The sequence below is a fragment of the Faecalispora anaeroviscerum genome, assembly GCF_947568225.1.
Classification (GTDB): Bacteria; Bacillota; Clostridia; order Oscillospirales; family Acutalibacteraceae; genus Faecalispora; species Faecalispora anaeroviscerum.
Genome location: NZ_CANOOQ010000001.1, coordinates 1031937 through 1493309, shown reverse-complemented (window position 1 = coordinate 1493309; position 461373 = coordinate 1031937). Strand labels below are relative to the sequence as shown.

Below are 461373 nucleotides of genomic sequence, written 5' to 3'. Positions count from 1 at the left end.
ATTTCCTGCATTTCTATTTTAAAATCTGTATTTTGCAGGCGGGATAAATCGAGCAAATCGTTCACAAGCCTTTGCAGAAACATACTTTCATTCAGCATTTGGCGGTGATAACTTTTTACTTGCTCCGGGTCGGTTACCACCTCGTCACAAAGGGCTTCGAGTGAACCTCGAATAACGGTGACCGGGGTTCTAAGTTCATGTGAAATATTCGCAACAAAGTCACGGCGAAGCTTGTTAAGCCGTTCGCTTTCGCGGCTGGCAAGATCAAGCCGCTCACTTAAAATATCAATTGTCGCGGCAAGTTCGCCAATTTCGTCTTTTTGCAGTACGTTGGTCTTGACGCAATAATCGCCGCAGGCAAGTTGCATAGCGGAATTTTTCATCTTTTTCAAAGGCTTGGTAAAAGCGACTGCAAGTACAATAGATAAAAGAATAGATAACACAAGAGCTACAGAAATGCTGATTGCCAAAACGCCAAATCCCTGCGAGACAGCTTCATTCATTCCCTCTACCGGTGAATGCAGCAACAGTGCTCCAATTACCTTTCCTCCTGATTGAATCGGCGTTCCAACTGTTAAGGTCGGCGTGTTTAAAAGATTACTAAAGCCTTCGCTAAAGGTGGTTTTTCCTTGAAAAACCTCTTTGACGACCGTTTCAGCATCTTGCGGCAAATCTGCATAGTTGTATTGTTGGTTTGCCATGTGACCAGCAGTGATAAGCTGAAGATTTTCGTCCACAATCCAGACGTCGGTCATTGCAATCTTATCTAAAAAGCGGAGATATGCACCATATCCCATTTGTCCGCTTCCCATAATACCGCCACCGGAATTATTGGTACCGCTTATGTATTCCGAAAGCGTGCCTGCCATTGTAACCGCACGTTTTTGCAGGTCGGATTTATGCAGTTCCATGGTGTGATTTTTAAAAAGTGTCATAAAAACGCTGCCTATTATAATGGAAAACAAGAGAAGTGCAGCTGAAAAATACATCGTAAGTTTAAATGCAATTTTATTCTTCATTTGCTTTTCCCTCAAATTTGTAGCCAACGCCCCATATGGTTTTTATTTCCCAACCTGCATGGTCAAATTCGCCAAGCTTGGCGCGGAGGCGCTTAATGTGTGAATCGACCGTCCGGCTGTCACCAAAATAATCATATCCCCACAAACTATTCAGCAGATTATCGCGGGAAAACACCTTGTTTTTATTCGTGACAAGTGTCCATAAAAGTTCAATTTCCTTTTTTGTCAAAGACACATTTTGCTTATCTATCGTGACAATATAATCATCCAAATTGATGCTTAGATTATCAAAGTAATAAACCTGCTGCTTTTGTCCATCCGCACGGGCGATTCTCCTCAAAATTGCGCGCACTCTGGCCATGACTTCTCCCGGTGAAAACGGCTTTACTATATAATCGTCCGCACCAATATCGAGCCCCATGATTTTCTCAAAGTCTTCCCCTCTTGCAGTAATCATAATAACCGGAACATTGGAAGTCTTGCGGATTTCCCGGCACACTTCAAATCCGTCCATTTTTGGCATCATGACATCAAGCAGAACAATATCGGGAGATAGCTTTTGAAACAGGTCGATTGCTTCACGTCCATCCAGTGCAACTTTAGGGACGAACCCTTCTTTTTTCGCATACTCCTCCAAAATTGAGGTGATTTGTTTATTGTCATCAGCAATTAAAATTGTCGGCATAGAATCACCTCATTATTTATTATATTGAAAGCATAACATATTATAGAAAAAAGCTGTGACAAAAATATGTTTTTGCATGATATTTGTCACAGACTTAAAAAACAGAAAACACACTTTTGCCACACCTTTTCGGTATTCTATAACCATAGCAACAATATGTTGTTAAACATAAAAAACAACAATAACAAGGAGGTCGTTTTAAATGACAAAGCTAAAAAAAATCGCAGCCATCGGTGCAATGGTACTTGTTGTCAGTGCAACCTCACTTACCGCGTTTGCTGCTTCTAAGTACAGTTCTCCAGCCGAGGCAGTGGCGGGGCTAACCGGAAAAACAGTAGAGAGCGTTATTACTGAAAGGTCTGAAACTGGCAAAACTTATGGCACGATTGCGAAGGATGCAGGAAAGCTGGAAGAATTCAAAGCAGAGAATCTTCAAATTAAGAAAGATGCATTGGCTGAGAAAGTTAAGGCCGGGACAATGACACAGGCAAGAGCAGATGAAATTATCAAAGCAATTGAAGAACGCCAGGCAACCTGTGACGGTACGGGTAACGGAGGAGCCGGCTGCGGGATGGGTGCAGGGTTCGGCGGGATGAATGGTAACGGTCAAGGCAGAGGCTGTGGCGGTGCAGGATGAGGTCAGGGCAATTGCACAAACTCATGATATAAAAAATCTTGAATATCTCGAAATGAGCATCCCGCAGGATTGGCAGAAATGCTGACCTGCGGGATTTGTGCGTTGATGTGAAATTTTGTATCATGGAAAAAATGGAATCCCCGCCTATGTTGCAGTGAACGGTATTGTTTATGATGTGACAAACAGTGCGGCTTGGAGGGTAGCCACCCATTTTGGCCTATCCGCAGGCAAAGACCTTACCACGGAGTTTAATTCCTGTCACATGGGTCAAGACAATTGCCTAATATAGATGCATGGCCCATAAATCCAGTATTTATGCGGGCTACGGGAGTTTTGAATGAGAAATTCAAGACTCACGTTTTTCATGGATGCACATCCTGTTTTTTGAAGGCTCAAGCAGATATAGCATAAAGAGCTCAGAGGTCATGCCAAATGGTATGGCCTCTTTTCAATCTATTTGGTTGGATGTTTAGTCGCCGAAGCTGATTCCAATGTCCCGCGCAGACTGAATCAGCTCGCAGTCCAGAGGAACCGCTTTGAGCTTGCCTGCCACCTCGCTCAGCGGAACGGGGACGATTTTCTGGTTCTGCAGAGCCATCATGCAGCCGAAACGGCGGTCCTGAATCATCTGGGTCGCGGCGGTGCCAAGGCGGGTTGCCAGCACACGGTCATAAGGGCAGGGGCTGCCGCCGCGCTGAAAATGCCCGGGGATCGTCACGCGCACCTCGTTGCCGGTTTGTTCACCGATCTCCCTGGCCAGGCGGTAAGAAAGGGAAGGCTCTGTCCTTTTCGCCCGCTGAGCCTTGAGCTCCTTTTTGGAAAGCGCGGCCTCTTCTTTTGAGATAGCGCCCTCTGCCACGGCCAGAATTGAAAATTGCTTGCCGGAGCGCTTTCTCTGCTGCAGCGCGAGGCAGATCGAGTCGATATTGTAGGGAATTTCAGGCAGCAGAATCGCGTCCGCGCCGCCCGCGATGCCCGCGTGCAGCGTCAGCCAGCCCACCTTATGGCCCATCAGCTCGACTATAAACACACGCCCGTGCGATGTGGCTGTGCTATGAATGGAGTCAATCACCATCGAGGCAATCTCCACTGCACTGGAAAAGCCGAAAGTCATTTCCGTGTTCCAAAGATCGTTGTCTATGGTCTTTGGCAGCGTGATGACATTCAGGCCCTCTCCGCTGAGCAGGTTCGCGGTCTTGTGCGTGCCGTTGCCGCCCAGAATGACGATGCAGTCGAGCTTTAAGCGTTTATAGTTCCGCTTCATCTGCTCCACCTTTTCGCTTTGACTGCCCTCCGGGCCGCGAATCTCTTTAAACGGCTGGCGCGAAGTGCCGAGAATCGTGCCGCCCAGCGTTAAAATGCCGGAAAAATCGCGAGGGCCCATCTCCCAGTAATCTCCGTCGATCAGGCCGCGGTAACCGTCGCGAATACCGACTATGGTGATGTCTTCCTCAAATTTTTCGTAAAGTGCTTTTCCTACGGCGCGAATCGCAGCATTCAGCCCTTGGCAGTCGCCTCCGCTGGTCAAAATTCCAACTCTCATCGTTGTGCGCCCCTTTCCGTTATTTCAGCCGTTTTGCCTTATCCGCATCGCGGATTGGTTCCATCAGCTTGCTTTCCTCCGATTTTTTCAGTTCCGTCAGGCTCTTTCTCGCCATGGTGGAGAAGAAAGACTGACAATTCACAGCAGCCTTGCCGCGCCGATTACTGTGCAGGTAGGTGGTATCCGGCTGCATCATGCGAGTGTTCACATTGTCGCTGCGCAGGATTTCCAAAATTTCAAACCCACGCTTCTTCAGTTCCTCGCCCTCAATGGGGAAGACAAGCTCTACCCGGCGATCCAAATTGCGAGGCATCCAGTCGGCGCTGCCCATATAAATTTTTGGGTCGCCCCCGTTTTGAAAGGCGAATATACGGCTGTGCTCCAAAAGCTGACCGACTATGCTCTGCACGGTAATTGTTTCGCTCAGCCCCGGCAGCCGGGGAATCAGGCTGCACATGCCGCGCACGATCAGGTGAATTGGTACGCCCGCCTGTGACGCTTCGTACAGAAGACCGATGATTTGCGGGTCGATCAAAGCGTTTACCTTTATGGTGATGCCGCTGGGCAGACCTTTTTTTGCGTTTTCGGTTTCGCGTCGGATCATGCGCTCAAAAAAGCTTCGCATTCCCTGCGGCGCCACTACAAATTTGCGGTATTCCGGCGGGCGCGAATAGCCGGTAAGCACGTTAAACAGCGATGAAGCATCGATGCCGTATGGTTCACGGCAGGTGAACACGCCGATATCGGTGTAAATTTTTGCAGTGGAGTCGTTATAGTTGCCGGTTCCCATGTGAACATACCGGCGGATTCCGTCCTCCTCACGTCGCACCACCAGCAAAATCTTGCAGTGGGTTTTCAGGCCCGCAAGACCGTAGATGACGTGGCAGCCGGCTTGCTCCAGCTTTTTCGCCCAGTTGATGTTATTTTCTTCGTCAAAGCGGGCTTTCAGCTCCACTAGCACCGTCACCTGCTTGCCGTTTTCCGCCGCGCGGATCAGGGCCCCAATAATGGGGGAGTGGCCACTGACGCGGTACAGGGTCTGCTTGATGGCCAGCACATCTGCATCGTCCGCGGCGCGTCTGACAAAATCAACCACGCACTGAAAGCTTTCGTATGGGTGATGCACCATTCGGTCTTTTTCGCGGATGGCTTCGAAAATATCCTCGTAGCCCCAGAAGGCCGCGGGGGGGTACACGGGTTTAATCGGGTCAAAGCACAGAGAATCGTACCCCGGCAGGGATGCGAATTTCGTCAAATAGGTCAGATCGATCGGCCCGGGAACCTCGAACAGGTCATTTGGCTTTAGGTCTAGCATTTCCACGAGAAAATCCTTAATCTCAGGGTCGCAGTTCTGCAATAGCTCCAGCCGCACGGGCCGCCCGCGCTTGCGCTTTTTAATGGATTTCTGCACCTCAGTCAGAAGATCTTCGGCGTCCTCGTCGATTTCCAGATCAGAGTTTCTCGTCAGGCGGAAGGGCGAGCAAGCCTCAATGTGGTGCATACCGAACAAATCATTAATTTTATAAGAGATAATATTCTCCAGCAGCACATAATTATTTCGCTCGGCATCCGGAACCAGCAGAAAGCGTGACAGAATCGACGGTACCTGCACGACTGCGAACAAGGCTTCCTCTTCACCCTTCAGGCGGACTGCCAGATTCAAGCTCTTGTTTGAGAGCATGGGGAACGGTCGGCTGCGATCTACCGCCAAAGGCGTCAAAACCGGGAACAGCACCTTGCTAAAATATTCCGAAAGAAAATTTTTCTGCGCATCACTCAGATCACCCGGCGCACAAAAAAAGATGTTTTCCTTGCGCAGGGCCGGCAGGATGGAGCGGTGCAGGGCAGAATACTGCTGCTCGGTAAACGCACGGATTTTGCGTGTGAGGCGAATCATAAGCTCATCCGGCGTAAGACCGGAGAGATCGGGCGTTTTATAGCCCGAATGCACCTGAGCCTTGACGCCCGCCACGCGCACCATGAAAAACTCATCCAGATTGGAAGAGGTGATCCCCAAAAACCGCAGTCGCTCCATCACAGGATTTTCCTTCTCGAAGGCTTCCTCCAGAACGCGCCAGTTAAAGTCCATCCAGCTCAGTTCCCGGTTAATAAAAGGGAGCTGCTTGTTCTCACCCATGGTGTTTCCCCCTTTCTTACAGCATCAGTGTTTTAATGTTCAGTACGGGATGAATCCCGAATACCTCCTGAAAAAACGGCGCGCACAGATCGAACGCCCATTTTTCCAGCGTCAGGTTCCCGTCGCTGCTGCCCGTGATCACAAGCCGGTCGCGTTCCAGCTTGATTGTAATATCCGCAAGCTTCTGCGCTTGCGATTTGTCCAGCGCGTTTGAAAGGCGGAAAATCGCCACAAGCTTTGAAATCATCAGGCGGGTCTGCTTGTCAAGGCGGTTAAATTCCGGGTCGTCGTCGCTGGGCACGCGGTATTCGTCATAGCTCGATAAAAACGCGATGATGAGCACTTCACGGTCGGTCAGGCCATAAATGTCGATATTTTTGACGAGATCAAACGTGCTGTTCAGGTGCTCCTTGGAATTGATGTAATATCCTGCGTCGTGCAGAATGCAGGCCAGCTCCAGAATCAGCCTGCTTTTGTAGTCCATGCCGTGAATCTTTTTCGTCTTGTCAAAAATCCGGCAGGAAAAGCGGCGCACTGTGTCTGAATGCGCGCGATTGCAGCGGTAGCGGTCGGCGATCCACTGCGCGCACGAAATCGCACTGTTGATCACGTGGGTTTCGTAGTTCCGCTTGCTTTTCGGCACCAGCATCTGGCGCAGAAGGGCATCCCACAGCTCCACCTTGGGGCAGATCACCCGGTCAGCGTGCGTGAGCTGTAAAAGCTGCATATAAATTACCAGCACCGGGTACAGCACCTGCGCGCTGGCGTCTGATATGTCGTACTTGGCGGCGAGAGAATCCGGCGTCATGACGCGAACCTCCTGCAGCAGCCGGCCGATCAGCTCCGATTGAATGATATAATGCCCCTGCTCGGGCGTAACGCTGCATATACGTGCAATCAGCTCGATTTCACTGCCGGCCAGCACCAAGTTGCGGATGCTCTTGAGACGCCCGGGGATCGGAATGTGCTGCACGATCAGGTTCAGGTATTCCTCCACCACCGTATCAAAATCGCCGCTGTTTTCCTGAATGCTGCCGAGCATGTTGTACAGCTTCATCGGCCCCATCGAGATGTTCTGGGAGAAGATCATGTTCGTACCATCAAAAATAGAAAGCCCGATGCTGCCGGTACCGATAAATGAAATCAGCGTGTTGCCGGCCGGGAAGTTTGGCATGGTCTGTATCGAGTTCAGAATTTCGGAGTAGATGAGTGTTTTTTCCTGGTCATCCTCCAGAACCTGTACGGTAATTCCATTTTGAATTTTCAGCTGATCAGTGATGTAATCGATGTTTTTGGCCTCGCGCAGAGCTGTGGTAGCCACCACGCGCTGCTGTTCTGCGCCGTATTCCTTCATCACGTCGCTGTATCCATGCAGGGTAGAGGAAAGATTCCAAAGGCTTTCAAAGCTGATTTTACCGCCATGAAACACCTCGGAGCCGATTTTGATGGGATACTCCAGCCGGTCAAGCGTGACGATTCCATCCTTTTGCAGCTGGGCAATCTTCATTTTCAGCATGCTCGAGCTGATGTCGATTACGGCGGCCACCTTGCCTCCCTTTTTCCGGTTCATCAGACAATCCCTCCATCCTCCATCAGTGATATTGCTATAATAATCATAAGTAAACAAATTAAAATGAAATCAATTCTTACCGACTTTGGCAGGAAAGAATTTTTCATTTTTATGTTAAATTATTATAACAAAGGAAGAAGCGAATATCAATTCGATTCCTTTTAAATTTCGGCGAAAAATGTCTTAAAACATCGAACCGAAAATGAGAGCCAGGCGCAAGGTCTTGCCTTTTGCGGGTGGATTGTGGTATACTTCTTAAATGTAAAGATAGGGTGGTCTGGGTTCACCCGAAAAACAGCCGGGGTGATCCGGAATGCCCGGCGTTATCCGCCTTAAAGAGCTGCGGGCGCGACTGGCGGGATAACGCCTGCTTTGTGTGTCCATAATAGCATTATGGAGGAACCAGTATGACTGACTTTGAGCTATGCATGAACTGTATGTCGGAAAAAGCCGTTGGGGAACCGTGTCCTCATTGCGGGCATCCGGCGGATGAGCCGCAGCGGCCGGATGCGCTGCCGCTGCGAACCATGCTGCAAAATCGATATGTGACGGGTTTGACCCAGAAAAGTAACGGAGAGGGTATTTCGTATATCGGCTACGACAGTGTGCTGAATATTAAAACACTGATTCGCGAATTTTTCCCCCAAACAATGAGTGAGCGCCTGCCAAATAGCCAGACGGTGCGTGTGGTAGACGGCAGCGAAGTTACGTTTCAGGAATATAAAACATCCTTTTTAAATGATGCCCGTGAGCTGGCTCACATGCGGCAGCTTTCTGCCATAGAGCAGATTTATGATATTTTTGAAGAAAACGGAACAGCTTATACGGTTGCGGAGTGGGAAGAGTGCATTACGCTGCGCTATTTTGTGGAGCGCCGCGGCGGCAGCCTCGACTGGAATGCCGCCCGCCCACTGTTTATGCCGGTGCTGTCTGCACTGAGTACGCTGCATTCGAAGGGCGTAAACCACCTTGGCATTTCGCCTGATACACTGGTGATTTTGCAGGATGGCCGCATGAAGCTGACCGATTTTGAGCTAGACGCCGTACGCCGTATGGATACCGACCTGCCGCCGGATTTGGTGGCGGGCTGTGCTGCACTTGAGCAATATGTGATGAATTATGTGCCGGATGAGTCAACGGACGTGTACGGTTTTGCCGCATGTCTGTTTTTTGCGTTGACCGGTGCGTTGCCACAGGACGCGTTGCGCCGCAAAACAGACTCGCGTTTGATGATCCCGACCAGTACGCTGAAAAGCCTGCCGCCGTATGTAATTACCGGCCTGGCCAACGCTTTGCAGGTGATGCCGTCGAAGCGTACCCCTCATTTTGAGCGCCTGCGGGCAGAGCTTTCCGCGGCGCCCACCGTTACGGCGAAAATAGAGGAACCTCTGCCGCCGGAGGCCGCTTCGGAGCCAGAGTCTGCCCGAAAGGGCATCCCGGGCATCGTCTGGGCAATTACTTCCGGTGTGGTTTCTTTGGCACTTTTTCTTTGTATCGGTATTTTCTGGTTGTTCCCGCCAAGCTTTGGCAGTCTGGCAAAAAGCGCCGCGGATTCCACCGCGATGACAGAAACTGTGGAATCCACCGATTCCGGAATGTTGATGAACGGCCTGGCCACAGCGGATCTTTCCGGAACGGAACGCGTGCAGGTTCCTGATCTGGTGGGGAAGAAGTATGACGATGTTCTGGCGGCGGAAAGTGCTGGCACCGAGGATTATGACATTCTGGTGTCTGACCAGGAATTCAGCGATACGGTGGCTGAGGGTAAGATCATCAGCCAGTCTCCCACAGCGGGAGAGCTGGCGCAGCAGGGTGTGAAAATTGTCGTCGTCGTCAGTCAGGGGGCCAAAATGCGCTCTTTGCCCGTGATTCGCGGCATGAGCCTGGAAGATGCCTCTTTGGCGGTTACGTCGGCGGGGCTCACTCCCGCAAAAAGGGATGTGTTTGACGACAAGATCCCGGTCGGGCAGGCTGTTGGTTACCAGGATCATAAAGAGGGAGACACGCTGGAATACGGCGCCCATGTAGTAATTTTACTGAGCAAAGGGCCGGATCCGTCCGTTCTGGGCGGTTCGGCGAGAAGCGGAGGATAATAAGAAGAATGGCAAAGGTAGCGTTGATCGCCTATACACCCCAGCCGGAGCAGACGGTGGCAGCCGCCGCAAAGCTCTGCTATTCCGCTGCGGATGTGGAACATATTATGGACGGCCTGACGGAGGAAAAAACCTCCCGTTTTGTCGAGATGCTTTCTGAAATCGGGCATGAAAGCCCGATTGAGCATGCATCATTTACATTTGCGATTGAAGGGGTGTCCCGCGCGTTTCTGGCGCAGATGACCCGCCATCGCATTGCGTCTTACAGCGTGCAGAGTCAGCGGTATGTAGCGGAGCATCAGTTTGGCTACGTGATTCCGCCCGAGATTGATAAAATCCCCGAGGCCAGACAGGAATTCATCGAATCGATGGAAGAGGCCCAGCGCCGGTATGAGGGTCTGACCCGTCTGCTGCAGGAAAAACACCAGGCTCAAATGGTCGCGCAGGGTAAAAAACCAGAAGAGGCTGCCCGCGCGGCACTGAAAAAGGCGATTGAGGACGCGCGCTTTGTGCTGCCAAACGCCTGTGAAACAAAAATGATCTGTACCATGAACGCCCGGTCGCTGTACAATTTCTTTTCTCACCGCTGCTGCAACCGCGCCCAGTGGGAAATTCAGGAGGTCGCGATCCAGATGCTGCGTCTGGTGCGTGGCGTCGCTCCGAACCTGTTCTCTCACTGCGGCCCGCCTTGTGTGCGCGGCGGTTGTCCGGAAGGAAAAATGAGCTGCGGCAAAATGGCTGAGGTGCGTGCGTATTACCAGAATCTGGAGATAAAGTCGTGATTGGTCGGTTGGTTGTGATGGAAGGCCTTGACGGCAGCGGAAAGGCCACGCAGACGGCTCTTCTGTGCCAGGCGCTGGAGCAAAACGGTGTGCGGCTGCGGCGTGTGTCCTTCCCTGATTATGAGGAGAAGTCTTCCGCGCTGGTGAAAATGTATCTGGGCGGTGAGCTCGGGGCGCATCCGCAGGATGTGAATGCCTTTGCGGCCAGCTCTTTTTACGCGGTAGATCGTTTTGCAAGCTATGTGCGCTACTGGCAGCAGGCGTATGAAAATGGCAGTCTGATCGTTGCCGACCGGTATACTACCTCCAACATGGTCTACCAAATGACCAAGCTGCCCTGCTCCGAATGGGATTCCTATCTGGATTGGGTCTGCGATTTTGAGTATAATAAACTGGAGCTTCCCGCGCCGGATGCCGTCATATACCTGGACATGCCGCTGGATATTTCTCAGCGCCTGCTCCGGGAACGGTATGAGGGTGACGAAGCGAAAAAAGATCTGCACGAAAAGGACACCGCCTTTTTGTCTGCCTGCCGGGAAAGCGCATTGTACTGCGCCCAAAAGCTGGGATGGCTTGTCATCCCGTGCGCCGAGAACGGGCAAATCAAATCGGCGCAGCAAATCCATGTGGAAATCATGGAAAGTGAAATCATAAAGGAATGTAGCAATCTATGTTAAAATTTGAATATGCAACGATCGAGGATCGAAAATGGCTTCAGCCGATTTTGGCGGCCAGCGGTAAAATGGGGAGCGAGAATGCGTTCGGCACCCTGTTTATCTGGAATGAATCGTATCATTCTCGTATTTGCCGGCAGGATGGGTATGTGCTTTTGTCCTCAGGTGAGCATTTTCACACCTATAATTTCCCTTATGTGGCAGACCCCGCAAACGCCGGGAGCCTCAGGGACACGCTGCAGCTGCTGATTGACGACGCGGCGGAAAAGGGCTTTGGTTTTCAGATGTGGGGCATGACCGAAAAAGAAGTTGCCCGCATGGAAGAGGCGATGCCGGGCCGGTTCGAATTCAGCGTCGACCGGGACGGCGCGGACTATATTTATAATAGCAGCGATCTGATTGAGCTTGCGGGCAGAAAATTTCACGGCAAGCGCAATCACGTTTCCAAATTTAATCGTCAGTATCAGTGGGAATATGAGGATGTCACGGTTGACACGCTTGATGCTTGCCGCGAGGTTAGCTGCGAATGGTGCCGCCAGAACGGGTGTGATCCGGAAAACGGGCTTGATAAAGAGGTGCGCGCACTGCGAAAAGCGTTTGCCAATTTCGAAGAGCTGAAGCTTTCCGGCGGGCTGATCCGCATTGAGGGAAAGCCCGTGGCTTATACCATCGGTGAGGAAATTAACCCGCAGGTGTTCCTGCTTCATTTTGAAAAGGCTCTGGCGGGCTACGACGGCCTGTACGCGGCCATCAACAACGAATTTGCCCGCCGCAACCTGGCGAGCTACGAATACATTAACCGGGAAGAGGATCTTGGGATGGAGGGCCTGCGTAAAGCGAAGCTTTCCTACCACCCTGCGATCATACTGGAGAAGTACCGTGCGGTACTGAAGGGAACGGAAAAATGAGCGGCAGAATCATCAGGCTGGCCCGTTGGGGCATGCAGCCGGAGCTCGAAATGATATGGCAGGCCTGCTTTGGCGACCCCAAGCGGCCCACCGCCTATTTTTTCAATAATGCCTTTCAGCCGCGCACCTGCCTTGTTTACGAAATAGACGGCAGAGCGGCTGCGATGGTGCATATGCTGCCGGTACGCATGGTGCAGCCGGGAGGTGAAGTGCGCGGCCATTATATTTACGCCGCCTCCACTTTGCCTCAGTACCGTAAGCAGGGCTGCATGGGCGCTCTGCTGCGGGCCGCAGCACATCTGGGGCTGAAACGGGGCGAGCATTTTTCGTGCTTGCTGCCGTCGAGCGACGCACTGTATGATTACTACGCAAACTATGGCTACGAAGAAGCCTTTTTTACCCGCTTTGTAACGGCCTCTGCCGAAGAGCTTTCTCAGCTTTCTGCGGGCGCCCAGCGCGGCCGGGTCATTATAGGCTATTCGAAGATGAGGGAAATCCGAAAAGAGCAGCTTTCCTCCCTTTGGGGCTCTGTTTTGTGGGAGGAGCGCGCGCTCTGCTTTGCAGAGGGCTTCAACCGCCAGTACGGCGGGAAATTGATTGCCGCACAAGCAGACGACGGCGGGGCGTATGCGCTTTGCCGACGTTTGGCGGACGGTTCCTGCGAAGTGACTGAGCTGATGGCAGACGAGGCGGCATTCCCCGCCCTGATTGGGCAATTGCTTGCCGAAATGCCGGCGCACAGCTATCATCTGCGTCTGCCGGAGAACGGAGCTTTGTTTCCGGAGCGGGGCGAGCTTCGGCGGTTTGGGATGCTCCGGCCACTCAGGCCGGTGGAACTGAATGGCAAGGCCTACCTGGGCCTGACGCTGGATTAACTGAAAAAGGGATGTGACTGGAATGACGTATGTTTTTTTGGCGAATGGATTTGAAGAGATTGAGGCTTTAACGGCGGTTGATCTGCTCCGGCGCGCCAATGTGCCGGTTCAGACAGTGGGGGTTGGCGGCAGGCAAATCGTGGGTTCCCATCAAATCCCGGTCATGGCGGATATTGAGGAGAGCGAAATCTCTCTGGATGACATTGAGATGGTAGTTCTGCCGGGCGGTCTGCCGGGAACGCCGAATCTGGAGCAATCGCAAATTGTAAAGGATACCGTTGTTGCCTGCTATGAGAAGGGCGCCTATGTGGCGGCCATCTGCGCGGCACCGTCGATTTTGGGGCACATGGGGCTCTTAAAGGGCCGGCGCGCCACGGTCAGCGACGGATTTATTTCTGACATTATCGGTGCGCAATACACCGGCGAGCTCGTCACCATGGACGGCAAAATTATTACGGGCCGAGGCCCGACGGCTGCGGTTGCGTTCGCGCTGCAGCTCACTGACCTTTTGGCGGAGAAAGAAGCTGCGGAAAAGCTGAGGAACTTGATGCGATGCCAGTAAAGAACATCAAAGAAGTGAAGACAGGTCTGCGGAGCAAATACCGCGGACTCAGGGAAGATTTATCAGAAGAAGAAAAACTGAGGCTGGATTCCGAAATCCAGTCCCGGCTGCTTTCTTTGCGGGAATACAGTCAGGCTGACACGGTGTTTACCTATCTCAGCAAGGAGCTGGAGGTAGATACCCTGGCCATTGTGCAGGCAGCCTGGGCCAATCAAAAGCGGGTGGCAGTTCCCCGGTGCATCTCGGGAACCCGTGACATGGAATTCTATTACATTCGCTCCTGGCAGGATCTGGAGCGCGCGTCGTTTGGCGTGCTGGAGCCGATTGTACAGCGCTGTGAAAAGGTACGGGACGAGTCCCGGGGGTTTTGCCTGGTGCCTGGTTTCAGCTTTGATGTGCAGGGCTTTCGGCTCGGTTATGGCGGCGGTTATTACGACCGATTTTTATCCCGCTTTGGCGGGTTTACGGTGGGTGTGTGCTATTCCTTCTGCGTTCAGTGGAATCTGCCGCACGGCTATTACGACAGGTCGGTCGATTTGTTGGTAACGGAAAAGTATGTCCGTAGGACATCGAAGAAAGCAAGATAGGGGGTTTGTCATGCGCGACGACGAAAATCAGCGGCGAACTCGCGGCGAGGGTCAGCAGGATCAGCGGCAGAACCGTGCTCAGCACTTCAGGCTGGAAATCAATGACAACGATGATACGGGGGAGGCCGATTCGCAGGGACCCATGCCGACCGGCAACGGTGCTGTCGGCGAACCGGATATGCTGCACAGCTACAGCAGCCCCCAAACGCGCAAGGCGATGGCGGAATCGGAAAACCGTGCCCAAAAGGCGGAGGAACGTGCATTGCGGGAACGAAGCCGTGAAAAAGGCCGCAAAAACCGGCGCTTTTTCCGCATGATCTGGGTATCGATGGTGATTATTCTCGGCATTGGGATGGGCCAGTACCTCGTGACCGGAATTGCGGATATGCTTGCGTACCAGAAAACCGAATCCACAGTGACCGTCGAGATTCCCAAAGGGGCGAGTGTCGGCGAAATTTCGAAAGTGCTGTATCAGAGCGGAGTGATCAGCCAGCCGGGCTTTTTCCAGCTGTATTCCACCCTTACGCGTGCAAATGACTCTTATCTGCACGGCACATATGAGCTGAACACAGGAATGGATTATGAGGCGCTCATCAATTATCTTCAGACAAATAACAACCGTACGGATATTGTGAAGGTCCTATTTCCGGAAGGCCTGAATGTACAGGAGATCGCCGCCTTGATGGAAAAAAACGGCGTCTGCTCTGCGGAAGAGATTTTAAAGTATGCCAATTCCCAGGATTTTAACAACTACGACCTGATCAAAGAAATCGGTAACGACAGCGAGCGCTATTACCTTCTGGAGGGCTACCTGTTCCCCGATACCTACGAGTTTTATAAAGACGAAGACCCGAAGCAGGCTTTGGGTAAGATGATTAATAATACAAGCAAAAAGCTGACCACCGCAGTGCGAGAGAAGGCGAAGGAGCAGGGGATGACGCTTGATGAGGTACTGAACCTCGCTTCCATCATTCAGGAGGAATCTGCAAACGAAGAGGATATGCTTCAGGTTTCCGCCGTTCTGCACAACCGCCTGAAAAATGGTGCGTCAACCGGCACGCAGCAGTTGGGGTGCGACTCCACAATCTACTACCCTTACCGCACGAAGGCGCTGGTACCAGAGGCGCAAAGAGATACGTACAGCAGCCGGTACAATACCTATAATTTGATCGGGCTGCCTCCGGGGCCGATCGCAAACCCCGGCAGCGCGGCAATTAACGCGGCGCTGAATCCGGCAAAAACAGAGTACTATTATTTCTGCCACGCAGCGGATGGCACAGCCTATTATGCCAAAACGGCGGAGCAGCATCAGAAAAACTTGAAAAAGGCGGGTCTGACTCAGTGAAAATGGAACTATTGGCTCCGGCAGGAGATTTTGAACGGCTGGAATCCGCTCTGGCCTTTGGGGCGGATGCCGTCTATCTGGCGGCAAAGGAGTTCGGGATGAGAGCCGGACCGGCCAATTTTTCACCGGAAGAGTTGGCGGAGGCCGTTCAGGCTGCCCACCACAAGGGCGCTCGGGTTCATCTGACCTGTAACACGCTGCCCCGTACGGATGAGCTTGACCGCCTGCCCGATTTGCTGCGCTATGCCCAGCAGGTGGGGGTCGACGCGCTGATCGTCGCGGATGTTGGCGTGATGAAGCTGGCGCGGAAATACGCGCCGCAGGTGGAGCTACACGTGTCCACCCAGGCGGGAGTTGTCAACCATGAAACGGCGCGCGTTTTTCACGAGATGGGCGCGTCACGCGTGGTGCTGGCCAGGGAGCTGAGCATGGATGAAATTGCGCAGATCCGTGCCAAAACTCCGCCTGAGTTGGAGCTGGAGGTGTTTGTGCACGGCTCCATGTGCGTGTCCTTCTCAGGCCGCTGTCTGTTGTCGAACTACCTGACCGGACGGGATGCCAACCGTGGCGACTGCGCGCAGCCGTGCCGCTGGTCCTACCGCTTGGTGGAGGAAAAACGACCTGGCGAGTATTTCCCCATTGAGGAGGATGACCAAGGAACCTATATCCTCAATTCCCGTGACATGTGCATGATCCGCCATATTCCAGAACTGCAAAAGGCGGGAGTCAGCAGCCTGAAAATTGAAGGCCGGGCCAAATCGGCCTATTATGTGGCGGTCACAGTCAACGCGTACCGCAATGCAATTGATTTCTGCGAGCAACACCCCGGTGAACCGCTGCCAGAGTGGATTGCTGAGGAGCTGAATAAAATCAGCCACCGTGAATACAGCACCGGCTTTTACTTTGGTACTCCGGGGCAGGTATACCAAAACGGCGGCTATGTACGCGACTACGAGGTCGCGGCTGTTTGTGAGGGCTGGGAGAACGGCGTGGCCACTCTGTCGCAGCGCAACCGCTTTTTCCGGGGAGATACGGTGGATGTGCTGGAGCCCGGCGCGCAGCCCTATCTGCTCACTCTGAATGAGCTGTATGACGCGGAGATGTCGCCAATCGAAGCGGCGCCCCATGCAACCATGCGGGTTTTGGTAAAAACCGAGCATCCCATCAATCGCGGCGCTCTGCTGCGGCGGATGCGCGGCGAATGATTCTGTCATGCGGAAAGGGCAGAAAGCCGGAAAGCTTTCTGCCCTTTTCTCAATTGTTTTTGATTGCAATAGCAGTATTTTCCACTGAAGAAGAAAAAACACTGTTTTAAAGTATATCGTTGATGAATCAAGGATCAGGAAGGACTACAAGGCGGTTCATACCGCGATCGAGTTTTTGCCGTTGCCTTTGGCCTGGTACAGCTTTTGATCCAGGCGATCGAAAAAGTCAACGGCGGAAAATCCATCCTTGGAGCAGGTGCTGAATACGCCGCAGCTGATCGTCAGAGAAATAGTGCAGCCGCGCAGCTCAAATACCTCCTGCTCGATCTGCTGCCGAATCCGTTCCGCAATGCTTTTGGCGTTGTCAGAGTCTGCTTCCGGCAGTACAACCAAAAATTCATCGCCGCCATACCGTGCAACCCAGTCGCCCTTGCGGTGGATGTTATCCTTCAGTATTTTAGAGGCTTTTTGCAGCACCAGGTCTCCCATGGTGTGGCCATAGGTGTCATTAATCTGTTTAAAATCGTCAATATCGATCAAAATAGCAGAAAGAACGCTGTCGTTCATAACGACAGAATATAAGTCTATTGGCAGCTTTTCATTGATAAAGCGCCGGTTATAAACCTGGGTGAGTTCATCGGTAATGACAGCCTGATTCAGGTTCTCAATAATTCGATCAATTTCTTGGATGCTTTTTCCCTTCAGATCCGGCACAATCCCGGTTTCAGAAATATCCTTGAGCAGCTCCACAACATAAGGGTGGCCTTTCAGTACAATCGGGGTGGCCATCACCATGAAAATTTTATTCTTATTGTATTCGATTTTCACAAAGGTATCGTTTTCGTTGATGGCACGCATCGAAACGCAGTTGGCGCAGTGGCTGTTTTTTATCCAGAAATCGTAGCAGATCGAGTCCTCGATTATTTCTACGGTGCGGCCGGAGATGGAAACAACCCGTTTTTTCAAAGGATCTACAATACGAACCAGATTATACATCTTTTCAAATTGCTGAAGAAATTGCATCAACTGCTGGGGATTCTCTATTTCCAACATTCCACGTTAACCTCCAAATAATTTCAGTATATGGAATTTATGATAGCATCCTTTGCTCGTTTTTGCTTGAATAGAGCGCGAAATGTTTGTATCTCCCGAGCCAATGCTTCCATACTCTCTCAGGCAGCGAAAGCTTTGCTTTCGCTGCCTGGAGGTTATTATAGCATGTTCCCCTTCCCCAGCACAAGCAGAAGAAAAGCAGCGTTTGCAAATTATTAAGGACTCATGATATTATAAAAAACAGAAGACTGCGGGCCATCAAGGCCATAGCACAGGGAGGCAGCATGGACATTACAGCAAAATACGAGGTCGCTGTTGTCGGCGGCGGCGCGGCAGGATTGATGGCTGCCGGTGAGGCGGCAAAGCTGCTTGGCAAAGGGAGGGTGGCCTTGCTGGAGGCAGCTCCGCGTGTGGGGAAAAAACTGCTCGCCACCGGGAACGGCAGGTGTAACATCACCAATCTGTCCGCGGCTTGGCCGGTGTATCACGGTGATGCGCCGCTGGCCCAAAAGGTATTTGAATCCGTTTCTCCGGCAGAGGTACTCAGGCAATTTGAATCGATGGGTCTTTATTGCCGTGAAGAGGAACAGGGGCGGGTGTACCCGCAAAACGGGCAGGCCTCCTCTGTGCTGGACGCGCTGCGCCTGTTTTTTCAAAAGCAGGGTGGGGCAGAGCTTTGCGGCACCGCAGTGGTTCAGGTGAAAAAACAAAAAGATGGATACCTGCTGGGCCTGGCCGATGGTAGTACGCTCTGGGCACATCGGCTGATTCTGGCGCAGGGCGGCAAGGCCTCTCCGCAGATCAGTTCAGATCAGGGAGTTTCATTGGCACACCAGCTCGGCCATAGCCAGACTACGCTGCTCCCTGCATTGGTACAGGTAACGGTGCCGCAGGCGATGGTTCGGGCGCTCAAGGGCGTGCGCTGTGCGGGTGCCGTTCGTTTTTTGGCGGACGGACACGCCGTGAAGGAAGAAGAGGGCGAAATCCAGTTTACGGAGCGAGGCCTGTCGGGTGTGTGCGTGTTTCAGTTGTCACGGCTGGCGGCGGAATATTCCGCCGGTAAAACCGTTCAGGGAACGCCCTGTAAAAACGCGCAGATCGCGGTGGATCTTCTGCCTGCTTTGTCTTTTCAGGAGGTTTGCGATCTGCTGCACCGTCTTTCGTCGATTTATCCGCAGCTTGAGGCAAGGGAACTGCTGTTTGGCGTGCTGCCCAAACGGGTGGGACAGCAGGTGATGATGTCTGCTCTTTCGGAGCGATCCGGTGAGCCGGTGGGCAGTCTTGGAGGCCCATGGGTGAAAACAGTGGCCGGTGTGCTCAAGGGCTGGGCTTTTCCGGTGACAGGTACGCTGCCTTGGCAGCACGCACAGGTAACGGCGGGAGGCGTACCGCTCACGGAGCTTTTTCTGCCGTCTATGGAGTCTCGGATCAGCTCCGGCGTTTATCTGGCCGGGGAGCAGTTGAATGTGGATGGAGACTGCGGCGGCTTTAATTTGCATTGGGCATGGATCAGCGGTATGATGGCCGCAAGAAGCGCCGCTATGGCGGCAAAGGAGAAAACAGATGATTAAGATTTCAGAAATTGCCCTGCCTCTTTCCGCAGGGTATGGGGAACTCCTGCGGCAGGCAGCGGCTCGGCTTTCGTTGCCGGAACAGCAGATTCGTTCCCTGACTATTTTGAAAAAATCGGTGGATGCCCGCAAAAAGCAGGACATTCACTTTCAGGTTACCGTTGGTGTAACGCTTGAAAGTGGGGAAGAGACTGTTCTGGAACAGTGCGGTGGCGCGAAAATTTCCCGTTTTCAACCGTACTGCTATGATCTGCCGCCCTGCCGAACACTGGGGAAGCGGCCGGTTGTAGTGGGGTTTGGCCCTGCGGGGATGTTCGCCGCGCTGATTTTGGCGCAGGCGGGGCAGTGCCCTGTTGTCATCGAGCGCGGAGCGGATGCCGACCGGCGCACACAGCAGGTGGATGCCTTTTGGAAGGGAGGCGACTTGAATCCCGAATCCAACGTGCAGTTTGGTGAAGGCGGCGCCGGAACCTTTTCGGACGGAAAGCTGAACACCGGCACAAAAGATGGGCGTGCAGGCAAGGTGTTCGAAGAACTGGTAAAGGCCGGTGCACCGGAAGAAATTTTGTATGAGGCTAAGCCGCACATCGGCACGGATTTGCTGCCGGAAATCGTGAAGAATATCCGCGGACAGATTCTGGAAATGGGTGGGGAAGTCCGCTTTGAAACAAAGCTAATCGAAATCCTGTCGGAGCAGGGCAAGGTGACGGGTGTTACCGTAGAGCACGACGGGGAGCGCCAGCGGCTGGACACACACCATGTGATTCTGGCAATTGGTCACAGCGCGCGCGATACCTTTGAAAGCCTTCTGGAGCAGGGCGTGGCGATGGAGCAGAAGTTCTTTTCCATCGGCGCCCGCATTGAGCATCCGCAGGCGGCAATCAACCGTGCGCAGTACGGCGCGTTCGCGGAGCATCCCGCACTGGGAGCGGCGGATTACAAGCTCGCAGCGCATCTGGAAAACGGCAGGGGAGTGTATACCTTCTGCATGTGCCCCGGTGGACGGGTTGTCGCCGCCGCCTCGGAGCCGGGACGGTTGGTGACGAACGGAATGAGCCGCTATGCGCGCGACGAAAAGAATGCAAACTCCGCTCTGTTGGTTGGCATATCTTCTGCAGATTTTGAAAGCACACATCCGCTTGCTGGCATGTGGTTCCAGAGAAAGTGGGAAGAAGCGGCATTTCGTCTGGGCGGCGGTGATTACCACGCCCCGGCCCAACGTCTGGGTGACTTTCTGAAAGGAAAGGCATCGGATTCGTTCGGTACGGCCTCCAGTTACCAGCCTGGTGTGGTACCGGCGGATTTATCGGGCTGCCTGCCGCCCTATGCGGTGGAATCGATGCGGCAGGGGATTCTGCTGATGGACCGCAGGCTGCGCGGCTTTGCCCACCCGGACGCGGTTTTGACGGGCGTGGAAACCCGCAGCTCATCTCCAGTGCGGCTGACGCGCGGAGCCGACGGCCAGTCGGTCACGATCGGCGGGCTGTACCCTTGCGGGGAAGGCGCCGGCTATGCAGGCGGGATCGTCTCCGCGGCGGTGGACGGAATCCGTGGCGCGGAAGCGGTGCTGACCTCGGCCGAAGAAGCATAACCGGATTTTAGACGCTGTAAAACCCGGGAGCCCGCGCCCGGCGAAATCTGAGATTTTGCCGAATGAGTGTGGGCTCCGCCGGGTATGCTAACAGCATGACTGTAGGGTAGGGCGGCAGGGAATTCTGCCTTGTCCGGTGAATCACGACTTTATCGCTCAAACGACAGAATCCCCTTTTTCTGTTTGATAAAATTCAAAAACATTCAAAATTTTAGAGGATTTTTTTTGGAAACCTATTGACATTCGTTGGAATTTTGCTATAATAAATGACGTTGCTTCTGGCAATTAAATATTGATGCGGAATTGTGTAATGGTAGCACGACAGACTCTGACTCTGTTTGTCTGGGTTCAAATCCTAGTTCCGCAGCCATATAGCCTCGGGAAACCGAGGCTAGCTTTTTCGAGGTGTGGCTCAGCTTGGTAGAGCGCTACGTTCGGGACGTAGAAGTCGCAGGTTCAAATCCTGTCACCTCGACCATACATGTGACTACGGAAATCCAGCAATCATGCGGGTTTCCGTAGTTTTTTTATTTTTCGAAAAAGCTGTTTGGGGTTTGTTTGGGGTTTACGCATGCGATTTCAGGGGCAAGGCAGCGGCGATAGCCTCAGATGCTTCAGCTTGAACCTTTTGAAAAGTGTGGGCGTAAATGTTTGTTGTTGTGGATACCTGCGAATGACCTAAAGCAGAAGAAACGGTTTTCACGTCTACTCCGCTGGTAATCAACAGGGAAGCATTCAGGTGGCGGAGACTATGCAGTAACCGTTTGGCCTTGCGAATCCCTGTTCGCTCGCAAAAATGCAGTAGCCATTTATAAGGGACGTTTGGGCTTATGGGTTCACCATTCCAAGTAATAAATAATCGGTCATGATCAACCCATTTATCACCCAGCAATAGCCGCTCTTCGGTTTGCTCTGCGCGATACCATCTTAGTATCATTATGACTTCGGACGGCATTTTCAAGCTGCGTTGTGACTTCTTGGTTTTTGTAGTGTCGGTAAAAGTTCCTTTTTCTTTAGTGTATTGTGAGGTTCTGCGAATACTGACAACACCGGTATCAAAGTCTATGTCTTTCCACTCCAATCCACACAATTCACCCCGACGGAAGCCCCCATAGATCGCTAAAACAAAGAATGCCTGGAACGAAAGAGGCTCTTTAAGCATCAGATCAAGGAAATGCTGAGCTTCTTCCAATGTGTAGCAGTCGGCTTCTGGTTTTTCGCCCAGCTTGATTTTTATCGCGCGGCAAGGGTTGTCCCTCATGATGCGCATCTGTATTGCAAAAGAAAACACAGATGACAGAAACGATAAGTAGTTTTTTGCTGTCTTTGGGGTCACAGCCTTGTTTTTGGCATCGCCATTTAAGAGCGCCCTAATAAATTTCTGGATCTGCGTAGGAGTAATTTTATCTATCTGCAGATGCCCAAATTGTTGTTTGGCTCTTAATGCCATGCGACGGTATTCAGTGATCGTCCGTATTCGCAGGTTCTGCGCGGCATAATCGTCGAAGTATTGTTTTAAAAAGGCTTCAAACTTTATTCCGTGCTGCAGCACAAGTCCCCGTTTACATTCCTCCTCAAACAGTACGGCCTGCCGGTTCAATTCTTTTTCAATCTGCCGTTCGGTCATGCCGGGTTCTGGGGTCCAGGTCATGCGCTGGCGTTCCTGTTCTCCTCTTACAGTGTAGCCGCAGGAAGCTGTAATTCGATAGCTTTTCCCGCGTTTTTCGATGGTTGCCATGTAACGTCCTCCTATAACCGGGCATAAAAATACCCGGCCTATTGATTTTTGGCCGGGAGGTTGGTACAATATATATGCATTTTATGTATCGGCCCCGGCCGATCTGCCGCTCTATCCTGGTGCAAACAGGGTGGGGCGGTTTTTAATTTTATTTTAGAGCGATTTTTGCACGGCTTATCTTTAAATACTGGCCGTCATCAATTGTTAGATATTGTTCGTTACTGATAATTCCATTTCCGATCATGCTGCTAAACAAGTGTGAACTGTCTTCTGTTAGTTCGTAATAGCCATCAATACTATCATTTGGGCGAATTTTATATTCTCCTGCTGGGATATCTATGCCGACACGGTACATTCCATCGGTCAAATAACCTAAAGATTTATCCAAAGCGGGCGCTTTGTCGATACTGTAAATTTTTGCTCTGGACACATTTAGATATTGCCCATCGGAAACCGTGATAATGGAACGACCGTCAAAATTGTCGTTTGAAATAACGGATTCGAATGTTCCGTCTGAACTACTACTCACCTGAAAATAGGCCATCATAGGATCCGATTGCACCAGAATGTATTCGCCAGCAGGAATGTCTGTACCGACTTTATACATTCCACTTGCATAACTGGCGTCAGCTGGGATCACAGCGACGGATCGGCCAGCGATACCGCCCTGCTTCACGCCTTTTTTCACATTGACCTGAATAGAGGCATGAGTGCCATTAATATCGGCAACGACGTACGTTGTGCCTTCTTTCAGAGCAGTGATCCGATATTTACCGTTCCCCATGGAACTTAGCTTTACAACACTCCCATTGCGAGAATCTGAAACTTTCACGTCGGCTTGAGCAAGGCCGGGGCCGGCAACAACCGCCTTGAAATCATAAATATTTCCGGGGGCCATAGAGTAGCTCTTGGTATCAAGAGTCAAGGTCCTTTCAGAGGTTTGAGCAAAAGCACCTCCCGATACCGAACTTGCCAACATAGTCGCGACTAAGAAAGACGCGATTCTCTTTAACTTACTTCTCATGATTTTTTCTCCCCTTCCAGCTATTTAGCAGCTACTTTCGCATAGTCTTGTTTAAAGATAGAAATGGCAAATACTACAGCAAAAATGAACGCAAGCACTCCCCATACCATTAAATCTTTAAACATGCCTGTTGCGGTGACACCTGCGATTCCAGCGAGGGCATATAATATGGTCGCTGCAATAGCACCGCCTTTTGACTTACGGGCCGCAATACCGACAATTCCCGCGACTATGTAGAGAAGAGCTACAAGAAGTCCAGTTCCTCCGCTTGTATCGCTCGCATCTGCTAAAGCGGCTCCAACTCCAGCCGCGCACGACTGAAACAGAACCAACAGAGCGAGGACGATCGATACAATACCGATTACTAACTTTGCCGTTTTCATGTTCATTCTCCATTCCCTCATTGACATATTCTTCCAATGAGCTATAATTAATAAGGAGAGTGACTCGCAAAAATGCTTTCCGTACTTGCCCCACATGCTATTTGCAGTAGTGTGTGGGGTTATTTATGCTTCCTGTGAAATTTCAGGCTGATTATTTTTTGTGTACTTACTGGATGAAACCAAGTCATCCGAATAATCCAGTAGCTTTTCCTGTCCTTCATCATTGAGAGCGCGGTAATTATGTATAAGGGTCTGTTCCTGTTTATTCAATTCCCCTGTTTCGGCTTCTGCCGGGGCGGGGGAATTTTTTGCATTCCAACCTAAAAACGTGTTTGCGTCAATTTCAAATATTTCAAGCATTTTCGCAATTGAATCCACGTCTGGACGATTGGTCTCAGCTTCCCAGTTGGCTATTACACTAGGTGCTTTTTCAATAAGTTTTCCTAGTTCAGCTTGTGTTAAGCCTTTTTGATTTCTATATCGTTTTATATTTTCGCTTAAAATCGACATGTCGTTCACCTCAAACAAAGATTAACACAAAAATAGTTGAATATCAAGAAAATAATTTCAGAATTTCGGAAATAAATTATTGACACTTCCGATATTCTGATTTATACTAAAATCACTTCAGGAATTCGGAAGACCGGAGGTGAGGAGGTGAAAGAGGTGAGTAATCAAATATTCAAGAAGTTGCTTGTGAAAATTCTGTTGGGCAGAAATAAAAGCTACATTTCCCTTGTGAAAATCAATGGGAAAACCTATAAAGCTTGTGTTACAGAATGGTTTGATGCAGCGGCTTGGGCAAAGAAAGCGGTAAGCGCCTTGAACTTAGGTGATGACTAAGTCAAAGCGCTTGCACATCAGAGCGGTAACTTGGAAACCTGAGGATACTCGGCTTCAATTTTTTCTGTGATTGATTTGCAAAGTTTGATGCCGCCATTATCTACAATACGGTTTGGAGCAGATTTTAAAGTCTCTAATTCTTTCAGTTCTTCCTTAAATCGGCCGTAGATATATATAATTTCTTCTGGTGTGAAATTCAATTCCATTTTATCGCCTCCTTTCACCACTATTCTACCGCAGGCTTTGGAGGAGGGCAAGTACAAAGAAAGGAGGTGGTTTTATGCCGAAGGCTATGGTTCCTGAAAACATAAGACGCATTATTCGCCAGCAGGGGTATAAACAAAGCGCTATTGCTGAACGCGCCGGTATTAATGAAAAGACTTTCAGCAATATGTTAAACGGGCGAAAAATCATTACAGTTGATGATATGTATAAAATCCTTGCTGCTCTTGGCGTAACGCCGAATGAGTTGTTTGGATTCGACGATCAGAAAACAGCTTAGGAAGGAGGGGAGAGGGTGTTTTGCGATAGTCTACTGCGTGGGAAAATTGCGCAGCACGGTACATCACAGCGAAAGCTCGCACGGAAAATGGGTCTCAATGAAAAAACCTTTTCAGAGAAGATGCATGGGAAATACGATTGGTCGCTTACAGAAGTGCAGCAGATTTGTAAATTACTTAAGATCAGTTCCGCCCAGGAGATAAAGCGTATCTTTTTCCCAGAGAAAAGAGTTTGAGCAGGATGCGCTCACATCCTGCTCAGCTGGTAGAGATTATTTAGTTTTTGGTTTTGCCTGGGACAGCGCGCTTCCAGCAGCGGTTTTGCTGGTTGAACTAGTTCTTCCATCTCGAAGAACTTTTGACGCCGCAGATGCCGCCTTAGGGCTTGTCTGCTTCGGATTGCTTTTTGCCATAGTCTTTTACCTCCTCATATGTTTTACATTACCGTACTACATATTGAGAGATTTGTAAAGCTTAGCACAACATATGTATTTGTGCACAATTAACAAACTGCCGCTGACAAATTCTTACTGTGCAAAGCTAAGCATAACTCTACAAAACCTGTTCTACTAAAAAGTAATAATTTTGTTGTTAAATTACACAAACATTTAATTTTGTTGAAAGGAGTAATTCATAATGCCAATTCCCCGTATGCGGCTGCTCAAAGAAGCTGCAGAAGAAATCAAAGCCGTAGATCCTAACACTGCGGTGACACAATGTTTTATCCGAAGGCTAGCGCTGGACGGCAAAGTCAAATCGATTATGGCCGGGCGCAAGAGGCTGATAAACCTGGATGATTTGTTGCAGTATCTAGATTTACAGCAATCCTCATGACCGCTGCCCGCAGCGGGTGCATGCAGCGCAGGACAAGCTTAAAAGAAAGGAGTGAGCATATGAAATCAACAGGAATGGTACGCAAAATCGACCAGCTCGGACGATTTACCATCCCACGGGAAATCTTGCGAGCACTGGAAATCTCATTTAGGGACCCGGTAGAAATCTTTGTGGATGGCAACAAGATTATTTTGCAAAAGTATCAGCCGGATACCTACACCGTGGACGAGCTGCAGGAAGCCCTGGTCTTGGTTTGCAACGAGACCGGAAAAAATCCGTTAGATTATCTTCAAAAAGTGAAAGGAGAATCATTATGAAATGGTCCGAAGAAAAGGTCAGTCAGCTGAAGGAGCTGGCGTTTGCCGGCGTACCTAACCCCCAGATCGCGAAGCAGCTTGGCGTTGGTGTATCTGATATTTACGCGAAGCGTAGCCAGCTCGGAATCACCAGGGAGAAAGTCCAGGCGGTGAAAGATGCGGCGGCACCGCCGGAACCGGAAGCAATCTCATCAAAAGAGATCGACGAAGATCGCGCAGCCCATAATCGTGAGGCGGACGAAAAACGGAACCTGCTTCAACTACTGGAACCCGTCATTCGCAAGGCAGATCCTTCTGTGAGATCGGTGGTTTTGATAAACCAGGGCCGGCTGGTACAGATCGATTATGCCAACGAGTTCCGCCGGTATGTAGACATCCAAGGAGACAGCCTGCTGGCCATTATTTACGATGTGGCACGTGTGGCCATGAAGTGAGGGGGGCAGAAATTATGTGGATCCCCCAGAAGCACCTGGACAAGCTCGCTCGCCGAGCCGGGCAGCTCAGAAGCAAACATAACTTCTCACCGAGGGAAGCCGGTTGCACTGCTTGCTGGTTGGCCGGAGTAAAACCGCAGTACATTTCGTCCCTAGCTGACGTGATGGACAAGCGCCGGCGTCAGGCAAGGAGGCGGCCATCATGAGGACAGATTATTTTCCCGCCTTGCTGTTTTTGTCCGTAATCCTGCTCATTGTTTTGGTTTCAGGTGCCGCCGTGTACGTGGAGTACAAGATCGAACAACACAAGCAGCGTCAGACCCGACGGAACCAGTACAGCAAAGAAACCCGTGCGGCAATCCGTACCTTTGAGCTGACTCGGGATAGAGTCGGCAGCGAGCTCACCGAATCAGAGTTTCAGGCGGCCGTTCAGCAGCTGCTCCATGATTATCATCTGGGTACCCGGTCAGGCGGTTTGCAGTTCGCACAGTACAACGCATATCAGCTGTCCGTAATGCTCGGGGACATCATCACCAAACAGCGCAGTGATCAGCGCTGGAATAAAATCTTTGAAACAAAGGAGAAATCAGCATGAATCATTTTGAAATGCTCAACAGAGCAGAGCTGGCAGTAAGTAGCCGCGCCACTCAAATCAAATACTCTGTTGAGCCAGGAGATATCGACTGCACCTATTACGAGGCGCTTGGCTACATATCGTCCCTGTACGATATGGGAGTTTTTAACGCGTCCCAGCATACTGCTGCGCTCGCTGTGTTTGATGCTGCGCTCTACGAGGCGGAGGATGAGCGCGCAAAAAAAGTCGCCCCCAGTGCTGCGAACACTGAAAGCGACAAAGCAAAATCTCTTAATTCCAGTTTAGAGCAAAAGCCCGAGGGTGTCAAGCCCCGGCCGGATGCCTTTGTGCACGCAGATATCTACTCTGAGACCGATCTGCATATGGAAATCTCCGGTGAAACCCGCAAGCTTCTTGCCATTCTCTCTTGTTATATTTCGAGTTTGAGGGGATCAGGAGTTCCTGAAAATGAAATTCAGGCGGCTATTTGCCTGAGCCATACGGTACCAAAGGAGGGTAAGACGAATGCTTAACGATTATCAGATTCTGGTAGTGCGCCGGGCAATGGCTGCGGCTGTGGATAAGGATGCCGAAATCAAGCGTATAGCAAAAGGAATGAAGGTAGAGGAAAGTGAGATTCAGCAAGCGCTGGCTCAGACGCCGCGGGTAGAATCTGCGGTTTCGACCAACCTGGAGCCTTCCGGCCGGCTCGTATGGGGCACCAAACAGTTGGAGCAATTGTATCGCCTACGTACTGAAGGCAAAGGCCCAGCCGAGATTGCTCGCATCATGGGGCTGAAAACGCACCAGGTACAAAGCAAACTTCACAGTGAAAAGAAATCGCGCTCTGCCGCAAAATCCTCTGTGCCCGCAGAAGAACCTGTATTTGAAGATGATCCCCGGCTGCTTCTCCTGGGGCCGCCGCCAAAACCAGAGCCAGAGACCTGTGAACTGGAATCACCCAGCGTGACTGAGGAACCGTCAGTAATACCAAAGGATGATCCGGATTCTTTTTCTTTTCAAGCGGCCGCGCCGGCAAAGCGCCCTTTCTTTTTTGCAGTCGAGTTGACTGGCCTGATGAGAAACTTGGAGTATTCCCACCCACCTGTGGAGATGGGATACCTCGAAGCAAATCAAACCGCCGGGTGGGCAACCTGCCATTTTAAGGCCGCTGGTGAGAATTACATTATCAGCCTGCGCAGAGAGGACAGCAAATCATGAAGCTACTTAATTTGACTCTGGATAATTTCAAGAGCATTAAGCACTATGAGCTCGACACCCAGGGCGCCAATGTGGACGTCTACGGCGATAACGCCACCGGCAAAACCACTCTGGCCGACGCTTATTTCTGGCTGCTGTTTGGTAAGGACAGTGCCGGCCGCAGCGACAGTAATTTCGAAGTCAAGACCCGGGGAACCTCCGGGCTTAACTATTCTGTTAAAGGTACATTCCTGGGTGAAGACGGTCAGCCCTTCACGTTACAGCGTGTTTATCGTGAGAAGTTTCGTCGCAAAAATGGTGAAGCTGAGCGTGAATTTCAGGGCCACGAAACAGATTTTTATGTCAATGACGTGCCGAAGCCCAAAAAGGATTATACCGCTTTTGTGGCATTGATTTGCGACGAGCAGACTTTTATGCTGCTGACGGATCCGGACATGTTTCCCGGTAAGCTCAAATGGGACGTGCGGCGGGACATGCTGCTAAAGCATTTCGCACCGGCGGCGAACGATCTGGAAATCATCAACGCGCACGACGAGCTGAAACCCCTGCTGCATTATATTGGCACCAAATCGGTGGACGATTACGCCAAGATTACCAAGGCTCAGCGTCAGGAGATCAACAAGCTGCTGGGTGAGATCCCCGGCCGCATCGACGAAGCAGAGAAAGCAAAGCCTTTTGATCTTCCCAGCCCAGAGGATGGCCCCTTAATGCTCCGGCTGCAGAAGCAGAAAATGAAGTTAGATAACGATATTGCGGCGATTCGCAACGGCGAAACAGCTGGCGTGTTCCGCAATCAGATTTTAGAGGTCAAGGCGAAGATTTCACAGGCGTCTGCCGAATATATGCGCACTGCTTCTGCTGGAAATACCAGTCTGGAAGCTGAAATGGCACAGATTCGTGCAGAGATCAACCGGTTGCAAGGAGAGGCTACCAAAGCCAAATATTCCGCGCAGAGTGCCAAGGGTGTTATTGACGGATTGGCCACCGAGCTGGATGAGCTGCGGCAGAAGTGCATGGATACCGCAAACCAGACTTTTGATGAGCATCAAACAGTTTGCCCCACCTGCGGGCAGGAGTATCAGTCCGAAAAACAGGATGAGATCCGCGCTGAATTTAATGAGCACAAAGCCGCTCAGCTCGAAAAACTCGAATCCAAGGGCAAGGAGCTGGCGACCACCAAGCAGGATCTGGAACAGTCCCTACAGAAACATCTGCAGCAGCAGGCCGCGGCGGAGAAATTCCTTGCTGCATCGCAGATCCGGCTGAAAAAGCTCTCCAACCAGTATATCAAGCCGGAGCCGTTTGAAAGTACAGATCGGTACCTCCAGCTTCGGCAAGAGCAGGAGCAACTGGAAAATCAGCTGGCAAAGCTTGAATCTGCTGGAAATCAGCGCGTCACAGAACTGAATCAGCAGCTGCAGACCATCACTGGCGAACTGGAAACCGTCAAGCGCCGGGCACTCAATACTGAAATCATTGCCCAGCAGGATAAACGGATTGCAGAGCTGAAGCAGCAGGAAAGCGAACTGGCACAGCAGCTCGCTATACATGATAACGGCCTGCTTCTGGCAGAGCTTTTTACTCAGCTTAAAGCTCAGGACATAGAAGAAAAAGTTAACTCTGCATTTCGCCTGGTGTGCTGGAAGCTGTTTGATGTCCAGATCAACGGTGGAATCAAGCCCTGCTGCGAGGCTACCGTTAAGGGGATCGAATACGGCACCAACTTGAACAGTGCCGCCCGCCTGAATGCAGGTCTCGACATTATCAATACGCTGGGCCGCGCCGCTGGGATCTCTGTGCCGGTGTGGGTGGACAACGCCGAGAGCGTCACCAGCATTCTGCCAATTGATGCCCAGGTTATCCGCTTACACGTTTCTGCCCGGGACAAGCAGCTGAGAGTGGAGGTGCGTTCGTGAGAAAAGATTTAGAACAGCGGCTTATCGAATCAACCAAACATGGAGAGCTGGGAGAACAGCTCCTGAGCGAAATTATGCAGGATATTTCCGGACAGCTTTCCCGCGCACTGAATCCGATAGATTGTATTTCAGCTCCGTTCATCGTTGCGGCGCTGAACACATATGCAAATGTAATCTCCTCCCAGTTTTCCGGTTGCGAGGAAGCGGCAAGATCGATTAATGAGATTATGAAAGTTGCTTACTTGAAGATCCCGGTGAAAGGTGGAGGATCGCAGTGACCACCTACACCTGCAAATGTGGGAAAACCTTTGACAAAAATACGGGGGCCGGGACAACCGGCCTCAGAATGCCGGACTATGGCCCAGAGCATGAATGCTTTGGTTGCCCGTTTGTTTGCCAGGTCATGACCTGGGATCCCACCACGCAGAAAGAAGCGGTACAGAATCATGAATGCCGAGCCAGCAAAGGAATCCGGTATGACAGCACCGCAGCTTTGTCCCTGGGTGATAAATGCGTCGGCCGGATCGACAGCCTTGACTTTGATTTTCTGCATCGTGTCCGGGAATATGCTGACGGTTTGGACGGTATTGAGCCTGACCGGAACGCTTTTTCCAGCCGCGGCGCTGATTACGGAACTGACGGAAGGTATCGTCTTACGATTTATCCGGCGGCGAACAACAAGGGGGTTGCCGCGAAGCAACAACTCTTTAATGAGTTTTTCAATCCGGATGGCACCCGAAAAAATTTCTGCCCGGAAGAAGAAAAAGAAATTGTCCTGCGCCAGATTCAGGACGGGAAACGGGAGGCACAGCACATTATGACGCAGTACCAACATACCAACAAGGTCTATTTTGTCAAAGAGAGCGATGACGGAAAGTTCCGCGCTTACTTTTACTACAAGGCGAATCCGCCCAAGCATATTCCAGTCGGAGATATTCCTCCTTGCGATGCGGAGTGGATCGCACAGAAGATGCTGGATGATTACGCGCAACAGCGCGAGTTTGAGGTTTACGATCCGGATTTCACCGGCGACGAAAACCCAGAAATGGAACAGCAGCGCTTTGGCGAAGAGCCCGAAGAAACCGACGATTCTGTTCCAGATTCCGACGATGTTCCAGATATGGTACAGGAAGACGAACCCCTTGAATCCGTGAACGATGCTCACTCTGAGTCGGAAGATTCGGATGAATCTGAGAACGACGGTGCCGAGCCTACTCCGGAGGGCTGCTCCTGGCAGAACGCTTCCGGCAGTGAAGATGAGCCACAGGAAGATTTAGAAGAGCCTTTACCGGATGGCCCTGAATTAAGCTTAAGGTTATCAGCCTTCAATGCGGTTTTCAACGCTGCGGATGAAGCGCTGCAGGATATGGCCAGAACTCTTAAAACTAAATTCATCGAAAGCGGAGAGCTGAATCTAAAAATTGTAATTGACAACTATGGTGGCGTATTACGCCCCAATTTAAAAAAGAGCAAAGGAGATTGTTCCTTAAAACCTGCAAAAGTTTCTTTCCCCATTCGGTTCTCTGCAGATGTTGAATTTATCGTCGGAAATGACGGCCGCGTAATTCTTCCTGAGGACCGTGAGCATCAAATTTCATTTGATGAGGTTCCTCCGGTGGTTACGCAGGTGGATGGTAGCACCGGCCTAGTTGAAAGCGTTGCAGTGCAGGAAGATGAGCAGCCGGAGCCTGAACTCGATAAAGACGGTGAGGGCGAGCAAACAGAAGATGAAAGCGATAATGAAAGTTCTGAGCCGCTCTACCCTTGCAGCTGCTCCGATTGCCTGTTTTTCGCTATTGGTGTGGATGAAGATTCTGGCTGTTGCTTTGATTCCCAAGATTCGGAAAGCAACAATTACCCCGGTGATGTATGGGAAGCGGTCCACATGAATGGCTGTGTGCGGCCGGAAGTGCTGCACGCTTACCGCAAGAACAATCCTGAAAATGAGAGCTATGACGATACACCGGATGATTCAGACGATTTGCCTTTTGAATCCCCGGAAAATGATGAGGAGGAAGCATCATGAAAACCAATGTAATCAAATTGAGATTCATCCGCAAAGGTGAGCCCTCCGGCCAGGAATACACCTATTTTACTAATGTGGATGTCGCCGTCGGTGATCTGGTTGATGTCGATGGCCGACGTGGATTGTCTCAGTGTGTTGTGACCGCAATTGATGTGCCAGAGAAAGAAATTGAGCCCTTTAAGGACTTTGCCAAGACGATTATAGGAAAAAGCAGAATTCCGGAATTCACGGAAAATCAGGAGGTAAAATCTGATGAATGAAAGCAAAGCGCCGGCCGCCGTCGAGAAGAAAGAATTTGGAACTGCTCTGACTCGAGTAAATGACACCTTCATGCCGCTGATCACCTCGCAGATGCAGAAGAACCATCTGCAGATGACTGCGTATTCCAAGGAGTGCGTGCTCCATGCAATTTCCGCTATCAATGCCGTGCTGGACAAGGCCGGCATTGGCTGGAATGATCCTGCACTCGACAAGAGCACCATCAGTGATATTCTGATCAAGATTTCCAGTTTTCAGCTGAACGCTGCAGCCTCTCCCCGCGAGGTCTACTTTCAGCTGCGCAATGAGAAGAGCAAGAGCATTGATCCGGAAACCGGCCGCTCTACAGACATTTGGAAAAAGAAAATCGAAATGGGAATCGAGGGCGACGGCAACGATTCCATTCTTGCCCGCTTTGGTCGCGGTGTGCAGCATGTCTGCCAGATCTGGAAGATCCGCGAGAATGACGATTTCAGGTATCCCACCTTTAACGGCCTGGATATGGCCCCGCCCCAGTGGACATCGAAGGGGGGCGGCCGGATCGTCAAGATTGTTTATCCTATTATCATGCAGGGACATGACGGTAATTCTTATACAGAGTTTTACATTGCTGAGCGTGAGGACGTCATTCATAATTTGCTCGCCCACATGAACAGCAATATGATGCAGGAAACTTTTGGCTTGGCCGAGAGCAAATATAAAGCTTCGGCCGACCAGAAAGCAAAGATCGAAGCACGTAAGCGCGAGCTCCTTACCAAAGCGCGCAATCTTGGTCTGGATGCTGCCTTGGACGATGAGGAGTTGCAGCCGTGGATCAGCCCAGCCTGGACGGAATACCACAGCCGTGAATCCATGGTGGAGCGCAAGATGCGTAACAATGCCATTAAGAAAATTCCGAAGGATTTTGGCAACGGTATGCTCGAAACCATGTTTGAAGAAAGTACCGATGAGGTTTACCGTTCCACCGCGCAGGAGATCAAGCAGTTGGCCAACAGCCGCCCCATAGATATTCAGATTGACGAGGATACCGGTGAGGTGATGGATCCGGCGCCGCCCGTTGAGGCTCCCGAGGAAGAAGATCCCACACCAGATCCGGATGATACAGAACCAGCCCCTCCGGCACCGCAGGAGGCACCCGCAGAGAAATCACGGCAAACTTCCACACCGCGACAGACAAAGCCCACCGGCGGCTACACGCCCGGGTTTTAAAACATGATAGACGTTAAATGCCTTGCTTCCGGGAGCTCCGGGAACGCTTATGCCATTGATGATGGCGAGAGTGTCCTGCTTCTGGAGGCGGGCATTCCCGCCAAAAAGATTCTTTCCGGATTTCTCCCACTGCTGCCGCGCGTGGCTGGCTGCCTAATTACCCATGAGCATCAGGATCACTGCAAGGGTGCCGCGGAGCTGGCCTCCCGCGGGATTGATCTTTACGCGACTGCCGGCACGTTTGCCGGGATCCAAGGTATAGACCGGCCATACCGCAAGCACGTAGTGCGCGCCGGCGAGCAGTTTCGGCTTGGCAGCTGGACGGTGCTTCCATTTGAAACAAAGCATGACGCGGCGGAGCCCTGCGGGTATCTGGTCCTTTCCCGCATCACGAGGGAGAAGCTGCTCTTCGCCACGGATACCTATTACATCCCGAATACGTTTTATGGCCTGAATATCGTCATGGTGGAATGCAATTACAGCTTGCCGCTACTGAATGAAAGCATCGCGGCCGGTCGGATCCCGGAGAGCATGAAGCCCCGGCTGCTCCGCTCGCATTTCGGGCTGGAGAACGTCAAAGATTTCATAAAGGCCAACGACATGAGCACGGTGCGGCATATTTATCTGCTGCACCTTTCAGGGAACAACAGCGACGCAAATTTATTCAAGCGCGAGATCCAGCGCGTGGCCGGTAAGCCGGTAACAGTATTCTAAATGGCAGGTGATACGGATTGGCATGGATAGAACTTCATCAAAGTTTGCCAACAAATAAAAAAACTTTAAGATTGCGAAAACTTTTAAAAATAAAAACTCCGCAGGCAGTCGGCCATTTGTGCATGCTTTGGTTGTGGGCTTTAGATAATGCTCCAGATGGTGATATTTCCGAATTCGATTCAGATGAAATTGCTGAAATAGCCGCCTATCCCGGCGATCCTGAAAAATTTATCGACACTTTAAAAAGTGCCGGATTTGTTGATGAAAATGGGCATATACACGACTGGGATAGCTATGCTGGTAAGCTTATTGAGCAGCGCGAAGTAAGGAAAGAACAGGCTCGCGTAAGGCAACAGAACCGGCGAAAAAAGCTATCTGAACAGCAGCCTCCGTGTCACGCACCTGTCACGCCAAGTAACGAAGATGTCACGCGTGACAACGGCGTGAGTCACGCACCTACCGTACCTAACCCAACCCAACCGTACCCAACCGTACCCAACCATCCTAATCCCCCTACCCCTTTTCCTGCCGCAGAAGATGTGCAATCGTCGGATGCGTTGCGTGGCGTTTTGATGAGTTTTGAAAATAATATCCATCCCCCGAAAGCAGCAGAAGCCGAAATCTTGCGGGAACTGTGTGAAACATATCCGGAACAGACCGTTCTGGCAGCTATCGCGGAGGCCAAGGGAAAGGGCCGCAGCGCGAATTACATCAGGAGCATTCTGGAAGGGTGGAAGCGTGACGGTGTGAAAATCTCCTCAGGCCAGAAAGAGACACGTTCGCCTACCTACGACCTGGAGGAGTACGAAAAATTGTCCGGAGAAATGAGGGATTCGCCTTGAAAGCCAAGCAATACGCCCCGGCCGGAAGTTACGAGTCAAAACTCGAAAAGGTCATGTCTCGGCTGGGGATTGAAAAATATAATTACAACTGGGATCGGTTCAGCTGCTGGGTGGAATTCAGCTACAAAGGTCAGCTTTACCGCTTCTCACACAGCCTTGAAAATGCGAAGAATCACGGTCAGACAGTTCGATATGGCAGTGACGTTTTTGCACAGGTTGTGCTTTCGCTTGAGGATCTCGCTCGCATGGTTGAGCGTGGAATTTATGACCTTGGCACCTGGGTGGCTGGCATGAAGTATTTGCCGCCTGCCGCGGACATTCCGGACTGCTTCCGCGTGCTCGGTTATGAGCAGATTCCCGGCGGCCGCGATGAGGTTACTCGCCGGTACAGGAGCCTTGCCAAGTCAGCACATCCGGACGTCGGCGGCAGCAAAGAGCAGTTTCAGACACTGACGGCCGCTTATGACCAGGCTATGGAGCTTTTAGAGGAGGATTTGAACAATGACAACTAGAATTATCCCCGACTTTGTTCCGCCGGTAGTAGCGATGCCCCAAGGGCCGCAACGCATTCAGTTTGTTGTTCCTGGCCCGCCACAGGGAAAGGCCCGACCGCGAGTGGTGCGCGCCAAGAACGGTGCGAGCATGACCTACACGCCGGATAAGACCGTGGCCTATGAGGAACTGGTGCGACTCCGCTACAAGGCTGCCGCACAGGGGTTTAGCTTTTCAGATAATGCGCAGCTGGCTATGCAAATCACAGCATTTTATCCGGTTCCCAAGAGCAAAAGCAAGAGAGTTCAGGCGGAGATGATCTCCGGAGCGATTCGCCCCACGAAAAAACCAGACTGCGATAATGTCATCAAGATTATTTGTGATGCCCTGAACGAGCTGGCTTACAAGGACGATGCTCAGATTGTTGTCACGCAAATGTCTAAGTATTACGGCGAGGTGCCGAAAACGCTTGTAAAAATTATGGAGGTGCACTCATGACAGCCAAAGAATTGATCGAATACCTTTCCACATTTGATCCGGAATCAAATGTATCCGCGCTGATTTTAGACACGAAACAACGCCTTGCCTACGCGATGGACGGATATCAGCTGATGACAGATGCAGGCTTCCCGGTGCTGCTGTTCGAGCTGGGAGAATCGGCTCCTATGGATGATATGGTGGAAGAAGCGGATGAATAAAAAAAGCGGGGCCGCACCCCATTGTGCGACCCCAGAGGAATGAGGACATAAGCCCTTATACCTTGTTGCTATTATTGGAAAAATATCTGGATATATACGCAAATAAGAGAATGAGGAGTGAAACCAATGGACAAATTGAAACCGTGCCCGTTTTGCGGTGGATATCCAACATTAATACATTTTGCATTAACAGAGGCAATTGTTTGCAAGTGTGGCGCTAATTTATCTAAGGAAAAGCCGTATCAAGAAGGGGAATATGCGGCACACGAGCCGACTTATGCAGTTGCCGCCCAAGCATGGAACCGCCGCGTCGTCCCGGAAAACGAGCCGCTGACACTGCATTTCGGCAACGGAAAAGTTGGAGTAAGCACCTGCCGCCCGGAAGATTCTGATACATGGAATGAATTACTGCTTTGGAATCCCAAAATGCAACAGGCCATAGGCAACTCAATCCCAATTAAAGACGGTACTACCACTGACGATGTAGAAGTTTTCGCAAGATTATTTTTTAGTAATGCCGAAAGTGCACAGGTTGTTGTAGACGCCCTGAATCGCATTATTGATTCCTGCGGTGGAAACAAGCCGCTGACGCTGGAGCAGCTTCGGCAGATGGACGGTGAGCCGGTGTACAAAAAGCAGCTTGAGCCTGACCCTTACGGCGAAGCAATTGATTGCTGGGCTATTGTCGGCGAAGTGGGCGTAAACTGCAAAGGGCAAGAACTTATTTGTTTTGATAATCTTGATTTTTACGAACTGATGAGCAATTACGGCAAAACATGGCTTGCCTACGCCCGCAAGCCGGAACAGGAGGAGCAGAAATGAAATGTGAAGCTTGTGGAAGTCTAAACGCTTATCCCTTTGCTTGGTTGGGTGTTACATCAATACGTTGCCCAGACTGTGGAGCCGATTTGTCGCCGGGATTCAAACTGCAAAAAACCAACTTCAACCGCATCACCGAAAGCCCGGAATCAATGGCGCAGTTTATACAAAAGGTAGACAACACCGACCAACCTTTAAACTCTTTGTATTGCAAAGGTGATTGCCCTGAGGGTGGAAACTGCCCACACGAATTACAGTGCATATTGACGTGGCTGAGCCAGCCAACAGACAAAGAATAACCTCTAAGCATGTTAACCCTATCACGAACGCAGGAAAGGATGATGGCACTTGACGGTCAACGAAGTGAAAGAGCTGCTTAAAATTTACTACGACATCCCACAAATGATTGATGAGGAGTTCGCCACCATCCGGCACTGCGAGGCACAGAAAAATACAATAAATTTGCCGTCCGTCAACCTCTCAGGGCTGCCGGGCGGCAAAGGCCTGCCTGGGGACCGCACGGCCAACATGGCGCTCATGGACCAGGCAAAGTATTATGAAGATGAGGCAATGAACTGTTATCGCAGGATTGCGGCGCTGCGGGAGAAACGGAACTGGCTCGGTCTGGCACTCGGGCGGCTGGATAAAACCGACCGGTACATATTGGAGTTGGCCTACATGGGCAGCCCGGATCCAAAGCAGCGGCGTCGCACTTTTCGCCGGCCACCGTGGAAGGATATCGCGGACAAGGTGGATTATTCGGAGAGCCGGATCAAGCAACGGGTACGTGTTTCTATGCTACGATTGGCTATGCTTTCGGGTCAAGTGGTGTTTTCGGGCTTTACGCGCTAAAATGTTGCACGAACTTGCACTGTTCAGCACACAATTAGCCATTTTTATCTGTTTGTTTGTGGTACTATATAATTACGGAATTTTGCAGAGAGTGTTCGGTGGGACAGGGTGCTTTCTATTATTTCTACAAATTAATGGTTTTTTCTTCCAATTAATAATTAGTTGTATTATAATGCAATTAACATAAGAATGGGAGGAATATCAATGCCGACAAAAAAGGTTCCGGTGTATTTTTATTATTTGAATATTACAGTAGGAATTTTGAGAGAAGACGCACCACAACCTTCTATCCAAGATTTTATAAACTATTTTAATAATGCTCTAAGTTTTACTCAAAGGAAACTTGCTCTTAATCGGAAATTGAATTTCCCTAAAGATGAAAAAGTAGTATGGTTGGACTCTTATCACCTAATAAATCCAGAACTTCCTGGAAACTTCAATATAGCATTTAAATCCGCTAAATATAACCACATTAGAAATGTCATAAATACAGAAACTATGATAGAAAAGGGAACAGTAAAAAACAAACCGGATGGAGATGAAGAGTTTACCCATTTTTGTATTAGATATCAAAATGGACGAGACAATTTAATTTGTATCCATGAAAGCAATTATTATGGTATTTCTATTGGGAAAATAGTTTACTATTTAAATGATATGCTTGCAAAATATAGGGATTCAAACAACGTACCTTATTCGTATACAATTACCAGTTCAATAATGCCTTGTGATAGCTTCCTTGACGAATTGAGAAGGATGAAACGAGTATCAGTTTTAAAAGTTGAAGTTGAGCGCGAGGACTTATCTGATGATTTTTTACATCTTGCAGGAAGAGATGACGTGAAAGATACAGTAGAAATTGTGTTAAAAAAAATTAGTAGAAATAAATACATACCAAAGAGTGCTGTTGAAGATTACTATAATGATATGCAACAGGAAAATAAGATAAAGCGGATCACTGCTGAAGGTACGAATCAGTCAGGACCTTTTAGACTGGATACAGAATTAATGAAAATGAAGCAAAGCGTTTCTGTGGACATTTCGGAAGTTACTAACGAGGTTAATAGTGACAATTTTTTTGAAAAGGCAGAAGAGCTAATAATAGGATTGAGGTAAATGATGAAAAAGCCTGTTTTAAAATTCACGATTCCTATAATGGATTATTTTAAAACCCGGCGTAATTTACGTAATAAATTTATAATTGCAGTAATTCCCGCTGCATTAAGTTTGTTTTTTGCCCATTTTTTACAGGTCAATAAAGGTGTTGATATATGTGAATTATTTTCAAACTTTATAGATGTACAAATCAGTGGAATCGCTATATTAATTTCTTTTTCAATTGCTATTATGACAATAATTGTATCATCTGGCAATCCGAGCATAGAGAAAATTAAAAATGTAGGCGCTTCAGGAAAAAATTATAAACTACTAAATGGCGAAAAAATGTCGCTTTTTCAAGTTCTTCTCTCAGATATAACTTATAATATTCTGATTCAAATTATTTATTTAGCGATTTTGTTTTTAGAAATGTTTCTTCAAATAGTTTGCTCAACACAATCGCTTAAGTATTTTGTAGCGCTGGACATTTTCTTTTTAACTCATATTCTTTACGTTTTATTTGAGTCTGTAATACATATGTATTTAACCTTTTGGAAGCAAGAATAAAAAGTAATTAAAACCTCGCCCATAGGCGAGGTTTTTTATACCCATTTTTAGGAGGTGACCGCCATGACCGAAAAGCAGAAGCGCTTTTGCGAGGAATATCTCATTGACCTTAACGCTTCTCAGGCTGCTATACGCGCAGGCTACAGCGCAAGGAGCGCGCATTCCATTGCGACGGAGAACATGCAGAAACCTGCCGTTCGCGCGCGTATAGATGAAGCTCTGGCCACACGTTCAAAGCGTACAGGCGTAAATGCTGATCGTGTGGTTCGCGAGCTGGCCCGCGTTGCCTTTGTCAATCCCACCGATGTGATTGATATGGAAAGCGCCACACTGAAAGATGACGCCACCGAAGACGACACGGCAGCGGTTGCTTCTGTCAAGGTTAAAACGATTCCCACAGCAGACGGGCAGGGCATGGAACGTGAAATTAAGATGGCTGACAAACTGAAAGCACTCGAACTCCTGGGCAAACACCTTGGCATGTTTACGGATAAGGTGGAGCACTCCGGCGCGATCGATACCGGCAGCGCCGCTCTAACCTCTATTTTGCAACAGCTGCAGGCCGGTGGAGATCCCGATCGAGAGGAAGTGGCCCCGCCCGGTGAGTCCGGATGAAAGGATTTCCGCTGTCGCAGAAGTATCAGGAGTTCATGAAGTGCCGGGCAAAGCTTGAGGTCCTGGAGGGCACCACCTACGCCGGCAAAACGACGGTGGGAGTGGTCAAGTTCCTGTTCCGCGTGGCCGAGTCAAAGCAGCGCGCGCATATCATGGCCGGTAACGACTTGGGCACCTTGGAAAAAAACGTCATTACAAAAGATAGCGGGCTGCTGGATGTTTTCGGCAGTCTGCTATCTTATTATCCGGGTGGGGGCAAGGGTGTCACCATGCCGCATCTGCGGTACCGCGTGGCGGGCGGCGATAAGATCATCTATGTACTCGGCTATGACAACAAAGCCCGGTGGAAGAAAGCCCTGGGCGGCCAGTATGGCTGTGTGTACATCGATGAAGCCAACATTGCGGACATGGATTTCGTGCGCGAGGTCAGTATCCGCTATGACTACATGATGATGACACTCAACCCAGACGATCCAAATCTACCGATTTACAAGGAATATATTAACCGGTGTCGGCCGCTGCCGCGCTGGGCAACCGGTACACCCAAGGAACTTCTGAAGCAGCTGGATCAGCCGCCAATGCCTGGTTGGGTGCATTGGTATTTTACGTTTGACGACAATCCCACCCTTACGCCAGAAAAGCGTGAGCAGCTGCTCGCCGGCGTCGCTCCGGGAACCAAGCTCTGGAAAAACAAGATCAAGGGCCTGCGCGGCCGCTCCACCGGTCTGGTATTCAACCTTCAGGACAGCAACCTGATTCATGCCGCGGATCTCCTGGAGCAGATAAAGGACGGAAAAGTGAAGTTTGCTCAGACATCGGCCGGCGTGGATACTTCCTACAGCCAGAAGTCGTCCGACACCTTCGCTTTTACTTTTACCGGGATCACAACGGACCGCAGAAAGATAACGCTGGCCGTGCAGGTCCTCAGCAACCAGGGCCGCACAACACCCTTGGCGCCATCAGATATTCCGCCCCTGTTGATAGCGTTCCTCGAAAAGCACAGGGCGCTGTGGGGCTTGTTCGCGCGTACAGTGTACATTGACAGCGCGGACCAGGCAACCATTATTGAATGCCAAAAGTACAAGCGCCAGCACGGCAGCATATATGACTTTGTGCCGGCATGGAAAAAGACACAGATCATTGATCGTATCAACCTGCAGGTCGGCTGGATGGCACACGGCGACTTCCTTCTGGTGCAGGAATACTGCCGGCCAGAGATCGATGAGCTCAACGCTTACAGCTGGGACGAGGATAAGGACAATGTTCCGGAGGACGGCAACGATCACACGATCAATGCCGATCAGTACAGCTGGTTGCCGTTCAAACATCTTATTGGGAGTGTGAAAATAGATGAGTAAATTCGGAGAGAAGGTGAAAAGCATGGTAAGGAATTGGCTGCAGATCCAGCCGGCAGCCGGCAATAATATTGTGATTCAGGAGCCACTCAGCTTCCAGGCGTCGGTTATTCGGAATCAAATCTGGTACCGGGGCGACGCCAGCGAGCTGGAACAGCTGTACAAACAACTTGGCGCGCAGGATCCCACCAATGCGGCGCGCTGGTGGGCGGCTGTGCCAGGGAATAACCTAAAACTGCGGAAGATTCATAGTGGGCTGCCCGCCATTCTGGTGGATACCCTGGCATATTTGGTAAAGTCAGATATGGATGACATAACATTCAAGGGTGATACAGGAAAAGAGATCTGGGAAGGCTTGCAGGAAGAACTCGACTTTGAAGAGATCGTCGGCAAGGGTATTGTAGGCGCGCTGAAATCCGGGGATGGAGCGTGGAAGATATCTGTTGATCCGCAGGCGTCTGATAACCCGATTGTGGAATTTTACGAAGCGGACCGCGTAGAGTATATCAAAAAGCACGGTCATGTTGTGGGCATACGCTTCTGGACAGATTACCCAGGAAAATACAAGATCTACCGCCTATGTGAAACGTATTGCAAAGGATCTGTTTCTTACCGCCTTTATGATGGAGAAAACGAGGTCGGCCTGAATAGCGCTCCTGAGCTGGCCGATCTGAAGCCTGTGCAATTTGATGGAGCTTTTATGATGGCAGTACCTATAAAGGTGTTTGAGAGCGCCAAATATCCCGGTCGAGGTAAAGCTATTTATGAGGGCAAGCTGGATAGCTTTGATGCGTTGGATGAGGTAATCAGTCAATGGTGGGATGCTATTCGCGCCGGCCGAGTAAAAAAGTATATCCCGGAAGACCTGGTGCCGTCTGACGTTAAAACCGGGGAAAAGCAGCAGCTTAACGATTTTGGTAGTGAGTATATTAAGACTGGAACCGACGCCCACGAGGATGCAGTCAGTAAAATCGAAACGATTCAGCCGGAAATCCGATATGAAGCTTTTCTGGCATCGTATACAGCTGCCCTCGATATGTGTCTGCAAGGAATCGTTTCTCCGGCCACGCTGGGAATTGATGTGGGAAAAATGTCCTCTGCTGACGCCCAGCGCGAGAAGAAGGACGTCACAGGGTACACCCGCAACACCATCACCGGAGTGCTGGAAAAAACCCTGCCGCAGCTGATCTGTGCGATCCTGATGACCTATGATGTGATGCAGAAGCGCACGCCAGGTACTTACGAGCCCGCTGTTGAGTTTGGCGAGTATGGCGCGCCTAGTTTTGACTCCCGGGTGGAAATCGTCAACAAGGCCGCCACATCGAGCACTATGAGCGTGGAAACGCAAGTGGACGAAATGTGGGGCAATAGCAAAGATAATAAATGGAAAGCTGCCGAGGTGATCAGAATCAAGCAGCTGCGCGGCATTGAAATTGTGGACGAGCCACCGAAAGTTGGTGATGAGCTGCAGGCCGGTGGTGAGGCGTAATGCTTTCTTGGAGAGATATTGCCGATCTGTTTGTTGAGATCGAGCAGCGCCTGGTCGCTTCTCTGAAACGCAACCTTGCCGGCCATAAAGCCTGGGAGCATGAAGAGGGTTTCCGCTGGTCTGCATGGCAAGCGGAAAAACTGAAAAACATCGAAAGCTTCCGGCAAGAGAATAGGGCGATTGTATCGGAATATACCGATGCAATCGATACTGACACTCGCACTCTGATGGCCGAGCAGTTTGCAGAAGGTAAAGAGCGGGTCAGCCGAGAAGCCGCAGCTGCGGCGCAGGCGTGGTCGGGTCGCGGTCCGGATGCCTGGCGCCAGCGTGGGGATCCTGTTACACAACGGGCATGGAACCCACCAAAGCCGGAGCCGGAAAAGCCCTCAGAAGACATGTTCTTCGGCGTCAATGACAAACGACTTGAAAACCTGATGCAGGATATGCACGACGCTGAAAAGAAGGCTCAGACCGCCGCGCTGCGTATGATGGACGATGTGTACCGCCGGACCATATCACAGGCGGCTACGGCCATGGCGGCCGGCGCGACAACGCTGCCGCAAGCTATTGATATGGCGGTACAGGATTTCCTGAAAGCGGGCATAAATTGCATCGAATATAGCAATGGTGCGCGGGTCAATATTGCCGACTATGTACAGATGGCGCTCCGCACGGCCGCGACGCGCTCTTTCCTGCAGGGAGAAGCAAAGCGCCGCGCAGAACTCGGCATCGATACGGTGTTGGTCAGCCAGTACGGCGCCTGCTCTAAGACCTGCCTGCCGTGGCAAGGGCGAGTTTATATTGACGACGTGTGGGGCGAGTTCACCGGGCAGATCAAAAGCGGTAGGGGACTGAGCTCGAACGGCAACTGGTATCCGTTACTTTCCGTGGCCGTGAAGGCCGGGCTCTTCCATCCCAATTGCCGTCATACCGTGTCGACCTGGTTCGACGGAATCAGCCGCTTGCCGGATCCGATGGATACCGCCAAGATCAACGAGAATTCGGAGCTGGAGCAGCGCCAGCGTGCCATGGAACGCAAAATCCGTGAATGTAAGCGTATGTCAGAGGGCTTACAGGATCCTGCGCAGGCAAAAGAATACAAGCGCAAAACGTCTGAAGCCCAAAAGGAGCTGCGGGAGTTTATCGCTGAGCATAGCGATGTGCTGCGCCGCGATTATTGGCGCGAAAAGATTTATATATGACTCTTACCGTCTGTCACAAATAGGCAGGTGGTATTTTTTTACCCTTTTATAGGAGGTGATCCAAATATCTCGCTCCGGAGCCTGGCGTTACAGGCTCTATTTTTATGCCCAAAACATGCTGATGGCGCTAAAAGCTGCAAGGAAAATCACAGCCGACAGGCTCTAAAAGGAGTTGTTTGTTATGAGTAAATACCTTAGACCAAATATCCAGCTATTTGCTGCCCCCGCTGCTGACGATGATGATCCCGCAAAGAAGGGCGGTTCCTCCTCTGCGCAGAACGGTGACAGTGCTGCCGGAGATGGAAATTCTGCTGCTGCAGACGAAAGCCTGCCTAAAACGCAGGAAGAGCTGGACGCGCTGATCAATAGCCGACTGAAGCGAGAGCAAAAGAAGTGGTCAAAGCAGCAAGCTGCACCGCCTGCGGCGGTTCCTGCAGTACCGGACCCCGCTGCTCCTGCTGCGTCAGCGACACAGCCCCAGGCACCATCAGCGGTGGATAATACCGAACTGCAGAACGCGCAGAAAGAATTGGTTGCAGCCCGCGCACAGCTGGCGGCCATCAAAAGCGGCATTGCTCCCGCTGCAGTAGAAGATGCCGTACTGCTCGCCATGCACGAGGTGGAGAAAAACGGCGACGATCCCGACGAGGACAGTGTTTCGGAGGCATTGAAGGTAATTCTGAAACGGCACCCGGAATGGAAAAAAGAAGAGGATCCCAAGAAACAAGGCAACGCCGGTTTTCGTGTAGGCGCAGGCACAACGGAAACGTCGGCGCAGGAGGACGATAAGCTGTCCTCCATTTTCGGAAATCTCAAAAAATGAAAGGATGATTTTTTATGGCAGTTTACGATTACGCAGAAATGTTCGCCAGGCAGCTGGCACAGAAATACGAGAGGGAGCTTTGCTCCGACGCTTTGACAAAGAGTAACCCCGGGGTGCAGTTTATCAATGCACAGACGATCAAGCTGCCCCGCATGACTCTCAGCGGGTATAAAGACCACACTCGAACCCCCGGTTTCAATGCCGGCACCATGTCAAACGACTGGGAGCCAAAGAAGCTGGCCCACGACCGAGATGTTGAATTCTTCATTGATCCCATGGACATCGATGAAACAAACCTGGTTATGTCTGTGGCCAACATTCAGAACACCTTTGAGGAGGAGCAGTCCATCCCAGAAAAGGATTCGTACCGCTATTCCAAGTTGCACGCCGAGCTGACCACCTATTCGGGCAGTATCGACAGCACCGCACTGACTGTGCAGAATCTACTGGAAATCTTTGATGCCCAGATGGAAGCGATGGACGAGGACGGCGTACCGGAAGAAGGGCGCATCATGTATGCAACGCCCACTGTGCGTAAGCTGCTGAAAGAAGCAGAGGGAATCCAGCGCACGCTTTCGGTCACCACGCCCAGCACCATCAACCGTAAGGTTCACAGTTTGGACGATGTCGCAATCAAGTCTGTTCCCTCCGCGCGCATGAAAACAAAATACGATTTTACCGACGGCTGTGTGCCGGCAACGGATGCAAAGCAGATCAATTTCATTCTGCTGCACCCTTCAGCGGTGATCTGCCGTGACAAATACAGCTACATCAAACTGTTTACCCCTGGCACGGATTCGCGCACGGCGGACGGGTACCTGTACCAGAACCGCAATTACGGCGATCTGTTCCTGATTGAGCGCAAGGCCGCCGGCGTCGCGATGAACGTACACGCATAAAGGAGGAATTTGCATGAGAGCAGTTAAGGGAAACAAAGAATATACCATCACCGAAACGCAGAAAGACCAGTATGTCCGCGATGGGTTTGATATTGTGGACGATACCGGGAAAATTCTGCAGGCCGGCGCGGGGAAATCGGTGCCCTTCGCCAAATATCAGGCCGCGCTGGATGAAAAGGCGGAACTGGAGAAACAGATCCAGGCGCTCACGGCTGTGGCAGATGAAAACGCCAGTCTGAAAGAGCAGATCAAGGGCCTGAAGGCCGCGCTGGATGAAAAGGCGGGGAAAGAAACAGCCTCGCCTAAAAAATAATGGCTGCGGGGGCGCTGCGGTATCTTACGGCGGAGGAATACAAAGCACTGAACTCTGATGGCACCGCAACCGAAAATGATTTGTTGCTGGCGGAATACGACGTGGATTCCCTGACTTTCAACCGGATCCGCGGCGCTGGCGGGATCACTGGGCTGACGGAGCTGCAGCAGGAGTTGGTAAAGCGTGCGGTTGCCCAGCAAGCTGATTTCCGCCATGAGTATGCAGACCTGCTGAACAATCCGCTCAGCAGCTACGGGATCAATGGCGTATCCATGGCGTGGGACAAGTCTGTCCTAGTCCAGCAGAGCGGGGTGTTTACCACAAACGCGGTGATTTCACTCTTGCGGCAGACCGGGATGACCTACCGGGGCTTGGAAAGGCGGCGGTATATGTGAAATGGCCGCAGCTGGTGCCGGAATCCGTATGTCATACACCGGTGGAGGTGCGGATCACCGACGGTATTGACGAGGACGGCCGGCCGAAGGTGGTTGCAGTCTGGTCAGGAAAGTGTAACTATTCCGAGAAACAGAAGCAGATTCTTGACGCTGAGCGCCGTCTGATAACACTGGAGGCCACTATGCTTTTTCCAGGTGACATTTTCCCCGGGCGTGAAAAGCTCGAGGGTGAAGCACTGATCGACGGCGGTGGTATTACCCGCATCATCTTCCGCGGCAGCCGCGCGCGGAATCCCGACGGTACCGTGAATTTTACGCAGCTGGAGCTGATGTGATGAGTTTTGGAATCAAGATTGAGTTGGATGCCACAGCAATTGCCAAGCTGGAACAAGCGGTGAAATATCCTGCAGGAATGACGATGGAGGCACTAAAAACGGATGTTATCGCTGCGCAGGTTATGCCGTTTGATAACGGCGATATGCAAAATGTCCAGACATTTGTAGTGCAATCTATTGATGGTGCAGAAGCACGCCTTGTCACCGGTTCCCCACAGGCTCGCAGGTTGTATTATCACCCGGAGTACAATTTTCAGACTGTCAACAATCCAAACGCCGGCGGTAAATGGCTGGAGCCTTGGCTGAACGGCGAGCGCAAAGATTTCGTACAAGATACCTTTGCAGAGCTGTACAAAAAGGAGGCGGGGCTGTGATGTTGACCTTAGGGCAACTGCGGGACTGGATCAAAGCACAGATACCGGAATTACGCGATTGTATCGCGGTGGGCTCCATTGATGGAAACAAGGAAAAGTTTGTGGGTGTCTATCCCCTCAAACTCTCCAGCAACGCGCAGCGCATCTGCCTGGGTGGCGTGGAACAGACCGGATACCAGGAGCGCGGCGCGTCGGTCCTGGTCCACTGGACGAAAAGTGTCGATGAGGCGGAACAAAAGGCAATGGAAATCTATCGCCTGTTTTATGGGTCGTCTCGTGTCGTCATAGGAGAAAGTCTCGCTGTTGAGATTGACCCAGGCCCCGGTCCCATTTCGGTCAGAAAAGATGAGCACGGAATCAGCGAGTTTGTTATACAACTAAAAATTATTTACGAAAGGATATGATCTGATGGACGGTGTTTTCCCGGTATTTGAAAACAAGTTCAAGGTTGGTACAAAAGGCGAATCCAGTACAGAATCCGACATGTCTGCAGTGATGGAAATGGAAACCTTTTCTGTCAAGATGGACGGCAAAGTCGAGGAATGGACGCCGATGGATGCCGAGGGCTGGACGAAACGCCTTATGACCGGTAAAGGATTTACCATCACGCTTTCCGGCAAACGATATAACGGCGATCCCGGCAATGATTATGTTGCCGGTCTGGCATGGAAATCCGGCCGAGATTGCAGCAGCAAATTTGTTTGGGAGTTCCCGAGTGGCGGCAAGCTGGAATTTAGCTGCGTCATCAATGTTACCGCCCCAGGTGGTGGTGACAGCACCAATGTGGACAAGCTGGAATTTGATGTTATGAGCCACGGCAAACCTGTTTATACCCCGCCTGCTTCTTCAGGCGGTTCATAATCTAATATTCAAATAATAAACAGCCCTCTGCGCTTGCAGGGGGCTGAATTTTTAGGAGGAATCTTGTATGGGTAAGTTGTACACCCTCGATGAAAAATTGCTGATTGGCACGCCGGAGGTTCGTATTGGTGACAAAGTCTATCCGGTTGACGATCGGCAGAAGACCGTCAAAAAGCTGATGAAGTTGACGGAGAGCGAAAAAGACCTTGAAAAAAACATGGATGAGGTATTAAAGCTGGCTTTTGGAGAAAAAGCAGCCAGGGAAATCGATGAAAAGAACTTACCTTTCCCGGCCTATCAGCGACTGTTCGAAATTGTTGTTGCGGCCATGACCGGTGAAGAACCGGAGGCGGTGGGCACTCGATTTCAGACAGCCGAACAGAGTGCAGGCCAGCAATCAGTGGTATGACGTCGATCACGACTGTGTGCTGATTGAGCAGAGCATTGCCAAGCAGTACGGCGTGCTGCCTTCTGAACAGGAAAACCTGAAATATTCCGACTGGGCCAAAATGGTATCCGGCTTGATGGATGATACGCCGCTCGGCCGCGTTGTGGGCGTCAGATCGGAAACTGACCAGGCGATCATCCGCCAGTTTACACCCGATCAGCGCGCTATACGGCAGGATTGGGAACGCGTGAGGGCAAAGCGGATATTGCAGCTGCCGGAACAGGAACTGCGACAGCAATTCGCCCAGTTGGAACAGGCGATGGCAGCAATGTTCACGCCGAAGGGACGGTGAACCCATGGCGAGCGAAAAAGCGGGAACGTCAGTTGGCGTTATCACGTTGGATCTTCGGATCGCAGCGAAGCTCAACGAGCAGCTGCAGACGATTGCGGCCGGTGCCAATCAGTCGGCGCAGCGTAGCTTTGAAGACCTTGGAAAAACAGTAGAGCAATCTATTTCAAAGCCAGTGGAACGCGCCGGCAAGGCGATGGAGCAGGCAATATCTGCCCCGGTAGAAAAAGCAACGCAGGCAGCGAAGGCTCCTCTGCAAAAAATGACCGATCAATTTGAGCAGTCTGCAGAGGAAATTCAGGAGATTGCAGAGCGTGCTGCCAAACGGTGGACAGAAAGTATTTCTCCGAAAGCAGGACCGTCACCCTTACCAGCGACTGCTCCGAAGATTGTGAGCAGCGGTGACAGCACTGCTGCAGAGGCAGCTCAGTATATGGCAAATTGGGATCCCGTTTCGCTGAAGCTCAAGGAAGCTCAGCAGCAGATCGAGGATATTCCCAAGGTTTCCGAGGCTGCCGCCCAAAAAACAGGAAGCATCTTTTCCAGGCTGGCCGGAAAAATCAAGAGCGTGTTTTCATCTGCGCATAAAGATGTGCAGGATGCCGAAGTCAAGGTGCTTACTGGTGCACAGGATGCAGCAGCCAAATCCGCGACCGTTGTGGAAAAAGCAGAAAACCGGAAGCGCGGATTTTATAGCAGTACGGCTCGAATGCAAGCGAACGCCGTGCTCTCAGCCGTTACCAGCACCTCAAAGGGAATTGCCCGGGTCGGTGTTTTGGGCAGAGCTCTTTCTGCTGGTCTGGCCGGGTCTTTTGCAATCGCGGGACCGCTGGCGATAGCCGCTGCGGCATTTGCGGTACTGTCAAAATCCATTTCTCTGGCCAGTGTAAACAGCAGCCAATTCAAGAACTCTCTAAATGAGGTAAAGGCAAATCTCCAGGTAGCATTCACGCCGATCTTTCAGGCGATCCTGCCGGCGCTGAACGCTCTGATGTCCGGACTTGCCGCAGTGACCCGCTACATTGCGACATTTATTTCTGCCATCTTCGGGAAGACCTACGCGCAATCGTTGGCCGCAACCAAGCAAATGCAGAAAAACGCCACAGATGCCGCAAAATCAAAATCCGGCAGCGGCTCTAAGGATAAGGGATCCCTGGCCGGATTCGATGAGCTGAACGTCATCGGACAGAAAAGTGGTTCTTCTGCTGCGGATGGGATCGATTACGATGCAATCAACTCTAAAGGTTCTACGGCGGCCGCACGCCTGGCAGAGAAATTTAAGGCAGCCTGGCAGAACATTGCGGCAGGCTTCAACGATTATGTTGTTCAGCCAATCCAGGACAACCTCTATAAATTTGATGCGCCGATTGAACGGTTCAAAGCTTTGTTCGCCGGAATCGGCCAACAGTGCCGAGCTTGGGTAGAACCGCTCTCTCGCTGGTTTCAGACAGACCTAAAAGGCGCAATCGCGCAGGGCATTGGAGACGCCTCCACGATTCTTGCCGGGTTCATGGATAGCCTGGCCATGGTGGCAGACACCGTCTGGAAGACATTGCAGCCGGCAATTAACTGGATCGTTACCAAAGGGCTGCCAATGCTCACGGAGATTTTCGTCGAGGTCAGCAAAACGGCCGTAACTGTCTTTGATATCCTAAAGACAGTATTCGACACCCTCTGGCAGGGCGTGATTGCCCCGTTCGCGCAGTTTGTCAGCAAAGCCGTTACCGATGTACTTAATCTTTTCTCCAGCCTTTGGGAGCAATACGGAGCGTCGACCTTTGATAAGATCCGCGCCGCGATCAGCAGCGTAAAGGACTTGTTCCTCAACATCTGGAACAACTTCCTGAAGCCAATATTTGATCAGATCTTCTTGACGTTGGACCAACTCTGGACAGAACATCTTCTTCCGCTGATCGGTCAGATTGGTGAGTTTGTACTTAAGTTCGTAAATGCAGCTCTTGATATTTACAACAAGTTCGTTTCTCCGATCATTAATTGGTTCGTCGCAATGCTGGGGCCAAAGATCGCGGGAGTCATAGGGACGATCGTTCAGCTGATTGGCAGTGTTGTAAAAACCATAGCGGATGCTGCAACAAATATCCTGAAAGCCCTCGGCGGCGTGCTGGACTTTGTTTCCGGTGTTTTTACAGGAAACTGGGAAAAGGCATGGAATGGCGTCAAAGAGATCTTCAAAGGAGTGTTTGAAGCCCTCTATGATATTGCGAAAACTCCGATCAATGGAATTATTTGGCTGCTTAATGGTCTCATTGAGGGTATAAACGCTGTAATAGGGCAGCTCAACAAAATACATGTGGATATTCCTGATTGGGTGCCTGAATATGGCGGAAAATCTTTTGGAATACACTTACCTTTGGCTTCAAAAATTCCGTATCTCGCCAAAGGCGGCATTCTGGAGCAGCCCACGCTGGCCATGATGGGCGAATACCCCGGGGCAAAGAGTAATCCGGAAATCGCGACACCGCAGTCTTTGATGCAGGAAACCTTCCTCGAAACGATGATCCCGCTGCTGAACGAGCTGGTAGCCTTCCGCGATGATATTGTCCAGCTCCTGCGAGAGATTATCGCAAAGGATCCCAGCATTATGTTGGACGGAACCACGCTTTCACGCCTGCTTAAGCCGTATCTGGACGAAGAAAACAAGCGTGTGGGCGGAACTATTTATTAAGGGGGCAGCCGTATGAAATACAAAGGCGAAATAAAAGCGAATGGTGTGTGGCTGCCCTCTGTAACTACGCTGGATTTCTCGGTGGAGGATCTGGATCTGGAAGCCTTCCGTTCGACTGATGGATTGCTGCATCGCCAGCGAGTCGGAAATAAGATCAAGCTCAGCTGCGCGTGGCAGATCATTGAGGATAACGACGATTTCAAAGAAACGTTTCAAATTCTCGACGGTCTGCCAGAGTTTTTCCTGCTGGTCTTCCCGCACCCGGGCGGAAACCTGTCCTTTGAAATCACTGCCTACCGGGGGCCGCTATCTACATCCATGAAAACCTTTTACTGGGACTGGCAGAACCGGAAGCTGGCACAGTGGCAAAACTTGAAAACCAACTTTATTGAGCGATAGGGGGCGGGCGGTTGATTAAGGTATCAGATCGATATTATGACGCTGCCCGCGCACCGGCGCGCACCTGGCGCGGGAAAGTATCATTCGGGGTATTTGACGTGACTGCCCGCAGCGACGCCACAGCGGCCGCTGAAGGGCAACCGTTTACTGATCCGGCACAGACTTTGGATACCGTGACCACAATTTCGGCGGTCGGGACCTGCGAGCTGGATCAGTTCAAGGTTGACGGCAGCATGTCTCTTTTCCCGGGTGACCCGCCGGCCGGCATGAATTTTGGTTGGTGGTCCTCGGAAGTTTCCGAAGCTGACGGAGCCTTTGCGGATCCGCCGGTCATTACCTACGCCTTTACGCAGCCGCACAGTTCTGTCGGACTCACACTACAATTTCAGGAATTAGTGCAGGGTATCACAATCACCGCCTACCAAGGCGATGCCATTCTGGCCGTCAAGACCTTTTCGGGAATCAACTCTGCTCTGGCTGTGCTGGACTTCCCGGTCGAGAATTACGATAAGATCGTGATCGAGATCCTGTGGGTGCAGCCGTACCACTACGCCAAGCTGCGGGAGATCAGCTTCGGCGTGGAATATGTGTATGATGATACTGTTTTAACCGGGTTCGACGTTCTGGAGGAAATCGACCTGACAAGCAATACCATCAGCAGTAACACGGCCACCATCACCCTGAACAATATGGATCAGCGTTTCAACATGTTCAACCCCGCCAACGAGGTCCGGTTCCTACAGGAGCGCCAGCTGCTGACAGTGACGGCCGGCCTGCTGGTCGGTGACAGCTACGAGGATGTACCGCTCGGAAAGTTTTATCTCAGCAAGTGGGAAAGCCCTACGCAGAACACAACCAAATTCACAACCTACGACCTGCTCTCACTAATGGACGGGACTTATTATAAATCTCGCCTTTACCAGGGCGAGCGCGCGGAGGTTGTGCTGCTGGAGCTGTTCGACGATCTGAATTTGTACGACGCGCAGGGCAACGCGCTGTTTTATATCCACCCGAATATCCAGGACGTGCAAATCAGTGGATACCTGGCGCCGATGAGCTGCCGTGATGCATTGCAGCGGATCGCATTTGCGCTGGGGGCCGTGGTCAAATGTGACCGGTCTGGTAAACTGCTGATCTACCGCGCCACCGAAGAAACGCGCAATGCCATTGTTGTCGACCAGTATACGATTTACCAGGGGACCCTGATGGCCGGGACCTTTACTGCCGGCCAGGGGATCATCCTGCCGCGTAAAGTAGTGCCACTGCCGAATCCGGTGGTGATTGATCTGTCACTGTATAAAGATCCAAAAACGACGCTGGGCAAATATTACAACCGCGTCAATGTAGAGCAATTCGGCTGGCGGCTGAAAGCCGAGTCGGAAACGCTGTATGAAGGTGCAGTCACCGGCGAAGCGATCATACAGTTTTCGGCTTATCCCGCGGCGGAGGTTAGCATAACGGGAACTTATGAAAGCGTGGAGGTTTACGCCTGTGCCTGCAAAATTACCGGCGCGACCGGCCCCATCGTGATTACCGGGCAAGTTTACGAATCGCTGAAAAAGGTCGTATCGGCGCAGCTGCCACAGGTGACAGCCGGGGTCGCGCAGAATGCACTGGACGTCAAGGACATTACTTTGATTGCCCAGGATGATACGGCGCAGCATGCGGCAGCCTGGCTGCTGGACCGGCTGCAAAACCGGATCACACAGAGCTTTCCTTGGTGCATTATCCCTTCGGTTGAGCCTTCGGATTTTTGTAAGGTGGAAACTGCTTTCGGGGAATACCGGGAATCGCAAATTAAGAAAATGCACTTTATTTACAATGGCGCTTTGACCGGCGACAGTGAGGTGATCGGATGATCTGGACACCGCCCAGGACATGGGGAAAGACCGATAAAATCAACATTTCGGACTGGCAGCGCATCGAGGACAATACCCGTTGGATTGCGGAGTTTTACGGTGTGATGCTCCAGTATAAAACCTGGCAGCACACCAGCTGGCCAACGCCGGCGGAAGTCGCCAGAATCGAAAGCAATATCAACGCCCTGCTGGAGCAGACACGCAATTTTCAAAGTAAATTCGATTGGCAGCTTCTCAACGAGATTGAGGGCTGCCTTTTTGCACTGCGTGAAAAGGTAGTGGAGCTGCAGCTGAGTATCCGGCGGGCTGGCACGTTCTGTGCCGGTCAGCAAATCTACATTCCATTGGGAGGGACTGCATAATGGCAAAGATTATTTTCCAAGACGAAGAGGGCCAGAACTTAAACCGCTATTTGATTACCCCGACTGACGGTAGCGCACCCTTTACGGCTGATCTGACTCGTGAGGCTGTTATTACTAAGCAGGGGACTCCGTACAGCAAGGAGGTAGGCGATCGATTGGTGCAGGATGAGGATTTGGAGAATCACACCGCCGACACGATCGCCCACATGACGCAAGCACAAAAAGACCTGCTTGCGGCGGCCGTCCAGTTGGCTACCATCGGCGGGATAGACGTGACCAAAAGCGGGACAACGTTGCAATTCCCCGCATATCCTACGACATTGCCTGCTAATGGCGGCACTGCGGCTAACACAACCTCTGTAGCTGGGGCTTTTCTGTGGGCCACGTCCGACCCGTCGTCAACAATCGCTGCCGGAAAATTATATGTGGTGAAGTGATATGAGCAAAACATGGGTGCGAGACGATACCAATATAAACAGAGAATTTAAATCTCCGCTCTGGGTGCGGGACGATACGAATGTAAATCGTAAGCCTAAAAGCATATGGGCGCGGGATGATACAGCGGTTAACCGGAAGATTTTTAGCGCTGGGGTGGGATATACAGTATCATTAAGTTCTGACCCAAGTGCAGGGTTTTTCTATTTTAATTCTGACGGTTCAGGTAAATACGATTACTGGCGTGCTACTGGCTCCAGCAAATCGGGTGCAACCGGGAAAATAAAGATTACTTTTGCACAAGCAATACCTAAAACCGCTTTAATTTCTACCTCTCATTTTATTTTTAGTGGTTCGGTTAGCCGAATTGACCATTTGGACCTGAGTTTCCATGTTAACAATAATATTGAATTTGGGGGTGCAAGCGTCGGCACAGTAGGCGGAACCCGTTCAATTTCGGGAGATTTAACAATTTCAAAAACGAACTCAAGTTTACCGGACTATATCAATAGTTTCTCAATTGATATTTCTGGAGAATACTCTTCTTATTCCGTGACTAGTGGATATGGCGAGGCAGATATAGACTGGAGCGAGATAAATTTTTTCGGAAGCAAAATTTTATATCCATCAGGGCAATTAGACATACAAATTTAAGGAGGCAAGCACATGTCACAGCAAATCGTTTTCGCAGACGGAACAATTATTCCAATTGTAATGGCGGTTGGCGAAAGGAAAAGCTATCCCCTTATCAGCGGTAAGAGAGATTACATTGATTTTTACGTCGAGCCTACGGAGTCGGTTAGTCTTGACGCTCTGGACGCCCTGACAGCAGAGGGTGGCGGGAATACAAGCAAAATTACGCTGGTCACGGATGAGATGGTCACAGCTATAGATGGTGTGGAAAGACCCGTACACACAGAAACTTTGTTAGAACACTATACTTTACGGGTGGATTTTGGTAAGGTGAAAACCCTTTTATCCGAGGAAACCGCGACATCTCCGGCAGTATACCAGGAGCGCGTGCATGTTGTACTGGCGCAGTTAACCTACGCCGAGGTGCAACAGGCGGCGCAGGCCGCCACAATTGACGCGCTCGGTCAACAGATCGTGGCGTTGACTCTGGGAGGTGCAATCTAATGGCATTTTGGACAATTGCATATCAGCATGGCTGGGCTACAAAGGCGCAGCTTGGGCAGGCGGTCGCAAAGGGTCTGATTACCGCCGCCGACTATAAAACCATCACGGGGGAGGATTATAATGTATAAAGGTATCGACGTAAGCTATGCCAACAATCGTGTCGATTGGGACAAGCTTAAGGGCAAGATTGATTTTGCGATCCTGCGCTGCGGGTATGGCAACAATCAAACGGATCAGGACGATGTACAATGGGCGCGCAACGTGGCCGAGTGCAACCGGCTGGGCATCCCGTGGGGCACGTATCTGTACAGCTACGCGGAGTCCGCAGCAGACGCCGGGAGCGAGGCAGCACATGTTCTGCGGCTGCTCAAAGGGCAGAAACCCGCCTACCCGGTGTACATCGACATGGAACATGATGCGGCGTTTAAAAGCAAGGCCTTATCCACGCAGATCTGCAAGATCTTTTGTGAGACTGTTTCCGCTGCTGGATTTATCGCCGGGATTTACGCCAATAAGGACTGGGCAACAAACCGGCTCGACATGTTGCAGCTCGCTGCATGGCCATTTTGGCTGGCGCAGTATAGCAGCAAAGTGACCTACACCGGCAAATATGATATGTGGCAGTACAGCAGCAGCGGGACTATGCCGGGTATCACCAACAAAGTGGACCTCAATTATTGCTATAAGGATTTCACTGCTATGGGAATCCCGACCTCGGCGATCACCGGTCTAACGCTCGACACTTCCAACGGCAAGGATCTGACTGCGGGTGAGCGGTATACCGTGCTGGCCAAGTGCAAGGAAAAGCCTGCCGTTACCACCACCGGCCGCGACGTGATCGCCGTATCGGAACCGCGGCTTGACCCGAAAGGGCGGGGATGGCTGATCGACGTGCAGGGCCTGCTGCCGGAGCCGGTCGTAAGGCATGGACATATCACTGTGAGCGCTGCCGGGCAGACCGTGCAGTGCAATTTTAATGTAACTTGAGGGGGAAAACATAATGGAAAACATCAATACATTCAAGGTATCTCTAGTTGCGCTGGGGGGTGCTGCAAGCGCCGTGCTCGGCTGGTTCGGCTGGCTGGTGGTCATATTTATCGCAGCCATGGTTATCGACTGGTTTACCGGTTCTGCGCGCGCGGGAAAAGACGGGGAGTGGAGCTCCAAACGCGCCAGGGAAGGCCTCTGGCATAAATGCGGGTCCCTGATCGCGGTAATCGTTGCCGGTCTGGCTGACATCGTTTTGGGTCTTATCGTCAACAATATTCCGGCAATCGTTTTGCCCTGGGAATACACGGTGATGATTTGCCCGGTGGTGGTTGTGTGGTATATCTTGACGGAGCTCGGCAGCATCATCGAAAACGTGGGAGAACTGGGCGCTCCGATTCCCGCATTCTTACGCAATATGATTAAGGCGCTCAAAGCCGCAGCTAATACCGCCGGCAACCAGTTGATTCCCGGCGAGGACAGCGAGACGGATAAAACTGAATAGAAAAGCAGCAAAACGGTGCATCGGAAAATCATTCCAGTGCACCGTTTTTTTTTATGATATGATTTTTAAAAATAAAAAAGAGGGGTAAATATGAAAAGAAGAAAGAAGCTCTTGGCCGGTATCATGGCCGTTTTGTTGACTGTTTCTAGTAATGCAATTTCTGCATCTGCAGCAGAAGGGATACTTAAAGATAAAGCTCAAGATTCGCTACTAAATACAAAGATTTCCAGATTTATTCAATCCAGCTACACGAATGATATAACTTGCTCCTGGAATAGAGATACTGTAGTAGATGAATCTATACCTACTTATGATTTAGATAATAATGTAAACGGATACATATTGAACCTCTCAACTAATGGAAAATCAACCGGTTACATAGTATATGATACATCAGTAGATGATCCGGTAATTGTTGAATTTGGTTATTATAACGTTTATACTATTCAAGGAGAAAATGTTACAAAAGAAACTGATCTAGGGCGTTCAAAACTTATCCCTGTAGGTATGGATGAGTATTTGCTGCAAAGTGGTACCGAGCTTTATACAGTTAAAAATAGAACTAAGGTTACGGATCAAAAATCCAAGTTTCAACAAGCGGTAAAAGAAAAAGAAGAAAGCATAGCGGCTATTGCCCAAAAGCAGAAATCAACGGTTTCTGCTAATCAAATTATTTATAAATCGGTGTCCGTTCCTAATCTATGGAAGTCAGGGTATCAGCCTGTAACCATGCAGATGTATGGGAATACGGCTTGTACTGTAGTTTTCGGTTTAAACCTTTTAAAGTATTGGACTGAGTGCAGAGGAATTCCTAGTTTATATAATTCTTATGATGTTCCAGCTTTGACTCAAACGTTTGGTAGATTAAAGGTTGCAATGAATACTGGAGCCAATGGCGAAACAGATTGGTATGATGGATACAATGGAATTTCGTCTTATTGTTCTACATACGCATGTACCACGCCTAAAGGCTCAGATTACAAGAACGGTTTAGATTGGAATTGGTATAAGACTCAAATTGATAATGGCAACTTTACGTGTGTAAATGCAGAAATAAGACATTATCAAAATGATGGCAGAGATGGAAACCACAGTTTTTCAGGAGTAGGATATCAAGAAACATCGGATGGAAATTATATACGCGTCGGGGATCAACGGACAACAGACTATTCTCATTTTTATAATATAACAGCATATTCTAGCAGCATTAAAAATATTTGGTATTATAGGTGGTAACTTTATGATGCGAAAGATAAGATTTTTACTGGCGCTTATGTGCATTAGCACCGTTCTTTTTTCAGCAGGATGTAGTGCTTCAAAAGCTTCTACCGTTCCATTAAAGGAAATGATTAATTTATCTGAACCAGATATATCCAGTATAGGAACAAGCGAAGGCGGCGGACTTCAAACAACAATTCAGGATTCCACGCAAATTAAATCCATTTGTAATTTTTTATCTCAAATAGATTTAAAAAGCGATTATCAAAAGGAAGAAGGACAAAAAGATTCCAGTGGAGGTGGAGGCGCATATTTTCTAATCCGTTATTCGGACAATAAATCAACTCATCTCCAGATATACGTTGAGAGCAATCAAGTAAGGATTTCTGGCGATATTAAAGGAGGCCAGATAAACAATGACTGGAGAGTTTATACTCTATCGGATTCATCACAGATAACAAAGTTGAGTGATGTGTTAGCTATTAAATAAAATAAATGATTTATTTGTCCCCACCATAACTGGTGGGGCTTTTTTTTATAATCCAACTATCGACTGTTGGTAAATTTTATTCATTGTAAATACCTGGATTTTCAGGTAGGCTATAATGGAATATTACATATTGAGGATGAAAATTATGAAAACATTTCAAAAAGCAATGGCCTTTCTTTTAACGCTAATTATCATAATTGGCACGTCTGCTTTCTCTTTTCCGATACTGGCGAGTGCAGATACTACTGGTGATTTTGAGATCGATCAATTTGGGACCCTCACCGCCTATAAAGGGGCCGGCGGCGCAGTTGTCATTCCTAACGGGGTAAAGGCAATCGGCTACAGTGTGTTCAGCCGTAAAAATGTCACTACCATTACAATACCCCAGGGAGTGACGACCATACAAAGTGGGGCATTCGAAAAATCCGAGCTGACCAGCATTGTCCTTCCGGAAGGGGTAACTACAATTGACAGATCCGCTTTTCAGGACTGTGCACAGCTTTCTAAAGTACAGATTCCCAAAAGCGTCACCCAAATCGGCCAAGATGCATTTTTGGGGACCGCTTGGATGGCGCAGTATCCGAATGACATGGTTATCGTGAATGACATTCTGCTGAATTACAAAAACAAAAATGCTGTTTCTGTCGTGCTCCCTGTGGGCTTAAAGAAGATTAACACAAGAGCTTTGGTCGGCATGAAAAACATGACCAAGCTTTCCATTCCCAATACAGTAACCAGCATCGAAGGCGAAGCTCTGGCCGGTTCGTCGGCACTAAAAGATTTGGTAATACCTGACAGCGTCACCCTCATCGGAAAAGAGGCGTTTGCAAGATGCACCAGCCTAACAAATGTCGCTCTTTCTAAAAATGTCAGCGTCTTGGATTATAGTTTGTTTTCCCGGTGTACTTCTCTGAAAAAAATCGTTATTCCCGAAGGGGTTACCCAGATTAAAAATTATGTTTTTGACGGGTGCAGTTCGTTATCCGAGGTGGTGCTCCCGAATAGCCTGACAGCCATGGATGGTGCATTCATTGATTGCTTTAGTCTAAAAAGCATCATCTTTCCCGATCACCTTAACCTGGTTAGCACTAATAGCATTTACTCAATATCAGGCTATGGGCCAAATAAATATTATGATTTTACCATTTACGGTAAAGAAGACTCTTCTGCCACTAGTTATTTAATATATGCAAGATCCAACAATTACAAATTCTGTGTAATAGGAGAAAATTTGATTTATCTGCCAAACGGCTCGCTTCTCTATAATGGAAAAAGTTATGGGGGTGCGGTTACTATGGATACCAGGACATATACAATGACGCCTGGAAACATTTACGATATCGGTGTAAAATTGGCGGGTGACGCTCCAATCCAAACCCGTAAAATGGCATCTTCGCGCGATGGCATTGCATCAGTTCGTCAGCTCCCAAATGGAAATTACCGTGTTACTGGTCTGCGCCCCGGAACAACATATATCACTTACACCATTTACAGCCTCCAGAGCGGTAAAGAAATTGCTCACGCATCCATTAAGGTTGATGTAACTTTAGGTGCCAAGCAGCATGGCGTTGCCTGCCGCCAAACCACCTACTTTAATCGTTAAATCTTCAAAAACTGGTATGCCCCCCGCAACTGGAGTAAATCCGGTTGCGGGGGGATTTTACGTTGCAGAGAAACCGCCCGCATCTCCCGGCCAGGAATGAGGGCGCTGTCTGTAATAATTCTTGGGGTTTATTTGGGGTTTATTTGTATAAAAACCGGCTCTTTTCTATGAAATCTGGTAAAAGTCAAAACCCTTTGAAGCCGCAATAAATCTACATTCTTTGATTGTATGACGATTTGTGAAACTCGTTCAGGCAGGTTCAAATCCTGTCACCTCGACCAAGTCATTAGCTCAATTTAGATACATGGCTCTCAAAGCCAGTGTCCATGTGGGCTTGCGGGCTTTCTGAAAGCAATTTCAGAAAGCCCGTTTTTTGTAGATGCATTCGGGGTTTTGTAGCATACTGGCAGGACTTGAACCTCCGAAGGGCATCAATTCTCACCAAATGGCCTCCTATATGCGAGCCTAAAAAGGTTTTGCAAGCGGGTGGCCGTTTTGATATATAAGCAAAAGCAAAATACAAAATACCCTATTAAAAATGAGCGGACGTGTTTTCATTAATGAAGACATGCCCGTTTTTTTGTTGCCAGTTTTAATTGGCAACTCTTTTCTTTTAAGAAAACACACCAAAAATGAATGGAGGAAATGAAAATGCTAAATACCGGAACCATAAAAGAAATAGATAAGACCGGAGAAAAACAGACCGTCAAATTTTTCTCTCCCCTAAAGATTACCACCTATCATCCCTACGAATACGGAGGTTGCAGCGCGGACGATCTTCCTGAAGAAATACCGTCGTCAGAAGCTGTGCGGTACATGGATGAAATCCTAGCTGCCATTGAAAAAGAGAAACTGCCCAATGAAGGCAATCGCGGCCTAATGGTATACTTTGACAAAGATAAAGCACTGGTTCAAAAGGTGTACGGCCTCAATCCGACTGTAGAAGAATGGAACGGCGAACTGTGGGGTGTGATGGAGGCTGAAGTTTACGGAAAACTGACTAAAGCGGAAACTGCTGAACTGGTTGAATTTAGCGTTGGACAGTTCGCAGACGGCTGGGGCGAATCATTTGAGCAACATCCCATCAAAACACAGGATGGTGAGATTTACGTCAGTTTCTGGAACAGCAAAAACTTCTTCATCCAGCCGGAGCAGGAATTGAAGCAGAATGCTGAAACTGACCTCGGATGCAATATACAAACGATGGGAGGGCTGTAAATGTGCAAGATATTTTCCGTGGTGGGCTGGAAACCAACACCGGCATCCAGGACAGCGGGCTGATAGGCGGAATCCCAGACCGCAAGGACGTGGAAGATTCTGACCTCTAGCGGGAACTTGTCAAGGACTGCGGTGGCTCCGAATATATCAATGTCACGGTCAGTTCCTACTGTTATGGTGAGGGCGAAAGCAAAAACGAAAACACCAGTGAAAAAGATCTGAAAGGGATCAAATCACAGCCGGATTTTGCAAACAGCAGCGAGGTCACATTCCTTCAGGATTCCAGCTTCACCATACTATATCCCGATCAGGGACAGCACTTCATATAGCGCCTTTTGGTTTTTATGAAACTGAGGGCGCTTTTTTTATTTCAACAACAGGAGGAAAAGTAAAAAATGAAAGAAATGACTGTAACTTTAATGCGTTCCGACTTATATGCCAGTCCAGCATATACTGGCGCGTATCTCCGGCTCCCTGCCAATCAAAATGGAATACAGGACGCGATGGAACGGGCAAGGATCACCGCCGATCAGCCGTATAAAATTGTGGAGTGTTACAACAATCAAGGCGAATCCATCGAGTACATCCCTGAAAATCCGCCGCTTAACGAGCTGAACTTCCTTGCATTCCGGCTGTCAGAAATGGAGGACTGGCAGGAAATCGCCTTTATAGGTCTCGTCAAGATGGAGAAAGAACTGCCCTCCATCCAAACACTCATCAATATCACCTACAACATGGATAACGTCCAGTGTGTACCCGTGAAGAATGATACAGAGCTGGGTGAGTTTTATCTTGACAACGAATTTATTGACGTGGTAAATGAGATTCCGGATGAATGCAGGGAGGAAATCCTGAAGTTCATTGATCCGGAAAAGGTCGGGCGCTTCATGCGGGAAGCTGAGAACGGCGCTTATGTGGACGGTCATTACGTAGTCAAAGATTTTGATGAATTGAAACAAGTGTATGACGGTATGCATTTGCCGGAGCAGCCAAAAGAAACCGATTATATCTTCAATTTGCTCCTTGAAAGCGGTGTGGATGACCTCAAAAACAACCGGGGCCAGTGGCTCTCCTTTCCCGCTTCACCGAAACAAATCAATGAGGCGCTTCATTATTTGAAGACTGCCAGCCTGGATGACTGCATCATCGAAAGAAGCGAAAGCATCATCTCCCGTTTTGACAACAACTTCACTTTTTTAGAGGATATTGATAAAATCAGTGTTCTTGCCGACCGCGTCAGGAAACTTCAATCTCAGGATGCGCTGCCAAAATACAAGGCTATTCTTGAATTTACGGACTGCGCCGATATCGACCACGCCCTTGACCTCACGAAGAATCTTGACTGTTATGATTTCTATCCGCAGATGTCCTCTCCGGAGGAATACGGGCGGCAAGCATTGCTGAAAGATTCCAGCCTGAAGCCGGACGATCCCGCTTTTCAGTATGTCGAGTTTGATAGTTACGGCCGTGCGATGATGGAACGTGATAGCGCAACCAATACGGAATATGGCTTTGTCCGCCGTAATGAAAATGAGATGAAGCTGGAATACTGCCGGCCGTCCATCGGGCAGCAGATGATGTAAAAGATAAAAAATAGAAAACAAACGTAAGGCGCTGTCTGAAAAGGCGGCGCCTTTTTTGTTTTCCGGAAAGGAATGAGTTATGAGTGAGAATATAAATTCAGAAGAAAGAAAGGGTGGCTATGATCCCGCACCGCCAAGACAAATCCACTCCGTCCCTTTGCCGCAGGATACCGAACGTTGTGAAGGCTGTCCCTATTCCCGCGTCGGTTTCATCTGCTGGGATGCGGACGGAAGCTGCCTGCGAACCGAAGTGGACAGGATCAGCAAGCCGGGGAGGTGTTGATCCGTTGAACAGCATCATCAGTTGGGTGGGCGGCAAAAAGGCCCTGCGCGAAATGATCTATCAGAGAATTCCAAAGGAGTTCGAGCGGTATATTGAAGTCTTCGGCGGGGGTGGCTGGGTGCTGTTCGGACGGTCGCCCGACACCAGCATGGAAGTCTACAATGATTTCAATTCCGACCTTGCCAATCTGTTCCGCTGCGTGAAGGAACGCCCTTTCGCCCTGCTCAAGGAGTTGAACTTCCTTCCGCTGAATGGGCGGGATGAATTCAATGTCCTGAAGAGATATCTTGAGAAGGAGGAATTTACAAGCGTTTATCTGCGGGAAGAGCTGGAACTGGCGCAGCACTATCTGCCTCCTTCAGAGTTTGATGAAATTAAGCCCATTCTCACCGAAAACGCCACCATGTCGGATGTAAAGCGAGCCGCCGCCTTTTACAAGTTGATCCGCTACAGCTACGGTAGCGGATGCACCTCCTATGGGTGCCAGCCCTTCGACATCCGTAAAACCTTTCATCTGATATGGGAGGGCAGCCGCAGGCTTAAGGATACGATGATTGAAAATAAAGACTTTGAGGCGCTGATCCGTCAGTACGACAGACCGGACGCCTTTTTTTATTGCGATCCGCCGTATTTTGAAACCGAGGATCACTATGCGGTAGCGTTTAAAAAGGAAGATCATGTGCGACTTCGGGACACGCTTGCAGCCTGTCAGGGCAAATGGCTGGTGTCCTACAATGACTGTGAATACATCAGGGAACTGTACAAGGAGCACCAAATCGAAGCCGTCACCCGCATTAACAACCTCGCCCAGCGGTATGACAATGGCTGTGAGTTCGCCGAAGTCTTCATCTCGAACTACGACACAGCCGAGCGCATGCGTGATATTCCGGTACAAATGGGATTGTTTGATCCACCGGAATGAGATTAAAGTGCCCCTGCTATGGGGGTAACAAGGAGGAACAAGACTATGAAAATGATTGAAATTCAGGGCACCGTGGATAAACAGGGGCAACTTACGATTCCCGCACAGCCTCTGCGGGATATGGGACTTGTGTCCGGCGACACTGTGAAGCTGGCGTACATCAGTGACTCCGTAGGAGGCATCTCCAATACCTTTAAGGAGTTTGTCATTACCCCGAACGGCATTGACACGCTCGAAGATGAGGGAGAAGATGAACTCACCCTGCCGCGTGATCTGCTGGATGCGGCGCAAATCCCTCCGGACAGCGACCTTGGCATCCATCCAGACACGGTTCGGGAGGTTATGAGAAACGGAGGGTTTGCAAATGAGTAACACGGATAAATCAGTGTTGGGAAAGCCCATTTACAAAATACTGGACGGCAAAGGCCGCATTCTCATTCCCAAAGAGCTGCGCGCCGCTGCGGGCATGGATTACGGCAATATTGTGCGCCTCGGTGTGGCAAATGGCAGGGTGTCTGTCCGGAAAGTTGACATTATCGAGGTAGGTGATCAGTCGCCCGAGGCTGTGGAAGCGTTTGTGAGGGCTGCATTTAAGACCATGCCAGACGATATCCGTCTCAGCCTGATTGCCGAGCTGACGGAGCTTTTAAAGCAGAAAAAGGAGATGTGAGAAATGGAAGCGAAGGAAATCTATACGGCAAGCGATTGTGTGGAAACAGGCTCCGCATGCTCCATCAAGGGCAAGGCTATGGTTTTAAACCGTGAATCACTGCCTGAAAATTGTCGGAATCAACTGTTTTTCTGCCTTTGCGGAAACGGAGCCGGTGTAAATCCAAGCGGCTGCGCCGTATTTCTGGTGTCCCTAAATACCGGCGAGTTTTCCCTAAAAATGCGTGGCGATGTGGTCGGAGTTTTGAAGCCGGAGCTGCTGCCGGATTCCGCAAAACTTCAACTTTCTCAAATCAGGCCCGTGGGAGCACTCGACGTAAAGAATCATGAGCCAAAATACAGTGGTTACAGCTTCCTGCCTGATGGCCGCTATGCTTCCGGAGTCTGGTTGTGCAGTGAAAAAGAGGTTATGGACTACATCGAGATGCAAAAGGATTACCAGCACCGGGTAATGATCTGTGACCGCGATGATTTCTGCGTGTTTGAGATGATCAAAGGCGAAATCGTCCATCCCTCGCCGGAGGCTATCGAGGCGTTCCGGGCTGGGCAGAAGCCACAGGATGGAGGCATGCATATGAATCAATGAAGGAGGAATCCAAATGGATGGCATCAGCATAAAAAGCGACCGTATCCAGTTCTATGGCAATACCGCGGGGTACATCGAAAATGGGAAAGCCTTTGTCGACCCCATGTTTCTCTGCGAGGAATTAAAGGATTATCTCTCGAAAAAACGGGGGCTGGAAGTCCAGTGGACAAATGGCGTATTTGACCGGTTGGCAAGCGGTAAACCGGATTTAGACGGGAACACCCCGATCTTGAAAAACTGTCGCATTCACCAGCTAAAACCGGATGTGGACGTCACGATGAAATTCATCGGCTACGACGAGTTGTTGGAACGATTCGGTGAACCCGATCCGGAAAACTACCAGGTTGTGTATGATGGGCAGTTAGAAACCAATAATCTGGATGAAATCTATGAGAAATTTAACCTGAACCATCCGCCCGATTATAAAGGACATTCCCTTTCGATGTCGGATGTGATCGAACTGTATGACAGCGCGGGCAGCAGTTTCCATTACGTCGATCGGTTCGGCTTCAAAGAGATTCCATTCCAGTCACCTGAACAGGAACAGCAGAGCGGCCAAACCATGAATTTATAGCAACTCAGTGACAGCCAAATGGCTGTTTTTTATTTTTATATTGAAAATGGAGGGAAATCATGAACGACAACGACAAAAAGAAAAAGCGAAAAAAAACATTGCTGATTCTTCTGGTTTTGCTTTTACTGCTGATCATAGGCATTATAATTTCTTTTTCTATTGCCGGGACGGACAGTCAGAATGGTGGTGGATTAAACCCATCCAGCCAGTCCAGCCCCGGCTCTTCTTCACTGGATGATAACGGAAGCGCCATACCGGGAGGCTACGATTCCAAGACGCAGAGTGAAATCCTGTCGGAGCTTCAAAAGAAACAGCTCACGGTTACTGACAGGGTGAGTGCGCAAATCTCGTTCCCGAGCGGTGCAAAAGGCACTAAAGGTGCATGGGTGGTAGAAAATCCCGCATTAAACAATGTCATCATGCAGTGCGAAGTTGTCCTTGACGGAAAAACGGTAGCAAAATCTGTCCCCATCGTTCCGGGACAGCACATTGAAAGCATCACGCTTGTAAAAAAAATTGACCCCGGCACTTATGACGTAAACGCGGCCATCCGCTATTATGACCGGGATACCAAAACGTATCTCGGCGAAGCAAATTACAGAATCAAGCTAACCGTGTCGTAATCATCCGGAAAAATCCGGCTGATTATATATTATTTTTTAGGAGGTTTGAAAATGAGAAAAAGTATCAAAAGGTTTCTCGCAGGTATCATGACCCTTGCCATGCTGGGTGTTTCAGGAGTCACCGCTTTCGCAGCAGACACCACCGACACCGGCACAGGCAGCGTCACCGGAACGGTTGCCATCAACGGCGCCATTTCACCGCTGACCATTTCCCTCACGCATCCTATAAGCGCCGCCTATGCCATTGACCCTAACAACGGAACGACCGGCACACTCACCGCCCCTGACATCAAAGTAACCAACAACACGAAGGTGGCGGTAAATGTCACGGTTGCGTCCCTGACCGCCGCGTCGGGTGGCACACTAACTTTCACCGATGTGGACAGTGCCTCGAAATCATGGAGCACGCTGAACCTTGCCGATTCTAAAAAGTACATCGCGCTGGGCGTCAGGGCAAAGGATACGACCGGATGGAGCAGTGGGTACAACACTGCCACCCATTGGGCGGTCAAAACAACTCCGACAGCGGTCGGATCGCTGAGTCCCGCCGCAACCGGCACGATGACGCTAACGGCAAATCACGGGCTCGCGTTTGACAGCGCCTACACCGCAAACCACAGTCTTGTATTCCTGTTCCAATTCACTTAATCCAGACAAAATACACGGCCGGAGGGAGGATCTTCCGGCCGCGTATTTATTTCATGGGAAGGAGGTCAATCATTGAAATCAAAAATAAAACGGCTGTTTTTCATTTCGGTTCTAACAATGGCAATGCTGCTGTCGGTCTCGACAAACAGCGTCTCAGCGCTGGCCACGCCCTCCATGACGCTGACGGTAGTGCCCAACCCTTCCGGCAATTACGTTGCCCTGAACTGGAATAATATCGACCGGTCGCAGCCGTACAATTATATGCTCTATTCCAAATCCTCGCTGGAATCCACTTTTCAGAGTATTCCGGCCAAAAACACGGTCAGGGTTCTCAACATCTTTCCCGATGTGACTCCGACCGTATCCTTCAAAACGTGGAAAGGCGAAAGCTGTACCCTGCCAAAATCCGCATCTCTGAAAATGTGGATGGAAACGCCGAATGAATACAATGCCAAAGGATACGGCGAGGGGCTGATCTCGGTCGACGCGGTTTCCATATCCCTTTTTAACGTAACTCCCGACAGTTATCTAAAAAATCAGGACGGAACCTATAAATACGATGTGTTATATTTCGGTGCGTGGGATGCAAATAACTTTCAAGACTTATCCAATACCGCCCAGATCAAAGTGGATACTTTCATCAAGACGGGCAGGGGCGTTCTGTTCGGTCACGACACGATGGTCTTGAATGATACCATTGCCATGCCGAATTTTTTCAACCTGGCGCATTACGTCAATATTGAAACCATCAGCAAATACACGGTGTTGGGCGGCACGCAAATTAACGTGTCTAAAAAGGGTCTGCTGACTAACTACCCGTGGAAAATCGGGGAACCGGGAACTGTTCTGAATGTTCCCATGTCACATACCAACCAACTGGCGCTGGGCGACGTGTGGATGACTTACCAGCCGCCGTACACCTACAGCGGCGGCACGCCGCAGACCAATGCCGAGGGGAAAGGCACCAACGCCTTCTACCTGACCACATGGTGCAACGCGGCGATGATCCAGACCGGGCATTCCAACGGGGCGGCCACACCGGACGAGCAGCGCGTGACCGCTAACACCCTTTTTTATCTCGCACAGATTACCACCGACACCTCTTGGAACGACCACAAGGGGCAGGATCTGAGCGTCCCGGATGCGCCTGCTGTTTCAGGAGTGACGCACAATGCTGACTGTTCACAATATACCGTTGCCTATTCGTCAAGCGATAACGCGATGGACTATCAGTATTACGTGGAGGCCACCGGGCAGAATGACGGCGTGAAATTCCAGTCTCCGGTAGTGGCGGCATCCATCAAAAGCGGCATGAAAGGGTATTCCATTGTGGTGGATAACAATCCCTCCACCGTTCCAAACGGAGCAATTACAACGGCGGCCGGAAACTATACCTTTTCAAGACCGTCCGGAGGCAACTTCTACATCCATATCGCTGCGGTGGACAATGTCGGAAATGTTTCCCAAGTAACACATTACAATGTGAATGAACTTATTTCGGTAACACATCCCATCAGCGTGAATTATTCCATCAATCCAAACAACGATACACCATTCATAGCGTCGGAGATTCCAATCACCAACAATTCCGGTGTTCCCGTAAAAGTGTCCATCCAGAGTCTGTCTGCTTCATCGGGTGGCTCAGTCAGATTAAATGACGTAACGTCTTCAAAATATGCCGACTGGAGTAAACTGACGGTGGCGCAGACCAAATCCGATCTGGCGCTCGGCATCCATGTGAAGGAAACAGCTGCGGGAACCTCTTCATGGTCGGCCATCAATGATACGGATCTGATTTACGCCACCGATCTTTCTTCAAAGACACTGCTTGGGACGCTAAATCCAAACGGAGCGAAAGGTACTCTGGCGCTCTCGGCAAAATGCGGGCTTGCATGGGATAAAAGTTATACCGCGTCCCACAGTTTAGTGCTGCTCTTTGAACTTAGCAAATAGCATCAATTTTTATGACAGCCAAGCGGCTGTCTTTTTTTGTGCCTAAATTTATTAAGCAGGAGGAAATCATCATGAATGAAACGGCAAAAAAACAAACAACTGTGCCGGAAAGCGCAGAACAATCCATGCCAATGAAGGTGGATGTAAAGATCGGCTCCATCCGTCCGGAGGGCAGTGTAAGAGCTATCGCTTCGGTCAATTTAAACAACTGTTTCGCTATCCGCAATGTCAAGGTGGTGGACAGCAGCAAGGGACCATTCGTGGCCATGCCCAGCTACAAGGCGGGAAACGGAGAGTACAAGGATATCTGCTTCCCTGTAACCGCCGCGTTCCGGCAGCAGTTGAACACCGCCGTACTGGACGCTTATCATCAGGCGCTCACACAGAGCCCAAAAGCAGCGGTGCCATCTTCTCCCGAAAAGTTGGAGCAGAATTCAGGGATGCAGATGGGCGGCATGTAGGATTCACTCTTACACATGGAAATCTAAAAATATATTTTCGGAGGTAATAGCAATGAGAAAACTCGCACTTAAAGTAAGAAATCAAATGATCGGCAAAGTGCTGGTAGTTCAGTCTTTGATGCGTTCACGGAAAGCGGAGGGCTTCGTGGATACGGCCATTAAAATTTTAATCAGCGTTGTGATCGGCGCGCTGCTTCTCGCCGGACTGTACGCCCTATTCGGCAATACCATCATGCCGACCGTTACCCAGCGTATCAAAGAGATGTTCAACTATGCAGGCTAATTGCATTAGCCTCGATAATCTGCTGCTCCTATTGCAGGGCGGCATATTTTTTGCCCTTTTGTTAATTGCATCTTTGATTGACATTAAAAAAAGAACGATTCCCGACACCATCTGTCTGCTCATTTTTCTGACCGGATTCATCTGCTTCGAACCGGAGAAGCTGTTCGGAATTCTGACAGCACTGCCGCTTTTGATCGCCGCTCTGATTTGGGGTGGCATGGGCGGCGGGGATATCAAGCTGATGGCAGCGGCAGGGCTTGTACTCGGTTTTCAAAGAGGTATGGCGGCGTTGGTGATCGGATTGACCGCCATGCTTATTTTTTATGCGATTTATTTAGTTGTTCAGAAGCTGCGCGGGAGGAAATGCCAAAAGGCGTTTCCCCTCGTGCCTTTTTTATCGACCGGCTATATCGCCGCTTATTTTATGAATATGGGAGGTATCACCCTATGAGTTTTTTAAAAAACAGGACTGCTCTCGGCGTGCTCTGTATTGTCCTTTCGCTCTTGATCTGCTTCGCGGTCACGCCGCTTTTTAATGCCGGAATCTCACAAAAAACAAGCATCGTGCGTGTTACGAAAGATATCAAGGCTGGAGATCAGATCACAAAGGACATGGTACAGACCGTGGAGGTTGGAGGATACAATCTTCCGGAAAATGTGCTAAAGAACAAGGACAGCATCGTCGGCAAATACGCTGCCTCAGATTTAACCGTTGGCGATTACCTCTTAAATTCTAAGATTACGAATACGCCCGCCGCCGACAACGCCTATTTATACAATCTTAACGGAGAAAAGCAGGCTATATCCGTAACGGTAAAAAACCTTGCAAACGGGCTGTCCGGCAAACTAATCTCCGGCGATATCGTATCGGTTATTGCGCCGGATTACAAGAAACAGGGTGCCACCGTCATTCCGCAGGAACTCCAGTATGTGGAGGTCATCGGGGTAACCGCCAGCACCGGCTACGACACCGACCAGCGTGACGCTGGATCCAATTCGACTTCGTCGGAGAGTGACCGGAAACTTCCGGCAACCGTGACCCTTCTTGCATCGCCGGAACAGAGCAAAATTCTTGCCGATCTGGAGTCGGACGGGAAACTGCATCTTTCCCTTGTGTACCGGGGCAGCAAGGAAAATGCCGCCAAATTTATAGAGTCGCAGGACAAGGTGCTCAAAGGACTGTACCCTTCCGGCAATCAGAGAGCGGAATCCTCTTCCGGAACAACCTCTTCCAGCGAGGGAGGCAAATAGCATGTTCAATTTCAAAACAGGGAGTATTTTCTCCCGAAACACCGGTGGCGAGCCGCAGAATGCGGAGCCGGAAAAAGATGTTCAGGTTCTCGCCGTGTGGGGCAGCCCCGGAAGCGGTAAAACCACTGTGGCGGTGAAACTGGCAAAACACCTCGCCGATAGGCACAAAAATGTCGTTTTACTTCTCTGTGATATGACCGCCCCCATGCTGCCCTGTATCTGCCCACCCGCCGACCTCGAATGTGAAAAATCCCTTGGAAGCATTTTAGCAGCGACCCATGTGACGGATACGCTCATTAAACAAAACTGCGTCACCCATAAGAAAATCAATTATTTAACGCTGGTCGGTATGCTCAAAGGCGAAAATATGTTCACCTACCCGCCGTACAACGCGGAGTTGGCGACGGAACTGATTGAGTGTATGCGGGATATCGCGCCTTATATCATCATCGACTGCGGCAGCACCATCGCTACGGACATTCTGTCCGCGGTTGCCTTGATGGAAGCCGATTCGGTGCTCCGGCTCGTAAACTGCGACCTGAAGTCCGTTAGCTATCTGTCTTCCCAGCTTCCGCTGCTGAAAGATAACAAATGGGACGCGGAAAAGCAGTACAAGGCGGCAAGCAATGTAAAGACCAATGAAGCCAGTGAAAACATCGAACAGGTGCTCGGCAGCGTGGCGTTTAAAATACCCCATTCCGATGAGTTGGAAAACCAGGCGCTTGCTGGAGATCTGTTTCGCGATCTGGCGCTTAAGGATAGCCGCAGATTTCGGAAGGAAATTGAGAAGATCAGTAAGGAGGTGTTTGGCGTATGAAACAAGAACTGCAAAGCGCCCAGCCTGGCAGTATTGCAGATAATCATAATCTGTTTTTTTCTCCCGATGACAGCTCCAAGAATTTTGTGGCTGTTTTGCATGAGGTGCAGGAGTATATCTCCGGCAAATATTCCACCCTCATCATTGACGGCGGAAAGGACGAAGTCAAAACGCAGGTTAAACGGTATATCGGAAAATACCTGATGGATTACCGTATCGCCGTAACGGGCATGACCAATGAGCAGCTCATAGATGCCCTCTATTCCGAAATGGCGGAGTTTTCATTTCTTACAAAATACATCTTTGGCACTGGCATTGAGGAAATCGACGTGAACGCGTGGAATGACATAGAAATCCAGTACAGCAACGGCAGTACGGTTAAACTGGACGAACACTTTGACTCACCGGAACACGCGATCAGCGTCATCCGCAGGATGCTCCATGTGTCCGGCATGGTGCTGGATAACGCAAGTCCCGCTGTCCTCGGGCATTTGAGCAAGAACATTCGAATCGCCGTTCTGAAAACGCCCCTTGTTGACGAGGACGTGGGCGTCTGCGCTTCCATCCGTATTGTGAATCCGCAGAATCTCACAAAAGAGGATTTCGTAAACGAAGGCACAGCGACCGGGGAAATGCTGGACTTTTTGTCTGAATGCCTGCGCTACGGGATATCCGTGTGCGTGGCGGGCGCGACTTCAAGCGGAAAAACCACTCTGGCGGGCTGGCTGCTGACCACAATTCCCGACACGAAAAGAATTTTCACCATTGAAAACGGTTCCCGCGAGCTTGCGCTGGTAAGGGAGAAGGACGGCAGGGTGGTCAACAGCGTCATCCATACCCTGACACGAAGCAGTGACAACGAAAAGCAAAACATCGATCAGGATATGCTCCTTGATATGGCGCTGCGTTTCAATCCCGAAATTATCTGTGTTGGGGAAATGCGCTCGGCAGAAGCCTATACCGCACAGGAATCGGCAAGAACCGGACACACCGTACTGACCACCATTCACTCCAATTCCTGTGAAGCCACTTGGCGCAGGATGGCAACCCTCTGCAAGCGAAAGTACGATATTGCGGATGATACCCTCATGTCTCTTGTAACCGAGGCGTTCCCGATTGTCGTGTTCACAAAGCAGCTGGAAAACAAGCAGCGCAAGATCATGGAAATCATGGAATGTGAAATTTTACCGGACGGCAGTCGAAATTTCCGAACCCTGTTCCGGTTTCACATCACGGAAAACCGCATGGACGGAGACAAATTTATTATTAACGGGCGTCATGAGCCGGTCAGCGGGATATCCTCCAGTTTGCAAAAGCATTTCATTGAAAACGGCATGCCGCAGGAGGTGCTCAATCACATTTTGAAGGGAGGGAACGCTGTATGACCTTTATTCAGCTGATTGCATGTGTTGGTCTGATCGCAGGTACTTTTATTTTGTTCGGAATCTCCCCAATGAAATTCACGGATGGGCTGTTTAGCTTTCTGACCAGGCGTCCCAAAAGCATCAAGGATGAGATCAACGAAGTCACCAAACGGAAGAAGCCGTCCTTTCTGCGCCGGGAGATCATGGAAGCGCAGGATATCCTCGCACTTACCGGACGGAGCAGCCGTTTTTCCCTTGTCTGCGCGTGCTCGCTGCTGCTGTTTGCCATTGGCGCGAGCATCGCCATTCTGATGCGAAATGTGTTCCTTGTCCCTGTTTTGGCGGTAGGTATGATGTTCCTGCCGTTTTGGTATATCAGGATGACGTCGACGCATTACAAAAAGAGCATTGCCGCGGAACTGGAAACGGCGCTGTCCATTATTACCACGGCCTATCTCAGAAACGAGGATATTCTGACCGCCGTCGAGGAAAATCTCCAGAATCTGAACCCTCCGGTGCGTAGCGTGTTTGCCGGGTTTGTGACACAGGTCAGGCTCATCAATCCCGATGTGGACGCGGCGCTCAAGACCATGAAACCAAAAATTGAAAACGAGGTGTTTCAGGAATGGTGCGATGCCGTTGCCGCCTGCCAGTACGACCGGAGCCTCAAGACCACGTTGACGCCCATTGTTAGCAAGCTGTCGGACATGCGGATTGTCAATTCTGAACTGGATTACCTTGTGTTTGAACCCAGAAAGGAATTCATCATCATGGCGCTCCTCGTCGTAGGCAACATCCCGCTGATCTATTTTCTCAACAAAAGCTGGTATGCAACGCTGATGCACACCGTCGTGGGGCAGATTGTTCTTGCAATCTGCGCGGCGGCAATTTTTATTTCCACCGCGTTTGTCATCAAGCTAACTAAGCCCATTGAGTACAGGAGGTAGTGAATATGAAGATGTTGCTGTTTCTATTTGCGGTCCTGCTTGCGGCGGGACTATTTTTTATTCTCGCCGGTGTGCTGAAGCTCCCGACCATGGGCGCGGCAAAAGCCATGTTAAGCACTGGGAAAAAGGGTAAAAAGGCCGCCAAAAGCATAGAGGCGTATCTGATGACCGGTGCTGTCAGACTCTCGAAAATCATTCGGATGAATGAATACAGAAAGAGCCGCATGGCAAATATCCTTAAGGCGGCAGGTATTGGCATGACGCCGGAGATCTACACCGCTTACGCCATTGTGAAGGCCGGGGCAATCCTCTTCGGCGTGATTCCCTGTCTGTTATTGTTCCCGCTGCTCTCTCCGGTGTTGGTGTTCCTTTCGATTCTGGTCTATTTTAAGGAAATCCGGAAAGCAGACGAGCAGCTTAAGGCAAAGCGTGAACAGATCGAAAGCGAGTTGCCACGGTTCGTGGCGACCATCGAGCAGGAACTGAAGAGCAGCCGCGACGTGCTGTCCATTCTGGAACATTTCAAAAAGAATGCCGGTTCTGCTTTCGCAAAGGAACTGGATATTGTGACCGCCGACATGCGCTCGTCAAGTTATGAGGCGGCGTTGACCCGGTTTGAGGCAAGGCTCAACTCGTCCCAACTCTCCGATGTGGTGCGAGGGCTGATCGGTGTGCTCCGCGGCGATGACGGCGCGATTTATTTTCAGATGCTGGCGCACGATTTCAAAGCACTGGAACTGCAGAGGCTCAAAGGCGAGGCACTGAAGATACCTCCGAAAATCCGTGTATTTTCCTTTATTATGCTGATGTGTTTCCTGTTTACCTATCTGGTTGTCATCGCCCTTGAAATCATGAAGTCCCTCGGCGGAATGTTTTAGCGATTAAATAAGGCGAGAGGAGTGAAACAATGCTTTGCTAAAAAAGATATTAAAATCAAAACGCGGTGAGGGATATATTGATGTGGCGGTGCTGGTACTCTGCTCTATGTTGGTGATCGCCCTCGCCGTCAAGGTGTTTCCCGTGTATATCGCCAAAAACCAGCTGGACACCTTTGCCACCGAGCTGTGCAGGGAAGCTGAAATCTCCGGCCGGGTTGGCAGCGAAACCACCCAAAGGGCGCAGGTACTGAAAGAACAAACAGGGCTGAATCCCGCCATCACGTGGTCAAAGACCGGTAAAATCCAGCTCGATCACGAATTCACGGTGACGGTATCCATACAGGAGAACATTGGCCTTTTCGGAGGCTTTGGAAGTTTCCCCATTACACTGAAATCTAAGGCCACAGGCAAGAGTGAGGTGTACTGGAAATAATGAAACTATATGATATCATAAGGAATAAAAGAGGGACGTCGTTTCCTCTGATTGTGGCTGTCGCCCTCGTTCTTGTCATCCTCCTGTGCGGGATCTCAGAATACATGCGTCTGATGATTATTGCGTCGGGTGTTCGGGACGCAGTGCAGTCCGCTGTCATTTCGACGGTAAACGACAACTATGACAATGTCTATCACAGTGTCCGAGAGGGTTACTCCGGCGGTTACAAACCGAGCGGCTTTTCATGGGCGAACAGTATCAATTACGGTGATGTTTACGGGAGGCTTGACAAGGCCCTCGGCCTGCGTTCTGAAAACGGGTATCATTTGAAGTATGCCGGAAAAGCTGTGGAATTCAAGCTCTCAAACCTGTCTGTGAATATCCGAAACGCGCCGTTGGCACCATCCAATTCCCGCGGCGCACAGAGCTTTCTTGCCGACGTTTCAATCCTGCTGGAGGTTCCGGTAACCTTTGGAGGCAAGTCCCTGCCGCCCATGCGTGTTAATCTCAAGGTGCAGGCAAAATATATGCCTTTGTTTTAAAAATCTTCGCAATTTCAATAGACTTTTGAAAGCTCTTGTGATATGGTGTGGCTTGTAAGAAAATGTCAGAAACGAATATATAGGAGGTCGAACCTTATGAAAAATTTATCTGATAAAAACAAGAGAGGGTTAATAGTCGCCGGACTCAGCGTCGTATGTGTGGCCCTCGTTATAGCGATATCTTATCAATTTAAAACAGAAAAGCCAAAGGACGTTACGGCGGCTCCGTCGTCTGTGGTTTCAAGTGAAGTAAGTCCGAACCCTGATTCCAGCAAACCGGCAGAAAAAACAGATGTGGTCATTCAGTCCAATGAACCGGTCACAGCATCCTCTAAAGTTTCGGGTTCCGGAGTCTCCAGCGGGACCAAGCAGACCATCCAGGCTGATGTGGCAAAACCCGAAGCCCCCAAAGAAGCTCCCAAACCGCAGGGTGAAACCAATAATTCCAGCAAAATCCCCACATACAAATCAGGGGATACCAAAGTCAGCAAGCCGTCTGAACACAAGGGCGGGGGGAAAAATGATAAAGGACAGGTATGGTTTCCCGGTTTCGGATGGGTGGATGATGGCGGTGCAAACCAAGGCGCTAAAGCGGGCTCGGATGGAGATGTTAATAAACAGGTAGGGCGGATGGATTAGCCTTTTTTATCAGAATATTACCAAAAAGCGCAGCAGAAATGCTGTGCTTTTTACTATTCAGGAGGTGTTGTATGAAACGACGAATACTCAGTGCCTTTTTAACGCTGTCTGTTTTGCTGACGTTGTTGTTTCCGCTTACCGCCTTTGCGGATGGCGATGGAAACATTGACCATGGAGGCGGCAGTATGGGTGACGGAACCGGAGAAAATTATTGGAATACGGGTGATGAGGGAGTCCGTGTAACGGTAGTCAGGGCAAGCGATCACGCGGTGGTTTCCACTCCCTTGGATTTTACAAACAAGACACCGGACAGCACAATAGCTCATTTTGGAAAAGTCAGCAAAATACAGTATAACTGCGGCACTGGTTTATCACCAAAGATGAATGGTTATACCTATCACAATCCCAATAGAACGATTCCAAAGATTATCAGCTCCGACAGCGGACAGTTAAATATTGAAGTCATAAAGAAATATTTCTGTTCCGAATACATGATCATGACCATCGCCGGGCTTACCGGATTTAATTACAGCACACTTATAAATGGGGATTACAAAATTCTGCTGGAACCCATCGCCTATATGACATTTAATGGTGTCAGGATTGCCATGACAGCAACGGAAGCGGCGCTTTACGATCAGCAATTGGACGGTGGTCTGCGCAGAAAAATGGTGTCCCTTTCGCATAAGAATCTGCCGCTGGCCATGTTTTTGGAAACGCCGGATCTTGGCTATCCGGCATGGTCAGGTTCTACGACATCCGCCGCATCCAACTCGGATATCATCTCTTCCCTCGGCCTTGGCATTGTACGATTCAGTGAAGCAGAGCCGCCAAATACCAGCACCCATAACTACACATACCGTGTTAATACGGAAGTAATTACGTCGGTTACGGTCAGCGGCGGACAGTCCGATCCCAATCATCCGGTGACTGTCAAGTTCAGCATTGGCGGCAAAACCTATACGGTCGGCAATGTTTACTATCCGGACGGCGATTCCCAGCTTGCATGGGTTCGATGGACAACACCGGCCGCTCCTCAGACAATGACAATTCATGTATCCGTAACGGGCGGCGGCAGGGCAAGCGAGGGGTCGATTGCAGCCAATATTGTGGATCTGTCCGGCAAAGATCCGCCGAACCCCGTTGCCGATGACCGAAACGATTCCTATTCCCGCACAAATGTTCCGGGCTATTCTCAGGTGACCTCAGTTTCATGGGGCGTATGGCGCCCAAAATGGCATGAAAACTGGGTCTGGCACAGCAACTGGAAATGGCACAGTGATGGAAAAGGCGGCGGACATTGGAAGGATGAGGGCGATTGGGTCGATAAGGGCTGGTGGGATTTTAGTCGAAATTCATACTCAGCAAGCCTTTCTGCTTCCATGAAAATTACGCCCGACGCTAAAGTACCGACCGCTTCCGGAAAAAGTATGAAGTCAGGTTATGGCATCAATCAAACGACCACCGCCAACGTCAGCACCAATCAATCTTCGGCAGTGACCGGAACACAGACCGCTGTCACCTATTTTCCAGAATTTCAGTATCAAACCTACTGGAGGTTGCTGGACAGAACCGGCAGTGGGTATAACGCAAGGTTTGAGTTTGCGAAGAACAGGTATTCAACTTATAACCGGCGCACCCATTTCACGCCGATATGGATGCCGGACGGGAGCTACACACCGTACACTTATTTGATTGATTGCTGGACGCCGACCGGGATGCTCAGTATGAACCTTTCCGACTCGATAACCATCAGCGGAAATTTGTGGTCGGATTGGCACATTGCACCGGTCAATCCCTGAAAATATCATCAGAAAAAGACAGGATCGCAAGGCTCTGTGAAGCCCTGCGGTCTTTTCTTTTTCATCAATAAAATATGAAAGGTGGAAGATTGTATGAAAAAAAGTAAAAAGTTTTTTGTTATCTTTTGTGCCGTCATGCTCATGGTTTCCATGTGCTGCGTGACCGCTTATGCCGCAGACAGCGGCAATGTGGCGGGGGCGGTTGAGGGAACCTGGAAAACAGCTTCTCAACAAATCAAAACCGTCGTCAATAACGTCGTATTTCCCGCCATTGACCTGATCCTCGCTGTGTTTTTCTTTGCCAAACTCGGAACCGCTTATTTCGACTATAGAAAACATGGCCAATTTGAATGGGCCGCGCCGGCCATCCTTTTCGTCTGCCTTGTGTTTACTTTGACAGCCCCATTGTATATTTGGTCTGTGGTTGGTATGTAGCAAAAAAGCAACCGGGCAAACAACGATGTTGCTTGTCCGGTTAAGCTACATTAATCGAAAAAACTCAAATTAGGATACTTTCTAACAAAATGACCATCTTTCAATTGACTTTTATCAAGACTTCCGATTTCATTATCAAATAGCGATTCTCTCATTTGGCTTAACATTTCAATGATTTTTTTATTTTCTTTATCATACTCACTATCACCAAGGTACTTCTCAACTATGAATCTTATTTTTTCTTTTGGTCGATTTGAGTAATAAGTAATTAAAAAATCAATAAGTTCTAACTGCACTTCAATAGAATCATATCCTAAATCATAATAGGATTTTTCTTCCGCAACGGTGTCATAATCTTCGCCTTCGACCGTAACAACACCTTCGTAAATCTTAGTAAACACAAATAGTGAGAAAAATAATGTCAAAACTTGAAAATTGTTTTTTTGATATGTATAAAACCTATCATCGAAGTAACAAAGTAAGGCACCAAATGAACAGTGGGTGTACTGACATAAAAATTGATAAAAATTACTGTAGTAATCAGTTTCTTTTCCCATTTTAAAACCTGCTGGCATTGGTATTTTACCTGTGGAATTTCCTTGCTCATCAACAACATTAAAGCCTTGTAAAGAAAAGTAATTAAAGGTGACAGATAACGGGTTTAGTATAAATTTATTAACAACAGTTTCTCTTTCATTTTCAATGTCAATATGCTCACGAACATACCGGTTCATAATGTGGTTTTCAAATATGCTACGGATTAACATAAAACTATCTTCATTAAAAAAATATGTACCATCATTTAGTAAAGACTTTAAAGCAATTAAAGTTTTGGTGCTTTTAACAAATGCAAAATAATCATAATCATATCCTAATTTTTTGCTAAATTTTTCGTCTTTTTGAACAGTGCCAGTTCCATTGAATTCCATTAAGATATCTGCTAATCCATCAGGTACACAATAGCAATCGCAAAAATGTCTGGATTTTAAAATAAATCTATTCAACATTTTATGTGAACATTGAATTAGTTCTTGCTCGGTCAAGACATTCACCTCATTACAATTTAATTTATTGAAAAAATGGTTTCTGTTTTACCAGAGCCTTTTTTATTTTATCATGCACAAGGATATTTAACAATTACTAAGTGAAAGGAGTTGTTACTTTACATGTTTATTTGGGATTTTGTCGCAGACAAGGTTCTTGGCCAGATCATGGACTGGATTTACGCACAGCTTGTCGGTTTCCTCGGCCAGTTTTTCGCTATGATGGGCAACATGGGGGCCGAGCTTTTCAATATGAGTTGGGTACAGGCCATTGTACTGTTCTTTTCCTATCTCGCGTGGGCACTTTATGGGACAGGGCTGGTGGTAGCCGTTTTTGAGTGCGGAATTGAATACCAAAGCGGTCGGGGCAGCATTAAGGACACCGCCTTAAACGCCATTAAGGGATTTATGGCTGTGAATTTGTTTAACATTGTACCAGTGGAACTGTATAAGCTGGCTGTTTCTCTACAGGGCAGCTTCTCGTCCGGAATCACCGGAATGATTGGTACAAGCGGAGGCATCAGCACCATGTCCGCCTCCGCACTGACCAATCTCGGCGGGCTTGGGCTCAACCCAATCATGGGTATCTTTATTGTAATTCTCATGGGCTACGCGATTATCAAGGTGTTCTTTGCCAACTTGAAAAGAGGTGGCATTCTACTCATTCAGATTGCTGTAGGCAGCTTATACATGTTCAGCGTACCTCGCGGTTACATTGACGGTTTCGTAAGCTGGTGCAAGCAGGTCATCGGGCTGTGCCTGACTGCTTTTTTACAGGCGACCATCCTCGTCGCGGGGCTCATGGTGTTTAACAGCAACATGCTCCTCGGCCTCGGTCTTATGCTGGCAAGTTCGGAAATACCAAGGATTGCCGGACAGTTCGGACTGGACACCTCGACCAAGGCAAACCTCATGAGTACCCTCTACGCGGCGCAGTCTGCCGTCAATATTACAAGGACGGTTGTCCAGGCAGTGGCGAAATGACAGACAAAAAGCTGGTATATATTGCCTCGCCTTACGCCGGAGATGTTGATAACAACGCTGAAATGGCGAAGAAATACTGCCGCTACGCGATGGAACGCGGATATGTTCCGATTGCCCCGCATCTGCTCTATCCGGCTTTTCTGGACGATTCCAATCCTGCCGAAAGAACTGCGGGCATTCAGATGGGGCTCCATATCCTTGCCGCGTGCGAAGAATTATGGATCTGTGGAAGCCAGATATCCAAGGGGATGGAAATGGAGATTGCCGAAGCCAAAAGGCTTGGAATCCCAATAAAATACGTTAATCAATCTGAAATGATGGGAGTGAAAAATATGAAGAAATATGGAATATGGGCGAAAAGAAGCGCCGCATCCGTCTGCGGCGCGGCGGAAGCCTGGCTAAAATCGGACGGGAAACCTATGACCTTTGACACCTATGAAGAAGCGGCGGAAAAAGTCGATTCACTTATGAAGGATATCGGAACGGCAAATGTTTCGTATTTTCCCATGGAGATGGAACAGGAACTGGAGAAAGTTCTGTCTTCCGGAATGAGCATGAAGCTATGAACGCGACGCTGACTCTTGGCAGCCTGTTCGACGGAATCGGCGGTTTCCCTCTTGCCGCCGTGCGCAACGGCATCGTGCCAATATGGGCGAGCGAGATTGAGCCGTTTCCCATTGAGGCAACAAAACTCCGCTTTCCGCAAATGCTCCCTATGGGCGATATTACAAAGCTGAAAGGCGCAGAGCTGCCGCCTGTGGACATCATTACAGGCGGCTCACCGTGCCAGGATCTGTCCCTGGCTGGAAAGCGGAAAGGTCTTACGGGCGAACGTTCCGGCCTGTTCATGGAACAAATTCGAATTGTAAAGGAGATGCGAGCTGAAGATGTTCGAAACGGAAGAACAGATGAGTTTATTCGGCCCCGATACATGCTATGGGAAAATGTCCCCGGCGCTTTTAGCTCCTGCGACGGAGATGATTTCCGAACCGTACTCGAGGAAACCTGCCGAATTGCAGACGACTCCGTATCTGTACCTCGACCTCCGGGAAGGGTATGGCTCTCTGCTGGGACCGTCATGGGAGATCAATTCTCCGTTGCTTGGCGCGTACTGGACGCTCAATACTGGCATCTCGCCCAACGACGCAAGAGAATTTTTCTTGTCGCAGATTTTGGAGGCCGCACCGCACCCAAAATACTATTTGAGCAGGACAGCCTGTTTGGGAATCCTGCGCCGTGCGAAGAAGCGGGGCAAGGAACTGCCGCCGATCCTCAGGCAGGCGCTGGAGAAGCAGGCGGGTGTCTGAATCCATGGGATACCCAGCAAGGGAGAATCTTTCCAAAGAACAGCGTTTCACCCACACTGGCGGGAGCGGATGGTGGCGGTGGACGAAACCCGGCAGGTCTGCTGTTTACGGCGTCTTTCTCAGCGGGACAGGGAGCAAAAGCCGGAGGTATCGGTTATCAGAAGGAATGCGCTCCTACCTTAAAAGGTTCGGAAAGCGGCTCAAACAGTGTACCGAGCGTTCTCTGCCTGAACGACCAGGGTGGAAGTCAAATGGACTGCAGCGAAAATGTGGCTGGAACCCTCCGGGCGCAGGAGCACGGTCATCAGCCTATGGTGTATGAAAATCACGGTATAGATGCCCGGTATACCGGGCCGTACGATAAATCGCCAACCGTAACGGCCAGATTCGGTACAGGCGGCAACAATGTTCCGCTGACGATTACACCGCAGGAAACCTATTGCATTGCCGGGAACATTATCGACAGAAAAGAAAAGAACGGCGGTAACGGTTTGGGATGTCAGCAAAATATCAGCTACACCCTTACTCGAACCGACGTGCATTGTGTATTTTCCCAGCAGCGCAGCGACGAATACGTCTCCAACGATGTGGTCAGCACACAAAGCGCACGGCAGTATAAGGACGCCACCGACCTTATTTGTGATACGGAAGTCGCTGGGCTGGACTGCCGGAGCGGAACGGAAAACGGCGACCTCTGCGGAACGTTACAGGCCCACTCAGGCGGGGGATATTCCCTTAATACCCTGCACCCTGTGCGGATCGGCAAGTTCGTCCGGCGGCTGACGCCATTGGAATGTGAGCGCCTGATGGGCTTTCCGGATCACTGGACAGACATCGAAAAAGCATCGGACAGTGCCCGTTACAAGGCGCTTGGAAACAGTGTTGCGATACCGTGCGTGGAATTTGTTCTGCACGGTATCGCATATTTTTTGCAAAAATCCATGGAAGGAAGGGATGACTGAATGTACATTTATCCTGACAATTTAAAATCCAAAGCAACGCTGTGGCTGTGGCAGCTACGTGACATTGGAATCATCGGTATTGGATGTCTTATCTCTGTTTTTGCGCTGGCACAGCTCCGCTTCCTGCTGCCGATTGTGGTGACCGCCCTTTACGGTTTCCTCACTATCCGGTTTGAGGACACCTCAATTCTTGATTTTATTAAATACGCCTGCGCCTTTTTTATCGCCAGACAACAACTCTATGAGTGGAGGTACACGGAATGATGAGCAGAAAAGAAAAAAAGGTTGCCCGGCAGAAGCAGTCGACCCGCCAGCTTATCGGCGCGAGAACCGTCACCGACTACAGTCTTTTGACCTACAGCCACGGCGAGCTGGTGTATTTTATTATAAAGCCGTCGAACATTTCCGTACTGTCAGAGACCAGCATCTCCGCACGGATTTACGCGCTCATGACTGTTCTGAAAGGCATGGCTGAGATCGAAATGTGTTGTTTGAATTCCCGCGAAAACTTCGAGGACAACAAGCGGTTCCTGCGGCAGCGGATGGAGAAGGAGGAGAACCCCACCGTCTGCAAGTTGCTGGAAGCAGACCTGACCCATCTTGATCGCGTACAGGTGCAGATGGCGACCGCAAGAGAATTTCTTATCATTATCCGGCTGCGCAATGAAAAGCAGAGTGAAGTGTTCCCATATCTGAATCGTATTGAGAAAACCCTGCGGGAACAGGATTTCTCTGTCAAGCGTGCTGATACAGAGGATATCAAGCGTATCCTCGCCGTGTATTTTGAGCAGAACGTGACCACTGAAAAGTTCGAGAATTTTGACGGAGAAAGATGGGTGATTCTAAATGAATAAAGACAGGAAAGAAAGAACAGTTCAGCAGTCGGACGATGTTCACATTCAGGAGTTTCTGGATATGATAGCCCCTTCAATCATCAAATTCAACACCGACCACTTTATCTGCGGCAACACATTCAGGTGCGTTTGGGCACTTAGGGAATATCCGACAGCCACCGATGAGCAGGCCATTCTGCGGCATTTGGGGGAAAAAGACGGGATTACCCTGCGCATCTACACCCGACATGTCACGCCGGTGGAAGAAAAGAAAATCATATCCAACGCGGCTAATAAAAACCGCATGAATCGAAGTAACACCAACGATCTCCAGCAGACCGTCACCGCCGAAAGCAACCTGCAGGATGTGGCGACCATCGTGACGCAGATGCACCGGAACAAGGAACCGCTGCTCCACACTGCCGTATATATTGAGTTATCGGCGCACGACCCTGACCAACTCAAGCTGCTACAGACCGAGGTGCTGACCGAACTGATCCGATCAAAGCTCAATGTTGACCGTCTCATGCTCCGCCAGCAGCAGGGCTTTATCTGCGTGATGCCTTCCGGTTGGAACGTGTTCGGCGATCAGTTTGAACGGGTGCTGCCAGCATCCTCGGTCGCAAACCTGTACCCATTTAATTATTCCGGTAAGACAGACGCCAACGGTTTCTATCTTGGCCGTGACAAATTTGGCAGCAATATCCTCGTGGATTTTAATAAACGTGCCGACGATAAGACCAACGCCAACATCCTGATCCTCGGCAATTCCGGACAGGGCAAGTCATATTTATTAAAGCTCATCCTCTGCAATATGTGCGAGTCTGGCATGCATGTGCTGGCGTTAGACCCTGAAATGGAGTACGAGGATCTGACCAATAACCTCGGCGGATGCTTCATCGACCTGATGAGCGGCGAGTATATCATCAATGTTCTGGAGCCGAAAACATGGGATGAAACCGGTGACCCAAAGGATACGGAAGCACCTCAGGCATTTCGTCAAGCCTCAAAACTCAGCCAGCATATCAGTTTTCTCAAGGACTTTTTCAGAACCTACAAGGACTTCAATGACCGCCAGATCGACACCATCGAAATTATGCTCGGCAAGCTCTACGACAAATGGGGCATCACCGATCAAAGTGATTTTAATCAACTAAAATCAACGGATTACCCGATTCTGTCAGATCTGTACGAGCTTATTGAGGCTGAATACAAAGCTTTCGATGAAAGCAAACGCCAACTATATACCGCGGACACGCTGCGGGAAATCTGCCTTGGACTCCACTCCCTGTGCAAGGGCGCGGAGTCCGAATTTTTTGACGGACACACCAACATCACCAGCAGCAGCTTTGTAACCTTTGGTGTGAAGGGCCTGCTACAGGCAAGCAAAAATATCCGCAACGCCTTGCTATTTAATGTCCTTTCGTATATGAGCAACGAGCTTCTGACTACCGGAAACACAGTCGCCAGCATTGACGAGTTTTACCTGTTCCTTACCAATCTCACCGCAGTGGAGTACATCCGCAACTTCATGAAGCGTGTTCGTAAAAAGGATAGCGCCGTGATTCTCGCCAGTCAAAACCTCGAAGATTTCAATATCGATGGCATCCGGGAGTATACCAAGCCCCTGTTCTCTATCCCGACGCATCAGTTTTTGTTCAACGCGGGGGCGATTGATGCTAAATTTTACATCGATACCCTCCAGCTCGAACAGAGCGAATATAATCTCATCCGTTACCCGCAACGCGGCGTATGCCTGTACAAATGCGGCAACGAACGGTACAACCTCATGGTTCAGGCCCCAGAGCACAAGGCAAAGCTGTTCGGAAAGGCTGGCGGCCGATGACAAAATAACTGCCGGATTGGAGGTGCAGTCAAATGGATCTAAGAGATCAGCGCTTTGGTATTGAAGTCGAGCTGACAGGGCTGTCACGCCAGCGGGCCGCGCAGGTTTTATCGGAGCATTTCGGCACACGGTTGTCTCATGACGGCGGTGTTTATGACGCCTATTCCGTGCTGGACAGCCAAAGCCGCACGTGGAAAATCGTAAGCGACGCCAGTATTCATGAGGAATGCAAGCAAGGCAGAGCCGATTCCAATTACCGTGTTGAGATGGTCAGCCCCATCTGTAAATATGGGGACATCGCAACCATACAGGAAATCGTGCGCAAGCTTCGCGCCGCGGGAGCCGTCGCAAATTCAAGTTGCGGGATACACGTTCATGTGGATGCTTCGCCCCACAATGCCAATACCCTGCGCAACATCACCAACATTATGGCGAGCAAGGAGGATCTGATTTACAAAGCGCTACAGGTCAGCGTTTCCCGCGAACACAGCTACTGCAAAAAGGTGGATGAGCGTTTTCTGGAGGAACTCAACCGCAAAAAGCCGAAAAATCTGGCTGACGTTAGCCGCATCTGGTATAACGGCGAGGACAGGAGCTACCACCATTACGATGACAGCCGATACCACTGCCTAAATCTTCACAGCGTGTTTTCCAAAGGCACGATAGAATTTCGCCTGTTCAATTCCACTACTCATGCCGGAAAAATCAAGGCGTACATCCAGCTCAGCCTCGCCATCAGCCATCAGGCGCTTTCCCAGCGTTGCGCCAGCCGTACCAGAACCCAAAGCACAAATGAAAAATACACCTTCCGCACTTGGCTGCTACGGCTGGGTCTCATCGGCGACGAATTCAAAACAGCACGGCTTCATCTGCTGGAAAATCTGGACGGCTGCATCGCGTGGAAAGACCCTGCGCAGGCTGAACAGCAGAAAGAGCTTCTGCGTCAGAAAAAAGAGAAGGAGCAGGAACAGGCAGCCGCCCCAGCACCGGCTGAACAAAATCAGGAGGACACCGAACAGACCGAGGACGAAGAAAGCCCCGGCTTTTTTATGTCCATGTAAAACTCATTGTCTATTGTAGGAGGACTGATTAAAAATGAAAAGCAAGATTTTGTATATCGCCTACGGCAGCAATCTCAATCTGCCGCAGATGGCGTTCCGATGCCCGACCGCCAAAATAGTCGGGGTGAGTGAAATCAAAGATTATGAGCTTCTGTTCCGCGGCGGCGGCCGTGGCTCGGTGGCGACGGTGGAGCCGCTCAAGGGGAGCAATGTTCCCATACTTCTGTGGGCGTTAAAGGATAAAGACCTGCAGTCTCTTGACCGCTATGAGGGATATCTCCATTTTTATCGCAAGGGAATCCTTGACGTGGAGTTGGGAGGAAGGAATGTTCCAGCCATGGTTTATGTCATGAATGACGGTCATCAATTTGGTTCTCCATCAGATTATTACCTGAACACTATCATGGAGGGATACAAAAGCGTGGGCTTTGACACCGATTTTTTAGAACAAGCTGTGGAGAAATCCGTCCGACTGGCGCAGGAGCAGCAGGCGGCCGAACCGGAACAGGGTAGTTTGTTCGGCCCAAAATGGTGGTGATCACATGGCTGATCCCGCAACGATAGCCCTCGCGGTCAAAGCGGCGGTGGCCGTCGCCACCGACAAACGAACGTGTAAAGCCATCGGCGTTATCATTGCCGCCGCCTTTACACCGCTGATTCTTTGCATCGTGGTCATCATAAGTATGCTCTCGGGTGCGGCCGACAACAACAATGCCGCCGTGGATCTGTGCTTCAAGGGTGGCGCAATCTCATCCCAGGTTCCAGCCGACTATGCGACCCACATTCAAAACATACAAAACTGTTTTTCAAAATTGGATACAGCCATAAAAGACATCTCTGCGGAGATTGAGGACGGCAGCATTGACAGCGTTAGGGTAAAGGCAATTTTTTATTCTCTGTATTTCGGCGCTGACAGTCTGAATCTGAGTGCGGAGGATTACCGGAATTTTGTCGGCTACTTTGTCACCCACAAACAAGAAACGAACACAAAATCCGGGACGACCAAGACCGTAGCGGTTCCGGTTATCGATCTTGAAACCATTTACGCGAGCATTGAAAAGAAGATTGGGAAAGCCGTCACGCAGGAGGAAAGGCAAAACGCCGCTGACATTTACAAGCATATCACGGCATCGCAGGATAGTGAGGTCTCCGTCAACGGTGGAATGACATCCCCGGTGGGCAGCGGTTTCATCAGCCCAATTGGTTCTAATTGGCGCAATCTTGTCACATCGGATTATGGCGGACGTACCGATCCAATTCGCGGTGACGAAGCGTTCCACACGGGGCTTGACCTTGGTGTACCAATCGGCACTGCGGTTCACGCCGCGATAAACGGTACCGTCAAATATGTGCGTTACGACACGGGCGGATACGGACATCATGTTGTCATCGACCGGGGCGACGGGCTCTGCACACTTTACGGACACTGTTCGCAGATTGTGGTGACCGCCGGGCAAAGTGTGAAGCAGGGCGACCTCATCGCTTACTCTGGCTCCACTGGCAGAAGTACCGGACCACATCTGCATTTTGAAGTGGACATCAACGGCAAAAGCCAGAATCCTAGAAACTATTTACCGTAAAGGAAGGCAAAAAGATGTTAAAGACCAAAGCGATCTTTGAAAAAAAGACGGATGATTTTAATCCAAGGGAGTGTGTAATTGAGAAAATAATTGACCTGTCCACGCAGAAATACGACGCGTTTTCTAAAAACATGCTAGCTGATTATGACTTTATCAGGGACAATATCGACCTGATGTTCTGTGATGAGCAGGGTGCGTATCACTGCCTGCTTGTCACCAGCAAGGACAGGCCGGACGGAATTTTACTCGAATCTGAGGGATATTCCTATGGACGGTACTCGGGGTTTCTTCCCAACGCCGCCGATTTTTTGGCTGCGCATCCGGAGCAGGCGCAGCAGCTAAGTCTGTCTCAAAAGGAGAACGCGGCTCTCGCCGAAGAAAAAAGTCAGTGCATGAGTATGGGCATGTAACCCAAATATTATATTAAAAAGGAGAAAGGTCATGAAAAAAGCAACCATTCAAATCAGCTTCGATGCGGAAAAACTCGGAGCCATCAAGCAATATATGGGTAAAAAGGATACCGAACTGCAGGCCGAACTGGGCGATGTCATGCAGAAGCTCTATGAAAAGCACGTTCCCGCACCCGTCCGCGAGTATATTGAGAACCGGGAATTGGAAGGAACTGAGAAACCAAAAGGATCGGCTCATCCCGCCGCTTTCCCAACAGGCAATCATGGCGGCGGCAGTCCGATGTAAACAAGCGCACCGTGGGCATAAATTTGGCGGCTGTGTTGCCCCGTGTACCGCTTTGACAGGCGGGGTGGCATCCGTATACCTATAAACGGGTTTCCACCCGTGTTGAGGCTTTGTAAAAGAGTTGGACAGAGAGGCCGGATCGCCTTGTTTTGGCTTCATTTCCGAGGCAAAATCAGGGTCGAAAATGGTGCTGGTTAAAGGCTTTATGCTGCTTTCGCAGCCTAAAGCCGGAAAACACCGACCGGCAAAGCCGTTCGGGAATTGCGAAGTGACATAACTTTCTAACCAGTGACCAAAATTGTTATGCTGGATTTGAAAAATGACAAGCTGCTCCGGGCATTCAGGGCGCTTTCTTTGCATACCGACCTTATCGTCAAAGGAAAAGGAGGCATTATGGCAAACGAACCGGAAAAAGTACGCACCGGCTTTTATATCGACAAGGAAGTGCTGGATCGGTGCAACGAGCTACTGCCTATGGCAAACGTAAAATCCAGAAATGAGTTTGTCACCGAGGCGCTCAAATTTTACTGCGGCTACCTGACTTCTCAGAAAGCCGAAAATTATCTGCTGCAAACCTTGTCTTCCGTGCTCACCGGCACCGTCCATGACAGTGAAAACCGGATTGCCCGGATGGATTTCAAAATAGCCGTGGAACTTTCCAAGCTGGCTCATGTGATCGCCTACTCGCACAACATTGACGAAACGACTCTGCACAAGCTCCACCTGAAATGTCTGGACGAAGTGAAGCGGATAAACGGCGCGGTGGATTTTGAAAGTGCGTATAAATATCAGAAAAGGGAAATCTAAAAAAAAGATTGATTTAGTGCTTTTGGGTATGGACTTCATACTGGATATTGTTTATGTTGTAATCAAAAAGAGGTGTTCTGATATGGACAAGGAAGAAATTTTTGAAATGGCAATCCGTGAGCTGACGGAAAATGCTCTGGCACAGAGAAAAGAAAATCTCTGCGAGGATGAGCAGCAGCTTTACGATGAGGTTCGGTTATTGAGTACGCAAGCCAGCGATGTTGTAAAGGATCTGCCGCAGGAGCAGCAGAAAATCCTCACCGATTACTTTGAGAAGACTAATCTGATTGCAGACCATGAGTGTGCATTTCTCTATGTGCAAGGTGCAAAGGATTGTGTAGAACTGCTAAAAAAACTCGGCGCTCTGTAAGCGGGAAAGCTGTCGCGGACGGTGAAGCCTCTGCTGCGGCAGAGGCTTTTTACGTTTAAATCTCGATTTGTGTTATTCTGTTTTAAGTAGTATATTTATTTATATTGAGATAACATAACAATATGTTTTAGAGTGGATCATAAACTGGAATTTAGAGAGGAATGACATACATGGATATGAGCAGAGATTTTTTAACATCTATTGAAATAAGAAGTTTGATGTTAGATACTCTTGCATATGAAGATACTGACCTTGATAGTGAAGGTAAGAATTTCAAAAAATATGGATACCAAGGTGGGCAAAGTGATTTATATCGTCTGTTAGAGAACTTAGCGATTAAACGAAAGTTAATACCTTCTGACATTAAAGTCTACGACGCTGCATGGGGAGGAAGTGGACTTTTACTTCATTCGGGATACAACACGAACTTTTCTCCTAAAGAGTTATTGAAAATACATGAGCAGTTTCATTATTTGCTAAACCAAGGAATCATTTCTCCTGGGGGGTATGGAAATTGTGGTTATAATCTTCCATATTTTCATGTAACAGAGTACGGTATGGAGTGCTTGAAACAGAAAGAAATTTTGCCACATGACGAGGATGGATATTTGCATAAAATAGCAAGTATTCCTAACATTGATGAATGGATAGAGTTTTATATTAAAGAAGCTCTTCGGTGCTTTAATGCTAACTGTTTAGAAGCATCTATCATTATGTTAGGGCTAGCAAATGAAACGATAATCAACAAACTTATAGAAGCTTTATCTGCCTTTTTGGATTCTAATAATTATATCGAGATAAAAAACAACATGGAAAGACAACTTAATGGTATTTGGATGGCATCAAAAAAATATGATATATACCAAGACTATTTGGCCCAAACAAAGAAAAAGCACGATGATCAAGCATTTAAAAAACTATTTGGAAAATTGGATTCATTATCTTCAAAAGTTTATGCGAATTTTACTCGCATAACTCGAAATGATCTCTCTCATCCGTCACAAGTTAAAATGGAGAGAATTGAAGTCTTAATGATTTTTATTTCTTTTATTAAATATTGTGAAACACAATATGACTTTATAAATTATTTTACAACTCATTAAGTTTTCTAAGATTTATTACATTAAGAGTGACTAACCAGTCGCTCTTTTCTTTTACCCTAAAACCAGAAAGGAGTCTACCATGCCCAAGATCATTTTTACCTCTCGCTACATGCGGGATGCCCCGCCGGAGCAGCTACAGAACTATGTAAAATACATCGGTACCCGTGAAGGCGTAGAAAAAATTGACGAGAGCAAAGCACAGCTTCCGGCGACGGTAAATCAGCAAAAGCTGATCGGTCAGCTTCTCCGGGACATTCTTTCCTCACAAGACATGCTGGAGTACAGTGATTATCTTTTGTGCCCCACAAGGGGAAATGCATCCGAGTTTATTTCCTGCGCCTTGGAGCAAAACCTCGATCTTGTCGGCAAGCGGGAAAACTATGTGGATTACATTGCAAACCGTCCACGCGTAGAACGGATCGGTGAGCATGGCCTATTCACTGATGCCGGAACTCCGGTGATTCTGTCGCAGGTGCAGGGTGATGTGGTCGATCACAAAGGGCCGATTTGGACACATGTGATTTCTCTCCGACGCGAGGATGCGGCGCGGCTCGGATATGACAGCGGCAAGCAGTGGCGGGATCTGATCCGCAGCAAGAGAGCCATGTTTTGCAAGTACATGAAGATCGACAGCGAAAACCTCCGCTGGTACTGCGCTTTTCATAATGAAAGTCATCATCCGCATGTTCACCTTATGGTCTACTCCGCGAAGGACAACGACGGATTTCTTACCGAGCCTGCCATTGAAGCCATGCGTTCCGAGCTGGCGCACGATATCTTTCGTCAGGACTTCGCTCAAATTTATGATCAGCAGAATCAGGCGCGAAGCGACCTCAAGCAAGGCACTGCGGATTTGATGGAAGAACTGCTGCGGCAGATATCCTCCGGCATCTGTGAAAACAAGACCATCGAAGAAAAAATCCTGCTGCTTTCCCAGCGTCTCCAAAACACAGGAGGGAAAAAAGTTTACGGTTACCTCAAGGCTGATGTAAAGGCCATCGTCGATCAGATTGTCGATGAGCTGGTCAAAGATGAGCGCGTCGCAAAGCTATATGTCGCATGGGGAGATTGGCAGAATGAAATTCTCAAGACATATACTAATCAGTTTCCTCCGCAGCCGCCTCTCTCTCAGCAGAAACAATTTAAGAGCATCAAAAATATGGTGATCGCCGAAGCGTTAAAGCTTGACGGTCACCATTTTACATTTGAGGACGAATCCATGTCGGAGCCGATAACGCCACCGGAAGCCATACCCGATACTTTCGAGCTGCATGATGACGTACCCGATGAACCTTCAGAGATCGTGTTCCGTGCCGAATGGAGCGACCAGTACAAGCTGGCCCGTGCGTATCTCTACGGCAGTGATACGGTGGAACAGGATTTCAATGAAGCGTTTCAATTATTTCTGCTGGAAGCGGAATCCGGCAATGCCCTTGCCATGCATGATCTCGGTAGAATGTTTGCGGACGGCCTTGGCGGAGAGGTTGATCCGGTGGTTTCCCATGAGTGGTATGAAAGGGCGCTCTCCGCTTTCCTTGATGTGGAAGCAGAAAAGCATAAGCCCTATTTACAATACCGCATAGGCAAGATGTACGCTGCCGGATTGGGTACTCCACAGGATTATGGGCAGGCCGCTTCTTGGTTTCAGGAAGCGGTTAATAAAAACCACAAGTATGCTCAGTATTCTCTTGCCGGTCTGTATTATCGCGGTCAGGGTGTTGCGCAGGATTATGAAACGGCTTTCGAGTTATACCGACGATCTGCTGACCAAGACAATCCCTATGCGGATTATGAGCTTGCGAAAATGTTCCGGGACGGAATCGGAACACAAAAGAATACGGACAAATCCGGTGAACACTTCAAACGTGCCTTCACCGGATTTTCTTCTTTAGAGGCTGAAAGCCATGATGATAAGCTCCAATACCGTCTCGGCCAGATGCTTTATACCGGAACCGGGACAAGGCAGGATATTCCCGCAGCCATGATCTATTTTGAGAAGGCTGCCAAGGTTGGAAATGTGAACGCGCAATACATGCTCGGAAAGCTGTGGCTGGAAACCGGCACCGGCGATACAGAGCAGGCAGTCGAATGGCTGACCAAGGCAGCCGATGGTGGAAATGCGGCGGCGCAGTATGCGCTTGCCAAGTTTTATCGTGACGGCACCCATATGCAAAAAGATATTCAAAAAGCAGTGGAGCTGTTCACATTATCCGCAGAACAGAAAAACGAGTATGCGGCCTATCAGCTTGGCAGGCTCTATCTTTCTGGTGAAGATATTCCAAAAGATGCGGCGGCGGCGGTCAGATGGCTTACTTTTTCCTCCGGCCTTGGCGATCAGTACGCTCAATACACATTGGCGAAGCTGTATCTCGTCGGAGAGGATGTCCTCAAAGACATTTCAAACGCAATCCGGCTGTTCACTCTATCCGCAAAACAAAAAAATGAGTACGCTGCCTATCAGCTCGGCAAGTTCTACCTCTCCGGTGAAGATGTTCCGAAAGATGTAGAAGCCGCTGTCCGCTGGCTGACCACATCCGCTGAACAGGGAAATCAGTATGCCCAATATGCTCTCGGCGAGTTGTATTTCTATGACGGTGATGCTCCCCGCGATAAGGAGAAAAGCCTGTACTGGCTTTCCCTTTCCGCACAGCAGGGAAACGTTTACGCGCAGTTCCTAATCGACCGTATCAACGAGTACCGTAATCCGTCCGTAATGCTGGCAGCGACGAGACTAATGCACCGGCTGGAAAATCTGTTCCGTGAGAATTATCACAAGACAACGGGCGGCGCTGCCTTCCGCATCGACCGGAAACGTCTGCGCAGGCTACGGGAGAAAAAACAGGCGCAAGGCCATGCCCGTGACGATTACGAGCAGCAACATCAAATTACTTTATGATTGGAGGTTTTGCCATGTCAGGCTATGTGCATTTTACAGAAGAAGAAAAGCAAAGGGCCAATTCCGTGGATCTGGTTGACTTTCTGCAGCGGCAGGGAGAGCGCCTCCTGCCCTCCGGCCGGGATAAACGACTGGTGTCGGATCACAGCATCACAATCCGGGGCAGCCAATGGTTCGACCATTCCTCCGAGGAAGGCAGCCATGCCATTGATCTGGTGCAGAGGCTCTATCATCTGTCCTTCCCGGAAGCGGTTACTCTGCTTCTCGGCGGCGAACAGAGAATCGAATACCAGCAGAGTGATGGGGATAAAGAACCGGAGCCGAAAAAGCCTTTCGAGCTGCCTCCGGCCAATTCCGATATGCGCCATGTGTTTGCCTATCTCATCAAACAGCGGTTTATTAACCGCAATGTGGTGACTTGTTTTGCCAAAGCGAAGCTGCTCTATGAGGACAAGGAATATCACAACGCTGTGTTTGTCGGCTGCGATGCGGATGGAATCCCGCGTCATGCCCATAAGCGGGGAACTTACACCGGAGGCAAAAGCTACAAAGGAAATGTGGAAGGCTGCGATCCCCGGTTCAGCTTTCATTACACAGGAACCGACAGTAAAATCTTTGTGTTTGAAGCGCCCATTGACATGCTGTCTTTTATTACGCTTCACCTGAAGAACTGGAAGCAGCACAGCTACGTGTCTCTCTGCGGTGTTGCGGAACACGCGCTGCTTCAGCAGCTGCGGGAGAACCCCTGCATTCAGGAAGTGTATCTTTGCTTGGATCATGATGAGGCGGGTATCAAGGCAACGGAAAGACTCAGAGGGATTTCACAGGAACACGGATATTCCAATGTGTCCGTACTGAAATCACAATATAAAGACTGGAACGAGGATCTCAAGGCACAGCACGGGATGGAAGCTATTCCTGCAGAAGAACCAGAGGCTGAAGAACAACACTGCAACATGAAAATAATGATGTAAAAACGGGGGTGGAAATAATGCAAGCGTCTCAAATCATTACATTACTTGTAGTTGGGATTGGTATGTTCGCCGTGATCGGGTTTATCTCCCTTCTGGCGCACTACTATACCCTCAATGGAATCAAATCCAAAACAGTCGGCGACGGTCAGCACGGCACGGCGCGTTTCGCTACGGAAAAGGAAATTCGGCAGACGTATACCCATGTTCCCTACGAGCCGAAGAAATGGAGACAACATATCGCTGCACCTGATTCGCCTGTGGCGCAGCTTCCTCAGGGACTGATTGTCGGCTACAAAAAAAGCGGCGGCTCCATTACGGCGCTGGTGGATATCGGCGACATCCACTGCCTGATGATCGGAGCCGCCGGTGTTGGCAAGACCGCAAATTTTCTTTATCCAAACATCGAATACGCCTGCGTATCCGGAATGAGTTTCCTCTGCACCGATACCAAGGGCGACCTGTTCCGAAATTACGCAGGCATCGCAAAAGACTGCTACGGTTACAACATTTCCGTGCTGGATCTCAGAAATCCGACACGTTCGGACGGCGACAACATCCTGCATCTGGTCAACAAATATATGGATGCCTACAAACAGAATCCGGAGAATCTCTCCTTCAAGTCCAAAGCTGAAAAATACGCTAAGATTACCGCTAAGACTATTATCACCAGCAGCGGCGAGGACTCGGCAAACTACGGACAGAACGCTTTCTTTTACGATGCCGCCGAGGGCCTGCTGACCTCGGTTATTCTGTTGATTGCTGAATATTGTGCTCCAGAAAAGAGGCACATCATTTCGGTGTTTAAAATGATACAGGATCTGCTGGCCCCCTCGCCGGTGAAGAATAAAAGCCTGTTTCAACTGCTGATGGATAAACTGCCGTCCGACCACAAGGCGAAATGGTTCGCGGGGGCAGCGCTCAATACGGCAGATCAGGCGATGGCTTCTGTGCTTTCGACCGCTATGTCCCGCCTCAATGCCTTTCTGGATTCGGAGATGGAGCAGATTCTGTGTTTTGACAGCACGTTGGATACGGAAACTTTTTGCCGGGAGAAGTCGGCGATCTTTATTGTACTCCCGGAGGAAGATAACACGAAATATTTTATGGTGTCATTGTTTTTACAACAACTCTACCGAGAAATGCTGACCATCGCCGATGACCATGGCGGCAAGCTGCCGAACCGCGTTATGATTTTTGCGGATGAGATCGGCACCATCCCGAAAATCCAGTCGCTGGAGATGATGTTCTCCGCAGGCCGTTCCAGACGAATTTCAATGGTACCAATCATTCAGTCCTTCGCGCAGCTTGAAAAAAACTATGGCAGAGAGGGTTCTGCTATCATTTCTGATAACTGTCAGGATATTCTGTTCGGCGGTTTCGCGCCTAGTTCCGAAAGCGCCGAGATACTCTCCAAAGCGCTCGGCAACCGGACAGTCATGTCCGGCTCCATAAGCCGGGGAAAGAACGATCCGAGCCAGAGTCTGCAGATGATCCAACGTCCGCTGATGACGCCTGACGAGCTGAAAACACTCCCCAAGGGAAACTTTATTCTTGCTAAGACCGGCTACTGCCCCATGCGCACCAAGCTGCCGCTGTTTCTCAAATGGGGCATTACCTTTGATAAGACATATGAAGTGGAAGAACGGGCGGCCCGTAAGGTGGCTTATGCTGACCGTTTCGAGCTGGAGCAGGAAATCCTGCGGCAGAACTGTGCCTATGAGGATGACTATGACGAATTCCCCGAACCGCCTGATGCTGCAGACGGCGGAATTGTCCAAACACCTGCACCGGAACCAGCAGAGCATATGCCTACGCTGCGAACGGATTAGGAGGTGGCGCTGTGGGTTATTTTACATCCATCTACGCGGAAGATCTGCCGCACCGGGCCAAGGCGGTCTACATGTATCTTCGTGATCGTGCCGACAGGGACGGGAGATGCTACCCGGCCATAGGCACCATTGCCAAAGAGCTAAAGCTCTCCCGCAGCACAGTCAAACGCGCCATCGCCGACCTTGAAAAGACCGGCCATCTTTCCAAGGAACAGCGGTGGCGCGAAAACGGCGGCAGGAGCAGCCTGCTTTATACACTGAAGCTGTGAAAAACCATGCCAGTCCGCCAAGGGACAAATGCGTCTTCTTGGTGGGCTATGGCATAGTTCATCATGAGCCATGCAGGGAAGGACTCACTCTAACAGAGCTTTAACATCAGAGAAAGAACAATTCCTCTGTAAAAACAAAGAACCATCTTCCGAAGAAGATGGCGCCCTGTTATCTGGAATCCAGCAACGCCCGGATGGTTGCAGCGGCTACCTTGGTTTCCCTTTCATCACACAACTGAATCATGTGGATGAGGTGTTCTTTTTTCTTGTCTGTATGTTGAATTTCAGGATAAAAGATCGTATCCGCAGATATTCTCAGGGCGCGGATGAGTTTAAACAGCACCTTCATGCTTGGCTGTTTGTTTTGATTTTCGATGGCCATGATGTACCGTGTCGTTACCCCGGTCTGTTTTGCAAGACTTTCTTGTGTCAATTCGGCAGCCTGCCGAACACCTTTTATCGTCTGACCGAATGTGTCCAGTAGTTCATTCACGGTCCGTTTACCTCCTATCAAATTCTGCAGTAAATAACGCAAACTGTTTGATAAAGTCGGTTGATTTATGAAACGCAAAACGCAGTTAATCCTGCTTTCAACTGACTTTAAACAGTTCAAAAGATAAGTCCTGCCGGATGCTTTTACACGCTCTCTTAGTGTAATACTCATTCCTATTTCGATAATATTGTTTTGCGGAACAAGCAGTAATAGGCAAATATCCTATCTGCTTTTTGGTTTGTCATTTGAAATCACATCAATTTCAAACACATTTATAACGTCTGCATCAGGACAGCAGAAAATGATTTTTCCATAATCCTTGCTAGCTGGTACATTCCCGCCATAGCGCAATATATCTACATATGGGAACGCAGTGTGCATGGCCATTGGACATAATCTCCCTCTGTCTGTATCAAAATCAAATTCATCACCGATACTGTGTCCGTAATGGCACTTGTGCTTACCTTTCTGATCAATTAACTTTAAGATAATTCTTGGATGTTCTGGCATGGTATTTTCCTCCTATTGTGATTATCATACGATATTCGCACTGGTGTGATTGAACGTTGCAGTTGCAACATCACACTTTATATGCTATGATCATGTGCGGGGGTGAGCGTATATGTTGAAAGAGGTTGCAAAAATCAAGGACTCACGTTTGTTTGAGAATATTAAGGAAACCGAGCTGTCCGCCATGTTAAATTGCTTAGGAGCGGTAACCAGAGAATTTCAAAAATCAGAGTTCATTTTTATAGAAGGCTTTGAACTGAAACAAATCGGCATAATAATCAACGGAACTGTCCATATGGTTAAGGAAGACGTATGGGGTGAAAAAACGATTTTGACTTCCATGGAATCCGGAGAAATATTCGGGGAAAGCTTTGTGTGCGGGGAATATGACAGCAGTTCCGTATCATTCCAGGCTGCAACCGACTGCAAAATACTATGCCTGTCCTTTCATCGTGTACTCTGCTCATGCAGTAAGTCCTGCGTCTATCATCATAAACTTATTGAAAATATGGTCACTTTAATCGCGCATAAAAACGTGAAACTTATGAATAAAATGGAAATACTGTCAAAAAAGTCAATAAGGGAACGTGTTTTGACATGGCTTTCTCAACAGGTGCAGTTGAACGGAAGTGAAAAATTTGAGTCGCCGTTGGGACGTATTGAGCTTGCTGATTATTTGTGTGTGGACCGCAGTGCCTTAACCAGAGAACTTTCCCGTATGAAGGCTGATGGATTGCTAAATTACGATAAAAACACATTTTCCATGAAGAAGTTATCATAAGAAAATCAAACATACTTTTTTGAATGGCTCCTGTTATCGGCGGGAGCCATTTGTTTTTTTAGTCATTTATCACACGTAAATTGAAAATATATGAGATAGAGTTTACTTTGCACGGCACCAAGCTCTTTAAAAAGTGGCAGCAGACTTTCTTCATCACAGTCATATCCGATGAAGAAGAAAGCCTTATAAATATATTCCATTATCTCACAACGGGTAGACGAATTTTCATCAGAGATTTCTAGGAAAGATGCCGTATAAAGCAACCCAGAAAGCAGTGCATATTTCAGCTGTGAATTTTGCATGCGATCCAACCCTATAATATCAAAATCGTTATTGCGCCCGCAGGGTGAGGCGCATTGCTGGCAGCGCGGTACCAATTTTCGCTTTTCCTCATGCAGTATTTCAATTTGACTGTAAATTTGTTGACAGGAATAATTCTTGTCTGGGAAACTCATTCGCATTCCTTTGATAAAGGCTCTGTCTGTTTCCTGTGTCGGTCTGTTTACGTTTCCCTCCGTTGCACGTGCAAGCCCGATCAAAGCTCCGACCAGCTGCTGTTTTGCAATTTCTGTTTTTTCACTTTTATACATCGAAATTCCTCCTATATTGGTTAATAAGTGATACTCATTATAGAACCAAAAATTGTTTCAGTGTGTTGCGCTTGCAACGTCGTTGCTGAAATAGATCAGTATAATAAAAAGTTGAGATATCAACAAGACCGCCGGGAAGTGCGGCTCTAGCGCTGTATAAGGAGGAAATTATAGATGGGCTTTTACCTCAACGAAGAAGACCTGAATGCAATTCTGGAATGTTGGAAAAAGGATTATAAGATTTGCGGGCCGGTTCGGATGGCTGGAGGCAATACTTTTTCCGATGTGGATTGTGTCCGATATGGGATCATTAAAAAAACCGACGATATTGTCTTCAATCAGAAATCGGATTATTCCTTTAAGGAGGTACTGTTTCCCCTTTCCAAGACCCTCTTTTCATTTACTGACGAGCAAGTATGTGAAACATCCGCAGATAAAAAGGGTATAATCATTTTTCTTCGCAGCTGCGACCTGCATGCAGTTAAGCGGTTGGACGCAATTTACCTTCAAAATGGCCGCAACGAAGATTATTATTACAAGCGGGTGCGGGAGAGAACAAAATTTATTCTGATAGGCTGCAGAGAAGCATTTGACAGCTGTTTTTGTGTTGATATGGGAACTAACCAAACGACGGTATACGATATGAGCCTTGAGCCCACAGACGGCGGTTTTCTCGTCGACAACCACTGCGAAGCATGGAATGAACTGCTGAAAAAGCACTGCATGGATCAGCGGGAAGTGATTCCTTCACACGTTTCGGAGACGGAAATCTGTGTTTCTATTCCCAAGGGGCTTTCCCCTGACGTAGGCAAGTCAAAAATATGGGACGAATATGACAGCCGATGCATCAACTGCGGCCGCTGCAATTTCGTTTGTCCCACCTGTACCTGTTTTACTATGCAGGATATTTCAGAAAGCGGCATTGTCGGGGAGCGGCGACGTGTTCACGCATCCTGCATGGTGAACGGTTTCACTGACATTGCGGGCGGCGGGAGTTTTCGAAAGAAAAACGGCGAGCGGATGCGGTTTAAAGTCTTGCACAAAGTCTATGACTTCAATGAACGTTTTGGTTATCAGATGTGCGTCGGCTGCGGGCGCTGCGATGATGTCTGTCCGGAATACATCTCTTTTTCTCATTGTGTCAACCGCTTAAAGGACGCTGTCGAGGAGGTAAAAGACTATGCCGCAAAATGAATATGTTCCGTTTTCATCCGAAATCAAGGAAGTAATCAGGCATACGCAGATTGAGTATACTTTCCGAATGGCCTATGCAGGTAAAGTAAAGCCCGGGCAGTTTTTCGAGGTATCCATTCCAAAGTTCGGCGAAGCGCCCATTTCGGTCAGCGGCACGGGCAGTGGTACGATAGACCTGACAATACGAAAGGTCGGCCTTGTCACGGACGAAGTTTTTGAACGCTATGTTGGCGAGCGGCTCTTTTTACGCGGCCCATACGGCAATGGCTTCGATCTGACTGACTTTAAAGGGAAAGAAATCGTTATCATTGCCGGTGGGACAGGCCTTTCCCCGGTCAAGGGGTTGGTAGATTATTTTGCGAACCATCCTGATGAAACACTGGGTATGACGTTAATTGCGGGTTTCAAATCTCCAAATGATATTTTATTTAAAGAAGACCTGAAACGCTGGAAAAAAACAATTCAGGTCATACTGACCGTGGACGACGCGCAGGGAGATGATTCCTATCAGGTCGGCCTTGTCACGCAGTACATTCCTCAACTGAAATTCAAAAGCAATTCCGAGGCGGCCGCGGCTGTCGTCGGCCCGCCGATGATGATGAAGTTCGCCGTTCAAGGTCTACTGAATGAAAACTTCATAGAAAAGAATATCTGGATTTCGCAGGAACGAAAAATGTGCTGCGGTGTCGGGAGATGCGGGCACTGTAAGATCGGCAGTAAATACGTGTGTCTTGACGGGCCGGTATTCAATTATGCCGCAGGCAAAAATCTGGTCGACTGAGAAGGGATGTGTTTTTGATGGATGTCAATACAAAAGCGATGAAAAAGAACGCTTTTCGTGTTACCAAGGAGCGCGGAATGACTGCCTCGCGGATTCGCGTGCCCGGCGGACATATGGATGCGAAATATCTATCCATGATTCAGAACATCGCGGAAACTTACGGAAACGGAACTGTTCACATTACCAGCCGACAGGGTTTTGAGCTGCCCGGTATCCGTTTTGAGGACATGCCGCAGGTCAACGAAATGCTTCAACCGGTCATTGAGGGACTCGGCATCAATCAGGCGGAAGCAGGGGAAGGCTATCCAGCTTCCGGAACCCGCAACGTGACCGCCTGTATCGGCAGCAGGGTCTGTCCCTATGCCTGCTATGATACAACGGCGTTTGCGCAGCGAATTGAAAAAGCGATATACCCCAATGACCTGCATTTTAAAATTGCTTTGACGGGTTGTCCGAATGATTGTGCTAAGGTCCGGATGCACGATTTCGGCATCATGGGAATGACCGAGCCGCATTTGGAGCCTAACCGCTGTGTAAGCTGTGGTGCTTGCGTAAAATTTTGCAAAAAAAAATCTGTAGGCGCGCTCAAAATAGAAAAATACCGTCCCAGCCGCAATGCAGAAAAGTGTATTGGGTGTGGCGAATGTGTCCTGAACTGTCCAACCCGCGCCTGGACCAGAAGCAGTCAGAGATATTACCGTTTAACCCTATTTGGCCGTTCAGGGAAGAAGAATCCCCGGTTAGGCGAAGATTTTATTAAGTGGGCGGACGAGGACAGCATTGTGAAAATCATTCTGAACACGTATGACTACGTGGAGCACTACATAGACCGCAAAGCCGTAGGCGGCAAAGAACATATCGGCTATATCGTCGACCGCACCGGATTTGAAGAATTCAAAAAGTGGGCGCTCCGCGACGTTTCGCTTCCGGAAATTGCGGAAGTATCCTCGCCGGTCTACTGGCAGGGAATCAAATATTGAACAAAAGCATAAACCTTTCTGATTTAAAAATCCACCCGGTTAAACCCATTTGTAACGGTTTTTCGGGTGGATTTCTATGCCGTTTAGCGTAGTTACATCGCTTCACGCTTGTTCAGATCTTCTAAAATCTCTGGGTACTCCCGATCCAATTTATAGCGTGAAAGAACGGCAATCTGAAACACAATGACTGCCAGCGGCAAGGCAAGATAAAGCCATTTGATCGCATCGACTGCGGATGCGGAAGGGGTTCCGGTATGTGCGACGTATCCGCTGAAAGCAAGCGCCAACGGCAGCAGAGCGCTGCCGACCGCAGAACCGAATTTTTTGCCAAAGTTCGTCATGCTGAATAATATCCCCTCGCTGTGCACGCTACTTTTCCAATAGCCGTATTCAACGGTATCGGCGAGCATGGCCATGGAAACGCCGGTGATCGGTGCGTTGCCCATTCCCCGCAGTAGGTTGCCTGCCACAGCCATTGAGATACTGTACGGATTAAAAATCTGCAAAAGGATGCCGGCGGCAGAAACAGCTAATCCCGCTATCACTGCGTTGCGTTTGCCAAAGTGCTTTACAAGTGGTGCGATGAAAAACATGGCCGCTATACGCGGCAGAGTATTTGCGGTTGCCAGCAGGCCGATCAGAGTTCTGCTCCCCAAAACATACTGTGCGTAATAGATTTTGATTCCGCCCGAAACCGGTGCCAGAACGTAAGACGCCGCAGCCACTACGAAGAGCATAAACCAATATTTGTTGTTAAGTAACGACCTGAAATCTTCCCTGACCGGAATCCTGACTTTTTTCACCGACTTTGCCTGTTCAACCCGCTCTTTTGTAAAGCGGTAGGTAAACAGATAAAAAAGCACCGCCAGCGCGCCGTAAAGGATAGCGGCAAGCTGCCAGCTGCTTTTTCCGTCACCCAAAAACTTTACAAGCGGCAGTGTGCAGTTGTTGACAGCAAGCGTTCCAATGAGAGACATCACCATGCGGAAAACGTTCAGCGACGACCGCTCATACGGGTTTTGTGTCATCAGAGAATTCAGAGCACCGTAAGGAATATTCAGCGAAGACAAAAAGAAATTTGTAAAGGTGTAGGTAATAAAGATATAAGCATATTTCCCAGCATCCGGTAGATTGGGAGATGAGAACAGCAAAACGCCGGAAACCGCGAGCGGCAGGCTCATATGCAGAATCCACGGTCTGGCTTTCCCGCTCTTCGATTGTCTCGCGTCTACTAGCAGCCCAATCAGGAGATCAAAAAAAGCGCCAAGCAGCCGCGATGCGAAAAATATGGCTCCCACCGCGACGGCACTGACCTTCGCAACATCAGTATAGTAAAACAGCAGATACGCACTCATGGAAACCGATATGCCCACATCCGCAAGGCCGCCGCAGCCGTAGGCCAGCTTTTCCGAAAAGCCTATCCTTCCGTCATCTTTTTGCGTTCTTAGCGCAGCAGCTACAAATTTCATGGTATCTCTCCCAAAAATGTTTTCATTAGTATACAAAAAATATTTTTGTCAACATGTTGCATCTGCAACATCACGATTTCAAAAATCTGTGTAAAATCAAAGACAGAAACGGGGGTGAGAGAGATAAGCCGCATATTCGAAGTAAGTGCTTATCAGACATCGGCATCCGAATTCTTTGATAAAGTTTTACAGAATCACACGGATCTTGTGCTGGATATTCGGCTAAAAAATGAATCGCAGCTTTGCGGATTTACAAAGGGAAAAGACCTTGCCTATTTTGTTCCGAAAATCTGTCATGCCGCTTATGTCCATGATCGTTTTTTTACCCCGGAACCGGGGCTGTTGGATCGTTATATCCATAACTGGATTCAGTGGGAGCAATATTCGTCGGAATACCGGTCTGTCATGGAAGCAAAAAACGCTGTCGGTTATTTTCAGGAGCATTACGGGAATTACCCCGGTGTTTGCCTGATCGGTACAGCCACAAATAAGAGGCGTTCACACAGCGAAGTCCTTTGTGAGCTTCTTACAGAAACGGAAATTAAGAAAGGTGAGCGCTTTTGAATTTTTATCGTAAAATCAAAACGTATTTTTCAAATAAAAAACAGGAGGAATATCAAATGGAAAACAAAATGTTTTGCTATCAATGTCAGGAAACAGCCGGATGCTCCGGCTGCACGCAGGCGGGCGTCTGCGGTAAAACGCCGGAAACGGCAAATTTGCAGGATATTCTCATCTATGTGACTAAGGGTTTGTCTGAGGTAACCACGCGCCTGCGCGCCGAGGGAAAAGTTGTTTCCCATGACATCAACCAACTTGTCACGGAAAATCTTTTCGTAACCATTACCAATGCAAACTTCGACCCGGACTTTATCATAGACCGTATCCAGACGACGTTAAACCGAAAGGCCGAGTTGTTGGGTCAGCTCAAAGACCGCGAAGGTCTCTCTGAGGCTGCGTTGTGGAATGCGGATAAACAGGAATTTGCAGCCAAATCATTCTCGGTCGGCGTTCTTGCCACAGAAAATGAAGATATCCGCAGTCTCCGCGAGTTGATTATATACGGTCTGAAAGGTATGGCTGCCTATTTAAAGCACGCGAACGCGCTTGGCAAAGAAAACGAGAATATTGATGCGTTCCTGCAGAGCGCGCTTGCCAAAACGATGGACGACTCGCTTGGCGCGAATGAACTTGTAGCCCTGACGCTGGAAACCGGAAAATACGGTGTGGATGCGCTCGCCCTGCTGGACGAGGCAAACACCTCCACTTACGGAAAACCGGAAATCACAAAGGTAAATCTGGGTGTCGGCAAAAATCCAGGCATCTTGATCTCGGGTCACGATTTGCGCGACCTGGAAATGCTGCTCAAGCAGACGGAAGGCACCGGCGTCGACGTTTACACCCATTCCGAAATGCTCCCCGCGCATTACTACCCCGCGTTCAAGAAGTACTCGAATTTTGTCGGCAATTACGGCAACGCCTGGTGGAAACAGAAGGAAGAATTCGAAGCCTTCAACGGCCCAATCCTCATGACAACAAACTGCCTTGTTCCGCCGAAGGACAGCTATAAAGACCGTGTTTATACAACAGGCACCGTGAGCTATCCCGGATGCACTCATATTTCAGGCGGCCCCGGCGAGGAAAAAGACTTCTCTGCGCTGATTGCCCATGCTAAACGCTGCACTTCACCGACCGAGCTGGAAACCGGCGAAATCGTCGGGGGCTTTGCGCACGACCAGGTGCTCGCGCTTGCGGACAAGATTGTGGACGCGGTAAAATCCGGCGCGATCAAGAAGTTTGTCGTCATGGCTGGCTGCGATGGGCGTGCAAAGTCTAGAAACTACTACACCGATTTTGCGAAAGCGCTTCCAAAAGATGCGGTTATCCTGACTGCTGGCTGTGCCAAGTATAAATACAACAAGCTCGACCTTGGCGATATCGGCGGCATTCCGCGCGTACTTGACGCGGGTCAGTGCAACGACAGCTATTCGCTGGCGGTCATCGCGCTCAAGCTCAAGGAAGTGTTCGGCCTCGACGACATCAACGATTTGCCGATTGTTTACAACATCGCATGGTACGAGCAGAAAGCGGTTATCGTATTGCTTGCACTTTTGTCCCTCGGCGTGAAAAATATCCATCTCGGCCCCACGCTGCCCGCGTTCCTTTCTCCGAATGTGGCAAAGGTGCTGGTGGAAAATTTCGGGATTGCCGGTATCGCCACAGTCGATGAAGATATCCAAAACTTCTTTGGTCAACAGGAAGAGCAATCCGCTGCAAAAGTAACAGGCGGCACACTTATCAGCGATATTCTTCGCCTGAATGCGGATGCCGAACGAATTTTAACGGACAGCGGCATGCACTGCCTCGGCTGCCCCGCGTCTCAAATGGAATCGTTGCAGGACGCTTGCGCGGTTCACGGAATTGAAGTCAATGAAGTTTTGCAAAAACTGAATCGATAAACGGCAGGACCGGTGCGGTAACACCGCACCGGTCCTTTTTATAGGAGGACATGAAATGAGCGCATTTTTAGGCCCTATCCACGAGTGGATGTATCAGAAAATAAAAGGGCAGGAATCTCTCGTTCAGGCTGTTCTGACTCTTTCCGAATCACATGGGTGGAAAGAAGGACTGCGACAGGAGATCAATCAGAAATACGGGGAACTTGAACAGGGTTCACTGGAAGAAATCGTCGATGAAACCAATATTCACGGCTGGCTCTCTGAGCGCGTTGCATGCGTTGAAAACCGTTTGGCTTATGCGGTAACACAGCTTTTATGCGGCCATGAAGAAAGAAGCAAGGACATTTTATCTGTGTTTTACAAGGATGGGCAGGAAAAGGGGGCATCGCTCCCATCGGAGTCTGACTGTACACAGATTTACACAGAAATGACCGATTCCCTTCTGGACGGAATGCCATGCGACAGTGCAGTAGAGGTTCAGGCCGAAAGTCAGGATGAGGTCGTTTGGAATTACGTCGGTGATATCCACGAAGCCTATTGGAAAGCACTTGGCGCAGATGCAGATGTCTTTTATCGTTTGCGTGCCGAATGGGTCAAAGGTTTTCTGTTTCAAAAACCGGTTTTGTTTGAGCAGCTTGGTAACCGCACATTCCGGATTTCAAGAGGGTAACTTATGAGTACAACAATTTTCGAGTCTCTGAAAGAAGAGCATGACCGCATTTTGGAATTCTGCGGTTATGTTCGAAATACATGTGCGAATTGCGTGGAGAATCATAATATTCCTATTGCGGAGTTTCGCAGTATGGTTCAATTTATTCGTGATTATGCGGACGGACATCATCATGGAAAAGAAGAAAAAATTCTGTTCAAAGAAATGCTTGACCGTATGGGCGGCGTTGCGGTCAACCTTGTCCAGCACGGCATGTTGGTGGAACACGATTGGGCAAGGCTTCTGGTGACGGACTTGGAAAAGGCACTGGATGAATATGAAAAGACTAGTTCTAACATGAGTATGCTTAACATCATCGCCAACGCCGTCGGCTACTGCAATTTGCTGGAGCGCCACATTGAAAAGGAAAATACGGTTGTATATCCCTATGCAGAAAAGAATCTTGATCCCGATGTGGTTCAGAAGATGACTGAGTTGGCGGAAAAAATGAACCGCGAAGACTTTTTCATGGAACGGTATTCCTACACTGCTAAAGAATAGCTTTTGGGGCAAAATGAAATTCGTAGTAACTATAAATATTTTGAATAATCATACATTTAGGAGGCGAAATCATGAAGTATAAAATATCAGAGCAATGTTACACAATCGGAAAAACGATTATAAAGCCAGATAAGGAATTTTCTTTTTTAGCTTACCTTATTACGGGGGAAGCAAACGTTTTAATTGATACTCTCCCCGACAGGGCTACTTCCATGCTAACGGAGGAAATCGCTTCGATTATTGGGGAAAAGCCACTGGACGCAATTATTCTGAATCATTCCGAAGAAGACCATAGCGGCGCCTTGCCAGATGTGCTGCAACGATACCCCGAAACTCCTATCTTCTGCACGGCGGCCTGTAAAAAACGTCTCATCGGCGGACTTCCAAAAGCCAGTTTTCAAGTTGTTCGAACCGGCGAAGCCATCGAATGCGGAGAATACAAGTTCACATTTTATGAGACTCCGGGACTGCACTGGGATGATAACATGGTTACTTTCTGGAACACGAATAACATTCTTTTCTCCAACGATTTGTTTGGGCAGTATGCGGCAGCAGAACCTCCAGTAGACCATGATTACCCGACGGCTACGCTTCTGGACGCGACAGAAAGCTATTACGATAAAGTATTTGAACCTGCTTCGAAAGCAGAAAAAGAGATTGTTTTAGACTTGGCGAATTTGCCGATTCAAATGATTGCGCCTGGACACGGATTAGTTCTTGAAAACAAGTTCCCCGCTATCATGACGCTTTACAGAGATAAAATAAAATAGGAAGCACTTTTAGGTCACTGTTGGGTTACAGCTCTTCAGTGACCTTAGTTTTTCATCACAATACGGGCAGAGTGTCCAGTACCAACTTATGTGCGTATATACCAAGCGACCACCTCCTGCTGTAAGATTTATCCTACAACAGGAGGTGGTCGCTTGTATTTGGCATAGCATAGTTCAGTGGAAATAAACAGTTGTAAAAATTTGTTTATAGAATTCTAGTGAAATTATTATCCCGGTCAAGCAGGCTTTCCACCGTTTCATAGCCCAGCGTATGAAGTAACTCCAAAACATACGGGTTGTCGGCCGGCGTTTTGATGTCGGTCTCATCTCCATAGTGATTTACCGCCTCACGGGCGGCATCTTTGCCGATCAGAGACTTCGGCCCGCCCACGCATCCGCCGCGGCATCCCATTCCTTCGATAAAATTCGCGTGAACATTCCCGTCCGCGATTTCTTTGAGGAGCTTTTTGCAGTCAACAACACCATCTGCGTGCTGGGCTTTCAACGGTATTTTTCTGTCCGGACTCAGCCTGTCAAGCGTTGCCTGCACTGCTTCGCTGACACCCGACGCTCTTGCGTAAATACGACCCGCTCTTGAGGAATGATCGCTCTGGTCTTCCTCAAATTTTTCGGGATGGATGTCCATGAGCTCAAAAAGCTCTGCAATCTCCTCAAACGTCAGAACATAATCCACAGCATCGGCAATATCCGGTTCGCGTGCCTCCGCCTTTTTCGCAAGACAGGGACCGATAAATACGGTTTTTGCTTCCGGGTGGATTTTCTTAATAGAGCGGCCGCAGGCCACCATTGGAGAAACAGACGGTGGCACGTGGGGAATCATCGTCTGGTAGGATTTCCGAATGAGGGCAATCCATAACGGGCAGCAGCAGCTCGTAAGCAGGAAGTCTTCATCATTTTGAATTTCACGGTTAAATTCGAGAGCTTCTTTCAGGGTTAGAATATCTGCGAACAGAGCCACTTCAACCATACCGTAAAATCCCATGTATTTAAAAGCGCTTCTCAGCTTGCCGGATGAGACATCCGCAGTGAATTGCCCCGAAAAAGCAGGCGCAATCATAGCGTAAACCGGTACCTTTTTATCTTTCAGCAGATGAAGCACAGCAAGGGAATCCTTCCGCCCGGAGAGCGCATGCTCTGGGCAAACATTGACGCATTCGCCGCAGCCTGTACAATTACCGGTTATCACGACGTTGTTATGATGATCGCGTTTAATTGCGTCAAAAAGGCAGGCAGCTTCGCACGCACCTTTACTGTCGGCACAATTTTCACATGTTCCGCTTCTTATGATGAGAGGCTCTTTTTCAGGGTGTAAAAGCGCATTTAGTAATTTAGTTTCGCTAGGGTCTCCATTTGTTCCAATCGTTTTGGATACACTCTGAAGCGTTTCGCTAAATTCCGCTTTTTTCAGCTTCAGATCAAGTTCATCGTATGAATTCATATCCTTACCTCACACTCTAATCTTCAATCTTCCACCAATGGGTAGAGTTTTACGTCTTCTCGATGGATTCTTTCCTCAATTTGGCTGAAGATTTTTCCGCTGTCCGCAGTAAAATAGTCTTTTCTTTGGAGAATTTTAAAAGGTGTGTTATATTGTTGAACAAACGAACTGAACAAGCCCGCAAGATTGCCCATCTCGTCATTGAAATTTTGTGATGTATTCCTTACTGCCTGATTCTTACTTTGCATGAGCGCAGGGTATAGGAATTGATCCTCCGACATCAGATGCATTTTTAATTTTCCCGACAAGGCGTTGATATTGTAAGCAATCTCATTTGCCTTCTCTTCAGGTCCGGTTATAATAAGAGTGTCAATATTTTTAATCATTGTCAGAACTTCACCATGCTGTTTTTTTAACATATCCAGGTTGCTCATCATTCTGTCCTCCTTCATCGTTCATAACGGTGACAATTCAGTACTAAATATTATGACAATATTATATTGCGTTCGCGATGAAACCGCTGTTGCATCTGCAACAGCAGGGAAAATATTTTCCATTTTTGTGTTGCTCGTATCATTCAAGCTAACCGCGATGACGCCGTTTAAAAGCAAAATAAAGCGGCAACCGATTTCATGCAGGCCGCCGCTTTTCTTACTTAACTAAACTGTCTCTATTCGACTGTGATTACCGAAACGGGGCATCCATCCTGCGCTTCCATGGCTTGGTCCTCCACTTCTTTCGGGACGTTTTCCTGATGAACTTCAGCCACTCCGTCGTCAGCTATCCGGAAAACCTCCGGGCAGGTTTCCGCACAGAGTCCACAAGAAATGCATCCGCTTCTGTCAAGTTTTGCTTTCATAAGATTCTCATCCTTTCAAACTGTAACAAATAATTGATGTAAAAACATGTTTATTACTGAGGAAATACAACCGTAAGCAGCATCTTGAATCTCCCGTCCGCCGCCACAGCGTGCGGGACTCCCGCCGGCATCACAATGGTTTTTCCTTCAGCCAGTGAAAAGTCCTGATCCCCAACGGTAATATGCGACGTTCCTTCAAGGACGGTTACCATCGCGTCCCCATCCGATGAGTGCGAGCTGATCTCTTCATTCTCGTCGAACGCGAACAGGGTAATACTCACAGCCTTATTCTGCGCAAGGGTTCGGCTCACAACTTGTCCCTGCTGGTATTCAACCAGCGCGGGTAACTCCAATTCGCTCTTAAATTCAATGTTTTTCAAATAATGTGTCTCCATACTGTAAACCACCTTTTTAAAAAATTCTTGTGTTACTCTGAAACTAGGCGCTTTTCTCCCTTGATAGTTTGAATAGGCCGGATATTTTGTGTTACTTCCAGCACACCAAGATACTCACCCTTTTCGCTGTGGACTGCAAAATACCGGATAAGAATATATTTTTCGCCCATGTCAATCCAGAAATCTTCACTCTCTTTCCGTCCGGTTTTAAAATCCTCCACGAGCTTTTCCACGATGTGCACGCTTGCCGGTGGATGGCAATTGGAAACCTTCCGACCAATAATCGCCTTTGTGCGTGGAAAGACACGTTCAGCTCCCTGCGAAAAATACTTTACTGTGTCATCTTTGTCCACAAAGGTAATGTCAATGGGCAGAGTGTCGAGCATCCGCACAAGCTCTTCGGCTCTCAGTACTCCGGTCGGTAGGGTAATGACACCCGGCGCGGCTTTTTCCTGCCGCACGGTTTCGTCCTCTTTTTTCGAGACTGGTGACCAGTCAGGCACGCGGTCAATCAAACAATAGCCAAGTTCGCCGCTTTCCTCGGCAATGCGACTCCATTCGTCCGGTGTCAGATTTTCGAGCAACATCGGAAGCAGAATGTTTTCTTCTTTAAAAATCATCTCGCCAATCTTGGTGAAAAGCTCATCGATCGGTTCTTTTAATTGCGAGGTATCTGTTGTTTTAAGCCTTGTGTTGATTTTCTTGAGTTGCTCGCGGATTTCGTCGTCCACACCCCACATAACCTTGGGCGGGGCGGTAATGCCATACTGCTCCAAGTAGGGAAAGAGCAGATTTTCCTTTTTAAGGTAATGGCGGTCGATTTCGGTCAGCCGCCCGAGAGCTGTTTCCACATCTTTGCCGCCGGACGATTGGGTAATCTCTTTGCGAATCTCTTTGCGAATCTCTGCGATCAATTTTTCAATGGCTCTGTTTTCACGTTTGAGAGTGTTGACCGGATGTCCGAGAATCTCCGACAGGTCGGACGGCTGATGAATTTCCTCGATAGAGCCTTTGAACACAGCCGCGTGCACATCGCAAAGGCGCTGGATTTCAGAAACCGGCAGGCCGTTCGTGACAAGAGCCTGTTCCGCCTGCGCAATTTCCTCTGCGGATACTCCGCCGAACACGGCGGCAAATTGCCCCTTGACCTCTTCAACACTTTTGCCGTCGTGCAGTTGTGTGATCAATTCTTTCAGAACTTTCTGGCGATATTCCCTGTTATTGATTTCCTCACTCATGTGGATTCCTCCTTAATTTTGTAGCCGTGTTCCGCAAAAGTCTGCTTTATGGTTTCAAGGTTGAAATTCTTCATTTTTGCACCTTTTGGAATGGTCATGAACCTGCCCGCTGTTGCGAGCATTCCGGGCTTTGTGATATCCCGAAACCCAACTGCTTCCAATAATTTAGTGATTCCCGAATCACCGCTGCATAATTCATATACGGTCTTATTTAAATCTAGAATTTTGTCTTTCAATAGAATACCTCCCGCAGTCTGTTTCTGATTTCATCATCATTGTAACAGGCTGTGGGAGGTATTTCTGTGATTGCAATCAAATTTTTATGCCTTGTTGGTAAATTAAATATCCACAGATTTTCCAGCCGATGACTCAAGCATATCGCGATTCAGCAGCAGGATGCTTTTGTTTCCGTTCGAGCGGATGATTCCTTCGTTTTCCAATAGACCAAGTTTTCGGCTTACTGTTTCACGCGCGACTCCCAGGTAATTGGCCATACCCTCACGGCTCAGCGGTAGACGGATTAGTGTGCCGTCCGGCACGGAAGTTCCATATTTTTCGGCAAAATCAAGGAGCAGTGCGCTGACACGGTCGTCTATACTGCGCACCCCCATGCTTTGCAGGGCGCTTTCCATGTGAGAAATCCGCTTTTCCAGTTCTTCAATAATTTTTATTGCAATCTCCGGATATGCGTGAAGTAGCTCATAGAAACTTTCCTTTGTAAAAGAACATGTCCTGACCGGTTCCAGCGCTTCCACGGTGTAGGTGGATACCTGCCTTTCAAAAAGATTGCGCTCTCCGAAAAAGTCTCCTTCAGAAAATACATACAGAATCTGTTCCCGGCCGTCCGGCGTAATTTTAAAAGCCTTGGCACTTCCCTCGCTGACAATCACAAAGGCGTTCGCCGGATCTCCCTCTGAAAGAAGCGTTTCTTCCTTTCGATATTTTTTGTGGCGGATAATAGAAACAATATGGGTCATTTCATCCTGATTTAAGGATGAAAAAATCGGTACTTTGTGCATGCAGAGCTTATGTAAGCATTGTGCCTCGCATACTTCACATTTCTCCATGAAGCGTGTCACTCCTTTATTATCGGTTTTTTTATTTATCACTCGGTGTGAAGTCTTTTCAGCGTTTCCATATCGATGATTGTTATGCTTTTGGCATCATAGGCAATCAGGTTTTGATTGCGCATTTTCTTCAGTTCGCGGGATAGGGATGGTCTTTGAACCCCCAACTTTTCTGCAAGCTCTTTTTTGGATACTTCCAATCGTATCGTTGTATTTTTCTGAATTCGGCATTCATAAAGTAAAAATTCAATCATGCACTGGCGGATTGTTTTCATAGAAAGAAGTTTAATTTTTCCTGCCAAAATCAGTGTTTTGTCGGAAATCGACTGGAGAAAGTTCTCCAGAAATCCGCTGTTGCTTTGGCACAGTGATAGAATTAACTCTTTGTCCGCGTGAAGAATATCCGTATTATATTTCGCGGTCATCGTCATGGGATACGGATTGTTACGCGAGAAAAGAAGGTTTTCACCTATGGAATCACCGGCCATAAAGCTGCAAAGGGTGAGCATATCACCGTTTGAATCGATTCTTTGAACCAAAACCGTCCCACGTAAAACAATGTCAAGATTGACACACTTTTCGTTTTGAAAGTGTATCACAGCGTTTTTGGCGTATCGCTTGACACGGTAATGCTCTTTTTTAAAAAGCATCGATAATTCTTGGGTTGAAAAGCACCGGAACAGGCTGATCGATGCCAGCGTTGAAATTAAATCTTCCATAATTTTATCATCTTCTTTGCAAAGAGTAACCTATGTTACTCTCTTTTTTATTGCTTTTGATTATAATACAAATGAAATGGAAATGAAAGGAGAATTTATATTTGGAAAATTTATTTTTTAAACAAGCATCAAGACCAATTCCGATATTAAGTGAAAAGGAACCAAGTTTTCAAATGACCTATATCTCTATGAGGGGGGTCTGGGATGAGTCTTATTCAATTTGAAGGAGTGGAACGGGAATATATTGTAGGAGACAGTATCATAAAGGCCGTAAAGGAAGTCAGCTTTTCTCTTGAAGATAAATCGTTTAATGTTGTGCTCGGACAAAGCGGAGCGGGAAAAACAACCGTACTGAACATGCTGGGCGGCATGGATTCGCCGACGAAAGGGGTAATCACGGTAAACGGCGAAGATATATCAAAGCTGGGAGCAAGGGAATTGACTGCGTACCGCAGGGATAAAATCGGATTTGTGTTTCAGTTTTATAATCTGGTTCCCAACCTGACGGCATTAGAAAATGTACAGCTTGCAGAAGAAATCTGCAAAAATCCGTTGGATGCAGCGGAAATGCTGGAGCGAGTGGGTTTGGGAGAAAGAAAGAACAATTTTCCCGGCCAAATGTCTGGCGGCGAGCAGCAGCGGGTATCCATCGCCAGGGCATTGGCAAAGAATCCGCAGATTCTGCTTTGCGACGAACCTACTGGTGCCCTGGATTCCGGTACCGGGCGCATTGTACTGAAGCTGATTCGCGACATAGCTCGAGATATGGGAAAAACGGTGGTTGTGGTCACTCATAATGCTCCAATTGCCGAAATGGCAGATACCGTCATTCATATGCGGGATGGGCAGATAAGCGAAATCCAGCATACCGAGCATCCGCGGCCGGTGGAGGAAATTGTATGGTAAAGGGCGCACTCATTAAAAAATCCATCCAGGATATGAAAAAAAACCGGTCGCAGTTTCTGTCAATTTTTATCATGGCAACATTAGCCGTCGGTATGTCGGTTGGACTGGACACCATATGGACAACAATTGACGCCCACTCCCAGAGTTTTTATAGAGATACCAATATTTCAGATTTCTGGGTAGCGGCTTCAAATCCATCCGAACTGAACATGTGGAGAGTCCGAAATATAAAAGGCGTACAGAAGGCAGAAAAGCGTTTCACAGTAAATAATGCTACTGCCCGTATTGACGGAAAGCCTACATTACGGGTATATGCAGTTCCGTCGGGAAATACGCTTGACACGTCAGTGATAATGGCTGGAAAAAAGCTCAGTAAGCGTGGCTCAATCCTTGACCGTTCCTTTGCGCAGGCCAATCATCTTTCTGTTGGGGATACCCTTACCATAGAGGTAAACGATAAAAGAATAGACACAACCATTGAAGCACTCGCCCTCAGCAGCGAAAACATATACGCAACTAAAGACACTGCTTCCATGATGCCAGACCCGAAAAGATACGGATTTATCGCGATTGATGAGGATCGAATTGCCTCTGCTTACGGAGGATTGAAACCCTACAACCAGGTTGAAGTTCAGCTTGCTAAGGGAGCGGACGCTGTGGCAATACAGAGCCAGATGGACTCCATATTTGGAAGAAAGCTCAACTTTGTAATGGTTCAAACCGATAACCGCGGCGTTAATTTCGCAAATGCCAAGGTCATCCAATTCCAGTCGCTTGCCACGGTGTTTCCGTTTATGTTCTTTCTGGTTACCGCCTTGATTACTTTTAGCACAATGATGCGGCTGACAGAAGACCAGCGCAACCAGATCGGGATATTGAAAGCCCTTGGTTACAGCAGAAAAAGCATTTTATGGCATTATACCTCATATGGCATTTTTGTCGGCATGCTGGGAATCTTCGTGGGAATCATATTTGGGCCGAACGTGATTGGCAGGCTGTTGCTTTCGAAAATCAAAAACCTGATGACTTTTCCCGCTGAGACTATGGTTGTAAACATTCCAAAGTTCCTTTTCGGTGCTTCTATTATAATAACTTTTACTGCGGGAATCTCTTTCCTTTCGTGCCTGAAGCTTCAAAATGAAACGCCGGCTGATTTACTGCGGGCCAAAACGCCGAAAAGAGGGTCCCATATTTTTCTGGAACGTTTTCCTTATGTCTGGAAGCATATGAAATTCAGCCAAAAACTGATTGCGAGGAACGCTATGCGCAATAAATTCAGAATTGCTGTAAGCATCCTTGGTGTCTCGGGCTGTGTGGGGCTGATTATTGGCGCCCTTGCCCTGTTTGATCTGGTATCAGGTATTCCGAAAACACTTTATGAAAAAACATACTCTTATGACCAGAAAGTTATTCTGGACAGCGATACCACCGACAAAGCCATCCGGAATTTGAATCTCGACGGAACAGTGCAGGATATGGAGGAAAGTTCTGTCCAGCTTACAACAAAGGAGGGGCTGCGGAAAATGACCGCCGTCTCCGTCTTTTCCAAGGAGAGCCCGCTGATTCATCTTGAGGATGCGGAGGGAAACAGCGTTACGCTTCCCGATACGGGAATTGTCATGACGAGGAAGCTTGCTGAACTTATGCATGTAAAAGTCGGTGACACCGTAAACCTGAAGCGGAGCAGCGATACGTACTATCCTGTTATAATCATGAAAATCGTCTATATGCCAAGCGCACAGGGAATCTATATGACGGACGGTTACTGGCAGAAAATTGGCGAGAATTTTAACCCCACCTCGCTGTTGGTTAAATGGAATGAAAAAAATAATGACTTTCTAAACAGCGGTTACATAACAAGCTATACGGACAGGACAACTCAGAAATCTGATTTTGAGGGGAATCTCAGCGCAATCTTCGGCACTTCCCTTTTGCTGATTGTGTCGGGTGCGATTCTGGCTTTTGTAGTGCTCTATAACATGGGAATGCTGAATTTTGCGGAACGTGTAAGGGATCTTGCCACATTGGAGGTTCTGGGTTTCCATCAAAAAAATATCCGGCCACTGGTGCTAGCGGAAAATACTTTTTCTATCATTATTGGAATTATATTTGGGATTCCTATTGGAAAATATCTTGCCGGTACGATTGCCGATGGGTTCGGCGACGACTTCGATTTGATCAGCCATGTTGCCGCAGACAGAATTCTGATTGCGGCGGTGATAACACTGGCATTCGCGGCCATTGTAAACCATATTGTGCGTAAAAGAATAAAATCCATCGACATGCTTCAGGCGCTGAAGAGTGTAGAATAATTGATAAAGGAAGGTCCTGTTAAGTATGAGATTAGGTAAGAGAAAATATTTAGCGGCATTAACAGCTGTACTGTTGCTGTTCTTTTCCGGCTGCCAAAAGAGCCAACCGGCGGCACAAGCAAATTCGTCTGTTGAAAGTTCCGGACAAAGCGGAGATATTGTAGCTTGGGGCGAAGTCAAATATAATGACGTATACCAGATCAGCATCGACTTCCCGGCACGTGTTGAAAGCATCGCCGTTAAGGAAGGAGATACTGTACAACTCGGAAGCACACTGATTACGCTGTCCACCGACGATTACCAGAAAAATGTTAAGAAACTGCAGACGCAGGCCGATTCGACTAAAGCTTCCATCAATAATGTCGACCAGGCTGCACTGAAAGCTGATATTACAGTGCTAAAGAATCAAATTGCCTACAAAACGGAAGAACTCACCAATGGGAGCAAACCCGAACTGCAGTTGTTGCAGAACACTCTTTCACTAGCACAAAAGGAGGAAAAGCAGGCCCAAGACGACCTAAATAAATACCAAAAGCTGCTGAGTGACGGCGTGATCTCCCAATCCGATTATAGTAAGTATTCCGATGCACTGGATCAAAAGGTCAAAGCTGTAAAAGATGCGAAGAATAGCATTACAAAAACCAAGCGTACGCTCCAGGAGGAGCTCGATAATCTAAACACTCAATTAAAAAGCAAGGAAGTTCAGCTCAGCCAGCAGGAAAACAGCGCCAATGCCGCACAGATCGATCTTGATCTGATGGGCGCAAAAACAAAGAAACCATATCTTTCTGGAAACAACATTATTTCCAATCTGAATTCAGGAATAGTAGAGGAAATCAACGTTGTCAGGGGTACCATCATCAGCGGCCAAACAGCTCAGAAAGTAATCAATCTGATTGACGCCGACAGCATCTATGTCAGTGCGGAGGTTCCGGAGGAATTTATCGGGCAGATATCCGCAGACAGCAAAGTGTATATTGTCCCTACATCCAACAAGAATATGAAAATTCCAGGGCATATTATTCAGATTTCAAATCAGGCAGTGGAAAAGGATGGCGACCGTATCATAAAAGTTCAGCTTAAAACAGATGAAAAAAGTGATTTTATAAAACCAGGCCTGACCTCGGATGTGCATTTTTCCAGAGAAAGCAGCGTAAAGGGAATGAAATAAAAAACCAATTGATACTAGTACCTTTTATATTTATAGGTAAGGAGGAATTCTCTTGAAAAAAAGAAAATCAATTGCAACAATTGCTTTAACAGCGTTACTTTCCTTGAACATGTCGGTCCCTGCATTCGCAGATGATACAACTGCATACACCGTTGAATATTCGAAAGTGGAACAAATGGTTTTAGGCTGCAATTTACAGGTGAATAGTAATAATTTTTTGTTGAAAAGCTTAGATAATGAAAGTGAAATGAAAGAAAAATATTCCCAACTTTCTGATATGATTTCAAAAACATCTTCCAGTCTGACGGCGATCATCGGAAATCCACAGGCTTCGGCAGAATTAAAGACTGTTGCGCAGGGTACGAATGTTGCACTCTCAACCCTTTCTGCTTTTCTGGACACACAGGAAGATATTTCGGATGATGATTATCAGCTCAAGGAACTTCAGGCAGACCTTGCGAATTATCAACTTGTAAGAACCGCGCAAAGCCTGTTTTCGGTACATTATCAATTACAATATAATCTGCAAAAACTGACAAATACCCGCGCGATTTTGCAAAACAACGAAAAAGTCGCACAGATTAAATATGACTTGACGCTTGGAACGTCTCTTGGGGTTTCGCAGGCCAAAGATGCACTGGCTGAGATGGACAACAGCATCGCCGGCCTTCAGAGCCAGTCAAAAGAGATTGATATGCAGATGAACCGGCTTTTAGGCCATTCCTACGGTGACTCTATCATCTTTGGTTCCATGCCGGATCCGGATATCTCTTATGTGAATAAAATAGATCTGAAAAAAGATACTGCGGCGGCACAGGATGCCAGTTATAATGTGCAGATCAAACGAAAGCAACGTGCACTGTTGGGTGATGAAACCATCGAAGACCGTGAACGGAAAACATCAAACAGCAACTTAACCGAAGTGGAACTTCAAAATATCGGGGCGTCGCTTGAAAAGCAGCTTTATACGATACAAAAACAACATTTCGTGCTCGTAGCAACCCAACAGAAATTGGAAACTTCAAGGCTTTATGAAAGTCAGACACAAAAAAAATATTCTTCAGGTCTAATGTCATCCATGGAATATGACAACGCAAGGAATGATACATTTGCGCAGAATTTAGCCGTTAAGATCGCTTCAGCAGAACTCTTTTGGGAAATTGAATCCTACAAGTGGATTGCAAAAGGGCTTCCAGCATCATGATACCAGTTTTGCCATCTTAATAATGCGGGGCTATTATCATGCCTCAATAAGCAATATCATTTTCCCCTCCAGATTTGTGGGTTTGGAGAGCTTTCCATATGCATTAGCTATCTATCTGCTACAAATCGCTTAACAGACATGATTTTTGCAATCACACTTTATTTATGACCTATGGGGGTAACTTGAGTCATATTTTCTAATTTAAACAGTCAATATTTTAGCGTGTCCTTAGATCTTTTGATCCACGTCAATTACTTTCCTGACAGGATCTGTTATGATTCAGACAGTTAGGAGGTAGATACACATGAATAAATGGAATCGAAAACTGAACCAATTTTTTAAGAAGTATACGACACCTTTTACATTTGCAGCAGGTATACTGACAGTCTTAGGATATTTGGCAGAGCACTTGACAGATATGAGAACAGCCACAATCATTTGTTATCTCGTTGCCACAGTGTTAGCATGGCTACCAATCCTTTTTCGGGCAATCACAGGACTTAGGATGAAAGCCATTGGCATTGAAGTTTTAGTAAGCATTGCAGTACTTGGTGCACTGTTTATCGGAGAATACAGCGAAGCAGCTATCGTGACTTTTCTTTTCCAATTCGGAACATACCTGGAGCAGCGCACGCTGCAGAAGACCCGCAGTGCCATCCGGATGCTTACAGAGATGGCACCGGCCACTGCATGGAGATTGGAGAGCAAGACAGCTGAACCAGAGGAGATTGACGCAGCTGAAGTGGAAGAGAATACCCTGCTACTGGTTAAGACTGGTGGAAAGGTAGCCGTTGATGGTATCATCGAATTCGGAGAAGGGTATCTGAATGAGGCAAGCATCAACGGCGAATCCGTTCCAATTCATAAGGTGGTTGGAGATCAGGTCTATGCCGGAACCATCCTTGACAGTGGGACCTTACAGATGCGTGCAACCCGTGTGGGAGAAGATACCACCTTCTCCAAGATCATCGCACTTGTGGAGGAAGCACAGGATGCAAAATCACCGGCAGAACGATTTATTGACAGGTTTGCCAAATGGTATACACCCGCAGTCGTTGTAATTGCAGCACTTGTCCTGCTCATTACCCGCAACCTGGATACGGCAATCACCGTTCTTGTCCTTGCATGTCCGGGAGCCCTGGTCATTGGGGCACCAGTAGCCAACGTGGCTGGTATCGGCCGCGGTGCGAGAGATAGTGTGTTGTTAAAAGGCGGTGACAGCGTGACAACCTTCGCCAAGGTGGATACCTTCCTGTTTGATAAGACAGGAACACTTACTATAGGTCATCCTGATGTGACAAAGGTTTACAGCTACACAGAAAATATTCCAAGCGCTATGAAGATGGCTGCAGCCTTAGAAAGTACAAGCGATCATCCGCTGGCAAAGGCAATTGTGAATTATGTAAAGAAGCAGGATATTGCAGTGGAAAAAGCGGTTGCCAGTGAGACATTGAAAGGACTTGGAGTTCGTGCTGACATAGGTGGAAATGTCATGATGGCAGGTAGTGGACGGATGATGACGGAGCAGGGGATCACCCTGACGGAGGAACAGCAGCGGGATTTACAAGAGGCACAAGGGAATGGCGCATCCACAGTGCTGCTTTCTGAAAACGGAAAGATCTTATTGCTCTTTACTATTTCTGACAAGATTAAGGATGGCGCAGCAGAAACGATTGCAAATCTAAAGCGTCTGGGCATCAAAAAGGCAGTGATGCTCACGGGAGATAATCGTAAGACAGCAGAAGCAGTTGCAGCAGAGATTGGAATAGATGAAGTACAGGCAGAACTTCTGCCTGAAAATAAGCTTTCCGTAATACAGAAGATGCAAAGAGAAGGTAGAATCGTTGCATTCGTAGGGGATGGCGTTAATGACAGCCCGGCACTTGCTGCAGCTGACACAGGAATTGCCATGGGAGGCGGAACAGATGTGGCTGTGGAAACCTCGGATGTGGTTCTGATGCGCTCCAACCTTGAGAGCATCCCGGTGGCGGTAAAGCTGGCAAAAAGAACAGTCAGTGTCCTGCAACAGAATATCGTGATTGCCGTCGGTACGGTGCTGTTGCTTTTAGCGGGACTTTTTGTCGGATATATCCGCATGGCAAGCGGCATGTTCATACATGAAGCAAGTATCCTGGTGGTCACCCTGAATGCTATGCGGCTTCTTCATAGAACAAAGAAATCATGAAGGGCTATGAGTCCATGAAAAAAGCGCAGTCTTAATCATAGATTGTAAAAAGTTGATCTGCATCAAGTATTTTATAAGCAACCCATGTTAAAATCATGATATCAATGAAAAAGGAGCGAATTTCATATGAAAAAATGTACCATGCAGTTGAGTGAACTGGTTTGTCCTATGTGTGCACAGAAAATCGAGACTGTACTGAAGAATGCTCCGGGAGTGGATTCTGTGTCCATCTTGTTCAACTCCAGTAAAGCTAAGGTGCAGTACGATGAACAGACAACGGAACCTAAAAAGCTCGCCGAGGTTGTCAGAAGTATCGGCTATGAAGTATTGAAGCTTTCATAAGAATAAAAAAGAGGAGAGAGTTAACATGACATATCAGGAAATTGTAAATAGTAGCGATGTAAAGGAATTAAACAAGATCTTACCAGTTGTACAGCGTGTTCACGGCGGAAACCATCCGGAGCTTTCCAGAGTGGGAGAAATTTATTCAGACATTCTTAAAAGTGAAAAATCCGGTAAAAGCAGTGAAGAAATGGCTAAGCTGTTAGATGAACTGAAATTCATAACAGGAAGTTTTATGGTTCCCGCAGATGCATGTGCTACTTTTTGTAGAACCTATGAGCTTTTGGCAAAGCTTACAGAAAATATAAGCAAGGCTGCTTAAAAGAACCTCGCCAAAACGCTTTCGGAATGGAGGGAAAAAATGTCCGGACACGTATGTGCAGAGAATGTGCCGATTTTCAATCACTTAGGTCACGAAAACCTAGAGAAAATCAGCGAAATCATGGAACACTGCAGTTATGCAAAAGGAGAAATTATTTATTCCCCCAATAAATCAAGCGGATTATTCATCCTTGCAAAAGGCAGAATCAAGGTTTATCAGCTTTCAGGTTCTGGAAAGGAACAGCTGCTTCGTGTACTGGAACCTGGAAATGTCATAGGAGAAGACACCTTATTTGGCTCCTGCAATTCGAACAGCTTCGGGGAAGCACTGACAGATATTGAAGCGTGTGTCATAGGGCGTGAGGAATTCATGAAGCTACTCATACAATATCCTGCTATCAGTGTCAGGCTACTAGAAGAATACAGCCGCAGACTGGCAGAGGCAGACCAACTGACTACCCGCACAGCGACGGAAAGTGTCGCAGTAAGACTCGCTTCCTACCTGATTGACCTATCAAAGGTTGCCGGAGCGGATACATTCGTACTTCCATTGTCTATGAAGGAGTTGGCAGCATTTTTAGCTACCACGCCCGAGACCCTTTCAAGACGGATGCGGCAGTTTGAAGATGATAGATTGCTGGAGCGGTCGGGGAAAAATATAAACCTATTACAGAAAGACGCACTGGGAAATGTGTTATAATGGGTGAATCGTACCTGTTAGCCAAACAGGAAACAGGAACAACAGGATTCTGAGGCAGATGCCATGAACGTTTATGGTTTCTGCCTTATTTTTATAGATTTCAATGAACTACCCCGCCGCAAGCAGCGGGGTATCCGAGTTGGCAGGTAATTTTCACTCGAACATGGAAAGTTGCTGCACGAGCAAAGATTTATATTCTTTCTCTGTTCCTTGATTCTGGACATATTTTCGGATAACTTCTTCATTTCCGTGTTGACCGACCGTACTGACGTAGAAACCATCTGTCCAAAATTGTCCGCCCCATAGCTTTTTCTTTACTTCAGGACATCTTTTGAATATTTCTCTCGCTGTAATACTCTTTATCATTGTGATTATTTCCGTCGGACTCATTTTTGGCGTACTTTGTACAAGAAAATGCACATGATTTTTATCCGTCCCTATTTCCAAAAATCTTATATCATAGCGTTTTTCTATTTCCACACATACATTTTTGAGTTCTTCATCAACATCTTCTTCAAATACTACCCGCCTGTATTTTGCTGGACACACAAAATGGTAGATTAGCACCGAAACGTTATGCGAAAGATGGATTGTTTCACTTTCTCCCATTCCCTATCTTCCTTTGTTTTGATGCCTTCATTCTATTCTCCTTTTTGACGTGCCGCAAGCGGCGCGGTATATAGCGCCCTCTAAGGGCGGGGTATTAAACCCTATATTTTAATAAATTTAGTGAACTTGATATAAATCAAGGTAAGCAGCGAAAGTCTCCAGTATAATGAGAAAAAAGGAATGGAGGACAATAGATGTTTGGAAGATCAAATCATTTAAAGAACTGCCCAAAATCTGTACAAAAATCATTTAAGACACTGAATATGTTCCTGCCGAGAGTGCAGAAAATACATGGGGCGAAACATCCGGAGCTGATGAAAGTTGAACAGATAACAGACGAACTGCAGGCCGTACTTGAAGATGGAATGGATACTGGCAGGACAACAGCCTTACTGGAAAAACTCAGAAACCTCACAAGAAACTATGCAATTCCATCAGATGCTTGCCCGGCATATAAGAACGCCTATAAGGCTCTGTCGCAGATTGATGCGATATTGTCAGCTATGTAACGCCTGAAAGCCTTTGCTATTACGATTTTATAGAGTTAAAAAGCAACATCGTGTTTTACACAATGTCGGTAATATATAAAATTTTTATTAGCGTATCATCAAAAATATAAGTGCTTTTGGTCTTGATAAGCGTTCGGAGATGCAGCTTAAAGTTTTGAATGGCATGGGTCGCGTAAATCAACTTTCAGATTTCCAGCGAGTATTTGAACATAGCGGATAGATCATTCCAATTTACCCGCTAAACTTTACGGTTAGGTATTTTGTGCCCCATCATCCCGAGCAGAAGGGGCAATGTTAGACGCTTTGGGGAGATTGCTCCTGCCCTTTCCGGATTAGCGGCAATCTTATTTGTGATCTTGGATACGCGGCTGTCGTCCATGTCGATGCCGTACATCTTCTGCTTGGTCTTCTGGATATCGCGGGTGAAAATCATATGAATACAGAAAAATGACCTTATCCTCAATAGCGGATACATCTGTTTGATGCTGTTTAATGGGCAGAGAACCATATTTGCCCTGCTTGGCCGCATGGTACCCTTGAGCCGCCTTTTGGGAATAACTGTTTCTTCTATTGTTTGTTCTTGTAATCGTATTTGAAGTAGCTCAGTTCATATTCAAGATTTGCATCAAGGGCCGCCTGAATAGCCTCCGCGATTAGCATCCTCACAAATTCATGGACATCATTTATGCCTTTGATTCTGTATTTCTCGATCATCTACCTCGATTTGCTTTTCTTTCCCTACCATAAAACAAAACTTTTTTCGTTTTTTTATATCTCACCTGACAATGGAGAGTTACACCATATTTGGGATATTACCAATATCAGCTTTACCATCGTGTAATATTGCAGAAATGTGTTCTTGTGACAGATTTTTCTATTTAGTAAGTATTCTGTCACACAAAAAGCGTGAGTTTGGTGGGGCTCTCTTCATGCATTCATTACATACACCCTCCAGACTTGCGGTTTGGAGGGATTTTTCATGTGTGCTCGATATGCCTTGAACTTCAGCCGACCGCTATTAATTAGCGGTCGAGCGTGATGAAGCGGACAGCCTTGTATATGCTGCCTTAATTGGTAAACTGTCAAAAAAAGCCCAAGCTGCTCATGGGAGTATTGCGGTCACCAATATGAACCGGCAAAGCACGTAGAACACGAACTAAATTGTAAGAGCGTACTAACGGACAGTTATGTCTGCAGGTATGCTTTTTTTGTTTCTTTTGGGATCATTCCCCGCTGTCGGTCGCCGCCTTCTTGTCCTTCGTTTTCAATCAAATTTGAAAAATTGGAGGACAAGCATATGTCAGAAAATAAAAAATATACGATTGTCGTGAAACACCAGCGCGTGGAGGTCAGCAAGGCGGTCTATTACGCTTACCATAAAGATCGTGAGGCAGAAAGATATCAAAACAAGGTTGCTCATGATTTTGAACTCTCCTTGGAGCGTTTTCAGGAGGACGGCGTTCACGTGGAGCTTCAATTTACTCTTTATCAGCCGAGTGTTGAGGACAAGCTCATAGCGCAGGAGCAACTACAAAAGCTGAAATTGGCTCTTTCCGCTTTAGAACCGGAAGAAAAGAAATTGATTTATGAATTGTTCTTATATGACAAAACGGAAGCGGATTTGGCTGATGAACTGCTTGTAACGCAACAGACCATCAGTAAGCGCAAAAAGAAAATACTGTCCAAACTGAAAAATATGATAAAAATCTGATTTTTCAGTTGTACACCCCCTCACTTTTTCCTTTATAGAAGTGAGGGGGATTTTTCTAATCCTCCGTGTTCCTTGAAAATTTCATATCCAGCAGTTCAGATACGTTAGCTGTTCCGCGCGATAAGCGAAAGCGGCGTCGGAGAACACGCCAAGACCACCTGCAGGCAGGTCAGAGCTGTTTGTAAAAACGATAGCATCAAAGGTGCAAAGCGATCATGTTTGTCCGGAAAACGATCCGTGGTGGATCGTACCGCCAAGACCGGGACAGCCTATCATGATACTTCCGTCCAGCCACAGACATCGCAATGGGGGCGGCAGCCGGAGATCCCGGCTGGGGTGAGATTCCCATGACGGCCACTGACCAAGGCCGGTCTGAACTGACTGCCCTGTAGAGCCAATCGGCTCCAGCTCCGGGAAGTAGTGTCGAATAGGAGCAGCAAAAAACGAAGAACAAGACTGGCGATTTGATGCCAGATACCATGAGGATAGCTGCTCTTTAAACGGCGGCTGTCCTTATGCATGTGGCATTAAATTTTTGAAAATGAGGAAATTATCATGGATACAAAGCAAAAAGCGTGGCTTTACTGCCGCATTGACGCACCGGAGGATACGCACGGTGCTTTGAAAGATCAGAAAGAAAAGCTGGACGGCTATGCCCGTCAGATGGGCTTTGAGGTTGTCGGAGCTTCCGAGGATTTAGGCAGCGGGCTGGATTTTGACCGCTCAGGCTTAAAGGAAGCTATGGCAGCCGCCCAAACAGGTGAACTGGATGCTTTGATCGTCCATTCCGTCAGCCGTATCGGTCGGGATACGGCGAAAACCATTGACTTCATCCGGCAGCTCAATGACTGTGGTGTAAAGGTGTATTCTCCGCTGGAAGGTGAAATCACCATTGGGCGGCAGGGCGCATTCTTTTCACAATTGCTCAGATAGGAGGCGCTCTTATGACCAAGAAAAAACTGACGAATGAAATCAAGTATCAAATGGCGCGGGGCTTCCTTTCCTCCCTTCTGGAACAGGGAAAAATTACCCCGCAGGAATATAAAAAAGCAGAGGAATACACAGCCGGAAAATATCATCCCCTGCTCCGGTCAATTTAGTGGATATTGTGATAGCTATTCCCGCATCTATGTGACATTCTACTTGCCTGTGTCTGATCATGCGGTTTATATGGATTCTAAGACCCGACCATCTAAAACTAAACTAACAGATAAGAGAATGAGTGGCTGGTCACAACAAATGGATTCTACAGATCCTTGGTAATGTTTAGCCTAATCACAACTCATCTACAGTATATCCCATTTGATTTGTGTCTGAAATATGTTGTAGACTTCTTAAATCATACATGGTAGTGTATGTAGCTGATACCAAATGGTATCGAACTCACACGAAAGGAGTGGGCGATTATGCCACAGGTACAAGTTATTGAACCAATTCACCCGATTTATGATTACACGCCGGAAAAACTGCGTGTCTGCGCTTATGCCAGAGTCAGCAGCGACTCGGATGATCAGCTCAATTCCTTTGCCGCGCAGGTGGACTACTACACGGAACTCATCACCGGCAATGAGGAATGGGAACTGGTCGACATTTATGCCGACGAAGGCATCACCGGCACCAGAACCGACAAACGGGACGATTTCTTAAGAATGATGAACGACTGCCGCAAAGGCAGGATTGACCGGATTCTGGTCAAGTCCGTTTCCCGATTCTCAAGGAACATCCGTGACTGCCTTGCCGCCCTGCGGGAATTGAAAGCCCTCGGCGTTGAGGTGGAATTTGAGAAAGAGCGGATCAAAACCGCAGAAATGCACGATGAACTGATCATGGGGATGTTCAGCACTGTCGCGCAGGAGGAATCCTCATCCATCTCCAACAATATGCGCTGGAGTTATCTGCGCCGGATGCAAAGCGGGAATTTTATCACATGCAACGCTCCCTACGGATACCAGCTTGTCGATAACATTTTGATTCCCGATGAGCAGGAAGCGCCGGTAGTCCGCAGAATCTTCGGCAGCTATTTGTCCGGCAAGAGCATGGATGCCATCGCCGATGAGCTGACAAAAGAGGGTATCCCCCGCAAGGACGGTGAGTCTCGATGGCATCACACGGCAATCCAATATATCCTCACCAACGAAAAATACATTGGGGACTCCCTGTTACAGAAATCCTTCACCACCGACACCCTGCCGTTTCAAAAGGTGAAAAACACCGGGCAAAAAGACCGTTATTATGTGACAGGCTCCCATGAGCTGCTTATAAGCAAGGCCGAATTTGAACAGGTCAAGGTGCTGCAAAAACTGAGGAAGCAACAAAATCCCCATAAGGGTACGGGAACACAATTCAATTTGTCGCTGAAAATCCACTGCGGAAAATGTGGAGCAACCTTCCGCCGCAAGGTTACCAACGGAAAAGCCTATTGGGTATGCAGAACCCATGACCGTGGGAAAGATCTCTGTGAGCTTCAGCAGATTCGGGAAGATGCCATCTATCAGGCTTTCACTCGTCTGTATAACAAGTTAAAACAGAACAGCCGCTCTATCCTCACTCCGGTTCTCGACCAGCTTCTGGCGCTGCAATCCATTTCCACTATGAATAATGCCAAGGTCGGAGAACTGAATAAGGAAATCGCGGAACTCACCAAGCAGAATCTTGTACTCAATCGACTGCGGTCGAAAGGTTACATGGATTCTGCTCTTTTTATGCAGAAATCCAATGAAATCAACCAGCGGATCAGCATTCTGCGGACACAGCGTCGCCGACTTTTAGAGCGCGACACCGATGACAAAATGATTGCCGACTGCAGACTGCTGATCGGGATCATCGACAAGGGCGCACCTTACCTCACCGGTTTCGACGAGGTGCTGTTTCACAGCATCGTGGACAAAATTATCGTTACCGATCAGGATAAGTTGAAGTTCCGCATGATCGGTGGCCTTGAATTTACCGAGAGGCTCCCAAAGGAGGTGTTCGGGCGATGAAGCAAAACCGATACCTTCCCTTCGGATACCATATCGTAAGCGGAGTGCTGACAATCAATGAAACCGAAGCGGAAGCGGTCAGACGTATCTATGCCGATTACTTATCCGGTCTGTCCTATCAATCCATCGCCGCGAAAATGTCCGCAGGAGCCGTCCCCTATAAGGCAGACAGTCCCAAATGGAACAAGCACATGGTAAAACGGATACTGGAAAATCCGAGATACACCGGAGAGAAAGGCTTTCCTTCTTTGATTGAGCCAGAATGCTATCACGCCGTTTCCGAAATCATTCAACAGAAAAATATTTGTCAGCCTCTTTCTGAAGGATTAAATATAATCCGCAAAAAGCTGTATTGCTTTGACTGCGGGAGCAAATACGAGCGGGATGGCCGCAATCCTGAATATGAAAGCTGGTGCGGCAAAGCCGAGGGACGCACAGGACGGCGTATTTCGGACGAAATCCTACTGAAGAGCATCTGTACTGCCCTGAACACTGTCATCGCACAGCCGGAGATTTTAGGGCAGCGTGAGCGCCGTCCTTACGAACCGTCGTTGGACGTCACCAAGTTGAACAATCAGATCAACCGGGAGCTGGAAAAAACCGAGGTGGACAGCGATTATGCGAAATTGCTCATTTTCAACTGTGCCGCCGAGAAATATGCAGCCTGCAGTGACTACGAAAGCGAATATTTAACAGAGCAGCTTCAGAAACGCTTTCAAAGCCAGCAGCCGCTCACAGAGTTTGATCCCGCGCTGTTTGAGGAAACCGTCAAACAGGTGCTGCTGGAACCGGATGGTACAGCACATCTGAAACTGATAAACAATCAAATCATAGATATAAATACCACGGAAAGGAGCACACTGATATGCTGACACAAACCATATCACCGGTTCAGAAAACCGTATCCGTCATTCCTGCCAATCCCATCACCTTGCAGGGACGTGCCAGAAAAAAGGAACTGCGTGTGGCCGCTTACTGCCGTGTCAGCACTGACCAAGAGGAACAGCAGTCCAGCTATCAGGCACAGATCGATTATTACACGGCGAAGATTAACGGGAACAAGGACTGGAAGCTGGCCGGTATTTTCGCGGATGAGGGCATCACCGGAACCTCCGCAAAGAAACGTACTGAGTTTTTGAAACTCATGAAGCTGTGCGAAAAAGGCAAGGTGGATCTGGTGCTGACCAAATCCATTTCCCGATTTTCAAGAAATACGCTGGACTGCCTCGGTTATATCCGTAAGCTCAAAGAAAAAGGCATCCCCATCATTTTTGAAAAAGAGGGCATCAACACCATGCAGATGGCCAGCGAAATGACCATCAGCTTACTCGGCAGTTTCGCACAGGCCGAGAGCGAATCTATCAGCAAGAATGTCACATGGGGCAAGCGCCAGAGTTTCAGAGATGGCAAAGTGACATTTCAATACTCCCGCTTTCTTGGCTACGAAAAGGGCGAGGATGGTAAGCCTAAAATTGTACCGGAGGAAGCCGCCATCGTCAAGCGGATATTCCAAAGCTATCTGTCCGGATACAGCATCGTCAAAATCAAAAAGGAACTGGAATCGGAGGGTATCTTCTCCGGCACCGGCAAAAAGGTATGGTCAACCAACGCCATCCGGTATATGCTCAGAAATGAAAAATACATTGGGGACGCTCTATTGCAGAAAACCTATGTGACGGATTTTCTGACCAAGAAAAGCAAGAAGAATCAAGGGGAAATCCCGCAATACTATGTCACCGGCAATCATGAGGGGATCATTTCCAAAGAGCTGTTCAACCTTGTGCAGGAGGAAATTGCCCGGAGAGCCAGCAAACGGAAGGTGTCGCAGAAAGCCACCAAAACCGAGCAGGGCAAGTACAGCAGCAAATATGCTTTGTCGGAGCTTCTCATTTGCGGTGGCTGTGGCGCACGATATCGCCGGGTTACATGGGCCAGAAACGGAAAAAAGAAGGTTGTATGGCGGTGCATCAACCGGCTGGAAAACGGAACAAAATACTGTAAAGAGTCGCCTACCATAGAAGAATACAAGCTGCAGGATGCTATTATGAAGGCTATTTGCGGATTTGTTGAAGATAAGGACGAGCTGATCGATACCTTGAAGCACAGTCTTCGTGTGGCGCTGGATGCAGAAGATGACACTATTGATACCGCCGCCGTCAACGCCCGGATCGCGGAACTGGACAGCGTTATGATGGATCTGGTGGAATTAAGTTCCCGCTCATCTGCCAGCGCCGACTATTTCGATGCGAAATTCAAAGAAATATCCGATGAACGCACGGAACTGCAAAACAGGCTACGGGATCATGAACAGCGACGGGTCATCTCTCAAAACAACAACGCCCGGATGAAAGAGCTGTTCGAGATACTGGAGCAAGCAAATTTTAATCTCAATGAATACGATGAGGCGCTGGTGAAGCAATTGATTGCAAAGGTTACAGTGGCTTCTTCCGACAAGATACGGATTACCTTCAAGGGCGGGTTTGAAATAGAGAAAGAGCTGCAATAGACATGACCACTAAAAAACATCGCGTACTCTCGTATATAGAAGTCGAGCAAATAATATTAATAAAATATATGAATTGATTGACTTTTTTTATTCAATGGAATATTATATTTTATAAGATTGATTGTTTAGGGGAGTGTTTTCATGGAATTTATGGAGCTTAAGGAACGTTTTTTACTAAATAACCCCGACTACTCTAATGACATTACCAATTTTCTGCATTATATGCAGACTGTACGAGAGTTTAAACTTCCCCCTCAACAAGATTTTATGGTTAATGGTATGAATACTGAACAGATTATCGAAAGCTTGAAATATTTTATTGACCTTGGGCAGATAAAAAAGAAAGAACCTGCAAAGAAATATTTTGTAGCAATTGGACAGCTATTTGAGTATGTACTAAATAATTCGAATTATCAAAACGATGATTTTCAACGAGAGTTAGCCAATCCAGTTACCCGAGAAAAATCTTATAGCAGAAAAACTAATATTTTCATCAACAAATATGACAAACTTAAGCCCAAAGAGTCCCTTATGAAATTAGATGCTGAGTTAATCGACAATCTAATCGATTGGTGTGATTCCACAATAGATAAAGTTTCCTTGTTTGATGAAAAAGTTGACGAAACGGACTTTAGGCGAGTTGCTGCAGCTTTATGCATGAAACTGATAATTTTAACTGGTGCAACATATCGCGAAGTAAGGAAATTAAGATATGCAGATTTGGACGCCCTTAAAAACACCATATTAATTAATGATTTTAAAATTAGATTGCCATTGAATTTGTCCGTTCAATTCCAAAAGTACGCGAAATATCATCAAAAGTTCGTATCCTCAGAATTCTTATTTGTTGATGCAAATGGGGAACAATGGGGCGACGCTACAAGTGATTCTGGGATACCCAACTTTATGAAAACAGCAATTCAACAAACAAATTTAACTGGTATAGTTAAATTTGGAATTACACAACTAATAAAGAGTGGCGTAAATGATAGCATTATCATGAAATTGACAGGTGCAAGTAGAGAGCTTTTAAATAGCTGTTTAATTGATGTTCAAAGCAATAATATAGAATGGGAGCAATACATTAATTCAAAGATAGTTACAACTGAGTGTTACTATCAACTGTAGTTTGTATTTTCTAAATGAGCTATCAGATGAAAAACTGAATAAGCTCGATTGTATTTATCGTTTAAATTAAACGATAATTAGGAGGAACTATTGATGCAAGGAATCCTTGGAAGTATTTTTAGTTCATTAGATATAAAAGAACAAAATGGTTTAGCATCTGATGACAGCAAGAAAATGACTACTTATCAAAAACAGTTTTATTTACATGTAAAAGAAAAACTAAATATAGATGCTGTATATTTTTTACGTGATTCCGATGGTGTTCCTAAAACACCATTGATATATTTTTCTGCAATGAATCAGTATGATTCACAAAAAATTGCAGAATTGCATCGGCTGTCTTGGAATATGGGAGAAGCTCCTTTGCTTTTTATTGTATTGCCTGATCAATTACTAATATATAATAATTACGCTTCTCCAAAAGAAAAAGATGGAAAATTGGACCCAGAGAAGGGCTTGATAGAGACTGTAAACTTGGTTAAGAAACTTGAAGCTCAACGTAAACTGCAAAAATACAATAGACTAGAATTAGAATCCGGAGAATATTGGAGAAAGAACAATGAACGGTTTAACATCCAAAACCGTGTTGATACAACTCTGATAAACAATTTAAAATTTATGCGCAAGTCATTATTAGATAGAATAAATAACAAAGTTCCAGCAGATAAAAGGCAACAGATTAATCCGGTTGCAATCGTTCATGGACTTTTAGGTAGATCTATACTAATCAAATATTTAGAAGAACGAAAGGATTCTAAGGGAAGCACCGTTTTTCCACCAAATTTTTATGAGTCTTTTATCCCAGAAGCAAAAAAATATACAGATGTATTGGTAAGCAAAAAGGCAACCTATGATTTGTTTCGTAATTTAGAACAACATTTTCATGGTGACATGTTTCCACTTATTGAACAGGAAGAAAAAGTTGTTTCTCAGGAGGATTTGGAGCAATTGAGGCTTTTTCTTAAGGGAGCGATTGACTTTCGTAATAGTCAATTGACCTTATGGTCACTATATTCATTTAATGTAATTCCAATACAACTAATTAGTAGTATTTATGAACTTTTTTTTCATCTTAGTGATACTGGGGAAGATGACGATAAAGGAACTTACTATACTCCTTTTCACTTAGTAGAAATGCTAATGGATGAGGTCTTGCCATGGGAGGGACAATATAAACAGATTAAAATACTTGATCCCGCTTGTGGGTCTGGAATTTTTTTAGTTGAAGCATATCGTAGAATTGTTGGAAAATGGATGTACAGTCAAAGCACGACAAAGATAAGCAGTGAAAAGCTAAGTTGCTTAATGCAGAAATATATATTTGGCGTTGACTGTAATGAAGAAGCAATTCGAATAGCTTCTTTCAGCCTGAGCTTGACAATGTGTGATTATCTTGAGCCTCGATGCATATGGGAAGAACTGGAGTTCCCGAGACTAGTACATTACAACTTGTTCATTAGTGATTTTTTTGTAGAAAACGGTGAATTCGAGAAAATCGGATTTGATATTATAATTGGGAATCCTCCTTGGGAGAGCCAGCTGTCGGTGAATGCTAAGTCATACATTACAAAGACACGACACACGATCGGCGATAAACAGATTGCTCAGGCCTTTTCGTGGAAGTCTGCTGAATTATGTAAACCCGAAGGAGTCGTCTGTTTGCTTATGCCCAGTAAAGGATTTTTGTTTAATCGGTCTAGCACAAATTCAACGTACAGAAAGGAGTTTTTTGATAGTTACGATGTTTCTGTTATAATAAACTACTCTGCTTTCAGAAAGGTATTGTTTGAACATGCTACTGGTCCAGCCGTAGGGGTAATATTTACGCCTCAGAAATCATTGAAAACATCTCCGATTTTTTATTGTACACCAAAACCAGTTTATTCGATTGAGGACAGGCGAAGGTTCCTGATTGAGCCAGTTGATATTTGTCGTATACCAAGAGACATTATAAATGATGATCTCATATGGAAAATCGCAATGTGGGGTGGACCTAGGGATTTAGATTTAATTAATAAAATGATTTCAATGAATCCAACACTTGACGTATTTTTGCAACAAGAAGGAATGAGTAAAGCAGAAGGATTTAAACGAGGGAATAGGAAGAAATCATGCCCAGAGTTTTTAACGAAGCCTATGGTCTATGCTAAAAGCGTTACACCTTTTTGTATGGATCAAGAAACGTTGCATTCTCTTAATGATGATGGTTTTGAATGTACAGTAGAGAAAAATCGTGTCATTTTTAAAGCGCCACATTTACTCATTAAACAAAGCCCTAAAAAGTGGAATTTTCTAGCTGCTTTTCTTGATTATGATGCTGTATTTAACCATAGTCTTCTGGGGGTTCATGGAGATGAAAATGTATTAAAGTATTTATGTATTCTTATAAATTCTAAAGCCTTTTCTTATTATCAGCTTATGACAAGCAGACGATGGTTAGTAGAACGTGACGAATTGGAAGCTGGCGAAATTTTGTCTACTCCGATTCCTACTCCAACCGAAGAGGCGGTTAATGAGGCAGTTACTTTATATGATAAGATTTCTTGTAGTTTAAAAGTGAATTCTTCTGAAATTGATAGTTTTGTATATCAGCAATTTCATTTTACCCCTTATGAAACTAAACTTGTGGAAGATGCAATAAATTTTGTTTTTGACTATTTTAATGCTAAAGGGAAATCTCAAGCACTCACATTACCTGATAAAGAAAGCTTGCAGACCTATTCTGAAGTAATATGTGATGTTTTAAAAAACACTCTTGATAAGACAATTATGTTTACTTGCAAAATATATGCAGGTGCTGCTCCTCTGTCAATAGCTCGCATTAATTTTGGTGGGAGCGATATAGGAACCATCGATGGACAGACTGATAACACGGAATTGAATACTTTATTAAAAGAACTTGACGATTTATTACTTGATCAGCGTTCAGAAAGTGTTTATGTTAAAAGAAACGTCCGAGTCTATAATAAAGAAGAAGTGTTTATCATTAAGCCCAATCAAAATAGGTATTGGACGTACTCTGCAGCATGTCGTGATGCAGATGAAATTTTCGCAGATATTATGAAAGCATGGAGGAACGCAAATGAGTAGTATAAAATATATTGCTGCATCAAATGCTGTACCCAAAGATATTGCCAAAAAATTGGGCTCAGGTGGTATTAAAGAGATATTCGAAGTGATGTGGCTGGGGTATCATGATCTTAAGTCGGACAATGCAATTTGCATTTCATCCTCAGAAGATGAAATAACGCAAGAATGGTATATTAAAGTATATACCAGATGGACAATGGAAAACCGGGCCTCTCGAATAGCATTACACATCGTTCCGGTAAATCAATATGCTGATGATACTATGGCAAAGAGCAAGAGAAAATCTCCTACTATTGATTTTTGCTTTCGTGCATGGCAAAAAGAGGATGGCTATTTTGGAGCCGAATGTAAAAATCTTTACAAAAAAGATAGTTCAAAGATTAAGCGATATGTAGAAACGGGCGTTGAGCATTTTATAACCGGCTATTATAGTTCGAAATCTTCTGTATCAGCTATGGTTGGATACGTTTTATCTGGGAATATCTCTGACATAACTGGAGATTTAAAGGAGATGATCCAGAAAACAAATCCTGATCAGAATTTGAGTAGAGAGTTATTGGTTGTTGATCCGCAATATAGTTCTGTACATACACGAATCACTGACAATCAAAAAATAACTATACATCATATGTTTTTTGATTTTGTTGCATAAATGCAATTCAGCCATGCATCTAAATTGAGCAAATGACACAGTTTCACCTAAGACGGTTTTCAACGTACTTGTTATGTTGGCAACCGTCTTATTTTTTATGTCTATGCGCTCTACCAGCAGATGTATAGCCTTATCGTCCGGGCTGGCCTTTAATGCGTTCAGCCATGCGGTGATCTGCTCCACAGTGAAATCTTTCGGCGGCTCCGTGGCCTGCAGGGCGGCGATTTCTTCTTTCAGGCCTTGCATCTGCTTGCCGATATCTGCAATGATTTCAGCGGGCAGGGCAGCGCTGGACAGGTTCTTCATGAGGGTATCATACTGCTTTTGCTTCTCTGCTATCCGCTTGGAAAGAACAGCCTTGAATTCGTCCATGCGGCCCCGTTCGCCGCTCTGGTACTGACGCAGGGCAAGCATGATTTTCTGCTGATTCTCAGAGGAAAGCAGCTCATGCAGGTAATTAATAGCCGCCTCGTCTACTTCGTCCATATGGATCACCGGGGCGCCGCACTTCTTAGAGCAGGCAAAATAGGTATATTCATGCCCTTTACGATGAGTTTTCATAGCGTGCATTTTTGCCCCGCACTCACAATATACAAGCCCGCTGCACAGATACCCGGCCTTTTTGCCGGTCTGCTTCCGCTCTGACATAATCTTTCGCACCTCCATAAATTGCGCCTTGCTGATAATCATCGGCAGGGCGTTTTCTATTCTAATCGCGTTCGGCTTATCTCGCCGATCTGTGCGCCGCTCCTCCTGCTGTGGGCTATAAGTATACACCCCGGTATACTTTTCATTCCGCAGCATTTCATAAACCTGTGGGTATCTGATGGACTTGCCGCGCTTACCTTTTATGCCGCCGGCTTCCATTTCCTGAAGAATATCGGTAAACCCTTCTCGGTTCATAGCAGCGTCAAACAGCTTGCGTACATAGGCCGCTTCCAGCTCGTTTATTACATAGTGCTGGCTTACCACATCGTAACCGAACGGAGCCACACCGCCGTTGTGCAGCCCTTTCAGGGCCGTTTCCTTGTGGCCCTTCTTCACCTCGGAAGATAAATTGTCGAGGTAGTATTCCGAAAGCGACCACATGAGCGCGCGCATGATCTTTGCTTCGCTGCTGGTACCGAAGTCTTGCGCGGCAGCAATCAGGGAAACCCCCAAGCTATCCAGCTTCTTTTCAAGGTTAACGTGTTCGCCAAGGTTACGCGCTATGCGGTCGTATTTGTGAATCAGTATGGTGTCGAAGGCTCCCTTTTCAGCGTCCCGGAGCATCTTCTGGTACTGCTTCCTGCTGGCCGTAGCAGCTTCCTTGCCGCTAATTGCTTCATCAGCATACACGTTCACGACATAAAAGCCCTTTGCGGCCGCATAGTCCCGGCAGGCGCGCACCTGGGCTTCGATACTATCTTCTGTTTGCTTGTCCGATGAATACCGGGCATATATTGCTGTGTTCCGAATTGGGCGCACCTTCTTTCACATTTGATGTGCCCGCACAGGGAAATTTCCATAGCGGGCTATTCGCTCTCTGGCGGGGTGTGGGGTTCTGTTAAGAGTAACTGAATATCTTCAAACTTATCCCCTTCATATGTTATTTGTCGAATTCTTCTTTCTGCCTGTTCAATTTCTTTCCTAATCCTTTGTAATGTACTTAGAAAGTTTTCGTCACTTATATCACCATGATCGTATTGAAGGCTTACATCTGAATATTCAGATTCAGATGTATAGACTTGGGATTTCAGATTATTTAAGGTCTGTGATAAAGAATCGATATATAGCTGAAAATCCTCTTTGTTTTCAATCAGCAAAAGTTCAGTAGAAACGCCAAAGTATTCTGCGATTTTTTGCAAAGTCTTTGCATTTGGAGTCGTTCCTTGTTTTTTCCACATAGAAACTGTGGATTGCCTTATTTTAATATCGCGGCTAACTTGCGTTGGCGTAACACCTTTTTGCTGACACAATTGATAAAAGATATCATAGAACTTCATAAACACGCACCTTTATATTTAGTGGTTTTAGATAAATATCAGAAATCTGATAATAAGTCATTGCAAATACCAGAAATCTGTTATATTATAAATACCAGAAAGTTGATACACACATATTACCATACATCGAAAGGGGGTGCAATACCTTGAGAATAGATAAGCTAAAATTAGCTTACGCAATGCTTAAAGCGGGAATAGATAGCTCAAAAAAGCTTGCCGAAGTCGCGCAAGTTTCTGTCAATACAATTTCTCGCATTCTAAACGGCGGCAGCGCGAAAGTTCCCACTGTACGCAAGATAGCGGCCGCACTTAATGTTGACCCAATGGAATTGATTGAAAGAGAGGCGTAACCATGGCAAATGACATGCTACATATCCCCGTCAAGGCCGCAATGATACGGCATCCAGACGGAAGTTATAGCATCGACCCTGAACGCAGCGAATACGCTGATATTTCAGCCGACGATTTTGCCCGCTTCCTCATCCATCAGTTCGGCCACGATGCGATTTTTAAAGAGGGGGTGGGGGATTGACCACCAAATACAGCAGCACCAGCGTCAGGCCGTCCGACTTCACGGATACCGGTAATGCCCGAATATTTGCCCGGGAGAATCGGGGCGAGGCTATCTATGTCAAGTCTATTGACTGGCTCACATGGAACGGTACGGCGTGGACAGAGGGTGAACTGGAAGCGGCCGGGCTGGCCATGAAAGTCACTGACCGCATGATGCAGGAAGCCCGCGAAGAAATCAAAGCGGCGGGGGATGCTATGACAGCTGCCACGGTAACCAATGATGACGAGGCGAAGAAAAAAGCAAAGCAGCAGCTTGACCTTGCCGAGGCGTACCGGAAACACGCGAAAACATCCCGCAACCAGCCCAAAATAGCGGCTATGCTCAAGCTGGCCCGAACGCTTATGCAGGTAAAACCGGACAAGCTGGACGCGAACCCGTATTTACTTAACACTCCGGCGGGAATGGTTGATCTGCGTACCAAGCAGGTTCTTCCCCATGACCCGAAAGCATACTGCACCAAGATTACCAAATGCGGCCCGGGCAGTGAGGGGCGGCAGATGTGGGCTGAATTTCTGGATACCATCAGTGGCGGTGACGGTAAGATGCAGAACTTTCTTCAACAGGTGGCCGGCATGGCTGCTGTGGGAAAGGTCTTTGAGGAAAACCTTATTATCGCTATCGGTGACGGCAAGAACGGAAAGAGCGCTTTCTTCAATGCGCTGGCAAACGTGCTGAACGATTATGCAGGGACGATTGCCGCCGAGATTCTCACCACGGCCAACCGCAACAAAGGCGCGGAGCTGGCAACCCTCAAAGGGAAACGGCTCATTATCGCCGCCGAAACAGAGGAAGGCGCACGGCTCTCTGCGTCCGTGCTGAAGCAGATTGCCAGTACCGACAAGATTCACGCCGAACGAAAGTATAAAGATCCTGAGGACTTCCAGCCAAGCCACACCACCATATTGTACACGAATCATTTCCCCAAAATGAGCAGCACTGACACCGGTGCATGGAGGCGTTTAAAGCCGGTTCCGTTCAATTCCAAAATTGAAACCAAAAGCGAGGTGAAGAACTACGCTGATGTTCTCGCCCGGAAAGCTGGCCCGGCTATTATGGAATGGATTGTTGAGGGAGCAGCCGATTACATTGAACGAGGCCACAAGCTGGTAATTCCCGAATTTGTCCAAGAGGCCATAGAAATGTATGAAAATGAAAATGACTGGATGGGCGAATTTTTAGAAGAGTGTTGCGTAATCGAGCAAGGGCGGAGCGTGGGGTCTCAATCTTTATATGATGCCTATCATAATTGGGGAAAATTGACACAGGGATATGCGCGAAGCAAAAGTATATTTAAAAAAGAACTAGAAAAGCGCGGGTATTTTTCAGGCAAAGAAAGCAAAGGAATTATGTGGTATGGTCTTAGTTTAATTCCTCAAGAATCAAACTATCAATACCGAATGTATGGCTAAAAATGCAGGTGAGTGCAGGTAAATATGTACCTTTTTAAAAATAAAAAATAGAGTTCTCATAAGGGGACTTTAGGTATTGATTTGCATTGACCTGCACAACCCGCATTCTGACTGGACTTTTTTTGAAAGGGAGGTAAAAGCGTGAGCAGACTTATTGTAGTAAAAGCTTCAGAACTGCCCGAACCCGTCACAAGCTATTTTCTTCCGTGGAGCATGGAAATGATTTACGAGAGAGAGCCCGAACTGAAAAGTATTGTGCAATACGCAATAGCGCAGAAACACCGGCACATTGCTGCCCGTTATTCCGCATATTCAGCCGCTAAATTAAATTCCAATAAACTGATTGGCTGGGGCGCTCGAGACCCACGGCTCAGAAGTTCAGAAGCTTATGACGCTTATTTGGGCTATATTCTTGGCGAATTGAAAATTTGAAAGAAGGCGAAATCAATGAACGAAGCTCAAAAGCTCTATTTTTTAAGAGGCCAGATATACAGCATGGGCCTTTACCTTAATGAGGCTTTGAGAAATATTCGACCTGCTGTGCCTTACAATGAATACGCAAAATTGACCGTGGAGCGTATTGAAGATGTTTGCTGCTTACTGGAAATGTTGCAGCAAGAATTTTTTGGTACGGAAAGGAGGTGAACACTTTGATCCCGCCCGAGAACAACAATCCTTGTTGTCCGTTGCGACAATTCGCCCCCTGCATCGGCGACTCTTGTGCATGGTTCTGCATCAATGAATGCGCTCTTGTAGCACTGAACAGCAACCTTGCCGACATTGTCCCGGCCATTTCAGAAATCAATGAAAAGGAGTGATTATTCATGGCACAAAAAAATAGCGCCCTGACGGCAGCCACCGTACAGAGCGCAAAGACACTTGAACATAATCAGAATACCGCAAATCCCGCAAAAACGCAAGCCCCTATGTCTTTGGGTGAGCGTATCCAGATCGAGCGTATGGTTCGAGAAGCGTACATGGACGGGAAAAGCGGGACAGCTACTGACTTCTATACCTTGAGTGATGAAGAGTATTTGACGCAATTTCAAGAAGTCAACGCGTTCAATCTCACCGGCGCCGCCCAGCGTTACATTATCCTGCTTCGCAGGGCCCTGCAGAGCGCATATGAGGCAGGTTGCCGGTCGGCGTTAAAGGAGGTATCAGCATGAACTATTCCGGTGTACTAATCCGAGAATATCCTTCTGGAAACTGCGTCTCGATTGATTCATTTACAATGCTTCCTGAAACCGCCGAGAGCTGGAATGCAAAGTGCCGCGCGCAGTTTCTTCGCTACTATGTTCAGGAGCATGGCCACGAACCGGATGATTTTGAAGCCGAGTATGCAGAGCATGTCAATTGGGCCTATGCCGTATGCGGCAGCCGTCGATAAAATTTAAAGGAGAAGTCAAAATGAACACAAAGAAATTTAAGGTAGTCCCTGGCTATATCGTTGAGTATTCCTATTCCAATCACGTCTGCATTTCTAAGGAGGAATTCAACCATTATTATGGCATCATGAATCTTTATGGTGAGGTTTCGGACGAGCAGGCTATGGCCGCTGTTTTAAACCTTCCCGCGAATCCCAGCGACGACGACGACCAGATCACCAATATTTTTGATGAAGCCAGTCTGTTCAGAATTTGGATTTGCGACCCGAAGGAAACGCCGGTTGCCAAAGTGGCGAATTTCTTCACTGCGGCAAAGCTGGGCCTCCTGTCAAAGAGAGATGCACAGTATGCGGATGAATCGTTCCTTCTTCTGCTGCTTCGCAATTCAGATTATGTGGTGGTCGAATTTAAGGATGGCCGCCAGGTAGTTTTGACAGGGGCAGACCTTGGTAACCTTGTATGAAGGTTTTTATATCCTACCACCCCCAAGAGCAGGAAGCGGCGGCAGCCCTCTTCCAGGCCGCCCGGCAGATTCTACCCCGGGCAAGAGTACACAAAACCGACAACAAGCCCCCGTTTGTTCATGTATATCTGACCACTAGAAATCCTGAAAACCCGCAATCTACCGGGAAAATTGATTGACATACCCCCTGTTAGTTGATATACTTAAAATATAAATAAAGGCACAGAGTACCGCCAATAGGCAGCCATTCAAAGGCATGGGAAAACAGCTTAACCGCTGTGATCTCATGCCTTTTTTGCGTGTCAAAAGCAGCATCTAAAAAACAAGTTGAAAGGGGAACGTTATGTTCGCAGCAAAAAACAGCTTCATTCGCGAACTTCGCAGTACGGTTGATACCTTCGGGGGCAAAGTAGCTTCCTTGTCCTCTCAGGCGGCAGCCGAAGAGGAAAAATTCAAAAGCGACATTATTACCCAAACGTATCGCAATCAGCGCATGTCTGAAATCCAAAAAGAATTTCAGGATGCCCAGGTAGAAGCGGTTCATGCCGTTGCCGAGACTCAGCAGAATTTCAATACCCGTGTGGATATTTGGGCAACACCCGCCGGTTCTAAGCTGGACGTGGATCTGGAATTGCTCAAAGGCAGCATTACTCTGACACAGGACGAGCTTGTCGCTCTGATTGAGAAGCACAAAGGCAATGCCATCATGCAGCGCGCATTTAAGGAGTATGCCAGCAGGGCTGGATTTTCAGTCATTCTGACGCACGACGCCGCACACAAGAAAGAAGAGTTTCAGCGGGTCGTAATTGCTGCCAGATCCATGCTTACCGCTCAAACGCTCGATCGGAAGGGCTACGGCTATGACTACTATGAAAAGCACTGGGATGAAATTGTTCAGCCGATCGACGACGAGCTGGGCGATATGAAAGAAATGTACACAAAATCAGAGGGCGGCAATATGCCCGAATAATGGAGGAATGATTTATGGCTGATACTTTTCTCGGCTTACCATTTGATGCAGACATTTTTAATTCTGTATGGACTTCTGAGCCCGATCCGGTGAAAACCGTTATGCTGAACAGCGGCGCCCTGGTGGAAGACGCTGTAATTGCAGAAATGATAAAGGAAAGCGGGAATCTGTACACCCTGCCGTTTTATGAAACGCTGGACGGAGAACCGGATAACTACGACGGAGAAACGGACATCAATTCTACCGAAACCAGCAGCGGTTATCAGACCGGTGTTGTCTTTGGCCGCGCGGTTGGCTTCACCGCACGCAATTTTGTTGCTGAGCTGACCGGTGCGGACCCGATGGGCAACATCACTTCAAATATCGCCCGATATTGGCAGAAAAGGGATCAAGGCCGGTTGTTATTGATCTTAAATACCATCTTGAATATTTCCGGGACAAGCGGCAATGCAAAGAAATGGCACGACAGCCATATTTTTGATCTGTCTTCTCCCACCGCGACACCTTACAAGATCGGAGTAACGGATCTAAACGATGTGGCTTCCAGCGCAGCAGGCGATAACAAGTCTATATTCAGCCTCGCAATCATGCATTCCCACGTTGCCAGAACGCTTGAAAACCTTCAGGTGCTTGAATACTGGAAATTCAGCGATCCAAACGGGCTGCAGTGCAGCGTCGCTCTCGGCCATGTGAATGGATACTCTGTTCTTGTTGATGATAGCGTTCCGGCGGCCCCTGTGGGCGGCAGTGGTGATAATAAGGCCTTGACCAAGTACACCACCTACCTGTTGGGTAATGGCGCTATACGAACGGCTAAAGGGCGCGTGGACGTTCCGAGCGAGATTGAGCGCGTCCCTGCTTTTAATGGCGGTCAAGAAACGCTTTATACCCGTACCCGCAAGACATTTCACCCGAATGGATTCAGCTTTACTCCTCCTTCTTCCGGTTTCTCTGGTTCTCCTACTGACGCGCAGCTCGGTGATGTTTCGAACTGGGAAATCAAGTTCGATCCTAAAACTATTCCGATCGCCGCACTCATTACGAACGGCTAAAGGGCAGGTGATGCAAATTGGCAATGGGCTACGACGGCAGTATTAATATTGACACCAAGATTGACGGAAGCGGATTTAACAAAGGCATCAAAGGAATCAGCAGTGGTTTAGATGGAATCACGTCGTCTTTGAAAGGCCTTGCAGCGGCTGCCGGTATCGCTTTTGGAATAGCCGCTGTTGTCAATTTTGGTAAAGCTTCAGTAAGCGCCGCAACGGAACTTTCCAACGCCATGATGGGTCTGCGGAGCATCACGGAGGGTCAAGGCCGCAGTTTTAAGGCCGCGCAGGACTTTATCCAGCAATACACAGCCGACGGCCTGATTCCGGCCACGAACGCCATCACGGCGTATAAAAATCTTGCCTCCCGCGGTTACACTGACCCACAGATCCAGACCACATTACAGGCACTGAAAGACTCCGCTGCGTTCGGGCGGCAGGCCAGTTACTCCCTTGGCGACGCCGTAACAAGCGCCACTGAAGGTCTGAAGAACGAAAACAGCATCTTGGTTGATAATGCCGGCGTCACAAAGAACGTTGCGAAGATGTGGGAGGACTACGCCAAAAGTATTGGCGTTTCCACGCAAGACCTTACGAAACAGCAGAAAATTCAAGCCGAGTACAACGGTATTATGGAGGAAACCCGCTTCCAGACCGGCGATGCCGCCAAACTGGCCGGTACATACTCCGGACAGGTACAGCAGCTCGGGTTTAATTTTAACAACCTAAAGGTTGCCGTTGGTAAAGCGATATTGCCAATAGCTTCTGCTGTGCTCCCCTCCCTAAACGCAATCATAACCGCCCTTACTCGGGTTGCCAATCTCTTCGCGCAAGTCACAACGGCTCTGTTCGGGCGTCAGGCCGCTCAACAGCAGGCAGTGGCGAACACCGCAACCAATATTGCTACTTCCTCAAATGACGCCGCAAAGGCACAGAACAAGCTTGCCGACGCAACCAAAAAGGCCGGTAAGGCCGCTGATGGCGCACTTGCGGGATTTGACGAACTGAACATTTTGCAGCAAGATACTGCGTCCGGTAGCTCAGCGGCAGACGTCTCCACCCCTGACGTTTCCGGCGGCGCAGTGATAGATCCCATCGGTGGGCAAGAAATTGGTGCGGGCGTTACAGTCAGCCCGGCGGTGCAGGCCGCGGCGGATACCATCAGAGGAATTTTTGCAGGCCTCAACACCGCGCTCATTCCAACAAAAGTTGCACTTGCCGGGTTATGGGGCGAATTCCAGCGGCTGGGCGGCTTCTCTTGGTCAGCTTTACAGGATTTTTATAGCGCCTTTCTTGTGCCGGTCGGACGCTGGACGCTTGGAACTGGGCTGCCGGGCTTTATCAACGCCCTACGCGATGGTATGTCTAAAATCAATTGGGGCAAAATCAACAGTTCGCTGCACGATCTTTGGATAGCACTGGCTCCATTCGCGGTAAATGTAGGCTCCGGCCTGCTATGGTTTTGGGAAAAGGTTCTGGTGCCGCTGGGAACGTGGACAATGAACAACATAGTCCCACTGTTCCTAGAAGGGTTGGCGGCAGCAATCATCTCCCTTAATAGCTCAATTAATATTCTAAAACCTCTGGGAACTTGGCTGTATGATAATTTTTTAGTTCCGCTTGGAGCGTGGACAGGCGGCGCCATTCTTGGAGTTCTCACTGGCCTTAAAAATATTTTAAGCGGCCTGGCCCCTGTTATTTTAGGGGTTGTTGGTGCGATGACAGCCTATTATCTTATTACAAAAGCAATGTTGATTTGGGAAGCAGTTTCCAAAGCCATGGCATTAGGAATAACAGCGTATGAAATGCTGAGAAATGGAGTAAGCTTGGCGGCCACCGCGCAGGCCGTGTTCAATGTTACTTTAGCAGCGAATCCCATAGGAATCGTTGTTGTTGCTATAGGTGCCTTGATCGCTATTATAGTGGTCATGATTCAGCACTGGGATGCTGTTTCCGCGGCTGCCGCCTCATGTTGGAATAGTATTGTGAATGCATGGAACGCTGCCCCCGCATGGTTTGATTCTCAAATTGTGCAGCCCATATCTTTGTTTTTTACCGCTTTATGGGATCAAGTCAAAGCTGCAGGTGCCGCCGCATGGGTTTGGATTCAGAAAGCGTGGGCCTCTGCCGGCGCATGGATGAACACCAACGTGGTACAGCCTATCAGCAAGTTTTTTGCCGGGCTATGGACAGGAATACAAACCGCAGCAAGCAACGCCTGGAAATCAATCTCCGGTGTGTGGCAGACCGTTTCGGACTGGTTTACAGAGCACGTTATATCTCCCATCGAAAAAGGCTTCAAAGGCTCTATCAACGCAATGATTGGCATGGTGGAAGGATTCGTAAACAGCTTCATTGGCGGCGTCAATAAGATCATCGAAGCGCTGAATTCTATCCATATTGACGTTCCAAAGAATATTCCCAAAATCGGCGGCATCAAGTTCGGATTTGATATTCCGACGCTCGGAAAGGTGTCCATTCCTCGCCTTGCCACCGGCGCGGTCATCCCGCCGCGTGCAGAATTTGCAGCGATTCTTGGCGATCAGTCAAACGGACGGAACATAGAAGCCCCGGAAGGGTTGCTTCGCAATATTGTTCGGCAGGAAGTCGGTGATCTGCTCGGTTCGCAAGGTGCACCGAATTTTACCGTTGAATCAAAAGGCGACTTGGGAGCATTGATAAGCCTTCTTCGCCTTGAAATTCGTAGAGAGGACAACCGGGTCGGAACAGCGTTTGCAACAGGAGGCGGTCGGTTTTGATTGTTTCTTTCTCGGTTCTTCACCTGAAACAGCTTGCTGCCCTTGCCGCATCTAAGGAAGCGTTACAAGCAGAAGCCCAAAAGCAGCTCTATGATTATAAACCGCTTGCAATTGGGCTTCGTGCCATGTGCTTAAAGACAGGGCAACCGGAGAACTTCCCGCTCATAAGAAGTCTTATCATTGACGAAAGCGAAACTATTTCCGTTGGTGAAAAACGCACTTTAATTTGCCTGGACGCAGATTGTCCGACAGAAATAAAGCTGACCGAGGATGGACTTGCATATTTCGGCACCATCCTCGAACAGTTCTTTGATGTGGATTTTTTAACCGGACTTGAAGAATACCTTCGAAAATACAACCTGAACGAGCGCAGAACATATGACGCCATTCGTGGTTCAAGCATCCATGCGCTTGTGGAGTGGTTCGAAGATTTCACCAACCCGAAGCCCGAATATGATCGTGACCGGTGTAAACACGTTGCCGGCATGATTGAATTAGAGCTGCAGCGCAGAAAGGAGGGAAGCTCTCATGATTAGTATCTTGATTGGCTCGGCCTGCCTGCTGGGCAGTGTAGTGTGTTTAGCTGTCACTGGCCTGATTGTCATGGCGGCGGTCGAGTATGTAAATGCGTATAAGAAAGACCAGAAATGATAGAAAGCGCCGCGCGCGTATCGTGTCTACTAATTCTTTTCTTTAGAACTCTAAAATCTCTAAATAGGCTCTTTTTAAGGCCTCACAAATCTCGCCATACCTTCTTTTTTATGGCCTCCGAAATCTCCGAATAGTCTCTTTTTATGGTGTCGAAAATGTCGGGATGCCGTTTCATTTTACGCGCACGTAATCGTGTCATTAAACCGCTGAATAAATGCAACGCAACGTTGCAACGCGTTGCAAAAAAATGCTCGCAAAACGTTCGCCTTAAAGCCGTGATTTTCTCAACCGGTACGCCGCTTAAATGTTAGGGTTTGTTAGGAATCTGTACGGCTTGCGGGCTCGAATAATACTGTGATTTACTAGGGTTATATCCTATCAATTCCTAGCATTTGATACGAACAAATACCAACAATTCATGCTACACTTTGCAACCGTGAATTTAAAGAATTATGAAGTTTTACCTTAGGCTTTCTTAGGGTCACATACCAGTATTTACAAGGGTCAAAGGAGTACTTAACATGGAAACAAACGAAGAACTTGCCCTGCGCGTCAAGTCGGGCGATAGCGAAGCCGTGGCGGCTCTGTGGGAGCAGACAAAGAAACTTGCCTATCAGTTTGCCAATCGCTTCTATATCCGCAGCATGACTTCCTGTGCGTCCGCTGGTGTTGCTCTGGAAGATGTGAAGCAGGAATGTTTCCTTGTCGTTCTGGATGCCGCGAGAGCCTTTGACGAAGAAAAGGGCTTCAAGTTTACGTCCTATATCTCTTTCCACGCAAAGAACCGCTTTAATGCCCTGATTGGTATCCGGGGCGGCGCCGGCACGAAACTGTTGAATTGCGCTGGCAGTTTGGATGAGCTAATTCCCGGAACCGAAGACGTAACCATAGCAGACAGCATACCAGACGAGAACGCTGCACAAGCCTTTGAAGATGCAGAGCAGGAAATGTACCGGCGTCAGCTCCACGGCGCAATGGAACAGGTGCTGGGTACGCTGGACGAGCAGCAGGAAGAAACAATCCGTAGCCGGTACTATCAAGGTATGACCTTTGAAGCAATCGCCCAGCAGGAAGGACTTTCTCGCGAGCAGGTTAGGCAGCTTGTAGCGAAAGGACTTCGGGGCCTGCGTAAGCCATCTTGTTCTCGGCTTCTCCGTCCGTTGTTTACAGACTATGACAAGGCGTACCAGGGAACCGGCTTTAACTCATGGAAAGACCGGGGGAGTGTTGAGGAAAGGTTGGTTGAACGGGCGGAAAGCCGAACAATTAGAATTATTTTAGAATCATAAAACAAATAAAAAGAGCCACACTGGATTTATTTCCGTGTAGCTCTTTTTATTATAATAGTTAATTAATAATAGGATCAGCAGATTCTGGTAATTGATCTTTACTGGTAGTGGCCTGACTTTCTTCTTCTATCTTTTCCTTTAAATACTGCACCATATTAACCATTGGAAGAACAATTTTACCATTTTGATACGTATTAGCAGAAATGTTTAAAATCAGTGAGCGAGCAATAGAATATAATGTACTCCCGCCGTTAACAAATAGCATTGGAATAAAATCTTCTTTTGAAAGAGAAGGCGTAGAAAAACATCCTTCTATTAAAACCTCAATTTTTGACTTTAATTTCTTGACTTTGGTGCTGTTTACCGTTACTGTGACAGATAATTCAACATAGCCAATTAAGCCGTTATCCTCATTTTCACCAAGCCTATTAATATTCACATCAAGACCAAATGAGTATTTTATATCCTTGCCGAGGTTTACTAGATTATTACTTACCTTAATTGATTTAATAGAATTGCCAATAAAATCAAGATCAGCAGTTATTTTATTTAAGTCCATTATGATGCAACACCTACACCTTCTAAGTGACTAATTTTTGATACATCATTCGGCGTGTAACAAAATTTAATAACAGGATGTAGTGCGTGATCAAAAGTGTATTTTTGATCATACTCATCCTCACACATAGTATCTGATAATGGATTAATGAAATGCAGATTTAATTTTGTGGCTATATCCGACAAAGTGTTGATAGTAAAATTATAGTCTCCACTTTCCCATTTAGAAACCATTCCCTGGCTAACTCCCATGTGTTCCGCAAAAGCAGTTTGGCTCATCCGCATTTCCTTTCTTTTTTTTGCAATAGTTTCAGACAATTCCATTAAAACTACGGATTTTGACAACTCGGCCATACTCATATTGCCTGCAATCTGCTTTAGCAGTTCATTAAGAGGCACACAATATTCGTTGTTTAACATATTTTTCTCCTTTTCAGAAAGTCATTTGTTGTAACCGCTTTTGTGCTACAGGGAGATGAGAACTATACTCTGTTACTTTTTTTCCTGATTTCTCATAGAAAGTGTGCAATAACAGCGTCCCATCGTCCGTAATTGAAAAGATTATACGCAAATTGTAATTTGAACTTTCAAAATGCATAGAATACATATTAGCGCAATCATTACCACCCAAATTTTCAAGTCCGTTTTGGCCAATCGCATTGGGACCATCATTTTTTAATCTGACTAAATATTCTTTTAATTTTTTTAGGAATCTCGACTCCATACCTGTGCGATTTGTGAGCTCAAGTATTTCTTGGACACACTCCTTATGCACATAAACATTAGCAAAACAATTAAACAAGTTTGTTAATCGTTCTATGTACTTTATTTTGTTCAAGTATACACTTCCTTATTCCTATTTTATTACTTATAAGTCATATTTGCAACTGTTATTTAAATTTTTCAAAAAATAAAATCAATTAATCTCTAAAATTCTATTGATTAATATTATATACTGTATTGCGACAATTACAATATGGTTTTTATTTCTGAATATTTTCATAGAGAACAAGGAAAGGAAAATTTTGATTTAATGCTTGTGTGACGAAGAAATTTTGCGTACAAGAAAATACTTTCACAAGCAGAAATCAGAACCAATTATCATACAGAGAATACTTGAATAAAATTTCAGGGAAACAATGTTGCGTATCACCTCGACCATTGAAAAACCCGCATAGGTACTGGGAATTCCAGTGTTTATGCGGGTTTTTTTATTGCCTTTGTATCATAATAAAACATTACTAAAAATAGAGAAAAATTGATAAGATGCAAGTCAAGATGCAAGTCAAGATAGTGCCCTCATTCCTGGCCGGGAGATGAGGGCGCTTTTATTGCATTCTCTACTTGCCCCAGCCTTTCATAAATCAGTGCTTGGTTTTTAATAATGGTGTTAAGGTTCTGATTGATAAGCTCCAGCTCTCGCTGCAATTTGTCGTCCATGGTGACTACCCCTTTTCTTTTAGGGTAGCATAAAACATATGGAAATATATGGAAATGTGAAGAGATTTTACGCTTTCCCTTCCACAAACCACCTGTTGCCCTCCAACCAGATAAACCGCTCCCGCCCTTTAATCCGACATAAATAACGGATACCAGTACCGCCGGCCTTTAAAGAGGCGGCCTTCCGCACGTCTAGCACACAATCAATCTCAAAAAGCTGGTCCGGCGACCAGCGTACAGCCAGCGGGATGATCCGACCATCCTCAGTATACTGCACGATCATATCAACATATTTTTTCATAGTCTTCACCCTTTAAAAATAACCGATCGGGTGAATCGTGTGGTCCTTCTTTGGATCAAATCCAGACAGCTCCGGGTCCTGCAGCAATACTGCCGGCCGCACAGCGCTGGTACCAAAGCGCCTCTTCAAACTGTCGACGGCAGTATCCAGCCGTTCCCTGCACAGCTGCTCCTGTCCTGCGCCGAACAAATCCATCTGCAGCGGAGTAGAATCACTGACCAGGTCGGAGATACTGATGCCAAGGCTACGTATGGGCTGCTGCCAGTAGTAATGCCGGGTAAATAGATCCATACCAGCCCGTGCGATCTCTGCAGTAATGTTTGTATAATTGGCCATGGTATGCTGCCGCGTAAAGCTCATTAGCTGATTATCGCGGACGCTGATGCTGATGGTGCGCCCCTTACAGCCATGCTCCCGGAGCCGCCGGGCAACGCTGTCCGCCAGTACATAAAGGATAATTTTAACATCCTCGTTGTCAACAAGATCACGCGGCGTGGTGGTGCTATTGCCGATACTTTTCACTTCTTTGCGATCTTCATAACGGGAAACTGGCGTGATATCATAACCATTTGCAAAAGCATACAACACGCTGCCCCATTTACCGAACCAACCTTTGAGAGTTTGCTCAGACGTGCTGGCCAGGTCACCTATTGTGTGCCGGGCATAGGACTCTAATTTACGCCGGGTTGCGCTGCCCACATACAACAGATCACCTGCCGGCAGCGGCCAGGCTATTTGCTGATAATTAGATCTGCCTATTTCCGTGACTGCATCTGGCTTTTTGTAATCCGATCCCAGCTTAGCGAAAATTTTATTATAAGACACACCTATGCTCACGGTGATCCCTAGCTCATACTTAATGCGTTCACGGATTTCGTGTGCTAATTTCACGCCATCTACATTATTACCTGTGACATCAAGCCAACACTCATCCAGGCCAAAGGGCTCCACCTGATTGGTATAGTCCAGATAAATCTCATGGCAAAGCTGCGAGAAGCGCTGATATAGCTCAAAGCGTGGGGGTACAATGACCAATTCGGGACACTTCTGTTGAGCTTGCCAGAGGGCCTCGCCTGTTTTGATACCATATTTCTTCGCATGTTCATTCTTTGCAAGGATAATGCCATGACGCTGTTCAACGTCGCCACCTACGGCCACTGGTTTATCCCTTATTTCGGGTCTATGCAAGCACTCCACACTCGCGTAAAAACTGTTACAATCTGAATGCAATATAATTCGATCCACATTTCCACCTCCGAACGCTTGTTCTAGTGTATGCTCTTTTATATTAGAACATGCGTTCGCAAATATCAATGGAAATGCTGACCAGCATGATCTGAGTTATCAGAATTTTTTCTTTTTGGCCTGCACATAATATTAGAAGATAACTATGGCAACCTGTATAGGAGGTTTGCGCGATGGCAACGAATGTACCGAAAATTAAAATCAGGAGCTAAATCGATGGGATTACAAAAACAAGCATTATCATCAGGTATGATTGGGGTTATTTCTTTTATCCTAAGCGATATTCTTGGCTGCATCCTTGTGCAAGGATATAATCCTATAAAATCTTATATTAGCGTTTTATCTGCGGATCAGACGCCGCATTCTAGTATAATGCGAATCTTAATAATAATATATCAAGTTTTTTTTCTGATTTTTTCAATTACTCTTTGCATCAAATTTTTCAAAGGGCACTACTTTTATGCACGTGTAGGAAGCATATTACTTTTTGGTATTGCGTGCTTATCACTTATTACATTCGGTGTTTTCCCTATGACGGCAGAATCTGCAATCAATCCGCAAAATATAATTCACCTTATTTTAGCAATAGCCATTATTGCCTTGCCGCCTATTGCTTTATTTTTACTTTCTCTTGGCTATCGGCAGCATGAACTTAATTTTCTCAGGAATCTATCGCTGACAGCGGCTATCTTTATTGTGCTTTTCAATTTATTGCATTTAGTAGGTATTAAAAATGAATGGAATATATTAGGTCTTATACAAAGGCTTAGTGTTTATACTTTCCACGCCTTTACTTTCTTCTCATCAAGAATTTATGTAAGGACAGAAAGCAGAGCATGGCGTTGACGTTATATATCTATACAAATAAAAAATCCCCTCAACCGGAATCATCCAGCTGAGGGGATCGTCATTTTTATTCGGTTTTGTCCGTCTTTTCTGGCAGGGCTGCTTCCGCTTTCGTTTCCACCTGGCTTTTCAGATTATCAACAAAGCGCATCAAAAACGGCGGCAGGTTCACACCAATGTCGGCCATGTTCTCTAAAATAGAAATCAGCTCATTGCAGATTAGCCAGATCGCGACCAGGCAGGCGATAGCGTATCCAAAATTAAGTACAATCCCGACCTGCTCCGCAGCGTAGGCAAGCAGTATGTCAAAAATAGCGCCGACACCTACCAGCAGCCACATGCAAATCTTTTTTGCAATGCCTCGGAACCCGGTGTAGCTATTAACTTTCTGGCCCCGGTATTTTGCCGCCGCCAGTCCAGTTCCATAGTCGATGATGTTGCAGGCCACCAGCAGATAAACTGGGATTGCCAGAATGCCGAGCCACGCCGACAGCGCCGCAAATACGCCCACAAATACCGCTTTGATTTTATCCATTATGTTATCCCCCTCACAAAACATTGAAATTGCACTGCACGGTCTGGCCGGCAGCGCTTACGGTGATATGTCCATGCCTTACAACCGGTTCGGGCGGCAGACCCTGCACGTCGATCAGCCAGCCGCGGCCTTTGGGGTCTTTGTATTTACGCAGCACCCGAATAACATCCCGGCCAGTAACATCAACTTCCGGCTCCTTTTCGCACCGGGCCAGCAGGGTATAGGTCTCACTTGCCGCCATGTCCTTGCTGCTGGTGTCGAGGGTCAGGCCGGCGATGGCGGGAGTAGCAACTGCTGCAAAATCCTTGTAGCAGTAGTTCATATCCACGCGCCCACTGATGCCTGGCAGGCTTCCGCTGCTGCTGTACTGCCACATATCATACTTGCCGGTGTAGGTAACCTTGCTGCTATACTGTGCCAGCCAGAACGTATACCCCGCGAGCTGCGCCATGTCGATCCGGTTCATCGCCCAATCCTTGTTGGCGTATACCCCTGCAACATACCCGGCGGCGGTGACGCGTTCACAAAAGATGCGGCAAATGTCGCTTGCCATCTGTTTGCTAATGCCGCCGCGCTTGGCTTTGTAGCCGTCGGCGTCCTCCATGTCAATGTAGACCGGGTAGACCGGTTTTAGGCCATTGAGCAGCCGCAGGGCATGTGAGGCTTCGCTCTCGGCCTCGGCTATACTCATTGCGTAGCTGTAAAGATACGCCCCCCACGGAATGCCCAGTCGGTTGCACTCGGCTACATTTTGCCCCCACTGTTTATCGTCCTGACTGGACATATCGCTGCCAATCCCGCAGCGCAGGATTGCAAAATCAATATTGCCTTTCAGCTTGTCCCAGTCAACGCACCCGTTGGCGTTGCTGACGTCGATACCTTTAAGCATTTATGTTCAGCTCCTTTTTAATCTCTGCAACCTGTTCCGATGTCATGCGAGGATAGTCCTTAATTATGTTCTCGAAATTTTCCCCGGCAACAAGTCTGCGCGCGAGTACTTGGCAGGCAATTTTAAGTAAGATGCTCATTGCGCCTCACCTCCGAATGCCAGTGTTGCAATTGCGGCCTGCATATCGTTAATCGCCGCCGCCTGCTCCTGCACCTGCTGCTCTGTGTAAGTGAGCTGCGCCAGTACAACGCGATACCCATCCTCAGTTATTGCATCCTCCGTACGAGATTCTGGTGTTATCTCCACCGGCACAACAGACAATTCGCTGCGGATTTTATAGGCGTCATAAATGTACTGCGCTTCGCCGTCAGTCACGACCAGCCGCCCCGTATTGTCAGCAGTCAAAGCATCGAGTGCCGCAAAATCGATTTCTGACCGTTTCAGCGTCAACTTTAGCGTTCTGCGTTCCCCGTTGTGGCTGCTGCGGGAATTGATAATCTGTAAAACCGTTCCGTTCTCAAATTTCACCTGCATACTATGCCTCCTTACTTGATCAGCACTTTGATATGAGTTTCGTCCAGCCTGGCAATCACTCGATAGCCTGATGCAGTTGCCATAGCGATTCCATTACTTGGGGAGCAGTAGCCGTTGACCACGCAAGTGCCATCATCTCTGACAACGAGTTTGCCAAGCATACCGACAGTAGACCATTCCGGGCGCTTTTCTCGGTTCTGATACTCGGCTTCCTTTGTGGGGTCATATTCAGGATTCGCCTTGAGTCGCGTTTCTGTATGCTCGGGGATTACGTTGATAGTGTTTCCTTCTTCGTCTGTTTCCGTTTCTTCTGGAATATTAATGTCCTCATAAACCAATCTGCCGTAAACATCGCGGGCGTACCGTTCCGACCAGCTTTCGGACGGGTGATCGCCAACAATAGACGGATTCCCGGATGTCACGCCGACAATGTAATCTCCATCGTTTGCGAGTTTGATCTTTTCACCAGTCAGAGTTACAAACAGTCCTACACGGTCTTCCGCGTCAGGGTTTCCGTCGAACCATTCAAAGTATTCGGAGTAATCCGCACCAGTTGTGTTGTAGGCTGAAAGGCCATACACCGAGCCATCAAAGGTAACTCTAAAGGCATTTGACAGGGCGTCAGTAGCCGTTCCATTTCCGATTACAAAGGCGTCAGCCGTAGTACTGAAAGAAGCTGCTTCACCAGTTAATGCTTTATTGTATCGCCCCATAACATGGGAGGTAATACCAGAAGCGTTTGTATGAAAGCCTTCTGCGTGAGAAAGGACGCCAGATGCGGTCGTATATCGGCCTTCTGCATGAGAATTACTACCAGAAGCAAGCGAACCTAGTCCTTCTGCGTGAGAATAAATACTAGAAGCGGTTGTATTACCACCTTCTGTATGAGAACCAATACCAGAAGCAATTGTACTAGTTCCTTCTGCATGAGAATTACTACCAGAAGCAAGCGAACCTAGTCCTTCTGCGTGAGAAAATGAACTAGAAGAAATTGTATCTTTTCCCTCTGCATGCCCCCCGCTTGTAGCTATTCCCTTACTGGTAATTAATCCGTGACACGCTGAGTTTGGCTCAAAGTCTGTAAAAGTAACAGTTTTTGTAGTAGCATCATAATTTGCTATTAAAACATTTCTTATTACCCCTGATGCTACTCGTGCAATATCAACAATATCACCAGCTATAAGGTCTGTAATTGGTGCAGAAGAAAGCGTTACTGTTTTATTGGTGTAATCAAAAGTTGCTATTTTAAGTGTCATATATCCGCTTACATAAGTATTATAACCGTCAAAGGATTCCATGGCCCAAACGGCATAGGACAGAGACATGCAGACGGTTTTACCGGAGCGAATTGATCCGTAGGCAATGATACCCTCAGAATCCTTTACCAGGCTGCTGGGGCACCACCAGGTAAGGACCGTCTTTTGTTTACGTGAAAAAGGCTTGAACTTAAAAAAGCCCTGTTTTACCTGATGCCGAAGCTTTATGGTGCCGTCAGACAGTGCTTTGCGATATGCCGCGATCTGCTCGTCAATCTTCGTCCACGTTGTCACTGTTCTGTTCCTCCCAGTCAGGGCTTGCATTATCGCCATCCTGCCAGACGTCAGCAGCTTGGCCATTCAAAGCGGCCTGAAACCCATCATCAGGAGCAGAGCTGTCGCCGGTGTCTTTTATAGCCGACTTTGCTTTGAGCAACTCGATTTCCAGGCGCCGCTTGTCATACTCGCGGCGGTGACGGTCGGCAGGATTTGCTTTAAAGTACTTGCCAAGCCATTCCAGCGCTTTCATACGGTCAGCCAGCTTTACACTGGCACCGTCCTTGCCTTGCTTCACCTCGGACAGCAAAGTACCATCAATCTCAGACGATTCTTTGAAACGCACCTCGTTGATTTCTTTGGTCGGTGCGACCTTTGCATCACTCCCCGGAACCGGAATCTGAATAGGACCGAACGGACCCATAACAGGAACCCAAGCGCGGCCAAAATCCAGAAAGTCGGTGATATCCGCAAAGGCAATATGCATGTATTTTTCCACCACATCATCGACAGAAGCAAGCAGAGCAGAGGAGCGAATCTCCTTAAGCCTGGTGATTTCGGCGCGGATACGAACATTTACTAACAGTCTCGGCCCTGCGGCATTTGCAGAAGCATAATCACACCCAAACGCTTTTTTATAGGCCATAGTCGCATTGAACGTTTTGGAGTAGTACAAGCAGAAAGCCTTTTGTGCATCGGTTAACTCGTCATTATCCTCAACCGCCTTTGTAGCTTTAATGTCAGCAAGTACCGCATTGCAACATTATCGTCCCACCCGCCACGACTCTTCCAGCTACGGACGGTTCCCGGGGATACCCCTAAAAGCTCGGCAATTTCAGACGGGGTCTTGCCCTCTTGGTACAGGATCTTTGCTTGACCCATCAATTCGGTTTTTGCCACACCCGTCATCACCTCGCTTCTTCTGATAAATGCACCGAGGCAGCATGCAGTACGGCACACCCGCCTTACGGTAATCGTTCCAAGGGCAATCTTTGCACTTCACTGCTGCTCACCTCCAATTACCTTTTATGACATTCTTCAACAGCATTCCGACCCCGAAGATTGACAAGCCTAACAATAGCACCATATTATATACAAATTCCATTGGAAAGGCGGGATTAGATAATGTTTGATAATGGTTCTTTTGATCGCGGCGGGTGCAGACGTGACGACCGGGATTGGGATGATCGTAATAACGATCGTAATAGTGATAGTGAAAACTGTCGTCGCCGCTGCCACGAACGTTGTCGTTGGTGCAGCAACCCCTTCTGTCGTCAACGTTGCCACCGATGCTGTGAACGTTGTTTTGGATAATCTACGAAAATGGGCAGCCACAATGTGGCTGCCCTCAAATTTCTTTGTGCTGATTTTTCAGTTGCCTGTATGCTGCTCACCTCCTAAAAATGGGTATGAGAAAAGCGCCTGCCATAAGGCAAAGCGCTAAAAAAGGCACCCGCGATAAGCGGATGCCTCATAATATTTTGTCCCGTGTAACGCCCGGGTTATCGACTGCTATACCTGCTTTTGTTGTTTAGTCTATGGAACAGTTCAGAGCGACTACAACACCGAATTAATGCTTTCGGCTTAGCATGAAAAGATAGGTTTTTGGATATTTCCAACTTTTCTATGATACTATGTTTCTATTTGTATGTCAATAGCTTTTGCTTATTCTGTTCAGCGCAGTTAGAAAATGCTGCTTATCCCACTCAAACCCGGTATAATTGCGGCCGGAATTGATACAAGCCACCGCCGTTGTTCCGCTGCCCATGCAGTTATCCAAAACCAGCTCTCCCGGATTTGTGTATGTCTGGATGAAATACTCGAACAACGCGACAGGCTTCCGAGTCGGATGCAGTCCACGTTCACATTTTACTTCCAGCACCTGGCGGGGATAATGTACAATGCAGGTTTCTGTATCATGTGAAAGACTCCCATCTATCCGGTAAACAGAATCGCCATGCGCCGGTACTGACTTCCCATGCCGTTTCACCGGTTTGTCCAGGACGATGATCCCATGTGGATTGTACATCGGCGGGTGTTTATAAAACACGCAGACTTCTTCCACGCAGCGCAGCGGCTGCTTCTTGGCGTTTGCAAACCCGGTCACCATGTTTTTATACCAGTACCAGCAATATCGAAATAGCTTTGGCTGGCTGCTGATCAGTTTTGTCGTGAACGACTGGCACGAAGTCAGAACGATTGCGCCGTTGTCCTTGATGATTCGAAGATATTGCTTCCACAGTTCATTGAAAGGAAGCAACTGGATTGTAAGAGGGCGTATTGGTTCTCAAAAACGAATTTAATAGCGTATAAGTACAAAAATAATTAACTTTATAAAAAATAGTTGACAAATTGAAAATATTCGATTAATATATTAACAGAGTGAATCAATTAACGCTGTTTATACACCCTGAAGCGAGAAAAGGACGGCAAGCAAAAATGAGAGGTGCAACAGGAAAAAATAATAGTGATTTAACCGAAATGAATCGCTCCGCTGTTGTGAAAATATTGCAGCAACAGGAGGTTTGTTCCCGCGCGGACATTGCCAGACAAACGGGTCTTACCCAAGCGGCCATAACAAAAATAGTTGCGTCGATGATGGAAATGGGTATTGTATCCGAGGCGGGTATTATTACGGGCAGCGACAACCGCCGTTCCATCGGGCTTAGACTAAACGCCGACAGACATCAAATTATAGGGGTAAAGTTTGCAAGACAGATGTTCGCGGTAGGTGTGTTCGATATTTCGGGGAAAATATACACTAAAACCGAAACGACTTTTCCATTTGAGGAAGACCCAAAAACGGTGCTTTCTGCTATGAAAAAGCAGATACACGATATGCTGAACAAGTATGAAAATGTAGTTTCCATTGGTCTTGCTGTTCCGGGACCCTATTTGCGGGAGGAAGGCCGTATAGCGGTAGTAACCCAAATGTCTGCCTGGCACACAATCAATTTTATTGAGGAATTCAAGGAAGAGTTTAATAAGCCTGTTTTTATAGAGCATGATGCAAACGCAGGTGCATTGGCTGAATGGCTCTTTGGAGGCCATACCCAGCCGCTGCACACGCTGGCCTATTTTTTGGTGGGCGACGGCGTGGGTGCTGGTATTATTGAGCGAGGCCGCCTTTTTCTGGGTGTGCAGGGTACCGCGTGCGAAACCGGGCATATCAGCGTGGACGTTCACGGCCCCCGCTGTGAATGCGGAAACTATGGCTGCCTTGAGATGTATTGTTCGGCTCCGGCCATATTGAAGAAAGCACAGGAGCGTGTGCCGGAATGCCTTTCCAGTAAAAATCCGCAAAGCAGCGATGCCTGCACCGCCATTTTTGAAGCGGCTCGTGCTGGTAATACCAAAGCTCTGGAGGTGGTGCGGGAGACCGCGGAGTATATCGGTTACGGCTGTGTTACTCTGATCAACGCCTATAATCCCGACATTATTATCATTGGAGATGTCGTATCTCAGGGAGGGGATTTGCTGCTGCCGATTATTCAGAATGTGGTAAGGCAGCGCGTAATTCCCGAGCTGCACACCAAGGTGCGGATTAAAATATCTGCCCTCAAGGTGGATCCCACCCTTTACGGCGCAGCCGCTACAGCAACGGATAAGGTGTTACAACTGCCCAGTATGTTTTCGGCGGCCGGCAAATGGGGGCAGGACAAATGATTGCGCCCGAAACAATGCAATATCAAATGATCTTTTGCGATATTGACGGGACGCTCTTGGACTCAACAAATCGTATTTCCCCGGGTACCAGACAAAAAATACAGGAGCTCTATCGTATCGGGATTCCTTTTATTTTGGTTTCTGCCCGTATGCCTTCGGGGATTTTTCCCCTGCAGCGAGAATTGGGAATGAAAGCACCCATTGTCTGCTACAACGGCGCACTGATTCTTAATGAACGCGGGGATCCAGTTCTAACGGTTGGCATCGACCGCGAAAAGGCGATACTGATTGATGACTTTGTGAAAAGAGAATGGAGTTCCGTTTGTTGCAGTGCCTATTGTTACGATGACTGGATTTCAGATGATATTCATGACAAATGGATCGTGCAGGAACAAAGCATCACGGCATCAGTGCCCAAAAAAGGCAAGATTTCTGACCTCATCCCACAAACAGGGCAGATACATAAGCTTTTGTGTATGGGGGAGGCCGAAGCGGTCGCCGATCTTAACAATGCGTTGAAAGAAAAATTTTCCGGGCTTTCCGTTTTTCGCTCCAAAGATACTTATCTTGAAATGATGGACGGAGCTGTCTCGAAATCCGGTGCGGTCAAATATCTTTGCAAGACCTATCATATTCCCATTGAAGCTACCGTATCCTTCGGCGATAATTTCAACGACATGGATATGCTGCTTGCAACCGGTACCTGCTTTGCAATGGGCAACGCGCCTCCAGAGGTAAAAAGGCAGGTGCCGAATGTTACCGCAGACAACGACCACGAGGGTGTGCTTGCGGGACTGGAACAGTTACATTTTGCGGAGAATCGCATATGATATTTGCTTGCGAAACTGCAAGCGTATGGGGAGTGTGGTTATGGAACATCCTTTAATTCTGCAAATGCAAGGTATTACCAAACTCTTTCCGGGCGTGCGTGCGCTCGACGATGTGACACTGGAGGTACATAGAGGCGACATTCACGCAATTTGTGGTGAGAATGGCGCGGGGAAATCAACTTTGATGAAAGTCCTTTCCGGTGTTTATCCTCATGGCACCTATGAGGGAAAGATCATCTACATGGGCAATGAAGTGATGTTTAAGGACATCAAAGAATCGGAGAGCGCCGGTATTGTGATTATTCACCAGGAGCTGACAATGATTCCGGAGCTATCCATTACCGAAAACATCTTTATGGGAAACGAGATCGTAAAGCATGGGCTGATTGACTGGAACGCTGCACGGCACCGCACGGTAGAGCTGCTCAACAGGGTAGGGCTGGCTATTGATCCCGACACCTTGATTAAGCACTTGGGTGTAGGCCAGCAGCAATTGGTGGAAATCGCGAAGGCACTTTCCAAAAACGTCAGGCTGTTGATTCTCGATGAGCCTACCTCCGCGCTTAATGAAGCCGACTCCGCGAACCTGTTCGAGCTCATGCGCGGCCTCAAAAGCCGAGACATTACTTGTATCATGATTTCGCACAAGCTCAACGAGATTGCGGAGATATCCGACGCTGTCACAGTCATTCGCGACGGTCGCACGGTCGAAACCTACTCCGTTGATGCGGGGCATGTAGATGAGGACCGTATCATCCGCTCTATGGTAGGGCGTTCCATCGAAAACCGCTTTCCCACTCACGAATCGAATCCCGGAGAGGTTATCTTCGAGGTGTCCGACTGGCGCGTGGAAGACCCAGATATACCGGGTCGGTTGGTATGTAAAAACTCCAGCTTCTTTGTCAGAGCCGGAGAGATCGTCGGCTTTGCCGGTCTTATGGGAGCGGGAAGAACGGAGCTGATGCGGTCTATCTTTGGGCGAAACTACGGCGTTTACCTGGGAGGCTCTGTCAAAATCAGGGGTAAGGAAATTCACGTTACCTCGGTTGCCTCCGCTATCCGTCAGGGCATCGCCTATGTGCCCGAGGATCGCAAGACTTTGGGGCTCAATCTGTTAGACAGCATCCGCGTAACCACTGTGTCAGCAAATCTAAAGGCAATTTTACACGGCAGACTCCTTAATTTGGACCAGGAATTTCAGGTTGCCGAAGAGTACCGCCGTTCCCTAAATGTCAAGACGAACAGCGTTAACATCGGCGTGACCACCCTGTCCGGCGGAAACCAGCAAAAGGTTGTTTTGGGCAAGTGGATGTTTACAGAGCCGGATGTTCTGATCCTTGACGAACCCACCCGAGGGATTGACGTTGGTGCCAAGTACGAAATTTATCGTCTGATACAGGAACTGGCGGATCATGGCAAAGCGGTCATCATCATTTCCTCAGAGTTGCCCGAACTGCTGGGTATATCGGACAGAATCTACACTATTTTTGAGGGCAGTGTAACAGGTGTGTTAGACCGTGAGGAGGCCGATCAGGAAAAACTTATGAGAATGATGACAAACACCTCCGGGTCGGAATCTAACGCAGGAAAGGAAGAGAAGGCGTTATGAAATATATTAAGAAAGTATTTGGCGGAGGACTGCGGCAGTACAGCATGGTGATTGCTCTGGTGGCGCTTACCGTCATCTTTAATATTACTTCGGGGGGAAGAATGATTACCTCCTCCAACTTCCAGAACCTGATTTCCGGCAATGCGTATGTGTTGGTGCTGGCAATTGGCATGTTGATGGTCATCGTGATCGGTCAGATCGATCTGTCCGTCGGTTCGGTGGCCGGTTTCTGCGGTATGGTGATGGCTCTTACGGCGCGCGACCTTGGGTTGCCGTGGTGGCTTGCGGTGCTTCTCAGCCTGGCAATCGGCGCTGCGATTGGCGCGTGGCAGGGGTTCTGGCTCTCAAAGCTCGGAATTCCCGGATTTATTACAACATTGGGCGGCATGATGATTTTCCGCGGCGGTGTGATCTGGATTTCAAAGTCGATCTCGGTGCCGGCGCCGGCGCAGCTCAAAGTATTCGGCGCGGGATATTTGCCCGACTGGGGGCCCACTTTTACAGGGATGAACAACTCTACGCTGCTGCTGGGGATCATCGCGGTCGCCGCGTTTGCATTTATGGAGCTGCGCAAGCGCGATCGTTCGGCAAAACTGACCGGAAAAACAGAGGAGCTTTGGCCGGTGGTGGCTCGGATTTGCTTGGTCGGACTCGTCATTGGTTACTTAACATGGATTTTTGGCACTGGGCGCCCCGGCACATCCTTCCCCGTACCGGGACTGATTCTTGTGATTTTAGTCATTATCTACCACATCATCACTCAGCGCACCAGATTTGGCCGCCATGTGTACGCTGTCGGCGGCAACAAAAGTGCAGCCGCGCTGTCCGGTGTAAATGTCCCGAGAACCTATTTCCTGACCATGCTCAATATGTCTATGCTTGCGGCTTTGGCCGGAATTATGTTTGTGGGTCGCTCAACCGCGGCTGGCCCGTCGGATGGCAACGGATGGGAATTGGATGCCATTGCGTCGGTCTTTATTGGCGGTGCGGCTGTTTCGGGCGGTGTCGGCACCATTCTTGCTACAATGGTTGGAGGACTGGTGATGGCCGTTCTCAACTCAGGGCTGATGCTCATGGGGGTTGGCGCTGACCGCACTCAGGTAATTAAGGGTCTTGTGCTGCTTGCCGCGGTTGCTTTTGATGTTTTCAACAAGCAGCAGGGTCGTTCATCCATTATTGGAAGGCTATTTCCCGCAAAAGAAAGCAACTCCAAGGAAGGTAACCCTGCCGACAGAGATTCCTGATAGACTGATGGCCGGGCCTTACATATTAGTCGAAGGACTTAAAACAGGAGGTTAGTATGAAAAAGAAAAAATGCCTATCCCTGTTCCTAGTAGCATCACTCATGATGGCAACAGCACTGACTGGCTGCGGCGGCACAGCCCCCAGCGCCAGTTCGGCTACGCCCGAGACGTCGTCCGCTGCTTCAGGCGGCACTGGATTTGCCGCAGACGCAACGATTGGCGTTGCGCTGCCCTGGCTTGGCACTCAGAACTGGGCGGAAGCGGATGAGATGTTCAAAACCCAATTGGAGGCTGCAGGCTTCAAGACAATTGTACAGCATGCTGACAACAAGGTTCCCCAGCAGCAGCAGCAGATCGAGTCCATGATTCAGAATGGCGCCAAGGTGATCGTTGTCGGCCCTGTCGACGGTTCCCAGCTTGGGGCGGTTCTGGAAGAAGCAAAGGCGGCCGGCATCAGCATCATCGGCTATGACCGCCTCCTTGAGAACACCACTGGTGTTGACGGCGTGGTGCAGTTTGGCAGCATCAAGACCGGCGAGCTGCAAGGGCAGGCCCTGCTCGACGGATTAGCCGCGCAGAAGGGCAAGGGTCCTTACAATATTGAACTGTTTGGCGGCGGCCCTGCCGACCCCAACGCCCCCAACTTTTTTAAAGGCGCTATGAATGTGCTTCAGCCCAAGATCGACGACGGCACGCTGGTTGTCGTATCGGGCCAAAAGGATTTCACTCAGTGCGCCACGATGGACTGGGACAATTCCAAAGCGCAGGCTCGTATGGATTCCCTTCTCTCCGGCTTCTATTCGGGTAAGGAAATCGACGGTGTTCTCTCTCCGAATGACGGAATCGCCCGCGCAATCATTACCGCATCCGAGCAGGCCGGCCAGAAGATCCCCGTAGTTTCGGGTCTTGACGCCGAAAACGAGTCGGTCGAGTGGATTTGGTCGGGCAGACAGTATTCAACCGTTGCCAAACCAACCAATGTACTGGTAGGCAAAACGATTGAGATCATCAAGTCGCTGCAGGCAGGCAACGGGATGCCCGCACCTGACACAACTGTGAACAATGGCAAGAAGGACGTAGGCATCTATGAGCTTCCTCCGCTCGTTGTCACCAAGGAAAATGCAAAAGAGGCATTCGCGAATGATGCCAGCCGATTGGCGCTCCTGAAATAGGAAATCCTAAGAGCCTGTATTCATAAGTAAGCAATGCCGCCAAGAGGATCATTTCAGGCAGTGAACACAGGTTCTAAGCTCTTGCAAGGGGGACGGCGGGGATATTTCTCTGCCGTCCGATTTGCAGGCGCGAAAATAATGTTTACACACCACGCAAATGTTGAGTGATGCCTGAAAGCTGGTATGGTATTTTTTTTATCGGGAGTGATTGAATGTTCGATATAGTCGCGTTGGGTGAGCTGCTGATTGACTTTACATACCACGGCAGAAGCGAAAACGGGATGCGCCTGTTTGAGCAAAACCCCGGCGGCGCGCCTGCAAACGTGCTCTGTGCCGCCTCGAACTTAGGAGTAAGCACTGCGTTTATCGGCAAGGTGGGCAACGATATGCACGGAGATTATCTGCGCAGGGTGCTTGAAGAAAAGGGCGTCGACACCAGCGGGCTGATCAGCGCAGAGGATGTGTTTACGACGCTTGCGTTTGTTGAGCTGTCTGAAACGGGCGAGCGCAAATTCTCGTTTGCACGCAAGCCCGGTGCGGACACCTGCCTTTCAGCGTGCGAGGTGAAGCACGAGTTGGCAGAGGGGTGTAGGATTTTCCACTTCGGCTCCCTTTCACTGACCGATGAACCTTCGCGTACTGCCACAATAGAAGCGGTGAAAGCCGCAAAAAAGGCCGGAGCCATTATCTCTTACGACCCGAATTACCGTGCACCGCTCTGGAAAAGCGAGGAGGAAGCCGCTGAGAAAATGCGGAGCGTCCTTCCTTTTGCGGACATTGTAAAAATCAGCGACGAGGAAGTCGGGCTGATCACAGGCGAATCTTCTCCCGAAGCTGCCGCCGGGCATCTTTTTCAAAAGGGGATCTCCTGCGCGGTGGTCACGCTTGGCAGCAACGGCGCCTATACCGCAGTGGAGGGTGCGTCCGCGCTCGTTTCCGTTCCCGATGTTCCGGTGGTTGACACCACAGGCGCCGGGGATGCTTTCTGGGGTGGCTTCCTCTACCAGTTGGCCGTGAGCGGGCTTCGCCCCAATGAGCTTGGCAAAGCACAGCTCCGGGATTTTACCGAATTTGCCAATGCGGTCGCCTCTTTGTGCGTTCAAAAGCGCGGAGGGATACCGGCGATGCCCACAATAAACATGGTCAGGGATTTTCTTGGCCGAAAAGGGGGATGACGATGAAACGCAGCGAGATTAACAAGGTGCTGGTGGAAATGGAGACTTTTATCAAGAAATACCGCTTTGCCCTGCCGCCTTTCTGTCACTTTACGCCGGAGGACTGGAAATCCAAGGGCCGCGACTACGACGAAATTCGCGATAACATGCTGGGCTGGGATATCACTGACTATGGTCTGGGTGACTTTGGCAAGGTCGGCTTTTCGCTGATTACAATTCGCAACGGCAACTTTGCCATGCAGGACAAATACGCCAAGACCTACGCCGAAAAGCTGCTCTATTTGCGGGAAGGCCAATACGCGCCCATGCACTTCCACTGGAGCAAGATGGAGGATATCATCAACCGCGGGGGCGGCAATGTCCTGATCCGCGTCTACAACGCTACCCCCGGTGAGGGGCTGGACAAGGCCGCGGAGGTGCGCGTCCACACGGATGGCCGGGAGCTGTCGGTTCCCGCTGGAACACAGGTGCGCCTGACGCCAGGCGAGAGCATCACCATACAGCCCTATTTATACCACGACTTTTCGGTGGAGGAAGGCACGGGGCCGGTGCTGTTAGGCGAGGTGAGCCAATGTAACGACGACAATACCGACAACCGCTTTCTGGAGCCCATTGGCCGTTTTCCCGCTATTGAGGAAGACGAGCCGCCCTACCGTTTACTCTGCAACGAATACCCAAGGCTGTAAGATCGAGAGAAAGAGCAGCGATGCAGAGGGTTACAACATAAGAAGGAACGGCCTCTTAGGAAGATTGATCAGAAAGAGTGAAACGTGGGAATTAGAATAGGAACGATACTTGCCGCAGCTATTGAAACAGTAGCTGCGGCTTTTCTGTATGTATGCGGCAGATATGTGCCAGTGTGGAGCAGCAACTTTTTATCAATGATTATGAATAAGGATATAGCGTAGCATGGAATTTGCTTTTCTGAGATAAAACATTGACAAAAGAGTTTCGTTACTACATACTATTGCAGTGGTAAATATTGATCATATTGACAGCAGAATTGAGAAAATCAGAGAATTTCAAGCCGCAAAAGTTGAGTGATTGTTGCATGAAACACAAAGCTGCTTTTGAGATGAAAATGTTGAAAATATGGTGCCACAGAGAGAAATATCATACGATTCAAAAGCTGTGAAGAGCTATTAAATAGAAATGATAATGCTGGGAGAAATACAATGTGGTTTTGGTTTTCACTGATCGCAATATTTTTTTGGAGCGGATCTGACCTTTTTTCAAAAATTGGTTCAAGATCAGATGATAAATATAGCCATTGGAAAATGGTTATTGCTGTTGGTACGGTTATGGGTATTCACGCTATGATAGAACTTTGCCGTGGAGCTGAGTTTGGGCCATCAGACATCCTTACCTATTTACCAGTGTCTTTTTTATATATTTTGGCCATGGTACTTGGTTATGTTGGTCTGCGTTATGTAGTGCTTTCCGTTTCCACGCCCATTTGTAATTCATCAGGTGCAGTAGCCGCTCTGCTGTGCTTTTTCATTCTGAAAGAGGCAATGAGCGGATTACAGTTTGCTGCGGTAGCGCTGGTATGTATCGGTGTTTTTTCGCTTTCTGTCTTTGAAAAGAAACAGGATGATGCAGAACGCATGCAAACTGGCATAGTCCCGGACAGAAAGTACACGCGCAGCTTTATCGCTATTTTCTTTCCGATTTTTTATTGTATCATTGATGGACTCGGCACATTTGCAGATGCTTTGATTCTTGACAAGTATATCAAAGAAGAGTCTGCTAATATCGCATATGAGTTTACATTTTTGATCATGGCGATTTTCGCTTTTGTGTATGTGGTATTTATTAAAAAACAAAAAATAAAACTTTCCGCAGAAAAGCCCAAAATGCTTGCAGGTGTATTTGAAACCGCAGGACAATTTGCATATATCTATGCATTAGGTGATAACGCAATTGTAGCGGCTCCCTTGATTTCGTCTTACTGCATTTTCTCACTGGTATGGGCAAGAATGATACTTAAAGAGAAGCTTTTATGGAAGCAATACTTTGTCGTTGCTGTCGCTGCAATTGGTATTGTAATACTGGGGATGGAAGGATAAAATGCGATACCGCTTTGCTAAACAAGTCAATCAACTGTTTTGAAAATACCAAGAAGGATCTCCCTAATTACATAAAAAACAGTTACCAGTTATACCGGCAGGGCTGAAGCTGCCTTTCACTTGGCGCTGTGAACCAAACAGAATGGCAGGAATGTACCTTTCCAGTTCGCTATGTTACCGTAGACGAGCGCAGCGAGAGAAACTCCTTCCAACGCACACTCTAAAATACTTCAGGCGAGCATTTAGAGAATAAGATTTTGACTAAATGGAGCAGAACAGAACCTTTCAGAGTAGACGGTGAGGGCCTGATTGGCTACAATAAAGAAGATTGAGAATGAGGCGGCGCCCGGTGGGCGCTTAAAAAGGGCAAAAATGTTAGCTCGTGCTAACTTGCAGGAGGGAGTTCATGTCTGAAAATAGCGGCGGCCTTCTTGGGAAAGCGGCCCTTAAAAAGTATTTCAAAAAGGCGGGAATTGCGTAATGCGATCGAGCGAGGTCGGGTGGAGGCTCAGTGTCCTTTGAATTTCGAAGGCCGAGCCCGGCTGCGTAATTTCTTTTCCTGTTCGGTTGAGCAGAGTGTATAAGGAGGAAAACAATTTGAAACAACAGTCAAGTATATCGCGGCTGCTTGGGTATGCCGGGAAGTTCCGGTATCTGACGATCGCGTCATGGATTTTATCCGCTATCAGCGCGCTGATGGCCCTGATGCCGTTCGTGTACATCTGGGCAATCATCAAAGAGGTGCTGGATGTCGCCCCGGATTTTTCGTCGGCACAAAATCTTGCGCACAATGGGTGGATGGCGGTGGTGTTTGCAGCACTGTCGCTGTTTGTGTATGTTGGCGCGCTGATGAGCTCCCATATTGCCGCGTTTCGCATTGCGGCGAATATCCGTATGGAGGCTATGCACCACATCGTTACGCTTCCGCTCGGTTTTATGGATGGCTTCGGCAGTGGAAAAATGAGAAAAATTATCAACGAATCCAGCGCCGCTACCGAAACGTATCTGGCACATCAGCTACCCGATAAAGCGGGGGCTATCGCAACACCGATCGGCTTGCTGGCGCTTCTCTTCTTTTTTGATTGGCGGCTCGGGCTGCTGAGCATGATTCCGGTAATTCTCGCCTTTCTGATTATGATGAGAATGACCGGCGAAAAAATGCAGCACAGAATGAGAGAATACCAGAACGCTCTGGAAGATATGTCGAACGAGGCGGTGGAATATGTACGCGGAATACCGGTAGTTAAAACCTTTGGACAGACGGTGTTTTCGTTCAAGCGCTTTAAAGCCTCGATCGATAATTACGGAAAATGGGTAATTTCTTACACCAAGCAGCTTCGCATGCCCATGCTGGGGTACACGACGGCGATCAATGGCGTTTTTGTCTTTTTGATCGGCGCGGGCCTGTACTTTACGCAGGGCGGCGTGAGCAATCAATTTTTGATTAATTTAATATTCTATATCATTATCACACCGGTCATCTCCATCACACTGACTAAGATCATGTTTTCCAGTGAAAACGCCATGATCGTTAAGGATGCGTTGGAGCGCATCGACAGTGTTCTGAACATACAGCCGCTCAAGGACGCGGAGCATCCGGTTCACCCAAAAGATGCTTCTGTGGAGCTTCAGAATGTGCGCTTTAGCTATGATGGAACGCATCCGGCGGTAGACGGCGTGACGCTCAAGGTCAAGCAGGGCAAAACTGTTGCGCTGGTCGGCCCGTCAGGCGGCGGAAAATCAACCCTAGCGGCATTGATCGCGCGGTTCTTTGATGTAAATGAGGGCAGTATCCGTATTGGCGGGGCCGACATTCGCGATATCTCGAAGGCCGAGCTGATGAAGACGGTATCCTTTGTATTTCAGGATAGCAGGCTTCTGAAAGCCTCCATACTGGAAAATGTTCGCCTTGCAAGGCCCGACGCTTCCAGAGAAGAGGTTCTGAAGGCTCTGAAGGCGGCGCAGTGCGCAGATATTATTGAAAAAATGCCCGATGGAGTCGATACAATCGTCGGCACCAAGGGGGTGTTCCTTTCCGGCGGGGAGCAGCAGCGGATCGCCATTGCGCGTGTGATGCTGAAAAACTCGCCGGTCGTAATTCTGGATGAGGCGACCGCGTTTGCTGACCCGGATAACGAAAGCCGCGTACAGGCTGCGTTTGCCGAGCTTTCCAAACAAAAAACAGTGATTATGATTGCCCACCGCCTGACCACGGTAGTGGATGCGGATGAAATTTTTGTTTTGAAGGACGGTAAGATTCTCCAAAGCGGCACACATCAGTATCTGCTGGCCGAGGGCGGTCTGTATACGGAAATGTGGAACAACTACCAGACCTCTGTCAAATGGAAGGTTGGAAAGGAGGCAGTTTCATGCTGAAAAAAATTCAAAGAGCCTTTGCTCTGTCGGAGCAGGGCGCAAAAGACTTGATCAATGGCAGCGTGGCCTGTGTGTTCCGAGATTTGGCACTCATGTTCCCCGTTGGCCTGATGTACTGCCTGGTTCGCGATTTGCTCACTGGGGTTGCTCCCAATCTACCCTATTATGTAGCTGGTATTTTCCTCTGCCTGGCGCTGATTTTTGTCACTACCTATTTTGAGTATAACACCACCTATCTTGCCACTTATACAGAAAGCGGTGTGCGCCGTATTTCATTGGCGGAAAAGCTGCGTAAAATCCCGCTCTCCTTTTTCGGCAAGAAGGATCTGTCCGATCTGACCAGTACCATCATGGCGGACTGCGCCTATCTGGAAACCTCGTTTTCCCACTATATTCCCGCGCTGTTCGGATCGATTGTTTCAACCGTGGTGGTTGCTGCCAGCCTGTTTGTGTTTGATTGGCGTATGGCGCTGGCCGCGCTCTGGGTTATTCCGGTTTCATTCCTAATTGTTGCCCTTTCGGTCAGAGTGCAGGATGCCCTGAACCAGAAGCAGATGGATGCCAAAATGGCATGCGCGGACGGAATTCAGGAATGCTTGGAATCGGTGCGCGACCTGAAATCTAATAATGCGGAAGAGGATTACCTGAAGGGGCTGGATGGCAAAATCAAGGCGGTGGAAAAACGCGCCATTATCTCCGAGTTGGGAACGGCGTTGTTCGTCGTAACAGCTCAGTTGGTTTTAAAGATCGGCATCGCAACCGTTGCCCTGACCGGCGCCATCCTCCTTGTGAAGGGTACGCTCGACTTGCTTACCTTCTTTATGTTCCTGCTGGTAGCTTCCCGTCTGTACGATCCATTTCAGACCGCGCTACAAAACTTTGCGGCGGTTCTATCTACACGAACGCACGTGGCCCGCATGAATGAAATTCTCGATCACCCGGTGCAGTCCGGCTCGCAGGAGTTTCATCCCCATGGGTGCGATATTACCTTCGATCACGTCGCGTTTGCCTACAATGGGGAAGAGGACGTGCTCAGGGAGGTCTCCTTTACTGCAAAGCAGGGAGAGGTAACCGCGCTGGTTGGCCCCTCCGGTGGAGGAAAGACCACGGTGTCGCGCCTGGCAGCCCGTTTTTGGGATGCCAGCAAGGGGAAGATCACGCTCGGTGGAAAAGATATTTCGCAGATTGACCCCGAAACGCTTCTCTCCATGTATTCCATTGTGTTTCAGGAGGTTACTCTCTTCAACAACACGGTGATGGAAAATATCCGAATCGGTCGGCGCGACGCTTCCGACGAAGCGGTGATTGCGGCGGCAAAGGAAGCCCGCTGCGACGAGTTTGTGTCGCAGATGCCAAATGGCTACCAGACGATGATCGGGGAAAACGGCACGGCGCTTTCGGGCGGTGAACGCCAGCGTATCTCAATTGCGCGCGCACTGCTGAAGGATGCCCCTATTGTACTGCTGGATGAAGCGACGGCCTCTCTGGATGTGGAGAATGAAACGCTGATTCAGTCCGCAATCTCCGAGCTGGTAAAGAACAAGACTGTTCTTGTCATCGCGCACAGAATGCGCACGGTGGCCGGAGCGGATCAGATCATTGTCTTGTCCGACGGAACGGTTGCCGAGCAGGGAACGCCGTGGGAGCTGATGCAGCAGGACGGTATTTACCGCCATATGGTGGAGCTGCAAACAAAGTAGTTTCAGGCTACTTTCGGCCGGGTTCCAGTTTTCGGGCCTGCTGCCAAAAATGGCAGCAGGCCCGTTTTGTCTCCTTGCGGCATGTTTCAGTCCTCCCCTGGAGGCTGCTGCGCACCGGGTAAGGATGCTTTTTGAAATTCTGTAAACTGCTGCAGCATCTCAGGGTGATCGGTAAAAAAACGGTTGAGCATATCGATGTCTGCAACGGTTGAGGGGCTTAGCGTGTGCTCGATCAGCTCGGTTTCTTCCAGCGGGTTAGAGCTTCCAAGCAGCTTTAAAAAGGCTTCGATCGTCTGGTGCCTGGTGAGAAGATATTCCCCAATTTCCTGCCCCTTTTCGGTGAGAAGAATCACCTCGTAGCGGTCGTATTTCAGGTACCCGAAAGCGGCCAGCTTCGAAATCATTTTGGAAGCGGACGACGGCTTTACGTTCAGCAGCTCCGAAAGCTGGCCCACGCGGGCATAATGATTTTCCAGATAAAGCCTGTACGCCATCTCCAGATAATCCTCCAGAGCCGGGGTCAATTGACCATCTTGATGGTTGGCCAGCTGATACCCCCGCACGGTTCTAAAATCCGAATGATTGCTACTGTTCATAGAATCAAACCCTTAAGCGTATTTTTCGGTCAGTTCCTTTAAGGAAGGTCTCTGAAAAAAGACGTTGATTTTCTTAAGACGCTCTTCCATTATATTCGTAACAAAATTCATTTAGGCATCATATATTAGCGCAGGGAAAATTTTTTGCCCTGCGCTGAATGTTTTTGGGAGGACATCTTCATGAATCGAAACCAAATCACTCTGGACCAGCTGCCGGTGGGCAGTAAAGCAAATGTCACGATGCTGACATCCGAAGGAACAACCAGAAGGCGTATGCTTGATCTCGGGGTCGTGAGCGGAACCGAAATTGAGCCTCTTTATAAAAGTCCCTCCGGCAATCCGGTCGCATACCTGATTCGCGGCGCGGTGATCGCGCTTCGCTCCGATGTATCGGAAAAAATCATCGTTTCAGTATCGTAATGGAAAGCGGAGAGACGGAACCTGCAATTGCTGATCAAACCGGAAGCGCGGCCGGCAACGCAGTTTTCCGCTCCGCTTATTTCTATTCTTTGGGGAGGATTCGTATGGGATTAACAAACGCATCTACGGGAGCCGGCGTGCTGAACCACTGTGGTCTACATATTGAAAAGGAGACTGAGCAGGATCAAATCATCGCGCTGGCAGGAAATCCGAATGTCGGGAAAAGCACCGTTTTTAACGGACTGACCGGTATGAATCAGCATACGGGCAACTGGCCGGGGAAAACGGTAGTGAATGCACAGGGCCAATATCACCATAACGGCACCAATTATATCATGGTGGATATTCCCGGAACGTATTCGCTGATTGCTAATTCCGCCGAAGAGGAGGTTGCCAGAGATTTTATCTGTTTTGGCGGGGCCGACGCGGTGGTTGTGGTGGCCGATGCCACCTGTCTGGAGCGTAATTTGAATCTGGTACTTCAAACCATGGAGATCACCAATCGTGTTGTGCTGTGCGTTAATCTGATGGATGAAGCGAAGAAAAAGAAAATTCGCATTGATCTTCCCCGGCTGTCAGAGAGGCTTGGGATTCCGGTGGTCGGTATGAGCGCCAGGTCGGGCAAGGGGCTCGACAGACTGATGGATACCGTTGCGGCGCAGACACAGACGGCTGCAAAACAAAATCCGCTGCAAATTCAGTACAGCGATGAAATAGAAAGCGCCATTTCTTTGATTGAGCCTGTGGTTGCGGAAGCCTTACAAGGTACAGTTAACAGCCGGTGGGTGGCTTTGCAGCTTCTGGACAGCGACGACAGCCTGCTTCTCTCCATGAAAAACTACCTCGGCTTTGATCTGCTGGAGCGGGAAGAAATTTTACAAAAGGTTGCACAGGCTCGGCGGGAGCTGGAGGCCGCCGGAGTTCCACAGGAGGAGTTTCGCGATGAGGTAGTCACCAGAATCGTATCAACCTGCGAGGAGATCAGCCGCGAAACAGTGCGGTTTGAGCAGGAAAAATACGCGGAGCGTGACCGCCGGGTTGACCGGATTCTGACCTCGAAGCTGACGGGAATCCCAATTATGATTGCGATGCTGTTTGGAATCTTCTGGATCACCATTGCCGGGGCAAACGCTCCGTCCAGTTTTCTTTCTGCGGGTCTGTTTTCGCTAGAACAGCCGCTCTCCGATTTCTTCTTGTGGGTGTCGGCGCCGGATTGGCTGCGCGGAATTGTGGTAGACGGAATGTTCCGGACGCTCGCCTGGGTCATTTCTGTCATGCTGCCTCCCATGGCGATCTTTTTTCCGCTGTTCACACTGCTGGAGGATTCGGGCTACCTGCCGCGCATCGCATTTAATCTCGATCACTTTTTTTGTAAGGCCTGCGCGCATGGCAAACAGGCTTTAACCATGTGTATGGGCTTCGGCTGCAATGCCTGCGGTGTGATCGGCTGCCGTATTATCGATTCGCCCCGGGAGCGCCTGATTGCGATTCTGACCAATAACTTTGTGCCCTGCAATGGCAGGTTTCCAACGCTGATCGCAATTATCACAATGTTTTTTGCGGGCGCGGTCGGCGGAGCTTTTCAATCTGTCGTGTCCACCTTGATGCTGACCGGAGTGATTGTCCTGGGCGTCTTTATGACGCTGATGATCTCTCGACTTTTGTCCAAGACAATCCTCAAAGGGATGCCATCGTCCTTTCATCTGGAGCTCCCGCCTTACCGCCGCCCGCAGTTTGGGAAGGTAATTGTGCGCTCCATTTTTGACCGCACGCTGTTTGTACTGGGCAGAGCTATTGTAGTTGCCGCGCCCGCAGGTTTGATTATCTGGGTGCTGGCCAATGTTTCAGTCGGCAATAGCAGTATTCTTGCACACTGCGCGGCGTTTCTTGACCCGTTTGCAAAGCTGATGGGGCTGGACGGATATATTCTCATGGCGTTTATTCTGGGCTTCCCGGCGAATGAAATCGTCGTGCCAATCCTCATCATGAGCTATATGGCGACCGGGTCACTCACCGAGCTTGGCAGCCTCTCTGAGCTGCACACCCTGCTTGTGAGCAACGGATGGACGTGGCTGACGGCTGTATGCACCATGCTGTTCTGCCTGCTGCACTGGCCCTGCGGCACCACGTGTCTGACCGTAAGGAAGGAAACGCAGAGCCTCAAATGGACCCTCGCGGCCTTTGCCATCCCTACGGCCACAGGAATGATTCTGTGCATGGTTGTGGCCAATACCGCGCGCCTGCTGGGGCTTGTTTAAAAGCGGCATAGAACAACAGTAAATACCCGTCAAGCGTATTTGCTTGAGAGGTTAGGGAAAACAATCCGAAAAAAGCAGCCTGACTGCCTTTTTAAATTGCCCCCAATTGTTAGACAGTATGATATACTGATAACAGTGGGGGGGGCAATTCATTTTATGGCAATTTGGGCTGCTTTTTTCAGTTATATTTTCGGTCGCCGTTACTGCTTCGGCTCCTGTTTTTCTTCTGCTTGCAGGGTAATCAAAAGCTGCTTGATTTCCTTCAGCTCTATTTCCATATGGTGCAGGTGCTTTTGCATATCATCAATTTCTTTTTCTGCTTTATAATTAATGGCAAAATCAATAATGGATTCATGCTTGTCCCGGGCCGCCTGCCGGTTCTGGCTCATCATGATAATGGGAGCCTGAAACGCTGCGATGAAGGATAGAATCAGGTTCAGCAGAATAAAGGGCTTTGGGTCAAAGTGGGACAAGAACGGCAGGATGTTTACGAGCATCCAGCAAACCAAAAACAATCCGAAAAGGATAATAAACGTCCAACTGCCGCCGAAGGATGCGACCTTGTCGGCGATGCGGTCAGAAAGTTTGGTGTTTGTTTCGTATTCCTCATCTAATCGGGAGGCAATCTTCTGCTCGTAATTATCAACCAGCCGGTCAATTCTCGATACCTTTTCTTTGTTCAGCTCAATGTCGAATCCCTGGATATTGGAGGCCTTTTCAAAATTCGTTTTTTCCGGCATTTTTTTTTGCATAGAAACCACCTCATACTATCGTTTTACGTTTTAGCTTTGGTGGAGAGTTGGCTCCGGCGCAGAGCCGCAGCCGCTCAACCATTTATTGTATTATAACATTTTGGCTGCGCGGAGGAAACAAAAATCTCATTTGTCGGTACACTATGAGAAACCGGCACAGGCAATTCAAAAAATATTTTAAATATCCGTTGACTCTCACACAGTGAGATACTTTATACTGTAGATGAGCTCAAAAACACATATATGTGAGGGAAAAGAAATGCTGAAAATAGGTGATTTTTCAAAGCTGTCCAGAATCAGCATCCGCATGCTGCGGCATTATGATGAAATCGGTTTGCTCGTGCCGGAGAGTATTGATTCCGTTACAAGCTACCGGCATTACAGCGAAGCCCAGCTTCTGGTTGCGAACCAAATTCTTGCGCTCCGGGAGATGGGATTCAGCCTTTCGGTAACGGCCGAAATTCTGAAAACGTATCATGATCCTCAGGCCTTCCGTCAGTATCTTCTGCTCAAGCGGGCAGAAATGCTGGAGCAGGAGGAGAAAATCGGCAGGCAGCTGTTGCTTCTGGAAACAGCCATCACCCGACTTGGAAAGGATGAAAATATGATGGAATACACGGTGATACTCAAGGAACTGCCGGAAAGAACCGTCGCGAGCCTGCGAAAGGTGATTCCCGCCTACGACCAGGAGGGCATCCTTTGGGAGCAGCTCCAGCGCGAGCTAGGCCCGCAGAACGTGCAGTTTGCCAACCCCTGCAACGCAACAGCGGTGTTTTACGATGAAGGGTACAAGGAGATTGACCCGGATGTGGAAATCCAGCTTTCTGTACAGGGCAGCTACCGAAATACGGAGAATGTTGTGTTCAAAACCCTTCCCGCCATACAGATTGCTTCCGCAACCTACCAGGGAAGCTATGAACAGATTAACGATGTTAACCGTGCTGTTGCCAATTGGGTCAAAGACAACCGCTATGAATTTAACGGCGCGATGTTTAATATTTACCATGTCAGCCCTGCTCAAACGCAGAATCCCGATGAGCTTGTAACAGAGGTATGCTTTCCCGTGAAAAAGAAATAGAGCACGCTTAGTGCCGCCCGTTCTTCGGAACGGGCGGTTTTTTTGCTTTCCTGAAAAAGCGCGATTACCCGTGGGATAAATTAATCTTTGGGGCTCTCAAGTGTTTTCTTAAAGCAAAAATCATGGTAATATAGAGCAGTAAGCTTTCGGGCGGTTATGAATTAATTTTGTCAATCCAACGGAACGGGCCAAATGAGGCACCCGTCAATTTTTTCGGGTTTTATAACATGTTAGGCGTTTGTGAATTATACTGAGAAAAGTTTTGTAAGGAGGAAAGATGATCATGAAAAAAAGAGGGATATTCCTGTTTGTGACTGCCATGTTCTCCCTTTTTGTTTTGACCGCATGTGCTACCGAAAAAGCAACGGAAAAGACGAAATATACGACCTATACAGACCCCGCCATGGGAGTCAGCATCGACCTGCCGGAAAAGGAGCTGACTAGCCAAACACTGGCCTATAACCAGATGGATTTTAACGTAAAGAGCGGCGAATTTACCCCCAAAGACGGAACCACCCTCGTTTTTCAGCCGGAAAAATCCGCTGTTTCGCTGTTCAATCTTCAATATTACGATGAAAACGTATGGGATGCCTGGATAAAAGACGGCCATACTGCCGATGAAATCACCAGTATTGCAAATTCGGAGGAGATTGGAAGAAAAGGCGGCGTGGTGTATGTTTACGCGGCTCCCGCTCCCAACGAAACCGGAATGGATAACGATACCAAGGAAGCCTATCAGCGCGTTTTAAAAATGCTGCCAACAATCCGGCAGAGTATTGTGCTGATGGTTCGGGAGGCTGCGGACACAGGAATCTTCCCGAGCTTTTCCACAACGGATTTGACCGGCAATCCGGTCGACAGCAAGTCGTTTGAAAAGTACCAATTAACGATGGTAAATTTTTGGGGAACCTTCTGCAGCCCTTGTATAGAGGAGCTGCCGGATCTGGAAACACTGAGCAAAAATATGCCGAAAGGTACGCGTCTGGTTGGAGTGGTAACGGATGTTTCGGGAGATGAGAACAAACAAACCGCACAACAGTTGATTTCGAAAACAGGAGTTACTTACGAGAACTGGATACCGGATTCTTCTCTGATGGAATATATGGATAGTCATATTACCGGAGTGCCTACGACGTTATTTATTAACAGCAAGGGGGAAATTGTCGGCGAGGCTGTGATCGGCAAGCGAAGCATTCAAAAATACAAAGACGAACTGGCATCACGCCTGAATTCGCTAAGCGCTGCCGCCGCTTCATCTACTGCGGGAACGGAGAAACAGAGCGCTGAGGAAAGCAGCGCGGTCTCCACACCTGAAAAATAGTTTTTAGTAAACGCCGGGAATTCAAATCAAACCGAAATTCGGCCAAGACGGAGGGGGATACGTGCCATGGAACAAACAGACAGAAGCGGCAGCCCACTGCGGTGGGGGATTGTTGCGGCGGCAGTGGCGATGATGGGGATCGGCCTGTGGAACGGAGAGAATCATACTGTTCTGGTTAAGGCGGTTCGTATATGCCTGGAGTGCATCGGAATTGGATAAGAGAACGTGGGTTCAGGCCCTTTTTGCCTTTACAACAAACTCTTATGTGCAGGGGTTTCTGAGCGGCAAGATTTACAAGGGAAAGCTGAAAAATGTGTGTGTACCGGGTCTGAACTGCTATTCCTGTCCCGGGGCGCTCGGCGCGTGCCCGATCGGCGCCATGCAGGCGGTGGAGGGCAGTACGCGCTACGGTGTGTCGATGTATGTATTGGGCTTTCTGGTGTTCATCGGCATTCTGCTGGGGCGTTTTGTGTGCGGCTGGCTGTGCCCCTTCGGCTGGCTTCAGGAGCTGCTGCATTGCATACCGAGTCCCAAACGGAAGGTTCCGAAAAGAGTGAATGATGTTCTGAAGTGGCTTAAATATGGCGTTCTGCTTGTGTTTGTAATTCTCCTGCCCATTTTCACAGTGAGTGAATTCGGGCTATCAACGCCTTATTTCTGCAAATATATCTGCCCGGCGGGTACGCTGGAGGGCGGTATTCCTCTGCTGCTTGCCAATGAATCCCTGCGCAGTGCGGTCGGCCTTCTGTTTACCTGGAAGATGGTGATTTTAATCGCGGTGATCGTCGCCTCGGTTCTGATCTTCCGGCCCTTCTGCCGCTATTTGTGCCCCTTGGGCGCGTTTTATTCGTTGTTTAATCCCATCAGCTTTTACCGCTATTCGGTCGACCAGACAAAATGCACCCGGTGTGGGCGGTGCGCAAAGGCCTGCAAAATGGATATTCCCGCTTTCCAGACACCGAATTCTCTGGAATGTATCCGCTGCGGCGCGTGCATAAAAGCCTGCCCTGAGCAGGCAATTTCCTGCGGCTTTGGAAAAGAGAAGCTGAGTCAAATAGAGCAGGCTCGGGGAAAATGAGGAAAAAACGAGAAATCAGATCAACAAATGGGATTTTAATATAACTAATATACTAACCGTATTTGAATTTTGTTTGATAAAAAAGAATAATAGGGAAAAACCAAACAGAGGGCGCTTCGCTTTTGCGAAACGCCCTCTGTTTATGGTTTCGAGATTTCCTTGCGTTTACCGGAACGATTCCTGCAAAATTCGGATGCTGTCTTCTTGGGAAAGGGGAGCGGGGTCGACTGCGAACAAACCGCCCATGGTTTTTCTGGCGTTGTCCGCGTATTTTTCCAGATTAGCTCCGTCAATTCCGTAGTCGCTCATTTTCAGATCCGCTACGCCGCAAGCCGATTGCAGGTTGCAGAGCGCAACCATAAAATCCATCGCGGAGGATGCGTCGGTTTTGCCAAGAGCCTTTGCCATGGAGATCATCCGTTCGTCGCAGGCATGAGTATTTGCAAAATGCGTATAGTATGCCTTGCTGATCATAATAAGGCCGGCTCCGTGGGGAAGCTCGTGGTGAAACGCGCTGAGCGCATGCTCTAAACTATGTTCTGAGGTACACGAGGAGAGAGACTCCACCATGCCGGAGAGGGTGTTAGCCAGCGCAACGTCGGCGCGAGCTACTTCGTCTGTTCCGTTAGCGACTGCTTTGGAGAGACTTTTGCCAATTAGCTCGATTGCTTTCAGAGCAAACAGGTCGCTGATGGGGTCTGCTGTTTTGGCAAGGTAGCCCTCCGTGCTGTGGAACAGAGCGTCAAAGCCCTGATATGCCGTTAGATGGGCCGGCACGGTCAGCATTAGGTCGGGGTCTACGATGGACAGAACCGGAAAGGTCTTTTCATATCCGAATCCGATTTTCTCGTTGGTGTCTTCCTTGGTGGTTACCGTCCACGGGTCGGCTTCGGTTCCGGTGCCCGCCGTTGTGGTAATTGCTACAATCGGTAAAGGATCATTCGGCACGGGTTTTCGCTGACCCGAACCGCCGACGATATAGTCCCAGTAATCCCCCTCGTTGGTGGCCATTACCGCAATCGCCTTGGCTGCGTCAATGCTGCTGCCGCCGCCGAGGCCCACCACAAAATCACAGCCCTCGGAGCGGGCAAACGCCGCACCCTCCATCACATGCGATTTAATGGGGTTGGGGAGGATTTTGTCAAACACCGTGTGCGATACCCCCGCCAAATTCAGCTGTTCCTCCACTCTGGCCAGGTAGCCGTTGCTGCGCGTGGATTTACCGGAGGAGATCACGATCAGCGCCTTTTTCCCCGGCAGCTTCTGGAGATGCAGGTTCGAAAGCTGACCTTTGCCGAACAAAACTTTCGTGGGTACAAAATAATCAAATTGCATTTCAATACCTCCGTCTTTTCTGTATTATCGTCCATTCACTTTAGAATAGCCAGATGCAGTACAGCGCTGTTTATCTCCCGCCTGAGGCGAGGGAAACATGAATCACTTTTCTAAAGTGGTATTACAATATTACTATAACCCTTTGAGTAAGCTCGAAGTCAAGTCTTTTATGGCAAGAATTTTTCTCCTTGACTTTGAGTGCGCTCTAGGGTATAACAAGGAACAAAGAAAGCGACAAAATTCGAGTCGCGTTTAGGAGGCGTTTTCAGTGGGAGATACCATCGCAGAAGCTTCAAAACATACGGGGCTTACCGAGCATACACTGCGGTATTATGAAAAGGAAGGGCTGCTGCCCTATGTCGGGCGCGATTCCTCCGGATGCCGCTCCTTTGAGGAGAACGACTACGAGTGGATCGAGATGATTTCCTGCCTGAAAAACACGGGCATGAAAATTAAGGAAATCCGCCAGTTTATGGATTGGTGCAAGGAGGGGGATTCCACTCTTCAAAAGCGTCTGGAGTTGTTTTTGGAGCAGAAGTGCCGGGCTGAGCAGCAGATGCGTGAGCTGGAGCAGCATATTCAGAAGATCGAGAAGAAAATCCGGTATTACGAAACGGCGGTGAAGGCCGGCACGGTAGCGATACATAACGGGAAGAGCTGTGACGACTGCGATTAGCCCCATTTTGTTTGAAGATTCCTTGCAGATGTTTATTTACCATTTTTTTGCACAGCCTATCTGCGAGGTGAGCGGAATGCAGTCAATTTGGAGTGAAACGTCTGATTTTCGGGAGCGCCCGGCCCTTTCGGGAGAGATTATAACACCCGTCGCTGTGATCGGCGGCGGCCTTGCGGGAATTTTGACCGCCTGTTTGCTGCGGCAGAAGGGCATTGAATCCGTCGTGCTGGAAGCAAACCGGATCGGCAGCGGCCAGACGGGAAATACCACGGCGAAAATTACATCACAGCATAATTTGATTTACACAAAGCTGTTTCAGAATTTTAGCGAAGAAATGGCAAAGCAGTATGCCAGTGCAAACCAGCAGGCCATCGGGCGGTACCGGCAAATGATCACGCAGGGGCAGATCGACTGCCAGTTTGAGGAACGCTCTGCTTACCTGTATTCCGTTGACCGTGAGGATATTCCCGCTCTGGAGCTGGAGGCGGAGTATGCCTGTAAGGCGGGAATTCACGCGGAGCTGACGAAGCAAACCAGCCTCCCGTTTGAGATTGCGGCTGCCATGAAGTTCGACGGGCAGGCGCAATTCCATCCGCTGAAGTTTTTGCAGGCAATTTCGGAGCCTCTTACGGTGTATGAAAAAACCAGGGTTCTGTCGGTGGAGGACCGGAGTGTCGTGACCGACCGTGGCACCGTAACGGCGGAGCATATCGTCTTTGCATCGCACTTTCCGTTTGTAAACGCCCCGGGCTATTACTTTATGCGCATCTATCAGGAGCGCAGCTATGTGCTTGCACTGCAGAATGCAGCAAAGCTCGACGGTATGTACCTCGGCATGGGGGAACAGGGCCTTTCGATGCGCAACTATGGGGATGCTCTTTTGCTCGGCGGGGGAGACCACCGTACAGGAGAAAACAAGGCTGGCGGAAAATACGCCATGCTGCGGGAAACCGCGACGCTGTTTTATCCCAAAAGCACAGAGCTTGCCCATTGGTCTGCGCAGGACTGCATGACTCTGGACAGTATTCCGTATATCGGGCAGTTTTCTTCCTCCACACCGAATTGGTATGTTGCCACCGGCTTTGGAAAATGGGGGATGACAGGCAGCATGGTGTCGGCCATCCTGCTTTCTGATCAGATTTCCGGGGTCGAAAACCCGTTTGCGCCGGTGTTTTCGCCGCTGCGCTTTACACCCGGCGCTTCCGCGAAGAATTTTCTTTCCGGCATGGGGCAGGCTGTGAAGGGCATTGCCAAGCAGACGTTTTCACTGCCGGACGCAGACGCGGCCGAGCCGCAGCTGCTGCCGGAGGGCCATGGTGGAATGGTGATTGCCGACGGGAAGAAGGCGGGGGCCTACAAGGAAGAGCAGGGGGATGTGACGGCGGTTTCGATCCGGTGCCCGCATCTCGGCTGCCAGTTGGAATGGAACCCCGATGAAAAAAGCTGGGATTGCCCCTGCCACGGCTCGCGCTTTGATGCAAAGGGGGGACTGCTCGACGGCCCGGCCCAGACCGATTTGGAGGAGATTCCCACATGAAAACGGTCGGCAGCTTTCAAAAGCCTCGCGGCTATTTTGAGGGTTGGTATTTTAAGCAGCAAAATGGTATCGATACCGTCGCACTGATACCGGCCTTTCACACGGATTGCCGCGGGAATTGTTCCGCGTCGCTTCAGGTAATTACAAACGAGCAAGCCTTGAACGTGGATTTTCCGTTTCAGGTACGCGGATCATCGCGAGAAAAGCTACCGGTTCGGCTGGGGGAGTGTGTTTTCTCCGAACAGGGAATCGGGCTCGACGTGAAAACGCAGGACTGTTCCCTGCGCGGGGTGCTGAGGTTTGGGCCTCTGACTCCTCCTGCCTGCGACATCATGGGGCCATTTTGCTGTTTGCCAAGAATGGAGTGCCGGCACACCGTTTTCAGCCTTTTCCACCGTGTGGACGGTTTTTTGTCCGTGAACGGGCGGGAGTATCGGTTTGCAAACGGTGCGGGCTATCTGGAGGGCGATCGAGGGGTGTCGTTCCCAAAGCGCTACTTGTGGACGCACTGCGCGTGGGACAAAAACAGCATCATGCTTTCAGCGGCGGATATTCCGTGGGGCGGAATGAGCTTTACAGGTTGTATCGGCTTTCTGTATTTGAACGGGAAAGAATACCGGATTGCCACATACTGCGGCGCGCGGCTTTTGTACGTTGGTGAAGATACCATTTTGCTGCGGCAGGGTGCTTTAAAGCTAAAAATACAGCTTCTCAAAAGCTGCGCGCAGTCCCTACGCGCACCGAAAAACGGCGGCATGACGCGCATGATTCACGAAAGCGCTGCCTGTTCGGTGCGGTATACCTGTTTTGCGGGGAATAAGCTTCTGGTCGATTTTGTCAGTGATCAGGCCAGCTTCGAGAACAACTGGGAGGGAAGCTCCGTATTTTAGTGGTGATTCGCCGGCTATGCGGCATTTAGAGAAAGGACTCCCGGCTATGCCGGGAGTCCTTTCAAAGTATATTTGGTGGGATAATTTATGATTTCTCTTTTTGCGCTTCCTGTTTTTTCATTGTCAGGGAGATGCGTTTTTTGTTTTCATCCACACTGAGTACGGTAACGGTTACCACATCTCCAACCTTCACCAGATCGGAGGGATGCTTGATAAAATGATCGCACATCTGAGAGATGTGTACCAACCCATCCTGATGCACGCCGATGTCTACAAACACGCCGAAATCAATCACGTTTCTGACCGTGCCTGTCAGTTCCATCCCCGCTTTCAGGTCAGACAAATTCATAATATCAGACCGCAGCAGCGGCGGCGGGAGCTCATCGCGAATATCGCGCCCCGGCTTTTGCAGCTCTGCAATGATGTCGTTGAGCGTGGGGATGCCAACTCCGCAGGCCGCGGCGGTCTTCTCCCAGCCGATTTTCTCAATCTGCTGCGACAACGTGCCGACGCCCTGCATCGTCAGGCCGGAAGGCTTTAGCCCGAGCAGCTCCAGCAGCTTCGTAACCGCGTTGTAGGATTCCGGGTGAACCGAGGTGTTGTCCAAGATGTTCTTTCCTCTTGGAATCCGCAAAAAACCGGCGCATTGTTCGTAGGCCTTCGGCCCAAGGCGTGGTACTTTTTTCAGCTGGGTGCGGTTCCCAAAGGGGCCGTTTTCATCCCGATAAGAAACAACGTTTTTGGCAACTGTTTCGTTAAGCCCTGAAATATGAGTCAAAAGAGATACCGATGCCGTGTTTAAATCGACTCCCACGCTATTGACGCAGCTTTCCACCACGCCCTCCAGGGCGCTGTCCAGCTGAGCCGGCGGCATGTCGTGCTGGTACTGGCCGATGCCAATGGCCTTGGGGTCAATTTTCACCAGCTCCGCTAAAGGGTCCTGCAGTCTGCGCGCAATCGATACCGCACTTCGCAGGGAAACATCAAACTCTGGGAATTCCGAGGCGGCCAGCTTCGATGCCGAATAGACCGATGCCCCGGCCTCGCTGACGACCATATAGCCGACCGGAACCTCCAGCTCCCGGATCAGCTCCGCCATAAAAATTTCGGATTCTTTGGAAGCGGTGCCGTTTCCGATGGAAATGACGGTTACGCCATATTGTAAGATCATGCGCTTCAATTCTTTTTTTGCTTCCTCCGTCTTTTTATGCGGAGGGGTGGGGTAAACCACAGTGGTATCCAGCACCTTTCCGGTTCCATCTACCACCGCGATTTTACAGCCGGTGCGGTAAGCGGGATCAAACCCCATAACGACCTTGTCTTTGACCGGAGGCTGGAGCAGCAGGGGCTTTAAATTTAAGGCAAACATAGCAATGGCCTGCTTGGCTGCGCGCTGCGTTAACTCATTTCGGATTTCCCGTTCAAGGGAGGGAAAAATCAGGCGTTTCCATGCATCCTCCACGGCTTCTTTCACACAGGCAGAGGTGATGCTGCCGGGCTTTACAAATCGGTCGCACAGCGCCGCCAGTGCCGGTGTGTCGTTCAGCTCCAGCTTGACCTTCAGGCATTCTTCCTTTTCCCCGCGGTCAATGGCGAGAATTCGATGGCTCGGTATTTTGCCGATTGGCTCGGAATACTCGGTATACATTTCATAAACCGGGTTCTCCTGAACGGCACGCGATACCACAAGCCCGTCTCTTCGCATGATCTGGCGCAGCCTTTTTCGCGTTTCCGCGTCATCCGAAAACTCCTCCGCCAGAATATCTTTTGCTCCCTGAACCCCGTCTTCCCAGGTTTCCACACCCTTTTTTGTATTGACGAAGGGTCTGGCGAGCGCTTCCGGTGTTCCACTGCGCTGGTTTTGCGCCAGAAGCAGATCCGCCAACGGGCGAAGCCCTTGCTCCTGCGCAATGGTGGCCCGGGTGCGGCGTTTAGGTCGGTAGGGCCGGTACAGGTCTTCCGCCTCGGCAAGCGTTTTTGTGTTTTGAATCGCGAGGGAAAGCGCATCGGTCAGTTTTTCCTGCGCTGTGATGCTTTCCAGAATTTCTTCCTTGCGTTTTTCCAGGTTTCGGATGTATTGCAGGCGCTCAGACAGTTCACGCAGAACCTGGTCGTCGCAGGAGCCGGTCATTTCTTTGCGGTACCGCGCAATAAACGGGATGGTATTCCCGTCGTCAATCAGTGAAATGATGTTGCCCACATGCTGCTGGGCCAAGTGAAATTCCTTCGACAGTTCCGCGATCATATCCATATACGTACCTCTTCCTGCTTTTATGATAATAAGAGCATTATACCACAGTAAAACAAAAAAGCACGACAGTCTTACGACCGCCATGCTTGGAGTAGTCGGAATAACGTTCAGCGTCCGGACGGATAGTAAACACCGGAGCGGGTTTCTTGAAGCTCAATTTGTTCCAGCCGCGAAGCCACGTTTGGCATTTTTTTTGCAGCATCTCGAAAAACAAGATTCAGAAAGACCATGGGAGTGCTGTAAATATCAAATACCGAGGCAACGGTGATGGGAACCACATTGGTTTCGTCGGCAATCTGGCAAATGGGGGAGAGCCTGCTGTCTGTAATGGCGGTGATTCGAAATCCATTTTGCTTGAGTACCTGCGCCTTTTTGAGTAAGGCAGCGGGGTAGCGTGGGAAAATCGGCAAAACAATTTCGGTTTCTATGGGGTCGCGGTATTCCAGCGTGTTCCACGCCGGCGTTTCCTGCGTTACCATATAGACATTGTTGCGCAGCTTATTTAAAATATATTGCATGTAAGGCAGCAAGGTGGCAGACATTCTGGAGGACAACAGAATCAGATTTTTCGCATTTGCGATGGTGTCTACCAGAGCTTCATAGGCGGAGCCGCCAATCGATGCCTCCAGCTCCACCAAATTATTCACCTCGCTTGCCAAAATATCGCCGACCGCACTTTGGCGGTCCTTCGATGCATAATTCAGCCGCTGAGGACCGGTTATTCTTTCACTGACAAATTTTTGCAGCTCGCGTTGGAAATCGTTATAGCCGTTATAGCCGAGCGCCATGCAAAAACGCGAAACACTGCCCTGGCTTACCTTGGCTTCCAGTGCTACATCCGCAGCGGTCATAAAAATAATGCGCATAACATTTTTCTCAATATAATAAGCCAACTTTTCATAAGTGGCAGATTCCTTTGCTGTGGCAGAAAGCTTTGTGATGAAAGCCTGCATCGGTTCCATATCCGTCGTTTCTTTAAAAATGATCCTTCTATTTGTCATCAAGCTCCACTCCTGTCATGATCAGATACTGTTCGCAAAGCGTATCTACAAGAACTATCATACCGTTTGCAGGAGAGGAAATCAACTTGTGGGGAAAAATCAGGTTGAAAATGGTATCGATTTCCCAGTTGAAGGTGCGCTTTGAGCCGGAAAACGCAGGGATCGGTGTTGGCATTTGTTTTAGATTGCGTTCATCAGGCGCAGGCTCTCTTCGCGGATCAACTCCGAGGCGCGCTCTTTATACCGCAAAAACTCCTGCGTTAAACGGGTACGATGATCGCGAGGTCGTTCGAGTCCCACGTCGATAATTTCTCTGACCCGGCCCGGTCTGGCGGACATAACCACCACGCGGTCTGCCAGCAGAATGGCCTCATCAATATCATGCGTGACCATAATAATGGTTTTGGGAGACCGCTGCCATACGTTGAGCAACAGCTCCTGCATCAGCTCGCGGGTCTGCATATCCAGTGCGCCGAACGGTTCATCCAGCAGCAAAATATCCGGGTCGTTTGCCAATGCCCGGGCAATAGCCACTCTCTGCTTCATACCGCCGGAGAGCGATTTGGGGTACAGGGATTCAAAGCCGCGCAGTGCAACCAAATCCACATATTTTTCGGCGATTTCCCGGCGTTCCTTTGCCGGTATGTTTTTCTGCTTTAATCCAAACTCAATGTTTTCCAGAACGGTCAGCCAAGGGAAGAGGGTATAGTTCTGAAATACCATGCCACGATCCGGGCCCGCGGCTTTCAGTTCCTGCTGCTGATAGGTAATGCTGCCGCTGCTGGCGGTTTCCAATCCGCCGATGATGCGCAGCAGCGTCGATTTTCCGCAGCCCGAGGTGCCCAGCAGGGTTAAAAACTCCTTTGAGCGCACATGCAGGTTAATTCCGTCCAGGGCCTTTACCGGGCCGTTTACGCTCTGAAAGAGCTTGGAGACATTCTGAATTTCCAGCCCCTGGTGCGGGCGCTTGGCGGTTACTTCTGTTACCGGTACCGCTGTCTGCATAACAAATCCCTCTCTTTCTGTCATTCGTTCCAGGGGTACAGCTTTTTGTTCAGGAACAGCAGCAGATTATCAATAATCAAGCCGATCAAACCTAAAACAAGAATACCCACAAAGATTTTCCCTACATCTACCGTGCGCTGTGCCTGCAAAATCTTAAAGCCGATGCCGGAGGACGCGCCTACCATTTCTGCCACGATCACATAGGTCCAGGCCCAGCCCAGAACGATGCGAAGGGTGTCGGTAATATCCGGCATTGCTTTGGGCAGAATGACCTTCCAAAGCACATTCTTTCGGTTCGTGCCAAGCGTATAAGAGACCTCAATCAGCGAAGAATGCACGTTGCGGATGTTGGTGGCGGTCATTAAGACCAGCTGTGGCAGGCTCCCCAAAATGATAATGGCGACCTTCTCGCTTTCACCGATGCCAATCCAAAAAATAAACAGAGGAATAAAGGCAGAAGCCGGCATATAGCGGATGAACGAAAACACCGGCTCAAAAAACGCCGAGATCGGCGCGTAGGTTCCGATGAGAACCCCCAGGGGGATTGCCACTAACGCTGCGACGATAAAGCCGGTCATAACGCGGAATACTGTCATGCCGATATCGGTCCAGAAGCCGTTGCCGAACAGCTGTATGCTCGCCTGAAGAGTGGCGGTAGGGGTGGGTAAAAAGAGTGGGTCTACCATTTTTCCGTAGCTCAGGCCGCTCCATAGAATCAAGATCAGCAGAAAGGCCGAAATGCCGAGAATCATAGAGGTATTCTGTTTTATTTTTGCTTTGGGCTGAAAGGCGGCGGTTATTTTTTTGCCATACATCGCTTTGCTCCCCGTTTCCTGTATTGCGGATTTTGCTGCTAACGCGGTGGGGGCCGCTGCTGTTTTTTCTGCCATAGCACAAGCTCCTTTCGTTATCCTGCGTTTTGCCCTCCCTCGCGGTATGGCAAAAAAGGATCTTCTCTTTTGGCACAGACGGCCATTTTACTGTAAATAATGAGATTTCCCGGGGAGAGCCTGATGCCCTCCCCAGAAAATGACGGATTCCATAAAGACGTCTAGCCGATTATTTGGCCGCGTTCACAAAGGTGGAATTCAGAACCTTGTTTACGTCTGCTTTGTTCGTTACCATTTTGGTGTCGACCCAGAGCTGAGCGGCAAATTCAGAGATTTTATAAATATCGCCCTTGCTTTCCGTGGTGCCGAAATATTTTTTATTGCCGTCCTTATCATAGAACTGAACCTCTGTTTCACAGGCGGTTTTCAAAGCGTCCGGCTCCATGCCCGCGGGCACGCTCATGATTTTGTAGGCATCTTCCGGATTACTCTTCATGTAAGCGACAGCGTCATTCCAGCCATCAATGATTGCCTGTGTGGTCGTGGGATATTTCTCAATAAAGTCCGTGCTCAGGCCGAGGGCATCTACAATGACGCCCGGGTATTTGCTGCTGTCCAGCAGAACTTTGCCGAAGGTGCTTTTTTTGGCGGTGTCGAGCCAGGGCTGCCATGTCATGGCGGCATCCACCTTACCGGCAGCGAACGCTGCGCCCGCGTCGCCGGAGCCCATAGACTGCACGTTAAAATCGCTCATTGTCAGGTTTTTTTCCTTGAGCAGGTAATTGAACCAGAAGAAGCTGGCGCCGCCGGTGGTGTCGAGCGCAATGGTTTTTCCTTTCAAGCCTTCAAAGGAAGTAAACTCTTTTTTGGCGATCAGGCCGTCACCGCCGGAGGAGGTATCTAAAGCCAGAACCACCTGCAGGTCAATTCCGCTGGCCGCGCTCATGATGTTGGTATCCAAAGAGGTGGCAATACCCTGAATTTTCCCGGCTGCCAGAGCGCTTTTACTGTCGGACTTGCTCTCGATAATATTGATTTTCACATCCGCACCGTGGTTTTTGAAAAAGCCCTTTTCCACCGCCAGGTCGAGGGGATAGAAGCCAATCCAGCTGGAATGGGCCAGGGTAACCGTGCCGTCATAAACACCGCCGGACGCACTGGCGGAAGAGGTTGCCTGCGATGCCGCACCGCTTGCCGTCGGGGCTTTGCTGGCAGTGCTGCCGCCGGAACAGCCGGCCAGCAGTGAGGCGCTCATGGCGGCGGCCAGAACCAGAGAAGTAATTTTTGCAGATGTTTTTTTCATAATAGATCCTCCTTCATTCTGTCTCGATTGATTTCCCGCATGTATCGTAAATTCACTTAAAATCGTCTGTTTGGAAAGGCATCGGCTTCTTCCACTGCCTATGGTGGGGGAAGAAGTCCCAGGCTGTTTTCAAGTGAAGCTATTTTTTATGAAAAAGCAAGCTCTCTCATAAAAGCAAAAGATTTAATTGACCAAATCTTCCGGTTGTTCACCGCGCAGCATTTGAATGGCGTTCCAGGCTGCTCGGCTGCGCAGCTCCTGAAAGGATTCCTGCGAAATATAGGAAATGTGCGGCGTAACGACGCAGTTGGGAGCGCTGAAAATCGGCTCCTGCTCTCTGGGGGGTTCATGTGCGATCACATCCAGCGCCGCGCCGGCGATCACGCCGTTTTCTAACGCGCGAATCAGCTCCTCTTCTTTCAGAATCGCGCCGCGGGCGGTATTGATGAAGTAGGCGCTGGGCTTCATCAGCGAAAATTCCCGCTCTCCCAGGAGGCCGGTGGTGCTTTCGTCCAGCCGCACGTTGACACTGACGTAATCGGCCTGCCGGAGGCCGTCCTCCAAAGAAACCTTTTTAATGCCCTGCTCCTGTAAAAAAGCGGCGGTTCGGTCGGGATCATAGCCAAGAACCTTCATTCCCAGGCTTTGGCATCGCTTTGCAACGGTGATGCCGATCCTTCCGCAGCCAATCACAAACAGTGTGGAATGAGAGATTCGCCGCGGCAGCCGCTCTACTGCCTGAGCACCCCATTCTCCGTTCTGCAGGCGGTCACGATACGCCGAAAGACCCTTGTAAAAGTGGAAAATTGCCGCTACAACATAGTCGGCCAAATCCTCGGCACAGTAGCCCTGCACGTTGGTTACACCGATTCCCTTTTCCCGGGCGGCCGCCGTGTCAACACGGTCATAGCCGCCGCCCAGCACGGCGATCCCCTTACAGTTTTGCAGTCGCTCGATTGTGGAAGCGGGAATCTGTGCATACACCTGCGCGATGATCGCGTCTGCCCGGTACCCGAATTTCCCCAGGTCGTGCTCGTAATCATAACCGGAAAATTTCAGCTCACAGTTGGGGTACTGCGCGCGCAAAACGGAGGTTTCAATGTCGTAATCCTTCCATTCCTCGTCGATAAACCAGAACAGCGGTTTCATTGCGTTCCCTCCCGTCCGTGCAGCGTTAACAATCCGTTGGTGGCATCCAGCTCTATCAGATCCCCATTTTGGATTGTTTGATAGAATTCCGGCTCCAATCGATCCACCATCGGCATTTCCATCAAAATCGCGCTTGCCACCAAAGTGGTATCCGGGTTTTGAATCACCAGTGCTTTTGGCTCGGTGCCCTTCATTTTTAATTGGAACATACCATCTGTTTGTACCACCGAGCTGCCCTTTCCATTGGGGAACAGCAGAATTTTCCCCGCAATGCTTTGCCCGTAAAGGCAATGGTTTTTTTCAATCACCACGCCGGTTTGGGGGTCTACCAAATAAAAGCAGAAATCGTCGGTTGAGAGTAATACTTCGCCCTTGGCCTGACCCTCTGAAATTTTATGACAGTGAAACGTCTTGCTCATAGGGCAATCTCTCCTTCCAAAGCAGCCGTCACGGCATTTTCCAGTTCTGTTACGACAAACTGCATCTGACGTCGGCGGGTATAGTAAGCGCATTTGGGAGAGTCTGTGACTCCCTTTTTACCGTACAGGAACTTCCAGCAAGGCTGATCCATACAGGTATCCGATACAATCCAGCCGCCGGCTTCCCGAATCATGCGCATGTAGCCCATCTTTTCCGCCAAAACATAGGACAGGGAGGAGGTCATGATAAACAGGGGAACCGCGAGGCGCTTGCCTTGCACCATTCCTGCGATGGTCGCGATCTGGTCGATTGTCAAGTGAGGGCACCCAAACAGAGCAAAATCAATTTTTCCATAAGGGTCTGTCAGCTCACCGCGCATGATGTCCAGATCCTCTTGGGTGATTTTTACAACCTCCTTCGGTTCTTCTCCCTGAAAAGCATCCTTTACTGTTTGGGCCTCAGGCGTAAAGCCGAGAATGTGGTACATTGCCACATTACCGCCGGTATTGAGCTGCGCCCCCAGATTCATTAAGGCTTCCTTGCGGGGATTTTTCAGGCCGCTGAATACAGGGAGCTTGAAGCCGGTTTTTTTCGGGGTGCAGTACCCGAGCAGCTGGTAATCAAAATCGGTTTTCATCTCCGCTTCCACTTCCACCAGAATCTGGCCCTTGCGGTTTTCGTCCAGCAGATAGCCGTAATACGGCACCACACCGGTTACCGCGGCGCACAGGGCGCTCACGGCCGCTTCGCGATTGCTGCGCGCGCCGTAAACAGAGTTGACGAACGGCGTGGCGCTGGATTCTGAAAAAGCGGTGATCTCCCCAAAGCGGGGGACATTTTTTTCCAGATACGGGGTACAGTTGTAGGTCATGATGGCGCCAATTTGGTTGTAAGCCGCGTGTGTGCGCTGAACAATTTCCTCATCCTCCGGCTCCAGTGTGGTAAATTGCTTGAACTGCTCCCAATTGAAGCTGGGGTTCACGGTGGGGCGAACCCGGCAGGCAGCACCTCCGTTGACGAGCTTTTCCACAAACCATAAATCTGCTTCCTGGTTGCTAAGAGCCACATGGGCTTTGGTAATGGGCACCATGTAGGGGGCGTCGTAGCTTTCTCCCACCGCAACCTGTACTTTCATGGCAAGCTGAACTCCGGTTCCGTATGTTCCGTCGAGCATGGCCTGCTCTTCTGCTGTCAGTTTCATAGTTTCCTCCCTTATCATGATTCACGGCTTCTCAGGCACTCTGCAAGTGATCCATTGTGTCTTTTATTTTTCGCAGGACCCGTGACTTTTTAATTGTTAGAAAATCACCGCTGCTGTATACCTGTCGGCCGTTGACGACAACGCTTTGAATCGCGGCAGGCTGCATGGAATAGACGATATTCGGCAGAAGCTGTTCCATGGAGGAGCTGAGCGGCTGCATGGATAAATCCCCCAAATTGACCCCAAAGAAATCTGCGAAATACCCGGGAGATATTTCTCCCACACGAAGCCCCAGTGCTTTACCGCCGGCCACGGTACCCATTTCGAATGCCTGCTCGTAATTGACGCACAGGGCATTCAGCGTATGGGCCTTCTGCAACAGCGAAACCATCCGCATTTCTTCCAGCACACTGATCCGGTTGTTGCCGCAGGCCCCGTCGCTGCCCAGAGCAACGGTGACGCCGCTTTTGATCATCCGGGGAATATCGGTGATGCCATCCGCTAAAAACATGTTGCTGGAGGGGCAATATGCCAGCTTTACACCGCGCGACCCGGCAAGATCGATTTCTCTGTCCTTGAGCCATACACCGTGAATCATCATCATTCTCTCATCCACTACACCCAGTTGATCCAGATACTCCAGCGGGTGAAGGCCGTTGTGAGCCGCCTTGACTTCCTCAACCTCGAAAAGCTCTTCCGCAACATGAATGTGAAACCCTGTTCCAAGCTCTTTGGCCAGCTGATGTCCGGCCTGAATCATTTCCGGAGAAGCGGCGTGCAAGCTGTGCGGCGCAGGGAGTACCGTCACCATGGAATCGCCCTGATACAACCGCGCCAAGGCTTTGGTGCGTTCCACCGCCTGAGAAACGGTTTCCTGGTAACCGTTGGGAGCTCCGTCCCAGTCATACATGGTTCTGGCCAGTACCAGACGAATCCCTACATCTCGTGCCGCACGGATAATGGCTTCGTCACTTTCCATGCCGTAATTATGTAGGTAAAAAAAATCTGATACAGTCGTAACGCCGCACTGCAGCATTTCTGAGAACGCAAATACTGCTCCGTTGTAAATGTCCTCTAGCCGCATTTTGGGAGAATAGTGGTACAGGGAAGAGTCGCGCCATTCCAGAAAGGGGCGATCTGCCGCGATTCCACGCAGCAGGCTTTGAAAGGAGTGATTGTGTGTGTTGACCGTACCCGGCAGCATCACCTGATTTTCCCATCGGTGTACATAGCTGTTGGGGAACTCCGTTCGCAGTTGGGAGAAAGGGCCTACCTTTTGAATCACTCCGTTTTCCACCGCCAGAGCATACTCCTTAAAAAACTGTTTTTCTCTGTATAAGTAAGAGGGGTAGTATAAATCCATTTAGTCCAGCTCCTCATCCAGTACGAGCAATGCGGCAAGCATTGCGTTTGCAGTGAATTCAATATCATCCATTGTGGCAGCCTCATCAGCGCAGTGACTCTTGCCGTTCACGCTTTGGGCGAAGATCATTCCCGAGCGTGTTACCCGGGCCATATGTGCGGCGTCGTGCCCTGCCATGCTGACCAGCCGAACCGCTGTTTGACCGCCTTGCTCGATGCCTTGCTCTACCGCCTTGATGACGGCGGGGTTCATTGGCATGGGCTGTTGGTCTAGAATGGTTTTCCGCTGAATCTGAATTCCTCTGCTTTCTGCGATATAGTCAACTCCCTGTGTCAGAAGGTGCAAAAACTCTTTTTTCTTTCCGGGATCAGACGTTCTCATTTCCAAAATCATTTCTGTCGACGCAGGAATAATGTTTGTTGAATTGGGCTTGATCTGCAAAAAGCCTACGGTGGCTACCGCTTCGTCACTGTGCAGCGCCGCGGCTGTTTTTTCAGCGAGAAGAACAATCTCGGAGGCTGCGCACAGTGCATCCTGCCGATCTCTCATCACGGTGGTGCCGGCGTGGTTGGCGGTTCCTGTTACGGTGATGATTTCGCGGTAAATACCCGTGATGGTGGAAACGGCAGCCGAGGAAAACTTTTGATCGGCCAGCCGCCGTCCCTGCTCAATATGGCATTCCAGAAAGGCTGCCACCTGACCATCCTGGATTTGCAGATGATCGATTTCCTCCAGATTTCCGCCGATCTGCTGAATGGCATCCGCCAGGGTCTGGCCGGTTTGCATATGGGTAACGTCTTTCAGGTCTTTGTATTTCAGAACACCGCCCAGTACCTTGCTGCCCAAAGTGGAAATGTTGAAAGGGTTAGGCTCCTCCGCGGTAAAGGATACCACCCAGAGCGGATGGCGCAGCTTTTTGCCGGATTCTTGAAGCGTCTGTAAAATTTCGGTAGCCATTAAGACCCCTAATGCTCCGTCATACATCCCTCCGTTGGAAACAGTGTCATGATGTGAACCGATCACCAGGGGGGCAAGAGGAAGCGTCCCTTTGCTTTTCGCCCAAAGATTGGCGATTGCGTCCGTATGAAACTCGGTGTCTGTGTGGTGTTTCCAGTAATCCCGAAGCCACCCCCGAGCCGAAACATCTGCTTCACTGCACAGCCATCGGTCAATTCCGCCTTGCGGATTTTTCCCGATTTCGGAAAGCTTCAGCAAATTGGATTGTAGCCGGCCTCTGTGAATTGTTAAGAAATCTGTTTTATATTTCATGGGTTCCTCCAAAATGATCATTTCATTATTCGCTGATACATAATGATAGAATCATTTATTGATGAATAAAACAATTGTTTTTCATAAGACAATAGACAGCAAAGAAACTTTGCTGCATGCAGCCATCGGTACTAAAAAATGCAAAAAGGCGCTTTGAAAAATTACTTTTCAAAACGCCATTGTTTATGGAATATTCTCTTTATGTCGCTATCATATAGCTTTTGCTACCTTATTGTCAATATGTTTTTATAAATTTAGATTACCATACAATTATCATAAACCGCTCTGCTTTGAACTGTGCAATTTTTATATATGCAGACTGCAGGATTTCGTATTTTTCTCTTCTGAAGAGGATTGAAACACCACAGTCAAAAATTAAGATTCAGAAAGCATAAAATGCCGGTCCATAAAAAGCTTTTATAGACCGGCATGATTCATTTTATGCGCTGACCTTCAGAATTAGGATCGAGGCATTCGCATTTATCTGAGTTCCCCCAGCTAATGTTTGTAGCGTAATTGCCGCAGCACTTGTATGATTGCGTACAGTTAAGACGTCTCCTGCAGCGGCAGTTATAATGACCATTCCCGGATTTGGTTGAGTTCCGGCACCCGAGCCATATATACCACCGGCAACGGCGGCCCCGTTTTTGAAAAGAGAGAGCTGGTTTGGTTGTACTCCCGCAGCATGAAACCAAACTGCATAGTCGCCGGCACTGCCTAATAGTATTGTGGATGTGCCTGGGGTATGGGCAATTGTACCAACGATAACTCCATTTGTACTGAATAGAATATCAGCCTCTAAAGCTACGACTTGTGCATCCAGGTTATAAATATAGGCGTATTCAGATAACCCATTAATGCCCGTCGCGCCAGTAGGTCCGGTGGGTCCTGTTGCACCAGTCGCACCTGTTGCGCCAGTAGGTCCCGTGGGTCCTGTTGCACCAGTAGAGCCCGTTTCGCCAGTAGGCCCGGTGGGCCCTGTTGCACCAGTAGCGCCTGTTGTGCCGGTAGGCCCGGTGGGCCCTGTTGCACCAGTAGCGCCTGTTGTGCCGGTAGGCCCGGTGGGTCCTGTTGCACCAGTAGCGCCTGTTGCGCCAGTAGGTCCGGTGGGTCCTGTTGCACCAGTAGCGCCTGTTGCGCCAGTAGGTCCGGTGGGCCCTGTTGCACCAGTAGCACCTGTTGTGCCAGTAGGCCCGGTGGGTCCTGTTGCACCAGTAGCGCCTGTTGCGCCAGTAGGTCCGGTGGGTCCTGTTGCACCAGTAGCGCCTGTTGCGCCAGTAGGTCCGGTGGGTCCTGTTGCACCAGTAGCGCCTGTTGCGCCAGTAGGTCCGGTGGGCCCTGTCGCACCAGTAGCACCAGTAGGTCCGGTGGGTCCTGTTGCACCAGTAGGTCCGGTGGGTCCTGTTGCACCAGTAGCGCCTGTTGCGCCAGTAGGTCCGGTGGGTCCTGTTGCACCAGTAGCGCCTGTTGCGCCAGTAGGCCCGGTGGGTCCTGTTGCACCAGTAGCGCCTGTAGCGCCAGTAGGTCCGGTGGGTCCTGTTGCACCAGTAGCGCCTGTTGCGCCAGTAGGTCCGGTGGGTCCTGTTGCACCAGTAGCGCCTGTCGCGCCAGTAGGCCCGGTGGGTCCTGTTGCACCAGTAGCGCCTGTCGCGCCAGTAGGCCCGGTTGCACCCGTCGCACCTGTTGCGCCAGTAGGTCCGGTTGGTCCTCTTGCACCCTGGGGTCCTACACAACAGCATGGACTGGGTGGTGGACATAGGTCACAATCACAATTGCATTTTATTATATTCATTTTATGAAAATCTCTATCATCACAATTCAAAAAATCGCCTCCTGCTAAAGTTACTCTTCGAACATGGTATCTATCATTATTATATGTTTATAGGGTGTAACTGCCATTTTAGGGGGTAAACGTACTTATGTCATCTCCTTGCTTTTTCATTTCTTTCTGTGCTTTAGGACATTCTGATAGAATATTTTTAATGAAGGCGATAATATGACCACTGAGAAAGACAGAGTTGCCAATAGATTGATCCGTTGTATAAAAAGACTGTGGGAAAAGCGACTTAATGATGTTTTTGCTTTTGTCAACGTTACTTTCTTATGCTATAATAACCTAATACCACAGAGCCGAAGCAAAGCTTCGGACTGCTGGGAGAGCATGGAATCGTTGTCTTCGTGATTTTAAAAATTTGGATGAAATAGATGCCGCAAGAACGCGGGTGCAGGAGGTTTCACATGAACGAGAAAGAAGTTTCAGAGATCCGCCGCCGTTTTCGGCCGGAAAAGAATAATATCACCAGTATACGCGGATGTTACGTAAACAAAAACAAAGAAATCATTTCTGAATTTCACCAATCACTTGCCCTTATGCCGGAGGATGAAACGGAGAAGTTTGTATCCATCCTGAAAAAAACACTCTCCGGCACATTGAATAAAAACTTGCTTGACATTGAATTTTCAACCCAGCAGGTGATTGACAGTGAAGAACACAGACTGCTTATGGCACTCAAGGAGTCTTCGCTTCAGGATGAGGATGCGATACATAACTTTTTTCAGAAAGCCATAGACTCCGTAACTCTTGAGGAAAACTATCTCATTCTTTTGATACAAGATACCTATGATGTTCCCTATCGCTCCAAAGATGGAGATCGGCAGGATGACGCTTCGTCGGAGGTGTTTTCGTATATTCTGTGCAGTATTTGTCCGGTTAAGATGAAACAGCCGGCCCTTGGCTATTATGTAAATGAGAATACGTTCCGCAACTGTACAGCAGATTGGATTGTTTCGCCTCCGGAATTGGGCTTTTTGTTCCCGGCGTTTGATGATCGAAGCACCAACCTTTACAATGCGCTTTACTATACTCGCGATATTTCGGAAAATCACTCTGACTTTGTGGAAGCGGTCTTCCACTGTGAGACCCCTATGGCGGCGTCTGTGCAGAGGGAAACGTTTCAAACTATAATCAGCGGTGCTCTTGCGGAGGAATGTAATTTTGAAACGGTGCAGGCAGTGAATGAGCAGCTGCAGGGGATGATAGCGGAGCATAAAGAGAGCAAAACAGATACACCGCTGACTGTTTCAAAGGATCATATCGTACGGATCCTTCAAGACCGTGGTGTTTCAGATTCCCACGTTGCATATTTTAAAGAGCAGTTTGACGAGCAATTTGGTCCCGATCAGGCTCTCAGCCCCAAAAATATTGTCGACGCAAAGCAAATCGTGGTTACCGCGCCCGACATTAAGATTCAGGTTACTTCCGACCGCAACGACTTAGTTGAAACCCGCATCATCAACGGAGTAAAATATATTCTGATCAGAGCGGAGGAAGGCGTGGAGGTCAACGGTATTCCCGTCCGTATTTCTTAACCGCATGCGCTTTTTTTCATCTGTTTTATCAATTTATCTATTCAAATTGAAACAGCAAAATAGGTAAGGAGCGATCATCATGGGAGTATTGGAGCAGTTGGAACCGTGCGGCGTTTTTCATTTTTTTGAAGAGATTTCCGCGATTCCGCGAGGATCGACGAACACCAAGGGCATCAGCGACTGGTGTGTGGCTTTTGCAAAGATGCGGGGGCTGGAATATCATCAGGATGCCTTGGGCAATATCATTCTCATCAAAGAAGCCACACCGGGATATGAAAAGGCGGAGCCGATGATTCTGCAGGGACATTTGGATATGGTCTGCGAACAGGCGCCTGACTGCGTTAAAAATATGGAGAGGGAGGGCGTCGACCTGATTGTTGACGGCGACCGTATCCGGGCGCAAGGTACCACACTGGGCGGGGATGACGGTATTGCCGTTGCCATGGCATTGGCGGTACTCGACTCGAAGAATTTGGCTCATCCCCGTGTCGAGGTGGTTCTCACCGTGGATGAAGAAATCGGGATGCTGGGTGCCGTCGAGCTGGACATGTCCCCCTTAAAAGGCAGAAAGCTTATCAATATCGATTCCGAAGAGGAGGGTATTTTCACCGTGAGCTGCGCGGGCGGCAACCTGACGCAATGCTGTTTGCCCCTCCAGAGAACACCTTTTTCCGGGAGTGCGCTGAAGGTAACGGTGGGCGGCCTGCTCGGCGGCCACTCGGGCGGGGAGATTGATAAAGGGCGCGCGAACGCTAATATGTTGCTCGGGCGTTTGCTGTATGCCGCACAAGAAAGGTCGGAGCTTCGTTTGGTCACGGCCGAAGGTGGACGGAAGGACAACGCGATTCCGCAGGAGGCACACGCCTTGCTGCTTACCGCCGATGCGGATTCAGTTCGCGCCGTTGCGAAGAATATGGAAGCAGCCTTTCGGCATGAATACCGCACGACTGACCCCAATGTATTTGTTCAGGTGGAAAACGCAGTCACAGAGCGTATCCCGATGGACGAAGTCTGCACCTTTAAGGTAATCAACATGTTGACCTGCCTGCCGAATGGAATTCAGGCCATGAGCGCCGATATTTCGGGACTGGTTCTAACCTCGCTCAATCTGGGAGTGCTGGCTACGGAGGAGGACGAGCTGCTTGCGTCCTTCTGCCTGCGCAGCAGCGTTGCCACGCAAAAGCAGATGCTCGTTGACCGCCTTGCTTGCCAGATGCGTCTGCTGGGTGGCAGCGTGTGTGTTTTCGGGGATTATCCCTCATGGGAATACAAGCCGGAATCCGCTCTGCGGGATCTGATGGCCAATGTGTTCCGAGAGCAGTATGGCCGTGACCCGGAAATCTCCGCAATCCACGCGGGTCTGGAGTGCGGTATGTTTACAGGCAAGCTGCCTGACCTGGATTGTGTGTCGATTGGCCCGGATATGGCAGAGGTGCATACCTACCGTGAAAGCATGAGCATTTCGTCCGTCCGCCGCGTATGGAGCTTCCTGACGGAAGTTCTCAGGCGCTCCCGGTAAGAGGAGCGTCACGGGCGGGAAGACCGGGAATGTGCTGGAAATTACGATTTGTGCTTTCCGTCGAGTATGATTTTGCCCCGCGCTTACCAAGACAGGCGAGCTGATTAAAATAAAAATAGACGATGAAAAAGGTTAGGGATACTGCTTGCAAAGGGTGGTATCCTTTTTTTAGGTATAATAAAGAGTACAATACCGAAAAGAGAAGATGATGAAATGACCGGCTCAAATAGAGTGCCCGATCATTTGACCAAGGAAAAAATCCCCTACCTTTTACAGCACGCTTATAATCCTGTGGCCTGGTTCCCATGGGGCGAGCAGGCTTTTGAGAAAGCCAAACGCGAGGACAAGCCGGTGTTTTTGAGCATCGGCTATTCCACCTGCCACTGGTGGCAGAACGGTTACTATAACCGGAGATATCCTTGGTAAATGTCTTAGAATACTTTCTATATATCATTCAAAAATAGTAACCTATTAAAATGTTTTTAATAAAATTATAGATTTGCAATAAAATCAGCGTTAAATTCTCGTTTATTTAGAAATGAAGCGCTCTGTACAGAAGATCCGTATTCAAAAGACCACTCCATAAACATAGAAAAGCACTGCAACGGGCTTATTGTTGCAGTGGTTTCTTTTATTTACCCATGCTATTTTGGAGTATTTATGCGAGTTGTCCTTTGGTGAGGGAGGGTGGATTCGAAGCACCGAAACATTACGTAACGGATTTACAGTCTGTCCTTTTTGTCCACTTGGAAACTCTCAGTAGTCAGCTCGTCTAAAATAAGCCTAAAATGATTAGATGCGTCGATAAATAGTAATTAATAAAGAAATTTCCGTACGCACCTGACAAGCGCACCGTTTCAGGGGAATCGATTAAACGGTGTTTGTAGTGCGGTGGAGCGCACTGCGCTTGCTTTCTGCATACGAAAATTTCTTCACAGTTACCTGCTTAATTTCCTAACATTATATTGAGAATTTCAAGATCGGTGCCTTTCATGCCCTCTCTACCCATACGGCCAATGTTGCGAATGGTTGTTTCTACATCGTCATTGACCAAGCCCTCGCCGGGTTGGAAAGAACACTCATGTAGGCCCATCTTGATTCCCAGCAGAGCGGTTTGCAGTGCCGTCGAAATCTTGGCCGCACAGGAGGATTTTGCCCCGTCGCACACCATGCCGCTGACCGTGCCGATGGTATTGGTCACCGTGTTGCACAGCACCTCATACGGATAATCCAGCAGGTAACAGATTCCGCAGGCCGCGCCGCACGCCGCGCTGACAACGCCGCAATAGGCAGACAGGCTGCCGATGTAGCGCTTTTGAAGAATGGCGATCAGGTTGGATACCACCAGTGCCCGCAGCAGCTTCTCCCGCTCGGCGTGATATTCCCGAGCGTAAATGACGACCGGCACGCTCACCGTAATGCCCTGATTGCCACTGCCGGAATTAATAACAACCGGCAAGGGGCAGCCGCCCATCCGGGCGTCGGAGCCGGCCGCGGCATACGCTCTGGCCCGCAGCCCCACCGTGGGCTCATGGGGGCCGTCCAGAAGGACTCTTCCCACCTCCGCACCGTAAGGATGCTTCAGACCCTCCTCGCAGATAGCCATATTGTACTTGATCTGCGGCTCGAGGATCGGCGCCACATCTTCGATGGATACTTCGTTCGCGAACTCCAGAATATTCTTCAGTGTCAGCAGGGAGCGATCCCCCTTCGGCTCGCCGGAGCCCGTGTTTTTCGAGCTTTTCTGAATCGGGATCTCCGCATTGTCCTTGACCATGCGGGTAATGTTTTTATGGGTATCCTGAATTTCGACCAGAGCCTGGTGCCCGCCGCCCCACACTTCTATGACAATATATAGGTTGGAAACGTTCTGAACCAGCTCGCAGGTGCAAAAGCCCGACTCGCTCAGCCGTTTTGCCTCGGCCCGATCCTCGTCCGTTACCGCCTCCAGCACCTCCAGCTCTCGGTCGGCCTCGCCGCCCACAATACCCAGAATGGCGGCGATCACCACACCGCGCAGCCCACCGGAATTGGGCACGGTAACTCCCATTACATTTTTAATGATGTTCCCGCTGCATCGAACGATGCACCGCTCCGGCCTGGCCCCCAGCAAATCGCGTGCGCGCGCGGCCGCATAGGCAATGGCGATCGGCTCTGTGCAGCCCAGCGCGACAATCAGCTCCTCCTTTAGAATTTTCAGATGGTTTTGGTAATATTTCGTGTCCATAATCGTTTTCCTCTCTATCGAACAGAACCGGGAAGGCTTCCCACAGGCTGCCGCAATCCCACTGTTCCCATTTTGTGCAAAATCTGCCGTTCCGTAAAAAATCCGTCGATTCCCCATAATGGAGCATTGAAAGTACAAATAATAATTTGTATAATAAAAGAAAATTTAAAATAAATAATTGTGATGAGGGCGGAAAAGATGAATTTTTTAAATCTGCAATATTTCGTCGTGGTAGCGGAGGAGCTCAGCTTTACCAATGCCGCAAAGCAGCTGTATGTTTCTCAGCAATGCCTGAGCAGCCACATCTCGAAGTTGGAGGCATATTACGGCACAAAGCTATTTAACCGCGGCGTTCCCATGACCCTTACAGAGGCTGGGCAGGCGCTGCTGAGGCACGCGAAAATCATGCTGATTCAAAAGCGCGAAACCGAGCAGGAGCTGGGCGATATCGCTCACTTTTTAAGCGCAAACCTGACCATCGGCATCCCCGTTACCCGGGGCACCGCCATGCTTCCCCTGATTCTGCCGCCCTATCACAAGAAGTTTCCGCAGGTGAATCTGCATTTGGTGGAAGGAACCACCACCCAAATCACAGAAGCCTTGCTTCAGGGGGCGGTGGATTTGATTATAGGCTACCACCCCATCGAGCTTTCCCAGGTTCACTGCATTAATCTGTACCGCGAAACCTTCTCCATTGTGATTCCAAACCATCTTTTAATCGGGGCTTTCCCCGGCGGCGGAAGCTTTCCCGCGGGCCCGCTCCCCATTTCTTATTTTAAGGATTTTCCTTTCATCCTGCAATCTCCGCATACGTTCGCCGGCAAAATCTTTCAGGACTGCTGCAACGAGGCCAACATAACCCCGCGCGTGATTCTGGAAACGGAAAATCTGCTGACCTGCATTTCTTTGGCGGTGGCGGGTATGGGGATCTGCATCTGTCCGGACACCTTCCTGCACAGCGCTACGCTGCTGAAATCCGAACAGCTGTCCAAAGTGACGCTGATCCCACTCGATTACCCCGCAGGCCAGTATGATATTTCCATCAGCTACCTGAAAAACAAATACCGCACGCGAGCGCTCAAGGAATTCATCACCATGACGCGCCAGATTTTCAGTCCTTATTAATAATGACGCTTTCTACGGATTCTTTGATCTGTTTGACATATTCCAGCATGTGTTGATCCAGCGGATAGCGGATTACACAGCCGGGAGTTAGAATCAGATGGCGTCCGTTGGTTTTTTTGCAGCATTCAAACACCTGGTGCTGAATCGCGTTTTTGTTTCTGTTGGTAATATCCGCGCGGCTCAGTCCGCCCATCAGGCATTTGCCCGTCAGCGCCATGGCCTCGTCAATGGCCGGGAGGGTTTCCCACGCATGCCAGTTGAAAATCGGAACGGGGTAGTCCTTTAAAAGATCGAACATGATGTTGTTGCCGTGCGCGTGCAGAACATTCATCCAGCCGGCGGCGGCCGCGTTCAGCACCTGAAGGTCGTAGGGTTTGCCGTACTCCTCATACAGTTCGGCGTCCATCATATCGTAAGAACTCAGCTGCGAAGCAAAGAACACGCCGTCCGCGCCAAGCTCGATCGCCGCCTTGGCAAGGTTTACCGTGGTTTCGGTAATTACCTCCAGCGCGTGCTTTACCTGATTGTGGCAGCCCTGCTGAATATGGTCGACCAGCTGCTTGTTGCTCAGCTTATCCGCCGTGGTGATCGGGCTAAAAACGGTAAAAATAACGGGTACGTTTTCTCCCTTGAGCTTTTCAAGCAGCAGCTTGAGGTACAGCAGTTCTCTGGCCAGGCTGCCCTCTTTGCAGGAGCAAACGGAAAGCCGGTTCCAGTCGTCGGGCCCGGCGATGGGCGTACTGACTACCTTGGCGACGCCGCCCTTCTGGATTTCGGAATAATCGATCGTGCAGCCGAAATCCTCAATGGCGTACATTCCGTTGTTCATGGTTTTGACAAAGTCGATGTCCAGCAATTTATAAAATTCAAACGTATGCTCCGCGTTGAGCTTCGGGTCCAGATCAATGCCCGGAACATGGCTCCAAAGAGAATAGGGAATTTTATCCGGTTGAGCGCCGAAAACAGCGGCTTGAATTCTCTCTTTTTTATTCATAGCTAACTCCTTCTCAAAAAACGGTAAATTTTTTCCCCCGCCTGAAGCAGGGGAAAAAATCACTCCATTACGTCAGGCCAAAGGCCGGCTTTCATCCGCAGTCCATCTATAAAACAGCGGGGAAGCGGGCAAATGAAAAGCGGAACTTGCCCCCGCTTAAATAACAATGGCGTCGTTGCGGAACTTGGTCAGGCTCTCATAGCCGGATTCGGTGACAAGAACTGTATCGGAATGGCGCACGCCACCCAGATCACGGCTCATCAGGCCGGGCTCTACGGTAAAGATCATGCCGGGCTCGAGCTTGAGCTGATTGCCCTTGGTCACACTGGGAAATTCGTGGGTGGAAAGCCCCATGCCGTGGCCGCAGCGGCCCGGAAGGATATCCCCAAACCCGTACTTTTTGAAGATCTCCATCGCGGAAAGATAAAGATTTTCAAAGGCTTCGCCCGGGTGGATCATGCTGAAGACCTTGCCCCGCGCCTCGAGCATAGCCTGGTACGCGCGCGCTCTGGTTTCGCTGACCTTGCAGACCATGACGACGCGCTCGTTCTCCACACAGTAGCCGCCGACTCTGGCCCAGCTCATCGGCAGAATCAGGTCGCCCGGCGCCGGCACATGGTCGCGCGGACAATCGCATCCGTAGGCGATCCGCTCATTTGCCATGCTCCAAACGCACAGAGAATCGATCTGCGCCTGCTCCTTGCTGCTAAAGCCGGCCACCTCGTACTCCTGGAATTTTTCATGCCAGGCGCGGCGCATCCGGTACTGGCCCTCCGTGCAGGCCTGGGCCTCGTTCATGCCCTTGCGTAGGCAGTCGATGTGCGTGCTCACGCCAAGATCTACCAGTTCGGCGGACTTACGGCACAAATCGATTTCATACGCATCCTTGACGATCTTCATCATCGCGATATCGTGAGAAAGATCCTCGATCTCGGCGCTGTGGAAGCTTTTTTGCAGCGCACGGCAGCTGTTGATGCTGATAAAGTCGGATTCTACGCCGAGCTTTTTGATCTCTTTGGAAATCAGCTGCTCCATCGCGCCGTTGGCGCTTTCGGCCAGGGCCACATTGTTGCCCCACGCGCCGTACAGCTGGATATTATCCATGGTGCTGTCTTCGTGCGCATGGTCGTTGCGGATGCAATGCACCAGCAGGCAGGGCTCCTGATTTTTAACCAGAATAAAGTAAGCCGGGTGGCTGGTGAGAATCGGGTTAAAATTGGTAAAATAAAATACGTTTTCCGGCTGGGACAGAACAATGGCGTCCAATCCCCGGCGCTCCATCGTCGCGCGCATTTTTTCTATTCGTGCCGCCGTGTACGGTTTTGCGTTCATCATAAGCAAATCTCCTTTATGTTCTGAGCAAAGTTTGCTTCAGGCAGCGCCTGAAGGGGTTAAGAAAGCATGATCGGCGCGTTGGGGCCCATCGGGATCTTGAGGAAATACCACAGCAGCAGCTGAATCATCATCAAGGCCCCGTATGTCAGGGCAAACGGCATCATGTTGGCCAGCAGGGTGCCCACACCGCACCTTCTGTCATAGCGCTGCGCCAAAGCCAGCAGCATTACAAAATAAGCGTCGATGGCGCAGATCGGGTTGGTGACCGCGTCGCCGATGCGGTAGGCCATCTGGATCAGGCCGGGATGAAAGCCCAGCACCATAAACATGGGAACAAAGACCGAGGCCAGAATCGCCCACTTGGTAGAGGCGCTGCCGATGAATAGGTTCAGCACCATGCACATCAGCATGAACAGAACCAGCACCATCCAGATCGGGAAGCCGGACACCTTGAGAAGGTTGGCACCCTTGATTGCCAGAATAATTCCCAGATTGGACCAGTTAAAATAGTTCAGGAACTGTGCGATAAAGAACATTAGCGCTATGTATCCGCCCATTCCCGCCATAGTTTTCTCCAGCGCCTTCGCAATATCCGGAACGCCCTGGAATTTGCCGGATACCATGCCGAACACCGTACCGGGAACTGCAAACATCAGCGCGATAAAGACTGTAATGCCTTTCATCAGCGGGGCGTCTGTTGCAATGGCAGAGCCGGTTTTCGGGTCGCAAAGAACCCCTGTGACCACCAGCAAAACCACTATGGCAGTGTAAATCAGCAGGCCCAGTCCCGCCATTTTCAATGCTTTTTTCTCCTGCGCGGAGGGAAGGGAAACCGTATCCTCTTCTTCCAGATCGCTGTAAGCCGGATCATATTTCTCCATCCGGGGCTCCAGCACCTTGATTGTCAAAACAACGGAAGCAACGGTCAAAATCGGTACGGATACCGCCGAAAAATACCAGTTGATTGCGGGCGAAAGGCTGATGTTCGGATCGATCAGCTGTGCGGCCGCCGTGGTAAAGCTGGCATTGACGACATCCCACGCGGTAATAATCAGGCTGGACGCATACCCGCCGGATACGCAGGAATATGCGACAAACATGCCGGACAGCGGGTTTTTCTTCATGCTCATCCAGATCATGGCGCCCAAAGCAGGCATAACCACAAAGCCGGCTCCACCGGCGCAGCCTGCCATAATACTGATAAAGCTGAACACGGCGATTATCATTGTGTCCGAGCCCTTGGAATAATCGGCAAAGCCCTTCAGGGCCGCGTAAAACAAACCGGAATGGTCGCATAAGCCCACGCCCATCATGCAGACGAGAACCATTCCCAACGCCGGCAGCGTAATAAAGTTATTGACCGCCTTTGTAATCATCATCACCAGGCCGTCCAGCGACAACAGATTGTAAACCGCAACCGTTTCGCCCGTGGCTGGATTGACGTCGGATACCCCGAAAATGGAACAGATATAGGAAGCGACAATAACAATAATGGCTAACCAGATAAACAGAAGCATCGGGTGCGGAATTTTGTTGCCCAAATTTTCCGTTCCCTTTAAAAACCGTTCAAACCGACTGGGCTTGGCAGCAGAGGTGTGCTCCTCCATTGGTTATAAACCTCCTTTTTTTGACTCCTAATAATAAAATTGTACTAATTCTGTAAGCGCTAACAGATTATTACTGTATTTAATATAGCAGTAAGCGCAACATACTTCCAACAAGTTTTTAGAATATGTTACAAATATTTCATTGTACCTTAGGCTTCTATATTATTGGATTTTGGTGTGCTTTAAAAAGTGTTGGAAGATACCTCTCTGGATTCTGGGAATATATATTTAGAATGTCTCCCAATAAAAAGAAGCACTGAAGCAGAGCACAGTTTCAGTGCTTCTTTTTATTTATCCATCGGTTTGATAGACGAATCAGATACCAAATAGCTTATAAATAAATAATAAGAATGCTAAGGATACTGTCTGCAAAGGGTAGTATCCAGTTTTTTTTCAGGTATAATAAACATTATAATACCGAAAAGAGAAGGATGATGAAATGACCGGCTCAAATAGAGTGCCCAATCATTTGACCAAGGAAAAAAGCCCCTACCTTTTACAGCATGCTTATAATCCTGTGGACTGGTTCCCATGGGGCGAGCAGGCTTTTGAGAAAGCCAAACGCGAGGACAAGCCGGTGTTTTTGAGCATTGGCTATTCCACTTGCCATTGGTGCCATGTAATGGCACACGAATCCTTTGAAGATGACGAGGTTGCCGAGGCGCTGAATCAGGGGTTTGTCTGCATTAAGGTGGACCGGGAGGAGCGGCCTGACATCGACGCCGTTTACATGGCAGTCTGCCAGGCCATGACTGGCTCGGGCGGCTGGCCGATGACGATTCTCATGACGCCGGAGCAGCGCCCGTTCTGGGCGGGAACCTACCTGCCGAAAATGTCTACCTTCCGGGGGACGGGGCTTCTGGAGCTTCTGGCGTTTATCCGTGAACAATGGAGCACGAATCGCGAGCCGCTGCTGAACGCAGGGGAAAAGATCACAAATTACCTGCGGGAACAGTCTCTCTTGTCCCCGGAAACGGCAATGCCGGAGATTGATTTGATCTGCGGAGCTGCCGCTCAGCTGAAAGAATCTTACGATTCGCACTGGGGTGGTTTCGGCGGCGCGCCCAAATTCCCGGCGGCGCACAATTTGCTGTTCCTTTTGCGCTATTCGGTGCTGGAGGGGGAGGAACCCGCGAAAAGTATGGCGGAGCATACGCTTTCTCAAATGTTCCGTGGCGGGCTGTTCGATCATATCGGCGGCGGCTTTTCGCGTTATTCTACCGATGTGAAATGGCTGGTTCCGCACTTTGAAAAAATGCTTTACGATAACGCTCTGCTGGCATATACGTACGCGGAGGCTTACGCCGTTACCGGGAGGCCTTTCTACCGCAGTGTGGCAAAACGCACGCTCGATTATGTTCTTCGCGAGCTTTCGGATGAACATGGCGGCTTTTACTGCGGGCAGGATGCGGACAGCGACGGGGTCGAGGGAAAATATTATGTCTTTACTCCGCAGGAGGTGCAGAGTGTTCTGGGCGAGAAAGACAGCGAGATTTTCTGCAGCCGTTTTGACGTGACAGAGCAGGGGAATTTTGAAGGGAAGAGCATTCCGAACCTGCTGGATTTTCCCGCATATGACCAAGAAGATTCGCATATTGCGCAGCTGTGCCGCCGGTTGTACGAGTACCGTTTGGAACGTACCCGCCTGCACCGGGATGATAAGGTACTGACCTCCTGGAATGCGCTGATGATCGCTGCGCTGGCCAGGGCGGGAGTGCTGCTCGGCGAGCCGGAGTACCTGCACGCGGCACAGGCGGCACAGCGTTTTCTGGAAGAAAATCTGGTGGATGAGCGCGGGCGACTGTTGCTGCGATGGCGCGAGGGAGAGGCGGCCCATGCCGGGCAGCTGGATGATTATGCCTTTTACGCGTTTTCTCTGCTTGAGCTGTACCGTTCTACCTTCGATTGCGCGTATCTTCGCCGCGCCGTGCAAATCGCGGAGCAAATACTGGAGTTGTTTTCCGACACGGAGCAGGGAGGGCTGTATCTTTACGCCAAAGACAGCGAGCAGCTCATCAGTCGGCCCAAAGAGGTATACGACGGTGCGATTCCCTCCGGGAATTCCGTGGCGGGAGAGGTGTTTGTGCGCCTGGCTGCGCTAACAGGTGAGGAACGCTGGCGGCAGGCCGGTGAGCGGCAAATCAGCTTTCTAACAGGCTGGGTCAAGGAGTACCCGGTAGGGTATGCAATGTCGCTGATTGCCCTTTGTTCGGTGCTTTACCCTTCCCAGGAGCTAATCTGCACTGCTCAAAAGGAGGAAGCGTTTGGGGAGGTGCGTGATTTTCTGTACCGGCATTCAGTGCCCAACCTGACGGTTCTGCTGAAATGTGCGGAAAACGAGCGCGAGCTTGCTGTGGTTGCTCCGTTTTCGGCGGAATATCCTCTGCCGCAGGAGGGAGTACAGTATTATCTTTGCCAGAACGGTGTGTGTGCGGCTCCCGTGCAGGAGCTGGATGCAATCAAGCGGCAGCTTACCTCTTTGCGGCAGAGTAACGGATGATCGAGCGGCCAATAGGACGTTTCAAAAAAGTAAAATAACACAATCAACCAAAGGCTGGCCAGCGTGGTCAGCCTTTGTATTTTTAACTGCTGTGTGCTATGCTTAACTCAATTGATTATGATCTGTGGAAATCATTCAGATAACGAAAGGGATGAAAAAATGGATTTTCAAATTCAAAAAATAATACAAAATCTGGAAAGAAACAATATGACCGGATATTATGTAGAGGATGAAAAAAAGCTGATCACTCTTTTAAGCACACTGATTCCCGAGCGAAGCAGTGTGGGATGTGGTGATTCCGTCACTCTGGAGCAAACCGGTGTGTTCGATTTTCTGCGAACGGCAAACTATATATTTTATGATAAACATCGTCCTGGGCTTTCCTCTGAGGAAAAACGAAACATCTATTTGCAGAATTTCAGCGCGGATACCTTTATTTCCAGTACCAATGCGATCACCTTGGACGGAAAGCTGTTCAATATCGACGGCAACGGCAGCCGTGTTGCGCCAATGCTGTATGGGCCAGAACAGGTCATCGTTGTGGCGGGCAAAAATAAAATAGCCGAAACGGCGGAGGATGCAATCACAAGGGCTCGTCAGATTGCGGCACCTCTGGACGCTATACGGCTCGGGAAGAATACTCCCTGTACCAAGCTCAAGCGCTGTGTGGACTGTAAGCACGAGGAAAGAATCTGCAATGATTTTGTTTTGATCGCCAGGCAGCGGGTGCCCGGGCGAATCAAGGTTATTTTGGTGAATCAGTCCTACGGATACTGATCTGCCGAGTATTATTGAGAACCTTCCGTTCGGGGGAATTTGCCTTTGTGTGATCGCAAGTCTATCTCTCTGCTAACACGGTGGGAGTGTCCACACCGGCTGTCATCAAATGGAAAACAAATTCCAGCTGCCTTGATATTGCTCTTCTCGCACCGATTGCAAGGGCACTTGGTACAAAAGTCGACACGCTCTTGGATTATGTTCAAAAGCTGACCAATGAGCAGGCGGCAGAATTTGCTGCGGAGGTTGCGCTCCTTGGGCAAAAGGAAGGTGGCGCTGTTGCCCTCCGGCATGCGCGTGAGCTTTTATGCACCTATCCGGAAAACCCGGTTTTACAGTTTCAGCTCACGAGTATCCTTACGGGCCTTCCCACAGAAAACGAAGGGGAAAGACAGTCCAACCGGCAGTTGACCAAGGATTTGCTCCAGTTTGTGATTGGACTATTCTCGGATTATAGCAAAGTAGGAGCCACGGCACTGATAAAAGTGTAGTGGCTCCATTTCATAATTAGTAATTCCTATGCAATGCTCATTTTGGGGTACTCGCAGCTAAAACAACAACGAAATGTTCCCATAAATTACAAGTCTCAATATACCTATAATAATAAGGTGTGCTGGATAATATGCATAAAAGAACCATTTCATCCAATTCGCCTTACCTTTTTCACCGTTATATAATTTTAAAACTGGATAAACAAGTAGAACGCCAATTAGCACCATTGCATAAACTTTGCTTACAAAGAAAAACGCAAGCAACAGCTTCAACCATCAAATTGTAAACGAAAGCCAAGCACTTTAAAAATTAAAATCCAACCACTGCCTTTATGTAAGGATACTAGAAAGCGGAGAGGCGCTGTGTTTTTCTTCTGCCGCGTATGTTTTGTCTGCACTGTGTATTGAAGATGATGAGCTTGATTGTGCGGAAACTTCTGGAAAAGACACCGCCGATTTCTCTGGATAAGCAGAGGATGATTGATTCGATTCTGGAACGACGAGGAGAACGGGCCAAAGCCAGACTGACAATGCAGATGTTATATGTGCAAAGGTTTAAAATAGGTTTGATTGAATGGAAGGAGCATACCTTGTAGTGTCATTTTTCACCAGCTTGTTTGTGCTTATCCAACGAACGGTATTCTAATTTAAAACTAATTTTGTGGACAATAAACAATGATTTTTACATTTAGTTCATAATTTATCTATTGATATTTTTTAAAAATGCCGTATACTAAAGGTGCATTAAAGAAATGATGTAATGTGGAAAGGAGGTAAGGCAGTGAAAAAAAAGAAGGCGGCTGTTCTCGTCTGCGTCACCGGGCAACGTGATTGTGATCGGCTGATTCGGGTGGGAAAAAAGCTTGCCGAAGAGCAGGCGCTTCCAATGCAGGTTTTGTGTATTCAGCCGCAGTCCGCCGGGTATGGCGCATGCAGCGAAGAGCTGGAGTATCTGTATCAAACGGCTCGGGAAGCGGACGCCGAAATGACGATCATTTTTCAGGATGACAGTCCCTTAGTTGCGGCGGGGTTTATCCGCCAGATCGGCGCGGTTCAGGTAGTAACCGGCATGGCAGGGTTTGCTTCCACCGGATTTATTGAAGTTTTGCACAGTATAGTACCCAGGATTCCGATTTCCATGGTTTCAAAAGAGGAAGTCGTTTATAACATTTATCCTGTCGATTATAAAAGTCAAAAGAGTCAGGCAATATCCGCGGCCTGCACATAAAAACTGAATTAGAACATATTGGCCTGCCGGGTACTCCGGCAGGCCAAATTTTTTGTTCTAGCAGTAATTATTTACTGACTAATGAAGAAAGGAGCAGTCTTATGATTCCGCTTTACATTCTCGGTGTTCTTCTGCGGTTTGGTCCCCAGCACGGTTATCAGATTAAAAAGCTGATGGAAGAAAAGCTGGAGGATTTTACTCAAATTAAGCTGCCTACGCTCTATTACCATCTGGAGAAAATGGAGGCGGCGGGCTACGTTACCGCCCATCGCGATAAGCAAGGTGTCCGTCCGGAAAAAACCGTATATCAGGTTAGCGACACCGGTGCGGATCAATTCCAAAAGCTGCTTTTGCAGACCCTGCAAATCGAGTACCACCCCACCTTTGACATTGATGGCACCCTTTATTTTTCCGACGCTCTGGAAAACGGCGCTCTGGCAGACAGCTTGAACCGGCACATTGCAAATCTAAATCGCATTCTCAGCGGGCTGGAAATCCACCGGAAAGAGACCCTTGCGCATATTCCCGAGGAGTACCGAACCTCCGCTGACATGATTTCCGAGCATCACGTACTGCATTACCGGGCGGAACTCACCTGGGCAGAGCAGTCCCTAAATCAATTAAAGGAGGATGAATCCAATGGCAAAAAACAGAGTCATTGAAACCAACGAAGGAATTTAAAATGAGATCACGGTGGAAGCCTTCGACCTTTTTGCGCGCAGTATGCGAGATAAGGGATGGAACGGAGTGGACGAAATGATTGCTTCCGGCATTCAGGGCGGCAACGTGCTGGAGATTGGTCCAGGGCCCGGCTATGTGGGGCTGGAATTAGCCAAAAAGCTGTCACTCGCTTCCCTTACCGGCTGTGAAATCAGTTCTGCTATGATCCGCTTTGCTGAGAAAAACGCTGCCGAGTATGGAATTTCAGCCCGCTACGTGCCGGGGAACTGCATGAAGATGTCCTTTGAGGACGACAGCTTTGACACAGTAATTTCCAACGGTTCTCTGCACGAATGGGAAAATCCCATCCGGGCCTTCAATGAGATTTACCGTGTTCTTCGCACCGGCGGCCGGTATTGCATCACAGACTTGCGCCGTGATGTGCATCCGCTGAAAAAATGATGGTGTACCTGTCCATTCAGCCGAAGGAGATGCGCCCCGGCCTGGTCACTTCTTTAAATGCAGTAAAAAAACTGCACCTCAATTGTTAGTGAATCACAATTGGGATGCAGTTTTTTTCGTGCTTCCGGTATTATCAAACGGGAGAAATGGATCAGTTAGCGACGGTAAGATGAATTGCCGTCTCAGCGGCCGCAGTGGTTACCGCATGTGAGTCCGACGCAGAAGAGGTTGTGACTGAACTGCCTTTTGTCCACCCATATTTCTCAATCAACGCTTTCGTGTGAGTGAAATCGTCGGTAATGGGCAATCCGGACAGGGAAAGTGTAATTTTCCCCGTATAGTCGCCAACCAGCTCTTGCAGCCTGCTGCCCGGTTCGGGGGTAGTTGCACGAGTGCGGAAGTCTATCCAAAGCTGGCTTTCCTTGGTATTATCAGAGTATTTGTCTGACTCAGACTGTTCAATGTCCAGTTTGATGGCATCAATCAGCTCCTGCAGCTTTTCGCGGTCGGGAACCAGCACGTGCTCATCATCGTTTTTACCGTATAGCTGAATGGATTCGATCATCTCGGGAGTCATATAGTAAAGGGCATTGCCAGTGGTTTTGTATTCCTTTGTATCGGCTACCTTTTTTAAAGCCTCATCATACTGATTGTTGTTCTGCGAAATCAGATCAGAGGAAAAATACCGCTTAATTACGGAGCCATCCTTCATATGATAGGTCAGTTGAACATCGGTATAAGAATTCCGAATCTGGTACGGGTATCCTTTGGAGCGGATTTCATTGATCAGCAGAGTGTGAAGCGCGACCACCTTTTCCACATTTTCAGTCTCTTTTATTGTCTGTGGAACCCATGCAATCTGCCTGTGACCCTTTTCATCCATAATGCTGAAACCATTCGAGGAGTAGCTGTTGTCTATGTTGTTCAAACGGGTTTCCACATAGCTGACAGCCTCCGCTTTGGGAATTTTTGTATCGTACCCGAACGCGCCCGTAACGCAAACACCATAAAAAGCTGCAAAGCCAATCAGAAAGATGCCATAGTAGGCAAAGCTTCTTTTCAAACCCTTGAAGCCGCGCCCATAAACAGCCTCCGCAATGATATGCGCGACGAGTGACGCAACAAGCAGCCCGACGAAAAAGCTGGTGGCAGAGTCGAATGTAGCGTGGAAGATCAGTGCGCCGGCGAGGCCTGCGGCGGTGGTGGCTACAAAGCGAATTAGAGTTTTCGGAATCGGGAACGCGTAATTGCTCTCCGCGCATTCGCTCTTTCTGTTCCGGTACAGGTACAGGGAAGAAATGACCATCACAACGCTGAGAATCAGCCACCAGATCAGAAACGCCATGGAGGAAAATGTTTCTGATTCCAGGCTCCCGAAGATCAAAGGCAGATACGAGGCTACAAAGGGAGAGAGCGCCGTATAGGCAATCGCCTGAAAATCAATGTCTGAATTCAGGCCTGGAATGATCATTCCGGCAGTGATGCGCCCGAGGATGATCATGAGCGGGTAGGTGATGTTTACCACAACGATTGAAATCACCATATCGAAGGTAGTGCCGCTGCAAACCGCCATAAAGGTGCAGAAAAAGAACGAAGCGGATGCCATTAGAAGAACCCACCCCAAAGAGGAGAGGAGAAATCCGATAAACTCCGAAAGAGCAATCTGATAAACGGCGGCAACCGCGAGAGTGAGTGCAAAATTGAGCACCAGCGGGGTCAGCAGTGCTACAAGGCTGCTCAGCATCCGGCCCCCCAGCAAAGCGCTGCGGTTTACCGGCAGGGAATGGAACAAATCCACACTGCGCTTTTGGTGCATGTACTGGAATCCCAGAACAGAAAGAAGCAGTACCATCAGCAGTGACAAAGAAGCGGTGCACAGCGGGAGTACCACCTGCAGCACGTTTAAAAATCGTTGCCCCATGTCAATCATGTATCCGTTTTCCATATTGGTGCGCTGGGCGTTATTCATGGCCAGAATTTCGACCAGCGGCAGGGTCACAAAGTGAAGACCGCAGAATAAGGCAATCAGGCCAAAGCGATGGCGCAGCTCCCACAGAAATGTTTGTGTCAATTCACCGCGCAAATTATTTGAGGATGTTTTCGATGTCATAACCGGCCACCTCCATTTCACTGATAAATACTTCCTCAAGCGTAAGGGGAAGCAGTTCGATAAACACCGGGTTCAGCGCGTTCAGCTTCTCCAGGATTTCCTCTCTCTGCCCGCGAATCACAAGATTCATAAGAGAACCGCGGGAATCCTGCTTGATGATGTCGAACCCCTGGAACGCTTCCTGCGGGGGGATCGGCTTAAAGATAGCCTGCACACGGTGAATCCCCAGTTTGAGAGCGTCAAGCTCCTGTTCAAAGATCACACCGCCCTTGTGCATCAGGCCGACGTGGTCGCACAGATCCTCCAGCTCGCGCAGGTTGTGGCTGGCAATCACGACGCTCATGCCGCGCTCCGAAACCTCGCTCGAAACGAGCTTTTTCAGCAGCTGGCGCATTACTGGGTCAAGTCCATCGAAAATTTCGTCCAGCAGCAGGTAGTTCGGACGCACGGAAAGCGCATTGATCAGCGCCACCTGACGCTGCATTCCCTTGCTCATGTTAACAATGCGGGCGTTCGTGTCGAGCGGGAACAGCGAACAAAGCTCTTGGTACCGCTGCGCGTCCCAGGATGGGTACGTTTTAGAATAAAAATCGGCCATTTCTTTCATGTTGGCCTGCGCAAAAAAGTATGGATAATCCGAAATAAAGAACAGCTTGCTCTTAACCGCGCTGTTTTCAAACGGTGACTGGCCGTCTACGAGGATTTCTCCGTTTTCCGGCCGGTAAATGCCCGCCAGGCTGCGCAGCAAAGTGGATTTTCCCGCGCCGTTGCTGCCAACAAGCCCGAATACGGAGCCTCCGCCGATGGTAAAGGAAATTCCGTCTAAGGCGACGGTGCTGTCGAATTTTTTCACCAGCGATTTGACTTCAATCATTGCTCAGAACCCCTCCCGCTAAAATAGTTTTCCACCTGATGGATCATTTCCGGCTGAGTAACCCCACAGTCGGCCGCGTCTGCAATCGCTTCGGCCAGTTTTTCCAGTGAACTTGCCTTCTGCTGCGATAAGACGGAAAGATCCGGTGAGATATAGGAACCTTTCCCCGGAACGGAGTAAATAATTCCATTTTGCTCCAATAACTGATATGCTTTTTGCACGGTGTTTGGGTTAATCCCCAGATCCTGGGCCAACGTGCGAACGGACGGCAGCTGTTCATTCGGTTCCAGGGCCCCAAAAGCAGCCATTTTCGAAATAGATTTGTTCAGCTGCTCATAAATTGGCAGCCTGCTTTTATAGTCCAGCGGAAACATCCGGTTCACCTCACTGTCTTTGTGTATTAATGTGTATTAATTCGATTAGTACAGCTAGAATATAACACGCGCGCTTCCAGCTGTCAAGAAGCGCGCGGCGTTTTTTGTATTACAGTTCTGTAAGCTTTTACGAATCCGCAGGCGGCTCCGGCTGGGCGGCGTCGTCCCTCTGAGCCGGCGGAATGGGGCGCTTGCCCTGCTTGTCCGAATCGGAATCCGACACAAACAGCCGGGGCAGTACGCCGGTTTTGCACAGTACCTGATACAGCACAAAAAACACCGTCATATAGATCAGGATGCTTACCCGGCCGGCCACCAGCGCAAAATAGAGCGCGGCTAGCATCGAAAGGGGATGAATGTCGATGGATGCGGAAACAATTTTGGGCTGGATTACCTGCCGGATGGTAGAAATGAGCAGCCATGCGACAATTAGGGCCACTGCGGTAAAAAAGTCCCCCTGCGCCAGGCTGATCACGGCCAGCGGGATATAAACCGTTCCCGGCCCAAGAATTGGCAGAACGTCGGCGATACCAGCGATCAGGCTCAGCACCAGCGGGTACGGAACTCCCAGCAGATAAAAGACGAGCAGGGTTTGCAAAAATGTAATCAGGTAGATCAGCAGAAAAGAAGCCAGCAGCTTCCCGCTCATCGTCAGGCTGTGGCGGGAGGCAGAACGAATGTTGATTACGGTGTTCTGCGACAGGAAGGACGCCACCTGGCGCTTAATCTTAGGCATATCCTTTGCGAAAAAGTAGGTGGAAAAAATCATGACAATGAACATCGTCAGAATCCCTGGCAGAGAGGTCAGAATCATCAGTACGGTATTTAAAACAGAGGTAATGATCCCAGCACCCGTCTGCAGAAACTTGATTAACTGTTCCTGATTCTGGCGAATGAAATCCGAATCGATTTTGTTTACATAAATTCCAAGGTACCCCATCAGGTCATTAAGCGGCTTGATGATTTTTGTTGTATCGATGGAGGAGAGTCTTACCACCAGCGTAGTGATTTCTGTTACAAGCCAGTAGCCCAGCAGAGCCATTAAGCCAAACAGGAGAAAGAAAGACAGCAGGGTGACCAGAATGGACGCAAAGCCTGGTCTCAGGTGCAGCTTCTCTTTCAGAAAGCGCACCAGCGGCTGCAGCATCAGCGCCAGTAGAAACCCGGCTACAAATGGGAAGGTATAGCCCAGCGTTAGAGCGAACAGATAAAAACAGATCGTGTACCCGATAAAAAACACAAACAATGGCTTTAACCGGGTCATTTGAAGCTTGTCAAACAGAGAGGTTCCCTCCTTTTTGGATCACCGGCCCGGGAAAACATGGATTTTCTGCAGAAATTGCCGGTTTGGTCTGCAGAGAAATAGAAATAGCGGCGATTCGGCTAATATTCTATTCGCCTAATCGTATGCGGAAAAATCGCTTTGAATGTGTTCCGGGTGGATTAAAATGTGCAATAATATATCATATATCCCTCAAAAAGCGTTCAGCGGGCATCATGAGTAACGTGTGTAATAAAACCGATGCTTCCATGCACTTTCAGGCGCTTAGAGTTTTGCTTCGGAACAGGCTGTGAGGTTTATTATACTCTAAAAAAAATGCCGCGTCAAAATGGATTATGCAGTATCTGGTAAATTTATCGTAAACTTTCTGTGTCACTTTTCCTCTTCTATTCCTATTTTTGATTCATTTCTTTGAATCTTATTCAAAAACCTATATTTTTAATCAAATGGCAAAAGTGTCTCCCGGTGGAGCGGAAAGGAAAAAACTGCCTTTCAATTATGACGGAAGTGGAAAGAATCGCCTCAAAATAAGTACAGAATGTAAATACTGAGGGATACTTCTTGACAAAAAAATTTACGCTCGATATTATTGTATCAAGATAAAAAGTCAACCGGCAATCTTGTGACAGAAAAGAGGTGATCGGGCGTGTTGGAGAGAATCAGACGAGTAATGTATGGGCGCTATGGCGGTGACCAGCTGATGGTCGGCAGTCTGGTCGTTTATATGGTGTTTGTAATGGCTTCTCGGCTGACCCGTTTCTATCCGCTGACGCTAGTGGCCTATGTGATTTTCGGGTGGAGCATGTTCCGTATCCTGTCCCGAAACATTCCTCGCCGCTATGCGGAAAATCAGCTGTTTTTAAAATACTGGAACAAGGTGCCCGCGTGGTTCCGTTCCCAGCAGAAATATTTGCAGGACCATAAAATGTACCGTTATTTTAAGTGCCCCAAATGTAAGACCCGTCTTCGTGTACCGAAAGGGCGCGGTAAGATTGAAGTGACGTGCCCGGTGTGCAAGGCACAGTTTATCCGGAAATCCTGAGTTCTGCTTGGGAATTTCCGGCTTTTTTATCCATATAAATAAAGCGGCAGGGAACCCCCCCTGCCGCTCTTTTTGTTCAATCTTAGTCAATCATTTGGTGATAATACTTTTCCACCTTGGCCCAATCGACCACGCGGAAGAGGGCCTCCACATAATCGGTCCGCAGATTTTTGTACGTTAAATAGTAGGCGTGTTCCCATACGTCGATGCCGAAGATCGGCCGCCATTCGCCCCGGGTTTCCATAATCGGGTTATTCTGGTTCGCGCTTGCAGAGATCATCACATCTCCGCTGGAATTTGCGGAAAGCCACGCCCAGCCAGAGCCGAACTGGCCCACGGCTGCTGCCGCGAGCTTTTCCTTCATTACCTCAAAGCTGCCGAAGGTGCGGTCAATCGCCGCAGCCAGCTTGCCGCCGGGGGTACGCGGCCCGCTCGGAGAAAGCGTGTCAAAATACAGGTTGTGGTTGTAGTACCCGCCGCCGTTGTTACGTACCGCAGTCTGCAAAGCAGGGTCCTGAATCGTTTCCAAATGTGCCAGAATCTGTTCCATTGATTCCTCAGAAAGCTCCGGCAGGCGCTCTATCGCGGCATTCAGATTCTTGGTATATGTGGCGTGGTGCTTTGTATAATGGGTCACCATGGTCAGCTCGTCGATTGTGGGTTCCAGTGCGTTAAAATCATAAGAAAGCTTCACTTGCTCAAACACAAAAACACTTCCTTTCATTTATTAGTTAGCCTAGTATAACGTCTTTTTCGTTTCCGTACAAGCGTAAAAGCATTGTTCTAGCTTTTGCACCGTGCCGCCGGATATACAAAGTGCATGGAGTTTGCATGTATTTTTTGCCTTGCGAAAGCGGAGTGGCCATGCTACAATCTTATCATCACAAAGGAAAGGCAGGCCCGCAGATGGAAAAGAAAAATATGCTGGTCTTATTCGGTTCCCCGCGGCCCGGTGGCGCAACCGCGCGGCTGCTGCATGAATTTTTGCAAGAGGTAGATTCTGAATTCATTCGGGTAACGACGTTTGACGCATACCGGGGAAATTACCATCCCTGTATTGCCTGCGGATACTGTCAGACCCGCGAGGCATGTGTTTTCCCGGATTTGGACGAGTTTGACCGTGAACTGCGCGCTGCAGATTACCTGGTGATCGCGGCACCGGTCTATCATTTAAGCTTCCCCGCGCCGTGCAAGGCAGTGATGGATCGCTGGCAGCGGTATTTTGAAGCGCGGTTTTCCATGGGAATCCGCCCGCCGATTGAGAAGCCGAAAACAGCGGCTTTTTTAACCGCGTACGGCTCCGGAAACTCCGAAGGGGCACACATGATGACCCGCCAACTGGAGCTGGCATTTACTGTATTGAACACGAAGCTGGAACATGTGGTGGAGTGGCCGCATACGGATCAGACCGGTATTTCTGAGGTTCCGCCGGAGGTTATCGAAAAGGCGCATCAGGCGGCGCTTGCTATGACACGAAAAACATGATAAAATAATATATCAAAGCTATTTTTACGGGAGGCTTATTAGTATGTCAGGCCATTCAAAATGGAGTACCATTAAACGCAAGAAAGAGAAAATAGATGGTGCCAAAGCCAAAGTCTTTACTAAAATCGGACGCGAGCTTGCGGTAGCGGTGAAAGAGGGCGGAGGGCCGGACCCCAGATCCAATGCCAAGCTGAAGGACTGCATCGCAAAAGCGAAGGCCGCGAACGTGCCCAACGATAATATTGAGCGCATTATTAAAAAAGCGGCGGGCGACGGCGACGGCACCAAATATGAGAGCATCGTATATGAGGGCTACGGCCCCAACGGCGTGGCGGTGATTGTAGAGGCCCTGACGGATAACCGTAACCGCACCGCGGCGGATGTACGCCATTATTTCGATAAATTCGGTGGTAACCTCGGTACCAGCGGATGCGTTTCGTTCCTGTTCTCACAGAAAGGCGTTCTCGTAATCGAACGCGAAGGACTGTCGGAGGACACTGTGATGACCGACTGCCTGGAGGCTGGCGCCTCTGATTTTCAGGCGGATGACGATGTGTTTGAAATCTATACCGAGTCGGACGATTTCAGTGCCGTGCTTTCCGACCTGGAGGGCAAGGGCTATGAATTCGTTTCCGCTGAGGTCGAGATGGTTCCCACTACTTACACTGCGCTGACTGACCCAGATTCCATCACCAAAATGCAGCGTCTGCTCGATAACCTCGATGACAACGACGATGTGCAGAATGTGTGGCACAACTGGGAGAACGCGGACGACGCGGAATAAATTTAGAATAAAACTCTATTGATATGATATTTAGGCTTTTTCATATCAATAGAAAGCCAAAGGATAAGTTGATTATTTGCATAATAACCCTTGATGCGTGTGAAATGCAGGCTTCAAGGGTTTTTTATGCGGAAAAATAATAAGATAGAAAAGGTAGAAATCATTTTTTTCATTTCGCGTAGCATGGTCTTTCGTACACATGAAATTTATTATTACTTTTTAAAGGGAAGCTGTGTAAATATTGCTTCCAGTTTTCTTCTTGCTTCCTCGAACAATGCCTCATTACGAGTGGTGATTTCTTCTTCTCCAAAATAACGTTCCTCAATATATTTCGTATATCGAAGCTCTACCAGTATTCCCTCAAATCGTTCCCCAAATAGCTCACGGTAATTGCGAATGATGTGTCCGCCCATAATGGCATTATCCAGAACGGTATAGCCCTGTGCTGCAAAGCCCTTGTGGAGGCCTTGCAGGGTCTGTTCTGAGGAGGTCGCTCCGCGCCGGTTCGATAAATAGATATCCTGATCACCGCCATTTGCAAAATTAATGAAAAAACTATGTAGATCCAGTAAAAGGACCGACGGAAACACCTGCAGTTTCGCCCTTAGCAGATTTTCCAGCGCCCGGTGGTACGGCTGATAATATTGTGTGATCCGTTCATTGATTTCTTCCTCCTTCAGCGGAATCGCATACAGAGGACTGCCCTGCGTATTCTGCTGATAAACCACTGTGTTGCGATAATCTCCATCCTTTGCTCCTGCTGTTGGGCGGTTGACATCTACCACATACCGGCTTAAGTGGTTGACAATGGTTGTACAGCCCATTGCAGGAAGAAAGTCGTAAAGCTCCGGCAAAAACCAATCTGTGTTGGACAGGCATGCCATATTAAGCATGCGGCTTCTGATATGCGGGGGAACGAATGTCCCACTGTGAGGCAAATCAATTACCAGCGGAAATTGATGTCGATTTTCATTCAGAACCGTAAAATATTCCATAACAGCTTCCCCTTTTGCTTTCACTATTCAGATTTAAAAATAATAAAAGCCCACCAATCTAAGGCATATGCCCAGACGGTCGGCTCACCAATACTGCACTTCCCGTGGTCTGTTCCACTTCCGTCAGTTGTACAGTAATTTGATACTATCATTGAATCTCAATATTGTCAAATCTGACAGCATTTCAGGGAATTACAGAAAGCATTCGGCAGGAAACGAAAAGCAGAAAGGCTCCGCTGTTCCGGCGGAGCCCTCCTGCTTGGTTCAGAAGATTGTATATCCTGTGAGTTGCACTTGTAAGCAAATTGAATTGGCGTACCGTAGGGGAAGCATTCTGCCGGGAAAAATCATTCGGTAAAGCGCGACAGAAAGGTTTTGGTGCGCTCGTTGCGGGTGTGAGAGAAAATTTCATCCGGCGTGCCGTTTTCCAGAACCGTGCCGCCGTCCATGAAAATCACGTGGTCGGCCACGTCGTGGGCAAACTGCATTTCGTGTGTTACTACAACCATAGTCATGTGCTCTGCGGCCAGCTGACGCATGACCCGAAGAATTTCGCCTGTCAGCTCGGGGTCAAGAGCCGAGGTTGGTTCGTCAAAAAACAGGATTTCCGGATTCATGGCCAGCGCCCGGGCAATCGAAACCCGCTGCTGCTGCCCGCCGGAAAGTTGATATGGGTAAGCGTCCGCTTTTTCAGAGAGCCCCATTTTTTTCAGCAGCTCCATCGCGGTCGCGGTGGCTTGTTCACGGCTTTTCTGTAAAACGCGCACCGGCGCATCAGTAATGTTTTTCAGTACGCTGTAATGCGGGAACAGGTTGAAGTTTTGGAATACCAGCCCCAAGTGCAGACCGACTTTACGGCACTGCTCAGGGGAAGAATAGACAGCCTTCCCGTCAGGGCCGTTTTGTACCAATACGTCACCGCAGACGGAAATAAAGCCCGAATCCACGTTTTCCAGCTGCGCAATGCAACGCAGCAGCGTGCTTTTGCCTGAGCCGGACGGCCCGATAATGGCGAGCACCTCGCCCTGCTTCACCTCTAGAGAGATCCCCTTGAGGATTTCCTCTCCGTCAAAGCACTTTTTGATATCTGTTGCAGTCAAAATCGTCTGACTCATGGGAATCCCCTCCTTATTGGTAATAGCTTAGCCGGTTTTCCAGCACTGTGAATGCCCGGGTGACAATCCCGTTCATTACCAGGTAGAACAGCCCGGCGATCACCAGGGGAGTCATATCTACCGCACTCGCGACCCACTGGGAGGTAACCTTCAGCAGCTCCACAACGCCGATGACCTGTGCCAGAGAGGTGTCTTTTACCAGGGTAATAAATTCGTTCCCCATTGGGGGGATAATCCGCTTGATCACCTGTGGCAGAATAATATGAAAAAAGGACTGCGATTTGGTGTACCCCAAAACCTTCGCGGCCTCCAGCTGGCCCTTGGGAATAGATTCCAGCCCACCGCGGTAAATCTCAGCAAAATAAGCGGCGTAGTTCAGGGCAAACGCCAGCTCAGCAGCCAATACGCGATCTAGCTGGATTCCGAGGAGGGGCTTTAATGCGTAAAACATAAACAGCAGCTGCAGCATCAGTGGGGTACCGCGCATGATTAATATGTAGAAGCGCACGGGCAGATTGACGATTTTTAGTTTCGACATTCTGCCCAGTGCCACCAAAAGTCCCAAAGGAAGCGAGACAATCAGGGTGAAAAAGAAGATTTGCAGAGACATCAGCGTTGCTGTAAACATCTCTGTTAATAGCACCTGATAATTCATAACTAAGACCTCCGGGACCAATTTCGGAGACGGTTTTTATTTCACGTCTACCGTTGTCACATCTTCGCCGAACCATTTTTCAGAAATGGTTTTCATTGTGCCGTCCTTCGCCATTGCGCGCAGGGTTTCGTCAATCTTGTCCTTCAGCGCAGAGTCGTTTTTACGCATGCCGACCACATAATCTTCAGAAGCCAGAGAGATTACCGTTCCACCATCTTCCAGAATGCGGAATGCGCCGGGCTGATTCTTCAGGTAGAAACGTGCGACTACCTCATCAATCGAGATCGCGTCAATCGTGCCGTTCTGAATTTCCAGAATGGCCTTGGTGTAGTCGTCGATTTGTACGACCTGCTTCAAGGAGCTTTTGAAATCCTTGTTTTCCACTGCGTTCAGCGCTGCTTCAGCAGAAGAATCGCTCTGTACGCCGATAATCTTGCCGCTCAAATCCTTGAGAGACTGGTAGTTGGAATCTGTCTTGACCAGAATAATCTGATTATTGCTCATATAGGGAATGCTCAAAGCCATCGCCTCGGCCCGTTCGGGAGTTTTGCTGAAGCCGTTCCACAGGCAGTCTACATTACCATTGTCCAGCTCGGCCTGCTTGTTGCTCCAGTCAATCGGCTGAAGCTTCAGCTGCACGCCAAGGCGCTTGCAGGCTTCTTTGGCCAAGTCGATATCGAAGCCGATCAGTTCGCCGGTTTTAGTGTCTTTATAGCCCATCGGGGGGAATGCGTCGTCCAGTCCAATAACCAGAGTACCTGCTTTTTCTACCTTGCTCCAGGATTCGTCTGCGCCGGCTGCTGAGGAAGCCGACTGATTTCCCTGTCCGCAGGCAGTCATGCCCACCGATACTGTAAGAGCAAGGAAAAGAGCCAGTAATTTTTTCATAATAACAGTCCTTCCGATTTTGATCACATTTTCTTCACTTTAGCGTAGTAGCGTTAGAAAGTATTCGCGATAACGTTTTTTATTTTACTCGATTCATTTAAAAAAGTAAAGTGGTTTTGAAAAGTCTATGCAAAGTATGCAAAAAGCTTCCGGATTTGCCGGAAGCTTTCAGAGCATAATTAGCCTTGACAAAAAGCGCGCGCGGCCCCTTTGCGGAGAAGTTCCGCTGGTGCCGTGCTCCTGATGAATCACCGGGGAAAATAAGAACCTCACGCAGTTCACGGCAGTAAGCTGCCGGTGGCTGGGGGAACCTTTATCCTCGGGCGTGAGGATGCCTCCGTTTGAGGATAAAGGGTTCTAATTCTCGTTATCAGTTAAAGTAGCTGCGGTTGCGTGCTGCCTGCCCGTGCTGTGTCACATTGTTCGCTATGTCAAAGCGGATGGAAATGTGATTCAGTACGGTAGAGCCGCTCAGCACATCTACTACAACATAGCAGGTGCCGGGGGTTTTTCCCGTTACGCGGTAATTGCCGTTGGCCAGCCTCCGCACGGTGGCAATCCCGGTGCGGCTGGAATAAACGTTGATGGTTTTCGTGTAGGCGTTTCCGGCAAGGGCAACGCCAATATCGTAGATGTTGCCGGGAGCCATGGTATAGGTGTTCGTGTCGATCATCACAGAGCCGGTGTACTGTACTCCGTTGTAGGTCAGATCAGTATTGGTGGTTGAGCCGGTATTGGTTCCGGTATTCGCTCCGGCGGGAATGTCGGAGGAGGTATCGCTGGTCAGCTTAAAGGTATACCCTTTGCTGCTTGCGTATGCGCGCACATACGAATCGGTGGAGCCGCGCAGCGTGGTGTTGTCCCCGAACACGCTCTTGCCGATGTCCTGTACACTGTCCGGAACAACGAGGGTATAGAGCTTTGAGCAGTCATAGAATACACCGTCGCCGATTCCCTTCAGGCCGTCCTCTATCGTAACGGAGCTGAGCAGCTGATCGTAAGCAAACAGATCATCCTCCAGAGTTCCGAGTTCTGCGGGAATATTCACGGACTGCAGGCGTGAGCAGTAAGAGAACGAGCCCTCTCCCAGAGTGGAAAGATACTGGGGGAGCTTAACGGAAGTTAGGTTGACACAGTAAGCAAACGCTTCTGATTTTATCTCTTCCAGCAGAGTGGGCAGCGAAACGCTTGCCAGCGCGCGGCAATTGTAAAACGCGCGTTCTCCAATCGAATAGAGCGAACGCGGAAAAGTTACACTCGTTAAAGCAGTGCAGTTAAAAAAGGTTTTTTCCGGCAGTTCCTCCATGCCGTCCGGCAGGGTTGCGCTTTTCAGTGCCGTGCAGTAGCTAAAGACGGAATCGTCCATCTCTGAAATGGTGCGGGGAAGAGAAACAGAGGTCAACGCCTTGCAGTAGCTGAACGCTTCCTGCCCGAGCGTAGTAAGGCCGCTGCGGAAGCTGACGCTCGTGAGCTTGGAGCAGTAGCTGAATGCGTTTGCTTCAATAGTTTTTACATCCGGTGGGATCGATATACTTGTAATGCCGGAATTATAGAAGGCCGCGTCCTCAATCGTGGTTACGTTCGACGGAATTGTGACGTCGCTTAAAGCGGTGCAGCCGCTGAACAAGCCATCGCTGATCTCCGTCAGTTTTTTCGGCAGAGTAATATAATTAAGTTTGGGGCATTCCGCAAAGGCGCGGCTGCCGATGGTATCAACACTGCTGGGCATCGATACCGAGGCGAGCCGGCTGCAGTCATAGAAGGCCTTTTCATCAATCGTTTCAACGGAATCCGGAATCGTCACATAAGCAATCCTGTTATTGCCAGAAAACGCACTGGCACCGATTTCCGTAACAGTGGACGGGATTTTCACGGTAGTGTCGTTTCCGCTATACTTCGTCAGCACTCCGTTTGATATTTTAAAATCGCTGGATGCGGCGAATACAGTCGGTGCGGAAAAAGCCGATACAGCCAATACGAAACCGATGACCAAGGTCAACAGTTTGTATTTTTTCATAGTAACACTCTCCCTTTTTAAAAATACATAACGAATCTTAAAATTCTATCTTGTAATATAACTATAATTTACCATGAGATGGAAATATTTGCAAGAAAAGTAACAAGAATGAAAAAACTGGTTTATTCGGGGAATAGAGAATTAGGGTTTTGTGTTGACCACAACGGCAGAATGGCTTATACTGGAAACGGAATTTTTATCAACAGGAACCAGGCAGGAGAGTGATACAATGAAAAAGTTTGTGATTACGATCGCGCGTGAGTACGGCAGCGGCGGCAGAACGGTCGGCAAATTGCTGGCCGAGGAGCTGGGCGTTCCGTTTTATGACAGAGAACTGCTGCGCATGGCGTCTGACGAAAGCGGAATTAACGAGACCCTGTTTGCCAAAGCAGACGAAACTCTGAAAAGCACTGTGCTGTGGAAGGCGTTCCGCAAATCGTATTTCGGCGAGCCCATTCCGCCGGACAGCGAGGATTTTGTATCTAACAGCAATCTGTTTCAGCTTCAGTCTAAAGTGATTCGCGAGTTGGCCGCGCAGGAATCCTGTGTCATCATTGGCCGCTGTGCGGATTATATCCTTCGGGATATGGATCATGTTCTGAAAATTTATGTTCACGCGCCGATGGAATCCTGCATGGAGCGTGCCAGGGTATTTCACCCCAATCTTTCAGACTCGGAACTGCGCCGCCTGATTCAGAAAATTGATAAGCGCCGTGCGGAATACTACGAGTATTTTACCGGAAGCCACTGGAAAAACGCGGATAACTATGATTTGTGCTTTAACAGCAGCCAGCTTTCGTGGGATCAGTGTGTGCTGCTGGTCAAGGCGTATTTGGATATTAAGCTGGGCTGACAGCCCGTAGGTATATGAAGTTCAGAAAGCTCCGGAGCCGACCGAAAGGTCGGCTCCGGAGCTTTCTAGCGTTCAGCCCGCATCTGCGGGTTTCAGAAAAGGAATCCCAAAGATGCCGGATTCTTTCCGGGTACTTTCATATTCTGATTTTCGGCCGCATATCTATAACCAATCAGATTAGTTTGGGAGGCAGAGCTGTGAAAGGCATAGTAGAAGAGCGAGCCGTAGAGCTGGGAGAATACATCATAGAGAACAACGCGACCGTTCGAAAAGCCGCGAAAAAATTCGGCGTCAGCAAGTCCACTGTACATAAAGATGTGGCGGAGCGTCTGAAATATGTTGATCCGCAGCTGTACAAAGAAGTGAAGAATGTGCTGGAGATCAACAAGGCTCAGCGCCATATTCGCGGCGGCATGGCCACCAGAATGAAATACAAAAAAGACTGATTCGACCTGTGGTTTTTATGGCAGTCGGTTTTGATCCGGCTGCCGCAAAAACGGCGGTTCCCGCTTCGGCAAAGAAGGGGAGCCGCCGTTTTTGGATTTTAGGGTTAGTGTTCGAACATCCGGTATCCGGCCGCAAGAAGGGCATTGCGGATTTCTTCAATGTGCTGGTGGTTGCGTGTTTCCATTACAATGCGCAGGGTGCAGCCGTTGATGTCGCTGCCCTCACCGGAATGGTCGTGGCGCACCGCCACCACGTTGCCGCCCAGATCCGCGATGATAGCCGAAACCTCTTTGAGTTGGCCGGGCTTGTCGACCAGCTCCAGCGTCATGTCGCAGGAACGGCCGGCCTTAACTAGGCCGCGGTTGATGATGCGGGACAAAATCGTCACATCGATGTTGCCGCCGGAAACAAGGCAAACGACCTTTTTGCCCTTCAAATCCAGCTTGTCGAACAGGGCGGCGGCTACCGAAACGGCGCCTGCTCCCTCGGCAATCAGCTTCTGCTGCTCAATCAGCGTCAGAATGGCGGTGGAAATTTCATCGTCGGTTACGGTCACTATGCCATCAACATATTGATCACAGATGGAATAGGTCAGGTCACCGGGCTGTTTGACGGCAATGCCGTCCGCGATCGTACACACGCCGTTCAGGCACTCCACCTGATGATGGGCCAGCGCCTGCACCATAGACGGCGCGCCGCTGGACTGTACGCCGTATACCTTGCAGTTGGGGTTCAGCGACTTAATGGCATAGGCCACGCCGGAAATCAGTCCGCCGCCCCCCACCGGGACAATGACCGCGTCTACGTCGGGAAGCTGGCTCAAAATTTCAAGGCCGATGGTGCCCTGACCTGCAATCACGTCCTCGTCGTCAAACGGGTGGATGAAGGTGCTGCCGGTTTCCTCCTGAATCTGGAGCGCGCGCTGGTATGCGTCGTCGTACACACCGTCCACCAGTTCCACCTGCGCACCGTATGCGCGAGTGGCTTCCACCTTTGAGATGGGGGCGGAATTCGGAATACAGATTCGGGATTGAATACCACTTCTGGTAGCCGCCAAAGCAACTCCCTGCGCGTGGTTTCCGGCGGAACAGGCGATTACGCCATGCTCCCGTTCCTCCGGGCTGAGGCGTGAGATTTTATAGTAAGCTCCGCGTACCTTAAAGGAACCGGTAACCTGAAGGTTTTCTGTTTTCAGGTAAACCTCGCAGTCGGTACGGATTTTCGGTGCGTGGATCAGATCGGTCTGGCGAATGACATCCTTTAAAACAAATGCGGCGTGGTATATTTTATCTAAGGTCAGCATGCTTCTACCCCCTGAGTACTCATGGCCATTGCTCCTGTGCGAAGAATCTGTTCAATCTGGTACGGCTTGCACAACTCGATCAGGCTGTTCAGCGCCGTAGCGTCGCCTACCAGCTCCAAAATCATCGTGGTGGGGGAAACCTGCAAAATAGAAGCGTGGAACGCGTTGGCCAGCGTGACGAGAAACTCGCTGTTTTCGGGTGTGCGGCGAACGCGTAGCAGTAGATGCTCTCGCACCACCGCGCTGTCCCTTTCCAGAACGGTTACCTGCTCAATTTCCTCTAGCTTGCTCAGCTGTTTATCTACCTGGCGAACGATGCGGTCATCGCCCTGCACAACGATAATCATTTCGGAATACTGCTCATCCTCCGTCTGGGCGGCCACGATGCTGCTGATATTGTAGCACCGGCGGCTGAACAGGCCAGAGATGCGAAGCAGAACGCCGGGGGTGTTTTTGGCGCGAACCGACAAAATGTACTCTGTTACTTTTGTGTCACTCATTGCTGCTGCTCCTTTTCGTCGATTTCCAAAATGGGATCTTCCGCCGGGGACCCTGCGGGCACCATGGGCAGAACGTTCATATCGCTGTCTACCAGGCAGTTGATCAGCGACGGCCCCTGATGCTCCAGCGCCTGGCGCAGAACGAGCTCCACATCGTAGCAGGTGCGGATGGTAAAGGCCTTTACGCCAAAGGCTTCGGCCAAAAGTTCATAGTTCGTCGGCTTATTCAGTGTTGTCTGAGAGAAGCGGCCATCGTAAAACAGCTTTTGCCATTGGCGCACCATGCCCAGCACATTGTTGTTGATAATCAGCTCAATTACAGGGATGTTGTACTTAGCGGCGGTGGAAAGCTCGCTGCAGTTCATATGAAAGCTGCCGTCGCCCGCCACGTTGACCACTCGCAGCTCCGGCTGTGCCACCTGCGCACCGAGCGCCGCGCCCAGGCCGAAGCCCATGGTACCCAGCCCACCGGAGGTAATCATGCGGCGTGGCCTCTGGAAGGGGTAAAACTGCGCGGTCCACATTTGGTGCTGGCCCACCTCGGTGGAAAGGATCAGCTGATCCCCGGCCAGGCGGTGAAGCGTTTCGAGCAGATACTGCGGGGTTACGCCGCTTTCGCAGGCGGCCTTTTGCGAGAGCGGATATTCCTGCTTCCACGCCTTGATCTGCGCCATCCATTCGGGGCGTCCGGCTGTTTCGAGGCGGCTGTTCAGCGCTTCCAGTATCGCGCGGGCATCCCCCTTCAGGCGAAGATCGGCGTAGATGTTTTTATTGAATTCGGCGGAGTCGATGTCGATGTGTACCACGCGGCAGCCGCGCGCGAACAAATCTGCGTTGCAGATCACGCGATCCGAAAAACGGGTGCCGACCGCGACCAGCACGTCGCATTCCTTTAGGGCCAGAGCGGAGGAAACCGTTCCGTGCATGCCGAGCATGCCAAGGTACCGCTCATTGGTCTGGTCATACCCGCCCTGGCACATCAGGGAGCAGGAAACGGGGGCATCCAATTTTTCAGCAAGCTCATGCAGAGCATCGGAAGCATCGGAAGCGATCACGCCGCCGCCCGCGTAAATAAAGGGGCGCTGGCATTCCTGAAGCAGCTCCAGAACCTGCTGCAACCTGCTCTCATCGGGCAAAGCGGGTACGCTGACCGTGTGGTTCGGGCGCTCGGACGTGAATTCGCATTTGTGTGCCGTCACATCCTTCGGAATATCCACCAGAACGGGGCCTTTTCTACCGGTTCCGGCGATGCGGAACGCTTCGCGCAGAGTGAACGCCAGATCGCCTACATCCTTGACGATGAAGTTGTGCTTGGTGATGGGCATTGTAATTCCGGTGATGTCCACCTCCTGAAAGCTGTCCAGACCCAAAAGGCTCAGATTCACGTTCCCCGTAATAGCGACCATCGGAACGGAATCCATATAGGCGGTGGCAATGCCGGTTACAAGGTTTGTCGCGCCGGGGCCTGAGGTGGCAAGGCACACTCCGGTTTTGCCGCTGGCGCGGGCGTATCCGTCGGCGGCGTGGGCCGCACCCTGCTCATGAGAGGTTTCAATATGAGTAATTTTGTCCCGGTACTCATAAAGAGCATCGTAAATGTTCAGTACCGCCCCTCCCGGATACCCGAATAGGGTAGTGGCGTCCTGTTCCAGTAAGCATTCCATAATAATCTGCGCGCCGGTTAACAGCATGATTTTTCCTCCTGCAATGAATTTTCGTTCCGTCGGAAGGGGGGGTGTCAATAAAAAAAGCCCTCACCTCCGGTTTCCCAGAGGCGAGGGCGTCAGCTCCCGCGGTACCACTCTGTATTGCTGCCCAGCACAGGCAGCACCTTACTGCATATCTAACAATATGCTTCCCAATAACGGAGGAAATCCGGACGCAGCTTACTACCCAACGGTTTCAGCCGTCTGCTCCAGGGTGATGTCCTGTGGGTGCCCTGCTGCCTCGCACCAACCGGCAGCTCTCTGAAAGGACGATTTCCCGCATTCGTGTCCCTATCAAAGCATTTTTTCTGTTGGTATTTATATTATGCGTTTGTTTTTGGTTTGTCAAGGGGGACAGGCAGAAAATTTATGTTGCCTGAAAGAACAATAGTATGAAAATACGGTCAGATCAGGGCCTGTCGCCGATCAAAGTCGATACAATTCCGCACAAAATTCCACCAATGGGGAACACCACCCAGCCGGGGTGCCACAGATCAAACAGGAAACCGAGGAGTAGGAACACCGCTGTTGCTGTCATCATAATCGCCCCGCTCAAACGGCTTGCGAGCGTATCATTCTGCTTCGAAGAAGCGCTGTGATGTTTGCAATAATTGGCTCCGGAAGGCTGGTATTGCTGCAGCTGCTCCTCCCAATAGGTTTTCTGCATTCCAAAATAGACAAATACGCCGACGCCGACGGCAATCAGGAGAAAGAAAATGGTGATCGCCAGAAAACCTTCGCCGAAAAGTGCTTCGAAGATCTGTTCCATCACGATGGCTAGAATACAGCACACAACCCCCGCGGTAATGGCAATCGCGAACTGTTGCCGGAACGCCTCGTAACCACGCAGCAGGTCTTCAGGGATGGGAGGAGGGTAGCTTCCCACTGAAAACGGTGCTGCGGGGGAATTCGAATCTTCCGAAATACCCAGCTCCTGCCGGATTTCGTCCATGCTGCCGAATTCAGAGATTACGGCCCCGAAGGCCTCGTTTTCGTTTTTTCCTTCCCGGAGGAGCGCATCAAAGCGTTCTTCCATGCTTTCCACAATGTTCATTTTCAGTTCGGCAACCTCTTTGGTGCGGGGTAAAGAGGCAAAGGAATTTTCTACATAAATTTGAATTTTACTCATGCTCATGGTCGTTCTCCTCTTTCTCACTGGTAAAATAGTCCACAATCTGCCTGGTTAGCTTCCATTCATCGCATTTTTCGCGGTAATACAATCTTCCGGCATTGGTAATAGTAAAATAGGTGCGGGGCTTGCCAAAGGATTCCGAACCGTGGTAGCTTGCAATATATCCGCTTTTTTCCAGGCGGTTGATAGCGGAATACAGGGTTGTTTCTTTCATGTTGTAGGTCCCTCTGGTGCGTGTTTGTATCTCTTTCGAGATTTCATATCCATATGAGTCCTGCTCCAGAAGAAGAAACAGAATCATAATGTCGTTGTAGCCGCGCATGACATCGCTGCTGATCAAATATTTCTTCCTCCTTTTATTACTACGTCTGTTGAAGTAATTTGAGTATAGCACAACTACTACGACAAGTAAAGTAATTTGTGAAAAAACTTGACAGACCCTTCTGTTTTCCGGTAAAATACTTTTAACTTAAAAGTTTTAAAGGAGTATGCATATCGATGAATTCCGTTCAGCAGAAGGAGCTGAATTATTTTTTTGTAGAAACCTTTAATAAGATTCTGCAGTACGAGGAGGTCGCGCTTTCCACCGGAGACAAGGCCGGCTTGAGCATGAAAGAGCTGCACATACTGGAGGCAGTGGCACAGATGCAGGCCCGGCAGGAGAACACCATGTCGAAGATCGCAGCGCGGCTCGGCATCAGTGTGGGAGCGCTTACCACGGCGGTTGGCGTACTGGTCACGAAGGGGTGTCTTGAGCGCCGCGGCTGTACCCAGGACCGTCGGGTTGTGCGGATCGTACTGACCGAGCAGGGAGAAAGGGCAGAATGGCAGCATCGTCTGTTTCATCGCGACATGGTTCAGATGATTGGTAATTCCTTAACGGAAGAAAGCCTGAGTTCCCTTTTAGAGTCCCTGAAAATCTTAAGTCGTTTTTTTGAAGAAAAAAAGGAAGGCGGAATTATAGCATGAGCGTTCAGATTTTAATAGACAGTACGGCAGATCTTTCCCGTGAGGAGGCCGAGAGAGTCGGAGTTCGGATTGTTCCGCTGACGGTGCATTTCGGCGATCGCCAGTATGTGGATAAATTCACAATTACGGATAAAGAATTTTATGAGATGCTGAATACGGAAGAAGAAATGCCGACGACGACTCAGGTCAGCCCCCAGAGCTTTCTGGACGTTTATGCGGAGTACCCGAACGATGAAATCGTGGGAATTTATATTGCGCAGAAGCTGAGCGGCACGTATCAGTCCGCTGTGATTGCGAAAGAGGAATGCGGGCGTGACGATATTTACCCGGTCGATTCCACAACGGTATCGGCCGGTGCGGCTCTGTTGGTGCGAGAGGCGATTCGCCTGCGCGACGAGGGCAAGAGCGGCAAAGAGATTGCCGAGCAGATCACGGCGCTGGCAAAGCGAGTGGATTTGCTGGCTGTTTTCAATACGATGAAATATCTTGTCAAGGGTGGTCGGCTGTCCAGCACGAAGGGAACACTCGGTAATCTGCTGGGCATTAAACCGATCATTCAGGTAAAGGACGGCGTTCTAGAAGTGATCGGGAAAGAGCGCGGCATGAAAAAGGCCTGTGATTTTGTGGTACGCTATGTACACGAGCTGCCGGATTTTGATTCGAACATGCCGATTGCCTATGCCCACAGCTTCAACGTGCAGGAGCTGCCGATATTGAAGCAGGAAATAGGAGATGGGGAAACGCTCATTATGGGAAGCGTTGTGGGAACCCACGGCGGCCCCGGCACGATTCTGTTTGCTTATTTCCGTAAATAATATGCGGCCGGCTGGTCAGGCTGCTCTATTGCACAGAAAATAAAAAAGATGCGCTTTGAATGAAGAATTCAAAGCGCATTTCTCATTTTTGTATGAACCGTAAAGCCAGCCCAAGTGGGGCGTGAATGAAACAGAATTTTTCGTTTACAACTGATTGTTGGAGGTGGTGGAGGAACGGAATTTACCGGGCGCGGCTCCCGTATGCTTTTTAAACGCACGGATAAAATTGTTAGCGTTTCCGAATCCGCATTCCACTGCAATTTGGGCGATCGGCTTTTTCGTGTTCCACAGCAGATCCTTGGCATAGGACAGGCGGTTCATCAGCAAAAATTGCTTGGGACTGTATCCGGTCATGCTTTTAAAGCTGTGCGACAGATAATAAACACTGATATAGAACTGTTCTGCCAGCTCCTTGATCTGAATATCCTCCAGGCAATGCTCTTCCAAGTATTTTTTCACTTCGTAAATATGGGAAGAATGCCGTCCGTCATATGAGGCAAACTGGCCGGCGGAGCGGCGGTAGGCCAAAATCAAAGACTGCTGCAGAAACGATACCATGTAGTCGCCGCGGTAAGGGCGAAAGCGCGCACTTTCCCGTGTCATTCCCTCAAACAGAGTTTCCGCTTCCTCCTGACAATCGGTTAGATCGAAGGTGGGGAAGCTCTCAGAGGAATGGTGCTGAAAAACAGACATCAAGGGGCTGTCGTACAGAATGTTATGAATCTTCAGAGGCTGAATCGTTACCAAATACCGTTGATACGGCGCTTCCAGCACCTCTAGTGAGCACTCATCCAAATTGCTGAAAAAGAACATATGTCCCGCAGGAATAATATAATTTGCTCCATTTACAGTCAATCGAATTTTTCCGTGTTTGATATAAATCTGACGGTATACATTGAAGTATAGCTGCTGAATCGGCGTGTCGGAATCAGCATAGGTACAATCAATCGCCAGATCTAACTGCGGTTCCATAATAAACCTCCTTTGCCCTTTTGATTCGTATTTTCAGAAAACGACGTGATTTTGGCGAACCGGCCATCGCCAAAGCGTGCCGCAGGGTGAGCGGGTGTTTTCGTTCAAGCCGGCGCGGTTCGCTTGAGGCTGCGGGCCAAAGCCTTTAAATCGTCTGGAACCCGAAGGGATTCCGTGATTTTCTGGATCGCTTTGTTGTGAATGAAGTCATCCCAGGTTGGCTGCTCTAAGTATGCGAGCGTTTGAAACGGATCTTTTGCGAAGCACTCTGAAATTGCCCATGCAGCCGCCATTTTAGCATAATACCCTTGTGCATGAACCTGTGCCAGCCGAAGCAGCGTGCGTTCCAGATATTCCGCACAGCAATAATGATCCAGCAGCATCACCACGCCGAAACGGCAGTCAAATTCCCGGCCAGATTCCAGATAGGGCACTAGAAAATTCCAAACTGTTGTCGGTTCGCGCTTAGCCAGACGAAATCCGGCGCAAAAGCTGTCGCATACAGACCAGTTGTCAATTTTAGGGATGAAATTAGCAGTGCGATCCAGCAGTTCTGCGGATTCTGCCTTTGCACACCCAAGAACAAGTCCCTGAAGCATAATTTCTTCAAAAGTGTCGTCGCAGGCCTGCGCGAGATAGCCGCGCCAATCTCCTTTTGCAATCTGTTTTGCCAGCCGCCGCAGTGTTGGGAGCCGAACCCCTAGAATGCAGGAGGTTCCGGGTAGGAGCTTTTCGCTGAACGCGCGATATGACGGTTCTGCCAGCAGTTCAAGCTGCCCGCGGGCCGGAGCCTCACAATTCCATTCAGACAGTTCGCTCTTCTCCATCCAATCGATCCTCCTTGCTCCGGTATTCCGCACTGGGAACAAAACCGGCCAACACTGCTTTGGAACCGATTGTGTGCGCTCGGAACCAATGAATATGCTTTCAGAATAACAGCTTAAACGACAAAAATCAATAACCCTAAAAGCAATTTTCAACAAATCGCTAAAAGAATTGGCGCTGCATCCTGTTTTTGAGGTAGTGCTGCGCCTCGTAAAAGCTAAAACCGGCTACCGCAAGCACATGGATCAGGTTAGGACGCGGGGGGAGCGGATGATCAAAGACTTAAATTCATCTAAAAAAAACAGAAGCTCGGCAGTCATCCTGCCGAGCTTCTGTTTCATTTTAAATCTCTTTTTTGATCGGACAGCACGCGGGGGGAACGGATTCTGTTGTCTCTTGGCCTTTTTCTTTCTTCAGCAAATAAATAGTTGCGGCGGCGGTCAAAGCATAAAGAACGGTCATTGTTAACATGATGATATCGGTACTCAGGCCCAGATCATTTCTCATGACCTGATAGCTGCCCAGAAAGCCGAAGAAAATGAATACTGCGGCCGAAATCAGTTTTACAGTTCGTTCCGGGATTTTCTTACACAGCACAACGCCGACAATGATTCCGACGCCGTCGGCAATCAGCATACCCAGAGTGGTACCGGAAAGAATCCAGAGTGGATTCGTGGGGAATTTCGCCGCGAGGGCTACTGTGGTCAACTGGGTTTTGTCGCCCATTTCCGCAATGAAAAACGCGATGGCCACAGTGAGCACGGCTCCGAACTTTGTGGTTCTGTTCTCTTCTCCTTCCAGCTTGTCCCCTCGAATTGTCCATAACCCGAAAAAGAGAAACGACAGTGCGGCAATTCCCTGAATCCATACTTGAATCGTGTCAAAGCGCGTCAGCATATGGCCGACCACCACTGCCAGCGCATGATTCAAAATCGTGGCCAAAAAGACACCCATCATGACCTTGCTGGCTTTGTATTTCGCTGCAAAAGCCATTGCCAAAAGTTGTGTTTTGTCTCCCATTTCGGCTAAAACGACTGCGCCCAGTGAGAAGACTAAGGCTGTGATTCCCATTCTACTTCCTCCGTTTGTAATAAGAATTACAAAAGAAAAACCCAAGTATAACTTTTCAGCTATACTTGGGTTGATAAACACAAAATAGAGAAGGAATCATGTATAGCTAATAAAGTTATACATGAGTCTCGTTAATTAAGGCAAGCCAGACCTATAAAGTCATTATGTTGACTTGCCGCATACACAAAAGTATGCAAACTACTCCCTCATGGATTTTCAATTGTTTTCTCATTATACTGAGTGCAATCGTAAAAGTCAAGCAAATCATTCTCAGCGAAAGAAACAAGAACAAATGCGTATCTGTGGAATCGCATAGATTGTCAGGCAGCGGTGCATGGAGCCTGTCCAACTACTCATATCCACGCGTGAAGGAGCAACAGAGGACAAATCCGGTAAAAGAAAATTACTGTTTGGCGGTACTGTTGCAGGAAACAGAATCAAGAGTTGAAAAAATCCTCCAAATGAAGAACACCGGAGGATTTTTGCAATAGAGAACGGATGCACTTAATCAGATTCTTCTTCTTCGTCGAGACGTTTCGCTAATCGTTCCATACATTTGTGACACACATTATGGTCTTTGTACTTTGAAATGCGATCCATACTCCCGCAGAATACACAAGAAGGCTGATACTTCTTTAGTATAATCGCGGATTCTTCCACGAAAATTTCTAAAGAATCTTTTTCTGTGATGTTGAGTGTGGATCTAAGCTCCTTTGGCAGAACGATACGCCCGAACATATCGACCGGCCGAACAATCCCCGTAGATTTCATGATGGTTCCTCCTAATCATAGCCAATTGCCTATATCAATTCCCGATAACATGATATTGCGAGTTTATAATACCTTTTTTTGGCATTTGTGTCAATCAATAAACAGTGAATAATTCTTTAATTTTACTAAACAAATTTGTGCATATAATCTTAAATTTTGAATAACTTGTAATGCTTTTCCATAAAAAAGCATTTGGGTATGCAATTGGAAAATTTTACATATGTATGTACGGGTGAAGAAATATGATGAATTATATTTGGGCTGGGATGATTCTGTTCAGCTGTGTCTGCGCTCTGCTGACCGGGCGGCTGCCAGCGCTTTCGGATGCTGTGCTCTCCGGTGCGGCGAGCGCAGTTCAGCTGGTCATTGTTTTGCTGGGCATGATGTGCGTATGGACGGGTTTGATGAAAATTGCGGATGCCGGCGGGCTGACAAAGCTGCTTAGCCGGATGTTTTACCCGGTGATGAAGCTGCTGTTCCCCAAATACCCGAAGGACAGCGCCGCAATGAAGGCAATCTGCATGAACATAACGGCCAATCTGTTGGGATTGGGCAATGCGGCCACGCCACTGGGGATCGCCGCCATGAAAGAGATGAGCCGGGTAAGCAGCAGGCGGGAGGAGGCCGACAATAACATGGTCATGTTTGTGGTCATTAATACGGCGTCAATCCAGCTGGTTCCCACCTTTATGGGAACGCTGCGCGCGCAGTACGGCTCCGCTCAGCCCTTCGATATTGTGCCCGCTGTATGGCTGGCTTCCATTGTATCGCTGGGGCTGGGAATTTTGGCCGCCAAATTGCTGGAAAGGCGGGAAGACAGACGTGGCTGATATAGGTAGCGTGGTGGTACCGGCCACAATTTTTTTTATTCTGGTGTTCGGCTTTGTCCGGAAGGTGCCGGTGTTTGATGTGTTTGTCAGCGGTGCCAGAGAAGGCGCTCTCTCGTGCTTTGAGATACTGCCGTCTTTAGTCGGGCTGATTCTGGCGGTGAATATGCTCAGTGCGTCCGGTGCGCTCGATCTGGTCTCGTCCTTTCTGCGGCCGGCGGCGCTGGCTCTCGGCCTGCCGCCAGAGGTGATGCCGCTGGCGCTGATGCGTCCCGTTTCCGGCAGTGGGTCAAATGCGCTGCTGCTGCAGTTGTTCCGAGATTACGGACCGGATAGCTTTATTGGGCGAGTGGCCTCTGTGCTGAACGGCTCAACAGAAACTACCTTTTACGCCATCGCCGTGTATTTCGGTGCGGTCGGGATCAAAAGGACCCGACATACGATTCCCGCGGCCCTTACGGCGGATCTGGTCGGGTATATCGCATCGGTGTGGGCGGTTCGAATTCTCTTTTTATGAGAGTATTATAAATATACATTTCATAGAGAAAAGTCCACCACAGAGGGGAATGTGTTTCGGCAGAACACGCTCCGTTCCGGCGTTCTTGATTCCGACAAGGAATATAGGACGCAGAAGAAGGCACTTTTCGGGAAAAAACAGCTGGAATGCCGGATGACAGCAGTTTTAGGTATTGCGTAAACTGTCGGATTTGGGTATAATAACTCTCGTGAAAAATCGGGGGAGGATGCACTTATGCTCTTAACGCTGGATATCGGAAATACGAATATTACGATTGGTGGTTACGAGGGGAAGAAGCTTCGATTTGTGTCCCGAATGGCAACCGACCGTTCCCGGATGGAGGATCAGTACGCAATTGAATTGCGCGATATCCTGGATATTTACGGGGTGAAGGTAACGGATATTACAGGGGCGATCATTGGCTCGGTGGTACCGCCGCTGACCACCTACATTACCCGTGCCATTCGCAAGCTGACCAAAATAGAACCTGTTGTCGTCGGTGGGAAAACCGTGACCGGGCTGGATGTGAAGCTGAATCCGCCCGAAGCGTTAGGCGCGGATCTGGTGGCGGGCTGTGTGGCGGCTGTTGAGCTGTACGGCGGCCCCATCATCATTTGGGACATGGGCACGGCCACTACGGTTTCTGTAATTGACGAGAACGGGAGCATGCTCGGCGGCTGTATTATTCCCGGCGCGGGTATCAGTATGGAGGCGCTTACCTCCCGCACGGCTCAGCTTCCGGCGATCAGCATGGAAGCGCCGGATAAGGTGATCGGTAGCAATACGGTGGACTGCATGCGCTCCGGCCTGATTTACGGACAAGCCTCCATGGTGGACGGAATGTGCGACCGCATTGAGGAAGAGCTTGGTATAAAGTGCAAGGTGATTGCCACCGGCGGATTGTCACACGACATTGTTTCGTATTGCCGGCGCGACGTCATTTACAGCTGCAATCTACTGCTCGAGGGGCTGCGGATGCTGTACGAAAAAAATCAACCGATGTAATGTTTGACATACACTATTCTTTTTGATATACTAAAATAGCACTTGGTAGGTTTTGCGGCATTGGCCGGGCTGGACCAGGATAGAACACATAGAATATTGTGTTCACGGAAGAATGCAACCCGGGAGGTCTTTGAGATTTTCCGGGCATTTTTTTGTATCAATCAAAAAGGAGTTGTAGTAAGCGTGCAATGGGTCTTTTTACTGGTTGCGGGATTATTTGAGGTGGTTTGGGCAGTTGGGCTGAAGATGTCTGAAAACTTCAGCAAATTAGCTCCCAGTGCGGTAACGATTGTGGGGCTGATTGCCAGCATGTATTTTTTGTCGCTGTCGCTGAAGGAGCTGCCGATTGGTACGGCCTATGCCATCTGGACGGGGATCGGTACGGCTGGAACACTGATTTTCAGTGTGGTTTGGTTCCGGGAGGCAATTACACTGCCGCAGGTTCTCTGCGTCATGATGATCATCGGCGGGGTAGTGGGGCTGAAGGTTTTATCGCCTTCTTAAAGGGACGGTACTGCCAGTACAAGAAAGACGGATGGTCAGATCAACAATTGTGATGATTCCTCGATTGAAGAATTTTTTGTGGAGGCGGCTGATTATGAAAGTAAAGCTGATTGGATTTTTCAGTTCTATCGTGTTGGTGGCGCTGATTCTTGGAATTCTGCGATGGGTCAATTGGATTGATGACACGTCTGTTGTAGCGGTGGTGGTTGCCGTGCTGTTGGTAACGCTTCTGGATTTTTCTTGGCGTTGGTTGTGGAATCAGCGAAAGCAAAAGAACCGGCGCGTATCAGGGCAACCTGAGAAGCCTTATTATTCCAGCTTTGAGCTGTCAGGATATTTGACAATAGATGCATTCCACTGGCTGAAACAAAAAGCGGAACAGCTTTTTCAGAGCACAAAGGAAAAGAAAAACTGATCTCTTTTCCTGAAACCGACTCATAAAGACACTGCCCGGCAGGTTCCCCTGCCGGGCAGTGTCTTTCAGCTTTTTATCGACATGAAGGCGAATGCAGAGTTAAGTGAGGCTGCCGACCCGGGCGTTCAGCCAGTTCAGCAGTAAGTGCTTTGCGAACGGTTCTGTTTCAAACCGGGCGCACAATTCGTCCAGTTGCTCATAGGAATAACCGAATTCTTCCTCAAACAGCTCTTCACACCAGACCTGTTCTCTTAAATAAGAAGCGACTTCCTCTGCGCGGGAAAAGATATTTAGGCTCAGCTGAAAATCCTCGCGCCGCCAGTACCGGTTAAACCGGCTGCAAAAGAGATGAAGAGCAGTTTCTCGCTCTTTGCCAGTGCGCTGCCACACAGCGCTCAGCTCGAAAACAAAACCGCTCATCGCAAGGCGGTGGGGAGAATCGGTTTTTTGAACCATTTCCAAAAGCTCTGCCGTGGACTGAATCGGTACCATCAGGCGGTCGTTTTCAGGGTGAAGTACATAGTAAAACACGGTGGGGAGAAAAATGTACTGCACAAAGCCCAATACAGATTCGGTGTCCGGGTAGCAGGCCCAGTTGCTGTCGAGCAAAAAGCGCCGCTCATCCGCAACGCAGGCGTTGACAAAAACGGGTTGCTCGAGCTGTTCTGGTGGCACAAACAGGTTGTTCCACACGTCCTGCTTCCCGAGGGTCCATTCCCAGAATCCGGGCTGGTGGTATTTACAGGCCGGGCTGCGCATGGCCGTTACCTCGAGTAATACTCAACGACCAGCTGATCGTTGATTTCCACCGGAATTTCCTCGCGGTTTGGCAGACGGGTTAGCGTGCCGCTGAAGGCGTTGAAATCACGTTCCACATACGGTACGGCAAAGCCCTTTCCTTCCAGAAAATTATCGCGGAACGCAACATTGCTTCTGGATTTTTCGCGCAGTGAAATTACGTCACCTGGCTGTATGGAATACGACGGAATGGAGATCTTCTTGCCGTTTACCAAAAGATGCCCGTGCGTGACCTGCTGGCGAGCCAGGCGAATAGAGTTGGCAAAGCCGATTCGGTATACCATGTTGTCCAGGCGGCACTCAAGCGCTTGCAGCAAAGCGTCGCCGGTTTTGCCCTTGGTTTTTTCCGCTGCGTTGTAATAACGGGCCATCTGCTTTTCCAGAATGCCGTAGTACGCCTTCACCTTCTGTTTTTCGGTCAGCTGCATGCTGTATTCCGAAACCTTTCTTCTCTTGTTAAATGCCGGTGCGCCTGCGCGGTTCATGGCTTTGGGGTGTCCGCATACATTAACCCCCAGCCGACGGCATTCCTTAAAACGAGGGCCTCTTCTTGTTGCCATTCCTGTTTGTCTCCTTTATTCGTTTCTGATTTTGCGACCTGAAAGTTAGCAAATGCTAACATATGGGCAGTAATCCCCCCGCCGCAAATAACTGTTACCATGAGCGCGTCCATAAACAGGTATGTACACGCGTAATCCTCTTGTTAGTAAAAGCTAACAAGAGGATTATAGCAGATTTGGATTCTATTGGCAAGAGCAGACTTCAGATTTTTTTTGGATTTTTCCGCTTTTTTGAGGGCAAGCGGAATTCAAGAGGAGACGGTTGGGCTATGGGTCAGGCTAAAAAACATCATAGGATGCCCCCATCGAATGCCCAGCCGCTCATCGCGCTGTCTATCCTCTTGTGCAGGCGCTCCAGCGCATCTTCCACTGAAAGGGAAAGCCCAAAGGTCATTTCTGTGCCGAAATCCTACTTGCGCCAACCCGCATCCGGAACAAGCCATGCTGATTGCAGTAAGCGTACAGCGTACCCGAGCCGAAAATCGAAAAGCGGGCTTCTGGGTTCTGCTCCGGGTACAGCTTTTTCATCTGAATCTGATCCGGCGTGATGAGCGCGATAAACGAAATGAAATGCTCCTTTTCCATCGGGTGACTTAAAGTAACATAATACTCGTGCTCCACCTGCTCCACGCAAATCGCATGTTCCTCGTCGGCTTCCTCCGCCTCCTGTACCGGCAGGGTAATACCACAGCAGGTAAAGGAGCCCTGGCCAATGGAGTGAATCACGTTCCCGCATACCGGGCAGACATAAATGCAGGTGCGCAGCATATTGCCCGAGCGATTGCTGTTTGTCACCTGCTCGCCCGACAAAAGCTCCGCGACGGAAACGCCGAGTGCTTTTGCCAACGGCTCCAGCAGAGAGATGTCCGGCAGGCCTCGCTGTGTTTCCCATTTAGAAACAGCCTTGTCGCTTACCGACAACAGCTCTGCCAACTGGCGCTGGGTGTATCCTTTTTTCTCGCGCAGGGATTTTATCGTGGTTCCCGTTACATACTGTATCATATTAGGATTCTTCCTTTCCGGTTCTTTCAAAGAATTGCTTTCCTTCCGCGCGGGTGGCGGGGAAGAATTGCCGTTGTTTGTTCAGGGAGTTCTGTTTCCAGAATAATCGATTTACGGCAAAAGGGCAACCTACGCTTTGTAGAGGTCAAAATCAGCTGCGGTAGATGTTACCAGTATGCCCGAGGGAAAAGCGCTTGTCAAGAAAGCTGCGGGTGGAAAAGCCTGCCGCAGAATTCTTGACAAAATGTGTGTTTGGTGGTAGCCTTAGAGCAGTATTTAAATAATAACAAAGGCTAAGACGAAGAGAGTAAGCTTTTTACGAAATGCCAAGCGAGCCGGGGAAGGTGTGAGCCCGGCCAGAGTAGGAAAAGACGAAGATCACTTCGGAGCCGCTGGCTGAATGAAGTAGGCTGTGCCGGGATTCCCCCGTTATAGGGATAGCATATGGCGGTATGTAAAAGGGTGGTATAGCGAAGTTTGGCCTTCGTCCTGATTCGGGACGAGGGTTTTTTTGTTCGTTTGAGTGTATTATTGTAGGAGGTACAGACCATGTATCAAAAAGTATCCACAGATCTTCATTTTGTGGACCGTGAAAAAGAAGTAGAGCAGTATTGGCAGGAGAACCATATTTTTGAAAAAAGCGTGGAGACCCGCAGCAAGGGATTGCCTTACGTTTTTTACGACGGCCCGCCTACGGCGAACGGCAAGCCGCATATTGGCCACGTGCTGACACGTGTTATTAAAGATTTGCTGCCCCGCTACCAGACCATGAAGGGCAAGCAGGTGCCGCGCAAGGCCGGCTGGGATACTCACGGCCTGCCCGTGGAGCTGGAAGTGGAAAAAGCGCTGCACATCAACGGCAAGGATCAGATTGAAGCCTATGGCTTGGAGCCCTTCATTGATAAATGTAAGGAAAGCGTGTGGAAGTACCAGGAAATGTGGGAGGATTTCTCCCGCACGGTCGGCTTCTGGGTGGATATGGATCACCCCTATGTCACCTACGACAACAACTTCATCGAGTCTGAATGGTGGGCGTTAAAACAGATCTGGGAGAAGGAGCTTCTCTATAAGGGGTTTAAGATTGTTCCCTACTGCCCACGCTGCGGAACACCGCTTTCCAGCCATGAGGTGGCGCAGGGCTATAAAGATGTTAAGGAACGCTCCGCCATTGTGAAATTCAAGGTCAAGGGGGAGGACGCCTATATTCTGGCGTGGACGACCACTCCGTGGACTTTGCCCTCGAACGTGGGGTTGTGCGTAAACCCCGACGAGAAATATGTAAAGGTCAAAAAAGACGATACCGTTTATTATATGGCGGCGGAGCTGGTGAACACCGTTCTCGGCGAGGACGCGGAGATTCTGGAAAGCTTTGTCGGCACCGATCTGGAATACAAGGAATACGAGCCGCTGTTCCCCTTTGTGCAGCCGAAAGAAAAATGCTGGTTTGTCACCTGCGACCGCTACGTCACGCTGACAGACGGTACTGGGGTGGTTCATATCGCACCTGCCTTCGGTGAAGACGATGCCCGTGTGGGTCGTATTTACAGCCTGCCGTTCGTACAGCTGGTAGACGGCAAGGGCCAGATGACAAAAGAAACCACGTGGCCCGGTGTGTTCTGCAAGGATGCCGATCCGTTGATTCTGGACGACCTGAAAGCAAGGGGCTTGCTGTTTGCAGCGCCAAAGTTCGAGCACAGCTATCCGTTCTGCTGGCGCTGCGACACTCCGCTGATCTATTACGCAAGAGAATCCTGGTTCATCAAAATGACTGCGGTTCGCGAAAGCCTGATCCGCAATAATAATACCGTCAACTGGATTCCCCCGTCAATCGGCAAGGGCCGTTTTGGCGACTGGCTGGAAAACGTGCAGGATTGGGGCATCAGCCGCAACCGTTACTGGGGAACTCCGCTCAACATCTGGGAGTGCGAATGCGGCTGCCGCCATTCCATCGGCAGTATTGAGGAGCTTAAAAAGATGTCTCCGAACTGCCCGGACGACATTGAGCTGCACCGCCCCTATATTGACGCTGTTACCATCACGTGCCCCGACTGCGGGAAACAGATGCACCGCGTGCCGGAGGTGATTGACTGCTGGTTCGATTCCGGTTCCATGCCGTTTGCCCAGCATCACTATCCCTTTGAAAATCAGGAGCTGTTCCACCAGCAGTTCCCGGCAGACTTTATTTCTGAAGCGGTCGATCAGACCCGCGGCTGGTTCTACTCGCTGATGGCGATTTCTACGCTGCTGTTTGACAAGGCACCGTTCCGCAATGTCATTGTGCTGGGTCACGTTCAGGATGAAAACGGCCAGAAGATGTCCAAATCCAAGGGCAACGCGGTCGACCCGTTCGACGCGCTCGAAACGTACGGCGCGGATGCCATCCGCTGGTATTTTTACAGCAATTCCGCACCGTGGCTGCCAAACCGTTTTTACGGCAAAGCAGTCGTGGAGGGCCAGCGCAAGTTCCTCTCCACCCTGTGGAACACCTATGCGTTCTTTGTGCTGTATGCCAACATCGACGAATTTGACGCTACCCAGTATCGCCTTGAGCCGAGTAAGCTCACGCTGCTGGATAAATGGCTGTTCTCGCGCCTGAATTCGATGGTGCGGGATGTGGACACAAATTTGGAAAATTACCGCATTCCCGAGGCGGCCCGCGCGCTTCAGGATTTTGTGGACGATATGAGCAACTGGTACGTGCGCTGCAGCCGTGAGCGCTTCTGGGTGGAAGAAATGACCCAGGATAAGATCAGCGCGTATATGACCCTGTATACCGCTCTGGTAACAGTGGCCAAGGCCGCGGCCCCGATGATTCCGTTCATGACGGAGGAGATCTACCGCAACCTGGTGTGCAGCATCGACCCCAAAGCGCCGGAAAGCGTGCATCTGTGCCTTTTCCCGCAGTGCGATGAATCCATGATCGATACGAAGATGGAAGAGGACATGCAGCAGGCCATGCAGATCGTCACGCTGGGCCGCGCTGCCAGAAACGAGGTCGGCATGAAGATCCGCCAGCCTCTCGCGAACCTGTTCATCCATGCGGAGCGCGATTTGGGCGAGGATTACCGTGAGATCATCCGCGAAGAGCTGAACATTAAAACAGTTCATTTTGTATCGGATGCTTCCGACTTCTCCGATTACCGCTTCAAGCCGCAGCTCAAGCTTCTGGGTAAAAAATACGGCAAGCAGATCAACGAAGTCCGCGAGGCTCTGGCAGCTCTGAACGGCTCTGCCGCAAAAAAAGAGCTGGATCAGAACGGTGCGATCAAGCTTACGATTTCCACCGGAGAGATTTCTCTCACCGCAGAAGAACTCTTGATTGAAACCGCACAGAAGGAGGGCTTCGAGTCCATGTCCGATAAGGGCGTGACCATCGTACTCGATACCACCCTGACCCCCGAGCTGGTGGAAGAAGGCTTTGTGCGCGAGATCATCAGCAAACTGCAGTCCATGCGTAAGGACGCCGGCTTCGAGGTGACGGACCGCATCGCCGTGTACCAGAACGGCAGCGAGAAGATTGCCGACCTTCTGTGGAAAAACCGCGAACAAATCAGCCGCGAGGTGCTGGCGGACGAAATCCGCCTTGGCGAGACTGACGGCTACACCGCCGAATGGGATGTTAACGGGGAGAAGACCTCGTTCGGTGTCGTCAAGGTTTCCTAAACAGTGAAATAATCCAAAAAACAGACCCTAAGCCGGAAAATCCTTTCGGCTTAGGGTCTGTTTTCGTTGTGCTTATCGGTACGGTTGCTCGCAATTTTGCAGCAAAAACCTGGCGGCCGCGGCGTTTTCCTCCGCCACGAAAATCCGGTAGGTATCTCCGCTTTCTGAATCAAAGCGTACTCTGCCCAGAGCCGGATTTCTTCCGTTTATATTGTTCATAGATTCCCGAAAGGCACGGTTTTCGGTCTTGGTTTTAAACTCAATGCCGTGTTCTCTCAGTACGTTTTGGCCGCGAAAAAATTGCTCTGCGCTAGTGCTGAAAAAGACCTCGTGCCAGCGGGAAGAAAAAAGACCCATGTGAAAGCCTCCTGTCTTGCTGTTTGGTCAGTAAATTATTCCATTCCGTAAGAGCAGCAGTAGTCAGCGGGAACTTGCATCTCAATTCGAAATTTACTGTTGGCGGGAACCCGAAAGCTTTGTCCGGCCTCAATGGTCTGCCATTCCGTTTGACCCGGCAGGAGTACCCGAACGGTTCCCGCCAGAATTTCCATCAGCTCGCTGTCCCCCGTTCCGAATTCGTATTCCCCGGGCAGCATAATCCCGAGGGTTTTTCTTGTGCCGTCTTCAAACAGCACGGTACGGCTGGTTACCTTGCCGTCAAAATAAATGTTGGCTTTTTTCACTACGGTCACGTTCTGAAACTGCTCCATGCTTTGACCTCCAACGCATAGTAATGTGGTGTATTTTTTATATTAGCATGTGAAATTGTTTTTCGCAATCCGGAGTTTGGCTGAGCGCTTCATTCTGCCGGGTCATGCATGCCCGCTTAGCCCCAATTTATTTTTTTATGCCGAAAATTGATATAGGGCGAGGATTCCAGCGTGAAATTATAATATGTGATTCGTCATTATGTAACGAGAAAGGTTTTTCAAACAATGTGTTGTCAGCTAACAAGAACCGTGAAAGCACAATAAACGAGAAGTGCCGCCATGGCAATACGCACGAATTTTCCGTGAGTTATGATCGCCTTCTGAAAGGTAAAGCCAAACACGGTCCAGCATCCGGTTCCGATCAAAGCCGCAAGCGAAAGAAGAACACAGAAAAAAATCAGGATCAACTTTGATTGATAATAGGGTGTTATGAACATCGAAAAAGTGGAAAGACCATATAAAATGGTGTTTGGGTTGATAAATTGCAACAGGATTCCATAAACAAAAAGATGCTCTTTCTTTTTTGGGGAAGCTTCTTGCATCGGCTTGCTTTTTAGTGTTTTCCACGATAACCATAAGATATACCCTGCTCCCAGCCATTTCATTACCGGCACAATGGCCGGAGCAATCTCTAAGAGAGTTAGGCTGAAAATGCTGCACAGAAGCAGAACGAAGAATACTCCTACGGTTATCCCAATATTAAACGGAAGGCTTTTCTTCAATCCGTATTGACTTGCGTTTGTCATTGAGAGAATTGTATTCGCCCCCGGCGATAGATTTAAAACAATGATGTACGATAAAAACGCGGTGACATTACTCATCTTATCTGCTTCCTCCCTCCGAAGATATATGGTATACTGCACATAAAGTATAGGATGTTAATTCGTGCAATATAATAATACATCACGTGCAGTATAGTGTCAAGCGGTAAAGGAGGACTGCCCTTTGGATCATTTAAACGCTGTCATCGCTGAGAACTTAAGAAAAGTTCGTGAGCAGAAAAAATTAAGCCTCGATCATCTTGCGAAGCTATCTGGTGTGAGCAAAAGCATGCTGGGGCAAATTGAGCGTTGTGAGGTGAACCCGACCGTATCTACTTTGTGGAAAATATCAAACGGACTGAAAATTTCGTTTTCCCAGTTCATTCATTATCAGGAAGCGGATGTTGAACAGATTGATCGCAATCAATTTACCCCACTGATGGAAGATGATGGGAAGGTGAGAATCTACCCTATCTTTCCATTTCATAGCGCACGGCGTTTTGAAATCTATTCTGTTGAGTTAGATGTGGCCGGGTATTTGTCAACCGAACCCCATTTACAAGGAACACAAGAATTTTTAACCGTATCCCATGGTGAACTGACGGTCGAAATACAGGAAAAAACGTTTTTTGTCACTGAGGCGAATTCCATTCGCTTTCACGCGGATCAGCCGCATAGCTATCGAAATACAGGAAATACGCGATGCACTCTTCACATGGTTATTTATTATCCCGAATAAAGGTTGAAAACACTCATGTGGATTCTTATAGTCATTTTCGCCCCCTGGTGTTCTTGATAGAAAGCTTATATTTTTTCCGCATATTGAGAAATTGGTTGAAGAAGAATAGAATAAAGCTAATTCTAAGAGTTCTGTTTCCATTTTTACGGAGGAGGAAATCAGGTTGTTCAGTCAATTTACAGTCAGTTCCGGTAAAAATCACATCAGTATCAAAGATTTTCGCCCCGACGACACGGCGGGTCTTATCAAAGAAGACATTGCGGACAAATACGATAAGCTCCATAAAGAGTTTGAAGAACTGCAAGAAAAGTTCTACGCTTCTAAAAATCACGCTCTTTTAATCGTGCTTCAGGGGATGGACTGCAGCGGGAAGGACGGAACCGTGCGTAAGGCGCTTTCCGGCATTAATCCCAACGGCTTCTATGTGGAAAACTTTAAGGTGCCGACACCGTTAGAGCTGAATCACGATTACCTGTGGCGCGTACACCAGAAAACGCCGAAGCGGGGCGATATTGTCGTATTTAATCGTTCCTATTATGAGGATGTACTCGTGACCCGTGTGCACAGGACAATTGACGATGAAACCGCGCAGCGCAGATTTGACGAGATCCGTGAATTTGAAAAATATCTGGTGAACAACGATACGATTCTGCTCAAGTTCTTCTTGCATATTTCGAAGGATTTTCAGCAGAAAAAGCTGGAGGAGCGGCTCGAAACCCCCGAAAAGAACTGGAAGTTCTCCGCCGCCGACCTGAAAGAGAGGCGTTTTTGGGACGAATACCAGCACTGTTATTCCGATGTGCTTTCGCATTGCAGTACAAAAGAAGCACCATGGTATGTCGTCCCAGCCAATCACCGCTGGTTCCGGGATTATTATGTCCTCAGTGTGATTGTGAAAACATTGAAGGAGCTGCCGTTGGAATACCCTGCGATTGATGGCAATGTGCAGGAGCTGATCAAGGAAGTAAAAAACAATAAGTAGTTCTCAGGCCATCGAAGCACCGTGCGATGGCGGCCTTGCGAAAAATTTTACCTTCCGTGCTGGCGGTGTGCTGCAATTTTGGTCATATCCAGTAAGCAGACTCCTTCTTTTGCCGCCCGAAAGCTTTAGTAAACTATGTCGGAAAGAGTGGACAAGGCACCCTATCAGGTGCCTTGTCCGTTTTTGTACACAATTGTTTTTGTGGAGCAAAACAGGCCTTACGCCCGTTGGGTATATGATCGTAGTATTTTTGTCAAATGATTGAATATTTTGGCGCAAAATGGTACAATTATTTTTCATGAGGCAGGTGAACGGGTTGAAGCTCAAAAAATGGCTGGTTTCCCCTTTGGACAAGGAACGTGCGGTGCAGATTGCGGAAGAATACGGCCTTCCGTTTTTTCTTGCAATGATGCTTGAGATTCGGGGCGCACATCAGCGTAATCAGATAGAAGAACTCCTGGGAGAAAGATCGGAACTATCCGACCCGTTTTTAACAACGGATATGCGGCAGGCGGCGGAACGGATTCGCCGCGCGTTGGATGATTTTGAAAAAATTGCGATTTATGGCGACTATGACGCAGACGGCGTGACCGCCACGGCTATTTTGTACTCCTATCTAGAATCCTGCGGCGGCAATGTAATGTATTATATTCCGGAGCGTGAGGGAGAAGGCTACGGCTTGAACCGGAACGCGGTGGAATTCCTGCACAGCCGGCAGGTGAACCTGATTATTACGGTAGATAACGGCATCGCCTCGGTGAAAGAGGCCGAATATGTCAAAGAGCTGGGCATGGATCTGATTATCACCGATCATCACCGCACACAGGAGGTCCTTCCGGACGCAGTGGCGGTGGTCGACCCCCACCGGCCGGACGATGCATCCCCTTATAAGCAGTTTGCGGGGGTGGGCGTCGCTTTCAAGCTGATCATGGCGCTCGAGGGCGAGGACTGTGATCTGGCCGGGCTGCTGGAAAACTATGCCGACCTTGTCGCGATTGGCACCATCGGCGACGTGGTGCCGCTCACCGGGGAAAACCGGATGCTGGTGAATGAGGGGCTGCGCTTGCTTTCCCGCACAGACCGTCTCGGCATCCGCGAGCTGCTCGAGCACGCCGGTATGACCGGGCGGCAGCTGACCGCCGGGAACGTAGCCTTTTCCATTGTGCCGCGCATCAACGCGACTGGCCGCATCGGCTCACCGGGCCGGGCAGTGCGCCTCTTGGTGAGTGAGGACCCCGACGAGGCGCGAGAGCTGGCGGAGGAAATCTGTGACGACAACGACTGCCGGCGGCAGATTGAGTCGGAGCTGTTTCAAAGTGCTTTACAGAATCTGAAGGAACACCCAGAGTGGCTGTACGACCGCGTTCTGGTCGTCGCCGGGCACGAGTGGCACCACGGCGTGATCGGCATTGTGGCAGCGCGGCTGGTCGATTATTTCGGCAAGCCCTGCATGGTCATCTCGTATTCGGGCGGGGAGGCCAAGGGCTCCGGGCGCAGCGTTGAGGGCTTTTCGCTGTTCGACGCGCTCTGCTCCTGCTCTGAGCTGTTTACGAAATTTGGCGGGCACCCTATGGCGGCGGGCATCAGCCTGCCCACGGAGCAGATTGAAGCGTTCCGGCAGGCGGTTAACCGCTACGCCGCCGGTGTGCCGGCTGCGGTTCCCACCCTGCGGCTCGATTGCAAGCTGCGCCCCGCAACACTTACCCCGGAGCTGCCGGGCCTTTTGCAGGCACTGGAGCCGTTTGGCGCGGATAATCCCGCACCGCTGTTTGGGCTGTACCGCATGCGGCTTGAAAAAATCACTCCGGTAGGGGAGGGAAAGCACCTGCGGCTGTCGTTCTCGCGCGACGGAGCAACGACGGTCTGCATGCTGTTCCATACCACCGCGCAGGATTTTCCCTATGAGCTTGGGGATGAACTGGATCTTGCCGTAACGCTGGACGCAAAGAAATTTCGGGGCGAAATGCAGCTTTCTGTGTTTATACGGGAGATGAAGCTGTCGGCACTGGATACAGACGCGTTAATTCGGGGCAAGCTAACATTTGAAAAATATAAGCGGGGAGACGATCTCACCCTCCCGGAGGCAGAGGAACTGCTGCCGGATTACACGGATTTTGCGCGGCTGTACCGTTTTCTGCGGGAGCAGGGCGGCTGGCTGCGCGGGGCGGAGCTTCTGCTTTATCGGCTGGGCGGCGGGAAGACGGGCTATGCCCGGCTTCTAACCGCGCTGGAGGTGTTCGCGGAGCGCGGTTTGCTGCTGCTCGAGCAGGACGGCGGACAGCTGAATATTCATCTGTGCGAAACAGACGGGAAGGTCAATTTGTTTGAGTCCCCAATACTATGTGATATTAACCAAATCAAAGAAGATGGTGTTGCACATGACTGATACAACTTCAAAAACCTATGATGATCTTCTGCAGGCGATGGAAGCCAGCGGTCACGATTTTGATCTGGAGCTGATTGGGCGGGCGTACCGGCTTGCGGAAAGCTCCCACACGGGGCAAAAGCGCCTTTCTGGCCAGCCATATATCATTCACCCTGTTTCGGTCGCGTGCATCCTTGTGGAGCTTGGCATGGATTCAGAGTCCGTGGCGGCCGGCCTTCTGCACGATGTGGTGGAAGATACCTCCGTGGAGCTGGATCAGATTCGAAAGCAGTTCGGGCCGGACATTGCCAGTCTGATCGACGGCGTTACCAAGTTGGGCCGGATTCCGTATTCCTCGCGAGAGGAGCAGCAGGCGGAAAACATTCGCAAAATGCTGATCGCCATGTCCGAGGATATCCGTGTCATTATCATTAAGCTGGCGGACCGCCTGCATAATATGCGCACGTTGGAGTATATGACCCCTCAGAAGCAGCGCGACAAGGCGCTCGAGAACATGGAGGTTTACGCCCCCATCGCGCATCGCCTCGGTATCCGCGCCATCAAAGAGGAGCTTGAGGATCTTTCCCTGCGCTACCTCGATCCAATTGCTTATCAGGAGATTGAAAATACACTCGAGCTGCGCAAAAATGATCGGAACCATTTTATTGAATCTACCAAAACACTCATATACGACCGGGTTTCCCGCATGATTCCCAATGTGTACCTGCAAGGGCGCGTCAAGAGCATCCACGGCATTTACCGCAAGGTATTTGTGCAGGGCCGCAGTATGGATGAAATTTACGATATTTACGCGGTGCGCGTGATTGTGGATACCGTCAACGACTGTTATAACGTGCTGGGGATTATTCACGACATGTTCCGTCCGCTCCCAAACCGCTTTAAAGATTATATTTCCACGCCGAAGCCCAACCTGTATCAGTCACTCCATACCACGGTAATCGGTAAGGAGGGAATCCCCTTTGAAGTGCAGATCCGCACCTGGGAAATGCACCACACGGCGGAATACGGTATTGCGGCGCACTGGAAATATAAGCTCGGCATTTCCGGCAAGGGCGATTCTCTTGAAAACCGCCTGGCCTGGATTCGTCAGATGCTTGAAAATCAGAAGGACAGCGACGCGACCGATATCGTAAGAAACATCAAATCCGACCTTGTGCCGGAGGAGGTGTTCGTCTTTACGCCGAAGGGCGAGGTGATTAACCTGCCCATGGGCGCTACCGTGATTGATTTTGCCTACGCCATTCACAGCGCGGTGGGCAACCGCATGATCGGTGCCAAGGTGGACCGGCGCATTGTGCCCATCGATTACAAGGTGAAAAACGGCGAGATTATCGAGGTTCTCACCACGAAGGAAACAAACCACGGCCCCAGCCGTGACTGGCTCAAGATTGTGAAAACGAGTGAGGCACGCAACAAGATCCGCCAATGGTTTAAGCGGGAGCGCCGTGATGAAAATATTGTGGAGGGCCGTGCCGAGGTAGAGCGCGAGCTAAAGCGCAATGGAATCGCCCTGACCGACGAGGAGCTGAAAAACTTCCTGCTCGGCATCGGGCGCAAGGTCAGCTGCAGCACGATGGACGACGTGTACGCGGCAGTCGGCTACGGTGGAATCCAGCTCTGGAAGAGTATGCCCCGCCTGCGCGAGGAATACCTGAAAACAAGGAAGCCGGTACAGATAACGGAACGCAAGCAGCCCCAAAGCCCCATCAAGCGGGCGGCGGGCGGCGTTCTCATCGACGGCATGGAAAACTGTCTGATTAAATTTTCGCGCTGCTGCAACCCGCTGCCGGGCGATGAAATTATCGGCTTTATTACCCGCGGCTTCGGTGTGTCCGTTCATAAGCGGTCCTGCCCGAATGTGCCGAGAAATATTGCGGAATCCCCCGAGCCGGAACGCTGGGTTGCCGCGCATTGGGAGGGCGGCGAGGTCAAGGAGGAGTTCAAATCCACCCTTGAAATCGTGGCGGAGGCTCGCTCGGGCCTCCTGGCTGACCTGACCCAGCAGATGTTCACCCTGCGCCTGTTTATTCACTCGCTGAACTCGCGCGAAACAAAGGATGGCAAGACCATCATTTCCGCCACCATCACCGTCAACGGCCTCGACCATTTGGCCGGCGTGATCTCGAAGCTGAGCGGAATTGAAGGAATTATTTCGGTTCGTCGTTCTTGACGGCTTACGAAAAGGAGACTCGGCTGATGAAAATTCAAGGAATAACAGGCGGTTTGCTCGAAGAAAACTGCTACCTTTTGACCGACGACGAAACCGGCCTTTCCGCCGTGATCGATCCCGGTTTTACTTCTGCACGGCTGGATGAGGTGATCCGTGCTCTGCCCGCGGAAAAAGTGGCACTCTGCCTATTGACCCACGGCCATTTCGACCATATCGACGGCGTGCCGCGTATTAAGGAGCTGACGGGGTGCGAGGTGTGCATCTCCCGTCCCGACGCGCCCTGCACCAATGACCCGAACATCAGCCAAGGCAGTATGCTGCCCTCGATCAAGCATGAAAACTTTGACCCGGACCGCATTTTTGACGACGGAGATATCATTGAGCTGGGCAGCCTGAACATCAAGGTGCTGTTTACGCCGGGGCATACCGTCGGCAGCTGCTGCTTCCTCGTGGAGGATGTGATCTTCAGCGGAGACACGCTGTTCAGCGGCTCTATGGGCAGAACCGATCTACCTACCGGCAGCAGTCGAGACATGAAGGAATCGCTGCAAAAGCTGGCCGCTCTGGAGGGTGACTACCATGTGTACCCCGGCCACGGCCCCTCCACTACCTTAGAAAGAGAAAGACGGTATAATCCGTTTCTGAATGAAGGGGAATTTTATTGATGGTTCTGCTGGTCGACGGACATCCGTACCATTATGAGATGGAAAATTTGTGCCGGGTGTTCCTGCCTTATGAAGAAATAAAAACGATATTTGAAGCCCCTGAAGAGCTGCCCGAAATGCAGACCACCGTTTATACGGGACTGCGGCAAGCAGGGGGAGAAGTGCAAATCTCCGTGCGCCTGCACATGGGAGGCAGGGTGCTGGAAGACAGCCGGTCGTTCCCGGAGTCGGTGCTGCAGCAGGAAAAGGAAGCGGAGCGCCTGATGGCGGTGATGCTGTTTGAGCTTTTCGCTGAGCGCTGCGGGATTCGCCCGCAGTGGGGCATTCTGACGGGAGTGCGCCCAATCAAGCTCCTGCGCCGCCTGTGCGGGCAGATGGGCCGGGAGCATGCCATCGGGCATTTTGAGTCCGGCTTTCTTGTCACACCCGAAAAAACACGGCTGAGTGCAGTGACGATGGACAACGAGCAGAAAATTCTGTCCCAATCCCGTCCTGAATCGTACAGCCTATACATTTCCATCCCGTTTTGCCCCACGCGGTGTGCCTACTGCTCGTTTGTATCACAGTCGGTGGATAAGGCGATCCGCTTAATGCCGGAATATGTTACTCTGCTGTGCAAGGAACTGGAGCATACGGCAAAGGTGGCCGACGAACTTCATCTGCGGCTCGAATCCGTCTATATCGGGGGCGGAACACCCACAACCCTTTCGCCGGAGCAGCTGCGAATACTGCTCTCCACACTCTGCACCCATTTCCCGGTTTCGTCCTGCCGCGAATTTACGGTGGAAGCCGGTCGACCCGACACGGTAACCCCTGAGCGTATGCAGGTGCTGAAAGAATTTGGGGTGACCCGCATCAGCATCAATCCCCAGACGATGAATGACGAGATTCTCGAGCGGATCGGCCGCCGGCACACCACCGCGCAGACGGTTTCGGCGTTTGAGCTGGCCCGCGAGATGGGCTTTGACAATATCAATATGGATTTAATCGTCGGTTTGCCCGGCGATACGGTGGAAGGCTACCGCAGTACGCTGGAGCAGGTCCTCCGGCTCAATCCGGAGAGCATCACCGTGCACACCCTGGCGCTCAAGCGCTCCTCACGGCTGAACCAGTCGGAGCGCGACGGCTTTGACCCCGATGCCGCCGCAGCCGCGCAGATGCTCGATGATACCGCAAAAAGCCTTTTTCCCTTGGGCTACGAGCCATATTACCTGTACCGGCAGAGCCGCATGGTCGGCAATCTTGAAAATACCGGCTGGGCCAAGCCCGGCTGTTACAGCGATTATAATGTGTATATCATGGATGAGACCCATACAATTCTGGCTTGCGGCGCGGGTGCCGTCAGCAAGGTCAAGGACCCGTATTCCGATACCCTGCGTCGCATTTTCAACTTTAAATTCCCGTATGAATATGTCAGCAGACATGAGGAAATGATTGCAAGAAAGGAGCAGGTGAAAGAACTGTATGAACTATTTCGCAAATAGCTACGTCAAATATGTCGATCACCTTGAGCAGATCAACGGAGCGGCCAAAACCGACCCGGTTGGTATGATCGAGCAAATTGAATCCGCTTATCGCCGCTACCTGGGCTCCATTGTCAATACCATTACGGAAAATCCGGAGCGAAATAAGATCATTCTGATGGCTGGGCCTTCCAGCAGCGGTAAAACCACCACCATGGAGGTCATGAAGGAAATGCTGCAAAGCCGCGGAATTTGCTGCGCAACGATCTCTCTCGACGACTTTTACCGGGGAGAAAGCCAGGCACCTCTCCTTGAAAATGGCGATCATGACTATGAATCGGTAGATGCGCTGAATGTTCCCGTGTTGGAAAGCTGTATGATGAATTTGATTGAAACCGGCCGCTGTGACGTGCCGGTGTTCGATTTTTCCATTCATCAGCCGACGGGCCTCACAAAGCCGGTGGATCTGCCTGAAAACGGCGTGGCCATTTTTGAGGGAATTCATGCGCTCAATCCCCGCATCAGTGCGCATTTGCCCCAGAATCATCTTCTCAAGCTGTATATCAGTGTCAAGCAGGACATCAAGGACAGCGCGGGCGTGGTTTTGTCGCACAACGATCTGCGGTTTATCCGCCGCGTGGTGCGCGATTACAGCTTTCGCGGGGCTGGCCCCGAGCGGACGCTCTCTATGTGGCAGAACGTGCTCGACGGCGAGAATAACTATATTCGCCCTTACAAGAGCGTAAGCAACATCACAATCAATTCCATTCACATGTATGAGCCGTGCGTGCTGCGCCGCAAGGCGATTACTCTGCTCCGCGAGATTTCGCCTGATCATCCCCGCTACCATTACACCAGTCACCTCGTAACGCAGCTTGAACGCTTTGTGCCGATGGATGAAAGCCTTGTGCCTGAAAATTCTATTTTGCGTGAGTTTATCGGCGGGAGCATTTATACTTGACCTGTCAAATATAGAATTTTTTCTACCGAAGGCGGGGAAGAATTCCCGGGTTTATTGTTTATTGCAGATTTTTATGAACAAGCGGCAGAATAATTTATAATTTGTTTACAGGACAGATTCTTGCATTGTTAGCGAAATAGGTGGTATAATTGAGGTAATCAATAATCGAAGGAGCGTGTCTACGATGGGCCTTTTTGAAGATGTTGTCATCAATGCAAAATCGGCGGCGAATGCCGTCGGAAAAAAAGCCAATCAGCTTGTGGATGTATCCAAACTGAAAATCAGTGCGGCCGAGCTGAGTAATGAAATCAACAAAAAGTATGAGGCATTGGGCAAAGCGGTTTACGACGCCAAAAAAGCAGACAGCGATCCTGCGGATTTGGTAGCGGAAGCAATTGTTGCCGTCGACGAGCTTCAGGATCAGCTGAAGGCGCTTGAGGAGCAGATCCAAGAGGCTTCTGCCCAGCTGTAATCCCTTTTACAAGAAAACAGGTGAATGAAGAGCCCGGATTCCGTTTTCAGAATCCGGGCTCTTTCTGTATCAATAGGATTTTCGCATAACCGTTCCCCGGGGCTAATATAAATTCCACAGAGAGGGCAAACGCCTGAACGGGATTTTTGGGGAATGGATGTGCTACTATGGGGAAAGCTTCCCGCAGGAAGAGTCAGAGCTTTTTACACGGTGCTTTGATTCTGACAGCAAGCATTTTAATCGTAAAATTGATCGGTGCCCTGTTCAAGGTGCCGCTGACCTGGGTCATCACGGAGGATGGCTTGGGTTATTTCAATACGGCCTATAATTTTTACGGGCCAATTTACAGCCTGGCCACAGCTGGGTTCCCGATTGCGATTTCGCGCCTGGTTTCCGAAAGCTGCACACGCGGCGCCTACCGGGATATTCGGCGCATTCACCGCGCGTCTGCACCCATCTTTATCGGCACCGGAACGGTCGGCTTTGTGCTGATGGCCCTTGGCGCGGCAGCCTATGCAAAAATCATCGGCAACGAAAACGCGCTGCCCGCACTGTACACGCTGGCTCCGGCGATCCTTTTCAGCTGTTTAACCGCTATTTATCGGGGATACTATGAAGGTCTGCGGAATATGTACCCCACGGCGATTTCCGAGATTATCGAGGCATTGTGCAAGCTCACGGTTGGCCTCTCCGCTGCCTGCCTGATCCTGCAACATGGAATGAAGGAGTACGAGGCGTTTGGCACCGTATTCGGTGCAGCCGCCGCATCGCGCGATTATGCGAGAAGCGCGGTGCTGCCTTACGCTGCCGCCGGCGCGATTCTCGGCGTAACAGTTGGCTCGCTGATGAGCTTTCTATTCCTGTTCTGCCGTCACCGGTTGATCGGCGACGGCATTACGGAAGAAAATCTGAAAAATTCCCCGCCGCCGCGCAGTATGCGCAAAACGGTGTCCCGTCTGGTGAGAACGGCGATTCCCATCGGTATTGGGGCGATGGCGGTCAATGTGGCCGCCATGGTAGATACCACGTTTTTGCAGACCCGAATTCACAAGGTGATGGAACAGGACCCGCAGGTATTGCTTTCCATGTATCAGGGAATGATACCACAGATTAACATTGAAACAGATACCGTCCCCAATTTTTTGTTCGGATGCTTTTCCATGGCGCTGACGCTGTTTATGCTGGTGCCGGCGATTACCCAGGCGTTCGGCATCAGCGCTCTGCCCAACGTGACCGCCGCGTTTACACGCGGGGAGAGAGTGTACCTGAAAAAGAGCATGGAAGCAGTTCTGCGAGTCACAGCGCTGTTCAGCATCCCTGCGGGCATGGGCCTTGCAGTGATGGCAGGGCCGGTGGCGCGCCTGGTGTTTGGCGCACGCCCCTCTCTGCCTATCACCTCTCATGTTCTGGTCATTATGGGGGTCGGCGCGATTTTCGCGTCGTTCAGCACGCCGGTCAACAGTATGCTGCAGGCAGTCGGCCGGGTCGATCTGCCCGTAAAGCTCCTGGCGGTGGGGCTGACGATCAAGGTGACGCTCAATTATTTTCTGGTGGGAATCCCGCAGATCAACGTACTGGGCGCGGGCGCGGGCACGCTGGCTTGCTACCTTTTTCTCACTGTGGCCGCCCTTTTTTGCCTGTGCCGTGAAACCGGAATCCTGCCGGATTTTCTCTCGATTTTCGGCAAGCCGCTCATTGCTTCCATTCTGTGCTGCACTGCCGCCTGGTCTGTTTACGGGCTGCTTTCCCATGTGCTTTCAGAGAATCTTGCCACGGTGGGCGCAGTAGGTGCGGCTGTGCTGGTTTATTCGCTTTCTCTGCTCTGTTTGCGGGCAATTTGCCGCGATGACATTTTGATGCTCCCCAACGGCCAAAAAATTGCAAAAATACTTGAAAAACATGGATGGATAAGGTAATATAGTACTAGTTTTCGCCGGCTATATTCCAGGAAAGGACCTGTCAGGTTGGATTTTCTAAGAAAAGAAACGTATAAGATTGAGGACCTGCTGCAAATTGTCAGAATTCTCCGTTCGCCCGGGGGATGCCCCTGGGACCGGGAGCAGACACATCACAGCATCCGGGCCTGCCTGATTGAAGAAACGTACGAGGCGGTCGAGGCCATCGACACCGAAGATACGGAGCTTCTGCAGGAAGAACTGGGCGATGTGCTGCTTCAGGTTGTGTTCCATGCAGATTTGGAAGCTGAGGCAGGCAGGTTTAATTTTGATCAGGTTGCCGACGGCATCTGTAAAAAGCTGATTATTCGGCATCCCCACGTGTTCGGGGATGTCCATGTCCAGGATTCCGCGGAGGTTCTCAAAAACTGGGATGCCATCAAAAAGCGCACCAAGCACCAGTCTACTCAGGCTCAGGTGCTGGAAAGCGTCTCACCTGCACTACCCGCGCTGATGCGCAGTGCCAAGGTGCAGCAGAAAGCGGCAAAATCGGGGTATGACTTTGCTGATGTCTGGCAGACGCTGAAAAAGGTGGAGGAAGAAACCGCGGAACTGAAGGAGGCGATCCGGAAGGGTAATGCGCAGGACTGCCAGCAGGAGGTCGGAGACCTTCTGTTTTCGGTAGTGAATGCGGCCCGGCACCTGAAAACGGAACCGGAGCAGGCGCTGACGATTTCCTGCAACAAATTCATCGCGCGTTTTACCGCGGCGGAGGAGTTGGCCCGGGAGAGAGGACAGCGGCTGGACACTTTGTCGCCTGAAGAGTTGGACAGGCTTTGGGATGAAGTAAAACAGCGTACCATTCCCCAGCTGGAAAACCAGACTGAAAAATAAAATTTTGGAGGTAACAAATCTTATGAACAAAACAGAATTGATTTCTGCGGTGGCAGAGAAAGCCGCTATTTCCAAGAAGGATGCCGACAGCGCAGTAAACGCCGTGATCGATGTTATCATTGAGACCGTTGCAAAGGAAGAAAAGGTTCAGCTGGTTGGCTTCGGTACGTTTGAAGTTCGTTCCCGCAACGAAAGACAGGGCCGTGACCCCAGAACCAATTCTCCCATCACGATCCCCGCATCCAAAATTCCGGCGTTCAAGGCTGGTAAAGCATTTAAGGATGCTACGGACAAATAAGCTGTTGTTGATATTAAAGGCTGCGGACAGGCGTTTTGCGTTTGCCGTGGCCTTTTGTGTTATTGGCGGCAAGTAATTATAAGCTCACGCTTTCTTCCCCCGCCGCAGGCGAGGGAAGAAAGCGTCTTGGAAAGTGAATTTGACGATAAAAGGAGCAGAAATATTTCATGAGATTGGATAAGTTCTTGAAGGTATCCCGCTTAATCAAGCGGCGCACCATTGCGAACGAAGCGTGTGACGCCGGTCGGGTGACAGTAAACGGCAAGGTGGCCCGCGCCTCTTACGAGGTGAAGGAGGGCGATGTACTGGAGCTGCAGCTTGGCGCGCGCAGCCTGAAGGTGAGAGTGGTGCGGGTGAGTGAATACGCACAAAAGGGAGACGCAGCCGAAATGTATGAGGCGCTTTCCTGAAAACTGCCAGAATATGTCCCTTCCAGCCAGCATATATGTAGTAGAGTCAATCCGCTTCCAGACCGGATCTCCTTCCACCGCCGCAGACGGAGGAAGGACACAGATCAAGCGGCATTGTGATCAACTATACTGTCGGGAGGGAACGATCATGGCGGAAGAAAAGAAAGCAGCAGCCAAAACGGTTCGCGCGCCGCACAGCCTGATTGTGGATAACAGAAAGACGCTGACTGCTACCGGAGTTTCCAATGTGGACAGCTTTGACGACCAGACGGTGGTGGCGTATACCGATCTTGGCGAAATCGTGATTCGTGGCCGGAATCTGCAAATCGGAAAGCTCAATACCGAAACCGGTGAACTGACCATTATGGGAGAAATCTGTTCTCTGAGCTATACCGATCAAAAGCAGAGCAGCGGCGGCGGTTTGTTTTCCAAAATGTTCCGATAGCGGGGTGATTGCGCTTTGGGTCTTACTCTGGAGGAGCAGGGCCAGGGTTTTCTCATCGCCCTGGCGGTTGGGTTCGCGCTCGGCGCGTTTTACGATGTGTTTCGCATTTTTCGGGTGTTTGCCCGCAGTGAAAAACGCCAGGTGATCTGGCAGGATATTTTTGTATGCTTTGTCGCGGCTGTTATCAGCTTTCTTCTGGCCCTTGCGGTCAACTGGGGAGAGGTTCGCTTTTATCTGCTGGCGGGTGAGGCCATCGGTATGTGCGTTTATTTTCTTACCCTTGGTGAGATTACGCTCCGTTTATCACACCTTCTGCTGCGAATTTTAACGGCGATTAAAAATTTTTTATTCCGCTGGATTTTCCATCCTGTGGGGTGTTTGCTTCGCTGGATCTTCCACGGGGTATGCTCTGCTGGTGTAAAAATTGCGAAAGTCACAATAAAACCCTTAAAATTTCGGAAGAAAAGAAAAAAATCGCTTGAAACCTCCCCGCCCAATAGTGTATAATCAACTGTATGGATTCTGAATTTGCCCCATTACTGCGGATTGCAAAGAGGGGAGCTGTTTGACTTTATGAGGATACTGAAAGCCAAGAAAGAAAAAAAGAGCTTTTTGCTGCGGTTTGCTATTCTGGTGTTTGCGGTTTACGCGGCGGTCGCTCTCGTGAATCAGCAGATGCAGATCAGCGAAAAAAAGCGGCAGCTGGCCGATTTGAAACAGCAGATCAAAATTCAGGAGATTAAAAATGAGGACTTAAAGCACAGTTTGTCTTCCGGCAGTGGTGTCAGTGACGAGTACATAGAGCGCGTTGTGCGGGAAGGGCTCGATTATGCTAAGCCCGGCGAACGTGTTTTTGTAAATATTGCGGGGAATTAAACGGCTCTGAATTTAAGAGGAGGATATTATTACTGTATGCAACTTGAGGTAGGAACAATTCTTGAGGGAAAGGTTACTGGAATTACAAAGTTCGGTGCATTTGTAGAGCTTCCCGAGGGCAAAACCGGGATGGTTCACATTTCCGAGGTAGCTCCAACCTTTGTGAAAGAAATCCGCGACTATGTAACGGAAAATCAGATGGTCAAGGTGAAAGTGCTGAGCATCAGCGATGATGGCAAAGTGAGTCTTTCCATGAAAAAGGCTGTTCCGCCGCCGCCTCGTGACAACGGTCCTGCCGCGCGTCACTTTGCGCCGCGTTCTTCTGGGCCGCGTTCTTTCGGACCACGTCCTTCCGGACCGCGTCCCGCAGCCAGACCGGGCAACTATGAGTGGCAGGCGAGCAAAAAGCCCGAAGCAACCAGCTTTGAGGAAATGATGTCTCGGTTCAAGCAGACCAGCGACGAAAAAATGACCGACCTCAAAAGGTGCATTGATTCCAAACGCGGCGGCTTTACCAAGCATGGCGGCGGTGGCCCATCCAAATAAGACAGGCGGAGTGGTCACACTCCGCCTTTTTGATGCGTTTTCCGGTTGTTCCGGCGCTTGCTCCGAACGGCTGGAACAGAACAACCAGATTGATTTGTTTCCGGTACGGGGTGGCTTCTGGCCTTCCCGTCTGCCGTGTGTGCGGCAGCTTTTTTACCGGAGCCTGCGGGGTATGCCCTGCTTTTGGGAGGTAACATATGCTGATACAAAATGCAACGATTTATACGATGGCGGGCGATCCCATCTCGAACGGCTACCTGTTGGTACGAGACGGCAAAATCGCCGGGGTTGGCCCTATGCCCGCGCCTAATACCGCGGAAGAAGAGATTATTGACGCTGGCGGCGCCGCTGTGTATCCCGGTTTTGTCGACGCCCATACGCACCTTGGCATGTGGGAGGATGGCCTGACCTTCGAGGGTGACGACGGCAACGAGGACACCGATCCCATTACGCCGCAGATGCGCGGAATCGACGCCGTGAACCCTCTGGATCGCTGCTTTGAGGAGGCTTGTGCTGCGGGTGTGACGACGGTGATTACCGGACCCGGAAGCTCGAATCCCATCGGTGGGCAGCTCGCCGCCGTCAAAACGGCGGGGCGGCGGATCGACAACATGGTCATCCAGGCGCCCGTGGCGATGAAAATGGCGTTGGGAGAAAACCCGAAGTCCACGTATCACGGTAAAAGCCAAGCACCTTCTACCCGCATGGCCACGGCGGCCCTCATTCGCGAGGAGCTGTACAAAGCCCGGCGCTATCTAGAGGATTTGGAGCTTTCGTGCAAGGATGAGGACATTGATCCACCGGAGTATGATATAAAATGCGAAGCACTCATTCCCGTATTGCAGGGCGAGCTGCCGGTACATTTTCACGCTCACCGGGCCGACGATATTTTTACCGCGATGCGCCTGGGGCGTGAATTTCACCTGGATTATGTGATTGTTCACGCTACGGACGGCCACCTGATCGCCGACGATCTGGTCGGGGAGGATGTGCCGGTGCTTTGCGGCCCCATTCTATGTGACCGTGCAAAGCCCGAAATGAAGAATTTGACTCCGGCCTGCCCCGGCCTCCTCCAAAAGCACGGCATACGCATGGCGCTTGTCACGGATCACCCCGTTATCCCGATTCAGTATCTGCCGCTGTGTGCTGCGCTTGCGGTGCGCGAGGGGCTTGGGCGGGAAGAGGCGCTGCGTGCGATTACGATCAACCCGGCGCGCATTTGCCGCATCGACGATCGCGTCGGCTCTTTGGAGCCGGGCAAGGATGCTGATTTTTCCCTCTTCCGTGACGATCCGCTGCAAATTAGCACAAAGCCGGAAATGGTATTTGTGGCAGGCAGGCGGGTATTGTAACTGAGAGGATAAGTGCCCCTAGGGGTGTAGATCAAAAGGAGTTGGAGTGTATGAGAGAGGTTTCCGTTTCCCGTATCAGCGATGAGCTGTGCCGTATGTTGATTGAGGCGAACCGCGAGCTTTCCGGCGATTTGGAGGACTGCATCCGCTGCTCGGTGCAGAAGGAGAGCAATCCTCTGGGTAAATCGATTTTAGAGGATCTGTGCGAAAATCTGGATGCCGCACGCCGGCTGAATCTGCCGATCTGCCAGGATACCGGCATGGCGGTTGTGTTTGCGGAGATCGGGCAGGAGGTTCATCTGGTCGGTGGCTCGTTTGAGGAGGCCGTCAACGCGGGTGTTCACCGTGGTTACGTGGAGGGCCTGCTCCGCTGCTCCGTGGTAGGGGACCCGCTGCGCCGCGTCAATACGGAAGATAACACTCCCGCCGTGCTGCACACACGGATTGTGCCCGGTGACCGTGTGACGCTCACCGCCTGCCCGAAGGGCTTTGGCAGTGAAAATATGAGCCGCCTGAAAATGATGACTCCGGCGGCAGGGTCGCAGCAGATCATTGATTTTGTCACGGAAACCGTCCGCTTGGCGGGCGGAAATCCCTGTCCTCCGGTTGTACTGGGAGTGGGGATCGGCGGCGATTTTGAGTTGTGCGCACAGCTTGCGAAACAGGCGTTGTGCCGCCCGCTGGATGAGCCGAACCCGGATCCTTTTTACCACCAGCTGGAGCAGGACATGCTCCGCGCGGTCAACGAGCTGAAGGTCGGCCCACAGGGCTTTGGGGGCGATGTGACGGCGCTGGCTGTCAACATCGAAACCTACGCCACGCACATTGCCGGCCTGCCCGTTGCGGTCAACGTTGGTTGCCACGTAACGCGTCATAAAAAAATAATCATTTAAAGTCGAACTACTTCTATTTTTTCGGTATTTATGTTATAATACTCCCAGAGGGTTCGGGTGAATTTTCAGGAATTTGTTCCGAAAACTCTGTGATTTCCATTTGCAAAGGAGATGCGTACATGAATATCACGATTACTGGACGTAAGGTCACTTTGAAAGATCATTTTAAGAGCCTGGCGACAAAAAAGCTTTCCCGTTTTGATAAGATTTTTGATGCGGACGCGGATGCTCATGTGGTGGTCACGCTGGAACGCAACCGTCAGACGGTTGAAATCACAATTCGGAGCAAGGGCATGATTTATCGTGCGGAGGCAACCGATTTTGAAATGAACGACGCACTGGATCAGGTTGTCAGTGCTCTGGGTCGGCAGATCCGCAAGAATAAGAGCCGCTTGGACAAGCAGATTCATTCTGCGGCGCTGGATCAGCTTGTGCTGGAAATGCCAGAGGACGCTGAGTCTGGTGTTACTGCCGAAGAAGATGAATATCGAGTCGTACGTACCAAGCATTTCCCGGTAAAGCCCCTTACTTTAGAAGAAGCAATTTTGCAGATGAATCTGCTGGGTCATCAGTTTTACATGTTCCGCGATAGTGCTACGGGTGAAATTAACGTAGTGTATCAGCGCAAAAACGGCGATTATGGTTTATTGGAGCCGGATGCGGAATAATACAGATAGTCAGCGGGGACCGCGTCAGACTGCGGCCCCCGTTATTTTTCAGATACGGAGAGGAACACAATGGATCAATTTAAACTGGTATGCCCCTGCCTGCTGGGCATAGAGGGCCTGGTGGCGGAAGAGCTGCGGGAAATGGGCGCGCAGCAGGTGGAGCCCCAAAACGGGCGCGTGGTGTTCGACGGCAGCGACGAGATACTGGCGCGCGCGAATCTCTGCTCCCGTTACAGCGAGCGGGTGCTTGTGCTGCTCGGCACGTTTCGCGCCGTTACCTTTGAGCAGCTGTTTCAGGGGGTAAAGGCTTTGCCGTGGGAAGCGTGGATCGGCAAAAAAGACCGTTTTCCGGTTAAAGGCCGTTCCCTCAGCTCTCAGCTTTCCAGCGTTCCGGACTGCCAGTCCATCATCAAAAAGGCCATTGTGGAACGCCTGAAGCTGAAGCACCGCGTGCCGTGGTTCGAAGAATCCGGCGACATGTATCAGGTGCAGTTTCTGATTTTAAAGGATTCCGTCAGCGTGATGCTCGATACCAGCGGGGTAGGGCTTCATAAGCGCGGTTACCGTCCCAATGCGGCGGAAGCGCCGATCAAGGAAACACTGGCTGCATCGATGGCGAAGCTGGCCCGCCTTTGGCCGGATTCTCACGTGTACGACCCGTTCTGCGGTTCCGGCACGATTCTCATTGAATCTGCTTTGCTTGCAATGAATATTGCACCCGGCCTGCAGCGCAGCTTTGCGGCGCAAAGCTGGAAGGGGATTGATGAAAGTGTGTGGATTCGGGAAAAAGCGCGTGCGCAGGATTTGGTAAAACGCGACAGCACCTTCCTTGCTACTGGCTACGACATCGACGGCGCGGCGGTTGCCCTCACGTTGGAAAATGCGAAAAAGGCGGGAGTGATTGCTCATATTCGTGCGGAAAAGCGCGATATCCGCGATTTTGCGGAGGAGGGCGAGCGCGGCTGCGTAATCTGCAACCCACCTTACGGTGAGCGCCTGCTCGACCTGAGCCAGGCGGAGGAGCTGTATACGGCAATGGGGCAGCACTTTGTCCCCAAACGCGGCTGGAGTTACCACATCATCAGCCCAGACGAAACATTTGAAAGCTGCTTTGGCCGCCCGGCGGACAAACGCCGCAAGCTGTATAACGGAATGATTAAATGCCAGCTGTACAGCTATTATAAAGCCTGATTACTTGATAACACAGGATTTCTTCCTCCGCCAAAGGCGAATGGAAGAAATTTGGAAACATTTAAAAGATGATTTAATTATAAAATTAAAATGTAAAAATCAGGAAAGACTAAATCCGGGGATCGAGAGACGATTCCCGGATTTTTTTTGAATTTGCAATTGTAAAAAAATTATGAAATTCCGTATTTTAGGAAAAAACCTCTTGATTTTTATGCTGTCAGCGGCTAAAATAAGATTTAGCACTCGGGGATATTGAGTGCTAAACCCAATCAATCATTTTGATTTTTTATAAGGAGGAAATAGGAAATGACGATCAAACCACTTTCCGACAGAGTTCTGATTAAATTGGAAGAGGCGGAGGAAACCACAAAAAGCGGTATCCTGCTGGCTGGTTCTGCAAAAGAGAAGCCCCAGATCGCGTCCGTTATCGCGGTCGGCCCCGGCGGGTTGGTAGACGGCAAAGAGGTCACCATGTACGTAAAGGTGGGCGATAAGGTCATCAGCAGCAAATATGCCGGAACAGAAGTGAAAATCGACGGCGAAGAGTACACCATCGTACGGCAGTCAGATATTCTTGCTGTTGTGGAATGATTTTTCATTTTAATTCAGAAATTTAGGAGGAATATAGCATGGCAAAGCAGATTATTTTCGATGTAGAAGCCAGAAAAGCTCTGATGAGCGGTGTAAACCAGCTGGCAGATACCGTTAAAATCACCCTGGGCCCGAAGGGCCGCAACGTGGTGCTCGATAAAAAGTTCGGCGCTCCGCTGATCACCAACGACGGCGTGACCATCGCGAAAGAGATCGAACTCGAGGATCCCTTTGAGAACATGGGCGCACAGCTCGTAAAAGAAGTTGCGATCAAGACCAACGACGTGGCCGGCGACGGTACCACGACCGCTACTCTGCTGGCACAGGCTCTGGTTCGCGAGGGCATGAAGAATCTGGCGGCTGGCGCAAACCCCATGATCCTGCGCAAGGGTATTCAGAAGGCGGTTGAAACCGCTGTTGAGGCTGTGATCCACCACTCCAAGAAGGTGACCGGCTCCGACGACATCGCGAGAGTCGCGACCGTTTCCTCCGCAGATGAATTCATCGGCAAGCTGATCGCGGAAGCGATGGAAAAGGTCAGCTCCGACGGCGTTATCACGGTGGAAGAGTCCAAGACCGCCGAGACATACTCCGAGGTTGTTGAAGGCATGCAGTTTGACCGCGGCTATATCACCCCTTACATGGTAACTGATACCAATAAGATGGAAGCCGTGATCGACGACGCCTATATCCTCATTACCGATAAGAAGATTTCCAACATTCAGGAGATTCTGCCCCTGCTCGAGAGCATCGTACAGTCCGGCAAGAAGCTCGTGATGATTGCCGAGGACATCGAGGGCGAGGCTCTGACCACCTTGATCCTGAATAAGCTGCGCGGCACCTTTACCTGCGTTGGCGTAAAGGCTCCCGGCTTTGGCGACAGAAGAAAAGAGATGCTGCGTGACATCGCTGTTCTGACCGGCGGCCAGGTGATTTCCGAAGAGCTCGGCCTTGAGCTGAAGGATACCACCATTGCTCAGCTGGGTCGTGCCCGCCAGGTAAAGGTTGACAAAGAGAATACCATCATCGTAGACGGCGCTGGCAACTCCGACGAGATCAAAGACAGAGTTGCTCAGATCCGCGCCCAGCTGGAAACCACTACCTCCGATTTCGACCGTGAGAAGCTGCAGGAGCGCCTGGCGAAGCTTGCCGGCGGTGTTGCGGTCATCAAGGTCGGCGCTGCGACCGAAGTGGAAATGAAAGAGAAGAAGCTGCGTATTGAAGATGCTCTGGCGGCAACCAAGGCTGCTGTGGAAGAGGGCATCGTGGCTGGCGGCGGCGTTGCTCTGATCAACGCAATTCCCGTTGTGCAGAAGCTGATGGATACCACCTCCGGTGACGAAAAGACTGGCGTGCAGATCGTTCTGAAGGCTCTGGAAGAGCCCCTGCGCCAGATTGCCGCAAACGCGGGCCTCGAAGGCTCCGTTATCGTAGAGAATCTGAAGAAGGAAAACAAGATTGGCTACGGTTTTAACGCGTTGACTCAGGAATACGGCGATATGATCGCTCAGGGGATCGTTGATCCTACTAAGGTAGCTCGTTCCGCTCTGCAGAACGCCGCTTCCATCGCTGCCATGATTCTGACCACCGAATCTCTGGTTGCGGATAAGAAAGAGCCGGTCTCTGCTCCCGCAATGCCCGCAGACGGCGGCATGGGCGGCATGTATTAATCTGAATTTTTTCCGTGAGAAAAAGGGTGATGCCTTCTGGCATCACCCTTTTTTCTGTAATTGGTTCGGCTGTTTTTGATACGGCAGGCGGCAAGGGCTTCGACGAACCCTTGCCGCCAACCAAATGGCTATATCAAGAGGAGGCGTAAGCTGTTTTAAAGTCGGGAATCTTATCTCTTGGCAACCGGCTCGGCGGAAACAGCCTTCGGCTCGGATTCTCTGTTTTCATTCCAGCAGTCAGTATCGTGAATTCCGATGCTCGGTGCATAGAAATAGATTTTTTCTTTGCCCTGTTTTTTCTGGGCCTCATAGTCCTTTAAAACCTTGATGGACGTGTTGGCCAGAATCATCAGTGCGGGGAAGTTCAGCAGAACCATGACCGCCATGGTGAAGTCCGACAGGTTCCAGGCGAGCTCTGCTTTGATCAGGCAGCCAATGAATACGGCGGCTACAATGCTTAGGCGGAACAGCTTGGAGGGAGCGCGGTGCCAGATATAATAGACGTTTGTTTCAACATAATAAATATTGCCAATAATGGTTCCGAAAGCAAAGAACAGAACCGAAATGGAAACAAACCAGATGCCGAAGGTGCCAAATTGTGATTGTACGGCAGCCTGAACCAGAGGCATGGCGTAGCCGCCGTCTTTTCCTTCCCAGGAGACGCCGGGGCAGAGGATGAGCAGTGCGGTTGCGGTGCAGAGAATCAGAGTGTCGATAAAAACGGCCAGCATTTGAACCAGGCCCTGCTTTGCGGGGTGAGTGTCATCTACAGTACCTGCCGCGTTGGGTGCGCTGCCCATACCGGCTTCATTTGAATACAGGCCGCGGCGCAGGCCGATCGAGATTGCGGTGCCCGCGAATCCTCCGGAGATAGATTTAAAGTCGAAAGCCATTGAGAAAATCTGAGAGAATACGTGGGGGAGATTGCGAATATTCAGTGCAATAACCGCAAGGCTGACGACTAGAAAACCAATCGCCATAATCGGAACGATGACTTCAGAAATTTTCGCAACTACTTTTTGTCCGCCGAATACGCCGTAGGCGGTCAGCAAAGCCATGAAGATTGCGGTGCCGTAGGCCACCAGAGGGGAGTCCCCGAAATTCTGCTGGAAGGCGGCGGTAACCGCGTTGGCCTGCAGCATCTGGAAGCCATAGGAGAAGGTGATGATCAGAGACATTGCGAACACAACGCCCACCCAGCGGCGTTTGAAGATTTTTACCAAATAGTACGAGGGGCCGCCCTGAAACCTGCCCTCAGGCGTTTTTACCTTGTATAGCTGTGCCAGCGTGCTTTCCACAAAAGCGGAAGCGCCGCCGAGGGCCGCTGTCATCCACATCCAGAAAATCGCACCGGGGCCGCCCAGAATAATGGCGGAGGCAACGCCGGTAATGTTGCCTACGCCCAAACGGGAGGCACAAGAAACCATTAAGGCCTGAAAGCCCGAGACGGCTTCCTTGTCGTCACTTTCCTGAAACAAGAGCCGAATTCCTTCTTTGGCCATTCGAAACTGCACCATACGGGTACGAATGGAAAAGTAGATGCCGGTGAACAGCAGTAAGACCAATAGAACGCTGCCGTATAAAAAGCCGTTTGTTGTGTCCAGAATGTGATTTAGTTGATCCGCAAATGCACTCATACTTCAATAACCCTTTCTTTGTTTACACCGCAGTGTAAGTTTTGTTTGCTAAATAATGCAGGTTTAATTTACGGGATAAATATTCCAACATATGTATGCCGCCTACGCTGTTGCCTTTTTTGTTTAGAACCGGCCCGTAGGTTGCAATTCCCATCCCTTGCTCTGTAGCCGCAACAATTCCACCTCCTACTCCGCTCTTGGATGGGATTCCCGTCTTTACTGCAAATTCACCTGATTCATCGTACATACCGCAAGTCAGCATCAGTGTTTTTACAATACGTACAATCCATTCCTCTATCATTTCTTCTCCGGTAACAGGGTCTGTGCCGTCGTTGGCCAAAATCAGCGCGTAGCGGGCTAAATCCTCTGTTGTTACCTCCACCGAGCACATACGAAAATAGCGGTCTAGCACTTGTTCCGGGTCACCCTCCAGAATATGGTCACTCTGCAAAAGGTAGGCGATGGAGCGGTTGCGAAGGCCGGTGCGCTTTTCAGAAAGATAGACTTGCTCGTTCAGACGAATAGTATCATTAAAACACAGTTGACGAACGAGTTCAAGGAATGCCCCAAACGGATTCGGTAGTTCAATACAGCTTACTGTAACAATTGCCCCCGCGTTAATCATCGGGTTAAACGGGGGAAGCTGTTTGGTTTCTAATTGCACAATGCTGTCGAAACAGTCTCCGGTAGGTTCCATTCCTACTTTGCTGAATACTTTTTCGTAGCCGACTGTTTTCAGGGCCAGAATTAAAGAAAAGGTTTTTGCAATGCTTTGCATGGTAAACGGAATTTTCCAGCTTCCGGCGTGGCAGACCGTGCCGTCCGGCAGCATCAGGCAGATTCCAAGATGCGAAGGGTCGGCTTTGGCCAGTTCGGGAATATAGTCAGCAACCTTGCCGCAGGAAAGGTGACTTCTGCCGTAAACGAGAGAATCTTGTAAAATAAGGTCAAAATCTTGTGCTATCATCATAAAATCACCTCTTTGTTACAATGTTTTTTATGGAATGTTATTATAGTAGCACAAATAAAACAAATCGGGTAATTCGAATTGTTGATAATGCTTATAACAAATCCATATAGAAAGATTTACCAGAACCCTTTTATGGGAACGGTAAATTTTTACAAATTTAGATGGAATATCTTTACATCCATTTCTGAATGTGATAGATATGATAAAAGAAAGAACAGCAGTTATTTTGTTCTGCTGTTTCAGAGTGCTTATCAAAAGGGGGAGCGGTTATTGGAGATTAAATACTTAAAGTATTTTCAGGCGGTTGCGGACTACGGGTCTATTAATCAGGCCGCAAAGGTGATGTATGTTTCGCAGCCTCACCTAAGCCATATTATTAAAGAGGTTGAGGAAGAGGCGGGGTTTGAGCTGTTTCAGCGTACAAAGCAGGGCTGTGTGCTGACAAAAAACGGGGAAAAGTATTTGAAGCATTGTGAAGTGATTCTGCGTGAAATTGAAAATTTAAAGCAGTTCAGCAGCGAAATCCAAGACGGTGAAAGTATGATGAGTGTTTCTATGACGAAATTTTCACATACAGCAGAGTGTTTTAACCGCATCTGCTGCCGGCACTGGAATCTGGAGCGTTATTCCTACCGCCTGAACGAGGATTCCACGATGAACGTGGTGGATGATGTGATCAGCGGCAGTGCAAATGTAGGGGTGATTCATTTTGCGTCTCAGGAAGAGGAAACGATGCAAAAGCTTTTTTCGGATAAGGAACTGCATTTCAGGCGGCTGGCAACCTTCCTGCCATATGTTTGTCTTTCAAGCGGCCATGAACTGCTCAATGGCAGCCAGGGCATTGACGTTTCGGAGCTGAAGAATTATGGGTTTGTAAGATACATTGGGCAGTTCGAAGACTTTATCTACCATATTACAGAAGAAAATCTTCATCTCGATTTAAATGATTCTTCCCGAATTGTGTATGTGAATGACAGGGCCGAGCAGATGAATCTGATTTCAACCGGCGACTTTTTTACAATTGGAATTTCGGAATTTTCTGGGCAGAATTCCCTGTATGGGGTTGTGTCGGTTCCCCTGATGAACTGTTCGGAGCATATTCAGTTCGGTATTGTAACCAAACGGGACAGAAAGCTTGCGGACGCGGAACGGGAATTTATTGACGAGGTGACGGAAAGCTACCGTGAACTGCAAATGAGGGAGAATCAGACGGTGCGAAGCGGTTTGGCAGCAGACTAAAACAGAAATAACCGAATCTATTTTTTCGCTATATGGAGAACAAATAAAAACGGCAACTAAATTTTTACAGAATCAAAAAGTATTTTTAACTGATTTACCGAATAGTGTCAATACTGAAATTTGATTTCAATGCGCATTTATGGTAAACTGAAACCATAGCATTGTAAAACAATTTAGTACTCTGTTCGGGAGGTGTGAAACGATGGAGGCTTATTATCCTTATGTTTGGCTTGCGGTGATTGTCGGAGCGGCGATCCTGGAGGCTGTGACCGCCCAGCTGGTATCCATCTGGATGGTGGTTGGCGGTATTGCGGCGATTATTGCAAATCTTCTGGGTGCGCCCATCTGGGTTCAGACAGGAACATTTGCAGTGGTAACGGCGCTTTCGCTGGCTTTGACCCGTCCGCTGATTAAAAAAATCCTGAGAGTGAAAAGAGAAGACACGAATGCCGGTCGCTATATTGGTAAGATCGGGATTGTTACGTCGGAGATTGACAACGAAAAAGGCCTGGGTCAGGTTACGGTAATGGGCAGCGTCTGGTCCGCCCGTTCCGACAGTGGAATTGTGATCCCGGTAGGACATAATGTTCTGGTGCTGCGTATCGAGGGAGTCAAGCTGATCGTGGCGCCCGAATCTTAAAGGAACTGTATTTAATTAACAGGAGGCTATACTATGGAATGGATTATTTTTGGGCTTCTGATTTTGATTGTTCTTGTGGTTATCATCACAAACATCAAGATTGTTCCGCAGGCGCACTCTTACGTTGTGGAACGCCTGGGAGCGTATTACGCAACATGGGAGACGGGTTTGCATGTCAAGATTCCCTTTCTTGACCGGATTTCAAAAAAAGTATCTCTTAAAGAGCAGGTGATCGATTTTCCGCCCCAGCCGGTTATCACTAAAGATAACGTAACCATGCAGATTGATACCGTGGTGTATTTTCAGATTACGGATGCAAAGCTGTATGCCTACGGCGTGGAACGCCCGATTTCCGCGATTGAAAACCTGAGTGCCACCACGCTTCGTAACATCATCGGCGAGCTGGAGCTGGATACCACCTTGACATCCCGCGATGTCATCAACACCAAGATCCGTATCGTCCTGGATGAAGCAACCGATGCCTGGGGTATTAAGGTCAACCGCGTGGAGCTGAAGAATATTCTGCCGCCGCCGGCGATTCAGGACTCGATGGAGAAGCAGATGAAAGCCGAGCGTGACCGCCGCGCCATTATTCTGGACGCGGAAGGTCAGAAGAGCAGTGCGATTTTGATTGCCGAGGGCCAAAAGGAAGCTGTGATTCTGGCGGCTGATGCGCAGAAGCAGTCTCATATTCTGCAAGCTGAAGGTGAGGCGCAGGCGATTCTGTCTGTTCAAAAGGCACTGGCCGACAGCTTGAAGTTTTTGAACGAAGCAGCTCCCAGCGACCGAGTGATCGCGCTCAAGAGCCTGGAGGCATTTGGAAAAGCGGCCGACGGCAAGGCCACCAAGATCATCATTCCGTCAGAAATTCAGTCTCTAGCCGGTCTTGCAACCTCTGTAAAAGAGCTGTTCACCGACGATTCTCAGGGTGAAAAAAGCGACCGCGCAAAATAGACAAAATAGGCAGTGCTTCCGAATGAAAGCTCATGATAACCTTACGAAAATATGATTTTTCCGGCAGCGTCTATTGCATTTTACTTCTTTTTAACCTAAACTGAAGAGGATGAATTATTCAGGAGAGACCGGAGGATAAGGCATGAGATCGGTTCTGTTGATTGTTACCTGTCTGAAAAAATGTGCCGGTCGTAACCGGGCTTCTGAATAACTGGGCAGACTGCATCCTGTATGGGTGCGGTCTGCTTTTTGCTTTTTATTCTGGCGGTTGAGGCAATGAGAATACGATTTAAAAAGGAGTGCTGTTTTCATGTCAAGCGGAAAAAAAGTTGCGGTAATTATGGGCAGCGACAGTGATTTTGCGGTTGTATCTGCTGCAATTAAGCGGTTGAAAGCATATGAAGTACCGACAGAGGTGCATGTGATGTCGGCACACAGAACCCCGCTGATGGCGGCGGAGTTTGCGAAAAATGCCAGAGCCAACGGGTTCGGCGTCATTATTGCTGCGGCCGGTAAGGCGGCGCATCTGGCGGGAGTACTCGCGGCGCACACTACGCTTCCGGTGATCGGGATTCCGATCAAGTGTTCTACACTTGACGGCCTCGATGCTCTGCTGGCCACCGTGCAGATGCCCAGCGGCGTTCCGGTAGCAACTGTTGCGATTGACGGAGCGGACAATGCGGCTTTGCTGGCGATCCAGATGCTCTCTCTTGCTGATGAAGCGCTGGCCGATAAGCTGGAACAGATGAAGCAGAAAATGGCGAACGAAGTGGAGAAGAAGGACGAGGCGATTCAGGCGGCTGTAAAGGCGCTGTAAGCATAAATGGGGGGAAAAAGGATTGAAAAGTTTCAGCGAGAGCTATAAAGCGGCGGGGGTAGACGTAACTGCCGGATACCGCGCGGTGGAATTGATGAAAAGCCATGTGGCCAGAACGGTGACACCCGGAGTACTATCTGGCCTCGGCGGCTTCGGAGGTTTGTTTTGTCCGAATCTTTCGGGCATGAAGGAGCCGGTTCTTGTTTCGGGCACCGACGGAGTTGGCACAAAGCTGCGTCTGGCGTTTCTGATGGATCAGCACGATACCATCGGTATCGATTGTGTGGCCATGTGCGTAAACGACGTGATCTGCGGCGGCGCGCAGCCGCTGTTTTTCCTGGATTATCTTGCGGTTGGCAAGAATCATCCGGAAAAAATTGAGAAGATCGTAGCCGGTGTGGCGGAGGGCTGTGTGCAGTCCGGTTGCGCCCTGGTAGGCGGCGAAACGGCGGAAATGCCGGGCTTTTATCCCGAGGAGGAATACGATCTGGCAGGCTTCTGCGTGGGTATGGTAGACCGCTCTAAAATTATCGACGGCTCGCAGATGCAGCCGGGCGATGTGATTCTGGGTCTTGGCTCTTCCGGCGTGCATTCCAACGGTTTTTCGCTGGTGCGCAAGGTGTTTCGCCTGGATTCCGGCAATGTCGGCCGCTATGTGGAAGAGCTGGGCAAAACATTGGGCGAAGAGCTTTTGACTCCGACCAGAATTTATGTAAAATCCGTGCTGAAATTGATGGCGGAATGTAACGTGAAAGCCATGTCGCACATTACGGGCGGCGGCTTCTATGAAAATGTGCCGCGTATGATGAAGGACGGCCTGACCGCAAAGCTGGAAAAAGCCGCGCTGCCGTCTCTCCCGATTTTCCATCTGCTGCAATCTGTGGGAAATATTCCGGAGCACGACATGTACAATACCTTCAACATGGGAATTGGAATGTGCCTCGTGGTATCCCGCGACGAAGCGGACAAGGCCGCCGCTCTGCTGCGTGAAGCCGGCGAAAGCGTCTACGTGATCGGCCAGGTGGAGCAGGGCACAGAGGGTGTTGTTCTATGCTGAATATTGTGGTGCTGGTTTCCGGCGGGGGAACCAACCTGCAGGCTCTGATTGATGCCGAACGCCGGGGAGAACTCTCCGGCGGGCGGCTTTCGTGCGTCATTTCCAGCAGGCCGGATGCATATGCTCTGACCCGGGCGGCGCAGGCGGGGGTTCCCTGCGAGGTTCTGCGCCGCAAAGAATTTGACAGCCAATCCGCCTACGACCATGCCCTTTTGGCGCTTCTGGAGCGCTGCAAGGCCGATTTGGTGGTGCTGGCGGGGTTCATGACGATCATTGGGGACGAAGTGATTGCCCGCTACCGTAACCGGATGATGAACATTCATCCGTCTTTGATTCCCTCCTTCTGCGGGGAGGGCTATTTTGGCCTGGGGGTGCATCGCGCCGCGCTCCTGCGCGGTGTGCGCGTAACAGGCGCAACGGTTCATTTTGTCAACGAGGTGTGCGACGGCGGGCCGATCATTTTGCAGACGGCTGTGGAGATCCGCGACGACGACACGCCGGAAACGCTGCAGAAGCGAGTGATGGAGGAGGCCGAGTGGAAAATACTGCCCCGTGCGGTATCTCTGTTCTGCGAGGGCAGGCTCAGTGTGGCTGGGAACCGCGTACTGCAAATTAACAAGGAACAACGGGAGGAAGCCGAATGACAACCAAAACGATTGAACAGGCCCTTGTGGGCAACGGGTACCCCGGGCGCGGAATTTTGCTCGGCAAAACGCCGGACGGCGCGTATGCGTTGATTGCCTATTTCATCATGGGGCGCAGCGAAAACAGCCGCAACCGCGTTTTTGTGCGGGAGGGTGACGGTTTGCGCACACAGGCGTTTGACCCCTCAAAGCTGTCCGATCCGTCTCTGATCATTTATTCGCCGGTGCGCGTGGTCGGTTCCGAGGTGATTGTGACAAACGGCGACCAGACCGATACGGTGCATGAGTTTCTGCGCCGCGGCGAAACGTTTGAGGATGCGCTGAGAAGCCGCAGCTTTGAACCGGACGAGCCGAACTTTACCCCCCGTATTTCTGGCTGGATGAACGCAAGTACCGATTTTGCTTACCGCCTTTCGATTCTGAAAAGTGCGGGCGGCAACCCGTCCTCGGTGCAGCGCATGTTTTTTGAATATGAAACGCCGGTGAACGGGCAGGGGCATCTGATTCATACCTATCGTTGCGACGGCAGTCCAATCCCCTCCTTTGAGGGTGAGCCGCTTCCTGTCCATGTTCCACAGGAGCTGGAGGAGTTCACCCAGCAGGTCTGGAATTCTCTGAACGAAGAAAATCGGGTTTCGTTATTTACTCGCCGCATTCGTTTGTCGAACGGCGAAACCGAAACACGAATCATAAATAAGAATCAATAAGGGGAGGAGAACAGAAATGGAACTGATGCTGAAATACGGCTGCAACCCCAACCAGAAGCCTTCCCGAATTTTTCGGAAGGACGGCGGCGAGCTGCCGGTAACCGTGCTCAACGGCAGACCGGGCTATATCAATTTTTTGGATGCGCTGAACAGCTGGCAGCTGGTTAAGGAGCTGAAAGAGGCGACAGGATTGCCTGCCGCCGCGTCGTTCAAGCATGTCAGCCCCGCTGGGGCCGCGGTGGCCGTTCCTATGTCACCCGAGCTGCAGAAGAGTTGCTTTGTCGATGATCTGGAGCTTTCCCCGCTGGCGTGTGCCTATGCCAGAGCCCGTGGTGCGGACCGCATGTCTTCTTACGGCGACTGGGTTGCGCTTTCTGACGAATGCGATGCGCAGACTGCCCGCCTGATTTCCCGCGAGGTATCCGACGGCATTATTGCGCCCGGCTACTCGGCCGAAGCGCTCGAAATTCTAAAGACAAAGCGTAAGGGCTCTTATAGCGTGGTGCAGATTGATCCCACATATGTGCCCGAGCCGGTGGAGCATAAGGATGTGTTTGGAATCACCTTTGAGCAGGGCCGCAACAATGCGGTGATCGATGAAAGCCTGCTCACTCATTTTGTTACCGAAAACAAGGAGTTTTCCGCGGAAGCAAAGCGCGATCTTTTGGTGGCGCTGATTACGCTGAAATACACGCAGTCCAATTCCGTTTGCTACGCCAAGGACGGACAGGCCATCGGTGTGGGTGCCGGGCAGCAGTCCCGCATCCACTGCACCCGCCTTGCGGGCAGCAAAGCCGACCAATGGCATCTTCGCCAGCACCCTCAGGTGCTGAGTCTGCCTTTCCGTGCGGACATCCGTCGCCCCGACCGCGACAATACCATCGATGTATATCTCTCTGACGATGCGGAAGAGGTGCTGGCAGACGGCGTTTGGCAGCAGTTCTTTACCGAATGCCCCGCACCGCTTAGCCGTGAAGAGAAGAGCCGTTTCCTTTCGGGCATCACGGGTGTTTCACTGGGCTCCGACGCGTTCTTCCCCTTTGGGGATAACATCGAGCGCGCCCACCGCAGCGGTGTTTCATATATTGCACAGCCTGGCGGTTCGATTCGCGACGACCATGTGATCGATACCTGTAACAAATACGGAATTGCCATGGTATTTACCGGCCTGCGTTTGTTCCACCACTAATTGACCCGATACTCAAAAAGCAAGTCTTTCCCTCTGGAGAAAGGAAAGACTCCGAAGGCTTTTTGAAAGCAGAATTGCAAGATGAGTTTAAAACAGGAGCGTGTGAAAATATGAAGGTACTGGTAATTGGCGGCGGCGGACGGGAACATGCGCTGGTTCGCAAGCTGAAGGAAAGTCCCCGGCTGGCAAAAATCTGGTGCGCGCCCGGTAACGGCGGCATTGCACGCGACGCGGAATGTGTTGATTTGAAAGTCACCGATCTTCCCGGCGTGTTGAACTTCGCAAAGAGCAATCAGGTCGATCTGGTGGTCGTAGCGCCCGATGATCCGCTTGCGGCCGGCATGGTGGATGTACTGGAGGCAGAGGGAATCCGCGCGTTCGGCCCGCGCAAAAACGCGGCGCAGATCGAGGCAAGTAAGGTGTTCTCAAAGGACCTGATGCAGAAATACAAGATTCCCACAGCGGGGTATCAGGTGTTTACCGAGCCGGAAGCAGCTCTTGCGGAAATTCGCCGCGAAAACAGCTACCCGGTTGTCATTAAGGCCGATGGCCTTGCGCTCGGCAAGGGCGTTGTGATCGCGCAGGACTACGCGGAAGCGGAGCAGGCGGTTCGCTCAATGATGGAGGATAAAATCTTCGGCGAATCCGGCAGCCGCATTGTGCTTGAGGAATTTCTTACCGGGCCGGAGGTTTCTGTTCTGGCGTTTACAGACGGTAAGTGTGTGCGACCCATGGTATCCTCCAAAGATCACAAGCGCGCGCTGGATAACGATCAGGGAGCGAATACGGGCGGTATGGGAACAATCAGCCCCAATCCGTTTTACGATGACGAAACAGCACGCGTGTGCATGGAAACAATTTTTCTGCCTACCATTCACGCCATGAATACAGAGGGACGGCCGTTCAAGGGCTGCCTGTATTTTGGGTTGATGCTTACCCCGAAGGGCCCGCGCGTGATCGAATATAACGCCCGCTTCGGTGACCCCGAAACTCAGGTGGTTCTGCCGCGCCTGGAAAGCGATCTGATCGACATTATGGATGCGGTTATCGACGAGCGCCTGGAGGAGCAGGAGATTGAGTGGTCGTCGCAGGCTGCGGCCTGTGTGGTGATGGCCTCCGGCGGGTACCCCGCGCAGTATAAAAAGGGTCTGCCAATCAGCGGACTTACAGAGGATGGCCAGGTGCAGGGGGCTACGGTGTATCACGCCGGTACCGCGCTGCGCGGCGAAGAGTTTGTCACAAACGGCGGGCGCGTGCTTGGAGTGACCGCTACGGGTGAAACACTGGAAAAAGCGCTGGAACAGGCGTACCGTGCGGTTTCCGGAATCCATTTTGAGGGCGCCCACTATCGCCGTGATATTGGGAAGCTTCCGCAGGCATGACAAAAGGAACAGGGTCGAATGCCTCTGTTCCCCTGTAAAAACGGAAACAAAAAGCCGCCGGGAGCATTCCCGGCGGTTTCAAATGTGTAAAAACAGGTATTTTCTCGGTACAGACCGAAACAATACGAATCGCGTTATTCCGAAAGAGCCCTTTGCAGCCAGGCATCGGCAATGTCCATGGCCAGGTACAGCCCTTCCTTTTCACTGGACTTTACAATTTGCTTGCGAGCGCGAATGTCAGGGTTGGTATACATTAACTGAATGCCGACCTTGTCGGCAACGTCCATATCCAGCACGCGTTTTTTGCTCTTGATTTCCAATTTTACCACGTATTTGTCTTTCATGCTTCCGTAATAGATGACATCTCCGCAGCGCACCAGAGGCTTTCCGCGGTAGGTGGGAAACTGCGTGGCAGTGTCTTTTTCGTTTTCGTTACTCAAACTGATAACCTCCCATCATTCATACTTTGTGAACTAAAATTATAGCATAGACAGGCTTAGAAGTAAAGAAAAATCCCTGTTGCTGTTTCCTTTACGGGAAGAAAATAGCTGCCGAAAATTGTTTTTTCTCTTCTGACGTTTTCCAGTCTAATTAGAAAAATTAAATGATCCCGTATTTCAGGAGTGAACACATGCAAACAATGAATACAGAAGTGAAAGAAAATAAGATGGGAACCGCGCCGGTCGGAGGACTGATTGCGGGCATGGCTGTGCCCGCAATGTTTTCGATGATGGTGCAGGCCCTTTACAATATTGTTGACAGTTTCTTCGTTGCTAAAATCAGTCAGGAGGCCTTGACGGCAGTTTCTCTGGCTTTTCCAATTCAGGCTTTGCTGGTGGCCTTCGGTGTTGGCACCGGAGTTGGCATTAACTCTCTGGTTTCGCGCCGTCTTGGTGAGGGCCGGAGGGAAGAGGCCAACAGTGCCGCGACTCATGGCCTGCTGCTTGGGTTGGTAAACTGGGCGATTTTTGCGCTGTTTGGCCTGTTTTTTGCCCGCCAGTTTATTATGGGCTTTTCTACCGACCCAACCGTAATTGAAGACGCCACCCGGTTTGTTCAAATTGTCTGCATCTTCTCGTTTGGCGTATTCGTCGAAATCAACGTGGAAAAGACGCTGCAAGCCACCGGCAATATGATCTACCCCATGGTGTTCCAGCTGATTGGCGCCTTGACCAGCCTGATACTGGACCCGATCTTCATTTTCGGCTGGTTCGGCGTTCCCGCCATGGGCGTGCCCGGCGCGGCAATCGCCAATGTGCTGGCTCAGTGCATCGCTATGTGTGTTTCGCTAACTGTTATGATGAAGAAAAAGCATGAGATTAAAGTCAATTTTCGCGGTTTCCGTCCGGACTTTAAAATCATCCGCGATATTTATGCAGTCGGTATCCCCACAATCATCATGCAGTCTATCGCTTCGGTGATGGTGATGGGCATGAATCTGATTCTGGTTCGCTTTACGGATACAGCGGTGGCGTTGTTCGGAATTTACTTTAAGCTACAGTCGTTTGTCTTTATGCCCGTGTTCGGCCTCATGCAGGGCATGATGCCGATTCTTGGGTACAATTATGGTGCGAAAAAGCAGCCAAGAATGGTGCAGGCCATTCGCATCGGCCTTGTGGTCAGCGCACTGATTATGGCGGCTGGCGTTCTTATGTTTTGGGTGGTACCGGAGCGGTTGCTGCTGATATTTGAGGCATCCCCCGAGATGGTGCAGATCGGTGTTCCGGCGTTGCAGATTATCAGCCTTTGCTTTGTGCCGGCTGCGGTGGGCATCACGTTCAGCACGGTATTTCAGGCGCTGGGCAAGGGGATTTACAGCCTTTCAATTTCTCTGCTGCGCCAGATGATTGTGCTGCTGCCTGCGGCCCACCTGCTGGCGCATCTTTCGCTGAATTCGGTCTGGTATGCGTTCCCAATCGCGGAGATTTTTTCGCTGGTGGCAAGTTTGCTGCTGTTCCGCCATATCTATCGCAGCTGCATTCGCACCTTGCCGGAATCCCATTCCACCGCGTCGGTGCGGTTGGCCGCAGAAGCGCAGGATCAATAAAGTACACAGTATTGTCAGTAAAGGGCCTTGTTTCGTACTGCGAAGCGAAGGCTCTTTTGCCGGTGCTTTCGATCTCGATTATAACAGTGATGTCAGATAAAATACTCAATGGTGTTTGCGGGTGTTTTCTGCGTTTCCGTATTGAACAGCAGAATCGCTTCCCGTGTTTCTGTGGGGCCGAGTGCATATGGGCCCCGGCCCGAGTTGTTCAGAAGCTCATAGGCAACCCGCCGGTTTCTGCTCATGGGGTTGTCCGAAATAATCTCGATTCCCTGCTGCTGAAAAGGCTTTTTTCGATAATAAGGGTCGAACAGATCAATGCTCGCTTCATCGGCGGAGGTCAAAAGAACATAGTGCCAGTAGCCGTAGCGCAGCCGAACCACTGCCGCACCGCCTTGCTGCAGGGCGGAAACAATTTTGCTGTTCTGGTGGATGGTCACATCCCGTCCCGTCAAATATTCGCAGTGAATCGGGAATTTTTTCACTTTACCGAACTGATTCAGCCAGTCGCTCAGGAACATCATTGCCATGCGCGATGTTCCGTTTTTTCCGAACTCTCCCTTTCCATTGTAGGAATCCAGGCAGTAAAGCGTAATATGCTTGATGATATCCGGCGGAATTTCCTCCCGCCGGAACAAATAGCTCATGGCGTTGAGCAGCGTGGTGGGGCCGCAGTCATATTCGGTTGTTTGGTAATTCAGTGGATTTTTCATAAGCTTCTCTCAATCATTCCAAAGTAATCAGTAGCCGGGTCAACTCGGCTAACTGAATCAATTCTTCCACTGGGGCATATTCTTCCAGTGAATGGCACTGATGCATTGCGCTCGATACGACAAGCCCCGTGATGCCGTTTTCGGCAAACACGTTGTTGTCGCTGCCGCCAAAGGTTTTTTCCAGTGTTCCGGGCAGGTCTAGTTCGCGGCAGGCTCGCTGGAACCGCTGAATCACGGGGTGATCCTTGGGGGTTTCGTAAGCCCGGCACCCGAGCTTTTTCTCAAACTCCACTGTGGCGCCGAAGATTGACGCGGAATCCTCAAACTGCTTATGTACCTTCTCCGCCAGTGAAAGCGCCGTTTTGTGGGAATAGCTTCGAACCTCGCCGGCAACCGTGCATAAGTCAGGGATGACATTGGTTCCTTTTCCGCCCTGAATCGTACCGATATTCAGTGTTGTGCCCAGGTCGATCTGCCCCAGCTTCAGGGCGGCTATTGCGTTGGCCGCAGCCTGAATGGCGTGAATGCCCTTGTGCGGGGCAAAGCCCGCGTGCGAGGCCAGTCCGTGAACAGCGGCGGTAAAGGACAGAATCGTCGGAGCCTGATAGGCGGCAGTCCCGGCGGGGCCGGAATAATCGAGAACATAGGCTTCTCTGGAACGCACCTGCGAAAAATCGAACTGTTCCGAGCCTTTGCAATAGATTTCTTCCGCAATCGTGAACAGAATTTCCACCGGGCGGTGGTTCAGTTTTTGTTCCTGAATTACGCGAAGCGTTTCCAGGATCGCAGCAATTCCGGAGCAGTCGTCCGCGCCAAGGACAGTGCGGCCATCGCTATGCAGAACGCCATTTTTCAATATAGCCTGTTTTCCGGAGGCAGGCTCCACCGTATCCATATGTGAGCAGAGCAAAAGAGGCTGTAGACTGCTGTCACCATCTAAAAATCCATACAGATTTCCGCTGGTTCCGCCCAAGCGCTTTCCGGCGTCATCCTCCTGTACGGCCAGGCCCAGTGCGGTAAGCTCGCCCTTCAGGTAGTCGGCCATCTGCCGTTCCCCAAGAGTGGGGCTGTCGGTGGTAATCAGTCTGGTAAACTCCTCGATTAATCGGTCTTTGTTTGTCAGCATGGCTGCACCTCATTTTCTGCCACCCAATGGATAGCTATATCCTATATATCATGTATGTTTTAAATCATAGTGTGATGTAAGAAATTTGTCAACCTGAATTTTCATATTGTTTTCATACATATTCATAAGGCGGAAGTGATTAAAACGATAAGAAAGAATCGGCCCGGCAGGCGGAATACTTCCCGTTGTAAGACTTGCGGAAAACAGAGAAGCAAACGATCGTTTCTGAAGGGCATAATCACCAAAAATAGATTTTGCTCTATGCATTGTTATGATTAGCTGTTATTATCATAATGAATCATGTCAGCGGGTTAGTTGAAGTCGTGGCATATATTATCTTTGCGGTCAGCTCCGCATCCGCTTTTTATAACGTGCGGCGCTCTCAGTGGTAATGGCCAGGATACCACCAGCCGATTTTTGCGTCCCGAGTGCACTCAGAAGAACTCGCGGGAAAATATCCGGAAGGAGTTATCGTTTCAGTGAATCTGATTGTTCAATTTATTCAGCTAAACTGCTATGCATTAATTATCTTGTTTTTCGTTTTTCGGAATGTTTACCGTCAGGACCGCCATTATTTTCCAGATCAACGGCTTTTTTTATCGATCATTTGTGCTGTTGCTGTTATGCTGCTTTTGGATACGCTGATCTGGGTGATTGACGGCAGGCCAGGGAACGGTTTCCGCATCTTGTCTTCGGGTGCGATGGTGGTGTATAATGCGCTCAATCCAGTGATCTGTCTGTTTTGGTATCTGTATGTGGATTTTTATATTTATGGAAGCCGACGGCATATTCAGAACCTTATGCCTTTTTTGCTGATTCCGGTGGCCGTGAATCTTGTGCTGTCCGTTATCAGTGTTTTTGGGAATATTTATTTTTTTCTCGATGAATATAACACTTACCATCGCGGCAAATACGTCATTGTTTTACTAATCATTTGTCTGCTTTATGTTATCGCAACCAGCTTGCGGTTGCTTTTGAACCGAAAGCGTTTGATATTCAAGGAGTTTTTTAGCCTTTTTTTGTTTGGTTTTTTTCCGACCGTCGGTGCGGTGATGCAGTATTTCATGCCCAGAGGCGTTTTGATTTGGGCGTTCACCACGCTGTCAATATTGATGCTGTACATTAATATTCAGAACGATCAGCTAAGAACAGACTATTTAACAGGGCTCTATAATCGCCGGTACCTGGATCATTATCTCTCCACAAAAGTGAAAATCAGAGATAACCGTTTGCTGGCCGGTCTGATGATCGATCTGGATTCCTTTAAAAAAATCAACGATGTATATGGGCACGAAAGTGGTGATCAGGCTCTGCGAAATGTATCTCAAATTTTACGTCAAACGTTCCGTCTTCAAGATTTTATCTCGCGCTACGGCGGTGACGAATTTGTGGTGGTGATGGAAATTCAGGATCCAAGCGAGCTCGAAGAAATTCTCCGGAGGCTGCGCGAAAATATTGACAGATTTAACTCGCAGATGATTGTACCCTATAAAATTGGACTGACGATTGGCTACGACTGCTTTGCAAGGAAAGAAGGGTTGACGGCTTCGGCCTTTTTGACCCAGATCGATCGACTGATGTATTTAAACAAGCAGAAGAAGGAAGAAAAGAACAGGCGTGAAAGCTGATCGGGACTCGTTGTTTGCTAAAGTGCCCCCCTCGTATACCCAGAGCCATGGAGCCAAGTACGTTCCGTGGCTTTTTTTAAATTCCTTGATACGCAACATACCGTCAAACTGAGACGTTTTAAAGCTACAAGAATGCCACCGGATATATGAAAACGCTAACCTCTCAGTAAACAGAGATCTTTCTGTCTGCTGAAAACTTAGCGCTTACGTATCCGGTGGTTGTTTCTGTTATTCGGGCAGCGGTTTCTGATCAAAATAGGTTTTTAGAACCACTGCGGTCTGCGACATGCCGAAGGCTCGGATTTCAGAGAGCTGACGCTCCAGCTCCTCAGAGTCGGCAACATGAATTTTCAGCAGAGCGTTATATGGCCCGATGATATGGTGGTGTTCTGTAATGGCCGGGTTCTCTTTCGCAAAGCTACAAAAGCGCGCATAAGTATCGGGCGGTACGTTGATCATAATATAGGCCGCCAGCTTTTTGCCGGCTGCCGCAAAATCTAACTTGGCTCGAAAGGCCTGAATTGCTCCACAATCGCGCAGCTGGGCAATTCGCTCTGAAACGGCAGGCGCGGTCAGGCCGACCTGGCGTCCGATTTCACGCATCGGAGTCTTGCAGTCCTGCTGCAAAATATTCATGATTCTGATATCCGTCTGGTCCATTGGGCGGCTCCTTTTCGCGCGAAACATTTTGTAAAGTACAGGACGCGCTTTACCGAACAATATAAAGCAAATGGATTATACCACAAAACAAGTTCGCTGTACAGATTCCCGGGCCAGATGCTATAATAAATACACATTCAGAGAGGTTCACAAAGAGCTTTGAAAAACAATTTATTTAAAAGTTTAACAGGAGGAATTCTCATGGAGCGCTTAAATCTTCCCATTACCGGTATATGCTCGTTTGGAAAATACCCCATCTGTACTGATCTGGAGCAACTGGACGCCGATATCGCGGTGATGGGTGCGCCTGTTGACTTTGCGGTAGGATATATGAGCGGAGCTCGTTTGGGACCCCGCCGTATTCGAGAAGCTTCTACTCAGTATAGCCGCGGTGACGTAGGGTATTACGATTTTGAAAATGACTGCCAGCGGCTGGCCGCTCCCTTGAAGATTGTAGATTGCGGCGACGCGGATATTCTTCAGGCAGAACCAAAACGCACTTTCGACGCAATTGCAGACGGTGTGCGAGGAATTCTAAGACGCGGTGCAGTGCCGATCGTACTCGGCGGTGACCATTCGATCAGTGCGCCGGTAGGCAAGGCACTGGAAGAAATAGGAGAAGAGATTTGTGTTGTTCAGTTTGATGCGCACCTTGACTGGAACGACCATGTAGGTCCGCTTCGTTACGGCAACGGCAGCCCCATGCGCCGTTTGTCTGAGATGGATCACATTGGCCCCATGATTCAGATTGGTCTGCGCGGGATTGGCAGCAGCAAGAAAACTGATTTTGATGACGCCAAGGCGTATGGCAGCATTTTAATTTCCTCGCGCGAAGCGCACGACATGGGCGTGGAAGGCGTGCTGGCCAGAGTTCCCAAGGCGAAAAATTATTATATTACCGTTGACATTGATGGTTTCGATATGTCGATAGCGCCCGGGGTGGCGTCGCCGTATCCCGGCGGCCTACTGTTTGACCAGGTGTGTGACATCATTTCCGGGGTGGCCAAAATGGGCCGTATCGTCGCGGCAGATTTGGTAGAAATCGCTCCTTCATTTGACCCTTCCGGAATTACAGTACGCCTTGGCGCTCTCATGATGCTGCACACCATGGGTCAAATTGAAGACCAGATTAAGGCACAGCGCCACAATTCCTAACTTGCCATTTGGCAATAAATTTGCTTACACCTCCTTTTTATCATTACCATAAAATAACTCAACGAAAAAGGGCAGCCTGCCGACCAGCAGGGCTGCCTTTTTTCGTGCTGGATTTCCACTCCGAACAAAATAATTATTATCAATTGCTTCGTTCTGCGCTGAAAGCGAAAGCGTTTTATTCCTCACCGGCAAGACCGGTTCTTATTTACGCTAAAGCTATCAATAAAAACCCACCGGCTATGCCAGTGGGTTACACCTACACCTTGTAGCTTTCTCATTCAAGTGTCAATGCCGTACCAGTTCACAATGGGTCGTCCGGTAACAGGGTTTACAACCGGCATCAATGCACGGTAGGGAAGAATGAGAAGTTTTGTCGCTGAACAGACAACAATATGGATAAGGATAAAAAGAGGAGGAGCAACATTGTTCCGACTCTTTGGCAGGTATTCCGGCCGCCAAAAATCCCGGGAAAATGTTGCTCCAAGGCAGAAGTCCAGCACCTAAAGTGTGCAAGAACGTATTAGCAAATGAATGGGTGGCATCGTAGAACTGCCGCGCCAAATTCGCGGCGTCACTTAGCCGGCTCTCCCATATTCGGGGGAGCGGTAAAAGAGAGAAAAAGTTCGGCGGAGCGGCAGGCAGAGTGTCACTCCGCCGAATTTTTCACCTTAAAGGAGAGGGTTTACCGTTTGTGAACGATCTCACCGTTTTTCATAACGGTTTCGACCTGGTTAATAGCAGTATGGTAAGGCAGGAAATGAATCGAAGGGTATTTCAAAAGAATAATATCCGCCTGCTTGCCGGGCTCGATGCTGCCGATTCGGTCTGCTTTGTCCACCGCGGCTGCGCCGTTGATGGTAAGAGCAGTGATGGCCTCTTCAATCGACAGACCCATGTAGATGCAGGCGAGTGCAATCATCAGGGGAATGGAGTTGGTAAAGCAACTGCCGGGATTCAGGTCGCTGCCAAGGGCAACCGCCGCGCCTTCGTCGATCATTTTGCGGGCTTTTGCGTATGGCTCCTTCAGGCAGAATGCCGTGCAGGGCAGAACATTGCAGATAACACCGGCCTTGGCCATGGCTGCAATCCCTTTGTCAGAGCTTTGCAGAAGATGCTCGGCGGAAATTGCGCCCATTTCAGCCGCCAGCTCCGCGCCGCCCAGCTGAACAATTTCATCGGCATGAATCTTGAGCTTAAAGCCCATTTTCTTTGCCTCTGTCATATAGTGGCGAGAATCCTCAATGGAAAACACATTCTTTTCCGTAAAGATATCCGCGAATTCAGCAAGGTTTTCTTCCTTTACCACAGGCATAACTTCATGGAGCAGAAAATCGATGAAATCACGCTCACGACCCTTGTACTCTGGCAGAACACTATGCGGACCCATAAATGTGGAGACAACGTCCACGCAGTGTGTGCGGTTCAGCTCTTTCATGGCGCGCAGCTGTTTTAATTCAGTTTCCTTATCCAGCCCGTAGCCGCTTTTTCCTTCCACGGTGGTCACGCCGAATTCCAGCATGCGGTCTAGCCGGTCACGGCCAACCTCTACCAGTTCTTCCAGCGTAGCCGCGCGAGTTTTCGAAACAGTCGCATTAATTCCGCCGCCGCGTTCCATAATGGACATATAGCTGTCGCCGTGCAGGCGCCAAGAGAATTCGTCTGCGCGGTAACCGCCGAAAACAAAGTGCGTGTGGGAATCTACAAATCCTGGCAAAACCGTTTTGCCTGTCGCGTCAATGATCTCGCAGGCAATTCCGCTGCATTGCTGCCTGAGCTGCTCGGTAGTGCCAACGGCAACAATCTTGTCACCGTCGATCAGAACCGCGCCGTCCTTGATCATTCCGATGTCGGACATGTCTTTTCCGTGTTTCGGCCCTTTTCCGGCGCAGGTGACTAGCTCTGCGGCATGGCAGATCAGTTTTTTGCTCATGATCGGTTCCTCCGGTTTCTTATTTCACGATTTTCTCGTAGGTTTTGTTGATCAGATCATCAGAGGCAATATAGGGCATGGTGATTGCATCCTGGCCCTCGCGGGTCTGGTTGTATTCCGCAACGGTCTCGATGGAATGCTCGCAGCGAGCCCAGCTTCTTCTGGCTACACCGATCATGGTATCCCACGGGATCGAAGCCATCAGAATGTCGTCTACGCGCTTGCTGCCGTCGAGTACCATGCCGAAGCCGCCGTTGATGGACTTGCTGATGCCGACACCGCCGCCGTTGTGCAGAGCCACCAGGCTCATGCCGCGGCCCGCGTTGCCCGCGTAGCACTGAATCGCCATGTCGGCGGTCACGTTGCTGCCGTCATAGATGTTCGAGGTCTCACGGAAGGGAGAATCGGTTCCGCCGGTGTCGTGGTGGTCGCGGCCGAGCATAACGGGGCCGATTTCACCGTTTCGAACCATCTCGTTAAACTTCAGAGCAATGTCGCGGCGGCCGAGCGCATCCTGGTACAGAATACGGCACTGGGTACCAACAACCAGCTTATGCTCTTCCGCGTCGCGGATCCAGATATAGTTGTCACGGTCTGCGCCGCGGCGGTTGGGGTCGATCACAGACATGGCTGCGTGGTCGGTCTTGCGCAGATCCTCCGGTTTGCCGGACAGGCAGCACCAGCGGAACGGGCCATAACCATAGTCGAACAGCATCGGGCCCATGATGTCTTCCACGTAAGAGGGGAAGATAAAGCCTTCGCTGGTGTCCTCGCCGTTTTTGGCAATATCTTTCGCGCCGGCATCAAATACGGCCTTCATAAAGGCGTTGCCGTAATCAAAGAAGTAAGTGCCGCGCTCCACCAGCGTTTTAACCAGGTGGAAGTGCTTGATGAGGGACTCGTCAACCTTCTTGCAGAAGGTATCCTTATCATTGGCCAACATTTCGGTGCGCTCATCAAAGCTCATTCCCTGCGGGCAGTAGCCGCCGTCGTACGGCACATGGCAGGAGGTCTGGTCGGAGAGCAGGTCGATGCGAATGTTGTGATCCACGGCGTACTGGAGCAAATCCACAATATTGCCGTGATAAGCGATGGAAAGAACTTCTTTCTTTTCCATGGCCTCTTTAGCCCAGGTAAAAGCATCCTCAATGGTTTCGGCTACCTTGCCGACCCAGCCCTGGCTGTGGCGGGTTTCAATACGGGAAGCGTCCACTTCAGCAATAATGCCAACGCCGCCGGCGATTTCAACCGCCTTCGGCTGCGCGCCGCTCATGCCGCCGAGGCCGGAGGTGACAAACAGGTGTCCGCGCAGATCGCCGTCCTGCGGAATGCCCAGAACCTTGCGGCCTGCGTTCAGCAGTGTGTTGAAGGTGCCGTGAACAATGCCCTGCGGACCAATGTACATCCAGCCGCCAGCGGTCATCTGGCCATAGCTGGAACAGCCCATTGCGGTGGTCTTTGCCCAGTCGTGGGGATTATCAAACATGCCGACCATCAGGCCGTTGGTGATCACTACGCGGGGGCTGGTCTTATGGGACTTAAACAGGCCCATCGGGTGGCCAGACATCATGACAAGCGTCTGTTCGTCAGTCAGCGCTTCCAAATATTTTTTAATTAACTGATACTGCATCCAGTTCTGGCAGACCTGGCCGGTCTCGCCGTAAGTGACCAGCTCGTAGGGGTACAGGGAGACGGCGTGATCCAGATTGTTGTCGATCATGACCTGGAACGCTTTACCTTCCGTGCAGTTGCCCTTGTACTCGTCGATGGGCTTGCCGTAGATGCGATCCTTCGGCATAAAGCGATAGCCGTAGATACGGCCCCGTGTCATCAGCTCCTCCAAAAATTCCGGAGCAAGCTGCTCGTGAAGCTCTTCAGGAACATAACGCAGCGCGTTTTTCAGAGCGAGTTTGATCTCTCTTTCGTTCAAGGTCAATTCACGCTTCGGTGCGCGGCGAACCCCCTCTTTGAAGGTGGGATATTCCGGCAGAACGGGGTCAAGTTTAATTGTCATAGCATTACCGATCTCAAAATTGTTCATGTGGTAGAACCTCCTTTGCAAATACATAGTAGCACAGCTCTGTCTAAATAACGTCTATAATATAGCAGTACAATTAAAAAAAAAATGAATTCATAGATGCTTTTTGAAAAAAGATAGTGTATAATAAAAGACAAATGATAAATTATAGCCGATTTGTCCTGTTTTTTTGTTGAATATGAGAAAGAGGGTTTCATTTATGCCGACTATTTCTTTTGAGCTTTTGCAGACTCCAAGAGTTTTGTTAGACGGGCAGCAGGTTTTGCTTCCGTTTAAAAAGGCAGAAGCGCTGCTGTATTGCCTGGCCCTGAAAAAGACAATTTCAAGAGAACAGGCGGCGAACCTGCTGTGGGATTCCGACGATTCTCAGGTAGCCAAAAAGAATCTGCGCCATACGCTTTATACCATTAAAAAGACGTTTGATCTGGAATTGATTGTATCACCGAAAAAACATCTGCTCACGCTAAACCCAGAGCTTAGTTACGATATCGACTACGATAACTTCATGAAGAATCATGATTTTTCTCTGTGTGACGGTGAGCTGATGCAGGGCTTCAGCCTAAAAAACGCGGATGTGTTTGAAAACTGGCTGGATATGGAGCGAACAGAGCTCAAGGAATATTATCTGCGCCAGCTGTACGACAGCATGATCCACACCGTGGGAAAGGATGTTCCTGAAACGGAATCGCTGTTTGCCAAATACGTAAAGAAAGATCCGCTGGACGAGCGTGTCTACCAACTGATGATGGAATGCTACCAGAGAAACGGCCTGTATTATAAGGGAATTAAGGTGTATCAAAACATCAGCAAGCTGCTCAACACTGAGCTTCGCATCGCACCATGCGCCGAGCTGGCTCAATTGCACCGCGAGCTGCTCAGTGCGTGGACAGAATCGAGCACCGAGGAGCCCGAGCAGCCGATGGTACACGTGATCGGCCGCAAGGAGGAAATGCAATACTTAATGAAATCGTACCGCTCCTTTTTGCTCGGTACCCCAACGGCCATTTTTGTTCTGGGTGATAATGGGGTCGGGAAAACGTACCTCATTAATCATTTTTTCGACAGCATCGGCGAGGATTCCTGCATCGTGCTGAAAACCATCTGCTTTCAGGAGGAGCGGGAGTTTATCCTCCAGCCCTGGAACACCATTATGTTGCAGTTGGAGCAACACATCCGCAGCCAAAATATCACGGTTCCTGCAAACTACATGAACCACATCAACACATTGTTCCCGCTGTTCGGTGACCGCCCTCTTTCGGTGCAGGTTCCGGAGGATATCATGATTTCCTACAACTACCGCACCACCCGCAACAGTGTGCTCAAGCTGTTTTCTCTCGTGGGGGAGGAAACGCCCATCATCCTGTTTTTCGACAATATTCAGTTTATGGATAACCTCAGTCTGGAGCTGCTCTCGCTGATTATCCGGGAGCGCAATCCCAATATTATGTGCATCTGCACCTGTCTGGATGTGCAGCCGCCGCCGTTGCAAAAGCAGATCAACGCACTGCTGCGCGAAAAGTTCGCCACCCAGCTTTTGCTCGAGCCCTTCAGCGAGCAGGTGGTTAAGGATATTATCGCCGACCGCCTGGGGCCGGACGCGCTGAACGATCAGATCATCCGCCATATTTATCAGGACTCAGAGGGCAACGGCTTTTTCCTTGACCTGCTCATGAGCTACCTGACTCAGGATTCGAGTGCGTCCGGGCATATGCCGTCGAACCCGCAGGACATTCTGCTCGCCCGGCTGGAGGAGCTTTCCACCGATTCGCGGCAGCTGCTCGACACCATTTCGGTCTGCCCCGAATCCATCACGCTCGACATCGTCGAATATATCTTCAATCGCAACACGCTGGAGATCATAGAATTGACGGACGACCTCAAACAGCGCAGCCTGATTCGCGAGAAAGTGTCTGACGGGCAGATTCGCTTCCAGTTCCGCCATGCGAAAATGCAGGATTTCGTCCATTCGCAGCTTTCGCCCTCCAAGCGCAGGCTGCTGCACGCCCGTGTTGCCAATTATTACGAGCAGGCATCGGAGCTGATCCGTAACAACAGCTGGTATCAGCGCGTGATTTATCATTACGCACAGGCCGGCAATGACCCGAAGGTGCTGCAATATAAAATCCTGAGTCTTTCCGATTACTCCCGCTTTAATTATGAGCTGTACCCGATTCTGCAGCTGCAGAAGGATTCAGCCCTGAAAGCGCCGAAGCAGCTGACCAAATATTTTGACGAGCTGACCACGGAGCTGATCCGTCTGTATAACTATCAGCCGAACGTTCTGGATTTTGCCGAAATAGAAACGTGGCTGTATCTGGTAATTGGAAAATACTGTATTTCACAGGGCCAATACAAAAAAGGCCTGGAGGCGATTCACCGTAGCCTGACCCATACCGAATATTTGGAGGTACACCCGCAGATTCATATTTCGTGCCTGCGCCAGTTGACTTTTTATGGGATTCAGGTTGGGGATACGGAGCTGATGTGCGAAAATATTCAGAAGAGCATGGAAATTGCAAAAGAAAACCGTCTTGTGATCGACTATGCAATTGAATGCCGCCTTCAGGGGCTGTATCTGCTCATGTGCGGCCGATACGATGAAAGCCGAGAGCAGTTGAATCAGGCCATCAATCGGTTCGAATCCGCCTCCTTGGACGCTCAGAACTACGTTTTGAATTTAGCGGCTTGCTATAATTATCTGGGAGAGGTGGAGCGCAAGCAGCAGAATTTTGAACGCTCGCTTGAATACTACGACCGTGCGCTTGAAATTTGCAGTGACCGCAAATACCCCAAGAATCCTACGTTCTATTCCAATCAGGCGAGGGCGTTGCTTGCGATGGGAAAGAAGGAGCAGGCAGCCGACCGTTTCTTCACCGCAAACAAGCTGTACGATGCTTCGAGCATTCTGGTGGGTCGCGGAATTACCAAGTCTTATTGCGCGTTGCTGTATGCGGCAGAGGGAAACTTTAAGGACTCCAAATCCCTGCTGGCTGAGGCGGAAAGGCACGCACAAATGCTTGCTTCTCCCATGTCTTTGGGCATTCTTGAGCGGATTAAGGCGATCCTGATCAAGAATTATCCGGAGGAGTTTGCTGACGTCATTCCGGAGGGCTTTGAAGCCTGCTGCGCAAACGCCGAAAAGCACATGGAGCATCTGCCGGGGGCCTATGAGCTGTATCTGCCGCTGGAGCTGGCCGACACAACGCTTTAAACGAAAAAAAGACGCGCGCATGGTATGCTAAAGCCAATTCAAATAACGATTGGAAGTTAAAATGTGTTCTCCTCCGCCTTTGGCGGGGGAAAGCACGAAATTCATTCCGTGCTGTTCTTTGATATTGCTGTAAGGCCAGAAGATCATACCGGGGAACCACCGGTGTGCAGGAAAGGAGCGTTCCAGTGAAGTTTTCAATTAGAGTAGCAGATCCGGCGGGCAACATTACGATTTTTGTACTTGGTGACGTGCCGCCGGAGCAGTATGCCCCCATTGCGGCAAAGCTGCTGTCTATGGAGGAATACCATGCCGAACAGGTCGCTTTTCAGGTTGTGCCCCGCATGGGAGCGCAGGGTCGCATTCAGATGATGGGCGGTGAGTTCTGCGGCAATGCAGCCCGCAGCTTTGGGTATCTGCTCAGCACGCTGCTGCCGGGGCATCCCGATACCGTAACGGTAGAGATCAGCGGGGCCGAACAGCCCTTGACGGTGACGATCGACCGGGAGGGCGGCCGGTGCGAAACGGAAATGCCGCTCCCCGTCGGGATGATTCAAGTAGAATTTGGCGGACAGAAATACAATGCCGTTTGTTTTGACGGAATTGTACATACCATCGTTCCGGGAGAAGCCAGGGATGAAGGTTTTGTCCGCGAGCTGCTTGCGGCGGTTCAGGCTGCCGCGCCCGCCAGTGCCTATGGAATCCTTTTCCTGAACGGGCAAAATATGACCCCTGTGGTGTATGTTTGCGATACGGATTCCCTGATTTGGGAGAGCAGCTGCGGCAGCGGTTCCATGGCCGTTGCGGTATACCTGGCCATGCAGAAGGGAGACGGTGAGCATCGCTTCAGCCTGCACCAGCCCGGCGGTGTGATTGAAGCCACCGCTACCGTTGAAAACAGCCGTGTTGTTCACTGCCATATGGGTGGCCCGGTGAGCCTGTCGGACGAAATTATCGTTGACCTGCCTGAATTCTGATTTTATTCGCATAAAAGCCCACCAACGCCTTGCGCTGTTGGCGGGCTTTTTCTGTGCAGTGGCCATAGGCCCCGCTAAAAAATTGAAGAATTATCTTTCTATGGATAACATTGCGGCTTTTGACGCGTGAATTCTGGTCGTATCAAAAACAGACAGGTCAGTATCCTGCTGCTGAATCAGCAGCCCGATTTCCGTGCAGCCGAGAATAACACCTTGAGCGCCGCGCTTGGCAAGAGCTTTGATAATATCCCGATACTTTTCCTTTGAAATTTCTGAAACAATACCCAAACATAACTCATGATAAATAATATTGTTTATCGTTTCAATTTCCTGTTCGTCCGGGATAAGAACGGTAATTCCCGCGCGTATCAGCTTTTCCTTATAAAAATCCTGTGTCATTGTATATTTGGTTCCAAGTAATGCGATCTTTGTAATATTGCAGCGCTTTAATTCATCTGCTGTTGCTTCCGCAATATGAATAATTGGAATAGCGATTTTGCTTTGAATCTGGGGCGCTACCTTATGCATGGTATTAGTGCAAATCACAATGAAGTCTGCTCCGGCTTTTTCCAGATTCCGGGCCGCCGAAGAGAGAATATCCGCGCTTTTATCCCAATCACCATCCGCCTGATACTTTTCAATTTCAAAAAAATCTACGCTATACAGCAGAATCTTTGCGGAATGCAGTCCGCCCAGCTCTTGTTTTACGATTTCATTTATAATCTGATAATAAGTAACTGTGCTTTCCCAACTCATCCCGCCAAGCAGTCCTATCGTTTTCAAGATAAATTCCCCCTAGAATCAAATTTTAGTGTCTCTGTGCATATGATCAACTCTTTGCGCTCTTTCAATCAATTCAGTTTACCACGGCAATCGGTTTTGGGCAATGGTACGGTGAAACAGCCGGAGCGCCACTCTGACCAGGCCAATTCCAAGGGGGGGTTACCGCTCGGTATTGACACAAAGGAAAATCCGTGCTAAGTTATGGGTAATCGAATAGATTGCGGGGGGACTCTTCGGAGTTGAGAAGGTAAAACCTGACCCTTTGAACCTGTCAGTTAATACTGGCGCAGGGAAGCAAGCAGAGAAGAATCAATCGTGCTTTCCTCACAAGGGAAAGCACTTTTTTGTTTTATACAACTGAATCTGTTGCGGGGGGACTCTTTGGAGTTGAGAAGGTTAAAACCTGACCCTTTGAACCTGTTAGTTAACACTGGCGTAGGGAAGCGAAACATCGATCGAAAGGATGCTTGCCATAGTCGGCGGCATCCTTTTTGTTTTGAGAAAAGAAAGGAAACCAAAATGAAAAAGCTTTTGACCATAGCCGGCTCAGATTGCAGCGGCGGCGCCGGAATTCAAGCCGATCTAAAAACCTTTGCAGCGCACGGAGCCTTCGGCATGAGCGTAATTGTTTCCGTAGTGGCGGAAAACACTTGCGAGGTTTTCGGTGTACAGGATATTTCCCCAGATATGATCGAAAAGCAGATCGACGCCGTATTTCAAGACATTGGCACAGACGCGGTCAAGGTCGGGATGCTTTCAAAATCTGACTGCATGCGTGCCGTAGCGAAAAAGCTGCGCGAATACCGGCCAAGTAATGTGGTGATTGACCCCGTAATGCTGGCGAAAAACGGCTGCCCTCTCATGCAGCCGGATTCCATGGATACGCTGATCCGCGAGATTCTGCCGCTGGCCGATCTGCTTACCCCCAATATTCCCGAAGCAGAAGCTATTACCGGTATTGCGGTTCATTCACCGGAGGACATGGAGCGCGCGGCGAAGAGGATTCATGACATGGGAGCAACGGGAGTTTTGGTCAAAGGAGGCCACGCCGACGGCGATGCGCTGGACATTCTGTATGATGGCGAGCGGTTCTACCGGTTCAGTGAGGAGCGAATCCAGACCAAAAACACGCACGGCACGGGCTGTACGTATTCCTCCGCCATCGCCTGCAATCTTGCGTCCGGCTGTTCTATGGAGGAAGCGGTACGAAAAGCAAAAGCGTATGTGACCACCGCAATCCGCCATTCGCTCGCGATCGGAAAGGGCTGCGGCCCCACGCATCATTTTTATGATCTTTATGAGAACGGATTACAGGAAAGAGAGGGAAAATAAATGGAATTTCAAACACAGATGGACGCTGCCCGTCAGGGGATTATTACAAAAGAGCTGCGGCAGGTCGCGCAGGAAGAAAATATCGCGGAGCAGGAGCTGTTGGAGCTGGTAGCCGGCGGTCAGGTCGTTATCCCGGCCAATGTGCGCCATACCGCTTTGCACCCATATGGTGTGGGGAAGGGACTTCGCACGAAAATCAATGTAAATCTTGGTGTTTCCGGTGACTGCGTGGATTACCGGGTAGAGATGGAGAAGGTACGGCTTGCCGAGAAATTCGGAGCCGAGGCCATCATGGATTTGAGCAACTACGGCAAGACACATACCTTCCGGCAGAAGCTGATTGAAACCTCGCCCGCCATGATAGGTACTGTCCCGGTTTACGATGCGGTCGGGTATCTCGAAAAGGATCTCAAAGAGATCACCGCGCAGGATTTTTTGAAGGTGGTGCGCGCCCACGCGGAAGAGGGTGTGGATTTTATGACGATTCACGCCGGGCTGAACCGCCGCGCCGTAGAGATTTTCATGCGGGAGCGTCGGCAGATGAACATTGTGTCGCGCGGTGGCTCGCTTCTGTTCGCATGGATGAAGATGACCGGGAACGAAAACCCGTTCTATGAGCATTACGACGAGCTGCTCGAGATTCTGCACGAATTTGATGTTACCATCAGTCTTGGCGATGCTCTGCGCCCCGGCAGCATCGCAGACGCGACGGATGCTTCGCAGATTGCCGAGTTGACAGAGCTTGGGAGCCTGACAAAGCGTGCATGGGAGCGCGGCGTTCAGGTTTTGGTGGAGGGCCCCGGACACATGGCGATGGATGAAATCGCCGCCAACATGAAGCTCGAAAAGCGGCTGTGTCACGGCGCTCCGTTTTATGTGCTGGGCCCGCTGGTCACAGACATCGCTCCGGGGTATGACCACATTACCTCAGCCATCGGCGGGGCAATCGCGGCTGCAAACGGAGCAGATTTTCTTTGCTACGTTACTCCCGCCGAGCATTTGCGCCTGCCCGATCTGTCCGACGTGAAGGAGGGGATCATCGCATCGAAAATCGCGGCCCACGCAGCGGATATTTCCAAGGGAATCAAAAACGCGCGTCAGGCGGATTACCGCATCAGCGAAGCCAGAAGGCGTCTGGACTGGGAAGAAACGTTCCAGCTTGCGCTCGATGGAGAGAAGGCCAGAACATATTTTGAGAGCGTTCCTCCGGAGGATCAGCACAGCTGCTCCATGTGCGGAAAAATGTGCGCTGTGCGCACCATGAACAGGATTCTGGAGGGGCTCGACGTAGAGCTGATGCCGGAAAACAAATAAGAGAAAAGGGGAAATACGATGACTCAGAGGGAATGGATCCAGCAAATCAGCGGTGTTTTGGAGCAGGTTCGCACGAAGAAGCCGCTGGTTCACCACATCACTAATTACGTGACCGTTAACGACTGCGCCAATATTACGCTGGCCATCGGCGCCTCGCCTATTATGGCGGATGACCTTGGAGAAGCGGCAGATATTACCGCGATTTCATCCGCACTGGTGCTGAATATTGGCACACTGAACGAAAGAACGATTGAATCGATGCTCGCAGCGGGAAAACAGGCGAACAAAATCGGGATTCCCGTAGTGCTGGATCCGGTTGGAGCGGGGGCTTCCGAGCTGCGCAACCGCACCACAAAGCGCATTCTTGAGGAAGTAAAAATCAGCGTGCTGCGCGGCAATTGCTCCGAAATCCGGTTTGTTGCCGGGCTGAGCGCCCAGACAAAGGGTGTGGATGCCTCAGAGGAGGACAGTAAGGGCGGGCCGCAGGCCGGGGGAGAGATCGCGCAGGCGATATCGAAGCGGCTTGGCTGTGTTACCGCTGTTACCGGCGCTATCGACATCGTAACGGATGGGACGCGCACGCTGTATTTGAAGAATGGAGTGCCCGAGCTTTCCGGCGTTACGGGAACGGGCTGTATGTGCACCTCTCTGATCGGTTCCTTCTGCGGCGCCACGGATGATTTTCTTTCCGCCGCCGCGGGGGGGATCCTTGCCATGAGCGTTGCGGGGGAAATTGCGGCCGAAAAGGCGGGCAATCTCGGCAGCGGCAGCTTTCACGTCGCAATGGTCGATGCGATCAGCCGAATGAGCACAGAAGTACTGGGAGAGAGGGCGAAGCTCGATGAAGCCTGAATTTGATCTCAGCCTGTACCTTGTTACCGACCGCAGCCTGATGAGCACGCCTACACTGGAGCAGACTGTGGAACAGGCGATAGACGGTGGCGTCACGCTGGTGCAGCTCCGTGAAAAAGATGCGTCTTCCCTTGGCTTTTACCACACGGCACTCGGCTTGAAGCGGTTGGCCGACGCAAAGGGAATTCCCCTGATTATTAACGACCGGGTGGATATTGCCCTCGCGGTCGACGCCGCGGGTGTGCATATCGGGCAGGAGGATCTGCCCGCCCGGACGGTTCGCGCCATTCTTGGGGAGGATAAGCTTCTCGGCGTTTCCGCTTCCACGCTGAAGCAGGCCGTTCAGGCCGAGCGCGACGGCGCAGATTATCTGGGCGTGGGCGCCATGTTCGCAACCGCTACAAAAACGGATGCCCAGATTGTTTCTATGGAGGAGTTGAAAAAAATCCGCGCAGCCGTAAGTCTCCCGATCGTTGTGATCGGCGGCATTCACGCAGATACAATCCCTTTGTTTCAGGGCAGTGGCATCGACGGTTTCGCCGTAGTTTCGGCAATCGTCGCCGCTAAGGACATCTCATCCGCGGCCCGTGGCCTGAAAAGCTTGGTGGAGCAGCAAGTCTATCTAAAAGGGAAATAAAACTATTTGGAAAGAAACGCAAATGGCAACATGCTTTAAAATGTTTTTAAGCACTCTTTAATAATTAAAATTTGAGGTTTGGCAGCTTAAAAGCGCAAACGCAAATGGAATTAGGTATAGGGGAAAGGGAGGTAAACAGGAAAAGGGACATGGAAGAAAACTTCCATGTCCCTTTGACGTTTTGAATAATACCAATCAGAGCAAGAAAGGTGCAAAGAGCGCCAGAGCAAAGATTGGAATATCGGATGCAATAAACGTTGGTACGCAGGTATCCCAAATGTGGTCGTGCTGTCCGTCCGCGTTGAGTCCGGCCGTCGGTCCGAGTGTGGTATCGGAAACGGGAGAACCGGTATCGCCGATGGTAGCAGCCGCAGCAATTAGGAGTGTGGTTGCGCCGATGCTGAAGCCCAGCTGTGCGCAAAGCGGTACATACAGAACCGCCAGAACAGGAACCGTACCGAAGGAGGTACCGGTGCCCATTACGATGAACATGCCGACGAGCATCATGACGAGAGCGCCAAGGAACTTGTTGCCGCCGATGAAGCCCAAAGAGCTCTGAATCAGCTGGTCAACACCGCCACTGTCGCGGAGAACGGCGCTGAAGCCGTTGGAGGCCAGCATAACAAATGCGATGAAGCCCATCAGCTGAACGCCTTCGTCAATAATCTTATCCATGTCGGACCATTTGACTGCCTTGGTGATAAACATAATCGCCAAACCAACCAGTGCGCCCAGCGGCAGAGAACCGAATGCCAGCTGGATGACCAGGGTAACGAGAGCTGCAATAACCGCAGCCCAATGCTTGAAGGTCATGGTGGTGTCAACGGTATCCAGATCAACCGCGAAGCCTTCCACGTTCTTATACTCTCTGGGTTTGCGATACAGGAACAGCACTACCAGCACAAAGCCAACCAGCATTGCAATGCCGAGGGGCCAGGTGTAATGCCAAACATCCATCTTGTCGATTTCCATGCCGTTTTTGGTCATGTTGTTCGAAATAATGCCGTGGTAAATCAAACCAAATCCGGCAGGAATGGCAACATAAGGAGCACGCAGACCAAACGCAAGGGCGCAGGCCACAGCTCTTCTGTCGATCTTCATTTTGTTCATGACGATCAGCAGCGGGGGAATCAGAATCGGGATGAAAGCGATATGTACAGGAATCAGATTCTGAGAGAAGCAGGAAATAAAGCCAAGGAAAAATACGAATACCAGTGATTTTCCGTTGACCAGCTTGGCAATTTTCACCGCCAGAATGTCAGAAACGCCTGTGTAGCTGATCGTAGCGGCCAGACCGCCCAGCATTACATAAGACAGGGCTGTTTCGGGATCCTCACCAATACCGGTGATAAAGGTAGACATTGTTGTCTGAATGTCCATGCCTGCGACCAGACCAGCGGTAACGGCAGAGGCAAAGAGAGCCAGCAGAACGTTTACTCTCAAAAAGCAGAGAACAAGCAGTACAACAACGGCAATCAGTACCGGGTTTGTTAAAACCATAAAATAACCTCCTCTTGTTTTGTGAAAGGGAAATCCTGTAAAAATGATACAGAAAATATCCCCTCTTTTTATGCCACAAGCCCTATCCGAAGAATTGAGTATTCATAAAGCACAAACTGAGAAACCAAAGATTCCTCTTCTCAGTTCCGGAGCATACCTACTTCGCGTGGAACAAATCCTTGGATTTTAAGCCTCAAATTTGAGAGGGATGCGGCCGGTCAGCAAACACAGCGTGAATTGTACTTTTCATTTCTCCTTTCGTTGCGTTTATTTGTGTATGCTATGAATCTCGTTAGCTGCAAGGGCTATCCGCACGAATCTTAGGTTCTTTTGCGGAACGATCAGGTGCAAATTAGAAGGGCAACCTGATCACGTTTCCTGCTGTGAGCCGGATACCACCGGAAAATATAGCAGAAAGGGAATGTGATTGTGCAAGGGGGGGACGACGGAACAGTACTCCGTCGAGGAGTCGAATACCAGGGTAGAAAAACCGGACACCGATGGTTTCCTTCGGGCGATCCATTGGGCAAAGAACAAAGTGACAATAATCAGCTGTACCAAATGAGTGAGAAAGAAGGGGGCGAAGAGCGGCAGATTCGTTCAACGTTTCACAGTCTTCGCCCCAATTCTCCAGAATCAGTTTCACACGGGGAGAGTTCTTTGCGCCGGATCGGAACTGTTAGCGGTGTTCAATTTACTCTTTCGGTAAATTACATCTCGATCTCGGAAGCGCCTTTTTCAACATGAGAAATCAGGCTGCCGTCGATGATGGTGCTTTCGCACAGGTTAATATCCTCGTACAGCGGGCGGTCTTCTTCCAGCTTAGTCACCAGAGAACGAATGGTATCATAGGCGGGTTTGGTACCAGCGCCCATGCCCTTGTCACCGCGCATATCGATGGCCTGGCAGGCGCACATCAGCTCCATAGCCAGAACACGGCGGGCGTTGCCAAGAATATCGCGGGCCTTGCGCGCCGCGATGGTGCCCATGCTGACGTGATCTTCCTGGTTTGCGGAGGAAGGGATGCTGTCAACGCTGGCGGGATGCGCCAGAACCTTGTTTTCAGAAACCAGAGCCGCAGCGGAGTACTGAACGATCATAAAGCCGGAGTTTACGCCGCCGTCTTTGGTTAAAAATGCGGGCAGGCCGCTCAGTGCGGGGTTTACAAGGCGCTCAATGCGGCGTTCAGAAACGTTCGCGAGCTCCGCGACCGCGATTCCCAAAAAGTCAAAGGGAAGCGCCATCGGCTGGCCGTGGAAGTTGCCGCCGGAGATGGCATCCATGGTGTCTTTCAAAATAATCGGGTTATCGGTAACCGAGTTGATCTCGATTTCGACCTTCTGCTTTACAAAATTGATCGCGTCCTTGCTCGCGCCGTGAATCTGCGGTACGCAGCGCAGGGAGTAAGCATCCTGAACACGAATTTCGCCCTGACGGGTGGTGTTTTTGCTGCCCTTCAGTAGCTGCTGGAGAATTCTGGCCGTATCCATCTGGCCTTTGTGGGGGCGGATGACATGGATGCGGCTGTCGAGTGCATCGGTTACGCCGTTGTGTGCTTCAAAGCTCAGAGCAGCCGCAACGTCGGCAACCTTCAGCAGCTCCAGAGCATCATAGACGGTCAAGGCGCCAGTGGAGGTCATAGCCGGAGTACCATTGATCAGTGCCAAACCCTCTTTTGCGCTCAGCTCCACTACGGAGATACCTGCACGCTTCATTGCTTCGCCGCCGTCCAGAATTTCGCCCTTGTATTCTGCTTTACCAAGGCCGATCATCGGCAGAACCATGTGAGCCAAAGGAGCCAGGTCACCGGAAGCGCCCAAAGAACCCTTTTCGGGAATCTGAGGGGTAACGCCCTTGTTGAGCATTTCGATCAGGACCTCGACAACCTCCATACGGCAGCCGGAAAAGCCCTTGGCCATATTGTTAACACGGAGCAGCAGCATTCCGCGGGCCGCATCGCGCGGGAACGGATTGCCGGCGCCAACCGCGTGGGTGATGATCAGGTTTTTCTGGAGCAGCTTGCATTCATCGCTGTTGATGACAACATCGCTGAATTTTCCGAATCCGGTGGTTACGCCGTAAACAACGCGATCTTCATCAACAATTTGATCCACAACCTTGCGGGAATCGATAATATTCTGTTTCGCCTGTTCAGACAAAGCAACAGGCACGTCCTCGCGGCAAACCTGCGCGAATTCTTCCAGGGTTAGATCCTGGCCGGTCAAAATAACAGTTTTCATAATGTACAATCTCCTTTTACCATTTTGGTTACGATGCAACTCACACACAAATAATTTATTGAACTTGACCAGATTATACATCGCTGCCTGTCAAAGAAACGTCTAAGTGGGTCCGCTTGCTTTTCTGAAAATAAGGCTGCAAAAATTGCTGAATTGCAATGATCAGCCGGGGAGAAACAAACCCAGATGTAAATAAACATAAACTGCAATAAAAAATGAAAAATAAGATGATAAAGCGAAAAAAGATCGAAATTTTGCAGCGACCGAAGCCAGGCCAGCAGCCGGCAATTTACGTTCCTTCTCATTTTACGTGGAAAAGATACAAAAGAGAAGAGGATAATAGCAAAAAAATTGAAAAGATTGATCAACAGAAAAAAGTAATGATTCTAATAAGAGGATTTTCCCTCTTCAAAAACATTGAAAAAGCTAGCAGGAATGAGGTTGTAAGAAGGTTTCTCAGAACATTTTTACTTCTGATTTGGAATGAAAAAAACGCAGGTTTTACCACCTGCGTTTTTGCTGACAATATTCTAAATTTGCTTTATTGATTTATTAAAATAAATTAATAGCTTGCTAATTCATTAGCGTACTAAAACAAATGAAAAGAGATCGTTTTGCAGCAATTTTGAAAAGAACAGAGTGCTGATTATTTAGGGTAATGGGAGGAGTTTGTCCATCTTTCCATTTTTATGCTTTTGCTTTTTCCGTATATGATAAGAGGAAGAAAGTTGTGTTTTCACACCTCAATTGAGCCTTAATTTGCTTAAGTTGAAAAGACGGAAAAAAGATGATATTTCATTATGCTAATTCGCTAACAAATTGTAGAATCCGCAGTGCTCCTGACTTTCTGTGGATTTTGGGGCTTTTTTCATCTTAAGTTGATTTATGGTGGGTTTTTGAAAAAAAGAAAAACTGCATGTTTTTCTTGAGAAAAATTTAAATTCCGTCAAAAATTTTGAAAATAAGCAAGAAAGATGACGATATATGCAGGGTAAGATATAAAAGCAATTTTTGAATATTTTTATTTATAAAACCATGCATTTTACTTATATTGTCAATCGAAAGAGGTAGTGAAAGGATTAAATCTAAAAACAGCTATAAATCCCGATGTTACTTGGTTATTTACGGTACTGATGTATCACTCTCATCTTTCCGTTTTCTTTCAGTCTTGTAGTTTGGAAGAAAAAAGCAGAATAAACGATTGAGTTTTTTCGTTTTTGGAAACAATTTTGGTTGATTAAATTGCGCTGAAAAGCATGGAAATTCCATTTTGTTAAAAAAGTAATAAAAAGGGACATGGAAGAAAATTCCCATGTCCCTCTGAAAGTTGCGCATCGATACATGAAGACATGACACCCAACCGCAAAAGAATTAACTTGCTTTTATGCGAATCCGATCGCAATGCTAATTGCAATTAAAATTCCTTCGGTTAAAAGTAAAAGGAAAAAGAGAGGAGTAAACCACTTCATCCATTTTTGCAGAGGGATTCCCGCAATAGCACAAATAACTGGAGTGGAAGCGGTCGGCCACAGTACATTTGTCAGGCCGTCGCCAAACTGGAAGGCCAATACCGCTACCTGTCTTGAAATGCCAAGTAAGTCAGAAAGCGGTGCCATAATAGGCATGCTAACAACGGCCATTCCGGTACTGGAGGGGATCAGGAAATTCAGTAAGGTCTGGAATACCAGCATAGCCTCGCCGGCAATCCATTTAGGCATATAAGAAAGAGGAATAGACAGTCCATAAACAACAGTGTCAATAATATTGCCTTCGTTCAGTACAACCAAAATGGCGCGGGCTACACCGATCATAATGCAAGCCATAGCAATTTCGGAGAATGAATTCGCCATTTTTTCACAGATTGTGTTTGGGCTCCACCCCATAATAACGGCGCTAACAATGCCCATGACAAGGAATGCGGTGCAAAGTTCCTCAAAATACCAGCCCTGGTTTTTGCATCCCCAGACAATAACAACGATTCCAAGCAGAAGGGTTAATAGGACGCCTTTTTCGCGGATCCCAAATGGATGGTTCTCCAGATCATCCTTATCCATCTCCAAGTGGGCGAAAGATACTCCATATACCACACTTTTATGCGGATCAGCTTCTACCTTCAGCGCATATCGGATCATGTAAATGGAAGCGACTGTGATCATGACTAAATGGGATATAATTCTGAAGCCGCTTCCGGACATTTGCGTTACCCCAGCAATGCTTTGAGCCATTCCGACATTAAATGGGTTCATGAATGCACAGGAATAGCCGATAGAGGTTGCCAGTGCAACAATACCTGCACCAACAATAGCATCATAGCCCATTGCAATGGTAATACCTACAAAGATAGGGATAAACGGATACATTTCTTCAAAGCAGCCGATCGTTGAAGACGCGATACCGATGATGATCAAAAATGCGGGAATGATTAAAGTGCGGTATTTGCCGTGTACTCTTTTTAACAGTTTGGCGACCAGTCCATTAAAGGCGCCGCTTGAAATAATCAGGCCAATGGAGGCATGCCATGAAAACGAAGAAAATAATGCTGCCGGCATCCAGCATGCCTTTGTAAAGGCTGCTGATCAGCTGGAACAAAGATACAGGAGTAGAATCCACTACATGATAGGTGCCGGGGACAACCATCATTCTGCCCGCATCGTTTTTCACTCTGTCGAAAACACCAGCGGGTAAAATATAAGAGGCGGCCGCACAAACGCATGCAAACATAAAAAGCAAGAGATAAATGTGAGGCATTACCAGTTTCCGCTTTTTCTTTTCTGGAGCCTCTTTGTTGACGCTTAAAGAAGTCATTCAACAACCTTCCCTTCTCAATTATAAAATTTAAATCGCTTTATTATGTACCTAGCTTTTTTTGGCGGGAATGAATAAAATCATTTGTGACTTTGTCGCGAAACGCCTCGTCTGTCAGCACCTTCAGCATCATAGAAGCCAATGAGGCTGCTCCATTTTGTAGACGCTCGGTCGCTTCCGGTAACATGGTTGCTTCCCGAAGATTTTCGGAATGCAAAGGATACCCATTATCAGTTACTGAGATTAAAGCCTGAATGCTGGGGCAATGATAGCTTACATTTCCTACATCGGATGAACCGGAAGGTGCCTGGATCGTGCCCATCTGGAATCCATATTCAGACATGATGTGTTCCATTTCTTTTTCCAAAGCAGGGTTGCGCACCATATCAGCAAAATCATCAAAACCTTTGCGGAAGGTTACTTTGCAGTCTAAGGCCAACGCCGCGCCATCCGCACACTTTTTGAGGGATTGATCCATCAGATGAAGCTTTGCCTGGGAATCGGTTCTTATTTCAATACGAACCGATGCATAATCGGGCAAGATATTGGGAGATTTTCCGCCATCTGTAATAATGGCATTACAGCGGGCGTCAGGAGTAAAGCATTCTCTTCTTGCGTCGATTAAATCGAGGAATTTGCGTGCGGCAGCCAGTGCGCTGTGTCCTTGCCATGGACTTGAAGCCGCATGGGCCTCTTCTCCAAAAAACTCAACGATATAGCATTTCAGAGCTAAAACGTCCATATCGGCGTAAGATTCCGCATGCCCCCAAGAATGCATCATGCAGGCCAAGGACATATCGTCAAAGACCCCCGCTTCCGCCATAGGAACTTTTGCCCCCGCTTCCTCTTCTGCAGGGGTGCCGATTACATAAATACTACCGGAAAAAGATTTACGAATATCAGATTCGGCTAATGCAAGTGCGGCAAGTGTAGCGAGAGCGCCATGAAAATTGTGTCCACATCCGTGCCCCAGATTCGGTAGTGCATCATATTCCGCCATAATAGCAACGGATGGACCGCTGCCGTTTTCCAGTACCGCGCGAAAAGCCGTAGGATATCCCAGTTCCTTTTCCATAAATGGGTATTCCACCTTATAACCTACCTGCTTTAAGGCCTCTGCAATTTTTTTACTTGATAAATATTCTGTTCGCGCGGTTTCCGGGTGCTCGTACAAGAATTTTTTAATATCAAGAGCAGTATCCATGTGCTTTTGAACGGCCTGTAAAACCTTTTCCTGTTCACTTATCATTTGCATATGCTCCTTTCTAGAAAAACATTAAAAGACTACACTAAATAAAAACTTTGAATAAGACGCTACACAAATTATAAGAAGCGACTAACAATAATGATCAACCGGCAATTTTCATTTATTACAGAATCAGCCTTTCATAATCATAAAAAACCATCTCTTATTTACGAAGGCAAACCTGTAAAAATTTTGAATCTGAAATGTGAATGAACTTCCTCTCGTTCTATTTTGCTATGGAATATGGTACTGATTTTCCTCTTCGTTATCCATGCCGCTGGCCTTTTGGGGTAATAAGCGTCCATAGGGCAAAAATCGATAAAATGAAAATATCTTCCCGGTTTTGGTCCGGTTCGCTTTGTTTCACGCCGATTTTTTGACTTTCGGCGCCAACTGTTACAGAGTGAACCTCCAGTTTGGTCAACACAGCATGAATGACGCGTTTCATTTCCCCTTTCGTTGCGTGTATTTGTATATGCTAGGAACCTTGCTTTGTTGAGAACTCTATCCGTTAATCGGCAGACCGAAACATAGTAACAGTCTGTTAAAACACGGCTGGGTGAGGCGGAAAAACAGATCGTAAATTCCGCGAGGCATGTTTAAATATTTAAAAAATATTACATCTCAATCTTGGAAGCGCCTTTTTCAACATGAGAAATCAGTGTGCCGTCGATGATGGTGCTTTCGCACAGGTTAATATCCTCGTACAGCGGGCGGTCTTCTTCCAGCTTCGTCACCAGAGAACGAATGGTATCATAGGCGGGCTTGGTACCAGCGCCCATGCCCTTGTCACCGCGCATATCGATGGCCTGGCAGGCGCACATCAGCTCCATAGCCAGAACACGGCGGGCGTTGCCAAGAATATCGCGGGCCTTGCGCGCCGCGATGGTGCCCATGCTGACGTGATCTTCCTGGTTTGCGGAGGAGGGAATGCTGTCAACGCTGGCGGGATGCGCCAGAACCTTGTTTTCAGAAACCAGAGCCGCAGCGGAGTACTGAACGATCATAAAGCCGGAGTTTACGCCGCCGTCTTTGGTTAAAAATGCGGGCAGGCCGCTCAGTGCGGGGTTTACAAGGCGCTCAATGCGGCGTTCAGAAACGTTCGCGAGCTCCGCGACCGCGATTCCCAAAAAGTCAAAGGGAAGCGCCATCGGCTGGCCGTGGAAGTTGCCGCCGGAGATGGCATCCATGGTGTCTTTCAAAATAATCGGGTTATCGGTAACCGAGTTGATCTCGATTTCGACCTTCTGCTTTACAAAATTGATCGCGTCCTTGCTCGCGCCGTGAATCTGCGGTACGCAGCGCAGGGAGTAAGCATCCTGAACACGAATTTCGCCCTGACGGGTGGTGTTTTTGCTGCCCTTCAGTAGCTGCTGGAGAATTCTGGCCGTATCCATCTGGCCTTTGTGGGGGCGGATGACATGGATGCGGCTGTCGAGTGCATCGGTTACGCCGTTGTGTGCTTCAAAGCTCAGAGCAGCCGCAACGTCGGCAACCTTCAGCAGCTCCAGAGCATCATAGACGGTCAAGGCGCCAGTGGAGGTCATAGCCGGAGTACCATTGATCAGTGCCAAACCCTCTTTTGCGCTCAGCTCCACTACGGAGATACCTGCACGCTTCATTGCTTCGCCGCCGTCCAGAATTTCGCCCTTGTATTCTGCTTTACCAAGGCCGATCATCGGCAGAACCATGTGAGCCAAAGGAGCCAGGTCACCGGAAGCGCCCAAAGAACCCTTTTCGGGAATCTGAGGGGTAACGCCCTTGTTGAGCATTTCGATCAGGACCTCGACAACCTCCATACGGCAGCCGGAAAAGCCCTTGGCCATATTGTTAACACGGAGCAGCAGCATTCCGCGGGCCGCATCGCGCGGAAACGGATTGCCGGCGCCAACCGCGTGGGTGATGATCAGGTTTTTCTGGAGCAGCTTGCATTCATCGCTGTTGATGACAACATCGCTGAATTTTCCGAATCCGGTGGTTACGCCGTAAACAACGCGATCTTCATCAACAATTTGATCCACAACCTTGCGGGAATCGATAATATTCTGTTTCGCCTGTTCAGACAAAGCAACAGGCACGTCCTCGCGGCAAACCTGCGCGAATTCTTCCAGGGTTAGATCCTGGCCGGTCAAAATAACAGTTTTCATAATGTACAATCTCCTTTTACCATTTTGGTTTCAATGCAACTCACACAGAAATCACTTGTTAAACTTTCGGCCAAATTATACATCGTGGCCTGTCAAAGAAACGTCAAAGCGGATCTGGCTATTTTTCTATGAGTGTTATGCAAAAAAACTGTTGATTTCAACTATTGACTGGTAGAAGGTAAATATAAGGGAAACAAATATAAACTCAATAAAAGTCGAAAACAAATATAATTAGTCGAAGAATGTTGAAACTCACGGAACAAATCTTTTTCGATTATATTTTACTGGGAAAAAACAGAAAAGAAAAGAGCGAAGTCTCGATAAAATTGAAAAGAATGATTCATAAATGGAGAAAGTGGTGATTATGATAAGAAGGTTTTCTCTGTTGAAAAACATTGAAAAGGTTAGCGGAAATGGGGCTTTTGAATGAGTTATTGAATGAGTTTCTAAGAACGTTTTACTGCTTTCATGGAATAAAAAATAAAAATTTTATTAAATTATCAAGTTATTTTAATAGCTTGATAATTTGCTAATTCAATAAAGCTGAATTATGACCTTTTAAAATGAACAAAATGGAAATCGTTTTTCATCGCTTATGCAAAGGGAAGATTGCTGTTTTTCAAGGTACGGCTGAGGGCAATCATCACTATCACTTCATTTTTTGGTTGTTTTATTACGAGGAGCGGATAAAAATTGAATTATTCTTCTTTTCGCTGGGCTTTAATTTGCGTAAATTGAAAAGACGAAAAAAAGATGTAATTTTATCATACTAATTCGATAGCACGATACAGAACCCGCTTTCTCACTGACTTTTTTAAAAAATTATTCAAAAAAAATTTTTTGTTAATTTTTTTTAAGCTTTACTTTCACAAGAAAAAATCCATTTGATTTTAGAAAAAAGTCAAATTAAGTCAAAAAAATTTAAAAAACTTAAGAAAATAATCGCACAAAGATCAAAATTTTAAAAAACAACTTTTGATTATTTTAAAGCAATGAGCTTTGCTCCTGTGGCGCATTCACAGAGAAAAAAGACGAAGCTCCGATTTAAATAACAAGCTAAAAACCCCAATACTCCTTAGTTTTTCTAATGCGCTGTGCATCAGTTTGCGTGCTGCTATTCCTTTTCAAGCAGTGTAGTTCTAAATTAGAAAATAGAAAAGGCGGTTTTAATGATCATTTTTAGACAACAAATTTAGCTGATTCAGCCGCTAGGGAAAACTCCTGTTTTCAGCCTTAATTTAAAGATGACATCCTTGCACGTGCAGCCTTATTTGGGATGGAACGATTCGAGCATTTGTGGTATGATAGCGTTAAATGGAAATGGTTTGGGGGAAATGCGATGAATGTTCCGTCGAGAAAGCGGCCGGTACTGCTCCTATTGTTCCTTCTTTTATTCCTTCTGAGCATTTCTCTTGCGGCTGTTTTCCTTTCCGGTACCAAAGGGTCGATTGTATCCCGGGTAAAAAACAATGAAGCACACTTGACAGAGATAGCTTCCTCTGTCATAGAGCGCGGCAGTGCGGAGGGCGTTTCTGTTTCTGGTGTTGAGGAGATCGTCTATTATGCCGACAGTGAAATGGTCGAATTTCTGTGCGGAGGCTCTGGCTTGGGCTCCTCCACCTCGTACAGTGGATTCTATTATTCCCCTTCGGATATTCCCTTGGGTTTTCAGGGCGAACCAATTACTTTGACGAAAACCGATACCGGTTGGAGCTATGAGGAAGCCGGCGGGGACAACCATTATGAAACGGAAAAAATCATCGATTGCTGGTATTATTACCACATGAGCTTTTAGAAATATAAAACAGCGCAAGGATAAGAACAATAAAAAGGAAACGGCCTGATTTCTCAGACCGTTTCCTGCAATCCATCTATTCTGTTCGGCGCTGTTGAAAGAGTAAGTTTGCTCCTTATTTTAAGGGAGAATCCGCCAAAACAGCGGCTTCGTCGCGAATAATAGCAGCTTCGATCTCGTGAATTTTAGCCTTCATGTCTGCAACGTATGCTTCATCTTTAATGGAGCCCAGGTTGATTTTCACGTTGAGCAGTGCGCCCAGAACTGCGGTGCGGGTCATCATCGCGGCAACAATGCCATCGGTTACGGCGTTGGCATTTCCCTTTTTCACCAATGCGGCGGCCATCGGCATGATCTTTGCTGCGGTTACGGCAACATGCAGCGGCACTTCTGCGGCCTTTTTCAAAGCCTCCTGCATCGCATTGCGGCGGGTCTCCTTCTGTTCGTCGGTATCCTTGGGCAGGGTCATCGCTTCCATATAGGCGTTAAAGGACGTGCTGTCGCGGGTGATTTCGTCCAGAAGCTCCGCGCGTAGCGCCGAGGCTTCTGGAATGATCGCCTTCATTTCGTCCACGACCTCTTCGTAGCCTTTTTTGCTGATGGTCAGCTGAGCGACCATTTCCGCCAATGCAGCGGCCAGGGCGCCGGCCAAAGCAGAAACACTTCCGCCGCCGGGGGCGGGCTCGTTGGATGCGGTTGTGGCACAAAAGACTTCAAGGGTCATATCTTTCATTTCCATGGGTGTGTTACCTCCAAATTTGATTCCTTACAGGCGGGTTTCCAGAACCTGTTCCATGTTGAAGTTCTCGATCTGCAGGTAATACTCCGCGCAGTCGATCAGAGCGGCCATGGGAACCAGACCGATCACTTCGCTGCCGACCACGTTTACACCATAACGGCGGGCTTCCATCTTAACGGTCTCAAATACGCGGTATACAGCGGTTTTGGTGTAGTCAGTCAGGTTCATGGAGACCTGCGCGATGTTGCGGTCCTCGAGCATAACGCCCATCGCTTTTACAAACCGGAAGCCGCCGCCGATGAAACGAACCTTGCGGGCAATCTGGTTGGCAATTTCGAGGTTCGAAGTGTCGAGGTTAATGTTGAAGGCCACCAGGGGCATACGGGCGCCGACCGCGGTTACACCGGCTGTGGGATGAATGTGATCCGGGCCGAAATCGGGCTTCCATTTGGCGTCTTTCAGTTTCTCGGGCATGCCCTCAAACTGACCCTTGCGGATTTCAGAGAGATTTTCACGGTGGGGAGCAGTAGCGGACTTCTCATACAAAAAGCACGGTACGCCGAATTTTTCCGCGACCGCGGCGCCAACTTCTTTGGCGATCTCGCTGGCTTCATCTACGGTGCAGTTGCGAACGGGGATGAAGGGAACAACGTCGGTTGCGCCCATGCGGGGGTGCTGGCCCTCGTGTTTTGTCATGTCAATCAGCTCGGTGGCAGTGCCAATGGCCTCGATCACAGCGTCGCGCACAGCTTCGGGCTCACCGACTACGGTGACGACGCAGCGGTTGTGGTCTTTATCGGTGCTGTAATCCAGCAGCTTTACATTTTCTTTTCCGCGGAAAGAGGAGACGATTTTCTCAACCTTTTCCAGGTCGCGTCCTTCGCTGAAGTTTGGTACACATTCCAAAAGTTTGTTCATCATAAATGATCGGCTCCGTTTCTTTAACTGAATTTTTATGGTGGATGAATCCGCGCTGAAAACGGGAATCCGGCAGCGGATACAATCGGCTACAAAACAATCATAATAGAAGATTTAGACAAGTGCAACCACCCAAGGCCTCTTTTTTGGCTGTGGAAACTCCTTTATGACGTTTATTAGACGAGACAGCGGATATAGTGTAAGAAAACCGTCTTTATTCACATTGTTTTGAAGAAGGAGAGAGTGACAAAATGACTAAACTAGAAAAGATCGTGCCGCAGGAATTTCAGGTAAGCGAATGGTCTGGGGGAAAGACAACACAGATTATGATTGACCCGCCCGGCGCGCTGTATGCCGACCGTGATTTTTACTTTCGGCTGAGTTCGGCCACTGTTGAGCTGGAAGAATCTAATTTTACCTCTTTGCCGGATTATAATCGGATCATCGCGCCGATTGAGGGGGAGCTTTCCCTCTATTATAATGGAAGCGAAGAGCCGGCTGTTCTGCATGAGCTGGAGTGCGCCGCGTTTGACGGGAGCTGGGAAACCCGCAGCCGCGGAAAGGTTGAGGATTACAATCTGATGACCCGTAAGGGCATCTGCCAGGGCAATGCGTTTGCGCTGATTGTTGGCGTGGGCCAGAGAGCAGAATTCTCCTGCGAAAGCAACGAAAAAGGCCGCAGCGTTCTGCTGATCTGGTGCGTGCAGGGGAGCGCCGAGCTTAGCACCGGCAGAGAAACAGTTCTCCTTTCACCGCGTGACGCGGCGCGCCTGCAATTGGCATCCACCGAGGCCGCTGTAAAGCTGATGGTGCAAAATACGGGAACTTCTCCTGTTCGGTTGATGGTGGCACAGGTGTCTTTTCTTTCCTGAGTTTTACACGCTTCTCTATTTAAATAAGCATGTTTCAGCTCCCGGCACTTGCTCCCTTTGGCTGTATCCGTCCTATTCGACAAAGAATTCAGAATGCCGTCCATTTATTTTCGACGCAAGGGATCTGCCGGAACAGTTCGTTTAAAATACCTTATTTCTTCGTGAAAGCTCGATGACTGCTGGGTTTTTAATGTATTTAGCGTCTGGAATCCACGTGGTTTTTCGTCTTATTATCGTCAAAATGGACGCTTTGCGGTAATTTGGATATTGTAACGGGGAAGTTGGTGTGGTATTTTGAAATAAAGAGTGGTTCCAAATGCTGAACGAGCCGCACGTGGTGGCAAACGGCGTTTGGAGACCGAATAAAAATGGATCAGGAGGATTTGTAACAATGGGATTTTTATCTGATATTGAAATTGCACAACAGTACGAAGCAAAAGACATTCGTGAAATTGCAAAGACCGCAGGGGTCGATGAAAAATACTTAGAGATGTACGGGCGCAACAAAGCAAAGGTAGACTATAAGCTTTTGAACGATCTGGCAGAGAAGCCGAACGGCAAGCTGATTCTGGTAACAGCAATCAACCCGACCCCCGCGGGTGAGGGAAAAACCACCACAAGCGTTGGCCTCACCGATGGCCTGCGCCATATTGGCAAAAAGGCAATCGTTGCTCTGCGCGAGCCTTCCTTGGGCCCGGTATTCGGCGTAAAGGGCGGCGCGGCCGGCGGCGGATACGCTCAGGTCGTTCCGATGGAGGACATCAACCTGCACTTTACCGGCGATTTTCATGCAATCGGTGCGGCGAACAACCTGCTGGCCGCTCTGCTGGATAACCACATTTATCAGGGCAACGAGCTGCGTATCGATCCCAAGCGCATCACATGGAAGCGCGTTGTCGATATGAATGACCGCCAGCTGCGCAGCATTGTAGACGGCCTTGGCCCGCGCACTAACGGCGTTACCCGTGAAGACAGCTACGATATCACTGTTGCTTCTGAAATTATGGCGGTTCTGTGCCTCTCCTCTTCCATCAGCGATATGAAAGAGCGTCTGAGCAAAATGATTATCGGCTATACTTACGATAACGAACCCGTTACCGCTGGTCAGCTCAAAGCTCAGGGTGCTATGTGCGCTCTGCTCAAAGATGCGATCAAGCCGAACCTGGTACAGACGCTGGAAGGAACTCCCGCATTTATCCATGGCGGCCCGTTCGCGAATATCGCCCACGGCTGCAACTCCCTGATGGCGACCCGCATGGCACTCAAGCTGAGCGATTATACGGTTACAGAGGCAGGCTTCGGCGCCGATCTGGGAGCGGAGAAATTCCTCGATATCAAATGCCGCATGGCGGGCATCGCTCCTAGCGCAGTTGTCATCGTAGCAACAGCCCGTGCGCTCAAGCATCACGGTGGCGTTGCAAAGCCCGACCTGAACAACGAGAACCTCGAAGCACTGGAGCGCGGCATGCCTAACCTGCTTCGTCATGTAGAGAATGTCACAAAGGTATTTGGCTTGCCCTGCGTGGTTGCCATCAACCGTTTCCCCACCGATTCCGAGGCGGAGTTGAACCTGATCCGTTCGAAGTGCAAAGAATTGGGCGTTGAGGTTGCTCTCAGCGAGGTTTGGGCTAAGGGCGGCGCTGGCGCTGTGGAGCTGGCAGAGGAAGTCGTTCGTCTGTGCGAAACCCCGAACAACTTTAGCTATGTGTATGACGCCGAGCTGCCCATCAAAGAGAAGCTCAACGCGATCGTGCAGAGAGTGTATCACGGCAGCCGTGCCGTGCTGACCGGCCCCGCGGTCAAGCAGGCGGAGCAGCTCGAACAGCTTGGCTTTGGTAATCTGCCGATCTGCATGGCCAAAACCCAGTACAGCTTTACGGATGACGCGAAGGCTCTGGGTGCTCCAGAAGGCTTCGAGGTCACGGTCAGAAACCTGAAGGTATCTGCCGGCGCCGGATTCATCGTTGCTCTGACCGGCGATGTGATGACTATGCCCGGCCTGCCGAAGAAGCCCTCGTCCGAGAATATCGACGTGGATGAAAACGGCCGCATTTCCGGTTTGTTCTAATCTGGATTTTTCACCTATTCCGCCGCCCCGGCACAATTTGCGCCGGGGCGGCGCTTTGTTTTTGATTGGGGTGAATTCTGTCCTCTTTTCCGGGTTTCACACAATTAATAAATCACCTGAATGTTTTCACCCACGAGCCCGGCATAAGCGCCGCTTTTCGCAAGGGCGCTTTCCGGGTGGGCGATCAGCCATTTTCCCTGCATCCAGAGCAGGCGTTCTTCCCCGGCGGCATCTTTAGGCAGGTTCTCCAAAGGAAGGTTGACACCCTGCGGCAGAACGACAACACATTGAAAGCCTTCGTCGCTCACCTTGCAGGGAGCAAAGTGCAGCGTGGTTCCATAAAGCTCACACGCGGTTCCGGCGGGAACGTAATAGCCCTGAACCAAAGCTGTGTCCAGTTTTTTATCGCGAATATCGCGGGCGTCGGCCAGCAACAGAACCAGGTCGGTCACGGCCAGATCCAGTTCCGGCATTTTGTGGTATTCCAAAGCATTCAGCTGGCTGCCGTTGCCGTTGCAGTAGCCCACCTCAATCGGCATTGAGCCGTTCAGCCGTTCCTTTACGGCAGCGGCAAGCTCCGTGGAGGAAAGCCGAGGGTCGTCAGCTATGTAAACATTTCCTTGCTCGGGAACCCCAATTTGCTTCATCGTTTCAAGCCATGGGGTAAAATCGTATTCCTCTACCACCCGACCGTACTGCAGAAAGGATTTATCGGTCACGGGGTACAGGGGAAGAGTCGGATTTTTCCGTACCAGATCAGTGAACATTTTTCAGCCTCCCAAATCACATTAAAAATTTTTAAACAATACATATTATGGCAGAGATGTTCCAGAATCAAAATGACGATTCTCAGAATCTTGTCAATTTATTATTTGATTTTAGCATTATATCGATTAAAAAAGCAATCTTCTTTGCCGTTTTTTCTCTATTTTCAGAATGCTAGGATTGCTGATTGAAAGAGGGAGCGTCGGGCCAATAGACCCGACGCTCCTGTTTGGTTACGGAAAAGCGGGGAAATCTCCGCAATAATTTAATGATTTTTGAACAGTCTCATGATCCACAGCAGAATAACAGAGCCGATTACGGCAACCAGCAAACTCCACAGGTTGAATCCGGTGATTCCTACACCGCCGAGCAGGTTCATTAAAAAACCGCCGATTAATGCGCCGACAATACCGACAACGATGTTTGCAAAAGCCCCCATAGAAGCGTCGGTATTCATAAATTTACTGGCAATCCATCCAGCCAGTGCGCCGATAACGACCCAAGCGAGTATTCCCATAGGTAAACCTCCTTCTCTTTCCAGTTAGTATACAAAATTCTGCCCAAATAATAAATTGTTTATTCATTTATTATACCGAAAGAAATTGCTTCTCCTACCGTAGCTTCAGAGAGGTCATTTCTGGCCTTGTTGACTTCTCGATGCTATGATATAATAATTTCACGGCGTAAGCAAAAATAGAACTTTCGATGCCTGAGAGAGTATGGAATCGTCTACTTTACAGTTCCGGGAATATAAATACAAAGATCATAAGCTTTTTTGAGAATTTATGATTCCGGAACTGTGAGAGGAATGCCCATAAGCCTGTTTGATGGTTTATGATATAATAGGCGGAAGCTACAACAAAGCTTGAGCGTCTTAGTGAGCATTGGATACGCATTGTGTTTGGATTATATGATTTTAATTAGAATTCTATAATAAGGAGCGGTGAAATGTCTAAGATCAATCATGTGAAGGCTGTTTTTTTTAGCGCCACAGGAACAACCGAAAAAACAGTAATGCAAATTGCTGTGGCTGCGGCCGGGAAGCTGGGGCTGCCCGTCAGTACAGTGGATTTTACCCTGCCCAGTGGCCGGGAGTGTCCGCTGGTGTTCCAAGAAGATGATCTGGTGGTTTTTGGAACTCCGGTATATGCGGGCCGGGTGCCGAATGTGCTGCTGAAATTTTTGGATACCTTACAGGGAAATCGTGCGCTGGCCGTGCCGGTGGTGCTCTTTGGCAACCGTAATTACGACGATGCGCTAATTGAGCTTCGGGATCTATTACATAAGGCGGGTTTTCAACCGATGGCCGCGGCGGCTTTTGTCGGGGAGCATTCGTTTTCGCGGATTTTGGCCGCGGGAAGGCCGGATGCGGAGGATCTATCCAAGGCCGCACACTTTGGGGAGCGGGTTGCGGAAAAGCTTCTCTCGGGAGAAGACTCTTCGCTGATTGAGGTTAAGGGCGTTGCGCATCCGTATCGGGGGTATTATCAGCCCCGCGACAGAAAGGGAACCCCGGTAGATATCCGAAAGGTGAAGCCACAGACAGGACCGTCGTGCAACGATTGCAAGCTGTGCGCTGAAATCTGTCCCATGGGCTCTATTTCACAGGAGAATGTGCATGAATATATCGGGATCTGCATTAAGTGCGGAGCATGTATTAAGAAATGCCCGCAGGGTGCCAAGTATTATACCGATGAGGGCTACCTGTATCATCAGCATGAGCTGGAGGAGGGCCTGACCCGCCGCGCGGAGCCTGAGTTATTTTTATAATTGATTCATAATATTTCACAGGAATGTTGGACAAATCCCTGAAAAAATGTTTTTTTCAAAAAAGGTATTGCTTTTTTAAATATATCATGATATTATAGTCAGGCAGTTCAGCGAAAAACGACAAATTTTTTGCGGAATTGGCCTATGGGGGATTAGCTCAGCTGGGAGAGCGCCTGCATGGCATGCAGGAGGTCAGCGGTTCGATCCCGCTATTCTCCACCAAACTTTCTAGAAGAAGCACAAAAAACTCGTCTCTGAAAAGAGACGAGTTTTTTGCTTTATTCGGCGATTGCGCAAATAACTATGTCCACGTTGAAGTACTCCAAATCAATGATAATGTGTTCAAATTCTCCCGTAGACCATGACGAAAATAATGACGTTCAGCGCCATCCTGTTACTGTCATGCATGTTTGTTGCAATTCAGGTCAGAATAGTAAAGAAAAAAAGGGGGAGATATCAATCGATTTTCTAGTTCTTTGCTTCACCACGCTATGCTCCTTCGGCGTACTGTTTTTGGTGGCTAAATTCATTGGGCATAAACAGATTGCTCAGTTGGATTTTTTCGACTATATCACGGGAATAACCATCGGTTCCATTGCCGCTGAAATGGCCACAGAGTTAGAGCAACCCTGGAAACCTCTTACCGCAATGGTGATTTACGGAGGTGTTACTCTATTGCTGAGCATTATTTCCAACAAGTTCCCTCGAATGCGCAAGTACCTCAATGGTACGCCTACCATCCTCATGGACCATGGGAAGTTGTACCGTGAAAATCTAAAAAAGGCCAAGCTGGACCTGAGCGAATTCATGGTTATGTGCAGACAGCAGGGGTACTTTGATTTGACAAGCATTCAGACTGCTGTTTTTGAGTACAACGGAAAACTTACGATCCTTCCGGTGAGCAGCCAGCGCCCCGCCACACCCAACGATATGAATCTGTCTCCGGAACAGGAGCTGTTGTTTACCGAGCTGATTATGGATGGTCGTATTCTGGAGAACAATTTGAGCCGTATGGGGCTGGATTTGACTTGGTTGAACAAGCAGTTAAAACAACGCAATATTCATTCCGCGCAGGATATTTTTCTGGCTGTCTGTGACCGGAACTTGAAACTTGTTCTTTATGAGAATAACAACGGCGAACGGAAAGGACACGGCAAGGCGTGATAAACTATCTGTGAAGAAGAAGCACATACAACTCGTTTCTGAAAAGGGACGAGTTTTTTTGACTTTGATTCGGTGGATCAGGCAGGTTACAAACAGCTTCTTGGCCTCGAAGCAAGCTGTGATTACCAACCATGAAAGAATAACATGGTTGGTAATCTTGAAAAAGACGCCTGCCGAAAACTGGTTAGCTTCTTGGATATGGGAATACTACTGTTAGTAGCATTTTAAACGGATTTGCAGCGGCTACCGCGTGCGGAATGCCTGATGGCATCACGATGGTCTGTCCCTGCGTCAGAGTATTCACCTGCCCGCCGACTGTGATCTGCGCGTCGCCCTCCAGAACGGTTAGTATGGCGTCGCCGTCGGAAGAGTGTGAGCTGATTTCTTCCCCTTTGTCGAAGGAAAAAAGAGTAATGCTGACCGCTGGATTTTGAACCAGGGTGCGGCTTACCACCTGCCCCTGCTGATATTGCACCAAAGAGGAAAGCTCCAGTGCCTTTTCATAATCGATGTTTTTTAAATATGGTTTATTCATATCAATTCACCCTTTCTGGCTTGATTGCGTAGCTGAAAAATTTTACTTAATAAAAAAGTTGCCGACGTTTTTTGGACATACAGGGAGCAACGGTTGGACTGAAATTAGCATATCAAAAAATGAATTGCATTGCAGTTGTAAATGCAACGGATAGGAGAAAGCTTTTCTGCTAAAATGAAGATAAGGAGGCGGGAAGGATGATTTCTACATTGAAAAAAAGCCCATTGTTTTTTGAAATGGCAGACAGCGATATCGAGAACTGTTTGAAATGCAGCCGGTCGGAAATCGCGAGCTATGAAAAAGACGAGCTAATTTTTTGCCAGCACGATGTTCCCAAAAAACTGCTGGTGCTTCTGGAGGGGGCGGTCGTCATCGGCAACGACTCCAGCTCCGGAAAGCGCAGCATTGTGGCAACCCTTAATCAGCCCGGGGAACTGTTTGGAGAGGTGTTTCTATTTTTAAATCAGCAGGAATACAATCAATACGCGCAGGCCGTCGCGCCCTCCCAGATCCTGCACATTCCAAAGGATTTTTTGTACCACACCTGCGGGGAAAACTGTGGCTACCACACAAAGCTGATTTCCAATATGATGTCCATTCTTGCGCAAAAAGCGTATTATCTGAACCGAAAGCTTCAAATCGTATCGTGTGCCACCCTCCGCCAGAAGATTGCAAAGGTTCTGATGCAAAACGCATCGCCCGACGGTCGGGTGACGCTCTCAATGAACCGCGAGGAGCTAGCAGATTTTATGAATACCGCGCGGCCCTCCTTATCCAGAGAGCTGATGAAGATGCAGGAGGATGGAATCATTCAAATAGAAAAACGCCAAATTAAAATTATTAATTTTGACGTATTGCAAAACAGTTAAGCCAGACCTGTTTTTTTTCTACCGCAGTCGGGAAAAGACCGTCTATTTTTACGCGAACCACTGCGAAAGAAATCTGTGATCTTTTTTAATCCGTAACCGGCGTTACAGATTTTTATTCTTTATGCTGATAGGATGAGAACAACAAAGGCCGTAAGGCCATCAAGCGAAAATGAGGGAGGAAACTTTTATGGATAATAAAATGTTTTGCTATCAGTGTCAGGAGACCGCTGGCTGCACCGGCTGCACGCAGGTAGGTGTCTGCGGGAAGAAGCCGGAGGTCGCCGCTATGCAGGATCTGCTGGTATATGTGACAAAGGGGTTGTCGTCCGTTACCACACAGCTGCGGGAAGAGGGCAAGGAGGTTTCCGCTGAGGTCAACCATCTGATTACGCTGAATCTGTTTGCCACGATCACCAACGCGAATTTTGATGAGGATGCGATTGTTGACCGCGTTTTTGAAACACTGTTCCGCAAGCAGAAGCTGCTAGGGCAGGTGGCGCATCCGGAAGTTTTGCCGGAAGCCGCAAGATGGACCTCTGCCAACCGCTCTGAATTTGTGGCAAAAGCAGCCGAAGTGGGTGTGCTGTCTACGAAGGATGAGGATATCCGCAGTCTGCGCGAGCTGATCACCTATGGCCTGAAGGGGCTTTCCGCTTACAGCAAGCACGCGAACGTGCTGCTAAAGGATGACGGTGAGGTCGACGCATTCTTGCAGAGTGCCTTGACGAAAACACTGGATGATTCCCTGACGGTGAACGATCTGGTGGCATTGACACTGGAAACCGGTAAATACGGTGTCAGCGGCATGGCACTTCTGGACGAGGCCAACACTTCCGCTTATGGCAATCCGGAGATCACGAAGGTCAATATCGGCGTGGGTATGCGCCCCGGCATCCTGATCTCGGGCCATGATCTGCGCGACCTGGAAATGCTGCTGAAGCAGACCGAGGGTACCGGCGTGGATGTATACACCCATTCCGAGATGCTACCCGCTCATTATTACCCGGCGTTTAAGAAATATCCCCACTTTTTCGGCAACTACGGCAACGCGTGGTGGAAGCAGAAAGAAGAGTTTGAGAGCTTCAACGGCCCGATCCTGATGACCACCAACTGCATTGTGCCGCCGAAAGACAGCTACAAGGACCGTCTTTACACCACAGGTGCTGCCGGCTTCCCCGGCTGCAAGCATATTCCGGGTGAGATCGGCGAGGAAAAGGATTTTTCCGAAATCATCGAGCACGCAAAGCACTGCGCATCTCCTGCGGAAATTGAGCGCGGTGAAATCATCGGGGGCTTCGCGCACAATCAGGTGCTGGCTCTGGCCGATACCGTGGTAGGTGCGGTCAAATCCGGCGCAATCAAACAATTTGTGGTAATGGCCGGCTGTGACGGCCGCGCGAAGTCGAGAAATTACTACACCGATTTTGCCAGAGCACTGCCAAAGGATACGGTGATTCTGACTGCAGGCTGCGCAAAATACAAGTACAATAAGCTTGGCCTCGGCGACATCGGCGGTATTCCGCGCGTCCTGGACGCCGGACAGTGCAACGATTCCTATTCGCTGGCCGTGATCGCCCTGAAGCTGAAGGAAGTGTTCGGTCTGGACGACATCAACGATCTGCCAATCGTATATAACATTGCGTGGTATGAGCAGAAGGCTGTGATCGTTCTGCTGGCGCTGCTGCACCTCGGTGTAAAGAATATTCATCTTGGTCCCACGCTGCCGGCCTTTCTTTCTCCCAATGTGGCAAAGGTTCTGGTTGAAAACTTCGGTATTGCCGGAATCGGCAGCGTAGAAGACGACTTGGAGTTGTTTTTCGGTAAGGGTGCGGCGACGAGGCCCGCTGTTACTGAGGACATGCTGATCGGCGAAATCCTCCGGCAGTATCCGGACGCCGCTCCTATCCTGATGGAATGCGGTATGCACTGCCTGGGTTGCCCTTCCTCCCAGATGGAGTCCCTTGCGGATGCCTGCATGGTGCATGGCCTTGACCCCAAGGCGCTGCTGGGGCAGCTGAATCAGCGAATTGCAAGATAAAATAAAGCAGAAGGGGCTGTGAAGGGCCGTGGGTGTGTGTCCTTCGCAGCCCTGATTCTTTTAGCGAGAATACGATCGATTACAGTAAAACAAAACAACAGTATAGCATTGATGCTATACCGTTATTTTGTTTTAGAGCCGGTTAAAATGCATGCAATGCCGACCATCATGGGGAACGTGATCGCTTCTAGAAAGGCGAAAAGCGGCTCGAGGATTGGCTTAATGTAAAAATACAAGCGCGGCTGAGGCAGCTGACGTTATTTTATCACATCAAAGGGCCTCACAACAGTCTTTGTCAACATCTCGAACTTGGCCTGAGAGAACCATGGTTGTAAGTCTGAGAAATGTGTTATATAATTAATTCTAAAATATTGATAAATGAAATTTATTTTTCTGCGGCAAGCAAGAGAGGAGAAATCAGTGATAAAAGCTCAACAAATGTCCGAGTCCCTGCCTCTCGTAATTTTATTAACGCTATCTGGTGGGTTTATGGATGCGTATTCCTATATATGTCGAGGACAAGTTTTTGCAAATGCCCAAACAGGAAATATTTTATTGTTTGGGGTCAATCTTTCAATGGGTCATTTCTCTTTAGCGTGGCAATATCTTTTTCCTGTTTTATCATTTTCTTTTGGTATTGCTATTGCCGAAATTATAAAAAAATGCTTTACTAATGCACGGCGCTTTCACTGGCGCCAGGCTGTACTTATGACGGAAGCCATTCTTTTATTTGTTGTTGCATTTATGCCTCAAAATCTGAACCTGTTTGCTAATGGTCTAATCTCATTTGTCTGTGGTGCGCAGGTGGAGAGTTTTCGAAAGGTGAATGGAAATGGAGTGGCCACTACCATGTGTATCGGCAATCTGCGGGTAGCTGTGCAGAATATCAGCAATTATGGCCTTACCAAAAATGAAGCAGAAAAGAAAACCGGTTTCTTATATTTGGGTATTATCGGAATCTTTGTGATTGGAGCGGTTATAGGAAGCCTTTGCGTAAATATATGGTGTGAAAAGGCAATTATAGTAAGTTCGATATTTTTGCTGATAGGTTTTACAATCATGTTTATTAACAAAGAAACTTAACAGTACCATTTGTGTTTGCAGTTGTGCTGTATTTTTATAACATGGGCAAAGGCGACAGTGAACGCTGCGCCTCGGTATAGTGTCCTCCGGGGGAATCGCAGCCCCGCAGTGCGGGTTGAAGAGCCTCTTTTGATGACGGGTACCGCGCACATTTGGAGAAAGAATGTTTCTCTTTCGCCTGTCGCAGAAAACTTTATCCGTATTTTCTGTGGTTCAGGTGCGGAAAAAGAAGAGCGCCTGAACGATTAGCCAGGAATAGAAATTAAATGATTGACAATTCTGAAGAAGCGCTGTATTATATAAATCAATAAAACATATATTGCTTATATGTTTAAATGATTTTGGGAGGTCGTCTTATGGCAAAGGTTTTTAAGAGTCTGACAGATCTGATCGGAAAAACTCCTCTTTTGGAACTTTCCAACTATGAAAAGAAGCATGAGTTGAAGGCAACTGTAATTGGCAAGCTGGAGTATTTTAATCCGGCCGGAAGCGTAAAGGACAGAATTGCCAAGGCGATGATCGAAGACGCTGAGGCGCGGGGGTTGCTCAATTCCGAATCTGTCATTATTGAGCCTACCAGCGGAAATACCGGTATCGGCCTTGCTTCTGTGGCGGCGGCACACGGGTATCGCGTTATTCTTACCATGCCGGAAACCATGAGCGTTGAGCGCAGAAATCTGCTGAAAGCCTATGGCGCAGAACTTGTATTGACGGAAGGCGCGAAAGGAATGGCAGGCGCAATCGCCAGGGCCGACGAGCTGGCCCAGGAAATTCCCCATTCCTTTATTCCCGGTCAGTTTGTGAACCCCGCCAACCCGGAGGTTCACAGAAAAACAACCGGCCCTGAAATTTGGGAGGATACCGACGGCAAGGTAGACTTTTTGGTAGCCGGTGTTGGTACCGGTGGAACGCTTACCGGTACCGGTGAGTTCCTCAAGTCGAAAAATCCGAATGTGAAAGTGGTCGCTGTGGAGCCTGATTCTTCGCCGGTATTGTCGGAAGGAAAGTCCGGTCCCCATAAGATTCAGGGAATTGGAGCAGGGTTTGTGCCTAAGGTGCTCAATACCGCAATTTACGATGAGATTATCCGTGTGAAGAACGAGGATGCATTTGTTGCTGGCAAAGAGCTTTCAAAAGTAGAGGGTCTGCTGGTGGGGATTTCTTCTGGTGCGGCCATTTGGGCGGCAACAGAATTGGCTAAACGCCCGGAAAATGCGGGCAAGGTGATTGTTGCTATTCTGCCGGATACCGGAGAGCGGTATCTCTCTACCCCGCTGTTTTCAGAGTAATATTGTAACAAAGCCGAAAAGGTGGCTTATTAAGACACCCACTTAAAATGCAAAGCACCCCAACACAAGCTGTTGGGGTGCTTTGCTATGCTCATGCAGCCACGCCTGGCAAAAGCGAAGACTGCCGGTAAAACAGGGGCGGTGCTTTTATCAAAAATTTGCTTTTCAGAAGGTTTACTATAAGGGGGAGACAAGGGGGAAAATAATGATAAAGAAATCCATTTATCATTTTAAGGGGTTCATGGAGTAAGCACCGCCCCCGGTATCCCGTTATTCCAGAATCATACCCACTGCACGGGCCGGTGCGCCGGAGAATCCCCGCAGTTTGATGGGGTATGCGCTCAAATAGAAGGTTTTGTATTGCAAAAGCTCGGGAGGAATATCCAGTTCCTCCAAAAGCCAGACCCCGGCCGGTAGAAGGGTCTCATGGCAGGGTCTGCCGGTACCCTCGTACCAGCCGCCCATGCTTAGAGTATCGATCCCTACGCCTTTTACCTGTTTGTCACGCAGCCATTCGGCTCCCTCTCGTGACAAATAGGGCCAGTCATGATAATACCGCTCGGTGAATCCACGCAGACGGCACCAGCCGGTGTGAAGAACCACAATGGAGTCTTTCTGGATCAGGTCTTTGTATGGCTCCAGATGCTTCGCGCAAATCCCTTCTTTGTCCTGCACGATTCCGTCCAGATTAACCAGAACGGCCTGACCCTGAAAGCGTTCAACCGGGATTTGGTCGATGGTGATTCCCTCGGGGTCAAAGTGGAACGGGGCATCCAGATGAGTGCCGGTATGGGCATTCAGGCTGATTCTTTCCGCGTTAAAGCGGTCTTTGGGGTAAATGGCCTCATACCGCATGCTGGTCATTTCGTAGGTTTCCCAGCCGGGGCATTTGTCGTAGACGGGTTGAGATAAATCAAAAACTTTTTTAATTTGCAGCAAAAGGATTTTCCTCCTTTCCGCGTGAAAAAGCAATGACCGGTAAAAAATTAATCCTTGGTCAAAACGGTTTCATACAGAGTGCTGTTTTCCAGCTCTTTAATGTTTTCTTTGGTGATCAAAAGGGTATCCATCTTGATTTCTTTTTCAGGGGTTTCGCCTTTCAGAACTTTTACGACCTGCTCCACAGAGGTTTTGCCCATCAGAATCGGCTGCTGAGCGGAGGTGGCTGCTACGGTGCCGGCTTCAATGCCCTTGAGCATTTCGGGGGAGCAGTCAAACCCGACGATTTTCAGGTCGGTACGGTTTGCAGAAGCCGCTGCGGTTACAGCGCCCATGGTGGGGTCTTCCGCATGTACAAACAGGCCTTTCAGGTCAGGGGTGGCAGTAATCAGATCCTGAGCAAAAGTTTCGCCTTCCTGGCGATTTACCTTTTCCATCTGTTTAAAACCAACCTGCACCAGCTTTTTCGAGGCGATTCCCTCTTCAAAGCCCTTCTTGCGGAGCTGACCGTTGATTCTGGCCTGGTTCAGTGTAATCTGAGCAACCTTGTCGCCTTCTTTGAGCAGTCCAGCCAGATAATCGCCGATGATCTTGGCACCCTTTTCATTATCAGTAGAAATAAAGGAGGCATAGGTACCGGAGTTGGTACCGATGTCGCAGATCACGACCGGAATCTTGTTCTCTTCGGCCAAAGAAAGTACAGTGGGGCAGGAAGCGCTGTCTACCGGAGAAATCACAATGGCGTCAACCTGCTTTACAACGGCATCCTGCGCATTTTTCAGCTGCGTATCCGCGCTGTCCTTGGAGTCGTATACCTGAACCTCCAAAGAATTTTCTTTTGCGGTGTTTTCAATGCCGGTTGCTATATAACGCCAGAACGGTACATCCATGGAAGGGGTGAGGTATGCAATTTTCTTTGAGGTAGCCTGAGGCTCGCTGCTTTGCGGGGCTGTGCTGTTGGTCTGGCTGGCACCGCAGCCGGAAAAGACGGATGTGATCAACATCGCAGACAATACGATTGATGCAAATTTTTTCATACATATCCTCCTAATCTATTGCTAAATTTTCAGAGCGGACGATTCCGTTCCAAAAATCTGCAGACAGTGTTTTACTCCATACATTTAAATGGAAGACCCAAAAGATTATTTGCCTGCCTGTGGCTTGTTCTTTTTGCGGGATACCCGTTTGTTGGAGAGCCGCTCTGTTAAAACCGCAAAGATAATAACGGCGCCAACCGCACTGCCCTGCCAGAAGGGATTGATTCCACCCAGATTGAGCGCATTGCGCAAAAATCCAACCAGAAGAACGCCGATCAGAGTTCCCCACAAAGAGCCTTTGCCGCCCATCATACTCGTTCCGCCGATGACCACGGCGGCAATAGCGTCCATTTCCGCATCCTTGCCGTAGGTGGGGTCCACAGCCATCATACGTGAAATCATGACAAGGCCCGCTGTTGCGGACAAAAGACCCGAAATCACATAGGTCATCATCGTGTGGAATTTTATATTGATGCCGGATAGACGGGCCGCCTCCGGATTGGAGCCGGTTGCATAGATGAAACGCCCAAATTTAGTTTTGGACATGATGAAAATAAAAAGGATATACAGCAGCATAATCAATACAACGTACATCGGTATGCCGCCGAACAGCTTGCCCTTTCCCAGCAGGGAGAAGGCGTCGGGAAAATTGCTTGCGGTGTTGCCGTCCGACATCACATACGTAAGGCTTCTGCAAATTTGCATCATACCCAGGGTAACGATGAAGGCCGGCATGTTCAGGTACCCGATTAGGTACCCGTTGATGAGGCCGACAGCCAACCCCACTGCCAACGCCGCCATTACGCCGAGCGCGATGCTGCCGGTGAACTTTAGCACCATACCGGCCGCCATGGCAGAAATTCCGAGTACGGCGCCAACGGAAAGATCGATTCCGCCGGTGAGGATGACCAGGGTCATACCAATGGAAATCAGCGAATTGGTGGAGACCTGTGTCATGACGTTCATCAGGTTTTTAGAGGTAGCAAAATACGGGGACAGAAAATTCATGATGAGAAAACTGATGATAAAAATCCCCAGCATAGAAATTTCCGTTTTATAGTCTTTATAAGTGCGCAGCAGCCGCGGTGGGGCATTCAGCGTTTTTTGGTTCATCTAAACCGCCTCCTCAATCGTGCCAAGTGTAGCGTAATAACCGATTTTTTCTTCCGTGGCATCCTCAATATCCAAATTAGCGGTAAGCTGCCCGTCCCTCATAATCAGGGTGCGGTCGCACACGCCTAAAATTTCAGGAATTTCGGAGGAAACCATGACGATGGAAACACCGGAGGCAGCCAGCTGTTTCATAATGGCATAAATTTCGCATTTGGCAGCGATATCAATTCCGCGGGTGGGCTCGTCTACAAACAGAATTTTGGGGTTCAGCATCAGCCATTTGCCGAGCAGTACCTTCTGCTGATTGCCTCCGCTCAGATTGCAGACCAGATGATCTAAATTTGCCACCTTTATGTACAGCTTTTTTACCTGTTCTTCGGCCTGCTCGTCTTCTTTATTTTGATTGATGAATAATCCGGGACTCAGTACGTGGTGTGCAAGACAGATGTTTTTGACTACGCTAACCTGCTGCAGAAGCACCTGATGCCGGTCGTCCGGCACAAAGCCCATGGAGTTGCGCATGCTCGCAGAAATACTGTTGGGAGGAACTTCCTTTCCCATCACCTTTACTGTGCCGCTTGATCGGGGGTCGATCCCAAACACACACCGAATCAGTTCGGTTCGGCCCGCGCCAACCAGGCCGGAAATGCCGAGAATTTCTCCCTCGCGCAGATCAAAAGAAATGTTCTTTACATACTGACGCTTGTCAGTCATGTTCCGAACCTCCATTACAATCGGACGTCCGGTCAAATTCTGCTTCTGAAAGGTTCCGCAGCAGTACAGATCGTTAATTTCACGCCCGACCATGTTTTTGATCAGATCATTCTGATCCAGCTCTGCGGTTTTCGCGCCCAAAAGCACCAGTTTTCCGTCTCGCAGTACCGTGATCCGGTCTGAAATTTCGTAGACCTCGTTGATGCGGTGAGAAACAATAATAAAGCTCATGCCCTCCGACTTCAGCTGACGAATGACGCGGAACAAGCTGCTAACCTCCTTATGGGAAAGCGTCGCCGTCGGTTCGTCGAGTATCACCAGCTTGGCTTTGGTAGAAACCGCCTTAATTATCTCCACGATTTGTTTCTGCGCCACAGAAAGGCTCTCAACCTTTTGGTAAGGATCAATGAATTCTTCCATGCCGAAGGTAGCAAGCAGCTTGCGGGACTCCTCAACCATCTTTTTTCGGTTGCTGATGCGCAGCCGCTTATAATAATAGAAGTCGTCGGTCAGAAATACGTTTTCCGCTACCGACAGGTGGGGCAGAAGATTGAACTCCTGCGACACGATAGAAATTCCACTGGAGATGGCCTGTTTGGTATTTTGAAAGTGAACCTCCTGGCCATCCAGATAAATCGTTCCTTCATCCGGGGGATATACTCCGGCAATTATTTTGGATAATGTAGATTTTCCCGCGCCATTTTCTCCCATTAATGCATGGACTTCTCCCTTTTCACATTCAAAATCTACATTGGATAAGGCAAGAACGCCGGGAAAACGCTTGGTGATTCCTTTTGCAACCAGCAAAGTGGTATCTGCTTCCATAGTAGCCTCCCTGCTTGCAATCAATTATGTGCCGACTTTTGCCGTTCAGGTGTCGAATATGGTTCTTATCCTGTATATCTGTATTACAACATATCATGCGCTTATTATATTCTCTCGCTATTTTGCTGTCAATAGAAAAATAATAAAAAATATAAAAATTTAAAAAATGAGATGTAGTTTATAGTTAATATTTATTATATCATTCTAAATCACTTTATCATAACTGTTAAAATAATATCAAATTATTTTAATTATTATTATAAAAACTATAATTTTTTATAATTTGCAATCAAATATAATATTTGCTTAAAATTTTGTTTTCCTATTGACAGAAAGATGTGATGTTTGTATAATGCACTTGTAATCTGTAATACATCATACATCATATCAATAATGCTGAAAACAGATAAGGGGTGTAACTATGTCTCAAAAGGTCAAAGATCGGTTATCAGAGTTGTTCTCGCTTGAGGGCAAGGTGGTCCTGTTGACAGGTGCAGCCGGAGGAATTGGCAGCGAGCTTGCAAAAGGGCTGGCGGAAATCGGCGCGGATATGGCTTTGTGTGACCGGGACGAAAAAGGCTTGGGTGAAGTGAAAGCCCAAATTCTTGCACAAGGAAACTCCGCAGAGCTTTTTGGACTGAATCTGCTGGAGATGAATTCTATCAAACAGTGCGTGCAGGCTGTTATTGAAAAATTCGGCAGGATTGATGTTCTGATCAATTGCGCGGGAATCAATAAAAGAGATGGTAGTCTGGATGCGGATGAGGAAACCTACGACAGGATTATGGGCGTCAATTTAAAGGGCGCGTTTTTTCTGAGTCAAGAGGTTGCCAAGCATATGCTAGTCGCCAAAAACGGCAGCATTATTAATGTTGCATCGTATAATGCCGTGATGATGCTCGGCGGCTGTGGGGTATACGGCGCCTCCAAAAGCGGCGTAGCAGCAATGACGCGAGCGCAGGCCATTGAATGGGCACAGTATGGAATTCGTTCCAACGCGCTGGCGCCGGGGCATATCAGCACTCCGCTTACCGCTCCGCTGTGGAATGATCCGGAGCGCTCTTCGTTCCTTCTGCAAAGAATAGCCATGGAGCGTGCGGGTACCCCTCAGGATTTGCTTGGCATGGTCATTTTGCTGGCTTCCGACGCGTCCAGCTATATGAGCGGCCAGATGTATGTGGTGGATGGCGGCTGCCTGGCCGGCGGCAAGCCCTGGCACTATGACACCAAGTACTAACTTCCCTTGTTGCTGGCTTGTTCACCCCGCAATTGGCATATATTGACTTGTTATCTATTTGGTTGTATAATTGTATGACAACTAAATCACAATCCGTCTGAAATATCATTGCATGAAGCAATGGATCATAGGGGTGACAGTTTTGGCTTTACAGGCGATTAAAAAGACAAATATCAGTGAACAGGTGTTTAAGCAGTTAAAGCAGCAGCTGCTGGACGGAACGTGGACTCCGGGACAAAAGCTGCCTTCTGAAAACGAATTGTGTGCGGCGTTCGGTGTCAGCCGAATTACGGTGCGGCAGGCCCTTCAGAAGCTGACCGTTCTCGGGCTGCTTGAAACACGGCTGGGCGAAGGCTCTTTCGTGCGCGAATTCACGCCAGGTCATTATATGAATGAAATGATCCCGGCGATTTACCTGGGTGCTTCATCTGTGGAAGAGATCTTCGAGTTCCGTGTCATTATGGAGGTTGAAGTTGCGGGTATCGCAGCCAGAAAGGCGACGGATGCCGATATTGAGCGCCTTTCGGAAAGTCTTAAAAAGATGGCCGAAACCCGGGGTGATATTCAGACCTACACCAAAGAGGATTTCCGTTTTCATATGATTTTAGCTGAGATTTCGGGGAATTCTCTGGTCATTCATCTCATGGGCTTGCTCACGGATGTTTTGGAGGGTGCGATTCAGGACGTCACCAGAACAATCGGCGTGGACAGCGGCATGAAATATCACAACCTGATTTTAGAGGCAATTAAAATTCACAATTATGATATGGCAAAAACCGTTATGAGGGAGCATGTGGAAATTTCTCTCAAGAATTTTCAGGAGCGCAGCGCATTATCATCATGATAATGCGCAAAATTCGAAGTTATGTTGTATGACATCTATCATCATACAAAAAACAACAGCTAGGTAATATGCAATCATTCAGAAAGGAGGGGTTTTATGAGGGCTTTACGTTATCTTGGCCCCGGCGCCATGCAGGTGCAGGAGCAGCCAACCCCCAAACCCCAGGCTAACGAAGTATTACTAAAGGTGCGTGCTTGCGGCATATGCGGCAGCGATGTACACGGTTCTCTCGGGTTAACCGGCAGAAGAATTCCTCCGATGACCATGGGCCACGAGTTTTCCGCCGAGGTGGTGGAGTTGGGTAGTGCAGTTACGTCTGTTCAGGTCGGCGATGGGGTAATCGTTCAACCGATCAATTTTTGCGGTACCTGCACCAACTGCCGCCAAGGCCTGACCAATATGTGTCTGAACAAGAAGTTTTTTGGCGTTCTCACCGTTGACGGTGCTATGGCGGAATATGTTGCGGTACCGGAAAAGCTGCTGTACCCGCTTCCGCCTTCTTTGACCTACGAAGTAGGCGCTCTCACAGAGCCTTATGCGGTAGCGTATGGTTCTGTGAAAAAGGCGGGTGAACTCAAAGGACAGAATGTGATGATTGTTGGTGCGGGTACTATCGGGCTGTGCATTCTGCAAATTGTCCGTCTGCAGCAGCCAAAGAAAATCATCGTCTGCGATCTCAGCGACGCCAGACTGAAAACCGCCGAGCGTCTGGGTGCGGATGTGACGATTAATCCCGGTAGGAAAGAGTACTTACAGGCGGTTTCTGATTGCACCGATGGTGAAATGATTGATACCTCCTTTGAAGCGGTGGGTGTAGAGGCTACCGCAAACCAGTCCATCCGTGTGCTGAAAATCGGCGGAACCGCCGTTTGGGTGGGCATGTCCCAAAAGGAAATGCAGATTAATATGCAGGATGTTGTCTGCTCTGCCCGTCGCGTGATCGGTTCGTTTAACTATACGCACGAGGAATTCGGCGAAGTGGTGCAGCTGATGGGAACGGGGAAAATGGAGTCTGGCGCTCTGATTTCTCAGATCGTTCCGCTAGAGGATGGCCCTCAGGCAATTCAGCGTTTGATTCAGTGCCCGGATCAGTACATTAAAATCATTCTTGACCCCACTATGAAAGCGGATGAACCCGCCAGAGGGGGAGAAAACAGATGAAAATCGGATGCTGTGTCAATATGATTGCTACCCAGCCGGACGGTACGGGAATCGAGTTTGTGGAGCGTCTGTCCCGGTTTGGCTATGACTATGTGGAGCTTCCTTTGGCGGAGATGATGGCTTTGTCGGAGGAAGAGTTTCAGGCTCTTTCCGAGCGACTGAAAAAGAGCGGAATTCCCTGCCAAACCTGCAATAACTTTTTCCCTAAAACAGTGCGTCTGACCGGCGCGGACGTGGATCTGCCGGCCGTTCTGGATTATGCGGAGCGCGCCTTGGCCCGCGCGGAATCGCTGGGAGTGAATATTGTGGTATTCGGTAGCGGAGGCGCGAAAAATGTGCCGCAGGGCTTTCCGATGGAGGAGGGCTACCGGCAGGTGGTTACCCTGCTGCGGCAACTTTCTCCGATTGCCCAAAAGCATCACATTACCATTGTAATTGAGCCGCTGAGAAAAGCGGAATGTAATCTGATCAACACCTTTGCCGAGGGCTGCCGCCTTGCGGAGGATGTGGGCAAGGAATACGAGAATATCTGTGTTCTTGTGGATTTTTACCATCTGTCCGAAGAAAAAGAGCCGGTGGAGAACCTGTTGCGCCAAGGCGGGGAATATCTGCGTCATGTACACTTTGCATGCAGCCATGGCCGGTGCTATCCGGAGCGCATGGAGGAGGATTACTACCAACCGTTTCTTGCAGCACTCAAAGCGATTGGCTACAACGAACGTATCAGTGTGGAGGCATATACGCAGGATTTTGACCGCTGCGCTCCTCTTGCTCTTAAACTTTTAAAAAACAGCTTTTAATACCCGTAATAATGGAGGGATAACGAATGATCAACCAGGAAACGGAACTGAAAATCAAGCGCCTTGCCGCGCAAATCCGGAAAGATGTTGTTCTCATGATCGGGGATCAGGGCCATGTGGGTCATCTGGGCGGCTCCTGCTCCAGTGCAGATATTGTGGCGGTTCTTTATGGCTACCGGATGAAGCTGGACCCCGCAAATCCCAAATGGGAGGGCCGCGACCGGTTTTTATACAGCAAGGGCCATGCCTGCATTGCTCAATATGCTGCCTTAGCCGAGCTGGGTTTTTTCCCAACGGAAAAGCTGCTCACGCTCAAATCGCTGGGCTCCATGCTGCAGGGGCACCCCGATATTACGAAAACCCCCGGCATTGAGGCCAATACCGGTTCTTTGGGGCAGGGGCTTTCCATCGCGAACGGAATTGCGCTTGCGCTGCGCCTTGATCAGAAGGAAAATAAGGTTTACTGTATTATGGGCGACGGCGAAATGGCAGAGGGCCAGATTTGGGAAGCCGCCATGGCCGGCAGCAATTTTAAAATCGACAACATTGTCGGCATTGTGGATCAGAACCGGTTACAAGCCACCGGCGCCATTTCAGAGCGCTTTAATACCAATCCCCTGAAAGAAAAGTGGGAAAGCTTCGGCTGGCATGTCATTGTGATCGATGGTCACAATGTAAGTGAAATTGTGGCGGCGCTGGAAGAAGCCGACACCGTTAAGGGACAGCCTACCGTCATTTTGGCGCAGACCACCAAGGGAAAGGGTGTTTCCTTTGCGGAAAATAATGTCAGCTTCCATAACGGTTCGCTGACCAAGGAACAGTATCAGACCGCTTTGGGTGAGATTCAGGCGGTACTGGATTCGCTGCATTAAAAAACGGAACAGTGAGGTGACTGAAATGAGTAAAACACAAAGCCAGCGCGTAGCGTATGGAGAAGAATTGGTAGAACTGGGGAAGCAAAACCCCAATGTGGTCGCTCTGGAGGCGGATTTAGGAAAATCCACTATGTCCAATCTGTTCCAACAGGCATTTCCCGCGCGGTATTTTGAAATGGGGATTGCCGAGCAGAACATGCTTTCCACTGCCGCGGGTCTGGCTGTTAGCGGAAAAATCGCCTTTGCCAGTACCTTTGCCGTGTTTGCGTCCGGCCGCGCTTATGATCAGATTCGTCAGACGATCTGCATCGGCAAGCTGAACGTGAAAATTTGCGGTTCGTCCTCCGGTCTGTCCGATTTTGGGGACGGCTCGACCCACCAGGCCATTGAGGATGTGGCGATTATGAGCGCAATTCCGAATATGACGGTGCTCACCCCCTGCGATGCGGAAGAAACACGCCAGGCTGTGCGTGCCGCGGCAAGGCATCAGGGCCCCGTTTATATTCGTGTGGTGCGTAACGATGTGCCTAATTATATTCCCGAAGGGGAAATGGAAATCGGCAAGCTGCGGGTGCTGCAGGAGGGCTCCGATCTGGTTCTGTTTGCCCACGGCAGCATGGTGGATGTTGCTATGCAGGCTGCGAAGGAGCTTGAGAAACAGAAGGTCAGCGTGAAGGTCGTCAGCGTTTCTACCATGAAACCGTTTGATTTTGAAGGTGCGCTGCAGTTGGTTCAGGGTGCAAAGGCAGTCATCACGGCGGAGGAACACAACTATCTGGGCGGCCTTGCTTCTCAGATGGCGCTGGCACTGCGCGGGTCGAGCATTCCAATGGATTATGTTGCGGTGGAGGATCGGTTCGGCCAGTCGGCACACAGTGCGCAGGAGCTGATGGAATATTACGGCCTGACAAAGGAACATATCATTCAAAAGGCAGAGGTCCTGCTCAAGTGATGTTATTTTATGCTTGAACTATCTGAAACTTTTACATGGAATACGTTCATGTCAGCACATTATTTCTTTCCCCATGCTGAGGGCTGGGGAAAGAAATAAAGAATCGGAAAAAGGCACCGATATAAAATAATAGATGGAGGAATGTACTATGAAAATCGGATTTATCGGGCTTGGTATTATGGGTAAGCCGATGGTGAAGAATTTATTAAAAGCCGGGCATGAAATTCTCGCGTTTGATATTATTCAGAGCAATGTTGAGGATGTTGTTGCGGCCGGTGCGAAGGCAGCGCATTCCCCGGCGGAGGTTGCACGGGAGTGCGGCCTGATCATCACCATGCTGCCAAACTCTCCCCATGTTAAAACGGTGGTAATGGGAGAAAACGGTGTGCTTGAGGGCGCAAAAGAGGGTACGATTCTTATCGATATGAGCTCCATCGCTCCGCAGGCCTCACAGGAAATTGAAAAAGCCTGTGCGGAGAAGGGCGTAAAAATGCTCGACGCTCCGGTGTCCGGAGGTGAACCCAAGGCGGTGGATGGTTCGCTGTCGATTATGGTGGGCGGCGACAAGGAGCTGTTTGAAAGCGTAAAGCAGATCCTTTTAACAATGGGCTCCAGCGCGGTTTTCTGCGGCAAAATCGGCGCGGGCAACACCACTAAGCTGGCGAATCAGGTGATTGTGGCGGCCAATATCGCGGCACTCTCCGAAGCGCTGATGCTGGCGAAAAAATCCGGTGTAGACCCAAACCTGGTATTTGACGCCATTAAAGGCGGCCTTGCCGGCTCCACCGTAATGAACGCAAAAGCTCCCATGATGCTTTCCGGTAACTATAAGCCCGGCTTTAAGATTGATCTGCATATCAAGGATTTGAACAACGCGATTGAAACGGGCCACAATGTGGGGTCTCCTCTGCCGCTGACCATGGCGGTAATGGAAATGATGGTTAATCTGCGTGCCGATGGGTTGGGCCAGGAAGATCACAGTGCGATTTCAAAGTATTATGAGAAGCTGACCGGCGACACCATCCGCTGATACACGGCATAATCGGAGTGAATTGCAGGAAGCCGGGGCCGTAGGTTCCGGCTTCCTTAATACATCCTGCGGGAGGAAAATTCCATGAAAAAATTTTTGTTGATTCCGGATTCCTTTAAGGGTACCATGTCCTCCTCACGCGTCTGCGAAATCATGGAACAAGCGATTCGCTTTCATCTGCCGCAGGCACAGGTGGTTTCCATTCCTGTTGCGGACGGCGGTGAGGGAACGGTAGATTCGTTTTTGGCCGCAGTCGGTGGGGAGAAGCATGAACTGCAAGTAACCGGCCCCTATGGCGAACCAATTACGGGGTTCTACGGAATTCTTCCGGATGGAACCGCCGTTGTAGAAATGGCCGCCGCCGCCGGGCTTCCTCTGGTAGGGGAAAATAAACATGCGGAAAAGACCAGCACCTTCGGTGTTGGCCAGATTCTGGACCATGTTGTCAATACCGGCTGTCGCAAAATCATTCTGGGTCTCGGCGGGAGTGCCACCAACGACGGCGGGGTCGGAGCGGCGGCAGCCTTGGGCGTTCAGTTTAAAGATCAAGAGGGCAAATCCTTTCTTCCTGTGGGGGAAACGCTCTGCAAGGTTAGCTCCATTGATGCCAGCCAGATAAATCCCAGAATGAAATCGGTGGCTTTGACAGTGATGTGTGATATCGATAATCCGCTCTGCGGCCCACAGGGAGCAGCGTATGTATTTGCGCCGCAAAAGGGTGCAGACCCCGAAATGGTCGAGCGGCTGGATCAGAATCTGGCGCATCTGGCCGCGGTAATCCGCCGGGATTTAAATGTGGAGATAGAGCATCTGCCGGGTGCCGGAGCGGCTGGCGGTATGGGTGGCGGTATGGTGGCCTTTTTGAATGGCCATTTGCAGATGGGGATTGAAACCGTGCTGGATACGGTACAGTTTGATACACTGCTGCAAGACGCCCAGCTGGTATTCACCGGTGAGGGAAAGCTTGATACGCAGTCTCTGCGCGGTAAGGTTGTCAGCGGGGTTGCGCGGCGGGCAAAACGTCAGCAGGTGCCGGTCATTGCGGTGGTAGGCGACATCGGCGACCAGATTGAGCCGGTTTATGAGCAGGGGGTCAGCGCGGTCGTCAGCATTAACCGCGTAGCGGTTCCATTTTCGCAGGCAAAGCTGCGTTCCGAAAGCGATCTGGAGCTGACCATGGACAGCATCCTTCGTCTTTTAATGGGCAATTGGCTTTCCAGCTGATAAAATCCATACACATTCCGTGGAGTGCGCTGTTTTTTAAATGGTGCCATCAAAGTGGGTATTGCAAGAAAAAGAGCCTTCAGTCGTAGGATGAAACTTCGATTGAAGGCTTTTATATGTTCAGAATAAGGGAATTTTTACCAAAATAATGCGGGTTCTGCGGCTTTGTTGCCGAAATCAAGATTCCGGCTTTCGCCTTTTGTCGCGGTTTTTCACGCTTTTCTTAGAAAGCCGCGTGATTTGTGTTGACTTCCTGCATCAAGCCAATATATAATATTAAACAATCTGTTGTTATCAGACTCTTCTGAAGGGGGTGCGCGATGTGAGTTCACTGTTTCATCAATTGCTGCGGAGAAATTTTCGGTTTGGGCGAATGCTGCGCTCCCGGGTACGCTGCCTGCGGGAGTGTTTTTGCTGCACCTTGGAGCCTTTTGGGGCTGTTATGCCTGTTTGTCGCAGCAAATAATACCGTATCGTATCGTGCCCGGGAGTCGTGATAACCCCCGGGCACTTTTATTTTTTCCGTACAAATATTTATCATGTTGATCCATCCGTTAGGTGGAAGAGGAGCATACCAATGAAATTAAATGAGATTATTTCAGAAAATCGGCCTACTCTCTCTTTTGAGATTTTCCCGCCCAAGAATAGCGGGCCTTATGAGAGCATTCAGCCTGCCATCGCCAAAATCGCAGAGTTGGTCCCAAGCTATATGAGCGTGACCTATGGTGCCGGCGGAGGGACGAGTTCCGGTACCGTCTCTATCGCAGTCGATATACAGAAGGCATATCACGTGCCGGTTCTGGCGCATTTAAGCTGTATTAATTCCACCCGGGAGGGCGTGCATACTCAGCTTGATGCCTTGCGGGAAGCCGGAATCGAAAATGTTCTTGCACTGCGGGGAGACCTGGCCCCGGAAACTAAAACGCAGAAGAACTGGCATTATCATTACGCCAGTGAGCTGGTGCGCGAAATTCGGGAATACGGCGGCTTCTGTGTGGGTGGTGCCTGTTATCCGGAGGGACATACGGAGTCTTCCACGCAGATGGAGGACATCGCGCATCTGAAAGAAAAAGTGGATGCGGGCTGTGATTTTCTGACAACCCAGATGTTTTTTGACAATAATATTTACTATAATTATGTCTATAAGCTTCGCGAAGCGGGCATTCAGATCCCTGTGGTAGCGGGCATTATGCCGGTGACCAATCTCAATCAAATCCGCCGGATCATGGCGCTTTCCGGAACGGTGCTGCCTCAGCGCTTCCGCTATATTCTGGACCGTTTTGGAGAAAACTCCGCAGCCATGAAGCAGGCGGGCATTGCCTACGCCACCGAGCAAATCATCGATTTGTTTGCAAACGGTGTTCCCGCGGTTCATGTTTACTCAATGAATAATCCCTCAGTTGCCCAAAAAATTCAGGAAAACCTTTCGGAGATCCTGAAATGAGTGAACAGGTTCAGAGGGTGGAAATCCCGACGGAGCAGCTGCAAATTCCCAGAGCATCCGTTTTTCGGTATATGGGGCTGCGGGGGACGGAGCCAGATGGCGCACTTGCCGGTTTAACAGAAACCTGCCTTTTCAATTTTAGCAGAACGGTACGCTATCGCGCATGTTATCTGGTGCTGCCTGTTTGTCAGGCTGAAAGCGGCGTGGATTTTGGCGCGTTTTTTGCCCCAAGCAAGAATTTAGCTAAAAACCTTGCGGGCTGCGATCGGGCCATCCTATTTGCAGCCACCACCGGGATGGAGGCAGAAATCCAGCGAAAGCGGGCCGCTGTTATTTCTCCCGCACAGGCCTTGGTGCTCGACGCCATCGGAACGGCGGCCATAGAGTGTTTTTGCGATGCGTTGTGCGACCGCTGGCGTAAGGAGTTTACAGGCAGTTTTTTACGGCCGCGGTTCAGCCCTGGATACGGAGATCTTCCTCTTGCTCTGCAAAAGCCCCTTTTGGAGTGTTTGGACAGCAGCCGCACGGCCGGCATTAACCTGACTGATGCGCTTTTGATGATTCCTCAAAAATCCGTTTCTGCCATTGTGGGGATCGGTCGGGAAGGCTGTACTGCCCAATTTCATGATTGTACACTATGTAATAAGTCGGATTGCGAGTTCCGGCTGTAGGAGAGCTTATGAATGTTTTAGAATGTGTTCGGCAAGGATTGTTTTATCTGGATGGAGGAACCGGCTCCAATCTGCAGGCGCAGGGTCTCATGCCCGGCGAACTGCCGGAAATGTGGAATCTGAACCGCCCAGAGGAGATCATTGCCCTTCACCGCGCTTATTATGAAGCGGGAAGCCACGCCGTGTGTACTAACACCTTCGGTGCTAACGGACTCAAGTTTAACGGCGTTGACACCCCCTCGGTCAAAGAGATCATACAAGCTGCGGTTACCTGCGCCAAAACGGCCAGAGATACCGCCCGGGGCGGGCAGAATAACCGCTTTGTGGCGTTGGATATTGGTCCGCTGGGTCATCTGCTGGCCCCCTTGGGGGACATTTCATTTGAGCGGGCTGTGGAGCTTTTTGCCGAGCAGGTTCGCGTCGGCACAGAGGCCGGTGCAGACTTTATCCTGATCGAAACTATGAATGACAGCTATGAAACAAAAGCGGCGTTGCTTGCGGCAAAAGAAAACTGTTCTCTGCCGGTCTTTGTCAGCAATGTATATGATGAAAGCGGAAAGCTGATGACCGGAGCCACTCCGGAGGCCATGGTGGCCATGCTGGAGGGGCTTGGCGCAGATGCAATAGGGATTAACTGCTCTCTTGGGCCGGAGCGGATGTTGGAGCTGATGCCACGCTTTTTATCCAGCGCGTCGGTTCCTGTTTTGGTGAAACCAAATGCCGGGCTGCCAAGAGCGGAGGACGGACGCACGGTTTACAGTGTAGGGCCGGAGGAATTCGCCGGCACCATGAAAGAGATCGTTTCTGCCGGGGCCAGGATTGTGGGCGGATGCTGCGGAACCACCCCGGATTATATCAAAGCACTTGTATCGCAGACAAAAGAGGTGGCCCCTGTGCCGGTAACGCCGAAGCACCACTCCGTAATCACCTCCTATTCCCGCGCGGTGGAATTCGGCGGAGCACCGGTGCTGATTGGCGAGCGAATTAATCCCACCGGCAAAAAACGTTTCAAAGAGGCGCTCCGCAGCCATGACATCGGCTACATTCTGCGGGAAGGGATTGCGCAGGAGGAATTGGGTGTTCATGTTCTGGATGTCAATGTGGGCTTGCCAGAGATCGATGAACCGTCTATGCTTACCGACTGTGTTCGGGAGCTTCAGGGCGTGTCCGGCTTGCCCCTGCAGCTCGATACCTCCAGTCCGGTTGCCATGGAGCGAGCCATGCGGATTTATAACGGAAAGCCCATGATCAACTCGGTCAACGGCAGCCCGGAAAGCATGGAAGCCGTGTTCCCGCTGGTGCGCAAATACGGTGGTCTGGTGGTTTGTCTGACACTGGACGAGCATGGGATTCCCGAAACCGCCGAAGGCCGGCTTGCCATTGCGGAGCGGATTGCCCGCTGCGCGGCGGAGTACGGAATAGGCGTACACGATTTGATTTTTGATCCGCTCGCCATGACGGTCTCATCGGATCAAACGGCGGCGCAGGTTACGCTGAAAACGATTCCAATGATACGGGAACGGCTGGGGGCGGGCTGCTCACTGGGCGTATCGAATATTTCATTCGGCCTGCCGAACCGCGATTTTGTGACCTCCGCTTTCTTTACAATGGCCCTCACCTGTGGACTGACTGCGGCAATTATGAATCCTTATTCCGCCGAAATGCGCAAGTCATATTATAGCTACCTGGCTTTGGCTGGGCTTGACCCCAACTGCCAGGAGTATATTCGCTTTGCACAAAACGTGACGGTGGAAACCAGCAGCCCCGCTGCGGCAGCCGCGCCGGCTCCAGGAACAGAAAAGCGCGAGGGCCTTCAGGGTGCCATTATGCACGGCCTGAGCGAGGAGTCCTCCCGTCTGGCACGGGAAGCGCTGCAAACAGTGGAGCCGCTGGCTCTGATCAACGAACAGATTGTTCCGGCGCTTGATATTGTGGGACAAGGCTTTGAAAATAAAACCGTCTTTCTTCCTCAACTGCTCATGAGCGCCGAAGCAGCCAAAGCTGCGTTTGAAGAGGCACGCCGCAAAATGCCTACTACGGATGAAGTTGGCCCGGCTGTAATTCTTGCCACCGTTAAGGGTGACATTCACGACATTGGCAAGAACATTGTAAAGGCTCTAATGGAAAACTATGGCTACCATGTGATTGATCTGGGGCGCGATGTGCCGCCGGAAACCATTGTGGATGCCGCCATTCGGAATGATGTGAAGCTGGTGGGGCTCAGCGCACTGATGACCACCACTGTTCCGTCCATGGCAGAAACTATTGCGCAGCTCCGCCGGAAAAAGCCGGATTGCCGGGTTGTAGTGGGCGGAGCGGTTCTCACGCAAGAGTACGCTGATCAGATTGGAGCGGATCAGTATGCCAGGAACGCCATGGAGTCGGTGCGCTATGCAGCGCAGGTTTTTCAGTCGGAGAAGGGTACCAATGAAGCAACCGTAAAAAGCGGGTATGCGGATTAAGAAGGGGGATGGCAGCGTGAATGAAGATCAAAAGGGAAGTCGGCGCAGCACGTCAACCGCGATTATTATTTTTGTGGTGGCTGCAATCGTTCTTTCCGGAATGTGGTGGTTCTTTTCACCCCGTGGTACGACGGGGAACAAGGACATCACGATTACCTTGACCAATCAGCAGGGCTCAAGCCGAGACTACAAGGTTTCTACCGATGCCGAATATCTAAAGGAAGCTGCGGAGTCCGTTTTGACTTTAGGGGGAAAAGACTCGAAGCAAGGCTTTGCTGTCTATTCCATTAACGGCGAAACGGCGGATTTTGAAAAAACCAAAGCATACTGGGCCATTTATGTGAACGGGGCATATGGCAAGTACAGTGTGGATAAACAGCCTGTTACGGATGGGGATACCTATGCGTTTGTTTACGAAAGCTACTGATCGACCGGAAGGTCGTGTTACAATCAGGGAACTCACCGAGCTGGCCGTCTGCACCGCAGTGATTTTTGTGCTGCAGGTAACGTTGGCAATTCTTCCGAATATTGAAACCACAACGCTGCTGATTATGCTCTACACCCGCTGGTTTCGCCGAAAGACACTCTGGATCATTTATGTATTTGCTGTTCTGGAGGGTGTTTATTATGGGTTTCAGATTTGGTGGGTGATGTATCTGTATGTGTGGACTATTCTCTGGCTGGCGGTGCTGCTGTTGGAGAGAAAGCCGCGTTCGGTGTACTTTTGGGCGGCTGTGGGCAGCATTTACGGTCTGATGTTTGGCTTTCTCTGCTCCTTTCCTTATCTGGTGGTGGGCGGAGTCTACGCGGCAGTGTCCTGGTGGATAGCCGGGATTCCCTTCGACCTTATCCATGGGTTTGGCAATTTTATTTTGATTTTGGTATTATACAAACCTCTGAATGACATGTATCAGCGGATTCGGAACCGTACATCTTCCTGAAAAAATGAAAAAGGATCTCCGGAAATTACCGGAGGTCCTTTTTGCATAGAAGCGTGTAACAGTTTGAAAATCAAAACAAGGGTACGGCTCTAGCATCTAGCACCCTGTGGAAATTAATTTTCAGCAGTTGCCATTGATCAGCCGATTTTATTCCGCCTGCCCCAGCATATTAGAAAAATGATTTTGCTAGCGCATAGCCGCCTACATATCCGATGATGCCGAGGAGCAGGGAGCTGGAAATATAAAGAAAAGCATTTCGTTCTTTTTTATCAAATAATTGGTAGCCTTCATACAGAAAGGTGGAGAAGGTAGTGTATGCGCCCAGAAAACCGTCTCCCAGCAGAACATAAGCCTGTGCGGAGAGCTCGGAGCCCGTCAACACGCCAAGCAGAAACGCGCCGGTTATATTGATGAGATAGGTTCCGAGCGGAAAGGCAGTGTTAGCTTTGCGCACAATGAACCGCCCCAATTCGAATCTGCATAGCCCGCCCAAAACTCCACCAATCGCAACAAGAGCAATATCCAACTAGTCCACCTCATTTTCGTTGTAATTGCATGTAGATTCTGAGCGGCTTCCTTTGTTTTGCCACTTGGTTCCCAGTGCCCGGGCGGCTGTAATTCCTAAATAAACAGCACCAAGTCCGAGCGCAGCACTTACGATCAGGTAAGAAATCGCGGAGATATATTCCCCCTGAAACAGCAGAACGGAAGCCTCCTTGCACATGGTGGAAAAGGTGGTATACGCTCCCATCAGGCCGGTAGTCAGGCCAAGACGAAGATCGGGATCAAACGACCAGATTTCAAGGCCGATGGTTAGGATAAAGGCAATCAGAAAAGCGCCTGTGATGTTGATAAACAGTGTATTGAGCGGAAGAGCTTCATGGTAGCCGGGAATTTTAATCCTTTCGACCAGGTATCTGGCAATTGCGCCGATCATAGATCCGCAGGAAAGGAAAATGTATTTTTTCATTGATTTGTTCCTTTATAAAAGACTTTTGCATCAATTAGTCGCGTTTTCTGCAGTCAGCCCTATGCGTCACGCAGACGGTGTGGCATAGGATTTGTAATTTTTTTCAAGCCAGTGCATTTTGGTTTGTACCCTCCTTTTACAAAACAAAAAAGCCAATGCTTCTGCAATAAGCAGAAGTCATCAGCTAAAAAAGCGGTTTCGGTAACACCGTGGGAGAACTTCATTCCCAAAATGATTATAACATACTGAAAAATCGTTTTCAATAGAGAACCCCAAAAGTTTTCCCGTTCCTGAACTGGCAATGCAAGATTGTGCATGGGGGAATTAAGAGCCTTAGGGTTCGGCCGTGAGATCACCAATAAAGCCGTGCAGGCTTTTTAAAAGAGGGCCAAGTTTTTCGGGTTCAAGGCCGGCGGAGCAGATCATCTTCTCCGGAATGGCGGCGGCGTCGGCTTTTAAGGTGCGCCCGGCTTCTGTCAGCCGAATGCGGACGCTTCGATCATCGTCGTTGCTGCGAATTCGTTCAATATAAGAAAGCAACTCCAGCTTTTTGAGCAGCGGTGTCAAGGTACCAGAATCAAGCGTTAAGCGCTTTCCTAACTCCTTAACGGAAATATCGTCCTTCTCCCACAGTGCCATCATGGTAATGTAACCGGTATAGGTCAAATGGAGCGGTTCCAAAAGCGGTTTATATCTGCGTATAATCTCTTTTGAACTGACATAAAGGGCAAAGCAAAGCTGATTCTCCAGTTTTAATACCTCTTCGGCCGGGAGAGCAGATGTTTTATCATGATCCTCGTTTTTCATGGAGTTCACCTCTCTGATCTATGAGTACAATTAAATAGTATCAAATTTATTTAGAAAGGTCAAGAAAAAGACTTGACGTTCCTAAATTAATTGTTTAAAATTAAATAGTAAACAATTAATAGAAAGGGGTTCATTCAATATGAGCATTTATAATTTTAACATGCTGAACATCAAAAAACAGCCGGTGCCGCTTTCTCAATATAAAGATAAGGTGCTGCTGATCGTGAACACCGCAACCGGGTGCGGCTTTACCCCACAATATGAGGGGTTGGAAAATTTATATCAGAAGTATCGTGAACGCGGGTTAGAAATTCTCGATTTCCCGTGTAATCAGTTTGGGCATCAGGCGCCGGGCAGCGAAGAGGAAATTCATAGCTTCTGCCAGATGACCTATCATGTTACCTTTCCGCAGTTCGCAAAAATTGAGGTCAACGGCCCGCAGGAAGCTCCGCTGTATACGTATTTAAAATCCCAGCAGAAGGGTGTTCTGGGTTCGAATATTAAATGGAATTTCACAAAGTTTCTGGTAGACAGAAGCGGCAGCGTGATTGCGCGCTACGCGCCGTCGGACAAACCGGAAAATCTCGAAGCCGATATTCTCGCCCTGCTCTGAACCTGATTTTGCATCAGTGTTTGGGTGTGTGCTGAAATACGATTACTGCTGTAACTAAAATAATAAAGGGCACAGATCGGTTTTTATAAACCGGCCTGTGCCCTTTGCTTATTTTGATGCTAAAATGATTCCCTTTGCAGCACAATGGCTATAAAATTAAGGTGTTTTCCTCCGCCAGCTTCCCATGTTTTGCGGTCTCCTCGCGCGTACTCATTGTCGCAGCGAAGCCAGTCGGCCCATACTTCTTCGTTGCTTTCCATTTCATAAATCGAAAGCAGATTGGCTCCCTTGGTTCGGCCTACCCGCTCCCTCCAATAGGCAAGGTCATGAATCGTGTCAAGCTGTTCCGGCGTCCATGAGAGCAGCAATTCCTTCGGAAGCTGATCATGGCAATCCCGTTTCATACCGGGGATGGCAATATACACATAGCCGCCCGGCTTTACAAATGGGAGCAGGTGCTTTTCCAGGTATTCCGGGTCTCGCCCAAAGTAGTGATAGGAGTCTATGCTGACAACGGCATCAAAGAATTCTTCCGCAAAGGGGAGGTTGCTGGCATCCGCTTTCAGCGGGATAATCTGCTGTGCCGTAAGCCCCATTTGGTCAAAGAAACGCTTGTTATCGGTTGGGTTGCTCCATAAATCCGCCGCGAATACACGGAATCCATATTCCTTTACCAGAAATACAGAGGTAAGTCCTTGCCCACTGCCCAGATCCATTACCAAATCGCCTGGTTTCAGCTGATGCTGCAACAGCAGCTCTTCAAGAAGCTTAATGGGGTTTGGCCCCATAATTTTTTCGCGGACAAGCCGGGGGTCGTACCGGCTGCTTTTTCTGTATTCCATTTAGAACCCTCCCGTTCGTTTGTCGTTTTGTCGAACAAATTTTCGCATGCTTTTCATTCCGCCGACCGGTTCAAAGATGGCATTGAGCTTCTGGGTTTCTATCTGCCGGGAAGAAAGCCCGTCGTACCCCGCTTCGCGCTTCAGCTTTCGGTAGTTTTCCAGCCGCCGAGGGGTAAGTTCGCCGGTTTTCAGCGCCTCTAGAACCGCGCAGCCGGGTTCGGTGGTGTGGGTGCAGTCCCGAAAGCGGCAGTGCTCCGCCAGAGCATCTATTTCCGCAAAGGATTTGGAAAGATCTACGGATTCCACTCCCAGCTCACGCAGGCCGGGCGTGTCGATGACGATGCCGCCCTGCGGCAGGAGGATCATTTCCCTGCGGGTGGTCGTGTGGCGGCCCTTGTCATCCCGGCGGGTCTGCGATGTTGCCAGCAGATTTTCCCCTGCAAGGCAGTTGATCAGCGTGGACTTTCCCACGCCGGAGGAGCCGATGAAAGCCGCCGTACTGCCCGGACGCAGATAGGGCAGGAGCTTTTCAAAAGAGCTCGGATCGCTGCGGGAAGTCACGGCCACATCGGTTCCCGGTGCTGCCGCCAAGATTTCGGACAGAACGCCGGGCAGATTTTCGCAAAGGTCGGCCTTTGTCAGCACCACTACGGGGGAGGCCCCGCTGTTCCAGGCAACGGAAAGATAGCGTTCCAGGCGGCTGAGATTGTAGTCGTTGTTCAAAGACATACAAATAAAAATGGTGTCAATGTTGGCGGCCACAATCTGGGCTTGGTGTTCGTTGGATACCACGGTTCGTTCGAACACACTTTTTCGTGGCAGTATTCTGTGAATTACGGCGGTTCCGGCATTGCCTTCCGTGCGGTCTGCCATCACGAAATCGCCCACCGCGGGGAAATGTGACGGACTGGCTGCCTCATACCGGAATTTGCCGGAGACTTCGGCTAGGCACTCTCCGCTTTCCGTCGCGATTTTGTATCGGCCTTTATATTGAGAAACTACTCTGGAAAGAAAAAGATTGGGGGAAAGAGCGGCTTGTGCCAAAATAGCTTCGTCTGCTCCATAACGGATCATAGGATTCAATTTGTTCCACCTCTTCATATCATCATTTTCAGTGATTGGCGATTCAGCGGGGCGGAACACAAATTGCGCAAAAAAAGGGCATAGCTGCTACACTATGCCCCAACAGTTTTGAATGTGCCTGTTAGACATAGTTCTGTAGAAACGTGATCGCACAGCAAACAAAGCGACTAGCCGTCGCTTGTTTTCCCTCATGCAATTTGTGTTCCTTACAGAACAATCTCCAAAAAGACACCTCATTCCATATTTTCTTTAATTTAGCACAACAGAAGTAAGATTGTCAAGTGAATTTCTTTACCTCAAAATGGGGAACCCTTGTTTCTTTTGGTTTGTCTTTCTCCGCAGAGCGTTCGGCGGCTCATTCCAGTTGGGGCTTTCTGTCTCGGTTCGCAGGTTGCTTGTATCAGCTCATTCTTCCAGTGTGAGCCCATATCCATCAATCACACCGCGCAGCTCCTCCACATAGGAAAGAGCCTGCTTGCTCAGCTGAATCTGGCGGTTTGAAATCCATCCTACCTGAATCTGGTCGTCCACGATCAGCGGAACCGAGGTAATGTTGTCGCCGTTCAGATCGGCGCTTACAATTCCGGTGGAAATGGTGTAGCCGTCCAGCCCGATCATCAGGTTAAAAATCGTCGCGCGGTCGCTGACGTGAATGCTTTTTTTGTGAAAAACAGTGCTTAGGATTTCCTCCGAAAAATAGAAGGAATTGTAGTCGCCTTGTTCATACGAAAGGTAGGGGTATTCCTCCAAATCCTCCAGCGTAACAGATTCGCGCCCCGCTAACGGGTTGCTGGCGCTGATAAAAATGTGCGGCTTGGCCGTGAACAGCGGGTGAAACTCCAGGTGATTTTCCTTGAGCAGCTTGTCGATCACCTTCTGGTTAAACGGGTTGCGGTACAAAATGCCGATTTCACTGCGCAGCGTTTTTACATCCTCAATAATTTCATAGGTTCGGGTTTCCCGCAGTGTAAATTCATACTCGTCGGCCCCGCTTTTCTGGATCATGTTAACGAACGCGTTGACAGCAAAGGCATAGTGCTGGGTAGAAATCGAGCACAGCTGGCGCGAGGGCTTTTTGTTCAGGTACCGCTGCTCCAGCAGGCCGGCCTGCTCGGTCACCTGCCGCGCGTAGCCAAGAAATTCCGCGCCGTCAGAGGTGAGCGTAATTCCCTTGGGGGTGCGCAGAAACAGCTCGATCCCCATTTCAGATTCCAGCTCCTTTACGGCGCTGGAAAGGCTCGGCTGGGTAATATACAGCTTTTTTGCCGCTTCATTAATGGAACCGCAATTTACAATCTCAATAATATATTTCAGCTGCTGCAACGTCATGATCAATTCCTCCGAACCGGATTATTTTCCGTACATTCCTCAAGCTGTTTGTTTTACAGGAGTTTGCTGCTTTGCCCATCTGATACCACGGGCGCGTACGCCGCCGCGGTTTATTCTATAATAATTGACGCATCCTGAGCGCGTATTGTTTATAGTTGGCGAAACATTGCCGTTTGCCGCTATGCTACCACAAGAGCAGCACGCCGTTGTAGTATGTTTTTTATTCTCGGTAATACTATTTGAGGCTATTATTATACTCTATGGTAGGGCAGAGGGCAACGCCGGATTCGGGATTCGGGTAAAAAATCCCCTCGGGCAGCAAAAGCCGCCGAGGGGAACGAATGGCTTTGGGTGATTACTGCTTCTGCATGCTCTGCGCAATGTTGCGCGCTACCACCACGCCGGTTACGGAAGCCTGCATCAGGCCGCGGGTGATGCCTGCGCCGTCGCCGATGGCATACAAGTTTTCCACAGACGTTTCAAATGTGGCTTTAACCTTTACCTTGGAGGAGTAAAACTTGACCTCCACGCCGTACAGCAAAGTGTTTTTGGAGTACAGACCGGGTGCGATTTTATCAAATGCGCGCAGGCCTTCGACCACGCTGGTCAGGTGACGATGCGGCAGTACGAACGACAGATCCCCGGGTACCGCGTTTTTTAGGGTAGGAACCGTGGTTGAGCGCTTCAGGCGGGAAACGTCGGTGCGGCGGCCCATGAGAAGATCGCCCAGGCGCTGTACCATAATGCCGCCTCCGGTCAGCATGTTGCCAAGCTGGGCAATATAGCGGCCATATTCAATGGGCTGGTGGAACGGCTCGGTAAAGTTGGTTGATACCAGAAGCGCAAAGTTGGTGTTGTCTGTCCGGCGGCCCTCGTCCGCGTAGCTGTGACCGTTTACCACCGCGATTCCGTTACCGCCGACGCCGCCCTCGTAATGCTCTTCGCTGACAATTCCGCCCGGATTCATGCAGAAGGTGCGCACCTTGCTCTCAAAGGTATCGGAATAGTACACGAGCTTTGCTTCGTACAGATGGGTGGTTAAAGCGTCCATCACCGCGTTCGGCACCTCAACACGTACGCCGATATCTACCGCGTTGTTTGTGGTGGAGATTCCGTTTTCCGCCGCAACGCGGGTCAACCACTCCGCACCACCGCGGCCGGGAGCCAGAACAATGTACGGCGCCGTGAGGCACTTGCGCTCGCCCTGCTTGTTCACCGTCCACACGCCGGTGGCCTTGCCGTTTTCGTTCTGAATCGTTTCAGCGGTCGTGTATTCCAGGAACGTAAAATCCTCTTTCGCGTTCAGGTAATCGTACATGCGGCTGAGTACCTCGTAGGAATACTCGGTTCCCATATGGCGTACGGGACAGGGAACCAGCTGAATATTATGTTTTTTCGCGTCATATGCAATCTTTTCCGCGAATTTATTGCTTTTGCCATATACCGTTTCTGGTGCGCCAAAATTCAGGTAGACTTCATCCGCGTAATGAATTAGGTTCTGCACCTCCTCGCGCGGCAGGTAATCGGTCACATTCCCGCCCACTTCGTAAGAAAGCGAGAGCTTGCCGTCGGAGAAGGCTCCGGCCCCGGCCCAGCCGTTCATAATATGGCAGGGGTTACAGTGGGCGCAGATTCCCTTTGTTCTGGCGGGACAGGCCCGGCGCGCAATTGTGCTGCCGCTGTCAATCATCAGGATTTTCGCCTGCGGAGCGGTCTTTTCCAGCTCCAATGCCGCGAAAATGCCCGCGGGGCCGGCCCCTACAATAATTACGTCATACTCAAACATGAATTGACCTCCTGAAATATAAATTGGCACAGCAAAACATACCCGCAGGAAGACTCCGGCAGGTTTTACTAGGCGCCCAAGGTGTTCTGTACTGGGTTTACAGATAAAATACGATGGAAAGAACAGAGCCGGCGATCAGTACTGCACAGATCAGCGCAACGATTCGCACCCAAAGAGCCTGGCTACTTGCACTTGCCTTTTTTTGCTTCAACTGCGGCATACGTTCTCCCTCCATTCATAACCTTTTATATTATACCTAAAAAAATCAGGATATATGTTACCGAGCTGTAAACAAACGATAAGGAATCGCGATTTTTATTACAGGGCTGGTATGCTTGACAAGCGATTCTATTTGCAATAGAATGGATTTTGTTAACATGGCACGTGAAGAACAGGAGAAGGATATGGCACGAAACGAGGATAATCGCAGCGGCCGCGGCGGCAGTCGCAGACCGGGCGGAGAGATAGACCGCTATAATTATGTAGACCGAGACATCTACAGCAACAGCGACCGTGATCGTTACAGTTCCGCCGGTTCGGCGAGAAAATCATCCCCAAAGCGTCGCCCTCCCAAGAAGAAAAAGGGTAAAAAAGTGGCGGTTATAGTATTGGCCGTGGTTTTTCTTCTGTGCGCCGGCGTTGTAGTGTACGCGTCTTCCCTGCTGTCGCAGATCAACCGCGACAATACAGACGCCAACAGCTACATTCAGCAGCCCTCAGACGCGCCGCAGTGGGATGTGATGTCTAACAAGCAGGTGACGAACATTCTGCTGCTTGGTACCGACCGTGAGAAGGACGGCCTGCGGCGTTCTGACACCATGATGCTGGTTTCAATCGATAATAAAAATAAAAAAATAAAGTTAACCTCCTTTTTGCGCGATTTGTATGTGGAAATTCCTGATATCGGCAAAAACAAGCTTAACGCGTCTTACAGCAATGGCGGCGGTGTACTGACGATGCAGACGATTGAAAATAACTTCCGCGTCAATATTGATAAATACGTTTCGATCGATGTCGACAGCTTTGCTGAGGCCATCGACAAAATGGGTGGCATCGAGGTCAATATCAGTCAGGCCGAGGCCGACGAGATGAACCGGGTGAAGGATGCACAGATGAGTGCAGGTACAAATCATATGCGCGGCACGCTGGCGCTGTATTATTCGCGCATCCGGATTATAGACAGTGACTTTAACCGCACGAGCCGTCAGCGTAAGGTGATCGGGTGTATGGTGGACAAGCTCAAAACGAAGAACCCGATCGAGCTTTCGTCGCTGCTGCATGATTATATGGATGATGTAACGACGAATCTTTCGGATATGGAAATGCTCAGTCTGGTCGCGTCCGCTTCCGGGCTGATGAATTACCCGATCGAAACCATGCACATGCCTGAAAGCGGGATGTATGAGAATGAACGGATTTCCGGCATCGGCGATGTGCTGAATCCTGATCTGGAAGCAAATGGCAAGGCGCTGCGCGAATTTATTTACGGTACAGATGCTCAATAACAAAAAGTTCAAAATCCCGTTCCGCCAGAAGCGGAACGGGATTTTTGAATGGCAGGGATCAAACTGAACTGCGGCGGGAAATGACTCCCGCCGCAGTTGTTTATTCTGCGCTTGTTAAGTCCTTTACAACCTCTCCCGCTAAAATCAGCCCGGCCACGGAAGGGACGAACGAAATGCTGCCCGGTACCTGCCGGCGGATCGTGCATTTACGTTTGGTGTCTGGCGGGCAGATGCAGTGGTGCTTGCAGCTGTTCGCGTCGTCGTCGATGGGAGTCAGGGGCGGTTCCTTTGAATACACCACCTTCAGAGAATCAATCCCGCGCTTTCTCAGCTCGTTGCGCATGACGCGGGCAAGCGGGCAGACAGAGGTTTTGTAAATGTCTGCAACCTCAAATCGGGTGGGGTCGAGCTTGTTGCCGGCTCCCATGCAGCTGATGATCGGAACCCCTGCCGCTTTGGCTCGCTCGATCAGTACCAGCTTCGAAGAAATCGTATCGATGGCGTCTACCAGGTAGTCGTATTCACTCAGGTCAAACTGTTCGGCGTTGTCCGTTCCGTAAAACACCTCATGAAGCGCTACCTGCGCCTTGGGGTTGATGTCGAGAATGCGCTCACCCATCACCTCAACCTTTTTTTTACCGACTGTCTTTCTGGTCGCGATGATCTGGCGGTTGATGTTGGTCAGACAGATTCGGTCGTCGTCAAATATCGCAAAGCTGCCAATTCCGGAGCGCGCCAGAGCTTCCGCGGTAAAGCCGCCCACTCCGCCGATTCCGAAAATGGCCACCTTGGCCTGGTGCAGGCGCTGCATGGCCTGCTCTCCTAACAGAAGCTGTGTTCTTGAAAATTCGTTGAGCATTCCTGGTTCCCTTTCTTAATAGCCGTTCAATTTCACGGCATGGTCTGTGTGAACTACTGTTGCCCCAAAAATTACCGTTGAGCGGCGGCAGGGGAGTATGGTACCATCATTACAACTGCCTTTCAAAGAGGAGGAGCTGCAGCCGGGCTTCTCTCCATCCCATCGCTTGGTTTTGGCTGGCGGGGAAACACCCTTAACGGGCGGCTTGGTACACCAGCGACGCAATCGTCAGCTGGAGCAGAATGATCAGGGGCAGGCCCAGCATAAAGCGTTTGTGCTGTGTTTTGTGGTGGATGATGTGCATCGTGACCAGCATGGCCGGAGAACCGCCGAGAATCGCCAGGGTGAACAGGTTCTTTTCGGGAACGCGCCGCCCGTGCGTGCGTGCCTGTTTTTTGTCGTACACCGTAACCGCGGCGGCAATCACATTGATGACGCCCAAATACAGGACGATTCCGACCGGATGCGAGAAAATCAGATGAAACATATGCGGGCTCACTTTCTTGTCCGATTTTTTCCTCAAATGGAAGCGGACAGGTCTTTTTTGGCTGTTAGCGCATTATAAATATAGGGAACGGCAAAGGGACAGGTTATGGTCAGGTTCCTGAACAAACCGATTGATTTCTTTCTCCACGTAAGCCGGAAAGGAAATTGCCGTTTTCACATACAGTTACTGTTAAAACGAATTGACTTTTCAAAAGGAGGATTGTGAAAATGAAACGCGAGCATCTTTGGCAGGGCTACGGGGCTAGCGTAGCGGCGGTGGTTCTGCTGATTGCTTCGGTTCTTCTGAGCATGGCAGTGCAGGGCGGGCCTCCCGGGCAAAATCAGCCGAGCCCGGAGTTATCGTCCGCTGTGCCTTCTGAGGTGAAATCGGATCCCAGCTCCAGCGCCGCTCCGGCCGGCGCGGTTCCGGAGGATGAAATGCGGGCCGTGTGGGTTCCCTATATGAGCCTGGCGATGAACACCCAGACCGATCAAAGCCAGGCAGCCTTTCAAAAAAAGTTTGACGCGATTGTGGCAAACGCCAAGAGCAAGGGGATGAATACCTTGATTGTTCATGTGCGTCCGTTCGGCGACGCGCTGTATCAGTCGGACTATTTCCCATGGTCGCATATCCTCACGGGCGTGCAGGGGGTCAACCCCGGGTACGATCCGCTCAAATACATGGCGCAGGCTGCGCACAAGGCAGGACTGAAAATCCACGCATGGGTCAACCCGCTGCGCATTCGGACAAACAATACGCCCACAGTGCTCGCGCAGAGCAATCCTTATAACAAATGGCAGATTCAGAAGCTTTCAGGGCGCACGGTGACGCTCGATAACGGCATCTATTATAATCCCGCGTACCCCGAGGTGCTCAAGCTCATCACCGACGGTGTGGCCGAAATCGTAAAGAAATACGATGTGGACGGCGTGCAGTTCGACGATTATTTTTACCCCACGGAAAGCAGCATTTTCGATACCGGTTCCTACGGCGCTTATCTGGCCGAGGCCAAGAAGAACGGCACGGCCATGGATTTGTTCGAGTGGCGGCGTGCCAACGTCAATAAGATGGTGTCGATGGTGTACCGCGAGATTAAGAGCATCAAACCGAACGTGTTGTTCGGCATTTCCCCGCAGGGGAATGTTCAGAATGATCTTCGCATGGGTGCGGATGTGGTTTCATGGGCCTCCACAGCCGGGTATGTCGATTACATATGCCCACAGCTGTACGTGAACTTCGAAAATCCAATCCTTCCGTTCGACGATGGCGCCAAGCAGTGGCGGCAGATGGTCACGGCCAAGGGGGTGAAGCTCTATTACGGCCTGGCGGTATACAAAGCCGGCTCCGACGCGGATGAGGGCACCTGGAAAAAATCCAGTGATATTCTGCAAAAGCAGGTGGAGTTAGGTCGGCAAATCGGCGGCAGCGGCTTTATGTTTTACGCCTACGATCAGCTGAATGCAGAGCAGAGCCGCGAAGAGGTGCAGAACGTGATTCAGCTGCTTAACTGACGCAGAAGATGCCGAAAGCCAAGTTCAACCACTGAATGATCGATGATTATGAGTGGGCAAGAAGCTCTCCGGCACAGCCGTTCGGGCCGGCGGAAACGATGTGTACCGGCAGAATCTGCCCGTGCAGCGATTCGGTGGAAGGCACCGTTACGGGGGTGTAATTTTCGGTGTAGCCCTCGTAAATGCCGGGAGCGCATTCGCGTTCAAACAGTACACAGGCGGTTTGTCCAACCTGTTTCTGGAAGAAATTCAGCATTGTGTGCAGAGTTGTTCCGATCATTGCCTTGCTGCGGCACTCCTTGGTTTCCTTCGTCAGCTGGTTCGGCGCGGAATAGGCCACGGTGCCGGGTCTGCGGGAATAAGCGAATACATGCACCTTGGCAAAGCCAATTTCTTCTGCAAATGCGAGGGATTCGGCGAATTCCTGCTCCGTTTCACCGGCAAAGCCGACCATGAGGTCGGTTGTGATGGCCGCGTTCGGGAATGCAAGCCGCAGGTTCTGAACGATCTCGCGGTATTCCTCGGTGTTATAATGGCGGTTCATGCGCCGCAGAGTCGCGTCGCAGCCGCTTTGCAGGGAGAGATGAAACTGCGGACACAGCTTTTTCTGAGCCGCCAGCCGCTGAATGACTGGCAGACTGAGCTGCTCCGGCTCCAAAGAGCCAAGGCGTACCCGCTGGATGCCCGGCACGCGGCACGCGGCTTCCACCGCGTCACACAGATGCAGGCCGAGCTCCTGCCCGTAGGCAGAGAGGTTGATTCCGGTCAGAACCACCTCGCGAAAGCCCTTTTCACCCAAAAGTGTTAGCTCCTGCTCCAGATCCTCCAGTGGCTTTGAGCGAACTCGCCCTCTGGCATACGGAATGATGCAGTAGGAACAGAACCGGTTGCATCCGTCCTGAATTTTAATAAACGCGCGGGTGCGTTCCTGAAAATCCTCAATCTGCATTGGCTCAAACGAATCCTTGCGCTCATGGGGAACGATATCGATGATCCTTTGGTGCGTCGACAGATATGTCAGAATATCCGGCAGCAGGGCGCTGCGGTTCGAGTTGCCGAGAATGATGTCTGCGTCTGTGAGGGCTTCGGCCTCTTCTGGGAAGGCCTGAGGCATACACCCGGTCAGTACGATCACCGCATCGGGGTTTTTCCGGCGGGCACGGTGCAGCGTCTGGCGCACCTTATGGTCGCTGGTCGCTGTCACAGTACAGGAATTGATCAGCACAACGTCCGCCGATTCCCCCATGGAGGGGGAAAATCCGGCGTGCAGCAGCTGCTGAAGCATCGCCTGCGATTCATACTGATTCACCTTACAGCCCAGTGTAATCACATGTACTTTCATGGAATAATCCTTTCGGTTTTCATCGGTTTGCTGCTTTTTCTTGCCGTCGGCAGGGGGAAAGAAGCAAAAGCTCATCTGCCGTTTTTTGAAATAGAATTTTCAATAAAAAATTTAAAACAATAAAAAAGTAAAAATTAGTGGAAATAACTGGATTTTTGATATTGACCAACGGACTACTGTACGCTATGATAAAGAATGTACAGAGCTTGATCAGATTGATTCAAAGAATAGGAGATGTCGACCATGTATACGACCGATATTCTGTTGTCCAGCATAGAAGCAGTGAAAAAGTTTGTCACTCTGGCGAATCGGTATGATTTCCCGATTAATTTAAGGACTGACAAATATACGATTGACGCAAAATCCATTATGGGGGTATTCAGTCTAGACCTGTCCAAACCGGTCACAGTCGAGCTGGAAGGGCCGCAGGCAGAGCGTTTTATAAAAGAGCTTGTGGAATTTCAGCCGCAGAACGCATAATAGAATTCCCGGTATCTTCCGTGAATTGACAGCCCGGATTGCTCCGGGCTTTTTTATGCGCTTTCGCCGGATTCCTCCAGCTTTTCAGAAAGCTCGCTCCAGGTCAAAAACACCGAATCAGACTGTTCCTTCAGCCGGGTCAGCTCCTGAGTCAGCTCCATTACCGCTTCGTAGTCGGCGGCGATTTCCGGTGAATGCAGGCGGGTTTGCACCCGTTCCATTTCCTGCTCGAGCTGCTCCATCTCCTGCTCCGCGCGTTCGATGGCGGCACGGGTTTTTCGCAGCCTCGCTTCCTGTTCCTTGCGCTGCTTATAGAGGCTTTTCTGCTCCGACTCCTGCTGATCCTCTTTCACCGGGTCCTTTACGGCTTCCTTGACGCGTTCCAGATACGCGTCGTAATTACCGATGTACTCCGTTGTGCCGTTTTTGTCCAGAAAATAGATCCGGTCAGCCAGCTTGTTGATCAGGTAGCGGTCATGCGACACGATCAGCAGGGTTCCCTCATAATTTTGCAGCGCGTTTTCCAGCGCCTCGCACGAGCCAATGTCCAGGTGGTTTGTCGGTTCGTCCAGTAGCAGAAAATTCGCACGCGACAGCATCAGGCGCAGCAAAAGCACACGGGCGCGCTCTCCGCCGCTCAACGCGGCGACTGGTTTAAACACATCGTCATTCTGAAACAGGAAGATCGCCAGCGCGTTTCGAACCTGCGTCTGCGTCATCGCGGGGTAAGAGTCCCAGATTTCATTCATCACCGTTTTTTCGGGATGCAGATCCTCTTGAATCTGGTCGTAGTAGCCTACGTCGATTCCCGCACCAAAGCGGATTTCGCCGCTGTCCGGCAGGTAGCGCGACAGCAGCGTTTTGAGCAGCGAGGTCTTGCCGCAGCCGTTCGGGCCAATTAGAAAGATGCGCTCGCCGCGGCGGATTTCCAGATCCACATTGCGGAACAAGGGGGCTCCGTCAAAGCTCAGGCCAAGGCCGGCGGCGGAGAGAACATCATTGCCGCCGCGCTGCGAGGGCTCGAAGCGAAAGCGAATGCTTTCCTCCAGCTCGTCGGGCTTAACGAGTGTGCTTTCCAGGCGTTCGATCACCTTCATTTTGCTCTCTGCCATGCGGATATTGCGCTCACGGTTCCATTGCCGCTGCTGCGTAACAACTCCCTCCAAACGGGAGATTTCTTTTTTGGTGCTTTCATACTTTCGCTGCGCTGTCAGGTCATTTTCCTGCTTTTGCGCCAGATAGGTGGTGTAGTTTCCTTTATAGCAGGTAAGCCGGTGGTTCGAAAGCTCAAAGGTGCGCCCTGTCACACGGTCCAGAAAATAACGGTCATGCGAAATGACGAGGAATGAACCGGAATACCCTTTGAGAAAATCCTCCAGCCATTCTACGGACGCAATATCCAAATGGTTGGTCGGCTCATCCAGCAAAAGCAGATTTGCGCCGGAAAGCAGGAGCTTTGCCAGCTGCAGCTTCGCCTTTTGCCCGCCGCTGAGTACTCCCACCGGCATGGCGGCTTGTTCGTCGTCAAAGCCAAGCCCCAACAGCGCAGAGCGTGCCCGTGAACGGCAGGTAAGGCCGCCTTCACGCAGAAAGCGGTCATTGAGCAGCATCTGGCGTTCGATCAGCTGGGTCTGATTCTGCGGCTTCCCTTGCAGGGCCAGATTGATTTCTTCCAACTCATGCTCCATTTCGAGCAGAGGGGAAAATACGCTCAGTACCTCGGCGTAAGCGGTTTGCTCCAGATTGCTGCACACGTGCTGCTCCATATAGCCGATCACAGCGTCGCGTGACAGATGAATTTCACCGCCGTCGCCGGACTGATCGCCTGTCAGCAGTTTAAACAGGGTGGTTTTTCCGGAACCGTTGACCCCAACAAGGCCGATCCGGTCGCCGGACTGTATTTCAAAGGAAACGCCGCTGAATAAATCTTCCGCGCCGAATGCCTTTTTTAAATTGCTTGTACTCAGCAAAGCCATGTTAATGCAAGCTCCTTTTTGAAACGGCAGAACAAATAGAAAAGGCGGTAATCAACCGCCCGTGGGCCGTCAATCCGGCCGCCGTTTCTCTCTCAATATTATAGAGGAATTTTGCAATGAAATCAAGAAAAACGCGCAACATCGGCTTTGGCGAAAGAAAACGGGGGATTTTGTGGACATTTTCGCGCCGCCGGTGATATAATAATCGTATCAAAGGAGGGGACGGCTTATCCGATACGGTATTTCTACGGCGTGCCTGTATCCGCAGGAAACCGCCCAGTCCCTGGCGAAGCTGACCAATATGGGGTTCCGGTTGTTTGAAATCTTTTTTAATACGTATGGTGAGCTTAGGCCGGACTATTTGAACAATTTAAAATCAATCCTGGATTCTTCCGGATCGGCTGTCAAATCGATCCATCCGTTTACATCTGGCTTTGAAAGCGTGATGTTCTTTTCGGACTACGACAGCCGCTTTACAGATTCTCTGGATTTTTACCGTAATTATTTTGAAGCCGCCGGCAGGCTTGGGGCCGAAATACTGGTGCTGCACGGCCAGCGCGATTACCTGTACAGCGCGCTGAGCGAGGAGGAATACTTCGAGCGGTACGCGCTGCTCTATGAGGCAGGGCGCAGATGCGGGGTTCAGGTGGCGCAGGAGAACGTCAACCGCTTCCGCAGCGAAGACCCCGGCTTTATCCGCCGAATGCGGGAGTATCTGGGAGACGGATGCTGCTTTGTACTCGATATTAAGCAGGCGGTGCGCGCGGGAAAGGACCCCTTTGAAATGTGCCGCGCCATGGGGGACCGCCTGGTGCATGTTCATTTAAACGATAACAACGGAAAATCCGATTGCCTTTTGCCAGGTGACGGAAGCATGGATTATGCAAGGCTGATGAATTTGCTGGACAAATCCGGCTACAACGGCGATTTTATCATCGAGGTTTACCGCACCAGCTTCCCGAATCTGGATCGTCTGCGCGACAGCAGGCATTTTGTGGAACAATTGGTGAAATAAATCTTAGAAAATGTTGCAAATTTCGGCGGGATAATGCTATACTTTTAAAAGTTGCTGTAAAAGAACAGAGGAGGGTCATGATCTGTGAAATGCCCGTATTGCGGTTTTGAGGAAAGCAAGGTAATTGATTCCCGCCCAACGGACGAGGGTGAGAGAATTCGGCGCCGCAGGGAATGCCTGAAATGCGCCAAACGCTTTACCACGTATGAGGTGATCGAAACGGTGCCCATTGTGGTGATCAAGAAGGACAAATCCCGTCAGACGTTTGATCGCAACAAACTGCTGAACGGTCTTTTGCGTGCATGTGAAAAGCGACCGGTTTCCATCGATACGCTCGAACGTGTTGTGGATGAGATCGAAACGATGCTGCAGAATTCTTTGGATCGCGAGGTTCCCTCCAGTTTGATCGGAACGTACGCGATGGAAAAGCTCAAGAATATAGACGAGGTGGCGTATGTTCGTTTTGCGTCAGTGTACCGGCAGTTTAAGGACATCAATACTTTTATGGACGAACTCAACAAGTTGGTGAAAAACCGCAACTAAGGCTGCGGTACAGGGTCGTTTTAGGGCGGGATGCAGAAAGCATCCCGCCCTTTTCAGGTGAAAATCAAAGTTTTGAAATGCCAGGGCAGGTGAGACAATCTTTTTTGAATGAAAACAGAAGAATGTATCGTGCCGGTGCGGGAATGCTAAAAAAAAGTACGAAAGGAGCAAGCCTATGGCAAAAGCAGGAATGCGCAGGCCAGACCCGAAAGAGCCGCACGGAACAGAGAGCAACCACAAAACACATCTGCCCAAGAATGATGTTCCGCCTGTTCCGGAGCTGCAGGGGAAAGCAAAGCATACAAAACAGAAAGCTGACCCTATCATTGAGCCCTGATCTCGTTCGAAAAAAGGAATATACCGCCACAAAGGGCTCTCTTCCGACTGTTTCGCCGGAGGAGAGCCCTTTGTGTACGAAAAATTTCAGGGCGATCCCGCAGTAAGAGGAATCCACCCTGAAATTCAGAAAATGCTTTTGACGTTTTGGACGGTGCATGGACTGTTTTAGCCGCTTACCTTTGGCGGCATCCTCTGTCCTCACAGCCACAATCTCCGGCCTTGGGCGGGAAAAATTCATCTGTGGGGAATTCGATCCGGCGGAACAGCTCGCACGGATCATCCGAAGTAGCCTCGCACTCTTTTTCCGGAATACAGAAATCATAGGCAGGGATTAGCATTTGTACGTTGCGTACGATTTGCACGATGGTGAAAATGCCGATGGTGACATATACCGTGCGGCGAACGGGGTCCATTACGAAATCACTGCCAAATCTTTTGCAGATGCAGTCGGGAATGCGGCAGCAGATCTCACAGGGATTTGCGGGGCAGTCACACACTCTGGACGACAGGCCAACCGGATCTGCCACCTGTACCGTTGCCTTAGGCAGCGCGCGGCACGCCCAGGAATTGACTTCCAAATCATCCAGTCCGCAGTCCGAACTGAACATCTTAACATTGCCTTCGCTGCCGTACAGAATCACCTTTTTGTTAAATACAGCAATACCGTTTACCTGAACGGGACCAGAGGTAGGCGAGCAGTAAACATCCAGTGCAACATCAAAGAAGAAGGTCATGTCTACGGAATAGAAGCCCTTATTGAAGGGGACTGCCTCCAGATCCAGATAAACTGTGATAACCTCGACATTTCTGATCTTAACAGTTGCCGCTTCGTTGATCAACTGCTGCTTATCGGGCGTAAAGTATACACGCAAATCTTCTAAGCAGTCTTTGTCACAGGAGGGTACAGGTTAAAGGAAAACGGGCTTTGAAAATCCCCGGTTTCATTTCAACGACCACTGTCCGCTTAGGCAGTATTAAAAGCGGCTTCAAAAATAAATAGGTTTCAAAAAGAGCTCAACCTGAAACTGGGCTGGCTTCCAGCCTTTTTCTTTGTAATACGTTCCCCGCTCTATGATGGATTTCAGGAGTTGGTTCTTGCTTTGTGCATCCAACGAGGGGTACAGCTTCAGTGCCTCTTCGATTCGTTTTTCCATCGCGATGGCGTTGAGTGGCCGCGGCGAACACTTTTTAGCAAACTCCCTGCGCGAATTGTTCAGCTGCCCGAGCTTCTCCTGAATGGCAGCTTTGCGGTTCAGAAACATTTCCGGCGTGTAGGTGCCGCGCTCCAATAGCTCGCAGATCGTGTTCAGCTGTTTCTCAGTGGCCTTGATTTCGCCGTCGATGGAGTTCAGCGTTTGGGTGTAGGGGTTGTCGGACTGGTGCTCCGGCTGCTGCTTTGCCCGCAGTGTTTGCAGCTGATATACCAGCTCGCAGAGTACGGCTTGCTCCACCATGGGTAGCTGACTCGATACGATGCAGCCCTTTTTTTGACACAGCAGGTACGGCTGGGAGCTTCGGCTCATGATCTGCCGCTGCATCAGGCTGCCGCAGTTTTTGCAGTAGATCAGCCCGGCTAGCGGGTTTTCTACCCGCCCGGTGTAGGATGGGGGATGATAACGTCCTCCAAAGATTTCCTGCGCTTTCTCAAAGGTTTTTTCGTCGATGATCGGGGGATGAATTCCGTCGGTTACGATCCATTTTTCTTTCGGATTGTAAATGGTAATGCTTTTCTCGTTGCCTTTGGCACCTTTGCGGACGTGGGTTTTCTGGTTCCAGACAATCTTCCCAATATACACGTTGTTTCTGAGAATCTTCATTACGCTGGTGCGGCCGAAGTGATCGGACCGGTGGGGGCGGGCGCCCATGGCATTGAGCGTTTCGGCAATCACCTGGCATCCAGCTCCTTCCTCAATGTACATCCGGAACATCAGGCGCACAAACTTCGCTTCGGCGTCGTTAATCTTCAAGGTGGGCTTTTTGTTTATGTAGGCCTTTTCATACCCATAGGGAGCGTTGGCAATATACCCGCCGTCTTTGATGGTCCGCTGGGTTCCGGCCTTCAGCCGGCGCTTGATCATCTTCAGCTCCTGTCGGGAGAGGAAGGTTTTAAACTCGGTGTAGTCCTCGTCTGCGTCATTGTCCAGGTCAACCGTTTTCATCGGCGTCATGATCTTGGTGCCGCTGGTCTTGAACGTTTCCAAAATGATTCCTTGTTCCGCCATGGAGCCGCGGCCCAGACGGTCAATATCCATGCACAGCACGGCGTCGAATTTCTCCGCCTCAACGTCCTTTAGCATCCGAAGCATTTCCGGCCGCGCATACAGCGCATCCCCGGAAACAACCTCTTTGTAGATGTTATGCTCGGGGATAAACAGTGCGTTCTTTGCCGCAAATTCCAGGAGGGTTTTCCGGTGCCGTTCCAGTGTTTCTTCTACCGGCTCGTTCGCGTCGTCCGCGCGTGATTTGCGCAGATAGATGGCGATAGACATGTGCGGCCCTCCCTTCGCATTTCTTTCCATTTCCTGTGAGATTGATTTTATTGCAATCTGAATCCCTAACGAATCAATCTATTTGTACGAGAAAGTTGAAAATTTTATACTGCAATAACCCACGAATGAGTTTTTTGCTGGAAAGGAACAGGGAATGCGGGCATTCACCGAAAGGTATAGGACAATCGCGAAAAATCATACCTTAAAGGAACAGGAGGTGAGCCGCTTGAAAAAGAAAGATATGGGAGAGCCGACGGTGACTGTACATTTTTTGCCCGGTACAGCCGAAGATGTGGCGAAGAATCGGGCCGCATTTCAGGCGGCGCTCGAAATGGGTCTGTCTCGTTTGAACGGCTGTAAAACCAAGGTGGAGCTTGACTGGGATGGTAACGAAGAGAATTATCGCAGTTACCGCGAGGGAAAGCTCAAAGAGCCAGGGGAGGGCAAATAACAGGGGGGCGCTGGTACCCCGAACTGAAGAATCTGCGGACATATGGTAAAATGGACTGGTTCAGCCGGCAGCCGAGTTCCCTGCTTCCCGGCGGCATCCGGTATTGTCCCAATTTCATTGTCTGCGCAGCGGATTGCTAAAACAGAAGCTATGGAGTGAATCTTATCCCGGTCTGCCGCAAATAATTGTGAAATGAGGGATTGGAAGTATGAAAGGGTTCACGGGTATCGTGAGAAACATTGATCTGGCAGGTCGCATTGTCATTCCAAAAGAGCTGCGCCGCGCCCTGGGCTGGGAAGTCGGAGATCCACTCGAAATTATCGGTCAGGATAATGGTCTTGTAATGAAAGCATATAAGCCAGATCCACTTGAAGTAACCAATGAGGAGCTGCGCCGACGCTTGAAAGAGATCAATCAATTAACTCTTTCCTATGAAGCAAGAGAGCTGTTCAGTATTCAGGAAGCCTTTTTCCGGATACGACAGATAACAAACATAAGCGAATTTGAAAATAACTAGGAAGCCTGAATGTCATGGCCCCGGCTCAGCAACGAACGCAGAAATAAAAGCGGCTCCCGCCGCAAAGCAAGAGCCGTTTCCTAATCTACCAAAATGGATATTTCGTTTTTTAAGTCGCTGATGATTGTTCCAAGAAGCACCATTCGTTTCAGGTCTTTTGTTTTCTTGGCTTCTTGGTAGCACACCGAATACACCATTAACTTGCTTTGCAGGGCTGCTTTTGCATGTTGGCTCATGTTCAGACCTCCATTACTCTATTTGTTAACATAATACATTAAAGATGTGTCGCTGGTGTGAATTAACAGGCTGTATGAAAATAGAATCGAGTATAAAAATTTGGAAATCTAAGGGTGGAGGTGAAAAAAGGAGTAGCAACGCTAACATCCGTCGTTCTTATTTATATCAAACGAATTATTGATATTCCGATCGATGAGTTGGCGCTGATTAATGATCATATTAATGATGGCAATGACATTTGCAAAAAAGCTGCACAACACTCTCAAGGAATGGATATCCTGATCTTTTGAAATCGCTACCGCAAAGGTTGTGGATAAATATGATAATTCTTCTGGAGTACAGTCTTTTAGCATATCATTCACCTCACTCCATATTATTCTGCGTTTTTTATTTTGGAATGAACTGATCTTATGTAAATGATAGAATGGTTGAAAAGGTATTTCAAACTGTTTTTTCAATGAATGGAAAACAGTCGAGAAAAATGGCGATTAAAAAAAAATCCGTACTTATCCTAACGGATAAGTACGGATTTTTTTTAATATAAGAATAAATTGGCCTTTATTGCTTTCATCACCTGCGTTCGCACAATAATCTTTCAATTACGTTATTAAGCAAACGTAAATCTGAATTATTGAGATCATCCAACTGGGACAGAATGCTTTTCAATGCTCTCGAACTTTCACGGTCACAGTTGGATCCATTGTTATTGTGATTATTACAGCCATTTGCACTCTCACTGTTACTTGAAACTCTTTCATTCCAAAAATCAGCTGATGTTCTTGCCACGTTTCTTGCCTCCTTTTTAAGTGTTTAGTACATAATATGCTGGTGGTCTTAACTCGTCCATTCATTTCTTAGTAAAGGCATTCTAACAAAAGCATTTCTGCGAAAAACATCTCATCGATTTGAACGCAGCAAAGGCAGCCATATGTGTCCCAGAAAACATACGGTTTGTCAAAGCTGATGATGAGAACTGAATTTCCGGCGGTATATTTTGAATATTTAGAGAAGAGTACCCAGCAAATGCTGGGTACTCTTTGGTTATTATACACTTATTACATTTTTGAACATAATATGTGAAAGAAAGGGGAAATGGTGTATGAATCATAGATGCAATCATTCCTGTTGCAATAGCGATTGTGAAATAAAAGATGCTGGCCCGCAGCCGTATGTAGTTAATATTCAAGCGGTTACCGATCAAAATAACAATTACCGTACCGCGTTATGGACAGGGAATTACCTGCAGGTAACACTGATGAGCATTCGGGTTGGAGGAGATATCGGTCTGGAAATTCACCCTGATACAGATCAATTTTTACGTATTGAGCAAGGAAACGGTATTGTAAAAATGGGAAATAGTAAAGAAAACCTCAGCTTTCAGAAAAAAGTTTCTTCAGGCTGCGCAATCTTTGTACCGGCGGGCACATGGCATAATTTGATTAATGATGGAAACACGCCGTTAAAACTTTATACGGTTTACGCTCCTCCTCATCATCCGCGCGGTACTGTCCATAAGACAAAAGCTGACGCATTCTCCTCTGAACAGCAAGCGGGAGAAAAGAAAGCGAATGGCTATTGACAGAAAAAAACACGAATCTGTCTTTACAATATCCGTCGTGTATGGGGGCTTGCCCTTTGAATGCAGGCAGAGGGGATATCCTGCCCCCGCTTTTTTATGCCTTGAGTAAAGCGATCAAGCGGCGGGCGGAAAATAAAAAGAATCGTCCCGCAGCCGGAACTTCAATTCAGGCTGCGGGGATTTTTGTTTTTGCTTTTGAGAATAGTTTGCTTCAATTTGTTAAATTATAATACTATATTTTAGTAGGTGAAAGGGAATTGTAATAATGCAAACATTTCAAAGGCTGCCTCAACATATCGGCATTATTCCGGACGGAAACAGACGGTGGGCGCAAAGCAAGGGGATGCAGAAAGAAGATGGTTATTCTCATGGAATTCGGCCGGGTTTCGAGCTTTACCAGCAATGCGTTGGGCTGGGAGTAAAAGAAATCACCTTTTATGGATTTACACAGGATAACACAAAGCGCCCCTCCGTGCAGACACGGGCTTTTCAGAAGGCCTGTGTTGATGCGGTGTTGGAACTTTCTCAATACGATGCAAACCTGCTGGTGGTCGGGAATACCGATTCACCGTTATTTCCGCGCGAGCTGATCCCCTATACCAAACGTGTCACTTTAGGCAAAGGGCTGATCAAAGTTAATTTTCTGGTCAATTATGGGTGGGAATGGGATCTGAATCATTCATTGGAGAACCGTTCTTTCGGGAACAGGAAGCTGAGCCAAAGAATTGCATCTTCCGAAATTTCAAGAATTGACTTAATCGTACGCTGGGGAGATCGAAGGCGTTTGAGCGGCTTTCTGCCGGTGCAATCCATTTACGCTGACTTTTATGTTCTGGATAAAATGTGGCCGGATTTTAGCCCGAATGATTTATATCAGGCGCTGGATTGGTACCAGAAGCAGGATGTGACGTTGGGAGGCTAAGCTCGTTCTTATCATTAAAAATAAGCCCACCCTTACCGGAATGACCCGGTAAGGGTGGGCTGTTCTATAACCTGCACACTCTTATTCGCTGCATGAATCATAGATACGCATGGCGTCAATGCAAACAGCTTCTTTAAAGCATCCAGTTGCGCGCTCATCGGACGCGATATTAAAATCTTGAGCCATAAAATGTTCCTCCTAACAGGTTAATTTCCCATGTTCTCTATAACATTTTATGGCTCAGATTCAATTTTGTTACACGGTAATTATGATAAAGAACAGCAGCATGGACAATATTGCCCGCGCGTTGTTTTTTCGGCGTCTTGCCGCAGCATGGCCGATCTGCTGGGGACGGCCTGTTCCGTCTTTTACGCAGTACTTACAGCTTTGCCAGGCGGGCAAAATTAGACATCAGCTTTTTGGTGCCGACCTGTTGAAACTCAATCTCAAGCAGATTGTCGTTGCCCATAGGCGTAACGGAGAGAATCTTTCCGGCTCCGAAGGTCTTATGCTCGACCCGGTCGCCCGGCTGATAACTCTGGGCGGATTTATGCGGGGGAATGTCTACCGGGCCAAACTGGCGCGCTGCATGAATGGAAACGGTACGGGCTTCGTAGGCCGAAGTAGGCAGATCTGTACCCGGCTCGGGCTTTTTCCACGATCTGGAACGAGTGCGTTCCACAAGCTCCTCCGGAATCTCATTTAAAAAGCGTGACGGCTTATTGCGCGAAGTGGAGCCGAAGATCATGCGGCTTTCCGCGTTCGTCAGGTGCAGCTCCTCACGGGCGCGGGTGATGGCAACATAGGCCAGTCTGCGTTCCTCTTCAATTTCAGAGGGATTGTAGATCGCCTGCATGCCGGGGAAGAGGCCATCCTCCAGGCCGGGCAGGAATACGACTGGGAATTCCAGGCCCTTGGCGGAGTGCATCGTCATTAAAACCACTTGTTCGGTGTTCGAATCCAATTGGTCGATATCGGTAAACAAAGAAACCTCTTCCAGGAATCCGGAGAGAGAGGCCTCGGGGTTTTCTTCCTGATATTTAATGAGGCTCGAAGAAAGCTCGTTGATGTTATCCACGCGGTCCTGCGCGTCGTCCTCTTCCGCCTTCAGGGAGGCGATGTAATCGGTTTTCTCCAGAATCAACTGGTACAGGTCATTTAAAGAGACGTCGGGATTGGTGGAAGCTTCGGTCAGCTCCTGAACCAGCTTGGCGAAGGCCTGCAGCTTTGCCGCAGAACGCCGCAGAGGCTCAAAATCCTCAGCGCTGTTGATAACGTCGAACAAAAGCATACCGTTTTCACGCGAAATGTCCACCGCCTGTGCGATTGTCTTTTCACCGATGGAGCGCTTGGGCTGATTGATGATGCGTCGCAGACGGATTTCATCCGCGGGGTTGTTGATTACGCTCAAATATGCCAGCATGTCACGGATTTCCTTGCGGTCGTAAAAGCGAACGCCACCGACAATCCGGTAGGGAATACCCGATTTTACCATCATTTTTTCGAGGGTGTTCGACTGAGAGTTCATTCGATACAGAACGGCAAAGTCGGAATATTTGCGTCCCTTTGCCACACCATCCAGAATATGCGTCGCAACGTAATCCGCTTCATCCTGCTCGCTGAACGAGGTGTGCAGATACAAAGGACAGCCCTGGGGATTCTCGGTCCACAGCGATTTTCCCTTACGCTGGGTGTTGTTTTCAATCACCGCGTTGGCCGCATCCAGAATATTTTTGGTAGAGCGGTAGTTCTGTTCCAGACGAATCACCTTGGCACCCGGGAAGGTGTTTTCAAAGCTCAGGATATTTTCAATGGTCGCACCGCGGAATTTGTAAATGCTCTGGTCGTCATCGCCGACAACGCATAGATTTTGATTTTTCTTCGCCAACAGCGACACAAATAGATACTGGGCGTGGTTGGTATCCTGGTACTCATCCACCATATAATAATGAAAGCGGTTCTGGTAGTATTCCAGCACATCCGGACAGGTACGGAACAGCTCAACCGTGTTGAAGATCAGGTCGTCAAAGTCCATTGCGTCGGAGGTTTTCAGGCGATTCTGGTACATATGGTACGCTTCTGCAATCCGCTTGAGGCGAAAATCGTCCCCGGCCCGGCCGGCGTATTCATCCGCGTCTACCAGAGAATCCTTTGCGTGCCCGATTTCACCCAAAACAGATTTGACCGGCAGTTCCTTTTCGTCGATCTGCAGCGATTTCAGGCAGTCCTTCATCACCCGGCGGGAATCGTCGGTATCGTAAATGGTGAAGTGGGGGGTATACCCCAACCTGTCCGCATCCCGGCGCAGCATGCGCGCGCAGGTGGAATGGAACGTAGAGGCCCACACCTGTGTGCCCTGCTCCCCAAGCATGGCAACAAGGCGGTCTTTCAGCTCGCCCGCCGCTTTATTCGTAAAGGTGATCGTCATGATCCGGTAAGGATCACATCCCTCATGGATCAGGTGAGCGACCCGGTTGACCAGAACGGTCGTTTTTCCGCTGCCCGCTCCCGCCAAAATCAAAAGAGGTCCATCTTTGTGCCGGATGGCCTCCTGTTGTCTGGGGTTCATCTTAGAAAAATTCTGCGCAAGCAGCTCTTTATTCTGTATGGACATATTCAACGCAATCCTCCTATTTTATTCCTGTACCACCGGACAATTCCGTGCTTTAAAAAAACAAAAAAGTACGGCAGCCGACTGTGCTCTCTTGGCTCAACGATACCGAAAACCGCTTTGACCCAAGCCTGTGCATATTTCGGCACAGCGCATGGGGCAAGCGAAAGGCACAGGAAAAGGGCTTTTGCCCTTGTCATATCAGGCTGGTTCTGCCATAGCCTTCCGGCAGCCCGCAGGCAGCCTGAAAGCCCGGAGCCTCTGCCTTGGGCTGCTGATGGTTCCGGCGCTTTGGCCGGCTTGTAAAATAATTATACCTTATTTTGCTGTGAATGGCAAATCGTTGGATTCAAAATAAAAGCACCCGCGCCTTTCGGCCCGGGTGCCTCCGAAACAGAAACCAAATCAGAACGGACGGGTGTTCTCCAACAAACCGGCAGTGGCCCATGCGGAACGGGTACGGGGAGCGGGGGCCGGAGCAGCAGTGGCCAAAATGAGCGGAGCGGGCTCCGCCAGAGTAACCGACTGAATCGCGGAGGCCGGTACCTCATACAGCGCATAAGCCGCGGCTGCGATGACAGCTAGAATTTCACCGGAAATTCCCTGTGGAGCCGAAGCCGTCTGTGCAGCTGGAACCGCTTGTGCGGGAACGGCAGAAAGCGGAACGGGTGCCGGTTGGTTCAGAACGGGAGCGGCAGCAGGAGCAGGTGCAACGGGCGCCTGGCGCAGTGCCTTTGCGCGTTTCTCATTTAATTCGGTCAGCTTTTGCAGTGTGCCACGCAAAACGATCAGCACGGCCAGTGCCGCAATGGCAGCGATTGCCGATATTACGGTGAAAATCTGAAGCTGTGTAGCCTCCATCAAAAAAACATCCCCATTCTTGTTAGTGTTATTACAATTATTATACCCGATTCTTTGAGGAATTTCAATTCTTTTTCGCAGAAAGCAAATGCCGTCCTTCGCAAAGTTTATCGTTGCATCCTCCGGTAACAGGCTTTATAATAAAAAATAGAATGAACAAAAATTTCTGATAGCGGGGAGGCCATACGGTGGAAAATGAAAAGTTCAAACATTCTTTCCGAACCCCTTTTCAGAATAGCCTGGGTCTGGCTGTCTACCGCTCCGGGTTGCAGCGCTGTGCTCCCGATCATTCCTGGGGGCCGGGAATCCGCGATCATTATCTGATTCATTATATCCTCTCCGGAAAAGGAACGTTTGACAGCGGGAAAAGAAAATACACGCTTTCCGCCGGGGATGGTTTTCTCGTGGTTCCGGGGGCAATCTCCTCTTATCAGGCTGATCACAATGAGCCGTGGGAATACTGCTGGGTGGGCTTCAACGGCGCGGATGCCAGCCGGCTTGTTAAGGAAACCGGGCTTTCGGAGGAATCGCCGCTGTTTCACTACGATACAGATGACGCCATAGAGAGCATGCTGAACGATATTTACACCGCAACGGGGCCGAATCCCAGCAACGAGGCCGTAATGACTGCTGCGCTGCTGCGCTTTCTCGCTGCGCTGATGGTGCTGCACGGCGACCACAACTGCCGCAAAGATACCGGCTATGCCTATGTGCAGCGTTCGATCCAGTTTATCGATTTCAACTATTCCCGCGAGGATTTGGATATTACGCAGATTGCAGCCAACGCCGGGATCAGCCGCAGTCACCTGTACCGGCTTTTTTTGCAGCATACGGATATGACTCCGAACGAATATCTGACCAAATACCGTATCAATAAAGCGGCCGATCTGCTGAAAAACGAGAATCTTTCGGTCGGTGAGGCGGCCTATTCCTCTGGCTTTTCCGATCAGCTGTATTTTTCGCGGGTGTTCCGAAAGCTGAAAGGAATTCCTCCCAGCAAATTTGCGCAATCTGCACGCAAGGCGGAAAAGGAGTAATAACATGAACAATGCATGTGAAAAAATACAGGGTTGGGTACAGCAGGTGCAGGAGCACCGTACTGCTGATTGGGATTCCCTGCCGGAAATTTACCTATATATGGATCAGGTCATTAATTATATGGAGCGCCAGCTGCACCTGTTTGGGCGGGACGACGAAAGTGTGCTGCTGACCCCCAGTATGATCAACAATTATGTAAAAGACCGGGTTCTGCCGCGCCCGGATAAGAAAAAGTATAGCCGCGAGCATCTGGCCATGCTGACAGTGGTCTGCCTGTTAAAGCAGGTGCTGTCTATTCAGGACCTTTCCTCCGTGCTGAATTCCGGTTCGGGCGAGGCCTACCAGAAAGAAATTTATGAGAGCTTCCGAACCGCGCAGGAACGGGAGCTGGCCGGCGTTTGCGAGCGGGTAGGGCAGGCGGCCGAACAAGGGGAAGAGGAGCTGCGTACTTTGGCCTGCGCTCTGGCTGTTGAGGCCTCCGCCCGGCGAACCGCCGCGGAACGAATTTTAAGTGAGCTTGCCCACTCCAAAAAGGAAACGGAGGAGAAACTGTCTTGAAACAGCTGAGTCTGCTGAACCGCATTTCTACGGTACTGAATTTTGTCGTGATCGCTCTTGCCGTTTTTTCGTGGCTGGCCAGCGGCTGGAATAACCCGACGGTGATGACCACCTCGTTTGTGCTGATGTGCGTCTGCTTCTGGGCATCTACGATCGTACTCATAACGGACAGTGTTCAGAGCGGCAGCTACCAAAATAAGCGCACGCGCGCTTCCAGCATCGTGCGCGATCTGTTTGCCTTGGTGGCCGCCGTTTTGCTGACGGTTTATACCGTTGTCACCTATTTTATTGCCTGACGGCCTGCCGATACAGCTACGCCATCGCCGCTTGCAAAGCTTTGCCGTACTCAATCAGGTTCCTATTTGTTATATGAGGTGGAAGAGCAAAATGAAAATTCAAACGGAACGATTAGAGCTGATTCCTTTAACTCCGCATCAATTAAAACGATGGATTCAAGACATCCATGCGCTTGAAAAAGAATTAAGCTGTTCCTACAAGGCGGAACCTATGGAAGGCTTTTTTCTTGACATCGTGAAAGCACAGCTGAAGGCAGCTGAAAAGGACAGTGAAAATTATGTATGGCATAGTTTTTGGTTCCTGATTCGTAAAAGCGACAGAGTTGTAGTTGGCTCGGCAGATTTTAAAGATATTCCGAAGGAAAACGGTGAAGTTGAAATTGGCTACGGTTTAGGGAAAGAATATGAACATAATGGGTACATGACCGAAGCTACAAAAGCTATGTGTGATTGGGCGCTCGAACAAGGAGCAGTTTCAACAGTTATTGCCGAAACGGACTTGGAAGGTTTTGCTTCACAAAAAATATTGGAGCGTTGTGGATTCCAAAAAGAGAAGCAAGCGGAAACTCTTTGGTGGAAATTACAGGCATAATACGAACAAAGCAAGAGTAACGGGAGAGATATGATCTCCCGTTACTCTTGCTTTAGCTGTTTTTAAATCTTAACCTACTAGGTCCAAGTCTAGGTCAAATTTTTTATGCCGGGAGAATTCTATCGATACGCGGGCTCCCCATTTTGGTTAACCGGAATCATATTTCCTCATATTATAGCAAAAGGCGAAAATAATGCTGTTACAGAAATGAGGGAATGCTATGTGTGGAATTGCGGGATTTTGCGATTATCACGACACACTGACAGAAGAAGCCCCGCTATGGGGCGCGCTGGCCAAACGGATGGGCAATCGGCTCAGGCACCGGGGCCCGGATGATGCCGGAGTACATGTTTCGAGTCATGCGGCGTTTGCCCATGCGCGGCTTGCGGTGGTCGATATTGAGGGCGGAAAGCAACCCATGACCCGTGTGCAGGACGGATACCATTATACAATCACCTACAACGGTGAGCTGTACAATACCGAAGAGCTACGACAGGAGCTGCGGCTTCTGGGGTGTCAGTTTCAGTCGCACAGCGATACCGAGGTGCTACTTTACTGCTATATGCAGTTCGGGCCGTTCTGCGCGGAAAAGCTGAATGGAATTTACGCGTTCGCGATTGATGATGAGCGGCGCAACTGTACCTTTTTGTGCCGTGACCGCTTTGGCGTAAAGCCGCTCTTTTACACCGCAGTGAACGACCGGCTGGTGTTCGGCTCCGAAATGAAGGCTTTGTTTGAGTACCCGGGAATTAACCCCATTCTGGATAAAACGAGCCTGTGCGAGCTGTTTGGTCTTGGGCCCGCCAGAACAGCAGGCTGCGGCGTGTTTCAGGGCATCCGGGAGTTGAAGCCCGGCTACTCCGCTGTGTTTAACCGCGAGGGACTGCGGGCGTATCCGTACTTTGAGCTGGAAAGCTACGAACACCCCGACAGCTACGAGGATACCGTGGCGCATGTGCGCGAGCTTTTGTACGATACCGTGAAACGGCAGCTGGTTTCTGATGTGCCCCTTTGCACCTTCCTTTCCGGCGGGCTCGATTCCAGTATCATTACAGCGCTGGCTGCTGTCCATTACCGGAAGGAGGGCAAGGCGCTCGATACCTATTCCTTCGACTACACGGACAACGACAAGTATTTCAAGCCATCGGCGTTCCAGCCGGATTCAGATCGCCCCTGGGTGGAGCGCATGATTGAGGAGTTCGGAACCAATCATCGCTTCTTGGAGTGCGATACCGAAACGCTGGCAGACTGCCTGTACGACGCGGTGATCGCAAAGGATTTGCCCGGCATGGCAGATGTGGATTCCTCACTGCTGCACTTCTGCTCGAAGGTAAAAGCTGGCCATGTCGTAGCTTTATCGGGAGAATGCTCCGACGAAATTTTCGGTGGGTATCCCTGGTTCCATAAAAAAGAAGCGTTTGAAGGCAAAACCTTCCCGTGGTCTCCCGACTTGAGCATCCGCAAGGCGCTGATCAAGCCTGAAATCCTTGGTGAGCTGGGGCTGGACGAATATGTGGATCGCCGCTATACCGAATCGGTGGAGGCCACGCCGCGCCTTGCGGGCGAAAGTGCCGAGGAGTGCCGCCGTAGAGAGATCAGCTACCTGAACATTCACTGGTTCATGTCTACGCTGCTCGACCGCAAAGACCGGTGCAGCATGGCAAGCGGGCTGGAGGTTCGCGTGCCCTACGCCGATCACCGGCTGGTGCAGTATGTGTTCAATACCCCATGGGAATACAAAACGCACGGCGGTGTGTCCAAGGGCCTGCTGCGCGACGCAGCCAAAGACTGGCTCCCCGAGGATGTTCTCATGCGCAAAAAAAGCCCCTATCCCAAAACGCATAACCCGGCGTATGAGGTGCTGGTGCGCCACCGTCTCGAACGAATTCTCGAAGATCCTCTGGAGCCAATCCACCGCCTGATTAACGAAAACGCAGCCAAAGAGCTGCTGAGCGAAAAATCGGATTATGGCAAGCCGTGGTTCGGGCAGTTGATGGCCGGCCCGCAGCTGATGGCTTATCTGCTCCAGATTAATTTTTGGCTCAAGCGATACGACATCAGCATTCAGCTTTGATGCGTCAATAAAAAGTTTTCATTCCTCCCTCGCCAAAAGCGGGGGAGGAATTGTTTGCTTGGAAGCGCGGTTTTTCCGCGTTATGGAGAAGCCTCGCTGCTGTATAAAACAGGTCTGGAAGGCCAAAATAGATGCCAGGTGATAAAAGATGATCATTTCTTTGATTCGAACTTTTCTGTTGTATATCATTATCATATTTGCTGTGAGATTGATGGGGAAGCGTCAGATCAGCGAGCTGCAAACGTCGGAGTTGGTGGTGACCCTGCTCATTTCAGACATCGCATCCATCCCAATGCAAAACACCGGCCAGCCTTTAGTCAGCGGGCTGGTGCCTATTTTTACACTGGTTGCGATCGAGATTATTCTTTCTGTCATGATGCTCAAAAGCGGCAGCTTTCGCAGAGTGATCTGCGGCAGGCCCATTGTTGTGATCAGCGACGGGAAGATACAGCAGAATGAGCTGCGCCGCCTGCGTATGACGACGGAAGATCTGTTTGAGGATCTGCGTCAGAACAGTATTATCTCCCTTTCGGATGTAGCATATGCCATTGTGGAAACGAACGGTAAGCTGAGCGTGGTCAAAAAGCCCGGTAAGGATTCCGTTACGCCTGACATGCTCGAGCTAACGGTTCCCGATACCGGAATCGAAACAGTTGTTATCAGCGATGGCGTTATTTCAGAGGTCTCCGCCAAGCTGTGCCGAAAATCCGTTGCATGGGTCGAAGGGGTACTGAAATCCAAAAACCTGACCGTAGACCAGGTGTTCCTGATGACCGCAAACACGGCGGGAGACTTTCAAATCATTAAAAAGGAAGGGAAAGCACAATGAATCGTATCTGGGCGGCGCTGGCGATTCTGGTGATCCTTTTCGGAGTCAGTATCTGGGGAACGTCCGAGGTGTCGCGCATGTCCACAGAGGTGTCTGAAATGCTGGTACAGGTTCAGGATTCGGTGGACAGCGGGAATACCGAGCAATCCAAGGCTTTGATTAAGAATGTGGTGGAAACCTGGCATGACCATCACCATATGATGTCTTATTTTATTCCCCATGAACGTCTTGAAACAGTCAGCCAGACGCTTTCCGCCACGGAATCTTTTCTAATGAGCGGAACTGAGGATGAGGCACGGGCAGAATGCAGCCGTGCAATGAATCAGCTTCACACTCTGATGGATACCGAAATGCCTTACTGGAATAATATTTTTTAGTCGGCCAACCTGTGTTATCACGGGTCATTTTCCCTGCTTTCGGTGGGAAAATAAAATCGAAACTGAATAGAGTCCGCTCCCGGGAGAACAGCTGCGTCGGCTGTGCTTTCATTGAAAAAGGAACAGGCCGGCCGATCACTCGGCTGACCTGTTCCTTTTTATGCTGTTCGAAAAGCCATATTCCAATGCGAATAGTTCTATACAGTGTTACGTATTTTACTATGCATTTTATCCTTGGTAAGATAAAAGAAAGAACACAAAAGAAAAAGGAGAGATGGTGTTATGGAACTCGGGCTCAAGGGAAAAGGAGCACTGGTCATGGCCTCCAGCAGCGGGCTGGGAAAAGCAATTGCACTGGAATTGTGCCGGGAGGGTGCGAAAGTGATGCTTTTCAGCCCACTCGAAGAACAGCTTAGAGAAGCACAAGCCGATATTGCGAAAGAGACCGGCAACAGGCCGGAGTTTTTTGTAGGCAGCATTACCAATCCGCGGGATATTGAGAAGCTGGTTCAAACAACCGTGGAAAAATGCGGCCCTATCTTTGCTTTGGTTAACAATACGGGCGGCCCAAAGCCCGGTACGTTCGACGTGTTTTCCGATCAGGACTGGCAGGATGCCTACGAGCTCTGCCTGCTCTCGTACATCCGCACCATCCGGGCGGTTCTGCCTTCCATGCGCCAGAACGGCGGCGGACGGATTCTTTGCTCCACCTCGTCTTCGGTAAAGGCGGTGCTGGATAACCTGATTCTTTCCAATACCTTCCGCATGGGCGTGATGGGTCTTGCCAAAACGCTTTCGCAGGAGCTGGGCAAGGATCACATTCTGGTCAACGTAATTGGCCCCGGACGCATCGGCACGGCCAGAATCGATCAGCTCGATGAAATCCGTGCGCAGAAGCAGGGGATTACAGTGGAGGATCTGCAGAAGCAGACCTTTAAAACAATCCCGATGGGGCGTTACGGCAAGCCCGAGGAGTACGGAAAGCTTGCGGCGTTCCTCTGCTCCGAAGCAAATACCTTCATCACCGGGCAGACCGTTCTGGTAGATGGCGGAATGGTCAAAGCGTTTTAAAACACATCCTGTGTATCGTCGTCGAAGAGTACGCCGGAGTCAGCCTTTTTTGGTGTCAGTGTCTGAGTTTTCATAAAGGCGATCAGCTTTTTCTGCACCTCACTCGACTGCTTTTTCCGGTAAGAGAGGAAGATGTTTCGTGAAGCCAGCGGATCATCCAGCAGGTAAAAAATCACCTTGTCCGTATGCGTAACATATTCGGGAATCGTAGAACGCAGGAACGAAACGCCCCGCCCCTCGCAAACCAGGTAATAGGTTGTCATCATCTGAGTCAAGTATAAAGAGGTTTTGGGAACAAAATCGGCGTTCTTGCAAATGGCGATGCTCCGCTTATAACTGTCATTCCCCTGCGTTAGCATAATGAACTCTTCATCGGCAAACTCCGCAAGGGGAACGGGTGGCTTTTGGTGCCCTTCCTCGCGGCGCAGCAAAAATTCATCAAAGTTATAGCCGAACTTTTTCAGCCGTTCATTGATCTCGTATTCTGCCGGCACTGCAAGAATGATTTCTTCCGTTGCCCATACCATGGAGTTCAGCAGGTTTTTATCGGGCGTTTCCGCCTCCAGAAGAAAATCCAGTTCCCCCTCCAGCAGGCGTTCGGTCAGCATGGGGCTGCTGCCTTCGGAAAAGGTAACGACAATATTGGGGTACTTCTGGCGGAACTCCGCCAGCATGTTGGGCAGCACATAGGTGCAGAAGAACATGGAGCTGCCGATGCGCAGCTGGGTTTCAAAGGAATGGGCCATTGTTTCAAAATGCTGCCGCATTTCTTCTTCAATCGCCATAATTTTCTCTACTCGCTCCATATAATACTGCCCGGCCTCCGTGAGGCTGATCGGATTGGTGCTGCGGTTAAACAAAGGGGCTTGCAGCTCCTGCTCCGCCTTTTTTACGGCAGAACTCAGCCAGGGTTGTGAAACATACAGCCTACGGGCTGCTTTGGAAAAGCTTCGTTCCTGGTAAACGGCATAAACATATTTCATGTAAGACATCATGGCGCTTCGCTCCTTTGTGGCATTTTACAGCGGGCCGGCGGGGCAGCGGTACAATACCGCCGTGGTGTAAGTGTTTTCTCATTATAAAGCAAAATCATATAAACGTAAAACAATTTGTGAAAGGATGAATCGGGATGAATCAAAAAATTGCCGCCCGTATGGATATGCTGGCGCCCTCCGGGATTCGTAAGGTCAATGAAAAGGCGCTCGCCATGGAGCGGGCCGGAGAAAAAGTCATCCACTTTGAAATTGGCCGTCCGGATTTTGACACGCCGGAATACATTAAAAAAGCCTGTGAAAAAAGTTTGGAATCGGGGGATGTGTTCTATACCTCGAATTTTGGCTCCATGGAGCTTCGCACGGCGATTGCGGAAAAGCTGAAAAAGCAGAACAACATCGATTACAAGCCCACAGAGATTCTCGTTACGGTCGGGCTTTCCGAAGCAGTGTTCGACGTTCTCTGCTCCATTCTGGACGAAGGTGATGAAATTCTGGTGCCCGACCCGGTGTGGATTAATTATATGAATGTTCCCCGTCTGCTGGGCGCGGTGCCGGTCACCTTTGGCCTCAAGGAAGAAACCGGGTTTCAGATCGATCTGGAGGAAGTGCGCTTGAAGGTCAGCAAAAAAACAAAGGCGCTGGTGCTGATTTCCCCCAATAACCCCACCGGCGGCGTCCTTTCGGAAGAAACACTGCGGGGCCTCGCGGAAATTGCCATTGAAAACGACCTGATGGTCATTGCAGACGAAGTGTATGAGCGCTTGGTGTTTGACGGAGCGCGTCACATTTCCATCGCGTCTTTGCCGGGAATGAAAGAGCGTACCTTTACGATGAACGGCCTTTCCAAAGCGTACTCCATGACGGGCTGGCGCCTTGGCTACGTGGCGGCGCCTGAAGAGTATATCGCCGTGCTGAATAAAATCCACCAGCACAACACCACCTGCGCACCGTCCTTTGTGCAGGCGGCATCGATCGTCGCGCTTCGCGATGAAACCGACGAGGTAGAGAAGATGGTTGAGGAATACTGCCGCCGCCGCGATTACGCCGTGCGTGCGATCAACGAGATTCCCGGCCTGAGCTGCCAGAACCCCAAGGGCGCGTTCTACATCTTCATCAACGCGAAAGAGCTGGGGATTTCTTCCGCGCAGCTGGCGGACTATCTGCTGGATCACGCAAAAATCGCGATGGTCCCCGGCGATGTGTTCGGCCCCGGCGGCGAGGGCTATTTGCGGATGTCGTTTGCGAACAGCTATGAAAATATCATTGAAGGGTGCGGGCGTCTGCGCAAAGCGATTGAAGAGCTGCGCTGATGGCTTTCTGCGAATTGCATAGCAGTTTTTTCTCCCCGCCGCTGGCAGGGAGAAAGGAAGAATTTGATAAGCTCGTAAGACTGAAATTGAAGATGGGAAAGGAAGAAAGAACATGAGATTTGTAACCGTTCGCCAGAATGAACAGGAGGTTGCGGCCGTGGTAACCCGGAAGGGAGCATTGCCGGTTTCCTGTATCAACAAATGGAAAGGCACCGCATGGAAAACCGAGCTGTATGATCTGATCTGCGCGGAGCAGATCCCCGGCCTGACCGCCTGGTACAATGCCGGCGGAAAGGAAGAGCTGGAAAGCATCCCTGGCCTTGTTCCCGCCGATCAGGTAGTGTATGGCCCTCTGTACCGCAATCCGCCCCGTATTTTCGGCATCGGCCTGAACTATGCGGATCACGCGGGTGATCTGGGTGAAAATGCTCCGGTCGGCTTCCCGGGCAGCTTCTATAAACCGGCCTCCTGCATTGTTGGCCCGGGGGACGCTGTGTGTATCCCCGCCTTGCCCGAAGCGCAGAAAACCACCGGCGAAGCCGAGCTGGGCATCATCCTCGGCAAAAACTGCAAATGGATCGACGAAGAACATTGGATGGACTATATTGTCGGCTACACCACGATTCTCGATATGACCGAGGAATCGATTCTGCGCCAGAATCCGCGTTTTCTCACACTTGTGAAGGGCTTCGATACCTTCTTCAGCTTTGGCCCGCAGCTTATTACTCCCGATGAGGTGGAGGATGTTCTGCAGCTCGAGGTTCAGACGGTTCATAACGGCGAGGTTCACGCGAAGAATATTGTCAACAATATGACTCACAAGCCGGCGCGGTTGGTTTCGCTGGTATCTCATCTGCAGGGCTGGCTGCCGGGCGATATTCTCTCCACCGGAACGCCGAGGGCTGTCCATATTGAAGACGGCGATACCATCGAGTGCCGCATTTATGGCCCGAACGGATTTTCCATGGAGCCGCTGGTTAACCCGGTTGTGGATTTAAAGCTGCAAAAGCCAGAGTAAGCTGGGGCGCTCTATTTTCAGAATGCACCAATTATCTTATGTTAATTAACTACACAGTCGCTCCCCGAACGAGGAGCGTGGATTGGAATTCATCTGCCTTAGAGGTTAAGGAAAGGGCTGATTATCGCTCCCTGCAAGGAATAAAATTTATTTTGATAATTAACCGCGAAAATCTGGCGTGGGATTCTCTGGTGGCTGATTGTCCTGCCTTGTCCCTGTAACATATAATGAATTATCTATTAAAAAGGAGGGTTCGCTATGTGGTTCTGGGAAGATTGTCATTGGTGGTTCTGCTACAATGGCCACTGTATTCCGTGGGGAATTAAGAAACGACCGCGGTAACCAAGTTTGTTCCAAAGAACGATTGTGTGCGGGACTGTATGAATGTATGTATTTTTCCATACACTATTCCTGAGGTGATTTTGTATGGATTACTCCGACTTTTCTTTTCCTCAGGCTTTATCTGAGGATAGTAAGCTGAAAGAGTTCTTTGATGCACTTCCCGAACAGGATCAGCTACGTCTGATGCAAGGGTGCAGCTCTTACGGCGAATTTTACGACAGAGTTGTACAGGCAATCCCAAAATGCTGAAAAAGGGGTCCGTCTTATTGGCGGATCCCTTTTGTTATGAAAAAAACACCGGTGGTTAGAAACGGACAGCCGGAAAAGAAGCACGTTTTAAATTGACTTGCAATCGAAAACAGTAAGATTACATAGGAAGCACATGCCATTGTGAGGTGTAAATCCTTTTCTATTGACAAGGGGTAATGGCGTGCTATAATAAAACCATAGAAAATAGATATGAATAATTTGAACTAGCAGTTCCGGGTAATGATAGGTCATTCTTTCCTGGTATCGCTGTGTTCAGGTAATGAGATGTACTTTTACATTCATTACGAAAAGGAGATTATAATCATGGCGAAAACAGCGAAAAATATTATGGATTTGATCGGGAAAACTCCTTTGATGGAACTGACTAACTTTGAAAAAAAATATGGTTTAAAAGCAACGCTTTTTGCTAAATTAGAATATTTTAATCCCGCCGGCAGTGTGAAGGACCGTATTGCAAAGGCCATGGTGGAGGATGCGGAGCAAAAGGGCTTACTCAAGGAGGACTCCGTGATTATTGAGCCTACGAGCGGCAATGCCGGTATTGGCCTTGCCGCTGTCGCGGCGGCAAGAGGCTACCGGGTCATCCTCACGATGCCGGAAACGATGAGCGTTGAAAGAAGAAATTTGCTCAAAGCCTATGGAGCGGAGGTCGTTTTAACCGATGGTCCCCAGGGAATGAGGGGGGCGATTGCCAAAGCAGATGAGCTGGCAAAAGAAATCCCCAATGCTTATATTCCGGGCCAGTTTGTAAATCCCTCAAACCCGGCGGCACATAAGGCGACCACCGGCCCTGAAATCTGGCAGGATACGGACGGAAAGGTAGATTTTTTTGTAGCGGGTATCGGAACCGGCGGCACGATTACAGGGGTCGGAGAATATTTGAAGAGCCAGAACCCAAATGTGAAGGTTATTGCGGTGGAACCGGCAGGATCTCCCGTTTTGTCAAAGGGAACCCCTGGCCCGAACCAGATTCAGGGCATCGGTGCCGGGTTTGTTCCCGATGTTCTGAACACCGGGATTTATGATGAGATCATTCCTGTGGAGAACGAGGATGCCTTTGCAAAGAGCAAAGAGATTGCAAAAACAGAGGGCCTATTGGTAGGAATCTCCTCAGGAGCGGCGCTATGGGCGGCGGAACAGATTGCAAGGCGACCTGAAAATGCAGGAAAAACAATCGTGGCACTTATGCCGGATAGTGGGGAGCGTTATCTTTCCACCCCTTTGTTCTCGGAATAATCGTTTGGGTTTTAAAAACGGGCAGCGTACTTTTGGCGGGGTATGATAGTGACAAAAAGTGAACCGGGTATAAATCTCTGTGATGGGGCGGACAGTTTCGGCTGTCCGCCCTGCTTATTTGCTTACGCCTTTCTGTCCCATTCGTTATCGCCTCTTCTATAAAATGTTCTTCCTCCATCAGGTTTGGCTGTCTATAAAAAGCTGTCGTAGAGCCTCTCTATTATCTGTGTCGTCCAGTTCACCTTCTTGTTAGTGACACAGAATACCACAGACTGCGCTGGAAGGCTACGGATATTATAGATAATAATTCGGTGGAAAGATATATGCCGGTATGGTATAGTAAAATAGCAATATTTCAGGTTGCAATCATATTTCAATTATTTAATATGCAGATAAACAGAAATTTTGTCGGGCAATTTTAAACTGCGGATTATTTTATATAATTTTGTGCGGGGAAACCGTAAACACATCAGGAGTGAGGCACAGATCAATGGAATTAAATGATAAATTGCAGCAATTGCGAAAACAGAGAAATTTTACACAAGAAGAGCTTGCTGAAGCGCTATATGTATCTCGCACGGCTGTTTCCAAATGGGAATCGGGGCGTGGATATCCCAGCATCGATTCACTCAAAGCGATTTCAAAACTCTTCTCAGTATCGATTGATGAACTGCTTTCCGGTGAAGAATTGATATCCCTTGCCGAAACGGAAAGCAAAGAAAAAGCAGAAAGCTTCTCTGATATGGTTTTCGGAATACTCGACTGCACAATGGCATTGCTGTTTTTTCTGCCGTTCTTTGGACAGCAGGGAAACGGCATGATATACAAGGTTTCGCTCATTGCTCTCACGGATGCTCCGGCCTATAGTCGCATTCCGTATATTGTGTTGGTGTCGTTGACTGTTGTATTTGGCATTGCGATCCTTGCTTTTCAAAGCTTTCATAATCGTGTATGGGTGAAAAGTAAACTGCTGGTTTCTCTCATGCTCAGTATTTTGAGCGTGCTTATCTTTATAATCACTGGTCAACCTTATGCAACTATATTTGTGTTTTGTTTGCTTATAATCAAAGGCGTTTTGCTTATAAAACAGCGGTGACACGAATCGTGTCGCCGTTGTGACACTGCGATTCTTACAACTTTCTGGACCTCATGATAGGCTGATATCAGGCTTGAAGTCTGAATAACACCAAATTTGAATGGGGATCAGAAAATGAAAAAAAGCAATCGAATCAATTTTACTGTAACAGGAGCCTTGTTTTCCCTTTTCGTCATGCTCACAATCATGCTTATGTATGTGGATGTGAAGCCAATAGGACCAGAGGACTCTTGCGTTGGATTTGCAACTGTAAACAGATGGGTGTCTGAACTGCTGGGAGTCAATATGCTCCTGTACCACATTACCGATTGGTTTGGCGTTGTGGCCATTTTGTTTGCCTTGGGCTTTGCTGTACTGGGACTGATTCAACTCATCGCGAGAAAGAGTCTGAAGCGTGTGGATCATAGTATTCTTGTACTGGGCGCATTTTATCTGCTTGTTATCGCGGCTTATGTGTTTTTTGAATTCAACATAGTGAATTACAGACCGGTTCTCATTCAGAACGTTTTAGAAGCGTCGTATCCTTCTTCCACCACAATGCTCGTCCTATGTGTCATGCCTACGGCAATCATGCAGTTCAACCGTCTGATTAAGAGAAGAACGGCAAGAATTACAGTCAACATAGTGTCTGCCGTTTTTGCTGTCCTCGCTGTAGTCGGACGGGTGCTGTCAGGTGTTCACTGGTTTACCGATATTCTTGGCGGTGCGCTGCTGAGCTCAGCGCTTGTTATGCTTTATTATTCGGTTAATATATTTATTGAATCTAAAAAACCTCTCTAAGTTGTCATTTGCATGGAAATTATCAGCCCAGCTGCCAGATTCCAATTTATCGGACAGCTGTGAGCTGTTGGATAATAATAAATTTAAACACCTCATTTCCAAATTACTTCGGAAATGAGGTGTTTTCCGTATTCAATTTGCCTTATAGGGTATGGGTCACAACATATCCCTGTTCTGCTCGCCCTTGGTACGCTGCCTGCTTTTTGGTAACTGTCTTATCGCTCTAAATTGTTTTTCAGTGTGTGAAATGGGGGGGCATAAACGGCAGGTTATAGCGGCATAAAAGAGATCTTGGTCAAAATTTCAGATTTTTATCTACTCTATCGAAAAATCACGGATATTGTGGTGATGGGGCAATTTGGAAACAAAATAAAGGTTACAATCCTGTTAAACAGCATTCTTTTTATAAGAGCTTGTGCTATAATGAGAAAAGCAAAAAAAAGGGAAGTGCTGATCGTGCCTGTGGGAAAAAAACGAGTGGTTATTGCTGTTTCAATGCTTGCTGTTGCAATCTGTATTGGGGTAATCATTGGATCTGTTGCCGGTTATGTTACAAAATCGGCTTTTGTCAATACAGTTTCCTCGGGAGCCTCGATTAGCGAAGCAATATCGCAGTTAGTCACATCGCAGCCTGTGTCGCAACAGCCGGTTTCTTCAGCTGCGGATATTTCTGAAATTCCATCTTCAAAACCTGCTTCTTCGGCGGTTTCTCGCCCTTCTTCCGCTCCTTCCTCCTCTTCGTCTCCCTCCAAAGTGTCTTCTGCGCCAAATATGGCGGTGATCACAAAGGAGATGGAAGCGATACAAACCATGTTCCCGAACTTTTATGTTGATCCTACAGAGAAAATCGCACATAAGGCAGGGGATAAGGTTGCTTACCTTACTTTTGACGACGGGCCTTCCGATCTGACTCCGCAGGTTTTGAAAATTTTAGCGGATAATGATGTAAAGGCAACCTTCTTTGTAATAGGCCGCAGCGATGAGCAGTCTAAGAAACGGATGAAAGAGATCATCGATCAGGGCCATACGATCGGAATGCACACATATACGCATAACTACAAGCAGATTTACGCATCGCCTACCGCGTTTTTCAGTGATCTGTCGAAACTGAGTGATCTGATAACAGACGCCACCGGGGTGAAGCCACAGGTAATCCGCTTTGCCGGCGGCAGCGTAAACAGCTATAATAAGACCATTGCGCGTCCGGTTGCAAACGAGCTAACCCGTAGAGGATATACGTATTTTGACTGGAATGTCAGTGCGGGTGACGCGGAAAAGGGTGCAACGGCCCAGTCGATTTATCAGAACACCGTCAATGAAACCCTCCGGTTCGAAAAAGCGGTTGTTCTGTTCCATGATGCTTCTACCAAGCACGACACCGTGAAAGAACTGCCGCGAATTATCGAAACACTGAAAAAGAACGGCTACCGTTTTGATAAGCTCGATTCTTCTGTCAAGCCGATTATCTTTAAGCTTCCGGCACAGTAAATTTCCGCGCGCGGTTTTTTAAGTTAGATCACTCCTTGTACGGAGAGCGTGGATTGGCATTTCGCGGCGTGGCTGAACCGTAATACGTTCGGAGCTTGTTCCCGCGAGGAGCATACGTATTGAAATCGAAAAATTGAAATAGGCAGTTTCTAAGAGGAGAGAGCGAAACCTTCGCTCTCTCCTCTTTTTTTATAACAAAATCCTGTTTTGATGAAATCTTTCCAAGGGGAATTGCAAGCGTCCTGTTTTAAATCTCAACAAAGATCGCTTTTCCGCTTTCCGGGGTCAGGGTCAGCCCAGTTTTGTCCCGATAACTTTGGGCGTCGCCCAGCACGGCCAGTTTGGAATCGAGTACTTCCAGCAGCCCCATCTCTCGCAGGTCGAGGTAGTGGTTTTCAGGGATGTTCACGCTGTACCGTCCCACCTGCCGCAGCAGCCTTCGGCCGGTTTGAAAGGGGATTGCCCAAAGTATTGAGGGTACGCTTATTTCAGACCGTGACGCTGCCGGTAATCCGCAAGCAGAAGATCGACCATCCGGCCATAGCTTTTCACGCCGTCCTCCTGACGGTTTGATTTCAGGTAGCTGTCATTGACTTTTGCAGCCACTTTCGCCGCCGGGCCTTCAAACTGCTTCCAGTAAGCGCCGGCTGCGGCAAGGTCCTTCTGCGCACCGGAATCCAGCTGGGAATAAGTTTCCTGCCCGGCTTTTTGGTCTGCGGAGTATAGGGCATTGTTTGCGTAAATAAAAGCCAGTATCGTTCCGGAATAGGCAAACACAGGGCTTGTGCTGTCTCGCCCGGCCAGGTATGCGATGAAATTGGCTTCGTCCTCACGCATGTAGCCGCGCACGTGGCTCAGCTCGTGCAGCATGGTGGCGGGAATACCGTAAGCTGGAGCATCCACATTGACATTCGCTTCCATAGTAAAGGGAAAGTAAACTCCGGTTATGTCCAGGTACGACATCAGGCGCGAAGCCATTACGGCTTTCGGCGCTCCGTAGCCGCTTTTTAAGGTGGGGTATCGTGCTTCCATCGAGTCCATCACAGCCCGAGCTGTTTCTGCCGCTTTTTTACGGTCAGAGAGGACGGCGACGCCCTGGCTGTCCGTTTCAATTCCGGCTCGGTCGCGGTTGGCCTGCTGAGCTAGCTCTGTGCAGAGTTTTTTGAGTTCCTCGGTGGAGGAGGGCCGTACCGTCAGGCCTGAAACCTGCGCAAACGGGTAACGCGAATAGTTGATGCCGCAGCTGATCATAAACCAGAAGGTGACCACGCCCGCCGCGCAAAGCAGAGAGGCCAGAGCGCGCAGAAAAAGCATGTTTCGTTCCTGCTTGCGGCGGACCAGCCGAACAATCAGGCGAATCAGCAGTGCGGGGAGAAGAATGGCCAGGGCGGCCAGAAGCAGTTCCATTATCGAAAAGGGAACCAGAGAGGTAATACGGTTTTCTCCTAAAGAAAAGATAGGGTAAATCGTTACGGCATACCATTCCGCCAAAGCCGGTTGTCTGTAAGCGACATACGAAACAGCCAGCGACAGCGGCAGCAACAGGAACAGCCAGGTTCGTTTGAATGAAAGCAGGGATTTCATCCCGGTCTCCTCCTTTTTGTGATCTGAGGATTTATGTTTTGTTTCTGATAATCGACGAGAGCGTTTCAAAAAATATTTTTAAAATTTTCTAAAACGGAAATTTCTGTTAGCGCAGGCTTGCCCCTCATGTCGGGGCGGGCACTTACTTTCGCTACGAGGCGAAAGTAAGCAAAGACTCGCCAAAGGACACCTTTGGAAACCGTTCGGGGAACAGCCCCGGAACGCGTAGCCGAAAGCTACTGAAAAGGCGCTCCAATGAAAATGCCCACTCTCCTAACCGCTGCAAATCAAAAGCTTGGTGCTTTCGTCCGTCGGCGGGTATTTTCAGAGCGCTCTCGTCAGCTTGCAGAGATGCTTATGGGCAGAATACTTCTAAAGGTTGAACAGGCAGTTTTTTCTGCTTGCTTCCTTGCGACGTGCATTCAGGTCCATCCTGAAAACAAATAATAGAGAAATTATTACCCAAGTAGATAAGGCCATTATATAACACCAACTGACGCAAGTAAAAGAAATTTGTCTTTTTTTCGTCTGTGCCTGTCAATTCAACGTACAAGCGGCGTTTCTTTTCTTTGTAAACTGCTTTCTATGCTTGGCAAAAGCTGGTCGATTGTGATACAATAAACCTACTACGATCTGATTTGCGTCAGCGCTGTTCAGACACAATTTATGGGAGTCGGCCATGCTGAAATCTCTTTTGCAATCTCGTTCGAAGCTGCTTCATATATTGCCCTATTTTGTAATCGCCGGAATGACGGTCTTGTTTCTGGTTCGTTCCGTTTTTGGGTTCGATTGGTCCGACGAGACATATTATCTGGCGCTGCCTTACCGGTTTTCGTTGGGTGACCGTCCCTTTCTGGATTCCTGGGACATTCACCAGACCGGGGCTTTGCTGCTCGCGCCAATTTTATGGCTGTACCGGCTGGCCGTGGGGGACATGACAGGGATCCTCCTGTTCATGCGCATTTTGTATATTTGCGTGGATGCCCTGGTGGCCCTCTTGGTATACCGGGCAGTGTTTCGGTTGTTCCGGCGCAGGCTGCCGGCGCTGATCTGCGCGGGCCTGTTTTTTTCATTTACCCCGTTCGGAATCAATAACTTTTCTTACAACAGCATGGGGTATCTGTTTACAACGTCAGCGGCAATGCTGCTGTTTTTCGTGTACGGTGATTCCTTTTCGGTGCCCGGAGCTTTTGGCATTGGAGCGCTTTCAGGAGTGCTTTTGGCGTTTGCGTGCATTTCCTATCCGTTTTTTATTGTGATGGTGCCAATCTTTCTGCTGACGCTGTTCCGGATTCGCCCGCGTGTGCGGCAAAACGGTTTAGAGCCCGAATCGCGTGCGCCTTTGTTCGGGATGCTTTGCGGCGGTGCTGTGATTCTGCTGTTGGCCGCCGGTTATCTACTGGTGGTATCTGGTTTTTGGGGAATTCTCGATAACGTGAGGTATCTGTTTCAGGACCCGGAGCACCCCTACCAGAACTTGTTTGTAAAAACCTCGCTGTTTTTGCAGGATTACCAGCTGCTCACCATCTTGTCGCTGCTTGAAATCACGCTGCTTGTCCTGATCGTTTTATCGCACCAGATGAAAACGGAGCTTGACCTTGCGCCGGTGCTGGAGGTAATGATCTGGGTCTGCATGCCGCTGAGCCTGATTATTAATGTGGGCATGGTGCTGATTCAGACGGAAGCTGATCTGACCTTTACCTCAAAAGTAAATTATATTCAGGCCTGCGCGGGGCTCTGGCCGCTAATTCTTACGGCGTACCGGCCACAGCGCCGCAGCCGGATTGTAATCTGGGTTTTGTATGTGCCCTCCTTGCTGCTCAGTTGGGCGGTGTATACGGCCAGTAACAATGGCATGACGGGCGCGTCGTATATTTTAAATCTTTCCTCCCTGGCATTGGTTTTAACGGCGTATGATTTTTATACGGCAGAGCGGGAAGCGCCCGCGGCGCGCCGCCGAATGCTGAAAACCCTGTGGGCGGCGTTTGCCAGCTCTCTGGTGCTTTTGGTGCTGTGCAATACGGTAATGCGTGCCCAGGCTGTATATCGGGATGAACCGATCGTGTATCTGCGCACGCAGCTGACGACAGGCCCGGCCAAGGGCCTTTATACTACGCCGGCTGCGGCGGCCCGCTATACCGGCCTGGTAGAGGACATTCAGAACGCCATGCCTTCGGGTGATGGGCGTATTATGTTTAACGAGCTGCTGCCGTTTGGTTATCTGTGCGGTCAGCAACGGCCTGCGCCGCCGTCTCTCTGGCGCTCGGAGCTGCCGTCGAAGCGGATCGACGCGTTCTTTACTATAAAGCCGCAGAACCGGCCCGCTCTTTTATACGTGGTCAAAGCGCCCTATGGTGTGAACAATGGCACCCAGCCGGTTACGCAGCGCACCGCCGAGCGCATTTTGGGCGGCCCGGTGATCATGAAAGAAACAGAATATTCTTACCAATTTACCAGAAAATAAGGGTAAGAGAATCGATGTAATATCGAAGGGGACATCCGGATGGACTATTATCTAAACAGACATACCGAAGCTGGTTCGACTCTGTTTGATGTGTTTGACTCAGCTGGTACCAGTCTTTATACCGTGGAAGGTGAGTGGGGCTCGTTTGGGGGCAGAATGTATCTGCGCGATGCCGCCGGCACCGAGGCGGCGAAAATCAGCTGCGTGGGAATCCACGGTCTGTGCAAATACAGCGTGCAGATCGGGGAGCGGGAGCGTCTGCGTGTGACGCATAATCTTGCGTCCTCCGGCAGCAGCCTGCGCCTAAGCAAAACAGACTGGAGCCTCCGCGGCGATCTTCTAATTCGCAGCTTCGACGCGGTGGACAGCCGGGGCAACGTGCGCATGACCCACGCGCCCTGCTGGACGGCCCGGGGTGACGGCTATGGAATTCATGTGGAGCGGCAGCAGGATGTGCCGCTCTCCCTGTGCCTTGCGGTGATTGTAGACAATGCCGCGCTGTGCGGCCCGGGGTGCGCGGTTCCGGCCAATTAAGCATTGACAAAGCCCCGGCGCGATGGGATAATATGAGCAAGATGCGAACAGCCGCGAATTGCTGAGTTTAAAGCGGAAAATTGCAGAAAACAGGGCGTGGGAAACCCCGCGCTTTGTGCTTTTCGGGCGGTGATACGTAGTATTGGCGGCCCGGTCGGCGCTCCTCGGAGCGCCGACTTACTTGGATCGATTTTTAGGAGGAAACAGAATGAGCAAGGAGCTTGCGAAGACGTATGAGCCGCAGGAGGTAGAGGACAGAATTTATCAATTCTGGCTTTCCGGCGGCTATTTTCACGCGGAGGCCGATCCGCAGAAGAAACCGTATACCATTGTCATCCCCCCACCGAATATTACCGGCCAGCTTCATATGGGGCATGCGCTGGATGAAACGTTACAGGATATTCTGATCCGCTGGCGCAGAATGCAGGGCTATTCCGCACTGTGGCTGCCCGGAACCGACCATGCCTCCATCGCGACGGAAGCGAAGATCGTGGAGGCTATGCGCAAAGAGGGCCTGACGAAAGAGCAGATCGGCCGTGAGGAATTTTTGAAGCGCGCGTGGGACTGGAAAGAGAAATACGGCGGCACGATCATCGGTCAGCTCAAAAAGCTCGGCTGCTCCTGCGACTGGGAGCGTGAGCGCTTTACTCTCGATGAGGGTTGCTCCGAAGCGGTTCGTGAGGTATTCCTGCGCCTGTATGACAAGGGCCTGATTTACCGCGGCGAGCGAATCATTAACTGGTGCCCGCACTGCCGCACCTCCATTTCCGACGCGGAGGTGGAATTCAGCGAGCATGAGGGCAGCTTCTGGCACCTGCGTTACCCGCTGGCAGACGGCTCCGGCGACATCCGGCTTGCGACCACCCGCCCTGAAACCATGCTGGGCGATACCGCCGTGGCGGTGCATCCGGATGATGAGCGCTACCAGCACTTGATCGGTAAAACCGTGATTCTGCCGCTGGTAGGCAAGGAGATTCCAATCATTGCGGATACGTATGTAGAGCCGGAATTCGGAACCGGTGTGGTGAAGATCACCCCGGCTCACGACCCGAATGACTTCGAAGTCGGTCTGCGCCACAATCTGCCCGTCATCAATGTGATGGACGAGGCCGGCGTGATCAACGAAAACGGCGGCACCTATCAGGGAATGGATCGTCTGGAGGCGAGGAAGCAAATCGTCAAAGACCTGGACGAGCAGGGCTACCTACTTAAGATAGAGCCGATCAAGCACAATGTTGGCTCCTGCTACCGTTGCTCCACTATTGTTGAGCCGCGTGTGTCCAAGCAGTGGTTTGTGAAGATGCAGCCGCTGGCCGAGCCCGCGATTGATCGCGTCAAGGACGGAGCGGTTCAGTTCGTTCCCGAGCGCTTTGAAAAAATCTATTATCACTGGATGGAGAACATCCGCGACTGGTGCATTTCGCGTCAGCTGTGGTGGGGCCACCGCATTCCCGCATGGTACTGCGCAGATTGCGGCGAAATGGTCGTTGCCAAGGAAGCCCCCAATACCTGCCCCAAGTGCGGCAGTCATCACCTGAATCAGGATCCCGACTCGCTCGACACCTGGTTCTCTTCCGCGCTGTGGCCGTTCTCTACACTCGGCTGGCCGAAGAATACAGAGGACCTGAACTACTTCTACCCAACCAACACATTGGTAACGGGCTACGATATTATTTTCTTCTGGGTGGCGCGCATGATCTTCTCTGCCATCGAGCAGACTGATCAGGTTCCGTTCGACACCGTGCTGATCCACGGCCTGGTGCGCGACGCGCAGGGACGCAAAATGTCCAAGTCGCTCGGCAACGGCATCGACCCCCTGGGGGTGATTGCGGACTTCGGCGCGGACGCGCTGCGCTTTACGCTCGCGACCGGTAACAGCCCGGGCAATGACCTGCGTTTTTCAGACGACAAGGTCAGTGCCAGCCGCAACTTTGCCAATAAGATTTGGAATGCGGCTCGCTTTATCCGCATGAACATTGAAGACCATGAAGTGGAAAATCGCCTGCCGGAACAACTTACGCCGGCTGACCGCTGGATCGTCGGCACCTTCCACGAGGTGGCAAAAGAGATCACCGAAAATCTGGAGAAGTTTGAGCTTGGCATCGCCGTGCAGAAGCTCTACGATTTCCTGTGGGACGATTTCTGTGACTGGTATATCGAAATCGCGAAAATCCGCATGCAGGGCGACGACGGGCAAACCGCCAAAAGCGCCCGCCAGGTGCTGGTGTGGGTTATGTCCAACACCTTAAAGCTCCTGCACCCGTTCATGCCGTTTATTACGGAAGAAATCTGGCAGTCGCTGCCGCACGAGGGCGAGTCCATCATGGTTTCCCAATGGCCGGAATACGACCCGGCGCTCAGCTTTGAGCAGGATCGCCATGAAATGCAGCGCGTGATGGATGCCATCCGTGCCGTTCGTAACCGCCGTGCCGAGATGAATGTGCCGCCGTCACGCAAGGCGCATCTTTCTGTTGCCGTAACAGGTGCGGCCGCAGAGACCTTCCGCGCGAATGTCGACGTCATTTCCCGCTTGGCCTACGCAAGCCAGGTGCAGATTGCAGATTCCTGGAACCTGCCGGACGCCGTGACAATTGTTACCGACGCCGCGACGTTGTATATTCCCACCGACGAGCTGGTGGATAAGCAGGCCGAGCTTACCCGGCTCGAAAAGGAGCTGGAATCGGCTCAAAAGCAGCTGGATTCCGCCGAGGCGAAGCTCAAAAACGAAACCTTCCTCTCCAAAGCGCCGGATAACGTAGTGGACGGCGTGCGCAAAAACGCGGAGAAGCTGGCGGAAAAGGCGGCCGGCATCCGTTTGGCGATTCAAAATCTCAGCAAATAAAAGGAACCGATCTATCCGAACGTCACTGCCTGATTGGGCGGCTGACGGCTGCTCGGGAAACCGATGGTCGGAAAGGGGACGCTATCATGACTTATCAAGAAGCGCTGGAACAAATATCCTCTCAGGCAAAGTTTGGTATTAAGCCGGGCCTGGAACGCATTATAAGGCTGCTCAATAAAATGGGGAACCCTCAGGATCGGCTGAAGTTTGTGCATGTGGCCGGTACCAACGGCAAGGGCTCAACCTGTGCGCTGCTTTCTTCCGTATTGACTGCGGCAGGCTACAAGACGGGCCTGTATATTTCCCCCTATATTCTAGAATTTCGCGAGCGCATGCAGATCTGCGGGGAGATGATCCCCAAAGAGGAGCTGGCTGCTCTCACGGAGGAGCTGCTTCCGCTGATTCAGGAGATGGAGCAGGAGGGAGACTCCCTCACGGAATTCGAATTCATCACGGCGCTGGCCATGGAGTGGTTTGCCCGCAGCGAATGCGATGTGGTGGTGCTGGAGGTTGGTCTCGGTGGCCGCTTCGATGCGACTAATATTATCAAAACTCCGCTTGTGTCGGTCATCATGTCTATCTCGCTTGATCATACCGGAATCCTGGGAGATACGGTGGAGAAAATTGCGTTTGAAAAGGCCGGCATCATCAAAGAGGGCGGCGATACCGTTGTGTTCTCGCGGCAGGAGCCCGGAGCGATGCAGGTGATGCGTGAGGCTGCACAACAGCGGAACAACAGCTTCTGTGTTGCTGACCCGAAGGAGATGGAGCAGGTAGAGGGCGATCTGTTCGGCACCCGCTTTGTCTACCGTGGAGCCTCCATGCAGATGTCGCTCATCGGCGAGCATCAGGTGCTCAATGCGGCTACAGTTCTGGCCACGTTGGATGTTTTGCGCAGTAAGGGCTTTAAGCTTCCCTTGCAAAAGGTGGCGCAGGGCTTTGCAAAGGTGTCTTTTCCGGCGCGTCTGGAGCTGCTCTCCAAAAGCCCGGTTTTTCTGCTGGATGGCGCGCATAACCCGAACGGAGTGCAGGCGCTGGCGGCGGCTTTGCGGCAGTACCTCTCCGGCAGGAAAATCACAGCCATCATGGGTATGTTGGCCGATAAAGACAGCCATGCCTCGGTCGGCTATCTGAACGGTCTGCTCGATCAGGTCTACACGCTTACTCCCGATAATCCCCGCGCGATGCAGGCGGAGGATTTCGCCGCGCTTTGGCAGGACATGGGAGTTTCGGCCAAGGCGGCAGAGTCGCCCCGGCAGGCGGTGGAGCTGGCTCTGGCCCACGCAGGGAGTGACGGCGCAGTAGTGGTGTGCGGTTCGCTGTACCTTGCGGCAGAGATTCGCCCGATTGCCATCGAAATTTTAAAAGGGATGGCTCCATCCGCATAATTCGAGTAAAATTTTACTGAAAAACCTCTATCCTAATGGGTAGAGGTTTTTTTATTTCCCGCAGCGTCTTTCCGGGAATGGGACAAGCTGTTTCCCGGCGTATTTTTCAGAATCTGCTCCGATTTTGTCGAATTTCTTGTTTAAGCATGTATAATCGGAATTTTCTGGAAAAAATAAATAAAGAAAATACATGCGGGTAAAATCCGGGAGGAAGAGCTATGAACGATGTCAGGCTGATCTTAAAAGAAGGCACGCTGACGGCCCTGCTCAGCGGCGAAATCGACCATCATAACGCCCGGGGTGTTCGGGAATCTATTGATGAAACGGCCGGGAAAACGAAGCCAAAGGAGCTGATTTTGGATTTTTCCAGAGTGCAGTTTATGGACAGCTCGGGCGTGGGATTGATTATGGGGCGTTACCGGCTGATGCAGGTGCTGGGGGGTTCCGTCACCATTGCAAATCTGCCGCCGAAGGTGGAAAAGGTGGTTTCTATGGCGGGGCTGGACAAGCTGGTGAAATTTGAAAAAGGAGTGGTATACCGTGAAACCGATGAATGAAATGAATGTGTCTTTTCTCAGCTGTTCTGCAAACGAAGGCTTTGCGCGGGCGGTGGTATCGGCATTTGTGGCGCAGATGGACCCGACCATCGACGAGATTTCAGACATTAAAACGGCGGTGTCAGAGGCGGTGACGAACTGCATTGTCCACGCGTACCGCGATACGCTGGGCATGATTTACATATCTGCCAAAATGTATGAGGATGGCGCAGTGCAAATTCGCATTCGCGACAAGGGCTGCGGTATTGAAGATGTGCTGAAGGCGAGGGAGCCGCTGTTTACAACCGGCGGCGAAGAGCGCGCAGGCCTGGGTTTTGCGGTAATGGAAAGCTTTATGGATGAGGTCGGCGTAACCTCCCGCGTACAGAAGGGAACGACCGTTACACTGAAGAAGAAGCTGGCCCGCAGACGGGCTGTAAATGATTGATCGGGATCGCATGATCAGCGAGAACATCGGTCTGGTGCACGCGTGTGCCAAACGCTTTAAGGCGCGCGGCGTGGAGTATGAGGATCTGTTCCAGGCGGGATGTATGGGGCTGGTCAAGGCGGTCGATCATTTTGAGGAGGAGCGCGGGCTGCGTTTTTCCACGTATGCGGTACCGGTGATTCTTGGTGAAATGCGCCGTCTGTTTCGCGATGGCGGCAGTGTTAAGGTGGGACGCGCGCTCAAGGAGCTTTCTATGAAAGCGACAAGGGCAACAGCGGAGTTTAACAGAATCCACGGTAGAACCCCCACTATTGGGGAACTTGCGGCGGAGCTTGGGGTCGAAATCACCGAAGCGGCGCAGGCGGTAAATGCCGGGCAGCAGCCCCTTTCGCTCACTGCGGCGGAGGATGAAGGCGGCGGGCAGATCGATGTGCCGGTGGACGCGCCCGACGAACGAATTTCGGAGCTGCTCTCTTTGCAGCAGGTGGTTGGTGAGCTGGAGCCGAAGGATAGAAGCATCATTGTATACCGGTACTTTAAAAGCCAGACGCAGGCGCAAACTGCCCAGGCCCTGGGTATGACTCAGGTGCAGGTTTCCCGCAGGGAGAAGGTGATTCTGCGGGGTCTGCGGGAAAAGCTTTTAGAATAATTTAGAATAATCATGAAAAACACACAGGAGCCAACATTTTGGCTCCTGTGTGTTTTTTAACTAAGATTTATAGTTTTATCTTTTGTAAATTATAAAAAAAGTAAAAGGGATTTTTTGCCATTTTACTTAATAACCAGCGTTTTCTTCCCGAAATTACTTGATTAATGTAGGCTGATAGCTGAAAAAAAACATTGCTTTTTTCACTCTGATCCAGTATAATTTAAACAAAAGTGGTGAAAGGTGGAGGGAAGTAGAGCAAAGTGGTTTGCTAACTGCTCCCCGGACAAACTGTTATGTTGATTGGAGAATACCAACATAATATTGATCCGAAAGGCCGAGTGATTATCCCCGCCAGATTCCGCGAAGATTTGGGCGAGCGGTTTTATATCACCAAAGGTCTGGATGGGTGCCTTTTTGTGCTTTCGGGCGTGGAATGGGAGCGTTTGCAGGAGAAAATCCGCCAGATGCCGATTTCAAAAGCCAGAGGGCTTCAGCGCTTTTTCTTTTCCGGCGCGGCCGAGGTTGAGCCGGACAAGCAGGGACGAGTGCTGATTCCGCAACAGCTGCGGGATTACGCACAGATTCAGAAGGATGTAGCAGTGATCGGCGCTTCAAGCCGAGCTGAAATTTGGGATGCAGACCGCTGGGCGGAATTCAATTCTGGCCTGACAGAGGATAGCATCGCGGAAGCGATGGATCTTTTGGAATTATAACAACCTCACGCCGTGAACGGCAGCAAGCTGCCGACGGCTGAGAGAACCTTGAAACTCAAAGCGGGAGATACCCGCTATTTAGAAATAAAACGTTCTGATTTCTCGTAATGAAGTGGGGGACGGTCTGTGAGTTTTGAACATGTCCCGGTGTTGTTTCAGGAAACCATCAATTCCCTGAACATACAGCCAGATGGAATTTACATTGACGGTACCGCGGGCGGCGGCGGTCATTCCGAAGCAATCGCAAAGCGGCTCGGTGCCGCGGGAACGCTTTTGTCCATTGATCAGGACCCGGATGCGATCGAAGCTGTGAAAAAGCGTTTGGGGAATTACCCCAACGTGCTGGTGCGGCAGGGCAACTTTTCTCAAATGCGTTTGTTGGCCGCAGATTGCGGCTTTAGCGAAGTAGATGGCGTGCTGATGGATATTGGTGTGTCCTCTCATCAGCTGGATACAGCGGAGCGTGGCTTTTCCTATCATCAGGACGCGCCGCTCGATATGCGCATGAGTCAGCAGGGTACAAGTGCGGCAGATCTGGTAAACACGCTGCCGTGGCAGGAGCTGGCCAGAATCCTGAGTCAGTACGGAGAAGAAAAAAGTGCGGTGCGTATCGCCAAGGGCATCGTTGCTACCAGAGAAGAGACTCCCATTACCACTACGCTGCAGCTTGCAGAGGTCGTTCGGCAGTCGGTTCCGGCAGCTGTTCGCAGAGAGCCGGGGCACCCTGCCCGCAAAACCTTTCAGGCGCTGCGGATTCAGGTCAACGGCGAGCTTGACCGCCTTTCGGAGGGGCTAGATGCAGCGTTCTCTCTTTTAAAGCCCGGAGGACGTTTGGCTGTAATTACCTTCCATTCTCTGGAAGACCGAATCGTAAAAAAAAGAATGGCTCAGTGGTGCCAGGGTTGCATTTGCCCGCCAGATTTCCCGGTATGCGTGTGCGGCAGAACGCCGAAGGCGGAGCTTCTTTATAAAAGAGGTCTTTCCCCCTCCGAGGAAGAGCTAAAGGAGAATCCGCGCAGCCGCAGCTCCAGACTGAGGGTGTGCATCAAATTACAGTAAATAGCGATTTCTCCCTCGCCGCAGGCAGAAGAAATCAATGGCACTTTTAATAAAAAATTATTAAGGGGAATCAGGAAGGAGTGACACCGGTCAATGAGCAAGCAGAACACGGCATATGATTTTTCGTTGTTTGAGCCGCAGCAGAAAGAGCTGCCCAGAAAGCCAAATAACGTCATCGAGCTTCCTTCGCAGAAGCTCGACGAAAATCGGCGTCCAAAGCGAAAATCCTTAAGGCTGGTGGCTACCTTCTGTTTTATGGCTTTGATGGTTTCCATTCTGGGTACGCTGGTGTACGGTCAAGTTCAGCTCACAGAACTGACGGAGCAGCTGAATTCCGCAACCAAGCAGATCGATGAGCAAACTAGCTTACATACGCAGCTGAAAGTCAAATCCGATTCCCGCATGACTTTGCAGGCGGCCGAGGTATATGCCAAGAATCAGCTGGGAATGAGCAAAATAACATATAGTCAGGTAGAGTGTATCAAACTGTCACCCGGCGATAAGGGTCAGGTTCTCGACCCCAACGCTGCGGGCAGCTGGTGGACTTCTGCGTGGAATTCGCTGCAAAACCTGCTGTCATAATTATGGTCAATTATAAATAAGTATGAATACCGGTGCTGGATGGACCGGGGACGGAAAGCCGAGAGTTGAGATGTAATCTTAACTCTCGTTTTTATAAGAACCTTATAGAAAAAGTTGGCAAGCCGAAAAGTGCGGGGGATTGAATTATGGCAAAAGGAACAACCATCCGAATGTGGCGCAGAACGCTTTTTTTGCTGGCTATATTCATGGTAGTGGGGTTCGGGGCGATCATATTTAGTCTGGTCAAGCTGCAGCTGGTGGAGGGGCAGGGCCTTCAGGAGCGTGCGGTGGAGCAACAGATGAAGGATACAACCATTCCGGCGATGCGCGGAGCAATTTACGACCGCAATCTGCGCCCTCTGGCGCAGAGCGCAACGGTGTGGACCGTTGTGCTAGAGCCTGCTTATCTCACAACCGACGAGCAGCGTGAAACGATTGCCGAGGGTTTGTCTCAAATCCTTGGGATGGATAAAAACGAGATTCTGGAGCATACAAAAAAGAAAAGCTATTACGATGTGTTAAAGCGCAAGGTAGAAACCGAGGTCAAGGATGAAATCCTGAAATTTAAGGAAGAAAAGAAAATCGGTAACGGTATCCGAATGATTGAAGATTATAAGCGGTATTATCCATTCGGCAGCTTTGCTGCCACGCTTCTGGGATTTACCGGTACCGACAACCAGGGCCTTTCCGGCCTCGAAGCATACTATGATAAGCAGCTAACCGGCACCGCCGGGCGGCTGGTCACAGCAAAAAATGCCATCGGCACCGACATGCCATTTCAGTATGAACAGAAGGTGGAAGCGCAGGATGGTTACAGTCTGGTGCTGACCATCGATGAGATCGTGCAGCATTTTCTGGAAAAATATCTGGAAGAGGGCGTTGTGAATAACAAGGTTCAGAACCGTGCCACGGCAATCGCCATGGATGTGAAAACAGGCGCGATTCTTGGCCTTGCGGTCAAAGGGGATTTCGACCCCAACTATCCGCTGATTATTTCAGACCCGACTGAGGCGGCGCGTGTGGCCAACATGCCAGAAGGAGACACCACCACCGAAGAGGGTAAAAAAATTAAGCAGGCCAAAGCACAGGCCAAAACGGTTGCCCAACAGGCCCAGTGGAGAAACAAGGCGGTCAGTGATACTTATTACCCCGGCTCTGTCTTTAAAATGGTGGTTGGTTCTATGGGGATGGAAGAGGGTGTAGTCAACGAAAATACGCAGTTCTTCTGTAATGGTGCGGCAGTTGTTTCCGGTACCACCATTCGCTGTTGGAAGCACGGCGGGCACGGCAGCGAAACCTTTGTACAGGGTTTAATGAACTCCTGCAACCCGGTATTTATCAAGGTGGGTGAAATGCTGGGGGCGGAGCGCTTCTTTAAATATTTCGCGGCGTTCGGACTGACCGAAAAAACAGGGGTCGATCTGCCCGGCGAAGCGGGGAGCCTGTATTACACCGCCAGTCAATTGAACCCTGTTGAGCTTGCGACGGAATCGTTCGGCCAGAACTTCAGCATCACCCCGATCCAGATGGTCACCGCGGCGGCGGCAGTTGCAAATGGCGGTTATCTGGTGCAGCCCCATCTGGTCAGCCAGGTGCTCGACAGCGACGGAAACATCGTTCAGTCTGTGGATACCAAGGTGAAGCGTCAGGTCGTTTCAGAGGATGTGTCCCGCCGCATGAGCAAGATCCTGCAGATGAATGCCACCACGGGTACCGCGAAAAACGGTTACCTGCCTGGCTACCGTGTGGCCGGTAAGACCGGTACCTCTGAAAAAGTGGCGGAGTACAACGCCGGCGGCAAAAAAAAGATGAAATACATCGCTTCTTATTGCGGTTTTGCCCCGGCGGACGACCCACAGATTGCTCTGCTGGTGTTCTTCGATGAGCCGGAGGGAGACAGCTACTACGGCGGCGCGGTCGCCGGCCCCGTATTTGCTAAAATGATGGAAGAAATTCTGCCCTATCTGGGTGTTGAGAGAAAATATACCGACGCAGAAATGGAAAAACTCGACGTAGCAACGCCGGATGTGACTGGAAAGAAGCTTGATGCAGCCAAAGCAGCGCTGCAGAAGGTAAACCTGAAGCAGAAGGTGTATGGCAGCGGTGATACGGTGCTCAAACAAATTCCGGAATCCGGCAAGAGTATCCCGCAGAACGGTACGGTGGTGCTGATGATGGACGCCGGTAGCGAGAGCCGTCAGGTAACGGTACCGAATCTGACCGGCATGACGCTGACGCAGGCTAACAGCGCCGCAGCCGAAGCTGGAATTAACATTACGATTTCCGGCGCTGCCCTAACGGGAGGGAAAGCGCAGTCGCATTCTCAGAGTATCGCTGCGGGAACAAAGGTGTCCCCCGGTACGGTGGTCAACGTTGGATTTGTTGAATTTGACCAGGTGCAGTAGCCTTGTGCAAGCAGGTCTTACTTCCCCCGCCAAAGATGGGGGAAGTAAGATGAGGGGCTTAGGAAAAGCGATAGTATTTAAATAAGCTGAATTTTGCGGAGGAGGCATATGAAACAGTGGCAGTCTGAGCAAACAAAACAAACGGCCCGACTGTTGGCAATTGATCATCCTGAAGCGGCGCGGCTTTTGCAGCTTTTGCTCGAAAGCTGTGGCTACCGTGTGACCCGGGACGTTGCGAAGCTGCCGGAGACGGACTTTCTTCTGGTGCCGCCCGACTGTGTGCCAAAGCAGGCAGAGAGGCTAGAATATACTCTTCTCGAAAATTCGGGTAAAATGCAGGAAAGTATCTCTTGCCCTTTCCGGTATCACGCGGTAGAATATGAAACGGCGCTCCCGGTGATGCCGGGTGCGCAGCGGGTCAGTTATTCCGTGCGGAGCCCCGAGGCGGACGTTTTTGCCCGCAATATCCGCAGAAATGGGCAGGGGATTGTTTTTGAGCTGGAAAGCGGTGGGGTTGTGGGGCGCATTGCGCTTAATGAGGAGCAGAAAATCCGCCCAGCCCTTGTGGCGGCGCTCGCAGCCATTCGCTGTGGTATTCCGTTTGCGCGAGTAGCAGATGCGCTCAATGAAATTCTGCAGCGGAACCAGAATTTAGGCTCATGAACGGGAGAAAATAAGAGAACATACAAAAGGTGGAACAGTAGATGGCAGGGTTTGAAATAGGAGCAGCGGCAGTAACAGCATTTCTCATTACCGGAATATCGGGCAAATGGTTGATTCCTTTTTTGCGCAGGCTGCATTTCGGGCAGACAATCTTAGAGGATGGCCCCAAGTGGCATAAAAAGAAGCAGGGTACCCCCACCATGGGCGGGATCATGTTTATTCTGGGAATCACGGCGGCAATCGCGATTTTTATCCCCGTCTATTACCTGAACGGCAGCGCGGGAGGATCTCTTTTGGAGCCGCTGAATATGAGAACGCGAGTTTACGGTGGACTGGGCATGGCTCTGGCGTTTGGTGCGATCGGCTTTTTTGACGATTATATCAAAGTGGTAAAGAAGCGAAACCTCGGTCTTACCGCGCGGCAGAAGCTGGTTCTGCAGTTTTTGGCTGCCGGGGCGTACCTTGCAGCGCTGTATCTTTCCGGTGCGGGTTCCTCCACACTGATTCCGTTTGTCGGCAGCATTAATCTCGGCATGCTGTACTGGGTGCTGGCACTGCTGGTGATTGTCGGTGTGGTGAATGCGGTCAATTTTACCGACGGAATCGATGGTCTGAATTCTTCGGTCACCTTTTTTGCCGCTTTGGCCTTTCTGGTGATTTCCGGTGTGCTGGCCCTCAACGGCCTTGGTATTGTCGCGGGCGCGCTCGCGGGCGGCTGTCTGGGCTTCCTGCTTTGGAACTTTAACCCGGCAAAGGTTTTTATGGGCGATACCGGATCCCTATTTTTGGGCGGGATGGTCTGTGCGCTCGGTTTTGGCTTAAATTTGCCGATTCTTCTCCTCCCAATCGGGATTGTTTATCTTTGTGAGATTCTTTCCGTGGTGCTTCAGGTCAGCTATTTTAAGGCGACGCATGGGAAGCGGCTGTTTAAAATGAGTCCGATTCATCATCATTTTGAAATGTGCGGGTGGAGTGAAATCAAAATCTGCCTTGTGTTTTCTCTGGTGACACTCGCTGGCGGAACGCTAGCATTGTACAGTGTGCTGAAGGGTCTGTAAGTGCCAATGGGGGGTATGGCCTCCGCTTTGTCGGCACGCTTTGACAGATTGCGGCGTGCAGATGTGCTAAGATGTATTTCGTGAAAAAGGAGGGGTGTCGATGTCCGGAGAAAACAGAAGGAATCCGGTGCCGCAGCCGCGCCAGCCTAGAAAGCCGCACACACAGGGGAAAGCGCCGGAGCAGCCGGCGGCCGCAAAGGCGACGCCCTTAGCCAAACGAGTCAGAAAAAAGTTCCGGATTTTTTCGGTGCGATCCGGTCTCGATATGCCATTTTTGTTTCTGGTGCTGGTACTGGTTGTCATTGGTCTGGTAATGTTGTTTTCCGCCAGTTACGCCTACGCCTACTATAACTATGGGAACAGCTACTACTTCATCATCCGCCAAGTGGCATTTGCCGTGCTGGGTGTGATTCTGATGCTGCTGATCTCTTATTTTGACTATCATCATTTACACAGGTTTGCCATTCCCCTGTTGATCGTTAGCTACGCTTTTTTGGTGGTGGTGCTGTTTCTGCCTGCCGTTAAAGGAGTGCACCGCTGGATCAACCTGGGGCTGTTTGGCTTTCAGCCGTCGGAAATCGCAAAGTTTGCCATGACGCTGTGCTTTGCACACCTCATCTCGATCAACTTTAAGCGTATGGATACCGCCCGCTACGGCGTGCTTCCGTATGTCATTCTGCTGGCCATTACAGTGCTGCTGTTAATCCGCGAGCCGCACGTTTCCGCGGCAATCATCATTATCGCCTTGGCGGGAATGATGCTGTTTATTGGCGGTGTGCCGCTGCGGTGGTTCGGCGCGGCGTTCGGCATGGCTTTGGCCGGAATCGCGTACCTTGTATTGTTTACGTCGGAATTCAGCTACGCAAACGATCGCGTTGTCGCGTGGCTGGATCCGTTTACCACAGAGAAAGCGCTTCTGGCAGATACCTGGCAGACGCGCCAGTCGCTGTATGCCATTGGTTCCGGCGGCCTTCTGGGTCTCGGCCTTGGGCAGTCGCGGCAAAAATATCTGTATTTGCCCGAACCACAGAACGATTTTATCTTTGCCATCGTCTGTGAGGAGCTGGGCTTTATTGGTGCGCTCATCATCGTGATCCTGTTTGCGCTGCTGGTTTGGCGCGGGGTGACGATTTCGCTCAAGGCAAAGGATAAGTTTGGGATGCTGCTTGGTATCGGCCTTACGCTGCAGGTTGGTCTGCAGGTGGTTCTGAATATCGCGGTTATCACCAATACAATTCCCAACACCGGTATCAGCCTGCCATTTTTCAGCTATGGGGGTACGTCGTTGGTGTTGCTTTTAGCGCAGATGGGCGTGGTGCTGTCTATTTCACGAACGTCAGCGATTGAAAAAACTTAGGGGGCTTTTCCACAATGAAGGTTTTATTTGCCGGTGGCGGAACCGCCGGGCATATCAATCCTGCTCTTGCCATTGCTGGTTATCTGCGTGAGCAGCAGCCGGATGCTCAGATTTTATATGTGGGCGCCAAGGGGGGGATGGAGGAACGCCTGGTGCCGGAAGCGGGCTTTCCGTTTCAAAACATTACCATTTCCGGCTTTCAGCGCAGGTTGACGATGAAGGCCATGGTGCGCAACGCGAAAACACTGGTACGCATTGTCACGGCTACCGCTGAATCGAAACAAATCCTGCGTGATTTTGCTCCCGATCTGTGTATCGGTACGGGCGGCTATGTCAGCGGCCCGGTGATCCGCGAGGCGGTGCGCATGGGTATTCCCGCTCTGATTCATGAGCAGAACGCGTACCCGGGTGTTACAAACAAGGTTCTTTCCGGCAAGGTGGACCGTGTGATGCTGGCGGTAGAGGATGCCAGGCAGTACATGGCTTCTGACGCACAGTGTACGGTGACCGGCAATCCAGTGCGGCAGGAGATTCTGCGGGCAGACCGGGAACGAGCCCGCCGAGCGCTCGGGTTGGACGAACGTCCCCTGATTCTGTCGTTTGGCGGCAGCCTCGGTGCGAGAAGCATCAACGAAGCGGTGGTGGGGCTGTTGCTTTCCAGCGCGGAGAATCAAAAATATCAGCATATTCACGGCTACGGGCAGAATGGCAGCTGGCTGCCGGAGCTTCTGCGCGAAAAAGGTCTGGATTTAGGGTCCGCAAAAAACATTCAGCTCAAAGAATACATACGCAATATGCCGGAGTGTATGGCGGCGGCGGATCTGATCATCTGCCGGGCTGGAGCAATTACTCTCAGTGAGCTGCAGGCACAGGGCAAGGCGTCAATTCTGATTCCCTCGCCGAATGTGGCGGAAAATCACCAATACCACAACGCGATGGCGCTGGTGCGCCGGAAGGCTGCGTTACTTTTGGAGGAAAAGGACCTCTCCTCCGGGGCGCTGCTGCGCATGGCCGAACAGGCGTTTTCGTCTGCCGGCGGCGTACAGGAGCTGGGTAAAAACGCAAAAAAAATGGCTATTTTAGATGCCAGCGAAAGAATCTACACAATTATGCTCGAAACGCTGCATACGACATAGTTGTCCCCTGTCACACACCCGAGTTGCTTTTGCATAATATAGCAAAGCACAATAGGCAAGAAAGGGTGTTTGATGTGGCAAAATTTTTGATAGAAGGGCACAAAAGGTTACAGGGGGAAATTCTTGTCCATGGGGCGAAAAACAGCACTCTGCCCATTTTGGCGGCGTCCATGCTCTGTAACACAGAGACGGTGTTACATAACTGCCCTGTTTTGTCAGATGTGGAAACCTGTGCGAAGATTCTTCGGTACTTGGGCTGCCGGGTCAGCCGCAGCGGCGGAGATGTGACCATTGATTCTTCAGGAATCAGACACAGCGATATTCCGGATTATCTGATGAGAGAGATGCGGTCCTCCATTGTGTTTTTAGGGGCCATTGTAGCCCGAACAGAACACGCCAAGCTGTCGTTCCCCGGCGGCTGTGAACTGGGGCCGCGCCCGATCGACCTGCATCTGGCGGCGCTTCGCCGCATGGGAGTCGAGATCGAGGAGGATCACGGGTGCCTGAACTGCAGTGCCCCCGGTGGCCTGAAGGGGGCAAAAATCGGGTTTTCCTTCCCCAGCGTGGGTGCTACGGAGAATGTGATGATTGCGGCGGTATGTGCCAAAGGAACCACCATGATTACCAACGCGGCACGTGAACCCGAGATTTGTGATTTGGCGAACTTCCTCAACGCGTGCGGCGCCAAAATTCACGGTGCGGGGGAAAGCACGATTGTGATTGAGGGTGTGGCGAAGCTTTCCGGCTGCGAGCACAGCGTGATCCCCGACCGTATTGCGGCGGCAACCTATATGGCGGCGGCGGCGGCCACCGGCAGTGCATTGTTAATCCGCAAGATTGATCCCCGCCACTTGGAGCCGATGATCCCGGTCTTTGAGGAAAGTGGCTGCGGACTGATGTTCTGTGAGGATGAGCTGAAAATTACGGCGCCCCAGCGGCTTCAACCGGTCAAAAGCGTGCGCACCATGCCGTACCCGGGGTTTCCCACCGACGCGCAGGCCCCGGTGATGGCAATGACTGCTTTGGCGAACGGAACAAGCGTGTTTGTAGAGAATATTTTTGAGAGCCGGTATAAGCATGTCGGCGAGCTTTTGCGCTTGGGCGCGAACATAAAGGTAGAGGGCCGCGTGGCCGTAGTGCAGGGAGTGCCAAGACTTTCGGGCGCATCGGTAGAATCTCCCGATCTGCGGGGAGGAGCCGCTCTTGTGATCGCGGGCCTTGCGGCAGAGGGAATCACGCAGGTGGAAGGCTTGCGGCACATCGACAGAGGCTATGAGCAAATGGAGCTAAGCCTTGCCGCGGTGGGCGCCTCGATTCAAAGGATTGATTAAAACGGGGTTATCAAAACCCCCGGTTTCCGGAGGTTTCAAAGAATGGATCAGAAAAGACGCAGAAAACCGGATACCCGGCCGGAAACAGAACGGGCGCGCCATGCCGAGAGCAGCGGCGCCCCGCGGGTACGGCAGAAAAAACGAAAGAGAAAGCTTCGAATATTCTATGTTCTTTTGTTCCTGGTAGTGCTGGGGGCGGCCGTGACGCTTTCGCTCACCGTGCTGTTTCAGATTCATTCCATACAGGTAACGGGCACCTCCCGCTATTCCCAGGAGCAGATTATTTCTGCGTGCGGCATTCAAGAGGGCGAAAATCTGTTTTTGGCAAAAACAAAGCAGGCGGAATCCGCCATTGGCCAAAAGCTCCCATACATTGGGCGAGTGAAGGTGTCCCGCAGGCTCCCGGCAGAAATTTCGATTCAGGTGGAGTCCGCGCAGGTGGCCGGAGCTGTGGAAACAAACGGAACCTATGTCCTCCTCACCGCTTCGGGCAAGGTGCTGGAGCAGACCAAGCAGCTGCCCGAAAAATGCACTATGATTGTTGGACTGGCCCTGTCTTCTTCGGCACCGGGCAAACAGGCAGTTTATAAGGAGTCCTCCTCCAAGGCGCTGTATGAGCAGCTCGCGGCGGCGATCAAAAACAATTCACTCGCTTCGATCACCAAAATCGACATCAGCGACCCTTACCGTATTTTGATGGTGTACGACGGAAGAATCACAATGAATCTGGGTTCCTCAGCTGATTTAGATTATAAGATCCGGTTTGGAAAGACAATATTGGGCGGCAAGAACGCCGAGGGAGAAGACAATATCGGCAAAGAGGAGAAGGGTGTTCTGAACCTGAGCAGCGCAAAAGAAGATGATCGGGCCTATTTTGACCCTAATGGGGTGATTTCCAGTACTCCGGCTCAGGCGGCTGCAGCCTCGCAGGCTTTATCGTCCTCCGCACCATCTGCTTCCTCTGTTTCTTCCGGCACCTAATTTTGTCTGGTAATTCTTTCCAGAGAAGGAAATCCTCTTAATTTTCTGTGAATACAAGGACAAGTTATTGAAATTTTGCCGGAAAGGTGTTAAATTATATAAGATAGCAAATAGGAGGGCGGAATGGGGATTGCAGTTCTGCCCGAATCGAGAAACTGGTTTTACTTTTCATGGATTATAATTCTTTTTTATATAAAACGACAGGGGGATGCAGCAGATGCCTTTTGAAATTGATAATGAAGACAACATCGTGCAGATAAAAGTGATTGGTGTTGGCGGCGGCGGAAACAACGCGGTAGATCGCATGGTGGTCTCGGGGGTTCAGGGTGTTGAGTTTATTACAGTAAATACGGACAAGCAGGCGTTGTTCCGTTCTAAGGCGATGCAAAAAATCCAGATCGGCGATAAAATTACCCACGGAAAAGGCGCCGGTTCCAAACCCGAAATTGGGCAGAAGGCCGGAGAAGAGAGCCGCGAGGCAATTGCGGCTGTTCTGCGCGGAAGTGATATGGTGTTCATCACCGCCGGTATGGGCGGCGGTACGGGCACGGGCGCTGCCCCAATCGTTGCGGAGATTGCGCGGGACATGGGCATCCTGACCATCGGCATTGTGACGAAGCCCTTTAGCTTTGAGGGGAAGCGCCGCATGGAGCAGGCAGAAGGTGGAATTTCCGCCCTGCGTGAGCATGTTGATTCTCTTGTTGTAATCCCGAATGAGCGCCTTAAGCTGGTCAGTGAGCAGCGGATTACCCTGCTCAACGCGTTTACCATCGCGGACGATGTTCTGCGTCAGGGTGTGCAGAGCATTTCGGATCTGATTAAGCTGCCTGGCCTTGTCAATCTGGACTTTGCGGATATCTGTGCCGTGATGAAGGACGCCGGCTATGCGCACATGGGTGTAGGACGTGCCTCCGGTAAAGAGAAGGCGCAGCTTGCCGCCAGCATGGCAATCTCCAGCCCGCTTCTCGAAACCTCTATCAGCGGCGCGAAGGGCGTTATTATCAATATTACCTCTTCTCCCGACATCGGGCTGGACGAAATTGAAACAGCTGCCAGCATGATTCAGGAGCAGGCTCACGAAGAGGCCAATATCATATGGGGTACCGCGTTTGATGAGTCCATGGAGGACGAAATGAGCGTAACGGTCATCGCTACCGGTTTTGCCACACACGACGGCACGTCCGCACAGGTTGCTGCCGGCCCTGCGTCTAAAACCGGCACGCCTACTTCCGGTGGTGCGGCCCGTCCGCAGCAGGGGCGTGTAGAGAAGACGACCGGGCTCGATGAGGACGATACCTTCACCGATATTATGTCGATCTTCAACCGCTGATTGATTGTAATGTTATAATAAATAAGATTTTAATTTCTTCCCCCGTCTTCTGCGGGAGAAGGACAGCTGTGCTATAAAGTATTCGGAAAGAGTACTTTCAAAAAATGATCTAACAGGACAGGGTAAGCTTCTCTGTCCTGTTTTTCGTGGAATAAAAACATAAAAATGGGTGTAAGATCAATAACACGGGAAAACGGGCGCTTTATCAAAATGACATGGGCGGAGAGAATTATTGAAGTAAACAGGAGGCGAAATCATGGAAAAAGTGACGATTCGAGAGGTGCGGCGTGATGATCTGGAGGCAATTCGGGAACTCTATTACCAGCCGGCTTTCCATGACGGGGAACCCATTCCAATGGAGCAGACGGAGCGCATTCTTGAGGAAATGGAACAGTATCCGTACTACAAGGTGTTTGTGGCTCTGATCGGCGACCGTGTGGTGGGAACCTTTTCTCTCGCCATCCTGCAGAGTCTGAGCGGGGATTTTGCCGGTGTGATCGAAGACGTGGTTGTGCGGGAGGAATGCCGCGGGCAGGGCATCGGGGAGCAAATGATCCGTTTTGCGCTGGAGCGTGGGAAAGAAGCCGGCTGTTATAAGGTGGCGCTTTCCAGCAATGTGAAACGTGAGAGAGCACATCATTTTTATGAATCTCTGGGCTTTGAGCGGCACGGGTACAGCTTTACTGCAAATCTGTAATTCGTTGTTTTTACCTGAGAGTGAAGTTGCATTCACAGGAAGATTCTATGAAAACAGCGATTTCATCTTCCTCCTTTGGCGGGGAAGTAATCGAGTGCTTATCCATACGGTGTTACTATAAATTTCAGGAAATTCGGGCAAAAAAGCTCTAAAAAGTCCGAATTAACTGAATTTTGGGCAAGACAGTCCGAAAAGCCTCGATTTCTCTTGCAATCTCGGTTTATTGTGCTATAATTACACTTGGGTCAAAATGAAAAATTCCATTTAAAGGAGGCGGCATCGTGAAAGCGGACCCTTTGGGCGATTATCCCATACGAAAAATCAGCGCGCGGTGCGGCCTTTGCTTTTGAGTGCAGGGGAGCATTTGCGCGCAGTCAGGAGTTGAGTGCCAATGCTGTCCTACTATAAAACCATTGATGGCAAAATTCAGATGATTCCGGAATACGAGCCGGGCTGCTGGATTCATTGTATTGCACTGAAAGACGAAGAAATCAACGGGCTGATCCGTGACTTTTCGATTGAGCCGGATTTCTTTCGCGCCGCGACCGATGAAGAGGAATCCTCGCATATCGATTCGGAAGACGGCAATACCCTCATCATCATCGATATTCCCAGCGTGGAAAAAACCGAGGATGGGCTGGTGTATACCACTATGCCGCTCGGTATCATTCTGACGGAAAAAAGCGTGATCACGATCGTGACGCGCGAAAATCCGCTGCTGAACGAATTTTCCGAAGGTGTTGTTAAGGGCGTTCAGACGAATCTAAAAACCCGCTTTATTTTGAATATCATGCTGCGGGTGGCCACCCGGTACCTGCAGTATTTGAAGCAGATTGATAAAATCAGCATGCAGGTGGAAGCGGAGCTTCGTAAATCGATGAAAAACTCAGAGCTGTTCCATTTGCTGAGTATTCAAAAATCGCTGGTTTACTTTTCTTCCTCGCTCAAAGCGAATGAGATCACAATTGAAAAGATTATGCGCGGCCGCGCTGTTCGCCTGTACGAAGAGGATCAGGATTTGCTCGAGGATGTGCTGATTGAGGTCAAGCAGGCCATTGAAATGTCGAACATCCACCTGAACATTTTGTCTGGCACCATGGATGCGTTTGCATCGATCATTTCAAACAATCTGAACATTGTGATGAAGGTGTTAGCTTCCATCACACTGATTATTTCCATCCCGACCGTTATTTCCAGCATGTACGGCATGAACGTAAATGGTCTGCCTCTCCCTGAATTCTGGTTTCCGGTTGCGATGGCAATGGTCTGCATGTTGGTTGCGGCATATTTCCTGCACAAAAAGAATATGCTGTAGCTGCCGTGTGGAGTGTTCCCGGTAGCACAAAAAAAGGGAGCCGTTTTCGGCTCCCCTTTGTATAAGATCAGCACTGTAATCACTGAGATTCAAGAGAACAGCAACTCCTGCGCAGCCGCCGGAATTTCCGACACGGTCGCTACCTTCTTGTCGGCCGCGGCCATTTCTGTGGGGCGAAAGCCATACAGGCAGCCGATAAACGGCAGGTTGTTTTTGCGAGCGGCATCCAGGTCAAAGATGGTGTCACCTACCATCAGCGCTTTTTGGGGCTGCACGCGCCCTAACAGCCGGGCGAGGCTCTCGGCTTTTTCGTGTGAATCCGGCTCCAGCGGCTGAATCTCGTCGATCAGTGTATCCAGTTGAATGGCATTCAGCACGGCGCTGATGTACCGAACGGAGGAGTTCGAGCATATTGCCGTAACCCACCCGTCCGCACGAAGCTGACGGAGCATCTGCGCGCTGCCGTCATAGGCTTCAGCCAGATGCAGGTATTCGTTTTCCAGCTCGAGGACCCGCTGAACATAGTGCCTTTGGGTTGCCTCATCAGAGCCGGGCAAGAGGGCGGGCAGGTATTCCTTTGCGGGCATACCGAACGTGTTCCGAATTTCTTCTGGGGTCTGCACAGGGTATTCAAGCTCTCCCTGCACAATCTGGTGAATTTTTACGGCGAATACGTCGGTTCGGTGGAGAGTGCCATCTAAATCAAAAACGATCAGCTTTTCTGGTGTTGCCATGCTTGCAGTCCTTTCTGTTGGTTGAAGTGATGCAGAATGCCTGCATATAAAAACGGGGCCACCGGTGCCAGGATCATTTCAAGGTACCGAAATAACAGCCTCAATATAGCCATTATACCGCATTTTATTTTGGAAGCAAACCACTTTCCAAAATTCAGCGTATTCGCAGAAAAACAGAGATTTCTTACCGCATCTTTGGCGTAGAATGCAACTGCGCCGGAGCGGGTTACGATAAAGGAGAGAGTTGTTTTGGAAAAAATCAGGCTGAACACCGAACACTTAAAGGAACAGGCTGTAACTTTGAAAGCCGGGGATCAGGTTTTGCTTTCCGGCACGGTATATACGGCGCGCGACGCCGCGCATAAGCGGATGTTCACGCTGATGGAGGAGGGGAAGCCCTTGCCGTTTTCGATTGATGGTGCCGTGATTTACTATGCCGGCCCCACCCCCACGCCGGAAGGCATGGCGATCGGTTCCTGCGGGCCGACTACCTCGGGCCGGATGGATCCGTTTGCGCCGCGTCTGCTCGATCTGGGTCTGGCAGGAATGGTTGGCAAAGGCAACCGTTCGCAGGAGGTAGTGGATGCCATCCGCCGCAACGGGGCGATTTATTTGTGTGCCATCGGCGGTGCCGGGGCGCTGGCCGCTCAGTGCGTGAAGTCTCTGCAGGTGGTGGCGTTTGACGATCTGGGCTGTGAATCCGTCAAACGGCTGGAGCTGTGCGACCTGCCGCTCGTTGTGGCGATCGATTCCGAGGGCAACAGCCTGTTTTCAGAAATATAAAATATTGGTGAGTATCTTTCCCCGCCGTAGGCGGGGAAAGATACTGCTGTACTTGTATCATACTATTTGTACCATTATTTTCGTATAGTGAAAAGGAAGGAGCCTTTTGATGACAAAGCTGCTGATCCGTCTGTTTATCCGCGACCCGGAAAACGAAAATCGCGCCCAGGTGCGGGAACGGTATGGCAAGCTGGCCGGATGGGTAGGTGTTGCAACCAACCTGATTCTGTTTTTCGTCAAGCTGCTTACCGGACTTGTATTTCACAGTATCGCCATCATGGCGGACGCGTTCAACAACCTAACAGATTCCGCTTCCTCACTGGTGACCCTGTTCGGGTTCCATCTTTCCGCAAAGCCTGCGGATGCCGAGCATCCATACGGCCACGCGCGGATTGAATATATTGCCGGTATGGTAGTTTCTTTTCTGGTGGTAATGGTGGGATTTCAGCTTGCGCAGACCTCCATTGGCAAAATTCTGAACCCAAGCCCCACTGAATTCGGTATGGCGATGCTGATCGCATTAATTGCATCGGTGCTGCTTAAGCTGTGGCAATGTTTGTTTTATCGAAAGATCAGCCGTACCATCGATTCCACCGCGCTGCTTGCCAGCTCGCAGGACAGCCGGAACGACGTGCTTTCTACCGGTGCGGTGCTGATTGGTCTGGTACTCTCTTATTTTACCGGCTGGCAGCTCGACGGCTGGCTCGGCCTCGGCGTTGCGGTGTTCATTTTAATTGCCGGCTTCCGCCTGGTGGTAGAAACCGCGAATCCTCTCCTGGGTCTTGCACCCAGTAAAGAGATGGTGGACGACATTTACCGCAGAATTCTATCTTATTCCGGCATTATTGGTCTGCATGATCTGAACATTCATAACTACGGGCCCGATCGCTGCTTTGCCTCGGTTCACTGCGAAATGCGTGCCGACCACAATATTGTGGAAAGCCACGAGATCATCGACCGAATCGAGCGCGACTTTCTTGCTGAAAGCAATATTCACCTGGTGATTCACCTGGACCCGGTGGTAACAGATGACGAGCGAGCCAACCGGCTGAAAATCTATGTGGAAGAAAGCCTGCGGGCTATTTCAGACGAAGTCACGATGCACGATTTTCAGGCAGTGTGGAAGCCCGAGGACTCTCGCGTTATTTTCGACATCGTCGTACCTTACCGCTTTTCCTGGAGCGACAAGCGCCTGACGGAGTACCTGAACGAGCGAATCAAATCACAGGAGCCGCAGTGCGAGCCAATTATTACGGTAGATCACGATGATTCTCCGCCTGCGCGAGAGAGGTAAAATTTACATTTTAGACTTGTTTTTTGTCCATTATTGTATTATTATAGAGTTAGCACTTTAACCATTAGAGTGCTAACTCTAATCATTTGACTATGGAATACTATTAACCATATCTCTCCCGCCGAAGGCGGGAGAGATATGGTTAAGTTCTCGTTGTTCCATCGTCATTGTAGATTAGTATCAATTTATTATTTGTACGGAAAGGGAAATCGATATGAAGCAATTTAAAGCGGAATCAAAACGATTGCTGGAATTGATGATTCATTCCATTTATACGCACCGCGAAATCTTTTTGCGTGAGCTTTTGTCCAACTCCAGCGATGCGATTGATAAGCTGTATTACAGAACTCTGCAGGATGGTGACACGGGTCTGAATCGCGATGATTTTTACATCCGCATCACGCCGGACAAAGACGCGCACACCCTTACCATTGAGGATAACGGCTGCGGCATGACAAAGGAAGAGCTGGAAAATAACTTGGGCGTCATTGCGAAAAGCGGCTCGCTGAATTTTAAGCAGCAGATGGAGCAGAAGGATGACGTAGAAATTATCGGTCAGTTCGGAGTAGGCTTTTATTCCGCGTTCATGGTCAGCGACTGTGTGACTGTGTACAGCCGTGCCTATGGCAGCGAAGAGGCCTGGTGCTGGCAGTCGAAGGGCGTTGAGGGCTATACGGTTGAGTCCTGCGAGAAAGAGGGTCACGGTACGAAGATCGTCCTGAACCTCAAGCCTTCTACCGAAGAAGATAATTACGACGAGTTTCTTGAGGAGTACCGCATTCGCTCCATTGTGAAAAAATATTCCGATTACATCCGTTACCCCATCCATATGGAAATGGAAAAGCACCGCCAGAAGGAAGGAACCGAAAACGAAACGGAAACCTACCGCGAGGATGAAACTCTGAATAGTATGGTTCCTCTGTGGCGCAAGAATAAGAACGAGATTACAAAAGAAGAGTACGAGCAGTTCTACCGCGACAAGTTCTATGATTACGAAGCGCCTCTGCGCATCATCCATACCAGCGCGGAGGGAACCGCTACCTATAACGCCCTTTTGTTCCTCCCGGCCAAGGCTCCTTACGATTACTACACCAAGGAGTTCGAAAAGGGTCTGCAGCTCTATTCCAACGGTGTGATGATCATGGAGAAGTGCGCCGATCTGCTGCCGGATTACTTCAGCTTTGTGCGCGGCCTGGTCGATTCTCAGGATTTGTCGCTGAACATTTCCCGCGAGATGCTACAGCACGATCGTCAGCTTAAGCTGATCGAAAGCCGGCTTGAAAAGAAGATTAAATCCGAACTGGAAGCGATGCTGAACAACAGCCGCGAGGATTATGAGACATTCTTTTCGAGCTTTGGCCTGCAGTTGAAATACGGTGTATATTCCGATTACGGCCAGCATAAGGAGCTGTTGCAGGATTTGCTTCTGTTCTATTCCTCCAGCGAGAAAAAGCCGGTTACATTAAAAGAATATGTGAGCCGGATGAAGGAAGACCAGAAGGACATCTATTTCATCAGCGGCGAGAGTGTAGCGCGCATCGAGCAGCTGCCGCAGACGGAGCTTCTGCGCGAAAAAGGCCTAGAAATGCTGTACCTGACCGATCAGGTGGATGAATTTGCGCTGCGCATTCTGCAAGCCTACGACGGTCACGAGTTTAAGAACGTTTCTTCCGACGATCTGGGTCTGGAAACCGAAGAGGAAAAGAAGACTGCCGATCAGCAGAAGGAAGAGTACAAGGATTTGCTGGAATTCCTGCAGAAGGCGCTTGACGGCAAGGTGAAATCCGTCGTCGTTTCCCAGCGCCTGAAATCCCACCCGGTTTGCCTGTCGAGTGAGGGAGCCATCTCTCTGGAGATGGAAAAGGTGCTTAACGCCATGCCGAATGCCGAAAAGGTACAGGCTCAGCGCGTTCTCGAGCTGAACCCCACTCACCCGGTGTTTGCTGTTTTGCAGAAGCTGTACGAAACGAATCAGGACAAGCTTGCGGAGTACGCGCAGCTCCTGTATACGCAGGCAATGCTGATCGAAGGCATCAGCATTGAAGACCCCGTAGCATTTTCCAATCAGATCTGTGGTCTGATGACCGAGTAATTCTCCGTTTTCATCCCCTTTTTCTGGAAAGATCAGCTTGTCAAAGCGGTTTGTCTGTGCTATCATAGGCAAAAGCAGATTGAATATTGTAAAATAATGATTTCCTTCCCCTGCCGAAAGCGGGGGAAGGAAAATTTTAAATGATTAGAAATATAATTGTGCTATCTTTTCCGCCTGCGGCGGAGAAGATAGCACAAGCATAATTCACTGTTTTGATGGAAGATGGATAGTTGACTTGTAGCCGAAACACAAGCGAACGGAAAAAAGGGGGGCAGATGTGATGAAACGAAAGAAAGAATGGGTTCCTTATGCGTTGGGTAACGAACTGCCGGAGCTGGTGTTGAAAAACGCGAATGTAGTGGACGTATTCTCAAAGCGCGTGAGAACTGCGGATGTTGCGATTCACGATGGAAGGATCGTCGGCGTTGGGGAATACCGGGGCCGGCACGAGGTGAATCTCACCGGGCGCTATGTGTGCCCCGGTCTGATCGATGCCCATGTACATATCGAATCGTCCATGACCTCTCCCGGCCTGTTTTCACGGCAGGTTCTGCCGTACGGAACGACTACTGTGATTGCCGACCCGCACGAAATCGTGAATGTTGCCGGGGAGCAGGGCATGGAATACATGCTTCGCGCAAGCGAAGGTGTGCCCGTCAACATTTATTTTATGCTGCCCTCCTGTGTTCCCATCAACAGTTTGGAGCATAACGGCGCCGTATATGATGCTGCCCAGATGAAGCTCCTGTGCCATCATCCCCGTGTACTTGGACTGGGAGAAGTGATGGATTGCCCCGGTGTGCTGAGCGCGAAGGCAGACCTGCTGAAGAAAATTGAGCTGATGCAGCACGGCATAATTGATGGCCACGCGCCGTCGATTACGGGCAATGAGCTGCAGGCTTACCGTCTGGCCGGGGTACAGACCGACCATGAATGCGCTACCTACGAGGAAGCTCTGGAACGGGTGCAGGCAGGATTTCTGGTGCAGATTCGGGAAGGCTCTGCCGCGCGGAATCTGGAAGCAATCGTGTCCGGCGCACTGAAAGACGGTTTGCCGTTTGACCGCTTCGCCTTCTGCACTGACGATCTGCATCTGGATGATGTGGCGCGGCAGGGGCATATTGATCATAACATCCGCAAATCCATCCGCCTGGGACTCGACCCGATTACGGCAATTTGCTGCGCGACCATTCAGCCGGCTCGCTTTTATGGCCTGCGGGAACTGGGTGCGGTTGCCGCAGGTTACCGGGCTGACTTGATTGTGTTGGATGATCTGGAAGAATTTCGAATTGTCCAGGTTTATAAGGACGGTGTTCCCGCGTCGGAGAGAATGACCAGGACTCCTCTGCCTATGGCGGAGCCGGAGCTGACGCAAAGTGTACGCGTTCCCGCTATTTCGGCGGGGCAGTTGGCTTTGCCCGCGCAGAAGGAATTTCCGGTGATCACACTGGTGCCCGGCGAGATTCTCACCCGGCTGGAGTGCTTAGATTTGCCCGGAGAAAATGGCGTATTTGAGCCGGAGGGTGATCTTCTTAAGGCGGTGGTGGTGCAACGCCACAGCGGTTCTGGCCAGTTGGGGGTAGGCGTTGTCAAGGGCTTTGGCCTGAAAAACGGTGCCATTGCTTCCACAATTGCCCATGATTCCCACAATCTAATTGTGATCGGCGATAACGATGCAGATATTCTTTGTGCCATTGATGCACTGCGCGCCTGTCAGGGCGGCTATGTGGTATGCTCCGGTGGCAAGGCTTTGCAGGTGCTGCCTTTGCTGGTAGCCGGCCTGTTTACAGAGCAGGCCGATCTGGACGTTGCCGCGGCTCAGCATGAAATGGTAACGCTGTGCCGAAGCATGGGTGTACCGGAAACTCTCGACCCGTTCCAGAACCTTTCATTTTTGTCATTGTGTGTCATTCCTGAAATCCGCCTGACAGACAGCGGCATTTTCAGCGTGATAGAAAGCCGTTTTCTAACCGGAGAAAATAGGTCAAAAAACGCATAAGGAATCTGTTCATGTGAATACTAGCAGCATCAATGAAAAATGAGGTGTTGCGTTATGACGAAACTGGAGTGTCACGTAGATTCCTGTGCAAATAATACTGCTAATTTTTGCTGCCTGTCCAATATTCAGGTATCGGGTGCAATGGCTTTCAGCGTCGAACAGACCTGCTGTTCTTCGTATGTTTCCCAGCAGGAGGGAGCATTTTCCAATGCGGTGGTCGGCTCAATTCCGAACGAGTCAATGCCGGTGGACTGTACCGCCACAAACTGTTCCTACAACGCGGGCGGCAGTTGTGCGGCCAGCAATGTTTGCATCAGCGGCAGCGGAGCTTCTGAAAAAGGCGAAACCAGCTGTATGACCTTCCAGCAATCCTGAGCATTGATCAAAAAGCCCACCGGCTTGCATGCCGGTGGGCTTTTTGATTCATTTTCTCCCGTACTCGATGAGGGAAAGGGACAATCAATTATAAAAGAAGCCCCGGGCGCGGAAATATCGCTCGAGGCTGGTTTTTATGTGCGTGATCTGTTATGTTGATTCGGCCAGAGCAGAGGTGCTGTATCTGCGCAGGGGATAGCACACTGCGGAGGCGGCAACCGCGCAAATGGCGGCTTCCAAAAGGCCGTTAGTAGCAACGGTGACGCCGAGCGCTCCCAGCAGAAGCTCATAGCTCATTCCGAGGGTTGAGGCATAAGCTTGCCCAAAGAAAACGTAAATTCCACCCAAAACCAGCACGGTGGCAGTTAGGCTGCCCAACACTCCGCTGACTACATAGGGAATTACCTTGGCGCTTTTCTTACCCTTCAGTGCCTTACTCAGGGCCTGGAACACAACGCCGGCTACCACGCCAATCAGAATACGGGGCACAAAGCAAATGACAAGGCTCCAAAAGTTGCCTTTGGCTTCGCCGATGCTGTAGAAGGGCGTGAACACGAATGCAACAGGGGACGGAGGCGTGAAGGTCATGACTAAAAAGCTGAAGAGGCCGGTGAAAAAGCCCATCAGTGCGCCGGCCTTCGTGCCAAGCATGATGGCGGTAATAATAACCGGTACACCTGCAAGAGTGGCGACCATGGGGCCGATCGGGATGGAACCCAGCGGCGTAAAGCATACGACGATCTGGATTGCCAAAAGCATAGAGAATTGTGCCAGGAACAGGGTCTTTTTGTTTGCTTTCATGTTTCCTCCTTGCTGCTGCTCCAATGTTTGGATGCAGCGCAACACATAAGATTTATCAATGACAGGGATTACTCCTGTTTTGACCGGGGAGGTTTGGAAGGTTTGCGGTTTTTTTCATAAATGAGCCGCAAGCCGTCGAGCAGCAGATACTTGTCCACAATAAAAGGACTCTCGCAGTTCTGCATGACCAGATTGGCCATTCCGCCTGTAGCAATTAGGGTGGGCGGCTCGTGCAGCTCCGTGGCAAAGCGCGAAGCAAGGCCGTCCAGCATGGCGGCTGTACCGTACAGCAGGCCAGACTGCATGCACTGCACGGTGTTTTTCCCAATAAAGTGGTTCGGGTTTTGCAAGCTGATGTGAGGAAGCAGCGCGGTCTGGGTGGTCAATGCATGCAGCATTATATTCACGCCCGCACAGATCATTCCGCCTAAATAGTTTCCTTTTTTATCCAGAAAGCTGACGGTGGTCGCGGTGCCTAAATCAAAAATTACGCAAGGCAAAGGGTATTTGGCAATAGCAGCCACAGCATCCGCTACCATATCGGTGCCCAGCTGTGCCGGGTTATCAATCAAAATGTTCAGTCCGGTTTTTACGCCGGGACCGAGCAGCAGAGGCTGTACCCCGCAGATACGCAATAATCCCTGCTGAATAGGGGCGGACACCTCGGGAACAACAGATGAAATGACGATGCCGTCTACTTCTTTCGGTTCCGCATGGTGCAGGTTCATAATCTGCAGCAGTTCAACAGCGTATTGATCTTCCGTTCGGTAAGGGCTAGTCAGCAGGTTCGCAACAAACACAAGGGTTTCCTGCTCAAAGCCGCCCAGTGTAATATGGGTATTCCCAATATCAACCGTTAATAAAATAGCTGTTTCCTCCTTTCCTCAAAATATCCATAGTATAGCACAATGCTTCACTTACCGCAAGACTTGCAGAAGGAAACAATAAAATGTTCAATGGCACATTTATCTTACTAAATAACAAATGAATGCAATCATTTTGACAAGGATTTGATTATGCAAATCATATTTTAGTTTGTGCATAAACCTATATAATAGTAATAATTTTAAAAAAATTTTATTAATATACACGAATTAACCGAGCGGATATTGTAGAATTAGGTATTGTAAAAGAGAGAAAAATATCATACAATATGTATTTTTTAGTAATAAATTATCATCATTTTGGAAATTTTGGAGAATTTTTAAAGATAAAAATGTTAATCTAGATACAAAAAATGACAGAAAGACCTATTCTTATTGCGGCTCATATGATATAATATTGGAAAAATTGACTGAGAAGTGATTGACGTTGCGGATCAAAATGCCAGACATGAAACTCACCAAATGGAGAAAACAAATCAACTGTATTCTTTTCTTTATGGCAATCGCTGTCACTTTATTGGAGATCACCTCTTATTTTTATTTGATTCATTCAGGAAACTTGCTTCCAAAAGACAGTAATATGTTTGTTCGCACGCATATTTTTTTTCCTTCTCTTTTGAATTACAGCTGTCTCCTGCTGAATTATATGCTTCAGACCCAAAAAACGGTTACGGAAGCTTGTAAAAACGACAGCGTGATTGGTGCATCCATACTCTTTTGTGCTGTCACCGTGTGGGTTCATTACACATTAGTCAGTGCACTGTCGGTATTTGTTTTGCCAGTTGTGCTGTCGGCTGTTTTTGTCAGCAGGAAGAAAATGTATTTTATTTATGCGGCCACTCTGGCTGTTATGAGTATGTGCGCCGCACATTCATATTCTCTGCTGAAAGGCGATCCATTCCTGATTCGGAACATCGCGGCGATTTTCTTTTTAGTTCTGATTGCGTGTTTTCTTTCCAATATCATCATGACTTATATTGAAGAGAGAAAAGCTGATCTGATTTCCAGCTATCAAGCGCAGCTGATTTTGTCTCGCAGAGTTAAAATGGACCCTCTTACAAACCTTTATAATCAGCATACCTTTTTCGATAAGCTCAAAGAGAGCGTCGAGTTTGCCGAGCAGCAGAATGAGGTTTTCTCCATGGCAATTCTCGATATTGATAATTTTAAAGCGATTAATGATACTTATGGTCATTCTGCCGGGAATCAGGTGCTGGAGGGGCTTTCCGATTTGATGGGGATGGTTTTCTCGCCGAAAAAAGAATTCGTGGCGCGCTACGGCGGCGAGGAATTCGGCATCATTTTCAAAGGAATGACGAGTGAGCAGGCCGATGAACGCATCGAACAACTCAGACGGCATTTTTCCGACAGCCGCCTTTCCTGTATTGGAATGATACACGTCACCTTCAGTGGTGGAATCGCCCAGTATCAGCCGGGGGAGGAAAGCAGCACTCTTTTTAATCGGGCCGATGCCGCCCTTTATGAGGCCAAGCGAAAGGGAAAAAATCAGACGGTTACCGATCTGGTGGAGGATGGAATCGCTGTTCCATCGGGAGCGTAACTGTTTTCTAAAAATAAAGCCGGCGTCCCGTTGGGACGCCGGCTTTATTTTTTACAGGTTCAGGGAAGTGATTCCATAATATAAAATTGGAATCAGAATAGAGGGAAGAAGATTTGCGGTTTTGATTTTGCTGACTCCCCAGAAATTAATGCCGATGCACATGACGATGGCATAGCCCACCATGCAGATTTGATTCAGCAGTTCATCTGTCAGGACCGGGCCAATCCACCCGGAAAGCAGAGCAATCGAGCCTTGGTACAACAAAACGGGTACACAGCTGAAAATGACGCCTACACCCAGGGTAGATGCCATAATAATGGCAGTAACGCCGTCCAGTATGCTTTTCACCAGCAGCGTGCTGCTGTCGCCACGTAAACCATCGTTGATTGCGCCTACAATGGCCATGGCCCCAACACAGTATAGGATTGAGGCGGCGACGAATCCGCTGGAAAACCCGGAAAGCTGCATCTTCTTTTCCACTTTCTGGCTCAAAGAATTCAGTCGAGTTTCAATTTTTAACAACTCACCCGCAACTGTGCCCAGCACCAGGCTGATCACCAGCAAAAGCTCTCCGCTGCTGGAAATGCGCCCGTCCTTAACTGTGAACATCGAGCTAATCACACCGTTCATGCCAAGAATAAAGATCGCAACCCCCAAAACCTTGTACAGGCTTTCCTCAATCCGGGAATTCATCCGCTTTTGGAACAGCAGGCCCAGAATTCCTCCAATAGCGATGGCGACGGTGTTGACGATGGTTCCAAGCATGTAAGGCACCCTTTCGGCGAGAATTTTATGTAGATCCAGTTTGTTTTAACAGAACGAGTTTTATTATAACATGATAAAGCTTTAAAGTCTCTATTATCACAGAAGTTTGAGTAGATCAGCAGCTTATCCTGTTTTCATTCTCTCTCAGACTCCTGAGCTTCACTTCGTACCTGGCGCAAGGGCATTGTAACACAAAAAACAACCCAAAGCGGTTAAAATTCAATTAGAAAGCAAAAATTTATAAATTTACCCTTTACACAAATTCTGTGTCTGTTAAAATATGAATAATAACCATGAAAGGACGTGTTTCAAATGAATGCGTTATTTAGGGTAAACTGGAAAAAGAAAATTTGCAGTCTTGTGCTTTCTCTGACTCTGATGGGAAGCATGGCAGCTGTTGCAGGGGCACAGCAGACTCCTGCTTTACATACAGAAACAGTCGCGGTCCCTCAATATTTGCAGAGTACCTCCGAACAAACACAGTCGACCACGCCAATTTCTCTTTTGGCAATGGATCAAAACGCCAAAGAGGCTGAGACCGTGATCTCCGAAGGGCTGATGAACGGAGTCAGCGTGCTTGATTTAAGAAAGTATCAGATTTCGAAGGATCAGCTGCTGCGAATCCTCAATTACTCTTCCTTTACCAATTATCCGCAGATTGCCAGTGTCATCTCTTATGAATACACAATTGACAATCAGGAAACAGTCTATGGATTATGGCCTCAGTACAATGTGTCGCAAAAAGAGGTGGCGGCGAAATCCGCCCAGATTAATCAGGCCGCTCAGGCGGTGATTTCTTCGGTGATTACCTCAGACATGACGCAGCTGCAGCAGATTGTGGCGATTCACGATTACCTGGTGCTGAACTGCTCCTACGATACCAGTGTAGAAACAAATAGCGCCCCGCATGATTCGTATACGGCATACGGAGCGCTGGTGAAACAAAAAGCAGTTTGCCAAGGGTATGCGGCTGCGTTTCAGCTAATGATGCAGAAGCTTGGTATTCCCGGCATTGTGGTGCAGAGTACGGCAATGAATCATGCATGGAACATGGTGCGGTATAACAACGAGTGGTATCATGTGGATGCTACTTGGGATGACCCGGTTCCCGATCGGGCAGGTGTTGTGCAGACGTATGCGTTGCTCAAAAGCGACACCGCGATGACCGGCGGAGTGAACCAGCATTATTCCTGGGATTCTGCGGGTTATGTAGCCGTCAACACGCAGTTCGATACTGTGACCGACTGGTCACAGTATCGTGTGGTGCGAACAGCGATCGCAAGGGGCGCACAGCTGGATATTTCCTCTCTGGCTGGTACCGTAAGTACTTATTCCGAATTCCTTGTGAAGCCCTACCAGACCGGGACGCAGGTCACTGTGACCACCTCAAACCCGGCGGTGGCCACGGTTCAGCTTGTCAATGCGAATGACCCGCGGGGCCAAAAATATCGAGTAGTGTATCAAGGGGCCGGCAGCGCAACCGTTTTGGTTACTACCAGTGATGGCGGGCTGAAAACCGTGCCGATTACAGTACAGTCTGCGGCACTCGCTGCGTAGTTTCTAATATTTCTTGAATCCGTTTTTTGGGCAGGTCGTGAATAGACTTTGTTGGGACGGGGTGCTTCAGCTGCGGCTGTGTGCAGTACTCCAGAATCGCAAGGTCGTTCCACCTGCCCAATTTATATCCGGTGTGGGGGTAAACGCCAACTTGCTTAAAGCCCAAGGAGCGGTGGAAACCGATGCTGCGATCATTGGGTATAGAAATCAAAGCGTATAGGTTGTAGTAGCCCAACTCCTTCAGTAGAGCAATTAGTGTCTTGTAGAGCATTCTGCCAACTCCGCTGCGGTGGTGGCGTTCATCCATATAAATAGAAAGCTCTGCATCCCATTGGTAGGCGGCCCGCGTCATATGGGGTGAAGCGTATGCGTACCCAAGAATTATACCGTCCTTTTCGTATACCAGATAAGGCATTCTGCGGCTGATGGTGCGAATTCTCTCTGCGAATTCCTCTACGGAAGGGACGGTATATTCATAGGTAATGCAGGTATTTAAAATGTAAGGTGCATAAATTGCTATCAGTCGAGGGGCATCTTCTGGAGTAGCAAATCTCAGTGCCATAACTCTAATCTCCTTTGTATTAAACTTTTGTTTTTACTTTGCAGTTCATTTTTGATGTTACAGATTTATATTTTTACAAGTATAAATTCTTTTATTTTGAAAAACAAGTTTTTTGAGGTCGTATACAACAATTTAAGAAATTATTAATAAGACCAAAATACTGATTGATCGATGGTAGAGAAACAAAGCTTTATTTATTTTTGTAAAAGAATAGGACAAAATTCTAACAAAAATTTCAATTTTGTATTTATTTTGTTATCTGAACTGTAAATATATATTCTTTAAAAGAAAATAGCATTTCCAATTCATTGGTATAATGAGAAAAATGAGGGCGTTGGCAAAGGAGATTGACATGGGCCTGATTCGTGTGGAAGACCTGCGTAAGGTATACCGGGTGGACCAGGAAAAGATTGTTGCGCTGAACCGCATCAATTTAACGGTTGCATCCGGTGAAATATGCTGTATTTTAGGAACCTCCGGCTCCGGAAAATCAACTTTGCTCAATATTTTGGCAGGGTTAGAGAAACCGTCGAAGGGCCGGGTTATGATAGACGACGTAGAGGTTACGGCGCTTTCTGAAAAGGATCTGGCGCTTTTTCGGCAGAGAAATATCGGTTTTGTTTTTCAATCCTATAATTTGATGCCTACACTAACCGCCGTAGAAAATGTAGCCATGCCGCTAATGTTCCGTGGAATTGGGAAAGACCAGAGAAACCGTGAGGCGGTAAAAATGCTGCACGCGGTACGGCTTGGCAACCGCCTTCTGCACCACCCAACGCAGATGAGCGGCGGGCAGCAGCAGCGTGTTGGCATTGCTCGTGCCTTTGTGGCTCATCCTAAAATTGTATTTGCAGATGAGCCTACGGGAAATTTGGATTCCAAAACAACGCGGGAAGTAATGGAGATTATGGTAGGCATGGCACGGCAATATCAGGAGACCTTGATTTTGGTTACGCATGATCAGGATATTGCCCGCTATGCGGATCGAATTGTCACTATTGTGGATGGAAATATTCAGGCGGATCGTGTGAATCAATCGGTTGTTCCTGCACAGCAGCAGGAAAAAACGCAGGAATTGACTACGGTATCAGGAGGAAAAGCAGAATGAAATTTCAAAAAATCCGCTCTTGGGCGGCGTTTGTACTTACAGCGGTTCTGCTGTTGCAAATGTTTCCTGTAAAGGTATCTGCCGAAGAGCCTACGGTGGTGGATCCGGAAATAACCTCGGCGTCCGTTTCACCGTCTACAGTGCAGAAAGGCAATTCTTTTGAGGCCAATATTCGTTTCCATCATGACGATAGCACAATAAACAACGCGGGAAGTGCCATTGTTAAGGTGAGCAGCCCCAACGGTGCTATCCGGATCAAAAAAAATGAATTTACAATTACTGATTTTTCTGAGACAGATGCAGAAACCGCCGGAGGAAAATATTTTAGCCTGTATATGCCGGAAAACTACCTGACTTATTCCGGCCCCGGGCCCGGTGTGCTGCAATTTGCGATTACATATTACACAAGTAAGGATGCTTCCAAAGGGACCGAAATCGCAACCAAAAATAGAATCGTCATCCGCAAAACGCTGATTGCCGGGGAGGGCTCCGCTGACAATACCGTGCGTGTGGATGAAAGCAGTTCTACGCCGACGATCGTATCTGGAACCAGCGCAACCGTGGCAATTCCACTGATCAGCGGCAATACGCTCGAGGATGCGCAGATCGAGGTAGCCGCGCCGACTGATACAAAGATTATGCTTACCTCGGCCGGAGCCGTCTATACCATGAGTTTTGTGTCGGGAGAAAAGAAGTACCTCAACCTTCCGCTTCGTGTTGACTCTTCTGTTGCGGCAGGGATTTATCCGATCACTTTGACTATCAATGGCAACAAGGTGACAGCCTATCTTCAGGTGCTGGACAGCGCTCAGGGAAAAGGCGGAGTGAGGATCGATTCCTACAAGCTGGATCGGTCGAATATCTATTCCGGCAGCACCTTCCGCATGGATCTGGTGCTGAAAAATACCGGCAGCCAAACCTATCACAATATCAGCGCGGCTCTCGACGGCCTTGCGACAGACAGCCTTACCGTAGTCGGCTCGCTCGACCGTAAATCGGTTACGAGTTTGGCCCCCGGCGCGACCGCAACCGTTTCCTTTAACATGCAGGCTGCTTCTAAAATGGAAACGGGCAATTATGCGGTAGGGGTAAACCTCACTTCAGATGAGGTGACGGAAGCCGTTGCTACAAAGGTGTTTGTTTCTGTGGTGGGAACAGGTGATTCCACCGGCGGCAAACCAATCATTATCATTGAAAATTACAGCTTTGGAGGAACCTCTATTACCGGCGGAAAGACGTTCCCGCTGTCGCTTCGCTTTCACAACGCGAATACCAGCACAGCGATTCAGAACCTGAAAATCACCATTTCTTCTACTGCGGATGAAGATACCGGCGGCGTTTTTACACCGGCCAATTCCTCTAATACATTTTTTATTTCGAAGCTGGGAGCAGGAGCTTCCATAGATAAGTCTATTGAGCTGTACCCCAAGGCGGACGCAAAGCCAAAATCCTATGGGATCGATGTCAAGTTTGAATATGAGTCCGCGGCAGACACCAAGCATGAGCAGATTACGTCTACAGAAACGATTTCTATTCCGCTTACACAGCCGGATCGCTTTGAGGTGACGAATGCAGAGGTGCAAGGTCCGATCCAGATGGGAACGGATGGCCAGCTGGCTATCAGCTATGTCAATAAAGGAAAGAGTACGGTCTATAACCTTTCCGTGCTGCTGGAGGGTAACTTTACTGCTCCGGAGACGAATATTTACATTGGCAATGTGGAATCCGGCTCGTCGGACAGCTACGATACCAATCTAACCCCTGCGGAGGAAGGAACGCTGCAGGGCAAAGCCACGATCACCTACGAAGACCCCAACGGAAAAACACAAACAATTGTGAAAGAGTTCTCCTGTGAGGTTCAGCCGGCCCAGCCTGTGGATCAGGGTGAGATGGATGGAGAGTCCAGCGAGCCTTTGCCGGGGCAGTCCTCGGGAATTCCAGTGTGGGGATGGCTGCTCGGCCTGGCGCTGATTGCCGGGGGAGTTGCGGCCGCTGTTCTGGTTCGCCGCAAACGCGCGGCCAAGAAAAAGGCGCTTCTGGAACTGGAGGAGGACTACGACGATATACAGCCGCAGGTTTCGGAACCGGAGGAAGAACAGCATCAGAATGAGGATCGGTCATGAAATGGAATGATATGGTGTCTATGTGCCTGAACAGCCTGTTCAAGCGCAAGGTGCGCACATTATTAACAGTTGCAGGTGTTATCATTGGTACCTGCGCTATTGTGGTGATGCTTTCGTTCGGTATTGGCATCAAGAAGTCAACGGATGACATGATGCAGAGCATGGGGGATCTGACAGTAATTCAGATTGAGAATTACAGCCCCAGCCCCGACGCGGAGCCGCTCGACGATTCCATGCTGGAAAAGATTCGGGTGCTGCCGGGGGTACAGACTTTGACCCCGATGTTTGATGTGGATTCTTCCGCCTTTCAGATTCGCAGCGGCAAATATGTGTACGGCGGGCAGGTGACCGGCGTGTATATGGACGCTCTTTCGGAGTTTGGGTATGAGATGGAAGCGGGAAAGCTGCCGGAAGGAACCGTGGAGGAAGGCAGCATCCTATTTGGCCACGACGCTTTGTATAATTTCTACAACAGCAAAAAAAACAGCAATAATATGGTTTACCCAGACCCGGATGCGAGCGGAAAAGTTCCGGATCCATATGTGAACCCGATGAAGGATAAGCTTGAGCTGGTGCTGCAAAAGACCGACGAAAACAATAAAAAGACGGTAAAGCCCATCAAGCTCAAGGGGCTCGGTGTGATGGCGCAGGACTGGAACAAGAATCCATCGCCCGGTTACAGCGTGTTTATGGATGTGAAGTATGCGCGGTCCTTGGTATCTCAGTATAATAAGCTGAACAACATCAAGGTTGACAAATCGAAAAAATTTCAATACAGCAGCGTTGTGGTGAAAGCACTGGATATTAAGTCGGTGGAGTCTGTGCAGGATGCCATCAAGGCCCTTGGCTTTCAGACCTACAGCATGGACAGCATGCGCGAGTCTGTGGAGCAGCAGACCAGAACCATTCAGATGATTTTGGGCGGCCTGGGTGCGGTTTCGCTGTTGGTTGCGGCACTGGGAATCACCAATACCATGATCATGTCCATTTATGAGCGCACTCGTGAGATCGGCGTGATGAAGGTGCTTGGCTGTGTGATTGGCAATATTCGCGCCATGTTTTTAATCGAGGCCGGAATGATCGGTTTTATCGGCGGCGTGGTGGGTCTTGCTTTCAGCTATATGCTGTCGTTTTTGCTCAATACCCTCGCGGCAGGCGGGGGAGGCTTTATGGGTCTTGGGGTCAGCGGGCAGATTTCAATTATTCCGGTCTGGCTGGCCTTGGGAGCTTTGGTGTTCTCAACAATGGTAGGTCTGATCTCCGGCTTTTCTCCCGCAAACCGTGCTGTCAAAATCAGCGCTCTAACCGCAATTCGTCAGGAATAATCCATGCGCTGCGGCGGTCACTCCGCCGCAGCTTTTTTCTGTCAATTATAAAACAGACAGGCAACGCGCGAAATATCCGCGTCAAAATGGGCCATGCTATTATCTGGTTGAAAATCCAAACCGAAACCGCTATGCTTTTCGTTGACTTTTCTTCGTGATTGCGTTAGCATGAAAAAATAAAACTACTAAATTTTGGAAAGGTTGTGCGGCAGGCTATGAATTGGGAAGAAATCCTGTCGGATCCCAAGCTGTGGAAGATGATCCGCGGTAAGCTGATCTTTTTTATTGTGTTTACCGTTGGCCTGATTTTTTTTGTGTTTCATATTGAAAATGTGTCTTTTGCTATTTCTTACATTTTATCATTGTTTTGGCCGTTACTGGTCGGAATCGGCGTTGCATATGTGGTAAATGTTCTGGTGCGCTTTTTAGAGAACAAGGTGTTCTACCCCCTGAATAAAAAGGGGTGGAAAATATGGATTAAATTTCGGCGAAGTATCAGTATCCTGTTGGCATTTGCTTTTTTATCTTTGGTTGTGTGGTTGATCATTGTTTATATTGTGCCGGAATTCATCAGCTCTCTCAGCTTTTTTTCCGAGAATTTGCCCACTTATATCAACCAGTTTTCACAATGGCTGACCAATACGGCGAACCAATTCGACTGGAGTCAGGAAACCCAGAGTCTTTTGAAAATTGACTGGACAAAGCCGCTCGAAAAGATCACTCAAACGGTGAGTGATTTGGCCGGTTCGCTGGTGTCAGTTACCATCAGCGTGGCGTCCGGCGTGATTTCATTTGTGTTGAGTGTGATCTTTTCCATTTATATCCTGTTCGGAAAAGAGCGGCTGATTCGCAACATTCGCCGTGTACTGTACGCGTTTCTCCCCAAAGAGAAAGCGCAGCGCCTGGTTGCGGTGGGCGTGCTGACCAACCGAATTTTTTCGGGCTTTGTCACCGGGCAGATGACGGAGGCCATCATCATTGGCTCACTGTGTTATGTCGGCATGTCGATTATGAGTCTGCCTTACGCGGTGATGATCAGCGTAATTATTTCCATGACAAGTCTGATCCCGATTCTGGGAGCGTATTTGGGCGGGGCAATGGGTGCGTTTGTCCTGCTGATGATTAATCCTGTTTACAGCCTGTGGTTTCTTGTTTTCCTCGTGCTGCTTCAGCAGTTTGAGGGGAATGTGATCTATCCCCGTGTGGTGGGCAGTTCCATTGGTCTGCCCGGTATTTGGGTGATGGTTGCCATTTTGCTGTTTGGTAACCTGTTCGGTATTATTGGCATTTTGCTCGGAGTGCCGCTGTTTTCTGTGTTCTACGCTTTGCTGCGTCAGGAGACGGAGTTAAAGCTTAAGGAAAAAGAAATATCGGAAGATGAAGTGATGGGGAAGCCGCCTGTCATGGTGCCGGAGCCCGGCGCAGGTAAGAGCACTCCTGCACCAAACGAGCAGGTGTTGGACGAGCACGTGGAATCCGACCGGAATTCTGCCGATCCTCCAAATGTTGACTGAAAATTCACACTTTCGTCATGTTTGCCTGTTAGGTTTCTGCTATCATCGGAATCATGAAGTCCAAGGCACACATAAAGGAGCGACGTTATAATGCAGGAATGGATCATCCAGACCATGAATCAATTTGGCTATATTGGAATTATGCTGTTGATAGCCGTAGAGAATATATTTCCCCCGATTCCGTCCGAAGTGATTCTGACTTTCGGTGGGTTTCTGACCACATATACAGATATGAAGGTATGGGGTGTGGTGCTGGCGGCCACCGTCGGTGCAGTGATCGGCGCTTTGGTCTTGTACAGTATCGGGCGTTTTTTTCCGCCGGAGCGAATTGAAGGCTGGCTTGACGGACGCTTGGGCCAGATATTGCATTTTAAGCGCCAGGATGTAGAGCGTGCGGCACAGTGGTTTCAGAAGAAGGGAAGGATCACCGTATTTGTCTGCCGCTTTATTCCGATTATTCGCAGCCTGATTTCCATACCGGCGGGAATGACCAAAATGTCTATGGGTGTTTTCTTGCTGTATACCGCCGCAGGTACCTTTTTGTGGAACACGGTACTAGTGCATTTAGGAGCGTTCGCCGGTGAATCGTGGGAGAGTGTTGCACAGTTCATTAATCTGTACGCGCACGCCACTCTGATTATATTGATTGTACTGTTTATCGTTGGCGCGATTTTCTTCTACAAAACGAGGATATCGAAGAAAAACAATAAGGAAAATGTGTAACCATACCCATACAAGATGTAAAAAATCAGCGAAATGCCCTAAAAAACAACCAATCTTTCTTATTTATTTTTAAGTCTATCAAAGTGACACGGTTGTAATTCAAACAAAAATCAGTTATAATTTTAGATATTATAACTGATTTTTTTGCCGGGGAACCGGTGAAATGTGGGGAGACGGCTTTTTATGGGGAGCGAAATCCGGGAGTTAAAGAATTCCAGTTCTGAAATGTTTCAGAACTGGAATCAAAGTATTGTAATGGTTCGCAGATTAGCAGGAGAAAAGAGGCTGCGGTCTTGCGTTTTGCAGATCAGCGACCGATGCCTTGCACTCTTTGGCTATACGAGAAAAGAATTCGAAGAAAAGTTCCAACAAGACTACAATAGACTGGTGCATCCGGAAGACCGGCAGGCTTTTCATTCTTCTGTGGAAAAGCAGACTGCCGCGACCGGATTTTTTTACGCCAAGTACCGTGTTTTTACAAAAGACAACCGTGAAATTTACTGCATGGAATATGGGGTTCAAAACGAGGATGGCTCTCTTGTGTGTACGCTCATGGAAGTGACAAATGAAGTCACTCAGTGTAATCAAGCGAAAAAGGCCAAGGCTCGTCTGGAAGCCTTAATTCGAGGGGTTGCGGGCGGTGTTTTGATCGCTGGATTTAATCAAAAGAAATTTACCTATATTGATGCTTCCGACGGCTATTTCCGAATTTTCGGCTACACCAGAGAGCAGTATCAGCAGCTTGAGCGTTCCTCAACGGGAATCTGTAGTGTCTATGCGGGAAACCATCAGAAGATGTTTCGCGAAATTCTGGAGTGGCTTTCTAAGGGGGCTGGCCGTCCGCTCACAAGCGAGTATAAAATCCAACGAAAAGACGGTTCCTCCGCCTGGATAACGGCGCAGATTTCTGTGATAGAAAAAACTCAGAACGGCTGGGAAATTCAGATGCTGATAAGTGACAACACAATGTACCGCAAGATTATGCATGAGCTTCAGCATGATCAGCGCAACATTACTCAGCAAAGCATTTCAGACGATATTCTGTTTGATTACGATGTGATTACAGATACACTCCATTTGTCTGACAATGTCAAGCTAATCGGGGTGCCTGCTGTTATCAATCAGTACAGTGAGAAAGCACTGCAAAAGAAAAGCGTGTATCCCGCAGATATTCCCGTCTTTCAACATTTCATTAAAAATCTTCGAAACAATATCAAGGTATCCAATACCATCCTGCGCTTTCAGCATAAGGATGGCAGATACTATTGGTATCATCTGATTGGGGCTACGATTACAGACGATTCCGGTCGCATTACCAAAATGGTGGGCAAGGCCGTTAATATGAATCGCCAGAAGGAAGAAATGCTCGAGCTGGTGGAACGCGCCCAGAGGGACCCGTTTACCAAGCTGTACAATAAAACCATGACCGAAACGCTGGTTCGCCAATCTCTTTCTTATGAATCGGATCGCAGCCATGCGATTCTGGTGATCGATATCGATAACTTTAAAGAGATCAACGACACTTACGGCCATTTGCACGGAGACGCTGTATTGGTGGAATTTTCGCGGATTTTAAAGCTAAACTTTGAAGACAAAGGGGTAGTTGGCCGAATCGGCGGCGACGAGTTCCTTGTTTTTCTGCGTGGAGAAAAGAGTCTGGATACCATCCGCCAAAAGGCACAGGAGGTCTGCCAAATGTTTCAGCAGGCCGAATCCCTGTCGAACATGCAGCACCTTCTCAGCGCCAGCGTGGGTGTTTCCCTTTTTCCTCAGGATGGAACCGCCTATGAGGAGCTGTTCCACAAGGCTGATCAGGCGCTGTATGTTGCCAAACGCCACGGCAAGGGCGACATGGTGTTTTATTCTGACATCACTCAACTGAAGCGTGATTCGGGGACTTCAGAACCTGCGTCTCTGGTGACGGAGATTCGCCGCGACATTACGCCGGATTACCGGGTTGATCCACACCTTGTGTTTGAAGCGACAGAAGAGCTTCTCTCCTCAGGTGGAAGCCCCGACGGAATGGGGCCGGTTTTGAGGATGATTGGCCGTGTTCTCAGCGTTGGCCGGGTGTATTTGGCGGAATGCTCAGAGGATCACCTGCAATGTACGATCGCGTGTGAATGGTGTGCGCCGAATGTGGAGCCGGTTTTCGGCAGATCGCAGAAGGTTGCGTTTGATGAGCTGAGGCTTCATTATCAGCGCTTCGACGAATGGGGACTGTTCCGCTGTTATGATGTGCAGGAGGCTGAGGATACCTACTTCCTGAAACAGAGCCCTTCCACACGCTCTACACTGCACTGTGTGCTGTACGATCAGCGGGGAAGCATTCGCGGCTTTGTAGGCTGCGACGATGTGACGACCAACCGCACATGGAATCAGACGGAATCCATGTCGCTGACGGTACTGGCAGGACTCATCAGCCGCTTTGCCTACTATTATAAGGAAGCCAAAGAGCACCCTAAAAAGACGCGCTCTCGCAGTTCCAAAACAAAGGAAGAATAAAAGAACGACTCCGCCAATTGGCGGAGTCGTTCTTTTATTCGAGCATCCCTCTTTGACGAATGCGTTCCGGATTGAGAAATTTCCCCATTCCGGTTTTCAGACGGCCGAAGCCGAAGCGCTCGTAAAAGGTTTCTTTTCCCGGGGACGCGTATAATATTACATTACTGTCCGGCAGCTGCCGAAGCATCTCCTCCAGTAGGGTTCTGCCAAGTCCCTGCCCATGATATTCGGGCAGCAGAGCGATGTCGTAAATAGCGGACTGAAACGTTGCGTCGGAAAGAGCGCGTCCGCAGCCGATCAAGCGTTTCCCATCCCGCAGAAAAACGACGGCAAAGCTGTTTTCAAACGCTTTACGGAATGTTTCGGGTGGGTGAGGGGAAAGGCCCGCGGTTTCGATGACAGTGGCCAGCTCCTCCCAGTTAATCTGCTCACAGTTGTACTCAATGGTAACGTTCATTCCGAATCACCTGCTTCCTTTTTCTCGATTCCTTGCTTTTGGATGAAATTCCAGGAGTCACGGCACATATCGGCTAATGTGTAACGGGCCTGCCAGCCCAGTATTTTTTGTGCTTTGGTGGCGTCGGCATAGTATTCCGGCAGATCACCGGCCCGACGAGGAGCAAACCGATAAGGAACAGGAACTCCCGATTCTTGCTCAAAGGCCTTTACAACCTCAAGGACGGAGCTGCCATGCCCGGTTCCCAGATTGTAAACACTGTTACCCTCCTGCGCAAAAAGTGCGTCCAGGGCCTTGACATGGCCGATGGCAAGGTCGCAGACGTGGATATAGTCCCGCACACCGGTGCCGTCACAGGTGGGGTAGTCGTTGCCGAAGACGTTAAGATAAGGCAGAGACCCCTGTGCGACCCGCATAATGTACGGCATCAGGTTGTTGGGGATGCCGTTGGGGTTTTCTCCGATCAGTCCGCTGGGGTGCGCGCCAATCGGATTAAAGTAGCGCAGCAGCATGGTGTTCCACTGGCTGTCGCTCTTACAAAGATCCTGCAAAATCTGTTCAATCATTGCTTTGGTTGTGCCATAGGGATTTGTGGTCTGTCCGGTTGGCATATCCTCTCGATAAGGGATGGGATTGTTTTCTCCATACACCGTGGCGGAAGAGCTGAATACCAGGCGCCTGACACTGTGCCGCTCCATCTGCTGCAGCAGATTCAGGGTTCCGGTCACGTTATTGCGATAATAAAGGACGGGCTTTTGAACGCTTTCTCCCACGGCCTTCAAGCCGGCAAAATGGATGACTGCATCGATTTTCTGTTCCTCAAAAATTTGCCCCAAGTGCTCCTCATCCAGCAGATCGCAGCAATAGGAGGGAAAATCCCGGCCGGTAATGGTGCGTACCGCATCCAGAGCGGCAGGGGAAGAGTTGCTGAAGTTATCTGCAACGCAAATATCGTAGCCGTTTTGCAGCAGCTCTACGCAGGTGTGGCTTCCAATAAAACCGGCGCCGCCGGTTACCAATATGTTTTTCATCGGAATATCCTCCGTTTTGTTCCGAGGCAAATTTGCCCGGAGATTTCGTCCAGGCCCAACAGGCGCCGGGCATTGTTCCAGCAAATATCTTCCATCATCCGATCCGGTAGCCCCAACCGCTCCAGGTAGTGTATCTGCTCCAAGGGCAGGCTCCAGGGGCAGTCGCTGGCATAGAGTACCCTCTCCGGGCCGTGGTGCAGAATCATTCGTTTGGCCTGCTCTGGGTCTACGATCAGGTAAGACATCGAGGTGTCGAGGTAGATGTTTTCCATGCCGATCAAATAATCCTCGGCTTCGTCGCTGCGCTTCATTCCGCCCATATGTGCTGCGATAATGGTCATACGTGGAAAGTCACGCGCTATTTTTGCCAAAGCCTTTGGCGGTGTACGTACCACGTTCGGTGAAACCGGGTCCCACCCTGCGTGAATGGTAACGGGCAGCCCCAATTCTTGCAGTGCGTCGTAAATCGGGTAAGCTTTCTTGTCGTCGACAAAAAAGCGCTGGTATTCCGGGTGCAGCTTTACGCCGTAAAGCCCCAGATCACGAATGCGCCAAAGCTCCTCCACGGCATCCGGGGCGTCCGGATGAACCGAGCCGAAGCAATAAAAAAAGGCGTCCTGAATCTCTGCCGCCCAATTATTAATGTTGGTCTGCTGCTCCGGCCTGGTGGCGATATTCATGACGGCCGCGCAGGAAATTCCCCACTCTTTCAGCTTGCCTCTAGTGTCGGAAAGCGTTGCCTTGGTTACGGGGGGAACATGACTGGTTTCGCCAATTCCGGAAAGTGCTTTTCCGGCCAGGAAATCAGGGAACATATGAATATGCATATCAAAAATCATGGAAACCAGATAAATTCCTTTCTTGTAAAGATACTGTTTCTAAAGAGAGCTCCCAAAATCATTGAGTTCTCTTTTTCCATTGTTTTCATTTTACACGGTTTTGGGTAAAAAAACAAGGCACAGAGCCCGGCTTTGCCGAAACACTATGCCTTTGTGGATGGTTTATCGAAAGGTAAACAAATTGTTTTGTTCACCCTGCTGCTTTAGTTCGGCAAGGTGCTTCTTTGAATTCTCACGCTGTACCAGCAAAAGATCCATTGTAGAACGATTGAGAGCAGCAGCCTGGCGAAACAGCGCATTGATTTCTGAAATCAAATTCAAAGCCCGTATTTCATCTGGGCAACAGATTTCTTCTTTTAACTGCGAAGACATTAGATCGCGCAGTCTTTCCTGTTCAGCGGCGTCTTGAAGCTCTGTTTTGGATCGGATCAGAAGGTTGCATTTATCCACCCGCTGCATCAGCTGACCGCGCTGCTCCAGCAGTGGGTCCAGCTCGACTGTTTCCTCCAGCGATTGAACCTCCATCTGCTTTGTGATGTTCAAAATCTGTTCCATCAGAATCTTCTTTTGCTCCAGGCATACCAAAATGTCCTGCGTAAGCATGATGTACTCCAATCTTTATCTGCGGTATTTCTTTATTTTTTTATATGGACCAGTTTTTCCGCCTGTGCCCAGGTATCGCGCATCTCATTGACAAGCGGAAGCAAATCATCCAGAAGCTGAGGATCGCGGCGGATTTCTGCACGAATGATTTGCTGATTGCAGAAATAGTATAAATCATACAGTTCTTTTGAAACAGGATACTTAAAGTCCAGCACGGAAGAAAGGTACTGAAAAATATTTTTGCATTTTTCGGTGCATTTTTCAGAATTGACGAAATCCTTCTGTTTCATTAGCAGAGAACTATGGTGAAGGTTTTTTAAGACTTCATCGAACAGAAGAAGCAACTGTTCCCCGCGCGACATAGTAGAGACAGACTGCTGTTTGTATTGAAAAATCGCATTGCTTTGCATGATACACCTCTGATTTTACCGTCAGGTGGAACTGGATGATGTAAAGAAGCTGGCCTGAGAGTTCATCTTTGAAATATAGGTTTCCAAAGCGGTAAATTTATTATAATAATATTCCTGCCGGGATTTTAGCTGCGTTTTCAGGGTTTTAATCTGAGTATCGTACGCTTTCATTTTCTTGGCTAATTCACTCTGGTCTACCTTGCTGGTGGAAGAGCCCGCCTTTGTGATAAAAAGACCAGTATTTACTAAGCTGTCATTTGTGTATTTTTTAATGACATTCTGCATCCGGGTAGCGATGCCGTCCGTAGAAGTAAACAGCTGAGTGACCTTATCCGGATCGGAATTCAGTGCCACTTTGAGCTTGTCCTCGTCCACAGTTAGTTTTCCATTGTCGGAATAGCTGGAAGCCGAGATGCCGACCTGATACAAAGCGCTGCTCATCGAAGAAACAAAGTCCGTCATACTGGAACGCCAGTCCTGAACAAAGCTGCTGAGAAGAGAATCGTTAAACATCAGGCCCTGCTTTGCTTTTTTCTCCCAAGTGGTGATCTGACTTTCGCTCATTTCACTTTTCTGATTATCCGTTAATGGCTTATAAGTAGCGTCTGTAGGCTTTTTCTCTGAGATATAGCCGTTTACCGTTGTTAAAATCGCATTGTAATCGTCGATAAATGCTTTCATTTTCGTTACAAGATCATCTGTTTTTGATTCAGACGAAAAGGTGATGGGATTTGTTTGACTGATATCGGAGCCGGTGGTTGTTTTCTGCAGCTCAAAATTCACGTCGTCCATCGTAAAGGTATTGCTGCTGCGGGTAATGGTTGTAAAGGACTGCCCATTGTCAAAGCTGACATCAAGCACAGCGTCCTGGCCGGCCGTTCCGTTAACGGTGCCGCTTCCGAACAGCGCTTCAGACAGATTGCCGGTTACATCCTTAATTTCCACCTTACTGTTGGAGCCACCGTTTTTCGCGACGATACTAAAACGGTCTAAGGTACTCGAATAAGTGACAGTAACGTTAGCATCTGAATCGTTGTTGATGGTTTTTAAAATTGTGCTGACGCTGTCGGTTGCCTTGAATGAAAACTCTTTTCCGTTGACGGAAAGCTTATATTCAGACAGTAAATCCGAGCCATCTTTCGTCAGCTCAGTGGATAGCTCGTTCTGTACATCACGCAGGGTCTTATTTACGTTGATGCGGTTTGATTCACCGGCAAATACATGCAAAGCACCGTCGGCGCCAAGCACGCCGCTTTTACTGGAAGAGGAAATCGTCAGAACATCGGTAGTACCCCCCGTTGTTGTAAAGGAAAGACCACCGTCTTTTGTTGCAGCCTGAACCTTTCCGCTGCCAAAAGCAGAATCCAATTTGCTTTGGAGATAGCTCTGCAGCTCTTCCGGCGTGTCATAGCTTGATGTCGCAGTTGCATCAAAGGAGATGGTCTTTGAAAGCCCGTTGAGATCAAAGGTTATATTTGAGCCGGAAAGAGATTCGCCCAAATAGGTTTTATATAATTCGTTCTGATTTACCTGTCCACTGACTGAGCTGCCACTGTTTGTCAGCCCCAGCCCGTTCATCAGGCTTTTGCTGCTGCCGCTGCTGACTACCTCAATCGACTTTCCCTCAGTAGAGGTTAAAGAAATCGCCCCGTCATCACCCACATCAAAGCTGATCTTGCCCTTTAGATCCGTGTTTGACTTTACCGCTTCGTTTAACGCAGTTTCAAGCTTCTTGGAATAGTTCGCCATAAATTCCGCGTCTGTTTCAGAAGCCGATTTTACAGGGAGAGAAATAGAAGAGGAAAGAGTAAGTGTGTAGTCAGTGCCGCCGATGCTCAGATTCAGCTTTGATCCGGAAGCAATGGAATGATTCGTAAAATATGCTTCGTTCACCGCAGTTGCTCCCGTTACCGTGGTACCGGAATTATCTGCTTTCAGGCCAAGCCCGCCGAGCAAAGAATCTGAACCGCTTTTGATTGTAACGGCAGCAGACGAAGAAGAATCTTTATTTTTTAAAACAAATTTCCCGTCTGTGTCAATGGAAGCGCTAAGCTTATCACTAAGTCCCTGATCCTTTAGCTGCTGATTAAGCTGGCTCACAATCTCAGAAGCCGTTTTAGTGGTACCGTTAGTACCAACAGTTAAGGTATAATCCTTACTCTCAAAATTAATCTTCATGGTGGAGCCGGTTACGGCGCTCTTTGTCCACTCAGACTGAATGGCTCCGGTTTGTATTGCCTGATTGGAAACCTTGTTGCTGGCTACAAACGAGGCCTGCTTTGCAAGCTGCGAAATCGATTTAATCTGCATGCTTTTCGCAACGCTGGACGAACCGCTGACGCCTACATAGGAAGAAAAGTTATTCTTAATCGATGTGCTGTTGAAGAAATTGGCATTTAAAATGCTGCTGCTGCTGGAAGAAGAGGAAAAGTATTTAGACTGAAACTCAGAAATTGACTTGATAACAGCCTGATAAGCTTCCTGCTGCCAAGTGGCAGTCTGCTTTTTCTGATTTGCAGTGTCAATTTTAGTCTGCGTTCCGCTCGTAAGCTGCTTGACCAGCTCGTCGGTGTCTAATCCCGACATCAAGCCACTCATGCGTTTGGAAGAACTTGCCGTCGCATAAAGCGAAGAGGAAGATGTGCTGGAATTGGTAGATAAAGAAGACATTAGAGATCCTCCTGTCCGATAAAAATACTTCTTACCATATATATCGTACAGTTTTTATAAATCATTAGGAAAAAAAACAGAAGAATTAGTTGCGATTTTCGGAAATAACAATTGCATTTCCCGAATGAATATTGTACACTTAGTGCAATAAGTTTTGTTTTACTATTTGCTTAGCGAAGCGAGCAAGAAAGAAAGGAAGCACATGAATTTTGTTCCTATCGATCAGCTGAAAGAGGGCATGAGGCTGGATCGGGATGTGTATTTGTATGATTACAAGACTTGTAAAGTCGCCATGTTGCGTTCCGGACAGATCCTGACCAGCGCGTACATTCAAAAGCTTAGCGAACTGCAGGTATTAGGGGCATATATCCATTCCAATGATGATCAAGAGGGACAGCCGGCATGCAAGTTGCTGCGGCCTCGCCCGCCGATTAAAAAGGCGCTCAAGCAGGAGGCTATCGCAAATCTCGAAAACGTGTTCGAGATGTTTGATAAGAATGCGCAGAGCATCAATATCAGCCATATTAATCAGACTCTGGATGTTTCTAAACAGTTAGTCACAGCACTGAAAAATAATAAAAACATCGAACTCAGCATTGTTAATTTAAAGCTGTATGATGATTATACTTATAACCATTCACTGGGTGTGTCCATCCTGGCAATTGCTATTGGGATTTCTATGGGGATGAAGACTAAGGAGCTGTATGACCTTGGCCTTTGCGCATTGTTGCATGACATTGGGAAGATGTCGATTCCGATTGAGATTATCGCGAAACCGGCCAAGCTGACGTTGGATGAGTTTGAAGTGGTGAAGCTGCACCCTTATAAAGGCGCCGAGTTTTTTTTAAAGCACCAGTTGGTTAATAAAAAGATTTGTGCCGGTATTTTGACGCACCATGAGAAATTTGACGGCTCCGGTTATCCCAGTGGCCTGAAGGGAGACAGTATTCCTTTGTTTGGCCGGATTATTGCGGTAGCGGATGTGTATGATGCGCTGACATCCGTTCGGCCTTATCGAAAACCGTCTTCTCCCACAGAAGTGCTGGAGTATATTATGGGTGGGAGTGGCACGGCCTTTGATGTGGAAGTGGTTGAGGCGTTTTTAAGAAAGGTTTCTCCTTACCCGGTTGGCTCCTGCGTCAGTCTGAGTAACGGAGAAATCGCGATTGTTGTTGCACAGAATGTCAGGCACCCGCTTCGCCCTCAGATCCGGCTGCTCAGCGAGCCGGACAAAATACTCGATCTGTATAATGACCGCAACTATCTTTCGCTTGTGATTGAGAATGCCTGTAATATCTCCACGGAAGATCTGGATGAGGAACTTCAGGGAGAGCAGGAAGAAAAGATAGTTGAATGAGTTGAATGATAAAATGAGCTGTAACCAGTCTGCGGACAATGCGTGTCTGCAGACTGGTTTTTTTTCGGCCCCCGGCCAAACTGGAAGAATACAACTGAAGTTGAGAATATGGTTGCGGGGATGGAAGCGTGCCTTGTTCCATCCCTTTTCAACTGAAAAAGCGGACAGAATATTCCGTCCGCACACAAAATAAGTAACCATGGAGTCGTTTAACGAATCATTCAGAAACGACGACTTCCTCTAATGAATAGTATTCCACCAAATGTTGCAGCTGCGTAGCATGATCAGCCATTTCACGGCTCGAAGCAGCGCTTTCCTCCGCCGTGGCGGAATTGGTTTGCACCACCGAGGAAATCTGATCTACCCCAAGGCTGATCTGACTGATGGAGTTTGCTTGTGTTTCTGAAGCGGAGGCGATTCGATTCACGAGGTCTGTCGATTTTTCGGTAGCCGCCAGAACCTCCTGCATAGTTTTCGCGGTTTGGTCTGCAATGCTCTTTCCCTTTTCAACAGCCAGAATGGAATTCTCAATTAAAGCGGTGGAATTCTGTGCGGCTTCGGCACTTTTACTGGCCAGATTGCGCACTTCTTCGGCTACAACGGCAAAGCCTTTTCCAGCGGAACCGGCTCTGGCGGCCTCAACGGCGGCATTGAGAGCCAGAATGTTCGTTTGGCGGGCAATGTCATTAATTGTTTTGATGATATTGCCAATCTGGTTGGAGGATCTCGTAATCTCAGTCATCGCCTGCATCATATTTTCCGTTTCTTTCGCCACATTCTGAATTTTTTGACGCGCAAGGGTGGAAGCGCCGTTCGCGTCTGAAGCGTCAAACGCATTCTGCTTTACCTGCTCGGAGACGTCGAGAATGGTTGCAGAAAGCTCCTGAATCGAGCTAGCCTGCTCGGTGGCTCCCTGAGCCAGAGACTGAGAGGCGCTGGCCACCTGTTCCGAGCCATCGGTCACCTGCTGCGACGAGCTGGAGATTAAAGAGACGTTTTGCAGCAATATTTCTGAAAGCTGCTGCATCGAGTTTTGAATTCGGGTAAAATCACCCGCATAGCTTCGTTTGTTCACAATATGAATTTTTCCGTCGGTAATCAGATCAAGTGTCGTTGCAATTCCGGTCACATTCTTCTTGAGCTGCACTGCGGTATCATTTACCGCGGTGCATAGATCGTCAATATCACCCTGCATAGTAAACTCAATTTCCATGTCAAAATCACCGTGGCCCAGACGCCTGACGCTGTCTTTGATCATGTCCAGGGCACTCTGCAGGATATGTGCAACACGCCATGTAATCACCGACGCCAAGAGAATCGTAATCAGCAGCACCAAAATGGCCGGAATCAGCATCTGCCGGGTGTAAAGAACAGTGGCAATCGCTCCTAAAACGATCGAGAGCAGAACAATGGCCAGTGTAATCATCAGCAGTTCCGCTTTTAAAGAAAGATGACGTCTTTTATTTTGCATCTGAACAATCCTTTCCGGTTTCAGTCACTGTGCAGGAAAATGCGAAAGGTTGATCTTACAGTTGATCCAGTACCTTTTCTACCTGTTTCATTTCCTCGTTGTTCAGAATTTTTTTCGGGTCTACCAGCAGAACGACCTTGCCGTGCAGCCGCCCAATTCCGGTTACATAGGTGTTGGTGCTGTTGCCGGAAATCACGGTTGGGGTAGCCGAGATGTTTTCTTCTTCAATGACCGAAACCTCATTGACGGAGTCTACCAGAAAACCGATATAGGTTTCTTCTAGCTTTGTCACAATAATGCAGGTGCGGTCGTTGTATTCCAGTTCAGGCTTGCCGAAGCGCAGCCGAATATCAATCAGCGGGATGATGCTGCCACGCAGATTGATGATGCCTTTGGCATAAACGGGCGAATCCGGTACAGGGGTAATCTCCTGCATGCCGATAATTTGAACCACATCTGAAATCGGAACGCCGAAGAGTTGGTTGTCCAGAAAAAAAGTCAAATATTTTCCGTCAAGCTCCTGATTGGCTGTGTCCAGAAAGTCAATGGTATCGATGGTATTGATGGTATCTTCCATTGAAGTCACCCTTTCAAAGTGATATTAAAAATGAGAAATGAATTTCATTATTGCCGAGAACAACAGATCGAACACATAATAGCCTGAGAAGGCCGTCAGGCTCCCTCGCTCTCCGATTCGTCAGCCTCCGCTTTACTATGTGCGTGTTCCTCTTCGTTTTCGGTCAGGATTCGCCGCAGGTTCAGCAGTAGGGCTGGCCCTTTAGAAAGAGTCACGATCCCGTTGACAAAGGGATTGCTTTTTTCACGGCCAAGACTTGGCGTTTCGTTTACGTCCGCGGTAGAAATGTCAGTAACATCATCCACACTGTCAACGATCAGGCCAATGGTGGCGTCCTCCGACTGTGTTACCACAATGCTTGTCTGGTCGCTGTATTCCAGCTCAGGTTTAGAAAGCTTCAGCCGAATATCAATCAGCGGCACAATCTTGCCGCGCAGATTGATCACTCCCCTTACATATGAGGGCAGCTTGGGCATTAGCGTAATCGACTGAATGCGTACGATTTCAACCACTTGACTGCTGGGAATTGCAAAAATCTGGCCGTCGATATAAAAGGTCAGATATTTTTCAGACGTGTTTTGTTTTGCTGCGGTTTCTTCTGTCAGAGAGAGAACCGGATTTAAATTATTATTCATATCGTTTCACCACTTCTTCCGCCGCAGCCGCGGCGGTTATTTGAAAGAAAACTATATTAAATCGTTCTATACTTCAACTTATATATCGGTCATACGAAAAAGAAAATGAAGAGTATTCTTGAAAAAAGCGATGCCGGGTACGTTATTCTTCCGAGAAGTCCGGCATTTCAGGTGGTGGGGAAACCTTTTTGGCGTTGGCAGCAGCCGGGGTTGCCTCCTGCTCACCATAATTGAGAAAATACAGGTACAGATCGGCCACGGCCTGGTACAGCTCCGGCGGAACTTCAGTCCCCATATTCATCTGTGACAGCAGAGAGGCCAGCGCGTCGTCCTGATAAACGGGAATATTGCTTTCCTGCGCAACTTCTATGATTTTGGACGCAGTGTAGCCTACGCCCGCAGCCACGACGATCGGAGCATGGTTTTCCGCCTCGGAATAGCGCAGGGCAGCTGCGCGCTGCTTGTTGTTATACTGTGACATCAACGATTCGCCTTCCCTCGTGTATTTTTTTCAGGATGGTTTTTGCAGCCGAGGGGGGAGCCCCGGCAGACAGCTCCACTGCTTCCGGTTCAAAGCCGTTTCGGGCAAAAATGGAGGAAACAGCCGTGCTGATCGCTTTGGCATCGGGTGCAAATTCCGCTGGGCAGTTGAGCCGGGCGCTGATTTTTTTCCCGGTTAGCGTCAGGAAAGCCTCAAAATAACCTTTGGACTTAATGTCAAACGTCAGAATAATCTGGCGGCTGCGTTCCCGCCCATCTGCCGTTTGTCTTCCGTCGGAATCTTCTTCTTTTTCGACCCAGATTTCCCCGAACAGGTATTTGCCCTCAAAGGCCAGAGGAAGAAACAGGTGGTGAAACGGCATGTATACACTGTTATCCATCAAAAGGGAAGAGAGCGTATTCTGGAACAGCTCCTGCCCGCGCTGCGACGGGCCGCTTGCGTTTTCCGTCAAGAGCCTTAGTACGGAATCCAGCAATCTGTTTTCTTTGGGCGTTTCCAGGCGCCCCATATGCTCCAGAAAAACGGAGGTCATTTCGTTGAGTTTCTGGGGCGGAAAATTCAGGTCGTATTTGCAGTAATCGAGCAGAGCGGTATACTTTTCCGCCAGCTCTTCGCGGGAGCTGATGTTCAGGCGGGACAGATCATGAACGAGCAGAGTAATGTTGTCGCGAACACGGCCAAAATCGTTGGTGGCGGAGATATACCGCCGTAAAAACGGGATGATCTTCTCTTTGAGTGCAGTGAGGTTCTGATTCAGATTCTCGATCGGCAGCTCGTCGGTCAGCTCCTGCGTCATCTGCTGCAGCTGACCGCTGTACGGCTGCGGAATCTGCTCGCTGATCTGTATCAGTCGGTGAATCACCGCGCGGGTGGTTTCCCCGGCGCCGGAGTAGGCGTTAAAGGCTTTCAAAAACTGCGCTGTTTTCTGTTCCAGCATCTTGCTTGGGTTTTGCTCCAGTATCTGGCGCATCATTTGGAACAGGGTACCCGAAAACTGCGTTCGGTTGTTTTCCTGGAACAGCAGGTTCTGCACAATACCTTCCCGCCCCATATTGATAACCTGTGTCAGCTGACGCAACGACTCTGAAATACTGGCTCCCTGTTCCGCTCCGGCCCGGCCCATCACCTCAAACACCAACTTGCCAAGGCTCTGCGAAAGATCCGGTGTGTTGCCAAGCTGCTGAATAAAGCGGCTGAATACAGAATTTCGGTTCAGAAGAAACGAAAACTCCGCGTTGTTTTGCTGGCCGGACTGCCGGTCGGCATTGGCGGGCGGTACCAGCGCCGGATTAACCACAGCGCGGTCGGCTGGCTTTGCGGGATTCAGCCGATTTACATTTTCTCCGCCTGGGATTGGTGTAGTAATTCTTAGGTTATCTGCCATAAATGGGTACCTCTAAAATTAAAATTTATAGAAATAGAAGCGAAAAAGTTAATTATTTGCGACTTAATCCGATATATTATTATGAGAAAGACAGATTTTTCTGGATTTTTCTAGTTTGTTCCTTTTGGGAATTTTGAGATAGGCGGTGGCTATCATTCATGGATAACAATATGGAATCTTTGCTGGAAGTTTATTTGTTCGAAACCAACGGCTTGCTGACACATCTGGATGAAATTCTTCTTCGCTGCGAGCAGGCGGGTGATTTTGATTCGGAAAGTATCGACGAGATCTTCCGCATCATGCACACAATCAAAGGGTCTTCTGCGATGATGCAGTTTGACAGCATAGCGACGGTAACTCATAAGATGGAGGACCTGTTCTATTTTGTAAGAGAACACGGCATTTCTTCGGAGTACAACGAGCCGCTTACAGACTTGATGTTCAAATCCAGTGATTTTTTGAAAACAGAAGTCGAGAAAATCGAAAACAATGAACCGCTTATTACAAATATCGGCAGTTTAGAGGAAGAAATTAATTCTTTCCTCAAAAAGATTTCCGGAGAAGCGCCGGAAGAGCCCGTTGCGGCTGTGCAGCCGAGCGCCCCGGCGGAGCCGACAGCCGCAGAGTCTGTTCGCGCTCCGGCCCAGATCGCTCCAGTACAGGTTCAGCAGCCTGCCTCCGACAGCGGGGAGGAATATCCTTTCCCGGTGCGCGTGTTCTTTGAAGAAGAAACAGAGATGGTTCACCTGCGAGCCATGCTTCTGGTGCATGCGATCGTTGAAACCGGCACACCGGTGCGCAGCGTACCGGAGAAACTGGATTCCAATCCCGCCGCCGCAGATGAAATTGGAAAAGACGGGCTTCTGCTGATGTTCCGCACCAAAGAAGAAATGGAGTCCTCGCTCAAGATCATTGAAAATTTTGTATATACTAAAAATTATACTGTTCTTTCACCGCTGACGCAACAGAAAGAGCAGGTTAAAAACGCAAAAGAGGAAAAGACGGCTGCAAGCACAGAGCCTGCCGCAAATAATGGCAACGGGAATCATCCGGCCGTGAAGCAGAATCTGATCAACGTCAACCTGTCGAAGCTCGACAATTTGATGGATCTTGTCGGCGAAATTGTTATCACAGAATCGATGGTGACGGCCTCACATTCCGTGCAGTCCAGCGAAAGCGGAGTAGATAACAGCTACACCAAGGCTTCGCGCCAGCTGCGCAAGCTCACGGATGAACTACAGGAGATCGTCATGTCCATCCGGATGGTCCCGATTTCGGGTGTATTCCAGAAAATGCGCCGTATCGTGCGAGATATGAGCAAAAATCTGGAGAAGGACGCGGAGCTTGTGCTGGTCGGCGAGGATACTGAGGTTGATAAGTCCATTGTTGACAGCATCAACGATCCGATCATGCACGTGGTGCGCAACGCGATGGATCATGGGCTGGAGGATAAACAGGCCCGTGCCGCGAGCGGAAAGCCGGCCAAGGGAACCATTACCCTCACAGCGCAAAATACCGGCGGTGAAATCCTGATTTCCATTGAGGACGATGGTCAGGGAATCGACCGCGACGCGGTATTGGCCAAGGCCAAGCGCCAGGGCATGCTCAAAAAGAGCGAAAAGGAATATTCGAACCGCGAGGTTTACAATTTTCTCCTGATGCCCGGGTTTTCCACCAACGAGGTGGTTACCGAATATTCGGGCCGCGGCGTCGGAATGGACGTTGTGAAGAAGAACGTGGAGAAGGTCGGCGGCGACGTGACGATCTCAAGCGAGTACGGCAAGGGAACGAAGGTGCTGTTCAAGATTCCGCTCACTTTGGCAATTGTCAACGGCATGAAGGTTTCTGTGGGCGACACCATGTTTATCATCCCTACCAACAATATTAAGCAGTTGGTCAAGGTCACGTCTGATCAGGTGCTGTACGATACCAGCGGCAATGAAATCATCACTATGCGCAACCAGTATTATCCGCTCATTCGTCTGCACTCTGTGTTCGGGCTTGAGCCCAAGGTGAAAACGCTGGAGGATTCTATCGTTGTGCAGGTAGAAAATCACGAAAAGGTGTACTGTATCCTCGCGGATGACCTTCTCGGAGAACAGCAGGTTGTGGTAAAGGGTCTGCCCGCATACCTCAATCAATTTAACATTAAAGAAAGCGGGATTTCCGGCGGGGCTGTACTGGGCGACGGTAGCATCAGCTTGATTCTCGATGTAGTCAACCTTTACAATAACAATTAGTTTTCAGCGCTGAACAGGAATGGCTGCTCTGTGTGATTCTCAGGGGCAACCTCAAAGAATATTTCAGGGGGCGTTTGATTTGCAGGTTCATAAAATTGCGGTCATTCCCGGCGACGGGATTGGCCCCGAGGTGATTTCAGAAGGCTGTAAGGTGCTGGAGCATGTGGCCCGGCTGGACGGCGGATTTCGGTTTGAGTTCACCACCTTCCCGTGGGGATGTGAGTATTACCTGAAGAACGGAAGGATGATGGCAGAGGACGGGATCGAACAGCTCAGCGGCTTTGATGCTATTTTTCTCGGTGCCGTCGGTTTTCCCGGGGTTCCGGATCATATTTCTCTCTGGGGGTTGCTCCTTACAATCCGCAAAAGCTTCGATCAGTACGTCAATCTTCGCCCGGTCAAGCTGCTGCGCGGCGCGCCCTGCCCACTGAAAGATGTGAAGCGGGAAGATGTCGACATGGTTTTCGTGCGTGAGAACAGCGAGGGAGAATACGCAGGGAGCGGAAGCTGGCTTTATCGTGATACCCCCCATGAGGTAGTACTCCAGAATGGCGTATTCTCCCGGCACGGCTGCGAGCGGATCATGCGCTACGCGTTTGAGCTGGCGCGCCGGGAACAAAAAACGCTGACCAGTGTGAGCAAGGGGAATGCGCTGAACTATTCCATGGTGTTTTGGGACCAGATTTTTGCCGAGGTAAGCCGGGAGTACCCAGATGTAAAAACAGCCTCCTATCTGGTGGATGCGGCCAGTATGATGATGGTCAAGCGTCCTGAAGCGTTCGAGGTAGTGGTCACTTCAAACCTGTTCGGCGATATTCTCACCGACCTTGGCGCCGCGATTGCCGGTGGTATGGGCCTTGCGGCAGGCGCAAATATCAACCCCGAACGCAAATACCCTTCCATGTTTGAGCCAATTCATGGTTCGGCGCCCGACATTGCCGGCCGCCAGATCGCAAATCCGCTCGCTACCGTTTGGGCCGCCAGCCAGATGCTGGATTTCTTTCACCACGAGGCCTGGGGCAAGCGGCTTTTAGACGTGGTAGAGGACGTTCTGACGGAAGGGAAGGCTCTCACCCCTGATATGGGCGGAGCCGCAACCACGGCGCAGGTGGGAGACGCCATCGTGTCCCGTTTGGGCTGATGAATCTGACCTTCGGGCTGCTTCCCGGTACACCCAGAATTTTTCCACTCAAGAAAGGATCATTATGATACGTCTGACAGACCAGGAATTCAATACCATTGTAACGTATGTTAAAAATAATTACGGCATCAACCTGGCCAACAAGCGCCAGCTGATTGAAGCGCGCATGTATTCCGTTCTGGCGGAAAAGGGCATGAAGAGCTTTTCAGAGTATATGACCCTGATCCAGCAGAAAAATCCAGATGAAGTCATTGTCCTGCTGAACAAGCTAACGACAAATCACACCTATTTCATGCGCGAACCGGCTCATTTTGATTTTATCAAAAATAAATTACTGCCGCTTCAGGAGCGGATCAATCACCGCAAGCTCATACGAATCTGGAGCGCGGGCTGTTCCTCCGGCGAAGAGGCCTATACAACCTGCATGGTGCTGAAGGATTATTTCAGCCTGGGGCATCCCGGCTGGGATTTTCGTATTCTCGCCACAGATATTTCCGAAAAGGCGATGGCGGCGGGAAAGGCTGCTGTGTACAGCGCAGAATCTTTGAAAAACGTGCCTCAGGGCTGGCTGACCCGTTATTTTGTGAAGCAAGGGGCAGATCAGTTCCGCATTAACGACGATATTCGTCGGCATGTAACGTTTCAGCGGCTGAATTTGATGCAGCCGTTTCCTCCAATGCAGCCGTTCGATCTGATTTTCTGCCGAAATGTCATGATCTATTTTGATCAGAACGACCGCAACAAGCTCATCAATAAATACTACGACATGCTCATCCCAGGTGGATTTTTGCTGATTGGGCATTCCGAAACAATACAAAGGGACAGCTCTAAATTCCTTTATTTGGAGCCGTCGGTGTATCAGAAAGGACAATAAACTGTTATGTCGCTCAATCGTGTCATCAAGGTTTTGATTGTGGATGATTCTCTGTTTTTCCGAACGGCGCTGCAGAATGCCCTGCTGAAAGACCCGGGAATATCAGTGGTAGGTACGGCTGGCAGCGCGGCGGAGGCGGCGAAAAAGATTCAAGAGCTTTCGCCGGATGTCATCACCATGGATGTGGTAATGCCTGATATGAAGGGCACTGATTTTTTAAAAAAACTGATTCCCAGACGCCCTGTGCCGGTTGTGCTGGTCAGCTCGCTGGCTCTCGGTATTTTTGACGCGCTCGATGCGGGCGCTGTGGATTTTATTCGTAAGCCTGCCGCCGCAACGGATTACACCTTGTTTTTTACCGAGCTGGCAGTGAAAATCCGGATTGCCTCAACCGCAAAGGTAAAGACCAAAATCGTTTCTCCGCTGGAGTCCCTGCCAACGCCGACTCTCTCCTCCAATAGTAAAGGGGAAAAAGTCATTGCCATTGGTGCCTCTACCGGCGGAACTGAAGCAACGCTCGAAATTCTGAAAAATCTTCCGAAGAATATTCCGGGCATTTTAGTCGTGCAGCATATGCCGCCCGGATTTACCAAAATGTATGCGGAGCGTTTGGATCGCCTTTGCAGTTTTACCGTGGCGGAGGCGAAGGGCGGCGAGCGTGTGGAGCCGGGTGTGGCCTATATTGCGCCGGGTGATAAACACATGACTCTCGCCAGGGATGCCAGAGGCTATTATGTCAAATGCGCCGCAGGCGAGAAGGTCAGCGGGCACTGTCCCTCGGTGGATGTGCTGTTCCGCTCGGTTGCTGAAACGGCGGGCAAGGATGCCATGGGCATTATTCTGACCGGTATGGGCAGCGACGGGGCAAAGGGTCTGCTTGAAATGAGAAAACAGGGCTCCTTTACCATCGGTCAGGACAAAGCATCCTGCGTTGTGTACGGAATGCCGATGGTTGCTTTCGATATTGGCGCGGTAGTTCGTCAAGCACCGTGTCCTTCTATTGCGGGAATCGTCATCCAGCATCTAAATCAGGCCAAATAAAAAGCACTCGAATTGTCACTGACCGTAAATCAAAGATCAGGGAACGCCAACACCGTTCTCTGGTCTTTTTTGTTTGCTGCGCTTCTGCCGCAAATCCGTGGCAATAAACCTGTATTTTTAAAGATTCTTCCACACCTGCCTTTCCCCGCCTACGACGAAGGAAGAAACTGCCATTTTTAAGCACATTGCTGATTGGATGGATTGAGTAGGCATGTTCGGGATAAAAACAAAAAATAATTTAAAATTACTATTGAAATTATACAAATAATGTATTATACTAAAAATCGCAAGGAACTGGTAACGTTTCCGGTAACGTTACTGGAATGCGGAAGAAATTTTTGTTAGGAGGAAAAAGAATGAAAAAGGTTCTGGCATTTTGCCTGGCGATGGCGATGACAGCTTCCATGACCGCGTGCAGCTCAAGCACTGGTGGAAGCCCCAGCAGCGCCTCCAGTGCAGCTCCGCAGGGAGAGCAAAGCATCTATTATTTAAACTTTAAACCTGAGGTTGCTACTGTTTACGAGGATATTGCAAAAGCGTATAAAGAAGAAACCGGCGTTACTCTGAATGTGGTTACTGCGGCTTCCGGTACTTACGAGCAGACGCTGAAGTCTGAAATTGCCAAGGCAGATGCTCCGACGATCTTCCAGATTAACGGACCCAGAGGCTATGCCAGCTGGAAGGACTACTGCGCAGACCTGAAAGACACCGAGCTGTACAAACACCTGACGGATAAGAGCCTTGCTATTACAGACGGCGACGGCGTGTATGGTATCCCGTACGTGGTAGAGGGTTACGGCATTATCTATAATCAGGCTATCATGGACAAATATTTCAAGACCTCCGGCGCGAAGGCAACCTCCGTGGCTGAGATTAACAACTTTACAAAGCTCAAAGCGGTTGTGGAAGACATGACGGCGAAGAAGAATGAGCTTGGCATTAAGGGTGTGTTTTCCTCCACTTCGCTCAAGCCCGGTGAAGATTGGCGCTGGCAGACGCATCTGGCCAATGTTCCGGTTTACTACGAGTTCAAAGACAACAAGGTTGATTTGACCAGCGACGCTACAAAGGAAATTAAGTTCCAGTATTCCGACAATTACAAAAATATTTTTGACCTGTACCTGAACAACTCCATTACGCCGAAGAATCTGCTCGGCACCAAGCAGGTTACCGATTCCATGTCGGAATTCGCGCTTGGCCAGACAGCGATGGTTCAGAACGGCAACTGGGCTTGGGGACAGATTGGAAAGGTAAAGGGCAATACCGTAAAAGCGGAAGACGTTAAGTTTATGCCAATCTATACCGGTATGGCCGGCGAAGAGAAACAGGGCCTGTGCATCGGTACTGAGAACTTCTTGGCGATTAATAAAGACGCTTCCCCTGAGAAGCAGAAGGCAGCCGAAGACTTCCTGTATTGGCTGTATTCCAGCAAGACGGGCAAAGATTTCGTTACCAACAAGCTGAACTTCATCGCTCCGTTTGATACCTTCAGCGATTCTGAGAAGCCTACCGACCCGCTGGCGAAGGAAGTACTCAGCTGGATGTCTAAGGACGGCGTAAACACTGTTCCGTGGAACTTTACCGTGTTCCCCAGCCAGACCTTCAAGGACGATTTTGGCGCCGCTTTGCTGCAGTATTCGCAGGGCACCAAATCCTGGGACGATGTAAAGAAGCTGGTTGTTTCCGAATGGAAGAGTGAAAGCGCTCAGTAACAAAGAAATGCTTGCGTTTTCATAGAACGGGAGAGCCGCTCCACGCCCTGCGGCGTGGAGCGGCTTTTATAAACCAACGGACAAAAACCGGTGGAGGAGCGCACACAGCTTTGGAAAGGGAGAGGGAAGCATGCAAAAAACATTGAAAAAACAGTTCGCCATATTTGCGCTGCCGACGGTTATTGCGTTTGTGATCGCTTTTTTAATTCCGTTTTTCATGGGCGTATATCTGTCGTTTGCCAAATTCACCACGGTCACCAATGCCAAGTGGGTAGGAACGGCCAATTACGTCCGCGCATTTTCAGATTCTAATTTTTTAAACGCATTGGGTTTTACCGCGAAATTTACCGTCGTATCCGTCATCACCATCAATGTGCTGGCCTTTTTACTGGCGCTGCTGCTCACACGCGGCATTCGCGGAACGAATCTGTTTCGCACTGCATTTTTCATGCCGAACCTGATTGGCGGCATCGTGCTGGGTTATATCTGGCAGCTGCTCATCAACGGCGTACTGCTGAACTTTGGGGTTGACATCACGTTCGACGCGAGTTATGGTTTCTGGGGACTGATTGTCCTGATGAACTGGCAGATGATCGGCTATATGATGATTATTTACATTGCGGGAATCCAGAATATTCCCGGCGACGTGATTGAGGCGGCGCAGATCGACGGGGCTTCCCCCAGGCAGACGCTGTTTTATATCACAGTTCCTCTGGTGATGCCGTCCGTTACGATCTGTACCTTTTTAACACTGACCAATTCGTTTAAGCTGTTCGACCAGAACTTTGCTTTAACCGGCGGCGCGCCGGCGCGGCAGAGTGCCATGCTGGCTCTGGATATTTTCAATTCCTTCTACGGCCGCATGGGGTATGAGGGTGTCGGTCAGGCCAAGGCGGTTGTGTTCTTCCTGCTGGTAGCGGGAATCGCTTTGGTGCAGCTGATGGTGACCCGCAGCAGGGAGGTGGAAAACTGATGGAGAATACAGCGAAAAGAGTAAATAATATTTTGTTTGCATTTTTATTGATTCTGCTTTTCCTGTTTTTGATTCCGATTCTTCTGGTGCTGATGAATTCCTTTAAGGGGCAGCTCTTTATTTCGAACGCCCCGTTTGCACTGCCGGATGCCACGACCTTCTCGGGCATCGATAACTATGTAAATGGCGTGCAGAAGATTGATTTTTTCCGCGCGTTTGGATATTCTTTATTTATTACGATTTTTTCCGTTGCAGCTATTATCCTCTTTACTTCTATGACGGCCTGGTATATTACCCGGGTGAAAGGTCCGATGACCTCCGCCCTCTATTATTTATTTGTGTTCAGTATGGTGGTTCCGTTTCAGATGGTGATGTACCCCATGGTGAAGGTTGCGAATCTCGCGCGGCTCGATAACCCTGTGGGCCTGATCGTTATTTATCTGGGTTTCGGCGCAGGGCTGTCAGTATTCATGTTCAGCGGGTTTATTAAAAGCGTGCCGGTCGATATTGAGGAATCCTCCGTGATTGACGGCTGCAGCCCGATTCAAACCTTCTTTCTCATCGTATTTCCTATCCTGCGCCCCACGGCTATTACTGTGGCGATTCTGAATGCCATGTGGATCTGGAATGACTTTTTGCTGCCGTATCTTATCATCGGCACAAAGGTGAGAACCATGCCAATCGCGATTCAGTATTTGCAGGGAGGGTACGGCTCGCGCGATATGGGCGCGCTGATGGCAATGCTGGTGCTTTCCATCATACCAATCATCATTTTTTACCTGACCTGCCAGAAGCATATCATCAAAGGCGTTCTGGCCGGCGCGGTCAAGGGATAATTATCAGCCTAAATTTCACCTTGGGGGCGTTTGTATTGACGATTAAAGATATTGCGCGGGAATCCGGGTTTGCGGTCAGTACGGTATCGCGAGCCCTTAACAATCATCCCGATGTCAGTGAGGAAACAAAGCGAAAGATACAGGCGGTTATTGAGGCGCACCGCTTTGTTCCCAATCAGAACGCCCGCCAGCTTAAGCAAACGGCAACCAACAGCATCGCGATTCTGGTCAAGGGTATTTCGAATATGCTGTTCGCCCCCATTCTCGAGCAGATGCAGGTGCTGATTGAAAAAGCCGGGTATACGGCTCAGGTTTGCTACCTGGACGAAGAGGATGATGAGGTCAGCCAGGCGCAGCAGCTGATCCGTGAAAGCAAGCCGCTCGGCCTGCTGTTTCTGGGCGGCAATTTGCAGAATTTTGTCGAGGGCTTCGAGATGATTTCTCTGCCGAGCGTTCTGGTGGCGACCGCGGCAGAAGGCTTGGGCTTTTCGCATTTATCCAGTGTCAGTACCGACGATACCGCCGCCGCGTCCAGCGCTGTGGAATACCTGATTCAGAAAGGGCACCGAAGCATCGGGGTGATCGGCGGCAACCGGTTCGACACAAACAGCATCAGCTATCTGCGTTATCTCGGCTGCCAAAAGAGCTTTGCGAAACACGGCGTTCTGTTTCCGGAGGAGCGGAGCTACCAAAAGGCACGGTTCTCTTACGAAAGCGGCTACCACGCCATGGAGCGGCTGCTCCAAAGCTCGCCGGAGATCACCGCGGTATTTGCCATGAGTGACGTGATGGCGATCGGCGCGTGCCGTTACCTGCTCGACCGCAAGATCAGAATCCCGCAGGACATTTCTGTGATGGGATTTGACGGAATCGAGCTGGCACAGTATTATAACCCAAAGCTCGCCACAATAGAACAGTCCAAATC

The 461373-nt window shown here is 49.6% G+C and carries 471 protein-coding genes, 3 tRNA genes, 1 pseudogene, 4 riboswitches and 1 other annotated feature (2 of these 480 running past the window's edge); of the genes and pseudogenes, 326 read left to right on the top strand and 149 right to left on the bottom strand.

What is annotated here, in order from left to right:
- Together QOS46_RS07515 and QOS46_RS07510 are read right to left on the bottom strand one after the other, a co-directional pair.
- Positions 1-1019, bottom strand: the 5' portion of a protein-coding gene (locus QOS46_RS07515) for a sensor histidine kinase (RefSeq protein ID WP_283608645.1). 421 nt of this gene lie to the left of the window's left edge; 1019 of the gene's 1440 nt are visible here — the first part of the coding sequence; the start codon lies at positions 1017-1019; its stop codon lies off the left edge, out of view.
- The gene (locus tag QOS46_RS07510) at positions 1009-1704 is read right to left on the bottom strand and encodes a response regulator transcription factor (RefSeq protein WP_283608643.1); all 696 of its coding nucleotides are present in this window, start codon (positions 1702-1704) and stop codon (positions 1009-1011) included. The genes QOS46_RS07515 and QOS46_RS07510 overlap by 11 nt, the downstream gene beginning before the upstream one ends.
- 202 nt (positions 1705-1906) lie before the next feature.
- On the opposite strand from QOS46_RS07510, the gene QOS46_RS07505 reads away from it, so the two are divergent.
- The gene (locus QOS46_RS07505) at positions 1907-2341 is read left to right on the top strand and encodes a hypothetical protein (RefSeq protein WP_283608641.1); all 435 of its coding nucleotides are present in this window, start codon (positions 1907-1909) and stop codon (positions 2339-2341) included.
- 21 nt (positions 2342-2362) lie between these two features.
- On the opposite strand, the gene QOS46_RS14290 is transcribed toward QOS46_RS07505, so the two are convergent.
- Positions 2363-2455 (bottom strand): 4-Cys prefix domain-containing protein, encoded by a 93-nt coding sequence (locus QOS46_RS14290; RefSeq protein WP_408611473.1) that lies wholly within the window; start codon positions 2453-2455, stop codon positions 2363-2365.
- 1 nt (position 2456) lies between these two features.
- Between QOS46_RS14290 and QOS46_RS07500 the strand changes: the two genes are divergently transcribed.
- On the top strand, positions 2457-2630 hold the full coding sequence (locus QOS46_RS07500) for a cytochrome b5 domain-containing protein (protein ID WP_326521342.1): 174 nt from the start codon (positions 2457-2459) through the stop codon (positions 2628-2630).
- A 180-nt stretch (positions 2631-2810) separates the two neighbouring features.
- Here QOS46_RS07500 and QOS46_RS07495 read toward each other — a convergent pair whose 3' ends face one another.
- The 3 genes from QOS46_RS07495 to QOS46_RS07485 are packed head-to-tail and all read right to left on the bottom strand — an operon-like array spanning position 2811 to position 7591.
- Positions 2811-3884, bottom strand: a complete 1074-nt coding sequence (locus QOS46_RS07495; RefSeq protein ID WP_283608639.1) for a 6-phosphofructokinase — start codon at positions 3882-3884, stop codon at positions 2811-2813.
- A 19-nt stretch (positions 3885-3903) separates the two neighbouring features.
- Positions 3904-6021 (bottom strand): RNA degradosome polyphosphate kinase, encoded by a 2118-nt coding sequence (locus QOS46_RS07490; RefSeq protein WP_283608637.1) that lies wholly within the window; start codon positions 6019-6021, stop codon positions 3904-3906.
- A gap of 16 nt (positions 6022-6037) precedes the next feature.
- Positions 6038-7591, bottom strand: a complete 1554-nt coding sequence (locus QOS46_RS07485; RefSeq protein ID WP_283608635.1) for a Ppx/GppA phosphatase family protein — start codon at positions 7589-7591, stop codon at positions 6038-6040.
- A gap of 407 nt (positions 7592-7998) precedes the next feature.
- On the opposite strand from QOS46_RS07485, the gene QOS46_RS07480 reads away from it, so the two are divergent.
- From QOS46_RS07480 to QOS46_RS07440, 9 genes are read left to right on the top strand one after another with little or no spacing between them, the layout of a single operon-like run.
- Positions 7999-9684 carry a PASTA domain-containing protein gene (locus tag QOS46_RS07480; RefSeq protein ID WP_283608633.1) on the top strand — a complete coding sequence of 562 codons (1686 nt, stop codon included), beginning with the start codon at positions 7999-8001 and terminating at the stop codon, positions 9682-9684.
- An 8-nt stretch (positions 9685-9692) separates the two neighbouring features.
- Positions 9693-10466: an FAD-dependent thymidylate synthase gene (gene thyX, locus QOS46_RS07475; RefSeq protein ID WP_283608631.1), complete on the top strand. Its 774-nt coding sequence runs from the start codon at positions 9693-9695 to the stop codon at positions 10464-10466.
- The gene (locus QOS46_RS07470; RefSeq protein ID WP_283608630.1) at positions 10463-11143 is read left to right on the top strand and encodes a dTMP kinase; all 681 of its coding nucleotides are present in this window, start codon (positions 10463-10465) and stop codon (positions 11141-11143) included. The genes thyX and QOS46_RS07470 overlap by 4 nt, the downstream gene beginning before the upstream one ends.
- Positions 11137-12048, top strand: coding sequence for a DUF2156 domain-containing protein (locus QOS46_RS07465; RefSeq protein WP_283608629.1), 912 nt, complete (start codon positions 11137-11139; stop codon positions 12046-12048). Before QOS46_RS07470 ends, QOS46_RS07465 begins: the two co-directional genes overlap by 7 nt.
- Complete coding sequence (locus tag QOS46_RS07460) at positions 12045-12923, top strand: GNAT family N-acetyltransferase (RefSeq protein ID WP_283608626.1); 879 nt, start codon at positions 12045-12047, stop codon at positions 12921-12923. The genes QOS46_RS07465 and QOS46_RS07460 overlap by 4 nt, the downstream gene beginning before the upstream one ends.
- Positions 12924-12945: 22 nt before the next feature.
- On the top strand, positions 12946-13485 hold the full coding sequence (locus tag QOS46_RS07455) for a DJ-1 family glyoxalase III (protein WP_283608625.1): 540 nt from the start codon (positions 12946-12948) through the stop codon (positions 13483-13485).
- A complete protein-coding gene (locus tag QOS46_RS07450) occupies positions 13476-14072 on the top strand; it encodes a 5-formyltetrahydrofolate cyclo-ligase (protein ID WP_283608623.1) in 597 nt (198 codons plus the stop codon). Before QOS46_RS07455 ends, QOS46_RS07450 begins: the two co-directional genes overlap by 10 nt.
- Positions 14073-14082: 10 nt before the next feature.
- Positions 14083-15417, top strand: a complete 1335-nt coding sequence (mltG, locus tag QOS46_RS07445; protein WP_283608621.1) for an endolytic transglycosylase MltG — start codon at positions 14083-14085, stop codon at positions 15415-15417.
- Positions 15414-16622: a peptidase U32 family protein gene (locus QOS46_RS07440; protein WP_283608619.1), complete on the top strand. Its 1209-nt coding sequence runs from the start codon at positions 15414-15416 to the stop codon at positions 16620-16622. The genes mltG and QOS46_RS07440 overlap by 4 nt, the downstream gene beginning before the upstream one ends.
- Before the next feature lie 156 nt (positions 16623-16778).
- Here the strand turns inward: QOS46_RS07440 and QOS46_RS07435 are convergent, their stop codons facing one another.
- Positions 16779-17675 (bottom strand): GGDEF domain-containing protein, encoded by an 897-nt coding sequence (locus QOS46_RS07435; RefSeq protein ID WP_283608616.1) that lies wholly within the window; start codon positions 17673-17675, stop codon positions 16779-16781.
- Between the two features lie 284 nt (positions 17676-17959).
- On the opposite strand from QOS46_RS07435, the gene QOS46_RS07430 reads away from it, so the two are divergent.
- From QOS46_RS07430 to QOS46_RS07415, 4 genes are all read left to right on the top strand, one after another.
- The gene (locus QOS46_RS07430; protein WP_283608614.1) at positions 17960-19246 is read left to right on the top strand and encodes an aminoacetone oxidase family FAD-binding enzyme; all 1287 of its coding nucleotides are present in this window, start codon (positions 17960-17962) and stop codon (positions 19244-19246) included.
- The gene (locus tag QOS46_RS07425) at positions 19239-20837 is read left to right on the top strand and encodes an NAD(P)/FAD-dependent oxidoreductase (protein ID WP_283608612.1); all 1599 of its coding nucleotides are present in this window, start codon (positions 19239-19241) and stop codon (positions 20835-20837) included. The genes QOS46_RS07430 and QOS46_RS07425 overlap by 8 nt, the downstream gene beginning before the upstream one ends.
- Positions 20838-21133: 296 nt before the next feature.
- Positions 21134-21207, top strand: a tRNA-Gln gene (locus QOS46_RS07420).
- A gap of 31 nt (positions 21208-21238) precedes the next feature.
- A tRNA-Pro gene (locus QOS46_RS07415) sits at positions 21239-21315 on the top strand.
- An 87-nt stretch (positions 21316-21402) separates the two neighbouring features.
- Here QOS46_RS07415 and QOS46_RS07410 read toward each other — a convergent pair.
- From QOS46_RS07410 to QOS46_RS07395, 4 genes are all read right to left on the bottom strand, one after another.
- Positions 21403-22575: a tyrosine-type recombinase/integrase gene (locus QOS46_RS07410; protein ID WP_283608610.1), complete on the bottom strand. Its 1173-nt coding sequence runs from the start codon at positions 22573-22575 to the stop codon at positions 21403-21405.
- Between the two features lie 148 nt (positions 22576-22723).
- Entirely contained in the window at positions 22724-23599 is an 876-nt protein-coding gene (locus tag QOS46_RS07405) for a hypothetical protein (protein ID WP_283608608.1), read from the bottom strand.
- Between the two features lie 20 nt (positions 23600-23619).
- A complete protein-coding gene (locus tag QOS46_RS07400; protein WP_283608606.1) occupies positions 23620-23988 on the bottom strand; it encodes a hypothetical protein in 369 nt (122 codons plus the stop codon).
- Between the two features lie 117 nt (positions 23989-24105).
- Positions 24106-24492 carry a helix-turn-helix domain-containing protein gene (locus QOS46_RS07395; protein WP_283608605.1) on the bottom strand — a complete coding sequence of 129 codons (387 nt, stop codon included), beginning with the start codon at positions 24490-24492 and terminating at the stop codon, positions 24106-24108.
- A gap of 156 nt (positions 24493-24648) precedes the next feature.
- Here QOS46_RS07395 and QOS46_RS07390 point away from each other — a divergent pair, with 156 nt between their 5' ends.
- Positions 24649-24825: a hypothetical protein gene (locus tag QOS46_RS07390; protein WP_283608604.1), complete on the top strand. Its 177-nt coding sequence runs from the start codon at positions 24649-24651 to the stop codon at positions 24823-24825.
- Between the two features lie 17 nt (positions 24826-24842).
- On the opposite strand, the gene QOS46_RS07385 is transcribed toward QOS46_RS07390, so the two are convergent.
- On the bottom strand, positions 24843-25031 hold the full coding sequence (locus QOS46_RS07385; RefSeq protein ID WP_283608602.1) for a hypothetical protein: 189 nt from the start codon (positions 25029-25031) through the stop codon (positions 24843-24845).
- Between the two features lie 74 nt (positions 25032-25105).
- Here QOS46_RS07385 and QOS46_RS07380 point away from each other — a divergent pair, with 74 nt between their 5' ends.
- Positions 25106-25327, top strand: coding sequence for a helix-turn-helix domain-containing protein (locus tag QOS46_RS07380; RefSeq protein WP_283608601.1), 222 nt, complete (start codon positions 25106-25108; stop codon positions 25325-25327).
- A gap of 15 nt (positions 25328-25342) precedes the next feature.
- Complete coding sequence (locus QOS46_RS14285) at positions 25343-25561, top strand: DUF739 family protein (RefSeq protein ID WP_408611449.1); 219 nt, start codon at positions 25343-25345, stop codon at positions 25559-25561.
- 36 nt (positions 25562-25597) lie between these two features.
- On the opposite strand, the gene QOS46_RS07375 is transcribed toward QOS46_RS14285, so the two are convergent.
- Entirely contained in the window at positions 25598-25738 is a 141-nt protein-coding gene (locus QOS46_RS07375; RefSeq protein ID WP_283608600.1) for a hypothetical protein, read from the bottom strand.
- 223 nt (positions 25739-25961) lie between these two features.
- On the opposite strand from QOS46_RS07375, the gene QOS46_RS07370 reads away from it, so the two are divergent.
- The 71 genes from QOS46_RS07370 (at position 25962) to QOS46_RS07015 (ending at position 80186) form a co-directional block, all read left to right on the top strand.
- Positions 25962-26159 (top strand): hypothetical protein, encoded by a 198-nt coding sequence (locus QOS46_RS07370; protein WP_283608599.1) that lies wholly within the window; start codon positions 25962-25964, stop codon positions 26157-26159.
- Between the two features lie 59 nt (positions 26160-26218).
- On the top strand, positions 26219-26476 hold the full coding sequence (locus tag QOS46_RS07365) for an AbrB/MazE/SpoVT family DNA-binding domain-containing protein (RefSeq protein WP_283608598.1): 258 nt from the start codon (positions 26219-26221) through the stop codon (positions 26474-26476).
- Positions 26473-26910, top strand: coding sequence for a GcrA family cell cycle regulator (locus tag QOS46_RS07360; protein ID WP_283608597.1), 438 nt, complete (start codon positions 26473-26475; stop codon positions 26908-26910). The genes QOS46_RS07365 and QOS46_RS07360 overlap by 4 nt, the downstream gene beginning before the upstream one ends.
- 202 nt (positions 26911-27112) lie before the next feature.
- Positions 27113-27505, top strand: coding sequence for a hypothetical protein (locus QOS46_RS07355; protein ID WP_283608595.1), 393 nt, complete (start codon positions 27113-27115; stop codon positions 27503-27505).
- The gene (locus QOS46_RS07350) at positions 27502-28017 is read left to right on the top strand and encodes a hypothetical protein (protein WP_283608593.1); all 516 of its coding nucleotides are present in this window, start codon (positions 27502-27504) and stop codon (positions 28015-28017) included. Before QOS46_RS07355 ends, QOS46_RS07350 begins: the two co-directional genes overlap by 4 nt.
- Positions 28010-28705 carry a hypothetical protein gene (locus tag QOS46_RS07345; RefSeq protein WP_283608591.1) on the top strand — a complete coding sequence of 232 codons (696 nt, stop codon included), beginning with the start codon at positions 28010-28012 and terminating at the stop codon, positions 28703-28705. The genes QOS46_RS07350 and QOS46_RS07345 overlap by 8 nt, the downstream gene beginning before the upstream one ends.
- Positions 28702-30621, top strand: a complete 1920-nt coding sequence (locus QOS46_RS07340) for a hypothetical protein (protein WP_283608589.1) — start codon at positions 28702-28704, stop codon at positions 30619-30621. The genes QOS46_RS07345 and QOS46_RS07340 overlap by 4 nt, the downstream gene beginning before the upstream one ends.
- Complete coding sequence (locus QOS46_RS07335) at positions 30618-30899, top strand: hypothetical protein (RefSeq protein WP_283608588.1); 282 nt, start codon at positions 30618-30620, stop codon at positions 30897-30899. The genes QOS46_RS07340 and QOS46_RS07335 overlap by 4 nt, the downstream gene beginning before the upstream one ends.
- Entirely contained in the window at positions 30896-32647 is a 1752-nt protein-coding gene (locus QOS46_RS07330; protein WP_283608586.1) for a hypothetical protein, read from the top strand. Before QOS46_RS07335 ends, QOS46_RS07330 begins: the two co-directional genes overlap by 4 nt.
- Positions 32644-32907, top strand: coding sequence for a hypothetical protein (locus QOS46_RS07325; RefSeq protein WP_283608584.1), 264 nt, complete (start codon positions 32644-32646; stop codon positions 32905-32907). Before QOS46_RS07330 ends, QOS46_RS07325 begins: the two co-directional genes overlap by 4 nt.
- Positions 32900-34114 (top strand): hypothetical protein, encoded by a 1215-nt coding sequence (locus QOS46_RS07320; RefSeq protein ID WP_283608582.1) that lies wholly within the window; start codon positions 32900-32902, stop codon positions 34112-34114. The genes QOS46_RS07325 and QOS46_RS07320 overlap by 8 nt, the downstream gene beginning before the upstream one ends.
- A 3-nt stretch (positions 34115-34117) precedes the next feature.
- Positions 34118-34828, top strand: coding sequence for an MBL fold metallo-hydrolase (locus QOS46_RS07315; protein WP_283608580.1), 711 nt, complete (start codon positions 34118-34120; stop codon positions 34826-34828).
- A 17-nt stretch (positions 34829-34845) separates the two neighbouring features.
- On the top strand, positions 34846-35670 hold the full coding sequence (locus QOS46_RS07310; RefSeq protein WP_283608578.1) for a DnaD domain protein: 825 nt from the start codon (positions 34846-34848) through the stop codon (positions 35668-35670).
- Entirely contained in the window at positions 35667-36182 is a 516-nt protein-coding gene (locus QOS46_RS07305) for a J domain-containing protein (RefSeq protein ID WP_283608576.1), read from the top strand. Before QOS46_RS07310 ends, QOS46_RS07305 begins: the two co-directional genes overlap by 4 nt.
- Positions 36172-36660: a RusA family crossover junction endodeoxyribonuclease gene (locus QOS46_RS07300; protein ID WP_283608574.1), complete on the top strand. Its 489-nt coding sequence runs from the start codon at positions 36172-36174 to the stop codon at positions 36658-36660. Before QOS46_RS07305 ends, QOS46_RS07300 begins: the two co-directional genes overlap by 11 nt.
- Positions 36657-36860, top strand: a complete 204-nt coding sequence (locus QOS46_RS07295) for a hypothetical protein (protein ID WP_283608572.1) — start codon at positions 36657-36659, stop codon at positions 36858-36860. Before QOS46_RS07300 ends, QOS46_RS07295 begins: the two co-directional genes overlap by 4 nt.
- A gap of 126 nt (positions 36861-36986) precedes the next feature.
- Positions 36987-37682, top strand: a complete 696-nt coding sequence (locus QOS46_RS07290; protein WP_283608570.1) for a Lar family restriction alleviation protein — start codon at positions 36987-36989, stop codon at positions 37680-37682.
- Complete coding sequence (locus tag QOS46_RS07285) at positions 37679-37978, top strand: hypothetical protein (RefSeq protein ID WP_283608568.1); 300 nt, start codon at positions 37679-37681, stop codon at positions 37976-37978. The genes QOS46_RS07290 and QOS46_RS07285 overlap by 4 nt, the downstream gene beginning before the upstream one ends.
- Before the next feature lie 49 nt (positions 37979-38027).
- Entirely contained in the window at positions 38028-38531 is a 504-nt protein-coding gene (locus QOS46_RS07280) for a hypothetical protein (RefSeq protein ID WP_283608566.1), read from the top strand.
- A 204-nt stretch (positions 38532-38735) separates the two neighbouring features.
- Entirely contained in the window at positions 38736-39647 is a 912-nt protein-coding gene (locus QOS46_RS07275; RefSeq protein WP_283608565.1) for a hypothetical protein, read from the top strand.
- Positions 39648-40196, top strand: coding sequence for a hypothetical protein (locus QOS46_RS07270; RefSeq protein ID WP_283608563.1), 549 nt, complete (start codon positions 39648-39650; stop codon positions 40194-40196).
- Between the two features lie 63 nt (positions 40197-40259).
- Positions 40260-40811, top strand: a complete 552-nt coding sequence (locus QOS46_RS07265; RefSeq protein WP_283608561.1) for a terminase small subunit — start codon at positions 40260-40262, stop codon at positions 40809-40811.
- A complete protein-coding gene (locus QOS46_RS07260; RefSeq protein WP_283608559.1) occupies positions 40808-42169 on the top strand; it encodes a terminase large subunit domain-containing protein in 1362 nt (453 codons plus the stop codon). Before QOS46_RS07265 ends, QOS46_RS07260 begins: the two co-directional genes overlap by 4 nt.
- Positions 42162-43655 carry a capsid protein gene (locus QOS46_RS07255; RefSeq protein ID WP_283608557.1) on the top strand — a complete coding sequence of 498 codons (1494 nt, stop codon included), beginning with the start codon at positions 42162-42164 and terminating at the stop codon, positions 43653-43655. Before QOS46_RS07260 ends, QOS46_RS07255 begins: the two co-directional genes overlap by 8 nt.
- Positions 43655-44857: a phage minor capsid protein gene (locus QOS46_RS07250; RefSeq protein ID WP_283608555.1), complete on the top strand. Its 1203-nt coding sequence runs from the start codon at positions 43655-43657 to the stop codon at positions 44855-44857. The genes QOS46_RS07255 and QOS46_RS07250 overlap by 1 nt, the downstream gene beginning before the upstream one ends.
- Positions 44858-45038: 181 nt before the next feature.
- Positions 45039-45680, top strand: coding sequence for a hypothetical protein (locus QOS46_RS07245; protein ID WP_283608553.1), 642 nt, complete (start codon positions 45039-45041; stop codon positions 45678-45680).
- Positions 45681-45694: 14 nt separating this feature from the next.
- On the top strand, positions 45695-46579 hold the full coding sequence (locus QOS46_RS07240; protein ID WP_283608551.1) for a capsid protein: 885 nt from the start codon (positions 45695-45697) through the stop codon (positions 46577-46579).
- Between the two features lie 13 nt (positions 46580-46592).
- Positions 46593-46892 (top strand): hypothetical protein, encoded by a 300-nt coding sequence (locus QOS46_RS07235; RefSeq protein ID WP_283608549.1) that lies wholly within the window; start codon positions 46593-46595, stop codon positions 46890-46892.
- Entirely contained in the window at positions 46892-47287 is a 396-nt protein-coding gene (locus QOS46_RS07230; RefSeq protein ID WP_283608547.1) for a head-tail connector protein, read from the top strand. Before QOS46_RS07235 ends, QOS46_RS07230 begins: the two co-directional genes overlap by 1 nt.
- On the top strand, positions 47284-47622 hold the full coding sequence (locus QOS46_RS07225; RefSeq protein WP_283608545.1) for a hypothetical protein: 339 nt from the start codon (positions 47284-47286) through the stop codon (positions 47620-47622). Before QOS46_RS07230 ends, QOS46_RS07225 begins: the two co-directional genes overlap by 4 nt.
- Positions 47622-47996, top strand: coding sequence for a hypothetical protein (locus QOS46_RS07220; RefSeq protein WP_283608543.1), 375 nt, complete (start codon positions 47622-47624; stop codon positions 47994-47996). Before QOS46_RS07225 ends, QOS46_RS07220 begins: the two co-directional genes overlap by 1 nt.
- Entirely contained in the window at positions 47996-48400 is a 405-nt protein-coding gene (locus tag QOS46_RS07215) for a minor capsid protein (RefSeq protein ID WP_283608541.1), read from the top strand. Before QOS46_RS07220 ends, QOS46_RS07215 begins: the two co-directional genes overlap by 1 nt.
- A 4-nt stretch (positions 48401-48404) precedes the next feature.
- Entirely contained in the window at positions 48405-48857 is a 453-nt protein-coding gene (locus QOS46_RS07210; RefSeq protein WP_283608539.1) for a phage tail tube protein, read from the top strand.
- A 67-nt stretch (positions 48858-48924) separates the two neighbouring features.
- Positions 48925-49266 carry a hypothetical protein gene (locus QOS46_RS07205; protein ID WP_283608537.1) on the top strand — a complete coding sequence of 114 codons (342 nt, stop codon included), beginning with the start codon at positions 48925-48927 and terminating at the stop codon, positions 49264-49266.
- Positions 49241-49597: a Gp15 family bacteriophage protein gene (locus QOS46_RS07200; protein WP_283608535.1), complete on the top strand. Its 357-nt coding sequence runs from the start codon at positions 49241-49243 to the stop codon at positions 49595-49597. Before QOS46_RS07205 ends, QOS46_RS07200 begins: the two co-directional genes overlap by 26 nt.
- A 4-nt stretch (positions 49598-49601) precedes the next feature.
- On the top strand, positions 49602-52280 hold the full coding sequence (locus QOS46_RS07195; protein WP_283608534.1) for a hypothetical protein: 2679 nt from the start codon (positions 49602-49604) through the stop codon (positions 52278-52280).
- Positions 52281-52292: 12 nt separating this feature from the next.
- The gene (locus tag QOS46_RS07190; protein WP_283608533.1) at positions 52293-52679 is read left to right on the top strand and encodes a hypothetical protein; all 387 of its coding nucleotides are present in this window, start codon (positions 52293-52295) and stop codon (positions 52677-52679) included.
- Positions 52680-52690: 11 nt separating this feature from the next.
- Entirely contained in the window at positions 52691-54538 is a 1848-nt protein-coding gene (locus QOS46_RS07185; RefSeq protein ID WP_283608531.1) for a hypothetical protein, read from the top strand.
- Positions 54535-54900 (top strand): hypothetical protein, encoded by a 366-nt coding sequence (locus QOS46_RS07180; RefSeq protein ID WP_283608529.1) that lies wholly within the window; start codon positions 54535-54537, stop codon positions 54898-54900. Before QOS46_RS07185 ends, QOS46_RS07180 begins: the two co-directional genes overlap by 4 nt.
- Entirely contained in the window at positions 54900-55337 is a 438-nt protein-coding gene (locus tag QOS46_RS07175) for a hypothetical protein (protein ID WP_283608527.1), read from the top strand. Before QOS46_RS07180 ends, QOS46_RS07175 begins: the two co-directional genes overlap by 1 nt.
- Before the next feature lies 1 nt (position 55338).
- Positions 55339-55989, top strand: coding sequence for a hypothetical protein (locus tag QOS46_RS07170; protein ID WP_283608525.1), 651 nt, complete (start codon positions 55339-55341; stop codon positions 55987-55989).
- A 12-nt stretch (positions 55990-56001) separates the two neighbouring features.
- A complete protein-coding gene (locus QOS46_RS07165) occupies positions 56002-56472 on the top strand; it encodes a hypothetical protein (RefSeq protein WP_283608523.1) in 471 nt (156 codons plus the stop codon).
- Positions 56472-56600, top strand: a complete 129-nt coding sequence (locus tag QOS46_RS07160; RefSeq protein ID WP_283608521.1) for an XkdX family protein — start codon at positions 56472-56474, stop codon at positions 56598-56600. The genes QOS46_RS07165 and QOS46_RS07160 overlap by 1 nt, the downstream gene beginning before the upstream one ends.
- Positions 56593-57459: a glycoside hydrolase family 25 protein gene (locus QOS46_RS07155; RefSeq protein ID WP_283608519.1), complete on the top strand. Its 867-nt coding sequence runs from the start codon at positions 56593-56595 to the stop codon at positions 57457-57459. Before QOS46_RS07160 ends, QOS46_RS07155 begins: the two co-directional genes overlap by 8 nt.
- 13 nt (positions 57460-57472) lie before the next feature.
- Positions 57473-57964, top strand: a complete 492-nt coding sequence (locus QOS46_RS07150) for a phage holin family protein (protein ID WP_283608517.1) — start codon at positions 57473-57475, stop codon at positions 57962-57964.
- 90 nt (positions 57965-58054) lie between these two features.
- Complete coding sequence (locus QOS46_RS07145; protein ID WP_283608515.1) at positions 58055-59200, top strand: hypothetical protein; 1146 nt, start codon at positions 58055-58057, stop codon at positions 59198-59200.
- Between the two features lie 4 nt (positions 59201-59204).
- Entirely contained in the window at positions 59205-59672 is a 468-nt protein-coding gene (locus QOS46_RS07140; protein ID WP_283608514.1) for a hypothetical protein, read from the top strand.
- A 145-nt stretch (positions 59673-59817) separates the two neighbouring features.
- Positions 59818-61275, top strand: a complete 1458-nt coding sequence (locus QOS46_RS07135) for a leucine-rich repeat domain-containing protein (protein WP_283608512.1) — start codon at positions 59818-59820, stop codon at positions 61273-61275.
- Between the two features lie 651 nt (positions 61276-61926).
- Positions 61927-62493, top strand: a complete 567-nt coding sequence (locus QOS46_RS07130) for a hypothetical protein (RefSeq protein ID WP_283608510.1) — start codon at positions 61927-61929, stop codon at positions 62491-62493.
- Between the two features lie 395 nt (positions 62494-62888).
- A complete protein-coding gene (locus tag QOS46_RS07125; protein WP_283608508.1) occupies positions 62889-64076 on the top strand; it encodes an antirestriction protein ArdA in 1188 nt (395 codons plus the stop codon).
- Positions 64077-64363: 287 nt separating this feature from the next.
- Positions 64364-65281: a DNA adenine methylase gene (locus tag QOS46_RS07115; RefSeq protein ID WP_283608504.1), complete on the top strand. Its 918-nt coding sequence runs from the start codon at positions 64364-64366 to the stop codon at positions 65279-65281.
- Between the two features lie 45 nt (positions 65282-65326).
- Positions 65327-65653 carry a hypothetical protein gene (locus QOS46_RS07110; protein WP_283608502.1) on the top strand — a complete coding sequence of 109 codons (327 nt, stop codon included), beginning with the start codon at positions 65327-65329 and terminating at the stop codon, positions 65651-65653.
- A complete protein-coding gene (locus QOS46_RS07105; protein WP_333782970.1) occupies positions 65646-65951 on the top strand; it encodes a division/cell wall cluster transcriptional repressor MraZ in 306 nt (101 codons plus the stop codon). The genes QOS46_RS07110 and QOS46_RS07105 overlap by 8 nt, the downstream gene beginning before the upstream one ends.
- Positions 65952-65954: 3 nt before the next feature.
- Positions 65955-66536, top strand: coding sequence for a hypothetical protein (locus tag QOS46_RS07100; protein WP_283608499.1), 582 nt, complete (start codon positions 65955-65957; stop codon positions 66534-66536).
- A 13-nt stretch (positions 66537-66549) separates the two neighbouring features.
- Positions 66550-67110 (top strand): YodL domain-containing protein, encoded by a 561-nt coding sequence (locus tag QOS46_RS07095; protein WP_283608497.1) that lies wholly within the window; start codon positions 66550-66552, stop codon positions 67108-67110.
- Between the two features lie 59 nt (positions 67111-67169).
- Positions 67170-67733, top strand: a complete 564-nt coding sequence (locus QOS46_RS07090) for a hypothetical protein (RefSeq protein ID WP_283608496.1) — start codon at positions 67170-67172, stop codon at positions 67731-67733.
- A 51-nt stretch (positions 67734-67784) separates the two neighbouring features.
- Positions 67785-68381 carry a hypothetical protein gene (locus QOS46_RS07085; RefSeq protein ID WP_283608494.1) on the top strand — a complete coding sequence of 199 codons (597 nt, stop codon included), beginning with the start codon at positions 67785-67787 and terminating at the stop codon, positions 68379-68381.
- Positions 68382-68453: 72 nt separating this feature from the next.
- A complete protein-coding gene (locus QOS46_RS07080) occupies positions 68454-70334 on the top strand; it encodes a DUF5057 domain-containing protein (protein WP_283608491.1) in 1881 nt (626 codons plus the stop codon).
- Between the two features lie 71 nt (positions 70335-70405).
- The gene (locus QOS46_RS07075) at positions 70406-70795 is read left to right on the top strand and encodes a SpoVG family protein (protein WP_283608489.1); all 390 of its coding nucleotides are present in this window, start codon (positions 70406-70408) and stop codon (positions 70793-70795) included.
- A gap of 52 nt (positions 70796-70847) precedes the next feature.
- Complete coding sequence (locus tag QOS46_RS07070) at positions 70848-71078, top strand: DUF6133 family protein (RefSeq protein WP_283608487.1); 231 nt, start codon at positions 70848-70850, stop codon at positions 71076-71078.
- Entirely contained in the window at positions 71068-71529 is a 462-nt protein-coding gene (locus tag QOS46_RS07065) for a prepilin peptidase (RefSeq protein ID WP_283608485.1), read from the top strand. The genes QOS46_RS07070 and QOS46_RS07065 overlap by 11 nt, the downstream gene beginning before the upstream one ends.
- Positions 71526-72329: a Flp pilus assembly protein CpaB gene (gene cpaB, locus QOS46_RS07060; RefSeq protein WP_283608483.1), complete on the top strand. Its 804-nt coding sequence runs from the start codon at positions 71526-71528 to the stop codon at positions 72327-72329. Before QOS46_RS07065 ends, cpaB begins: the two co-directional genes overlap by 4 nt.
- A gap of 1 nt (position 72330) precedes the next feature.
- Entirely contained in the window at positions 72331-73146 is an 816-nt protein-coding gene (locus QOS46_RS07055; protein WP_283608481.1) for an AAA family ATPase, read from the top strand.
- Complete coding sequence (locus QOS46_RS07050) at positions 73143-74531, top strand: type II/IV secretion system ATPase subunit (protein ID WP_283608479.1); 1389 nt, start codon at positions 73143-73145, stop codon at positions 74529-74531. Before QOS46_RS07055 ends, QOS46_RS07050 begins: the two co-directional genes overlap by 4 nt.
- The gene (locus QOS46_RS07045) at positions 74528-75457 is read left to right on the top strand and encodes a type II secretion system F family protein (RefSeq protein WP_283608477.1); all 930 of its coding nucleotides are present in this window, start codon (positions 74528-74530) and stop codon (positions 75455-75457) included. The genes QOS46_RS07050 and QOS46_RS07045 overlap by 4 nt, the downstream gene beginning before the upstream one ends.
- Before the next feature lie 5 nt (positions 75458-75462).
- Positions 75463-76335, top strand: a complete 873-nt coding sequence (locus tag QOS46_RS07040) for a secretion protein F (RefSeq protein WP_283608475.1) — start codon at positions 75463-75465, stop codon at positions 76333-76335.
- A 34-nt stretch (positions 76336-76369) separates the two neighbouring features.
- The gene (locus QOS46_RS07035; RefSeq protein ID WP_283608473.1) at positions 76370-76768 is read left to right on the top strand and encodes a DUF4320 family protein; all 399 of its coding nucleotides are present in this window, start codon (positions 76370-76372) and stop codon (positions 76766-76768) included.
- Complete coding sequence (locus tag QOS46_RS07030) at positions 76768-77310, top strand: hypothetical protein (RefSeq protein ID WP_408611447.1); 543 nt, start codon at positions 76768-76770, stop codon at positions 77308-77310. The genes QOS46_RS07035 and QOS46_RS07030 overlap by 1 nt, the downstream gene beginning before the upstream one ends.
- Positions 77311-77406: 96 nt before the next feature.
- Positions 77407-77949: a DUF6550 family protein gene (locus tag QOS46_RS07025; RefSeq protein ID WP_283608471.1), complete on the top strand. Its 543-nt coding sequence runs from the start codon at positions 77407-77409 to the stop codon at positions 77947-77949.
- Positions 77950-78020: 71 nt separating this feature from the next.
- The gene (locus tag QOS46_RS07020; protein ID WP_283608469.1) at positions 78021-79751 is read left to right on the top strand and encodes a hypothetical protein; all 1731 of its coding nucleotides are present in this window, start codon (positions 78021-78023) and stop codon (positions 79749-79751) included.
- Between the two features lie 93 nt (positions 79752-79844).
- A complete protein-coding gene (locus QOS46_RS07015; protein WP_283608467.1) occupies positions 79845-80186 on the top strand; it encodes a DUF3852 domain-containing protein in 342 nt (113 codons plus the stop codon).
- Between the two features lie 50 nt (positions 80187-80236).
- Here the strand turns inward: QOS46_RS07015 and QOS46_RS07010 are convergent, their stop codons facing one another.
- Positions 80237-81229, bottom strand: a complete 993-nt coding sequence (locus QOS46_RS07010) for a hypothetical protein (RefSeq protein ID WP_283608465.1) — start codon at positions 81227-81229, stop codon at positions 80237-80239.
- A gap of 123 nt (positions 81230-81352) precedes the next feature.
- Here QOS46_RS07010 and QOS46_RS07005 point away from each other — a divergent pair, with 123 nt between their 5' ends.
- From QOS46_RS07005 to QOS46_RS06920, 18 genes are all read left to right on the top strand, one after another.
- Positions 81353-82213, top strand: coding sequence for a conjugal transfer protein TrbL family protein (locus QOS46_RS07005; protein WP_283608463.1), 861 nt, complete (start codon positions 81353-81355; stop codon positions 82211-82213).
- Positions 82210-82779 carry a DUF7768 domain-containing protein gene (locus QOS46_RS07000; RefSeq protein ID WP_283608461.1) on the top strand — a complete coding sequence of 190 codons (570 nt, stop codon included), beginning with the start codon at positions 82210-82212 and terminating at the stop codon, positions 82777-82779. Before QOS46_RS07005 ends, QOS46_RS07000 begins: the two co-directional genes overlap by 4 nt.
- Complete coding sequence (locus QOS46_RS06995) at positions 82776-84482, top strand: DNA cytosine methyltransferase (protein WP_283608458.1); 1707 nt, start codon at positions 82776-82778, stop codon at positions 84480-84482. Before QOS46_RS07000 ends, QOS46_RS06995 begins: the two co-directional genes overlap by 4 nt.
- A complete protein-coding gene (locus QOS46_RS06990; protein WP_283608455.1) occupies positions 84483-84746 on the top strand; it encodes a hypothetical protein in 264 nt (87 codons plus the stop codon).
- Positions 84746-85336, top strand: coding sequence for a hypothetical protein (locus QOS46_RS06985; RefSeq protein WP_283610794.1), 591 nt, complete (start codon positions 84746-84748; stop codon positions 85334-85336). The genes QOS46_RS06990 and QOS46_RS06985 overlap by 1 nt, the downstream gene beginning before the upstream one ends.
- Complete coding sequence (locus tag QOS46_RS06980) at positions 85329-87161, top strand: VirB4 family type IV secretion system protein (protein ID WP_283608453.1); 1833 nt, start codon at positions 85329-85331, stop codon at positions 87159-87161. The genes QOS46_RS06985 and QOS46_RS06980 overlap by 8 nt, the downstream gene beginning before the upstream one ends.
- A gap of 32 nt (positions 87162-87193) precedes the next feature.
- Positions 87194-88222, top strand: a complete 1029-nt coding sequence (locus tag QOS46_RS06975; RefSeq protein WP_283608450.1) for an amidoligase family protein — start codon at positions 87194-87196, stop codon at positions 88220-88222.
- Between the two features lie 34 nt (positions 88223-88256).
- Positions 88257-88760, top strand: coding sequence for a gamma-glutamylcyclotransferase family protein (locus tag QOS46_RS06970; RefSeq protein WP_283608449.1), 504 nt, complete (start codon positions 88257-88259; stop codon positions 88758-88760).
- Positions 88761-88764: 4 nt separating this feature from the next.
- Positions 88765-89802: a M23 family metallopeptidase gene (locus QOS46_RS06965; protein WP_283608447.1), complete on the top strand. Its 1038-nt coding sequence runs from the start codon at positions 88765-88767 to the stop codon at positions 89800-89802.
- A 14-nt stretch (positions 89803-89816) separates the two neighbouring features.
- A complete protein-coding gene (locus QOS46_RS06960) occupies positions 89817-90212 on the top strand; it encodes a DUF6329 domain-containing protein (RefSeq protein WP_283608445.1) in 396 nt (131 codons plus the stop codon).
- A gap of 31 nt (positions 90213-90243) precedes the next feature.
- The gene (locus QOS46_RS06955; protein ID WP_283608444.1) at positions 90244-90498 is read left to right on the top strand and encodes a DUF6103 family protein; all 255 of its coding nucleotides are present in this window, start codon (positions 90244-90246) and stop codon (positions 90496-90498) included.
- 393 nt (positions 90499-90891) lie between these two features.
- Positions 90892-91305: a hypothetical protein gene (locus QOS46_RS06950; RefSeq protein WP_283608442.1), complete on the top strand. Its 414-nt coding sequence runs from the start codon at positions 90892-90894 to the stop codon at positions 91303-91305.
- Between the two features lie 82 nt (positions 91306-91387).
- On the top strand, positions 91388-91675 hold the full coding sequence (locus QOS46_RS06945; protein WP_283608440.1) for a hypothetical protein: 288 nt from the start codon (positions 91388-91390) through the stop codon (positions 91673-91675).
- 170 nt (positions 91676-91845) lie between these two features.
- Positions 91846-92778 (top strand): hypothetical protein, encoded by a 933-nt coding sequence (locus QOS46_RS06940; RefSeq protein WP_283608438.1) that lies wholly within the window; start codon positions 91846-91848, stop codon positions 92776-92778.
- A gap of 79 nt (positions 92779-92857) precedes the next feature.
- The gene (mobP3, locus tag QOS46_RS06935; RefSeq protein WP_283608436.1) at positions 92858-95674 is read left to right on the top strand and encodes a MobP3 family relaxase; all 2817 of its coding nucleotides are present in this window, start codon (positions 92858-92860) and stop codon (positions 95672-95674) included.
- A 14-nt stretch (positions 95675-95688) separates the two neighbouring features.
- The gene (locus tag QOS46_RS06930; protein ID WP_283608434.1) at positions 95689-96648 is read left to right on the top strand and encodes a DUF3991 and toprim domain-containing protein; all 960 of its coding nucleotides are present in this window, start codon (positions 95689-95691) and stop codon (positions 96646-96648) included.
- Positions 96649-96665: 17 nt separating this feature from the next.
- Complete coding sequence (locus QOS46_RS06925; protein WP_283608432.1) at positions 96666-98477, top strand: VirD4-like conjugal transfer protein, CD1115 family; 1812 nt, start codon at positions 96666-96668, stop codon at positions 98475-98477.
- An 11-nt stretch (positions 98478-98488) separates the two neighbouring features.
- Positions 98489-98746, top strand: coding sequence for a helix-turn-helix domain-containing protein (locus tag QOS46_RS06920; RefSeq protein WP_283608431.1), 258 nt, complete (start codon positions 98489-98491; stop codon positions 98744-98746).
- A 169-nt stretch (positions 98747-98915) separates the two neighbouring features.
- Here QOS46_RS06920 and QOS46_RS06915 read toward each other — a convergent pair whose 3' ends face one another.
- On the bottom strand, positions 98916-99239 hold the full coding sequence (locus tag QOS46_RS06915; RefSeq protein WP_283608429.1) for a helix-turn-helix domain-containing protein: 324 nt from the start codon (positions 99237-99239) through the stop codon (positions 98916-98918).
- Positions 99240-99461: 222 nt separating this feature from the next.
- On the bottom strand, positions 99462-99749 hold the full coding sequence (locus tag QOS46_RS06910; protein WP_283608427.1) for a TIGR04076 family protein: 288 nt from the start codon (positions 99747-99749) through the stop codon (positions 99462-99464).
- A gap of 112 nt (positions 99750-99861) precedes the next feature.
- Between QOS46_RS06910 and QOS46_RS06905 the strand changes: the two genes are divergently transcribed.
- Positions 99862-100530 (top strand): Crp/Fnr family transcriptional regulator, encoded by a 669-nt coding sequence (locus QOS46_RS06905; protein WP_283608426.1) that lies wholly within the window; start codon positions 99862-99864, stop codon positions 100528-100530.
- Positions 100531-100592: 62 nt separating this feature from the next.
- On the opposite strand, the gene QOS46_RS06900 is transcribed toward QOS46_RS06905, so the two are convergent.
- Positions 100593-101120 (bottom strand): hypothetical protein, encoded by a 528-nt coding sequence (locus QOS46_RS06900; protein WP_283608424.1) that lies wholly within the window; start codon positions 101118-101120, stop codon positions 100593-100595.
- Between the two features lie 174 nt (positions 101121-101294).
- Between QOS46_RS06900 and asrA the strand changes: the two genes are divergently transcribed.
- Genes asrA through asrC form a run of 3 tightly spaced genes read left to right on the top strand, consistent with a single transcriptional unit; the run spans position 101295 to position 104075 of the window.
- A complete protein-coding gene (gene asrA / locus QOS46_RS06895; RefSeq protein WP_283608422.1) occupies positions 101295-102314 on the top strand; it encodes an anaerobic sulfite reductase subunit AsrA in 1020 nt (339 codons plus the stop codon).
- Positions 102301-103095, top strand: a complete 795-nt coding sequence (asrB, locus tag QOS46_RS06890; protein ID WP_283608420.1) for an anaerobic sulfite reductase subunit AsrB — start codon at positions 102301-102303, stop codon at positions 103093-103095. The genes asrA and asrB overlap by 14 nt, the downstream gene beginning before the upstream one ends.
- A 17-nt stretch (positions 103096-103112) precedes the next feature.
- A complete protein-coding gene (gene asrC, locus QOS46_RS06885) occupies positions 103113-104075 on the top strand; it encodes a sulfite reductase subunit C (RefSeq protein ID WP_283608418.1) in 963 nt (320 codons plus the stop codon).
- A gap of 92 nt (positions 104076-104167) precedes the next feature.
- Here the strand turns inward: asrC and QOS46_RS06880 are convergent, their stop codons facing one another.
- On the bottom strand, positions 104168-105544 hold the full coding sequence (locus tag QOS46_RS06880) for an MFS transporter (protein ID WP_283608416.1): 1377 nt from the start codon (positions 105542-105544) through the stop codon (positions 104168-104170).
- Between the two features lie 114 nt (positions 105545-105658).
- On the opposite strand from QOS46_RS06880, the gene QOS46_RS06875 reads away from it, so the two are divergent.
- The 5 genes from QOS46_RS06875 (at position 105659) to QOS46_RS06855 (ending at position 109983) form a co-directional block, all read left to right on the top strand.
- Positions 105659-106108, top strand: coding sequence for a DUF488 domain-containing protein (locus tag QOS46_RS06875; protein ID WP_283608414.1), 450 nt, complete (start codon positions 105659-105661; stop codon positions 106106-106108).
- Positions 106109-106164: 56 nt separating this feature from the next.
- Positions 106165-108003, top strand: coding sequence for a hydroxylamine reductase (gene hcp, locus QOS46_RS06870; RefSeq protein WP_283608412.1), 1839 nt, complete (start codon positions 106165-106167; stop codon positions 108001-108003).
- Between the two features lie 55 nt (positions 108004-108058).
- Positions 108059-108673, top strand: a complete 615-nt coding sequence (locus tag QOS46_RS06865) for a hypothetical protein (protein WP_283608410.1) — start codon at positions 108059-108061, stop codon at positions 108671-108673.
- A 3-nt stretch (positions 108674-108676) separates the two neighbouring features.
- Positions 108677-109213, top strand: coding sequence for a hemerythrin domain-containing protein (locus tag QOS46_RS06860; RefSeq protein ID WP_283608408.1), 537 nt, complete (start codon positions 108677-108679; stop codon positions 109211-109213).
- Positions 109214-109284: 71 nt separating this feature from the next.
- Positions 109285-109983: an FprA family A-type flavoprotein gene (locus QOS46_RS06855; protein ID WP_283608407.1), complete on the top strand. Its 699-nt coding sequence runs from the start codon at positions 109285-109287 to the stop codon at positions 109981-109983.
- A 205-nt stretch (positions 109984-110188) separates the two neighbouring features.
- On the opposite strand, the gene QOS46_RS06850 is transcribed toward QOS46_RS06855, so the two are convergent.
- The 8 genes from QOS46_RS06850 to QOS46_RS06815 form a co-directional block, all read right to left on the bottom strand.
- Positions 110189-111442, bottom strand: a complete 1254-nt coding sequence (locus QOS46_RS06850; RefSeq protein WP_283608406.1) for a [Fe-Fe] hydrogenase large subunit C-terminal domain-containing protein — start codon at positions 111440-111442, stop codon at positions 110189-110191.
- Positions 111443-111465: 23 nt separating this feature from the next.
- Positions 111466-111879 (bottom strand): hemerythrin domain-containing protein, encoded by a 414-nt coding sequence (locus QOS46_RS06845; protein ID WP_283608404.1) that lies wholly within the window; start codon positions 111877-111879, stop codon positions 111466-111468.
- A gap of 233 nt (positions 111880-112112) precedes the next feature.
- Positions 112113-112301, bottom strand: a complete 189-nt coding sequence (locus tag QOS46_RS06840) for a ferredoxin (RefSeq protein ID WP_283608402.1) — start codon at positions 112299-112301, stop codon at positions 112113-112115.
- A 53-nt stretch (positions 112302-112354) separates the two neighbouring features.
- Positions 112355-112696, bottom strand: a complete 342-nt coding sequence (locus tag QOS46_RS06835) for a cupin domain-containing protein (protein WP_283608400.1) — start codon at positions 112694-112696, stop codon at positions 112355-112357.
- 32 nt (positions 112697-112728) lie between these two features.
- Positions 112729-113934 (bottom strand): DUF438 domain-containing protein, encoded by a 1206-nt coding sequence (locus tag QOS46_RS06830; RefSeq protein WP_283608398.1) that lies wholly within the window; start codon positions 113932-113934, stop codon positions 112729-112731.
- Positions 113931-114170 carry a DUF1858 domain-containing protein gene (locus tag QOS46_RS06825; protein ID WP_283608396.1) on the bottom strand — a complete coding sequence of 80 codons (240 nt, stop codon included), beginning with the start codon at positions 114168-114170 and terminating at the stop codon, positions 113931-113933. The genes QOS46_RS06830 and QOS46_RS06825 overlap by 4 nt, the downstream gene beginning before the upstream one ends.
- Before the next feature lie 102 nt (positions 114171-114272).
- Positions 114273-115001 (bottom strand): Crp/Fnr family transcriptional regulator, encoded by a 729-nt coding sequence (locus QOS46_RS06820; protein ID WP_283608393.1) that lies wholly within the window; start codon positions 114999-115001, stop codon positions 114273-114275.
- Positions 115002-115039: 38 nt separating this feature from the next.
- Positions 115040-115720, bottom strand: coding sequence for a Crp/Fnr family transcriptional regulator (locus QOS46_RS06815; protein WP_283608391.1), 681 nt, complete (start codon positions 115718-115720; stop codon positions 115040-115042).
- 204 nt (positions 115721-115924) lie between these two features.
- On the opposite strand from QOS46_RS06815, the gene QOS46_RS06810 reads away from it, so the two are divergent.
- From QOS46_RS06810 to QOS46_RS06775, 8 genes are all read left to right on the top strand, one after another.
- Positions 115925-116626: an ABC transporter ATP-binding protein gene (locus QOS46_RS06810; protein ID WP_283608389.1), complete on the top strand. Its 702-nt coding sequence runs from the start codon at positions 115925-115927 to the stop codon at positions 116624-116626.
- Positions 116620-118938 carry an ABC transporter permease gene (locus tag QOS46_RS06805; RefSeq protein WP_283608388.1) on the top strand — a complete coding sequence of 773 codons (2319 nt, stop codon included), beginning with the start codon at positions 116620-116622 and terminating at the stop codon, positions 118936-118938. The genes QOS46_RS06810 and QOS46_RS06805 overlap by 7 nt, the downstream gene beginning before the upstream one ends.
- A 25-nt stretch (positions 118939-118963) precedes the next feature.
- A complete protein-coding gene (locus QOS46_RS06800) occupies positions 118964-120109 on the top strand; it encodes an HlyD family secretion protein (RefSeq protein WP_283608385.1) in 1146 nt (381 codons plus the stop codon).
- Positions 120110-120161: 52 nt separating this feature from the next.
- Positions 120162-121313 carry a hypothetical protein gene (locus tag QOS46_RS06795; protein WP_283608383.1) on the top strand — a complete coding sequence of 384 codons (1152 nt, stop codon included), beginning with the start codon at positions 120162-120164 and terminating at the stop codon, positions 121311-121313.
- Between the two features lie 304 nt (positions 121314-121617).
- Positions 121618-123498, top strand: coding sequence for a heavy metal translocating P-type ATPase (locus tag QOS46_RS06790; RefSeq protein WP_283608381.1), 1881 nt, complete (start codon positions 121618-121620; stop codon positions 123496-123498).
- A 126-nt stretch (positions 123499-123624) separates the two neighbouring features.
- A complete protein-coding gene (locus tag QOS46_RS06785) occupies positions 123625-123840 on the top strand; it encodes a heavy-metal-associated domain-containing protein (RefSeq protein ID WP_283608379.1) in 216 nt (71 codons plus the stop codon).
- A gap of 25 nt (positions 123841-123865) precedes the next feature.
- Positions 123866-124162 (top strand): hypothetical protein, encoded by a 297-nt coding sequence (locus tag QOS46_RS06780; RefSeq protein WP_283608377.1) that lies wholly within the window; start codon positions 123866-123868, stop codon positions 124160-124162.
- 39 nt (positions 124163-124201) lie between these two features.
- Entirely contained in the window at positions 124202-124861 is a 660-nt protein-coding gene (locus QOS46_RS06775; RefSeq protein ID WP_283608375.1) for a Crp/Fnr family transcriptional regulator, read from the top strand.
- Between the two features lie 153 nt (positions 124862-125014).
- On the opposite strand, the gene tnpA is transcribed toward QOS46_RS06775, so the two are convergent.
- Positions 125015-125470, bottom strand: coding sequence for an IS200/IS605 family transposase (tnpA, locus tag QOS46_RS06770; protein WP_283608373.1), 456 nt, complete (start codon positions 125468-125470; stop codon positions 125015-125017).
- A 194-nt stretch (positions 125471-125664) separates the two neighbouring features.
- Here tnpA and QOS46_RS06765 point away from each other — a divergent pair, with 194 nt between their 5' ends.
- From QOS46_RS06765 to QOS46_RS06720, 10 genes are all read left to right on the top strand, one after another.
- The gene (locus QOS46_RS06765; RefSeq protein ID WP_283608371.1) at positions 125665-125979 is read left to right on the top strand and encodes a hypothetical protein; all 315 of its coding nucleotides are present in this window, start codon (positions 125665-125667) and stop codon (positions 125977-125979) included.
- 1297 nt (positions 125980-127276) lie between these two features.
- Complete coding sequence (locus tag QOS46_RS06760; protein ID WP_283608369.1) at positions 127277-127690, top strand: sigma-70 family RNA polymerase sigma factor; 414 nt, start codon at positions 127277-127279, stop codon at positions 127688-127690.
- A gap of 555 nt (positions 127691-128245) precedes the next feature.
- Positions 128246-128623 carry a recombinase family protein gene (locus tag QOS46_RS06755; RefSeq protein ID WP_283608368.1) on the top strand — a complete coding sequence of 126 codons (378 nt, stop codon included), beginning with the start codon at positions 128246-128248 and terminating at the stop codon, positions 128621-128623.
- An 11-nt stretch (positions 128624-128634) separates the two neighbouring features.
- Positions 128635-128790, top strand: a complete 156-nt coding sequence (locus QOS46_RS06750) for an SHOCT domain-containing protein (RefSeq protein ID WP_283608367.1) — start codon at positions 128635-128637, stop codon at positions 128788-128790.
- A gap of 306 nt (positions 128791-129096) precedes the next feature.
- Positions 129097-130671, top strand: coding sequence for a recombinase family protein (locus QOS46_RS06745; protein ID WP_283608366.1), 1575 nt, complete (start codon positions 129097-129099; stop codon positions 130669-130671).
- Entirely contained in the window at positions 130668-131543 is an 876-nt protein-coding gene (locus QOS46_RS06740; protein WP_283608365.1) for a recombinase family protein, read from the top strand. Before QOS46_RS06745 ends, QOS46_RS06740 begins: the two co-directional genes overlap by 4 nt.
- Positions 131537-133177 carry a recombinase family protein gene (locus tag QOS46_RS06735; RefSeq protein WP_283608364.1) on the top strand — a complete coding sequence of 547 codons (1641 nt, stop codon included), beginning with the start codon at positions 131537-131539 and terminating at the stop codon, positions 133175-133177. Before QOS46_RS06740 ends, QOS46_RS06735 begins: the two co-directional genes overlap by 7 nt.
- 141 nt (positions 133178-133318) lie before the next feature.
- Positions 133319-134305: a hypothetical protein gene (locus QOS46_RS06730; protein ID WP_283608363.1), complete on the top strand. Its 987-nt coding sequence runs from the start codon at positions 133319-133321 to the stop codon at positions 134303-134305.
- Between the two features lie 93 nt (positions 134306-134398).
- Positions 134399-137395, top strand: coding sequence for an HsdM family class I SAM-dependent methyltransferase (locus QOS46_RS06725; RefSeq protein WP_283608361.1), 2997 nt, complete (start codon positions 134399-134401; stop codon positions 137393-137395).
- Entirely contained in the window at positions 137388-138047 is a 660-nt protein-coding gene (locus tag QOS46_RS06720; RefSeq protein ID WP_283608359.1) for a hypothetical protein, read from the top strand. Before QOS46_RS06725 ends, QOS46_RS06720 begins: the two co-directional genes overlap by 8 nt.
- On the opposite strand, the gene QOS46_RS06715 is transcribed toward QOS46_RS06720, so the two are convergent.
- Both QOS46_RS06715 and QOS46_RS06710 read right to left on the bottom strand, forming a co-directional pair.
- Entirely contained in the window at positions 137949-139514 is a 1566-nt protein-coding gene (locus QOS46_RS06715; protein WP_283608357.1) for a recombinase family protein, read from the bottom strand. The two genes, QOS46_RS06720 and QOS46_RS06715, sit on opposite strands and share 99 nt — an antisense overlap.
- 47 nt (positions 139515-139561) lie before the next feature.
- Positions 139562-140032 carry a helix-turn-helix domain-containing protein gene (locus tag QOS46_RS06710; RefSeq protein ID WP_283608355.1) on the bottom strand — a complete coding sequence of 157 codons (471 nt, stop codon included), beginning with the start codon at positions 140030-140032 and terminating at the stop codon, positions 139562-139564.
- Between the two features lie 146 nt (positions 140033-140178).
- On the opposite strand from QOS46_RS06710, the gene QOS46_RS06705 reads away from it, so the two are divergent.
- The 15 genes from QOS46_RS06705 to QOS46_RS06635 all read left to right on the top strand — a co-directional run bounded on the left by QOS46_RS06705 (position 140179) and on the right by QOS46_RS06635 (position 150584).
- Positions 140179-140382, top strand: coding sequence for a helix-turn-helix domain-containing protein (locus QOS46_RS06705; RefSeq protein ID WP_283608353.1), 204 nt, complete (start codon positions 140179-140181; stop codon positions 140380-140382).
- A 2-nt stretch (positions 140383-140384) separates the two neighbouring features.
- Positions 140385-140564 (top strand): hypothetical protein, encoded by a 180-nt coding sequence (locus QOS46_RS06700; protein ID WP_283608351.1) that lies wholly within the window; start codon positions 140385-140387, stop codon positions 140562-140564.
- Positions 140561-142015, top strand: coding sequence for a DNA primase family protein (locus QOS46_RS06695; RefSeq protein ID WP_283608349.1), 1455 nt, complete (start codon positions 140561-140563; stop codon positions 142013-142015). Before QOS46_RS06700 ends, QOS46_RS06695 begins: the two co-directional genes overlap by 4 nt.
- Positions 142016-142156: 141 nt before the next feature.
- The gene (locus tag QOS46_RS06690) at positions 142157-142447 is read left to right on the top strand and encodes a hypothetical protein (RefSeq protein ID WP_283608347.1); all 291 of its coding nucleotides are present in this window, start codon (positions 142157-142159) and stop codon (positions 142445-142447) included.
- A 15-nt stretch (positions 142448-142462) separates the two neighbouring features.
- Entirely contained in the window at positions 142463-142660 is a 198-nt protein-coding gene (locus QOS46_RS06685; RefSeq protein WP_283608345.1) for a hypothetical protein, read from the top strand.
- Between the two features lie 5 nt (positions 142661-142665).
- Positions 142666-142833, top strand: coding sequence for a hypothetical protein (locus QOS46_RS06680; RefSeq protein ID WP_283608344.1), 168 nt, complete (start codon positions 142666-142668; stop codon positions 142831-142833).
- Positions 142834-142839: 6 nt separating this feature from the next.
- Positions 142840-143184 (top strand): hypothetical protein, encoded by a 345-nt coding sequence (locus tag QOS46_RS06675; RefSeq protein WP_283608342.1) that lies wholly within the window; start codon positions 142840-142842, stop codon positions 143182-143184.
- Complete coding sequence (locus QOS46_RS06670; RefSeq protein ID WP_283608341.1) at positions 143181-143405, top strand: hypothetical protein; 225 nt, start codon at positions 143181-143183, stop codon at positions 143403-143405. The genes QOS46_RS06675 and QOS46_RS06670 overlap by 4 nt, the downstream gene beginning before the upstream one ends.
- A gap of 20 nt (positions 143406-143425) precedes the next feature.
- A complete protein-coding gene (locus QOS46_RS06665; protein ID WP_283608339.1) occupies positions 143426-143866 on the top strand; it encodes a hypothetical protein in 441 nt (146 codons plus the stop codon).
- Positions 143867-144209: 343 nt separating this feature from the next.
- Positions 144210-144836 carry a hypothetical protein gene (locus QOS46_RS06660; protein ID WP_283608336.1) on the top strand — a complete coding sequence of 209 codons (627 nt, stop codon included), beginning with the start codon at positions 144210-144212 and terminating at the stop codon, positions 144834-144836.
- Between the two features lie 14 nt (positions 144837-144850).
- Positions 144851-145888, top strand: coding sequence for a coat protein (locus QOS46_RS06655; RefSeq protein WP_283608335.1), 1038 nt, complete (start codon positions 144851-144853; stop codon positions 145886-145888).
- 128 nt (positions 145889-146016) lie between these two features.
- The gene (locus QOS46_RS06650; RefSeq protein WP_283608333.1) at positions 146017-148644 is read left to right on the top strand and encodes a hypothetical protein; all 2628 of its coding nucleotides are present in this window, start codon (positions 146017-146019) and stop codon (positions 148642-148644) included.
- Positions 148641-149180 (top strand): hypothetical protein, encoded by a 540-nt coding sequence (locus tag QOS46_RS06645; protein WP_283608331.1) that lies wholly within the window; start codon positions 148641-148643, stop codon positions 149178-149180. Before QOS46_RS06650 ends, QOS46_RS06645 begins: the two co-directional genes overlap by 4 nt.
- Positions 149173-149295, top strand: coding sequence for a hypothetical protein (locus QOS46_RS06640; protein ID WP_283608329.1), 123 nt, complete (start codon positions 149173-149175; stop codon positions 149293-149295). The genes QOS46_RS06645 and QOS46_RS06640 overlap by 8 nt, the downstream gene beginning before the upstream one ends.
- Positions 149296-149816: 521 nt before the next feature.
- Complete coding sequence (locus QOS46_RS06635) at positions 149817-150584, top strand: sigma-70 family RNA polymerase sigma factor (RefSeq protein ID WP_283608327.1); 768 nt, start codon at positions 149817-149819, stop codon at positions 150582-150584.
- Positions 150585-150642: 58 nt separating this feature from the next.
- Here the strand turns inward: QOS46_RS06635 and QOS46_RS06630 are convergent, their stop codons facing one another.
- The 6 genes from QOS46_RS06630 to dinB form a co-directional block, all read right to left on the bottom strand.
- On the bottom strand, positions 150643-151143 hold the full coding sequence (locus QOS46_RS06630) for a hypothetical protein (RefSeq protein ID WP_283608325.1): 501 nt from the start codon (positions 151141-151143) through the stop codon (positions 150643-150645).
- Entirely contained in the window at positions 151143-151562 is a 420-nt protein-coding gene (locus tag QOS46_RS06625) for a helix-turn-helix domain-containing protein (protein WP_283608323.1), read from the bottom strand. Before QOS46_RS06625 ends, QOS46_RS06630 begins: the two co-directional genes overlap by 1 nt.
- 13 nt (positions 151563-151575) lie before the next feature.
- Positions 151576-151980, bottom strand: a complete 405-nt coding sequence (locus QOS46_RS06620; protein ID WP_283608321.1) for a hypothetical protein — start codon at positions 151978-151980, stop codon at positions 151576-151578.
- A gap of 461 nt (positions 151981-152441) precedes the next feature.
- On the bottom strand, positions 152442-152582 hold the full coding sequence (locus tag QOS46_RS06615; protein WP_283608319.1) for a hypothetical protein: 141 nt from the start codon (positions 152580-152582) through the stop codon (positions 152442-152444).
- A 67-nt stretch (positions 152583-152649) separates the two neighbouring features.
- On the bottom strand, positions 152650-152883 hold the full coding sequence (locus tag QOS46_RS06610) for a hypothetical protein (RefSeq protein ID WP_283608316.1): 234 nt from the start codon (positions 152881-152883) through the stop codon (positions 152650-152652).
- 12 nt (positions 152884-152895) lie between these two features.
- On the bottom strand, positions 152896-154128 hold the full coding sequence (gene dinB, locus QOS46_RS06605; RefSeq protein WP_283608314.1) for a DNA polymerase IV: 1233 nt from the start codon (positions 154126-154128) through the stop codon (positions 152896-152898).
- A gap of 216 nt (positions 154129-154344) precedes the next feature.
- Between dinB and QOS46_RS06600 the strand changes: the two genes are divergently transcribed.
- Complete coding sequence (locus QOS46_RS06600; protein WP_283608311.1) at positions 154345-154974, top strand: DUF998 domain-containing protein; 630 nt, start codon at positions 154345-154347, stop codon at positions 154972-154974.
- 67 nt (positions 154975-155041) lie between these two features.
- Here QOS46_RS06600 and QOS46_RS06595 read toward each other — a convergent pair whose 3' ends face one another.
- The 7 genes from QOS46_RS06595 to QOS46_RS14280 are packed head-to-tail and all read right to left on the bottom strand — an operon-like array spanning position 155042 to position 159346.
- Entirely contained in the window at positions 155042-155509 is a 468-nt protein-coding gene (locus QOS46_RS06595; protein WP_283608309.1) for a phage holin family protein, read from the bottom strand.
- 13 nt (positions 155510-155522) lie between these two features.
- The gene (locus QOS46_RS06590) at positions 155523-156398 is read right to left on the bottom strand and encodes a glycoside hydrolase family 25 protein (protein ID WP_283608307.1); all 876 of its coding nucleotides are present in this window, start codon (positions 156396-156398) and stop codon (positions 155523-155525) included.
- Entirely contained in the window at positions 156391-156537 is a 147-nt protein-coding gene (locus tag QOS46_RS06585; protein WP_283608305.1) for a hypothetical protein, read from the bottom strand. The genes QOS46_RS06590 and QOS46_RS06585 overlap by 8 nt, the downstream gene beginning before the upstream one ends.
- Positions 156534-156932 (bottom strand): hypothetical protein, encoded by a 399-nt coding sequence (locus QOS46_RS06580; RefSeq protein WP_283608303.1) that lies wholly within the window; start codon positions 156930-156932, stop codon positions 156534-156536. The genes QOS46_RS06585 and QOS46_RS06580 overlap by 4 nt, the downstream gene beginning before the upstream one ends.
- Before the next feature lie 11 nt (positions 156933-156943).
- Positions 156944-158482: a peptidase G2 autoproteolytic cleavage domain-containing protein gene (locus QOS46_RS06575; protein ID WP_333782969.1), complete on the bottom strand. Its 1539-nt coding sequence runs from the start codon at positions 158480-158482 to the stop codon at positions 156944-156946.
- A complete protein-coding gene (locus QOS46_RS06570) occupies positions 158460-159203 on the bottom strand; it encodes a terminase small subunit (protein ID WP_283610789.1) in 744 nt (247 codons plus the stop codon). The genes QOS46_RS06575 and QOS46_RS06570 overlap by 23 nt, the downstream gene beginning before the upstream one ends.
- Positions 159164-159346, bottom strand: a complete 183-nt coding sequence (locus QOS46_RS14280; protein ID WP_408611472.1) for a terminase gpP N-terminus-related DNA-binding protein — start codon at positions 159344-159346, stop codon at positions 159164-159166. Before QOS46_RS14280 ends, QOS46_RS06570 begins: the two co-directional genes overlap by 40 nt.
- Before the next feature lie 247 nt (positions 159347-159593).
- On the opposite strand from QOS46_RS14280, the gene QOS46_RS06565 reads away from it, so the two are divergent.
- On the top strand, positions 159594-159908 hold the full coding sequence (locus tag QOS46_RS06565; RefSeq protein ID WP_283608302.1) for a hypothetical protein: 315 nt from the start codon (positions 159594-159596) through the stop codon (positions 159906-159908).
- 207 nt (positions 159909-160115) lie between these two features.
- Here the strand turns inward: QOS46_RS06565 and QOS46_RS06560 are convergent, their stop codons facing one another.
- Positions 160116-160724, bottom strand: a complete 609-nt coding sequence (locus QOS46_RS06560) for a DNA-methyltransferase (protein ID WP_283608299.1) — start codon at positions 160722-160724, stop codon at positions 160116-160118.
- 179 nt (positions 160725-160903) lie between these two features.
- Between QOS46_RS06560 and QOS46_RS06555 the strand changes: the two genes are divergently transcribed.
- The 10 genes from QOS46_RS06555 to QOS46_RS06510 all read left to right on the top strand — a co-directional run bounded on the left by QOS46_RS06555 (position 160904) and on the right by QOS46_RS06510 (position 174305).
- Positions 160904-162130: an ROK family transcriptional regulator gene (locus tag QOS46_RS06555; protein ID WP_283608297.1), complete on the top strand. Its 1227-nt coding sequence runs from the start codon at positions 160904-160906 to the stop codon at positions 162128-162130.
- Positions 162112-162960 carry a Cof-type HAD-IIB family hydrolase gene (locus QOS46_RS06550; RefSeq protein WP_326521341.1) on the top strand — a complete coding sequence of 283 codons (849 nt, stop codon included), beginning with the start codon at positions 162112-162114 and terminating at the stop codon, positions 162958-162960. Before QOS46_RS06555 ends, QOS46_RS06550 begins: the two co-directional genes overlap by 19 nt.
- Positions 162961-163000: 40 nt before the next feature.
- A complete protein-coding gene (locus QOS46_RS06545; RefSeq protein ID WP_283608295.1) occupies positions 163001-164569 on the top strand; it encodes a sugar ABC transporter ATP-binding protein in 1569 nt (522 codons plus the stop codon).
- A complete protein-coding gene (locus tag QOS46_RS06540) occupies positions 164566-165813 on the top strand; it encodes a sugar ABC transporter permease (protein WP_283608294.1) in 1248 nt (415 codons plus the stop codon). The genes QOS46_RS06545 and QOS46_RS06540 overlap by 4 nt, the downstream gene beginning before the upstream one ends.
- 56 nt (positions 165814-165869) lie before the next feature.
- Positions 165870-166985: a substrate-binding domain-containing protein gene (locus QOS46_RS06535; RefSeq protein ID WP_283608292.1), complete on the top strand. Its 1116-nt coding sequence runs from the start codon at positions 165870-165872 to the stop codon at positions 166983-166985.
- Between the two features lie 212 nt (positions 166986-167197).
- Complete coding sequence (locus QOS46_RS06530; RefSeq protein WP_283608290.1) at positions 167198-168160, top strand: carbohydrate kinase family protein; 963 nt, start codon at positions 167198-167200, stop codon at positions 168158-168160.
- 2 nt (positions 168161-168162) lie between these two features.
- Positions 168163-168846 (top strand): D-lyxose/D-mannose family sugar isomerase, encoded by a 684-nt coding sequence (locus QOS46_RS06525; RefSeq protein ID WP_283608288.1) that lies wholly within the window; start codon positions 168163-168165, stop codon positions 168844-168846.
- 489 nt (positions 168847-169335) lie between these two features.
- Positions 169336-170229, top strand: coding sequence for an EamA family transporter (locus QOS46_RS06520; RefSeq protein WP_283608286.1), 894 nt, complete (start codon positions 169336-169338; stop codon positions 170227-170229).
- A 597-nt stretch (positions 170230-170826) separates the two neighbouring features.
- Positions 170827-172605: an ABC transporter ATP-binding protein gene (locus QOS46_RS06515; RefSeq protein ID WP_283608284.1), complete on the top strand. Its 1779-nt coding sequence runs from the start codon at positions 170827-170829 to the stop codon at positions 172603-172605.
- Positions 172599-174305 carry an ABC transporter ATP-binding protein gene (locus tag QOS46_RS06510; RefSeq protein WP_283608282.1) on the top strand — a complete coding sequence of 569 codons (1707 nt, stop codon included), beginning with the start codon at positions 172599-172601 and terminating at the stop codon, positions 174303-174305. Before QOS46_RS06515 ends, QOS46_RS06510 begins: the two co-directional genes overlap by 7 nt.
- Before the next feature lie 86 nt (positions 174306-174391).
- On the opposite strand, the gene QOS46_RS06505 is transcribed toward QOS46_RS06510, so the two are convergent.
- Positions 174392-174901 carry an iron dependent repressor, metal binding and dimerization domain protein gene (locus QOS46_RS06505; protein ID WP_283608280.1) on the bottom strand — a complete coding sequence of 170 codons (510 nt, stop codon included), beginning with the start codon at positions 174899-174901 and terminating at the stop codon, positions 174392-174394.
- A 180-nt stretch (positions 174902-175081) separates the two neighbouring features.
- On the opposite strand from QOS46_RS06505, the gene QOS46_RS06500 reads away from it, so the two are divergent.
- Positions 175082-175321: a FeoA family protein gene (locus QOS46_RS06500; RefSeq protein WP_283608278.1), complete on the top strand. Its 240-nt coding sequence runs from the start codon at positions 175082-175084 to the stop codon at positions 175319-175321.
- 104 nt (positions 175322-175425) lie between these two features.
- Positions 175426-177579 carry a ferrous iron transport protein B gene (feoB, locus tag QOS46_RS06495; protein WP_283608276.1) on the top strand — a complete coding sequence of 718 codons (2154 nt, stop codon included), beginning with the start codon at positions 175426-175428 and terminating at the stop codon, positions 177577-177579.
- Between the two features lie 200 nt (positions 177580-177779).
- Here feoB and QOS46_RS06490 read toward each other — a convergent pair whose 3' ends face one another.
- The gene (locus tag QOS46_RS06490) at positions 177780-178331 is read right to left on the bottom strand and encodes a DUF1003 domain-containing protein (protein ID WP_283608274.1); all 552 of its coding nucleotides are present in this window, start codon (positions 178329-178331) and stop codon (positions 177780-177782) included.
- A 259-nt stretch (positions 178332-178590) separates the two neighbouring features.
- Here QOS46_RS06490 and QOS46_RS06485 point away from each other — a divergent pair, with 259 nt between their 5' ends.
- From QOS46_RS06485 to QOS46_RS06470, 4 genes are all read left to right on the top strand, one after another.
- Positions 178591-179409, top strand: coding sequence for a MerR family transcriptional regulator (locus QOS46_RS06485; protein WP_283608272.1), 819 nt, complete (start codon positions 178591-178593; stop codon positions 179407-179409).
- Between the two features lie 283 nt (positions 179410-179692).
- The gene (locus QOS46_RS06480) at positions 179693-180730 is read left to right on the top strand and encodes a TlpA family protein disulfide reductase (protein WP_283608270.1); all 1038 of its coding nucleotides are present in this window, start codon (positions 179693-179695) and stop codon (positions 180728-180730) included.
- A gap of 66 nt (positions 180731-180796) precedes the next feature.
- Complete coding sequence (locus QOS46_RS06475) at positions 180797-180949, top strand: CD1871A family CXXC motif-containing protein (RefSeq protein WP_283608268.1); 153 nt, start codon at positions 180797-180799, stop codon at positions 180947-180949.
- Positions 180942-181808, top strand: coding sequence for a 4Fe-4S binding protein (locus QOS46_RS06470; RefSeq protein WP_283608266.1), 867 nt, complete (start codon positions 180942-180944; stop codon positions 181806-181808). The genes QOS46_RS06475 and QOS46_RS06470 overlap by 8 nt, the downstream gene beginning before the upstream one ends.
- Before the next feature lie 165 nt (positions 181809-181973).
- On the opposite strand, the gene QOS46_RS06465 is transcribed toward QOS46_RS06470, so the two are convergent.
- On the bottom strand, positions 181974-183143 hold the full coding sequence (locus QOS46_RS06465) for an iron-containing alcohol dehydrogenase (RefSeq protein WP_283608264.1): 1170 nt from the start codon (positions 183141-183143) through the stop codon (positions 181974-181976).
- A 268-nt stretch (positions 183144-183411) separates the two neighbouring features.
- Between QOS46_RS06465 and QOS46_RS06460 the strand changes: the two genes are divergently transcribed.
- The 3 genes from QOS46_RS06460 (at position 183412) to QOS46_RS06450 (ending at position 186246) form a co-directional block, all read left to right on the top strand.
- On the top strand, positions 183412-183819 hold the full coding sequence (locus QOS46_RS06460; RefSeq protein ID WP_283608262.1) for a MerR family transcriptional regulator: 408 nt from the start codon (positions 183412-183414) through the stop codon (positions 183817-183819).
- Positions 183820-183895: 76 nt separating this feature from the next.
- The gene (locus QOS46_RS06455; RefSeq protein ID WP_283608260.1) at positions 183896-185356 is read left to right on the top strand and encodes an FAD-dependent oxidoreductase; all 1461 of its coding nucleotides are present in this window, start codon (positions 183896-183898) and stop codon (positions 185354-185356) included.
- Entirely contained in the window at positions 185353-186246 is an 894-nt protein-coding gene (locus QOS46_RS06450; protein WP_283608258.1) for a hypothetical protein, read from the top strand. The genes QOS46_RS06455 and QOS46_RS06450 overlap by 4 nt, the downstream gene beginning before the upstream one ends.
- Positions 186247-186331: 85 nt before the next feature.
- Here the strand turns inward: QOS46_RS06450 and QOS46_RS06445 are convergent, their stop codons facing one another.
- The 12 genes from QOS46_RS06445 to QOS46_RS06390 form a co-directional block, all read right to left on the bottom strand.
- Positions 186332-188497: a Tex family protein gene (locus tag QOS46_RS06445; protein ID WP_283608257.1), complete on the bottom strand. Its 2166-nt coding sequence runs from the start codon at positions 188495-188497 to the stop codon at positions 186332-186334.
- Between the two features lie 107 nt (positions 188498-188604).
- A complete protein-coding gene (locus QOS46_RS06440) occupies positions 188605-189498 on the bottom strand; it encodes a MurR/RpiR family transcriptional regulator (RefSeq protein WP_283608255.1) in 894 nt (297 codons plus the stop codon).
- Positions 189488-189673, bottom strand: coding sequence for a hypothetical protein (locus QOS46_RS06435; RefSeq protein WP_283608254.1), 186 nt, complete (start codon positions 189671-189673; stop codon positions 189488-189490). Before QOS46_RS06435 ends, QOS46_RS06440 begins: the two co-directional genes overlap by 11 nt.
- A gap of 5 nt (positions 189674-189678) precedes the next feature.
- Positions 189679-190503, bottom strand: a complete 825-nt coding sequence (locus QOS46_RS06430; protein ID WP_283608251.1) for an ABC transporter ATP-binding protein — start codon at positions 190501-190503, stop codon at positions 189679-189681.
- Positions 190504-190523: 20 nt separating this feature from the next.
- Positions 190524-191393, bottom strand: a complete 870-nt coding sequence (locus QOS46_RS06425) for an ABC transporter permease (RefSeq protein WP_283608249.1) — start codon at positions 191391-191393, stop codon at positions 190524-190526.
- A gap of 169 nt (positions 191394-191562) precedes the next feature.
- Positions 191563-192636 carry an ABC transporter substrate-binding protein gene (locus QOS46_RS06420; RefSeq protein ID WP_283608248.1) on the bottom strand — a complete coding sequence of 358 codons (1074 nt, stop codon included), beginning with the start codon at positions 192634-192636 and terminating at the stop codon, positions 191563-191565.
- Positions 192637-192819: 183 nt separating this feature from the next.
- Positions 192820-193785, bottom strand: coding sequence for a C-terminal binding protein (locus QOS46_RS06415; RefSeq protein WP_283608246.1), 966 nt, complete (start codon positions 193783-193785; stop codon positions 192820-192822).
- On the bottom strand, positions 193782-194204 hold the full coding sequence (locus QOS46_RS06410) for an aconitase X swivel domain-containing protein (protein ID WP_283608244.1): 423 nt from the start codon (positions 194202-194204) through the stop codon (positions 193782-193784). The genes QOS46_RS06415 and QOS46_RS06410 overlap by 4 nt, the downstream gene beginning before the upstream one ends.
- Positions 194201-195406 (bottom strand): aconitase X catalytic domain-containing protein, encoded by a 1206-nt coding sequence (locus QOS46_RS06405; RefSeq protein WP_283608241.1) that lies wholly within the window; start codon positions 195404-195406, stop codon positions 194201-194203. The genes QOS46_RS06410 and QOS46_RS06405 overlap by 4 nt, the downstream gene beginning before the upstream one ends.
- 31 nt (positions 195407-195437) lie before the next feature.
- A complete protein-coding gene (locus QOS46_RS06400; RefSeq protein WP_283608240.1) occupies positions 195438-196769 on the bottom strand; it encodes an amidohydrolase family protein in 1332 nt (443 codons plus the stop codon).
- Positions 196770-198038, bottom strand: coding sequence for a hydantoinase/carbamoylase family amidase (locus QOS46_RS06395; protein ID WP_283608239.1), 1269 nt, complete (start codon positions 198036-198038; stop codon positions 196770-196772). It lies immediately after the preceding gene.
- 439 nt (positions 198039-198477) lie between these two features.
- A complete protein-coding gene (locus QOS46_RS06390) occupies positions 198478-199860 on the bottom strand; it encodes a collagen-like protein (protein ID WP_333782968.1) in 1383 nt (460 codons plus the stop codon).
- A 416-nt stretch (positions 199861-200276) separates the two neighbouring features.
- Here QOS46_RS06390 and QOS46_RS06385 point away from each other — a divergent pair, with 416 nt between their 5' ends.
- The 3 genes and pseudogenes from QOS46_RS06385 to QOS46_RS06375 all read left to right on the top strand — a co-directional run.
- A complete protein-coding gene (locus QOS46_RS06385) occupies positions 200277-201407 on the top strand; it encodes a DUF4317 domain-containing protein (RefSeq protein ID WP_283608238.1) in 1131 nt (376 codons plus the stop codon).
- 79 nt (positions 201408-201486) lie between these two features.
- Positions 201487-202926, top strand: coding sequence for an aminoacyl-histidine dipeptidase (locus tag QOS46_RS06380; RefSeq protein ID WP_283608236.1), 1440 nt, complete (start codon positions 201487-201489; stop codon positions 202924-202926).
- A gap of 213 nt (positions 202927-203139) precedes the next feature.
- Positions 203140-203313, top strand: a pseudogene (locus QOS46_RS06375) (DUF255 domain-containing protein); the annotation flags it as partial.
- A gap of 559 nt (positions 203314-203872) precedes the next feature.
- Here QOS46_RS06375 and QOS46_RS06370 read toward each other — a convergent pair.
- The gene (locus QOS46_RS06370; protein ID WP_283608233.1) at positions 203873-205153 is read right to left on the bottom strand and encodes an L-cysteine desulfidase family protein; all 1281 of its coding nucleotides are present in this window, start codon (positions 205151-205153) and stop codon (positions 203873-203875) included.
- Positions 205154-205351: 198 nt separating this feature from the next.
- Between QOS46_RS06370 and QOS46_RS06365 the strand changes: the two genes are divergently transcribed.
- Positions 205352-206278 carry a LysR family transcriptional regulator gene (locus QOS46_RS06365; protein WP_283608232.1) on the top strand — a complete coding sequence of 309 codons (927 nt, stop codon included), beginning with the start codon at positions 205352-205354 and terminating at the stop codon, positions 206276-206278.
- Here the strand turns inward: QOS46_RS06365 and QOS46_RS06360 are convergent.
- The 3 genes from QOS46_RS06360 to QOS46_RS06350 form a co-directional block, all read right to left on the bottom strand.
- Positions 206265-207272 (bottom strand): uroporphyrinogen decarboxylase family protein, encoded by a 1008-nt coding sequence (locus tag QOS46_RS06360; protein WP_283608231.1) that lies wholly within the window; start codon positions 207270-207272, stop codon positions 206265-206267. The two genes, QOS46_RS06365 and QOS46_RS06360, sit on opposite strands and share 14 nt — an antisense overlap.
- A 156-nt stretch (positions 207273-207428) precedes the next feature.
- On the bottom strand, positions 207429-208607 hold the full coding sequence (locus QOS46_RS06355; RefSeq protein ID WP_283608228.1) for a M24 family metallopeptidase: 1179 nt from the start codon (positions 208605-208607) through the stop codon (positions 207429-207431).
- 56 nt (positions 208608-208663) lie between these two features.
- Positions 208664-210214: an AbgT family transporter gene (locus tag QOS46_RS06350; RefSeq protein WP_283608227.1), complete on the bottom strand. Its 1551-nt coding sequence runs from the start codon at positions 210212-210214 to the stop codon at positions 208664-208666.
- 439 nt (positions 210215-210653) lie between these two features.
- On the opposite strand from QOS46_RS06350, the gene QOS46_RS06345 reads away from it, so the two are divergent.
- The 3 genes from QOS46_RS06345 (at position 210654) to QOS46_RS06335 (ending at position 213982) form a co-directional block, all read left to right on the top strand.
- Entirely contained in the window at positions 210654-212714 is a 2061-nt protein-coding gene (locus QOS46_RS06345; RefSeq protein ID WP_283608226.1) for a thioredoxin domain-containing protein, read from the top strand.
- Positions 212715-212873: 159 nt separating this feature from the next.
- Positions 212874-213491 carry a lactate utilization protein gene (locus tag QOS46_RS06340; protein WP_283608225.1) on the top strand — a complete coding sequence of 206 codons (618 nt, stop codon included), beginning with the start codon at positions 212874-212876 and terminating at the stop codon, positions 213489-213491.
- A gap of 86 nt (positions 213492-213577) precedes the next feature.
- Positions 213578-213982: a hypothetical protein gene (locus QOS46_RS06335; RefSeq protein WP_283608224.1), complete on the top strand. Its 405-nt coding sequence runs from the start codon at positions 213578-213580 to the stop codon at positions 213980-213982.
- A gap of 57 nt (positions 213983-214039) precedes the next feature.
- Here QOS46_RS06335 and QOS46_RS06330 read toward each other — a convergent pair whose 3' ends face one another.
- Complete coding sequence (locus QOS46_RS06330) at positions 214040-214246, bottom strand: TraX family protein (RefSeq protein WP_283608222.1); 207 nt, start codon at positions 214244-214246, stop codon at positions 214040-214042.
- A 517-nt stretch (positions 214247-214763) separates the two neighbouring features.
- Here QOS46_RS06330 and QOS46_RS06325 point away from each other — a divergent pair.
- The 3 genes from QOS46_RS06325 to QOS46_RS06315 all read left to right on the top strand — a co-directional run bounded on the left by QOS46_RS06325 (position 214764) and on the right by QOS46_RS06315 (position 216332).
- Positions 214764-215210 (top strand): adenine nucleotide alpha hydrolase family protein, encoded by a 447-nt coding sequence (locus QOS46_RS06325; RefSeq protein ID WP_283608221.1) that lies wholly within the window; start codon positions 214764-214766, stop codon positions 215208-215210.
- Between the two features lie 101 nt (positions 215211-215311).
- Positions 215312-215872: a PadR family transcriptional regulator gene (locus tag QOS46_RS06320; protein WP_283608219.1), complete on the top strand. Its 561-nt coding sequence runs from the start codon at positions 215312-215314 to the stop codon at positions 215870-215872.
- 94 nt (positions 215873-215966) lie between these two features.
- On the top strand, positions 215967-216332 hold the full coding sequence (locus tag QOS46_RS06315) for a class I SAM-dependent methyltransferase (RefSeq protein ID WP_283610785.1): 366 nt from the start codon (positions 215967-215969) through the stop codon (positions 216330-216332).
- Positions 216333-216483: 151 nt separating this feature from the next.
- On the opposite strand, the gene QOS46_RS06310 is transcribed toward QOS46_RS06315, so the two are convergent.
- The 4 genes from QOS46_RS06310 to ytvI all read right to left on the bottom strand — a co-directional run bounded on the left by QOS46_RS06310 (position 216484) and on the right by ytvI (position 220954).
- A complete protein-coding gene (locus QOS46_RS06310; RefSeq protein ID WP_283608218.1) occupies positions 216484-218442 on the bottom strand; it encodes an ABC transporter permease in 1959 nt (652 codons plus the stop codon).
- Positions 218417-219316 carry an ABC transporter ATP-binding protein gene (locus QOS46_RS06305; RefSeq protein WP_283608216.1) on the bottom strand — a complete coding sequence of 300 codons (900 nt, stop codon included), beginning with the start codon at positions 219314-219316 and terminating at the stop codon, positions 218417-218419. Before QOS46_RS06305 ends, QOS46_RS06310 begins: the two co-directional genes overlap by 26 nt.
- Complete coding sequence (locus QOS46_RS06300; RefSeq protein ID WP_283608213.1) at positions 219313-219690, bottom strand: GntR family transcriptional regulator; 378 nt, start codon at positions 219688-219690, stop codon at positions 219313-219315. Before QOS46_RS06300 ends, QOS46_RS06305 begins: the two co-directional genes overlap by 4 nt.
- Positions 219691-219817: 127 nt before the next feature.
- Complete coding sequence (gene ytvI, locus QOS46_RS06295) at positions 219818-220954, bottom strand: sporulation integral membrane protein YtvI (protein WP_283608211.1); 1137 nt, start codon at positions 220952-220954, stop codon at positions 219818-219820.
- 667 nt (positions 220955-221621) lie between these two features.
- Here ytvI and QOS46_RS06290 point away from each other — a divergent pair.
- Positions 221622-222014: a hypothetical protein gene (locus tag QOS46_RS06290; protein WP_283608209.1), complete on the top strand. Its 393-nt coding sequence runs from the start codon at positions 221622-221624 to the stop codon at positions 222012-222014.
- An 82-nt stretch (positions 222015-222096) separates the two neighbouring features.
- Here QOS46_RS06290 and QOS46_RS06285 read toward each other — a convergent pair whose 3' ends face one another.
- Positions 222097-222720, bottom strand: a complete 624-nt coding sequence (locus QOS46_RS06285) for a superoxide dismutase (protein WP_283608208.1) — start codon at positions 222718-222720, stop codon at positions 222097-222099.
- Positions 222721-222920: 200 nt separating this feature from the next.
- On the opposite strand from QOS46_RS06285, the gene QOS46_RS06280 reads away from it, so the two are divergent.
- Positions 222921-223499, top strand: a complete 579-nt coding sequence (locus QOS46_RS06280; protein WP_283608207.1) for a flavodoxin family protein — start codon at positions 222921-222923, stop codon at positions 223497-223499.
- A 43-nt stretch (positions 223500-223542) separates the two neighbouring features.
- Complete coding sequence (locus QOS46_RS06275; RefSeq protein WP_283608206.1) at positions 223543-224283, top strand: YebC/PmpR family DNA-binding transcriptional regulator; 741 nt, start codon at positions 223543-223545, stop codon at positions 224281-224283.
- A 212-nt stretch (positions 224284-224495) separates the two neighbouring features.
- Here the strand turns inward: QOS46_RS06275 and QOS46_RS06270 are convergent, their stop codons facing one another.
- The 5 genes from QOS46_RS06270 to QOS46_RS06250 form a co-directional block, all read right to left on the bottom strand.
- Positions 224496-225278: an N-formylglutamate amidohydrolase gene (locus QOS46_RS06270; protein ID WP_283608204.1), complete on the bottom strand. Its 783-nt coding sequence runs from the start codon at positions 225276-225278 to the stop codon at positions 224496-224498.
- 62 nt (positions 225279-225340) lie between these two features.
- Positions 225341-225419, bottom strand: a riboswitch (ZMP/ZTP riboswitch).
- Between the two features lie 206 nt (positions 225420-225625).
- Positions 225626-226393, bottom strand: coding sequence for an amino acid ABC transporter ATP-binding protein (locus QOS46_RS06265; protein WP_283608202.1), 768 nt, complete (start codon positions 226391-226393; stop codon positions 225626-225628).
- A 13-nt stretch (positions 226394-226406) separates the two neighbouring features.
- Positions 226407-227048 (bottom strand): amino acid ABC transporter permease, encoded by a 642-nt coding sequence (locus tag QOS46_RS06260; protein WP_283608201.1) that lies wholly within the window; start codon positions 227046-227048, stop codon positions 226407-226409.
- 36 nt (positions 227049-227084) lie between these two features.
- Positions 227085-227936: an amino acid ABC transporter substrate-binding protein gene (locus tag QOS46_RS06255; RefSeq protein WP_283608199.1), complete on the bottom strand. Its 852-nt coding sequence runs from the start codon at positions 227934-227936 to the stop codon at positions 227085-227087.
- 370 nt (positions 227937-228306) lie between these two features.
- Complete coding sequence (locus QOS46_RS06250; protein ID WP_283608196.1) at positions 228307-229953, bottom strand: leucine-rich repeat domain-containing protein; 1647 nt, start codon at positions 229951-229953, stop codon at positions 228307-228309.
- 229 nt (positions 229954-230182) lie between these two features.
- Here QOS46_RS06250 and QOS46_RS06245 point away from each other — a divergent pair, with 229 nt between their 5' ends.
- Both QOS46_RS06245 and spoIIID read left to right on the top strand, forming a co-directional pair.
- On the top strand, positions 230183-230806 hold the full coding sequence (locus QOS46_RS06245) for a cytidylate kinase-like family protein (RefSeq protein ID WP_283608194.1): 624 nt from the start codon (positions 230183-230185) through the stop codon (positions 230804-230806).
- A 197-nt stretch (positions 230807-231003) separates the two neighbouring features.
- Positions 231004-231252 carry a sporulation transcriptional regulator SpoIIID gene (gene spoIIID / locus QOS46_RS06240; protein ID WP_009066041.1) on the top strand — a complete coding sequence of 83 codons (249 nt, stop codon included), beginning with the start codon at positions 231004-231006 and terminating at the stop codon, positions 231250-231252.
- Positions 231253-231356: 104 nt separating this feature from the next.
- Here spoIIID and ilvA read toward each other — a convergent pair whose 3' ends face one another.
- The 5 genes from ilvA to QOS46_RS06215 all read right to left on the bottom strand — a co-directional run bounded on the left by ilvA (position 231357) and on the right by QOS46_RS06215 (position 236234).
- Positions 231357-232556 carry a threonine ammonia-lyase gene (ilvA, locus tag QOS46_RS06235; protein ID WP_283608189.1) on the bottom strand — a complete coding sequence of 400 codons (1200 nt, stop codon included), beginning with the start codon at positions 232554-232556 and terminating at the stop codon, positions 231357-231359.
- The gene (gene ilvN, locus QOS46_RS06230) at positions 232550-233056 is read right to left on the bottom strand and encodes an acetolactate synthase small subunit (RefSeq protein WP_283608188.1); all 507 of its coding nucleotides are present in this window, start codon (positions 233054-233056) and stop codon (positions 232550-232552) included. Before ilvN ends, ilvA begins: the two co-directional genes overlap by 7 nt.
- Positions 233053-234747, bottom strand: a complete 1695-nt coding sequence (gene ilvB, locus QOS46_RS06225; protein WP_283608187.1) for a biosynthetic-type acetolactate synthase large subunit — start codon at positions 234745-234747, stop codon at positions 233053-233055. Before ilvB ends, ilvN begins: the two co-directional genes overlap by 4 nt.
- Positions 234748-234823: 76 nt before the next feature.
- Positions 234824-235069 (bottom strand) — a binding site (T-box leader).
- 102 nt (positions 235070-235171) lie between these two features.
- On the bottom strand, positions 235172-235897 hold the full coding sequence (locus QOS46_RS06220; RefSeq protein ID WP_283608185.1) for a permease prefix domain 1-containing protein: 726 nt from the start codon (positions 235895-235897) through the stop codon (positions 235172-235174).
- A complete protein-coding gene (locus QOS46_RS06215) occupies positions 235884-236234 on the bottom strand; it encodes a PadR family transcriptional regulator (RefSeq protein WP_283608182.1) in 351 nt (116 codons plus the stop codon). The genes QOS46_RS06220 and QOS46_RS06215 overlap by 14 nt, the downstream gene beginning before the upstream one ends.
- 158 nt (positions 236235-236392) lie before the next feature.
- Between QOS46_RS06215 and QOS46_RS06210 the strand changes: the two genes are divergently transcribed.
- Entirely contained in the window at positions 236393-236863 is a 471-nt protein-coding gene (locus tag QOS46_RS06210; protein WP_283608181.1) for a MarR family winged helix-turn-helix transcriptional regulator, read from the top strand.
- Positions 236860-237678: a DegV family protein gene (locus QOS46_RS06205; RefSeq protein ID WP_283608180.1), complete on the top strand. Its 819-nt coding sequence runs from the start codon at positions 236860-236862 to the stop codon at positions 237676-237678. The genes QOS46_RS06210 and QOS46_RS06205 overlap by 4 nt, the downstream gene beginning before the upstream one ends.
- Before the next feature lie 144 nt (positions 237679-237822).
- Here the strand turns inward: QOS46_RS06205 and QOS46_RS06200 are convergent, their stop codons facing one another.
- From QOS46_RS06200 to QOS46_RS06185, 4 genes are all read right to left on the bottom strand, one after another.
- Entirely contained in the window at positions 237823-238650 is an 828-nt protein-coding gene (locus QOS46_RS06200; RefSeq protein WP_283608178.1) for a helix-turn-helix transcriptional regulator, read from the bottom strand.
- 104 nt (positions 238651-238754) lie between these two features.
- A complete protein-coding gene (locus QOS46_RS06195) occupies positions 238755-239477 on the bottom strand; it encodes a DNA alkylation repair protein (protein ID WP_283608176.1) in 723 nt (240 codons plus the stop codon).
- Between the two features lie 340 nt (positions 239478-239817).
- Entirely contained in the window at positions 239818-240546 is a 729-nt protein-coding gene (locus QOS46_RS06190) for a TMEM165/GDT1 family protein (protein WP_283608174.1), read from the bottom strand.
- Positions 240547-241050: 504 nt separating this feature from the next.
- On the bottom strand, positions 241051-241317 hold the full coding sequence (locus QOS46_RS06185) for an AbrB/MazE/SpoVT family DNA-binding domain-containing protein (RefSeq protein ID WP_283608172.1): 267 nt from the start codon (positions 241315-241317) through the stop codon (positions 241051-241053).
- Positions 241318-241559: 242 nt separating this feature from the next.
- Here QOS46_RS06185 and QOS46_RS06180 point away from each other — a divergent pair, with 242 nt between their 5' ends.
- From QOS46_RS06180 to QOS46_RS06160, 5 genes are all read left to right on the top strand, one after another.
- Entirely contained in the window at positions 241560-242147 is a 588-nt protein-coding gene (locus QOS46_RS06180; RefSeq protein ID WP_283608170.1) for a nucleoside recognition domain-containing protein, read from the top strand.
- Positions 242140-242661 (top strand): spore maturation protein, encoded by a 522-nt coding sequence (locus tag QOS46_RS06175; protein ID WP_283608167.1) that lies wholly within the window; start codon positions 242140-242142, stop codon positions 242659-242661. Before QOS46_RS06180 ends, QOS46_RS06175 begins: the two co-directional genes overlap by 8 nt.
- A gap of 234 nt (positions 242662-242895) precedes the next feature.
- Positions 242896-243666 carry a type III pantothenate kinase gene (locus QOS46_RS06170; protein ID WP_283608165.1) on the top strand — a complete coding sequence of 257 codons (771 nt, stop codon included), beginning with the start codon at positions 242896-242898 and terminating at the stop codon, positions 243664-243666.
- Positions 243667-243849: 183 nt separating this feature from the next.
- Positions 243850-244170, top strand: a complete 321-nt coding sequence (locus QOS46_RS06165; protein WP_283608162.1) for a DMT family transporter — start codon at positions 243850-243852, stop codon at positions 244168-244170.
- 94 nt (positions 244171-244264) lie between these two features.
- The gene (locus QOS46_RS06160) at positions 244265-244585 is read left to right on the top strand and encodes a hypothetical protein (protein WP_283608160.1); all 321 of its coding nucleotides are present in this window, start codon (positions 244265-244267) and stop codon (positions 244583-244585) included.
- Between the two features lie 99 nt (positions 244586-244684).
- Here QOS46_RS06160 and QOS46_RS06155 read toward each other — a convergent pair whose 3' ends face one another.
- From QOS46_RS06155 to QOS46_RS06145, 3 genes are all read right to left on the bottom strand, one after another.
- Positions 244685-245344, bottom strand: coding sequence for a hypothetical protein (locus QOS46_RS06155; protein WP_283608159.1), 660 nt, complete (start codon positions 245342-245344; stop codon positions 244685-244687).
- Positions 245345-245349: 5 nt separating this feature from the next.
- Complete coding sequence (rpsD, locus tag QOS46_RS06150; protein WP_283608157.1) at positions 245350-245943, bottom strand: 30S ribosomal protein S4; 594 nt, start codon at positions 245941-245943, stop codon at positions 245350-245352.
- Positions 245944-246333: 390 nt separating this feature from the next.
- Entirely contained in the window at positions 246334-246945 is a 612-nt protein-coding gene (locus QOS46_RS06145) for a helix-turn-helix domain-containing protein (RefSeq protein WP_283608155.1), read from the bottom strand.
- A 549-nt stretch (positions 246946-247494) separates the two neighbouring features.
- Between QOS46_RS06145 and ileS the strand changes: the two genes are divergently transcribed.
- Positions 247495-250608 carry an isoleucine--tRNA ligase gene (gene ileS, locus QOS46_RS06140; RefSeq protein ID WP_283608153.1) on the top strand — a complete coding sequence of 1038 codons (3114 nt, stop codon included), beginning with the start codon at positions 247495-247497 and terminating at the stop codon, positions 250606-250608.
- A 72-nt stretch (positions 250609-250680) separates the two neighbouring features.
- On the opposite strand, the gene QOS46_RS06135 is transcribed toward ileS, so the two are convergent.
- The 3 genes from QOS46_RS06135 to QOS46_RS06125 all read right to left on the bottom strand — a co-directional run bounded on the left by QOS46_RS06135 (position 250681) and on the right by QOS46_RS06125 (position 252139).
- Positions 250681-250965 carry a putative signal transducing protein gene (locus tag QOS46_RS06135; protein WP_283608152.1) on the bottom strand — a complete coding sequence of 95 codons (285 nt, stop codon included), beginning with the start codon at positions 250963-250965 and terminating at the stop codon, positions 250681-250683.
- 35 nt (positions 250966-251000) lie between these two features.
- The gene (gene ppnP / locus QOS46_RS06130; RefSeq protein ID WP_283608151.1) at positions 251001-251318 is read right to left on the bottom strand and encodes a pyrimidine/purine nucleoside phosphorylase; all 318 of its coding nucleotides are present in this window, start codon (positions 251316-251318) and stop codon (positions 251001-251003) included.
- A 233-nt stretch (positions 251319-251551) separates the two neighbouring features.
- The gene (locus tag QOS46_RS06125) at positions 251552-252139 is read right to left on the bottom strand and encodes a LysE family transporter (protein WP_283608148.1); all 588 of its coding nucleotides are present in this window, start codon (positions 252137-252139) and stop codon (positions 251552-251554) included.
- Positions 252140-252263: 124 nt separating this feature from the next.
- Here QOS46_RS06125 and QOS46_RS06120 point away from each other — a divergent pair, with 124 nt between their 5' ends.
- From QOS46_RS06120 to groL, 22 genes are all read left to right on the top strand, one after another.
- Positions 252264-252818, top strand: coding sequence for a helix-turn-helix domain-containing protein (locus tag QOS46_RS06120; RefSeq protein ID WP_283608146.1), 555 nt, complete (start codon positions 252264-252266; stop codon positions 252816-252818).
- Positions 252819-252981: 163 nt separating this feature from the next.
- On the top strand, positions 252982-253800 hold the full coding sequence (locus QOS46_RS06115) for a PPK2 family polyphosphate kinase (RefSeq protein WP_283608144.1): 819 nt from the start codon (positions 252982-252984) through the stop codon (positions 253798-253800).
- 307 nt (positions 253801-254107) lie between these two features.
- Positions 254108-256186 carry a single-stranded-DNA-specific exonuclease RecJ gene (gene recJ, locus QOS46_RS06110; RefSeq protein ID WP_408611444.1) on the top strand — a complete coding sequence of 693 codons (2079 nt, stop codon included), beginning with the start codon at positions 254108-254110 and terminating at the stop codon, positions 256184-256186.
- Positions 256179-258356, top strand: coding sequence for a RelA/SpoT family protein (locus QOS46_RS06105; RefSeq protein ID WP_283608141.1), 2178 nt, complete (start codon positions 256179-256181; stop codon positions 258354-258356). The genes recJ and QOS46_RS06105 overlap by 8 nt, the downstream gene beginning before the upstream one ends.
- Before the next feature lie 26 nt (positions 258357-258382).
- On the top strand, positions 258383-259021 hold the full coding sequence (locus tag QOS46_RS06100) for an MBL fold metallo-hydrolase (RefSeq protein WP_283608140.1): 639 nt from the start codon (positions 258383-258385) through the stop codon (positions 259019-259021).
- Positions 259021-260505 (top strand): coproporphyrinogen dehydrogenase HemZ, encoded by a 1485-nt coding sequence (gene hemZ, locus QOS46_RS06095; RefSeq protein WP_283608138.1) that lies wholly within the window; start codon positions 259021-259023, stop codon positions 260503-260505. Before QOS46_RS06100 ends, hemZ begins: the two co-directional genes overlap by 1 nt.
- The gene (locus QOS46_RS06090; protein ID WP_283608136.1) at positions 260486-261445 is read left to right on the top strand and encodes a uridine kinase family protein; all 960 of its coding nucleotides are present in this window, start codon (positions 260486-260488) and stop codon (positions 261443-261445) included. The genes hemZ and QOS46_RS06090 overlap by 20 nt, the downstream gene beginning before the upstream one ends.
- Positions 261446-261629: 184 nt before the next feature.
- Positions 261630-261917: a hypothetical protein gene (locus QOS46_RS06085; protein WP_283608133.1), complete on the top strand. Its 288-nt coding sequence runs from the start codon at positions 261630-261632 to the stop codon at positions 261915-261917.
- 167 nt (positions 261918-262084) lie between these two features.
- Positions 262085-263833, top strand: coding sequence for a putative polysaccharide biosynthesis protein (locus QOS46_RS06080; protein WP_283608131.1), 1749 nt, complete (start codon positions 262085-262087; stop codon positions 263831-263833).
- A 48-nt stretch (positions 263834-263881) separates the two neighbouring features.
- Positions 263882-264706: a nucleoside triphosphate pyrophosphohydrolase gene (gene mazG, locus QOS46_RS06075; RefSeq protein ID WP_283608130.1), complete on the top strand. Its 825-nt coding sequence runs from the start codon at positions 263882-263884 to the stop codon at positions 264704-264706.
- A 22-nt stretch (positions 264707-264728) separates the two neighbouring features.
- On the top strand, positions 264729-265004 hold the full coding sequence (locus QOS46_RS06070; protein WP_027103825.1) for an HU family DNA-binding protein: 276 nt from the start codon (positions 264729-264731) through the stop codon (positions 265002-265004).
- A gap of 167 nt (positions 265005-265171) precedes the next feature.
- Positions 265172-265414 (top strand): RNA-binding S4 domain-containing protein, encoded by a 243-nt coding sequence (locus QOS46_RS06065; protein ID WP_283608126.1) that lies wholly within the window; start codon positions 265172-265174, stop codon positions 265412-265414.
- Positions 265415-265562: 148 nt separating this feature from the next.
- Positions 265563-265859, top strand: coding sequence for a sporulation protein YabP (gene yabP, locus QOS46_RS06060; protein WP_283608125.1), 297 nt, complete (start codon positions 265563-265565; stop codon positions 265857-265859).
- Between the two features lie 15 nt (positions 265860-265874).
- The gene (yabQ, locus tag QOS46_RS06055) at positions 265875-266366 is read left to right on the top strand and encodes a spore cortex biosynthesis protein YabQ (RefSeq protein ID WP_283608124.1); all 492 of its coding nucleotides are present in this window, start codon (positions 265875-265877) and stop codon (positions 266364-266366) included.
- A 66-nt stretch (positions 266367-266432) separates the two neighbouring features.
- Positions 266433-266735: an FtsB family cell division protein gene (locus QOS46_RS06050; protein ID WP_283608122.1), complete on the top strand. Its 303-nt coding sequence runs from the start codon at positions 266433-266435 to the stop codon at positions 266733-266735.
- Between the two features lie 36 nt (positions 266736-266771).
- Positions 266772-267281, top strand: a complete 510-nt coding sequence (locus QOS46_RS06045; RefSeq protein ID WP_283608119.1) for a S1 RNA-binding domain-containing protein — start codon at positions 266772-266774, stop codon at positions 267279-267281.
- A 197-nt stretch (positions 267282-267478) separates the two neighbouring features.
- Entirely contained in the window at positions 267479-268633 is a 1155-nt protein-coding gene (locus QOS46_RS06040; protein ID WP_283608117.1) for an amidohydrolase, read from the top strand.
- 50 nt (positions 268634-268683) lie between these two features.
- Positions 268684-269526 (top strand): fumarate hydratase, encoded by an 843-nt coding sequence (locus QOS46_RS06035; RefSeq protein WP_283608115.1) that lies wholly within the window; start codon positions 268684-268686, stop codon positions 269524-269526.
- 119 nt (positions 269527-269645) lie between these two features.
- Positions 269646-270194, top strand: coding sequence for a ribosome hibernation-promoting factor, HPF/YfiA family (gene hpf, locus QOS46_RS06030; protein WP_283608113.1), 549 nt, complete (start codon positions 269646-269648; stop codon positions 270192-270194).
- A 69-nt stretch (positions 270195-270263) separates the two neighbouring features.
- Positions 270264-271385 (top strand): THUMP domain-containing class I SAM-dependent RNA methyltransferase, encoded by a 1122-nt coding sequence (locus QOS46_RS06025; protein ID WP_283608112.1) that lies wholly within the window; start codon positions 270264-270266, stop codon positions 271383-271385.
- A gap of 306 nt (positions 271386-271691) precedes the next feature.
- Positions 271692-271976, top strand: a complete 285-nt coding sequence (locus tag QOS46_RS06020) for a co-chaperone GroES (protein ID WP_283608111.1) — start codon at positions 271692-271694, stop codon at positions 271974-271976.
- A 38-nt stretch (positions 271977-272014) separates the two neighbouring features.
- A complete protein-coding gene (groL, locus tag QOS46_RS06015; RefSeq protein ID WP_283608109.1) occupies positions 272015-273646 on the top strand; it encodes a chaperonin GroEL in 1632 nt (543 codons plus the stop codon).
- 170 nt (positions 273647-273816) lie between these two features.
- Here groL and QOS46_RS06010 read toward each other — a convergent pair whose 3' ends face one another.
- Together QOS46_RS06010 and glsA are read right to left on the bottom strand one after the other, a co-directional pair.
- Positions 273817-275283 (bottom strand): alanine/glycine:cation symporter family protein, encoded by a 1467-nt coding sequence (locus QOS46_RS06010; protein WP_283608107.1) that lies wholly within the window; start codon positions 275281-275283, stop codon positions 273817-273819.
- Positions 275284-275305: 22 nt separating this feature from the next.
- A complete protein-coding gene (gene glsA, locus QOS46_RS06005; RefSeq protein WP_283608106.1) occupies positions 275306-276253 on the bottom strand; it encodes a glutaminase A in 948 nt (315 codons plus the stop codon).
- A 270-nt stretch (positions 276254-276523) separates the two neighbouring features.
- On the opposite strand from glsA, the gene QOS46_RS06000 reads away from it, so the two are divergent.
- The 9 genes from QOS46_RS06000 (at position 276524) to purD (ending at position 284882) form a co-directional block, all read left to right on the top strand.
- Complete coding sequence (locus tag QOS46_RS06000) at positions 276524-277492, top strand: LysR family transcriptional regulator (RefSeq protein WP_283608104.1); 969 nt, start codon at positions 276524-276526, stop codon at positions 277490-277492.
- 202 nt (positions 277493-277694) lie between these two features.
- Positions 277695-278132, top strand: coding sequence for an NfeD family protein (locus QOS46_RS05995; protein ID WP_283608102.1), 438 nt, complete (start codon positions 277695-277697; stop codon positions 278130-278132).
- A 33-nt stretch (positions 278133-278165) separates the two neighbouring features.
- Positions 278166-279086 carry an SPFH domain-containing protein gene (locus tag QOS46_RS05990; protein WP_283608100.1) on the top strand — a complete coding sequence of 307 codons (921 nt, stop codon included), beginning with the start codon at positions 278166-278168 and terminating at the stop codon, positions 279084-279086.
- A 310-nt stretch (positions 279087-279396) separates the two neighbouring features.
- Positions 279397-279903 (top strand): 5-(carboxyamino)imidazole ribonucleotide mutase, encoded by a 507-nt coding sequence (gene purE / locus QOS46_RS05985; RefSeq protein WP_283608098.1) that lies wholly within the window; start codon positions 279397-279399, stop codon positions 279901-279903.
- Positions 279904-279925: 22 nt separating this feature from the next.
- Complete coding sequence (purM, locus tag QOS46_RS05980) at positions 279926-280960, top strand: phosphoribosylformylglycinamidine cyclo-ligase (protein WP_283608097.1); 1035 nt, start codon at positions 279926-279928, stop codon at positions 280958-280960.
- The gene (gene purN, locus QOS46_RS05975) at positions 280954-281604 is read left to right on the top strand and encodes a phosphoribosylglycinamide formyltransferase (RefSeq protein WP_283608095.1); all 651 of its coding nucleotides are present in this window, start codon (positions 280954-280956) and stop codon (positions 281602-281604) included. The genes purM and purN overlap by 7 nt, the downstream gene beginning before the upstream one ends.
- On the top strand, positions 281601-282311 hold the full coding sequence (locus tag QOS46_RS05970) for an IMP cyclohydrolase (RefSeq protein WP_283608092.1): 711 nt from the start codon (positions 281601-281603) through the stop codon (positions 282309-282311). Before purN ends, QOS46_RS05970 begins: the two co-directional genes overlap by 4 nt.
- A gap of 16 nt (positions 282312-282327) precedes the next feature.
- Complete coding sequence (locus QOS46_RS05965) at positions 282328-283500, top strand: phosphoribosylaminoimidazolecarboxamide formyltransferase (RefSeq protein WP_283608091.1); 1173 nt, start codon at positions 282328-282330, stop codon at positions 283498-283500.
- Positions 283501-283610: 110 nt separating this feature from the next.
- Positions 283611-284882: a phosphoribosylamine--glycine ligase gene (gene purD / locus QOS46_RS05960; protein ID WP_283608089.1), complete on the top strand. Its 1272-nt coding sequence runs from the start codon at positions 283611-283613 to the stop codon at positions 284880-284882.
- A 134-nt stretch (positions 284883-285016) separates the two neighbouring features.
- Here purD and QOS46_RS05955 read toward each other — a convergent pair whose 3' ends face one another.
- Positions 285017-285322: a hypothetical protein gene (locus tag QOS46_RS05955; RefSeq protein WP_283608088.1), complete on the bottom strand. Its 306-nt coding sequence runs from the start codon at positions 285320-285322 to the stop codon at positions 285017-285019.
- 191 nt (positions 285323-285513) lie between these two features.
- On the opposite strand from QOS46_RS05955, the gene QOS46_RS05950 reads away from it, so the two are divergent.
- Positions 285514-286929 carry an MATE family efflux transporter gene (locus tag QOS46_RS05950; protein WP_283608086.1) on the top strand — a complete coding sequence of 472 codons (1416 nt, stop codon included), beginning with the start codon at positions 285514-285516 and terminating at the stop codon, positions 286927-286929.
- 92 nt (positions 286930-287021) lie between these two features.
- On the opposite strand, the gene QOS46_RS05945 is transcribed toward QOS46_RS05950, so the two are convergent.
- Both QOS46_RS05945 and QOS46_RS05940 read right to left on the bottom strand, forming a co-directional pair.
- On the bottom strand, positions 287022-287642 hold the full coding sequence (locus QOS46_RS05945; RefSeq protein WP_283608084.1) for a cysteine peptidase family C39 domain-containing protein: 621 nt from the start codon (positions 287640-287642) through the stop codon (positions 287022-287024).
- Positions 287643-287655: 13 nt separating this feature from the next.
- Positions 287656-288768 (bottom strand): M20/M25/M40 family metallo-hydrolase, encoded by a 1113-nt coding sequence (locus tag QOS46_RS05940; RefSeq protein ID WP_283608082.1) that lies wholly within the window; start codon positions 288766-288768, stop codon positions 287656-287658.
- 479 nt (positions 288769-289247) lie between these two features.
- Between QOS46_RS05940 and QOS46_RS05935 the strand changes: the two genes are divergently transcribed.
- Positions 289248-290396, top strand: coding sequence for a GGDEF domain-containing protein (locus QOS46_RS05935; RefSeq protein ID WP_283608081.1), 1149 nt, complete (start codon positions 289248-289250; stop codon positions 290394-290396).
- 228 nt (positions 290397-290624) lie between these two features.
- Here the strand turns inward: QOS46_RS05935 and QOS46_RS05930 are convergent, their stop codons facing one another.
- A complete protein-coding gene (locus QOS46_RS05930; RefSeq protein WP_283608080.1) occupies positions 290625-291056 on the bottom strand; it encodes an Lrp/AsnC family transcriptional regulator in 432 nt (143 codons plus the stop codon).
- 201 nt (positions 291057-291257) lie between these two features.
- Here QOS46_RS05930 and QOS46_RS05925 point away from each other — a divergent pair, with 201 nt between their 5' ends.
- Positions 291258-292211, top strand: coding sequence for an agmatinase (locus QOS46_RS05925; protein ID WP_283608078.1), 954 nt, complete (start codon positions 291258-291260; stop codon positions 292209-292211).
- A 682-nt stretch (positions 292212-292893) separates the two neighbouring features.
- Here the strand turns inward: QOS46_RS05925 and hutI are convergent.
- Together hutI and QOS46_RS05915 are read right to left on the bottom strand one after the other, a co-directional pair.
- Positions 292894-294141: an imidazolonepropionase gene (gene hutI, locus QOS46_RS05920; protein ID WP_283608076.1), complete on the bottom strand. Its 1248-nt coding sequence runs from the start codon at positions 294139-294141 to the stop codon at positions 292894-292896.
- Between the two features lie 19 nt (positions 294142-294160).
- Complete coding sequence (locus QOS46_RS05915) at positions 294161-296182, bottom strand: urocanate hydratase (RefSeq protein WP_283608074.1); 2022 nt, start codon at positions 296180-296182, stop codon at positions 294161-294163.
- Between the two features lie 196 nt (positions 296183-296378).
- On the opposite strand from QOS46_RS05915, the gene QOS46_RS05910 reads away from it, so the two are divergent.
- Positions 296379-299390, top strand: coding sequence for an AAA family ATPase (locus QOS46_RS05910; protein WP_283608073.1), 3012 nt, complete (start codon positions 296379-296381; stop codon positions 299388-299390).
- A gap of 185 nt (positions 299391-299575) precedes the next feature.
- Positions 299576-300364 carry a hypothetical protein gene (locus QOS46_RS05905; protein WP_283608072.1) on the top strand — a complete coding sequence of 263 codons (789 nt, stop codon included), beginning with the start codon at positions 299576-299578 and terminating at the stop codon, positions 300362-300364.
- Between the two features lie 90 nt (positions 300365-300454).
- Here QOS46_RS05905 and QOS46_RS05900 read toward each other — a convergent pair whose 3' ends face one another.
- Positions 300455-301147 carry an aspartate/glutamate racemase family protein gene (locus QOS46_RS05900; protein ID WP_283608070.1) on the bottom strand — a complete coding sequence of 231 codons (693 nt, stop codon included), beginning with the start codon at positions 301145-301147 and terminating at the stop codon, positions 300455-300457.
- Positions 301148-301359: 212 nt separating this feature from the next.
- A riboswitch (TPP riboswitch) is annotated at positions 301360-301458 on the top strand.
- 49 nt (positions 301459-301507) lie between these two features.
- Positions 301508-301607, top strand: a riboswitch (TPP riboswitch).
- A gap of 59 nt (positions 301608-301666) precedes the next feature.
- On the opposite strand from QOS46_RS05900, the gene thiD reads away from it, so the two are divergent.
- From thiD to thiE, 4 genes are read left to right on the top strand one after another with little or no spacing between them, the layout of a single operon-like run.
- The gene (gene thiD, locus QOS46_RS05895; RefSeq protein WP_283608069.1) at positions 301667-302479 is read left to right on the top strand and encodes a bifunctional hydroxymethylpyrimidine kinase/phosphomethylpyrimidine kinase; all 813 of its coding nucleotides are present in this window, start codon (positions 301667-301669) and stop codon (positions 302477-302479) included.
- Positions 302480-303793 carry a phosphomethylpyrimidine synthase ThiC gene (thiC, locus tag QOS46_RS05890; RefSeq protein ID WP_283608067.1) on the top strand — a complete coding sequence of 438 codons (1314 nt, stop codon included), beginning with the start codon at positions 302480-302482 and terminating at the stop codon, positions 303791-303793.
- A gap of 18 nt (positions 303794-303811) precedes the next feature.
- Entirely contained in the window at positions 303812-304645 is an 834-nt protein-coding gene (gene thiM / locus QOS46_RS05885) for a hydroxyethylthiazole kinase (RefSeq protein ID WP_283608065.1), read from the top strand.
- A complete protein-coding gene (gene thiE / locus QOS46_RS05880) occupies positions 304635-305282 on the top strand; it encodes a thiamine phosphate synthase (protein WP_283608063.1) in 648 nt (215 codons plus the stop codon). Before thiM ends, thiE begins: the two co-directional genes overlap by 11 nt.
- 195 nt (positions 305283-305477) lie before the next feature.
- On the opposite strand, the gene QOS46_RS05875 is transcribed toward thiE, so the two are convergent.
- Both QOS46_RS05875 and hutH (QOS46_RS05870) read right to left on the bottom strand, forming a co-directional pair.
- Entirely contained in the window at positions 305478-306782 is a 1305-nt protein-coding gene (locus QOS46_RS05875; RefSeq protein WP_283608061.1) for an SLC13 family permease, read from the bottom strand.
- Between the two features lie 710 nt (positions 306783-307492).
- Positions 307493-309022, bottom strand: a complete 1530-nt coding sequence (gene hutH / locus QOS46_RS05870; protein ID WP_283608059.1) for a histidine ammonia-lyase — start codon at positions 309020-309022, stop codon at positions 307493-307495.
- A gap of 227 nt (positions 309023-309249) precedes the next feature.
- Here hutH (QOS46_RS05870) and QOS46_RS05865 point away from each other — a divergent pair, with 227 nt between their 5' ends.
- On the top strand, positions 309250-309570 hold the full coding sequence (locus QOS46_RS05865; RefSeq protein ID WP_283608034.1) for a hypothetical protein: 321 nt from the start codon (positions 309250-309252) through the stop codon (positions 309568-309570).
- A gap of 834 nt (positions 309571-310404) precedes the next feature.
- Here the strand turns inward: QOS46_RS05865 and QOS46_RS05860 are convergent.
- The 4 genes from QOS46_RS05860 to hutH (QOS46_RS05845) all read right to left on the bottom strand — a co-directional run bounded on the left by QOS46_RS05860 (position 310405) and on the right by hutH (QOS46_RS05845) (position 315220).
- Positions 310405-311571, bottom strand: a complete 1167-nt coding sequence (locus QOS46_RS05860) for a YfcC family protein (RefSeq protein WP_283608033.1) — start codon at positions 311569-311571, stop codon at positions 310405-310407.
- Between the two features lie 299 nt (positions 311572-311870).
- The gene (locus QOS46_RS05855; protein ID WP_283608032.1) at positions 311871-313076 is read right to left on the bottom strand and encodes an amidohydrolase; all 1206 of its coding nucleotides are present in this window, start codon (positions 313074-313076) and stop codon (positions 311871-311873) included.
- 262 nt (positions 313077-313338) lie between these two features.
- Entirely contained in the window at positions 313339-313521 is a 183-nt protein-coding gene (locus QOS46_RS05850) for a hypothetical protein (RefSeq protein ID WP_283608031.1), read from the bottom strand.
- Between the two features lie 169 nt (positions 313522-313690).
- The gene (gene hutH, locus QOS46_RS05845) at positions 313691-315220 is read right to left on the bottom strand and encodes a histidine ammonia-lyase (RefSeq protein ID WP_283608029.1); all 1530 of its coding nucleotides are present in this window, start codon (positions 315218-315220) and stop codon (positions 313691-313693) included.
- 1339 nt (positions 315221-316559) lie between these two features.
- Between hutH (QOS46_RS05845) and QOS46_RS05840 the strand changes: the two genes are divergently transcribed.
- Positions 316560-317015, top strand: a complete 456-nt coding sequence (locus tag QOS46_RS05840; protein ID WP_283608027.1) for a hypothetical protein — start codon at positions 316560-316562, stop codon at positions 317013-317015.
- A gap of 115 nt (positions 317016-317130) precedes the next feature.
- Here the strand turns inward: QOS46_RS05840 and QOS46_RS05835 are convergent, their stop codons facing one another.
- Both QOS46_RS05835 and ftcD read right to left on the bottom strand, forming a co-directional pair.
- Complete coding sequence (locus QOS46_RS05835) at positions 317131-317754, bottom strand: cyclodeaminase/cyclohydrolase family protein (protein WP_283608025.1); 624 nt, start codon at positions 317752-317754, stop codon at positions 317131-317133.
- A 27-nt stretch (positions 317755-317781) separates the two neighbouring features.
- A complete protein-coding gene (gene ftcD, locus QOS46_RS05830; protein WP_283608023.1) occupies positions 317782-318675 on the bottom strand; it encodes a glutamate formimidoyltransferase in 894 nt (297 codons plus the stop codon).
- Between the two features lie 248 nt (positions 318676-318923).
- Between ftcD and QOS46_RS05825 the strand changes: the two genes are divergently transcribed.
- Positions 318924-319544: a HutD/Ves family protein gene (locus tag QOS46_RS05825; RefSeq protein ID WP_283608021.1), complete on the top strand. Its 621-nt coding sequence runs from the start codon at positions 318924-318926 to the stop codon at positions 319542-319544.
- A 391-nt stretch (positions 319545-319935) separates the two neighbouring features.
- Positions 319936-321612: a formate--tetrahydrofolate ligase gene (locus QOS46_RS05820; protein WP_283608019.1), complete on the top strand. Its 1677-nt coding sequence runs from the start codon at positions 319936-319938 to the stop codon at positions 321610-321612.
- 104 nt (positions 321613-321716) lie between these two features.
- Here QOS46_RS05820 and QOS46_RS05815 read toward each other — a convergent pair whose 3' ends face one another.
- Together QOS46_RS05815 and QOS46_RS05810 are read right to left on the bottom strand one after the other, a co-directional pair.
- Positions 321717-322379 (bottom strand): DUF4867 family protein, encoded by a 663-nt coding sequence (locus tag QOS46_RS05815; RefSeq protein WP_283608018.1) that lies wholly within the window; start codon positions 322377-322379, stop codon positions 321717-321719.
- Between the two features lie 263 nt (positions 322380-322642).
- Entirely contained in the window at positions 322643-322894 is a 252-nt protein-coding gene (locus QOS46_RS05810; RefSeq protein WP_283608016.1) for a GlsB/YeaQ/YmgE family stress response membrane protein, read from the bottom strand.
- Positions 322895-323325: 431 nt separating this feature from the next.
- Between QOS46_RS05810 and QOS46_RS05805 the strand changes: the two genes are divergently transcribed.
- The 3 genes from QOS46_RS05805 to QOS46_RS05795 all read left to right on the top strand — a co-directional run bounded on the left by QOS46_RS05805 (position 323326) and on the right by QOS46_RS05795 (position 325311).
- Positions 323326-324147, top strand: coding sequence for an EFR1 family ferrodoxin (locus QOS46_RS05805; RefSeq protein WP_283608014.1), 822 nt, complete (start codon positions 323326-323328; stop codon positions 324145-324147).
- Positions 324148-324293: 146 nt separating this feature from the next.
- A tRNA-Ala gene (locus QOS46_RS05800) sits at positions 324294-324369 on the top strand.
- Positions 324370-324663: 294 nt separating this feature from the next.
- Entirely contained in the window at positions 324664-325311 is a 648-nt protein-coding gene (locus tag QOS46_RS05795) for a DUF421 domain-containing protein (RefSeq protein ID WP_283608013.1), read from the top strand.
- Between the two features lie 184 nt (positions 325312-325495).
- Here QOS46_RS05795 and QOS46_RS05790 read toward each other — a convergent pair whose 3' ends face one another.
- Positions 325496-325846 carry a cupin domain-containing protein gene (locus tag QOS46_RS05790; RefSeq protein ID WP_283608011.1) on the bottom strand — a complete coding sequence of 117 codons (351 nt, stop codon included), beginning with the start codon at positions 325844-325846 and terminating at the stop codon, positions 325496-325498.
- 197 nt (positions 325847-326043) lie between these two features.
- Here QOS46_RS05790 and QOS46_RS05785 point away from each other — a divergent pair, with 197 nt between their 5' ends.
- From QOS46_RS05785 to cysK (QOS46_RS05770), 4 genes are all read left to right on the top strand, one after another.
- Positions 326044-326715: a Crp/Fnr family transcriptional regulator gene (locus QOS46_RS05785; protein ID WP_283608009.1), complete on the top strand. Its 672-nt coding sequence runs from the start codon at positions 326044-326046 to the stop codon at positions 326713-326715.
- Between the two features lie 187 nt (positions 326716-326902).
- Positions 326903-328753 (top strand): hydroxylamine reductase, encoded by a 1851-nt coding sequence (hcp, locus tag QOS46_RS05780; protein WP_283608006.1) that lies wholly within the window; start codon positions 326903-326905, stop codon positions 328751-328753.
- 420 nt (positions 328754-329173) lie between these two features.
- Positions 329174-329836 carry a YoaK family protein gene (locus tag QOS46_RS05775; protein ID WP_283608004.1) on the top strand — a complete coding sequence of 221 codons (663 nt, stop codon included), beginning with the start codon at positions 329174-329176 and terminating at the stop codon, positions 329834-329836.
- Positions 329837-330192: 356 nt separating this feature from the next.
- Positions 330193-331125: a cysteine synthase A gene (cysK, locus tag QOS46_RS05770; RefSeq protein WP_283608003.1), complete on the top strand. Its 933-nt coding sequence runs from the start codon at positions 330193-330195 to the stop codon at positions 331123-331125.
- A gap of 270 nt (positions 331126-331395) precedes the next feature.
- Here the strand turns inward: cysK (QOS46_RS05770) and QOS46_RS05765 are convergent, their stop codons facing one another.
- From QOS46_RS05765 to QOS46_RS05750, 4 genes are all read right to left on the bottom strand, one after another.
- Entirely contained in the window at positions 331396-332064 is a 669-nt protein-coding gene (locus QOS46_RS05765) for a cyclase family protein (protein WP_283608001.1), read from the bottom strand.
- Positions 332065-332111: 47 nt separating this feature from the next.
- The gene (locus QOS46_RS05760; RefSeq protein ID WP_283607999.1) at positions 332112-333101 is read right to left on the bottom strand and encodes a substrate-binding domain-containing protein; all 990 of its coding nucleotides are present in this window, start codon (positions 333099-333101) and stop codon (positions 332112-332114) included.
- A gap of 105 nt (positions 333102-333206) precedes the next feature.
- A complete protein-coding gene (locus tag QOS46_RS05755; RefSeq protein WP_283607998.1) occupies positions 333207-334214 on the bottom strand; it encodes an ABC transporter permease in 1008 nt (335 codons plus the stop codon).
- Positions 334215-335753: a sugar ABC transporter ATP-binding protein gene (locus QOS46_RS05750; protein ID WP_283607997.1), complete on the bottom strand. Its 1539-nt coding sequence runs from the start codon at positions 335751-335753 to the stop codon at positions 334215-334217.
- Between the two features lie 421 nt (positions 335754-336174).
- On the opposite strand from QOS46_RS05750, the gene QOS46_RS05745 reads away from it, so the two are divergent.
- The 13 genes from QOS46_RS05745 (at position 336175) to QOS46_RS05685 (ending at position 349394) form a co-directional block, all read left to right on the top strand.
- On the top strand, positions 336175-336990 hold the full coding sequence (locus QOS46_RS05745; RefSeq protein WP_283607996.1) for an SDR family NAD(P)-dependent oxidoreductase: 816 nt from the start codon (positions 336175-336177) through the stop codon (positions 336988-336990).
- 142 nt (positions 336991-337132) lie between these two features.
- On the top strand, positions 337133-337834 hold the full coding sequence (locus QOS46_RS05740) for a FadR/GntR family transcriptional regulator (RefSeq protein ID WP_283607994.1): 702 nt from the start codon (positions 337133-337135) through the stop codon (positions 337832-337834).
- A gap of 96 nt (positions 337835-337930) precedes the next feature.
- On the top strand, positions 337931-338995 hold the full coding sequence (locus QOS46_RS05735) for a zinc-dependent alcohol dehydrogenase (RefSeq protein ID WP_283607992.1): 1065 nt from the start codon (positions 337931-337933) through the stop codon (positions 338993-338995).
- Positions 338992-339795: a sugar phosphate isomerase/epimerase family protein gene (locus QOS46_RS05730; RefSeq protein WP_283607990.1), complete on the top strand. Its 804-nt coding sequence runs from the start codon at positions 338992-338994 to the stop codon at positions 339793-339795. Before QOS46_RS05735 ends, QOS46_RS05730 begins: the two co-directional genes overlap by 4 nt.
- 26 nt (positions 339796-339821) lie before the next feature.
- On the top strand, positions 339822-340667 hold the full coding sequence (locus tag QOS46_RS05725; protein ID WP_283607988.1) for a transketolase: 846 nt from the start codon (positions 339822-339824) through the stop codon (positions 340665-340667).
- Positions 340668-340692: 25 nt separating this feature from the next.
- A complete protein-coding gene (locus tag QOS46_RS05720; RefSeq protein WP_283607987.1) occupies positions 340693-341622 on the top strand; it encodes a transketolase family protein in 930 nt (309 codons plus the stop codon).
- Between the two features lie 148 nt (positions 341623-341770).
- On the top strand, positions 341771-342652 hold the full coding sequence (gene garR, locus QOS46_RS05715) for a 2-hydroxy-3-oxopropionate reductase (RefSeq protein ID WP_326521340.1): 882 nt from the start codon (positions 341771-341773) through the stop codon (positions 342650-342652).
- Between the two features lie 84 nt (positions 342653-342736).
- Positions 342737-343876 carry a glycerate kinase family protein gene (locus QOS46_RS05710; protein ID WP_283607983.1) on the top strand — a complete coding sequence of 380 codons (1140 nt, stop codon included), beginning with the start codon at positions 342737-342739 and terminating at the stop codon, positions 343874-343876.
- A gap of 577 nt (positions 343877-344453) precedes the next feature.
- The gene (gene metF, locus QOS46_RS05705; protein WP_283607981.1) at positions 344454-345320 is read left to right on the top strand and encodes a methylenetetrahydrofolate reductase [NAD(P)H]; all 867 of its coding nucleotides are present in this window, start codon (positions 344454-344456) and stop codon (positions 345318-345320) included.
- A complete protein-coding gene (locus QOS46_RS05700; RefSeq protein ID WP_283607978.1) occupies positions 345317-345991 on the top strand; it encodes a vitamin B12 dependent-methionine synthase activation domain-containing protein in 675 nt (224 codons plus the stop codon). Before metF ends, QOS46_RS05700 begins: the two co-directional genes overlap by 4 nt.
- A gap of 8 nt (positions 345992-345999) precedes the next feature.
- Positions 346000-348453, top strand: coding sequence for a homocysteine S-methyltransferase family protein (locus QOS46_RS05695; RefSeq protein ID WP_283607976.1), 2454 nt, complete (start codon positions 346000-346002; stop codon positions 348451-348453).
- 16 nt (positions 348454-348469) lie between these two features.
- Positions 348470-348880 carry a DUF4430 domain-containing protein gene (locus QOS46_RS05690; RefSeq protein ID WP_283607974.1) on the top strand — a complete coding sequence of 137 codons (411 nt, stop codon included), beginning with the start codon at positions 348470-348472 and terminating at the stop codon, positions 348878-348880.
- Positions 348855-349394, top strand: coding sequence for a hypothetical protein (locus QOS46_RS05685; protein WP_283607972.1), 540 nt, complete (start codon positions 348855-348857; stop codon positions 349392-349394). The genes QOS46_RS05690 and QOS46_RS05685 overlap by 26 nt, the downstream gene beginning before the upstream one ends.
- A gap of 169 nt (positions 349395-349563) precedes the next feature.
- Here QOS46_RS05685 and crcB read toward each other — a convergent pair whose 3' ends face one another.
- The 3 genes from crcB to QOS46_RS05670 form a co-directional block, all read right to left on the bottom strand.
- Positions 349564-349920 (bottom strand): fluoride efflux transporter CrcB, encoded by a 357-nt coding sequence (gene crcB, locus QOS46_RS05680; RefSeq protein ID WP_283607970.1) that lies wholly within the window; start codon positions 349918-349920, stop codon positions 349564-349566.
- Positions 349921-350364, bottom strand: a complete 444-nt coding sequence (locus tag QOS46_RS05675) for a fluoride efflux transporter FluC (protein WP_283607967.1) — start codon at positions 350362-350364, stop codon at positions 349921-349923.
- A 164-nt stretch (positions 350365-350528) separates the two neighbouring features.
- Positions 350529-350601, bottom strand: a riboswitch (Fluoride riboswitch).
- Between the two features lie 96 nt (positions 350602-350697).
- Positions 350698-351171 (bottom strand): MarR family winged helix-turn-helix transcriptional regulator, encoded by a 474-nt coding sequence (locus QOS46_RS05670; protein WP_283607965.1) that lies wholly within the window; start codon positions 351169-351171, stop codon positions 350698-350700.
- A gap of 139 nt (positions 351172-351310) precedes the next feature.
- Between QOS46_RS05670 and QOS46_RS05665 the strand changes: the two genes are divergently transcribed.
- Positions 351311-351784: a glutathione peroxidase gene (locus tag QOS46_RS05665; RefSeq protein ID WP_283607964.1), complete on the top strand. Its 474-nt coding sequence runs from the start codon at positions 351311-351313 to the stop codon at positions 351782-351784.
- Positions 351785-351903: 119 nt separating this feature from the next.
- Here QOS46_RS05665 and QOS46_RS05660 read toward each other — a convergent pair whose 3' ends face one another.
- The 5 genes from QOS46_RS05660 to QOS46_RS05640 form a co-directional block, all read right to left on the bottom strand.
- The gene (locus tag QOS46_RS05660) at positions 351904-352626 is read right to left on the bottom strand and encodes an SAM-dependent methyltransferase (protein WP_283607962.1); all 723 of its coding nucleotides are present in this window, start codon (positions 352624-352626) and stop codon (positions 351904-351906) included.
- Positions 352627-353700: a ribosome small subunit-dependent GTPase A gene (gene rsgA / locus QOS46_RS05655; protein ID WP_283610784.1), complete on the bottom strand. Its 1074-nt coding sequence runs from the start codon at positions 353698-353700 to the stop codon at positions 352627-352629.
- A 414-nt stretch (positions 353701-354114) separates the two neighbouring features.
- A complete protein-coding gene (locus QOS46_RS05650; protein WP_283607960.1) occupies positions 354115-355038 on the bottom strand; it encodes a LysR family transcriptional regulator in 924 nt (307 codons plus the stop codon).
- Positions 355039-355393: 355 nt separating this feature from the next.
- On the bottom strand, positions 355394-356824 hold the full coding sequence (locus QOS46_RS05645; protein WP_283607958.1) for an NAD(P)/FAD-dependent oxidoreductase: 1431 nt from the start codon (positions 356822-356824) through the stop codon (positions 355394-355396).
- 97 nt (positions 356825-356921) lie between these two features.
- Positions 356922-357044 carry a hypothetical protein gene (locus QOS46_RS05640; protein WP_283607956.1) on the bottom strand — a complete coding sequence of 41 codons (123 nt, stop codon included), beginning with the start codon at positions 357042-357044 and terminating at the stop codon, positions 356922-356924.
- A 157-nt stretch (positions 357045-357201) separates the two neighbouring features.
- On the opposite strand from QOS46_RS05640, the gene QOS46_RS05635 reads away from it, so the two are divergent.
- Positions 357202-358329 carry an LCP family protein gene (locus tag QOS46_RS05635; protein WP_283607954.1) on the top strand — a complete coding sequence of 376 codons (1128 nt, stop codon included), beginning with the start codon at positions 357202-357204 and terminating at the stop codon, positions 358327-358329.
- A gap of 100 nt (positions 358330-358429) precedes the next feature.
- On the opposite strand, the gene QOS46_RS05630 is transcribed toward QOS46_RS05635, so the two are convergent.
- Both QOS46_RS05630 and QOS46_RS05625 read right to left on the bottom strand, forming a co-directional pair.
- Positions 358430-359188: a tRNA threonylcarbamoyladenosine dehydratase gene (locus QOS46_RS05630; protein ID WP_283607952.1), complete on the bottom strand. Its 759-nt coding sequence runs from the start codon at positions 359186-359188 to the stop codon at positions 358430-358432.
- A 193-nt stretch (positions 359189-359381) separates the two neighbouring features.
- A complete protein-coding gene (locus QOS46_RS05625) occupies positions 359382-359675 on the bottom strand; it encodes a DUF1294 domain-containing protein (protein ID WP_283607950.1) in 294 nt (97 codons plus the stop codon).
- Positions 359676-359902: 227 nt separating this feature from the next.
- Here QOS46_RS05625 and QOS46_RS05620 point away from each other — a divergent pair, with 227 nt between their 5' ends.
- Positions 359903-361186 carry a glycoside hydrolase family 10 protein gene (locus QOS46_RS05620; protein ID WP_283607948.1) on the top strand — a complete coding sequence of 428 codons (1284 nt, stop codon included), beginning with the start codon at positions 359903-359905 and terminating at the stop codon, positions 361184-361186.
- Between the two features lie 46 nt (positions 361187-361232).
- Here QOS46_RS05620 and mtaB read toward each other — a convergent pair whose 3' ends face one another.
- Positions 361233-362528 carry a tRNA (N(6)-L-threonylcarbamoyladenosine(37)-C(2))-methylthiotransferase MtaB gene (mtaB, locus tag QOS46_RS05615; protein WP_283607946.1) on the bottom strand — a complete coding sequence of 432 codons (1296 nt, stop codon included), beginning with the start codon at positions 362526-362528 and terminating at the stop codon, positions 361233-361235.
- Between the two features lie 243 nt (positions 362529-362771).
- On the opposite strand from mtaB, the gene QOS46_RS05610 reads away from it, so the two are divergent.
- Entirely contained in the window at positions 362772-363008 is a 237-nt protein-coding gene (locus QOS46_RS05610) for an HPr family phosphocarrier protein (protein ID WP_283607944.1), read from the top strand.
- A gap of 53 nt (positions 363009-363061) precedes the next feature.
- Here QOS46_RS05610 and QOS46_RS05605 read toward each other — a convergent pair whose 3' ends face one another.
- Positions 363062-364984, bottom strand: coding sequence for an ABC transporter ATP-binding protein (locus QOS46_RS05605; protein ID WP_283607942.1), 1923 nt, complete (start codon positions 364982-364984; stop codon positions 363062-363064).
- A gap of 229 nt (positions 364985-365213) precedes the next feature.
- Between QOS46_RS05605 and QOS46_RS05600 the strand changes: the two genes are divergently transcribed.
- The 3 genes from QOS46_RS05600 to QOS46_RS05590 all read left to right on the top strand — a co-directional run bounded on the left by QOS46_RS05600 (position 365214) and on the right by QOS46_RS05590 (position 366879).
- Positions 365214-365999 (top strand): sugar phosphate isomerase/epimerase family protein, encoded by a 786-nt coding sequence (locus QOS46_RS05600; protein ID WP_326521353.1) that lies wholly within the window; start codon positions 365214-365216, stop codon positions 365997-365999.
- An 84-nt stretch (positions 366000-366083) separates the two neighbouring features.
- Positions 366084-366542 (top strand): transcriptional regulator NrdR, encoded by a 459-nt coding sequence (nrdR, locus tag QOS46_RS05595; protein WP_283607939.1) that lies wholly within the window; start codon positions 366084-366086, stop codon positions 366540-366542.
- 175 nt (positions 366543-366717) lie between these two features.
- A complete protein-coding gene (locus QOS46_RS05590; RefSeq protein ID WP_283607937.1) occupies positions 366718-366879 on the top strand; it encodes a hypothetical protein in 162 nt (53 codons plus the stop codon).
- 175 nt (positions 366880-367054) lie between these two features.
- Here QOS46_RS05590 and QOS46_RS05585 read toward each other — a convergent pair whose 3' ends face one another.
- Together QOS46_RS05585 and QOS46_RS05580 are read right to left on the bottom strand one after the other, a co-directional pair.
- Entirely contained in the window at positions 367055-367753 is a 699-nt protein-coding gene (locus tag QOS46_RS05585) for a hypothetical protein (protein WP_283607936.1), read from the bottom strand.
- A gap of 114 nt (positions 367754-367867) precedes the next feature.
- Positions 367868-369370, bottom strand: coding sequence for a recombinase family protein (locus tag QOS46_RS05580; RefSeq protein ID WP_283607934.1), 1503 nt, complete (start codon positions 369368-369370; stop codon positions 367868-367870).
- Between the two features lie 226 nt (positions 369371-369596).
- Between QOS46_RS05580 and QOS46_RS05575 the strand changes: the two genes are divergently transcribed.
- Complete coding sequence (locus tag QOS46_RS05575) at positions 369597-369821, top strand: hypothetical protein (protein WP_283607932.1); 225 nt, start codon at positions 369597-369599, stop codon at positions 369819-369821.
- 208 nt (positions 369822-370029) lie between these two features.
- Positions 370030-370338 carry an AbrB/MazE/SpoVT family DNA-binding domain-containing protein gene (locus QOS46_RS05570; protein WP_283607930.1) on the top strand — a complete coding sequence of 103 codons (309 nt, stop codon included), beginning with the start codon at positions 370030-370032 and terminating at the stop codon, positions 370336-370338.
- 80 nt (positions 370339-370418) lie between these two features.
- On the opposite strand, the gene QOS46_RS05565 is transcribed toward QOS46_RS05570, so the two are convergent.
- A complete protein-coding gene (locus QOS46_RS05565; RefSeq protein ID WP_283607928.1) occupies positions 370419-370574 on the bottom strand; it encodes a hypothetical protein in 156 nt (51 codons plus the stop codon).
- 114 nt (positions 370575-370688) lie between these two features.
- Between QOS46_RS05565 and QOS46_RS05560 the strand changes: the two genes are divergently transcribed.
- Complete coding sequence (locus tag QOS46_RS05560) at positions 370689-370865, top strand: hypothetical protein (RefSeq protein ID WP_283607926.1); 177 nt, start codon at positions 370689-370691, stop codon at positions 370863-370865.
- 280 nt (positions 370866-371145) lie between these two features.
- Here QOS46_RS05560 and QOS46_RS05555 read toward each other — a convergent pair whose 3' ends face one another.
- Positions 371146-371361, bottom strand: coding sequence for a hypothetical protein (locus QOS46_RS05555; protein WP_283607924.1), 216 nt, complete (start codon positions 371359-371361; stop codon positions 371146-371148).
- Positions 371362-371674: 313 nt separating this feature from the next.
- Here QOS46_RS05555 and QOS46_RS05550 point away from each other — a divergent pair, with 313 nt between their 5' ends.
- The 3 genes from QOS46_RS05550 to QOS46_RS05540 are packed head-to-tail and all read left to right on the top strand — an operon-like array spanning position 371675 to position 373076.
- Positions 371675-372154: a cupin domain-containing protein gene (locus QOS46_RS05550; RefSeq protein WP_283607923.1), complete on the top strand. Its 480-nt coding sequence runs from the start codon at positions 371675-371677 to the stop codon at positions 372152-372154.
- Positions 372155-372210: 56 nt separating this feature from the next.
- The gene (locus QOS46_RS05545; protein ID WP_283607921.1) at positions 372211-372384 is read left to right on the top strand and encodes a hypothetical protein; all 174 of its coding nucleotides are present in this window, start codon (positions 372211-372213) and stop codon (positions 372382-372384) included.
- Positions 372385-372419: 35 nt separating this feature from the next.
- The gene (locus QOS46_RS05540) at positions 372420-373076 is read left to right on the top strand and encodes an undecaprenyl diphosphate synthase family protein (protein WP_283607919.1); all 657 of its coding nucleotides are present in this window, start codon (positions 372420-372422) and stop codon (positions 373074-373076) included.
- 379 nt (positions 373077-373455) lie between these two features.
- Here QOS46_RS05540 and QOS46_RS05535 read toward each other — a convergent pair whose 3' ends face one another.
- Both QOS46_RS05535 and QOS46_RS05530 read right to left on the bottom strand, forming a co-directional pair.
- Complete coding sequence (locus tag QOS46_RS05535) at positions 373456-375690, bottom strand: ATP-dependent helicase (protein WP_283610780.1); 2235 nt, start codon at positions 375688-375690, stop codon at positions 373456-373458.
- A 402-nt stretch (positions 375691-376092) separates the two neighbouring features.
- Positions 376093-376548, bottom strand: coding sequence for a hypothetical protein (locus QOS46_RS05530; RefSeq protein WP_283607917.1), 456 nt, complete (start codon positions 376546-376548; stop codon positions 376093-376095).
- 188 nt (positions 376549-376736) lie between these two features.
- Between QOS46_RS05530 and QOS46_RS05525 the strand changes: the two genes are divergently transcribed.
- The 8 genes from QOS46_RS05525 to QOS46_RS05490 all read left to right on the top strand — a co-directional run bounded on the left by QOS46_RS05525 (position 376737) and on the right by QOS46_RS05490 (position 383383).
- The gene (locus QOS46_RS05525; RefSeq protein ID WP_283607915.1) at positions 376737-377585 is read left to right on the top strand and encodes an AraC family transcriptional regulator; all 849 of its coding nucleotides are present in this window, start codon (positions 376737-376739) and stop codon (positions 377583-377585) included.
- A 4-nt stretch (positions 377586-377589) separates the two neighbouring features.
- A complete protein-coding gene (locus QOS46_RS05520) occupies positions 377590-378144 on the top strand; it encodes a DUF1836 domain-containing protein (RefSeq protein ID WP_283607913.1) in 555 nt (184 codons plus the stop codon).
- The gene (locus tag QOS46_RS05515; protein WP_283607912.1) at positions 378141-378440 is read left to right on the top strand and encodes a hypothetical protein; all 300 of its coding nucleotides are present in this window, start codon (positions 378141-378143) and stop codon (positions 378438-378440) included. The genes QOS46_RS05520 and QOS46_RS05515 overlap by 4 nt, the downstream gene beginning before the upstream one ends.
- A gap of 91 nt (positions 378441-378531) precedes the next feature.
- On the top strand, positions 378532-379032 hold the full coding sequence (locus tag QOS46_RS05510) for a GNAT family N-acetyltransferase (protein ID WP_283607909.1): 501 nt from the start codon (positions 378532-378534) through the stop codon (positions 379030-379032).
- A 220-nt stretch (positions 379033-379252) separates the two neighbouring features.
- On the top strand, positions 379253-381106 hold the full coding sequence (gene asnB / locus QOS46_RS05505; RefSeq protein WP_283607907.1) for an asparagine synthase (glutamine-hydrolyzing): 1854 nt from the start codon (positions 379253-379255) through the stop codon (positions 381104-381106).
- Between the two features lie 148 nt (positions 381107-381254).
- Complete coding sequence (locus QOS46_RS05500) at positions 381255-381935, top strand: DUF421 domain-containing protein (RefSeq protein WP_283607905.1); 681 nt, start codon at positions 381255-381257, stop codon at positions 381933-381935.
- A complete protein-coding gene (locus tag QOS46_RS05495) occupies positions 381932-382312 on the top strand; it encodes a DUF4363 family protein (protein ID WP_283607903.1) in 381 nt (126 codons plus the stop codon). Before QOS46_RS05500 ends, QOS46_RS05495 begins: the two co-directional genes overlap by 4 nt.
- A 282-nt stretch (positions 382313-382594) precedes the next feature.
- Positions 382595-383383, top strand: coding sequence for an SDR family oxidoreductase (locus QOS46_RS05490; RefSeq protein WP_283607901.1), 789 nt, complete (start codon positions 382595-382597; stop codon positions 383381-383383).
- Here QOS46_RS05490 and QOS46_RS05485 read toward each other — a convergent pair.
- The gene (locus tag QOS46_RS05485; protein ID WP_283607899.1) at positions 383380-384378 is read right to left on the bottom strand and encodes a LysR family transcriptional regulator; all 999 of its coding nucleotides are present in this window, start codon (positions 384376-384378) and stop codon (positions 383380-383382) included. The two genes, QOS46_RS05490 and QOS46_RS05485, sit on opposite strands and share 4 nt — an antisense overlap.
- A gap of 134 nt (positions 384379-384512) precedes the next feature.
- Between QOS46_RS05485 and QOS46_RS05480 the strand changes: the two genes are divergently transcribed.
- The 6 genes from QOS46_RS05480 (at position 384513) to QOS46_RS05455 (ending at position 391918) form a co-directional block, all read left to right on the top strand.
- Complete coding sequence (locus QOS46_RS05480) at positions 384513-385688, top strand: pyridoxal phosphate-dependent aminotransferase (RefSeq protein WP_283607896.1); 1176 nt, start codon at positions 384513-384515, stop codon at positions 385686-385688.
- A gap of 112 nt (positions 385689-385800) precedes the next feature.
- Complete coding sequence (locus QOS46_RS05475) at positions 385801-386706, top strand: fumarylacetoacetate hydrolase family protein (protein WP_283607894.1); 906 nt, start codon at positions 385801-385803, stop codon at positions 386704-386706.
- 915 nt (positions 386707-387621) lie between these two features.
- Positions 387622-388554: a cysteine synthase A gene (cysK, locus tag QOS46_RS05470; RefSeq protein ID WP_283607892.1), complete on the top strand. Its 933-nt coding sequence runs from the start codon at positions 387622-387624 to the stop codon at positions 388552-388554.
- Positions 388555-389044: 490 nt separating this feature from the next.
- Complete coding sequence (locus tag QOS46_RS05465; protein ID WP_283607890.1) at positions 389045-389650, top strand: helix-turn-helix domain-containing protein; 606 nt, start codon at positions 389045-389047, stop codon at positions 389648-389650.
- Positions 389651-389764: 114 nt separating this feature from the next.
- The gene (locus tag QOS46_RS05460; RefSeq protein ID WP_283607888.1) at positions 389765-390430 is read left to right on the top strand and encodes a phosphatase PAP2 family protein; all 666 of its coding nucleotides are present in this window, start codon (positions 389765-389767) and stop codon (positions 390428-390430) included.
- Positions 390431-390853: 423 nt separating this feature from the next.
- The gene (locus tag QOS46_RS05455) at positions 390854-391918 is read left to right on the top strand and encodes a polysaccharide deacetylase family protein (RefSeq protein ID WP_283607886.1); all 1065 of its coding nucleotides are present in this window, start codon (positions 390854-390856) and stop codon (positions 391916-391918) included.
- Between the two features lie 247 nt (positions 391919-392165).
- Here QOS46_RS05455 and QOS46_RS05450 read toward each other — a convergent pair whose 3' ends face one another.
- Together QOS46_RS05450 and QOS46_RS05445 are read right to left on the bottom strand one after the other, a co-directional pair.
- Complete coding sequence (locus tag QOS46_RS05450; RefSeq protein WP_283607884.1) at positions 392166-392327, bottom strand: hypothetical protein; 162 nt, start codon at positions 392325-392327, stop codon at positions 392166-392168.
- 74 nt (positions 392328-392401) lie between these two features.
- Positions 392402-393502 (bottom strand): DUF3810 domain-containing protein, encoded by a 1101-nt coding sequence (locus QOS46_RS05445; protein ID WP_283607881.1) that lies wholly within the window; start codon positions 393500-393502, stop codon positions 392402-392404.
- A 679-nt stretch (positions 393503-394181) separates the two neighbouring features.
- On the opposite strand from QOS46_RS05445, the gene QOS46_RS05440 reads away from it, so the two are divergent.
- The 20 genes from QOS46_RS05440 to QOS46_RS05345 all read left to right on the top strand — a co-directional run bounded on the left by QOS46_RS05440 (position 394182) and on the right by QOS46_RS05345 (position 416990).
- Positions 394182-395966, top strand: a complete 1785-nt coding sequence (locus tag QOS46_RS05440) for a hypothetical protein (RefSeq protein WP_283607880.1) — start codon at positions 394182-394184, stop codon at positions 395964-395966.
- A gap of 39 nt (positions 395967-396005) precedes the next feature.
- Complete coding sequence (locus tag QOS46_RS05435) at positions 396006-396500, top strand: LURP-one-related/scramblase family protein (protein WP_283607878.1); 495 nt, start codon at positions 396006-396008, stop codon at positions 396498-396500.
- Positions 396501-396708: 208 nt separating this feature from the next.
- Positions 396709-399342: a valine--tRNA ligase gene (locus QOS46_RS05430; RefSeq protein WP_283607876.1), complete on the top strand. Its 2634-nt coding sequence runs from the start codon at positions 396709-396711 to the stop codon at positions 399340-399342.
- A gap of 86 nt (positions 399343-399428) precedes the next feature.
- A complete protein-coding gene (locus QOS46_RS05425) occupies positions 399429-400730 on the top strand; it encodes a bifunctional folylpolyglutamate synthase/dihydrofolate synthase (protein ID WP_283607874.1) in 1302 nt (433 codons plus the stop codon).
- A gap of 218 nt (positions 400731-400948) precedes the next feature.
- Entirely contained in the window at positions 400949-401287 is a 339-nt protein-coding gene (locus QOS46_RS05420) for an STAS domain-containing protein (RefSeq protein ID WP_283607872.1), read from the top strand.
- Complete coding sequence (spoIIAB, locus tag QOS46_RS05415) at positions 401271-401714, top strand: anti-sigma F factor (protein WP_283607870.1); 444 nt, start codon at positions 401271-401273, stop codon at positions 401712-401714. Before QOS46_RS05420 ends, spoIIAB begins: the two co-directional genes overlap by 17 nt.
- Positions 401707-402363: a sigma-70 family RNA polymerase sigma factor gene (locus QOS46_RS05410; protein ID WP_283607868.1), complete on the top strand. Its 657-nt coding sequence runs from the start codon at positions 401707-401709 to the stop codon at positions 402361-402363. Before spoIIAB ends, QOS46_RS05410 begins: the two co-directional genes overlap by 8 nt.
- Positions 402364-402656: 293 nt before the next feature.
- Entirely contained in the window at positions 402657-403076 is a 420-nt protein-coding gene (gene mraZ, locus QOS46_RS05405) for a division/cell wall cluster transcriptional repressor MraZ (protein ID WP_283607866.1), read from the top strand.
- Between the two features lie 126 nt (positions 403077-403202).
- Positions 403203-404135, top strand: coding sequence for a 16S rRNA (cytosine(1402)-N(4))-methyltransferase RsmH (rsmH, locus tag QOS46_RS05400; protein ID WP_283607864.1), 933 nt, complete (start codon positions 403203-403205; stop codon positions 404133-404135).
- A gap of 93 nt (positions 404136-404228) precedes the next feature.
- Positions 404229-404717 carry a hypothetical protein gene (locus QOS46_RS05395; protein ID WP_283607863.1) on the top strand — a complete coding sequence of 163 codons (489 nt, stop codon included), beginning with the start codon at positions 404229-404231 and terminating at the stop codon, positions 404715-404717.
- Positions 404718-404863: 146 nt separating this feature from the next.
- Complete coding sequence (locus tag QOS46_RS05390) at positions 404864-407122, top strand: penicillin-binding transpeptidase domain-containing protein (RefSeq protein ID WP_283607862.1); 2259 nt, start codon at positions 404864-404866, stop codon at positions 407120-407122.
- 108 nt (positions 407123-407230) lie between these two features.
- Positions 407231-407785: a hypothetical protein gene (locus QOS46_RS05385; protein ID WP_283607861.1), complete on the top strand. Its 555-nt coding sequence runs from the start codon at positions 407231-407233 to the stop codon at positions 407783-407785.
- 41 nt (positions 407786-407826) lie between these two features.
- On the top strand, positions 407827-408843 hold the full coding sequence (mraY, locus tag QOS46_RS05380) for a phospho-N-acetylmuramoyl-pentapeptide-transferase (protein WP_283607860.1): 1017 nt from the start codon (positions 407827-407829) through the stop codon (positions 408841-408843).
- Positions 408844-408943: 100 nt separating this feature from the next.
- Positions 408944-410200, top strand: coding sequence for a putative lipid II flippase FtsW (gene ftsW / locus QOS46_RS05375; RefSeq protein WP_283607858.1), 1257 nt, complete (start codon positions 408944-408946; stop codon positions 410198-410200).
- A gap of 14 nt (positions 410201-410214) precedes the next feature.
- Positions 410215-411336 carry an undecaprenyldiphospho-muramoylpentapeptide beta-N-acetylglucosaminyltransferase gene (gene murG / locus QOS46_RS05370; RefSeq protein WP_283607856.1) on the top strand — a complete coding sequence of 374 codons (1122 nt, stop codon included), beginning with the start codon at positions 410215-410217 and terminating at the stop codon, positions 411334-411336.
- Positions 411337-411401: 65 nt separating this feature from the next.
- Entirely contained in the window at positions 411402-412667 is a 1266-nt protein-coding gene (murA, locus tag QOS46_RS05365; RefSeq protein WP_283607854.1) for a UDP-N-acetylglucosamine 1-carboxyvinyltransferase, read from the top strand.
- Between the two features lie 42 nt (positions 412668-412709).
- Positions 412710-413648, top strand: a complete 939-nt coding sequence (locus QOS46_RS05360; protein ID WP_283607853.1) for a cell division protein FtsQ/DivIB — start codon at positions 412710-412712, stop codon at positions 413646-413648.
- Positions 413649-413865: 217 nt separating this feature from the next.
- Positions 413866-414978: a cell division protein FtsZ gene (gene ftsZ, locus QOS46_RS05355; RefSeq protein WP_283607852.1), complete on the top strand. Its 1113-nt coding sequence runs from the start codon at positions 413866-413868 to the stop codon at positions 414976-414978.
- Positions 414979-415234: 256 nt separating this feature from the next.
- A complete protein-coding gene (locus QOS46_RS05350) occupies positions 415235-415675 on the top strand; it encodes a GNAT family N-acetyltransferase (RefSeq protein WP_283607851.1) in 441 nt (146 codons plus the stop codon).
- 391 nt (positions 415676-416066) lie between these two features.
- Entirely contained in the window at positions 416067-416990 is a 924-nt protein-coding gene (locus tag QOS46_RS05345; RefSeq protein WP_283607849.1) for a magnesium transporter CorA family protein, read from the top strand.
- Between the two features lie 89 nt (positions 416991-417079).
- Here the strand turns inward: QOS46_RS05345 and QOS46_RS05340 are convergent, their stop codons facing one another.
- Positions 417080-417724 carry an HAD family hydrolase gene (locus QOS46_RS05340; RefSeq protein WP_283607847.1) on the bottom strand — a complete coding sequence of 215 codons (645 nt, stop codon included), beginning with the start codon at positions 417722-417724 and terminating at the stop codon, positions 417080-417082.
- A gap of 249 nt (positions 417725-417973) precedes the next feature.
- Here QOS46_RS05340 and QOS46_RS05335 point away from each other — a divergent pair, with 249 nt between their 5' ends.
- The 5 genes from QOS46_RS05335 (at position 417974) to QOS46_RS05315 (ending at position 424267) form a co-directional block, all read left to right on the top strand.
- Positions 417974-418507, top strand: coding sequence for a Fe-S-containing hydro-lyase (locus QOS46_RS05335; protein WP_283607845.1), 534 nt, complete (start codon positions 417974-417976; stop codon positions 418505-418507).
- 109 nt (positions 418508-418616) lie between these two features.
- Complete coding sequence (locus QOS46_RS05330; protein WP_283610778.1) at positions 418617-419801, top strand: cation diffusion facilitator family transporter; 1185 nt, start codon at positions 418617-418619, stop codon at positions 419799-419801.
- 208 nt (positions 419802-420009) lie between these two features.
- Positions 420010-421893: a molecular chaperone HtpG gene (gene htpG / locus QOS46_RS05325; protein WP_283610776.1), complete on the top strand. Its 1884-nt coding sequence runs from the start codon at positions 420010-420012 to the stop codon at positions 421891-421893.
- A 280-nt stretch (positions 421894-422173) separates the two neighbouring features.
- Complete coding sequence (ade, locus tag QOS46_RS05320) at positions 422174-423892, top strand: adenine deaminase (protein ID WP_283607843.1); 1719 nt, start codon at positions 422174-422176, stop codon at positions 423890-423892.
- A 54-nt stretch (positions 423893-423946) separates the two neighbouring features.
- Positions 423947-424267, top strand: a complete 321-nt coding sequence (locus QOS46_RS05315; RefSeq protein WP_283607841.1) for a DUF1540 domain-containing protein — start codon at positions 423947-423949, stop codon at positions 424265-424267.
- A gap of 150 nt (positions 424268-424417) precedes the next feature.
- Here QOS46_RS05315 and QOS46_RS05310 read toward each other — a convergent pair whose 3' ends face one another.
- Complete coding sequence (locus tag QOS46_RS05310) at positions 424418-425068, bottom strand: ECF transporter S component (protein ID WP_283607839.1); 651 nt, start codon at positions 425066-425068, stop codon at positions 424418-424420.
- Between the two features lie 68 nt (positions 425069-425136).
- A complete protein-coding gene (locus QOS46_RS05305; protein WP_283610775.1) occupies positions 425137-425934 on the bottom strand; it encodes a type III pantothenate kinase in 798 nt (265 codons plus the stop codon).
- A gap of 835 nt (positions 425935-426769) precedes the next feature.
- Here QOS46_RS05305 and QOS46_RS05300 point away from each other — a divergent pair.
- Positions 426770-427513, top strand: a complete 744-nt coding sequence (locus QOS46_RS05300) for a GGDEF domain-containing protein (protein WP_283607837.1) — start codon at positions 426770-426772, stop codon at positions 427511-427513.
- A 51-nt stretch (positions 427514-427564) separates the two neighbouring features.
- Here QOS46_RS05300 and QOS46_RS05295 read toward each other — a convergent pair whose 3' ends face one another.
- Positions 427565-428278 carry a DUF554 domain-containing protein gene (locus QOS46_RS05295; RefSeq protein ID WP_283607835.1) on the bottom strand — a complete coding sequence of 238 codons (714 nt, stop codon included), beginning with the start codon at positions 428276-428278 and terminating at the stop codon, positions 427565-427567.
- A gap of 312 nt (positions 428279-428590) precedes the next feature.
- On the opposite strand from QOS46_RS05295, the gene QOS46_RS05290 reads away from it, so the two are divergent.
- Positions 428591-429835 (top strand): transglutaminase domain-containing protein, encoded by a 1245-nt coding sequence (locus QOS46_RS05290; RefSeq protein ID WP_283607833.1) that lies wholly within the window; start codon positions 428591-428593, stop codon positions 429833-429835.
- On the opposite strand, the gene QOS46_RS05285 is transcribed toward QOS46_RS05290, so the two are convergent.
- Positions 429804-430397: a GNAT family N-acetyltransferase gene (locus QOS46_RS05285; protein WP_283607831.1), complete on the bottom strand. Its 594-nt coding sequence runs from the start codon at positions 430395-430397 to the stop codon at positions 429804-429806. The two genes, QOS46_RS05290 and QOS46_RS05285, sit on opposite strands and share 32 nt — an antisense overlap.
- Before the next feature lie 352 nt (positions 430398-430749).
- Between QOS46_RS05285 and QOS46_RS05280 the strand changes: the two genes are divergently transcribed.
- The 6 genes from QOS46_RS05280 (at position 430750) to QOS46_RS05255 (ending at position 439695) form a co-directional block, all read left to right on the top strand.
- Positions 430750-431505 (top strand): ABC transporter ATP-binding protein, encoded by a 756-nt coding sequence (locus QOS46_RS05280; protein WP_283607829.1) that lies wholly within the window; start codon positions 430750-430752, stop codon positions 431503-431505.
- On the top strand, positions 431502-433628 hold the full coding sequence (locus tag QOS46_RS05275) for a COG1361 S-layer family protein (RefSeq protein WP_283607827.1): 2127 nt from the start codon (positions 431502-431504) through the stop codon (positions 433626-433628). Before QOS46_RS05280 ends, QOS46_RS05275 begins: the two co-directional genes overlap by 4 nt.
- Positions 433625-434953, top strand: coding sequence for an ABC transporter permease (locus tag QOS46_RS05270; RefSeq protein ID WP_283607826.1), 1329 nt, complete (start codon positions 433625-433627; stop codon positions 434951-434953). Before QOS46_RS05275 ends, QOS46_RS05270 begins: the two co-directional genes overlap by 4 nt.
- A 215-nt stretch (positions 434954-435168) precedes the next feature.
- On the top strand, positions 435169-436467 hold the full coding sequence (locus QOS46_RS05265) for an AI-2E family transporter (protein ID WP_283607825.1): 1299 nt from the start codon (positions 435169-435171) through the stop codon (positions 436465-436467).
- A gap of 90 nt (positions 436468-436557) precedes the next feature.
- A complete protein-coding gene (locus QOS46_RS05260) occupies positions 436558-437190 on the top strand; it encodes a DedA family protein (protein ID WP_283607824.1) in 633 nt (210 codons plus the stop codon).
- A gap of 183 nt (positions 437191-437373) precedes the next feature.
- Positions 437374-439695, top strand: coding sequence for a GGDEF domain-containing protein (locus QOS46_RS05255; protein ID WP_283607822.1), 2322 nt, complete (start codon positions 437374-437376; stop codon positions 439693-439695).
- A 34-nt stretch (positions 439696-439729) separates the two neighbouring features.
- On the opposite strand, the gene QOS46_RS05250 is transcribed toward QOS46_RS05255, so the two are convergent.
- From QOS46_RS05250 to fliD, 6 genes are all read right to left on the bottom strand, one after another.
- Complete coding sequence (locus QOS46_RS05250; RefSeq protein WP_283607819.1) at positions 439730-440152, bottom strand: GNAT family N-acetyltransferase; 423 nt, start codon at positions 440150-440152, stop codon at positions 439730-439732.
- Positions 440149-441183 carry a UDP-glucose 4-epimerase GalE gene (gene galE / locus QOS46_RS05245; protein ID WP_283607817.1) on the bottom strand — a complete coding sequence of 345 codons (1035 nt, stop codon included), beginning with the start codon at positions 441181-441183 and terminating at the stop codon, positions 440149-440151. The genes QOS46_RS05250 and galE overlap by 4 nt, the downstream gene beginning before the upstream one ends.
- A complete protein-coding gene (locus QOS46_RS05240) occupies positions 441180-442022 on the bottom strand; it encodes an amidohydrolase family protein (RefSeq protein ID WP_283607814.1) in 843 nt (280 codons plus the stop codon). The genes galE and QOS46_RS05240 overlap by 4 nt, the downstream gene beginning before the upstream one ends.
- A 162-nt stretch (positions 442023-442184) precedes the next feature.
- Positions 442185-442637 (bottom strand): hypothetical protein, encoded by a 453-nt coding sequence (locus tag QOS46_RS05235; RefSeq protein ID WP_283607813.1) that lies wholly within the window; start codon positions 442635-442637, stop codon positions 442185-442187.
- A 20-nt stretch (positions 442638-442657) separates the two neighbouring features.
- Entirely contained in the window at positions 442658-443035 is a 378-nt protein-coding gene (gene fliS, locus QOS46_RS05230; RefSeq protein WP_283607811.1) for a flagellar export chaperone FliS, read from the bottom strand.
- A gap of 21 nt (positions 443036-443056) precedes the next feature.
- Entirely contained in the window at positions 443057-445705 is a 2649-nt protein-coding gene (fliD, locus tag QOS46_RS05225) for a flagellar filament capping protein FliD (protein ID WP_283607809.1), read from the bottom strand.
- Between the two features lie 202 nt (positions 445706-445907).
- On the opposite strand from fliD, the gene QOS46_RS05220 reads away from it, so the two are divergent.
- Entirely contained in the window at positions 445908-447062 is a 1155-nt protein-coding gene (locus tag QOS46_RS05220) for an HD-GYP domain-containing protein (RefSeq protein WP_283607807.1), read from the top strand.
- A gap of 217 nt (positions 447063-447279) precedes the next feature.
- Here QOS46_RS05220 and QOS46_RS05215 read toward each other — a convergent pair whose 3' ends face one another.
- The 5 genes from QOS46_RS05215 to QOS46_RS05195 all read right to left on the bottom strand — a co-directional run bounded on the left by QOS46_RS05215 (position 447280) and on the right by QOS46_RS05195 (position 451631).
- A complete protein-coding gene (locus tag QOS46_RS05215) occupies positions 447280-448533 on the bottom strand; it encodes a methyl-accepting chemotaxis protein (protein WP_283607805.1) in 1254 nt (417 codons plus the stop codon).
- 55 nt (positions 448534-448588) lie between these two features.
- Entirely contained in the window at positions 448589-449110 is a 522-nt protein-coding gene (locus QOS46_RS05210; protein WP_283607803.1) for a chemotaxis protein CheW, read from the bottom strand.
- 95 nt (positions 449111-449205) lie between these two features.
- The gene (locus QOS46_RS05205; RefSeq protein WP_283607802.1) at positions 449206-449745 is read right to left on the bottom strand and encodes a chemotaxis protein CheW; all 540 of its coding nucleotides are present in this window, start codon (positions 449743-449745) and stop codon (positions 449206-449208) included.
- 142 nt (positions 449746-449887) lie between these two features.
- On the bottom strand, positions 449888-450226 hold the full coding sequence (locus tag QOS46_RS05200; RefSeq protein ID WP_283607800.1) for an EscU/YscU/HrcU family type III secretion system export apparatus switch protein: 339 nt from the start codon (positions 450224-450226) through the stop codon (positions 449888-449890).
- A complete protein-coding gene (locus QOS46_RS05195; RefSeq protein ID WP_283607798.1) occupies positions 450213-451631 on the bottom strand; it encodes a hypothetical protein in 1419 nt (472 codons plus the stop codon). The genes QOS46_RS05200 and QOS46_RS05195 overlap by 14 nt, the downstream gene beginning before the upstream one ends.
- Positions 451632-451789: 158 nt before the next feature.
- Between QOS46_RS05195 and QOS46_RS05190 the strand changes: the two genes are divergently transcribed.
- From QOS46_RS05190 to QOS46_RS05155, 8 genes are all read left to right on the top strand, one after another.
- The gene (locus QOS46_RS05190; protein WP_283607797.1) at positions 451790-453871 is read left to right on the top strand and encodes a chemotaxis protein CheA; all 2082 of its coding nucleotides are present in this window, start codon (positions 451790-451792) and stop codon (positions 453869-453871) included.
- A 79-nt stretch (positions 453872-453950) separates the two neighbouring features.
- Positions 453951-455012, top strand: coding sequence for a tartrate dehydrogenase (locus QOS46_RS05185; RefSeq protein WP_283607796.1), 1062 nt, complete (start codon positions 453951-453953; stop codon positions 455010-455012).
- A 64-nt stretch (positions 455013-455076) separates the two neighbouring features.
- Entirely contained in the window at positions 455077-455886 is an 810-nt protein-coding gene (locus tag QOS46_RS05180) for a CheR family methyltransferase (RefSeq protein ID WP_283607793.1), read from the top strand.
- A 6-nt stretch (positions 455887-455892) separates the two neighbouring features.
- On the top strand, positions 455893-456927 hold the full coding sequence (locus QOS46_RS05175; protein ID WP_283607791.1) for a protein-glutamate methylesterase/protein-glutamine glutaminase: 1035 nt from the start codon (positions 455893-455895) through the stop codon (positions 456925-456927).
- A gap of 356 nt (positions 456928-457283) precedes the next feature.
- Entirely contained in the window at positions 457284-458639 is a 1356-nt protein-coding gene (locus QOS46_RS05170) for an ABC transporter substrate-binding protein (protein ID WP_283607789.1), read from the top strand.
- 130 nt (positions 458640-458769) lie between these two features.
- Positions 458770-459612 (top strand): carbohydrate ABC transporter permease, encoded by an 843-nt coding sequence (locus QOS46_RS05165; RefSeq protein ID WP_283607788.1) that lies wholly within the window; start codon positions 458770-458772, stop codon positions 459610-459612.
- Positions 459612-460448, top strand: coding sequence for a carbohydrate ABC transporter permease (locus QOS46_RS05160; protein WP_283607787.1), 837 nt, complete (start codon positions 459612-459614; stop codon positions 460446-460448). The genes QOS46_RS05165 and QOS46_RS05160 overlap by 1 nt, the downstream gene beginning before the upstream one ends.
- A gap of 35 nt (positions 460449-460483) precedes the next feature.
- Positions 460484-461373 carry the 5' portion of a LacI family DNA-binding transcriptional regulator gene (locus tag QOS46_RS05155; RefSeq protein ID WP_283607785.1) on the top strand. The gene runs 157 nt beyond the window's last position, so 890 of the gene's 1047 nt are visible here — the first part of the coding sequence; it begins with the start codon at positions 460484-460486; the stop codon falls past the right edge of the window.

Bases quoted from the DNA above. Each gene is read 5' to 3' on its own strand.
- QOS46_RS07510 (WP_283608643.1), bottom strand. From the start codon at position 1,704: ATGCCGACAATTTTAATTGCTGATGACAATAAACAAATCACCTCAATT.
- QOS46_RS07505 (WP_283608641.1), top strand. From the start codon at position 1,907: ATGACAAAGCTAAAAAAAATCGCAGCCATCGGTGCAATGGTACTTGTT.
- QOS46_RS07495 (WP_283608639.1), bottom strand. From the start codon at position 3,884: ATGAGAGTTGGAATTTTGACCAGCGGAGGCGACTGCCAAGGGCTGAAT.
- QOS46_RS07490 (WP_283608637.1), bottom strand. From the start codon at position 6,021: ATGGGTGAGAACAAGCAGCTCCCTTTTATTAACCGGGAACTGAGCTGG.
- QOS46_RS07485 (WP_283608635.1), bottom strand. From the start codon at position 7,591: ATGAACCGGAAAAAGGGAGGCAAGGTGGCCGCCGTAATCGACATCAGC.
- QOS46_RS07480 (WP_283608633.1), top strand. From the start codon at position 7,999: ATGACTGACTTTGAGCTATGCATGAACTGTATGTCGGAAAAAGCCGTT.
- thyX (WP_283608631.1), top strand. From the start codon at position 9,693: ATGGCAAAGGTAGCGTTGATCGCCTATACACCCCAGCCGGAGCAGACG.
- QOS46_RS07465 (WP_283608629.1), top strand. From the start codon at position 11,137: ATGTTAAAATTTGAATATGCAACGATCGAGGATCGAAAATGGCTTCAG.
- QOS46_RS07460 (WP_283608626.1), top strand. From the start codon at position 12,045: ATGAGCGGCAGAATCATCAGGCTGGCCCGTTGGGGCATGCAGCCGGAG.
- QOS46_RS07455 (WP_283608625.1), top strand. From the start codon at position 12,946: ATGACGTATGTTTTTTTGGCGAATGGATTTGAAGAGATTGAGGCTTTA.
- QOS46_RS07450 (WP_283608623.1), top strand. From the start codon at position 13,476: ATGCCAGTAAAGAACATCAAAGAAGTGAAGACAGGTCTGCGGAGCAAA.
- mltG (WP_283608621.1), top strand. From the start codon at position 14,083: ATGCGCGACGACGAAAATCAGCGGCGAACTCGCGGCGAGGGTCAGCAG.
- QOS46_RS07435 (WP_283608616.1), bottom strand. From the start codon at position 17,675: ATGTTGGAAATAGAGAATCCCCAGCAGTTGATGCAATTTCTTCAGCAA.
- QOS46_RS07430 (WP_283608614.1), top strand. From the start codon at position 17,960: ATGGACATTACAGCAAAATACGAGGTCGCTGTTGTCGGCGGCGGCGCG.
- QOS46_RS07425 (WP_283608612.1), top strand. From the start codon at position 19,239: ATGATTAAGATTTCAGAAATTGCCCTGCCTCTTTCCGCAGGGTATGGG.
- QOS46_RS07410 (WP_283608610.1), bottom strand. From the start codon at position 22,575: ATGGCAACCATCGAAAAACGCGGGAAAAGCTATCGAATTACAGCTTCC.
- QOS46_RS07405 (WP_283608608.1), bottom strand. From the start codon at position 23,599: ATGAGAAGTAAGTTAAAGAGAATCGCGTCTTTCTTAGTCGCGACTATG.
- QOS46_RS07400 (WP_283608606.1), bottom strand. From the start codon at position 23,988: ATGAACATGAAAACGGCAAAGTTAGTAATCGGTATTGTATCGATCGTC.
- QOS46_RS07395 (WP_283608605.1), bottom strand. From the start codon at position 24,492: ATGTCGATTTTAAGCGAAAATATAAAACGATATAGAAATCAAAAAGGC.
- QOS46_RS07385 (WP_283608602.1), bottom strand. From the start codon at position 25,031: ATGGAATTGAATTTCACACCAGAAGAAATTATATATATCTACGGCCGA.
- QOS46_RS07380 (WP_283608601.1), top strand. From the start codon at position 25,106: ATGCCGAAGGCTATGGTTCCTGAAAACATAAGACGCATTATTCGCCAG.
- QOS46_RS07375 (WP_283608600.1), bottom strand. From the start codon at position 25,738: ATGGCAAAAAGCAATCCGAAGCAGACAAGCCCTAAGGCGGCATCTGCG.
- QOS46_RS07370 (WP_283608599.1), top strand. From the start codon at position 25,962: ATGCCAATTCCCCGTATGCGGCTGCTCAAAGAAGCTGCAGAAGAAATC.
- QOS46_RS07365 (WP_283608598.1), top strand. From the start codon at position 26,219: ATGAAATCAACAGGAATGGTACGCAAAATCGACCAGCTCGGACGATTT.
- QOS46_RS07360 (WP_283608597.1), top strand. From the start codon at position 26,473: ATGAAATGGTCCGAAGAAAAGGTCAGTCAGCTGAAGGAGCTGGCGTTT.
- QOS46_RS07355 (WP_283608595.1), top strand. From the start codon at position 27,113: ATGAGGACAGATTATTTTCCCGCCTTGCTGTTTTTGTCCGTAATCCTG.
- QOS46_RS07350 (WP_283608593.1), top strand. From the start codon at position 27,502: ATGAATCATTTTGAAATGCTCAACAGAGCAGAGCTGGCAGTAAGTAGC.
- QOS46_RS07345 (WP_283608591.1), top strand. From the start codon at position 28,010: ATGCTTAACGATTATCAGATTCTGGTAGTGCGCCGGGCAATGGCTGCG.
- QOS46_RS07340 (WP_283608589.1), top strand. From the start codon at position 28,702: ATGAAGCTACTTAATTTGACTCTGGATAATTTCAAGAGCATTAAGCAC.
- QOS46_RS07325 (WP_283608584.1), top strand. From the start codon at position 32,644: ATGAAAACCAATGTAATCAAATTGAGATTCATCCGCAAAGGTGAGCCC.
- QOS46_RS07320 (WP_283608582.1), top strand. From the start codon at position 32,900: ATGAATGAAAGCAAAGCGCCGGCCGCCGTCGAGAAGAAAGAATTTGGA.
- QOS46_RS07315 (WP_283608580.1), top strand. From the start codon at position 34,118: ATGATAGACGTTAAATGCCTTGCTTCCGGGAGCTCCGGGAACGCTTAT.
- QOS46_RS07300 (WP_283608574.1), top strand. From the start codon at position 36,172: ATGACAACTAGAATTATCCCCGACTTTGTTCCGCCGGTAGTAGCGATG.
- QOS46_RS07295 (WP_283608572.1), top strand. From the start codon at position 36,657: ATGACAGCCAAAGAATTGATCGAATACCTTTCCACATTTGATCCGGAA.
- QOS46_RS07290 (WP_283608570.1), top strand. From the start codon at position 36,987: ATGGACAAATTGAAACCGTGCCCGTTTTGCGGTGGATATCCAACATTA.
- QOS46_RS07285 (WP_283608568.1), top strand. From the start codon at position 37,679: ATGAAATGTGAAGCTTGTGGAAGTCTAAACGCTTATCCCTTTGCTTGG.
- QOS46_RS07275 (WP_283608565.1), top strand. From the start codon at position 38,736: ATGCCGACAAAAAAGGTTCCGGTGTATTTTTATTATTTGAATATTACA.
- QOS46_RS07270 (WP_283608563.1), top strand. From the start codon at position 39,648: ATGATGAAAAAGCCTGTTTTAAAATTCACGATTCCTATAATGGATTAT.
- QOS46_RS07265 (WP_283608561.1), top strand. From the start codon at position 40,260: ATGACCGAAAAGCAGAAGCGCTTTTGCGAGGAATATCTCATTGACCTT.
- QOS46_RS07260 (WP_283608559.1), top strand. From the start codon at position 40,808: ATGAAAGGATTTCCGCTGTCGCAGAAGTATCAGGAGTTCATGAAGTGC.
- QOS46_RS07255 (WP_283608557.1), top strand. From the start codon at position 42,162: ATGAGTAAATTCGGAGAGAAGGTGAAAAGCATGGTAAGGAATTGGCTG.
- QOS46_RS07250 (WP_283608555.1), top strand. From the start codon at position 43,655: ATGCTTTCTTGGAGAGATATTGCCGATCTGTTTGTTGAGATCGAGCAG.
- QOS46_RS07245 (WP_283608553.1), top strand. From the start codon at position 45,039: ATGAGTAAATACCTTAGACCAAATATCCAGCTATTTGCTGCCCCCGCT.
- QOS46_RS07240 (WP_283608551.1), top strand. From the start codon at position 45,695: ATGGCAGTTTACGATTACGCAGAAATGTTCGCCAGGCAGCTGGCACAG.
- QOS46_RS07235 (WP_283608549.1), top strand. From the start codon at position 46,593: ATGAGAGCAGTTAAGGGAAACAAAGAATATACCATCACCGAAACGCAG.
- QOS46_RS07230 (WP_283608547.1), top strand. From the start codon at position 46,892: ATGGCTGCGGGGGCGCTGCGGTATCTTACGGCGGAGGAATACAAAGCA.
- QOS46_RS07220 (WP_283608543.1), top strand. From the start codon at position 47,622: ATGAGTTTTGGAATCAAGATTGAGTTGGATGCCACAGCAATTGCCAAG.
- QOS46_RS07215 (WP_283608541.1), top strand. From the start codon at position 47,996: ATGTTGACCTTAGGGCAACTGCGGGACTGGATCAAAGCACAGATACCG.
- QOS46_RS07210 (WP_283608539.1), top strand. From the start codon at position 48,405: ATGGACGGTGTTTTCCCGGTATTTGAAAACAAGTTCAAGGTTGGTACA.
- QOS46_RS07205 (WP_283608537.1), top strand. From the start codon at position 48,925: ATGGGTAAGTTGTACACCCTCGATGAAAAATTGCTGATTGGCACGCCG.
- QOS46_RS07195 (WP_283608534.1), top strand. From the start codon at position 49,602: ATGGCGAGCGAAAAAGCGGGAACGTCAGTTGGCGTTATCACGTTGGAT.
- QOS46_RS07190 (WP_283608533.1), top strand. From the start codon at position 52,293: ATGAAATACAAAGGCGAAATAAAAGCGAATGGTGTGTGGCTGCCCTCT.
- QOS46_RS07180 (WP_283608529.1), top strand. From the start codon at position 54,535: ATGATCTGGACACCGCCCAGGACATGGGGAAAGACCGATAAAATCAAC.
- QOS46_RS07175 (WP_283608527.1), top strand. From the start codon at position 54,900: ATGGCAAAGATTATTTTCCAAGACGAAGAGGGCCAGAACTTAAACCGC.
- QOS46_RS07170 (WP_283608525.1), top strand. From the start codon at position 55,339: ATGAGCAAAACATGGGTGCGAGACGATACCAATATAAACAGAGAATTT.
- QOS46_RS07165 (WP_283608523.1), top strand. From the start codon at position 56,002: ATGTCACAGCAAATCGTTTTCGCAGACGGAACAATTATTCCAATTGTA.
- QOS46_RS07160 (WP_283608521.1), top strand. From the start codon at position 56,472: ATGGCATTTTGGACAATTGCATATCAGCATGGCTGGGCTACAAAGGCG.
- QOS46_RS07155 (WP_283608519.1), top strand. From the start codon at position 56,593: ATGTATAAAGGTATCGACGTAAGCTATGCCAACAATCGTGTCGATTGG.
- QOS46_RS07150 (WP_283608517.1), top strand. From the start codon at position 57,473: ATGGAAAACATCAATACATTCAAGGTATCTCTAGTTGCGCTGGGGGGT.
- QOS46_RS07145 (WP_283608515.1), top strand. From the start codon at position 58,055: ATGAAAAGAAGAAAGAAGCTCTTGGCCGGTATCATGGCCGTTTTGTTG.
- QOS46_RS07140 (WP_283608514.1), top strand. From the start codon at position 59,205: ATGATGCGAAAGATAAGATTTTTACTGGCGCTTATGTGCATTAGCACC.
- QOS46_RS07135 (WP_283608512.1), top strand. From the start codon at position 59,818: ATGAAAACATTTCAAAAAGCAATGGCCTTTCTTTTAACGCTAATTATC.
- QOS46_RS07130 (WP_283608510.1), top strand. From the start codon at position 61,927: ATGCTAAATACCGGAACCATAAAAGAAATAGATAAGACCGGAGAAAAA.
- QOS46_RS07125 (WP_283608508.1), top strand. From the start codon at position 62,889: ATGAAAGAAATGACTGTAACTTTAATGCGTTCCGACTTATATGCCAGT.
- QOS46_RS07110 (WP_283608502.1), top strand. From the start codon at position 65,327: ATGAAAATGATTGAAATTCAGGGCACCGTGGATAAACAGGGGCAACTT.
- QOS46_RS07105 (WP_333782970.1), top strand. From the start codon at position 65,646: ATGAGTAACACGGATAAATCAGTGTTGGGAAAGCCCATTTACAAAATA.
- QOS46_RS07100 (WP_283608499.1), top strand. From the start codon at position 65,955: ATGGAAGCGAAGGAAATCTATACGGCAAGCGATTGTGTGGAAACAGGC.
- QOS46_RS07095 (WP_283608497.1), top strand. From the start codon at position 66,550: ATGGATGGCATCAGCATAAAAAGCGACCGTATCCAGTTCTATGGCAAT.
- QOS46_RS07090 (WP_283608496.1), top strand. From the start codon at position 67,170: ATGAACGACAACGACAAAAAGAAAAAGCGAAAAAAAACATTGCTGATT.
- QOS46_RS07085 (WP_283608494.1), top strand. From the start codon at position 67,785: ATGAGAAAAAGTATCAAAAGGTTTCTCGCAGGTATCATGACCCTTGCC.
- QOS46_RS07075 (WP_283608489.1), top strand. From the start codon at position 70,406: ATGAATGAAACGGCAAAAAAACAAACAACTGTGCCGGAAAGCGCAGAA.
- QOS46_RS07070 (WP_283608487.1), top strand. From the start codon at position 70,848: ATGAGAAAACTCGCACTTAAAGTAAGAAATCAAATGATCGGCAAAGTG.
- QOS46_RS07065 (WP_283608485.1), top strand. From the start codon at position 71,068: ATGCAGGCTAATTGCATTAGCCTCGATAATCTGCTGCTCCTATTGCAG.
- cpaB (WP_283608483.1), top strand. From the start codon at position 71,526: ATGAGTTTTTTAAAAAACAGGACTGCTCTCGGCGTGCTCTGTATTGTC.
- QOS46_RS07055 (WP_283608481.1), top strand. From the start codon at position 72,331: ATGTTCAATTTCAAAACAGGGAGTATTTTCTCCCGAAACACCGGTGGC.
- QOS46_RS07050 (WP_283608479.1), top strand. From the start codon at position 73,143: ATGAAACAAGAACTGCAAAGCGCCCAGCCTGGCAGTATTGCAGATAAT.
- QOS46_RS07045 (WP_283608477.1), top strand. From the start codon at position 74,528: ATGACCTTTATTCAGCTGATTGCATGTGTTGGTCTGATCGCAGGTACT.
- QOS46_RS07040 (WP_283608475.1), top strand. From the start codon at position 75,463: ATGAAGATGTTGCTGTTTCTATTTGCGGTCCTGCTTGCGGCGGGACTA.
- QOS46_RS07030 (WP_408611447.1), top strand. From the start codon at position 76,768: ATGAAACTATATGATATCATAAGGAATAAAAGAGGGACGTCGTTTCCT.
- QOS46_RS07025 (WP_283608471.1), top strand. From the start codon at position 77,407: ATGAAAAATTTATCTGATAAAAACAAGAGAGGGTTAATAGTCGCCGGA.
- QOS46_RS07020 (WP_283608469.1), top strand. From the start codon at position 78,021: ATGAAACGACGAATACTCAGTGCCTTTTTAACGCTGTCTGTTTTGCTG.
- QOS46_RS07015 (WP_283608467.1), top strand. From the start codon at position 79,845: ATGAAAAAAAGTAAAAAGTTTTTTGTTATCTTTTGTGCCGTCATGCTC.
- QOS46_RS07005 (WP_283608463.1), top strand. From the start codon at position 81,353: ATGTTTATTTGGGATTTTGTCGCAGACAAGGTTCTTGGCCAGATCATG.
- QOS46_RS07000 (WP_283608461.1), top strand. From the start codon at position 82,210: ATGACAGACAAAAAGCTGGTATATATTGCCTCGCCTTACGCCGGAGAT.
- QOS46_RS06995 (WP_283608458.1), top strand. From the start codon at position 82,776: ATGAACGCGACGCTGACTCTTGGCAGCCTGTTCGACGGAATCGGCGGT.
- QOS46_RS06990 (WP_283608455.1), top strand. From the start codon at position 84,483: ATGTACATTTATCCTGACAATTTAAAATCCAAAGCAACGCTGTGGCTG.
- QOS46_RS06985 (WP_283610794.1), top strand. From the start codon at position 84,746: ATGAGCAGAAAAGAAAAAAAGGTTGCCCGGCAGAAGCAGTCGACCCGC.
- QOS46_RS06980 (WP_283608453.1), top strand. From the start codon at position 85,329: ATGAATAAAGACAGGAAAGAAAGAACAGTTCAGCAGTCGGACGATGTT.
- QOS46_RS06975 (WP_283608450.1), top strand. From the start codon at position 87,194: ATGGATCTAAGAGATCAGCGCTTTGGTATTGAAGTCGAGCTGACAGGG.
- QOS46_RS06970 (WP_283608449.1), top strand. From the start codon at position 88,257: ATGAAAAGCAAGATTTTGTATATCGCCTACGGCAGCAATCTCAATCTG.
- QOS46_RS06965 (WP_283608447.1), top strand. From the start codon at position 88,765: ATGGCTGATCCCGCAACGATAGCCCTCGCGGTCAAAGCGGCGGTGGCC.
- QOS46_RS06960 (WP_283608445.1), top strand. From the start codon at position 89,817: ATGTTAAAGACCAAAGCGATCTTTGAAAAAAAGACGGATGATTTTAAT.
- QOS46_RS06955 (WP_283608444.1), top strand. From the start codon at position 90,244: ATGAAAAAAGCAACCATTCAAATCAGCTTCGATGCGGAAAAACTCGGA.
- QOS46_RS06950 (WP_283608442.1), top strand. From the start codon at position 90,892: ATGGCAAACGAACCGGAAAAAGTACGCACCGGCTTTTATATCGACAAG.
- QOS46_RS06945 (WP_283608440.1), top strand. From the start codon at position 91,388: ATGGACAAGGAAGAAATTTTTGAAATGGCAATCCGTGAGCTGACGGAA.
- QOS46_RS06940 (WP_283608438.1), top strand. From the start codon at position 91,846: ATGGATATGAGCAGAGATTTTTTAACATCTATTGAAATAAGAAGTTTG.
- mobP3 (WP_283608436.1), top strand. From the start codon at position 92,858: ATGCCCAAGATCATTTTTACCTCTCGCTACATGCGGGATGCCCCGCCG.
- QOS46_RS06930 (WP_283608434.1), top strand. From the start codon at position 95,689: ATGTCAGGCTATGTGCATTTTACAGAAGAAGAAAAGCAAAGGGCCAAT.
- QOS46_RS06925 (WP_283608432.1), top strand. From the start codon at position 96,666: ATGCAAGCGTCTCAAATCATTACATTACTTGTAGTTGGGATTGGTATG.
- QOS46_RS06910 (WP_283608427.1), bottom strand. From the start codon at position 99,749: ATGCCAGAACATCCAAGAATTATCTTAAAGTTAATTGATCAGAAAGGT.
- QOS46_RS06905 (WP_283608426.1), top strand. From the start codon at position 99,862: ATGTTGAAAGAGGTTGCAAAAATCAAGGACTCACGTTTGTTTGAGAAT.
- QOS46_RS06900 (WP_283608424.1), bottom strand. From the start codon at position 101,120: ATGTATAAAAGTGAAAAAACAGAAATTGCAAAACAGCAGCTGGTCGGA.
- asrA (WP_283608422.1), top strand. From the start codon at position 101,295: ATGGGCTTTTACCTCAACGAAGAAGACCTGAATGCAATTCTGGAATGT.
- asrB (WP_283608420.1), top strand. From the start codon at position 102,301: ATGCCGCAAAATGAATATGTTCCGTTTTCATCCGAAATCAAGGAAGTA.
- asrC (WP_283608418.1), top strand. From the start codon at position 103,113: ATGGATGTCAATACAAAAGCGATGAAAAAGAACGCTTTTCGTGTTACC.
- QOS46_RS06880 (WP_283608416.1), bottom strand. From the start codon at position 105,544: ATGAAATTTGTAGCTGCTGCGCTAAGAACGCAAAAAGATGACGGAAGG.
- hcp (WP_283608412.1), top strand. From the start codon at position 106,165: ATGGAAAACAAAATGTTTTGCTATCAATGTCAGGAAACAGCCGGATGC.
- QOS46_RS06865 (WP_283608410.1), top strand. From the start codon at position 108,059: ATGAGCGCATTTTTAGGCCCTATCCACGAGTGGATGTATCAGAAAATA.
- QOS46_RS06860 (WP_283608408.1), top strand. From the start codon at position 108,677: ATGAGTACAACAATTTTCGAGTCTCTGAAAGAAGAGCATGACCGCATT.
- QOS46_RS06855 (WP_283608407.1), top strand. From the start codon at position 109,285: ATGAAGTATAAAATATCAGAGCAATGTTACACAATCGGAAAAACGATT.
- QOS46_RS06850 (WP_283608406.1), bottom strand. From the start codon at position 111,442: ATGAATTCATACGATGAACTTGATCTGAAGCTGAAAAAAGCGGAATTT.
- QOS46_RS06845 (WP_283608404.1), bottom strand. From the start codon at position 111,879: ATGATGAGCAACCTGGATATGTTAAAAAAACAGCATGGTGAAGTTCTG.
- QOS46_RS06840 (WP_283608402.1), bottom strand. From the start codon at position 112,301: ATGAAAGCAAAACTTGACAGAAGCGGATGCATTTCTTGTGGACTCTGT.
- QOS46_RS06835 (WP_283608400.1), bottom strand. From the start codon at position 112,696: ATGGAGACACATTATTTGAAAAACATTGAATTTAAGAGCGAATTGGAG.
- QOS46_RS06830 (WP_283608398.1), bottom strand. From the start codon at position 113,934: ATGAGTGAGGAAATCAATAACAGGGAATATCGCCAGAAAGTTCTGAAA.
- QOS46_RS06820 (WP_283608393.1), bottom strand. From the start codon at position 115,001: ATGGAGAAATGTGAAGTATGCGAGGCACAATGCTTACATAAGCTCTGC.
- QOS46_RS06815 (WP_283608391.1), bottom strand. From the start codon at position 115,720: ATGGAAGATTTAATTTCAACGCTGGCATCGATCAGCCTGTTCCGGTGC.
- QOS46_RS06810 (WP_283608389.1), top strand. From the start codon at position 115,925: ATGAGTCTTATTCAATTTGAAGGAGTGGAACGGGAATATATTGTAGGA.
- QOS46_RS06805 (WP_283608388.1), top strand. From the start codon at position 116,620: ATGGTAAAGGGCGCACTCATTAAAAAATCCATCCAGGATATGAAAAAA.
- QOS46_RS06800 (WP_283608385.1), top strand. From the start codon at position 118,964: ATGAGATTAGGTAAGAGAAAATATTTAGCGGCATTAACAGCTGTACTG.
- QOS46_RS06790 (WP_283608381.1), top strand. From the start codon at position 121,618: ATGAATAAATGGAATCGAAAACTGAACCAATTTTTTAAGAAGTATACG.
- QOS46_RS06785 (WP_283608379.1), top strand. From the start codon at position 123,625: ATGAAAAAATGTACCATGCAGTTGAGTGAACTGGTTTGTCCTATGTGT.
- QOS46_RS06780 (WP_283608377.1), top strand. From the start codon at position 123,866: ATGACATATCAGGAAATTGTAAATAGTAGCGATGTAAAGGAATTAAAC.
- QOS46_RS06775 (WP_283608375.1), top strand. From the start codon at position 124,202: ATGTCCGGACACGTATGTGCAGAGAATGTGCCGATTTTCAATCACTTA.
- tnpA (WP_283608373.1), bottom strand. From the start codon at position 125,470: ATGGGAGAAAGTGAAACAATCCATCTTTCGCATAACGTTTCGGTGCTA.
- QOS46_RS06765 (WP_283608371.1), top strand. From the start codon at position 125,665: ATGTTTGGAAGATCAAATCATTTAAAGAACTGCCCAAAATCTGTACAA.
- QOS46_RS06760 (WP_283608369.1), top strand. From the start codon at position 127,277: ATGTCAGAAAATAAAAAATATACGATTGTCGTGAAACACCAGCGCGTG.
- QOS46_RS06755 (WP_283608368.1), top strand. From the start codon at position 128,246: ATGGATACAAAGCAAAAAGCGTGGCTTTACTGCCGCATTGACGCACCG.
- QOS46_RS06750 (WP_283608367.1), top strand. From the start codon at position 128,635: ATGACCAAGAAAAAACTGACGAATGAAATCAAGTATCAAATGGCGCGG.
- QOS46_RS06745 (WP_283608366.1), top strand. From the start codon at position 129,097: ATGCCACAGGTACAAGTTATTGAACCAATTCACCCGATTTATGATTAC.
- QOS46_RS06740 (WP_283608365.1), top strand. From the start codon at position 130,668: ATGAAGCAAAACCGATACCTTCCCTTCGGATACCATATCGTAAGCGGA.
- QOS46_RS06735 (WP_283608364.1), top strand. From the start codon at position 131,537: ATGCTGACACAAACCATATCACCGGTTCAGAAAACCGTATCCGTCATT.
- QOS46_RS06730 (WP_283608363.1), top strand. From the start codon at position 133,319: ATGGAATTTATGGAGCTTAAGGAACGTTTTTTACTAAATAACCCCGAC.
- QOS46_RS06725 (WP_283608361.1), top strand. From the start codon at position 134,399: ATGCAAGGAATCCTTGGAAGTATTTTTAGTTCATTAGATATAAAAGAA.
- QOS46_RS06720 (WP_283608359.1), top strand. From the start codon at position 137,388: ATGAGTAGTATAAAATATATTGCTGCATCAAATGCTGTACCCAAAGAT.
- QOS46_RS06710 (WP_283608355.1), bottom strand. From the start codon at position 140,032: ATGAAGTTCTATGATATCTTTTATCAATTGTGTCAGCAAAAAGGTGTT.
- QOS46_RS06700 (WP_283608351.1), top strand. From the start codon at position 140,385: ATGGCAAATGACATGCTACATATCCCCGTCAAGGCCGCAATGATACGG.
- QOS46_RS06685 (WP_283608345.1), top strand. From the start codon at position 142,463: ATGAACGAAGCTCAAAAGCTCTATTTTTTAAGAGGCCAGATATACAGC.
- QOS46_RS06675 (WP_283608342.1), top strand. From the start codon at position 142,840: ATGGCACAAAAAAATAGCGCCCTGACGGCAGCCACCGTACAGAGCGCA.
- QOS46_RS06670 (WP_283608341.1), top strand. From the start codon at position 143,181: ATGAACTATTCCGGTGTACTAATCCGAGAATATCCTTCTGGAAACTGC.
- QOS46_RS06665 (WP_283608339.1), top strand. From the start codon at position 143,426: ATGAACACAAAGAAATTTAAGGTAGTCCCTGGCTATATCGTTGAGTAT.
- QOS46_RS06660 (WP_283608336.1), top strand. From the start codon at position 144,210: ATGTTCGCAGCAAAAAACAGCTTCATTCGCGAACTTCGCAGTACGGTT.
- QOS46_RS06655 (WP_283608335.1), top strand. From the start codon at position 144,851: ATGGCTGATACTTTTCTCGGCTTACCATTTGATGCAGACATTTTTAAT.
- QOS46_RS06640 (WP_283608329.1), top strand. From the start codon at position 149,173: ATGATTAGTATCTTGATTGGCTCGGCCTGCCTGCTGGGCAGTGTAGTG.
- QOS46_RS06635 (WP_283608327.1), top strand. From the start codon at position 149,817: ATGGAAACAAACGAAGAACTTGCCCTGCGCGTCAAGTCGGGCGATAGC.
- QOS46_RS06630 (WP_283608325.1), bottom strand. From the start codon at position 151,143: ATGGACTTAAATAAAATAACTGCTGATCTTGATTTTATTGGCAATTCT.
- QOS46_RS06625 (WP_283608323.1), bottom strand. From the start codon at position 151,562: ATGTTAAACAACGAATATTGTGTGCCTCTTAATGAACTGCTAAAGCAG.
- QOS46_RS06615 (WP_283608319.1), bottom strand. From the start codon at position 152,582: ATGGACGACAAATTGCAGCGAGAGCTGGAGCTTATCAATCAGAACCTT.
- QOS46_RS06610 (WP_283608316.1), bottom strand. From the start codon at position 152,883: ATGAAAAAATATGTTGATATGATCGTGCAGTATACTGAGGATGGTCGG.
- QOS46_RS06600 (WP_283608311.1), top strand. From the start codon at position 154,345: ATGGGATTACAAAAACAAGCATTATCATCAGGTATGATTGGGGTTATT.
- QOS46_RS06595 (WP_283608309.1), bottom strand. From the start codon at position 155,509: ATGGATAAAATCAAAGCGGTATTTGTGGGCGTATTTGCGGCGCTGTCG.
- QOS46_RS06590 (WP_283608307.1), bottom strand. From the start codon at position 156,398: ATGCTTAAAGGTATCGACGTCAGCAACGCCAACGGGTGCGTTGACTGG.
- QOS46_RS06585 (WP_283608305.1), bottom strand. From the start codon at position 156,537: ATGAGCATCTTACTTAAAATTGCCTGCCAAGTACTCGCGCGCAGACTT.
- QOS46_RS06580 (WP_283608303.1), bottom strand. From the start codon at position 156,932: ATGCAGGTGAAATTTGAGAACGGAACGGTTTTACAGATTATCAATTCC.
- QOS46_RS14280 (WP_408611472.1), bottom strand. From the start codon at position 159,346: ATGGGTCAAGCAAAGATCCTGTACCAAGAGGGCAAGACCCCGTCTGAA.
- QOS46_RS06555 (WP_283608297.1), top strand. From the start codon at position 160,904: ATGAGAGGTGCAACAGGAAAAAATAATAGTGATTTAACCGAAATGAAT.
- QOS46_RS06550 (WP_326521341.1), top strand. From the start codon at position 162,112: ATGGGGGCAGGACAAATGATTGCGCCCGAAACAATGCAATATCAAATG.
- QOS46_RS06545 (WP_283608295.1), top strand. From the start codon at position 163,001: ATGGAACATCCTTTAATTCTGCAAATGCAAGGTATTACCAAACTCTTT.
- QOS46_RS06540 (WP_283608294.1), top strand. From the start codon at position 164,566: ATGAAATATATTAAGAAAGTATTTGGCGGAGGACTGCGGCAGTACAGC.
- QOS46_RS06535 (WP_283608292.1), top strand. From the start codon at position 165,870: ATGAAAAAGAAAAAATGCCTATCCCTGTTCCTAGTAGCATCACTCATG.
- QOS46_RS06530 (WP_283608290.1), top strand. From the start codon at position 167,198: ATGTTCGATATAGTCGCGTTGGGTGAGCTGCTGATTGACTTTACATAC.
- QOS46_RS06525 (WP_283608288.1), top strand. From the start codon at position 168,163: ATGAAACGCAGCGAGATTAACAAGGTGCTGGTGGAAATGGAGACTTTT.
- QOS46_RS06520 (WP_283608286.1), top strand. From the start codon at position 169,336: ATGTGGTTTTGGTTTTCACTGATCGCAATATTTTTTTGGAGCGGATCT.
- QOS46_RS06510 (WP_283608282.1), top strand. From the start codon at position 172,599: ATGCTGAAAAAAATTCAAAGAGCCTTTGCTCTGTCGGAGCAGGGCGCA.
- QOS46_RS06505 (WP_283608280.1), bottom strand. From the start codon at position 174,901: ATGAACAGTAGCAATCATTCGGATTTTAGAACCGTGCGGGGGTATCAG.
- QOS46_RS06500 (WP_283608278.1), top strand. From the start codon at position 175,082: ATGAATCGAAACCAAATCACTCTGGACCAGCTGCCGGTGGGCAGTAAA.
- feoB (WP_283608276.1), top strand. From the start codon at position 175,426: ATGGGATTAACAAACGCATCTACGGGAGCCGGCGTGCTGAACCACTGT.
- QOS46_RS06490 (WP_283608274.1), bottom strand. From the start codon at position 178,331: ATGCAAAAAAAAATGCCGGAAAAAACGAATTTTGAAAAGGCCTCCAAT.
- QOS46_RS06485 (WP_283608272.1), top strand. From the start codon at position 178,591: ATGCTGAAAATAGGTGATTTTTCAAAGCTGTCCAGAATCAGCATCCGC.
- QOS46_RS06480 (WP_283608270.1), top strand. From the start codon at position 179,693: ATGAAAAAAAGAGGGATATTCCTGTTTGTGACTGCCATGTTCTCCCTT.
- QOS46_RS06475 (WP_283608268.1), top strand. From the start codon at position 180,797: ATGGAACAAACAGACAGAAGCGGCAGCCCACTGCGGTGGGGGATTGTT.
- QOS46_RS06465 (WP_283608264.1), bottom strand. From the start codon at position 183,143: ATGCAATTTGATTATTTTGTACCCACGAAAGTTTTGTTCGGCAAAGGT.
- QOS46_RS06455 (WP_283608260.1), top strand. From the start codon at position 183,896: ATGCAGTCAATTTGGAGTGAAACGTCTGATTTTCGGGAGCGCCCGGCC.
- QOS46_RS06450 (WP_283608258.1), top strand. From the start codon at position 185,353: ATGAAAACGGTCGGCAGCTTTCAAAAGCCTCGCGGCTATTTTGAGGGT.
- QOS46_RS06445 (WP_283608257.1), bottom strand. From the start codon at position 188,497: ATGGATATGATCGCGGAACTGTCGAAGGAATTTCACTTGGCCCAGCAG.
- QOS46_RS06440 (WP_283608255.1), bottom strand. From the start codon at position 189,498: ATGACAAATAGAAGGATCATTTTTAAAGAAACGACGGATATGGAACCG.
- QOS46_RS06435 (WP_283608254.1), bottom strand. From the start codon at position 189,673: ATGCCAACACCGATCCCTGCGTTTTCCGGCTCAAAGCGCACCTTCAAC.
- QOS46_RS06430 (WP_283608251.1), bottom strand. From the start codon at position 190,503: ATGCAGACAGCGGTACCGGTAACAGAAGTAACCGCCAAGCGCCCGCAC.
- QOS46_RS06425 (WP_283608249.1), bottom strand. From the start codon at position 191,393: ATGGCAGAAAAAACAGCAGCGGCCCCCACCGCGTTAGCAGCAAAATCC.
- QOS46_RS06420 (WP_283608248.1), bottom strand. From the start codon at position 192,636: ATGAAAAAAACATCTGCAAAAATTACTTCTCTGGTTCTGGCCGCCGCC.
- QOS46_RS06415 (WP_283608246.1), bottom strand. From the start codon at position 193,785: ATGAAACCGCTGTTCTGGTTTATCGACGAGGAATGGAAGGATTACGAC.
- QOS46_RS06410 (WP_283608244.1), bottom strand. From the start codon at position 194,204: ATGAGCAAGACGTTTCACTGTCATAAAATTTCAGAGGGTCAGGCCAAG.
- QOS46_RS06405 (WP_283608241.1), bottom strand. From the start codon at position 195,406: ATGAAACTGACAGCAGAAGAGCAGGCCATGCTCGACGGAACATACGGA.
- QOS46_RS06400 (WP_283608240.1), bottom strand. From the start codon at position 196,769: ATGGATTTATACTACCCCTCTTACTTATACAGAGAAAAACAGTTTTTT.
- QOS46_RS06395 (WP_283608239.1), bottom strand. From the start codon at position 198,038: ATGAAATATAAAACAGATTTCTTAACAATTCACAGAGGCCGGCTACAA.
- QOS46_RS06385 (WP_283608238.1), top strand. From the start codon at position 200,277: ATGAACGAGAAAGAAGTTTCAGAGATCCGCCGCCGTTTTCGGCCGGAA.
- QOS46_RS06380 (WP_283608236.1), top strand. From the start codon at position 201,487: ATGGGAGTATTGGAGCAGTTGGAACCGTGCGGCGTTTTTCATTTTTTT.
- QOS46_RS06370 (WP_283608233.1), bottom strand. From the start codon at position 205,153: ATGGACACGAAATATTACCAAAACCATCTGAAAATTCTAAAGGAGGAG.
- QOS46_RS06365 (WP_283608232.1), top strand. From the start codon at position 205,352: ATGAATTTTTTAAATCTGCAATATTTCGTCGTGGTAGCGGAGGAGCTC.
- QOS46_RS06360 (WP_283608231.1), bottom strand. From the start codon at position 207,272: ATGAATAAAAAAGAGAGAATTCAAGCCGCTGTTTTCGGCGCTCAACCG.
- QOS46_RS06355 (WP_283608228.1), bottom strand. From the start codon at position 208,607: ATGATGAACGCAAAACCGTACACGGCGGCACGAATAGAAAAAATGCGC.
- QOS46_RS06350 (WP_283608227.1), bottom strand. From the start codon at position 210,214: ATGGAGGAGCACACCTCTGCTGCCAAGCCCAGTCGGTTTGAACGGTTT.
- QOS46_RS06345 (WP_283608226.1), top strand. From the start codon at position 210,654: ATGACCGGCTCAAATAGAGTGCCCAATCATTTGACCAAGGAAAAAAGC.
- QOS46_RS06340 (WP_283608225.1), top strand. From the start codon at position 212,874: ATGGATTTTCAAATTCAAAAAATAATACAAAATCTGGAAAGAAACAAT.
- QOS46_RS06320 (WP_283608219.1), top strand. From the start codon at position 215,312: ATGATTCCGCTTTACATTCTCGGTGTTCTTCTGCGGTTTGGTCCCCAG.
- QOS46_RS06315 (WP_283610785.1), top strand. From the start codon at position 215,967: ATGATTGCTTCCGGCATTCAGGGCGGCAACGTGCTGGAGATTGGTCCA.
- QOS46_RS06310 (WP_283608218.1), bottom strand. From the start codon at position 218,442: ATGACATCGAAAACATCCTCAAATAATTTGCGCGGTGAATTGACACAA.
- QOS46_RS06305 (WP_283608216.1), bottom strand. From the start codon at position 219,316: ATGATTGAAGTCAAATCGCTGGTGAAAAAATTCGACAGCACCGTCGCC.
- QOS46_RS06300 (WP_283608213.1), bottom strand. From the start codon at position 219,690: ATGTTTCCGCTGGACTATAAAAGCAGGCTGCCAATTTATGAGCAGCTG.
- ytvI (WP_283608211.1), bottom strand. From the start codon at position 220,954: ATGACCCGGTTAAAGCCATTGTTTGTGTTTTTTATCGGGTACACGATC.
- QOS46_RS06280 (WP_283608207.1), top strand. From the start codon at position 222,921: ATGGAAAAGAAAAATATGCTGGTCTTATTCGGTTCCCCGCGGCCCGGT.
- QOS46_RS06275 (WP_283608206.1), top strand. From the start codon at position 223,543: ATGTCAGGCCATTCAAAATGGAGTACCATTAAACGCAAGAAAGAGAAA.
- QOS46_RS06270 (WP_283608204.1), bottom strand. From the start codon at position 225,278: ATGGAATATTTTACGGTTCTGAATGAAAATCGACATCAATTTCCGCTG.
- QOS46_RS06265 (WP_283608202.1), bottom strand. From the start codon at position 226,393: ATGAGTCAGACGATTTTGACTGCAACAGATATCAAAAAGTGCTTTGAC.
- QOS46_RS06260 (WP_283608201.1), bottom strand. From the start codon at position 227,048: ATGAATTATCAGGTGCTATTAACAGAGATGTTTACAGCAACGCTGATG.
- QOS46_RS06255 (WP_283608199.1), bottom strand. From the start codon at position 227,936: ATGAAAAAATTACTGGCTCTTTTCCTTGCTCTTACAGTATCGGTGGGC.
- QOS46_RS06250 (WP_283608196.1), bottom strand. From the start codon at position 229,953: ATGAAAAAATACAAACTGTTGACCTTGGTCATCGGTTTCGTATTGGCT.
- QOS46_RS06245 (WP_283608194.1), top strand. From the start codon at position 230,183: ATGAAAAAGTTTGTGATTACGATCGCGCGTGAGTACGGCAGCGGCGGC.
- ilvA (WP_283608189.1), bottom strand. From the start codon at position 232,556: ATGCTGACCTTAGATAAAATATACCACGCCGCATTTGTTTTAAAGGAT.
- ilvN (WP_283608188.1), bottom strand. From the start codon at position 233,056: ATGAGTGACACAAAAGTAACAGAGTACATTTTGTCGGTTCGCGCCAAA.
- ilvB (WP_283608187.1), bottom strand. From the start codon at position 234,747: ATGCTGTTAACCGGCGCGCAGATTATTATGGAATGCTTACTGGAACAG.
- QOS46_RS06220 (WP_283608185.1), bottom strand. From the start codon at position 235,897: ATGAGCATGAGTAAAATTCAAATTTATGTAGAAAATTCCTTTGCCTCT.
- QOS46_RS06210 (WP_283608181.1), top strand. From the start codon at position 236,393: ATGAATTCCGTTCAGCAGAAGGAGCTGAATTATTTTTTTGTAGAAACC.
- QOS46_RS06205 (WP_283608180.1), top strand. From the start codon at position 236,860: ATGAGCGTTCAGATTTTAATAGACAGTACGGCAGATCTTTCCCGTGAG.
- QOS46_RS06200 (WP_283608178.1), bottom strand. From the start codon at position 238,650: ATGGAACCGCAGTTAGATCTGGCGATTGATTGTACCTATGCTGATTCC.
- QOS46_RS06195 (WP_283608176.1), bottom strand. From the start codon at position 239,477: ATGGAGAAGAGCGAACTGTCTGAATGGAATTGTGAGGCTCCGGCCCGC.
- QOS46_RS06190 (WP_283608174.1), bottom strand. From the start codon at position 240,546: ATGGGAATCACAGCCTTAGTCTTCTCACTGGGCGCAGTCGTTTTAGCC.
- QOS46_RS06185 (WP_283608172.1), bottom strand. From the start codon at position 241,317: ATGAAATCTACGGGGATTGTTCGGCCGGTCGATATGTTCGGGCGTATC.
- QOS46_RS06180 (WP_283608170.1), top strand. From the start codon at position 241,560: ATGATGAATTATATTTGGGCTGGGATGATTCTGTTCAGCTGTGTCTGC.
- QOS46_RS06170 (WP_283608165.1), top strand. From the start codon at position 242,896: ATGCTCTTAACGCTGGATATCGGAAATACGAATATTACGATTGGTGGT.
- QOS46_RS06160 (WP_283608160.1), top strand. From the start codon at position 244,265: ATGAAAGTAAAGCTGATTGGATTTTTCAGTTCTATCGTGTTGGTGGCG.
- QOS46_RS06155 (WP_283608159.1), bottom strand. From the start codon at position 245,344: ATGCGCAGCCCGGCCTGTAAATACCACCAGCCCGGATTCTGGGAATGG.
- rpsD (WP_283608157.1), bottom strand. From the start codon at position 245,943: ATGGCAACAAGAAGAGGCCCTCGTTTTAAGGAATGCCGTCGGCTGGGG.
- QOS46_RS06145 (WP_283608155.1), bottom strand. From the start codon at position 246,945: ATGATACAGTATGTAACGGGAACCACGATAAAATCCCTGCGCGAGAAA.
- ileS (WP_283608153.1), top strand. From the start codon at position 247,495: ATGTATCAAAAAGTATCCACAGATCTTCATTTTGTGGACCGTGAAAAA.
- QOS46_RS06135 (WP_283608152.1), bottom strand. From the start codon at position 250,965: ATGGGTCTTTTTTCTTCCCGCTGGCACGAGGTCTTTTTCAGCACTAGC.
- ppnP (WP_283608151.1), bottom strand. From the start codon at position 251,318: ATGGAGCAGTTTCAGAACGTGACCGTAGTGAAAAAAGCCAACATTTAT.
- QOS46_RS06125 (WP_283608148.1), bottom strand. From the start codon at position 252,139: ATGAGTAATGTCACCGCGTTTTTATCGTACATCATTGTTTTAAATCTA.
- QOS46_RS06105 (WP_283608141.1), top strand. From the start codon at position 256,179: ATGACTGATACAACTTCAAAAACCTATGATGATCTTCTGCAGGCGATG.
- QOS46_RS06100 (WP_283608140.1), top strand. From the start codon at position 258,383: ATGAAAATTCAAGGAATAACAGGCGGTTTGCTCGAAGAAAACTGCTAC.
- hemZ (WP_283608138.1), top strand. From the start codon at position 259,021: ATGGTTCTGCTGGTCGACGGACATCCGTACCATTATGAGATGGAAAAT.
- QOS46_RS06090 (WP_283608136.1), top strand. From the start codon at position 260,486: ATGAACTATTTCGCAAATAGCTACGTCAAATATGTCGATCACCTTGAG.
- QOS46_RS06085 (WP_283608133.1), top strand. From the start codon at position 261,630: ATGGGCCTTTTTGAAGATGTTGTCATCAATGCAAAATCGGCGGCGAAT.
- QOS46_RS06080 (WP_283608131.1), top strand. From the start codon at position 262,085: ATGGGGAAAGCTTCCCGCAGGAAGAGTCAGAGCTTTTTACACGGTGCT.
- QOS46_RS06070 (WP_027103825.1), top strand. From the start codon at position 264,729: ATGAACAAAACAGAATTGATTTCTGCGGTGGCAGAGAAAGCCGCTATT.
- QOS46_RS06065 (WP_283608126.1), top strand. From the start codon at position 265,172: ATGAGATTGGATAAGTTCTTGAAGGTATCCCGCTTAATCAAGCGGCGC.
- yabP (WP_283608125.1), top strand. From the start codon at position 265,563: ATGGCGGAAGAAAAGAAAGCAGCAGCCAAAACGGTTCGCGCGCCGCAC.
- QOS46_RS06050 (WP_283608122.1), top strand. From the start codon at position 266,433: ATGAGGATACTGAAAGCCAAGAAAGAAAAAAAGAGCTTTTTGCTGCGG.
- QOS46_RS06045 (WP_283608119.1), top strand. From the start codon at position 266,772: ATGCAACTTGAGGTAGGAACAATTCTTGAGGGAAAGGTTACTGGAATT.
- QOS46_RS06040 (WP_283608117.1), top strand. From the start codon at position 267,479: ATGCTGATACAAAATGCAACGATTTATACGATGGCGGGCGATCCCATC.
- QOS46_RS06035 (WP_283608115.1), top strand. From the start codon at position 268,684: ATGAGAGAGGTTTCCGTTTCCCGTATCAGCGATGAGCTGTGCCGTATG.
- hpf (WP_283608113.1), top strand. From the start codon at position 269,646: ATGAATATCACGATTACTGGACGTAAGGTCACTTTGAAAGATCATTTT.
- QOS46_RS06025 (WP_283608112.1), top strand. From the start codon at position 270,264: ATGGATCAATTTAAACTGGTATGCCCCTGCCTGCTGGGCATAGAGGGC.
- QOS46_RS06020 (WP_283608111.1), top strand. From the start codon at position 271,692: ATGACGATCAAACCACTTTCCGACAGAGTTCTGATTAAATTGGAAGAG.
- groL (WP_283608109.1), top strand. From the start codon at position 272,015: ATGGCAAAGCAGATTATTTTCGATGTAGAAGCCAGAAAAGCTCTGATG.
- QOS46_RS06010 (WP_283608107.1), bottom strand. From the start codon at position 275,283: ATGAGTGCATTTGCGGATCAACTAAATCACATTCTGGACACAACAAAC.
- glsA (WP_283608106.1), bottom strand. From the start codon at position 276,253: ATGATGATAGCACAAGATTTTGACCTTATTTTACAAGATTCTCTCGTT.
- QOS46_RS05995 (WP_283608102.1), top strand. From the start codon at position 277,695: ATGGAGGCTTATTATCCTTATGTTTGGCTTGCGGTGATTGTCGGAGCG.
- QOS46_RS05990 (WP_283608100.1), top strand. From the start codon at position 278,166: ATGGAATGGATTATTTTTGGGCTTCTGATTTTGATTGTTCTTGTGGTT.
- purE (WP_283608098.1), top strand. From the start codon at position 279,397: ATGTCAAGCGGAAAAAAAGTTGCGGTAATTATGGGCAGCGACAGTGAT.
- purN (WP_283608095.1), top strand. From the start codon at position 280,954: ATGCTGAATATTGTGGTGCTGGTTTCCGGCGGGGGAACCAACCTGCAG.
- QOS46_RS05970 (WP_283608092.1), top strand. From the start codon at position 281,601: ATGACAACCAAAACGATTGAACAGGCCCTTGTGGGCAACGGGTACCCC.
- QOS46_RS05965 (WP_283608091.1), top strand. From the start codon at position 282,328: ATGGAACTGATGCTGAAATACGGCTGCAACCCCAACCAGAAGCCTTCC.
- purD (WP_283608089.1), top strand. From the start codon at position 283,611: ATGAAGGTACTGGTAATTGGCGGCGGCGGACGGGAACATGCGCTGGTT.
- QOS46_RS05950 (WP_283608086.1), top strand. From the start codon at position 285,514: ATGCAAACAATGAATACAGAAGTGAAAGAAAATAAGATGGGAACCGCG.
- QOS46_RS05945 (WP_283608084.1), bottom strand. From the start codon at position 287,642: ATGAAAAATCCACTGAATTACCAAACAACCGAATATGACTGCGGCCCC.
- QOS46_RS05940 (WP_283608082.1), bottom strand. From the start codon at position 288,768: ATGCTGACAAACAAAGACCGATTAATCGAGGAGTTTACCAGACTGATT.
- QOS46_RS05930 (WP_283608080.1), bottom strand. From the start codon at position 291,056: ATGGACCAGACGGATATCAGAATCATGAATATTTTGCAGCAGGACTGC.
- QOS46_RS05925 (WP_283608078.1), top strand. From the start codon at position 291,258: ATGGAGCGCTTAAATCTTCCCATTACCGGTATATGCTCGTTTGGAAAA.
- hutI (WP_283608076.1), bottom strand. From the start codon at position 294,141: ATGAGCAAAAAACTGATCTGCCATGCCGCAGAGCTAGTCACCTGCGCC.
- QOS46_RS05915 (WP_283608074.1), bottom strand. From the start codon at position 296,182: ATGAACAATTTTGAGATCGGTAATGCTATGACAATTAAACTTGACCCC.
- QOS46_RS05910 (WP_283608073.1), top strand. From the start codon at position 296,379: ATGCCGACTATTTCTTTTGAGCTTTTGCAGACTCCAAGAGTTTTGTTA.
- thiD (WP_283608069.1), top strand. From the start codon at position 301,667: ATGAAAAAGCTTTTGACCATAGCCGGCTCAGATTGCAGCGGCGGCGCC.
- thiC (WP_283608067.1), top strand. From the start codon at position 302,480: ATGGAATTTCAAACACAGATGGACGCTGCCCGTCAGGGGATTATTACA.
- thiM (WP_283608065.1), top strand. From the start codon at position 303,812: ATGACTCAGAGGGAATGGATCCAGCAAATCAGCGGTGTTTTGGAGCAG.
- thiE (WP_283608063.1), top strand. From the start codon at position 304,635: ATGAAGCCTGAATTTGATCTCAGCCTGTACCTTGTTACCGACCGCAGC.
- QOS46_RS05875 (WP_283608061.1), bottom strand. From the start codon at position 306,782: ATGGTTTTAACAAACCCGGTACTGATTGCCGTTGTTGTACTGCTTGTT.
- hutH (WP_283608059.1), bottom strand. From the start codon at position 309,022: ATGAAAACTGTTATTTTGACCGGCCAGGATCTAACCCTGGAAGAATTC.
- QOS46_RS05865 (WP_283608034.1), top strand. From the start codon at position 309,250: ATGATAAAGCGAAAAAAGATCGAAATTTTGCAGCGACCGAAGCCAGGC.
- QOS46_RS05860 (WP_283608033.1), bottom strand. From the start codon at position 311,571: ATGCCGGCAGCATTATTTTCTTCGTTTTCATGGCATGCCTCCATTGGC.
- QOS46_RS05855 (WP_283608032.1), bottom strand. From the start codon at position 313,076: ATGATAAGTGAACAGGAAAAGGTTTTACAGGCCGTTCAAAAGCACATG.
- QOS46_RS05850 (WP_283608031.1), bottom strand. From the start codon at position 313,521: ATGAAACGCGTCATTCATGCTGTGTTGACCAAACTGGAGGTTCACTCT.
- hutH (WP_283608029.1), bottom strand. From the start codon at position 315,220: ATGAAAACTGTTATTTTGACCGGCCAGGATCTAACCCTGGAAGAATTC.
- QOS46_RS05840 (WP_283608027.1), top strand. From the start codon at position 316,560: ATGAATGTTCCGTCGAGAAAGCGGCCGGTACTGCTCCTATTGTTCCTT.
- QOS46_RS05835 (WP_283608025.1), bottom strand. From the start codon at position 317,754: ATGGAAATGAAAGATATGACCCTTGAAGTCTTTTGTGCCACAACCGCA.
- ftcD (WP_283608023.1), bottom strand. From the start codon at position 318,675: ATGATGAACAAACTTTTGGAATGTGTACCAAACTTCAGCGAAGGACGC.
- QOS46_RS05825 (WP_283608021.1), top strand. From the start codon at position 318,924: ATGACTAAACTAGAAAAGATCGTGCCGCAGGAATTTCAGGTAAGCGAA.
- QOS46_RS05820 (WP_283608019.1), top strand. From the start codon at position 319,936: ATGGGATTTTTATCTGATATTGAAATTGCACAACAGTACGAAGCAAAA.
- QOS46_RS05815 (WP_283608018.1), bottom strand. From the start codon at position 322,379: ATGTTCACTGATCTGGTACGGAAAAATCCGACTCTTCCCCTGTACCCC.
- QOS46_RS05810 (WP_283608016.1), bottom strand. From the start codon at position 322,894: ATGGGAATACTCGCTTGGGTCGTTATCGGCGCACTGGCTGGATGGATT.
- QOS46_RS05805 (WP_283608014.1), top strand. From the start codon at position 323,326: ATGTCTAAGATCAATCATGTGAAGGCTGTTTTTTTTAGCGCCACAGGA.
- QOS46_RS05790 (WP_283608011.1), bottom strand. From the start codon at position 325,846: ATGAATAAACCATATTTAAAAAACATCGATTATGAAAAGGCACTGGAG.
- QOS46_RS05785 (WP_283608009.1), top strand. From the start codon at position 326,044: ATGATTTCTACATTGAAAAAAAGCCCATTGTTTTTTGAAATGGCAGAC.
- hcp (WP_283608006.1), top strand. From the start codon at position 326,903: ATGGATAATAAAATGTTTTGCTATCAGTGTCAGGAGACCGCTGGCTGC.
- cysK (WP_283608003.1), top strand. From the start codon at position 330,193: ATGGCAAAGGTTTTTAAGAGTCTGACAGATCTGATCGGAAAAACTCCT.
- QOS46_RS05760 (WP_283607999.1), bottom strand. From the start codon at position 333,101: ATGAAAAAATTTGCATCAATCGTATTGTCTGCGATGTTGATCACATCC.
- QOS46_RS05755 (WP_283607998.1), bottom strand. From the start codon at position 334,214: ATGAACCAAAAAACGCTGAATGCCCCACCGCGGCTGCTGCGCACTTAT.
- QOS46_RS05750 (WP_283607997.1), bottom strand. From the start codon at position 335,753: ATGGAAGCAGATACCACTTTGCTGGTTGCAAAAGGAATCACCAAGCGT.
- QOS46_RS05745 (WP_283607996.1), top strand. From the start codon at position 336,175: ATGTCTCAAAAGGTCAAAGATCGGTTATCAGAGTTGTTCTCGCTTGAG.
- QOS46_RS05735 (WP_283607992.1), top strand. From the start codon at position 337,931: ATGAGGGCTTTACGTTATCTTGGCCCCGGCGCCATGCAGGTGCAGGAG.
- QOS46_RS05730 (WP_283607990.1), top strand. From the start codon at position 338,992: ATGAAAATCGGATGCTGTGTCAATATGATTGCTACCCAGCCGGACGGT.
- QOS46_RS05725 (WP_283607988.1), top strand. From the start codon at position 339,822: ATGATCAACCAGGAAACGGAACTGAAAATCAAGCGCCTTGCCGCGCAA.
- QOS46_RS05720 (WP_283607987.1), top strand. From the start codon at position 340,693: ATGAGTAAAACACAAAGCCAGCGCGTAGCGTATGGAGAAGAATTGGTA.
- garR (WP_326521340.1), top strand. From the start codon at position 341,771: ATGAAAATCGGATTTATCGGGCTTGGTATTATGGGTAAGCCGATGGTG.
- QOS46_RS05710 (WP_283607983.1), top strand. From the start codon at position 342,737: ATGAAAAAATTTTTGTTGATTCCGGATTCCTTTAAGGGTACCATGTCC.
- metF (WP_283607981.1), top strand. From the start codon at position 344,454: ATGAAATTAAATGAGATTATTTCAGAAAATCGGCCTACTCTCTCTTTT.
- QOS46_RS05700 (WP_283607978.1), top strand. From the start codon at position 345,317: ATGAGTGAACAGGTTCAGAGGGTGGAAATCCCGACGGAGCAGCTGCAA.
- QOS46_RS05695 (WP_283607976.1), top strand. From the start codon at position 346,000: ATGAATGTTTTAGAATGTGTTCGGCAAGGATTGTTTTATCTGGATGGA.
- QOS46_RS05685 (WP_283607972.1), top strand. From the start codon at position 348,855: ATGCGTTTGTTTACGAAAGCTACTGATCGACCGGAAGGTCGTGTTACA.
- QOS46_RS05675 (WP_283607967.1), bottom strand. From the start codon at position 350,364: ATGAAAAAATACATTTTCCTTTCCTGCGGATCTATGATCGGCGCAATT.
- QOS46_RS05670 (WP_283607965.1), bottom strand. From the start codon at position 351,171: ATGAAAAACGAGGATCATGATAAAACATCTGCTCTCCCGGCCGAAGAG.
- QOS46_RS05665 (WP_283607964.1), top strand. From the start codon at position 351,311: ATGAGCATTTATAATTTTAACATGCTGAACATCAAAAAACAGCCGGTG.
- QOS46_RS05660 (WP_283607962.1), bottom strand. From the start codon at position 352,626: ATGGAATACAGAAAAAGCAGCCGGTACGACCCCCGGCTTGTCCGCGAA.
- rsgA (WP_283610784.1), bottom strand. From the start codon at position 353,700: ATGATCCGTTATGGAGCAGACGAAGCTATTTTGGCACAAGCCGCTCTT.
- QOS46_RS05650 (WP_283607960.1), bottom strand. From the start codon at position 355,038: ATGACGTTGCAGCAGCTGAAATATATTATTGAGATTGTAAATTGCGGT.
- QOS46_RS05645 (WP_283607958.1), bottom strand. From the start codon at position 356,824: ATGTTTGAGTATGACGTAATTATTGTAGGGGCCGGCCCCGCGGGCATT.
- QOS46_RS05640 (WP_283607956.1), bottom strand. From the start codon at position 357,044: ATGCCGCAGTTGAAGCAAAAAAAGGCAAGTGCAAGTAGCCAGGCTCTT.
- QOS46_RS05635 (WP_283607954.1), top strand. From the start codon at position 357,202: ATGGCACGTGAAGAACAGGAGAAGGATATGGCACGAAACGAGGATAAT.
- QOS46_RS05630 (WP_283607952.1), bottom strand. From the start codon at position 359,188: ATGCTCAACGAATTTTCAAGAACACAGCTTCTGTTAGGAGAGCAGGCC.
- QOS46_RS05625 (WP_283607950.1), bottom strand. From the start codon at position 359,675: ATGTTTCATCTGATTTTCTCGCATCCGGTCGGAATCGTCCTGTATTTG.
- QOS46_RS05620 (WP_283607948.1), top strand. From the start codon at position 359,903: ATGAAACGCGAGCATCTTTGGCAGGGCTACGGGGCTAGCGTAGCGGCG.
- mtaB (WP_283607946.1), bottom strand. From the start codon at position 362,528: ATGAAAGTACATGTGATTACACTGGGCTGTAAGGTGAATCAGTATGAA.
- QOS46_RS05610 (WP_283607944.1), top strand. From the start codon at position 362,772: ATGTATACGACCGATATTCTGTTGTCCAGCATAGAAGCAGTGAAAAAG.
- QOS46_RS05605 (WP_283607942.1), bottom strand. From the start codon at position 364,984: ATGGCTTTGCTGAGTACAAGCAATTTAAAAAAGGCATTCGGCGCGGAA.
- QOS46_RS05590 (WP_283607937.1), top strand. From the start codon at position 366,718: ATGGCAAAAGCAGGAATGCGCAGGCCAGACCCGAAAGAGCCGCACGGA.
- QOS46_RS05580 (WP_283607934.1), bottom strand. From the start codon at position 369,370: ATGTCTATCGCCATCTATCTGCGCAAATCACGCGCGGACGACGCGAAC.
- QOS46_RS05570 (WP_283607930.1), top strand. From the start codon at position 370,030: ATGAAAGGGTTCACGGGTATCGTGAGAAACATTGATCTGGCAGGTCGC.
- QOS46_RS05565 (WP_283607928.1), bottom strand. From the start codon at position 370,574: ATGAGCCAACATGCAAAAGCAGCCCTGCAAAGCAAGTTAATGGTGTAT.
- QOS46_RS05550 (WP_283607923.1), top strand. From the start codon at position 371,675: ATGAATCATAGATGCAATCATTCCTGTTGCAATAGCGATTGTGAAATA.
- QOS46_RS05540 (WP_283607919.1), top strand. From the start codon at position 372,420: ATGCAAACATTTCAAAGGCTGCCTCAACATATCGGCATTATTCCGGAC.
- QOS46_RS05535 (WP_283610780.1), bottom strand. From the start codon at position 375,690: ATGTCCATACAGAATAAAGAGCTGCTTGCGCAGAATTTTTCTAAGATG.
- QOS46_RS05530 (WP_283607917.1), bottom strand. From the start codon at position 376,548: ATGGAGGCTACACAGCTTCAGATTTTCACCGTAATATCGGCAATCGCT.
- QOS46_RS05520 (WP_283607913.1), top strand. From the start codon at position 377,590: ATGAACAATGCATGTGAAAAAATACAGGGTTGGGTACAGCAGGTGCAG.
- QOS46_RS05510 (WP_283607909.1), top strand. From the start codon at position 378,532: ATGAAAATTCAAACGGAACGATTAGAGCTGATTCCTTTAACTCCGCAT.
- asnB (WP_283607907.1), top strand. From the start codon at position 379,253: ATGTGTGGAATTGCGGGATTTTGCGATTATCACGACACACTGACAGAA.
- QOS46_RS05500 (WP_283607905.1), top strand. From the start codon at position 381,255: ATGATCATTTCTTTGATTCGAACTTTTCTGTTGTATATCATTATCATA.
- QOS46_RS05495 (WP_283607903.1), top strand. From the start codon at position 381,932: ATGAATCGTATCTGGGCGGCGCTGGCGATTCTGGTGATCCTTTTCGGA.
- QOS46_RS05490 (WP_283607901.1), top strand. From the start codon at position 382,595: ATGGAACTCGGGCTCAAGGGAAAAGGAGCACTGGTCATGGCCTCCAGC.
- QOS46_RS05485 (WP_283607899.1), bottom strand. From the start codon at position 384,378: ATGATGTCTTACATGAAATATGTTTATGCCGTTTACCAGGAACGAAGC.
- QOS46_RS05480 (WP_283607896.1), top strand. From the start codon at position 384,513: ATGAATCAAAAAATTGCCGCCCGTATGGATATGCTGGCGCCCTCCGGG.
- QOS46_RS05475 (WP_283607894.1), top strand. From the start codon at position 385,801: ATGAGATTTGTAACCGTTCGCCAGAATGAACAGGAGGTTGCGGCCGTG.
- cysK (WP_283607892.1), top strand. From the start codon at position 387,622: ATGGCGAAAACAGCGAAAAATATTATGGATTTGATCGGGAAAACTCCT.
- QOS46_RS05465 (WP_283607890.1), top strand. From the start codon at position 389,045: ATGGAATTAAATGATAAATTGCAGCAATTGCGAAAACAGAGAAATTTT.
- QOS46_RS05460 (WP_283607888.1), top strand. From the start codon at position 389,765: ATGAAAAAAAGCAATCGAATCAATTTTACTGTAACAGGAGCCTTGTTT.
- QOS46_RS05455 (WP_283607886.1), top strand. From the start codon at position 390,854: ATGAGAAAAGCAAAAAAAAGGGAAGTGCTGATCGTGCCTGTGGGAAAA.
- QOS46_RS05445 (WP_283607881.1), bottom strand. From the start codon at position 393,502: ATGAAATCCCTGCTTTCATTCAAACGAACCTGGCTGTTCCTGTTGCTG.
- QOS46_RS05440 (WP_283607880.1), top strand. From the start codon at position 394,182: ATGCTGAAATCTCTTTTGCAATCTCGTTCGAAGCTGCTTCATATATTG.
- QOS46_RS05435 (WP_283607878.1), top strand. From the start codon at position 396,006: ATGGACTATTATCTAAACAGACATACCGAAGCTGGTTCGACTCTGTTT.
- QOS46_RS05430 (WP_283607876.1), top strand. From the start codon at position 396,709: ATGAGCAAGGAGCTTGCGAAGACGTATGAGCCGCAGGAGGTAGAGGAC.
- QOS46_RS05425 (WP_283607874.1), top strand. From the start codon at position 399,429: ATGACTTATCAAGAAGCGCTGGAACAAATATCCTCTCAGGCAAAGTTT.
- QOS46_RS05420 (WP_283607872.1), top strand. From the start codon at position 400,949: ATGAACGATGTCAGGCTGATCTTAAAAGAAGGCACGCTGACGGCCCTG.
- QOS46_RS05410 (WP_283607868.1), top strand. From the start codon at position 401,707: ATGATTGATCGGGATCGCATGATCAGCGAGAACATCGGTCTGGTGCAC.
- mraZ (WP_283607866.1), top strand. From the start codon at position 402,657: ATGTTGATTGGAGAATACCAACATAATATTGATCCGAAAGGCCGAGTG.
- QOS46_RS05395 (WP_283607863.1), top strand. From the start codon at position 404,229: ATGAGCAAGCAGAACACGGCATATGATTTTTCGTTGTTTGAGCCGCAG.
- QOS46_RS05390 (WP_283607862.1), top strand. From the start codon at position 404,864: ATGGCAAAAGGAACAACCATCCGAATGTGGCGCAGAACGCTTTTTTTG.
- QOS46_RS05385 (WP_283607861.1), top strand. From the start codon at position 407,231: ATGAAACAGTGGCAGTCTGAGCAAACAAAACAAACGGCCCGACTGTTG.
- mraY (WP_283607860.1), top strand. From the start codon at position 407,827: ATGGCAGGGTTTGAAATAGGAGCAGCGGCAGTAACAGCATTTCTCATT.
- ftsW (WP_283607858.1), top strand. From the start codon at position 408,944: ATGTCCGGAGAAAACAGAAGGAATCCGGTGCCGCAGCCGCGCCAGCCT.
- murG (WP_283607856.1), top strand. From the start codon at position 410,215: ATGAAGGTTTTATTTGCCGGTGGCGGAACCGCCGGGCATATCAATCCT.
- QOS46_RS05360 (WP_283607853.1), top strand. From the start codon at position 412,710: ATGGATCAGAAAAGACGCAGAAAACCGGATACCCGGCCGGAAACAGAA.
- ftsZ (WP_283607852.1), top strand. From the start codon at position 413,866: ATGCCTTTTGAAATTGATAATGAAGACAACATCGTGCAGATAAAAGTG.
- QOS46_RS05350 (WP_283607851.1), top strand. From the start codon at position 415,235: ATGGAAAAAGTGACGATTCGAGAGGTGCGGCGTGATGATCTGGAGGCA.
- QOS46_RS05345 (WP_283607849.1), top strand. From the start codon at position 416,067: ATGCTGTCCTACTATAAAACCATTGATGGCAAAATTCAGATGATTCCG.
- QOS46_RS05340 (WP_283607847.1), bottom strand. From the start codon at position 417,724: ATGGCAACACCAGAAAAGCTGATCGTTTTTGATTTAGATGGCACTCTC.
- QOS46_RS05330 (WP_283610778.1), top strand. From the start codon at position 418,617: ATGACAAAGCTGCTGATCCGTCTGTTTATCCGCGACCCGGAAAACGAA.
- ade (WP_283607843.1), top strand. From the start codon at position 422,174: ATGAAACGAAAGAAAGAATGGGTTCCTTATGCGTTGGGTAACGAACTG.
- QOS46_RS05315 (WP_283607841.1), top strand. From the start codon at position 423,947: ATGACGAAACTGGAGTGTCACGTAGATTCCTGTGCAAATAATACTGCT.
- QOS46_RS05310 (WP_283607839.1), bottom strand. From the start codon at position 425,068: ATGAAAGCAAACAAAAAGACCCTGTTCCTGGCACAATTCTCTATGCTT.
- QOS46_RS05300 (WP_283607837.1), top strand. From the start codon at position 426,770: ATGTATTTTATTTATGCGGCCACTCTGGCTGTTATGAGTATGTGCGCC.
- QOS46_RS05295 (WP_283607835.1), bottom strand. From the start codon at position 428,278: ATGCTTGGAACCATCGTCAACACCGTCGCCATCGCTATTGGAGGAATT.
- QOS46_RS05290 (WP_283607833.1), top strand. From the start codon at position 428,591: ATGAATGCGTTATTTAGGGTAAACTGGAAAAAGAAAATTTGCAGTCTT.
- QOS46_RS05285 (WP_283607831.1), bottom strand. From the start codon at position 430,397: ATGGCACTGAGATTTGCTACTCCAGAAGATGCCCCTCGACTGATAGCA.
- QOS46_RS05280 (WP_283607829.1), top strand. From the start codon at position 430,750: ATGGGCCTGATTCGTGTGGAAGACCTGCGTAAGGTATACCGGGTGGAC.
- QOS46_RS05275 (WP_283607827.1), top strand. From the start codon at position 431,502: ATGAAATTTCAAAAAATCCGCTCTTGGGCGGCGTTTGTACTTACAGCG.
- QOS46_RS05270 (WP_283607826.1), top strand. From the start codon at position 433,625: ATGAAATGGAATGATATGGTGTCTATGTGCCTGAACAGCCTGTTCAAG.
- QOS46_RS05265 (WP_283607825.1), top strand. From the start codon at position 435,169: ATGAATTGGGAAGAAATCCTGTCGGATCCCAAGCTGTGGAAGATGATC.
- QOS46_RS05260 (WP_283607824.1), top strand. From the start codon at position 436,558: ATGCAGGAATGGATCATCCAGACCATGAATCAATTTGGCTATATTGGA.
- QOS46_RS05255 (WP_283607822.1), top strand. From the start codon at position 437,374: ATGGGGAGCGAAATCCGGGAGTTAAAGAATTCCAGTTCTGAAATGTTT.
- QOS46_RS05250 (WP_283607819.1), bottom strand. From the start codon at position 440,152: ATGAACGTTACCATTGAGTACAACTGTGAGCAGATTAACTGGGAGGAG.
- galE (WP_283607817.1), bottom strand. From the start codon at position 441,183: ATGAAAAACATATTGGTAACCGGCGGCGCCGGTTTTATTGGAAGCCAC.
- QOS46_RS05240 (WP_283607814.1), bottom strand. From the start codon at position 442,022: ATGATTTTTGATATGCATATTCATATGTTCCCTGATTTCCTGGCCGGA.
- fliS (WP_283607811.1), bottom strand. From the start codon at position 443,035: ATGCAAAGCAATGCGATTTTTCAATACAAACAGCAGTCTGTCTCTACT.
- fliD (WP_283607809.1), bottom strand. From the start codon at position 445,705: ATGTCTTCTTTATCTACCAATTCCAGCACATCTTCCTCTTCGCTTTAT.
- QOS46_RS05220 (WP_283607807.1), top strand. From the start codon at position 445,908: ATGAATTTTGTTCCTATCGATCAGCTGAAAGAGGGCATGAGGCTGGAT.
- QOS46_RS05215 (WP_283607805.1), bottom strand. From the start codon at position 448,533: ATGCAAAATAAAAGACGTCATCTTTCTTTAAAAGCGGAACTGCTGATG.
- QOS46_RS05210 (WP_283607803.1), bottom strand. From the start codon at position 449,110: ATGGAAGATACCATCAATACCATCGATACCATTGACTTTCTGGACACA.
- QOS46_RS05205 (WP_283607802.1), bottom strand. From the start codon at position 449,745: ATGAATAATAATTTAAATCCGGTTCTCTCTCTGACAGAAGAAACCGCA.
- QOS46_RS05200 (WP_283607800.1), bottom strand. From the start codon at position 450,226: ATGTCACAGTATAACAACAAGCAGCGCGCAGCTGCCCTGCGCTATTCC.
- QOS46_RS05195 (WP_283607798.1), bottom strand. From the start codon at position 451,631: ATGGCAGATAACCTAAGAATTACTACACCAATCCCAGGCGGAGAAAAT.
- QOS46_RS05190 (WP_283607797.1), top strand. From the start codon at position 451,790: ATGGATAACAATATGGAATCTTTGCTGGAAGTTTATTTGTTCGAAACC.
- QOS46_RS05180 (WP_283607793.1), top strand. From the start codon at position 455,077: ATGATACGTCTGACAGACCAGGAATTCAATACCATTGTAACGTATGTT.
- QOS46_RS05175 (WP_283607791.1), top strand. From the start codon at position 455,893: ATGTCGCTCAATCGTGTCATCAAGGTTTTGATTGTGGATGATTCTCTG.
- QOS46_RS05170 (WP_283607789.1), top strand. From the start codon at position 457,284: ATGAAAAAGGTTCTGGCATTTTGCCTGGCGATGGCGATGACAGCTTCC.
- QOS46_RS05165 (WP_283607788.1), top strand. From the start codon at position 458,770: ATGCAAAAAACATTGAAAAAACAGTTCGCCATATTTGCGCTGCCGACG.
- QOS46_RS05160 (WP_283607787.1), top strand. From the start codon at position 459,612: ATGGAGAATACAGCGAAAAGAGTAAATAATATTTTGTTTGCATTTTTA.